We start from the raw sequence: 461,373 nt of genomic DNA, 5'->3' as shown, positions 1-461,373 counted from the left end.
GTAATTGGATACTTTACCAGCGAATTTATCAATATACCTGTTTCCGTTATTGCAGGAACCATTGCTATCTTCTTCATAATTATGGGTAGACAAAGTTCTGCAGTAAATACAAAAAAAGCTATTAAGGGTGCGCCGTGGGATATTGTGTTCTTTTCCATCGGAATGTATGTCGTAGTATATGGATTAGGAAATGCGGGACTCACCACTGCTCTAGCAAGTGTCATTCAAACGGTTGCCGAAGAAGGCTTATTTATTGCTACTGTTGGAATGGGGTTCATTGCTGCTTTTCTATCATCCATTATGAATAATATGCCAACAGTAATGATTGACGCCCTAGCAATTGCGGAAACAAATACTACTGGCGTATTAAGAGAAGCACTTGTTTATGCAAACGTTGTTGGATCAGACTTAGGTCCAAAAATCACACCAATTGGTTCTTTGGCAACATTAGTATGGCTTCATGTTCTTTCACAAAAAGGAATTAAGATTTCTTGGGGAACATATTTCAAGACGGGTATTATTTTAACAATACCAATCCTATTTATCACGTTACTAGGTCTATATTTAACATTAACTATATTTTGATAAAGGAGTATTTATATGGCTAAAAAAACTATTTATTTCTTATGCACAGGAAATTCATGTCGAAGTCAAATGGCAGAAGGCTGGGCAAAAAAGTATCTTGGAGATGAGTGGGAAGTAAGAAGTGCAGGTATTGAAGCACATGGACTAAACCCAAATGCTGTTAAAGCAATGAAGGAAGTTGGAATTGATATTTCTGACCAAAAATCGGAAACCATTGACAAAGAATTTTTAGACAACGCAACAATTGCAGTAACCTTATGTGGTGATGCAAAAGATCGTTGCCCAATGACGCCACCGCATGTAAAAAGAGAACATTGGGGCTTTGATGATCCAGCTAAAGCAGAAGGTACAGAAGAGGAAGTGTGGAAAGTATTTCAGCGTGTTCGTGATGAAATTGGTGAACGAATCAAACGTTTTGCTGAAACGGGAGAATATCAAGAAGTTAAGCCATGAGAATATCCTCAAGGCTTAACTATCTGTTAACATATAAGTATATAGTTATATACAAATAATTGGAGGGTATAACGTATGAAAAAAGTAGAAATCTTTGACCCAGCTATGTGCTGTTCAACAGGTGTTTGCGGACCAAGTGTTGACCCAAATTTAACAAGGGTAGCTTCAGCCGTTTATTCACTGGGACAGAAAGATGTAGACATTAAGCGATTTAATTTAGCTAATGAACCTGCTGCTTTTGCTGAAAATGAAACGGTTAATCAGGTTCTTCAAGAAAAAGGAGCAGATGCACTTCCGGTCACACTTTTAGATGGGGAAGTAGTTAAAGTGGGTGAATATCCAACCAATGAAGAATTTGCGGAATGGTTGGAAGTACGTGCAAAGGAATTGACTCAGAAACCTCGTGTACGTGTTTCCGTAAAACTCGACTAAAGGAGATCTTAAAATGTATACACTTTATAATCCGAAACAGCATGTTGAAACACCTTATCTATTTTTCACTGGCAAAGGTGGAGTTGGAAAAACATCTGTAGCATGTGCAACAGCAGTTGCACTTGCTGATCAAGGAAAAAAGGTTTTGCTTGTCAGCACGGATCCTGCTTCTAATTTGCAGGACGTATTTGAAATCGAGTTATCTCGTGAACCTGTTGAAATTCCAAGTGTGAAAAACTTATTTGCCAGTAATATTGATCCAGAAGAAGCTTCAAGAGCATATCGAGAAAAGACAGTTGGCCCATATAGAGATAAACTTCCTGAATCGGTAGTCAATCAGATGGAAGAACAGCTTTCTGGAGCGTGTACCGTAGAAATTGCTGCATTCGATGAATTCTCTCATTTATTAGCAGATGATGGGATATTTAGCGAATACGACCATGTTTTATTTGATACAGCTCCAACGGGCCATACGCTTCGTTTATTATCTCTGCCGACAGCATGGTCTGGTTATTTGGAGGAAGCAACACATGGGGCTTCTTGTTTGGGACCATTATCAGGCCTTGGTGATAAGAAGGCTATGTATCAAAAAGCAGTTGAATCCCTTTCTGATGGTGACAAAACAACACTAATTTTAGTTGCCAGACCAGAGGAATCCACCCTGATTGAAGCGAACCGTGCATCATTAGAACTTGGAGACATTGGCATCCAAAAACAAATGCTTATCATAAATGGGTTATTGCAGTCTTATGAAAAAAATGATGAGGTATCTACTGCTTTTTACGAAGGGCAGCATGAAGCATTGACGAAAACACCAGAGGAATCGAAAAAGATTCAAACCTTCTCATTACCTTTTGTATCGTATTCGTTAACTGGTATTGATCGCCTTCGTCAGATTGTGAGTGATGCTCCTTTAGTTAAATTCAAGGAGGACGATCAGGGTACTGAATTTGCACCACTTTCTGAACTAAAGGATGTAATTGATGATTTTTCATCTAAAAATACTCGTGTTATTTTTACAATGGGTAAAGGTGGAGTTGGAAAAACATCTGTTGCTGCAGCAATTGCAGTTGGATTGACGGAAAAAGGGCATAAAGTTCATTTAACAACAACTGACCCAGCAGCACATCTGGATTATATGTTCCAAAACGGTACTGTTAATGAGAATCTATCCATCAGCAGTATTAACCCAGAAGTAGAAGTGGAAGCCTACAAAAAAGAAGTAATCACTAATGCTGGTGAATTGAATGATGACGAACTTGCCTACTTACAGGAAGACCTTGAGTCTCCATGTACGGAAGAGATTGCGGTGTTCCGTGCTTTTGCCGATGTAGTAGAAAGGTCTGAACAAGAAATTGTTGTTATCGATACTGCACCAACCGGGCATACGTTGCTTTTACTTGATTCATCGGAGGCTTATCACAGGGAAATGAGCCGTTCTACTGGTGAAATTCCAGAAAGTGTGAAAAAGTTATTGCCAAGACTGCGTAACCCAGAAGAGACAGGGGTAGTCGTTGTTACATTGCCAGAAGCAACTCCTGTTTTTGAGGCAACACGCTTGCAGGATGACTTAAAGCGAGCAGAGATAACTCCAAAATGGTGGGTCATCAATCGAAGTTTATATGCAACAGGAACAACAGATAAAGTATTAAAAGCACGTGCAGCATCGGAAAGGCAATGGATTAAGAAAGTACAAGAAGAATTAGCTGATAATAGTGCGTTAATCCCTTGGATGAAGGAAGTAAAAATAGGCTATGACCAATTGAAGGAATTTGTTCAACTTTAAAAAATAAGGGGGAATTATAATGAATATCACAGAAAAGGCTAAAAATAAATTACAGGTTATTTTTCAAGAAAAGGGTGCAGAAGGTATTCGCTTTTATTCGATGGGAGCAGGATGTTGTGGACCGCAATTAGGAATTTCTTTAGATGCGCCTGAAGAAAACGATATTGTTGAAGAAATTGATGGAATTAAAGTGTCCATTGATAAAGATGTTAAAGATACAGTAGAAGGATTAACATTAGATGACGATGAAACACCAAACGGTTCGCAATTTGTGTTACTAGGAATGGATCAGTGCTGCTAAGAATAGACATCAAGATAAGATCTGGAGGATTATAAACATATGAAGATAATTATTATTGGTTCCGTTGCAGCTGGTACATCTGTTGCTGCAAAGGCACGCAGAAACGACGGAAACGCAGAAATTACGTTATATAATGCAGATTATGATATCTCCTATTCTATTTGTGGAATCCCCTACTTTTTAGGAGGGGAAGTAGACGAGTTAGAGACACTAACACCTAGAAGTGCTGCATGGTTTAAAAAACGTTACAACGTGGATATTCAAACACGTCATGAAGTGATAAAGATAGATCCAGATAAGAAAGTAATTACAGTTAAAAATCTAGATACAAGCGAGACGAAAGAAGACAGTTACGATACCTTGGTATTTGCAACTGGTGCGACTCCAATTACTCCACCAATTAAAGGGGTGGAGATGGAGCATGTCTTTCATGTCCGCAATATCCAAAACACAGCATCTATCAACTCGTTTATGGTTTCAAATAACCCGAAAAAGGTCACCATTATTGGTGCTGGCTTCATCAGTCTTGAAATGGCAGAACAATTGACTCATAAAGGATTAGAAGTAACGATTGTTCAGCGCAGTAATCAGATTATGCCACATTTGGATAAAGATATGGCTTTCCGTGTAGAGGAGCATATCCGAGATAACGGAGTAAACTTGTTATTAAACGAAGAAGCAACTGTGATTACGGAGAATACTGTGGAAACGAAAAGTGGCAATGTCATTGATTCCGATATGGTCATTTTAGCCACTGGTGTTAGACCAAATACGAAACTAGCAAGAGATTTAGGCGTGGAATTAGGCACATCTGGAACGATTAAAGTTAATACCAAGATGCAAACGAATCTACCTGATATTTATGCCGTTGGGGACGTAGCAGAAAGTTTTTCGGTTATAACTGGAAAACCTATATACCGTCCGTTAGGCTCTACAGCTAATAAAATGGGACGTATCGCTGGTGATGTTATTACTGGTGGAGATTTGGAACATCGGGGCATTTTAGGGACAGGAATTTTAAGAGTATTTGACTTAGCGGTAGGCTATACCGGGTTAAGTGAAAAAGAGGCTAAGGCAGAAGGTTTTGATCTTGAAGTATTACACAATATTAAACCAGCAAGAGCAGAATATCTGGGTGGTAAAGAATTAGTAATTAAGGCAATTGCCGATAGGAAAACAAGCCAAATTTTAGGTGTGCAAATCGTAGGTGAAGATGGTGTTGATAAGCGAATCGATGTATTTGTAACAGCCATTTCCTTTAAAGCAAAAGCAAAAGACTTGTTCCATCTAGATTTAGCATATGCACCACCATTTAGTACAACGAAAGATCCGGTAATGTATACAGGTATGGCTTTACAAAATGCGATTGATAAGAAAAATAAACTGATTACCCCACAAGAATTAACGGACCGAATCGAGAACGGTGAGCAAATACAAATTATCGATACAAGAGCAACGAAGCAGTATGAGGTATCGAAAGTGGATGGAGCAGTAAATATGCCACTAGCAAAGTTGCGTAAGGAAGCGAAGAATTTGGATCCTAATATCCCTACCGTAACGTACTGTAACAAAGGTGTAACTGGAAATGCTGCGCAAAATGTGTTAATAAATATGGGATTTAAGGATGTATTTAATCTTTCTGGTGGGAATAAGAATTATCAGAGTTTTAATAAAGGGAAACAATAAAATTTATAGAATGTAGATAAATATAATAAAGGGTCTTCAGAATATATAGTGGAATTACTATTTTAATGCCTTTAAAACAATTAATGTTTAAATTGGATTATTTGGTGGAATGTTAAGTTGTGAAAAAATTAAAATGGTCCGAACCAAGAGGGATATTCAAATTATTGTATAGAAGAATTTAAATGTTATCTTGTAACTAATGACTCATATTAATTGAACAAGAAATAGAAAAGTTTGATAATATATTTACTTGACCGTGTACTATGGTACACGGTTTATAATTTTTATGGGGTGAAATAAGGTGATTTATCGAATTAGTGAGTTCGCAAATAAATGTGGAGTTAACAAAGAAACTATTAGATATTACGAACGAAAAAATTTATTACAAGAGCCTTACCGAACGGAAGCTGGTTATCGGATGTATTCAGATGATGAAGTGAAGCGTGTTGGGTTTATTAAGCGAATACAGGAACTTGGTTTTTCTTTAAGTGAGATTTATAAATTACTTGGCGTTGTAGATAAAGATGAAGTTCGTTGTCAAGATATGTTCGAATTTGTTTCTAAAAAACAAGAGGAAGTTCAAAAGCAAATAGAGGATTTAAAACGTATTGAAACTATGTTAGATGACTTAAAACAACGATGTCCAGATGAAAAGCAATTACATTCGTGTCCAATAATAGAAACATTAACATGAGAGATTAACGAAGGGAGCTTTATTATGATTAAATTTAAGGTAAACATTCAAGGAATGACTTGTACGGGTTGTGAAAAACACGTGGCATCAGCACTTGGAAATATAGGTGCTAAAAATATTGAGTCTAGTTTTCGTCGTGGTGAAGTCGTATTTGAATTGCCCGATGATATTGAGGTTGAAAGTGCAAAAAAGGCGATTGATGAAGCAAATTATCAAACTGGAGAAATTGAGGAAGTATCATCTCAAGAAAACGTGGCTTTAAGTAATGAGGACAACTATGACCTTCTTATTATTGGTTCTGGCGCTGCTGCTTTTTCTTCGGCAATTAAAGCTATTGAATATGGTGCAAAAGTTGGAATGATTGAGTGTGGAACGGTTGGGGGAACCTGTGTGAATATTGGCTGTGTTCCATCAAAGACTCTTCTTAGGGCAGGGGAAATCAATCATTTATCAAAAGAAAATCCGTTTATAGGTTTACAAACATCTGCTGGAGAAGTGGATTTAGCTAGTTTAATCACGCAAAAGAATAAATTGGTGAGTGAACTTCGGAATCAAAAATATGTGGATTTAATTGATGAATATGGCTTTGATTTAATTGAAGGTGAAGCAAAATTCGTTGATGCTAGTACGATTGAGGTCAATGGGGCAAAGTTATCTGCAAAACGCTTTTTAATTGCAACAGGTGCATCTCCCTCGTTACCACGAATTTCAGGACTTAAAGAAGTGGACTATTTAACTAGTACAACTCTACTTGAATTAAAGAAAGTACCAAAACGGTTAACGGTGATTGGTTCAGGATACATTGGAATGGAGCTTGGACAACTATTTTATCATCTAGGTTCAGAAATAACACTAATCCAAAGAAGTGAGCGACTTTTAAAAGAATATGATCCTGAGATTTCAGAGACAGTTGAAAAAGCCTTGATTGAACAGGGAATAAAACTTGTCAAAGGGGCAACTTTTGAGCGTGTTGAACAAAGTGGAGAGATAAAAAAGGTTTACGTAACAGTGGATGGCAGTAAAAAAGTCATTGAATCAGATCAGTTACTTGTTGCTACTGGAAGAAAACCAAATACGGATTCTTTAAATTTAAGTGCTGCAGATGTTGAAATTGGAAAAAATAATGAAATCCTGATCAATGATTTTGGTCAAACAAGTAATCAAAAGATTTATGCAGCAGGAGATGTGACGTTAGGACCGCAATTTGTATATGTAGCAGGCTATGAAGGTGGAATTGCTACTGATAATGCTATCGGTGGGTTAAACAAAAATATAGATTTATCAATTGTTCCTGCTGTTACGTTTACGAATCCATCGGTTGCAACGGTTGGTTTAACAGAAGAACAAGCAAAAGGGAAAGGGTATGATGTGAAGACATCTGTATTACCCTTAGATGCTGTTCCAAGAGCAATTGTAAACCGTGAAACCACCGGTGTATTTAAACTAGTAGCAGATGCAAAAACATTGAAAGTATTAGGGGTCCATATTGTATCTGAGAATGCAGGAGATGTCATCTATGCAGCGACATTAGCTGTTAAATTTGGCTTAACGATAGAAGATTTAACAGAAACCCTATCACCATATTTAACAATGGCTGAAGGGCTAAAATTAGCTGCACTTACGTTCGATAAAGATGTATCGAAATTATCTTGTTGTGCAGGCTAAGGCAACCTTTTTACAACTTCTTATTCAAGTAAACCGGCTAATAATTACTAAAGGGTGCAGTAGTTAAGCAAAGTCTACAAAAGGATTCCATAAACTATTTTCCAATCACCTATTATATTAATGCTTTAAGGAATTTCTAAGAGCATTTGTGGTCACAAAAATAATTTAGTACTGTACGTCTTTAAGGCCATGTGGCATTCAAAGAACAAGAATATCAAATCGAGACTCCTAAATGGCTTGGAATAGATGAAATACACATTATCCTTAAACCTCGTCTTCTTGTACTGACTAATATCGAACGGAATCTTATAAAGATGCAGCAAATCTTATTATTTTAAGTGGGCAAACTATCAACGAGAGAGGACAAAAAATAAGGAAGTAAATACTTCCTTATTTTTATGTCTGAAATACAAGTTGCACTAACATATTTTATTATTTCCAAAGATATATAATTTATTCAAAGAAGGCAATCTAAAATTCAATTTAGCTGTTTCCAATCATCATCGTATTGATCCATGTGCATCGGCATAATTAAACCATCTGACGCACTTTTCTTTCTAAGTTCCTCTACGTGTACACCCATAGTCAATAATATAATTCCTTCACGTACATAAGAAAGTAGTTTCATTGCAGCATCATTAAATTCATCAACCGTAATGGAATAGGCCAACGGATCATCCTTATTTTCTCGTAATTCCTCTGTAATTGGATACAAAAGAGTGTCATGAACCTTTAAATAACGATGCTCTAAATGATGTCGTATTTTCGAAATATGTACGATAGCTGGTTCTATATAGTGATGTTCTACCTTTTGCTTTCCAATATCTTTGCATAACCAGTACAGACCGATTAATGGGAGATTAAATGTATCTTTTTCTGTCATCCTATTCTTTAAATCGACTTTTAAGTTGTAGGAGTTTTTCCCTTTTCTAACTTTGTCCTGCCAGATTGTTCGATAAGATACATCTCTTTCCTTGATTCCAATTTCAAAATAATCATTTATAAAAAAGGAAATACGGTCAAATAATGAATATAAACTTCTATAGGCATATTTCAATTTCTCAATTGAAATGCCATATACCGGATAATCTAATGTATTGACAAGGTGAACATCTCTATCCGAAAAATGAGACCCTTGAAATGAAATGGCATCAAAAATCATGAATCTAGCAGATACATATTCTTGTTTTATTTGATTAAACAAACCATGAAATCTTGGTCCCTCATCGATTTTTGTAATAATATTAGGCAGATGAAGGATATCATGTGCAGAGATGGAATAAGGAAAGGCATCGTTTAAAGTATTCAGAAACAATGTATTTTTAATACACCATTTTCGGTAATTGATTTCATCATCGGAATCCCCTAATGAGTATTCTTCAAATTCGTAAGGTTTCTCTAGATATTCTATTGGATACCATTGTTTTAAACTAGCTTTTAAACTTTTATAATGCTCAGTTGCATACTCTTCTATATCATTGAATTCCAATACTTCTTTTAATAATTGATAGGATTCATTAGCAAGAACTGAACGATGACCATTATCATAGTCGAGCGAAGCATAATCCATTAAAAATCCAGCAAAGTTTCCTATAGCCATTGGAAAACCACTACCAACTCCAATTTTTAAATATGATAGTGCCTTAATAATCCTACCGCATGTATTCAATACGTTTGCATAGTTAGTATATGCCATTAATAAATAATTTCCAAGGTGATAAGATTCCTCTGAATCTTCTTTTATTTCGTCTCTTTCCTGGTATGAAGTTAAATTTTCTATAGATAATCGAAACAATAATAAACACATTTCAAAGTCTTCTTCGTTATTACTCTTCTCAGAATAAATTAATAAACCTTTATACTTTAGGTGGATATAGTTACTGTAGGAAGTAGCCCCATGGTAAGCTAAAATTCCTTTCTCAAGGCGATTATACTTTCCTGTTTCAACTCGGTTTAAACAATCCTCCGCTATTTTGTGTAAAGTGTCTATATCTCCCTCATCGAAAGCTTTATCGGCAAACATTCCTAAAGTATGCACATCATCGTTAATCATAACTTTCTCCCCCGTTTAGTTAGATAAAATATTTTATTACATTTGCTCATTCTATAATTATAACCTCTTATTAAATTTTGAATAGAAGTTCATGGCTATATATCAACCAATTATGACTACAAAATAACTATTTATGGGATAAATGAATAAACTAATATCTTATTTGGCATAAATTGATAAAAAGGAAATGATTTTTAAAACGAATATTATAGAAGATAACTTACCATGAATCCTCTGTGTGTCAGATGATAAACTGTTGTTCAAGGCTTAGTTATGCTTTGAAAGTTATCATACTCAACATAAAGCAAGCGTCTCAATTTATGAAGCAATAGTTTTATCACATGGATATACTTATACATTTCTATTTTTTAAATTATTAACCACAATAAGGCGGTGTGACATATGGACAATATGGATATTGAACATATCATAAAAAATGCCTCTTTTGAGGAATTACAGGAAGCTACCTCATTCAGAGAAAACCAATTATATTGGATAGATTATATTGTAAGTTCCATTGAAAAAAGAAGGGTGGCGGAAATCTTATTTTCAAAAGGATACACAATTAAAAAGGTTGAGAATGTTTTAGTTTTGGGGGACGGAGAAGCTGCGCTCATAAAGAAGCATTTAGATCAATATGGGATAATCGATAGTCAATCCATTCTAAAAATATTAACAAAGACTTATCGGAGAGCGACTTTAGTAATGGTCATTGAACAAATGATAGATAAGAAGTGTGACAAGGATGTAATAGAAGATGTTATAAGTTTATTAAAAGAATAGTTTTTGAAGTTGTTTTATAACTAAGAATTTAATCAAAAAAGTAATATGTATTGTAATAATATTTAATGATAAAAAACATAATAAGATACATTAGTATCTTTAAATTACTATTACAAACCCTTACGTGTTAAGGAATTGAATAGTTTTTATGATAATTAATTTTATTGATACTATAAATTAAATGTCTATAATATAAAATTAATAAATCTAACAAAAAATTTTATCTTAAAATATAAATATTAAACAGATACTATAAAAATTTGCTGGTGTAATTGGACTTTATTCTTTAAAAAAAAGCTTTATTGAGAAAGAATACAATACAGAAACAAGAGAATCGTCCTATACATTTTTATAAAAAGGTATTGTTTGAAAAATGGTCATGCCAAATAACCCTTCTCCACTAGGATAGAAAGGCAGAATTTATATTTTATATTTTTAAAAAAATTATTATTAGGTAGTTCCCGCATTTTGGATCTTAAAAAAACAGTAATAATAATTTTTTAAAAAGATCCGATATTACTCGGTAATTGCTACGTAAGGATTGTAAAGTAATTTTTCTCTTCTTTCTCTTTTATAGTTACTGTCCCGTTTGATTTTAGAGATAGTACGTTCTTTTTGATTTAATTGCCTTTGGATAGCAAGATAAAATACTTTATTCCTATCATTACCATGAGCTTCGGCCTCATCTTTATAGATTTTTTCTACTTTTTCTTTAAATTCATACCAAGACTTATCTACCTGTGTAAATTGGCTATATATGAAGCTATATGCTGCTTCTAATTCACGGTCTAATATGATAAGGTTGTCGTTATATGATTCTTCCATAATGTAAGATATAAATGGTTTACTATCTTTAATAGCATGTTTTAAATTTAAGGATTGATATGGCAATGTTTTTACTTTAGTAAAATAATCATTTTTCACCTCTTCGAATAAGGTTTTAAGTCTTTGTTCAATTCTAGGAATAACATAAAAGTTTTTAATTGTATTACCAAAATTACCATTTTCCATCAGATTTTGAAAAGAATGGCTTCTATTTTTGAAAAAATCTTTTAAGCCTTCACGATATAATTGTATTCCTACATCACCGAATTCCTTATATATTTTTGCCTTTACCATATGGACCTTCTCTAAAGCTTTTACATCAAAGCTGTCTAAACTACATCCAAAATCTTTTGCGATAGATTTTAAATCCTGCAACGTTGCCAATCTTGTCATATCATAAATGTCACAAATTTGATCTTTTGTAACTAAATCTTTTGCTATACGAATATGAATGATATGATGTTTTTCTTCTTTATGACTCATTCGTTTCTTTCTTTTACCAGTTTTTTCAGCAAATGTATTTAATCTTTCTCTAAGATTTTTAGTATTTTTATTTAGTACTTCTCTGTTCGCTCCAAGTCGCACTTCAAAAAAACCTTTGTTAATTAAATCTAAAAGGTTGGATATCATATCTTCAAAACTAATAAAAAAGTCTAACTTTACATGCTTTGCATTTGTCCGGTTTTGATAAAGGTGTTCAATAGCTAAAGAATGTTCGTGGCCCGGTAGTTTTGCTGTTAGAATATAAAATAGGAATTGTAATTGGCGCTTGTATGATTTTTTAAATTCATCAGATTGAAAGAATTTATACAAGTTTATATAGTAGAAATTATGGTTCTCAGCTGTTGAAATAGTATTGAATTTACTATATAAGTAACCATCTTTACCCCGATAGATCCACTCAACTTTCTCCAGTCTTCCTAATGCTTCCTTTATTAGTCGCGGAGTCATAATATTAGCTGCTTCAATTTGTTCTAATGTTACATTAATTCGTTTGTCTAAATCTGTATTTGCCGCTAAAAATGGGATTAGACGAAGAGAAACAGATGAAAGACTCTTTAATATTTTTTGTTGTTTTAGCATTTCTCTACTTAACATTGTCATTACTTAACCCTCCAAAACTTGTGCAAAAAGAAAAGAACCCCAAATCTAAGTACGCCTTTGAACTAACAAAGACCTAACATAGATTTGGGGTTCTCCCTTTTTTATTATGAAATTTTGATTTAATCTTATAAAGTTTAGTATAGTTATTATATAGTAAACAATATAGAAATAGCAAGATGGATACTAAAAATAAAATTAATACTTTACATTATAACTACATTTACCATCTAAAGCAAATATATAAAAACAGTATCAACACTAATATAATGAGAAATCCCATCCTTATTTTAATTGATCTGCTAAAATCAAAATAAGGACGGGATTCTATAAAGAAATACAACCTAAACATCTTTATCACGCTAGTATAGAATGTTGGGTTATTCTAATCTTAGTATAACCAACTTTTTGTTATTTAAGTCATATTTGAGAAACTTAGCTTTATTGAGCAAAGAATAATATTCGCTCTTTCTTGAACTATTATTTGGACTATCGAAATTTTTATGGGTATACGCTCTTATTGAGGCTAATAAATGAAAGTTCAAGAAGATGTTATCAGAATTGGGAAATCTCAGTTCTTTTTTAAAATCATTCAAGTAATTGCTTGAATATGTAATGGAAAAAAGTTATGATATATTCAAATGAATATTTGAATGAGGTGATGATTTGAATAAAAAGGATACTTGTGAAGTTTTTTGTTATGACGAGGAAAAGGTTAATAGAATACAGGGTGATTTACAAACAGTAGATATTTCTGGTATTTCTCAAATGTTAAAAGCAATTGCCGATGAAAATAGAGCAAAAATCACCTATGCTCTGTGTCAAGATGATGAGCTATGTGTTTGTGATATAGCAAATATCTTAGGAGTTACGGTTGCTAATGCTTCTCATCATTTACGAACACTTTATAAGCAAAGGATTGTCAAATATCGGAAGGAAGGAAAGCTCTCCTTTTATTCGTTAAACGATAAACATATCAAACAAATTATGATGATTGCATTAACACACAAGAAAGAGGTGGAGGTAAATGTCTGAACAAGCAGAACAATCAGAATCAGAAATGACTTCCTACCGAGTACAAGGCTTTTCATGTGCAAATTGTGCAGGAAAATTTGAAAGAAATGTTAAGAAACTACCCAATGTTCAAGACGCAAGAGTTAATTTCGGCGCATCTAAAATATCCGTGTATGGTGATGCAACTGTTGAAGAATTAGAGAAAGCAGGAGCTTTTGAAAATCTTAAAGTAATGCCTGAAAAACCAAAACGGCAAGCACCAATTGTTGTTCATCAGGATAAAAATGTGTACCGGGTTGAAGGATTTTCGTGTGCTAATTGTGCGGGTAAATTCGAAAAGAATGTAAAAAAATTATCAGGGGTTCAGGATGCAAAAGTAAATTTTGGTGCGTCTAAAATCGAGGTATATGGCGATACAAACATTGAAGAATTAGAAAAAGCCGGTGCTTTTGAAAATCTTAAAGTGACTCAAGATAAACCATTAAGGGAAGAGAAACAAGAGGTTAAAGAAGAAAAAGAGCCATTTTATAAAAAACACAGCACGTTACTATATGCTACTTTATTAATCGTTTTTGGTTATATTTCTCAGTTTGTTAATGGAGAGGAAAATATTATTACTTCCCTATTGTTTGCAGCAGCGATAGTAATTGGCGGATATTCACTCTTTAAAGTCGGGTTTCAAAACTTGCTACATTTTGAATTTGACATGAAAACCCTTATGACAGTGGCAATTATTGGAGCAGCTATTATTGGGGAATGGGCAGAAGGTGCAATTGTTGTTATTCTTTTTGCAATTAGTGAAGCTCTAGAAAGATTCTCTATGGATCGAGCAAGACAATCGATTCGATCTCTAATGGATATTGCTCCTAAAAAGGCGCTTGTTAGAAGAAATGGGCAAGAAATGATGATTCATGTTGATGATATTGCTGTTGGCGATATTATGATTGTGAAACCCGGTCAAAAGCTTGCTATGGATGGTGTAGTAGTAAATGGTTACTCTGCTGTTAATCAAGCGGCTATTACAGGCGAGTCAGTCCCTGTCGAGAAAACGATGGATGATGAAGTTTTTGCAGGAACATTAAATGAAGAGGGAATACTTGAGGTTAAAGTAACAAAGCTGGTTGAAGATACAACAATCTCCAAAATCATTCACCTTGTTGAAGAGGCTCAAGGGGAACGTGCGCCATCTCAAGCGTTTGTAGATAAATTCGCAAAATATTATACACCTATTATTATGATTATCGCAGGACTGGTTGCTGTTGTGCCACCATTATTATTTGGTGGGAGCTGGGGAACATGGGTTTACCAAGGGCTAGCTGTTCTTGTCGTTGGTTGCCCTTGTGCATTAGTTATTTCAACCCCAATTTCTATTGTCTCAGCAATTGGAAATGCAGCTAAAAAAGGTGTGCTTATCAAAGGCGGAATTTATCTAGAAGAAATGGGCGCCTTAAAAGCGATTGCCTTTGATAAAACGGGTACATTAACAAAAGGGATTCCAGTTGTAACAGATTTTAACGTATTGAATAATCAGGTAAATGCAGAAGAAATGTTATCTATCATTACTGCATTAGAATATCGTTCCGGGCATCCATTAGCTTCAGCCGTTATGAAAAAAGCAGAAGAGGAGAACATTACCTACACTCATATAATCGTGGATGATTTCTCTTCTATCACAGGAAAAGGAATTAAGGGGACTATCAGCGGCACGACTTATTACATTGGAAATCCGAAATTATTTGAGAATCTATCAGTCGATTTTAATAACGAGCAAGATCAACTTATTAAGACCCTTCAAAATCAAGGGAAAACTGCAATGGTTGTTGGAACTGAAAAAGAAATCCTTGCTGTCATTGCAGTAGCTGATGAAGTACGTGAATCCAGCAAGGAAATTATTCATAAGTTACATCAACTTGGAATCAAAAAAACCATCATGCTTACAGGTGACAACAAAGGTACAGCCAATGCAATTGGAGGTCATGTTGGGGTAACGGATATCCAAGCAGAACTATTGCCACAAGACAAATTAGAATTTATTAAACAATTGAGATCTAAATATGGCAACGTAGCGATGGTTGGAGATGGTGTCAATGATGCCCCTGCGTTAGCTGCCTCTACTGTTGGAATCGCAATGGGTGGAGCTGGTACAGATACTGCCCTTGAAACAGCAGATGTAGCTTTAATGGGAGACGATTTAAGAAAACTTCCATTTTCTGTGAAACTAAGCCGAAAAGCACTGACTATAATTAAGCAAAATATCACATTCGCATTAGCTATTAAATTCATTGCCTTATTATTGGTTATCCCCGGTTGGCTAACACTTTGGATTGCCATCCTTTCAGATATGGGAGCAACTCTTTTAGTCGCTTTAAATGGTTTAAGGTTAATGCGGGTAAAAGAAAATTAATATATAAATATGTGTGTGTAAAATTAAGGGCTTTTCTTGCCATTGAAAAGCCCTATCCAGAAGTATTGGAGATGAAATAATGATTGCAACGGCACTTACAGCAGCTGCAGTTTATGTAGCAACAGGGATTGACTATCTTATTATTTTAATCCTTTTGTTTTCGCAAATAAAAAAAGGGCAAGCAAAACATATATGGATTGGACAATACATAGGTACAGCAATTATTATAGCTGCAAGTCTATTGGTTGCCCTCGGTATTACATGGTTAATTCCTGAGCAATGGGTTTTAGGTCTCCTTGGGCTTATTCCCCTTTATTTGGGTATTAAGATTTGGATCAAGGGTGAGGAAGATGAAGATGATAGCAATATATTATCTTTATTTTCCTCCAATCGGTTTAATCAATTATATTTAACAGTTATATTTATTGTGCTGTCTTCCAGTGCAGATGACTTTTCTATTTATATACCTTATTTCACAGCATTAAACGCGGTTGAAATTCTTATTGCTAGTATTGTCTTTTTCATTATGGTTGGGGTTTTATGTTATGTCAGCTATCGCTTAGCTTCCTTGGATTTTGTATCAGAAAAAGTTGAGAAATATGAACGTTGGATTGTTCCAATTGTTTTTATAGGGCTAGGGATTTATATTATGTTTGAAAATGGCACATTAAATGCATTATTCTCATTCCAATTTTAACAAACCGGGTGCGTTGATCCAAGAAGGATTCACGCACCCTTGTTGTTGAAGTTATTATGCTACAGGGTAGTGCAATAGTGGCGTAATACGATTGAATCAAGATTTCACTTTAGCACTTATTATTTTTATTGCTACATTAATTTTCGTTATTTGGCAGCCTAAAGGATTAAATATCGGTTGGTCTGCCTGTGCTGGAGCAATCATTGCTCTTTTAGTAGGAGTTGTTGGATTTAGTGATGTCTTAGAAGTAATAGACATTACTTGGAACGCAACATTATCGTTTGTTGCAATCATCCTTATTTCATTAATATTAGATCAAATTGGTTTGTTTGAGTGGGCCGCTCTACATATGGCGAGGATTGCAAAAGGAAATGGAATTAAAATGTTTGTCTATGTGAGTATTTTAGGTGCGATTGTTGCTGCATTATTCGCCAATGATGGTGCTGCATTAATATTAACACCAATTGTACTTGCAATGGTTCGTCATTTGAAATTCAAGGAAAAAATGGTCTTTCCGTTTATTATTGCTAGTGGTTTTATTGCTGATACAACATCATTACCCTTTATCTAAGTAACTTGGTAAATATTGTTTCTGCTGATTTTTTTGGAATTGGATTCCTCGAATATGCTGTGAGGATGGTTATTCCAAACATTTTTTCACTAATTGCAACGATTACCGTCTTACTCATTTATTTCAGAAAAAGTATCCCTAAAACATACGATTTGTCTAAACTAAGAAAACCAGTAGAAGCGATCAAGGACCAAAAATTGTTCCGTTTGTCTTGGTTTGTTTTAACGGTATTATTAATTGGTTACTTTACTAGTGAATTCATTCATATTCCTGTTTCCATTGTGGCAGGTATTGTTGCGATACTTTTTATTCTGATGGCTAGAAGAAGCGAAGTAGTTGATACAAAATCAGCAATTAAAGGAGCGCCTTGGAATATTGTTTTTTTCTCAATAGGAATGTATGTCGTTGTTTATGGATTAGGGAATGCAGGACTTACTTCTGTCTTGGCAGGTGTTATTCAAGAAGTGGCTGAAGAAGGATTGTTAATTGCTACCGTTTCTATGGGCTTTATAGCAGCTATTCTATCTGCAATTATGAATAATATGCCAACTGTTATGATTGATGCTTTGGCAATTGCAGAAACAAATACATCAGGTGTAATACGAGAGGCACTTGTTTATGCGAATATTATAGGATCTGATTTAGGACCAAAAATCACTCCAATTGGGTCACTCGCCACATTGGTATGGCTTCACGTTTTATCCCAAAAAGGGGTGAAAATATCCTGGGGAACATATTTTAAAACTGGGGTTGTTTTAACGATACCCATCCTATTGATAACATTAATTGGACTTTATATTTCATTACTATTTTTCTAAAGGAGAATGAGCTATGACAAAAAAATAATCTACTTTCTATGTACTGGGAATTCGTGCCGAAGCCAAATGGCAGAGGGTTGGGCAAAAAAATACTTAAACCATGAGGAATGGGAAGTTAAAAGTGGTGGAATTGAAGCACACGGACTGAACCCGAATGCAGTTAAAGCAATGAAAGAAGCAGGAATTGACATATCAAATCAAACATCGGATATTATCGATTCTGAAATACTAAACAACGCAGCTTTAACTGTTACCCTTTGTGGTGATGCAAAAGATAAATGTCCTGTTACACCACCTAAAGTCAAAAGGGAACACTGGGGATTTGATGATCCTGCAAGAGCAGAAGGAACGGAAGAAGAAAAATGGGCAGTTTTCCAGCGTGTTCGTGATGAAATTGGCAATCGAATCAAACACTTTGCTGAGACAGGGGAATAAAAAAACACCAAGAAATCCTCTTGGTGTTTTCTCTTGTAATATATAAGTCTTTACTAATAAATATTGTGAATAATTCATTTAAACTAACGGAAGTTTGATGAAATAAGTGTTAGGATTACCTTCAATAGACAATCAATTAGACATTGGTCGTATATTGAAGGTTCTTTGATTTGCAAAATACAATCATTTCATGCATGAGTTAAAGTTTTATGTTAAACGGGTTAAACAGTAACATCGATTATCATGATTAAAAAGGAATGATCACAATTACAGTCGCTCCTTTATAAAGAGATTACGATTAAATTAATCCTTATGATAATTTTTTAATGCTAATTTGGTGGCATAATACACAACGATACCGATAGATGCAAGGTTAAGTATCCATCCAAGTAACCCATAACCCATCATATTCATCATCCCCATTATACGGGATCACCTCTTTAATCTATAAATTATACATCATATCACGGAATTCAGTATCGTTTTGCATCATACCATTGTCGCCATGACAGTTATTAAACATTTCTTCCTGCTGTTCTGATGATAAATTAGGATGCATTTCTTCAATATGCGGTTGCATTTCCTCAAAGTTGAAGATGCCATTTCCATTTGATTCGGCCGCAACAAAAGTTGCACTTCCTAATAGAACCGCTCCAGTTAATAACCCTACTACTAATTTTTTCATATAAAACATCTCCTTTCTTAACTACATCATACCTTTCATATATGGAGAATTTGTGGTGAACTTATGTGGAAGTTGTGAAGATTATCATTTTCATTTTAATTGATGATACTATATGAAAGAGGTGGTTTAACATGACTAAAATTCTTATTGTTGACGATGAAGATATGATTCTTGAAGTGTTAGAAGCTTATTTTGAAAAAGAGGGATGGGAAACCATTCTTGCCTCTAATGGAATAGAAGCATTAAAAAAAATAAAAGAAAATAATCCGGATATTATTATTTTAGATCTTATGCTACCAGATATATCAGGTGAAGAGATATGTAGATTAACGAGAAATGAAAGTGATGTTCCTATCATTATGTTAACAGCAAAATCGACAGAAGACGATTTAATTAACGGAATCGTTATTGGGGCGGATGACTATGTTACAAAGCCTTTTAGTCCAAGAGAAGTCGTAATAAGGGCTAAGGCTATTTTACGTAGGTTAAAAAGAATAAATAGTGGAAACCATTTATCGTTCAATGAAGGAAAGCTAACAATAGATCTTTTAAAGAAGGAAATTACATTGAATAATCAGATCATCCCACTAACTCCTATTGAGTATAAGCTTTTAATAGCTATGGCAAGCTACCCCGGGCGAGTTTACAGTCGTTTGGATTTACTGGAAAAGATTCAGGATGATGGAACTTATTTTGAAGGATATGAACGAAGTGTTGATACGCATATAAAAAACCTTCGGAAAAAGATTGAAACAGATTCTCGTCACCCAGAATATATTTTAACTGTTTTTGGGATGGGATATAGGTTTGGAGGAACATCTGATGCGTCGATTGACACTTCGTTCTAAAATCCTGTTTTACCTATTAGTTGTGTCACTTTGTGGTATTTTTCTTACTAGTTTCTCTATATTATGGGGGTTTGAAGATCAATTCAACGAATATTTACAAAATAATAGAGAGCAAAGCAGTAAACTTATAGAAAATGAAGCAATTAATTCTTATAAAGAAACAGGGGAACTTATTGATAACCAACTAACAAATTTAATGCATCAACAAGCTATGACGGATAATTTATTTTATAGAATTTCTGATGAAGACGGACAAATAATAGCTGATACAACGATGATGCTTGGAATGATGGATAGCATGGGGATGCATTCGGAAACCGATATGAAAACGGAATACCAGACACATTCTTATGATTTAACATTTGATGAAAGACATATAGGCAATATGGAAGTTTATTACCCAGAGGAAATGATAGGGGAAGACATTGCTTTTTTAAATACAATTAAATCGAATATTTATCTTGCTATTATTGTTACAGTTGTTTTAGCGTTCGTGTTTAGCCTATTGTTTTCTAAGCGCCTAACAACTGGGTTTCGAAAATTATCAAAAGCTATTCAAGAATTACAAGACCATAAATGGCGAACGCGTGTACCAGTTAAGGAATTGTCAAATGAAATGAAGCCACTTGGTGAATCGTTTAACCGACTTGCTGAATCATTATCAAAAGAAGAGGTGCTTCGTAAACAGTTTACTGCTGATTTTGCTCACGAAATACGAACCCCACTTGCGACACTAAGAAGTCAAATGGAAGCTTTTCAGGATGGGATATTTGAGCCAACTCCAAAAAGGTTGCAGCAAAGTCATGATGAATTGATGCGTTTAGTGCGCCTTGTCGGTGAATTAGAAGAGTTACTTGCCGCTGAAAATCCACAAATAAAGTTGAACAAAACTAATATAGAAGCAGGTGAAATATTACGTTTAATGGAAGGACAATTTTTGTCAGTATTTCAGGATAAAGGTGTTATATTAAACATTCAAAAACCTAAAAGAGAATATTGGTTTAAAGCGGATCGTGATCGTGTTGCACAGATTTTGACGAATATAATAAATAACGCTCTTCAATATACCCCAAAAGGAAAAAAGGTATCGATAAAGCTAGAGGGTTCTACTGATTATATAGGTTTCCTTGTGAAAGATGAAGGGATTGGAATTGCTGAGGAAGACATTCCTTATCTTTATGAAAGGTTTTATCGTGGGGATAAATCCAGGGATAGGAAATCAGGTGGAATAGGTATTGGATTGTCCATTGTGAAGGCATTAGTAGATGCACATCAAGGGAAAATTCAGATAGATAGTAGATTAAATATTGGAACGAAGGTTTCTATTCTTTTTCCAAAGCATTGAAGGAATGTATGTTTAATGTGATTTATTTGAAGTATTTACCAAACTATAAGACCCTAGTAACGCTCTAAGTTGAAAACTTGGAGCGTTTTTCGCTAAGTAAATATTATTATCTTAACTAAGCATAAGGAATATCTAAACTCATTAATAATGAAATTACAGTTTTATGCAGTTAACTCTTTTATGTTTATTTTTAAATACATAAACCTCCTATGGGTATATCATAATGCATGTTAACAGTGAATACAATAAAAGTGTGGACAAACTAAGATTGGGGTTGAAATAATGTCAATTTCATTATTTTTTATACTTTTGTTGTGTGCCACCCAAGTTATAACAACCATTATATATGTAGCGTATTACCGAAATTGGGTAACTAAAATGAATGGAATGTTGATTTCCATGTCATTAGGGATGTCGGCAGGAATTCTAATGGGAACTATTTTAGGAGTCATCTATCATGGTGATTTATTTAAATCAACCATTTACGCTATATTGATTGGATTGGTTGTTGGTTTTTTAGCAGGATTACCTATAGGTCTTCCTGCTGTCATTGATGGCATACTTTCTGGACTAATGGGGGGGATGATGGGAGCCATGCTTGGAGATATGGTAGCAATGACTAGGCCGAATGCAATCATTAATATTATAGCTGTGATGATAACAATGATTTTGTTACTTGTTTTATATACAGCAGAAGAATCCATACGTAAACAAGCCAACCAACAAATTCTTTCCTTTTTTAAATATCCATTCTTAATGATTTTTACCATTGCAATATTGTTTTTGGTATTGAATTACATTGGTCCACTCGATTTTCCCTTTTTAGATAAAAGTGGGCATTAATAACAGATTTTCATTAAACAGCATATATTAAAGGGAATTTATTTAATGAAAGGTGAGTTATATGTCAACTTTACCATCCGTAGACCTTGGCTTAATGGTAGAACATTTGTCTACACACGAGGGAATGATTAATAAATTAAAAGTCTATCATATTAACACTACAAATTCAGATTTGAAAAGTATTATTGCTCTCCAGATAAATGTAATGATGTCGCATGTTAGGGTAATGTTATCTTTAATTAATCCTGATAATAATGAGTATGTTGAAGTTCCGGATTTAGATATGTATGATGTAAGCAACCGAAGAGTAGAAGGTACAGGGGTTAATAAATACAACGATAAATGGATTGCATTAGAAGCACGTGCTGGAGCCAAATTGATGTCAAATGAAAATTATACTTCTGCTTTATTAATGAAAGATAGAAATGTTAGAAATGCGCATGTGGAAATGGCTTTGCAACAGTTAGAAATTCAAAAAAGATATTCTGATTTTATCAACCGTATGGGTTGGTCATTTGTCCCCAAAGCAGACACTGAGGAACAAATAAAAACCTATCAACATTTTCAACACTTGTTAAATAATTAAATATAGAAAAAGTCTTAATCATAACTTTAAACTAATAAAAACGGTGACGCAAGTTCACCGTTTTTATATTTAAGATGCCATTGTTCGGCAAATGTCTGCACATTTAAAACAGGACTCTGCACACTTTTGGCAGTGATGAGCATGGTTATGTTGTTCACACGTTTTTCCACATGCTTCACAAACTTCAGCACAAAGCTTACAAATCTGCTTAGCAAAAGGGCTATCCGATTGCATTGCTTTTGCTGCTAATGCGCAAATGTCTGCACATTCTCTATTATAGCGGATACAGTCAGCCATCATTTTTACATTCTCTTCTTTTAAACAAGCATCATAACACCCATTACAAGCTTCCATACATTCTAAACAAGCTTTAATACACTCTTCATAAGACACGGCCATCTGAAAATTCCCCTTTGCTTCAAGATTAAATACAAATTTTACTATTCCCTTGACATTGTATTTTATCCAACAAGGCTGCTTCAATATTAGTGTGAATTTTTATTTTCCATATTATTATCAGGTATTAATCTAATTCAGTTCGTTTACAGTCAGTGGTAACGAGGATAAAAGGGAGCCAAAAAATTTCTAAATAGTAAAATTAAGCAAAAAAGAATCGAGTGCTTTATCTTTGATAACACTCGATTCTAATGGGAATATTATAAAACTATATAATTTTTTTCTATTACCCTTTATTTTGTATTTTTTAATTTAAAAGATATCACGGGGAAATACGACTAGATTAATTGCATTGTTGTTATACAAGTATTATCACCTTCAAAAGTGGAAATCTCAGATTGAGTTGTCTTTCCATCGTATTGAATCGTCACGTTGTATGTTTTGTCACGTGGTAACCAAAAATCAATAAATCCATTCTTTAATGATGTCATGGTTTCATCCACAACTACATTACCTTCTTCATCTTCAATATAAACATCAAATTCTTTTTCCACTAATTCCCCTTGGCAGCCAGTTAAACTATGATTGGTACAAGGGTGTGTTGTCTCAACAAATGGTGCGATGGAAACAAAAAATTCATCTTCGGGAAGATCGTAGGTGGTTTCTTTATCACCGCTATCAGTGACAATAAGCTCTTCTGAAGTAATAGAAGCAGACACATCATCGGAATCCCCGACACTGTAATCTTGGACCATTTTCTTGATGTCTTGTGGTTCTTTTTCATTTGATGTACTTTCGCTTTCACTACAAGCAGCAACTATTAAAATAAGTAATAATCCAAAAACTGCCAATAATCCTTTTTTCATATATTGTTCGACTCCTCTTTCATCCAATTTGTTAAATGTTAATATATACTACCATGTAAAACGAGTGATATTCTACTTGTAACAAAATCTACAAGACAAATTATAATGCTTAAATATGCATTATTCGTGCAGATGTAATAGATAAATTATGGAAAATATATTTTAAAATCCATAAAAACCAAACCATCCAGCTAAGAAGGAAGTTAATTTCGTCAACCAATCAAAGAATAGTGCTACTCCCATGAAAATCATAATGTATCCACCAATTTTAATTAACTTTAGGCTATGTTTTTTAATCCATTTAATTTTACCAATAAACAATGCTAATAATAGAAAGGGAATCGAAAAACCTAAAACATAACTAATCATCATAATCATACCAACATCAGGATTTGTTGCAGCTAATGATAACACAATAGCTAGTATTGGACCGGTACAAGGAGTCCATCCCAAGGAGAATGCCATTCCAATGATGAAAGAACCAACATAACCACCGGGACGATTTTTGAATGTGATTTTTTTGTTTTTCATTAGAAATTTAAAATTAAAAATTCCGACAATCACTAGTCCAAAGAAAATGATTAAAATAGCACCAATTTGTCTAATCGCATCTTGGTAGGTTAATAAGAATTCCGATATATAAGAGGTGGTAAAACCAATCATAATAAAAATGCTTGAGAACCCTAGTAAAAATAGAACGGTATGTAAAAGAGCCTTTTTATTCATTTTTTTATTTTCTTCATTTATCTCACTTACGCTCATTCCGGTAATATAAGATAAAAATGCCGGATATAATGGTAATACACACGGTGAGATAAAAGAAAGGAAACCAGCACCAAAAGCTAGAAATATATTTATTTCATTCAAAGATTTTATCCCCCTTTTTAAAAAAATTGCGGTCTATTGTTTTGGTAATATTTCTTTAAAGTAACTCTCCAAACTTTCTAATGATAAGGCCCCATTTACAATTCTCTGAATTTTTCCATCCGGATTAATGAATATGGAACTTGGAATTGGTCCTATTTTGTATAAATCCCTGACTTCTCCTGTTTTATCATGGGGAATTGGAAAAGTTAGATCATATTTATCAATAAATCGATCTACAACCAATTCCGTATTATCTAAACTAACTGCAATTATTTCAATTCCTTTTTCTTTATATACGGGATAAAGTTCTTGCATGTAAGGCATTTCTTCCTCACATGGTTTACACCAAGTACCCCAAAAGTTTAGCATAATTCCTTTTCCTTTAAAATCACTTAGTCGTATAGATTCTAATTCATTATTTTTATTAATTTGTTTTAATTCAAAGTCAGGTGCTTCATCTCCGACTTGATAAATGGTTTTATCCGCTTGTATATTGGACACTAATGCAAATATAATAGCTCCAACCATTACAATTAATATAGAAGTTCTAAAAATTAATCGATTTTTCCTTTTATTTTTCTTCTTCTTTTTCGTTTCCTCCAAACTCATAAGTATGTATCACTCCTTATAGAAATATAGTATAACGGTGGTATTATAAAGACACTCTCTGTTAGATTACGTTACAAGTTTGCAGAAATTAAGCAGATTCTTTGTACTATTTATGAACAGAAATTTACCTACAGAAAAATAAAAGGCTAAGCAATACCATACATGCTTAGCCAATTTATTTCTATTAATCGATTTTTAATAATTGAGCGTTTATTGCACAAATAATGGTACTAAGTGACATAACTGCAGCTCCAACGGCAGGGGTTATGACAAACCCAACATTGTACAATACACCTGCAGCTAAAGGAATAGCAATGATGTTATACCCAGCAGCCCATCCTAAATTTTGAACCATTTTCCTGCGACTTGCCTTAGACAATTTAATGATATTTAAAATGTCTACTGGATTACTGTTAACTAGTATAACATCAGCTGTTTCAATCGCAACGTCTGTACCCGCACCAATAGCAATTCCCAAATCAGCTTCTGCTAAAGCGGGGGCATCATTAATTCCATCTCCAATCATCGCCACTTTTTTTCCGTTTTGTTTTAAATATTTCACATTATTTGATTTCTCATGGGGAAGTACTTCAGCGATGACTTTGGAAATACCCAGTTTTTCTCCTACATAATTTGCTACACGTGTGTTGTCACCAGTCATCATAACCGTCTCTATACCACGGTCATTTAATTCTTTAATAACTTTATAAGAAGATTCACGGATGATATCAGCTAGGGCTATCATTCCTTGTAAGACATTATCTTTAAGGACAAATATGACTGTTTTCCCCTGTAAAGCCAGTTGGTCATAAGTTTTTTCATCAAAAGAAATTTTATTTGCTTTCATAGCACCGGGACTAATAACAGCAATTTCTGCATCACCGATTTTAGCTACTAACCCTTTCCCAGTTAAATTCTGATAATCCTTAACATCAAAGGGTTTCAAATTACGATTATTTCCTTCTTTCACAATTCCTTTAGCAATTGGATGGTCTGATTGTGTTTCAACAGAATATGCTAATTTCAATAATTCTTCTTCACTAATACCCTCGCTTGGATGGATATCTGTAACACCAAAATTACCTTCCGTAAGTGTCCCTGTTTTGTCAAACACCACTCGGTCCACTTTAAATGCACTTTCAAATGCTACTCTATTCCGAATTAACAAGCCATTTTTAGCTGCAATGGAAGTAGATCTAGATGTTACTAGTGGTGTTGCCAAACCAAGGGCATGTGGACAAGCAATAATTAAAACGGTAACCATTCGTTCCAAAGCAAAGTCTAAATCCCCGTTAGTCCACCAAACTGCAAAGGTTATAATCCCTACTACAAGAGCAACATAGAATAACCATTTAGCAGCAATATCCGCAAAGCCTTGGGCCTTTGATTTCGATTTTTCTGCATCGCTTACCAATTTAATAACTTGGGATAGGTAGGTGTCATTTCCTGTTTTACTTACCTTAATTTTTAATACACCATCACCATTGACGGAACCACCTATCGCTTCCATTCCGGGCGCTTTTTCAACAGGGACAGATTCTCCAGTAAGCATCGACTCATCGACGGTAGATTCTCCTTCGTAAATTTCACCATCAATTGGAATCTTTTCACCCGATTTAACTAAAATTTGGTCACCCGGTTGTAAATCTTCGACTGTTACCTCAACAATATTTCCGGATTTGTCCAGTTTATGGGCCTCTTTTGGCATTAACTTGATTAGCTCTTCCAATGCCTTTGAAGCACCCATAAGGGATTTCATTTCTATCCAATGTCCTAACAACATAATTACAATAAGAGTAGCTAGTTCAAAGAAGAAATCACTGCCTTTTATAAAGAATGCTGTCAGTGTGCTATATACATAAGCGGCGATGATAGCTAAAGAAATTAACATCATCATTGCAGGAGATTTCTCCTTTAACTCATCCCATGCACCAAGTAAAAATGGTTTTCCACCATAGAAAAAGACAATTGTGGAAAGCAAGAAAAGTAAGAGGGTATCACCTGTGAAATTTACCTCATATCCAAACAGCATTTGAATCATTGGGGATAAGTATAAAATAGGAATTGATAAAACCAGGGATATCCAAAAACGTTTCTTAAAATCTTCTACCATATGTTCGTGATGTCCGCCGTGTCCACCATGATGCCCACTATGTCCATGACTGTGATCGTGATTTTTTTGTTCTCCATGTCCATGTTTGTGATAACCATGCATATCTTCATGTTCATGATTATGATGTTGATGGCTAAGATGTTTTTGTTCCTCATGTTGTTTATGATTATGATGGTCATGTTCTCTATGCTTATTGTGATTGTGTGGATTCCCTTCATTTCCTTTGTTCTTCATTATTACTCCTCCTTTGGTACGGATATTTAGATGAATTTCCTATTATTTTCTGTATTTTTCATCTCTCTATCCATACTATACCATACTATACCCCTGTATAGTATTAATAAGGCTTTGATTTTTGTAAAAGTTTTGTGTCAAAACAAAAGGTCTTTTTTTACATTTGTATTAAAGACCTTTTTTTATACCTATAATGAAGGCTTGTTTATCCATTTGTATCCAATACCCCAAACAGTTATTAAATAATCATCGATTGGAAATCCAGATTGCCGAATTTTATCTCGCATGTTCCGTACATGGGAATCAACTGTTCTTCCTTCTGTGTGAATCGTATCCCCAAATTAATTCAATTAATTGTTCTCTAGTAAACACTTGGTTTGGTTTTCTTATAAAATAACCTAGCATGGTAAATTCCTTTGGTGTTAACTTTAATGTATTATTTTTATATGATAACTCAAACTCATCTTCATTCCATAAGAGACCATTTACTTCAATCTTCTTCGCAGGTTTCATTCTACGTAATACCGCTTCTATTCTTGCTAATAGCTCATCTTCGTCAAAGGGTTTCGTTACATAATCATCTGCACCTAATTTTAACCCTTTTACAATATCCTCTTTCTGTTCACGAGCAGTTACCATGATGATAGGGATGTCCGAATCCTTTCTAATTTCTTGGCATAACTCCCAGCCGTTCATTTCAGGCATCATAATATCTATAAGTACTATGTCAAAAGTTTCTTTTTTTAAAAACGATAATGCTTCTTTAGCACTAATAGCTTTTTTACATATATAACTATGTGGTCTCAAATATAACGCTAATAAATCTAGCATTCGTTTTTCATCATCTACTAATAGAGCTTTAACCATTATATTCACCTCTTGTTAAATGAACAATAACTCTTGTACCCTTTCCAAGTTCACTTTCGATTTCAATCGTACCTCCGTGAGATTCTATAATTTCTTTTGCAATAGCTAATCCTAATCCCGTTCCACCGCTTTCTCTGGAACGCGACTTTTCTACACGGTATAACCGTTCAAATAGATAAGGTAACTCCTCTTTTGGAATTCCTTCTCCTTCATCTGAAATAGTTATAGTAATTTCTCTATCATACTGGGTTACCTCTAATGATATAGACTTTCCTTCGGGTGTATGTTTTCTGGCATTATCCAGTATATTTAATAAAACCTGTTGGATCCTATCGGGATCAATATTACCTATGATATCTACTGGGCATGAAGCAAAAAGTGTAATATTTTTTTCTTCCAGTACTGGAGAAATTCGTTCTTCAATCGTTTGGATTAGTTGTCTAAAATTAACATTTTTTCGATTAATTACAAACCTATTTTCATCCATTCTTGCAAGGTCAAATAGATTTTTAACTAGAACCGTCAAATGCTCTGTTTCTTCCCGTATAATATCCAGATATTCTTTTCTTTCTTCATCTGTTATGTCTTGCTTATTTATAATATCCGCATATCCTTTTATATAGGTTAATGGCGTTCTAAGTTCGTGAGAGATACTTGCCAAAAATTCATTTCTGTCATTTTTTAATCGTTCTAGATCACTAGATAGCCTCATGATAGAACCAGCTAATTCTCCTAGTTCATCTTTTCGTTCCTTATGTAATTCCACTTTATTTTTTCCCTTGCTTAGTTGTTCTGTGGCTTCTTTCATTTTCATTAATGGTAACGTAATAAAACGAGAAAGAATAAAGACGGTAAAAATTGTTAGAACAATGGTGATTAATCCAACTATGACAAATTGATCACTCAAATGATTAACCATATTTTTTACAATATTGGTATTAGCAAACATAAAGACATGCCCTTGATGTTCTTCATCAATAGTGATGGGGCTATCAACCGCTATATATTGTTTTTCTGACCAACGCTGTTCTACTACTTTTCCTACACTGGGTATATCCTTATAATCCGTATGAACAATTACTTCAAACATTTCCTTTTCAACAGGATCGGAATTAATGATGATGTTACCATTGGCATCGGTAATAATAACAGCAAATTCCGATTCTGACTCCATGATAGCAACATGCTCCAACGTTGATGAATCAAAGTTATTTTCCAAGACAGCACTATGTGTATTGGCACGAGCTAATAAACTATCCATCACTTCATCAATACGTTCATTTGCTATATTTGTATATAGAATAAAATAAACAAAAACCTCGATAATTAACATGAACACAAAGAATAATAGTCCAATTTTTAAGGATAATTTATTAAACATAATTGACCTCTTTTACCAGTAAGTTAAAGTATCCAAAATACCTATAATAAGAATGATAACTCCTGCAAGTTTCTGCACTAGTGACCCTATTTTTCTGCTTCTCTTTAATATAATGCCACTTGCCCCAAAATACCAAATAAGAAAAATAATTAATAAAAGTGGAAGTGAGGTTCCAATTCCAAATACAGAAGGTAATACAAATCCATATGATGTTTCTAATACAACTGGCATTAAGGTTAGTATAAATAATACAAACATAGTAGGGCAAAATGCTAACGTAAAACTCGCACCCATTAAAAAGCTTCCTAGATAACTATCTTTAAATTTAGTGGGTATTTTAAACGTTTTTCCTGTTTTTCTCCAGCTAAATAACCCTATCATAAATAAACCAACCAGTATAAGTAAAGGCCCAATTGCTTTTCTTAGAATCGGAAACATTTGTGTTAGAGTACTGTGTATTTCCTTCCCAAGTAACCAGACTACTAAACCGATTATTGAAAAAACAACTACCTTACCTAAAACAAATAGAAATACGTGTAACCAAGGGACTTTTTCGACTAATGATCTGTTACCGTAAATAGTCATTGCACTGATATTGCCTGTTAGCTGACAAGGAGCAACGGCGCCAATTAATCCAAGAAAAAATGCAAATAACAGTGGAATGTGTTCATATCCATATGCAATTTGCTGAAGTGGTCCATTTAGCATAATGCCTATTTCATTAAAAAGTTCGAACATATCAACTCACTCACTTTGAATTTAATAGTTTTATCCATTAACTAACATATAAAAAATATGTCCATTTTTTGTGCAGATTTCAGCAAAAATTAATCTAGGGTAATAACAACAATGAGGATAAAGGATCTCTTAATATTGTTTAGGATAAAATTTTGTCCACTTTTTATTACTTTACATACATTAGGGGGGTATAGTATTATATAGTGAAAGGATGATGTTTGCATCAAAATTCTGTTTAATTTGTATATAGATATATTTTATCCATTGTTACCAGAAACATTGAAAATAGGGGAGATAAGAATATGGAGAATAAAATAAAAATCGCTGTGAATGGGGGAATAGGGTTCGGTTCCAAACTCAATTCCAAACAACTTATGACAATTTCAAAATACATGAGTGAGGAAGATGAACTGGAGTTAACTACCTTTCAACAACTCTATATAGAGATTCCAGAGGATAATAAAGACGAAGTAATTAAAGAATTCGAAAGTGTCGGTTTAAAATGTTATCCAGTTGGAAATTACGTAAAGAGCTTGAGAACCTGTAATTTTTGCAAAGGGGAAGAAAGGGAAGGGATGCCAGTGGCAAAAGAAATAAATCGCCGTATAGCAGGAAAACCTGTACCATTTACCCTAAAAGTTGCTTATACAGGTTGTATCATTGGTTGTGGTGAACCAATGTTAAGTGACATAGGTGTAATGAAGTATAAAGATCATTATAATTTATATGTTGGTGGTAAAGCGAAAGGAAAAGATGCTGAGGTAGGTTCTTTACTGAAAGAAAATTTAACACCAGAAGAATTATACGATACAGTGGAAAAAATAATTGCTGTATATGCTGAAATGGGGAAAAAACGGGAGACATTCCATAAATTTTTAAAACGGATAGGTAAAGAACAATTAAAAAGCTAATAATAGACCTTGGATAACAATTTACCATTAGTGGCTATGTAAGAAAATAACTAACATCAAAAAGTGTAAAATATTAAAAGATGTTTTCAAAAGTTAAGTTTCCCCATTGACAAATATACTGTACGGGGGTATAGTAATTGTATAAAAGAAAAGGAAGTGATTCATTTGGAAGAGAGATTCTTACATGATCACCCAAGTAAACCAAGAACGAAAGATGAAATACAGAAAACGATTAATCGTTTGAAACGAATTGAGGGTCAAGTTCGTGGGATACAGAAAATGGTTGAAGATGATCGATATTGTGTAGATATTTTAGTACAAATTAGTGCCATTCAATCAGCACTAAAAAATGTAGGATTTTCTATCACAGAAAGACACATTAACCATTGTGTTAGTGATGCTATTAAACAAGGTGAAGGAAAGGAAACTATTGAGGAATTAATGACTGTCATGAAGCAATTTTCCAAGTAAGGAGGGAATTATTATGAGTGAAACAAATCATACAACACTTGGTGTAACAGGGATGACCTGTGCAGCTTGTTCTAATCGTGTTGAAAAGGTTTTGAATAAAATGGATGGGGTTAAGGCTCAGGTTAATTTAACAACTGAAAAGGCAACGATAGATTATGACCCGGAGAAAACATCTGTTGATGATATAACGAAAAAAATAGAGAATGTTGGGTATGGTGTTCTAACGGAGAAAGCGGACCTAGATGTCTTTGGGATGACTTGTGCGGCTTGCTCTACCCGTATTGAAAAAGTATTGAACAAACAAGATGGAGTAAAACTTGCAACTGTTAACCTAACGACAGAAAGTGCATCGATTGAATATAATCCGGGGTTAATTGATGTAAAATCATTGATTGATAAAATCAAAAATACTGGCTATGATGCTAAACCCAAGGCAGAGGCTAAAGAGAAGCAATCTTATAAAGAAAAACAACTAAAAGATATGAAGACCAAATTAATCGTTTCAGCTATCCTTACTTCACCTTTATTAGTTACGATGCTTGTACATTTATTAGGCATGGGTATACCAGATATCTTCATGAATCCTTGGTTCCAGTTTGCTTTAGCAACACCAGTTCAATTTATTATCGGCTGGCAGTTTTATGTTGGGGCTTATAAGAACTTAAAAAATGGTGGAGCAAACATGGATGTACTTGTTGCTTTAGGTACAAGTGCTGCTTATTTTTATAGTTTATATGAAGCATTCATGACAATTGGAAATCCAGAATATATGCCGCATTTATATTTTGAAACAAGTGCTGTAATAATCACATTAATTTTATTCGGTAAATATTTAGAAGCTAGAGCCAAAAGTCAAACAACAAATGCTTTATCTAAACTACTCAATTTGCAAGCAAAAGAAGCTCGTATAATTCGAGATGGTAAAGAAATAATGATTCCTGCCAGCGATGTAGTTGTTGGTGATCATTTAATTGTAAAACCGGGGGAGAAAATACCTGTAGATGGTATTGTTATCAAGGGAAGAACTTCTGTTGATGAATCTATGCTTACAGGTGAATCAATTCCGATTGAAAAAGATTTAGGAGAACAATTAATTGGTTCTACTATTAATAAAAATGGTTCCATTGAAATGGAAGCAACAAAAGTAGGAAAAGATACAGCATTAGCATCTATTGTTAAGGTTGTTGAAGAAGCTCAAGGATCAAAGGCTCCAATACAACGATTAGCTGACGTTATTTCAGGTTATTTCGTTCCGATAGTCGTCGGTATTGCTATCTTAACCTTTATTATATGGATTACTTTAGTACAACCCGGACAAATGGAATCTGCTTTAGTTGCGTCGATTGCTGTACTTGTTATCGCTTGTCCATGTGCTTTAGGACTCGCAACCCCAACGTCCATTATGGTTGGAACAGGAAAGGCTGCAGAAAGTGGGATTTTATTCAAAGGTGGAGAACACCTAGAGGGTACACATAAATTAGAAGCAATTGTACTTGATAAGACAGGTACAATTACAAAAGGGAAACCGGAAGTAACTGACTTTTCAGGTGATGAGGAAGCATTACAATTATTAGCTAGTGCGGAAAAAGGGTCCGAACATCCACTTGCAGAAGCAATTGTTGCATACGCTACAGAGAATAATATCGACTTTTTGGATGTAGAACATTTCGAGGCAGTACCGGGTCATGGTATTGAAGCAACAATTTCTGGAAAAAACATTCTTGTTGGTAATAGAAAGCTAATGAAAGATCATCAAGTGGATATAGCAGGTTATGAAGAAAAATTGGTGCAATATGAAATAGATGGTAAAACAGCAATGTTAATTGCCATTGATGGTGAGTACCGGGGAACAGTTGCTGTTGCAGATACTATAAAAGAAACGGCTCCAGAAGCTATTAAGCAATTGCAAGATTTAGGAATAGAAGTGTTTATGCTAACAGGTGATAATGAACGAACAGCCAAAGCAATAGCAAAACAAGTTGGAATTGATCAGGTAATCGCTGAAGTATTACCTGAAGAAAAAGCAGCTAAAGTAAAAGAAATCCAAGAACAAGGTAAGAAAGTTGCAATGGTTGGAGATGGTGTGAATGATGCACCTGCACTTGTTATAGCGGATATTGGTATTGCCATTGGAACTGGTACAGAAGTGGCTATTGAAGCTGCTGACGTAACGATTCTTGGCGGTGAGCTATTGCTTATACCGAAGGCAATTAAAATCAGTCATGCAACCATTCGAAATATCCGTCAAAATCTTTTCTGGGCTTTCGGCTACAATACGGCTGGAATACCAGTTGCGGCTATTGGATTACTTGCGCCTTGGATTGCTGGTGCAGCAATGGCATTAAGTTCTGTAAGTGTAGTTACTAACTCACTCCGTCTAAAACGAGTGAAGTTATAAAAACATCCTTTAGAGGAGGTGAAAACAGTATGGAAAAGAAATCAATAGATGTACAAGGTATGACTTGTGGTCATTGCAAAATGTCAGTTGAAGGTGCATTGAAAAAATTAGATGGTGTATCCTCTGCTGAAGTTAATTTAGAAGCTGGCAAAGTAGATGTTACTTTTGATGAATCGAAAGTAAATGTTGATGCCATGAAAGAAGCTATTGAAGAACAAGGCTACGATGTGGGAGCTTAATAAACATAGTAAAAAGCTGATTTTCTATTTGGAAATCAGCTTTTTTTATGCAACATAAATAAAATGATATAGTACTTAACACACGATAATTGCTTTTCAGTGTAAAATTAAGTTATATAGATAACTAAATTTTCAAAGTGTAGGTTGTATTCTAAATGAAAATATCGATATTAAGGTAAAATGTAGTATTTAAAGAGCATTTTGATAATGATTGTTACCAACATTAAGGTAAAATGTGAATGGTTCATCTTAGATTCAAAATGATTCTTAGTATCTAAAAATCTGCATATATTCTGCAAGTCTCTTGGTTAAAATAAAGCAATAGCAATTCAATTAGGAGGGAATGTTTAAATGATAAGTAAAAAATTTGTAATTGGGATATTAACTTTATTTACAGTGCTTTTCTTAGCTGCATGTACAGGTGCGAATGAAGAAGAAAACACAGAAACTGAATCAAGCACTGAAGAAAATATGGACACGGAATCCAATAATGATGAAATGGATATGGAGGAATCTGATACCAACGAAGATATGGAAGGCATGGAGCATTCTGGTATGAACCATTCTAGCTCTGGCGAAGTTCCCGAAGGCCTACAAGAAGAGGAAAACCCAACTTATGAGGTGGGCAGCCAAGCAATAATTGAATCCGACCATATGCTGGGGATGAATGGTGCTGAGGCAACGGTTATTGGCGCATATGATACAACGGTATATACTGTTTCCTACACGCCAACGACTGGTGGAGAACCAGTAGAAAATCATAAATGGGTTATTCATGAAGAAGTTAAAGAAGCAGGAGATGAACCTTTTGAACCGGGAACTGAAGTTACTCTTAATGCAGATCACATGAAGGGCATGGACGGTGCAACTGCAGTAATCGATTCAGCGGAAGAAACAACCGTATATATGGTTGATTTTGTTGCTACCGATTCTGGAGAAGAGGTGAAAAACCACAAATGGGTAACGGAAAGTGAATTGTCACCAGTAGAGTAATTATTAAATTAGGGACCTATCCACAAACTGGGTAGGTTCTTTTTGTAGTAGTTGAACTATAAGAGGGATTTATTATTATTGACATATTTTAGAAATGATTCAGTTGTATTAGGTTTCGTGATCTATACTTTTATGCTAAATTATTGTTTTATCGTTCGTTACATTCTTTTGTGTACCCCCATTAATACGGCAACGTCATCTTTCGAAATTCACCAACCGATTACCTATATTAGAACAGCAATAAATACTTGCTAGTGGATCAGTTTAAGTTCTTCAAATATATACGAAATCATTCATATTCTACTAATTCATCATAAAATTTTTCAGGTGGATTACTAGGAAAAATTCTTTTGGCATACTCCAGTCCACCGTCAATCGCCACCGTTTTGCATGAACATTGTTGAAAATCATATATCTGTTTTGATTCAATAATATCTCCGCAACATTTACAACGAATTCTATTTCTTTTTAACCTTTTATTCATGCTACTGTCTCCTTCTATATAAACCCACAGAATTCTATATGATTATAATCTATGTAGTTATAAAATGACAATGATTTCATTGCGCTATGCTTTAGAACAGCAAAGAAGTCATTAAGAGTATGTAATTAATTATTTTTATCAAAAAAAGGCTGTCCTAAGAGTCATTACGTTCTGTCTGGACAGCCAAAAAAATTTAATATAATTTAGAGAGGTAAATTATCATCGAATTCTTCCTCAAGTGGAAGATGTAGTTCGATATCATCTTTATTTTCTTTATGAATTTCATTCCCATTGATTTTAAACATCCAACTAAATTCATTTATATTTCTTTCCTCATTTCTTAAATCATCTAATAGTAGTACCAATATATTTTTGACCTTTCTTACGTTTCGGTCATTACTATTCTTGTTTAATAGTTTAAATATACCATTGAAATACTTGATTACCTTATTAATTATTTCTCTAAATTCCTCTATGCTATTTGCAAAATATATTAGGAATGGTAAGTCAAATATAAGGTCATTCTCAATTAATTCATTTTCTTTGTTACTTCTTATATTTGCCAATCTTAACCAATGTTTTTTAAATAGAATGATTCTATTAAAAATATGCTCATAATTTTGCACTGATTTAATAAAGTTAATTTCTACTATATCTCTTTTATAATTAACTAATCCATCGTGAATTATATTTAAACAATCCTTATATTTAATATTAAAATGTGGAATCGAGAATAGGACTTCATCTTCAGTCTGATTATGGTCTTGGTATATTATCAACTCAAATTGTTGGAGTACATAACCTTGATAAAAATATTTGAAAATCCATCGGTGAAAATTAATAAGGTCCTCTGTCCATGCAATATAACTATTTGATTCATTTTCGAAGTATTCGTAGTTAAACGGTTCGTCAATTGGACAATCGTACCAAGTTACATCTACACAATTAAAATTATTTTTTTCCTCTTCCATAGTAAAAACAGCTCTAAATGATAGCATTTATTAAACCTCCTAAGATAATTTTAAGTATTATACTCTATTAAAAAAGCTATTCGAATAGCTAACTATAATTTTTTTATTTTAATTTAAAAATAAGGTCTAAATGTACTCTAAATCGTATATTTAAACCTTATTTTCATGTGTGAATAAATACAAAAATACCTTACTTTAATCCAAATAAGGCCCAAAACAGACCGTTTATGCCCGTAAAACGACCTGATATGGAAAAGGTGAATAGTTAAATGTTCTATATGGCAATAATAACTATTAATCTATTAAATTTATGGGGTGTAATAGAATGATAGAAATAAATTTAGATTCTAGAAGTGATTTATACAGTATTGAACCAATTGGTTTGCAAACTGAGTTAGTTGAAAGCCTGAGCAGTTATTTAATTAGGGTAGCATATGAACACAACCTCTCTGTTGGTCATTTATTCAATAAGATGATTTTTCCTGAAATGAATAAGAGTTATTTAGAACGGGCTTCAGCTTATGGAGGGAACCGCTTTTATGAAAAGGCAAAAACTGTAAATGGATACATGGAAATTGCTGTTGAACTTGCATGGACAGTTGAGAAGTTAACATCCAGAGATGACCTAATTAATTTAACCTTGTACAACCTAAAAGAATTCATTCCATTGAGAAATTTACTGAAGGATACACTCACTTGGTGTCCTGACTGTATTAGAACTTGGGAGAAGGATGGAGAGGTTATATATTATCCGCTGATATGGCATTTAAAACCTGTAGAGATTTGCAAAAAACATAGTCGTTTTTTAGTTGATAGATGTCCTATATGTAAAAAGAAAGTTGATATCATACGCAGGCAAATGGTTCCCGGCTATTGTCCAAATTGTTCCTCTATATTAGCCCAAGAAAGTGAAAGCAAAAGGATCAATCTAGAAAAATTCAGGTGGGAACTTTATGTTTATGAAAATGTGAAGGATATTTTATCAATAAATCATAACAAGATAGATGTTCAAAGTTTTAAGCATACATTTATAAACAAATTGAAAGTAATAAATGAAGAACGTTTTTCAAATAATGTTGCGGGTTTTTCAAGTCACCTAAGTATCCCAAAAAGCACTCTCCGATATTGGCTATATGGTCAAAACTTTCCTTCTTTAGATAACATACTAAAAATATGTTTTAAATTAAATAAAGAAATTTTAGATTTCCTCTTAGAATCTCAAAAACTAGATGTTAATATATTTCAAATTAATGACAAGCGGGTCATTAATAATAAAACAAAACAAACTCGAAAACCACTTAATTATGATGTAATTGAGAAAAAACTGATTGAACATTTAAGTACAGATACTCCAATATCGATGAATTCAGTTGCAAAAGTAATTGGTCGGGATAAGAGGGTATTGTACAGAAATTTTCCGGATCTTTGTAAACAAATATCGAGGAGATATTACGACTATATAAAAGAAAAGTCAGAGCTAAGAATTAAAAGGTTAAAAGAACAAATTAATCTAGCCTTTAATGAGTTGGAAAATGAAGGATTATATCCTAGTCGTAGAAAAATTGAAGACAAGATTAATAAAAATGGGGTTTTAAAAGAAAAGGTTTTACAAGATTATTGGAAATTTTTATTAGTACAAAGTGGTTATGAGTATAAGAATAGGAGGACATATTTAAATGATGAGTTCAAGTGAGTTTGATGAATGGGCAGCAAGAATGGACTTAACGGAAGAGGCAAAGAAGGAAATTCAACGGATAAGACAGTCCCCTCCAGCAAGACGGGTTGGGGGAGGTAGAAATAACGTTAGTGGAAGGTATAGTAGTAAAAAGATGGGGGTTACCATTCAATTTGAGAGCCATAAGGTTGAATTACCAACTATCTATATGATGGAATTTAATGATGATGTTTTGGAGTATTATGATCAACCACCCAAAATAAAATTGAATTATTTTCAAAGTAAGAAAGATAAAAATAGAAAAATGGCTTATTGGTATACAGCAGATTTTTTTGTAATCGAAAAGGAAAGAGCCTATTGGGTAGAGTGCAAGACAGAAGAACATCTTATTAAAAAGTCTCAGGAAAAACCAGATAGATATTTTAGAAATAATGGAAGATGGGAATTCGCACTCGGAAAAAATTATGCAATACAGTTTGGTTTGGATTTTCTTGTACGTTCGTCATCTGAGATTAATTGGATACTTCAACGTAACCTTGAATTTCTGGAAGATTATATTACCAATGGGCATAAACCCGAAGATCAAATTATTGCAAAGATTAAGGAGGCAATAATATCTGCGCCCGGTATAACCATACTAGAGCTTATTCAAAATGCAGAGGAACGGTTTACCTCTGATGATATATATGACTTAATAGCAAATAACATCATCTATATTGATTTGTACAACGATTTAATAACCGAACCAGAGAGTGTAAAGGTATATCTAAATAAACAACAGCATAAGGGTTTTTCGATAATTGAAAAATCAAGTAGAAAAAGAATTTCACCTAAGATGATTGAAATAAAAAACGGGAATAGTATTTTATGGGGAGATAGTGCTTGGACTATCTTAAATTACGACAGTGGCAATAAAAAAGTGTTTCTATATTCAAAAAGTACAAATGAACATGCTGAATTACCAATCCACTTGTTTGAATCATATATATCAGAAGGTTATATAAAGGCTGTGGAAAGTAATAACAATAAAGAAAGTATTAAATTAAACAAGATGATTGCCGAAGCTAGTGAAAAGGACTTAGAAGAGGCAAATAAGAAATATGAAATTGTTACAAAGTATCTAAACGGAGAAAATGTTCATTTAAATGTTACTAGAAGAAGTCTCAGAAATTGGGTAAAAAAATACAATGATGCAGAAGAATTATATGGAAATGGTTTTGTCGGACTTCTTCCCAGAACAAAAAAAAAAGGAAATAAAAATTCGAAATTGCCACCGGAAACAGAAAAAATAATGAGTGGTGTAATTGATCAAAGTTATAAAAACATTAAGTCTAAAACAGCGAAACAAGTTTATCGTGAATTGTTAGTTAAATGTGAAGAACTTAATATTGATCCACCATCATACCAAACATTGTGTACTGCGATTAATAATCTTTCTAAATATGAAGTAGCAGAATCTAGAAAGGGAAGAAGAGCAGCATATAAGTTTGAGGAATTTTATACTGAATTAGAATTTACTACTCCGAAGCATGGGGAGCGTATTTTCGAACTGGCGCATATTGATCATACTGAGCTAGATATTGAACTAAAACTTACTAGTCATAAGACCATGAGACCGTGGCTTACCGTGATGATTGATGCCTTTTCTAGAAGGGTCCTTGCCTTTTATCTAACATTTGAACCACCTTCATACCGGAGTTGCATGATGATTATTAGAGAATGTGTAAAGAATTATAACCGACTACCTAACTTCCTTGTTCTGGATGGGGGAAAAGAATTTCATAGTGTATATTTTGAGTCTTTACTGGCCTTTTACGGTGTTCACAAGAAACAGAGACCTGCTGCAAAATCAAGATATGGAAATGATGTGGAAAGATTATTCGGCATAGCTAATAAATTGTTTATTCATAACCTTGCTGGAAACACACAATTAACAAAAAATGTAAGACAAGTTACTAAATCAGTAAATCCGAAAAACCATGCAATTTGGACACTAGAAACTTTAAATGAAGCCCTTGAGAACTGGTTTAATATAGTTTATGACAATAAAATAAATCCATCGCTTCATCAAAGTCCAAAAGAATCATATGAAGAATCAATTAATGTTTCTGGAAGTCGTCCGAATACCTATATTTCTTATGATGATACTTTTATTTTAATGACATTACCATCTCCAAAAGGAAAAACTAGAAAAGTACATCCGGGTAAAGGTATTAAATTATCATATTCATATTATTGGTGTGACCAATTCAGAAATCCAAAAATTGAAAATTCCCAAGTTGAAGTAAAATATGATCCTTTCAATATTGGAATTGCATATGCATATGTAGGAGATCAATGGGTAGAATGCCAATCTGAAGGTTACAAATATTTATATGGTAAAAGTGAAAAACAAATGAAAATTATTACAGAAGAAATCAGGCAAAAGAATAAATTATATTCACAAAACAATACAGTGACAGCAAAAATGATTGCACAATATATTATAGACTCTGAATTAAAAGAAGAAGAATTAATAAATGAAAATTTAGCTTCAACTAAACCTGAATTAAAGGTCTTTGAAAGCAACGATAGATCAAATGATGAAAATGTGGAAGATAGTAATTCTAATGAAACAGATGATATTTATGATGACGACGATCTTGAGATATTTGGGGAGTTGATATAGGTGACAAAGGAAAAAAGATTATTTGAAAAATACCCTTCATCAGAATCTAAGAATGAACGAGAAGATATTTTAAATGAAATTACAAATGAGCAAAAGTATGGACTTGGAAAGGAAGGAAGAAGAACCTTATATAAATATGAGGGATTTTATAAAGAACTAGAATTTACTACTTCGAAATATGCTGAAGGTATTTTCGAAACAGTATATATTGACCATGCCAAATTAGATATAGAAGTAGAAATTGATGGTAAGCATTCTAAGCGACTTTGGTTAACACTAATGATTGATGATTATTCAAGAAGGGTTCTTGCCTTTTATCTAACCTTTGAAGAACCCTCTTACAATAGTTGTATGATGGTTATAAGGAAGTGCGTAAAAAAATATAACCGGCTTCCAAAAAATTTGGTAGTAGATAGTGGAATGGAATTTAATAGTGTTGATTTTGAAACTTTGCTTGCAACTTATGGAATCCATACGAAACAAAGACCACTTCTAAAAGCAGGATTTAATAATGTGGTAGAAAGATTATTTGGTTTAACAAATAAATTATTTATCCAAATCCTTATGGGAAACACGAGAAATGTACAGCAGGTTAATAATTCTGTGGACTCCAAAAACTACGTTGTATGGACACTTGAGACCTTAAATAAACGACTTGAAAACTGGATTTATAATGTATATGACAATTATATAAACCTATCACTTCAACAAAGTCCCAAAGAAATATTCCTTAATTCTTTTGAAGTATCCGGACGTCCGAATATCTATATTCCTTATGACGAAAATTTTATTTTGATGACACTACCTTCCCCAAAAGGTAAAACCAGAAAAGTTCAACCAAGACGGGGAATTAAATTAAACTATTTATATTATTGGTGCGAACAATTTAACGATCCAATGATTGAGTATACTAAGGTTGAGGTTAAATTTGATCCATTAAATACTGGAATATTATATGCGTATGTTAATAATCAATGGATTCGATGCCAACTTAGTGTTATAAGTATTTAAATGGTAAGACAGAGAATGGATAAAATTATAAGCTGTAAGGCCTGACTTAAAGATAATTAATAATGAAGAAACCTGATTAAATAAAGTGAAACTATGGGCGATTCAATTGTTCAGAGAGCGTATATGATGATTGTGGGGTTGCGAGGAGTTGGTTTAGGTGACAAAAAAACAAAGATTATTTGAAGAAGAGCTTTTAACAAAATCTAAGAAAGAGCGCGAAAAATTTTTTAATGATTTTACTGTTAGCCATACAAAAATGAAACAAGTTTCAGATGAATTAAAAAATGAAATTTATAAAGGCTCTCAAAACATCATTATGGTCGTTGGCCCATCAGGAGTTGGGAAATCCAGACTCTTTTCTGCAACAATGTTATCTGTTCTTAAAGATATGGAAGAAGAAACTGAGAAAGATAGAAGCATTATCCCTATCTCTGGTATAGAGCTTCCAAATCCAGATTTAGGGAAGTTCAATTGGAAAGATTTCTATTATAGAGTACTTTCATCATTAAGGGATCCATTAATTGATTATAAGATTGATGTTACTGATATTGAAAAGAAAAATAGGAAAAATAAGAAAAGTAACAGTAACAACCCCCTTAATGCAAATACTGCGCCAGAGCTACGTAGATCAATAGAGAGTGCATTTTTTAACAGGAAAACAAAAGCACTTCTAATTGATGAAGCTCAGCACTTTTTTAAAATTAATTCAGAAAAAAGGGGTAACAGTGAACAGAACCAAAGGCAATTTAATTCTATTAAATCATTAGCAAACATGAGTACCACAAAAATTGTTTTATTTGGAACTTATGATTTAAATGCTGTTTTCAATTTAGATGGTCAGTTATCTAGAAGGGTTAAGGAAATTCACTTTCCGAGGTATGATTATACCAATGCGGAAGATAGAAGGTACTTCCAAGCTTTATTATTGACCTTTCAGAAATTGCTACCTGTGGAGAAGGAACCCGATTTAAAGAAGTACTCGGAATATATATATGAGAATTCCATTGGGTGTGCTGGTATTCTGAAGAATTGGTTACAAAGATGCCTTTCAGATGCTATAGAAAAAGAAGAGAAAACTATTACCTATCAAAATTTGAAAAGAAATGCTTTACAAACAAAAAAGCTTTTAACACTAGCAAAAGAGGCAATTACTGGAGAGTACTATTTCAGTGATAATAAAAAAGACAAAAATGAGCTTCAAACCTTGCTGGGAATTAAAAATGAGAAAGATAATGAAAAACCAAAAAGAAAAAATAATCCTAAGCCGGGAATTAGAAAACCAGAAAGGGATACTGTAGGATTGGCCTAAGCTTAGGGGATATAAAATATTAAAGAAAAATTGAGTAGGTATTTCCTGCTCAATTTTTTATTTCTTAGATTTACTTGTTAACGCATTATCATACATCAGGAGGAATCAGTAATGAATTTATATTTAAGCAGTTTAACAGATGAACAAAGAATAGTAGATTATTTTTTATCCACCAGAACAGAGTTATATAATATTGAACCGATTGGAATTGGCACACCTTATGTAGAAAGTCTATCAAGTTATATTTCTAGAATCGCGGAAAATCATAATTTAGCTGTATCACCATTGCTGAGTAAAGTAATTGCACCTATGCTAAATATAGATTATTTAAAAGATCAACTTAGACAAGGAATAATTAAGGATACCTCACATTTTATTAATGAGAATAGTCCCGTTACTTTGGAATATTGTAATGCATTGGAATTATTAACAAGTAGAGATGATCTACGTAATCTGACAATGTTAAATTGGCAAGGGATTTTTTCAACAAAACTCTTTTGTAGATATAGAAAGTGGTGTCCAATATGCTTAAATAAAATGAAATCCGATTCAAAGATTATATATGAACCGCTAATTTGGTATATTTCTGATATAAAAAAATGCGAAGTACATGAAGTAGTACTACACGACCAGTGTCCAAATTGTAAAAGAAATTTACCGTATTTGCATAAGGAACTAATGGTTGGATATTGTCAATATTGTGGATCGTGGTTGGGAGGTGAATTGGTATTTAATAAAGAAATTTTAACCGAGGAAGATATATTTATTTTCCAAAATTATAAGGAATTGCTTGCAAATTCATCAAAGCAATCAATTTACCCAACAAGAGTTTTTATTTCAAACTTTTTAAATAGATTAATGAAGAAATTAGATATTAAAAGTGTAGCAAAGTTGGCAAATATTTTAGAGTTAAATTCAGCAACGGTCAATTCATGGGTAAAAGGAAGAAGACATCCTTCAAGTGAAAGTCTTTTAAAAATTGGTCGAAAAATAGGTTTAACTATTTATGAGATGCTTTATGACAATAATAAAAAGGTAGTGCTTGAAATAAAAAAAGATAGCTTTACACCACAGAAACCTATCCCAATAAGTGAGATTGAAAATTGTCTAAGGAAAGAGGTCAATTCAAATGAGCCAAAAAGTCTAAATAAAATATCCAAAGAGTATGGTTTTTATGTACCCACCGCAAAAGGGAATTTTCCTAAATTATGTGAAGAGATAACAGAAAGCTATAATTATTATAGAGAACAACAGGTAAGAAAAAGAAGAATCGAAATTGAAAAAATGTTAACAGATTGTTTAAGTCTGGATACCCCCATAAGTTTAAATCAGTTTTCAAGAGATTATGGTATAACTTTAATAACTGCAAAAAGAGTTGCCCCAAATTTATGCAAAAAGGTCGTTAAACGATATGAAGAGTATATTAGTGAATTAAAAAGGAAGAGGGTTCAAATTATAAAAAGAGATATTAAAGAAATTGTAAATATTTTACATCAAAAAGGAATTTATCCTAGTTCAAATAAGGTACTAGAAAATCTCGAAAATAAGCATTTATTTAGAAAAGAATGGGTAAAACAGGCTTGGAAGGAGGCTTTGGAAAGTTTAGGATATAATTGAATATTTAATTCTACAATTGTTAATCTAAAATTGAGTGTAAAAGGGTACTGAAATTAAGTAAACCATATAGTTTCCTAAAATAGAAATGTAAAGCATATAATTTCCTAAAATAAAATTGTAAAGCATAAAGCTTCCTAAAAGTAGAAAAAAGAGGTTATTACTCGATTGTATTTGAATGGTAGTAGTCTTTTGGGTTAATAAGTCTTTTAAAAAGAGCTGAGATACCTTGTGGCTCTAGGGTTGGAAGTTATATGCTTTATTTCTAGGAAATTATATGCTTTACGTCACATGTTTAAATTCTTTAAGTAAACGCCTCTTATCTTAAAATACGTGTTATAGTATTAATTAGAATAGTGGGAAGGGAGCATTCATTTTGACTACATATCCAAATATTACAGAAACAAAAAATTTAATAAAACAGTTGGTATCGATTCCAAGCCCGTCAGGTTATACCGCAAATGTCATTCAATTTGTGGAAGATTACTTAAAAGAATTAGATGTGGAAACAAAGCGAAATCGTAAAGGTGGGCTAATTGCTACAATTCCAGGTAAAAATGATCAGGAACACCGTATGCTTACTGCCCATGTAGATACACTGGGAGCAATGGTAAAAGAAATAAAGTCAAATGGGCGCTTGCGTCTCTCTTTAATTGGTGGCTTTAAATTTAATGCTATTGAAGGTGAATATTGCGAAATACATACTCTGGAAGGTAATACATTTACAGGCACTATTTTAATGCATCAAACTTCTGTGCATGTTTATAAAGACGCTGGTGAAGCAAAGCGTAACCAGGAAAATATGGAAGTGCGCATTGATGCAAAAGTGGAGAATGAGAAAGATGTCAGAAGGCTCGGAATTGAAGTTGGGGATTTTGTATCATTTGATCCTCGTGTTGAGTTAACAGCCAATGGTTTCATTAAATCACGCCATTTAGATGATAAAGCAAGTGTTGGGATTTTACTTCAACTCATGAAGAGAATTAAAGAAGAACAGCTCACACTTCCTTATACTACTCATTTTCTTATTTCCAATAATGAAGAGATTGGCTATGGCGGGAATTCGAATATTCCACCAGAAACAGTAGAGTACCTTGCAGTTGATATGGGGGCAATGGGTGATGGTCAGACAACTGATGAATATACAGTATCGATCTGTGTAAAGGATTCCAGCGGACCATATCATCTAGGCTTACGCAAGAACTTAACGGAACTTGCTAAGCATAACAATATTGGTTATAAATTAGATATTTATCCGTACTATGGATCAGATGCATCTGCCGCAATCGGGTCAGGGCATGATATCGTGCATGGTCTTATTGGACCTGGAATTGATTCTTCCCATGCGTATGAAAGAACACATGAGGATTCATTAAAAAATACGGAAGAATTACTGTATCACTATGTAAAGTCAGCAATGGTACAATATAATTAGTTAGTAAGAAGCAACATAAAACCGGACTCCTCAATGGAAGTCCGGTTTTTTTATAGTACATACAAATAGACACATAGGAAATGAAACAGACTGCCTGCCAAAATAAATAAATGGAAAATTTCATGGAAACCAAAATGCTTAAATGATAGAAACTCTGGTTTTAGCCAATAAATTAAGCCACCGACAGTATAAATTATTCCTCCAATTATTAATAACATCATTCCATTTGTACCAATAATTGGCGCAAGCGAAGAACTAAAGAAGACGACAATCCACCCCATAGCAATATAAAGTGCTGTGGATAACCATCTAGGTGCATGAAACCAGATTAATTTAAAAGTTACACCCAAGAGTGCAATGGCACTTATTATTGAAAATAGTACCCAACCAGTAATCCCATTTAGACTAATTAAACATAATGGAGTGTATGTTCCGGCAATCAGTACAAAAATCATGGAATGATCCACTCGTCTTAAAAAGGCAATTACATGATCTTTTGCAATAACCATATGGTAGGTTGCTGAAGCTGCGTATAACAGTGTCATACTTATACCAAAAATAGTAACAGCAACAATAGAAATAATCGTACCTGTCTCTGTTGAAGCTTTCCATATCATTGCGACCAAGCCAATAATGGAGAGAATTGCTCCAAACAAATGTGTTAGTGAATTAATTGGTTCCCGGATAATATTGTTCATGTTATTAACACCTTCAATTCATCATGTAGTTTTAAAAACTATATTACAATACTATACATATATTATCAAGTAGTCAAGGGTTTACACGTTCCCAACCTTCTTCTATAATAGAACTAAAAATAATTGGAGTTATTTATAATGAAAAATTTACAAGAACTAATTAGTGAGATGCATCTAAATACGAATATGAATATTGAAGAAATCCCTGATTTGGATTTATATATGGACCAGGTTATACAGTTATTTGAGAATAAATATGCACCTTCGAAACGGTACCCTGAGGATAAGATTTTAACTAAGACGATGATTAATAATTATGCGAAAGGCCAGCTATTTTATCCAATTAAAAACAAAAAATATTCTAAGAATCATTTTTTGTTAATTAGTCTGATTTACCAGATGAAAGGAACTTTGACCATTAATGATGTAAAGCAAACATTACATTTGTTGAATTCTAAAATAACTGAGGAAGATTTTGACCTCCAACAGCTATATTCATCTTATTTAGAGTTAACGGAGGCAAATACAGAAACTTTTAAAAAGGATGTAGTTAACCATGAAGAAGAGGTTAATCAGTTGGTATCCAAGTTGCAGGATGAGGACGAAGATTATTTGAAGCAACTTCTATTAGTTGCTGTATTTACAAATATGAGTAATTTTTATCGGCGAGCGGCGGAAAGAATTGTCGATGAAATCGGAAGAAAAGAAACAGAATAAAGAAGGAGAGACTTAAATTGAAGTTAAGTATTCTTGATCAGGTACCCATATCAGAAGGAAGTTCTCCTCAGGAAGCTTTGCAGGAAACCATAAAGCTTGCAAAACTTGGGGATGAGCTTGGGTATAAGCGGTACTGGATTGCTGAGCACCATGACATGAAAGGTCTTGGATGTCCTGCTCCCGATATGGTACTAAGCTTAATTGGGAGTCAGACAAATAATATCAGAATTGGAGCTGGAGCAGTATTGCTACCACATTATATGCCTTTTCATGTTGTAGAAAAGTATAATCTGCTAGCCACTTTGTATCCGAATCGTGTTGATTTAGGAATTGGTCGTGCACCAGGCGGATCTGCAGAAGTAACAATGGCATTGTCTGCTAATTTTTTGGAAAATGTACGTCAGATGCCAGGTTCAATCGATAACTTATTACATTTTTTAAATCAAAGCTTTCCGAAAGATCACATGTTTTCAAAGATTAACCCAACCCCACTGCCACCAGTTTCACCAGTTCCTTGGTTGCTTGGAACAAGTGAGAAAAGCGCTATTCAAGCAGCGGAAAAGGGATTACCATATGCTTTTGGGCATTTCATGTCAGATGAAGATGGCCCTTCCATAATAAAGAATTACAAACAAGGGGAGGCAAGTAAAGAGGCACTTATCGCTGTGTCTGTTATTTGCGCTGGAACGAATGAAGAAGCCAGCATATTGGCAATGGATAGTAAACGATGGAAAATAGAACAGGCAAGAGGGGAAGGAAATGGTGTGCCTGACGGTAGGAATACAGTCCATTTAACAACCGAAGAAAAACGACAACTTGCTTCTTCGGACAATAAATTGATTATCGGTAACCCTAAACAAGTAAGAAAGCAACTGGAAGAGTTACAAAGAGTTTACAAAGTGGATGAATTTATGATTCTTACAATTACACATAATTATGAAGCAAGAAGAAGGTCTTATAAGTTACTGGCCGAAGAATTCGACCTATAACGACAAATTTCTACTTGATAATTTATTTTTAGCATGGTAAGCTGAATAAAGAAAAATACCTTTAAATTAGTCCAGAGAGACTGAAAAGGGCCGGAAATGTACATAGTTATATAACTATGCCCTTTTGTCCTCTGTAGACAAAGGGCATTTTTTAATGTCCAAATCTACGCAACCTTAAGGTGATTATTTCTCTTTTAAACTTGTCCTGTGAGACTTGAAAAGAGAATGGATAACTCATCCATTCTTCAGAGCCTTACAAGAAACACATGAAAACTGGAGGGTGGTACAACATGAAATATCGTAATAAGGCAGTAGTTGCATCAACAGCAGGTTTAACTTTAGAAGGAATGGATATTATGTTTATCTCTTTCGCTATGTCAATGATCATTACAAATTTTAATATTGACATGGCAACAGGTGGACTTATATCTTCCATTACAAATATAGGTATGCTTGCCGGAGGAGCAATTTTTGGTATACTTGCCGATAAATATGGTAGAGTCAGAGTTTTTACGTACACTATTATTTTATTTGCTATAGGAACATTTTTAACTGGATTGGCCACAAGCATCGAACAAATTTACGTTTTTCGCTTTATAGCTGGACTGGGAGCTGGTGGAGAGTATGGAATTGGGATGGCACTTGTAGCGGAAGCTTGGCCTAAAAATAAACAGGGTAGGGCATCTTCCTATGTAAGTATTGGCGCACAATATGGGGTTATACTTGCAGCTCTATTAAGTGCAATCATTCTCCCTACCCTCGGTTGGAGAGCGTTATTCTTTATTGGTATTTTACCTGTAATTTTTGCTTTTATAGTAAGACGTAACCTTGATGAATCTCCTGAATGGGTTGCTGCACAAAAAGAAAAACAAAAGGATAAAACAAAAGTAGAAAAAGGAAAACTTATACAATTAGTAAATAATCCAAGAACAGCTTTTACTACGATAGCACTAGCATTAATGGCAACAGTTCAGATTGCTGGATATAATGGGTTAATGATTTGGCTGCCATCCATGCTTCAACAATCTCAAGGCTTATCGGTTTCCAGTTCAGCAATATGGACAATCAGCACTGCTGTAGGGATGATTCTGGGCATGCTTACGTTTGGTCAATTCATGGATAGGTTTGGTACCAAAACAGCTTATGGCATCTTCCTTTTGGCATCAGCTGCAGCTGTATTTATCTATTCTTATGTACATGGGGCAGCAGCCGTACTCATTGGTGGGGCTATTGTCGGTTTCTTCTCCAATGGAATGTTTGCTGGTTATGGAGCACTAATTAGTAATTATTATCCCATTCATATAAGAAGTACAGCGACAAATACGATCTTTAACTTTGGTCGGGCGGTCGGTGGTCTGTCACCTATATTAGTAGGTTTTATCTTACAGCATTTTGACATGATTGTGGCAATGACATACCTTGCACTTCTTTACTGTATCTCATTCATAGCCATGCTAAGCTTACAACATAAAAATAAAAACAAAGAGCTTGAAATAAAGACTGCTTAATAAAAAAGAAAGACATAGTAGAGTAACCCCTCTGCTATGTCTTTTTATATAGAGAGCTCTTCCAATAATCGCAGTATGGATAAACTCCGACTTAACTTTTCGTCTTTAGAGTATGAAAAATAACTGTGTTGCTGGAAAGTTCACTGAAATATTGAATCAGAATACACCACCGCTACGGAAAACACTGCGCTTTTCGGGGGCGGCTGGTGAGCCTCGGGCCAACATGATGTTGGTCATGAAGGCGTTGCGGCAGGACGTCGCGCAGCGGAGGAAGCGGCTGAGGCCATGCCGGGCGGCAAAGAAGACACTGCGAGATAACGAGCAGATGTCGCACTTGTACCCGGAGGTGTGAAAGCGTCCGCCCGAAACGGAAATCAATGGGGCACTACTCCTCAAATATTTTACTAAGCTTTTCATCAATAAAGTTACGTCGCAGTTTCCTCCTACTGTAGAGTAACTTAAATAAAATGATGTAACTGTTAAGCTTCATTATTTAAAGGGAGTCAGTTCTTTTTTTACCCCTATAACCCGAGCAAGTTTACATGTTAATACGCCCCAAGACCTAGTCAGAAATATTGCTTAGGTTCATTACCAAAAAATCCTCTTACCAATAAAATTAAATTATGATATTGAAAGGAGGCGTAAAGGTGAAAAAATTTCTATTGTTTGTAGCTGGTTTAATTGCATTGTTTGTTTTAATTGCAAATATTGGACCAATGATTTTGTTAGGATTGAGCATTTGGTTGTTGTATGTGGTATTTAAAAAATTTGTTAAAAGTGATTCTATTACCGGGAAAATTGGTTGGATCGTTTTAGGACTCGTCATTCTGAGTATCACTTTTTCGAACATATTTGCGGTTATTGGTGTGGCAGCAGCCTATATCCTCTATCTAATCGTAAGTAATTGGAAAAAAGATGCAGACGACTCAGTTGTTAAGGTAATGGAAGATGACGACCCGTTTACTAATTTTGAACGTCAATGGGCAGATTTAAACAATTAAAAGGAGAGATTATAATGACTTCCATATTTACACGAATAAAAAATTCTATTACTACAGACCTTCATCACTTGATGGATCAAAAAGAACAAAGGAACCCAATTGCGGCATTAAACCATTACTTAAGACAAAGTGAACAAGAAAAAGAAAAAGTAAGGAAATTGGTTGATCGTCAATATAAATTAAAGGAGGAATTCACCAAAGAATACATTCAAGCAAAAGATATGGCAGAAAAGCGATTAAGACAAGCTAGCATTGCTGAAAAAGCAGAAGAACAACAAATGTATGAGTTTGCCATTAAAGAGCATGAAGAATACCAATTGCGAGCAGATAGAATGAAAGCATCGTATGAAGAAGCAGCGAAGCAATTGGAAACATTGGAACAAAAATATGAAGAAATGAAACATAAATTAAAAGATATGCACTTACGACGCATGGAGCTAATGGGCCGAGAAAATATTGCAAAAGCAAATTATCAAATGAATAAAGTTGTCGATTCTTCTGCAGAAAAGCCATACTCTAAATTTGCTGAGATGGAAGGGTATATTGAAGGCCTGGAGTATAAAGTAAATAGCGCGTATTATCGTACTACCTTTGACAGCAAGATAGCTAAATTAGAAAAAGAAATGGAAGGCAAGATGGAAAAGGAAAAAGAATCTGTGGAGTAGATAGAAAAGATGATATACTTAAACAGGCGCAGGTATCTGTGCCTGTTTTACTTAAATAAAGGAGGACGCTTGATGTTTAAGCATTTGAATACAAATACACTTAATTGGATATTAATCATTGGCGTTATCCTATTTATTATTGAGCTAACCTTTTTTCATGGTGGGATGATTGCATCCGCTTTGTTTTGTGCACTTTTTATCTATATTGGATGGAAAAACTTCCTCCAACTATGGGGGAAAATATTTTTTTGGTTTGGTATAGCAGGAGCTGCATTTTCTATTTTAAATATGCTTGCTGTACGCTTTCTGATTATTGCTGCCATCATTTTATTTATAATGAATTATTCTAAATCCAAAAAAAATACAGAAGTAACCTATCCAACTATACCACCAAATCAAAAAGAGGATATTGCAGATTCTGCTGTACTAAAGGTAGAGCCGCTATTTGATAACTCGTTTTTTAAAGGAGACAAAACGGATGACTCAGCTTACCATTGGCGAGATGTAAATATCCATGGAATAATTGGGGATAGAGTGATTGACCTTAGTAATACGGTTCTTCCTAATGACACAGCTGTTATATCTATTCGTCACATGGTTGGTAATATAGAAATCTATGTACCATATGACATAGAAGTTAGCATTCTTCATAGCTCTTTCTTTGGCCGCGCCCAAATTTTAGATCAGTACCATACAAAACTAATGAATCAGTCATTAATATACAAGACAGAAAAGTATGATGAATCACAAACACGCGTAAAGATAATCACTTCCGTTTTCTCTGGAGACATCGAGGTGAAGCGAATATGAATACAGTTATTCGTCATATCATCACTGCTGTTCTACTTGGTTTTATCTTGACATTTATTGTAACTGTTGTTACATTATTCGTTTTTGTTAACGACTGGTCGTTGATAGCCGGGACAAAAGTAGGTGAAGTCAATTATCTTGTTATTTTGTTTGGTATACCAATTGTCGGAGGATTGATAATTGGTATAGTTACAGGTACATATTGGCAACAGCGGCTTCGCCATATAGAAAAACAAATGGATGAGTTATTGAAAGGCAGAAAGGTAAAAGCTGCGTCAGAATTTAAAGAGATAAAGAAAATAGAAACTTTTCTAATAGAGATTCAGGAAAAAATCCGAGATCAAACAGAAGTGGCTCAGCGTCTGGCCACTGACAGGGCAACAGAGAGAGAGAAGAGTTTGCAGGAAGTGGTAGTGCAAGAAAGAAACAGGCTTGCAAGGGAATTGCATGACTCCGTTAGTCAACAGTTGTTTGCCGCATCTATGATGATGTCTGCGATTAATGAAGAGAATACTTCTACACCAGTTAGAAAACAGCTTCACCTTGTTGAAAATATGATTCAACAGTCCCAAATGGAGATGCGAGCTTTGTTACTTCATTTACGACCAGTCGCATTAAAAGGTAAGTCTTTACACGAGGGAATTAAGGAACTATTACTAGAACTTACTGAAAAAGTACCGATGAAGATTACCTGGAAAATTGAAGCATTTCATTTAGATAAGGGTGTTGAAGACCAACTGTTTCGTGTTACCCAAGAATCGGTTTCGAATACCTTAAGACATTCAAAAGCTACTAATCTTGAAGTAATACTTATGGAAAGAGATGAGACGGTTATCCTTCGGGTGGTTGACAATGGAATTGGTTTTAATATAGATACTGTTAAAACAAACTCATATGGTTTGCAAAATATGCGGGAAAGAGCTTTTGAAATCGGCGGCTCATTTAAAATAATAAGTATACCAGGAGAGGGAACTAGAATGGAAATAAAAGTTCCTAATTTAGGCAAGGAGGGAGAGCACCATGATTAATGTCTTATTTGCCGATGACCATGAAATGGTGCGGATCGGTGTTTCAGCATATTTATCTGCACAGAAAGATATAAATGTAATTGCCGAAGCGGATGATGGAGGGGATGCTGTCAGATTAGCCTTGAAGCTAAAACCTGATATTATCTTGATGGATCTTGTGATGAAAGAGATGGATGGAATAGAAGCAACCAGACAGATTATTCAACAATGGCCGGAAGCAAAAATCATCATTGTAACAAGCTTTCTTGATGATGATAAGGTGTATCCTGCATTGGAGGCTGGGGCAGCAAGTTATATGTTGAAAACGTCTAAAGCAAGTGAAATAGCAGAAGCGATTCGGGCAACTTATCAAGGTCAGTCTATATTGGAGCCGGAAGTGACTGGAAAGATTATGAACCGAATGCGGTCAAAGAATGATGAATACCTTCATAATCAGTTGACAGATAGGGAAACAGAAATTTTATTACTAATCGCACAGGGGAAGTCCAACCAGGAAATAGCAGATGAATTAATTATTGCAGTAAAAACTGTAAAGGTACATGTAAGTAATATATTGGGAAAACTACAAGTACAGGACCGAACCCAGGCTGTTATTTATGCATTTAACAATAATTTGGTTTGAAGTTAAACGTTCAACTAAAAAGAGACTAATAAAAAACTAAAATCCGAACCGATTTAATTAATAAATCTTGGTTCGGATTTTTATTTTTTACTACTTAGCGATGCGTTATTCTGATCAGGTCATACCTACATTTGAATTTTTACTTAAAAATATTACTTAGTTATGCCAGCCTATTTAATGTTATAAAATCGATCTACAAGATTGTAAACCGCAACTAATTCATAAAGAATAATAAGTTCAGGCGGAAATTTTGTTGGATGCTTGTCACTATCTTTTGTAATCTCTTCATTATCCTCCCAAAAAATTTCAGTAATTTGTTGTAATTCCAATTGATGTTTTTTAGGTTGATAGTAAGTGGGATCACTTAATGCTTTCGACAATTCTGTTACAGCATGAAGAATAATCTTTCTTTCCTCTGCAGACCAGGAAATATCTCTTAAAGGACTATTAATGAGATTATCCATATGGTAGTGAATTAAGCGCAGCCTCACTATTTGGTCTTGAACTTTTTGGAATTGCTGCTTTTCACTAGCTGCTAGTGGATGGTACTTGGATTCATCTTTCTGAAACCTTATCAATAGCTCCGTCTGTAGGATTTTTTTATCCAACTCGGCTACCATTTCCTTTTCTATTTCATCTTGATCATCATGCCTATCTTCTAAAATGTCTTTAAATACTTTTTCAATAATTTTCCCAGTACGATTCGCCATGGATTGGATATTATTCTGTATGTCATTCTTGTAATCTGGTGGCAGCACAAACATATTTACAGCAGTTGATACTAATAAACCAACAGTAGTTGTACCAAGACGAATGAAAAAAGAGAATAAAAAGTTACTATGAATTACTTCAATCATTGCTACTGCTGTTAATGTTGCTACTAATAAACCTGCATGTAACCTTAAACGAAAACAAGTCACGATGGTGAAGACAGCAGCCAAGGTATAAGTTAGTGGAGAGTTACCGAATATAGAAATAAAAAATACAGCATAGGCTGAGCCAATTGCTGATGCAGGAAACCGAATAACACCCTTTTTGATTGAATCAGAAACAGTTGGCTCTATAGAAACGATTGCTGTAATTACTGCAAATACCGGTGGCCAATCCAGTAGCTCACATATCCAAGCTGTTAAAAATATGGCAACCCCAGTCTTAATTACTCGTCCCCCTACAATTTTTTTCAATGAAACTACACCTCAATTAAACGTTGTCTTTATCGTATTTCTTAGCTTATTGCATTATCTATTTTCCAACATGAAAGTAAAATAATCAAATATTTTCCTAAAAAAGGGTTGCAATTTTTAAAATAATCGAATAGACTGTATTATAACAAAATAAAGATTAATAAAACTGTTATATATAAGGGGGGAGTAGAAATGACGAAAAGAACTTGTCCTGAGTGTGGAAAGCCGATGGAAGAAAAGAGTTATTTTATGGAATGCGATTATTGTCTCTCTAAAAAGGAAGACTAATTTTTTTGGTATTACTGTTATACAACAATATAATTAATGGTTTATTGTATCATAACAAGGAGGTTAGATGATGTTAATGAAAAGTGAGGAATTAACGATTATACCTGAGAAAAAGTATGAAGCAATTTTAGATCCGAAGGCTATGGAATTTATTGAAAAACTGCATCTGCATTTTAATGAGAGAAGAATTAATTTACTAAAAATAAGGACTCAATTACAGGAAAAGATGAATGAAGGAAAGAAGCCTGATTTTCTATCAGAAACGGAAGCAATACGTAATAACAATTGGACCATTGACCCCATCCCAAAAGATTTAAAAGATAGAAGAGTAGAAATAACTGGACCTGTTGATCGAAAAATGATTATTAATGCATTGAATTCGGGAGCAACTGGATTTATGGCTGATTTTGAGGATGCTACTTCTCCGACATGGGAGAATGTTATGGATGGGCAACAGAATTTAAGGGATGCCATTCGCAGACAGATTGACTTTCAATCAGAAAAAGGAAAGCAATATAAATTGAATGATGAAACAGCTGTGCTTATTGTCAGACCTCGGGGCTGGCATATGGAAGAAGAAAACATTACCTTTCATGGGAAACCTGTTTCAGCAAGCCTAGTTGATTTTGGCCTTTATTTTTATCATAATGCGAAAGAATTATTAAGTAGGGGAACAGGGCCATACTTTTATCTTCCTAAGATTGAAAATCATCTTGAAGCACGTTTATGGAATGATATTTTTGTCTTCTCTCAAAATGAGCTTGGTATTCCACAGGGAACGATTAAAGCAACTGTGTTAATTGAAACTATAACCGCAGCTTTTGAAATGGATGAAATATTGTATGAATTAAAAGAGCACTCAGCTGGATTGAATTGTGGCCGTTGGGATTATATTTTTAGTTTCTTAAAAAAATTCCATCAGGATCCTGAAATACTTTTACCTGATCGTTCGGTAGTGACAATGGAGGTTCCCTTTATGAGAGCTTACTCTTTATTGGCCATCCAAACTTGCCATAAACGTAATGCTCCTGCAATGGGTGGGATGGCTGCACATATACCAGTGAAAAATGACGAAAAGGCGAATGAACTCGCTTATGATAAAGTTCGTGCTGATAAACAACGTGAAGTAAATGACGGCCATGATGGCACATGGGTTGCTCATCCTGGAATGGTACAGTTGGTCAAAGAAGTATTTAATGAACGAATGCCGACACCAAACCAGTTTTTTAGAAAAAGAGAGGACGTCCAAGTAACACAAACAGATTTATTGGAACCACCAAAAGGGGAGATTACGGAAGCAGGACTGCGAACCAATATTAACGTGGGAATTCAATATATAGCAGCATGGTTTATGGGAAGAGGAGCAGTTCCTATCAATAACTTAATGGAGGATGCTGCAACGGCAGAAATTTCACGGGCTCAGGTTTGGCAATGGATTCGCCATCCGAAAGGGAAGTTGAATAATGGGGAAAATATTTCTAAAGAACTAGTAGATAAAATGATGAAGGAAGAATTAGTTAAAATTAAAAATCAAGTTGGTGAGGATGTTTATAAGAATAACAAGTTTGATCAGGCTGCAGAGCTATTTAATCAGTTAATTAACCAGGATGAATTTGCTGAATTTCTTACATTGCCTGCATATAAGCAATTATTAAAAGGGGGAAATAAATAATGGTTAATAATCGTGCAGAAGTATTAAAGAAAGAGTGGGATAATGAGTTGCGGTGGGTAGGTGTAGAAAGACCCTATGAGGCGGAAGATGTTATTCGTCTACGTGGATCACTTGATATGCAGTATACACTTGCAGACAGGGGAGCTAAAAAGCTTTGGGAACTAATTAATAATGAACCTTATATTAATGCATTAGGGGCCCTGACGGGGAATCAAGCAGTTCAGCAAGTAAAAGCAGGATTAAAGGCAATTTATCTGAGTGGTTGGCAAGTAGCAGCGGATGCAAATATGGCTGGCCAAATGTACCCGGACCAAAGCTTGTATCCTGTAAATAGTGTACCTAACGTAGTAAAACGAATTAATCAGGCATTACAGCGTGCAGATCAAATACATTATGCGGAAGGAGATCATTCCATTGAATGGTTTGCTCCAATTGTGGCAGATGCGGAAGCAGGTTTTGGAGGCCAATTAAATGTATTTGAATTAATGAAAGCAATGATAGAGGCTGGTGCTTCAGGAGTCCATTTCGAAGATCAACTGTCCTCTGAAAAAAAGTGTGGACATTTAGGCGGGAAAGTTCTTTTACCTACTCAAACGTCTGTAAGAAATTTAATATCAGCACGATTTGCAGCTGATGTAATGGGAACTTCAACTGTTATTATAGCCAGAACAGATGCGAATGCTGCTGACTTAATTACAAGTGACATTGATCCATATGACGCAGAATTTATTACAGGTGAACGTACACCAGAAGGATTTTTCAAAACAAAAGCTGGTTTGAATCAAGCGATTGCAAGAGGATTAGCTTATGCACCATATGCGGATCTCATCTGGTGTGAAACATCAGAGCCTAATTTGGAAGAAGCGCAAAGATTTGCAGAAGCCATTCATGAAAAATTTCCAAATAAATTACTAGCTTACAACTGTTCTCCCTCATTTAACTGGAAGAAAAAATTGTCAAATACTAAAATAGCTGAATTTCAAAAAGAATTAGGAAAAATGGGCTATAAATTCCAATTTGTTACATTAGCAGGCTTCCATGCCCTCAACTATAGTATGTTTGACCTAGCAAGAAAATACAAAGATAGAGGCATGGCAGCATATTCTGAATTACAGCAAGCAGAATTTGCAAGTGAAAAACATGGATATAGCGCTACCAGACATCAGAGAGAAGTTGGTACAGGTTATTTTGACGAAGTAGCTCAAGTAATATCAGAAGGGACTTCCTCAACTGCGGCCTTAAAGGGATCTACAGAAGAAGAGCAATTTACTAACTAAATTACAATAAAGTACTCCTTTCTACGAAGAAAGGAGTATTTTTTTATATAAAAAGAGGTTTAATGTCATTATTGAAATATAATTGTAACATTGTCATAACATGAGTGAAAAATATGGATGTTATACTACAAATGTCCTAAAGATAGTGAGGACTACATACTACTTATATATTATACACATTCTCGCAATGTTTTAAGTGATAGATAGAGAGAGAGACATACACATACATACATACATAACGTGGTTGCGGATGTGAATTAGGAAGCGGGGAAGAGAAGTTGAAAAAAACAATAATGACAATGACTACTGTAGCAGTAGTTGGTTTGAGTAGTGCATTTTTCAGTTCAAATGTCCATGCTGAAACAGTGAATAATTTGAAAGATAAACAAGAACAAATACAAAATGATCGCTCTGAGGTGAAAGCAAATCTATCAGAAGCGGAAGAAAAAATATCAAAAGTTTTAGTAGAATTAGAGACACTTAATAAAGATATTGAAAGAGTAAACGATGCTTTAAAGGAAAATAAAGCAAAAATGGATGAGACAGAGCAGTCCATTTCAAAAACAAAAGAAGAAGTAGAAAAATTAGAAGCGGAAATTGCCGATTTAGAAGCTGCAATTGAAAAACGATTTGAGATTCTTAAGGAAAGAATGGTTTCCTATCAGAAAAGTGGCGGAGATATTAGCTATCTTGAAGTAGTATTTGGAGCTCAAAGCTTTGGAGATTTTATCAGCAGAGTATCTGCTGTAAATAAAATTGCTGATTCCGACGCTAAACTTATGGAAGAACAGGAAGCAGATAAAAAAGAAATTGAGGAAAAACAAGATAAAGTAGTGGATAAGCTCGATAACTTGAAAGATATGAAAGCAGAATTGGAAGATATGCAATCTACTATTAATGAACAAAAGAAACAAAATGTAGAAAAAAAGAAATCCCTTAAAGAAAAGAAAAGTGAACTTGTTACGATGAAAGAAGAATTGCAAATTAAAGATAGTAACCTTGCTTCTCTTGAAAGAGAAGTAAAGCAAAATATTGCATCAGCTACTGCACCACCAGCACAAGCTGTTTCATCAAATCGTTCTGAAAGTTCAAGTTCTCAATTGTCTACATTAAGTAGCGAGAAGAGTAAAGGGAGCAGTAATACTTCCGCGCCAACAGCTTCTAAAGGCAGTGGTGGAATGAGTGCAATCTTAAATGCTGGAAACAGATATATTGGTAATTCTGTCTATGTATTCGGTGGCGGAAGAAGTGCTTCTGATATCGCAAGAGGAAGATTTGATTGCTCAGGTTTCGTATCATGGGCATTCTCTCAAGGTGGAGTTTCAGTCCCGGCAAGCACTAGCGGTCTATCTGGAGTAGGTTCTAAAGTTTCATATAGTAATGCACAACCTGGTGATTTAGTATTCTTTAACACATATAAAACAAATGGTCATGTTGGAATCTATTTAGGTGGCGGAAGATTTATTGGGTCACAAAGCTCAACTGGTGTAGCAGTTGCCAATATGAACAGTGGTTACTGGAACCAAAAATTTAGCGGACATGTAAGAAGAGTTAGATAATAAACAAAAAATCCATCCTTAAAGGGTGGATTTTTTTGTGTTCAAATATATATGTTGAAATTATCCGGTGTTTCGCAAAATAGATAAACTTGGACGTGACTGTAAGTATTGTAAATTACTGTTTCTAAAAGGTACACCACTAAAATATATTTTAATACGTTTTGATGATCATCTATCGCCATTGATTTCCATTACAGATGAACGCTTTCCGCCGGCATGGCTTCAGCCGCTTCCTCCGCTACGCTCCGTGCAGGGTCTTCAGCTCATGCTATTCCGGCAGGAGTCGTCATCTTCCATTCCAATCAATTGGTATGTGCTATTGATTAATTTGAGGTATTTAAGAATTGAATAAGTAGCTCTTATCTTTAATTTTTGAGATATACACCTTAGCGAAGGGGAAATATGAAGACTCCTCGAAAATGGAAAGGCACATTTTCTTCGTGCGATGCCTTGCTGACGTAGCTTTCCTTGTCCTGCGGGAAAAGCGAGACTAGCGAGACCCCGCAGAACGGAACTAATTAGGAACAAAGGCTAAGTTCGTCACGTCCTGTGACAACGCCTTTGTAACCAGCATCCTGCAGGCCCGAGTTCGAGGAGGCTTGCAGGCCGCCCGCGGAAAGCGTAATAATTTTCCGCAGCGAGATTTGGTGCTCCACCACTACATCGCATTTCCCTCCAACTGCGAATTTAATATTTCGCTTTAGTTACCTTACTAGCTTATGTTAATGTAAATAATAGTCCGTTGCTGTATATAATAAGTTCGATTTAATGTCTGTAAGAAGAAATAAAGCGTTTCATTTTTTCTTGCCGGGGTACTTATAATACATATATGTAAACGGATCTATATTTACAGTTTACATTACATAAAAAAATCAATGGAAAGGATCTGTTATGAACACAAAAAAAACATTTAAAAATCCCGTACTTTATGTATCCGCAATCATCGTTTTATTGCTTGTTATTATTGGAGCAGTTATGCCAAATAAATTTGGAGCTGTTGCAAATAAGCTCTTTACATTTACGACCAGTTCATTTGGATGGTTCTACTTATTAGCTGTTTTTATTTTTATTATATTTCTTGTAGGTCTGGCGTTTAGTAAATACGGTAAAATCCGTTTAGGACCAGTTAATTCTCGGCCAGAGTATACCTTTTTCACATGGATCGGTATGCTTTTCTCTGCAGGTTTTGGAGCGGGACTAGTATTCTGGGGTGTCGCTGAACCAATGAGTCATTTTTTTGAAACACCATTTCCTGGTATAGAAGCGCAAACAGAAGAAGCTGCTCGGGTTGCAATGGGGTATGCTTTCTTCCATTGGGGGATCAGCCAGTGGTCTGTTTTTGCTGTGGTTGGCTTAGTAATTGCCTATCTTCAATTTAAAAAAGAGAAAAAAGGCTTAATTTCTACAGCGATTCAGCCGGTGGTCGGTAAAAATAAAGCATTAGGTGGAACAATAGACTCTTTAGCAGTTATTGCTACAGTAATGGGTGTTGCTACATCTCTTGGATTAGGAATACTACAAATGAATGGAGGATTAAAGTCTGTTTTTAACCTTCCAAATTCAATCGTGGTACAAGTAGCAATAGCTGGTGTTATGCTAGTAACTTACCTTTTATCCTCCAGTACAGGTCTTAATAAAGGTATTAAATGGTTAAGTAACTTAAATCTTGGCCTATGCCTTTTGTTGCTGATTTTCGTATTTTTTGCTGGACCAACTGTATTTATTTTAGATACGTTTGTACTTGGTCTCGGAGATTATTTTACAAACTTTATACAATACAGTCTTCGGCTAACCCCATATTCAGAAGATACTTGGGTACGTGATTGGACTATATTTTATTGGGCATGGTCTACAGCGTGGTCACCTTTTGTGGGTGCTTTTGTTGCAAGAGTATCTAAAGGTAGAACTATACGAGAGTTCGTTTTTGGTGTATTGGTTGTACCTCCGGCAATTGCTTGTTTATGGATTGCTGCATTTGGAGGAACAGCGATTCATAGCGATTTATTTAATGGTACTCAGATAGCTGAAGCTGTTAATGGGGATATTGCTGTTGCTTTATTTGAAACGTTTGGGAATCTCCCAATGACAACAATACTCTCTCTCTTGTCTATCTTTTTAATCTTTACCTTTTTAGTTACCTCAGCAGATTCAGCTACCTATATCCTGGGAAGTATGACCTCCAGAGGAAGCTTGAATCCAGCTTTAATAGTAAAAATTATCTGGGGTGTGCTAATAACAGCTATTGCTGTAGTATTACTGCTTGCAGGTGGGTTAAATGCTTTGCAGACAGCCTCATTAATTTCAGCGTTGCCATTTACTATTATTTTGTTAATTATAGTTGTTTCATTTTTAAAAATGATTAAGAAAGATATAAAGTAGCAAATGACAAAAAGAAATAGATTTAGTTCCTGGTGAATTGGTAAATCACGCAATTTTAAAAGCTAAAATTTCATTTTTAACTACATTATTCTTTTGTTCGTATGTTTAAGGAAAGTTAATAAAGGTTAAATATTATTAACTATAGAAAACAAAGGAGTGCCTGAGCATATGGATTTAACAAAAGAAATTAAAGAATTGGAAAATATAAGAAGAAGTGATTCAAATAAGGTTTTTACGATGTACTTAAATACAGATCCCTCTGATCCTGAACAGCAAGGTGGAGAGTGGAAAATCCATTACAAAAATGGCATGCGTAATTTCGAAAGCTATTTAAAAGAGGATGAAGATAAAGAAGAACTTAAAAACTTTCAATTAGTTAAACAGAAAGTGGATAAATTTATAAAAGGAAATGAACAGAAATTCCTCCGCGGAGTAGTTATTATAGCTACTGCTGATGAGGAAGTATGGTTTGCAGACCGTGTTCAAATGCGTTTGAAGACAGAGTTTTTCTGGCAGGAAACGCCTGAGCTAGGGCAAATTAAAAAATTGGAAGAAAGTTATCCTAAAACAGGAATTGTACTGGTTCAACAAAATGAAGTAAAGGTTATAGAATCATATCTCAATGAAATTGAAGAAATTTATTCATACGAACTAAACGTGGATACGGATGATTGGAGACAAAAAGTAGGTCCACGAAAAGCAAATGCTTCTTCCATGGCACCAGGAGCTACAAACGCACAAAAAGATAATTTCGCAGCTAGATATGAAGCAAATAAGCAGCGTTGGTACAAAAAAATTGCTCCAAAATTAGACAAAGCTGCTAAGGATAAAGAGTGGGAGAAGATAGTGATTGTAGGAGAGTCGGATCCTTCTCAAGAATTAAAGCAACAAATGAATAAACAAGTAGACGAAGTAATTCAAAAGAATATGCTTGATCATGAAGAATCAAAAGTTCTTGCAGAAGTATTCGGATAAGTAAAAAACAGCTTGGATATCCAAGCTGTTTTTTACTGCGGTATAAACTTAAAATATGTAATAAACTGCTAGTAAAGGTATAGTTAATGAAAAAAAGATATAGATCGTTGCTTTGCCAAACTCTTTTTGTAAAATATAATTAAGCGTCTCATTCCCGAACGTAGAGAAAGTAGTATAGGCCCCACAGAACCCGATGCCTAAAAATAGCCATACCAATTCACCAATTACCTCATTATAATGCCACTTATACAGGAAGGCAAGCAGGATTGCCCCAGATAGGTTTGCGATCCATGTGCCAATTGTATGTTTATTAAATAAGATAGAAATAGAAAACCGACAAATAGAGCCTAAGAAGCCTCCAGCAGCAACACAAAGTATACTCATGTAGCAACCTTCCTTCGATTAGCTAATTTAAAACCGGCATAACAGCAGAGTAAGCCGCCTACCAAACTGCTCACAATATACAAGAAGGTTGTAGTTGACGAGTTTAGATTAGCCGCTTCCACCACGAAAGTCGAATATGTGGTAAAGGAACCAAGAACCCCTGTTGTTAAGCCTGTCATTAGATTCGGAGAGAGTAATTTTCTACTTCTTTCAACGTTTAATAAGAAACTTAATAAAAAACACCCTAACAGATTGACAGTAAGGGTAGATAAAGGAAAACCAGGTGAAATAAGTATTAGAGAAATGAAGTACCTTAATGTGGATCCAATCATTCCTCCAATTCCAATTATCAAAAGTAGATTAATGCTTATGCGGGTTTGCATAGTGGACACAATCCATAGATTTCAAATTTATGGTCTTCAATTTCGTAATTTGCTAATGCTTGCTTTACTTCACCCATAGGACATACATCTATTTCTTTAGTTTTTCCACAATCTTTACATATAAAGTGGTGATGATGATGATGTGTACACGTGAAACGGAATTGCTTTTCACCGTTAAGCTCTGTTGCTTCCAAAATACCTATCTTTGTATACAAATGTAAGTTTCTGTAAATGGTATCAAAACTAATGCCCTTATAACGTTTTTCAAGCTTTTGTATTAAGTCCTTTGCTGTCCGATACCCATCTGCTTGCTGAAAAAACTCTAAAATTTCCCTTCGTTTACCAGTAGCTTTATATCCATGCTCCTTTAATCGTTTCATTGCATCATTAATATCCATTTATGTTCACCTGCTTTCTTATCCTGTTAATTTTAAATTTCTTAATTCCGATGGATAGCAGTAGTATAACAATTGATATTACAACAATAGTTCCTCCAGGTGGGATGCTGAAGTAATAGCCTGATATTAACCCCATAATAACAGCTAATTCACCAAAAGCAATAGACAAAAACATCATTTGTTTAAACCCTTTAGCTAATTGCATGCTGGCGGCGACTGGTAAAGTCATTAGTGCAGAAACTAGCAACACACCGACAATACGAATAGATGCGGCTATAACAAGTGCGGTTAATATAATAAAAAGAAAATGAATTGGCTTTGAATGAATACCTGAGATTTTCGCATGTTCTTCATCAAATGAAAGAGTAAATAACTCCTTGTAAAATAGGCCAACCAATAAAAGGACAATGACACTAATTGTCAGGATAGAGTACAAGTCTTTTACGCTCACTGCAGATACAGAACCAAAGAGATAATTAAATAGATCTGTATTAAAACCGTTTGCAAGTGAAATGAAAATGACACTTAGTCCAACCCCGCCAGACAGTATAATCGGGATCGCAAGCTCCTGATAAGCCTTATAAACCCCGCGCAGCTTTTCAATGAAAATAGAACCAATCACGGAGAACGCCATTCCACTATAAATAGGTGTAATAAAGGTTATGGCGAATTTTTTTTCAATAAATAAACCAAATGCTATCCCAGCTAGAGTAACGTGAGAGAGCGCGTCGGCTATTAAAGACAGCCGCCTTACAACAACAAAAGTTCCAAGTAAGGGGGCGATGATTCCAATTAGTAAACCGGTCAAAAATGTATTTCTCAAAAAGTCATATTCTAAAAAATCTGCTAACATTTAGCTTCCTCCAACTTTAATGATCATGTATAACTATATTTACAGGATGTCCATAAATAGTTGATAAATCTTTTTCCGACAAGGACGTATACGTTTGTGGGTCTCCATGAAAATGCAGGGTTCTATTTAAACATACAATATCAGTAGCATGTTCCGTCATTGTCCCGGTATCATGTGTGACCAATAATAAAGTTATATTTTGTTCTCTGTTTAAACGATGAAGTAATTCATAAAAACGCTTTACGTTTTCTGCATCAACCCCAACTGTAGGCTCATCCAAGATCAATAATTCTGGTTCATTAACAAGGGATCTTGCAATAAAAATCCGCTGCTGCTGACCTCCTGAAAGGTTACCGATATTTTGGTAAGCAAATTCCAGCATACCTACCTGTTCAATGGCTTCAAGTATCTTTTGTTTATGCTTTGCTTTAAAAAATTTTAAGTAACCAATTTTTGCTGTTAATCCCATTGAAACAACTTCAAATACTGTTGCTGGGAAGCCTTTGTTAAATGCATTTGCTTTTTGTGAAACAAAGCCAATTTTGTTCCAGTCTCGGAATGTATCTATATTTTTACCTAATAGCTGAATATTTCCACTATCCGGTTTTATTAATCCTAATATAATTTTAATTAAAGTTGTTTTACCTCCACCATTTGGTCCCACTAAACCCATGAAAGAGCCCTTGGGTATTTCAAGGTTTACATTTTCCAATACATTTTTCCGCTCATATGCATAACTAATATTATTCATACTAACAACCGTTTCTGTCATATCTAACCCTCTATTCTTACTTTGTAATCTGATTAAGTACTTTCAAATTTTGCTTCATAATTGTTAAATAGTTTTCGTCATTTTTAATATCAGTATCTGTTAATACAGCTAAATTATGAATGGTAACAGCTTCAGCTCCAAGCTGCTTTTGAATAATTTCAGTTACCCTGTTGGATGAATTTTGTTCAAAAACAATATAGTTAATATCAAATTTTTTTGCTTGGTCAATAATCTGTGTTAATTCTTTTTGGGATGGTTCATCATTTGAAGATAAACCATTTATTGCAATCTGTTTAATCCCATAGCGATCTTCCCAGTAAGAATAAGCAGCATGAGATACCATGATTTGTTTATCCTGCTTGTTTTCCAGCTTTTCTGTATAGAGTATATCCAATTCCATTAATTCCTGTTTTAACGTGTTGAAATTTTCGGTGAAGTATTTTTCCGAGCTCGGTTGTAATTTGATTAATTCATCTTTAATTAGTTCAGTCATCTTGATCATTCTCTGTGGGTCAAGCCATATGTGAGGGTTGTGGTCACCATGGTGATGCCCATCGTCATGTGTGTGCTCTTGTCTTTGCTCTGTGTGGAATAACTCTTCATGATTACCAAGCTCTACTAATTCAACCTCTTGTTTTGCAAGAGCATCTGCAGCTTTTTCAGCAAATGCCTCCATGCCTGCACCTAAAAAAATAAATGCATTACTTTCAGCTAGGCTTGTCATTGTCTTGGAGGTAGGTTCATAGGTATGTGCGTCTACCCCTGGAGGGTAAATTGTATTTGTATTCACACGATCTCCGCCAATTTGTTCAATTGCAAATTGGATAGGATAAATGGAAGCATAAATAGTTAACTGATCATCTGCATTCTCTTTTTGCTGGGAACATGCCACTGTCCCTATGCTTAATAAGATAATAATTATTGCTAAGAAAAATTGTTTCATTGTTTGATTCCTTCCATTTTCTGTTTTGTACTTGAATAGCTCGTTCAATTATTACTTGCAAAGTCAAGAAAGCTACATTATTAAAGACCTCAGTTTAAGTTTCTTTCATTATAATACCGTAATGGTTACGCTTTGTAAACAGTAATGATTACGTATGAGAACAGAAAACAACCTAGTGATCCATACAAAATAAAATTAGTAAAGCTAAAATATTGACAGTAAATACTATAGGGGGGTATTGTATAGTTAAGATATGAAAGGATGTGTAACATTGGATAATAATTTATATGAACATCCCATTCGACCAAGGTCTGAAGATGAAAAATCTGCAGTCATTAATCGCCTGAAAAGAATAGAGGGGCAGGTGCGGGGAATTCAAAAGATGGTCGAAGAAGACCGGTATTGTATTGATGTACTCGTCCAAATCAATGCTATTCAAGCAGCGCTTAAAAAAGTAGGTTTTTCAATAACAGAACGGCATACAAAACACTGTGTGAGTCATGCTATTAAAGAGGGAGAAGGAAATGAAGCAATTGAAGAATTAATGGAGGTCCTGAAGCATTTCTCCAAATAGGGAGGTTAACAAAATGGATAATAAAACGCAAACAAGTGTCGGTGTGACGGGAATGACATGTGCTGCGTGTTCATCGCGAATAGAAAAGGTACTTAATAAAATGGATGGCGTGGAAGCTAATGTCAACCTATCTACGGAAAAGGCTAATGTACAATATGATCCTGCTAAGGTGAAAATGGGTGATATTACTGCAAGAATTGAAAAACTTGGTTACGGAGTAGAAATGAAGAAATCCGATTTCCATGTAACGGGAATGACATGTGCTGCATGCTCCTCGAGAATAGAAAAAGTATTAAATAAACAGGAAGGTATTAAACAGGCAAATGTAAATCTTACTACCGAAAATGCTTCTGTAGAGTATAATCCCGCCATTTATAAAGAAGAGGATATCATTAAGCAGATTCAAAAGTTGGGGTATGATGCTAAGGTAAAAGTAAATAACCAAGAGAAAAAAACAGAAAAAGGAAAGCAAATAAAAAGAATGAAAGTTAAGCTGGTTATTTCTGCATTATTATCTCTTCCATTATTACTAACCATGTTTGACCATTTGTTGGGTTTATCTCTTCCGGCTATATTGATGAATCCTTGGTTCCAGCTCGTTTTGGCAGCGCCAATTCAATTTATTATCGGGTGGCAATTCTATGTTGGAGCATATAAAAATTTACGTAACCGTAGTGCTAATATGGATGTATTAGTTGCATTAGGTACAAGTGCTGCTTTCTTCTATAGTTTATATGAAGCATTTAAATCGGCATACATTTCAGGATATGAACCACATTTGTATTTTGAAACGAGTGCCATTTTAATCACCCTTATTCTATTCGGTAAATATTTGGAAACGAACGCAAAGTCCAAAACAACTACTGCTATATCAAAGCTCTTGAATCTCCAAGCAAAGCAGGCAAGACTTATAGAAGAAGGTACGGAGAAGATGATACCTATAGAAGAAGTACGTGTGGGGGATGTTATTCGTGTGAAGCCTGGTGAAAAAATACCTGTAGACGGTATTGTATTGAGAGGGAGAACTTCTGTAGATGAATCTATGATCACTGGAGAATCTATTCCAATTGAAAAAGATGCTCAATCTGCAGTTATCGGGGCTACAATGAATAAGAACGGATCAATTGACATGGAAGCAACAAAGGTAGGGCAAGATACTGCATTAGCTTCTATTGTTAAGGCGGTGGAAGATGCTCAAGGTTCAAAAGCACCAATCCAAAGGTTAGCAGATGTTATTTCTGGTTACTTTGTTCCAATAGTGGTTGGGATTGCCATTTTAACATTTTTAGCTTGGTTTATTTTTGTAGATGCTGGTAATTTTGAATCATCATTAGTTGCTGCAATTGCCGTGCTTGTAATTGCTTGTCCTTGCGCGCTGGGTCTGGCTACCCCAACTTCAATTATGGTAGGTACCGGTAAGGCTGCGGAGAATGGCATTTTATTTAAGGGGGGCGAGCATCTTGAGCGTACACATCAACTAAATGCGATTATTTTCGATAAAACCGGAACCATAACAAAAGGAAGGCCAGAAGTAACTGATTTTACTGGCACACATGAGACACTGCAACTGTTAGCAAGTGCAGAAAATAATTCAGAGCACCCGTTGGCAGATGCTATTGTAGCATATGCTTTGGAAGAGGAAATACATTTAGAGGATCCTGATGAATTTCGTGCTGTACCTGGTCATGGTATTGAAGCGCAAATTGGAGAGAACAATATTATTGTAGGTACTAGAAAGTTAATGATAAATCATCAAATTGATATTTCTAATGTAGAAGATCAAGTAAGGGCATATGAAGCTGCAGGTAAAACAGCGATGTTTATAGCTGTAAATAATCACTATTCCGGCCTGATAGCTGTTGCTGATACTGTAAAAGAAACTGCAAAAGAGGCAATTAATCAATTAGTTAATCAAAATATAGAAGTATATATGCTTACAGGAGATAATACACGTACAGCGGAAGCAATTGCACTTCAAGTCGGCATAAAAAAAGAAAATGTAATTGCAGAGGTTTTACCACAAGAAAAATCGGATAAAGTAAAAGACATCCAACTTCAAGGCAAAAAAGTAGCTATGGTCGGTGACGGTATTAATGACGCACCAGCTTTAGCCATTGCTGATATTGGTATTGCTATTGGAACAGGGACTGAAGTTGCAATTGAAGCAGCAGATGTTACCATTCTAAGGGGAGAGCTTTTGCTTATTCCTAAAGCAATAAAACTAAGCCATAAAACAATTAAAAATATACGTCAAAACTTATTCTGGGCGTTAGCTTATAATAGCGCCGGAATCCCTATTGCTGCTGCAGGTTTCCTAGCACCATGGGTTGCCGGAGCTGCTATGGCTTTTAGTTCTGTAAGTGTTGTGTCCAACTCACTTCGGTTGAAGCGAGTTAAGATATAAAACATTATTCGAAAGGGGTTCAAATCATGCAAACAACATTAGATGTAAGAGGTATGACATGTGGACATTGTGAGCAAGCTGTCAAAAATGCTTTGGAAGAATTATCTGGAGTAACTGGTGTGGAAGTACACCTTAATACTGGAAAAGTAGATGTTACGTATGATAATGCGCAAGTAACGATTGCTAAAATGCGTGAAGCTATAGAAGAGCAAGGGTATGACGTAGTAGTATAAAAATAACTGGTTTCCGAGTGCGGAAACCAGTTTTCCATTTATTTTTAATAAAAAGATATTTATTTTCAGAAAAAAATGCTAGAATAATAGTTAATAAATGTACTATATTTTTTATTTGGGGGTAAGATAGCATGGAACAACTTATGCGTAACTTCTTTTTATTTTTATCAAAAAATAAAACGCTTACAAATGCAGCGAAAAATTATGGGCTTCGTTTTGGGGCCGCAAGATTTGTTGCCGGAATTGACATTGAACATGCAGCGAGAAAAATAAATAATCTAAATGAAGAAGGCTTTGCTGTGACAGTAGACCATCTTGGAGAGTTTATCGACAATGAACAGGAAGCGAGAGAATCTGCTGCTGAATGTATACATGCCATTACGGTAATAGGTAATAAAAAATTAGATTCAGAGGTTTCTTTAAAAATGACCTCTATGGGTCTTGATATATCTAGAGAACTTGTGATGGAGAACATGAGAAAAATTTTGGATACTGCCAGAGAATATAATGTAACTGTTACGATAGATATGGAAGACCATACGCGCTGTGGTAAAACGCTTGAAATTTTCAAAGAACTAAGAAAAGAATATGACAATGTGGGGACCGTATTGCAAGCTTATTTGTATCGTACAGAAGAAGATCTTCAAGATTTAAGCACATATGAACCATATCTGCGAATAGTTAAAGGCGCTTACAAAGAGCCGCAAGAAGTGGCTTTTCCAAAGAAAAAGGATGTAGACGAGAACTATAAAAAATTAATTAAACAAAATTTAAAGAATGGCCACTACACGGCTATTGGAACACATGATGAAGATATTATATATTATGTAAAACGGCTGGAGCAGCTTGAAGATATTTCACGTGATCAATTTGAGTTTCAAATGCTTTATGGCATTCGGTTAGATCTTCAACAACGTTTGCGTATGGAGGGATATAAAGTACGTGTTTATCTACCTTATGGAAATGATTGGTATGGTTATAACATGAGACGGCTTGCAGAGCGACCAGCAAATGTGCTATTCGTATTAAAAGGGGTAGTAAAATAAAAGTTTAAGATAAATGATATGTGGTCAATATGATGTTGATCACATATCTAAATATAATTAATATTTTTTAACTTATTTATTGCGAAATGTCAGAAAGTATTTTATAGTAGTAATAGATGGATAGGGAGCTATCTTTTTATTTTCGCAATAAAATGAATGAGTATTCATTCAAAATGAGAATGGGGGACAAAAGATGAAGCAATCAATCAGGCGTGCCGCGGTATTAGGGTCAGGCGTAATGGGTTCGGGAATTGCTGCTCACTTGGCTAACTTAGGTATTCCGACAATTATGCTTGATATCGTTCCACGTGAGTTAACAAAAAAAGAGCTGGAGAAAGGATTTAGTTTAGAGGATCCTGCTGTACGAAACAGGATGGCAGCCGAAAGCAAACAAGCTCTTTTAAAGCAAAAACCATCACCAATTACTTCTAAGAAAACGTTAGATCTAATAGAAGTTGGTAATATGGACGATGATATGGAGAAATTGGCGGAAGCAGATTGGATTATTGAAGTAGTTGTTGAAAATCTGGAAGTGAAGAAAAAAGTATTTTCTAAAGTAGATAAATATCGAAAAGAAGGTTCTATTGTAAGCTCAAATACATCTGGGATTTCTGTCGAAGCGATGGCAGAAGAACGATCAGAAGATTTTCGTAAACATTTCATGGGAACACACTTTTTTAACCCTCCAAGATATTTAAAGTTATTGGAAATCATTCCAACAAAAGATACAGATAAAGAAGTACTTCAGTTTATGAAGAAATTTGCAGAAAATGTACTTGGTAAAGGCGTAGTGGAAGCAAAGGACACACCTAACTTTATTGCAAACAGGATAGGGACCTATGGTTTGCTTGTGACAGTAAGAGAAATGTTAAAAGGCGGCTATCGTGTTGGAGAAGTAGATTCGGTTACCGGTCCAATGATTGGCAGACCGAAAAGCGCTACCTTCAGAACCTTGGATGTAGTTGGGGTGGATACTTTTATTCATGTTGCAAAAAATGTATATGATCAAGTTGAAGGACCAGAAAAAGAAGTATTTGATGTACCGGAATTCATGACAAAAATGCATGAAAAGGGCTGGCTCGGTGCTAAAAGCGGGCAGGGATTTTTCCTTAAGAAAAAAGAAAAGAGTGGCAGCACTATATATGAACTAAATCCGGAAACATTGGAGTATGAAGAGAGACAGAAATTAAAAACCGCAGCTACTGAAATGGCTAAACAAGAAAAAGGAACGAAGAATAAATTGAAAGCGCTTGTATCATCAAAGGGCGATAGAGCAGGCGATCTTGTATGGTCTATATTAAAGCCAGTACTGCTTTATTCAGCGGAATTACTAGGTGAAATCGCGGATGATATCGTTTCTATTGATGAGGCAATGAAGTGGGGATTTGGATGGGAGATTGGTCCTTTCGAGACATGGGATGCTATTGGTGTGGAAAAATCCATTCAGCGTATGCAAGAGGAAGACGAAAGGATACCGGCTTGGGTAATGAAATTCCTTGAAGATGGCAATACATCTTTTTATAGGAAAGAAGATGGAAAGGTCTTTTATTATGACCAAGGAGAGTACAAAAAGCAGAAGTTTAATAAAAAAGAAATTAATCTTCAATTAATTAAAGAAACAAAAGGGGTCATTAAAAAGAATACGGGCGCAAGTTTAATAGATTTAGGAGATGGAGTCTTAGGGTTGGAATTCCACTCACTGAGCAATGCTATCGGTCTTGACATAATCCAAATGATGAATTATGCCATTGAAGAAACAGACAGAAATTATGAGGGCCTTGTTATCGGTAATCAAGGTAAAAATTTCTGTGTAGGTGCCAACCTGGGTATGATGCTGATGGAGGCACAGGATGATAACTTCTTTGAACTGGAAATGGTCGTACGTCAATTCCAAAATATGGCGATGTCTATAAAATATGCAAACAAACCAGTTATCGCTGCTCCATTTAATATGACATTAGGGGGAGGAGCAGAAGTTTCCTTACCAGCGGCAGCTATTCAAGCAGCTCCGGAAACGTATATGGGGCTCGTTGAATTCGGTGTTGGTTTAATTCCTGGTGGTGGTGGTACAAAAGAGCTTTATCTTAAAGAGTTGCGTAATATACCTGACGGGGTAGATTTTGACCTTTCAAAAGTTGCTAATGATGTATTTGAAAAAGTAGCGACAGCTAAAGTATCTACTTCTGCAGAAGAAGCAAGAGAGAATGGCTTCTTAAATTATAATGATGCGATAAGTAAAAACGCTGATCATCTATTGCATGATGCAAAAGAGAAGGTGTTATCTTTAGCGAAAGCAGGCTACCAAGCACCAAAACGAGAGAAGGTACCAGTAGTCGGTGATTCTGGTTATGCTGCTATGTTATTAGGAGCGAAAAACTTGCAATTAAGCGGATATGCTTCTGATCATGATGTGAAAATAGCTGAGAAACTGGCATTTGTACTATCAGGGGGAAGAATTAAAGAAGGTACTTTACTAGACGAGCAGGTCATGTTGGATTTGGAAAGAGAAGCATTTCTTAGTTTAATAGGAGAACCATTAACACAAGCAAGAATGCAGCACATGTTATTAAAAGGAAAACCATTACGAAATTAAAAGGGGGAAGGAATGTGAAGGAAGCAGTTATTGTTGCAGGAGCTAGAACCCCTGTAGGAAAAGCAAAAAAAGGATCACTACAAAATAGTCGCCCAGATGATTTAGCAGCCTTAACGATAAAAGAAACATTAAAGCGTGCTGGTAATTATGAAGGAACAATTGATGATGTAATTATTGGATGCGCTATGCCTGAAGCTGAACAAGGAATGAATATGGCCCGTAATATAGCTGGTCTTGCGGGCTTGAAGCAAGATGTCCCCGGCATCACGATCAACCGTTATTGTTCATCAGGATTACAAAGCATCGCATTTGCTGCTGAACGTATTATGGTAGGGTCAAGTGACACCATTATAGCTGGTGGAGCAGAATCTATGAGTCTGATTCCAATGGGTGGTCATGTTATCAAGCCTAATTCGAAGCTTGTTCAGGATGCGCCTGGTTACTATATGGGGATGGGACATACGGCTGAAGAAGTAGCGAACCGTTTTGGAATATCACGTACTGACCAAGATATGTTTGCTGCTCAAAGTCATGAACGTGCAGCCAAAGCAATCCAAGAAGGTAAATTTACTGAAGAGATTGTTCCTGTAGAAATTACAGAGCGAGTGATTGGAAAAAATAATAAAGTAGAAGAAAAGAAATTCACATTTGAAATGGATGAGGGTGTGCGTGTAGGAACCACTACAGAGGTATTGGCAAAACTTCGCCCTGCTTTCCATGTGAAAGGATCAGTGACAGCTGGGAATTCGTCGCAAATGAGTGATGGCGCTGCATCTGTGTTGGTTATGGATAAGGAAAAAGCGTTGGCAGAAGGATTAGTACCACTTGTGAAATTCCGGTCCTTTGCTGTAGCTGGTGTTGAACCTGAGATTATGGGAGTCGGCCCTGTTGAGGCTATTCCTAAAGCATTAAAAATTGCTGGGTTACAACTAGCAGATATCGGTCTGTTTGAACTGAACGAAGCATTTGCTTCCCAATCTTTACGTGTTATCGAAGCATTGGATTTAGATATTGCAAAGGTAAATGTAAATGGTGGAGCCATCGCCCTTGGTCATCCACTTGGTATGACAGGAACAAAGCTAACGTTAAGCTTGATTAATGAGATGAAGAGACAGCAGGTTCAATTTGGTGTAGTAACAATGTGCATTGGTGGCGGTATGGGCGCTGCAGGGGTATTTGAACTCGTATAGGATAAAAAATATTCTAAAATGGAGAGGGTCGATTTAATATGGGTGAAACAAAAGAAAGACTTTTCAAAGGTGGCGCATTTTTAGTTGAGGATTTAAGAGGGGAAGATGTAATAACACCAGAAGATTTTACAGAAGAGCATAAAATGATCGCAAAAACAACGGAGGATTTTGTGATTGGAGAGGTTTTGCCTAAGATAGATAACCTAGAGAATCATGAATTTGAACATTCTGTTGATTTGTTGAAAAAAGCGGGGGATTTAGGCTTATTAGGTGCAGATGTACCTGAAGAATATGGTGGATTAGCTTTAGATAAAATAAGCTCCTCATTAATTACTGAAAAATTTTCAAGAGCCGGAGGTTTTTCTGTAACACATGGAGCGCATGTAGGTATCGGTTCTTTACCAATAGTCTTTTTTGGGAATGATCAACAGAAAGAAAAATATTTGCCTAAACTAGCAACTGGTGAATTGTTGGCAGCATATGCTTTAACTGAACCAAGTTCAGGTTCAGATGCTTTAGGCGCAAAGACTACCGCAAAGCTTAATGAGGCAGGTACGCACTATGTTTTAAATGGTGAAAAACAGTGGATTACGAACTCTGCTTTTGCTGATGTATTTATTGTGTATGCAAAAATAGATGGTGAGCACTTTAGCGCGTTTATTGTAGAAAGAGAATTCCCTGGAGTATCAACCGGCCCAGAGGAAAAGAAAATGGGGATTAAGAGTTCTTCTACACGCACATTAATTTTAGAGGATGCAGAAGTCCCTGTTGATAATTTATTAGGTGAAAAAGGTCGCGGACATATCATTGCATTTAATATTCTAAACGTTGGACGTTATAAGCTTGCAATTGGAGGAGTTGGCGGTTCAAAACGTGCAATAGAAGTGGCTACAAAGTATGTTAAAGAAAGAAAGCAATTTGGTACGCCAATCGCCAGTTTTTCTTTAACAAAGGAAAAATTAGCTACTATGGCTGCTAAAACTTATGCGAATGAAAGTGCTGTGTATCGTACTGTAGGTTTATTTGAACAGCGGATGGGGGCACTAAGTGATGAACAACTAAAGGATGGGCGTGAGGTTGCGCGAGCCATTGCTGAATATCAAATTGAGTGTTCTATGAATAAATATACAGCAACGGAGTGTCTGGATTACGTTGTGGATGAAGCTGTTCAGTTGCACGGTGGTTATGGATTTATGGAAGAATATGAAGTAGCGCGGATGTATCGCGATTCAAGAATCAATCGCATTTTCGAAGGAACTAATGAAATAAATAGATTTATCGTACCTGGTACTCTATTGAAAAAAGCGATGAAAGGTGAACTGCCATTACTTCAAAAAGCACAAAGCTTACAAGAGGAACTTATGATGATGATGCCAGAGGAAGTTGGTATTGAACCATTGGAGCAAGAGAAGCATCTATTAAAAAATGCTAAAAAAATGGTATTGCTTGGTGCAGGATTAGCAGCTCAAAAGTATATGAAAAAGCTTGACCAGGAACAGGAGATCCTAGTTAATCTGGCTGATATGACTTCAGAAGTTTATAATATGGAAGCTGCTATTCTTCGAACTGAAAAAGCAATAGAAAAATCAGGGGCAGAAAAGAATAAACAAAAACTTCTTTATACACAGGTTTATGTTCAAGAAGCATTTAACAAAATTGAGGCAGATGCTAAAGAAACATTAATTGCTGTAGAATCAGGAGACACATTACGTATGATGCTTTCTTCATTAAGAAAGTTAACTCGTCACACCCCGACAAATGTCATTGAAAAGAAACGTGAAATTGCAGCTAAAATAATTGAAGAAGAAAAATATACAGTCTAGTATTTTACTGGAAATCCTACCGATTACTTGCGGTGGGATTTTTTTATTCCTTTGTAGGAGGCGTGAAAAGCAGTTAATTAGTTAACATACACCACATAATCCATATTCTTAAAACCAGAACTAAGCATTACTTTTCTTACTATATAATCAAATTTGATATACTCTTAATAGTATACATAAGAAAGGAAGATGTGTGATGGCGGTAACGTTTTATTGGTACCCAAACTGTGGTACGTGTAAAAAAGCAAAAAAATGGTTGGATGATCATAGCATTTCTTACGAGCCTATACATATTGTGGAGAACCCACCCACTAAGGGAGAAATAGAAGAATTAATTGATAAGAGCGGTTTACCTGCAAAGAAATTTTTTAACACTAGTGGAATGAAATATCGGGAATTAAATATGAAAGAAAAGATTAAAGATGCAACCGTTTCTCAGATGGCAGAATGGCTGGCATCTGATGGTATGTTAATCAAGCGGCCGATTGTAACGGATGGTCAAAAGGTAACAGTAGGGTATAAAGAAGAATCATTTAACGAAAATTGGTTATAAAATAAGATAAAACACTAGAAAAAAATGATTATAACTTGTATAGTTAAATTGGAATTATCTAATGGAGGGATAGCAATGAACTTACCAAAAGATCTATTATATTCAGAAGAACATGAATGGGTAAAAAAAGAAGATAATAAAGTCCGTATTGGGATTACTGACTTCGCTCAAGATGAACTGGGAGATATTGTTTTTGTAGAATTACCAGAAGTTGGCGAAGAAATTGAGTTAGACGAGCCATTTGGTAGTGTGGAATCAGTTAAAACTGTTTCTGAGCTTTATGCACCAATCAGTGGTAAAGTTGTAGAAGTAAATGAAGAACTTGAAGATAGCCCTGAATTTGTAAACGAATCTCCATACGAAAAAGCATGGATGATCGTTGTTGAACCATCCAACAATGATGAAATGGATGACCTTTTATCAAGCGATAAATATGAGGAATTCATTAAAGAAGACTAATTATAAATAAATTCAATTTAACTGGGCTGGCATATAACTTTTAAAAAGGTTGTATAGCCAGCCTTGTTTTCATCATATAATGAATTATGTAGACCATATTGCTTGAATTCCTGAGAGGTGTTGTGTAATCATGGCTCATGAATCTGAAAAGGTAATTATTGTGGAAGGATTAACAGACAAAAAGCAAATAAACAAAGTAATCACAGATGATGTTACAATTATTTGTACAAACGGAACCCTTGGGGTCGAGAGGTTCGATGAACTTCTGGAAACATATCATTTGGATTATAAAGACGTGTTTATTTTTGTTGATGAGGATCGTTCCGGCTGGAAGCTCAGAAAACAACTAGCGCGAGAACTACCTCACGCCGAGCACATTTATGTAAGTAGTGAATATCGTGAAGTTGCTACAACCCCGGAACATATTTTGGCAGCAGCTTTGTTAAATAAACGGATAGCTGTAAACCCAATGTTCCTTCTTTAGAAGGTGATTTTTTGCAGGAAATTAAGACAGATCAATTAGAGCAGTCTGAGTATTTACTTTATATTTATACCCCCTTTTGCGGTACCTGCTCAGTAGCCAAAGGGATGCTTGAAAAGATTGAAACTGTTCATAAGGAAAACCTTTTTCTTACTATGAATGCTTCTTTACACCCTGAATTCATGCTTGAAAATGAGGTGGAGAGTGTACCTTGCTTATTAATTAAGCAAAAAAATGAAATTAAAGAAAAAGTGTATGCATTTAAGTCAATCGGTAATCTTTACACGTATCTATTGGAATATAAACCAGAATTGTTCTTATCGAGTTGATTATATAAACGATTGACAATATGTCAGGCGCATGATACTATTTGTCTATTAAATTTAAACTTAATAACGTGACTCTTATCTAGAGCGGTGGAGGGACTGGCCCTGTGAAACCGCGGCAACCTTCAAACATTTCTGTTTGAAAGGTGCTAACTCCAGCAAAGTGAAAGCTTTGGAAGATGAGAGAACGAAATGACAATAACTAACGTCTTTCTGTTCTCTTGCAGAAAGACGTTTTTAATTTTGTAGGTGTATAAATTATAAAGCTTTTACAATTATTCTGAGCCCCCTTATTTTGATGTAGAAACAATCTTTTAGGGTAAAATAGGCTTGTTGTAGTTTATGAGGAGGATTAAGCGTGATTTCGATAAAGGGTTTAAGCAAAATTTTTAACACAGATGCACATAATCAAGTGACAGCAGTTGATAATATAACCCTGACCATTAATGAAGGTGATATTTTTGGATTTATTGGTTATAGTGGAGCGGGAAAAAGTACATTTGTACGCTTGTTGAATCGCTTGGAAGAACCAACGGGAGGCCAAATAACAATTAATAACCAGGAAATTAGTTCCTTGAAAACAAAAGGACTTCGATTAGCTCGTCAGGAAATTGGGATGATATTTCAACATTTTAATCTATTATGGTCTCGAACGGTAAAAGAGAATATTACGTTTCCTTTAGAAATTTCAGGTGTGCCTAAAACTGAGCGAGATGACAGAGTACAGGAATTAATTAATTTGGTTGGTTTAGCAGGTAAAGAAAATGCATATCCTTCTCAACTAAGCGGAGGACAGAAACAGCGTGTAGGTATAGCCCGGGCATTGGCAAACAAACCAAAAGTTTTGCTTTGTGATGAAGCTACATCTGCTCTGGACCCTGAAACTACAAATTCAATTCTGGATTTATTAGTGGACATTAATAATAAACTTGGCTTGACCATTATCTTGATAACTCACGAGATGCATGTTATACGCAAAATTTGTAATCGAGTTGCTGTAATGGAGAGTGGCAAGATTGTGGAGCAAGGAAACGTCCTAGATGTCTTTTTAAAACCAAAACAAGAAGTTACACGTAAATTTGTAGAACAGGTAATGGGTAGTAATGAAGAGGAAGAAGACTTACAGCAACTTATCCAGTCATACAAACACGGAACAATTATACGATTGCATTTTGTTGGAGAAACTACTAACCAAGCCCTGATCAGTCAAGTTGCTAAAAAATTTAATGTAGACATTAATATATTACAGGGTAAAATCACACAGACACAGGCAGGGGCTTATGGTTCACTATTTGTACAAATGGATGGTGACCAGACTGAAATAAAACAAGCTATTCAGTATATCGAAAAAGAAACCTCTGTAGAATTGGAGGTTGTACAGCATGTTAACTGATTTATTCCCAAATATTAATTTGGAAGATTTTTGGGTCGCCACTTATGAAACTTTTTATATGACAATCATTGCTTTAATTGGGACGTTTATTCTTGGTATATTACTTGGGTTACTTTTATATCTAACAACAAAAAATGGAATATGGCAAAATAAGTTTGTGCACTTTGTTGTAGCTGCGTTTGTAAATATATTTAGAGCTATCCCTTTCATTATTCTTATACTATTGTTATTTCCATTCACTAATTTTCTCATGGGTACGATCCGTGGACCAAATGGCGCATTGCCTGCCTTAATTATTGGAGCAGCTCCTTTTTACGGAAGATTAGTAGAAATTGCATTGAGAGAAGTAGATAAAGGTGTTGTGGAAGCAGCCAAAGCAATGGGAGCTAAAACTAGCACAATTATTTTCAAGGTATTATTGCCTGAGTCAATGCCTGCTCTTATTTCAGGGTTAACAGTAACGGCAATTGCCTTAATTGGTTATACAGCAATGGCCGGAGCAATTGGGGCTGGTGGTTTGGGAAGCTATGCATATTATTCCGGGTTCCAGCGTCGTGACTTCGATATTGTATTGATTTGTTCCATTATCATTGTAATTATTGTATTTATTTTCCAATTTATTGGAGACTATATCGCTAACAAGCTGGATAAGAGATAAATTAAAATTAATCAGGAGGAACTTAACATGAATAAATTTATTGCTTTTGTATCATTATTATTGGCACTTGTTTTAGCAGCATGTGGTGGGGAGGACAAAGCTTCAGATGAAAATACAATTAAAGTAGGAGCATCGAGTGTGCCCCATGCTGAAATATTAGAAGAGGCAAAACCTTTACTTAAAGAAGAAGGCATTACATTGGAAATAGAACAATATGAGGACTATGTATTACCTAATGATGATTTGGCAAACGGAGATTTAGATGCGAATTACTTTCAGCATATACCTTATTTAGAACAGACTATAGAAGATACAGGCTATGAACTGGATTATATTGATGGTATACACATTGAACCAATGGGAGCTTACTCAAAAGGAATTAAGAGTATGAAGGAAATACCTGATGGTACTGAGGTTATTATGAGCAATTCTGTTTCTGATCGTGGCCGTGTACTCGCATTGTTTGAAAAAGAGGGTTTAATTAAATTGGATAAGAATGTGAAAAAAGCTGAGGCTACAGTAGATGACATTGTAGAAAACCCTAAAAATTTGAAGTTCACACCAGATTATGATCCAGCTTTATTGCCGGAACTATATGAAACAGAAGAGAATGCCCTTGTGGTTATTAATACAAACTACGCAATTGGGGCAGAACTGAATCCTACGGAAGATGCCTTATTTATTGAGGACGAAAAGTCACCATATGTGAATGTGATTGCAGTCCAAGCTGAAGATAAAGATAATAAAGCACTAAATAAATTGGTTGAAGTTCTTCATTCCAAAGAGATCCAGGACTATATATTGGAAAAATATGATGGTGCAGTTGTCCCAGTGGGAAGCAATGAGTAAATACTGAGCATTTAACAGTATATGCTTGAAATAAGCGAAATGTTTATGTAGGGGATGCACATTCTGAATATTACCACCTCATATGGAGTTAAATCCTTACTTATACGTTTATAAGCTCATTGAAGCGGGAATTGTCCTTGTGTTACGATAAGTAACGTAAACAAACCGAAAGGATGATTCACTATTAATAGTGGAATAAGTATGAATTACACTCCTGAAATGGAGAAAGCTATGCAACAATCCCATAAAATTGGGTATGCAGAGTATGAACGTAAGTTGGAAAATCGTCTCGCAGTAGAAAAAAGAAGAGAACGTGAATATGAACAATGCAAACAGCTGAAAGCGGACTTAGAAAGCCAAATACAGAGATAAATAGAGAATTCATTGTACCGGTGTCCTTGTGGGCATCGGTATTGCTATGCTTTAAGAAAGGGCACTATATTATGTAGAAGTATTAGATTAGTTCGGGAAATAGATAAAATGTAAACTAACTTTTGGTATTTAAGTTACGTATGAAAAATATCTTTGTTGTTGGAAAGCTCACTGAAATATTGAAGAGGTAAGCCCCATTGAATTCCGTTGCATGCGGACGCTTTCACACCTCCGGGTACAAGTGCGAAATCTGCTCGTAATCTCGCAGTGTCTTCTTTGCCGCCAAATATATTATCAATTATCACTACGATGTGACGATATTACTAACACATCCAAGCGGAGGAAAAGTATGAAGACTCCTCGAAAATGGAAATACACATTTTCTTCGTGCGATGCCTTGCTGACGTAGCGCGGGAAAAGCGAGACTAGCGAGACCCCGCAGAACGGAACTAATTAGGAACAAAGGCTAAGTTCGTCACGTCCTGTGACAACGCCTTTGTAACCAGCATCCTGCAGGCCCGAGTTCGAGGAGGCTTGCAGGCCGCCCGCGGAAAGCGTAATATTTTTCCGCAGCGATTTGGTGCTCCATCCACTAGATCGCATTTCTCTCCAACTCTACAAATAATTGGAACGTTTGTTGGGTGACATTGTAATTACATAATGTAAGGTTAAAAAATATGCTCATCCATTATACTTAGAAACGGTAAAGAAAAATGAATTTAACTGAAACCAAAATGACAATCCTTAAGCTTAGAAGAATAAAGTTTTAATCCTTATAAACCATACAACCTAAAAGAGTTGATAATACATTCGAAATGATTTAAGATTGTAATGAGAATAAATTGAGAATGGATATCTTATCTATTCAAATATAATTAAATTACTAGTAACTGGAGGTATAGATATGGCAGGGTCAACGTTAGAAATCAAGAATCTACATGTGTCAATCGAAGGTAAAGAGATATTAAAAGGTGTAAACCTTACAATAAAAGGTGGAGAATTCCATGCTGTTATGGGACCAAACGGTACTGGTAAATCCACACTTGCTTCTGCAATTATGGGTCATCCTAAATATGAAATTACAGATGGGTCTGTCCACCTTGATGGAGAAGACGTTCTTGAAATGGAAGTAGATGAGCGTGCGCGTGCAGGTTTGTTCCTTGGAATGCAGTATCCAAGTGAAATTAGCGGAGTCACCACATCTGATTTCCTACGTTCTTCTATTAATGCTCGTCGCGAAGAAGGAGACGAAATCTCATTAATGAAATTCATTAAAGAAATGGATAGCGTGCTTGATTTTCTAGAAATAGATAAAAATATGGCACAACGTTATTTGAACGAAGGATTCTCAGGTGGGGAGAAAAAGCGTAACGAGATTCTTCAATTAATGTTGTTGAAACCAGAAATCGCTATTTTGGATGAGATTGATTCTGGGTTGGATATCGATGCATTAAAAGTGGTTTCCAAAGGAATTAATAAGTTACGTGATGATAATTTCGGTTGTTTAATAATTACCCATTACCAACGTTTGCTAAACTATATTACACCTGACCATGTTCATGTAATGATGCAAGGTCGTGTCGTTAAATCAGGAGGACCGGAGCTTGCTCAACGTCTTGAAGCAGAAGGTTATGATTGGATTAAGGAAGAACTAGGAATTGAAGACGAAACTGTAGGGCAAAACGCGTAGAAGTAAGGAGGGGTAACATGACTGTGGAAACAAAGCTGCCATACGATAAGTCGTATGTAGAAAATTATTCAGTAAATCAAAACGAACCTGCTTGGATGAAGGAATTGCGTCTGCAGGCCTTGGAGCAAGCAGAACACTTAGAAATGCCAAAGCCTGATAAAACAAAGATTAACAGATGGAACTTCACTCGTTTTAAGCATGGTGCAGAGGGAGAAACATTTTCTTCTTTGAAGGAATTGCCTGCCGAGCTGGAAGAATTCCTTGATAAGGATAATGCTCCTGAAAACTTACTTATTCAACGGAATAACTCTGTTGCTTATAGCACGCTAAGTAAGGAATTAAGAGACAAAGGTGTAATTTTTACAGATATATTCACAGCACTTAAAGAGCACGGAGAATTAGTGCAGCGTTATTACATGAAAGACGCTGTATCCGTTGACGAGCATCGCTTAACAGCACTACATGCTGCTTTAATGAATGGCGGTATATTTGTACATGTACCGAAAAATGTTCAGATTGATGTTCCAATCCAAACTATTTTTTGGCAAGAAGATCCCGAAGCAGCACTTTTTAACCATGTCCTTGTGGTAGCAGAAGAAAATAGCTCTCTAACTTATGTAGAGAACTATATTTCCCAGAACCAAAACGAGGAAACTGTAGCCAATATTGTTACTGAAGTAATTGCACAGGATAATGCCAAGATTTCATTTGGTGCAGTTGACAATTTCGCTTCCGGTACTACCGTCTACAATAACCGTCGTGGGGTCGCTTACCGTGATGCTACAATTGACTGGGCATTAGGTCAAATGAACGACGGAAACACCGTATCTGAAAATATTACGCACCTGATTGGTGATAATGCTGTTTCCAACGCAAAAACAGTATCTGTCGGACGTGGTAAACAAATTCAAAACTTTACCGCCAAGATTGTCCATTTCGGTAAAAATTCTGAAGGGCATATTCTACAACATGGGGTAATGAAAGAAAGTGCAACTTCTATATTTAATGGAATAGGAAAAATTGAACATGGTGCTTCCAAGTCAAATGCAGAGCAAGAATCACGAGTGCTGATGCTTAGTGAAAAAGCACGTGGTGATGCTAATCCAATTCTATTAATTGATGAAGATGACGTAACAGCTGGACACGCAGCTTCAGTTGGACGCGTGGATCCACTCCAATTGTATTATTTGATGAGCCGCGGTATTTCACAGGCAGAAGCTGAGCGTCTCATTATTCATGGGTTCCTTGCTCCAGTTGTAAATCAATTGCCAATTGAATCTGTTAAAAATCAATTAACACAAGTTATTGAAAGGAAGGTATACTAATGGATGTGAAAGCCATCAGGCAACAATTTCCTATTTTACAACAGGAAGTAAATGGACACCCATTAGTGTATTTGGATTCATCAGCGACGTCGCAGAAGCCGGCCTCAGTTATAGATGCTGTGAACAATTATTATCGTGAAGACAACTCAAATGTCCATCGAGGTGTTCACACGTTAGGAACAAGAGCCACTGAAAAATACGAAGGTGCACGTGAGAAGGTTCGACGCTTTATTAATGCAAAAAGTACAGCTGAAATTATCTTTACTCGCGGCACTACTACAGCAATAAATACGGTTGCATCAAGTTATGGTCAGGCCAATTTAGAGCCGGGTGATGAGGTTGTTATTACTCAAATGGAACATCATAGCAATATAATCCCATGGCAACAGGTTGTCAAGAAGACTGGTGCAACGTTGAAATATATTCCTTTACAGGATGATGGAACCGTGTCAATGGAAGATGTCAAAAAGACGGTTACTTCCAATACAAAAATTGTCGCCATTACACATGTTTCTAATGTGTTGGGGACAATTAACCCTATTACCGACATAGCCAAAGTGGCTCATGACCAAGGTGCTGTTTTACTAGTTGATGGTGCACAAGGAGCACCACATATGCAGGTTGATGTGCAAAAAATGGACTGTGATTTCTATGCATTTTCCGGTCACAAAATGTGTGGACCAACTGGAATAGGGGTATTGTATGGTAAGAAGGAATTGTTAGAAAAAATGGAACCAGTAGAATTTGGTGGAGAAATGATTGATTTTGTAAACCTTTATGATTCTACCTGGAAGGAATTGCCTTGGAAATTTGAAGGTGGAACACCTATTATTGCAGGGGCCATCGGGTTAGGTGCAGCAATCGATTTTTTAAATGAAGTGGGAATGGATAACATATTGGAGCATGAGCATAAGTTAGCTGACTATGCTATGAAACAAATGAGAACAATTGATGGTATTTCCATATTTGGTCCGGAAGAACGAGCTGCGTTGGTAACTTTCAATCTGGATGATGTTCATCCACATGATACTGCAACTGCCCTTGATGCAGAGGGAATTGCTGTACGTGCAGGTCATCATTGCGCACAACCTTTAATGAGATGGTTGGATGTAACAGCAACTGCAAGAGCAAGCTTTTATTTATATAATACAGAAGAAGATGTAGACCGTTTAGTAGATGGACTTTTAAAAACGAAGGAGTTCTTTGGTAATGTCTTTTAATAACCTTGATACCCTTTACAGACAAGTCATTATGGATCATTACAAAAACCCCCGCAATAAAGGTGTTATCGAAGGAGATGTACTAACCGTAGATATGAATAACCCGACTTGTGGGGATCGCATCCAGCTTCAATTACAAGTAGAAGATGGAATTGTTCAGGAAGCAAAATTTGATGGAGAAGGTTGCTCCATAAGTATGGCGTCTGCTTCTATGATGACGCAGGCTGTAAAAGGCAAAAAAATAGATGATGCATTGGAAATGTCCGAGTTATTTTCCAAAATGATGTTAGGTGAAGATGTCGACATGGATAAACTAAGCCTTGAGGATATAGAAGCATTACAGGGAGTTGCTAAATTCCCTGCACGTATTAAATGTGCAACACTTGCTTGGAAGGCAATGGAAAAAGGTGTTAATGAAGAGTAAGTTGTTGTTAAAGAAACACATACACCTTAAAGGAGGTTTTTAACATGGCAAAAAATATGCCGGAAATGGAAGAATATAAATATGGCTTTCACGACCGAGATGTTTCTGTTTTTCGCTCTGGTAAAGGACTTACACGCGAAGTAGTAGAAGAAATTTCCAGAATGAAAGAAGAACCACAGTGGATGCTTGATTACCGTTTGAAAGCTTTAGAACATTTTTATGAACGTCCAATGCCACAGTGGGGCGGAGATCTATCAGAATTGAATTTTGATGAGATCGTTTATTACGTAAAACCTTCAGAAAAACAAGGGCGCACATGGGATGAAGTTCCAGAGGAAATCAAGCAGACATTTGATAAGCTTGGTATCCCGGAAGCAGAACAAAAATATCTTGCTGGTGTCTCTGCTCAGTATGAATCTGAAGTAGTTTATCATAGCTTAAAAGAAGATCTGGAAGAGTTGGGTATTGTCTTTAAAGATACGGATACCGCACTGAAAGAAAATGAAGAGCTATTTAAAGAATACTTCGGTAAAGTAATTCCTGCTACAGACAATAAGTTTTCAGCATTAAACTCTGCTGTATGGTCTGGTGGTTCTTTCATCTACGTACCGAAGGGTGTACAAACAAGTACACCGCTACAAGCATATTTCCGTATTAATTCAGAAAATATGGGACAGTTTGAAAGAACATTAATCATTGTGGATGAGGGTGCTTCAGTACACTATGTGGAAGGTTGTACTGCGCCGGTTTATACAACAAATTCTCTTCACAGTGCGGTAGTAGAAATCTTTGTTAAAAAGGATGCGTATTGTCGTTACACTACTATTCAAAACTGGGCAAATAATGTATATAACCTAGTAACAAAACGTGCGACTTGTGATGAAAATGCTACGATGGAATGGATTGATGGTAACATCGGCTCCAAGTTGACTATGAAATATCCTGCAGTGCTCTTAAAAGGAGAAGGTGCACGTGGAATGACCCTCTCTATTGCTATTGCCGGAAAAGGACAATTGCAGGATGCTGGTGCTAAAATGCATCACTTGGCACCAAATACGTCATCTTCTATTGTATCTAAGTCAATTTCTAAGCATGGTGGGAAAGTATCCTACCGAGGTATCGTACACTTTGGACGGAAAGCTTCTGGTGCTCGTTCCAACATTGAGTGTGATACGTTGATTATGGATAATGAATCAACATCAGATACTATTCCATATAACGAAATTAATAATGATAATATCTCATTGGAACATGAAGCAAAAGTATCCAAAGTTTCAGAGGAACAGCTTTTCTATCTAATGAGCCGCGGCTTAAGTGAAGAAGAAGCAACTGAAATGATTGTAATGGGCTTTATTGAGCCATTTACAAAAGAACTTCCAATGGAATATGCTGTTGAAATGAACCGTCTCATCAAATTTGAGATGGAAGGGTCTATTGGCTAACCATTGATAACAGTGGGTTGAACGATTGGTGGGTGGTCTCTCACCCACAATTCACCCACAAAAAAGTTAATTTAAATACTGCTGGTACATTTCAATTGCATCATTCTCGATTTTTTCGGTAATGTGCAGATATGTGTCAGCAGTTGTTTTTATTCCGGCATGTCCTAAACGATTTGATACATATTTAATTGAAGCACCTGATTCTAACAAATGCACTGCATGAGAATGTCTTAAAGCATGAGGGGATAATATAGTCAATCCTGCTCGTTTACATACTTCTTTGAAATAATCTCTTACTACATTAGTTCTCAACCATCTTCCGTCTTGTTGGTGGAATAAAAGATCTTCAGCAGGCCTTTTGTAAGTTGGGTACCGTAGATACATTTCTTTTTGATTTGTTTTATGGCGCTTTAACATAAATAAAACGTGATCATCTAATTTAATAACTCTTGTGCTGTTCTTAGTTTTAGGTGTAGATATATAAGGAGTAGAGTTTAAAGGGTAAACGAGATTTTTATTTATTGTTAATTTATCACCTTCTATATCAGACCAGTGGAGTGCCAATGCTTCCCCGATCCTCAAACCAGTTCTTGACATTAGAGTGAATAATACCGAGTATTGGATAGAATGTTTGTATTTAGATTTTTTAACTGGATGGCAATGAGATAAAAATATTTCTAATTCTTTTTTCGTAAAGTATTTAAGTTGTTCTTCTTTATCCTTTTTAGGGATTTTTGATTTAGCGATAGGATTTGAATAAAGAATATTAAAATCGTGTACCGCACTACTTAAAGCAGAATTCATTATCGAATGTATTCTTCTAATGGTACCCTCTGAATATTTATCTGTAAGCTTGTTAAGCCACTTTTGGTACTCTGTCCTATTAATTTGTTTTAGTCTATACTTTCCCCATCGAGGAATTATATTTAATCTCACATTTCTTTCTTGTACGGAATACGTAATTGGTTTAAGGTTGGGTTTTTTATATACTTCTAACCAATCCAAGATGAATTTATCTAGATACTCTTCTCCATTCTCAGAGAAGCCAAATTGTTCAATATCTGTCTCTACTTTTGCTGCAGCTAATTGAGCTTCTTTTTTCGTCTTAAATCCACGCTTAGACTTTTCTTTATACTTATCTCCTTGTTTGTAACGCACTCTATATTCCCATTTACCATCAATTTTGCGAAAACTAGCCACAATGTTTCCTCCTATCTTATTTCTTCATGTATTGCTAACGGATCAAAAAAAATAATGTGTCGATCGTCTACCCTTACTTGTAAACCGTGCTTTTCTTTATAGTATTGCAGGCTATTCTCCAAAAAATCTTCTGTAATATTAAGTGTTTCCGCAATGTCGTACCTTGATTTACAACCCTGTTTAAAAGAGTAAATTAAACCTTCTAATGGTACTAACTTAGCAAAAGCCCATCTTCTTGCTATGTTTTCTTGTTTAACATTGTTTATTTTACTTTGATCTAATATGTCTCCGACCGTAAATAAATGGTGACCTATTTCTTCAGCTAATACGCATGCCTTTTCTCTGGAGGTCATTATGTTCTTGTTAATCCATATGACATTATCGCCATACAGCCCTTTAATCCTCTCCAACATTACCCGTTCCTGGACATCTAAATCGAGCCCGTGTGCTTCGGACTGTAAGCTTTCGTACATGTATTACCCTCCTATTTATTACGCTTTGATAAAAGGTACTTTTTAAAGTTTTCTATTTCTGTCAATTCTTCTTCCGTCCATTCTTCTCCGTCATGATGAGCAGCAATTGTATCTACTTCATCTAGACCGCCATCCTCTATTATTTGGCTTTTTCTCAAATTGAAATGAGTAGCTATCTTTTGGATTGCGCCCATACGAGGTTCTTTCGATCCACTCTCCCAAGTTGAAACAGCTTTATTGGAAACTCCTGCTATATCTGCTAAGTCCTGTTGAGTTAGGTCATATCTTTCTCGTATTATTTTTAGATTTTCGCTGATTCCCATAATGATCTCCCTCTATCGATTTTCTATTATAAGTAGATTGTATACTATAAGTCGAAAAATTTCAACATAAAAAGTCTACTTTTTCTACCTTTTTGCAGTTGACATTCTACTTTTGGTAGATTATGATTAACTTACATTCTTTTTCCGGGAGGTGAATAATTTGGAAGCAACTTTAAAACAAGCAAGATTATTTAAAGATTTGAGTCAGGCAGAAGTAGCTGAAAAGCTAGGGGTACACCGTCATACGTACATGAAATGGGAGAAGCACCCTGACGAAATGCCTTTAGGGAAAGCTAAAGAATTTTGTCGGATAACAAATCTACCAGTAGATATTATTTTTTTTACACCTAATTCTACTTTTAGTAGATTTAAGGAGGGGTTGGACAATGTTACAAGTTCAAGTTGACGAAAGTGCAGTAAAGCAAATGTACCAAGAAGCCATTAAAAGACAGCTGCAAGAATTAGATCAGGAACTTGTTTATTGGGATTCTAAGGAACTTAGACGCAGAACATGCATGAGTTGGAACACTATCCAAGATAATTTTTTTCACGAAGAAGATTTTCCGAAAGTGAAAATTGGAGGTAAGTGGTACTTCCCGGCTAAGGAAGCAACTGAGTTCCTTAATAAATGGTTAAAAGAAAAGGAGGCAAAATCATGACAGCTGAAGAACTGGAAAGCTTCGAGGAAAGATTTAAAGAAATTAAAATGTCACCTGTCCGTAACACACGCTTAACGGCACTAAAGAAAGACTTAGAAGATGCTTACAACATTCCAGAGCATTACTCAGTTGCTTTTATCAATAACAATCTGGAAGTCATGCGGTTGTATCGAGATGTATGTTATGCAGTCGACTTAGAGAGGGTGAGATAGATGAAAGTTGAAGATCTAATAGCACAAGGTGCAAAGGTGGAAGTTTCTTTCTACTGTGAAAACTTGAAAGAGGCTGAGGAAAAGCTAAAGCAATATAAAAATTTTGGGCGCATCGAAATGGAAAGTTACGGTATAACTCAATGGTTAAAGATCTCTTATGGAAATATTGAATTTATTGCTTATTACGAGGTAGGTGAATCAAATGACTAGCAAGATACAAGATAACTATCCATCCGAAGATTTTTTTCAGGCTTCAGATGAATTAGTAAATATACAGAAGAATTGCCTTAAATTATTGGATAGCGCTATAGAGGCACAGTTTTCCGGTACTGATAGGATTTTAGCTGATTTGGAGCAGGGGATAAAAGTGCTAAAGGCTTTTAACCATAAAAAGCTAAAGCGAGACGAACATAAAGGCCATGAATATGCCAGGAGGCATTGGTTTTGAAATACGATAGCTTAGATTGGTCACTGCTAGGGTTGTTTGTCGCTATGCTGCTATGGAATTTGTATCTACTTATTAATTACTAAAAGGAGGTGAGGTTGTGGGTGAATTAGCAGAAATGACTGTAAATGGTTTGTTATGTGAAGTATGTGGCGCATATGTAGAAGATTTTGAGGAACCAGGTTATCCAAGAAAATGTGAAGACTGTGAAAAGGAATAGGAGGGGTTAATCAATGTTTACACCAGATAGCGTAAGAATCGTAAATCAAATTGGAGATTTAGAGCGATATGCAGAACGATTACGAGAGCAAAGAAGCAAGTTAAGCAAGAAAGATAATCTGCTCAGTGATTCCTATACTATGGCAATCTGCAGCACATTAGATGCTATAGCAAGATTATCTAATAAGTTGGCTGTTCAGCAGGAGAGGAGGGACACAGAGTGCTCAGAGGAAGCTTAACAGGCGCTTTAGTAATTACATTAATCATCTTAATAATTATTTAGGAAGGAGAACTATAAACAATGCTAATCAAATTTAAATCTCTTAATCTAACAAACTTTAAAAGTCACCAGGATCTAACAGTTAACTTTGGCGAGGAAACAAAGATCACTGGTGACAATGCAAAAGGTAAAAGCTCCATATTAGAAGCTATTACATGGTTATTATATGGCACAGATGCCTTGGGAAGCAAATTGGATCCGTCCCCAGTAACTTACGAAGCAGAAGAAACAATGGTTTCACTTTTATTAAATGTGGATGGCAAAGACTTACTTATAGGTCGTGAACTAAAGAAGGGGAAGGCAAAATATTACATCAATGAGGTGCCTTCTAAGGCTACAGATTTCAACGAGGTACTTGAAAAAATGTTTGATAAGAACTTGTTTCTCTCTCTGTTTAATCCAAATTATTTCTTTACTTTGAAATGGACAGATCAAAGAGAAATGATTCTGCAGTATGTTCCGGCTCCGGCTAACAAAGAAGTAATTAAAGCATTGCCGAAAGCACAAGGAGAAGCACTAGCGGAGTTAGTTAAAAAACATTCGTTGGCTGATCTTGAAAAGATACACCGATCTAATAAAACCAAGCTAGATAAGCAGTATATAGCAGCACAGTCACGTACTAAAACACTGAAAGAGCAATTGGAGGATAATGCCCCAACAGTACCATTGGAATCTTTACAAGCAGAAGAAAAGCAGTTGCTAAACCAGATTAAAGAACTGGAAAAGGTGACTGATTCTGCAGGAGATACTAACCGTGAATTTAATAGTCTGCAATCCCAAGTACTCTCTCTTAATGACCAGATTGAAATGTCTAAAGAAAGATGGCCAAGGCTAAGGGATGAAGTGATTGAGGATGTTTGTAGAACATGTAAACGTCCATTGGATGACGAAGCGGTTGAAGCTGTAGAAGAAGATAAAGAAAAACGAATGAATGAATATAAGCAACAGCACCAAGCGTTAGTAAATAAAAGAAATGATCTGAAAGCTAAACTTGCGACTCTTGAATATGTTGATGTTTCTAAGCAATTTGAACAAATCCAAGATTTAGAACAAAAGCGCCAGCCAATTCAACAAGAGATCCAGAAGCATAAACAGTTTGAAGGAATGAAAGAACAAGTGAAAGAAGCTGCAGAAACTGAAAAAGAAACTCTAGAATCCTTAAATGAGTCCATCTTCATAATTGACAGCATTAAGGCTTTTTACGCAAAAGAAGCTGAATTACAAGCTGAAAAGGTACAAGCATTGTTTAGCACCTTATCTATTAATCTATTTGATGAATTAAAGAATGGTGAGGTTAAACCTACATTTGAAATAGAAATGGATGGTAAGGGATATAAGAAGCTGTCACTATCTGAGAGCATACGTGCAGGGCTTGAATTACGTGATGTGCTTAGTGAACAAAGTGAAGTAGTTACACCAGTGTTTGTTGATAATGCTGAATCCATTACCAAATTTAAAGAGCCGAATGGACAACTGATTATTAGTAGAGTTGTTGCTGGTCAAGAACTAAATATTGAGGGGGATAAATAATGAATAAATCACGTAAAGAGCGCCGTAAAGAAGCAAGAGAAAATAAGGTTCAATTTGCACCACAGTACCAAGGTAAACAGCCTTTAAGCTATGAGGAAATGTATGGCAAAGGATACGAACGTTTCAATTCAAAATATGTAACTATCAAGGAGGAAACCAATAATGGCAAAATTTAATATCGAAGTTGAGTTGGATTGGATAGACGAATTCGAAGACGGCAATCTGGACGATACGTTAAAAGAAGAAGTAATTAGTGGTATTCAATCACGATTGGTCAAAAAGGTTGAGAGCGAAGCTATTCAGAAAGTATCGGAAAAGGTAAGTGAAAAAGTTGATCAAGCTGTAGATGAGTTTTTAGAAAAGATAACTGCAGATAAAATTAGTGAAATTAATATTCCGCACAAATCAAATTCATGGGGTTCTGAGGTCACTATGGTTCCTATCTCTGAATTTATAGGTCAGCGATTCGAACGTATGGCAACAGAAAAGAATTTAGACGGCCGTGGTAAAGAGTACAGACGTTATGACAGCAAGAGCGGTCCATACTCTCTAATTGAGTATTTAACTAATAACTACATCTCTGAAGAATTAAATGACAAAGTAATTAAAATGATTCAGCAAGCGAAGAAACAAGCGGAAGAAACACTGATAAATAGCCTTGAAGATAATTTGCAACAACAGCTAAATGCTGACATGATTCAACGGTTAAACATTCCGGCATTGTTAGAACAGTTACAGAATCAAGTAGAACAAATTGAAGGAGGAAACAAGTAATGGCAAATAACAACAATCAATTACCAACATTAACTCCAGAAATCAGTGAGCATTTTAAACCAGAGGTACTCAAGGTGATTCGTAATTCAATCGCTCCAACAGCAAATGACCAGGAGTTTCTACTGTTTGCGCATAAGGCAGCATCTTATGGACTGGATCCATTCAAAAATGAAATCTTTTTTATCAAATATGGACAGACAGCAAGAATTCAATTCGCTGCTGAAGCTTATCTGTCGAAAGCAAGAGAAAAAGACGGTTTCCAGCCACCAGATACACAAATGGTTCATGAGAATGATGAATTCCAAATTGCAATGAACAAAGAAACGAAAGAAATGGAAGTAGTGAAGCATGAGATCGGATTCCCACGAGGGAAAATAATTGGTGCTTATTCAATTGCTTACCGTGATGGACATAGACCAGTAACCGTAATTATGGATATTGACGAAATAGCTCATATGTTTACTGGCCAGAACAAAGACAACTGGAAGAAATGGACACAGGATATGTTTGGTAAGCATGTGCAACAAAGAGCATTGAAAAAGCAATATGGACTTGAATTTGATGATGAAACAATCACTTATGGCCAAGAAGAAGGTGTGCCGGAATATCAGCCGAGAGAACGCAAGGACATTACACCTAATCAAGAACCAATTAACCAACCAGAACCAGAAGAAAAGCCAGAAGATAATGTTGTTGCTCTTCGAAAGCAAATGAAGCAGAAATTTAATCAAATTGGAGTAAAAGATAATGACGGTGTTAATGAGTATTTAAAAAAGAATAACGTTAAATTAAGCCAACCTGCTACGGAATCAGAGCTGATCGGTTTAATCGAACTATTGGACATGCACATTGATATGCAGGAAGCACAAGCGCAAGCTTCGGATGATGAGCTTCCGGAATAATGTTTAATCCACTTATAAAGCAGTTGCCGAAAGTAGTTGTATACGAGCGACATGCAGATTGTAAGTTATGCGGAAATGAAATTAATCCTGGCAAAGAAGAATATTACCGTGGGTATCGGATATGCCCGCGGTGCCAGGAAGAATTGGAGGTTATGAAATGACACAGATATCAAAAAAACATCTTGAGTTTGTAGGGGAAGCTAAGAAAGCATTTGAAGATAATCCAATACAAGAAACTCATCGTAATGGTGAAGAAACGCTTATTGCATTAAGAATGGGAGCAGACCGCGATTGTATTATGGTTTATAGATTGGATGGGTATGTTGGTAATTTTGTTCAGCAACTTCAACCAGTGAGAATAAATTCATATCCTGAGGTGAGTATATATGAAAGTAAACATACTAGCCTCAGGTTCTAACGGCAATTGTATCGCTCTTACTTCAGGTGATTCTACCATTCTAGTAGATGCAGGAATAGCTAAAACAAAGATAGAGAAAAGGCTTCTGGAAGTAGGTATTACACCTAACAACATTGAAGCGATATTTATTACACACGCTCATACTGATCACTGTAAGGGGCTTCCGTTGGCAAATAAATATAACATTCCTGTTTATGCAGGCGAAGAAGAATGGAAGGATATTGATTTAGTGAGTGAGGACTTATGTCATATAGCTGATCAAGAGTCGGTGTTAGTGCCATTCTCGGATGAGGATTGGGTTTTTGAAGTTTCACCTTTTGATGTTCATCATGATGCATACGAACCCAAAGGCTATGTAATTGAAAATGCTGAAGGGAATTTTAAAACTTCCATCTGTTTAGACACGGGGAAGGTAGACGAGATTATGCTTTTTCAAATGAGACACAGTGACATCTACATCATAGAAAGCAACCACGAGCCAAGAATGGTTGAAGCATCTGATTACCCAAATAGCGTAAAAGCAAGGGTTCTATCTCATATAGGACACCTATCCAATGCACAGACTGCTGAAGCGTTGTCCAAGTTAATCCAGGGCAACGGAGAGCAAATCTATTTAACGCATTTGAGCAGTAATAATAATCTTCCTGCCCTGGCTGAAATGACTACAAAAAGAGCCTTGTATCAAAAAGGGTTCATTGAAAATAAACATTATAAATTGGAGGTTGTTTGAGTGAGAGTTCTAGTTCCTAAAAAGGTAGCAGAAGCGCTTGATTATCATAAAGAGATTTGTAAAGGTATGTCACCAGACACAATTGACATGATCTTAATGTCCATTCCGTTCTCAACTGTACATGGACATGCTCTTGTATTGAAACAATTCGCTAAACAAAAACCTACCCTATACCTACAGGCAATAGCTAACGATTATGAACCAATCGTAGATATTGAAGAAGAAGTAGAGCAAATGCTTACTGATTGGTTAAACAAAAAGTATGTTGATGATGAAAAAACAGATGTTAAAAATTTTGCAAGAGTAGTTACTAATCATATCAAACAAAAATTATGAACGGATGATAAACCATGGCAAGTCCACAAACTAAAAATGGATATACACGGATTGCCAATGAGTTATTGGACCAGATTATAAAAGTTAATCTTAACGGTACGCAATTTCGCTTGGTTATGGCCGTGTGGAGATATACATACGGCTTCCAGGCTAAAGAAAAAGAGTTGTCTATACGCTTCCTTGCTGAAAAAACGGAGGCAAATAAGCGGCAAGTGGAAAGAGAACTTAAATCTTTAATTGATAAAAATATTGTTATTACAGGAGATAAAGGTGAGAGAGGGGCGAGAATGTTGAGTGTGAACAAGGACTATGAGAAATGGGGAGAAGTTGAAAAAACTAAATCTGCTGCAGAGTCTCCTAAGCCAAAGAAGAAAACGAACATCAAACCTAAATACAGCGAAGATAACACGTATTACAAGATGGCCACATACTTTTACACAGAAGTTAGTAGGGTCGCAGAAGAAGCAGGAGTGCCACACTTAACCAAAAAGGCAAATATGCAGTCTTGGTCAGATGATATGCGGAAGCTTATTGAGATAGACCAAGTAAATAAACAGTTAGCTAAAGATGTTATGGATTGGGTTGTGCAAGACTCTTTTTGGAAAACTAACGTGTTATCTGCTAAGAAGCTACGTGAAAAGTTTGCCGAACTAGCTATAAAAATGAACGCTCAAAAGAAACCTGTTAAACCAAAACAAGAACCAGATAGCAGAGATAAAGATATAGCGTTCCAACAGTTTGTAGCAGATGGCGGTGATCCAAGTGAGTTTAACTGGAACAGCTGATATATCTGCAGAACAATCCGTTTTAGGTGCAGTATTTTTAGATCCCAATGTCCTTGATGAAATTAGTTTTCTTGAGGACAGGGATTTCTTAGATGTAAAGCACCAGCAAATATACAGGGTAATGAAATGGTTAGATGATAAACAACAACCAGTGGATGTTGTTACTGTCACTGAAATGTACGTTAAGCATAATAGAGCAGATGAGGTTAGTGTTTCTTACTTTGCTCAATTAGCAGAGTCTTGTCCAACTACTTCAAATGTAAAATATCATGCCAACATTGTTCGCTCTAAAGCTATTAGAAGGCGTGGATCTGAAATAGGTAATCAGATAGCGGAACTAGCAAGAGAAGATTTTGAAACAGATGAAGATTATTTTGCAGCAGTTGAAGCATTGGCAACAGAAATAAGACCGGACGAACGAGGCAGAATGCAAAGTTTAAGCGAAACCAGGGATAAATACTTCAAGCATTTGCTCTCGAAAGAAGTTGAGTATATTGAAACAGGTTTTCCTCAGTTTGATGGTTGGGCGAATGGCGTATATCGCGGTGATTTATTTATATCAGCAGGAAGGCCTTCAGTCGGTAAGACGGCTAAATTACTACAACGCACTTTGGGAGTTGCTGCAAGCGGACCAGTATTATTATTCTCACAAGAAATGGACGAGGACCAATTAAAAGATAGAATGATCTCCAATATTACTGGTATCCCTTATAACCGCATCCGAAACAAAGAATTAAATCCAAGGCAATATGGAGAAGTTGAAGAAGCTTACAACCGGTTAGAAAAACTGCCAATTTATATACAGGACAGCAGTGGAGTGACAATCGAAGAAGTAAGAGCCACTGCCAGAAGATTTAAACGGAAATATGGTGATGTGGCTATGGTAGCCGTGGATTATTTGCAGATCATGAAGATACCACAGAAAAAAGGCGAGAACAGATCCACTGCTATTGGAAATGTAACACAAGCAGCTAAACAAATTGCCAGGGAATTAAAATGCGTGTTTATGATGTTGTCTCAAATGAGCAGAGAATCTGAGAAAAATAAAGGTAAGCCTATGTTAGCGGACTTAAAAGAATCAGGCTCCATTGAACAAGATGCAGATGTAGTTGAGTTTCTTTGGATAGATCACCATGACACGGAACCACAAGGTAAGGTTGTGCAACAGTTTATCGCTAAAGGTCGTAACACTGGATTGAATGAATTTAGGCTCTTGTTTAGAGGTTGGAAGCAGCAGTTCATTGAATTGGAAAAGAGAAAATAGGAGGTTAACTTGAATGATTGAAAAATATATTCAGATCAGCTTCATGGAGGCTATGTCATTAATTAATCAAGGTCAAATAAAGGTCGTCTTTTTCAAAATAGGAAAGTCACTTGTTCCTGCAAGAGATTATAAAGCAGACATTGACACTCTAAAACAGAAAAAATGGTTTAGATGCGAGGAGGTTAGCAATGAACAAATCAATTAATCAATTATGTACAGAAGCTTACCATATAGCTAAATCAAAAGGAGCTGGGTTGTATGAAATGCCCTATCTGCGATGGAAAGACGAAAGTTAGGGATTGCAGGGAATCCAGAGGTAGCTTTAAACGATATAGAGAGTGTTTGATCTGTTTAACTAGATTTGTAACGTATGAAAGAGTTGACATGGAGACGTTGTGGGAGGCTGAAAAATGACTAATAAATCAAAACTGCGAGGTCACGAAATAGAATTCACTAACGGCATATGGATATATAGCGACACCAAAGAACCAACCGTAAACAACGAAAGGGATTGCGGTCATTGTGGACTGTCTAATACAACAGAAGGACATGATGGATGTTTAGGTGCGTTGCGAGGAGTTATGAATGCTTGTTGTGGTCATGGGAATATAAACGAAGCTTATGTGCAGTTTGATGATGGGGTTATTGTTAGGAAAATGAACGCTATGAGAGCGATAGATAAATTATTGGATGGTGAATGATGAAAAATATAACAGTCGCTGCATTTACAAAAGGTGGCGGGCAAGAATCTATTGTATTACCTGGTGAATTATTGATTGATCTAGCTGACAATATTAAGAAAAACGGTTCAGAAACGGTGCATCTGTCGAGTGGAAAGTCATTTGAAGTAACTGGGTTGTTGATCACTGGAAAGGAATTTCATAAAGAAGGACGGATAATTGTATCAGAAGGATTGGAGGTTAAACAATGAATCTAAATGACTTAACAGAACATATCGAACAATGGGCAATAGATAGAAACCTAAATAACGCAGATCCACACAAACAAGCGTTGAAGCTAGGAGAAGAATACGGAGAGTTGTGCCAAGGAATGTCCAAAGGTAATAGAGAACAGGTAATTGACTCAATTGGAGATATGTATGTGGTATTAACCATACTCTCTATGCAGATGGGAACGGACATACAAACATGTGTAGATTACGCCTATAACGAAATCAAAGACAGAAAAGGAAAAATGGTCAATGGCGTATTCGTGAAAGAAGATGATTTATTATGAGATTCATAGGAATAGATCCAGCAAGCAAAACAGGATTTGTCGCATTAGATGAAGATGGAAATGTATTAAGAGCGAAGGAACTTACAGGAATTGGTGATAAGGATCCAAAGAGAATGATCACCTTAATAAATGACATTGTTGCTCACTTACAACCACAGGACGTTATCAGCATTGAAGGATTCCCATTTAGTACTCAGAAGGCAATGTTTGCAGGTGGCTTGCATCATGGCATCCGCAACGAACTATATAAGCGTAAATTGAAGTATTACGAGGTTGCCCCAAATGCAGTAAAGAAATTCGTGAACGTTACTGGATGGGAAGGAGAACCAGGTAGCAAGAAACGATTAAAAGGAGCCGCTAAGAAAAGGGCTGTTATGAATGCAGTAGAAAAGCACTTTGGCTTTACTCATCCTAGCGATAACGTGGTAGATGCTTATATCCTTGCTGAGATAGCCAGGTCACTTTATATAAAAAAGGTGAAACACGATTATCAGGCGGATGTACTAACCAAGATTAAATAGCATTAGTTTTAAAGTCGAAATAAGCGATTATGAGAGATGTTTAATAGATTGATAGTAATTGGTCATGAAACAGATTAAAACACTCACAGTGGATGGAAAACCATTAAAAATTAGGAGGTAAGTAGATATGAAGTTAAATGTACTGTTTAAGAAGATACAGAAAGATGATAAGAAAGAGGTATTGGAGTTTCATGTGCAGGGTGATGAATTAGAACACTCAGACGAGTTAGTGCAACTTGCAGGAAATATTGCAGTTCTGGAAGTAGAAAATAGTGAAGCTGGACAACTAACTGCAGAGTTTAAGTCCATACAGCGTGATAGCAAGAAAACGGTGCTTAAATTTAATGTAAAAGGTGATAGTGAAGATAAGGTGCTCAAACTATACACATTTGCTGGAAGAAGCGTTGTCCTATTCTTAGAACCATCTCAAATGAGCATAGAGGAATTTGAAGAAGCTACAGATCATGAAGGAATATCCTATGAAGTTAATAAAGATGGCACCGTTGAAGTTGAAGGACAATTAAGTGCAGATGATCTTCCTACAGGCGAACCGGATGACGTAAACTTTGATGATCCTGATATCTTAAATTAATAGATTTGGTCCTGGTTCTTCCAGGGCCAACCTCTAAAAAGGGGGAAAACAATGGTATTTGAACTGCCAGAACTAGACAGAAAAGCTACACAAAAAGAAGTTGAAGCAGCATTAGAGAAATATCGCATCTTTAAATACTTACTCTTTGAAGAGAAAGAAGCTTCTATAACTGCATCCTATGATGATGTGGGTGGAGGTAAGGCAAATACAATATCTGATCAAACAGGAATGATTGCTACACAGAATGTTGATGAACGAGAAAAGAGAAGGAAGTATTGCGAGAGGATTGAAAGAGCAGTTAGACGGCTTCCGAAAATGGAACAATTCCTCATTGAAGAAAGATACATGAGTGAAGAGTCGGAGTATTTAACGGACTACAATGTATATTGCTTTAAGTTCCAGCCACCAATTAGTGAACCGACATACTCTAAAATAAGGTGGAAAGCATTCTATAAAATAGCTTTAAACTTAAATATTGCTGTAACAGTTAGTGAAGATTAAGGCGCATCTAATCGGTGCGTCTTTTATTTGTGTTTGGATATCGTTGGAAAATCTATTAATTTCTTTTTAAAACGCATTTAATTCATTAGGACAAATAGGTGATAAATTTATATTATCAGAATTTGAATAAGTGATAACTAACCTAATGGAAATAATTAGGTGTCCGCTAATTAGACGGTACCATTTGCTGTCTACTAATTAGCCGGGTGTGGTGTCTACTAATTAGACGGTAGTGCTGTCCGCTAATTAGCCGGGTGTAAAAATAGTTTCTTCATTATATGCAAAAATGCTAAAGAAAACATTAAAGAAAACATTAAAGAAAACTATGTAGTAAATCATCTTTTTAATATAAAGGAGGATGTATATGAGAGTAATGGATCATCTAAGCAGTGAGCAAAAGAAAGCATTAGGATTCAACAGACATAAAAAGAAACCACCATCTAAGAAGATAGTACATCAAGAGAGATTATCAGCTGCAGAACTGGAAGAGCTGATGGGTATTAATAGAGATACTTATAAAAGAGTGAGAGGGAAATGGAGGCAAAGATAATGTTTAGTAAAACAGTGGAGCTTAATCATCCGTACAAAGTAACTAAATATAAGTTCTTAGGAATTCTCATTTATAAAAAATATGAACACAGAGGAGCTAGATAATCATGAAAGTATTTATACGTAAGACTGCACAAGGATCCGAGTACTGGGACAATAAAGAAAAGAGAACGTTGTTTGTACCTGCAGGTAAGAAGCCAGGGTTTGAAGTTACTGAGGACCCAGAGAGTATGATCGGTAATGAGCTTAATTTAAATGAAACATTACACAATGAAATATATCTAGATGATATGAATAAAGAGCAGCTGCTAGAGTTTGCTGAACAGAATGAGATAGATGTACCAGGTAATATGAGTAAAGAGGATACTATCCGTAAACATATTGCTGATACCTTAGCTGCTGCTGAGTAATGAAGTACTGTGACTTTAATGGGTGTAGTAATAAGATAAAGAGTGGCTATTACTGCAGTGAACATAAAAGGTCTAAGAAGTCTGCAAGAAGTAAGCGCAAGAAGAAAGAGATATATCAACACGATAACAAACAGTTCTATAATTCAAAGGCTTGGAAAGATGCTAGAGCATATGTCTATGAAAGAGATCGTGGACTATGTCAAAGATGTGGGATGTTTGTATTTGGTAGACGAGCACACGTTCATCATGTCATACCAATTAAAACAGACTCCACACTTAGGTTGGATCCTAACAATTTAAAATTACTTTGCAGAGATTGTCACTTCATTGAGGAAAATGAAGAGAAGCAAGAAAAAGTTTTTCCGAGTTATTTTGGATAGCCCCCCCTACCAAATAAAAAATTTTTCAATTTGGGAAAGATAGGTAGCAATGGGGTCATCTCTTTCGCTAGACAAGATTTTTAAAAACAAAGGGGGGTGTGAATATTGAGCACCAAAAAAGAACGCAGAAAAATTGTGTTGGAGAAAACCGAAACTGAAAGACAACGCATATTAAAAATTATGAGGGATGCTGATATTTACACCCTTACACTGGATCCGTTAATTGAAAGCTATCTCGATATCTATGAGGTTTACATGACTATGTTCATAGATTGGAGAGATAAAGGTTTCCCAGCAACACAGCGCCACACGAATAAAGCCGGGGCTGTTAACAACTCAAAACACCCGCTTGCTCAACAAGTGGAAGTATGGTCCGACAAGAAAACAAAAGCGTTGGATTATTTAGGCCTTACTAACAAGGGGAAAAACGGTAATGGTGTTACTGGTGGATCGTCTGTAAGGAAAGATGAAAAAATGGAGAAACCAGAAAAGAAAGTAAGTGAATTGGATGCGCATAGAAATAAGTGGCGCAATAAGGCAGGTGGCTGATTTATGTGAGTAACATAGAAAGAGGCGTAAATTATGCCGATAAGTTTGCTAGAAAAGTAAGAAGAAGTCCAAAGAAATATCCAGATACAATCAAGCTTGCTGTAGATCGTTACTACAGATGGAAAAAGAGGAAAGATATTTGGTTTGATGTTGACCGAGCCAATGAAATGATGGATTGGGTTCAAACGTTTATCCGACATGTAAAGGGTAATATGGCTGGACAATCTTTAATCTTGGAAGACTGGCAACGATTTATCTTTAGTAACATCTACGGTTGGATGCGAGAAAATGAACAAGGGAAAGCAGTTCGCGTTATACGAGAAACCTATATCCAAGTACCAAAGAAAAACGGAAAGACCTTGCTTGCTGTTGGTGCGTTAGGATATGCCATGTATGGCGAAGGGGTGCTTGGTGCAGATTGTTATTGTTGTGCATCTGATTTTAACCAGGCTCAATATGCTGCTAAGCCATTTGCATCCACCATATTAAACCATGAAGCTTTAACAGATTGTAGTACTATCTATAAAGGACCAAAGGGAACTATATCCTCTGTAACATTTGATTATCTTTATAACGATTTAGCTTATCAAAACCAGTTTATCGTTATGAGTAAGAATATTGGTGGTATTGAAGGGTCCAACCCTCACTTTGTACTTAATGATGAATTACATGCTCAGGAGAAAATGGAGCAATACGACAACTTCAAATCTGCTCAAATTTCTCGTGACGAACCATTGATGTTTAATATCAGTACTGCAGGTAAAGGTTCTTCCAGTGTTGGTATGCGTGTTTATAGAGAAGCAAAAGAAGTACTTAAAAATGATGATAATGATGCTTCATTCGTTATGATCTATGAACCAAACAAGGGTTATGATTGGAAAGACCGTAAAGTGTGGGCAATGGTCAATCCTAACATTGGTATTTCCGTTACAATGAGCGCTTTAGAAACAGAATTCATTACAGCTGCAAGATCTGCTCACAAGAAAGCTGAGTTTTTATCTAAGCACCTTGATGTCTTTGTAAATGGTGCGGAGAACTTCTTTGAACAAGATCAGGTGGAACATATACTTGTTGATGATCTTGGAGATCTACGAGGCGAAACATGTTACCTTGGCTTAGATTTATCAAAGACAACCGACTTAACTTGTGTCAATCTAAACTTTCCTACTTGGGATGAGGAAGGTCGATCTATCTTAAAAGTAAAACAAATGTACTTTATCCCAAATGAAAATATTGAGACAAGAGAGAAAGAGGATAATGTTCCATATACAGATCTAGCTGAAAAAGGTTTTGTGGAATTTTGTGACGGTAAAATGATTGATCAAGACCAAGTACTGGATTATATAACCGAATGTATGGATCTATATGATGTACAGCAGTTGAATTATGACCCTGCTATGTCTCAAAAGCTGATTGAGAAGGTCGAGAACCTTGGTTTAGAGTGTATTGTTGTTAACCAATATCCGAAGGTTATGAACGCACCCCTTGATGATGCTGAATTGTTGATATACGAAGAAAGAATAATTACAGATAACCCACTATTTATATATTGTGCTCTTAATGTAGTGGTAGTTACAAACATAAACGGAATGAAAGCCCCAAGTAAGCGACAGTCCAAAAAGAAAATTGATGGATTTGTGGCTTTTTTAGTTGCTCATAAAGAAACAATGATGGTAATGGATGATATCGATGAGAACGGGATGGATGAATTACTTGCAGATATTTATAGGTAGGAGGTGGGAATTATGAGCAAAGCACAAAAAGAAAGCTATTACTGTATGAATTGTAACTGGGAAATTAAAGATACACATCGACATATGGACGGTATCAAATGCCCTGAATGTGAAGGACCAGTAATGACAGGACCTAGATCTCCAAAAATAATATTAGAAATATCTGATCCCAATGAACCACCTAAAGTTTTTGTTGATGGCAAAGAGGTTAAAGTCAAAGACATTAATTATGAGTATGTAACTGGATCAGATGTTTATTATGAAACACACGAATTATTAATGTCCGTTGCAGATAATGATAATAAGCATTTTAATAAGATCGGATTTGAAAAATAAACAGGAGGTGATTCAATATCTAATCCATTACGAAAGGCGGTGATAAATATTGGGATTAAGAGATAAGTTTTCAAACTATGTATATAGTAAGCTCGAAAAAAGAATGAGTGAATATCCAACAGGATCCGTTCGATTTCCATCATTGTTTGCAAATGACGAAAATATCTTGGAGTCTTCTGATGTATATGAATTGATACAGGATATCAGTAACCAGATGATGTTAGCAGATATTGTCGTAGAGGATGGTAAGGGTAACGAAACAAAAAATAGCCAGGCACTAAAAGTTTTGGGAAATCCAAATGAATACCTAACTCAATCAGAATTTATTAAACTGATGACAAACATATATTTATTAAAAGGTGAGGTCTTTCCATTATTGAATAATAAGCAGCTCCATTTGCCTTCTGATGTGTACACTGAACTGGATGCGAGTTTAAAAGCACACTTTAAAATTAATGGGATAGAGATTTCTCCCTCGATTATACGACATATTAAAAATATCGGAACCAATCATTTAAAAGGTGTTGGTATCTTAGAACTTGGAAAGAGCACGTTAGAGGGTGTTATGAACGCTGAGAAGGTTTTGACTGATAAATATATAAAAGGCGGTCTACTGGCTTTTATGTTGAAATTAGATGCACATATTAATCCGCAGAATGGTGCGCAGTCCAAACTGATTAATGCAATATTGGATCAGTTGGAAGCCATTGATGATTCCAGGAGTGTTAAAATGATTCCTCTTGGTAAAGGTTATTCTATCGATACCATGGAAAGCCCGATTGATGATCAAAAAACACTTGATTATCTAAATATATATAAAAAGGATTTAGGAAAGTTTTTAAACATCAATGTGGAAACATACCAGTCGCTAATAAAGAGTGATTTTGAAAAAGCAATGATGTATTTGCATAATAAAGCAGTTAAACCAATAATGAAAAACTTTGAAGACCATTTGAGTCTTCTTTTTTTCGGCCCAAATTCAAAACGTCGTATTAAATTTAAGATTAATGTCTTAGATTTTGTTACCTATTCTACAAAAACAAACATTGGCTACAACATTGTGCGTACTGGTATCACAACTCCTGACAATGTTGCAGATATGCTTGGTTTTCCTAAACAGAATACTCCTGAAACACAATCAATCTATATTAGTAACGACTTGTCTAAAATCGGTGAGAAAAACGCAACTGATAATAGCTTGAAGGGAGGTGAATCAAATGAGCAAAACGGAAATGGAAGTTCGGGAAATACTGACGAATAAAATTGAAATTCGTGAGGACGAAGATGGAAACCGGACATTAACTGGTTATGCAGTTAAGTGGGAAAAGAAATCACATGTATTGGGCATGTTTTTTAAATTCCGCGAGAAATTTAAGAAAGGCGCTTTTGCTGACTCATTAAATAATGATGATCAAAGGTATTTGTGGTCTCATGATGTGTCAAAGGTTCTCGGCAGAACGAAGAACAACACATTACGTTTAGAAGAAGATGATGTGGGATTGCGTTTTGAATTGGATTTGCCTAAAACAACACTTGGAAACGATACCTATGAGTCTATTAAACGTGGCGATGTTGATGGAGTAAGTTTTGGTTTTCGCAAAGAGGATGATGAAATCGAAGAGCCAGATGATGATTTGCCAATCAGAACTGTAAAGAAAGCAAAGTTATTAGAAGTATCTGCAGTAGCATTTCCTGCTTATCCTGATTCGGAGGTGAGTGCTCGCGGATATGACAGGATGAAGCAATATGAAGATGAGTTGCAGGAATATCGTGAAGAAAAAGCAGCAAAAATTAGAACTTTAATTAACTTATAGAGGAGAATGATAGATATGGCGAGTAAAGTTAAATCATTGAAAGTACATTTGCAGTTTTTTGGTAAAAAAGATAATAGGTTAAAAGAAATAGAGGACCGCCTGGAAGAAATCCGAGGCATGATGGATGATGATGAAAAACGTGGGGATGCAAAGTTTTCTGATTTAGAAAAAGAGGTTCGTGATTTGAAAGAGGAAAAGTCTGAGTTGGAAGCGCGTCAACGTATGCTTGATGATCAAGAGGAAGAGCGTGATGATGATGAGGAGCAACGTGATGAGGAAGATGACAAAGACATTGAAGAACGCAAGGAAGAATTAACAGATGAGCAACGTGAAGCGCTTGGTGGCAATCTATCTGGAAAAGGAAACAGCGCAGAAAAACGTGAAAAAGAAGTACGAAAAGCATTCGGACGTTTTGTTGCTGGACAAATAACCGAAACAGAAGCACGTGAATTAGGTATTGTTACTGGTAACGGTGCGATAACGGTACCTAAACAAATTGCGAAAGAAGTTATTTCTTATGCTCAGGAAAATAATCCATTACGTAAATATGGTACACCTCACCGTACTAAAACAACTCAAGGCTTTCCTATTCTGGTTAAGAAAGCTAATGCACAAGGACATAAAGACGAACGCACTACATCAAATCCTATGCCAGAGACAAGTATTGAGTTTGATGAAATCGAATTAGAACCAACAGAATTTGATGCTTTAGCAACAGTAACTAAGAAGTTGCTGAAACGGTCTGACATTGCTGTTGAAGAAATCGTTATTGAAGAATTGAAGAAAGCTTATGTACGAAAAGAGTCACAATACTTTTTCCGTGGCGATGAAGTTAATAATCTTAACCCTGGTTCGCTTGCTAAAAAAGCAGTTGCATTTACCATTCCGGATGGAGAACGTCCAGACTTAAAGGTTGGTCAACAAGTATATGATGCACTAGTTGACTTCAAAAATAGTGTAATAGCTTCTGTCCGTAAACGTAGTATGTTTATGATTAATGATGCTGCATTAACTTTAATTGAAAAAATGAAAACAACTGATGGATTCCCTATTTTCAAACCTTTTGAACAAGCTAGAGATGGTTTTGATGGGAAAATTCTAGGGTTTAACACTGTTGTTACAGAGTTCGCTGATAAATCGGACGTTGATACAGACACTCCTATGATTTATTTTGGCGACTTTAAAACTTTCCATTACCAAGACGTTATGGGGTCCATGGAAGTGAACCGACTTGTCGAGTTGTATGCTAAATCTAATCTTGTAGGACTGCAAATTTACAACATTGTTGATGGGCAGTTAATTTACAGCCCGTTAGAACCAACAATGTACAAGTATGAAGTTGTACCTAATACGCCTGCTCCATAAAAAGAGGTGATTAAATGACCGAACAAGAATATCTCACTAAATTAAAATCACATATACATTGGGAAGAGGGCATGGATGATTCCATGCTCCCTTTTTATGTTTCAAGAGCCAAAAAATATGTGAAAAGTGCTACTGGTAAGGAAGACGAATGGCTAGTCATTATGGTTGCAGGTATTATGAATGATTATCGTGTGTCTGAGAAAGAACTTGGCCAGGCTCTTGATTCATTGACTCCTTTTATTGTGCAGGAGGTGTATGATGATGCCGAAACGACAGACCAACAACCTTAAATGGAATGCTGACTTGATGAAGCTAGATGAATATGTGGATCCGGAAACTGATCGTGTAGTTATTGGATATGTGAAAGTGCGAAATCTTAAATACGACAATATCGGTGTCACTGCAGCTGATAAGTTTACATTTAAGGATGCGCAAGAAATCATGAAGAAAATTGAAACTCGTTTGGATAGAGAAGTAGAAAACAACCAGGATGATTATCGTGTGAAGATTGGCGCACGAGTCTACGACATTGAAAGATTATATGTGCGTGAGGATGATCGCATAATGGAGTTGAGTTTATCCTATGCAGATTAATTTCCAACAATTGAGAACGATACTAAAAAGCTCTGGTATGCCTGTATATCGTGACAGTGAACCTACCAGTGCAGTTTATCCTTATATTGTTTATGAATTTGTAAATGAAATCCATAAACGCACGTCCTCAAAAGTGATTAAATCCATGCCTTTATACCAAATTGCTGTTATTACAAATGGTACTGAAGCAGATTACGAACCACTAAAAAAAGCACTTAATGAATTTAATGTCTCGTATAGCCAATTTGAAGGTTATCCGTATGACGAGAACGATTCCACCATAACTCAATTTATAACGAATGTACGGTGTGTAAATGGCTAAATATGGGGTGGTTTAATGATTCAATACGTAACTTGTGAAGATTGTTTACGTAAAGGTGAAGAGCGACAACCTATTGAATGGAGAATGGAAGAGGAACCAGTAACATCAATTCAATGTCCATACTGCGGAAAACATTTGAACGAAGGCGCTTCTAATTGAGGTGTCTTTTTATTATGTAGGTGATTAAATGGCTTCTAACAATAATGGTTTTGCAGATGCTCTCCAAGATGTTAATACTCTATTAAAAGTGAATGAGGAAGTAGAGAAAGATATTTTGGAAGAAGCTGCGCAGTATTTTGCAGATAAGTTAAGACCAAGGATTCCTAAATCAGATATGAATGGGAAGCATCTACAAGATGCATTGAAGGTCGTTGTTAAAGGGGACAAAGTCTCCGTTGAATTTGAGGATTGGGCCTTTTATTGGTACATGGTTGATAAAGGACATAAAAAGCGTGGAGGTCGTGGCCGAGTTAAAGGACAGCACTTTGTTCAAAACACATGGGATTCAGACGGTGACAAAGTAGCTGACATTATGGCCAACAAGATTATCAAGAAAATGGGAGGTTAATATAGATGACAAAAGCACAAGAATTATTGTATGTAGTAACGATTGAATCTTTGTATATGGCGTTTATGACTGGTGGGAAAGATAGTCGAGATGCTATTCCTACTTATGATCCAGAGATATTTCAGTTAGACAATATTGTTGAACTTGGAATTGCTGGGAACCAAACAACTGTAACAAAGTGGGCTTCTGGTAAGATGTTTGTTAATGCAAGTAAGAACTCTAATTTCACCTTAAGCTTAACTCATGTTGCTCTTCCTCAGGTAGTTAAAGATAAAATTGACGGTGTTACTCCAAATAAAGGGGTCTCATTTGATACTTCAGATGTCAAAGAATACCCAATGTTTGGTATGGGTTTTACAGCTAAGTTAAGTGATGGATCACGTATTGCTCGTTGGTATCCTAGGGTACAGAAAACACCTGCAGAAGAAACATTTGCAACCTCAACTGATGAACAAGAGGTGCCAGATGTATCAGCAACTTTTAATGCTACTCCACTTTTATTTAATAACGTTACGAAAGCTGACTTTTCAGAAGTTCGCGATAGTGCAACTGGTGTGACTGCTGACGACTTCATGAAACAAGTAGTGGCTGATGAATCTCAATTAGATACTCTATTTCCTACACCCTAGTAACCCCGTAACGGTAACTGTAGATCCAACAACAGCTACAGTTGCAGCAGGGGGCACTCAGCAATTAACCGCAACAGTGACGAATGCAACAGATGCAAGCGTTACTTGGTCATCCAGTGACGATCTTATAGCAACAGTCGATACAAACGGATTAGTTACAGTAGTGAGCGGAGCAACAAGTGCTGAAACTGTAACCATAACAGCAACAAGCGTGGAAGATGGAACAAAGACAGCTACAGCAACAATAACAGTAGCATAGGGAGGAAACAATTTTGGCTAGGCTTAGCGATTTAGTAAATGTTAATATCAATCGAAATACGATTATAATTCAAGGTCAAGAAATACCAGTTATATTTACTTTCAAAAGCTTTCCTTATGTAGAAGAAGCTTATGGAAAACCATATGAAGTATTTGAAAAAGATATCAATCGATTGGTGAAAAAGGGTCAATTTACATTAGGGAAAAAGGAAATCAAGTTAATGAATTCTCTAATTTACGCAATGGTTAAGAGTGGTGGAACGGAGTGTACACCTTATGAGTTAGAGAACGCTATTCCTATTAATGACTTACCAGCAATATTTGAAAAAGCATTTGACTTGTTCCAAGGACAAAACTTCCAAATTGAAGATCAAAATAAGTTAAAATCAGAAAAAAAAAGTTAAATAAGCAAACTGATGAGTCTCAATCCCCTACGTTGGATTGGGACTTTTATTTTTATGTTGGAAACACCTTATTAGGTCTTAGCATGGAAGACTTTTTCAACATTACCCCAGCACATCTTCTCAAACAATACATTATGCACGTTAAATATCATAATCCAGAAGCATTGGTAGAGAACCAACAAGACAAGCAAGTATATACGTTAGATCAGACACCGTTTTTGTAGAAAAGAGGTGAGGTTATGGCCGATAAGGAAAGAAATGTTGTCCTCAATTTTAAAATGGATGGACAAGTACAGTATGCTGAAACGATTAAAGACATAAACAGGGTTATGAATGTAGCTGCTAAAGAATATAAAAATCATGTTGCAGCAATGGGAAAAGATGCTAAAGCAACGGATAAGCTTGCAGCAGAAAAGAAAAAGCTAGAAATACAAATGCAGGGTGCTCAGAAACGTACTCAGATGCTACGTGATGAATATGAAGCAATGGCCAAGGATACTAACACTTCCAGTGCCGAACTTGAAAAAATGTATGGAAAACTATTAGACTCTGAGCGAGCAGAAATGGCATTGCAAAAGTCACTAGATCGAGTGAATGATGGATTATCTGATCAAGCTCAAGAAGCAAGAGAAGCCATGTCACAGTTAGATGATTTAAAAGGCGAAAGTAAGTTGTTAGAACAGGAACAAAAGAATCTAACAGGCGCTTTTAAATTGCAAACAGCAGAGCTTGGAGATAATGCAAGCGAAGCAGAAAAGACAGAACTTGCTCAAAAGCAATTAACTCAACAAATGGAGTTAACGGAGCGGACCGTAGATAATTTGGAAAAGCAATTAGAAGCTACCAAGAAGATCTACGGTGAGAACTCTGTCGAAGTCCTGCAAATGGAAGGTAAATTAAATGATGCCAGGTTAACAGTTCAAAAGTTTAGTAATTCGCTGGATGACATAGAAAATAGCGGTAAGGATGCCGGAGAAGGTTTAGAAGAGCTTGGCAAGAAAATGGACTTAAACAACTTATTGGAAGCTACTGAGTTGCTTCAAGGTGTTACTGATAAGTTATTAGAAGTTGGTCAAGCTGCATTTGATAGCGGAATGGCTTTTGCTGATTCTCAAACGAATTTACAGGCTAATTTAGGCTTAACTGCAGATGAAGCCGAAAAGCTTAATGATGTTGTAAATGATGTGTTTAAGAACGGTGTAGTTGATTCTATGGAAGAAGCTAATGAAGCGGTTATTCTCACCAAAAGAACCTTTAAAGATCTTAATGATGTTGAATTAGAAACAATAACAAATAAAATAACAACTATTGCTAAGCGTACCGGAACAGATGTACAAGAAAATATTCGTGGTGCTGAACAATTAATGATAGCTTTTGGGTTAAAAGGTGATGAAGCTTTAGACTTAATTGCTTCTGGTTATCAAAATGGATTAAACCGTAGTGATGATTTTATGGATACACTTATTGAATACTCGCCTTTATTTGAGCAAGCAGGTTTTGATGCAGAACAAATGATGAATATAATTAATAATGGCCTTGAAAGTGGGGCTTTTAATGCAGATAAAGCAGCAGATGCAGTTAAAGAATTTGGTGTTTTCATAAATGACGGAAAAATAGCAGATAACATTGAATTATATAGTAAAGGTACCCAAGAACTATTTGACAAGTATAAGGACGGAAAAGCGACTGCTGCAGATGTTTTTGCATCCATAAGTCAAGATATAGTAGACACAGATGATAAGCAAAAGAAATATGAAATGGGTGTGTCTGCTTTTGGAACAATGTATGAAGATCTTGGCGATAAAGCAGTTGAATCTTTTTCTAAAACGGGCGGTGCAATTGACAAAGTAAACGGCAAAGCTGATGAAATGGCTGAAAAGGCACCAGGAGAGAAATGGCAATCATCTTTAAGAGAATTGCAAGATGCTCTAATACCAATTGGGCAAACAATAGTTGATACATTAACTCCTGTAGTTGAAAAGATATCAGAGTTAGGAAAGTGGTTTAAAGAATTACCTGAACCTGCTCAAACATTTATTACTGTGTTTGGGGGTGTAATTGGAGTAGCGGCAGCACTAGCCCCTGTTATTATTGGTTTAGCAGTAGCCTTTACTGCTTTAAATGTATCGCTTTTACCAATAATCGCTATCATTGGAGGAGTTGCACTTGCGATAGCAGGTATAGTATTAGTTATCCAGAACTGGGGAGCGATCACTGATTGGATAGGTGAAAAATGGGATCTATTTACTGCTTGGCTTTCTGAATCCGTCTCAACTCTAGCAACTAACTTCGTCAATTGGTTTAACGATATGAAAACGGGCGCTGTTGACAAATTTAATGAACTGAAGGATAAGAGTATTGCTAAAGTGGATGAACTTAAAACGAAAGGTATAAATACCATAAAAGGTTTTAAAGATGGTGCTATAAATAAAGCAAACGAATTAAAGAATGGTTTTGTGAATAAAGCGCAAGATTTAAAGCAAGGGGCGATTAATAAATATAATGAACTGAAAAACGGAGCAATAAATACAATTTCTGGACTAAAAAACGGAGCCATTAACAAGGCAAATGAGATGAAGACTAGTTTTGTAAATAAAGTAAAATCCTTAAAAGATGGTGCCATAAATCGGTTTAATGATCTACGGAGCAAAGCTTCTAGTGTTATGGAACAAACAAAAGACAAAATAGTTTCTCCGATTGAAAAAGCTCGTGATTTAATTAAAACGGCCATTGAGAAAATTAAGGGATTCTTTTCTGGTCTTGGTGATAAATTAAAAATTAAAATACCTAAGCCGAAATTGCCAAGGTTTACTATAACTGGTGGGTTTGATCTAACGCCTCCTGATATATCTGTTCCTAAGATAGGGATTAAGTGGAATGCAAAAGGCGGTATCTTTACGCAGCCTACTATATTTGGTGCAAGTGGAGGGCAATTGCAAGGAGCAGGTGAAGCGGGTCCAGAAGCTGTACTTCCTCTTAATGAAAAAACATTAGGTGATATTGGTAAGGGTATTGCCAGTTCTATGGGTGGAGATACCAAAGTTGAAGTTGTCGTATATCTTGATACAGACGAGGTAAATACAAAACTTGCGCCTGGGATGAGTAAAAAAATAAACGATAATAACAAAATAATAGCCCGTAGTAATGGGGTGATCAGAACATGATAACAATGGATGATAAATATCGTTTTGAAGACTTTGGGTTTGATTGCGAACCAGGTAACGAGGATCCAATCAACCCTGATTTTGAACATAAAACACTGAAGATACCAGGTAGACCGGGTCTTTGGAATTTTGGAAGTGAAATAAAAGAAAAAGTGTTTGGTTACAATTTAAAAATTATGGATCGATTTTATGAAGATAGGCAGCGGAGGTTTAACGAACTCGTTGCTTTTTTGTTTGATGATTATGGACAACCGAGGGAAATAAAAGTAGTTAGAGATTATGAGACTGATAAGCATTATATAGCTAAGTTAAACCAGTCATTAAATCCTACTTGGGATGTGGAAGAAGGGTCACTTACAATAGTGTTTGTTGCTGAGGATTCATATAAGAAAATGAATGTTGAAAACCATGAGATACATTGGAATAGCGAAACGGCTTTTTATACAGATAGCTTTAATATGAACTCAACGTTTGTAGATGATGAATTAATCACTGCTCCAACAACATTAGAAACTACAGTACACGGGTTAGCGATAAGACCAGATATATTAATTCATGGTTCTGGAACAAACGTGGAGATTAGTGTAAATGGGAAATCATTTAAGCTTAAAGACTTTACGAATGCTAGTTTCCTATTACGTGGATTGGATTATACATGCTTTAAAAATGGTGTGGAGAATTTAACAGAAATGATAGGTGATCACCCAACGCTATTACCTGGTAACAATCAAATACAAATAACAGGAACGAATATGAACTTCAAATTATCAATAAGGTTAAGAGATCAATTTAATTAAGGACGGTGGTGGTTTTGGTACTAAAAACAATACCTACTAATATACGCTTTCCTATGTATAAAGGTGTGGAGTATATTAATGAAGCTATTAAGGCGGCAGAACGATCAGATACTAATGCTGCTGAAGCAAAACAAAATTCAATAAATGCAGAAAATATTGCAAACCAAGCAAACGATAAATCGGATTATACGCAAACACAATTGGATGCAGTAACAGGAGCAAGTACGATTGACCCTGCTGTAGAGCAGATGAAAGTCGGCAGTGATGGAAGTACCGTTTACGCCAGTCCTGATGAGAGAGTGCGGACAGAGCATAATCAGGTTAGTTCGCAGTTGGAAGATATCGCGATAAACGTAAAATCGTTTGGTGCAAAAGGTGATGGTATTTCAGATGACACAATTGCTATTCAATCAGCAATAGATAGTCTGCAAGAAGGTCAAGAATTGTTTTTTCCAAAAGGAAATTATTTAGTTAGCAAAAACACTACTTTGCCTATGTATCCGAATAATGACCAACCATGCTTGGTTGTTTTGCAGAAAAATAACGTTAATATAGTTGGATATGGAGCGAAACTTAAGGTGAATATACACGCTCAAGGCGTGTTAGAAATCAGACAGTCAACTGATGTAAATATTAATGGATTAATTGTTGAGGGGTGTGGTGTATTCCCCCCGCTAGATGGAAATACTGGTCGTGGCGAAAAAGGGGGCTCTGATGGAGGATATAATACAGAATCATATTGGGGAACAAAAAGGAATAATTCATATGACACAGCACTAGGAACTTTCAAAGGAGGGATTATCGGTAACGTAGGAATCGGTATTCTAGTTTATGATGGATCAAAAAGAATAACTTTAAAAAATATAGAAACATTAGGATTTAACTATTGCGGAATCTCTATTGGTACGTTTGATGAAGATAAAGAATACTCACAAGATGTATCGATTGAAAGGTGTTATAGTCACGACAATTATAGTGGGAATTTCAACTTTCACAACTCTAAAAGAGGGAGTCTTATCGCTAGTAAATCAGAGAACTCGGGGCATCCTGATTCTGATCCGGTTAATGATTCACAAGTTAACCCTGGTTATGGCGTAGTTTTAAGGCAATCAGCCAATTATGCTATTGATACTACCATTAGGGATAGTGTGTTTATAAACGATAGAAGAAAACCAATAGATTCTCATGCAGGGGAAGGCGTTTTTGTTTTAAACAATAGGATTTATGGTGGTGGTTGGGGAGGCGCAATTGTTCTCTTCGCTAGTTATTCGTCCGCTAAAGTTGACAATGTTATAGTTACTGGGAATCAGATAGAAAACATCAATGTTCACAGTGGGTTCGGGGCAGGTATAAATGTTGAAGGACTCCCAAACGAAAAAACAGCTTCATGTATAATATCGGACAATATTATTTTTAAATCAAGATTCAACACTTACCATATTTTTGCTTCAAATCTAAAAAACGCAAAAATAACAGGTAATATAATTAAAGATGATTTATTCGTAGGGAGAGAAAGATGTTACCCTATTACAACCAATAACGTAAAATATTTCGACATTAGTTCTAACTTTGTAGATATCTCTGATTTACTAAATTTCATTTCTATTGCACCTGCGTGTGTTAATGTAACAAACGGAGAATTTGGGACAATAACAAATAATACACTTATTAATTATATACGATGTATCACTATAGAGGGCGCAGAACCTTATATAAATATAATAAACAACCAACTTCTTATGAAAAATCCCAATTTAAGTCCAACTACACAACACATAAACTCTACTAGCAATAAAGGTATTGTTTCAAACAATACTTACAGCGGTAATATTGCCATAGCTAATGAGATAAAGAACAAACTCAAAATCAAGATGCGAGTTACATTTAACGGTACAGTTAACCCTATGATTGAGGTTCTAGAAGGACAAGAATATCTGGATGGCAATGTAGACATGAATACTCGTGAAATGATTATTAGGTTTAAAAATAATAATTTAAGTAGGGTACCTAGTACGAATGTTATCTTTCAAGAGGCATTAGGACTACCTTACACAGACGGATCAACTAGCGGACGTTGTTATCAGTATTACGCTATTCCAAACTCTGGCATAACGACTATTGGTTTTAGACCATCTGGAAGCACTTATACAGACGTTAAAAACATTACCTCGGGGACTATTTTCATTGACATAAGGTATTGATCGGGGAGGTAATTAACAAAAATTACTAATTATATTGTTATTCCCGCATAAATTCGATAGAATTAAATGGGGGGGCGGAAAATTGAAACAACAAATAAAAAAAGCATTAAAACCAGCTAAATCTTATATAACAAGAAAATACATGGAGAAAGTTCTGAAATCAGAGAAAGAGTTTAAAATTAATGCTGAAGCGAGTAGGATTAAATATCTCTTCCAATCAAATGAAAAGAGCGATAAATTACTAGTGATATTTTCAGGATTTCCTCTTAAAGGAAAACCACCTGTCTATAACTATGTGTTAACTTTCAGAAACCTTAACTGCAATAAGTTATTTATTTTAGATGATTTTGGAAATGATCCAAGGGGTACGTACTATTTGGGAACTAACGAAAACTGGTTTTTGGTCGACGAGTTAACCAACTTGATTTCTGATATTCAAAATAAAACTGGGATTAAAAACGATAATGTAACTCTTACTGGAAGTAGTAAAGGTGGTTTTGCTGCCCTTTATTATGCTTTTAAAAATAATTATGGAAATGTTATTGCTGGAGAACCACAAATAATGGTTGGCGACTATTTATCTGCAACTCAACATCTTGGAGTGTTTAATAATATTATGGGAGAACATTCTCAAGAAAAAAGGGATAAGTTAAACAATGCACTTTTGGAAGTTATTGAACAAAAGAAGAATTTTCCTAATAAAATTCAAATTCTTTGTGGTAAAAACAATGATTATTATTTAAACGCCCATATTAAATATCTTACAACATTTCTTGATAAAAAAAGCATTCCATACAATTTAAAACTAGGCGACTTTAATGAGCATTCACAAATAGGGAAACATTATCCAAAATTAGTTTATAATCATTATAATAATTAATCTTGAATACGAATTGTTAAGACCTCCTAACCAGGTGGTCTTTTTTCTTATGCCAGAAAGAAGGTGATCACAATAATAAAAACCCTAAACATAAACCGAGAAACAACAGCAATCCTAGAAAATGCATACAGTATTGGATATGATAAGGTGTCGAATCAAATATGGTCGGCATCTTTTTCTTTGCCAATAAACGATCCTAAAGTAAAGAAAGTAGAGTTATTAAAGTACGTAGAAATTACGGATAAAGACGAGTATATAGGTTTATTCCGTATCATCCCAAAACAAACTAGTAGCACAAACCATAGCGTTACTTTCCAGTGTGAACATGTCCTAGCGACACTCTTGGGGAGTACGCTTTTTAAATACCATCAATTAACGAATTACTCAACAAGAGAAGTGCTTCAGTATTTACTTGATCAACAGAAGGTTAAACATATCGTATTAGGAACCGTAGCATTTACAAGGTACTTTCATTACAGCTGGGAAAACGAAAATCTATTATCAGCTATATTTAGTGTACCGAAGCCATTTAATGAACAGAGTAGATGGTATCTTGACACAACTACTTATCCTTGGGTACTTAGTCTATTAGAAGTCGAAACAGAGCCTACATGCAGGCTTAAAGAAGGTTACAATCTAATAGGGTTTGAGATTGAAGAAGATCCGAGAAGTGTATTTAATCGCATTTATCCATTGGGTGCAGGCGAAGGAGTAAACCAGCTAACAATTGAGTCTGTGAATAATGGTGTGCCTTATATTGAAGACATTGCTCCTGGTGAAGAAATACACGAAACTGTATGGGTAGACAAGCGGTTTGAAGATGCTGCAAGTTTAAAAGCAAGCTCAGAAGCATTATTGCAAAAGTGGAAAAATCCAATTATCACATGGAAAGCTTCTGCTGCTGATGTATCATCTATTACTGGATTAGAAATTGATAAGCTAAAAGAGGGAAGAGTATTACGGATTGAATTAGATGACTACCCCACAACTGAACTAAGGATTATGAAAGAAAGTAAATCCGATATTACTGGTGATCCGGGCAATGTTCAATTGGAGATTGGTAATCTTCAGGAAGATCTGGGAACAACGCAAGCTGATTTGGAGCGAAGACAACAGATCAATGAATTGTACTCGCAAGGCGCTACTAATATTATGGTTGTTCCTGCTCAAGATAATGCAGATACTCAACATCCTTTAGTATTACCTTTTGTTATAGATGAAGATGTTGTAAATGTTAATACATTGGAATTGTGGTTACGAACTAAACCATTTAGAACATATTCTGAGACAACTAAAAACGCAGGGCAAATAGTTAAGTCAGTTGTAACTGGTGGTGGAGGTTCTGTCGTGAAAAGTAGCACAACTGGCGGAGGTGGAGCTGTTGTCCAAAGTAACACCACATCAAATGGAGGTTCTGTTGTTCAAAGTGTAACCACCCAAGGTGGAGGAAGTTCCTCTCAAACTTCTAATGCTGGTGGAGATCACAGGCATGTTGTTTTCCAAAGAACATCCGCAGGGGGACCATTTGACTTAAACACATATGCAGCTGCAGGAGGTAGTTTACTCCAACTAGAAGCATCTACTTCTACAATATCAACTGCAGGTAGCAGTGGGAATCACTCTCATGCGTATAACACTCCATCACACACTCATGGTTTAAGTATTAATATACCAGGGCATACGCATCCTTTTTCAATACAGTTACCAAACCATACACATCCGTTTGAATTTACATTACCAAACCATACACATCCATTAGAAATTAGCATTCCAGGGCATATCCATGGAGTAGAACACAAAATAATAGAGTTAGATGAAACACCTTCCAATGTGCAAATCAAAGTTGATGGCAATTTAGTTGAATTTAGCGGAACGAGCGGTGATCGCATTAACTTAATTGATTACGTGAATATGTCAGGGGGCAAAGTTACCAGAGGTAGGCATGAGGTTGAGATACTACCAGATTCATTGGCAAGAATTGAAGCTGAAGTAATCTTTAGAGTGTTTATTAAGAGCCAATTAGGAGGGACTTTTTAAATGATAAAAGTATTGGTAATTGTTACGAAAAACGGAACAAAGTATCAAATTGGAATTGATAAACCAGTTCCTGGAGTACTTAAAGAAATTAGTAAGACTAAAGGGAGATTTTATTTACCAATTGATTCATGCGCTATTGATAAAAACGAAATTGTCTCTGTTGAACAATATGAATTTGATCCGAAAGAAGGTGAGAATAATGGTTAAATTAGAAGTTACTACGCACAGTGGGGAAACTAATATCGTTGAAGTGGAAACTTATAATGCTGTTGAAATAACAGAAATGAGAAACGATCAGAGCATAGAATCAATAGCAATTGGAAACTGCAGTTTTTCACGCATTGACTTAAAAAATATAAAACCAATTGAATCTTAATTGTTATTTTTACGTATTTATGTATATACTAGGTAAAAGAGGATAGGTTGTATACGCCGATAAGAGAGATACCCGTCTCTCTTCCTCATCTAATTTAACGGGTAGACTGTGGGAGGTCTTTATAATGAGAAACGTGAAAAAAGGCATTTTAACTGTATTGTTGGCTTTATATATTGCAGCACCAATGATAGCTGGTCAATTAGATACACCGCAACCAGGTGATTATGACTTTATTGGTCCGTTACCAACTGCTGAACATCAAGAAAACTAAGAGAATCCCAATAGGGGTTCTTTTTTATATGCAGGAAATTGCTTCCTCCTGTCGAAATAAGTAGATAGGAGGGGATTAATTATGAGAAAACACGAACAAAAAGATTATTTCATCACTAACAAAGATAACGAATTTGAACAAGTAAAATCTGTAGTGAAAAAATCTTTAGACAATGCAAGAGTAGAAGACGGCGTTCCAATGTGGGAAAGCTTTTTAGAGAGATTGTATTATTCTTTAGATGAAGGGCAAGAAAAGGGAATGGAGCCTTGGCAAATCAACAGAATAATACAGTTACTTTTAAATTATGTGCCGGAAGAAGATAAAAATAATTATTAACACTAAAGCATCTCATAAGAGGTGCTTTTTATATGTACACGGGGATGCCACAACATCCCCTAGCACTCCACATGAGGTCAAACGTGGGGTGCTTTTATATTTATACGAGATATGTCGGACAGGGTAAGGGGGTCAACATGACACAGGAGGCGAAAGAAATGGAGAATGGAGAGAGGTTAGCTAAGTTAGAACAGCAGACAGACAACATTGAGCGTATTGTCACCGAACTTAACGATAATATCAAATCGTTTACTGCCATTTATGTGCCTCGTACAGAGATACAACTTATGTTGGATGCTAGAGACAAGCAAATAAGTGATCTTGATAAAAAACTTGAAAGTAAAGCAGACAGCGACGAGGTTAAGAGAATAGTTAAAGAAGATGATAATCGAAAAAACAATGCTCCTGCTTGGGCGGCAGTCATGATATCGGCTGTCGTTTTTTTGTACACAGTTTTAACAGCTTTAATTTAAAAAGGAGGAATTATCTATGGAAAACGAAGTTATGCAGCAAGTGTTGATTTTTGCCACGCTCATAGTGCCGGCAGTGATTGGTTTAGTTGAATTAGTTAAAAGGACAGTAAGTGTTAAAAAGAATATTGTGCCTGCGATTAGTTTCATTATCGGGTTGATTATCGGTACGGCAGCTTATCCGTTTACGGACATGGAATTGGTATTGCGATTGTGGGCAGGAGGATTTGCAGGGTTATCTGGTACAGGATTATTTGAATTAATTAAGAAAAGAAATGGAGTGACTAAATAATGACAGTATCACTACAAACATTATTAGACAGATCAAACCGGAACATGGACAAGGGTACGCATCCAGTAGTAAGGGATAAAGCTTTAGAATTGATTAAAAGAGCTTATAAAGAAAGGATCTACGTCCAAATTAGTGAGGGTTATCGCTCTCATGCTAGGCAACAAGCATTATATGATCAGGGTAGAACGACACCAGGTAACATTGTAACCAATGCTAAGCCTGGTCAATCTATCCATAACTATGGTACTGCAGTAGACTTCTTTCTTGTATCAGATGATGGCCAAGATGCAATCTGGAAAGTAGATAAAAAATGGAGACGAGCTGCAGCTATTGGTAAGTCACTTGGATTTGAATGGGGAGGAGACTGGAAAAGCTTTAAAGACTACCCTCATTTACAGATGCCCAATATATCCAGTGGTAAGCCATCTACACCAAGTTATGGTAATAGTAAAGTTATCATAAAAAAGATACAAACCTATGCCAACAAGTACTATAATGCAGGGTTAAGAGTAGATGGCTATGATGGCCCTAAAACGAGAAAAGCACTTCTTAAGGCTTATCAAACCGAATTAAATAAACAATTTGACAGAGGTTTGGTTAAAGATGGTGTTTGGGGTCCTAAGACAGAAAATGCAAGTATCATTGTTTATCCTGGAGCAAAAGGAAGACTTACTTGGATTATCCAAGCATTGCTATACTGTAAAGGTTATGACCCAAAAGGGTTAGACGGTATTTTCGGTAGTGGATGTGAAGCTACAGTAAGAGAGTTTCAGGAATCTGAAGGATTAGTTGTTGATGGCCGTGTAGGTCCAGTAACATTTAAGCATTTGTTTAAGTAAGAAAAAGAGCGCTCCATAATGGGGCGCTTTTACATATCCTCAAAGAAATATAACAGGTTGGCATCGGGAATGATATTATTACCCTCATCATCTTTCCAATTACTTAAATCCTCATTATTTTGTAATAAAGCTTGGATTTCCTCATATTCTTCTTTAGATTTAGGCCTTATCGTCTTAATGATATCATAACCTATACGTACCTCAAATCGTTCCTTATCTTGTCTAATCATATACAGACCTCTACCGTAAAAGGCTATCATAGTATATCTCCTTTATAGTTGTTAGAGATGTATTCGACAGATTTATGGTTTATCCTTCTTTATAAATCAGGACTCTCTGTATAAGGTATAATATTCTTAATCTCAAAATCCGTAGCCTTGTCTCCAGACATGTATCTATGTGCAACCTCAGCAGTCATTTCTCTAAGTTGTTCACTTGTAAAAGTGTACTTTCGTCCATCTATAATGTAGGAGTCATTTAGCTTTCGCACTCTGTTATAGTATTTACCTCTAAGCTGATTAAAGTCATCCTGCATCTGCTCAACTACATGATCTATCTTACTTAAATATAGGTTAGCCATTGACCAATTTTTAAATAGTGGTCGATCATGTTTAAATACATTAATGGCTAACGGCAGAGCGATATACTCTTTTATTTGTTGGTCCATGCGATCACCTTCTATAAGAATATTTGTTCTTATAATATCATAAAAAAAGACCGCATTGCGCGGTCAACCACCTGGATCTGGATCTCTTCTCATTATATTCACTTCCTCTCGTACAAATCATCAACCTTGCAGCCTAACAATTCAGCTAACCTAAAGGCATTTTCCAATGAAGGGTTACTATGCCCGTTAATCCATCTGGATAACACTACTTGGCTAACCCCTAGTTGATCAGCAACCCACTTCTTTTTAAATCCTCTAATCTCTAAATACTCATTTATTTTGTTTTCCATCCAATCACCTATATACCTATTCCACAAGGCTTCTTTAATATCCTTTATACAATTAGTTTAAATTTATTTAAAGTAATGTGTAATCAATCTACCTTAACCTGCATATAGTTTATTAAGTTCACTTCACTATTCACATTAATGTTCTCTGCATGACTATACATTTCTCTATTCTAATATTGTTTTCAATACCTTTTAACTCTGTCCAATCCATCATTAAGAAAGGGGGATAATATGTATATTATCTATGGAATCACTCTTGTATCTTTTTACTGGCTGGGGATGCAGGTTTTTGCGAGTGATTGGAGTAAGGATGAACAGTTGCCGATCTTACCCAGGTCAAACACATCCGTTGTAATTGGTAAGTTTGAAAATGGATATGTATATCACAACTTTAAAAAGTTCGCTCACATGATTGTTGCAGGAACAACGGGGTATGGAAAGACAAATTTTATTAAATGTCTCATATCACAATTAAACGGAGAAATAGTTCTAATTGACTTAAAAGGAGGGTTTGATTATGGGAAGGTCACTGCTACTGATATTACACAAGCTCGTATAGAGTTAGAAAAAGTAGTAGGGGAAATGAAACAACGGAGACAGTCTCATATTTATGTCATTATTGATGAAGCCGGAGAGTTATTAGCACCTGCACACTTAACCAAAAAAGAAAGTAGCGATTATTTAGCTTGTCAAGCAGCTATAAGTGAAATAGCAAGATTAGGTAGAGGATTCCACGTACATCTAATATATGCCACTCAATACCCAACAAAAGACATCCTAAATGGTCAAGTAAAGCAGAATGCGGAAACACGTATTTGTTTCAGGTTGCCGACGGAAATAGCTTCGAGGGTTGCTCTAGATGAATCGGGAGCTGAAGCACTTCCCTCTGGCCAATATGGGTTAGGTATTTACAAGAAGGATTACAAGCTAAGTATGAAAAGCTTTCAATTCGAGGAAAGGGATGGTTGGGATGTTAAAGTCAGAGATCCGCAAAGAGAGGGAAGCCAGGATACTTTCAAGATTAAATAAGTTAGGTGTTGCGAGTGCATGGGAATTAATGCGGTTAAACGCAGGAGGATTAGGGGAAGGGGGCAGAAGGAATGCTCTACGCATATTAAATGAGATGACTGAAAAAGGCTTATTAGAATGTAGCAGAAAAGAAATAAAGATATTTTGTGTAGCTGGCAGAGGATTTGGTCATTGGGAACACCGTATGATGATGAATAAGTTCCTTATTATAAGGGGCCTATTTGATAAGGCAAAAATAGAACCTACTGTAACAATAAATGGGAAAGAGTTTAGACCTGATTTTATGGTTCCAAGAGTAAGTGATCCGAAAACAGCAAATGATTATGTGTATTATGAAGTAGATCGAAAGCAGAAAAAGAAAGCTAATTTAGAGAAGATACAAAGGTATAAAGAGTTGGGGTTACGCTTCGAAATTATATGCTCGCCAGAGAGGGTAAGAATGTGGAAAGGGTGTGTGGTTCATGAGATATAATTACCCACTTTTCACCCACAAACCACCCACAAACCACCCACAAATATTTGAAATTATATGATGAAATTTGAAAAGCTAAACTAATAAAAATCCCATAGTATCAGTACTTAGAGTTACTTTGATTTAATATGAAAAACAAAAATAATCAAATTTGAGATGGAAGGTTCAATCGGTTAAGGCCAAATTTTAAAAGACTAAGACGTAGCTATTGCGTCTTAGTCTTTTTTTGGATATTGTAGTATAGAACCTGGAATTTAATTATTTCCGACTTCTTGATATGTAAATTAGAGGAATTGCTTTACATAATTTAAAGCTTTTTATATACATAGTTATCTTGAAAATTATTTTGGATGGAAGGGATTCATTTGGTATATATTATTTGCATTATTATAGGTATAGTTACGGCCTTTGTGGGTGGTTTAATGGGGCTCGGCGGGGGAATAGTAATGATTCCCAGCATGCTATTTCTTTATCAATTTTCAGAGGCTTTTTCCTGGGCAACTCCGCAAACTATTGTAGGAATTTCTCTTGTTGCTATGGTGTTTACCGGGCTATCTTCCTCAATTGCTTATTTTAAAACTGGCAGAATAGATTATAAAACTGGTTTGTATTTTCTTTCTGGCAGCATACCAGGAAGTATATTAGGTTCTTGGCTGAATCAATTTGTAAATGTTGATGATTTTCAATTATATTTTGGATTTATAATGATCATAATCTCTATGCTTTTTTTTATTAAAAGGAAACAGAAATCTGTAGATATAACACATACAAAGAACGTAAGAAGCTTTACATTAAATGGGGAAACATACAATTATACAGTTAATATCTATTTGGCTTTTTTACTGGCGTTTATGGTTGGAACGATGTCCGGGCTTTTTGGAATTGGTGGAGGATCTATTATGGTACCTGCGATGATTCTGTTGTTTGGTATTCCAGCCCATATTGCCACAGCAACATCCATGTTTATGATTTTCTTTGTTAGTATAATTGGAGCTAGCACACATATTGTCTTAGGGCATGTAATTTGGCAATACGCTATATTTTTTATTCCGGGAGCATGGATTGGTGGAAAACTTGGTGCTATCGTGAACCAACGTCTGACTGGAAAAACATTGGAATGGATTTTACGGGCTATCTTAATTATCATAGGTATACGGATGATAGCTGAAGGTCTGATGTAAGGAGCAATGATTTTTAATGGAAGAAAATATATTCATATTTTATACGAACGATTTTCATAGCAATTTTAATAACTGGTCGAGAGTTGCAGGTTATCTAAAGGACAGTATTGCTGGGAAGCGTTATCGTAACGAATCCTGTTTCCTTTTAGATGTTGGTGATCATGTAGATCGCGTGCATCCTATTAGCGAAGCTTCCTTAGGGAAAGCAAATGTGCAATTGATGAATGAGCTAGGGTTTGATGCGGTAACGATAGGTAATAATGAAGGTATAACGTTATCACATAAAGATTTGTTTCATTTGTATGATGAGGCTGAATTTGAGGTCGTTTGTGCAAACTTACACAGTACAGATAGTAATAATCCTAACTGGTTAGAGCGAGTCACAGTTTTTGAAACGGAGACAGGGGTACGAATCGGTATTATTGGTCTAACAGCACCATTTAATGATTTTTATGAGTTGCTTGGATGGCATGTATCTTCCCAGTTTGAAGCTTTGGATAAGTATATCTTTGAACTAAAAGAATCTGTTGATATTGTTGTTCTTTTATCCCATTTGGGGATTAATGAGGATCAGGAAATTGCCAGAAGATTCCCTGCTATAGACATAATTATTGGCGGGCATACCCATCACTTGTTGCGTACAGGTGAAGAAGTTAATAATAGTCTAATTACAGCTGCAGGAAAGCATTGTGCCTTTGTAGGCGAAGTCTCATTAACATGGGATCATACTGCTAATAAGCTTGTTAGGAAAGAGGCGTTTACTACAGATATTACTTCAATGGGAAGAGATATGCATACAGAACAAATGCTTTTTGAATTACAAAAACAAGCCGAAGAAATACTTGGTAAAAAAGTAATCCATTTAAATGAGGGGCTGACAGTCAACTGGTTTAAAGAAACACCTTTAATGTGCGAGCTGACAAATACATTAAAGACATGGACTCAAGCAGACTGTGCTATGTTAAATTCCGGCTTGCTTCTTGATCAATTAACAGCAGGAGATATTACCTACAGTGACGTACATCGTATATGTCCACATCCAATCAATCCCTGTGTTGTTGAATTAAAGGGAGACGAGTTGTTGGAAGTAATCAGGGCTTCGCTCACAAAAGATTTTATGGAGTTAAAATTAAAAGGATTTGGGTTCCGTGGTGAGCTATTGGGCAGAATGGTATTCGCTGGTTTAGAAGTAGAAACAGGAAAACATGAAAATGGAGAAGAATATGTAAAAGAGGTACTCTTAGAAGGTTCCTCTCTGGATTCAAATAAAGTATATAAGGTAGCAACAGCAGATACGTTCACATTCGGACGGCTCCTGCCAGAAGTAGCCAAGTCGGAAAGGAAGGACTTCTTCTTGCCGGAATTTTTAAGGGATTTATTGGTTAAGACATTACAAACAAAATTTAAGTAATTTATGGATCTGGGTTCGTGACCATACTTCCTTTGTTTGCATACATATATTGTGTAGCAATCAAAGGAGGCTGGCCATGTATGATAACAGTAAACCCCTTAGAGGTAGATGGAATGATGTTTACGGCGATTCAAGTTGAACTACCAAAAACAAATCTTATTATGATTACGAATGAAACTGGTTATATTATGTGTGCTGCACTGGATGTGGATGTGCTTAATGAAAAATTAGCTCATCGAAAAGTAGTTGCAGGAAGAGCTGTAGGTGTGCGATCCATTGATGATTTATTGAACGCTCCACTTGAAAAAATTACCGACGCTTCGAGAACCTATGGCTGGGAAGTTGGAATGACAGGGAAAGAAGCATTGTTAAAAATCGCATGAAGAAATGCCTTCCATAATGAGGAGGGCATTTTTTATTTTTGGTGTTTATACGACGGGTTACCCTGCGCTACTATTGATTAACTAAATGAGCGATTTTTCCTTACATCTTTTTATATAATGGCTATTTGTCATTAAATTTGCTATTATTTTAATATAACATATGTCGATAAGTGTCATATTATGGCTGAAAATATTATTTATTAACAGTTAGGAGAACCTTATGAAGCTTGTAAATACCAACTTGATTACCCCCGGAGAGATTCTTGCTCAGACCGTACATAATGATAATGGTGTAGTGCTGATTAGGGAAGGGGTAACCTTAACTGAAAAGATACTTGCACGGTTGATTAAACAAGGGATAACTTATTTGTACATAAAAGATAAGTTTACTAATGATATTAAAGCAGAACCGGTTATTTCTAACAAACTACGTTCGGATGCAACGAAAATGATGAAAGATATTTTCTATGAAATACAAGAGAACGGACTGGTAGGGCGAGCATTTATTCTTGATAATAGCAAAAAGAAGCTTTCTATTGTCGTTAATCAAATTCTTGAAGAAATACAATCGAATAAGAAATCATTCTCATTATTAACAGATATATTTATTACAGATAATTACGTATTTCAACATTCACTAAATGTAGCAATTTATTCATTGGCAATTGGAGTAGAATTAAATTATTCATCTAAGATGCTAACTGAAATCGGAATCGGTGCTATGCTGCATGACATTGGTAAGATGTTCATCTCACCGGAAATATTAAATAAACCAGGTAGACTATCAGAAGAAGAATATGAAACAATGAAAAGCCACACAGTACTCGGTTTTGAGTTTTTAAGAAAGCAAGCAGATTTGCCAACAGTAGTTTCCCACTGTGCCTATCAGCACCATGAAAGGCTAGATGGTTCTGGTTATCCGAGAGGTATTAAGGATGATGACATTCATCCATACGGTAAATTAATTGGTATAGCTGATGTTTTTGATGCAGTTACGAGTAACCGAGTGTATCGTGAAGCAATGCTTCCACATGAGGGGCTTGAGATCCTCTATGCAGGGGCGGCGAGGTTATTTGATAAAAACATGGTAGAGGCTTTTAAAAATAGTATCATTATTTATCCTAATGGCATTACAGTCCTTCTAAGTAACAAAAGTGAAGGAATAGTTGTAAGACAGAATGAAAATCTTTGTGATAGACCTGTCATACGTATAATGAAAGAAAATACTTATACATTAAGCATTCCCTATGATTTGGACCTGGGAAAAGTGATGAATGTCACGATAGTGGATGTAAATCTTGATGGAAATTAAAATTCTATCCTCCCGTATACAAGCATAAGCTTTGTACAGGAGGTGTTTTTTTGTGTTGAAACGCAGAAGACAGCTTGGTAAAACTAGAACAGCTTCTCCAGCAAAACTTGCTTTTGCTGTGACTAGTATATTATTTTTGGCGGCTATTATTGTAAGTATTATAATTATTGATAAGGGAATTAAACCCCCTTTAATGGCAATAGCAGAAGAAAAGACAACCGAGTTTGCCACTCGTACGATTAATGCAGCAGTAAAGTCTACAGAAAGTATGACATTTGAAGATCTTGTAAGTATGAGCATGGATAACAGTGGCAATGTTGCTCAGCTTGGTTGGAATTCTTCTATTGTAAATAGAGTGCTTAGGCAAAGCACTGAAAAAGCTGAATACTTTCTATACGGGATGAATAAAGGAGAAACTTTGGATACAGACGATCCTGAATTAGATCCAATTCAATATGGAGACACCCCTGCTGAATTAGCAGATCAAGATCCCACTGTTGTGGAGATACCTATTGGCCAAGCAACAGGTAGCACGATTCTTGCTAATTTAGGCCCAAAGATACCTGTTCATTTTGAAATTGTGGGGAGTATCCAGTCAGATATTATGTATGAAATGAGAGAGTTTGGTATAAATGCTTCTCTGTTTGAAATTTATGTTCCGGTAACAGTGAATACACAGATCGTAGTACCCTTCACTACTTCAACAAAAGTAATAAGTACAAAAGTGTTTATTGATTCCCGTGTTATTATGGGAGATGTACCAGAATTTTATAATCGAGGCGGTGGTGGGGAAGGGCCGACCATTTCAGTACCAAAAGATAGAAAGTAAGACTTGTACAAATGTAACATACTTGTTATAATCAAATGTATAATTGCATATTAAACCTTATCAGATCGGTGAGGTAGAGGCGCAAACAATATGAGTAGCCAGCAAGAGAATGACAACTGTGATTGTTGGTAGAAGGATTGTTTGCCGAAGCATAATAAGTGTCAACCTTATTATAGCTGGTACATTTTTGAATAAGAAATGTACTGTCATGCAGCAAGATGGAGTGTGCATGGAGAACTACTGATCGAAATGGAGGATAACGTATATTGTAAAAACAATGATAGGTTATTTTCTATCATTGTTTTTTTGTGCTTATTTTTGCATTAAGAAACAAGAATACGCGTCCATTCATAGCTAGTTCACTATCTTTATGCATATTCACAACAAAAAATCGGAGGTAGTATCTATGGAAGGGACCATTTTTTCCATCATCCCAGCTCTATTAATGTTAGTACTTGTTTTACTGACACGAAAAGTGCTAATTTCACTTGGGGCCGGGATTATTGTTGGAGCATTGTTTATTCATGATTTTAATCTATTTGGAATGGTGAAAGAAATTTGGTTTATTTTTTACGAAATCTTTGTATCAGAAGGATCCTTGAATATTGGAAATATACTCTTACTTAGTTTTCTATTATTATTAGGCATAATGACGGCATTTTTGCAGGCATCCGGAGGGAGTAGAGCCTTTGGAGACTGGATGATTCAGAGAGTGAAAACACGCAAGGGCGCACAATTAATGAGCGCTGTATTGGGTCTGATTATATTTATAGATGATTATTTTAATAGCCTTGCTGTAGGACAAATTGCAAGACCACTTACGGACCGTCATCGAGTTTCACGGGCTAAGCTTGCTTACTTTATTGATTCTACCTCAGCTCCAGTTACTGTTATATCTCCTATTTCAAGCTGGGGAGCCTATATAATTGGTATTCTCGGTGGGTTATTCGCAGCCAATGGAATAACTGATATTGCTCCTTTAGAAGCATTTATAAAAATGATTCCATTTAACTTATATGCCCTTGGAGCCGTATTGCTGGTGTTTGTAGTGGCATATTTTAAAATGGATATTGGACCAATGCGGACACATGAACAACGTGCCATAAAAACTGGCCAGCTTTATGATCCGAATCAAGATAATATCCCTGGGGACTTAGGAGATACATTCAAACCACATGAAAACGGTAGGGTGTTTCATCTTTTAACACCTATTGGAGTATTGATTATAGCGACTGTACTAATGATGGTGATCACAGGAATAAATAATACGGAAGGCACTGTTAATATCTTAACAATATTTGCGAACACAGATGTAAACCTCTCATTGTTTACAGGAGGGCTAATTGCTGTATTGACAAATCTTCTATTTCATCTTCAACAGAGTAAGCCTAAAGCTAATACCATGAAGATAATTATAGAAGGTATAAAAACAATGCTTCCGGCAATTTACATTTTGCTTTTAGCATGGATGATCGGTTCGATAATAGGTACTCTTGAAACTGGTGAATACCTTGCTGGTGTAGTTGAAAGTGCTTCTATCAGTCCAAGTTTACTGCCATTTTTGTTCTTTATTATTGCTGGGATTATGGCACTTGCCACAGGAACTTCCTGGGGAACATTTGGAATTATGCTCCCAATAGCTGCGGAGGTAACATCCATTTCGAATATGGATTTACTACTGCCAACCTTGGCTGCTGTTTTGGCTGGTTCCGTATTTGGAGACCATTGTACACCAATTTCAGATACAACAATCCTTTCTTCAACCGGAGCAGGAGCTAACCATATAGATCATGTATTAACACAGCTGCCATATGCAATTATTGTTGCCGTTGCTGCTAGTGTTGGTTATTTGCTGATTGGTACACTAAACCAAGTAGTTCTGCCTTTGATTATAACCTTTGCAGTAATTATTGGTATTTGCTTACTGCTGCAATTCTTAGTTAAAACAAAATTATTTGATGAGTAATTAAAAAACATTCTCCTTTTGGGAGAATGTTTTTTTGTGTGAATAGTTGTTTAGGAATATTAAATGGTTTGTGCCCTAAAGTAATTCACATATAGATAAAATGCGACGTAACTTGGTTGTTTGCAAATGAACGTTTGGAAAATAACGTATAGTGAACAAACTATAGCTAGTTTGCGAATGTCTCCGGCGGATTATCTCGTTCTCCTGCCGATTAATTTGCTCTCCGGCGGATTATCTCGTTCTCCTGCCGATTATTTTGCACTCCGGCGGATTATCTCATTCTGCTGCCGATTAATTTGCTCTCCAGCGGATTATCTCGCTCTGCTGCCGATTAATTTGCTCTCCAGCGGATTATCTCGTTCTGCTGCCGATTAGTTTGCTCTCCGGCAGATTATCTTGATCTCCTGCCGATTAATTTGCACTCCGGCGGATTATCTTGCTCTGCTGCCGATTAATTTGTTCTCCGGCATTACCTCCGCTATGCTATTAATTTTTCTTACACTAGTTCGCATTTTCCTCCAACTCTGCAATACATGAAGTGTAAGAGTTAATTATATCAATTAAATATTCAGAAAAAAGCATTTCCTCCCCAAAAACATTATATAAAAAGTTCCATTTATTAGAAAAGTTAAACAATCCTTTGACATAGTCTAAAAGTACCGTTATAATACAAGCATAAATATCAGAAAAAAGTAAACATTTTAAACATTCCTTTGAACAACTACACATATAATTGGTTGTAATAAGGAAAACTTACAGAGGAGGTCATTACATGGAAACACGTTCACAATGGGGGACAAGAGCTGGTTTCATCCTTGCAGCAGTTGGTTCAGCTGTAGGACTGGGAAATATTTGGAGGTTTCCTGCTGTTGCTTATGAGAACGGGGGAGGAGCATTTTTTATCCCTTACTTATTTGCGCTGTTAACTGCAGGTATACCAATACTCATCATGGAATTTACGATGGGACATAAGTATAAGGGTTCCGCACCGCTAACATTTAAACGAATGAATAAAAAGTCTGAATTTGTTGGTTGGTGGGCAGTAGCAGTATCTTTTGTTATTTCTACCTATTATGCTGTTATTATTGCTTGGGCAATGTCGTATTCAGTATTTTCCTTTAACCTTAATTGGGGATCAGACACAGAAGGGTTTTTGTTTAATGAGTATCTAAACTTATCTGTAGACCCTGGTCAAACAGGTAGTTTTGTACCTGGAGTACTCATTCCATTAATTCTCGTTTGGGTAGTAGTATTAGGTATATTGTTTAAAGGTGTTAAAAAGGGAATTGAGATAGCTAATAGAATTTTCATTCCTGCGTTAGTAATTATTTTTCTTATTATCGTAATTCGTGCTATTACTTTACCTGGAGCTATTGATGGATTACAGGCATTCTTCGCTCCTGATTTTTCAAAGATTTTGCAACCGGATGTATGGGTAGCTGCTTATGGGCAAATATTCTTTAGTTTATCCATTGCTTTTGCGATTATGATCACTTATTCCAGTTATTTACCTAAGAAGTCAGATATAACCGGTAACGCATTTATTACTGGATTTGGAAATTCCAGCTTTGAGTTACTTGCTGGTATTGGGGTTTTCTCTGTACTTGGTTTTATGGCATCTCAATCAGGAGTTGCAGTAGATGAAGTAGTAGCTGGAGGAGTTGGATTAGCTTTCGTGGTATTCCCGGCTATTATTAATGAATTCCCTGGACTAAATGGGCTGTTCGGTTTCTTGTTCTTCGCATCCTTAGTTTTAGCGGGGTTAACCTCGTTAATGTCTATTACCGAAACCTATGTAGCTGGTCTTGTGGATAAATTTAAAATTTCCAGAACAAAAGCAGTATTATTTGGAGGAGGAACAGCTGCCGTAATTTCTCTTCTCTTCGCTACACAGGGTGGTTTATTCTTCCTTGACGCAGCTGACTATTTTATCAACCAATTTGGTGTCGCAATGCTTGGTTTGGTTGAAGTAGTCTTAATTGCTTGGATTTTACGCGAAGTGAAAAGTCTTCAGTTACACGCTAATGAAATTTCCGATATACGTTTGGGATCATGGTGGTCATTTAGCTTAAAGTTTATAACTCCTATTGTATTAGGCTATATGATGTTTGGATTATTTAAGCAAAATATATTAAAAGAATTTGCGACAGATAACGGGAACTATGAAGGTTATCCAGACATGTTTATAACGTTTGGAGGATGGGCTGTTGCAGCAGGTGCTTTAGTTGCGGGTATCATTATGGCAACCATCAAGTGGAAATCTTCATCTCAGGTTAATGAAGAATCTGAAACTAGGGAGGCAAAATAATATGACTGGCGGAGCTATTTTCGTTATGATTCTAGGGATTGTTGTTATATGGGGAGGCTTAGCTGCTAGTATCATGCATGCTGTAAAGAAAGCTAAGGAAGCAAAGTAATCAGAAGAGCCTTTACCTTCATTGGTAAAGGCTCATTCTTTATAAAGAGTAATGCTACTTTGTTATCTTGCCATTCGTTCCCATTTTTTTAAATAAGGGTAAGGGTCAAAAGACCATTCACTATGACCATTATCTTTGTACATTCCGTAGTGAAGGTGGGGTGGAAACTTACCTGAAGTGCCTGGAGGCCCGTAGCCAGTTGAACCAACACTCCCTAAAACATCGCCAGGTTTCACAACTTGGCCAACCTTTAAATCCTCACTATAACCATTCATATGTGCATAATAGTGATATATATTATAAATGTCACGAATGCCGATACGCCATCCACCATAAAGATTCCATCCCATTAATTCAACTACACCATATGTAGTTGATTTCACAGGAGTACCGTAACTCGCAAATATATCTGTCCCCTCATGGATACGCAATCCTCCAAAACCTCTGCGATCTCCCCATGTGTTATTATAACTATAGTTATATTTCATTGATACAGGGAAATCTCGATCTGTTAAATTAATGTCCTTAAACTTTTTAAATACTTTTGCAGTATTCATGATAGTCTGTACAGATAAGTCCCTTTGGTAAAAATTCCATAGAGCGATTCGAATATCATCTCTTGAAGGTCCATATTCAAGAATCATATTAGCCATCGTGTGTAAGATATCTTCAGGATTACCCGGATCGGCTTTATTATCACCATTTCCATCTTTTCCTTTGCCCTGAAAAAAAGTGATTATCTTTTCATCCTGAATCATTAGACTGTTTCCAGGACCAAACCAAATTTCAGGATCAAAAGAAATAGAAATTAACTGATCGTTATCTTCCTTTTGAATGTTCCTCTCATAATTATCCATTGCTGCAAAGTAATACCACGGTATTTGAGAGATTGCCTCTGTTTTTTTAAACAAGGCCATTCTTTTCTCATAAATATCTGACTCGGCGGCAAAAGCGTCTTTTGGTGAATAAGGATATAGAATCAACATACATATGAAGATTGAAATAATTTTTAATTGCAAAGTAATCCACCCTTTAATAAGTAATTAACTTATAATTATATTTGCCTAAAGGAAATATCCTATACTATATATATTTATGTAATATTGCAGGACCAATGAGACCATTAGTCCTGACAAATTGATCTTACTTTTCTTCCATATTATTTTGCTTCAGACCCTGCGGTGATTTTTTCATTTCTTTTATAATAGTATCTATCGTGTTGTCAAAATCGTTTCGTTCAGATGAATTGGAATTATGGAGACTATGGATATCTTGTATAAGTGTTTCATTATCAGAAACATAAATTTCGAAATAACGTGGCATTACTGACATTGCTGTTTTTTTGGCTATATCTGCGGCATATTCCTTTTGTGCTTCCGGTTTTAACTCGTAAGCAATAAGAACTTCTTTGTCTGTTACTAGCGTCGCTACTTCGTTAAAGTTATCGCTACGAAGTATCATTTTGGTAATCATATTGGCCATTTCTGTACGATCCATTTTAGCTGTATGGTTAATTTCGTCACTATTTTCTAACTGGTCTTTTGTATAACGTACATAACCTAAACGATCATTTAATTCCTGGTCTCGTGGAGCTTGTAGCTCAGTCGACGGATCCATTTCATTAACAATGTCTTCTCTGTCATTCATTGCATTATCATTATTGGCACAACCAGTGATTACAAAAGTAGCCAGTATAAAACTCCAGTACAGTTTTCTTTTCATCATGTTCTTCCTCCTTTGTTTATGTTCTTTATTAGTGTGTAATGAAGCCAGAAATTCATACACTAATTTAGAGTGGTTTCACGAAGAGGTAGTATGGTAAACTGTACATAGGTTAAGTGGGGTGACATAATGATTGAAATACAGGGCAAGAACTATGAATTAATTGAGAATGTGAAAAATGGTTATCAAGAGGAAGCTTTAGTAGAGAGATACTCGGATATCTTATCTAAATATGATTATATTGTAGGGGATTGGGGTTATGAACAGCTAAGATTAAAGGGCTTCTATGCAGACCAAAATAAAAAAGCTTCTATGGATTCTAAAATCAGTACTTTGGATGATTATTTGTATGAATACTGCAATTTTGGCTGTGCTTACTTTGTTCTGAAAAAACAAAAATAGAAAAGGGGGAGGAGTAACTGTTCTTAAAAACAATTACTCCTCCTCTCGTGGCTTTCCAGATTCATCATGGAGAGGATGGGATTGTGGCATTTGTCTTGGTAAGTCATCATGTTGCTCTTTATCAGGATATACAAATGCACTTCCACGGTATTGTCCCTCTTCCCAAGGAGTGGATTTACTAAAAACAGGTTCTTCCTTCCCGATGGAAGAGCCATATGTTCCTTCAGGAAATTCTTCGGGGATCAATTCATTTCTCAGTCGCTTCACATTAGAAAAATCCGAGTATTTTTTATCATTTTTCTTCAACTTAATCAGCTCCCTGATATTATCTTTTGTTATATTTATTAGAACTATACAACGTATTACATAAGAACAGAACGTTTTAAAAGGCTTTATGCACTCATATTAAAAAGATGCTACAAACTTTAAAGTGGTTTGCAGCATCTTTTTAATATTTGAAGAAGGGTATATAATTTTTGGGGCTTTTCTCATGCTGTTATGCATGAACGGCAACGATTATTCATATCTAGTGCATCTGATATAGCCTCTAAATTTCTTTTCAATAATTTTCCCGAGCCGGAATATGGCATCCTCATTTCCATTTATACTCATAATTTGAATAGCAACTGGCATATTATTTTCATCCTTGCCAACAGGGATAGTTAAAGATGGGAGACCCCATATATTGGCATATGCAACGTATGGCATATATTGAAGAAATGATTTTCTTATAGAGAATATTTCTTGGTAAACCTTCCCATGAGGTAAGGCACCTTTATGATAGACTGGGAAAACCAATAGTCGATGTTGCAGGTACTCCTCCAGCATCTGATCTCCCTTTTTGATTATTTCATGTATTTCGCGAATCCGCCCAGCAGAAGGTTTAAAAAGTTTAGAACCTATAATAGCCCATGATAAGTATGGGTGGATGTTGGTCCGCTGTGTAAGCTTCTCTCTCAGGAAGGCTGAGTAAACATTGGAACGTACATTGTTAAAAGCAGCTTTCTCTATCGGTTTACTGCCTTCTATTGACATGACTTCCTGCCATAATAAGGCACTTTCTTCTAAATATGGTGGTACACAACGTCGAGTTGAATAAGTTTTTGAAAGCGTCTCCTCGATTTGGTCAAGCAGAACATGTTGCTCTCCAGATAAAGGATAACTGTTGTTGCCAGGTAAGATTTCGATTTTAAAATCTTGAAGGTACCTTGTGCCAAAGGTTTCATCACCCAGAATACTATAAATAAATTCCATATCCCTTACCGATTTTCCCATTGGTCCAATTGAGAGCATTCTTTCCTGCAATGGATGTAGCACGGAAGGAAAATGTCCTTTTGTGGGTACTTGATTCATACCCGGTTTAAAGCCGATTATTCCATTAAAGTGTGCAGGAAATCGAATTGACCCTCCGATGTCAGAGCCGATACCAGCTGCAGCTCCTCCAGTAGCCAAAATTGCTCCTTCTCCACCGCTTGAGCCTCCCGCAGTGCGATTTACATCCCATGGATTATTTGTTCGCCCATAAAGTTTGTTCTCTGTTTCCTGGCAAAAACAAAGTGCAGGTGTATTGGTTTTGCCCAAAATGATCGCGCCTGACTCTTTTAACTTTCTAATAACTTTTGCGTCTTCTCTGGCAATTAGGTCCTGTCGCTGTTCAAGCCCCCCAGTCGTTTTCATTTCTTTGACATGGATGGCCTCTTTCACAGTTATTGGTATACCACGTAACAATCCGCTCGTTTTTCTATCATCTGCTTTTTTCGCTTCTTCTAATGCTTTTTCATAGCGCTCTTCTACAATCGCATTTATTTCCGGATTGACTTTTCTGTTATGTTCAATATATGTAGATACAATTTCAACACTGGTCAATTCTTTATTATTAAATTTATTTACCAGCTCTACGGTATCTGCAGAAAGAATTTGTTCCTTTTCTTTCACCGACAATGTGGACATAATTCATCCTCCTAAAGGATCTCATTCAAAAACTTACGAATTTCGTCTGCTTCCATTTGGGTCTCATGAAAAATATGTTCAAGGTGTCCCTTGTTTCTTAACTCTTCTTTTCCAATAATACCAAACCGATTTTTTTGTAGATAAATAACTACTACCTTACTAGGATCGTCTTCATTTTCCATAAAAGCAAAATCGTAACGTTGTAAATTTCCCATAAAACTAATATATCTAACTTTTTTATTTTTTACTTCGTCCTTTAGCAGTTCAAATTCTTCACTCATAAGGTGACACGCTCCTTACCTGAATATTTACATTTCCTTAACTATATCACGTTTTTTCCTTATAATCATGCGTTATATGATATGATATAATTATGATTAAGAGAACGGAGGATTCAAATGTATTTTGTAGATAGAAGCAGAATAGAAGAGATACTTAATTATATGGACAGCATATTAAACGAAGTAAAAAATAGTAAACCAAATTCATATTTGGAAAATCTGGGATTTGAGCGAGCAGTACAAGTATTGATTGAATCTATTTTAGACGTTGGAAACATGATGATTGATGGTTTTATTATGCGTGACCCAGGAAGTTATGATGACATTATTGATATACTAATTGACGAAAAAGTACTACCAGCAGAGGAAGAAAATAATTATAAAACGTTTATCAGATTAAGGAAAAAACTTGTTAATGAATATACAAACTCTAATCAAGAAGCACTTAATAGCGTTTTCCATGACAACAGAGCAGTGCTGGACCAATTCAGTAAACACATTCGAGAGTATCTGGATAATGAATTAAATGTAGCTAATGCTTTTTCTAATGAAAAAAGGTGATGTTATGAATAAGCGGCATACTACGAAACAAAAGTTACTCCATATCTTAAAGAAAGATAAAGAATGTTCAATGACACGTGTGATGTCGTTTTTCGATATATCCGAAATAGCAGTTAGGAAACATTTGCATGAATTGGAGCAGCAAGGATTTGTAAGGAAGAATACAATAAAGCAAAAGATGGGTAGGCCATATTACACGTATGAACTTACAAGAAAAGGCCATGCAACCTTTCCAAACCAATATGAAAAACTACCTCTTGAATTGTTACAAGACTTAGAGGAAGTACATGGTCAAGAAGCAGTAAATGCAGTTTTAAAGAAACGTATGGAAAGGGAAAAGGCGTATTTTGATTCAAAACTGGAATTGATAGAATCCTTTGATCAAAAGGTTTCTGAAGTTGCTAAAATACAGGACGAAAAAGGGTATATGGTTGAAGTCCATAAGACAGAAGAAGGGTATGAAATTATTAATTTTAATTGCCCCATTGCAAATATTGCTTCGGCCTATGGTCAAGTATGCAATAACGAGAAGGAAGTCTTTAATGAACTTTTTCCGACAAGCGAAGTTAAAGCAGAGTCCTATATCACAAATGGACATAATTATTGTAAGTGGACATTAAAAAAACCGAAGGGAAGGTGATAAGCACCTTCCTTTTGCAATCTTGTATAAGCTAATTTTGAAGTATTTAAGAAATATAAATCAGGAATGAGGATATCAGATGAAACAATATAAAGGATATTTAATTGATTTAGATGGAACGATGTTTCGTGGAGAAGAACCAATTGTTGCAGCAGTGGAATTTATTGACATGTTAAATACGAAGCAATTGCCATATTTATTCATTACAAATAATTCTTCTAAAACCCAGAAAGAAGTGTCAGACAAACTTAATCACCTAGGGATATACTCTACTCCCGAGCATGTGGTTACAACAAGCATAGCTACAGCCAAATATATTAAAAATAAAAAACAAAACGCGAACTGCTATGTAATTGGAGAAACTGGGATTAACAAGGCGCTGCAAGAAGAGGGGCTGGAGACGTATTCAGATAGAGAATATGACTTCGTGGTAGTCGGTATAGATCGGCAAATTAATTATGAAAAATACGCAAATGCTTGTTTGGCCATACAAAATGGAGCTACATTTATCTCCACAAATAGTGATGTTGTCATACCAGACGAAAGAGGATTGTTACCGGGTAATGGTGCTCTAACATCAGTAATAACAGTTAGTACAGGGCAGATGCCCACTTTTATAGGGAAGCCGGAAACAGTTATTATGGACGAAGCATTATCTATAATAAACTTATCGCCTGAAGAAACCCTAATGGTTGGGGACAATTACGATACAGATATATTAGCTGGAATGAATGCTGGTATGGATACGCTAATGGCCTTTACTGGAGTAACCACAAGAGAACAATTATCAAAAAAAGATCGTTTGCCGACCCACCAAGTAGACAATTTGTCAGAATGGATTGAAAGAATTTAACAGGAGTCGAGACAATAGACTTTTATACATTGAAAATCCGAACCGATTTGTACAACTAACAAATCATGGTTCGGATTTTTTTGTTATAATAGAGAAACGTTTCTCCTGAGCGAATTGTTCCACACTATAGAAACTTTCATCTTTAAAATAGCATTATTAAGCTATGTCCCAGCCTATTTTTCATTTTTTTAATTATCCATATCTATTAACATATCTTCTGTTGTTCCATGTGCCAGCCTACTAGAAGCTGCTGCAGCAATAGCACCAACAATATCGTCTAGGAATGTATGGCACTCTCCTGTAGACTTATCGTTTAACCTCTTTAAAATCCCTGGTTTTTGTTTATCTATATAACCGTAATTAGTGAATCCGATTGAACCGTAAACATTAACAATAGACAATGCAATAATTTCGTCAACTCCATACAAACTTTCATCTATTTCAATTGTTTTTTGGAGAGGCTGTTGCAGTTTCTTTTGCTCTGCTAACACGTCTAATTGAATACCGGTTAAGATAGCATTCTGAACCTCTCTTTTCGTTAATACTCGATCCACGTTATGGCGACAGACATCGAGTGTTAGATTATCATGGTATTTAGACTGTAAATAATATACAAGTTCAGCAATGTCATCAATGCCAACTCCACGCTCCGTTAACCATTGCCTCGCCTTAACTTCTAATTCACTTTGTTTCGTGTTTTTATCCAAATTAATCACCTTTCCTGTTCAATCATTAGTTAATAATATTTATTTAACCCATATACTAGTAATAAAACGTATAAAGGGGGAGATCCGTTTGTCATTTGAACAATTACTTTTTGAACAATATGGAATTCGCAGTGAAGAGCCTATAATGGTTGATAATATTAAAGGATATAAAAAGGGTGAATATGTTTATTTTATCATTTTTGCTGAAAACAAGGAAATTATTCATATGGAACAAGCTACGCTCGCTTATTTTCTTGCTGAACAATTTTCTGACTACATAGCAATTCCAATTCCTAATGTACAGGGTGAATGGTTTACCTCTCTTAATGAGTCAGCTTACATTGTACTTCAAATAAAAATAAATGATTGGAGTCGCAGGTTAGCAGGAGGAGAGGACTTGGCCCAATTTCATCAACTTGGTACAACGTATAATTATGAACCACAAACCATCTCTAGTTATGGTCAATGGAGAACATTATGGATAAATAAGTTAACATATTTTGAAAAAAAAGCAGAGACAACGACTTCATCATCTTATTCTAAATGGAATGAAATTGTTAATGATGCCTTACCATATATTATCGGAGTATCTGAGAATGCGATTCAATACATGCAAGAGTCGGAACAAGAAAGAAGGTTCCACGAAAACGACCAGGGCAGCATTACATTTAATAGATATTATGATCAGTTGGAACGGCCTTTTTTGTGGCCGACTGACCTGGTTTACGATCACCCTGTGAGGGACTTAGCTGAAAAAATACGCTATATGATACTAAATCGACAAGGACACCAAGATGTTTCTAAATTTCTTCATGAATACCAAGCAATGAGACCATTGTCCGTCTTCAGTTGGAGATTATTGTATGCAAGGCTTTTATACCCTGTTCACATTTTTGATTGTATGGATACTGGTTTTACAAGTGAAAATCCTGATGACTACGCAAATGATTTAGAGAATCTTCTATATGGGCAGGATCATTATGAATCATTTTTAAAAAATTTGTATGAGATGGCAGGTACAGATATTAATACTCTTCGTCTTCCTGTGTTACACTGGTTATAATTAGACCTCAAAGGGAGGCGAACTTATTGAGAAAGCCAACAATATTCATTACTAGAAAGGTTCCTGGAAAATTACTGGAATCTTACAAAGATGTATTCGATATTAGAATGTGGGAAAAAGAAGAAGAACCCGTCCCAAGAGAAGTTCTGGAAAAGGAAGTGAAGCAGGTCGATGGGTTGCTTTGCGTGCTCAGTGACCAAGTTGATCAATCTGTTTTAAATCAATCAAAACAATTAAAAGTTGTAGCAAATATGGCCGTAGGTTTTGATAACATTAATATTAATTATGCAAAGGAAATGGGTGTGATCGTAACCAACACTCCAGATGTACTAAGTGAATCAACTGCTGATTTAGGCTTTACATTGATGATGGCAACTGCTCGTCGATTAAATGAGGCTGCCGAGTATATAAAAGATGGTCAGTGGAAAAATTGGGCGCCATTTCTTCTGGCTGGTACGGATGTTCATAATAAAACACTTGGAATTGTAGGAATGGGGAGAATTGGTGAGGCTATAGCTCGCAGGGCAAAAGGATTTGGAATGACTGTTTTGTATCATAATAGAAAACGTAAACGGGAAGCTGAAAGAGAATTACAGGCGAGTTATGTACAAATGGATGAACTTCTTTCTCAATCTGATTTTGTAATTTCAGTAGTTCCTTTTACAAAGGAAACCAATAACCTGTTTAACAAGGAAGCTTTTGAGAAAATGAAAGAATCAGCAGTTTTTGTTAATATTTCCCGGGGAGCAGTGGTAGATGAAAATGCTTTATACTGTGCATTAAAGGCAGGGGAAATTAAAGCTGCCGGCTTAGATGTGTTCGAGCAAGAACCAATAAGTAGTAATCACCCTTTACTGGAGTTGGAGAACGTAATTTGCCTTCCACATATAGGTTCGGCTACTGTTCAAACTAGAACAGCAATGATCGAGCTTTGCTTGAAAAATATTGCCAATGTTTTGGAGGAAAAAGCACCTCTCACACCTGTAAACTAAAACAGAACAGGCAGATAGTTATCTGCCTGTTCTTATATTAAAATACTTGTTCGATTTCAGTTACTCCAGGAACTTCTGCCATTAAAGCACGTTCGATACCAGCTTTCAATGTAATTGTCGAACTTGGACAGTTGCCACAAGCTCCCATTAGACGAAGAAGCACAATGCCATTCTCATCTACATCGATTAATTCAACATCTCCACCGTCTCGTAGTAAGTATGGACGCAATTTATTTAACACTTCTTGTACTTGCTCTTGCATTATCCATCTTCTCCTTTCCATATATATATTATAAAACGGATTAGCTAAAAAATCTATTTCAAAATATAAATTCCCTAAAATAGTCACTTTTATTTTATCTTTATTTAGAGATTTTGTAAAATAAAAGTAACTATGGTGGGGGAGGTTGTTTTAGCATGAATAAAATTAAAATAACAATATATGGAGCTGAACAAATTTGTGCTAGCTGTGTTGGGGCACCTGGATCAAAAGATACCTATGAATGGCTTCAAGCAGCTATTGGGAGAAAATACGAAGATGGACGAGTGGAATATAAATATGTAGATATAAATAAACCAACAAATAACGAAAAGGATTTCTTATTCATTCAGCGAATAGAGGAAGAAGATCTATTCTACCCAATTGTATTTGTAAATGAAGAATTGGTAGCAGAAGGAATACCTCGCTTGAAAACAATTTACCAACATTTAGATAACCACGGTTTAACAGTAAGATCATAAGTGAAAAGCAAGCTCACTATAAAAGTCATGTTTAATCACGCGAAGCACATTATGTTACCATACTATTTAAAACTTGTAGGACCATAATCAATTTAAATTGAAAATAATTTTAAATGAGAGAGGCAAACATATGAAAATACCTTTTACAAAAATGCATGGCTTAGGGAATAATTATATATATATCGATTTATTTTCGTATGAACTGGACGAAACTATTTTGCCTGAGCTTGCCAAAGCTGTATCTAATGTTTATACAGGAATTGGTTCAGATGGTCTAATATTAATTCATCCAAGCAAAAAGGCGGATGTAGGAATGAGAATATTTAATAAAGACGGCTCTGAGGGGCAGAGCTGTGGAAATGGTCTGCGTTGTACTGCGAAATACGCCTACGAATCTGGTATTATAGATAAACAAAAATTCACAATGGAAACAAAGGCAAACATCGTAGAAGCAGAAGTAATGGTAAAGGATCAAGTTGTTAAGGAAATTACAATTAACATGGGAGATCCAGAATTACAGAGAGCATCTATACCTATGTTAGGAAAAGCAGCTGATCAAGTTGTGGCAGAACCATTCCTTATATCGGAGGAGGAATTGAAGCTTACCGCTCTTTCCATGGGAAATCCACATGCTGTGTTTTTCGTGGAAGATATAGAACATGCCCCTTTATATGATTTAGGTCCGCTGATAGAAAAAGATTCCCGGTTTCCTAATGGAGTAAATGTGGAATTTGTAGAAATAATCTCTGAAAACGAAGTTAATTTCCGTGTCTGGGAGCGAGGATCTGGCGTGACACAGGCATGTGGTACTGGCGCATGTGCTGCTGTTGTTGCGGGAGTATTAAACCACCATCTGAGAAAAGGTGAACCGGTAACTGTCCATCTGCAGGGAGGGGATTTAAAAATCAGATGGGATCATCATGGGAAGGTGTGGATGACAGGAGACGCAGAAGTAATTGCTTCGGGTGTCTATCATTATAGAATGCCTTAGTTGATATTATAGCTTCTAGTTTGTATACTTGGAGGTAACCAATCCTAGAGAAGGAGGAAATCTGAGATGGTTATTACGATAACTGATAATGCGAGAAAGCAGATTCAGGAAATGATGAAAGAAGAAACAGAAGGTGCTCACTTACGTTTTGGAATAAAAGGCGGTGGTTGCAGTGGACTATCCTATTCATTAGGCTTTGAATATAATATTAATGAAGATTTAGATAGTGTTGAAGAAATTAATGGGATTCCAGTAGTATTCTTCAACCAAGATATTCCTATTTTGGAAGGAACTACTATTGATTTCAAGCAAAACATGATGGGTGGGGGTTTTAGTATTGATAACCCCAATGCTATTGTTTCATGTGGTTGTGGTTCTTCGTTTAGGGCTAAAGATAGAGAAGGAGTACCAGAGAATTGTTAATAAAAAGCTGTCGATCAATTTTGATCGACAGCTTTTTCTATTGTGAATGAATCTGTGTCTCTATGAATGGTAAGCTCTGAGTTAAAACATACTTGTTGAGTGTTTTGGCTGAATCCGTGCTTTAGGATCAATATACTGTTTAGCATTATTAATGGCTGTTGGACCTTCACCAAATCCTGTTGCAATTAATTTTACCTTTCCTTCATAGGTGCATATATCTCCTGCAGCGTAAATTCCAGGAATATTAGTTTCCATTTTTGAATTAACGACAATGCTGTTTTTTTCTATTTCCAAACCCCAATTCTTAATAGGTCCTAGTGTGGAAACAAAACCGTAATTACAAAGGACTGAATCTACTTCCAGCTCAACTTTGTTTTCTCCTTTTACTTCTTCCAATACAATCCGATCAATTTTGTCACTAGTTTGAACATCTGTTGGTACATAGGGTGTTAATACATCTACATTCGATGACATCAGCTTCTCAACACTGTGTTCATGTGCTCTAAACTTATCCCGTCGGTGGATTAATGTGACCTTATTGGCAATTGGTTCAAGCATAAGCGCCCAGTCTACAGCAGAGTCGCCACCGCCTAATAAAGCTACATTTTGTCCTTTATATTGATTCATATCCTTTACATGGTAATGTAGGTTTACTCCTTCAAATTGATCACATTCTCCTACGTTTAATCTGCGAGGCTGAAATGCCCCGTTACCAGCCGTAATGATTATTGTTTTTGAATAGTGGATTTCCTTCGTGTTGGAAATTAGCTTAAAGGAGCCGTCCGACATTCTTTCAATTTCTTCTATGGATTGTTCAAGGATGATAGTAGGATTAAATATGTTAGCTTGCTCTTCTAAATTATCAACTAACTCCTGAGCGCGAACCTTTGGAAAACCTGCAATATCATATATATCCTTTTCAGGGTAAAGAGCAGTTAATTGCCCTCCGGTATGTGGTAAACTTTCAATGATTTTCACACTTGCTTGGCGCATACCACCATAGAAGGCAGTAAATAAACCTACAGGCCCTGCACCAATGATGGTGACATCAAATACTTCTTCAGACAAGGTTGTTACCCCCCAATTCTATTAATTAAACTATAAACCATCTTACTCATAGTATCATAAAACGGGTTATTTTGAATAATAATGCACAATATATTTTCATTCAGTTTAAGACGAGAGAAGTAAAATGTGGAAACTAAAAATTTTGCTTGAAAAATACTACTAAAGAGGCTACTATTATCCTTGGTATTATATTACCATTTCATATCAAACAGATTACAATTTATTGTCATTAGAGCCAACAAATGGATCTTAATCTATTTAATAGTATATCTAATCATAGAAAACGAAAGTGAGGATATTATGAAAAAACCACATATAGTAATATTAGGTGCTGGTTATGGGGGAATAATGACAACAATTAAGCTTCAAAAATCATTAAATATGAATGAAGCAGAGATTACGTTAGTTAATAAAAATGACTACCATTACCAAACAACCTGGCTCCATGAAAATGCCGCAGGTACATTGCATCATGATCGAACCAGGATCCCTATAAGAAATATTATTAATCAGGAAAAAGTTAACTTTATTCAAGATAAAGTTATATTGATTAAACCGGAAGAAAAGAAAGTCAAACTTAGTGAAGTTGAGTTAAGTTACGATATATTAGTTATAGGTCTTGGATTCGAAGCAGCTACTTTTGGGATTACTGGGCTTGCAGAAAACGCTTTTTCCATAGGTAATATTAAAAATGCCAGACTGTTAAGGGAACATATTGAGTACAATTTTGCAAAATATAGCGAGCAGCAAGAAAAGGATCCTGCATTATTACATATTGTTATTGGCGGCGGAGGATTTACAGGAATTGAATTCCTTGGAGAGATTGCCAACAGAATACCAGAACTTTGTAAAGAATATGATATAGATAAAAACTTGGTTAGAATCATTAATATTGAAGGGTCATCAACTGTTCTTCCAGGGTTTGATCCACAACTATCTGAATATGCTATGAACTCTTTAGAAGCCAGAGGGGTAGAGTTCTTAACAGGAGCATTGGTCAAAGAATGCCATCCAGATAAGGTAATTATTGAAAAAAACAATAAAACAATCCATGTATCAACTGCCACAACTATTTGGGCTGCTGGTGTCCGGGCGAATTCAATTGTTGGAAAATCAGGATTTACTACTAACAAGGGTAAAATAGAAGTGCTTAGTGATATGCGTACTCCCGATTACAAGGATGTATTTGTAATTGGGGATTGCGCACTGATTATAAACCCAGAAAACGGCGAACCGTATCCACCTACAGCACAAATTGCTATTCAGCAATCAGATATTGTGGCACACAATATTAAGGCATTACTAAGACGTGAGGACTTAGAGTCTTTTGAGCCAAGTATACTTGGAACAGTTGCTTCATTAGGACAAAATGATGCGGTAGGAATTTTAAATAATAAATATAAGTTTTATGGTTGGAAAGCTACTGTACTTAAAAAGATTATAGATAACCGCTATTTATTAAAGTTGGGCGGTTTTAGTTTGTTGATAAAGAAAGGGAAGTTTAACTTCTTTTATTAAGAAGTAAGCAAAGACAGACAACAGTCTTTGCTTTTTTATGTATTTCATATAAAATGTAGTTGGATAAAGAACTTGGAAGTGAAGGGAGATACCGTTTTGATTCAGTTGGTAGTGTCGGTATTATTATACTTTGTAATATTTTTTGGAATTGCCTTTATTTTAAATATGTTGCTCCGAAAAACATGGTTAATGGCTTTTATCTATCCAATTATTGTAGTTATGATCGTGGATGATATAAGTACAGCAGAATATATTAAACATCCTGGAGAAGCTTTTTCAGAAGCGGCAACAAGATTAATGAACGTTACACCTGTGGATATCGTTATATTATCAGCAGGTTTTGCAGGTACAATTGTTTCAGGAATTGTCATTAAAGTTTTAAGAAAAAGCGGATACCAAATGTTTTAAATTTAGCATATGGTTTTCAGCCTGTAATTTATACTTTTTTCAAAAAGATCCCATTGGAGATTGGTTCCCAGTGGGATCTTTTTAGGTTTATAAAGTAAAAAAATCTAGTGATATACAAAGAATTTTGAATAATGTTGTATATTTTTTAATTAATTGGTAATGCTTAGTTGGTAGAAAAGATTACTTGTCATTATGTGCAGCTGTCAGCTTCCTTATCTGCAGACTATTAAGATATAAAGCTATATGCACGGATGATAAATTAGGTTTACTACCAGAGAGGTGTTATTAATGAAAGTAAAAAAAATGATGAGAAGAGCGAGCATGATAACGTTGGTACTTATTGCATTTTTTGTTACAGTTACTACAATCTCAAATGTAAGTTTATCAGATATAGAGAAATGGGTTGAAAAAACTTCCTTGTTTACCGCAGCTAAAGCTGGTTCACCTGCAAGCTACAAACAAATTTCTCTTCAAGAGAAAAAATTAAATTATATTCAACAAGACAAACGATATATCTCAAGTGAACAAATCAGTGGGCCATCTTCAATTGAGGAAGCAGTAGACTTTTCAAAATACCCGATGGCAACTGTAGTAGCAACAGGCTATACAGCAGGAGTGGAATCAACTGGAAAAACACCAGACCACCCGGAATACGGCATAACCTTTTCAGGCGTTCAAGTAAAAAGGGACTTATACTCTACGATCGCAGCGGATTTAAATGTATATCCAATTGGGACAGTTATGTATATACCTGGATATGGCTATGGGGTAGTAGCTGATAAAGGAAGCGCTATTAATGGGAATAAAATAGATTTATTTTATGATTCTGTTGAAGACGTATATTCTCAGTGGGGAAAGAAAAAGCTGGATGTATACATTTTGGAAGAAGGCGATGGTTCACTAACTGAAGAAACATTAAACAAATTAAATGAAAATGAAGCATTACAAGTGTTTAGACAACAGTTTATTCAAGAGTAAATGATTTTAAAAGCCTAAAACCATATTATATTAATAATTAAAAAATCCGAACTGATTCATTTTCTAATGAATTTCCGTTCGGATTTTTTATGGAAATGGTGCGATCTATACCGAAAAATTCGGTTTAAAATAATCTTCTTTAGTTTGATATCGAGATTATGCTAATAAAGTTGATATAGTAAAAAGGCTATTGCCACGCCAGAGAGGCCACCCAAAAAAACCTCAATCGGTTGATGTCCTAATAATTCTTTTAATTCCTGCCTTTTTTCATATTCCTTCTTACGATTCCAATCCTTGGCTCCATCTACAAATAATTGAAAGTCCTTAATCAATTGGTTTAATACGATAGCCTGTTCTCCAGCTTGTCTACGCACACCTGAAGCATCAAACATAATAATAATACTAAAAACGCATGAAACAGCAAACATGGTTGAAGAAACGCCCTCCATAATTCCCACGCTTGTTGTTAAAGCAGCAACCGCAGCTGAATGGCTGCTCGGCATACCTCCAGTACTAAAGGCAAGACCAGGGCGAAATTCTTTTGTAACAACAAGTTTAATTGGAATTTTTACAACCTGTGCAAAGATAATAGCAGTTAATGCTGATAAGAGAGGGAAATTCATCAATACATCCATATTTGAGCATCCTTCCTTCCTAAAGGATTGTAGTTAGTTAATATTAACATAAGAAAAGGTATATCGTATAACAATTATGCAACTTTTGAGGAACCAATAGCCATTTGGCATAATGAGTTATAATATATATGATGTGTTTAAGTAATGATTCGCAAAATAGATGAACTGCGAACTAACTTGTGTGTTTGCAAATAACCGTTTAGAAAATAACGTATAGTGAACAAACTATAGCTAGTTTGCGAATGTTTCCGGCGGATTATCTTGATCTCCTGCCGATTAATTTGCACTCCGGCGGATTATTTCGCTCTGCAGCTGATTAAATTATTCTCCGGCGGATTATTTCGCCCTGCAGCCGATTAATTTATTCTCCGGCGGATTATTTCGCTCTGCAGCCGATTAATTCACTTTTCTGCGGATTATCTCGTTCTGTGCCGATTATCTCATTCTTCGGAGTATTGCTTCTCTCTGCAGCTGATAGTCCACACTAGTTCGCAATTCCCTCCTACTATGAATGTACGAAATAACGTTTGTACCTCAACATTTTCAATAGAAGCAAAGAGGAACAGCCTATTTCTGGCTGTTCCTCTGGAATAACTACTATTTTATTGCAGCTTCTAATGCGATTTCCATCATTTCATTAAAAGTTGTTTGACGTTCTTCGGCTGTTGTTTCTTCACCTGTTAAGATATGGTCAGAAACAGTAAGCACGGAAAGAGCTTGGCGATCATACTTCGCTGCGAGTGTATATAAGGCTGTTGTTTCCATTTCAACAGCAAGTACTTTATAACTAGCCAATAATTCATTTATTTCCTTACCATTATCACGGTAAAACGTATCGCTTGTAAATACGTTACCTACACGTAAATTCATCCCTTTTTCCTGACCAACATCATATGCTTTTTTCAGAAGGTCAAAATCTGCAAGGGGAGCATAATCAATGTGATCGAAAACCATCTTGTTCACTTGAGAATCGGAAGTAGACCCTTGCGCCAAGATAACATCTCTAACTTTTACGTCCTTCTGAATAGCACCACAAGTTCCTACACGAATTAACTTTTTAACGTCATAACTTTGAATTAACTCATTTACGTAAATGGATATGGACGGAACTCCCATCCCTGTTCCTTGAACGGATACCCGTTCTCCTTTGTATGTCCCTGTAAATCCATACATTCCTCGTACGTCATTATATTTTGATACATCTTCAAGAAAAGTATCAGCTATATACTTAGCCCTTAATGGATCACCAGGCAATAATATTTTGTCAGCTATTTCGCCCTTTTTTGCTCCAATATGTACACTCATATTATATTCCTCCTTATAAACTATCGCTACATTAAAATTATCACAATGCCTGGCGAAAGACAATTATTGTGAGTTTAGTCAAACGTCCATGTGTTTTCATTTCAAAATCACTATCATATAGTATATAATATAATTGGTTAAACTAATCAAATACACTAAATTGTACTAAGATAATTGGTACATAGTTAATAAACTGGAAGGATGATAAAGTATGAAAGAGCAAACTTTTACAATTACAGCGGAAACAGGTGTCCATGCCCGTCCGGCTACTTTACTAGTTAATAAAGCTGGTCAATTTGAGTCTGAAGTGGAAGCAACCTACAATGATAAAACAGTAAACCTTAAATCCATTATGGGCGTAATGTCCTTAGGAATTCCAAAAGGGGCAGAAGTTAAAATTACAGTAAATGGCAGTGACGAAGAAGAAGCATTAAATGGTGTTGCTGAAGTAATAAAAGAACATTTAGGCGAATAGTAGTAACTAAAAGCTAGAGGGGGCCTCTAGCTTTTTAATTTTTTTATAGCGATAATTCAAAGAGCTGAGCTACTTTAAATTTATTTTTGAACAAAAACTAATAAGCATTTAATTAATAATATTTATCCTTATAATATTTGTTTTCTAATTCAGTTAAAGTATGGTAAGCTTTGTTATTGAAATCATTATCCTTACTGCATAATTTTTCTTTATATACATTCACAGCATCGCGTAAAGATTCATTGTATTCAGGAATAATATCATTGTAAGGATGAACAGCTGGTTTTTTTACATTCATTTTTTCATGAGGGGCTAACGCTTTTCGTTCATGGAAAAATACTCCTTCAACTTCGCCGGGATGGTGAATATCTCCTTGCAAGGGATGCTTGAGCACTGCGTGTACCTCGATAAGGTAGCGATTGCCCCTGTCTTCTTTGACCGTTCCTATGTATGTTCCAGAATTATAATGTGCTTTTACATTGGCTCCTATTTCAACTTCCGCCATCGTAAAACCTCCTTTTATTCTATTTTGCCAAAAATGTCACAGATTAGCGAATATTTAGCTATGTCTGTATCGAATAAAATTATGATTTGTTATACTGTGATTAAAGGACGTGAAATTAATGATGCCATTTCTTTATTTTCCAGAAGATAAATCAGAATATATTCCAGCAATTATTTCTTTAACCATCTTCATGATTGCTGCTGGAGTTGTTATGTACTTGATTTATAAAAAGTCAAAAAAAGATGAAAAATCATTTAATGAAAGATACAATGATCAACTAAATAATAATTCTGATCAAGAAAAAAACCCCCTTTAAAATGGGGTTTTTTTATTTAAGTCTAATATGTAGCTGGATTTTTAATGATTCAGGAAGATTGACTAAAGAAATTTTTCAATACAGTTATTTTTTCTTGTCGAACAATACGAGGTGAATGGTTAGTAACATATATCTTGGTTTTTGTACGTTTATCCTTTTGCAAGTTGTAAATACTAACAGAAAGTAGTTAAAAGGGGTTCATTTTATGAGACTTTTTATCATAGTATTTATTTTACTCTTGGTTTCCTGCCAAAGTAATCCAGACAAAACTAGAGAAGTAGAAATGTATAATGCTGATGGCGATTTAGTCGGTAATGCAAAGATAAGCGAAAAACCGGATGGAGTAAGTATTAAATTAAAGTTAGAAGGTTTATCTCCAGGATTGCATGGTATCCATGTACACGAATATCCTTCTTGCAAGGGGCCTGATTTCAAGAGTGCAGGTAGTCACTTTAATCCTGAAGGAAAAGAGCATGGTTTAATGCATCCAAAAGGAGCTCATTTAGGTGATTTACCAAACATTGAGGCGGATGCAGGAGGGCTAGTTGATGCTGAATTGATGCTGGCTGGCGCTACTTTATCTGAAGGAAAGAAATCGATATTGACTGGTGAGGGTACTTCACTTGTGGTAGACGAAGGTAAAGATGACGGGGTAAGTCAACCTGCTGGTAATACAGGTGCGAGAATTATCTGTGGGGAAATTAAAACGGATCCGGGTTCCGAAGATAATTCTGGGTCACCAACTGACCCCACTCAGTTTAATGAGAAACAAGAAGAATAATTTATAGCCACCAAGGACATATCCATGGTGGCTAAGATTAGTTTGCTTCTATTGCCTTAACTAAACGGTTAACTCCTTCTTCTAATGTAGCTTTAGGGCAGGCGATGTTCATTCGCATAAATTGATTTCCTTCTACTCCATAAGAAGCCCCTGGATTTAGTCCCACTTTTGCTTTCTTGATCATAAATTCCTTTAATTCTTCTGGGTTCATGTTTAGATTACTGCAATCAATCCACAGTAGATAAGTACCTTCTGTTTGAACTACTTTTAGTCCAGTACTATGTTTCTCGAACATTTCAACGACGTAGTTTCTATTCCTTTCTAAAATCTCCAGTAATTCATCCAGCCATTGCTCTCCATGAAGATATGCTGTTTCCAATGCTACATTTCCCATTGTGTTTAACATGCCTAGTCCTTGGCTGCTAAAACAGGCATCTATTTTCTCGCGCATTTCTTTATTTGCAGTAACAATATATGAAGCTTGTAAACCTGCTAAGTTGAATGTTTTACTTGGTGCCATACAAGTAATGGTCATGTCTGCTATCTCTTCTGATATGGATGCAAATGGGATATGCTTATTATCGGATAAAGTTAAATCTCCGTGTATCTCGTCAGCAATACAGATAACCTCATGTTTAATACAAAGATCAGCAATACGTTCAAGTTCCTCACGCGCCCAAACTCTACCCACTGGATTATGTGGAGAACAAAGAATGAGTGCTTTTGCTCCTTGCTTCATTTTTTCTTCCAGGTCTTCAAAGTCAATAGTGTAATAATTATTTTTATAAGTAAGTGGGTTCTTGACTAGCTGTCTGTCATGACTGTTAATAACATTGAAAAAAGGCGTGTATACAGGTGTTTGAATAATCACCTTGTCTCCTGGGTTTGTAAGAGCCTGTATTGCCATATGTAAGCTTGTTACCACCCCTGGACTAAAGGATAGCCACTCATCATTGATTTTCCAATTATGGCGTTTATCTAACCAATTTACAATAGAGTCCTTCACATCTTGATCAACTGCTGTGTAACCGAAAACTCCGTGCTCCGTTCTGCTCACTAGCGCATCCAATACTTGCTGTGGAGCTTTAAAATCCATATCTGCTACCCACATTGGTAGAACTTCATCTGTGCTAAATACTGCCTTTCGCATATCCCATTTTACTGACCGTGTATGCAGTCTGTCCTGAATTGTATCAAATAAACTCATAATTTCACCTCATAGTACTTTATTTTATTCTATTATAACAAAGATTATCTTTATCGAGTGATTGTAGAACTTGTCTCGTAATTTTATTTCGGTTCTATAGCAAATGTGGGGTACAAACGTATTTCGTTCATTCTTAGTAGGAGTAAAATGCGACGTAAATTTATTGATGAAAAACTCAGTGAAATATTTGAGGAGAAGTGCCCCATTGATTTTCGTTGCATGCGGACGCTTTCACACCTCCGGGTACAAGCGCGACATCTGTTCGTAACCTCACAGTGTCTTCTTTGCCGCCCGGCATGGCCTCAGCCGCTTCCTCCGCTAAGCTCCGTCCAGGGTCTTCAGCTCATGCTATTCCGGTAGGAGTCGCCGCCCTCCACTACAATCAATTTGTACACAGCACATTCTGGGTGTATGCGAACGCAATTTTTTTCGTAGATATAATAGGAAATAGTAGCGAAGCGGAATATTTCCCCGTAGCGGCAATTTACGCAGCCTCTATATTCTTAGTTACGTCGTAGTTTATCTATTTTGCGAAACATTGAATGACCTTAACTTATATTAGAATCTTTATTTCAAACATAAAAAAAAGCAAAGCGCTTAGCGCTTTGCCTACAGGGGGAATACGAGAAAGTCTTACATTTATAGTAATACCCATCAAAAAGAATATATAAACGTGAAAGAATAAAATTTATTTATTAAATATCGTTTTTAACTACTTATTATTTAAACGCTTTTCCAGCTCTTCTTTTTCTTGCTCATATCCTGCTTTTCCTAATAAAGCGAACATATTTACTTTGTATGCTTCTACCCCGGGTTGATCAAATGGATTAACACCAAGAAGATAACCACTGATTGCACAAGATTTTTCAAAGAAATACACTAGATAACCAAACGTAAAGGCATCAAGCGCAGGGATTTCCAAAACTAAATTCGGTACATTCCCATCTGTATGTGCCAAAAGTGTACCTTGAAATGCTTTGTTATTAATGTCATGAATTGATTTCCCGGCAAGGTAGTTTAAACCATCAAGATTATCTTCATCTTCCTCAATGAATATTTCCTTGTTCGATTTATTTACATGTAATACTGTTTCAAAAATATCCCTTCTGCCATCCTGAACGTATTGACCTAGGGAATGTAAATCAGTTGAAAAATTTGCAGAAGAAGGATAGATCCCTTTTTGATCTTTTCCTTCACTTTCTCCGAATAGCTGTTTCCACCACTCTGCAAAATATTGAAGTTGTGGCTCATAGTTAATAAGCATTTCTATTGTTTTACCTTTATTATAAAGAATATTTCGAATGGCTGCGTATTGATAAGCAGGGTTATCGGCAAGAACAGGGGTAGATAAATCCTTCATTGCGGTTTGAGCTCCGTTCATAATCTGCTCAATTGATATGCCACCAACAGCTATTGGAAGCAACCCTACTGCAGTTAGAACAGAATAACGACCACCTACATCGTCAGGAATAACAAATGTCTCGAAGCCTGATTGGTCTGCCAATGTCTTTAATGCACCTTTTTTCTTGTCGGTAGTAGCGTAGATCCGCTTACTAGCTTCTTCTTTTCCGTATTTTTCTTCCAAATGTTTTTTAAAGATCCGAAATGCAATCGCTGGCTCTGTCGTCGTTCCACTCTTGGATATGACATTAATAGAAACATCTTTTCCCTCTATAATATCAAATAACTCTGCAATATAAGATGAACTCATATGGTTACCAACAAAAATAATTTGGGGAGCCTTTCTTTGCTCCTTTGATAACAGGTTTTGAAAAGAGTGTGTTAGCATATCCAGAGCTGCTCTTGCCCCTAAGTAGGATCCGCCGATTCCAATTACAAGTAATATGTCGGAATCATTTCTGATTTTATCGGCACAGTTTTTAATACGGGCAAATTCCTCTTGATCATAAGTTTCAGGTAAATCAACCCATCCTAGGAAATCGTTACCTGCACCTGTTTTTTCATGTAAATTAAAATGTGCTTTTTCAACAAAGTCAGTTAAATTATTTATTTCCTCCTTATTGAAAAAGGATAAAGCACTCTCATATTTAAAAGAGATATGTGTCATTTCTTAGCCTCCTATTACTACACAATAATTTGTATATAATGTAACTTTACCCAAGTAAATCTGCGAAAGCAAGAAAGAAATAGTATATAATAAGATATTTTGCAAAAGCTACGATAGAGGAAAATTATAAAGGAGGTATATGTATGAATGGAATTCAACGCACTGCTTTAGCGCTTACTATTATTGGTGCAGTTAACTGGGGACTGATTGGCTTATTTCAATTTGATTTAGTTGCAGCACTGTTTGGAGGAGACCAGACCGCTGGTTTTGCCCGAATTATTTATACATTGGTAGGAATTAGTGGTTTAGTCTTAATTCCTCTTCTCTTCAAAACAGATGAAGCTTTTGCTGATCAGCATGCTCCCAAAGGTGTAGACGGTTAAAAAAACAGAGGCAAACTTACCTAAGGTGGGGTTTGCCTCTGTTTATATCATTTAGCGGTATTATTTCTTAAATGAATCGTTTTTAGATTGCTCGATCCATTCTTCCAGTTTATCTTTAAGTGTATTAAAGCCAGCTGTATCATTTTCTTGTTCTGTTTTAACTGGTTGATGTTTTTTAGGACTGGCGGATTTTGCCGGTGCTTCCTCAGTAGCACGAATAGAGAGGGATACTTTATTTTTTTCCTCGTCGACATTAAGAACTTTTACTTTAACCTCATCACCAATGGATAAATGTTCATTAATATCTTTTACAAATCCATGAGTTACTTCCGAGATATGAACTAATCCTTGCGTATCTTCATCTAAAGCAACAAATGCACCGTATGGTTGAATTCCTGTTACTTTTCCTTCTAAAATTTGACCTGTCTCAAATTTACTTGTCATGCTGAACAACTCCTAATATATTCGATTCTTTTTACACAATACAACATTTTAGCATAATTTCCATAGAGAAGCAAAGAATACTAAGAAAAGTAATGGAAAGGAAGAGATGGATGATTCCTATGGATTCACGAGTGGAGAATAGAATTTATTCCTTGTATGTATTGGAGGAGCTCCTCAAACCAGAGGGGTATGTAATAGCCTCAAATTGGGATTATGATAACGGCCATTTTGATTTAAAGATTGATGATGAAGGGAAGTATTATTATTTAAGAATTCCATTTTATGCTGTGGCTGGATCATTGGATTACCCTGGCGTGACTGTTCGTTTGGAAAAGCCCTTTTTACTTGCACATCAATATGAAAAGGGAATTGATGAAGATAGCAGGGGAGGAGCATTCCAAGGTACATTCAACCAATTCCAGCCACCGATAGATCCTGATGCACATATTCCAAACGACTATATTGATATAGGGAAGCAACTTGTAGAGAAATTAGAGCAGTTAGTTATCCCAGAAGGATAGTGAAATAAGTAAATCATCTTTTTTCAACAATAATTCGGGTGACGGATTCATTATATATTCCTTGTTTCGAATGAGACCTATTAATATGTGTCTCTCATTAATATAATCTAAAATAACACTTTTAAACGTTTTACCAATTTCAGATTCGGACAATGGAATGTGGCAGAATTGCTGGCTTGCTAGTAAGCGGATAATATCTTCAAATGGAGTTGCATTGTTGGCGTGATAAAGCTCATGATAAAACAACGCACTCATAAAATCATTTGATCTGATAATAGTATTGGAACCAGCTCGCAATGCGTTTTCAATTTGGATTTTAGATAGGATTTCCGAAATAATAGGTATTTTTGGGTTATTCCCCCTTACAGCAACAATTGTCAAGATAGTAGAATTATCGGCTTTTCTTTCCTCCTCAGAAAAATCGGAGGAAACTAATACACACTTTGCTGCAGTTATGTTAGCCTTTCTGAGTGTATTATCCTCTGTAGGATTTCCGTGGAGAAAATGCACAGGATAATCCTTATAATTTAAAAAGTTTAACGTTTGGTCAATTAAAACTATTTCCTGATGGGTGTTCCTTTTTGAAATGTGTTCGATAATTTGCCTTGTTCGTTCATTCCAGCCTATTATAATTATGTGGTTATTTCCTTTGAAAGCAATTTTACCCGTGGTTAAATCCTGCTCATGTTTAAGTGTAGAGGCAGTGAGAGCAGTAATATAAAATGCGATTAAACCTCCGCCCGAAAGGATTAAAAGCATTGCTAGCAATTTACCCGGAACACTTAAAGGGACTAAATCGCCATAACCTACAGTAGCCCCTGTAACAATAGCCCACCATATTCCATCAAATAAGGTAGGAAACTGAGTTGGCTCAATAATATGAATAACTAAGCCAAATAAAAATAAGAGGAAAAGAACGCTTATAAGAACCCTGATAAGTAAAGGAATTTGTAAATATAAATATCTAACTAATCGTATGCTCATATACAAAGTCACCTTTTTGTAAAAATATTGTAATCACACTTATTTTAGTATGGACAAGATTTTGCAATACTTATACAAAAAGACTGTCACATTATTGGTGACAGCCTTTTTCAATATGTGCTTATGTATGAACAGCAACGTTCAGCCTTTCAGCCCCTTGTTCTTATTTGTTTAATTCATTTTTTAAACTTAGATAAACGTCTTCCCAAAAATCTGTATTATCTCTAAGCGATTTTGTTATAAAAAAAAGCATTTCATTAAATTTTTCTTTAAAATCCTCTGCATCTTCTTGCGGGAGAGCTTCCTTGGAATGGTCCACAAATTGCTGAACTTTTTCTGCTCTTGGCCCCCATTTGGCTACTTCATTACCTTCTGCATCAAGAAAAATGAAAATAGGAATAGAGCGAGATTTGCCGTTGGTCAAGTATTGATCCATTAGTTCGAGATTTTGGTCTCTTAACAGCATACGAACGTTAATGTTAGCTGCTTCCGATAAACGAAGTAGAATTGGGATGTTTAACATAGCGTCACCACACCAGTCTTCTGTGAGCACTATCACACGCAAATTCTGCTTTTTTAAGGCATCGAAAAAAGCTTGGTCCTCAGGTAATTGAAAATTATCATATATATGCAAAAGATTTTCTCTATGTGTTTGCATGGATTCAATATAGTCATCTGGTAAAATTCCCTTGTTGAACCAATCATTTAATTCCATAGTAATTAGCTCCCTTTTATTTAGTCTTGTAGTAAAGTGTATCGATTATAAAACTTTTCGTAAACAAAAGTGCTCTTGCAGATTATTTTTGCTATGATAAAAAAGAATTCATTTTGAGGAGGAATAGTTATGCCTAAAGCTAATCAAGATTTTTTATTAGAATTATTACATACAGCTTCACCTTCAAGTAATGAAGTTGCAATTCAAAAGAAGTGGATAAATTATGTGAAGACTTTTGCTGATGAAATTAGGACAGATCATGCAGGTAATGCAATAGGAGTTCTTAATCCAGATGCCCGGTTTAAAATTCTCTTAGCAGGACATTGTGATGAAATTGCCCTTGTCATTAATCGTATTGATGAAGACGGATTCTTACATTTTGATAAAATGGGTGGTATTAATCCACAGGCAGCAGTCGGTATGAAAGTAACTGTAATGGGTGAAAATACTTCAGTTACTGGTGTCATTGGTGTTAATGCTCAACATCATGGAGGAATTAAAAAGGATTTTGACTTAGAGGATTTATTTATTGATTGTGGTTATAAAACAAAGGGAGAAGCAGAGGACTATATTCAGATTGGTGACTTGGCTGTATACAAAACAGAGCCGGAAATTTTATCTGACCGGTATATTTCCGGTCGGGGATTAGATAATCGCACAGGTTCATTTATCGTTGCAGAAGTGTTAAAAAATCTTGCGGAACGAGGTTGTTCTGTAGGTGTTTATGCGGCAAGTACAGTAAATGAAGAAACGAATATGGGGGGTGCCTATTTTGCTGCTGCAGGGATTGAACCTACAATGGCAATTGCTTGTGATGTAACCTTTGCCACAGACTTTCCAGGAGTTAACAAAAATAAACATGGGGATATTCGGTTAGAAAAAGGTCCAGTATTTGCTAAAGGAGCACCGATTAACAAAAAAATTAATAGATTATTGGAGCAGACGGCTAAGAAGTTACAAATGGCTGTACAATATGAATTAACACCAAGGATGACTGGAACGGATGCAGATAAAATGCGATTAACTGGCAAAGGTGTGCCTGTATCTCTTGTTTCGCTACCATTAAGGTATATGCATTCACCAGTAGAAACAGCTAGTCTAAAGGATATTGATGAAGAGATTGAGCTATTGGTTGAAATGATTGCAAACTTGACCGGTGAAGAAAATTTAAATCCATTGGAAGATTAATGTTAATAAAATCAAATCAGAACCAGCAGACAAATTGTTTGCTGGTTTTTATAATTGGATAAAAATTTGGTATTAACTATGCGTAAGCCAATATATACAGTTCAAGGTATTTACTACCACAATATGTTGCTTCTTGATAAAGATAAGTCCTAATGCTTGTTTATTGTTACAAAATACATACGAATAGTACCATTATTTACATATTAGGTAAAATTTGTAATGGATTTAACATAATTTACTAGGAGTTATTTCTTATTTTTTCATTTCAAGCTACATATTTTTGAAAAAATACATTTAAAAGATCGATATAAGGCCATTTAATTGGATTTTATAGATAAAGTAGGTATTTCTTACCTGAGGTAAAAATGGAAAATGAGTTACTTTTTATTCAATTTTGAATATTATATATTTTAACGACATCGTTCGACAAATTCTCTCTTCATATATGCTTATACTGGTTTTAACAACATAGATTTTGCAAACAACACCTCAGCAATTGTGAACCTATTAATATTTAGGAAAGGAGGAGGTGTTTTTTTTAATGGGTTCCGGAACTCACCTAAAGAGCAAATGGTGTTTTTTAATCAAAAGGAGGGAATAAATTGATAACGAAAAAGAAACGTCGAACGAAGTTGTTTAGTTTAACTGCAACCTTTATTATGGCGGTTTCCCTTATTACACCTGGAATGAGTTATGCAGAATCGAAAGGTGAACTGTTTCAATCCGTGTACGGACAAAAGAATGCTGCACAAGTAAAAATGAGTGATCGGCTTAAAACTGCCTTTACAAAGGACGATAAGGTTACTTTTTTGGTGAAATTTAAAGATAAAGCAGATACACAGAAGGTAGCAAAAGCTGCGAAGAAGGAAGCAGATTCGAAAAATCTTACTTCTACCAAGACAGAGCTGATGCAAAGGTCAGTTGTTGTGTCTGAATTAAAAGCTACTTCTATAGAATCTCAACAAAAAGTAAAAGCTTATTTACAACAGGAAAAGAAAAACGGCAAGGTTGTTAGCTTTAATTCCTACTACATTGTTAATGGGATGGCCGTAACGGCAACAGAAGAAGTTGCTGAAAAGCTTTCTTCATTTGCGGAGGTTGAAAAAATACTGCCAAATGAGAAAAGAGAACTTTTTACTACAGTGACTAAGGATGCAAAAGCACCTCAATCTGAAGTTGCAAATGTGGAATGGAATGTGGAAAGAGTTGGAGCGCCACAGGTTTGGGATATGGGGATTGACGGAACGGGTACAGTGGTCGCAAGTATTGATACCGGAGTCCAATGGGATCACCCTGCTTTAAAGGAAAAATACCGTGGTTACGATTCAGCTACCGGAGAAGTAACACATGACTATAATTGGTTTGATGCTACAGCCGGTCAGGGAGAAGCTTATGATGACCAGGGTCACGGGACACATGTAACAGGTACAATGGTTGGGAGTGAACCGGACGGCTCAAACCAAGTGGGTGTTGCACCAGGAGCTAAATGGATAGCAGTAAAAGCCTTTACAGCTGACGGTGGGACAGATGTTGATTTGCTTGAAGCTGCAGAATGGATCCTTGCCCCAAAGGATAGTGAAGGTAATGCACGCGTAGATTTGGCCCCAGATGTAGTTAATAATTCTTGGGGAGGCGGCCCAGGTTTGGATGAATGGTATAGAGATGTAGTAATAAATTGGAGAGCAGCTCAAATATTCCCGGAGTTCTCTGCTGGTAATACAACCTTATTCAATCCGGGAGGCCCAGGGTCGGTTGCTGTTCCTGCAAATTACCCAGAGTCTTTTGCAACTGGAGCAACAGATATCAATGATACAGTTGCAGGCTTTTCCTTACGAGGTCCATCACCTTATGATGAAGTCAAACCAGATATTTCCGCACCAGGAGCAAATATTCGTTCTTCTGTACCTGGAAGTGGGTATGAAGGCGGTTGGAATGGAACTTCAATGGCGGGACCAGCAGTTTCAGCAGTAGTAGCTTTAATGAAACAGGCTGATTCCAGCTTATCTGTTGATGAATTGGAAGACGTATTAATGAATACTGCTAATCCATTAACAGATGAAGAATATCCCGATTCTCCCAATAATGGATATGGATATGGCTTAGTTAATGCATTTGATGCAGTGTCTTCTTTAGTGTCGGGGCTAGGGACAGTTGAAGGTCAGGTTACAAAAGAGGGGGAAGATAATGAAGCGCCTACTTTTGTACACGAAAGCCCGATAGAAACTTATGAAGGAATGGACTTGGAGTTAGAGGTTGAAGTTGCTGACAATATTAGTGTTTCATCTGTAGAGGTAATTTATCAAGATAGTAATGGAGAAGATCATGTCATAGAAGCTGCTCGTATCTCTGGTGACTATAAGCAAGGTAACTATGCTGTTATTATACCAGGTGAGCATATCGAGGGAGAAGCAATCACTTATTCATGGAAGATCAATGATTTTGGCAACAATGAAGTGAATAGTGAATCCTTCGAAGTAACAGTCTTGCCTGGAATAACCGTTGGTTACACGCATGATTTTGAAAGCACCCCGGTTGGCTGGACGTCATTTGGTGAAAATAACAGCTGGGAATGGGGCACACCAGAATCCGGTCCAGAAAGCGCGGCTTCAGGAGAAAAGCTGTATGCTACTAATTTAGCAGGGGGGTATGATAGTGATGCAAATGCTACACTCGTTATGCCACCAATTGACTTACCTGAAGAAGGAAATACGTATTTACAATTTAAGCAATGGCATGAGTTGGAAATGTACGCTTCCGGAAGAGCATACGATTTTGGCCATGTATTTATATCAACAGACAAAAACGAATGGACTCAATTGATGAGAGTACAAGGGGAGTCCAATGAATGGATAAATGGAGAAGTAGATTTGTCTGAATACCGTGGACAACGAATCTATATTGGCTTCAATATAACTTCAGACGGCAGCGTTACAAAAGATGGCTGGTATATTGATGATGTAGCATTGACTGACGAATCAATGAGTCCAAGTGCCTCACTTGCATTAAATAAGAAAAAGGAAAGCAGTAAAACCAAAGACAATTCTAAGATAAAATCCAAAGGTAATATAGGGCTTGGTGTAATTAAGAGTAAGGAAAAAGCTTCTAAAAAAGAGAAAGTTGATCCTGCAAAAATAAAACCGATTTTACCACAAAAAGAAAAATCACCAATTGAAAGTGAAATGATTAATCCATTGCTTTTGCCAATTGGGGCCAAAGTAAGTGTGATTGAAAGTGGACGTTCCGTAAATACGGATCCCAAAAATGGGCAGTACAACTTGCTGCATGCAGCAGGCGACTATACCCTTAAAGCAGAATCCTATGGATTTGAATCAAAAGAGAAAAATGTAAAGATTGAAAATGACCAAACAAAACAAATTGACTTTACACTAGAAAAAATTGAACAATTCGATATAAATGGAAAAGTGACTGATGAGACTACAAATGAACCTGTAAATGATGCGACTGTGATGGTTATAGAGGATGCAAATATTGCCCCAGTGCAAACAAATGAAGATGGAAGTTATTCACTTACTGCCTATAAAGGTCAGTATACATTAAAAATACTTGCTAGCGGATACCATCCGAAAGAGGTCCAAGTCGACTTACAGGACGATATAACGAAAGATATCCAATTAGAGCCATTTTACACAGTTCCTGGTGGAGAAATTGGGTACGATGATGGTACAGCAGAAAACGCTAGAGCGTTTTATGATGCTAACAATGGCTGGGCAGTTAAGATGACTTTACCTGAAGGGAAAGACACAGCAGTAGTAACGGAGGGAGTATTTAAATTTTGGGATGAGGAGTTCCCTTCTCCTGGAGGTACTGAATTTGCAGTAGAAGTTTGGGATGCCTCCGGTGCAGACGGAAAGCCTGGTAAGAAAATTGCAGGACCAATTTCTGCAGAAGCTATTAGAGATAATAGTGAATGGACTATCATTGACCTAAAAGAGCATAGTATAACGGTAAATGATGATTTCTACATGGTTTATATTCAAACACAGCCTAATACCGGTGCCCCGGGATTAGCTACTGATGAGAGTAGTCCAAATGCCGAAAGAAGTTATCAACTTGTTGGAGGAGCGTGGTCCAAATCACCAGCCAATGAAGGTAACTATATGATCAGAGCAAGAGTAGCTTATGAAGCTGTTGATCCGGTAATCACTACTCCGGAAAAGGATGTTATAACCAATGAAAAAGATTTAACGATTAAAGGTACTGCTTCACCCACTACTACCGTGCAAATCTGGAACAATGGAGAAGAAGCAGGCAATGCCACAGTGGGCGAAGATGGGGAATTTGCCATTCCTACAGAATTAACAGAAGGAGTAAATGAATTTCAAGCTATTTCCCTATTGGAAGGAACTCCTGTTGGTGAGTCTTCCAAAGTGAAGGTAACCTTAGATACAAAAGCTCCTGAACTGACTATTGTCTCACCGGTAGATGGAGAAAAGACAAACAAGGAAACAGTTACCGTAGAAGGTACTGTAGATGATCCGAATCTTGCCACAGTTAAAGTTAATGGTCATAAAGCTACTGTATCTGACGGCAAGTATTCCAAACGGATTATTTTAGAAAACGGCGCGAACACGATTAAAGTAGTGGCAAAGGATCTAGCCGGAAATAAAGCCAAAAATAACGTAACTATTGATGTAAACTACACGAAGCCTGTGATTGAAAACCTCACACCAACAGAAGATAAATATATAAAAGCAGGAGAGAGTGTGAAAATCGAATTTGACAGTGAGCCAGGTCGAAAGGCGACATTCTTTATTCATATGCCACTCACAAACACAAAAAGTCAAATTTCAAATGCAACAGAGCTTCCAATGATGGAAATGGAAGATGGACATTATGTAGGGTATTGGACAGCCCCTAGTAATTTAAAAGCAGATGGTGGTGTGATTGAAGTCAAGGTTACTGATACCTATGGCAATGAATCTCGCAAACAGGCAAAAGGAAAGCTGTTCATAAATATGGATGAATAAAAATGAGTGATTGAAAAGGAGACTGTTGCACAATCAGTAACGAATCTTAAAATAAGCAATCTCTTATGGAAAAAGGAGCTGTCAGCCAATGCATATTATGCATTTTGCGACAGCTTCCTTATTTATGTTCAAACTAATAAAATAGTATTCTATTAAGCAAAGATATTGCAAAATCTTCATAAGGATGTATAATGTAAGTGACAATAAAATAATCGATTCCATCTTCGGGGCAGGGTGAAATTCCCGACCGACGGTAAGGAGCCATGCTCTAAGTCCGTGACCTGCAAAGCTCTTCTTGCTTTGTGGCTGATCTGGTGTAATTCCAGAACCGACAGTTACAGTCTGGATGGGAGAAGATGTCGAACCTGAATCAGGTGCTCATAGCGCCTTGTTTTTCCTATGTATTCAAAATTCAAAACCCTAAAGCCCCGATTAGGCAGGCTTTAGGGTTTATTTGTATGTAGGATAATGGGTGATCCTTCATCACGAGATAGGAATCGATTAAGGTGGAGGAGGAGAAGATGATGGAAAATAAAAATTACTCATCATCACGTTTATTCAAATTAATAATATTATCATTGCTTGGGACTATTTCACTTGTACTGTTTTTCTTGAATTTCCCACTGCCTTTTTTGCCAAGCTACTTAAAGATTGACTTTAGTGATGTACCAGCTTTAATGGCCTCACTTATTTTTTCACCAATGGCAGGAGTCATCGTAGTAGCAATCAAAAATGTTTTATATTTAGCTATTTCAGGAGCAGGCGATCCCATTGGTGTTATCGCAAATTTCCTTGCTGGAGCCATGTTTGTTATCCCTGTATCGATGCTTTATCATCGCTTTAAGGGTGTGAAAAGCGTAGTCTCAGGTTTAGTGACAGGAACATTAATCATGGCTGTTGGAATGAGTGTATTAAATTATTTTATTATCCTTCCGGCGTATGGGAAGTTTATGGGATGGGACATGACAGAACAATTTAAGTGGTTTTCCGTATATGCAGGAGTTCTGCCATTTAATATAATTAAAGGTATTATTGTTGGTTTACTATTTGTTCCATTATTTATTAAAATGAAAAGCTGGATTGAGCAAAAACAAATGAAAGCTGCAGCATAAAAAACAAAGCAGGCTGTCTATTTAGACAGCCTGCTTTGTTTTTTGGTTCTATACGATATTGGAAAAACTTCTACGTTTCGAGGGCTATGTTTAATCTAACGCTTTCAAATACCTGAAAAAATAATTGAGCTCTACCTTAATTCACAGTATAGATATACTGCGACGTAACTTTTGGTATTTAAGTTACGTGTGAAAATATCTTTGTTGTTGGAAAGCTCACTGAAATATTGAAGAGGTGAGCCTCATTGCTTTCCATTGCAGATGGACGCTTTCCGCCGGCATGGCTTCAGCCGCTTCCTCCGCTACGCTCCGTCCAGGGTCTTCAGCTCATGCTATTCCGGCTGGAGTCGCCATCTTCCATTCCAATCAATTGGTATAGACTTTTATCTAAGTTTAGAGTTTGCTCAACTTTTTTGTGACAAATTTATTATAACTTTGATAATCCTGACTTATCCTAGCGGAGGGGAAATATGTAGACTCCAGCGGGAAAAGCGAGACTAGCGAGACCCCGGAGAACGTAACGTTAGTGGAGTTCGAGGAGGCTCGCAGGCCGCCCGCGGAAAGCGTAATATTTTCCCGTAGCGAGATTAGAAAATCATATCCTCTACGTCGCAGTTTCCTCCAACTACGCAGTAAATTCAATTATACATCTTGTTTATCCATTATTTGAATTAGAATTCCGTTTCAAGCAATCATTGATTTTCTTCTTCAACCAAATTACGGGCAGTTGGCATTATTTCAAGTCGCTCCACAGGAATGGGTTTCCCAGATTTCTCACTGTATCCATATGTGCCTTTCTCTATCCTCTCTAGTGCATCATTGATTTCCGTAAGTCTATCTTCACGTACCATATTTAAACCGGCATCTCTTTCTTGTTCGAATTGTTCAGTAGCCATATCTGCTGGGTGATTATCGTAGTCTGCCAGCTCACTAATTGTGTCGTTCGGACTATTACCTTCATTATCGCTTATTTTTGATTCGTTTTCTTTTTTCATTTCTAGTAATTTTTCTTTAAAATAATCTAGCTTTTCTGAATCTAAATGTTCACTCATAAATAAGTAACTCCTTTCCATTTTAGTATTTACTTAGAAATGATACCGATGGTGCAGCGTGAAATACATAGTAAATTTTGCTCTTCGTCCATTATCTTTATTTCCCATACCATGGTTGATTTACCGATATGGAGAGGTCTGGCTTCCGCTGTTACCAGACCTGATTTTTTACTTTTAATATGATTTGCATTAATTTCTATACCAAACACTTGTGACTTTTCTGTATCAATATGAGCAAATGCTCCAATACTAGCAGCAGTCTCAGCAAGTGCAGCATTTGCACCACCGTGTAAATAACCTGCCGGCTGGTGTGTTCTCTCATCTACGGGCATTGTCATTTTCACTAGGTTTTTATCCAGAGAAATTAGCTCCATACCCAACGCATCCATTAAAGTGCTTTTAAAGTGCATGTTTTTTTCTCCTCTTTTACAAGAATTTACTAATGAATAAAGATATCCCCAACAATAATCCATAAATGGTATTTGTCTTGCCAGTAGCAGCCATGGCAGGCATCATTTCTATCGGTTTTGTTTTGCCTTTATACTGTTGAATTACACTCCATGCTTTGAAAATAGCAAGAAAGCTAATGATGGACCAGACAGGCAGAATACCCTTGATAATTAGGATTCCAGTTAAAATAAAAGCTATTGCAAATAAACAGGCAAGAAATAGAATTGCTTTCTTCCTGCCTAATAGAATAGCAATTGTTTTTCTGCCATTTTCCTTGTCTCCATCAAGATCACGAATGTTATTTGCTAGTAAGATAGTACCTATAAAAATGGCGATAGGTACGGATACCCAAATAACGGAGGAGTTCATTGTCAGTGTTTGAATGTAATAACTTATTCCGATAATAACTGTCCCCATAAAAAAACCTGCAAAGAGTTCCCCAAATGGGGTGTAAGCTATCGGCAAAGGTCCACCTGTATATAAATAGCCGAAAAGCATGCAGATTAAACCAATAACGGCGATCCACCAACTTGAATGAATACATATGTAAATACCTAAGAGAATAGCAACCCCGAAAAAAAGAAAAGCTATGTTTAGCACTGTTTTTGGCTTAATGCCATCGCGCACAATGGTTCCACCGATACCGACTGAGTGTTCCGTATCAAGTCCTCTCGCATGGTCATAATACTCATTGAACATATTCGTTGCCGATTGAATTAAGATAGAGGCCAGAAGCATTGCCATAAAGATGGTAAAATGGAAAGCTCCGTCTGTGAAAGTCAGCATAGATCCAACAAATACCGGGATAAATGAAGCTGTTAATGTATGTGGCCTTAATAGTCGCCACCATATTTGAAAGCCACCTTTCTCATTCATTGCGCTTTTAATATCTGATTTTTGCATGTAGTTTCCTCCTGATTGGCTCAATATCATATCAATGATAGGCAAATTGACAAAGAGTGTCAATAATCGGGTTTGATTTCCTTGAGAATCCTTGCAAAAGGGAATAAAATAAGATGTGGAAGTCTGCCAGGAGGATAATGGAGGTTTATATACATGATAGAAATATTGGAAGAACAACTAGAAAAGATTATAGATGAAGCCATCCCTAATATAAATTCGGCGGATGATACTCAGTTAATTAGTATAACTAAACCAGTAAAGAACATAAATCCTCTTCATTTTTTTCATGCGGCAAGTTCTACGGGAAAAGATCGAGTCTTCTGGTCAAGCACGCAGGAAGATTTCTTCATAGCTGGAATTGGTAACACTGCGCAATTAAGAGTAGAAGGGCTACCTTCCCAAGAAGTTGAAAAAAAATGGAGAGCTATACTGGATAAGGCGATTATATATAACGACAATAAGGTTCCGGGGGCAGGAATTGTCGCATTAGGGGGGATATCTTTTGATCCTAAAAAAGAAAGAACTCCACTATGGGAGAATTTCAATGATAGTGAATTTACTGTTCCGGAATTTTTGTTGACTCAAAACAATGGAGCGAACTATTATACTGTAAACATTTTAGTGAGAAAGGGAGACATTGCTGAACAAGTTGCAAACGAAATTAGGGGCATGGAGGAAATCCTTTTTTCCGACACAACCCTTCCTTCGACGGATGTAGCTATCTTGAATAGATATGAAGTAGCACCTGAAAAATGGAAGGAATCAGTTGAACTTGCAACTAGGGAAATAGATAAAGGAAAAGCAAGTAAGATTGTGTTAGCAAGAGAGATTCGATTGAAATTGAACAAGTCGGTAAACATTGCTTCTGTATTGGAAAAACTGTTGCATACCCAGCCAAACAGTTATATTTTTGCTTTCGAGAAAGGGAAGGACTGTTTTGTAGGAGCGACCCCAGAACGGCTAGTAAGGCTTGATAAACGCAAGTTACTTTCTACCTGTTTGGCAGGTACAGCGCCAAGAGGTAAGAATAAAGAAGAAGACAGAGAGATTAGTAAAAGCTTGCTGCATGATGAGAAGAACCGACAAGAGCATGAATTTGTAGTTCAAATGATAAAGCAAGCAATCTCACATTATTGTAAAGATATAAATATTCCGGAAAAACCAGTCATTTATCCTTTAAAAAATTTGCAGCACCTCTATACCCCAGTTACTGCTACGTTATTAGGTGATTATAGTATTTTTGATATAATAGAACAACTGCATCCTACTCCTGCTTTAGGAGGTACACCGAGGGAAGAATCACTAGCGTTTATTAGGGAAAATGAACTACTTGACAGAGGCTGGTATGGAGCTCCTGTCGGTTGGCTGGACAGCAATGGAAGTGGAGAATTCGCTGTGGCTATACGTTCAGGATTAATTCAAGATGATGAAGCATCCTTGTTTGCCGGTTGTGGAGTAGTTAAAAATTCGGACCCAGAAAAAGAATATGAGGAAACAAATATTAAATTTTTACCGATGCTGTCTGTTTTAGGAGGATGAATATGGATCACACAGAAATACTGACACGGTACACGGCGAGCTTTATTGATGAACTAAGTAAGAATGGGGTTACCGATGCGGTTATTTCACCGGGTTCGCGATCAACCCCTCTTGCTTATTTGTTTGCAGAAAACGAGATGATTAAAGAATGGGTAATCCTTGATGAACGTTCAGCTGCTTTCTTCGCATTAGGTTTGGCTAAGAAAACAAAGCGACCAGTTGTTATTGTATGTACTTCAGGAACAGCCGCAGCTAATTACTTTCCAGCTATCGTGGAGGCATACTACAGTAGGGTCCCACTTGTTGTGCTTACTGCAGACAGGCCCCATGAGTTAAGGGATGTAGGCGCCCCGCAGGCTATTGAACAAATTAAGTTGTATGGTGATTATGTCAAGTGGTTTCATGAAATGGCATTACCAGAAGCGACTCCAAAAATGCTTCATTACGTGAGAAGTAAAGCAGCTAGAGCCAGCCATATTGCTAGCCAAGGAAATGCTGGGCCTGTTCATCTGAATTTTCCATTCCGTGAGCCGCTTTTGCCCGACCTATCCATCGATAATTTATGGGGAGATCAAAATACACAATCAACTGCCCCTTTGATGGAAGGAAGCAAGCTGATTGATGAAAATCAGGTAAGCCAGCTGTTAAAAAAGGTAAAGAGTAAAGCAAAAGGGTTGATTGTCTGTGGGCCGCAAACAGAAGATCGCTTGGCTGAAGCTATAACTGAACTAGCTGCCGCATGGAGGATCCCTGTTCTTGCAGATCCTTTATCACAGATACGGGCAGGAAATCATAACAAAGATATGGTTATTGAAGGTTATGATGCTTTTCTTAGAAATGAGAAAATCCGAGAACAATTGAGGCCTGATTATATCATTCGTTTTGGAGCCATGCCTGTTTCAAAGGCATATCTTTTTTATGTCCAACAACATACTGAAACATTCCAAATTGTAGTTGATAATAATATTGGATTTCGGGAACCAGCAGGAAATCAGACCGAATTCGTTTTTAGTGACCCAGTACAGTTTTGCCGGATTCTTAGTGAACAAGCAGATTACAGCTCGAACCCCGATGATCACTGGCTGAAGTTATGGTTAAATATGAACTGCATTGCAAAAAAACAATTAACAACAGGCTCTAACGGTAATATTACTGAAGGAGAAGCGGTAAGAGGCCTGTTAAACGTTATTCCAAATGAAAGTGCTTTGTATATTGGAAATAGTATGGCGGTAAGAGATTTAGATACTTTTTTTATGACGACTTCTAAGAAAGTTTCTGTGCTCGCTAATCGAGGTGCAAATGGGATTGATGGGATGGTTTCCAGCGCAGTCGGAGCAGCAGCTACAAACGGGCCAGTTACGTTAGTATTAGGTGATTTATCCTTTTACCACGATATGAATGGCTTGTTGGCAGCAAAACATTATAATCTAAATCTTACTATTTTATTAATAAATAACAATGGAGGAGGAATTTTTTCTTTTCTTCCGCAAGCAAGCGACAAAAAGCATTTTGAGGCTTTATTTGGGACACCTGTCGATATTGAATTTAAACAGGCAATCACCATGTATGGTGGCCAATATGAGCAACCAAAAACGGAAGAAGAGCTTAAAAAAGCGCTTGATAAGAGTTATCAGCATCAGGGTCTTTCGGTTGTCGAGATTCATACAGTACGTGAGGATAACGTGAAATGGCACCAGGAAAAGTGGGAAACCATTCAACAAGAAATTCTTAAGTCAGAGGATTGATTCTATTTGTACTATACAATTAAGAAGGATAAATATTGGTATGAAAAACATGGTGAATCAGGTCCCCATGTGGTTTTATTACACGGATTTACGGGTAGTTCAAAAACATGGGAACCTTTTATTACAGCATGGCAAGATCAGTTTCAGTTTATTACCATTGATTTACCTGGACATGGAAACACTAAGGTATCGAATGTTAAGACGATGAAAGAATGCTGTGATGATATAAAGACTCTTATAAAACATTTGAGAATTAATCAATTTCATTTGATAGGTTATTCCATGGGAGGTCGAACAGCTTTATCTTTTGTTATGTACTATCGGGAACTAGTTCAATCACTAGTCCTTGAATCTGCATCACCAGGACTGTCTACCACCGTGGAAAGAAAAGAACGAATGAAAAAAGATGAACTATTAGCAGCAAAGCTAATTAATGAAGGTATCGAATCATTTGTTGATTTCTGGGAAAATATCCCTCTATTTAATTCTCAAAAAGAACTGCCAATTAATATTAAGTCAGCTATTAGGGAGGAGCGCCTAGCGCAATCACCAAATGGATTAGCAAATTCACTTAGAGGTATGGGAACGGGTAAACAGCCCTCTTGGTGGGGAGAATTAACTAAGCTAGATTTACCTACTCTTTTGTTAGTTGGCGAATTGGATACAAAGTTCGTGCAATTGAATAAAAAAATGGCTGAACCCTTGCCCCACGCGCATTTTCAAATGATAAGAAAAACTGGTCATGCACTTCACGTGGAACAACCAGAGATTTTTGGTAAAATAGTAACTGAGTTCATTTTAGACAAGCATGATCAAAAATAATTCTTACATACTAAGGAGGATTACTTATGACCGTTACATGGGAAAAAGTAAAAAACTATAATGAAATTATTTATGAAAAACATGATGGAGTAGCAAAGGTAACGATTAACCGTCCTGAAAAGCGCAATGCTTTTACTCCGCTTACCGTTAACGAAATGATTGACGCATTTGCCGATGCAAGAGATGATTCTTCTATTGGTGTGATCATTCTCGCCGGGGAAGGCGAAAAGGCATTTTGTTCAGGTGGAGACCAATCTGTACGCGGACATGGCGGATATGTAGGGGACGACCAGGTTCCAAGATTAAATGTTCTTGACTTACAACGTCTAATTCGTACGATTCCAAAGCCTGTAATTGCTATGGTTTCCGGATATGCCATTGGCGGCGGACATGTTTTGCATGTTGTTTGTGATTTAACAATTGCAGCAGATAATGCGATTTTTGGGCAAACAGGTCCTAAGGTAGGTAGCTTTGATGCAGGATATGGTGCTGGATATTTGGCACGTATGGTTGGGCACAAACGTGCAAGAGAGATCTGGTATCTATGTCGTCAATATAATGCAGAAGAAGCATATGAAATGGGCATGGTAAATAAAGTTGTTCCACTCGATAAACTAGAAGAAGAAACACTTCAATGGTGTGAGGAAATTTTAGAAAAATCTCCAACTGCTTTACGTTTTCTCAAAGCTTCATTTAACGCAGACACAGATGGTTTAGCAGGTCTGCAGCAAATGGGTGGAGATGCAACACTCTTATACTATACAACAGACGAAGCAAAAGAAGGCAGAGATGCATTTAAGGAGAAAAGAAAACCGGATTTCAAGCAGTTCCCTCGTTTTCCGTGATTTAATGAAAGTAGAAAAAACCTTTGCTTAAAGCAAAGGTTTTTTCCATGGTAAGAAGTGTGAAATTTGAGCTTTACTAATTTTTTATGGACACCTACTTACTTGAGGGAGCTTGCGCTTTTCTAATTACTAAAATGATTAAGGAGTTTTTTATATGGAAGAGATCATCCCACATTGGTTAAACAAGCAGGCAAGTCTTGCACCTTCTCAAGTTGCTATCGAAGAACTCGATGGTTCTACTCTAACTTTTCTCCAACTGCAGAAGGAAAGTAGTACATATGCCAGAAAGCTCGCAAGCTGGGGGATAACAGAAGGAAGTCATGTTGGTATACTATCCACAAATTGCAAAGAGATGGTAATTGCTATTCACGCGTTAAGTTATTTAGGAGCAGTGGCCGTATTACTAAACACACGACTTACAATTGCAGAACTAAACTTTCAGCTGACAGACGCAGAGATATCATTCCTTTTAACAGAACAGGATAAATTTGATCAGGCAAAAGAATTGCAAGTAGAAAATTACAAAGCTTTTTCAGCTTTAACAGCATTTCCAGAAAGAAACATAGAATTAGTAAAAGAAATTAAGTTAAATAAAGTATTCACGATTATTTATACTTCTGGTACTACTGGTCATCCTAAGGGTGTTGTCCATACTTATGGTAATCACTGGTGGAGCGCTATTGGTTCTGCATTAAACTTAGGGATTAACCCAGCTGATAAATGGTTGGCTGCACTGCCCATTTTCCATGTAAGTGGTTTGTCTATTCTTATTCGTAGTGTCGTTTATGGAATGCCCGTTTTTCTGTTAAATAAATTTGACGCTGCCGCCGTTCATGATGCAATTATGAACAGAAATGTAACAATGGTCTCTGTTGTGACCATTATGCTTCAACAATTGCTAAACTTCCTCCAGGACGATACATATCCTAAATCATTTCGCTGTATGCTTTTAGGAGGCGGTCCAGCTCCTAAACCATTATTGCAACAAGCAAGGGACAGAAATATCCCGGTTTTTCAGTCTTTTGGAATGACGGAGACCGCCTCGCAAATTGTAACATTGAGTGCTAAAGATGCATTACAAAAAGTTGGTTCAGCAGGTAAACCCTTATTGCCTGCACAATTAAAAATCAATAATCCGAACGAGGAGAGTATAGGTGAAATTTATGTGAAAGGTCCTATGATTACAAAGGGCTACTATAAAAATAATTATGCTACTGAAAATGCTTTTATAGATGGTTGGCTTGCTACAGGGGACTTGGGATATCTAGATAGTGAAGACTTCTTGTATGTTGTGGACAGAAGAGCGGATTTGATTATTTCTGGAGGAGAAAATATTTATCCTTCTGAACTTGAAAGTGTACTCTCAGGTATGAAGCAAATTAAAGAAATTGCTGTCATAGGTATGAAAGATAGTACATGGGGAGAGGTTCCGGTTGCCTTTATCGTAACAGAAGATGAATTGCTAAATGCCGAGGAAGTATTAGCTTATGCAGAGAGTCACTTGGCTAAATATAAGTTGCCAAGGGAAATAATTTTTGTAAAGGAATTGCCAAGAAATGCATCAAATAAAATTGTTCGGAAAGATCTTTATTCTTATTTACCAGGAAAAGAAGAATAAATGAAAATGATTCTCAAAGTCATTGACTAAGTTGATAAAAGCAAATAGACTAGGAGTAGAGAATTTTTTCGAGTTTAGTTGATACATCAAGGGAGTGATTCCGTGCAAACATTATCAGCAACTGATCTAACACTTGGTTATGGTGACGATATCATTATAGATGACTTAGATATAACAATTCCTAAAGGGGAAATTACCGTGTTTATTGGCGGGAATGGTTGCGGGAAATCTACGCTATTACGTTCCCTTGCCCGACTCTTAAAACCGAAAGTTGGAGAGGTAGTATTGGATGGCGCTGATATTGCAAAAATGGGTACGAAGGAAGTTGCTAAAAAGTTAGCTATTCTTCCACAAAGTCCAATAACTCCAGAAGGACTGACGGTATATGAGCTTGTCAAACAAGGTAGACATCCTCACCGAGGTTTCCTTAAACAATGGTCGTCTGATGATGAGACTGCTGTTAATAATGCTTTAACCTCTACAAACATGATGCACTTGAAGGAAAGATCCGTTGATTCCTTGTCTGGTGGGCAACGTCAAAGGGCATGGATTGCCATGACATTAGCTCAGGAAACAGATATTATTTTGCTTGATGAACCTACAACGTATCTGGATATGACTCATCAGATTGAAGTACTTGATTTACTGTTTGATTTAAATGAAAAAGAAGGTCGTACAGTAGTTATGGTTCTTCATGATTTAAACCTTGCTTGTCGCTATGCACATCATATTGTTGCAATAAAAGATAAACAGATCTTCTCACAAGGGAAACCTGAAGAGATTATTACTTGTCATCTTGTGCATGAAGTATTTCAGATGATGTGTGACGTGACCTTTGATCCGCGATTCGGCACCCCGATGTGCATCCCTCATGGTAAAGGGCGTTGTTTAATTAAAAAACAAACAGCAACTGAATTAGCTTAGCACATAAATAAATTTTTCACCTTAGTAATAGCCGTTCATAATCCGAAATTCAAGCTATATTTCGAATTATAAGCGGCTTTTTTAGTTTCAGTGCCTATAATAGCATGGGACTTTTTACTTAAACTTGTCCGGTGGTTTGCTTGATGCAGATGTTTTTGATATTGAAACATCGGCCGCAATAAAAATGAAATTAGTCAGTCTTCCATACTTCAAGACGGTTGCGCTTTTCTTATCCTATACATGCTTTTCTATTTTTAAGCCAAATTAAGAGTAGGAGGTGTAGTATGGAGAAGAAAAAATACTATGTGAATGTAGGCTCAGGTGAAATTTCTCAAGTGAAGTATGATAATAATGAAGAATTTGTAATACATGCCACAGATGATGAAATTATTTTTTTACGTGAAAAATTTAACAACATGAATGATGCAGGGGTAAGGACTTTCTTTCGTGCGCATGTGCCAATTATGTCTTACCACAATGATCAATCGAATGATTCTTATGATGCGGGGTTACAAGAAGCTTATCAAATGTTATATCAACTGGGTGACGAACAAGCTAAGGCTCATATTAAAGAAATGGGAATTTTAGGAGATACGCATATGTAGGGTATATAAAGAATAAGATACGAGAAGTATCTTATTCTTTTTTTTCTAATTAAAATACGGTTTTTTGTAAATGGCACTCCCAGTGAATGATACGTTTAAGACAAATTTTACTAAGAGAGTGAACGTCACCATAGGTTGAGGAGTGCAGGTCGTAAAAAGGGGGTTAGAGTATTCACAAATGGTCTTTGGCACCCTAACCTCATTTCAGAAAAACTTTTATCGGGACAAGGTAATCTAAATCTCTTTTCTCTATAATTTTTAGGAGATTGCACTAGTATACAATGTTTATCAAGAAAGGAAATAAGGAATAAGGATTGTAGAGATACATACTCAATTTTAGGAGGTTTCTTCATGCTTAATAAGTTTAAAAGGCATTCCTTTTTGTATATTATAGCTGTGTTCATTCTTTTTTCATTCGTAAATAGCAATTATACTAATCCAGTAAATGCTAAGGAAGGCACTGATGTAAAGACAGAAAAAACACAAGTGGCGACAGAGGTAAGTTCCAAAGAAATAAGCCATCGTGAAATAACTGATATAACGTCCCGGTTTATGGAAATATTGATTCAAAAAGCGGATGACAATTATAAAGTTAAAAAATACCAGACGAAAACAGATTTACTCCATGCATTTGAGGAAGTGACGACAAACGACGTGGCTCAGCCGTATGTAGATTTTTATTATGAGGAGAAGAATGATGGCCTTTATATTCTCCCTACAGAGACACCGGCATGGTTTGTGCAAGAAAATGCTTATGATATAATACAAATGGAAGGTAATAAAGTTAAAGTAATTCAAGAAAATAATAGCCCGTTGCACGGTACGTATCATATTGAAATTGAATTTACTTTTCAAAAGGAGTGGAAAATAACCGATATCAAATACTCATAAGTGAGTGTTTGAATTGAAGGCAGTTGAATGAGTATGAATATTTTTAAAGATTATTATAACAACAAAGTAAAACTATCTTTTGAAGACCACCCGTTTACTTCACAGCCTAAGCATGTTTGGGTAATCTGTAAATATAAAGATCAATGGCTTTTAACCAAACATAAGGAAAGGGGATTGGAATTCCCTGGTGGGAAGGTAGAAATAGGGGAAACAGCTGAACAAGCTGCCAAAAGAGAAGTGATGGAGGAAACAGGTGGGATAATAGCCGAAATGGATTACATCGGTCAGTACTTTGTTTCTGGAAGAAGAGAAAATGTAATTAAAAATGTTTATTTTGCAGTCATTGATGAATTGTTTCCACAACCTACTTACTTTGAAACGGAAGGACCAGTGTTACTGGATTCCTTGCCAAATGACGTAAAACATAATCGATTGTACAGTTTTATCATGAAGGACGATGTATTAGTTCATTGTCTGAAAATCATTAAAAATCGCCTTTAGCAATAAGGCGATTTTTAATGATTATTCATTTTTATCCTGAGTGCTTAATTAGCCAACGTTCTAGCTTCTCTACTGCTTTATACATTATGGCGGCGAAAATGGCTATTAACACAAGAGCTGAAAGTACCAGCGAAAAGTCAAATACTTGGAAACCATATATAATTAAATAGCCTAATCCTTTTTTTGCTACTAGAAATTCACCTACAATGACCCCTACCCATGAAAGGCCCACATTAACTTTAAGTGTAGAAATCATCGCCGGAAGTGTTGCCGGAAAAATTGCCTCTTTAAAACATTGCCATCTCGTTGCACCAAAACTCTTTAATACTTTCTCATAATTGGGATCTACTTCATTAAATGCTGAGTAAACAACAAGGGTTGTGATAATAACAGAGATAATGGCTCCCATTGCAATAATTGATATATAACCTGTTCCTAAAGCAACGATTAGGATAGGCCCTAGAGCCACTTTTGGCATAGCATTCATAATAACCAGATAAGGATCCATTACCCTTGAAAATCGCTGGGATGACCAGAGTAAGGTAGCAAAAAGTACCCCAGCGAGAGTCCCGATTAGAAAGCCTACAATGGTCTCGAAAAGGGTAATCTGGACGTGGGACAGGATAGACCCATCGCCAAGCTTAGTGTAAAGAAGTTCAATAATAGAGGAGGGGGAACTAAATAGTAAGGGATCAATCCAGTAGAAGCTACTGGATACTTCCCATAAGGAGATGAATACAATTAGAATACTAAGCTGCCATATCCACACTATTCGTTTTTCTTTTTTTAATCTTTGCTGATATTGTTTAAATAAGTGGGCATCATTTTTAGGATTCATCTACTTTATGCACCCCCTTTGTTTGTACAGATTCCTTTTCATTTTTATTTAATTCTTCCCAGACTTTATCAAAGAGAAGCTGATATTTGGGATGTCTTCTTACTAAAAACGGGTCCTCATTTCTGAGTTCAAGAGGTACTTCGAATACTTTTTCAATTGTACCGGGATTAGCATTCATGACAAATATTCGGTCACTCATTGCTATTGCTTCCCCAATATCATGAGTGACAAGAACAGCTGTTTTTTGATACATTTTTAATAGCTTTGATACTAAATCTTCGAGTTTTAGTTTCGTCTGGTAATCTAATGCGGAGAAAGGTTCATCAAGCAAAAATATTTTCGGATCATTTATTAATGTACGAACTAAAGCTGCACGTTGACGCATACCTCCTGATAATGAAGCAGGGTATGCGTCAGCAACGTTGGGTAAACCAACTTCCTCCAGCATTTCCATTGCCTTATTTTTAACATCCTCTGTATTGTTGTTATAGATTTTTGGGCCTAGTAACACATTCTCCATAATCGTTTTCCAAGGAAATAGATAATCCTGTTGTAGCATATAGCCTATGGCCAGGGAAGACTCGTTTATTGGTTTTCCCTGCAATCGTATGGTACCGGTGGATTGCTTTATGATTCCAGCAATTATAGATAATATTGTTGATTTTCCACAACCACTTGGACCAAGCAAGGAAACAAACTCACCTTCTTTGATAGACAAACTGATATCATTTAAAGCCCTTGTATACCCCTTTTTTGTAAAATAAAGATGAGAAACATGTTCAAGATTAAGATAGGACATAAAATAATCTCTCCTTATTCCTTAATCACTTCTTCAGCAAACTTAGTATTTACAAGTTCATCATATGCGGCATCTACTGGTAATTCACCTGCTTCATCCATTATGTTTTTTAAGTTGTTCCACTCTTTTTCATCAAGTATAGGGTCAGTTGCGAACGAACCTTGACTTTTATAGCGATCAATGGAGGAGGTGAGCATTTCTAAATCTGTATCTTCAAAATATGGTTGAATCACACTGGCAATAGCTTCTGCGCTATTATTTTCTACCCACTGCTGAGCCTTGTAGACAGCTCTTGTAAAAGACTCAACTGCCTTCTCATTATTCTTCATAAAGCTTTGTTTTGTCATATATACCGTGTATGGCACATGACCAGATTCTTCTCCAAAGGAGGCAATAATATGGCCCTTACCTTCTTTTTCAAAGGTACTTGCAGTTGGCTCAAAAAGTTGAACATACTCTGCGTCCCCGGAAACAAACGCGCCTGGAATATTGGCAAAATCAATATTTTGTTTAAGATTTAAATCATGATGTGGATCAATGCCGTGTTTCTTAAGAACAAATTCCCCAACCATTTGTGGCATTCCACCTTTTCGTTGTCCCAGAAATGTGCTGTCCTTTAAATCCTCCCATTGAAAATCAGGTTTCGGCTCCTTCGCTACGAGGAAAGTGCCGTCTGTTTGTGTTAATTGAGCAAAATTAATCGCATAATCTTTAGAGTTTTGTCCATAAACATATATCGATGTTTCAGAACCAACCAATGCAACATCAGCACCATCAGATAAGAGGGCGGTCATTGTTTTGTCACCACCCCACGTAGTTTGTAGCTCTACGTCTAAACCTTCTTCTTTAAAAAATCCCTTTTCTATGGCTACATACTGAGGAGCGTAGAAGAGTGAGCGTGTAACTTCAGCTATTTTTATAGATGTAGTCTTTTGAGAACTGCAGGCAGATAGTATAAGTACAGATACAGCTGAACATATTAAAAGAAGTTTTATATTTTTCATATTTTCAGTTCCTTTCCAATTGGTATGTCACAATAGATTATGCTTTTTATAAATAATGTGTGAACGCCCAATTAAATAAAACCTTAAACAGAAAGGGTAAACTTCTATGGTAGTTCTTATTACGTAGTTGGAGGAAAATGCGCAGTAGTGTAAGAACAATTAATAGCATAGCCGAGGTAATGCCGGAGAACAAATTAATCGGTAGGAGATCAAGATAATCCGCCGGAGAGCAAATTAATCAGCAGCAGAGCAAGACTATCCGCCGGAGAATAAATTAATCGGCAGCAGAGCAAGACTATCCGCCGGAGAACAAATTAATCGGCAGCAGAGCGAGATAATCCGCCGGAAAACAAATTAATCGGCAGGAGATCAAGATAATCCGCCGGAGAGCAAATTAATCAGCGGTAGAGCGAAAATTTAGGCACTAGCTATATTGGAACTGTTCCGAAACGAGCGTTTACAAACACACAAGTTACGTCGCATTTTATCTATATTGTGAACTTCTTCGATGCCATATCTAAAAAAGCATAAATAAAAAACCGACCTCCTTTTCGAGATCGGCTGTTAGTAGCATACTAACGAATTTTTACTCATATTGTTAAGTCCTTATAAGATGAGATAATAAATTTTATCGTTAACCTTTGTATATAGGACCTGCTTGCTTGATATCATCACTAGCTTTGGTAAACTTTTTGAAGTTCTCATGAAACTTTACTGCAAGTGATTTTGCAGTTGCTTCATATGCTTTTTGGTCTTCCCATGTATTAATTGGTACTAAGACATCGTCTGGCACACCAGGCACGTGTATAGGAATTTCTAAACCGAAAATTTCATCCTTCGTTGTTTCAGCAGTATTCAGTTCACCTTCCAGAGCAGAATGAATCATTGCTCGCGTGTAGGATAGTTTCATACGATTACCGACACCGTAAGAACCACCAGTCCACCCAGTGTTCACAAGAAATACATTGGCGTTATACAAATCAATTTTCTCACCAAGCATTTCTGCATATGTCGCAGGGGCAAGTGGGAGAAATGGAGAGCCAAAGCAAGCTGAGAATGTTGCTTGCGGTTCCGTAACTCCTCTTTCCGTGCCAGCAAGCTTACTGGTATATCCGCTTAAGAAATGGTACATTGCCTGTTCTTTAGTTAATTTACTAATTGGCGGTAAAGTACCTGAAGCATCCGCTGTTAAAAATATAATTGTATTTGGATGTCCTGCAACACTTGGTGTTACAATGTTATCGATATTTTCCAATGGGTATGCAGCTCGTGTGTTTTCAGTTAAAGAAGTATCATCATAATCAGCAATTCTTGAATCCTCATGAAGGACTACATTTTCCAATACAGATCCAAACCGGATGGCATTAAATATTTGAGGCTCTTTTTCAGCTGATAAGTTAATACACTTTGCATAGCAACCGCCTTCAATATTAAATACTCCATTTGGACTCCAGGCGTGTTCATCATCCCCAATTAATTTCCTATAGGGGTCTGCAGACAAGGTTGTTTTCCCGGTGCCTGAAAGACCGAAGAACAATGCCACGTCCCCTTCTTGACCTACATTAGCAGAGCAATGCATGGATAAAACATCTCGTTGAGGTAATAAATAATTCATTACAGAGAAGATGGACTTTTTAATTTCACCTGCATACTCTGTTCCACCAATAAGAATGATACGTTTTTTAAACGATACAATTACAAATGCTTCCGAGTTAGTATTATCCACCTTCGGATCTGCTTTAAAAGTAGGGGCAGACACCACCGTAAACTCTGCCTGATGTGTTTTAAGTTCTTCATTAGTTGGTGTTATAAATAGCTGACGGGCAAATAAATTATGCCATGCATACTCATTTATTACTTGAATTGGTAATCGGTATTTTTTATCGGCACCCGCGAAGCCTTTAAATTGAAATAACTCTTCTTTTTCGGTTAAATAAGATATAACCTTCTTATAAAGTTTCTCAAAGGATTCTTCATCAATGGATTGATTGACAGCTCCCCAATCAATATATTTTTCGCAAACTTCATCTTTGACTATAAACTTATCTTTAGGTGAACGGCCAGTATACTTTCCTGTTGTCGCACAAACGGAGCCAGTTGAAGTAAGCACACCTTCATTCCGAGAGAGAATTTTCTCAACTAATACCGGAACGGATAAATTTTCATTTAGGTTTCCATGTGTGTAAAGCTCTTTTAATGATGATCTCTCAACTGTTTTCATATAAGATACCTGCCTTTATGGGAAAGTTTTTATATCACTACTTTATAGTGAATTTCATAATCTGATTATTAGTATAACACATTTAACATAATAGTCCATACTATTATCGATATTAATAATTGTGACTCGTATGACAATTAAGCGCGAAGAATTATTTAGTTGACAGCAGGGTCCTGTTTAGATAAGCTAAAATTCGAACGGATACTCTCTTATTCAGAGTTGGCGGAGGGACAGACCCTATGAAACCCAGCAACCATCACTCTTGGTGAAAAGGTGCTAATCTGGTGCAAGGATATTTCCTTGAACAATAAGAGCGAAAGGCCACTATTCCTTTCCTCGCCATTGTAGGAAGGGCTTTTTTTGTTTAACAAAATCATCCTTTAAAAATAATGATACTTGATAAATAGAGGTCCGTAAAATAATTATAAAAGGAGGATTTCGCCATATGGCTGCAAATCGTCGTTTGTTTACATCTGAATCAGTAACAGAAGGGCATCCTGATAAAATATCTGACCAAATATCTGATGCAATTCTTGATGAAATTTTAAAAACAGATCCTTATGCCCGTGTTGCATGTGAGACAACAGTAACAACTGGGCTTGTATTAGTTTCCGGAGAAATATCAACAACTACTTATGTTGATATTCCTGCAATTGTAAGACAAACTATAAAGGACATTGGTTACACACGAGCTAAATTTGGTTTCGATGCAGAAACCTGTGCTGTACTAACAGCAATTGATGAACAATCCCCAGATATAGCTGGTGGAGTAGATAAGGCCCTCGAGGCTCGGCAGGGGAAAATGAGTGATGATGAGATTGCTGCGATTGGGGCTGGAGACCAAGGCTTGATGTTTGGTTTTGCCTGTGATGAGACAGACGAGCTTATGCCACTGCCTATTTCTCTTGCACATAAATTAGCGAAGCGGTTGGCTGATGTAAGAAAAGATAAGATACTTGAATATTTACGACCTGATGGAAAAACACAGGTAACCGTAGAATATGATGAAAATGACCAACCTATACGCATAGATACTATTGTAATCTCTACGCAGCACCATCAAGATATTACTTTAGAGCAAATTGAAAACGACATTATTGAAGAAGTAATTCGGCCTGTAGTACCAAATGATTTGTTAGATGAAAATACAAAGTACTTTATAAATCCAACTGGTCGCTTTGTTATTGGAGGTCCACAAGGTGATGCTGGGTTAACTGGTCGTAAAATAATTGTAGACACGTATGGAGGATACGCTCGTCATGGCGGAGGAGCGTTTAGTGGGAAAGATTCAACGAAAGTAGACCGTTCTGCTGCATATGCTGCTCGTTATGTTGCGAAAAATATTGTGGCAGCCGAATTGGCTAAATCTTGTGAGGTTCAACTAGCATACGCAATCGGTGTAGCTGAACCGGTTTCTATTGCCATTAATACTTTTGGAACAGGAAAAGTCAGTGAAGAAGTATTAGTTGAAGCCGTTCGCAAGTTATTTGATCTTCGACCGGCTGGAATTATCCGTATGCTGGATCTACAGAAACCGATTTTCAAAAGTACTGCTGCTTACGGACATTTTGGAAGAACTGACCTATTATTTCCTTGGGAAAAAACAGATAAAGTAGAAGAGCTTAAAGCTTTAACATTGAATTAAAATCAAAGGCAATTGCAGCTGGATTAGCTGCAATAGCCTTTGTTAATTCTGAATAATGTTGTTCATCGTTTTACTGACTGGCCGTGGACGTTTTTGTAAAGCCTAAGTTGCCTTTGTACTATAGATCTGTATTGTCTTTATAATATTTTCCTTTTTCTACGTAGGAATTTCTTATTCTATCCATTTCTGCATAATCTTTTTCATTCAATTCCCTCACTACTTTAGCAGGTCTTCCTAATGCCAATACATTTGGTGGAATTTTTTTGCCCGGAGGAATAAGGCTACCTGCACCAATAAATGCATTCTCTCCAACTTCTGCACCGTCCAATATAATAGAGCCCATACCGATAAGAGCGTTTTTCTTAATTACTGCGGAATGTAAGGTTACCTGATGGCCGATGGTAACATCATCTTCTATAATAAGAGGCAGATTCGGACTTTGATGAAGCATAGTTAAGTCCTGGATACTAACTCTTTTACCTATTTTTGTTGGAGCTACATCTCCTCTTATAACAGTTTTGAACCAGACACTTGTTTGTTCGTCTATGGATACATCACCAATGATAGTGGCATCCTTAGCAATAAAAGCTGTTTCATGTACAGTGGGTACTTTTCCTTTATAGGCGTGGTATTCCATAGTAATCCTCCTTTAAAATACGATATTTCTTATTATTTTTTCTCAATAGCGATAATAAATGGTGGATTGTTTTTTTGATTGATAAAGCCATATTGAACTACATTGTAATCGTTTTGATCCAAATTCATTACGTGTTTCAGGACAATGTTCTTTTCTTCTTCTCCTCCTGGATGACCATGATATACGACTAAAACGATAAGTCGGCCCTGCTTTAAGAAATCCAGAATACTTTCTATTGCAGAAATAGTAGATTCTCCATTTGTAATAATCAACTTATCACTTTTAGGTAAATATCCAAGATTAAATATAGCTCCGCCTATTTGGGTATCCTTATTTATATATTTTTTTAGTCGTGCATGGCTATCTTGAATGAATGAAACGTTAAAACGATTATGTTCAACTAATCTTTGTCTTGTAGCATCTATTGCTTGTTGTTGAATGTCACAAGCAATAACATGTCCATTCGTTCCGACAATTCTACTCAAAAATAAGGTATCATTCCCATTACCACAAGTAGCATCGATTGTTGTGTCTCCCGGATTTACTGATTCTTCCAATAAATAATGAGCAAAATTTAATATTCCCTTTAACATATTTAACTCCTTCATTTTTGAGGATATAATTATTCTAACAGAACTAGCAAGGAATTTCCTTGACAAAGCAATCTCCTTTCATTACAATTCGAGATACATAATATATCGACGATGCGAAGGATTAGTAATATACATTCTCAGGCAAAGAGAGGCAGTGATTGGTGAAAACTGTCGTTGAAGTGTATATGAACTCACCTTTAAAGTTGCAGAAGTGAAAACAAGTAATTTCTGCCGTATATCTGCGTTATAGATACAAGTGAACACATTTGTGTTAATTTGGGTGGTACCGCGGGAAGTTAAAGTCTCTCGTCCCTATTTGTAGGGATGAGTGGCTTTTTTTATGTATAAGGAGGAAAAAATAATGAGTTTTAATCATCGAGAAATTGAAAAGAAGTGGCAAGAATATTGGTTAGAAAAAAAGACATTTAAAACCAATACATTTTCAGAGAAAGAAAAAGTTTATGCGCTTGATATGTTTCCGTACCCATCGGGGGCTGGTCTTCATGTTGGGCATCCGGAAGGGTATACAGCTACAGATATATTTTCAAGAATGAAAAGAATGCAGGGGTATGAAGTACTACATCCAATGGGGTGGGACGCTTTTGGCCTTCCGGCAGAACAATACGCTCTTGATACAGGTAACAGCCCAAAAGAATTTACTGCTAAAAATATTGCCACCTTCAAGAGGCAGATTCAAGAGTTAGGCTTTTCATATGATTGGGATAGAGAAATAAATACAACAGATCCGAATTATTATAAGTGGACCCAATGGATATTCACGAAATTGTATGAAAAAGGTCTCGCATATATGGATGAGGTTGCGGTAAACTGGTGTCCGGCATTGGGGACGGTACTAGCCAATGAGGAAGTAATAGATGGAAAAAGTGAACGCGGTGGTCATCCGGTTGTACGTAAACCGATGAAACAATGGATGCTAAAAATTACTGCCTATGCTGATCGCTTGTTGGAAGATCTTGAAGATGTGGATTGGCCTGAAAGTATTAAGGATATGCAGCGAAACTGGATTGGCCGCTCTGAAGGTGCAGAGGTTACATTTAAAATCGACGGTTTTGAAGAAAGCTTTACTGTGTTTACCACGAGACCTGATACGTTGTTTGGAGCAACCTACGCAGTGCTTGCGCCCGAGCATCCGTTTGTTGAAAAAATTGTAACAAATGATCATAAAGAAGAGGTCGAAGGTTACTTAAATAAAATTCAAACAAAATCTGATCTGGAACGGACGGATCTTGCAAAAGAGAAGACCGGAGTATTTACCGGAGCTTATGCAATTAACCCAGTAAATGGGGAAAAGATGCCTATATGGATTGCGGATTACGTGCTTATGTCTTATGGCACAGGTGCTATTATGGCAGTTCCTGCACATGATGAACGCGATTTTGAATTTGCCAGGAAGTTTGAATTACCTATTACGGAAGTGGTTACTGGAGGAGATGTTTCCAAAGAAGCATACACCGGAGATGGGGTGCTGGTTAACTCTGGTTTTCTAAACGGGCTGAATAAAAATGCGGCAATCAGTAAAATGATTGAATGGCTCGAGGAAAATAATAAAGGCTCTCGAAAAATTACGTATCGTTTACGTGATTGGTTATTCTCAAGACAACGTTATTGGGGAGAGCCAATTCCGATCATTCATTGGGAAGATGGAACAATGACCGCTGTACCTGAAACAGATCTTCCATTAGAACTTCCAACTATGACAGAAATCAAACCATCTGGTACAGGTGAATCACCTTTAGCGAATAGTGATTGGGTAAATGTGGTTGATCCGGAAACAGGCATGAAGGGGCGTCGTGAAACAAACACAATGCCTCAATGGGCAGGTAGCTGTTGGTACTTCTTACGTTATATCGACCCAGATAACCCAAATCAATTAGCAGATCCGAAAGCACTGCAAGAGTGGTTGCCAATTGATATATATATTGGGGGGGCTGAACATGCTGTACTCCATCTATTGTATGCTCGCTTCTGGCATAAATTCTTATTTGATATCGGTGTTGTCCCAACTAAAGAGCCATTTATGAAATTATTTAACCAAGGAATGATCCTTGGGGAAGGTAATGAAAAAATGAGTAAATCTAAAGGGAATGTAGTAAACCCAGATGATATTGTAGTGTCTCATGGAGCAGATACACTACGTTTATATGAAATGTTTATGGGACCATTAGATGCAGCGGTAGCGTGGTCAACAAATGGACTAGATGGTGCAAGGCGTTTTCTTGATCGCATTTGGAGATTAATGATCACTGAAGATGGTAAACCATCAGAAAAGATTAGCGATAAAATAAATCCGACCCTTGAAAAGGTGTATCATGAAACAGTTAAAAAAGTTACCGAGGACTTTGAAAATTTACATTTCAACACAGGAATCTCTCAAATGATGGTATTTATTAATGAGGGGTATAAAGCGGAATACCTTACAAAAGAGTATGTAGAAGGATTCATTAAAATGATTTCTCCTGTAGCACCACATATTGCTGAAGAATTATGGAGCCGTCTTGGACATTCCGAGACAATTAGCTACGAACCGTGGCCAATATACGATGAAACAAAGCTGGTTGATAAAGAGGTAGAAATAGTTATCCAAATTATGGGGAAAGTACGTAATAAACTCAAGGTTTCTAAGGATATTTCCAAGGAAGAATTAGAAAAAATAGCCTTGGAGGATGACAAAATTAGTGATTTACTTGAAGGAAAAACTGTTCGTAAGGTAATTGTAGTTCAAGGGAAACTTGTTAATATTGTAGCTAATTAAACAGAAAAACCTCTTTCGTAAATGGAAGAGGTTTTTCTGTTTATAAATGACTTACATCAAATTAGTTTTTAAAATTGTCCATTTTCCATCCTTAAAATACCAAAGTGTCTCTATCACTCCTAAATGAGTAGAAGATGAAGAAAGGCTTAGCTTCATTTTACTTTTTAAACCATATCCCTTTCCACCACTTAATTCAATTGGGTCAAAGGAGGTGATATGACGATTAATCACTGGCTTCTCTTTTAATACTTTTCCATTACTGCTGTACATTCCCAGTCGAGTAAGCTCTTTTGAACGATTGCTTATATCTATAGATAGTGGACTGAGTTGGGGGGTTAATTTTACAGTCAAATAAAAGTTATCTTTAAATGTTAGCTCCATGTACTCTCTTTTAGGTAAACGGATCTCTTCTATATTATCCTTTTTAATACTAATTAGTTTGTAGTTAAATACTTCACTTTCGTTTTCTGTGGTAGAACTCTGGTATAGTATATCCTCTTTTTGATTATGATTATAGTCAATAAATTTTAACGAAGGTTTATACCCCCCGCCTAATTCTATCTTTCGTACTTTGGAAGAATCTTCTTTTATTTCTGCCCATATCCTTGGATAATAGGCAGATTGTTTAGAAAAAGGGTTTCCTTTCAAATGTATATTTTCTTTTGTTCCATTTTGTTGTAAGTCTACATGATAGGAATTTATTGTTACTTCCTTCATTCTTTCATCTGCTAACGTAACTTGTGTAAATAGCAAAAAATATATCATAAAACAGGAAATTAATATATATCTCATCAATAATCTCTCCAGTCTTGAATATAATTTATGTTGTGTTATTTATTTGCAGGATATACCTGAATATCGTAAACTGGACTAGAATTATTAATAAAGGAGAAATTAATTATGGAAGAGATTAAAGAAGTAACACCTAAAGAAGTAGAAAAGTTGGTCCGTGAAGATGAAAACATTGTCGTTTTGGACGTTCGCGAAGATGAAGAGGTAGCACAAGGAATGATAGAGAATGCAAAGCATATTCCATTAGGGGAGCTGCCATATTCCATGGACGAATTAGACCAAAAGAAACACCATGTGCTTATTTGCAGATCTGGTAACCGTAGTATGAAAGCAGCTACCTATTTAAAAGAGAAAGGCTATGATGTATCTAATATGAGTGGAGGCATGCTTGCTTGGGAAGGAGAAGTTGTTTTTTAAGAATTCATGTTGACAGACTAATTAATGAGTAGTAGTATATATTTTGCTGTTTTAAAAACACTATCATATTTTATCAGAAAGTCTTTCGGAAAAAGTAGAATGTTGGTTGACATTGTAAATGTATAGTGATATAATCGATTTCCAACATAGAAGTTTGTCATGAATTTGGCTTTTATGTTAAAAAATACTCGCTCGCGAAAATGTTGACTTTTAAATGTTAACGTGATAGAGTATTCAAGTCGCTGTTTTTGGAAGTGACAATAAATTCGTTCTTTGAAAACTGAACAAAACAACCAGTATGTCAAGAAAAACATGACGTTTTTCGTTAATTTTTAAAAAGCCAGAAGTTAACGCTTCTGCAGCTAAGACATGAGATAAGATTGATTGGTGTCGATCTTATTCAAACTTTTATGGAGAGTTTGATCTTGGCTCAGGACGAACGCTGGCGGCGTGCCTAATACATGCAAGTCGAGCGCGGGAAGCAAGCTGATCCTCTTCGGAGGTGACGCTTGTGGAACGAGCGGCGGACGGGTGAGTAACACGTGGGCAACCTGCCTGTAAGACTGGGATAACCCCGGGAAACCGGGGCTAATACCGGATAATACTTTTCATCCCCTGATGAGAAGTTGAAAGGTGGCTTTTAGCTACCACTTACAGATGGGCCCGCGGCGCATTAGCTAGTTGGTGAGGTAACGGCTCACCAAGGCAACGATGCGTAGCCGACCTGAGAGGGTGATCGGCCACACTGGGACTGAGACACGGCCCAGACTCCTACGGGAGGCAGCAGTAGGGAATCTTCCGCAATGGACGAAAGTCTGACGGAGCAACGCCGCGTGAGTGATGAAGGTTTTCGGATCGTAAATCTCTGTTGTTAGGGAAGAACAAGTGCCGTTCGAATAGGGCGGCACCTTGACGGTACCTAACCAGAAAGCCCCGGCTAACTACGTGCCAGCAGCCGCGGTAATACGTAGGGGGCAAGCGTTGTCCGGAATTATTGGGCGTAAAGCGCGCGCAGGCGGTCCTTTAAGTCTGATGTGAAAGCCCACGGCTCAACCGTGGAGGGTCATTGGAAACTGGAGGACTTGAGTACAGAAGAGGAGAGTGGAATTCCACGTGTAGCGGTGAAATGCGTAGAGATGTGGAGGAACACCAGTGGCGAAGGCGACTCTCTGGTCTGTAACTGACGCTGAGGCGCGAAAGCGTGGGGAGCGAACAGGATTAGATACCCTGGTAGTCCACGCCGTAAACGATGAGTGCTAGGTGTTAGGGGGTTTCCGCCCCTTAGTGCTGAAGTTAACGCATTAAGCACTCCGCCTGGGGAGTACGGCCGCAAGGCTGAAACTCAAAAGAATTGACGGGGGCCCGCACAAGCGGTGGAGCATGTGGTTTAATTCGACGCAACGCGAAGAACCTTACCAGGTCTTGACATCCTCTGCAATCGGTAGAGATACCGAGTTCCCTTCGGGGACAGAGTGACAGGTGGTGCATGGTTGTCGTCAGCTCGTGTCGTGAGATGTTGGGTTAAGTCCCGCAACGAGCGCAACCCTTGATCTTAGTTGCCAGCATTTAGTTGGGCACTCTAAGGTGACTGCCGGTGACAAACCGGAGGAAGGTGGGGATGACGTCAAATCATCATGCCCCTTATGACCTGGGCTACACACGTGCTACAATGGATGGAACAAAGGGAAGCAAAACCGCGAGGTCAAGCAAATCCCATAAAACCATTCTCAGTTCGGATTGCAGGCTGCAACTCGCCTGCATGAAGCCGGAATCGCTAGTAATCGCGGATCAGCATGCCGCGGTGAATACGTTCCCGGGCCTTGTACACACCGCCCGTCACACCACGAGAGTTGGTAACACCCGAAGTCGGTGAGGTAACCTTTTGGAGCCAGCCGCCGAAGGTGGGACCAATGATTGGGGTGAAGTCGTAACAAGGTAGCCGTATCGGAAGGTGCGGCTGGATCACCTCCTTTCTAAGGATTTAGAACGGAATACTGGAAGGTTTATACCTTTCAGGAAGGACATACATGGTTGTTTGGTTCAGTTTTGAGAGAGCGAATCTCTCTTTTTGTACCTTGAAAACTAAATAAGAGTAACAACGACATCAATTTTAGATATAAAAGCATGGCTAAGAAATTAGCACGCTTATTCATTGTAAAAATAGTTAAGTGAATAAGGGCGCACGGTGGATGCCTTGGTACTAGGAGCCGAAGAAGGACGGGACTAACACCGATATGTCTCGGGGAGTCGTAAGTAGACATCGATCCGAGAATTTCCGAATGGGGGAACCCACTGTTCGTAATGGAACAGTACGCATAGCTGAATACATAGGCTATGTGAGGCAGACCCGGGGAACTGAAACATCTCAGTACCCGGAGGAAAAGAAAGCAAATGCGATTTCCCAAGTAGCGGCGAGCGAAACGGAATTAGCCCAAACCAGAAAGCTTGCTTTCTGGGGTTGTAGGACACTCCTTTGGAGTTACAAAGGAATTCTTTAGATGAATCGATCTGGAACGATCAGCCACAGCAGGTAAGAGCCCTGTAATCGAAAAGGAATTCTCTCCGGAGTGTATCCTGAGTACGGCGGAACACGAGAAATTCCGTCGGAATCCGGGAGGACCATCTCCCAAGGCTAAATACTCCCTAGTGACCGATAGTGAACCAGTACCGTGAGGGAAAGGTGAAAAGCACCCCGGGAGGGGAGTGAAAGAGAACCTGAAACCGTGTGCCTACAAGTAGTCGAAGCCCGTTTATGGGTGACGGCGTACCTTTTGTAGAATGGACCGGCGAGTTACGATCCCATGCAAGGTTAAGTGGAAGACACGGAGCCGCAGCGAAAGCGAGTCTGAATAGGGCGATTTGAGTATGTGGTCGTAGACCCGAAACCGTGTGATCTACCCATGTCCAGGGTGAAGGTCAGGTAACACTGACTGGAGGCCCGAACCCACGTATGTTGAAAAATGCGGGGATGAGGTGTGGGTAGGGGTGAAATGCCAATCGAACACGGAGATAGCTGGTTCTCTCCGAAATAGCTTTAGGGCTAGCCTCAAGGAATGAGTACTGGAGGTAGAGCACTGATTGGACTAGGGGCCCTCATCGGGTTACCGAATTCAGTCAAACTCCGAATGCCAGCTACTTAGACTTGGGAGTCAGACTATGGGTGATAAGGTTCATAGTCGAAAGGGAAACAGCCCAGACCGCCAGCTAAGGTCCCAAAGTATACGTTAAGTGGAAAAGGATGTGGAGTTGCCCAGACAACCAGGATGTTGGCTTAGAAGCAGCCACCATTTAAAGAGTGCGTAATAGCTCACTGGTCGAGTGACTCTGCGCCGAAAATGTACCGGGGCTAAACGTATCACCGAAGCTGCGGATTGTTCTTACGAACAATGGTAGGAGAGCGTTCCAAGTGCTGTGAAGTCAGACCGTGAGGACTGGTGGAGCGCTTGGAAGTGAGAATGCCGGTATGAGTAGCGAAAAAAGAGTGAGAATCTCTTTCACCGAAAGCCTAAGGTTTCCTGAGGAAGGCTCGTCCTCTCAGGGTTAGTCGGGACCTAAGCCGAGGCCGAAAGGCGTAGGCGATGGACAACAGGTAGATATTCCTGTACCACCTCATGAGCGTTTGAACGATGGGGGGACGCAGTAGGATAAGGAATGCGCACCGATGGATGTGTGCGCCCAAGCAGTGAGAAAGTTGGATAGGCAAATCCGTCCAACAATTTCAAGCTGTGATGGGGAGGGAAATTGAGTACCGAAGTTCCTGATTTCACACTGCCAAGAAAATCCTCTAGTGAGTTCATAGGTGCCCGTACCGCAAACCGACACAGGTAGGCGAGGAGAGAATCCTAAGGTGAGCGGGAGAACTCTCGTTAAGGAACTCGGCAAAATGACCCCGTAACTTCGGGAGAAGGGGTGCTCCTTTAAGGAGGAGCCGCAGTGAATAGGCCCAAGCGACTGTTTAGCAAAAACACAGGTCTCTGCGAAGCCGAAAGGCGAAGTATAGGGGCTGACACCTGCCCGGTGCTGGAAGGTTAAGGGGAAGCGTTAGCTTACGCGAAGCGCAGAACCGAAGCCCCAGTAAACGGCGGCCGTAACTATAACGGTCCTAAGGTAGCGAAATTCCTTGTCGGGTAAGTTCCGACCCGCACGAAAGGTGCAACGACTTGGGCACTGTCTCAACGAGAGACCCGGTGAAATTATACTATGCGTGAAGATGCGCATTACCCGCGACAGGACGGAAAGACCCCGTGGAGCTTTACTGTAGCCTGATATTGAATGTTTGTACAGCTTGTACAGGATAGGTGGGAGCCTTGGAAACCGGAGCGCCAGCTTCGGTGGAGGCATCCGTGGGATACCACCCTGGCTGTACGACCATTCTAACCCAGGGCCGTGATCCGGTCCGGAGACAGTGTCAGGCGGGCAGTTTGACTGGGGCGGTCGCCTCCCAAAAGGTAACGGAGGCGCCCAAAGGTTCCCTCAGAATGGTTGGAAATCATTCGTAGAGTGTAAAGGCAGAAGGGAGCTTGACTGCGAGACCTACAAGTCGAGCAGGGACGAAAGTCGGGCTTAGTGATCCGGTGGTTCCGCATGGAAGGGCCATCGCTCAACGGATAAAAGCTACCCCGGGGATAACAGGCTTATCTCCCCCAAGAGTTCACATCGACGGGGAGGTTTGGCACCTCGATGTCGGCTCATCGCATCCTGGGGCTGTAGTCGGTCCCAAGGGTTGGGCTGTTCGCCCATTAAAGCGGTACGCGAGCTGGGTTCAGAACGTCGTGAGACAGTTCGGTCCCTATCCGTCGTGGGCGTTGGAAGTTTGAGAGGAGCTGTCCTTAGTACGAGAGGACCGGGATGGACACACCGCTGGTGTACCAGTTGTTCCGCCAGGAGCATAGCTGGGTAGCTACGTGTGGCAAGGATAAGTGCTGAAAGCATCTAAGCATGAAGCCCCCCTCAAGATGAGACTTCCCATCACTTCGAGTGAGTAAGATCCCTCAGAGACGATGAGGTTGATAGGTCCGAGGTGGAAGCGTGGTGACACGTGGAGCTGACGGATACTAATAGATCGAGGACTTAACTAATTTTCTTCTTTGATCGTCGTTGTTTTTCTCTTATTTAGTTTTTAGGGTATAAATTCATTTTATGATAGATATCGCTAAAAAGTGGTCTAGTAGCAATAGCGGAGAGGTCACACCTGTTCCCATGCCGAACACAGAAGTTAAGCTCTCCAGCGCCGATGGTAGTTGGGACTTTGTCCCTGCAAGAGTAGGACGCCGCTAGGCAATTTAAAAAGCATTGTGATACGTAGCGTATCGCAATGCTTTTTTATATGGATGATTTCTAGGAGGAATTGTCATACCGCGCCAGTTTATTTTTGAAGGTTTCGGGTCCGTAAATATTGATTAGAGATAAAACTTGAGACAGTCATTATGAATTGTGCTATATAGCTCATCTCTAATGAACAAACCCTCCATCCAAACGCAAAGAACTGTCCAATAGCTCTTCTCTAATGGACAAATAGGCAATTCAGCATTGTGATACATAGCGTATCGCAATGCTTTTTTATCTGTTATTCCAGAATGGATGGAGTTTAAGCTGTATTTCTCACTTCAAGACTTCTTCTCCTCTCCTTTTTACGAGATAGAAAGAAAAGTTCGATCTGCATTATTTTTTGGAATGTTTATGGTTAACACACCATTTCTATAGGAGGCAGTCGTGTCTTTTTTTGATATTGGAAATGGTAAAGTGATAATACGTTCATTCTTTCTATAAGCTTCCTGCTTATGAAAGTATTTTTGTTCGTCATCTTTCTTTTCTACGTAATTAGAGCTATTTACACCTATTCTAATTTGTCTTCCCATAATTTCCAACTCTATTTGTTCTCGGGTATATCCAGGTAACATTGCATGAATTATTATTGAAGATTGCGTTTCTTTAGTCTCAATGGGGATTGCTTTATTGTTCCATAGAGTATTAAAATCTCTAAAGGCCTCACTGAAAAATCCATCCATGCGACTCATCAAATCAGTAAATGGCTGTGATCTTTGTGTTCGCTTATTTTGGTTATTGTCCATTCAGACATCATCCTTTCCTCATATTAATAGTAAGGTATGCATTAACTAGAGAATATTAGTGGGCTCAAAAAATAAATGCACATTCATATTCGAATTTTTTACTTAAATGTATGAATAGTAATTGTTAGTTGTTCATCCTTTTTTATTTTTTGAAAATATAGAATACATTAAAGTATTATGTTACACTAAAATAAATAATTGTTGTGGAGGTATTCTTATTGGTTCGAAAAAGTTTTAAAAGTATCGTAACAACTTCCAATCGTTCCAATTATCTATCTGAGAAATGGTTTGATAAGATTAAAGCCTTTCAAGTGCTAGTAGTTTATGATGATGATAGCTTTACGAATAACTTATATGAAAACTTCCATAAAGACGTGTACATGGATATGGAAGTTACGGAAATTTTTGAAAGTAACGCTGATTCTGATACCTTTGTTATTTGTCAGCAAACCTATCAACAAAATAAAAAGTTGTTTCTGAAATTAAGGATTAACGCTAGAAATGAACTTATTTTGAGGATGGCAAAAGTAATTATTATTTATTTATTGAAAAGGTATAAGGCGAAGTCTTCTATCACATTAACTAATCAACCTCAATTTAAAGATACACAGTTTATTCATTCATTAGTAAAGCAAATAGAAGTAATGTTAAAAGAACAAACTTTCTTAGCAGATAATAAAGTTTGGGATGAGTTTTGTGAATGGCTAAACGTTTATCTGTCAGATTGGGTTTTGCAGGATATGGAAAACTCCCTTGGAATAATTGCTTTGGAGAAAATGTCAGAAGAAGAGATAAAAAGTTTATTCAATAAATATATTGCTAAAAATATATCCGGAGATTCTAGATTTATGGCTAATTTTAGAAAAATAGTAAATGGCTATGTTCAACAATGGATAACTAAAATAATCTCTGAATTGCACCTGGATAAAATGCCTTTGCATCGAATAGAGGAACTTCTTCAATTAGAAAAACCAGTTGTTCACGAAAAACCTAAAGATATTACAATGACAGTGCTGCAAGATGGTAATTTACAAGTTATGAGCAATCCAGTATATCAATCTATCCGTGAGTCCTTATCTAATTGTACCTTCAAGCGAACAGACAAAGTAGACTGGCCAACTTCATTATTAAATAAAGGTACAATGAAAGGAACAATCCAAATTAAACCAGCACAACTACAAAATAATAGAGCTAAAGAAGAAGAGATAATCAAGTCTTCTTGGAACCAGGTTAAAAGACTATCTGAAGTAGATGTAGATGTGTATGATGCATTGTGCAGCATATTTCTTGCAAAATCTAAGCATCATAAAGATATAGTAGAATTTTATATGAAGGATTTACTCATAATGCGTGGAGTTAAAGCAAAATTGGGAGGAAAGGGTAGAAGAGGTGGTTTTGAAGTAAAACAACGAAACCAGATTTTGCAAGCGCTTTCTATAATGCAGAATTTATGGGCTGAAATTGAAAACGTAACCTTATACGAGAAAGGTAAGTCGGTGCAAGCGTCATTACAAGGAAGAGTTTACCTATTTCAGGATGAAAACCAGAAAGAGATAGATATTAGTAAGCATTCGTTTAATAAACCCTGTTATTTTTCTCTTGGTGAGGTGTTAAGTAAATTTCTTATCGGATCAGGAAGACAGACAGCAATACTACCTTTACATACTTTACAATATCACCCATATCAGGAAAAATGGGAGAAAAAGCTTATTCGATATTTGAGCTGGAGATGGAGAACACAAGCTAGAAGTGGTGCGTATATGCAGCCACATAAAATAAATACCTTACTTGAGGTTCTTGGTATCCATATTAATAAACGTGCTCCATCTCGTACTAGGGAGAGACTTGAGAAAGCTTTTGACCGATTATTAGAAGATGGTGTAATCACTTCGTGGCAATATGAGAAATGGGATGAGGATATTGCCAGTATGAAGGGATGGGCACGAATATGGGAATATTCTACAGTAGTAATTAAACCCCCTTTGTCTATTAGAGATCAATATAGTTCAATAGAGAGAAAAGGGAAAAATAAATTTAAGGCTTCAGCAAATGCAAATAAAGTTAATAATTCCTTAGGAGCAAGAATAAAGTATTACAGAAATAGATTGGGACTTACTCTTATTCAAGCAGCTGAAGAAATTGAAATATCCACATCTTATTTAAGCAATATTGAAAGAGGAATCAAGATACCTTCCGCTAGAGTAGGGACCCGTATTGAGAAATGGGTTCAATTGCACGAAAATAGTATATAATTATTAACACTCTCCATGCGCCCTTGCATGGTTTTTTTATTTCGTTAATTTTAGTTTTATTTACAAACATACCTGAATTTATGTTTAGTTGCATGTTAGTCGTAGTTAACTTGCACCAAAGTTGGGGTTACATTGAACGCAAAAAAATATTTATTTTTCCAAAGGTCAGTATAGCAAGGGAATAATGAATACATTTACAAACTTTACTTTCTAACAATTAAATAATTTTAAAATAGAAAAAATATTAAAATTAAAGAATCTAATCTCCTATAATACTCATAAGCTACAAGTTAATCTAACGTAGTTAAATGAGTGGGGTGAATCAAATTGAGAGGTAAGGAAAATTATCTATCGCTTGAACCTTTATTTAACCCGAGAACAGTAGCTGTACTCGGTGCATCGGAAAACAAAAATAAACTTGGCTACTTACAGGTAAAGGCATTGCTCAATAATGGATTTAATGGAGAAATTTATCCTATTAATCCAAATTCAGAAATGATCGAGGGCTTACCATGTTATCCAAATTTAGCCGATACTCCTAAACAGGTTGATTTAGTGCTCTTTTGTGTAAGCGCTGACAAAGTGAAGAAATGCTTGGAAGAATGCGGTATAAACAATGTGAAAGCCGCTGTGATTTTTGCTTCTGGATTCTCCGAGATTGGGGAAGATGGTCAAAAAGAACAGGAGCAATTGAATAAAATTGCAAAAAAACATGGTGTGCGAATTATTGGCCCAAATTGTGTAGGAATTGTAAATACGATGAATGGTTTGATGGGCACTTTTTCTCCTGGACTTACCCATGTACCTGTTAACGAACAAAGAGAGGTGGGTTTTATAACTCAGAGTGGTGCTTTCGGTGTATTGACTTATATAGCTGCTGCTCAAAATGGTTTAACATTTAATTATTTTGTCAGTGTAGGAAATGAGGTCAATACGCAATTTTCCGATGTAATTGAATATATGCTCCATGATGACCAAACAAGTATTATTTCCGGATACTTAGAAGGTGAAAAGAATCCTCAAAAACTAAGACTTCTTGCAGAACAAGCGCTCGAAAGAAATAAACCAATTATTATTATGAAGTCAGGGAGAAGCTTAGCTGGTAGTAGGGCAGCCGCATCTCATACTGGTTCATTAGCTGGCTCAGATCAAATATATGATGATTTTTTTAAGCAAACAGGAATTGTTAGAGCGGAAGACTATGATGACATTATCTCTTTTTCAAAACTATTTTTATCTGGAAGATTACCAAAAGGTAAAAATACCGCAATTATAACAAGCTCTGGGGGTAGGGGAATTAACGAAGCAGATCGTTGTGAACGTTATGGACTCAATGTCCACAGTTTAAGTCAAGATACTAAACAGAAAATACAAAAGGTTATTCCTCCTTTCGCCAGTGCGACAAACCCAATTGATTTAACTGCAGCCGCTGCAATTACACACCCAGAGCTTTTTCTCGCACCTTTACAGGCGTTAGTAGAAGATGCGGATACTGATATCATCTTCTTTTCAGAATTTCCCATGGAATGGGATGAGAATCACCCATCTCTTCAGAAATTTATCGAGATATGCAAAAGTACAGACAAGTTAATATTTGTAACAACTTTTCCTTTGGAAGGAATGTCTGTACCTAAGGGGGCTAACGCGCTAACTAAAAATGGAATCCCTTTCATTCCAGGGAATTTAAATCCCATCAGAGCACTTTCAAAGCTTGCGGATTACAGTGAGAAATATCTTCAGCATATGCAGAAAAAAGAACTGCCAAAAGAAGACAGAGTTATTAACAAAGCAAATGTGAAGGATGTCTTGAATCCCGGTGCCACATTAAGTGAATCTGAGGCAAGTAATATTCTTGATGCGTATGGAATTCCAACTGTAAAGAGAAGTTTAGCAATAACTGCAGATGAGGCTGTGCAGCATGCAAAACAAATTGGTTTTCCAGTTGTTTTGAAAATAGATTCTCCTGATATTCCACATAAATCAGATGCCAATGCAATTCGGTTAAATGTGAGAAATGAACAAGAGGTTAGGGATGCTTTTAGTGAGATTAATAAGAATGCAAAATGGTATAAACCGAATGCCAAAATTAATGGTGTTGCTGTTCAAGAAATGCTACGTGATGGCGTTGAGATTATTGTCGGTGTAACAAATGACACTTATTTTGGTCCTGTGATTATGCTTGGTCTTGGTGGTGTTTTCGTAGAAGTATTCAAAGATGTTTCTTTCCGTGTTTCCCCTTTAACGAGGCAAGACGCTATGGACATGATTGAAGAGCTTAAGAGCTCAGTTATTTTGAAAGGAATACGAGGAAGAGCACCAGTTGATATAGAGGGGATAGTTGAAATTCTGTTGAAGGTTTCAGCGCTTGTTTCAGATTATGGAGAAGAAATAAAGGAATTGGATATAAATCCTTTAATTGTATACGAAAAAGGGGTTGTGGCAGCAGATGCCATGCTTGTTGTTCATGAACGACAAAGTAAAACTACCATTGCAGGAGGGTGAATTGTATGGAGCTAGATAATAGCATAATTGGTATGACTGGTGAGTCGTTTACTTTTGAAGTAGAAAAAGGACATATAAAAAGATTTGCAGAAGCGATAGGAGATAATAATCCTCTATATATTAATCAAGAATACGCAGAGAAAACAACATATCAAAGCGTAATTGCTCCACCGACTTTCTTGATTGCTGCTGGTGCTAACGGGGGGGATTTGCCACTAGAGCTTGACACTAAAAGAATGCTGCATGGAGAACAGGAGTTTATATATTATAAATCGGTCCGTCCAGGTGATTCTCTTCAGTGCCAAATGAAGGTTAGTGACTTGTATGAGAGAGAAGGCAAGAGTGGTAGTATGCAGTTTCTTATCTTAGATACAGAAATGAAAGATCCACAGGGTGAACTAGTAGCAATTAGTAGAATGAATATTATTTATAGGAAAATATAGCTTTCTAATGGAGGGTACGTTATGGCAACAACTACATCGCTTGATTTTACGTCTTTAAAAGAGGGACAACAACTTAAATCTTTAACTAAGCCGCCGGTCACAAAAGTCCAGCTTGTTAAATATGCAGGAGCCTCTGGTGATTTCAATCCGCTGCATACTGACGATGAATTTGCAAAAAAAGTTGGTATGGATGGCGCTATAGCACACGGCATGCTAATAATGGGTTTTTTGGGGGAATATGTCATGTCGATTGCTGGTACCAGTGCAGAGATTTTTCGATTTCGAATGCGCTTTGGGAGTGTTACCAGACCAGGTGATCAAATAACCTGTTTTTCTACGGTTACCAAGATTTATAAAGAAGAGGATACTCATTGTGTTGAATTGGCATTAAAAGCAGAAAAGGCAAATGGTGAGACAGTAGGTACCGGGATCGCTCATTTAAGACAACTATAATTATGTAAGCAAGACATAAAGGAGGTAATACAAGGTGGGAAAAATAAAAGATCGGTATGCGATTGTGGGAGTTGGGGAAAGTGAACGTTCCAGAAATTCAGGTACGACCCCCTTACACATGGCATTGGACGCAGCACGTGCAGCATTGAATGATGCAGGTTTAGAAGCCAAGGATATAGGTGGGTTTATGAATTATAACGAAAATGATTCATGTACGTCGCATCAATTAGCAACTTATCTAGGTGTGCGCCCTAAATATGTAAAGGATATCCAAGGCGGCGGAAGTAGCACGGAAATGTTAATTGGAGATGCGATTGGTTTAATCGAAGCAGGAATGCTCAACACGGTTTTAATTTTTCGGTCCATGAATGGAAGTTCAGGTCAGCGTGTAGGGCGTGGATATGATCCTGATATGCTACAATCTGCACTCCCAGGAGGAAGTTATATTATCCCATATGGTTCAGCAAGCCCTTCACAATGGTTTGGTATGTTTGCTACGCGCCATATGTATGAGACCGGTATTACAAAAAAACATTTGGGCCATGTATGTCTAAGCTTTTATGAACATGCTCAACGTAATCCAAAAGCTTTTTTGTACGGTAAACCTCTTACGATGGAGAAGTATTTGGAAACTCCTGATATCAGTTATCCATTTAACATCCATGATTCCTGTGTGGAGCTTGATGAAGCGAATGCCATCATTGTTACTTCAGCAGAAAGAGCAAACGATTGCAAATCTAAACCTGTATATATTATGGGAATGGAAGCAAGACAGTGTCACCCCAATGCACATTATTGGGCGGATTTAAACCAAGTTGCTTCTGACTACGTTGGTGAAAACTTATTTCATTCCGCTGGAGTAAAACCAGAGGATATGCAAGTTGCTTCTATCTATGATTGCTTTAGCTGGGTAGTATTGCGTCAGCTTGAAGCATATGGACTTGCTCCAAAAGGTGAAGTAGGTGAATTTGTAGCAGACGGTAATTTAAGGATGAATGGTAAATTGCCAACAAATACAGCTGGCGGTATGTTATCTGAAGGGTATACACATGGAATGAACAATGTTTTGGAAATCGTAAGACAACTACGCCATGAATACAAAGGGGCAGAACGCCAAGTAAAGGACTGTGAGATCGGTATTTGTACTGGTTGGAGTGGTCCTGATATAGCTGGAGCAATGATTTTGAGAAATTAGGAGGAGATATTCATGAATGGTCAAAAACCAATTCCGCTTAAAACGCAAGACAATCAGCATTATTGGGATATGGCAGATCAACACGAATTAGCTTTGCAAAAATGTAATGACTGCGGGGAATATGCACATCCTCCAGGACCGAGCTGTGTACATTGCGGGAGTACAAATCTTACTTGGGAATCATTGGGGAATAATATAGAAGCAACAATCTACTCTTATATTATATCTTACCGGCCTTTTTTACCGGGATTTCAAGATGATTTGCCACTCATTATTGCACAGGCTGAATTAAAACAGATACCAGAAATAAAATTGATGTGTAATTTGTTAAGATGTAATCCAGAAAATGTACAAATTGGTATGCCGGTTAAAATGATTTGGGATGATATCACAGAAGATAGAGCCCTACCACAATGGGTTCCACAAGAAGTGTGATTGCTAGACTAGTAATATTAGATGATGGGATGTGAGCGTATGGATTTCACTATTACAAAAAATGAAGAAGCTTTTCGTCTTGAATTACGTTCCTGGCTTGAAGAAAATCTTCCGCCAGGCTGGCTGGATGGAAACAAGGATTTACCGAAAGAAAAAGAGGCGTATTCCCAATTCCTCAGAGATTGGCAAAGAAAGTTATATGAAGGAGGTTGGGCAGCTATTGCCTGGCCGAAGGAATATGGTGGAAGAGATGCAACGCTTATGGAGGAAATCATTTACCATCAGGAAATGGTTCGTATCGATGCCCCACCCCTAATAAATTACATTGGAATTCATATGGTTGGACCAACACTAATTCAGTCAGGTACAGAGGAGCAAAAGGAGAAACACATTCAAAAAATACTTACAGGAGAAGAAGTTTGGTGTCAGGGGTATTCAGAGCCAAATGCTGGTTCAGACTTAGCTGCAATCCAAACTAATGCTGTTAAAGAAGGCGATAAATGGATTATTAATGGACAAAAAGTGTGGACCAGTTTTGGACAGTTTGCAGATAAATGTTTTCTCCTCGCGCGTACGAGTTACGACCGGGATAAAAAGCATCGGGGAATTACAGCTTTTCTCCTCGATATGCATCAGCCTGGAGTGGAAACCAAACCCATTATTCAAATGGATGGGAAGCAGGAATTTAATGAAGTTTATTTAACAGATGCTATAGCATCTGATGCAGATATTGTAGGTGAGGTTGATAAAGGTTGGCGGGTAATGATTGCATTAATGCTTCATGAACGCACCGGCATTGGAGCAGAATTATTTACTTTAGAGAAGCGCTTTAACGATTTGGTAGAAATGGCAAAGGAACATGAAGTCAATGGGCAACCTCTTCTAAAGGATTCTTTTATAAGACAAAAAATGGCCGGGTTATATGCACGCGTACGTGGTTCGCTATTGAATTATTATCGAAATCTAACTATTACACTTAAACAAGGGCATCCTGGAGCAGAAAGTTCTATCGATAAACTTGTAGTAAGTGAACTGACAAAAGAAATGGCAGCTTTTGCAATGAGTATTCAAGGACACCAAGGGGTTTTATGGAAGGAAGATGCTCTAATTGATACTCGTTGGCAGGAAAATTTCCTTGCATCATTTGGTCAAACAATTGGTGGCGGAACAAGTGAAGTTCAACGAAACACTATTGGAGAAAGATTGCTAGGCTTACCAAAAGATCTTGGACGTTAAAAGAATAGAGGTGGTATTCAATGGATTTTGCATTAAGTGAAGAACAAGAGATGTTTCGTGGTTATTTACGGAAGTATTTGGACGATGCTGGACAGACAAAACTTGCTAGAGAATATAGCAAAGGTAAAACGAATGAGTTAATGGAGACATTGCAAGGGTTGTCAGAGCTTGGGGCTACTGGCATTAATATACCTGAGGAGTATGGTGGTTTGGAGCTTGGTACGTTGGACCTTGTGCCCGTATTTGAGGAAATGGGAAGATCTTTATTACCTGGTTGTTACCTTGAGACTATGGGGTTTGCTGTGCCACTTATTAAAAAATACGGTACAAAAGCTCAAAAAGAAAAGTACCTGCCAGAAATTGCAACTGGAAAGAGGAGTATAACACTCGGAGTAATTGAGCCGAAAAGAGATTTTTCTCCTAATGGAATACAGTGTTTTGCAGAGAAAGAAGAAGATTACCTGGTGCTTAACGGCACAAAAACACTTATCCCTGATGGAGATCTGGCTGACACGTATCTACTCTTAGTGAGAACAGATGAGGGAGATGGTCAAACAGGACTATCCTTTGTATTTGTTGATCATGAGGATGGTGCGCAGATTCAGCTACAGAAGTGTATTGATGAGTCAAAACATCTTGTTGAACTATCGTTTAATGAGATCAAAATACCAAACGAACGCCTGCTGGGGGAGAAGGGGCAAGGATGGACTATTCTTGAGGATGGCCTGTTATATCTAAATGCTGCCCTTAGCTCCATGATGGTTGGTGGAATGGAAAAAGTTGTTGATATGGCTACCGAATATGCTAAAATTCGAGAACAGTTTGGACAACCAATTGGTCGCTTTCAAGCAATTAAGCATCGAATTGTAGATATGAAATTAGAATTAGAGACTGCACGTTCATTAAGCTATTATGCAAATTGGGCATTGGAAAGTGAGGAACAGGAGCGAGAGGCAACAATTTACAGCGCACGTTCATTCGCTACCAATGCATTTATCGATGTAGCTTCACATAACATTCAAATTCATGGAGGCATTGGCTTCTCTGAAGAAATAGATTGTCATCTCTTTCTTAAAAGAGCACGTTACTATGAGAGCTATCTGGGCTCAGTGAATTATTATAATGAACAAATTGCTTCCGGGTTAGGATGGTAATACAATACATTTATTGAAAGGTGGCAAACCATGCATACATCCAGTGAATTAAAGGAATACCACAATATTATTAATGGGAAACCTTCTCCTGTTTCCAGCGAAAAAATGATGGATAGCATTGATCCGGCAACTGGAAAGCCATGGTCGAAGATTCCTCTGAGTAAGGTAGAGGATGTAGAAAGGGTAACAGCTTCGGCCCGTGGTGCTTTTGCAGCTTGGTCATCTCTTCCTGCCAGAGATAGGGGGGATTATCTAAGGCAGATAGGGGATATGCTTGATGAGCATGGAGAGGAACTTCTGAATCTGGAAACACGGAATAATGGTTGGGTACGTGATGATTACAACTACTTGAATATTGTAATGAAGCAGCTTTGGTATGAAGCAGCTGGAACAGCTTCCAATATGGGAAGCCATGGAAAAACGGTACAAATGGGTAGAGATAACTTTGGATATACATTACGCAAGCCATATGGTGTTGTACTTGGAATTTTACCATGGAATGCTCCACTTTTTACATTTACAATTAAGGCTGCTTATGCTTTAGCAGCTGGTAATACAGTAATCATTAAACCATCTGAGCATGCGGCTGTTGCGTCGTTAAGATATGGTGAATTACTGAGTGAAATTCTCCCACCTGGTGTGATAAACGTTATATCCGGACTTGGTAGTGATATTGGTGATGCTTTAGTAAGTCATAAAGAAGTAAACAAAGTGAGTTTGACCGGTTCAAAAGCGACTGCTGAAGCAATTACGAAAGCTTCAGCAGGTTCACCTAAATCTTTGATTTTCGAATTGGGAGGCAAATCTCCAAATATTGTCTTTCGGGATGCGGATATAGAAAAGGCTGTTAATGGTTTAATAAACGGTATTTTCACAAGAAATTCTGGCCAGATATGTGTGGGTGGATCACGAATCCTTATTGAAAGATCGATATTTGATGAAGTTCTTTTACGGATGAAGGAAAAGATACAGGATTCGTACATTAAATTTGGTAATACATTAAATACGGAGAACACGATGGGTCCAATTGCGAATCTCCCCCAGTATAATAAAGTTATTTCCTACATTAAAATTGGGCAAGAAGAAGGAGCAGAGCTTGTTTTCGGCGGTAGAAGTGGTGGTAGCACTCTATTGCCAGGAAATACAGAATACGCTGGTGGATACTGGGTAGAACCAACACTATTTAAGGCGAATTCCAATGCTTTACGTATATGTCAAGAAGAAATCTTTGGACCTGTAGCAGTAGCAGTTCCCTTTGATTCGGAGGAAGAAGCAATTGAAATTGCGAATGATACAAGCTACGGTCTTGCTGCAGGAGTATGGACTACTGATTTGGCAAGAGCCCATCGTATGGTCGATAAAATTGAAGCAGGTAATGTATGGGTTAATACGTACGGTATTGTTGGAGCCGATCTGCCTTTTGGAGGCTTTAAAGAAAGTGGCTACGGAACGGATTCGATCTTGGATTATACGCAGGAGAAGACGTGTGTAATAGATTTTAATTAGGAAATAAAGAGGGAAGTAATAATAGCTTCCCTCTTTCACATCGAAATTTGGATTTTTATGCCTTTAATTAACTGAATAATTAGATTTTAACAAGGTGCGAGTGTTATGGAGTAATATCCTATATGGAGGAGAGATTGAATGGAAGTAAAACTGTCTGGAAGCGATGATAAGTCAATCAATAGAGGATTTTACTACATTTGTTTGGGCGCCTTTTTTATAATGCTAAGTTTGGCTACGCATCTTCCTGCTTACCCTCATATGTTAGCAGAATTTCAGTTAGGTGCAGGTCATGCTGTTTGGATGCAATTAGGTCTTGCATTAGGATTAACAGGTTTTCAACCACTTTTAGGCTGGTTGGGTGATTCTCTTGGTTTGAAGATAGTAATACTTATCGGTGCGACATTCATGATTGTAGGTTCTTTATTGGTTTCTTTTTCCCCTGAATTTTGGATATTGGTTATCGGTTTATTTTGCAAAGGAATTGCCGGAGCAGCAGTCGCTCCTGCCGGTGTAGCTTATGCAGGAAAGTTTATGATAGGCGATCAGAGAGGAAAAGCTTTAGGGACATTTATGGCTTTTTCCACCATTGGAGCGTTGTTCGGTCCGATAATAAGCGGTTTCTTTGTTGATGCTATGGGATGGAAATCAAGCTTTGTACTGACTGCCTGTTTAGGTGCTATCGCTTTTCTTTTGTTTCTCCGAGTTCCAGCATTAGCAGTGAGTCAACGAAAGAAACTTGATATAGGAGGAGTTATTCTTGTTTTAATTGTGCTTACTGGCCTTTTGACCGTACCAACTTTTATTAATGCATATGGTTTTATGTCAAGCGCATGGCTTCCTTCCTTTATTATTTTTATTTTAGGTTTGTGTTTACTTATAATTGTGGAAAAAAAACAACATGCTCCTTTATTGGATATCAACTATGTAGGAAAACAAAGTTTTTGGGTACCAACATTAATAGCGGTGTTACTATTTATAGGGTTTTCTGGTGTCATGTATCTTTTAACATTTTTCGTGCAAAATGTTCAGGGCAAACCCGCTACGACCGTAGGATTATTACAAATGGCTATTTTCCTAGGTTCTTCTCTTGCAGCCTTCATTAGTGGGAGAGTTATTAAGAAGTATCCAGCACGTCTCATGCTTGGAAGTGGAATAACCCTTTTTGCTATAGGAATAATTATGCTAACTATGGTAAATATTGAAACATCTTTTTCTTATCTGTTTATCTCAATGAGTCTGATTGGAATTGGGTCGGGTTTCAACACTCCTGTTGTAAAGGCGATTATTGTTTCCCAAGCTGATTCAACTAGAATGAATGTAGTGACCTTCACCAATAATGTAATCGAAAATATTGCTCAGCGTTTGGGTGCTTCTTTTGCTCTAGTAACCTTTGCTATATTTGCAGCTAACGGGAATAAGGTAAGTGCATTAGCGAATATGTCATGGATCTTTATATGCCTAACAATTATTGCTGCGATTTTCATTCCTTTAATACCAAACAAAATACAAGGGATCCATCATCAGGAAAAAATGCTTATAAACGGCCAGGAGGAAACTGAAAGTGCGGGGTAATCTTTAATCAATCTTTTTTATTGCTTCATGTCTACACTAAGCTTGTTTAAATTTTGTTGACTTTTCACAAAGTAATCTGTAGTATTAGAGATAATTAAATATGGTACCTTTAATTCAGTCCTGTGAGGCTGACAAGGATAGCGGATATTGTGTAGGGATATGTCTATTTTGGCATAATGTAATGATTGCAGATAATTAATTTCTTTTCTCAACCATTGCTCCCACAATCAGGCTTCTTGTCATAAATGACAGGGGGCCTGTTTTTTTGCACACTCTACCTTCTTGTTTTGGTACCGAAAAACAGGAGGAATAAAAAATGAAGCAAATAGATTCAGAGTTTTCATTAGAGGCAGTACCACAATCACATCGGAACGGTTTTTGGAAGACACTTGTTGTTATGCTTGGTTTAACCTTTTTTTCTGCTAGTATGTGGTCAGGCGGAGAACTAGGACAAGGGTTAACTTTTATCCAATTCATGGGGATAGTTCTTGTCGGAAATCTTGTGCTTGGACTATATACGGGAGCTCTTGCATATATGGCGGCTAAGACAGGCTTATCTACTCATCTATTAGCACGATATGCCTTTGGGGAGAAGGGTTCTTATTTATCATCCTTTCTGCTGGCTTTTACACAAATAGGTTGGTTCGGAGTAGGTACTGCAATGTTTGCTGTTCCGGTACAAAAAGTTACGGGAATAGATATTTATGTATTGATAGCTGTAGCTGGTATGTTAATGACATTTACAGCATTCTTTGGTATGAAAGCACTTGCGGTTATTAGTTTCATTGCGGTACCATTAATTTCTATACTTGGCAGCACTTCTGCATGGAAAGCAACAGAGAGTCTTGGTGGAATTCAGGGTTTATTAGACTATCAGCCAGCAGAAGCGATCAGTCTTGCTGCTGCTCTTACTATTTGTATCGGATCGTTTATTAGTGCAGGTACACTTACTCCTGATTTTACCCGGTTTGCCAGAAGAAAACGATCTGCAGTTATATCTACTGTTATTGCTTTTTTCATTGGTAACACGTTGATGTTTCTATTTGGAGCAATTGGTTCTATAGCTACAGGATTGGCAGATATTTCCGAAGTAATGTTTATGCAAAATTTGATTATACCAGCAATCATTGTGCTAGGTTTAAATATCTGGACTACCAATGATAATGCTTTATACGCTTCCGGCCTTGGACTATCAAATATTACAAAACTACCAAAGCATAAAATTGTAGTTATTAATGGTGTGATCGGTACAGTTGCTGCTATGTGGCTTTATAATAACTTTGTTGGTTTTCTAACATTGCTTGGTTCTGCTTTGCCGCCAATTGGCGCTATAATTCTTGCTGATTTCTTTATCTTGAATCGAGGGAATTACCAGGCCTTCAAAACAATGAAATTTAAGTCCTTTAATTGGGTAGCAATCCTTGCCTGGGCATCAGGTATTGCAGCAGCAACTTTCCTACCTGGTATTCCGCCGATAAATGCACTAATAGGTTCAGCAGTAATACATGTAGCTGTAACCAAACTTGTTGCACAGTTCAGTGAAAAAGAAGTTATGATAACTAATAAAGAAAAGGTGAGTAATACATGATTATTAAAAATGCAGCTTTACGTGGTAAGCAAGGTCAGTGGGATATTACTATCCATGAGGGGAAAATAGAATCCATTTCTTCGGCAAAACAAGAAAATGTAAGTGATCAAGAGATATTGGATGTGAACGGTTCCCTCGTGCTCGCTCCTTTTATTGAGCCACATATTCATTTAGATACAACACTGACAGCAGGAGAGCCTGAATGGAACAAGAGTGGGACATTGTTTGAAGGTATTCAATGCTGGGCTCAACGAAAAGAAACGTTAACACATGAAGATGTTAAAACAAGGGCAAAAAAAGCATTGCAATGGCAAGTTGCTCAAGGTATTCAACATGTTCGTACACACGTTGATGTAACAGACCCTAATCTGACTGCTTTAACTGCAATGCTTGACGTCAAAGAGGAAATGGCGTCCTATGTTGATCTTCAAATAGTTGCTTTCCCCCAAGAAGGTATTCTATCTTACCCGAATGGAAAAGAACTAGTAGAGGAAGCTTTAAGGATGGGAGCAGATGTTGTCGGAGGTATTCCACATTTTGAATTCACAAGAGAATATGGTGTGGATTCTATGAAAGTAGCATTTGATCTTGCAGAAAAATACGATAGGCTCGTGGATATCCATTGTGACGAGATAGATGATGAACAATCTCGTTTTGTGGAAGTGGTGGCCACAGAAGCTTATGAACGTGGTTTAGGTTCACGGGTGACAGCGAGCCATACAACAGCAATGGGTTCGTATAATGACGCATATGCATATAAACTGTTTCGCTTGTTAGGGATGTCAAAGATTAATTTTGTATCAAATCCTCTTGTTAATATTCATTTACAAGGCCGCTTTGATACATATCCAAAACGTCGTGGTTTAACTCGAGTTAAGGAACTATTGGAGGCTGACATGAATGTTTGTTTTGGCCATGATGATATTTTTGACCCGTGGTATCCACTGGGGACAGGGAATATGTTGCAGGTGTTGCATATGGGAATTCATGCTTCCCAACTAATGGGGTATGAACAAATTGTTAATTCCATCGACCTCATTACATCAAATAGCGCAAAAACGCTGCATATGGAAGAAACATATGGAGTGGAGGTCGGAAAACCGGCGAACCTTATTGTAATGGACGGTATGGATGAATATGAAGTAATTCGTAAACAAGCTTGCACGTTGTACTCTATACGAAATGGGGAAATTATTGCTGAGACAAAACCTAGTGAAACAAACGTAATGTTAGATAAAGTAGAAAAGATAGATTTTGCAAAATAATACTGAATATAGAAAGACCTGAAGGAAAGTTTGAAGTCCTTCAGGTCTTTTGTTATAAAAAGTGATGTTCGAACATCTACTAATTTGTTATTGATGATAAAATAATTCTTTTCCTAAGGATTTATAAGCTTTATTTCACCGTTAGTGAAATTGTTTGTGGTAACACATGTCTCTTTAGGAAAAATGAATGTCCATGGCATGCTAGTATGGTGCTTTATTATATGAAATGGTAAAGTAAAGGTATGAGAGGCTATTATCTTCTCTTCCCATTTATATTGCAAGGTTTTCTTATCAAACAAATAATCTTCTTGAGAAAAATTATGGATAAGCACACTTATTAATAAATCACCTCTATGATTCACCGCTTGTCGGATTGGTACAAAATGTATTCCGTCGTTAAATAGCTCCTTTGTCTTGTTAAAAAGAGCTTCAATTTGTTCTCTATCCCGTGGTGCAATCGTTTTATCCCATGCCGTTTCAAATATTAATGTCTGCATACATATACTCCTTTGAAGGTAGATGATACCTTATTGTAACATGAACAACCGTTTAACTATTTATTTTATCATCTAATAGTTCATACATTGCCTCTCCGATAATCTTTCCCGCCGTTTTCGGTGCGGTTTTTCCTGGTAACCCAAGTGCATGAATAGCTTTTATGTTTTGTTTTTTTGCAAAGGCAAAGTCGGTACCTCCTGGTGCTGAGGCAAGGTCAATAATCACACAATCTTTTTTTAGATTTGCAATTACTTGTTTATTCAATACAGGAGCAGGAACAGTGTTTAGGCATATATCAATATCTTTAATCTTTTTTTGAAGATCACTGATCCATACATGTTGTAAACCCATTTCATATGCCTTTACAGCTGCTGTCTTGTTTCTTACTGTTACATGTACAGTTGCTCCTACAGCAGAGAATAGTCTTGCAAGAGTCTTGCCCACTCTTCCAAAACCAAGAATCATCACGTTCGAATTGTGAATAGTCGTATCCGTCTCTTCTATTGCTACATGTAAGGCACCTTCAGCAGTAGGAATAGAATTACGAATTGCCGTCTCTTCGTTTTGAAAGATCTTTGTAAGTTTTCGGTTAGTTTGATTCGTTAAGTTTTCCAAGTATTTATTGGCAGCTCCTGTATAGACGCTGCAATGCTCTGGAGTTTGAATTAATAATTCCTTTGTAAGATGAATGGTCTTATCTGAGTAGGTAGTTTCTACTTTACCTTCTAAGTCTGTGCCTCCAACTGGGAGTAGTACACCATCTAAATGGCCATAAGAAAAATATTCGGGATTAACTATTTTTACATTCTTTTGTTGAAATTGAAGTTGATCATAACCCATAAGAGTAATATCAACACCTTTATTAGCCAGTAAACGAATTGCTTCTAAATATCTGGCATCCCCACCCAAGATCAATAACTTCTTCTGTAGACTCATTGAACATCCGCCTTTCTTCGATTATTAAAACTAACTGAGGAAATTCTTACCGTTTTCTAATTTTACTCACACTGTTTTTTCATTTTATGAGGTTATTATGTAATTAATCACATAGAAAAGGAGAGATAAAATTTATGAAAACATTAATTGTAACATCAATGGGAGCACTTATGCTTGCCTCCACCGGAATTAGTGGAGGAGATGTAGTACATGCCGACTCAGCAAACGCAACAAATTTACAGAAGGGGACCGATTTTGCTACAATGCATTATCAACTATCTGCTTCTGAGGATATCAGTAAATTCGCTGAATTTGAAAGTATTCAGGCTCACATCGATACAGAAAAGTGGACAGCTAATGTGATGGAGGACAATCCATATAAGCGAGTGATCCTCTTCAGTGATGAAAAAGGAATACCTCAGTACAAGAGTATTTATGTTAAAGAGACAACACGTCATAAATTAATTGACTTTCATAAAGGCTTGCTTGTAAATAAGGTGCTTGATGAATCTGCGGCTAATGGAGAGCAGAACAAAGACAATGATTCGAATGAGCATACAGATACCGATGAAGATAAAGATGATACAGCTAATGAAGACCAAGATAAAGAAAATAATGCAACTGAAGATCAAGATGTAGATGACTTTGTTGAATTTGATATGGTGGAAGAACAAACAGATATAGATGATGATCAATGGCAGGTTGTCGAAGATAATGACCATAAACGTGTGATGATTGGTAGTAACGAGAAAGGTCAAAATCAATTTAAAAGTATATTTATAAAAGAGACCAACAGATTAAAAGTAATTGATTTTAATGGTGGCCTTGTGTATAACGGAATCTTAGAGGATGCTGAAGATTCTGATTCACAAGAAGACCAAACTGTAGAAGAAGAGTCAGTAGAAATAGATGACTTTGTTGAATTTGATATAGTTGAGGAACAAACAGGTGTAGATGAGGACAACATGAAGGTTGTGGAGAACAATCCATATAAACGTGTGCTGTTAATTACCAATGAAAATGGTCAGCAACAGTTTAAGAGTATTTTTGTTAAAGAGACAAATAGATTAAAGATAATTGATTTTCAAAATGGCTTGCTTTTTAATGAAGTAATTGACGGATAAAAAGATGTGAGCATAAATAAAAACACACTTGCTGATAGGTATTACAACTATCGGTAAGTGTGTTTTTTTACCTTCAGCTATCGTTGCTTGGCTTTTTTGGAGGCACGTATTTTAGTATATCTTCACTTTCAAAGAATTCAACAAGTCTTCGGATCCAATCATAGTAGCTAATCCATTGTTCCAATTCTTCTTTTAAATCAGCTATTTTTTTCTCCGCTTCAGGCGAAAAATTATCTTGGTGTTTTTCTTCTAAACGTAGAATTTTATCCTGTAGTCGTCTTGCAAGTTGTGAATTTTTACTAACTACCTCTTTCCAATTCGTAGTGAACAAGGAAATAAACGTTTGAATATAATCATTTTCAACCTTGTAATACTCTTTGCGACTTCCTTTTACGAATTCCTTTTCAGCTATGTTTAAGGACATCATTTGCCGCATCACTTGACTCATCCGAGTCTTGCTCATACCGGTTTCCTCTGCTAGTTGATCCAAAGTCATGGGCGTGCGGTTAAGGTAAATGATGCCGAGAAGTCGACCAACTGTAGAAGAAACGCCAAACGTTTTCATATTATCAGCAATTCGATCGGAAATCTGACTTTCGGCTTGTTTCAGTTCTTCCAGTACTTCTTTTTCTATGTAGGTATCCATGAACTCCCTCCCATTATTATCATAGCATGACTTGAAAGAAAATGTTAATAATATAATTCTCCGAAATACTAAGAAAATAGAAGCAAATCAAAGATATACAAGATATAAAGTTTATAAAATAATAATTACACAGATTTTTTAAAGTTTACGATGAGTTTTTTATTCTATATACTGAAATAGTTCTATTGATCGACAAAAATCTACATGGAGGTGGAAGACTTTGTTAGAATTTAAGAATGTGACAAAAGTCTATGATGGTGGAAAGACCGCTGTTAAAAAATTAAACTTAAAGATTAATAAAGGTGAGTTTGTATGTTTTATCGGTCCGAGTGGTTGTGGAAAGACAACTACGATGAAAATGGTCAACCGATTAATTGACATCTCGGATGGAACTATATTAGTTGATGGAAAGGATATTAAGCAGCAAGATCCTGTACAGCTCCGTCGCTCCATTGGCTATGTTATTCAGCAAATTGGCTTAATGCCACATATGACAATTAAAGAGAATATTGTACTTGTTGGTACTCTATTAAAATGGCCGGAAGAGAAGAAGAATGAACGTGCAAAGGAATTGATTAAATTAGTTGGCTTGCCAACTGAGTATCTGGATAAGTATCCGCATGAACTTAGTGGTGGGCAACAACAACGGATTGGGGTACTCCGCGCACTAGCTGTAAATCCCCCGTTAATATTAATGGATGAACCATTTGGTGCACTTGATCCTATCACAAGGGATGCTTTGCAGGATGAGTTCAAAAAACTTCAAAAAGAATTACATAAAACCATTATTTTTGTTACCCATGATATGGATGAAGCACTAAAGCTTGCAGATCGTGTTGTAATAATGCGCGATGGCGAAGTAGTTCAAGCAGATACTCCTGAGGAAATATTGCGTAATCCTGCAAATGAATTTGTGGAAGAATTCCTGGGTAAAGAGCGGTTAATTCAAGGAAGACCTGATGTTACTACGGTTGGTCAAATAATGGAAGGTACACCGATTACTGTACAGGAAAATGAATCTTTGAAGAATGCGATTTCCATTATGCGTGACAAACATGTTGATTCATTACTTGTTTTGGATCAACAGGAAAAATTAGTAGGCTTTATTGATATAGAGATTATTAATTTAAACTACAAGAAAGCAACTTTGGTTAATGAAGTTATGGAAAAAGAATTTCTTTATGTAGAAAAAGACAGTCTGTTAAGAGATACCGTTCACAAAATATTACGTAGGGGTGTCAAGTATGTGCCTGTAGTGGACGAAGAGAAAAAACTGGTCGGGATTGTAACAAGGGCTACATTAGCAAATCTGGTCTACGATACAATTTGGGGCGATGGTTTTGATGTAGAAGAGCACGTAGATTTGGAGATTGCAAAATAGGAGGGTGAAAGAATGAATGAATTTTTATCGAATCATGGTATAGAGCTTCTCATAAAAACAGGTGAACATTTATACATTTCTTTCGTTGCTATATTACTTGGTGTAGTTGTAGCAGTACCACTGGGAATTTTATTTTCCCGAATCCCCAAAATGGCAGACCGTTTAATCTCCTTTGTAGGCATATTACAGACCATCCCAAGTTTAGCTATTCTAGCTTTCTTTATCCCTTTGCTTGGAGTAGGTAAGCTACCAGCCATACTTGCTCTGTTTTTTTACTCCTTACTGCCAATTTTGCGAAATACGTATATTGGGATTCAAGGTGTAAATGCAAGTGTACGTGAAGCAGGAAAAGGAATGGGGATGAGTAATTGGCAATCAATTATGAAGCTGGAGCTGCCTTTAGCGCTTCCTGTAATTATGGCAGGAATTCGTTTGTCAACTGTTTATTTAATTGGTTGGGCTACCTTAGCGGCATTTATCGGCGGTGGTGGTTTAGGAGATTTTATATTTGATGGGTTAAATCTCTATCAACCAGTATTAATTATTGCTGGTACGGTTCCGGCTACAATTCTAGCTCTACTTGCGGATCGTTTGCTTGCAATAGTTGAACAAAAATTAACACCAACTGGAATGAAAGAATCATATGAAGCAGCATAACATGGGAGTTGATACGATGCGGAAAAAAATAGGAAAACTGGTAATTCCGGTACTGGTTTTGATCATGGTGTCCGGTTGTTCTCTTCCAGGGCTTGCCAGTACTACAACAGATACAGTTAAGATTGGAATGTTAGGGACATCAGAATCAGAAATTATTGGGGAGATTCTTTCCATCATGATTGAAAGAGAAACAGATTTAGATACGGATCCAGTAACTAATCTTGGGTCTTCTATTGTACAGCACCAAGGGATGACAAGAGGGGATTTGGATATTACCTCTACTCGTTATACAGGTACTGACTTATCCGGTGCGCTAGGAATGGATCCGATTACAGACCCTGAAAAAGCTATGGAGATTGTACAACGTGAATTTCAAAAACGTTTTAATGAAACATGGGCAGACTCATACGGGTTTGAAAACAGCTATTCCGTTGCGGTTAGAAGAGAATTTGCTGAAAAAAATAATATTAATACCGTTTCTGATTTGAAGCCATTTGCCGACGATTTACGGTTTGGTGTTGATAATGCCTGGATTAATCGTAAGGGAGATGGGTACGAAGGCTTTAAACAAACATACTTCGATTTTGGAGAAGTTTTCCCTATGAACGTAGGACTTGTATATCAAGCAGCATCTAGTGGTCATATGGACGTAGTGCTTGCATACTCATCTGATGGAAGAATAAAAGAGTTTGACTTGAAGGTATTAGAAGATGATAAGAAATTCTTCCCTCCATACGATGCTTCTCCAGTCATCAGCAATGAACTACTGGAAGAATACCCAGAAATCAAGACGATTACGGAGAAGCTCTCAGGTAAAATCTCTACTGAAAAAATGCAGGAATTGAACTATAAAGCAGATGTAGAATTAATGAATCCACATCAAGTAGCAAAAGATTTTTTAGAAGCGAATAATTACTTTGAATCTGCTGGGAAGGGAGGAAACTAACATGGAAACATGGAATCAATTTATAACCTATGTTGGCCAAAACGGTGATTATATCTGGTTTCAATTCTATCGACACTTTTTGATGGCGGCCTATGGTGTATTATTTGCTGCAGTTATTTCAATCCCTTTAGGTATTCTTATTGCCAGATATGGGAAATTAAGCAGCTGGGTTTTGGCATTTGGAAGTATAATTCAAACCATTCCTGCATTGGGAGCATTAGCTGTGATTATGATTGCTTTTGGACTGGGTACGAATACGGTAATTATTACGTTAATGCTGTATTCTATTTTACCGATTACGCAGAACACCTATGTCGGTATGAAAGAAGTGGATAAAACAGTTGTAGAAGCAGGTTACGCATCAGGAATGACTCGCTTTCAGTTGCTAAGGATGGTGGAATTACCTCTAGCTATAAGTGTTATCATGGCAGGGCTTCGGACAGCGCTAGTTGTAGGTATTGGAATTGCTGCAGTCGGTGCTTTCGTTGGAGCTGGTGGCCTAGGTGCTATTATCTTACGAGGAATGAACGCTACGGACGGTACAGCGATTATTCTTGCAGGTGCTATCCCAACAGCTCTCATGGCGATAATTGCGGACCTTGCAATGGGATGGATTGAACGCAAATTACATCCTGTTAAAACGTCGAAGCCAAAAACAGCATAAACAAATTGAATTTAGCACTAGGTGAAAGCTTAGTGCTAAATTTTAATATTTAATTAGTTTTCTTCTTAAAGGGTACATTGATATAAATTCAAAGGGGGAAGGGAAAATGAAAATAGAAAAAATTATTGTAGAGAAAAACATACCATTTGAGCTTTCCGACGGTACTGTGCTTAGGTCAGATGTATTCCGGCCGAAGGATAATAATAAATATCCTACTCTTATGTTGCGATTACCATACAATAAAGAAGAAAAGCGGTATTATGATGAATACCTTGAAGTACCACGTATGGTAGAGGCAGGATATGTTGTGATTCTGCAGGATGTAAGAGGGAGATTTGCTTCGGACGGAGAATTTTATCCGTTTATTCATGAAGGTAAAGATGGATACGAAGCCGTAGAGTGGGCTGCAAATTTACCATATGCTAATGGAAAAGTAGGTTTGTTTGGTATGTCCTATCATGGCTATACACAATTAGCAGCTGCTGTAGAAAATCCACCATCTCTTAAAGCGATTGCTCCTGTAATGACAATGGCGGAACCGTGGGCAGATATTTTAAATGGCGATAGTGCAGCAAAAGGTGTAGCTAAATTTCAGACATGGACGTTAGGCTCTATTATCGAAGATCAGTTAAAAAAGCGTGAACAGCTTGATTCAACGAAAGTACAAAAATACCAAGCTACTATGCAGGAATGGTTACATTACCGTCCTGCTGATGAATGGCCACCGATGAAAGATTTGGATCCGAATTCTTTTTTCTTTGATGTAATGCATAATAAAGTAAGTTCAGAATTAATTGAACGAACCCAGCTTTTGGATAAATTGCATTCCATACAAATTCCAGCTCTATTCATTGGAGGCTGGTTTGATGCATTATTAGAGCCTACCATAGCAGCTTATCAGGCATATAAAGGCCCTGCTCAATTTTGGGTTGGACCATGGACCCATGAGGACATGAGTGGTCATGCCGGTGAGCGATACTTTGAAGGTGGAGCTGAACAAATAGGCTGTGACGAGGTAACAGATCCTACAGAGCTTCATATAAAATGGTTTGATCACTGGTTAAAAGATAAACCTATGGCAGTAGATAAGCCTGTACACCTGTATTTAATGGGACAAGAAAAATGGGCAGCCTTTGGTCAATGGCCGCCAGTTACTGCTACCAATGAGCTTTTTCTTTCAAGTAATGGGTCTTCACAAACGAGAAGAGGGGATGGAGAGCTTGTAGAGCAACCTATGCTGAAGGATACTAAATCTGAACTTCTGCTGGACCCCGATAATCCTGTACCCACCAGAGGCGGTGGTGTGTTAATTGCCGGCAATGGTTCCGGTGTTTTTGAAATCGGAGATATCCAAGATAGAGAAGACGTACTTGTTTACACGAGCTCAGTCTTACGGGAGGATATTCATATTCTTGGAACAGTGAAAGCATCTCTCTGGGTATCTAGTCCTTCAACGTTATGCGATATTTCTATAAGACTTTCAGACGTAGAACCAAATGGAAAAGTATTTAACATTATTGATACTTTTTATCGAGAAAAAGTAAAAGCAGTTGATCAGCCGTTATGCTTAGAATTAGAAATTGGCCATACAGCCTATTTATTAAAGAAGGGACATAGCCTTCGAGTTGACATTGCTGCAAGCAATGCACCATTATATGATATTAATTTAAATAATGGGCGCACATCAAAGACTTCCAAAGTCGGTAAGCCTGCGATAGAGAATGTATACCACGGAGTTAATTTTCCTTCGCGTATCATTCTTCCTATCGAAAAATAAAAAATGGAGAGCGTATCTATAACCAGATTGTCAGAACTTCTGGGAAGGGTAGGCTCTCTTGTTTTTTTAAGGATAAGAATGGAAGTATGTAGCTTTTATAAGTTTGATGCACGAGTCTTGACCAATGCTGACAGACAAGTGTTGTCCAAGGTTTGGGCGACTTTATCCCTTCCTTCAAGGCATTTGCGTTTTTTAAAGTTTTTGTCGAATTACATAAAATTCCGGCTATTTCTTATTATTTGGTAGCTAATTAAAGGCATTGTTAACCATTATTGTCTTATCGTACCAAATCAATCTTAATGGCGATATATCGTATTTAATCCGTTTTGACGAATAGGATGCTTACACGTACGCTTATATAGTACATTATTTTCACAAAATATAGGAGGTGGGAGCATTAATAGTGGAATAACTGAAATGACAATATCAACTGATATAAAAACAGACTTTCATTTTCGCAAGCCAACAAAAGATGATGGCGCAGCCGTCTGGGAGTTAATCAAAGATACTGGTGTTCTTGACCTTAATTCATCTTATAGCTATTTGATGTGGTGTGAAATTTTTTCAGAGACATCAATTGTAGCTGATAGGGAAGAGGGAACGGTGGGATTCATTTCCGGGTTTATTCATCCGGATCATCCAAAAACGTTATTTATTTGGCAGGTAGCTGTAAATGAATCGGAGCGTGGAAAAGGACTGGGGACAAAAATGTTGTTTCAATTGCTTCAAAGAGAAGCATGTGAACATGTTGCTTATATAGAAGCTACAGTATCACCATCTAACACACCATCCCAGCAATTATTTAAGGGTCTTGCGAAAAAGCTTGACACAAATTGTGAAATTGACGATTATTTTTCAGCAGATGACTTTCCCCAAGAAGGTCATGAAGATGAACTATTATTTAAGATTGGGCCTTTTCAAAAAAAATAAATGGATAAGGATGATTGAATGACAACCGCAGTTTTAAATGAATCGAAAATGAAAACATTTGAAGAGATAGAATCAGCTGTACGTAGCTATAGCAGAGGGTGGCCAACAGTTTTTGACAAAGCAAAGGGCTACAAACTTTGGGATACAGATGGTAGAGAATATATTGATTTCTTTGCTGGAGCTGGCACACTTAATTATGGCCACAATGACGATGCTATGCAGGAAAAAATAATTAACTATATTAAAAATGATGGAATTATCCACAGCCTTGATATGGGCACTACTCCTAGAAAAGAATTTCTTGAACAATTTAAAGAGATAATTCTTAAACCTCGAAACCTTGATTACAAAATAATGTTCCCTGGACCTACCGGCACTAATACAGTAGAAAGCGCGTTGAAGATCGCTCGTAAAGTTACTGGACGCGATACCGTAATCAGCTTTACTAACGCTTTTCATGGGATGACAATTGGATCTTTGTCTGTTACAGGTAACTCATTTAAGCGTCATGGGGCAGGGGTTCCTTTACACCATACTGTTTCAATGCCTTTTGATGATTACGTAGAAGACCAAGATTCCATTGCTTATTTGGAAAGATTCCTAGAAGATAGCGGAAGCGGAGTCGCCTTACCAGCAGCCATTATTCTTGAAACCGTTCAAGGAGAAGGTGGCATTAATGCAGCAAGAATGGAATGGCTTAAAAAAGTTGATGCAATTTGTAAACGCTGGGATATTCTCCTAATAATTGATGATGTTCAAGCAGGGAATGGGCGTACAGGTACATTTTTTAGTTTTGAACCTGCAGGAATTAATCCAGATGTGGTTTGTTTATCTAAGTCCATTGGCGGTTTTGGTTTGCCTATGGCCATTACGTTAATCAAACCAGAATATGACCAATGGGGACCAGGCGAACATAATGGTACCTTCCGTGGAAATAATCTGGCATTTATTGCAGCCACTGAGGCATTATCTAACTGGAAAACAGATGACTTCAGTAAAGATATCCAGGCGAAAGGAGATTTACTGAAAACAGCTGTAAATAAACTAATTGAAAAATACCCGGTACTAAAAGGGGAAGCTCGTGGCAGAGGTCTTATGCAAGGGATTGCTGTTCATGTAGATGGACTTGCAGAAGCAATCTGTGCAGAAGCTTTTAAACGTGGGCTGATTGTAGAGACTTCTGGACCGGCCGATGAAGTTGTAAAATTCCTTCCACCCCTTGTGATTGATCAAGAAGGTCTGGAAAAAGGATTAGAAATATTAGAAGATAGTATAAAATATGTTACAAACAAATAAACTAAACTACTGCAATAGGGGAAAGGGGAAAGAAATATGATAGTAAAATCACTTGAAGATATTATTGGTACAAAGGATGAGACATCTGGGGAGAACTGGACAAGTCGCAGATTTTTATTGAAAAAAGATAATTGTGGATTTAGTATGAATGACACACTTATTAAAGCAGGTACAGACAATTACTTCTGGTATAAAAACCACATCGAAGCTGTTTATTGTATTGAAGGTGAAGGTGAAATTGAAAAGGTTGAGACAGGTGAGGTTTTTCAGATTAAACCTGGTACGATGTACATCCTTGATCAAAATGATAAACATAGATTGCGTGCAAGAACTCAAATGCGCATGGTATGTGTATTTAATCCACCGCTTGTGGGAACGGAAACACATAATGAAGAAGGATATTATCCTTTACTGACAGAATAAAGTATAAAGAAGGCACCCAAACTCGTTTATTGGGTGCCTTCTTAAGGTTTCAGAGCATGGATTAATATTGTACTGGTCTCTTAAACAGAGAACATTGTTTATGTGTAAGGCTATAAAATGTCTAATAATTTGTATTACTTGTAAAATATGGTAAGCTTAAGTTGATTACAACCATGATTTTTATTTATTCGTATGGGAATTAAAGCAGTACATACAATTTGGAGGAGTGGATAAGATGGGGAGGTTAACTGGGAAAGTAGCTTTGGTTACTGGAGCGGGTACAGGTCTTGGACGTGCGATCGCAATTTCATTTGCTAAGGCAGGTGCTACAGTCATTCTTAACGGTAGAAGGGAAGAAAAACTGCGTGAAGTTGCGAAGGAGATTGGGGGAAGGCTGCTTCATTATACCAGCAGATTTGACGAAAGAATCTGAAGTGAACACTTTAGTTGATGAATTACAAAAAAACACCGCTGGTGAATTAGATATTCTAGTGAATAATGCCGGTGGCGTAAATGCCATGGAGCCTATTGAAAAAATGTCCCTGCAACAATGGCAGCAAATGTTTGATTTAAACTTAACTACTCAATTTCTTACGACACGCGCATTCTTACCACTATTACGGAAAAGTGAGCATGGAAAAATAATTTCTGTCACTTCTGGAATGGTTAATTTCTTTATGAAGGGCATGGGTGCCTATTCTGCAAGTAAAGCAGCTGTTGAAGCGCTAATGAAAACAGTCGCTGAAGAAGAAAAAGATAATGGAATTCAAGTTAACCTATTTGACCCATTAAATGTTGTTTCCGAGGGGAATCCTAATGGGGAATATGAACCTGCAGAGATTGTAGATGTACTTGTTGATCTGGCAGGTGCAGATTCAGTACAACAACACGGTGAAATAGTAAAACCTGAAGTATAAGTTAATACTAAAATTTTCTGCCAAAACGCTAATGAGATTTTCCATGCGTTTTGGCAGTTTTCTTTTTGAAGCGTTATTAGTTCTTTTTGGGTTGAGGATAATTATATCCTTTCGTATCTACCTCTACCTTTTTCATTTTTTGCTCGTTTAATGGTTTGTCCGCTTCATTTCTTTCCGTATTAACAATTTTGTCGACCGTCTCCATGCCTTCATTAACTTTTCCGAACGCAGCATAGTCGCCATCCAAATGAGGTGACTCATTAACCATAATGAAAAACTGTGAGCCTGCGGAATCCGGATCTTGTGATCTCGCCATGGAGAGAGTTCCACGCTCATGCTTTAGGTTGTTATCGAATCCATTGGAATTAAACTCCCCATCGATGGAATAGCCTGGCCCTCCTGTTCCAATTCCTTCCGGGTCACCACCTTGAATCATAAATTCAGGTATTACTCTATGAAAAATGAGACCATCGTAGAAACCGTCCTGAATCAAAGAGATAAAATTAGCCACGGTTGTGGGGGCTTTTTCAGGATATAGCTCCGCTTTTATAGTTTCATCATTTTCCATTGTAATGGTAACAATAGGGTTTTCTTTCACATCATGAGGGTAGTCCGTTTTCTGGTCTGCTTTTTGTTCGTTTTCTTTGCTGGAATCTTCCTGTGTTCCACATCCACTCAAAATAATAGTGAATAAAATAACTACTATAAATAGCTTTGTAAATAATCTCAACTTTTCATCCTCCTGTTCATTTTTCTATTATAGCATGTAGCAACGACACTGGAGAATAGAAAGGAGAAGTATATAGTTATTATGCTCGATGTCCACCGATTTTCTTGCTGCGCTCCAAAGTAATTCCAGCTTCAGTATAGCTGCTGGCACGAAGAATAGCTGTCGCGCCATAATCTCGGCGAATGGCATCCATAACATAACCGATATCATTTTTCTGTGCACGATTTTCAAATAGATTAAGCTGTATCTCCCCTTTATTAAAAAGGTTACTCAATGTAACATACACATGTCTAATATTGCTATTTCCATCATAAAATTCTTGGAAGAGCTGAAGACAGATTTGATACACATCCATAGTTACATCCGTAGGGGTGTAGATGGACTTGGAGCGAGAGAAGCCACCACCTGTTTCCTTACCATAAGATATGCCCAATTGAACAGTTCTTCCTGTTTTCCCAGCTTCGCGGGCACGGCGGCAAACCTCTTCGCAAAGGTCGAGGATACAGACCGTTACTTCTTCTTTAGAATAATCTCTTAAAAGAGAGATACCATGCCCAAATCCTTTTTGTTCCGTTTTTATAAAATCCCCAAATACGGGGCTTAAATCAATGCCCCATGCATGCCAATATAGCTGCTCACCCATCACCCCAAAGCGCTTTTTTAAATGTTCCAAGTCAAAACGGGCAAGCTGTCCCAATGTAACAATTCCCATTCGATTGAGATTTCGCTTCATTCTGCTACCGATTCCCCATATGTCCTCTATGGGGGAGGGCCAAAGTTTTTCCTTTACTTGTTCATAGGTGCATTCAGCGATACCTACTTTCTTGGCATGCAGATCCATCACTGTTTTTGCAAGAAACTTATTATCCCCGATACCAATCGAAGCAGTAATTCCAAAGCAATCCAAGATGTCTTTTTTTATTTGTCTTGCTACCTCCCAACGATCTCCAAATAATCTATCAAGCCCGTTTACTGTTACCCAAACTTCATCTACGGAATATTGGTGGATTGCTTGTTTTGGTACGTATTGGTTGATCAGTTTGGTGATTTCCATGGATACGTTTAAATAATCTGCCATATGTGCTGGTACAATATGAATTTCAGGGTCATCGGGTAACTCAAAAAATCGACTCACATTACTAATACCATGTATTCTTTTTAACTCTGGTGAAGCAGCCAGAACAATACTGCCTGATCTGTTCGGATCACCAACTACCGCAAGCAACGTCTTCATGGGATCTAATCCAAGCTTCACCGCCTCAACACTTGCATAAAAGGAACGCATATCTATACATAGTACATCATTGCGAGGGTAAGAAGAATAATCCATTACGATAGTCACCACCAAATAGGAACGTTTGTTCTTATTATAGATAATCCATCCTATTTTATCAATGGGAATTTAAACCAGAATAGTAAAGTGAAAAATAGAAACACATAAATAATTAATTTTTTGAAATAAAACAATTTTAAAACTAAATCGTTTATACTTAAGATAACTATTATTTTTTACAAAGTTGAATGGAGGGATTAGCAAGATGTTAGATAAGCGATTAACACTTTGTCTTTTTGTTGCTATTATTTTAGTTATTCTATCCGGCTGTAGCAATGAAAGTGAAAATGGGAATAAACAGGCTGACAGCTACATGACTGAGGAAGCAGACAGGAAGATAACGGAAGAATCGAAGGAAGGAGAAGCGACAACGGAATCTACGGAAGATGCTAGCATAGAAAATAGTGAAAATAAAACAGAGCAACAAACTCCAAATGAACAAAACCCATCCACACGTAAAATTATTTATACTGCAAATTTAGAAATTGAAGTAAACAGTTACGAAAAAGCCCTTAAAAACATACAAAAAAAAGTAGAGGTCTACCAAGGATATATAGTTGAATCAACTATGTTTGAAGAAGAAGAAAATAAAGGGACAAGTGGTTTTATTACAGTCAGAGTTCCACAAGAAAAGTTTCGGGAATTTATTCAGCTCGTTGAAGATGGAAGTAAAAACGTGTTGTCAAGCTCTATATCCGGTCAGGATGTTACAGAGGAATACGTTGATTTGGAATCGAGACTGCGCTCCAAACAAGTGGTTGAAGAGCGATTGCTGTCATATATGAAAAAAGCTGAAAAAACAGAAGACTTATTGGCAATTTCCAAGGATTTAGCAAGTGTCCAGGAAGAAATTGACCAAATTAAAGGGCGCATGAAATACTTAGAAAATAAATCAGAATTAGCGACAATTACAATTCATATGACTGAAAATAATTTAACAATTTCAGGAGAAGACCTCAACACATGGGATAAAACAAAACAGCAATTATTAAAAAGCTTAAATTGGCTTCTCACAGCTGTTTCGGGCTTCATCATCTTTTTTGTCGGTAACTTGCCGATCATACTAGTTACAGTTAGCATAGCGGTAATTGTATTAATTGTCATTCGAAAGTTTAGCAAATCTAATAAAGATAATAGTTAATCATCTGTATGCTTAATATAATAAGAGAATAGAGGAATACAATGAAAGCAAAACTTGAAAAATTTATAGAAAATGAACCAGCTTTATTGGGAACACTTATTGGAATTAGTGTTCGTAACAGACAGAGCGGCGAGGTGATCTACGAACGACAAGGTGAAACGAGAATGCATCCCGCATCCAATATGAAATTATTAACTGCCGCTGTGTCCCTATCCGAATTAGGTGAGACGTATACATTTACTACGGAAGTAAAGACAAATGGGGAAATAATTGATTCTAAATTAGCGGGAAATCTTTATTTGGTAGGAAAAGGAGACCCAACGTTAGTCCCAGAAGACTTGGATCTGCTTGCCGAAGAACTCCGTTTGCAAGGCGTTAAAGAAATAACAGGTGATTTGGTTGCAGATGATAGATGGTATGATTCAATTCGGTTATCACCAGACATGATGTGGGAGGATGAATATGCTTATTATGGAGGCCAGATCTCGGCGTTGACTTTATCGCCAGATGAAGATTATGATGCGGGAACAATTATTATAGAAGTAGCTGCAGGTAATTCAATTGGAGATAAACCAAGGGTAACATTATCACCTCCTACAGATTACGTAAGAATGGAAAACAATGCAAGGACAGAAGAAGTACACAGCGAAGAAGAAATAGAAATCAGACGAGTGCATGGCACGAACACCATAACTATTAATGGAAATATTCCACTTGATTCACCAAATAAGAAAGAGTGGATTGCTGTATGGGGACCAACGGAATATGCCCTTGCTGTTTGGCAACATGCTTTGTTAAAAAAAGGGGTAAAGTGGAACGGAACCGTAAAGGTAGCAGAAAGTCCCGTTAACACCCAAACATTGGGTACACACACTTCCATACCTTTATCCGAATTGTTAGTCCCTTTTATGAAATTAAGCAATAATGGAATTGGGGAAGTTTTGATAAAGGAAATGGGAAAAAAAGTTTACGGAGAAGGAAGCTGGACAGCAGGTCTTAAGGTGTTGGAAGAGAGACTTACTGATTATAATATGAATGTTGACAACCTATTGCTCCGCGATGGATCAGGAATTTCTCATGTAAGTTTAATACCTCCCAATGAAATCACCAAACTTTTATATCACATTCAAAAGGAGAACTGGTTCCCAACCTACCTAGATTCTCTTCCGGTTGCCGGAAAGGAGGATCGCATGGTTGGCGGAACATTAAGAGATCGGCTGAAAGGTCGAAAGGTTCAAGCTAAGACAGGAACTATTTATGGTGTAAGTACGTTATCCGGTTATGCAGAAGCTAATAGTGGAAGGCAATACATATTCTCTGTAATGCTTAACAATATGCTTGATGAAGAAATCGGTAAAGAAATAGAGGATAGATTGCTTGAGATTATTTTGAAAGATTAACGTGGTGCACTTGCGTGGTGATTAAGGAGAGCTCATGAATATAAAATTTGGATGAAAAGCTGTAATTGTTAAGTGACGAGATTACATAGTGGAGCAAACGAGTATATATTAATAAAAATCGCACGGTATATAACAACAAAATACCATGAGATTTTTATTGGAGAATTTAGAGTGCTTACTAAAACATTGGAAATTTATGCTAAAATAATATTAGGAACATAAAAAATTAATAATTAATGTCTGAAATTAATGAGCAGGATTAAAGAGAAGTCAAGAGTAGGATTTGTTCAGCAATCGGGCCATTTAACGGAATAAGTGATGAAAACTGAATTTAAAACTTAGTCTGTATGTGGTAAAATGTTTCAATCAAGATTAGGAGGCATTAATTATGAAGTGCAATGAATGTAACAGGGTTCAATTAAAAGAGGGAAACGTATCATTAGCCCTATAAACTGCGTCTACCCTCATTATTGGAGGGCGAAATGTGAATACGTCTTATTCACAATCAAATTTACGACACAACCAAATTTTAATTTGGCTTTGCGTTCTATCTTTTTTTAGCGTATTAAATGAAATGGTTTTGAACGTCTCATTACCTGATATTGCAAATGATTTTAATAAACCACCTGCGAGTACAAACTGGGTGAACACAGCCTTTATGTTAACCTTTTCCATTGGAACAGCTGTATATGGAAAGCTATCTGATCAATTAGGCATCAAAAGGTTACTCCTATTTGGAATTATAATAAATTGTTTCGGGTCGGTAATTGGGTTTGTTGGCCATTCTTTCTTTTCCTTACTTATTATGGCTCGTTTTATTCAAGGGGCTGGTGCAGCTGCATTTCCAGCACTCGTAATGGTTGTAGTTGCGCGCTATATTCCAAAGGAAAATAGGGGTAAAGCATTTGGTCTTATTGGATCGATAGTAGCCATGGGAGAAGGAGTCGGTCCAGCGATTGGTGGAATGATAGCCCATTATATTCATTGGTCCTATCTTCTACTCATTCCTATGATAACAATTATCACTGTTCCGTTTCTTATGAAATTATTAAAGAAAGAAGTAAGGATAAAAGGTCATTTTGATATCAAAGGAATTATACTAATGTCTGTAGGCATTGTATTTTTTATGTTGTTTACAACATCTTATAACATTTCTTTTCTGATCATCAGTATTCTGTCATTCCTGATATTTGTAAAACATATTAGGAAAGTAACAGAACCTTTTGTTGAACCTGCACTGGGGAAAAATATTTCTTTTATAATTGGTGTCCTTTGTGGAGGACTTATATTTGGTACAGTAGCAGGGTTTATCTCTATGGTTCCTTACATGATGAAAGATGTACATCAACTAAGCACTGCTGCAATTGGCAGTGTGATTATTTTCCCTGGAACAATGAGCGTTATTATCTTCGGTTACATTGGTGGATTACTTGTTGATAGAAAAGGTCCATTGTACGTGTTAACCATTGGAGTTACATTTCTTTCCGTTAGCTTTTTAATTGCTGCCTTTTTTTTAGAAGTAACACCATGGTTACTGACAATTATATTAGTTTTTGTTTTTGGTGGGCTGTCATTCACCAAAACAGTTATATCTACAATTGTTTCAAGTAGTTTGAAACAAAAGGAAGCTGGTGCCGGAATGAGTTTGCTTAATTTTACCAGCTTTTTATCAGAGGGAACAGGTATTGCAATTGTTGGTGGTTTATTATCTGTACGCTTGCTGAATCAGAAGTTGCTACCTATGGACCTTGATCAATCCACTTACTTGTATAGTAATATGCTATTCCTTTTTACAGGAGTCGTTGTCACTAGTTGGCTGATCACCTTGAATGTATATAAACGAAGACAAATTCAATTTAAAAGTTGAATACCAGAGATAAATTAAATGACTTCTCGCTTTCTTAAGCAATCGGGCGCAGTTGTGGAAGAAGCACTGTGCCAGATTGTGTAATAACTAATAATAAGCCTATCCCTCAATCAAATAGAGGATTAAGGGGTAAGCTTTATTAAACAAATAATTATTTTTTTACAGCATGGATGTAATGAATCGTTTCAAAGGCTTTTAAATAATCCGATCGATCGCTAAAGAATTTATTATTTATAACATAGGGTGATAAATGTTCGTAAATAAGTAATCCTGCATCTTCTAACAATTTTTCTATTTCGTCATAAGTAAAACATGACTTCATTGGTTCGCCACTAGCGGATGCCATTTGCACCATATTCTGAACTCGGTTAGATAATCCTTTTTCTTCAAATAGTTTATCATCTGCATAATCAAAAACGATGGAACTTCCCAATGGAATCTCTGCAAATAATTCTTTAATTAAATTTGAAATTTCTTCTTTTGTTAAGTAATAGGAAACACCTAAGAGACTATAAAAGGTTTTTTTGTTTGGTTGAAAACCCTCATCAATAAGGTTTTGTAGGATAATATCTTTGGTGAAGTCCATTGAAACAAAGTGAAAATTATCCGGAATTTGATAATTAGATTTGGCTAGCCTATTCCTTTTAAAATCTTGTGTAGACGGATAATCAACTTCAAATATTTCCAACTTAGGGTCTAATTCTGGGTTCCGAAAACAAAATGTATCCAATCCAGCTCCTAGAATGACATATTGTTTAGCTCCTAGTACTATCTCATGGAATAATACTTTTTCACAATAGGCAGCACGTGCTAATGGAGTTGGAGAGAGTTGAACTTGTGTAATCCATTTTAATATTTCATCAGGTTGATCTTGAAATTTTATAGCAATTTCATGATTAAAAAATTGAATTCCTTGAATCATGTTTTTACGAATATCTTCAAATTCCTTTTGGGTAATTAAATCTTTTGCAATATAATCATCAAAAATCTTTGGTGTGTCATACTTACTATGGTATGCTCGACCAAAAGCTGATATTAAGGAAGTTAAACTGGATTCATTTTTCTCCATACATTGATTCCCCCATATAACAAAAATAAGATTCCCCTGGCCAGGAGAATCTTATTATATACGAAAGTATAATAAATGTAAATTATAGCATAATTAAATTATTTTGTCAATAATATTGACTCGTATTTAAATGGTATCGCATGAAAAAATCAAAAAATACAATACAACAATAGGGCGCAGTTATTGAGGAAGCACTGTGCCTGAGTTGGGCCAGATTGCAGAGTAAGTTTTCTTTATAGTACTAGTTATTATAAATGCTGCTTTTATGATGTTAATGTTTACCGTTAACATTCCATAAATAATTTCTATTTATAATAAAGATTACGATAAATAACATTAATGAGTATATAAAGTTAATTCCCTTCAGAATTACTCTGAGGGGTTATTTTTTTATAAATTCCAATCCTAAAATTTCTATTAAAATCGATAATTACTTTGACAGATAGAGTAATTTTGGTTATTATTACTCTGTTAGGTAGAGTAGTTTACGTACAAGGAAGTGTTTATTTGATAAGAAGTGATATAATTCGTGGTCATTTGGATTCGATTATTCTTTGCTTGGTCTTGGAAAAGGATAGATACGGGTATGAAATATCAAAAGAGATTAGTTTGCGTACTGATAATAAATTTCAAATAAAGGAAGCAACACTGTATGCCGTGTTTCAGAGACTTGAGAAGAAGGATCTAATTGAATCTTACTATGGTAGTGTTTCAAAAGGGGGAAAAAGAAAGTATTACAGAATAACAACGCTTGGAAAAGCATATTTAAAAGAAACTGCAGAAGAATGGAAGGTCACGAAGGAAATTATTGATTTATTTATGGAGGGATTAAATTGAATCATTTAAGAAAACATGTTGATGAGTTATTTAAAGAAATTCCAGACAGTGGGAAAAAGGCTACAATCATGCAAGAAGTCATGCAAAATCTTGAAGAAAAAGTTTTGGATTTAATGGAGCAAGGCAAAGCAGAGGATGACGCCATAAATAAAGCTATCGTTGAGTTTGGTGATATTGAAGATTTAAAAAAAGAGCTTGATGTAAAACTACCAGCTAAAAACAACTTAAGAAAACTAAATTTAGGTTATTCTATTTGGGGGAGTTTTCTAATCATTTCATTGTTTATATTTATTAATCTCTATTATACACCTAATGTTATATGGTTCGTGTATCCCACATTTGCTGTTTTATGGTGGCCTTTAACTATGTATTTCAGCTGGAAGAAAGCGAAAAAGGGGTGAGTTACTTGAGAAAATTAGAGCTTGGTTTTGTAGTAACAGGTAGTATACTGACTATTATATTTTTAATAGTAGTAAACTTTATAACAGGTTCTCACCATATTTGGTTTATTTATCCTGCATTAGCATTATTACTTGGCCCAATTGGCATATACTGTCGGCAAAAAAAGAATTACACTTTATTTTCCATATTAACCAGCCTATTGCTTATATTGTTTCTTATCGTGGAGAACTATAGGAGTACACCTGAATATCCGTGGTTTTTATTTTCAGTGGCTCCATTAATAGCGTGGCCAACTTTGGTGTATCTAGGTAATCAATCAAAAAAAATGACAGTCGCAGTTATAGGTAGTGCGATTATTATCTTATATTATTTGATTTTAAATGTGTTTTTATCACCTGGATATCCATGGGTGATGTTTCCGGCGTTTGCTGTGTTATGGTGGCCGCTTACATTATATCATGTAAAGAGAAAGTCATATTTTAGATTCTCAATATACGCAAGTTTATTAATTAGTATATTTTTTATTAGTGTAAATGTTATTTCTTCACCGCATGTAATTTGGGCAGTTTATCCAATTTTTGTTGTGCTTTGGTGGCCATTGAGTATGTATTATTTCGTTTATAAAAGAAAACTTGAATTATGAATTAAGGGATTCAAAAGACAAATTAAACATATTTAGGTAGGGAGGGATTTTGGTGCAGAAAAAAATAAGAGACATTGATTTAGGGTTAAAAAATATTTGTGAAAAATACAATATTCCGGGAATATCAGTATGTTTGACAGATGCAAACCGTGCTGAGTGGAAAAATGTGTACGGAGTCCGAAGTGTGGAAACAGGTGAACCGTTACAGGTTGATGACCAGTTTCGAGCTGGAAGCATCACGAAAACCTTGATTGCAGTTATTATCATGCAATTAAAAGAAGAGGGAAAACTATCAATAAATCAAACGATTAATGCCATTCTGGATGGTGTGCTGCAACAAGAATCTACACTAACTATAAAACATTTACTTAATCATACGAGCGGATTGGAGGATTACCTTTGGGTTGAAAATGAGGGTCAACCAATGATATCCAAATTTGATACGGCACCGGAAATACAATTTTCACCCGATTTTTTAGTTAAAGAAGCATTGCTGGCTGCTGGTCGCTTTGCACCTGGTGAAGGTTTTTATTACAGCAACACAAATTACATATTATTAGGGCTAATTATTGAAAAAATAACAGGTGCAACAATATCAGAAATTATAAATAAAAGAATTTTAGAACCTTTATTGATGAAACAGACATATTTTCCTAAGACATTTTATATTAATACTTCTTATGCCAACGGACATTCCAAATTTACACAAGATTTCCAGCCATCGGATCAAATTGTCTATGAATATAAAGATTTAAATATTTCCCTTGCATGGACAGCAGGTGCCCTTGTTTCTACACCTGCTGATTTAAATAGATTTATGATTGGACTCTTTAACAATAAAATCATCTCTGAAGAATCATTAGAAGAGATGATGACATTTAAAGAGACAGGCGATAATGGGCAAAGTTATGGGTTGGGCCTTTATCAATTTAAAGATCAACAAAAAACAGCAATCGGACATCCTGGTGGTATTTCGGGCTATGAAACAGTCATGCTTCACTACCCAGATGACGATATTTATATGACTGTCATGATTAATCAAATGCCAGCTGGAGCAACTTCAATTGCTGCCGAATTGTATGATAGTTTTAAAGTACTAGAATAATGATGATTTTAGAAGAGAAATAAACTAATTGTAGTTCTTACTTTATGAATAGATTGATGCTTTTTTAAGGCACTGTGTTTTTATAAATGAATTGAGCAAATATTAATTTGTATAGTTTTCTCCAGTATTTATAATATCTATTATTGAAGTAATTGGTGCATCACCCCAACAACGGTAATGCTTCTTTTATAGGTATTTGGCAGTTTAATGGAATAATTCTAAATTAAATAAGTGGGGTTCCGGTCGGAACGACACTATTCGCTGTATTTATAATGGGAATTTTAATAGGGATTTATTTCCTGGTGTAGCGGGGATTTTTGAAATCCTTGGTGTTCAGTATCAATCAATCTGGTCATTAATTATTTTTGTAATAAGTATCTTTATCCTGGGATTACCAGTTGATTTAGTTTTAGGGTGCTATGGCTGATTTATCTGTTGAAAAAATACGAGGTAAGTTAACAGCATTTGTTATCCGATTTCTTTTTGGTTTTGTGACAAACTGGGGTGTTATTTTTATAGTGGTGCATTTATGAGTGGCATTAATCTTTCACTTTGAGCAATGGTTATTTCAATGATATTAACTTTTCTTGAGTCGATATTTGGAAATGAAAAAACAAACACAAAGAGGCAACAGTTTAATATTTTGTTTGACAAGTTTGTTCCGTTAAAGGGCGCAAGTCAGGAAAAAGACTTGGCGCCTAATCCTGTGGAAAAGGGCCAGATTGCCGAAGAAAGGTTACGTTAACACCATGGATAATCCCCAAACTGGATGCATAAGTGTTACAATTAATTTATACTTTTCAGTAATAACAGTAAATTGGGGGAATGGACAATGGAAAAAGTGATTAGTGAGAATTGGGATCTTGATGTACTTTATGCTGGCGGTAAAGACTCAGCAAAATTGAATAATTTAATTACCCAACTAAAATATGATTTACGCAGCCTGAACGAGAAAATTAAACCAATTGAAGTATCAATTAAAACTGGAAAAACACAGGATTTAATTGAGCTTTTTCAAGAGGTTCAGAAGGTTTTAAACGGCTCATTTGAATTGGATGAATATGTTATTTGTCTCTATGCCGTCAATGTGGACGATCCGGATATTGCCAAGTTAGAGGCTGAAAGTGCAAACATAAAATCTGACTTCGATTCCCTAATGATTGATATAGATGAATTATTGGCCAATATTCCAGAACAAACTTGGAGAGAGTTAGTTCAACATGAGGAAGTAAAATCCTATCAATTTTATTTAGAAGAACACAAACAGCGTGTCAAGGACAAATTACCCCTAGAGATGGAAAAGTTAATCAACCAACTATCAAAAAGTGGCTTTGTCGCTTGGGAAAATTATTATGAACAATTGATGGGGACTTTACGCTTCCCAGTTGAAATGGATGGTAAAGTTGAGTCATTTTCTATTGGGCAAATATTTGGTCCACTAATGTCTAATAATCGGGCTATACGGCAAAAAGCAGCATATTCCATTGTAAATGTGCTAAACGAAAATGCAGATTCATTCGCAACAGTCTTAAATAACATCCAAGGGTTCCGGTTAGATGTTTATAAAAGACGCGGCTGGGACAACATTTTGAAGGAATCACTTGATCAGAATAGAATTAGCGAGCAAACCGTAGCAACAATGTTATCTACTATTCAGGAAGACAAAGATATCATACAGACCTATTTAAAGCGAAAAGCCCGAGTAATGAACTTAGAGAAATTAGGTTGGTATGATGCAGATGTTCCAAGCTATACATCCGACAAAAAGATTTCATACAACGAGGCAGCCGAAATTATCACTTCCCAATTTTACCACTTTAGCGAAAAGCTTGGTAATTTTGCGGAAAGGGCATTCAACGAAGGCTGGATTGAGGCTGAAAATCGGCCGGGAAAAATGCATGGTGGATTCTGTGCTTCAATGCCTTTAGCCAAAGAAAGTCGTATATTCCTTACGTATACAGGAAGCTACCAAGATGTTGTGACCATCGCCCATGAACTAGGCCATGCATATCACAATTCTATTTTGCATGACGAACTAGCCTTTTCACAGCAAACAAGCACCAGTGTTGCGGAAACAGCATCGACATTTGCTGAAAACTTAGTACTAGATGCCGCAATCGAACATGCAACAAATGTTAAAGATAAACTAACCTTACTTGAAATGAAAATTACAAATGGATTAAAATATCAGGCGTCGGTTCCAACTATGTTTGAATTTGAAAAAAGATTGTATGAGAAAAGAAAACATGGTCCTTTAACATCATCTGAAATATCCGATATTTTGGATGAAATGCTAAGGAATCTTTATGGAGATATTGTGGATGACACCAACAAATTTTTATGGATCAATATTCATCAATTCTTTAGTACTGACCTAGCATTTTATAATATCCCGTACACAATTGGATATTTATTCAGTAATGGAATATATGCTTTGGCAAAGGAAAAAGGCAGTGGGTTTCCAAAGCAGTATGACGAGCTATTACGCAATTCAGGAAAAATGACCGTAGAGCAATTGGCTGATAATTTCCTTGATCAGAATATTACGAAGAAAGACTTTTGGCAAGCTTCTTTACAACCAGTGAAAGATGCAATTGAAACGTATCTGCAGCTTACAGAGAAAATGGATTGATGTTGGGACAATGGGGACAGGGCATCAATGTGTCCCGCTACTTAATTTCGACTAACGTTCATTGAGTCTGGGACACATGCCCTGTCCCCCTGTCCCAGCCACACCATGGTCCCCTTGGCATACCCTGTAATGAAAAAAGTGTAAACTGGGAAATCTCCTGGATGATGTCCATGTGGCTAATTTTCTGGGTTCCAATGCCCCCCAGCCTGCTTAAAAGGGTCTGTTTAAAACAACTGGTGTATTACTTTCTTCCGTTAACGGGCGCAGTTGTGGAAGAAGCACTGTGCCTGAATCGGGCCATTTTGTTTAATAAAGTAATGTATCTTAAATGTTAACAAAGCGCTATTAATAATAGCTTATTACGAATTACGCATGGTTGAATATTTCGAAACCTTTTCTTTTTATAATCGTATTTATACAAAAGGGGGAGTTTTAATTGAAAAGAATTTTATTATTCCTAAGTCTATGTTTGTTTGTACTTTTAGTTGGCTGTACTAATGGTCAAGATGAAGAAGCTGACAAGGAGAAAAGTGACGAAAAAAGTGTATCCCTTCAAGAACAAATAGAGAATTTAATGAACGCAAACAAGTTCAAATACGATAAGATAGTTGACCTTGATATAATTGATGATTTTATTTATAGTGTTTCCTTGAATCATAACGGGGGATTGGATTTAGCTATAATGAATTATAATAATGGCACTTTGAAATGGATTGTGGGTGATAATTCGGCTACGATTTTACAGGATAAGGGCTCGCGGTATATGTATGTTATAGAATCAGAAGACCCAGATGTAGAGCAGGTAAACGTGCTTGGAGAACCAGCCAAGGCAGTGACGTATTATGATGAGAAAACGGAAGATTATACGAGGAAAATAAAATATTGGGTAGCCTATACCGAAGAAGAACCAGCACCTTCAGATTTAGAATACATCAAAAAGTAATAAGTATGGTAGACAATTTTTATACCAGAAAAGGGCGCAATTCATTAACAAGAGCGTGTATATGCACCCTTTAGATCAAGGCTTTAGTTATAGGAATCTAAAAGTTATAGTAAAGGAGTTTTTTATGAAAACAATTGCTATGCTCGGTGGTCTATTAGGTATAATTATTTCTTTAACAGCACAATTATTTGCTATTATTGACGACTCTTATACCTTTGGGAACATTGGCTTTTTAGGTGTATTAAGCGGTATCATTGGCATTATAGGTGCATTTCAAGTGAACAGAAATAACAAGTTAGCTGCAATCATTTTAATAAGTTCCGCCATATTAGGGTTCATTTCAATTTCATATCTGTATATTTTACCTGCAACTCTTGTGCTAATCTCCAGTGTTTTTGCCGCAAAAAATATTAAGGAATAGAAATCGCTAAATAAATAATGGTTATTCATTAAACGGGCGCAATTGCATGATAAGGATACTCATTCATCGGGCCATATAAAGGGAGAGAGAAAGATAATGGATAATAAAAACAAGCGATTAATAAATCTAGCGAACATCTTTACAATTTTTGCTTTTATATATTTAATTTATGCGATTGGTGATATTGCATATAGGTATATCGCTTCTATGAATGCTAATCCTCATCTAAACATAAATCAAGTGTTCAAATGGAATAGTTTTTTTAGTGATGTAGCTATTCCCGGTTTTAGGGTATTAGTTTTGTTTGGGATTGGTGCAATACTACGTAAACTTAAAGTTTGAGCTATTTTCTTCCGTTAACGGGCGCACATCTGGAATAAAGGATAGTGCCCCGTTTGCCATTGTAGGAACGAATTGTTTTAAAAAGAAAATGTTTTTTTGAATTGGGTGCTTTCCTTTTGTTTGAAATAAAAGCTTTGTTTACGGAGAGGGGCCATTGTGCAAAGTAAAAAAGGAACTCAGAAGCTCCTTAACTTTACAGCAAATATGATTTACTATTCATCTTCAAATGAATTGGCTATTTTAACTAAAACTTCAGGAGTAACAGTATCAGCAACTCTTTCATCAATACTTAGAATATATTGCCAGTCATTTTTTGTAAATACTAAGGCATAAAAACCTATTTGATGTTGAGAAAGTGATATATAACTGGCGATTGTTCCATTTTTTAACTTGTAAGTATCAATTACTTGTCTTTCATTAAACTCCATGCCGTCTTCAGCAGCTTTTACATCTATTTTGTAATGTTTTTCTGGATGTTTATCATTTACAAATTGTGCACTAAAGGAATTGGTATTACCTTCCGAATCAGTAAATTTACCAAAGTGATGAGTAAAAGCTATTGGAGGAACCCTTAGCGGCAACTTTAGGTCTTTATTATAAGAGTTTTCAAATTGCGTTATTGCATCATCTATGGTTGTATACCCCCATTCTGTGTATAATTCTTCATAGGGCGGTGGCTTGTTGTCTTTAAATTTGGCGTAGACTACACTGTGACTTACCAAAATAACAAAAATGCATAAAATTATTATTCTTTTCAAAGTATAAACCTCCCATAAGGATTTTTGGGTTATTTTTTACCAATTAACGCCTTACTATTCTCTAGAGTGAAAATGTATGGAGAAGGGCTATTATATAAAAGGGCGCCTTTCTTAAATAAAGTTACCTAAGATGGAGGTGTAATAAGATGACAGATTTTACTGATTTTATGCCGATAATAATTTTAGTATTAAATGCATTTTTGTTAGTAGTCATTGTTATAGCAATCATAGTTGGTGTGAAATTAGGGAAGAAATGGTTAGACAACAGAACGCAATCAAAAGATTCAACTAAAGACCTTGAACGACGAATAGAAATATTGGAGCAAGAAATAAAGAATATAAAAAAGTAACATAAATTACTGCCACAATCGTGCTCTATTCTTAAATAGGGATTATGCCGCTAAAGACCGTTTTAATAGAATAAAGAGGGCTTAGAGAATCTGTTTCTCTAAGCCCTTTTAATATTTTTAAACTTATATTACAGTTATGCAAATCGTGTGAATTATCGTTTTGTACCTCACAAGTAATCCCGTTTTTTTTAATAACGTTTTTTCATTTTATGGGTGATAATCTATTCTCCAGTGAAGTAGCCGTACATGACCGAATTAGTTTAGGGAGATACATTACCGGGAACGAAATTACAAGTAATTCTATTCACGAAGGAGTTGGGGAAATGACACCAGACCAAATAGGTTTTACCTTTTTGTATTTGGCAGCCTTTCTACTAATTGGAAAATGGATCCGAATAAAAGTTAAATGGTTACAAAACTTATTCTTGCCATCCTCCATTATAGGTGGATTTATAGCTTTAATTCTAGGTCCACAAGTACTTGGGAAGCTTGCTGGATTTGTGGTAAGTGATAATTCCTTTTTAACAAATGGGATTATGACAAAGGAAGTGATGGAAGTATGGAGCGCCTTACCAGGAATAATGATTAATGTAGTCTTTGCTACTTTATTTTTAGGTGCCACCATCCCTACACTGGCAAAAATTTGGGAATATGGTGGTCCCCAACTTGCCTTTGGATGGGCAATGGGATGGGGGCAATATGTAATAGGTATATTATTAACTATATTGGTATTAACACCATTTTTTGGATTGCCCCCAATGGCCGGTGCTCTTATTGAAGTAGCATTTGAAGGTGGTCACGGTACAGCAGCAGGAATGGCTGGCACATTTAAAGAAATGGGTTTTTCTGAAGCCTATGACCTTTCCATTGGCCTTGCGACTGTTGGAATCCTCTCAGGAATAATTATGGGAATCATTTTGATTAATTGGGCAGTCAGAAAGGAGAAAACCCAGGTTATTAAAGATGTGAAAGGTTTTTCGACGCTAAGAAAACAAGGGATCATGGAATTCCAGAATAGAGAACCCGCAGCAAAAATGACCGTAAGACCTGAATCCATTGAGCCACTTTCACTCCATTTCGCGGTTGTGGGAATGGCAGTTTTTCTTGGTTGGCTAATCTTAAAGCTGTTAATATGGATAGAAAGTGTCACATGGGGGATGTGGACAGACTCTGCATTCATGACATATATTCCTCTATTTCCTCTGGCAATGATTGGCGGAATTCTCATTCAAGTTGTCTTTAATAAAGTAGATAATTCCGAGATTCTCGATCGTAGAATGATTAACCGCATCCAAGGATTCTCGCTTGATATATTAATACTAACTGCAATTGGAACCGTTTCATTGGACGTAATCGGAGAGTATATCATTCCGTTTCTATTATTAGCTGGGGCAGGTATTCTTTGGAATGTATTTGGTTTTCTTGTACTGGCTCCTAGAATAATCCCAACGTATTGGTTTGAAAGAGGGATTGGTGATTTTGGTCAGTCGATGGGAGTCACAGCTACTGGTCTTCTATTGATGCGTGTAGTGGATCCGAATAATGAGTCTCCAGCATTCCAAGGGTTTGGTTATAAACAACTGGTGTACGAGCCTTTTTTAGGTGGAGGGTTAGTCACCGCATTATCTGTCCCCATCATTTATCAACTTGGAGCTATACCATTTTTAATATTTGCAGCAGTCATGTGTATAGCAGGAGCTCTAACCGGATTATTATATTTTGGGAAAAAATAAGTAAAAACGTAAGGAGTGAAGGCGGATGATTACACATCAAATTTTATTATTGTTACTTGCTGGATATATCGTTTTTTCGATCGATAAAAAACAGAATTACTTCCCGGTCCCAGTAGTTCTCGTAGTATTGGGGATCATCCTTTCCTTCGTTCCAATTTTTCAAGGGATTATGATTACAAAAGAAATAATATTTAATGTATTTTTACCAGCATTGTTATTCATATCGTCCTATTCCTTTTCTGTTCAGGCATTAAAAAAGAATAAATGGCTGATTGGGGGGATGGGAACTGTTGGTTTAATGTTTACAGTAGCAATACTTGGACTATCTATTTATATGGTAGGAAATCTGTTTATAAATCTATCTTTAATAGGTTCCTTGTTAATAGCGGGAATTTTATCACCAACAGATCCTGTCTCTGTTGTTTCGATTTTAAAAAATTCTACTAGTGATGAAAAAGTTGCTGACGTAGTAGAAGGAGAATCTTTATTAAATGATGGAACAAGTATTGTAGTATTTACAGTGTTATTGGAAATGTATCTGCATGACCAGAGCTTTTCGGTCACATCATTTATTACGGAGTTTCTTTTTGTGTCACTAGGTGGGGTATTTATTGGAATAATTTTTGGCTGGTTGCTTAGTAAGGCAATACACTATACCAATCACCGGCAATACCAGGTAATGCTCAGTATAATCATTGCATATGGCAGTTTTTATCTTGGAGAGCTACTGGGAGTTTCAGGAGTATTAGCAACAGTTACATCCGGATTACTATTATCCTATGAATTTGGAAAACATCGGCAGGAAGAACAATTTCGTGATTCATTAGATGGATTTTGGACCATTGTAGAACCAACGATCTTATCGATAATTTTCCTGTTAATCGGTATTCAATCAGCTAATTATTTATTCGATGTGTCATGGGCATTGGTCGTGATTATCTTTATATTATCTCTGGTCAGCCGATTTATTGTATTGGCAACGTCTACAATGGTGATACCTCGATGGCGTCAACGTTTTACTTTGGGTGACTCTGGAATGATTACATGGGCTGGTATCAAAGGGACGATGTCTGTTGCTTTACTTCTTGGGTTAGAAGCAGAAGCTTCCAATGATCATTTACTTGTTTCATTGACTTTTTCAGTAATTGTTCTTTCTTTAATTATTCAAAGTATAGGTGTTTACCCATTAACCAGAAGATTATCTAAAGAGCATTGATAAGTAACATCTGCATCCGTAATATAGTACGAGATGCAGATGTTATTTTTGATAGGAAAGTTAAATCCCCAACTGAATATATGTTCGTGTATAATAGAAGGTAGCTTCTCTATTTTTTTCCTCTGTATGTCTTCAACTTTTAAATCCAATATGTAGAAAGAGGTGATTATATGAAATTAATCCTCGCTGAAAAACCCTCGGTAGCTAAAAATATTGCCGACGCATTGAAAATTAGAACAAAGAAAGAAGGCTATTTCGAAGGAAATGGTTATATTATTACGTGGGCTTTTGGCCATTTAGTTCAGCTCTATGATGCAAAGGACTATGATAGTAAAATGGCAAAGTGGAAATTAGATAACTTTCCATTTATCCCCTCTAAATTCAAATATAAAGTTAAATCAGGTTATGGGAATAAACAACGTCAGGATCAAGGAGCTGCCAAACAGTTACGAGTTATTCATCAGCTTATGAAACGTTCGGATGTGGATACTATTATCTCAGCTTGTGACTATGATCGGGAAGGGCAACTAATTGGAGATAGTATTATTTACAGAGATAACAGACCTACTAAGCAGGTTTATCGATTACTTCTAAATGAATGGACAGAGAAGGAAGTGCTCTCTGGTTTGGAAAGAATAAAACCAAATGAAAATATGAAATCATTAAGAGATGCGGGGGTAAGCAGGCAATGGGCGGACTGGGTGATTGGAATTAATTTAACCTCTGTAGCGACTTTAAAGTATCAAAAGGGTGGAGGTAAGGCTCTTAATATTGGTAGAGTTTTATTACCAACTTTGAAAATCATTTATGATCGTGATAAAGAAATAAAAACTTTTCAGCCAGAGGATTATTTTAAGTTGGCAGCAATCTTTCGAACAGATCGTAATGAGAAATATGAAGGGATTTATACAGCTCAGAAAGAAGATAAATTTAAAAACAGAGAAGCATTGGATGATATTCAGCGGAATCTAAATGAGAAGCCAGGTGAAATTAGTAAAAAAGAGGTAGAAAAGAAAAAAGAGTTTCCACCATTTCTTTTCAATTTGTCTAATTTACAAGGTTACATTACGAATAAATATAAGGGATGGACATCCGATAAGGTCTTAAAGGTAGCCCAATCACTTTATGAAAAGAAATACATTACTTACCCAAGAACATCGAGTATTGCTCTTGATGAAAGTTTAGTAGGCAAAACTGCAAAGGTTTTACAGACACATTCGGAAGACTTGCCTTATAAAGATGAAATTAAATTTAAAAAACTGAAAAGAGTTTTTAATAACTCTAAAGTGGAAAGCCATAGTGCTATTATACCAACATACATAAAGCCTAAACGTTTATCGAATGAGGAACAAATTGTTTATAACTCAATTAAAAATCGTTTTATAATGCAATTTATGCCACTTGCAGAAGTGGAGGAAACGAGGCTATATACAAAGGTTGAAGGGGTCACAGGGATTTTCGTATCGAAAGGAAAAGTACAATTGGCAGAAGGCTGGAAAAAGGTAGAACAGATGCCTTCCAAAGACTCTTTCTTACCTCATGTGCAGAAAGGAGACCTCGTTTTAACTGATTCATCGGAAGTAACTTCTCATGTCACAAAGCCGCCGAAGCATCATACAGAAAAAACGTTACTGCGAGTGATGGAAACATGTGGAAAAAGGTATAAAGAAGATGAAGATGCATCAACAGAAGCTGTATTAAGTGGGTTTAGTATTGGGACCCCGGCAACTAGAGCTGAAACAATTAAGAAATTAAAGGATGTTGGCTATATTGCCTTTCAGAATAAAAATCTGGTGTGTACTAATTTGGGTAGAAGTCTTGTCGAGACCTTACCAGTTACACAGTTATTTGATTTGGAATTCACTGGTAAATTAGAAAAGAGCCTTTCTGATATTCAAAAGGGAAAAGTTACAAAAGACCAGTTTCTTCATATGATTTATGCATTCACAAAAGACGCAGTTGCTGAAATAAAAAATAAAGAAGAAAAGATTATTCATGAGGTTACATCTTCCTCCAAACAAGAAGTGATTGGAAAGTGTCCGGCATGTGAGGGAAAGATAATAGAAAGCAAGAAGGGCTTCGGTTGTACAAATTGGAAGAAGGGCTGTAAATTCGTAGTTTGGAAAAACGATAAGTACCTTGCTGCAATGAAAAAACGTCCAACCAAAACAATGGTAAAGGCGCTACTTAAAGATAAAAAAGCTTTCGTTAAAGGGTTAACAAGTAAGCAAGGGAAAAAATTCAACGCTTATTTGAGCTATGAAAAAAATGCGGATAATGAGTATTACAGTTGGAAAATGGAGTTTAATAAATAAAAAGTGGTAGGCGAATTCAATTACGCCTACCATTTTTTATCTTTTTAGCTATCTTCATTTGAGAGCTTTAATATGTCAAGTAATTTAAAGAACAGACCGAGTACGATTGCTACAATTGTTGCCAAGCCCATACCAGATAGAGCAACTGTGCCAATTTGAACGGTGGCTCCGCTAATTCCTATCACTAAAACAACACAGGTAAGAATTAGATTCTGAGATCGGTTATAATCTACTTTTGCTTCGACAAGCATACGAAGTCCGCTTACCGCAATAATACCGAAAAGCAATAGGGAGATTCCTCCCATAACTGCAGTAGGTATAGATGATATTAGAGCTGCTAATTTACCAACAAAGGATAAAACCATAGCAAGTATTGCTGCAATACCAATTATCCAAGTGGAATATACTCTTGTAATCGCTAATACTCCAATATTCTCACCATAGGTAGTATTTGGAGTGGAACCAAGAAAACTGGAAATAATGGTAGAGATCCCGTTTCCCGCCAATGAGCGATCTAATCCAGGCTCTTTCATTAAATCCTTTTGAACAATATTACCAGTTACAAATAAATGACCAATGTGTTCGGGAATTAATACTAACGCTGCAGGAAGAATAATTAAAATAGCTGACCAATCAAACTTTATTTTATAAAATTCAGGTTGGGATATCCAAGAAGCTTCCTTTACAGTTGAAAAATCAACTAAGCCAAAGAAGTAAGCAATAATATAACCACCGATAATCCCTAAAAGTATTGGAATTATTTTCAGAAAACCTCTTAAGGTAACCCAACAGACTATCGTAATAGTTAAAGTAAGAAAGGAAACTAAAGCAACTTTAGGATCCATCGTCCAAGTAGGGTCTGCACCAGCTGGGGCAATCCATCCAGCCATTTCTGCTGCGGTGGGAACAAGTTCCAAGCCAATAACGGCAACAATGGCTCCCATTGCAGCTGGAGGGAAAATAACATCAATCCAGGTCGTGCCAACGAATTTTACAAGAATAGAAACAAGAGTCAAAACAATCCCGACAGCCAAAAATCCTCCAAGAGCATAACTGTACCCCTGGTCTCCGGCATAATTATCAAGTACGGCAAAAACCGGTGATAAAAAGGCGAAACTCGAGCCTAAAAATGCAGGTATTTTTCCCTTTGTAATAAAGATGTATAATAATGTACCGAAGCCGTTCATTAGTAAAATAGTTGCTGGATTTACCCCAAACAAAATTGGAACTAATACAGTGGAACCGAACATTGCAAATAAATGCTGAATACTTAACGGCAAACTTTTTAACAATGGTAATCGCTCATCAACTTGAATCTCTTTATAATGTGCCACAATTCATCCTCCTTTATAGTGCCCATCGGTTACCCAGAGGATATTCATAATTAAAGCAAAAGAACTTTCTTTAGAGAAGACAGCTTGGAAACTCTCATGGAAACAGAATAAGGATATATAATATTTCGCTGTTTTCTCTAGCAGGAAGAATTCCAGTTTTCTAGTCTATAAAAAAGCACCTTACCAAATATGGCAAGGTGCTAACTTCAAAGAGAATTACTTCTCTTTCAGTGACAGAATTTTATCTGTTCCACCTTGCCAGCCTCACTGGACTGGTTTAAAGGTAACCGTATGAACTTATCGTAGTTATTATGGCAGTATCTCTAAGTTATGTCAATTTCTTTTTTTATTTAATTTTCCCCTTGTAGCTGTACTTTTAGAATTTTACCGCTCGCTGTCTTGGGAAGCTCATCCATAAAAGTAACTGCATTTGGACATTCGGAAAATTCGAGTGTACGCCGACAATATTCGATAAGTTCTTCCTCTGTAGCGTCTTGGTTCTCATATAATACAACAAAAGCATGGGCAACTTCTCCCAGTTTCTCATGGGGAACGGGAACAACAGATGCTTCCTGAACAGCAGGGTGCTTAAGCAATAATCTCTCCAAACCAACAGAGGATATCTTAGTTTCTGCTGTATCAATATCTTTTTTTCGATCAATAACATGGATGTTGCCATTGCTATCAATCGTACCCAGGTCCCCCGTATATACCCAGCCTTCATCGTTTCTATTTTTAAATTGTTCTGTTCCATTACCTTTCACAATGACTTCACCTACTTCTATTCCGTCATGCTTTACGTCCTCTCCGTGCTTATTAATAACACGTACTTGAGTTTGAATCATCTGTTACCCCACCTTTTTATCAAGATTAAAATAGAAATCTTCTAAACAAATGTAATAGATTAAAAACGTTTTATTAAGAAAATTATATCATATGTTTGAAAGCGTTTTATAGTATTTGTTTTGTTTATCGCTCTATTAATCTTCCAAACAACAAAAAATAATCTATGTATTATTATTGAAAACTATCTTGCAATACGCTTACAATAAGGAAGACTAAGATATATTTAATAAAATATAAACAGAGAAGGGGGGAGCAGATGAAAAGCAGGAAGTTAATTGCTATAAACGTACTATTTTTGATCGTTTTTTTAGTAATAGTAGTTGCAGGAGTGCAGAAGTCGCAGATAAATAAGGTTGAATCAGCGAAAATAGAGGAGGAAGATAGTACTTTAGACGAAATTCCAGCTCCTTCTACTACTACTCTTACATTGGCAGAACCTGTAATAAAAACGCTCGATTTACACTATCGAGCAAAAAATGGGGAAGAGTGGATAAAAAAGAAGCAATTTACCGTAGATGCAGATGTGGAAATGGAAGAGGAAGTGGAGGAAGTCGTTCCTGAGGAAATAGAATCGGTTAGTAGCGAAACTGAAACAGTGGAGACTCCAACTTCGTTTTCAAATAATCATTACCAATCTGAACGAACTTACCAACAGAGTAGTACAAACTCCAGTAAAGAAAACTCGGGTAATACGCCTGAAAAAAATGCAGCCGAGGAAAATAGTCAAATAAAGACTGATGAATCAACTTCAGAGGCAGATGAAAAAAACGAATCGGACTCTAAAGAGGAAGCAAATGAGGAATCTCAGGATCAAGCTCCGGACAAAGATACAGGTACAGAGGATAAGGAAGAAACAGAGCAACCAGCAACCCCCCCGATAGAAGAAGATAAAAAGCCGGAGAAGGACCCCGAAGATGGAAAGCCAGTTGACCCACCAAAGCCAACTGAGCCAAAAGAAAATAAATAATCTTAAAAGGAGGAGAAACGATGGACTTAATAGGTAAAACAGCAATTATAACAGGTGCAAGTAGTGGGATAGGCAAGGGAATTGCAAAGCATTTGTCTGATGTTGGAGTGAATGTAGTGCTGGCTGCCAGAAATAAAGAAAAATTAGCAGGTGTTGCTGAAGAAATTAATCAATCGATGCAAGGTAAAGCACTAGCAGTGGAAACAGATGTCTCTAATAAAGAAGATATGGATGTATTAATCAAACAGGCGAGGAACACGTTCGGAAAGGTAGACATTTTTGTAAATAATGCCGGCCAAATGTTACATTCCCGAGTTCAAGATGGTCATGTTGATGAATGGGAAAAAATGATCGATGTCAATATTAAAGGTGTTTTATACGGAATTCATGGAGTGCTGCCGGAAATGATAGAAAGAAAATCAGGGCATATTATTAACATTGCGTCGGTATCCGGACATGAGGTTACCAAAGTAAGCACTGTATACAGTGCCACAAAATTTGCAGTACGGGCTATTTCTATGGGACTTGAAAAGGAACTCGCGAGAACAGGAGTAAGAGTAACAAATATTTCACCAGGAAAAGTGGATACAGATCTAGCGTCTGCGAGTCAATCTTCAGATCGTAAGCCGTTGCATACTGATGACATTGCAAAATCAGTAATTTATGCAGTCTCCCAGCCAGATTATGTCAATGTAAATGAAATAACTGTGCGGCCGGTATAATTAATCAATTTTTATTTTAGTGATTGATTATTAGCCTATTTAATAAAACTTTGCTATTATAAAAGTATTGTAAGAATAGTTTTTAGCGCAGTGCTATCAATTTTTAATATAGGTATAAATGACGCTTTAACTATAATCATACTTAGAACCAATCAGGAAGGTGGAAATTCTTATGAGTAACAAACCAAAAATAGTAGTTTTAGGTGCGGGTTATGCTGGTTTAACAACAACTAGACGCCTAGTAAAGACATTGTCTCCTGAACAGGCTGAAATTGTTTTAGTAAATAAACATAACTACCACTATGAGTCTACATGGCTTCATGAAGTAGCTGCCGGAACAATTAATCCAAACCAGGCACGCGTTATGATTAGTGATGTAGTAAATCCAAACAGAGTCCGTTTAGTATATGATTCTGTTGTAGAAATTAAGAAAGATGAACAACGTGTTGTACTTGAAAATAGTGAACTATCATATGATTACTTAGTGGTAGGTCTAGGTTTTGAGTCAAATGACTTTGGAATCAAGGGAATGGCAGAAAATGCTTTTGCCATTGAAGATATTGATTCAAGCCGTGAAATCAGTGAGCATATTGAGTATCAATTTGCTAAATATAACAATGATCAAAACGCAGAAGATCACAGCTTAAACATTTTAGTTGGTGGTGCAGGATTCACAGGGATTGAGTTAGTTGGTGAATTAGCTAATAAGGTGCCTGAGCTTTGTAAGAAGTATGATATCGATCGAAGTAAAGTCCGCATCATCAATGTAGAAGCAGCTCCATCTATACTTCCAATGTTTGATAAAGAATTAGTAGCTTATGCTAAGAAATCTTTAGAAGATCGCGGAGTAGAAATTAAAATTGGAGCAGCTATTTCTGAATGTACACCAGAAGGTTTCGTAGTAGGTGATGACAAAGAGCTTATTAAAGCAGGTACGATTATCTGGACTGGTGGTGTAAAGGGTAGCTCAGTGCTAGGTAAATCTGGTTTTGAACTAACTAAAGGTAAAGTAAATGTAGATGGCGACTTACGTATGAAAGGCGAAGAGAATGTGTTCGTCATTGGTGACTGTTCATGGGTTTGGAACAAAGAAGCGGATCGTCCTTATCCACCAACTGCACAACTTGCCATGCAGGAAGCAGATGTAGTTGCAGCTAACCTAAAAGCATTAATTTCTAACCAACCATTAACTGATTTTGTATTTAATGATAAAGGTACTGTTGCTTCTTTAGGTCATTCTGATGGTATTGGTAACATTTTCTCTGGTTATAAAATCCAAGGAAAAAGTGCTGCCACTATGAAGAAGGTAGTTGATAACCGTTCCCTTCTATTATTAGGAGGACCGAAATTAGTGCTTAAGAAAGGTAAATTCCGTCCTTTTTAAGACCTAATTTATCTAAAAAAATAAACATTCGATATAAGGAGGTTAACAAATAATGAAAAATAAAACATTATGTAACTTTTTGCTACTCCTCACTGCTTTAGTGGGATATAGAATGCTAACCGATTATATGGAAGACACAAAAGATTTTCGTTAAAAATAAAACCGCCTAACTGTTTAATTGCAGTTTTAGGCGGTTTTTTATTAGCTCGCAAGTTATACATGTCAACTTTCAACACAGTAAAAGTGTTTTTCATCACTGACATAGTGTAAACAATTCGAGTATACTTACAATAGGAGGGATTAGGATGAATACAGGTCTTTTATTATTTTTATTCGTTTTATTTGGGGTAGCTCTTTGGGGTACATTTTATGCATTCAAACAAGAAGAAGAAAAGATGAAAAAGTATGAGGAAGAAGGGGATACGGTTGAAGATCAATTAAAAAGATCATTGGAATATGAAAAATCTTCTTTAAAATCAAACGTACCAATACAAATATGGATTTATACTATTACAATTCTTCTTTCTCTTATTGCTTTTGCGATTTACCTTATTTGATTATTATATTTTTGGGTTTAATTTTAGCCTATCTTCTCATACTATCCACAGGAGGTATGAAAGATGAAAAAAATTTACTTCTTTATTTTATTTTTTATCTTTGTTTTAGTGGTAGTGTATCCCGTATCCGCAGAAAATAAGTTAGTTAACATAGAAAAAGCTGAGGTTGACCAATATGGACTTGCCTTATTTGATCCATTATTCATTAATCAGCAGAAGCTAGAACAGTTAATGGATAATTTGGATAAGCAGTTATATAAAGAACCGCAAAATGCAACTATCAGTGATAATGATAAAATTATTGACGGGAAACCGGGCTTAGCAATCGATAGAGAAAAGTTTCAAATAAATTTTCGTGAACGGTTTTATAATTCGGAAGATGAAAAGCTTAAGGTACCAATGCGAAAGGTATATCCACGAGTGGATCGTTCTTTGCTGGAAGAAATACGGGGAAAAGAACTGGGCAACTACGTGACTTACTATAAAGAAAACAATAAGGAGCGATCGCATAATATATCTTTGGCAGCAACTGCAATAAATAATTATGTCTTATTTCCCGGGGAGACGTTTTCTTTTAATCAAGTAGTCGGAAAGAGAACAAAAGAAAAAGGGTATAAGCGTGCTCCAGTGATTGTAAGGGGAGAGCTTGCAGAAGATATCGGTGGTGGTATTTGTCAAGTCTCGTCTACCCTTTTTAATGCAGTTAATCTAAAAGGTATTCAAATTGTAGAGCGTTATACTCATAGCCGCGAAGTGCCTTACGTTCCTCCTGGCAAAGACGCTACCGTAAGCTGGTGGGGGCCTGATTTTGTGTTTAAAAACATGTATAATCAACCAATATTAATACGCGCTTTCTCTAAAAACGGTAAAATGAATATTCGTATCTATTCTTCTGAATCTGCAACTTACTTCAAAGGTAATACTACTTGAAAGCATGCTAACTAATAGATTAACTAAGGTTTTCACAGGTGTTTATAATAATTAGCCACATATTGGCTTGTTTTGGGAATAAGTTGTTTTACAAGTTATAATTCTAATGAATGCTAGACGAATATTGGATTATTTTTATAGACAGGGGTTGAGTTAATAATAATGGGAAAAATGGACATTTTTAATATAGAAGAAAAAATAAAAGAAATAGATGATGATAATAGCAAAGAGGCTATTCAAGAAATTTTGATAGAATTTAATCGCAATCATTTTCCAAATGTTATTTCAAAAGCGAAGGAATATCGGAATAAGTTCCAAAACGAGCAACTAACACACTTACTGTTAATTATGGAAGCAACAAGTCACGCCAAAATTGGAGAGGGGAGCGCATCTATTGAAATTATCACCAGGCTCTATGAAGAGCAAAAAAGCCCTTCTGTTGATGACTTAATTTTATATAGCGAGTTGGCCTTTATGAATGATTATAAGCTTGCTCGAAGAATAATGAGTGAAGCAGTAAAGTTAATGGAAAGCAATGAAATAAATATCGAAAAAATTAGGCTTGCAAGAGCATATCTTGTTTTAGGAGAGACAGAAGAAAATCTTGAGAAGTACATAAGAGCAATTAAATATTATAAAAAGGCGTTAGCCCATTTTGTAGAAAGCAAACAAAAAGATTTGCAAATGATACAATTTCTGCATTTTAAACTAGGTGTGCTTCATTCTACAGTAAACAAACCAGAAGAAGGTGAGAATTATTTAAAGAAAGCAATGGAAATAGCAGAAAGTCAGCAGGATGTTAATGTTATTATCAACTGTATGGTGAGTTTAGCCAAGAATCTTGGGAGTAGGGGAGAAAACCAAGAAGCTTTTGCTTATTTAAAAAAAGCGCTTCCTATGTTTGAAGATTCGACTTTGAAAAACACAATGGTTCATGCGGAAGCTTATACAGAGTTAGCTTTTTATTATTTTGACCAGTCGCAACTTGAAGAAGCAGTTCCTAATTACGAAAATGCGATTCGTATTTATTTTAAACTATCACATTACTCTGCTCGAAAGTTAGGAATGATCCATATGCAGTATGCGTATTGTTTGGAACATAAAAAGAATCCGGAAGTTTCTAAAGCGGGCAATAAGTATGAGAAGGCTATTGAATTATTGGAGAGTTCAAATGATCGTGAACTTCTGGAGAATGCGCTTGCAGATGTTATATCCTTTTTTGCTCAAAAGAATAACTCGAAAAAGAAAAGGTTGTTTGAAAATAAATTTGTGCGGTTAACAAATAAAATGTAATAGTTTGTTTATTATTGACATAAGTACTAATCTAACATATGATAATGATAATCGTTATCACTTACATAGAGGATTAAAGGAGAGAAAGAAATGAAAAAATTAGGTTATCTATTTTTATTGCTTTTATTTATTTGCTTTTTGACAGCCTGTGGATCTGATGAAAAAGATGCCACCCAATCAAAAGAGGAATCAAACACTGGTAAAGAAGAAGCAAATGTTACAATAGAAGATGCATTTGGTGAACAAACGCTTAAAGAAACACCAAAAAACATTGTCGTGCTGGAGTGGTCTTATGCAGAAGACCTGCTTGCACTTGGAATCCAACCTGCAGGAGTTGCTGATTTAGATGGCTTTAACAAATGGGTAAATATTGATAAGAAATTTGATGAAAGCGTTGAAGATGTAGGTACACGTCAAGAACCTAACCTTGAAGCAATTTCTCGATTGAATCCAGATCTTATCATTGGAGTGAAATTCAGACATGAGCAATATTTAGACAGCTTAAAGGATATTGCTCCAGTAGTTACGTTTGCACCTTATGGTGATGAAGCTGTAAAAAATCATTATGAGAACATGATAAAAGAGTTTAAAACAGTGGCGAAAATCGTTGACCAAGACGCCAAAGCAGAAGAAGCCTTGCGAAATCTTGACGAAGTCATTGAAAGTGAAAAGAAACGTGTGGAAGAGGCAGATTTAGCAGGAGAGAAATACATTGCTACTCAAGCGTTTACAGCTCAAAACACGCCAACATTACGATTATTTACTGATAATTCCATGGTAGCACAAATCATGAATAACTTGGGCTTTAAAAATGCATATGAATCTGATAAAGTTGAACCGTACGGCTATAGTGAGGTAACAGTGGAAGCACTACAAAATTTCCAAGAAGAAAATATGCAGTTTTTATATATCGTGCAAGAAGATGATAATATATTTAAAAATCAATTGAAAGGTAATCCGGTGTGGGAGAATTTATCTTTTGTACAGGCAGGCAACACCCACTCATTACCTGGTGATACTTGGACATTTGGAGGAGTTTTATCTGCTGAAGTACTCACGAAACAGCTAGTCGATGCTATGGTAAATGAGTGATTAGATGAATCAATCGATAAAAAAGACAATGCTTGCGGTTCTTACCTTCGGAGGTGGAACCGCTCTTTTATGTTTTCTAGTATTTGTACATATTAATCAAGGAAGCGTTTCTATCCCTTACCAGGTAGTGTTAGATGCTATACTATCGCCTGAAGATAAGCTCGCACATCATACTGTTAGGATGTTGAGACTTCCTCGTGCACTAATGGGAGTAATTGCTGGTGGCGCTTTGGCGGTATCAGGTGTGATTTTACAATCAGTTACAAAGAATCCCTTAGCTTCAGCAAGTACATTAGGTATCCATTCAGGTACTTATTTCGCAGTGGTTCTATCAACTGTATTTGTGCCAGCTTCATTGATTGGAAACGGCATTATTCCTGCTTTTCTAGGTGGAATTATTACTTTCTTGCTTGTTTTTGCTTTATCAGGGGGAAACCGTGCAACTCCTGTCAGAATGGTGTTAGCAGGTATGATTGTTACGTTTTTGTTTTCTTCTCTAACAAGTGTACTGCAAATTTTTTATGAAAATGAGACTGCAGGTATTTTTCTCTGGGGATCTGGCACACTTGTGCAAAATGATTGGAGTGGTGTGCAATTTTCTTTACCTATTGTGTTTATTAGCTTTCTTCTCGTATTACTATTATCTTTTAAATTAGATACGTTAACTCTAGGAGACGATGTTGCAACAGCTTTAGGACAAAATGTTGCCATTCTGAAATTTGTTGCAATAATTGCAGCAGTTTTGCTAACTTCAGTTACAGTTAGCGTTGTTGGTCCCATTGGCTTTGTAGGTTTAGTTGCGCCACATATTGTTAAACTTATCGGTTATAGAAAACATTTTCCATTAATCATTGCTTCATTTCTATGGGGAGGGAATGTCTTACTTTTAGCTGATATATTGGCTCGTATTGTGGATCCCTCATTTTCTGAGCTGCCTGTTGGAGCAATTACGGCATTTATTGGAGCTCCTTGGCTAATTTATCTTGTATTAAGAATGAGGAAAAGAAAATATGGAGAAGAAAATACAGCTATTATTGCAGGGAAAATTACTAGAGGGGTGTCTTTGAAAATCATTATTCCTGCGCTAATCATAGCAATTGTTGTAGGGCTGGGAATAAGTCTATCCTCAGGAAATTACGGATTTGAACCTATTACTACTTGGCAGGCGTTGATAGGAGATAGTAATAAATTCATGAAGGATCTAATATTAGAACTTCGGCTTCCGCGTGCACTTGTAGCTTTAATGAGCGGAATGTTATTAGCTGCCAGTGGCTTGATTTTTCAAGGAGTACTTAGAAACCCGCTTGCAGACCCTTCTGTTATTGGAATTACTTCAGGTGCAGGTTTGGGCGCGCTATTAATGATGTATGTATTTGGTGTATCCGCTGTCTGGATTCCTATTGGCGGGATGATAGGAGCATTTCTGTTTTTTATTTTGGTTATGGTTTTAGCTATTCGTGCACAGTTCCAACCGACAATCCTAGCTCTATTAGGGATCGGTATTTCTGCGTTTGGTACGGCGGCTATTCAAATTCTTGTAGTTCAAGCAGATTTAGGTGTGGCCTCAGCTCTAACATGGCTATCAGGTACCACTTATGCAAAGGGATGGACTGAAATAATTTATTATTTGGTGTGGCCGGTTTTTCTAATCTTGCCTTTACTATTTCTGCGGATAGATATATTAGATACGCTTTCTTTAGGGGATGATACAGCGAAAGGATTGGGATTGAAAGTAATGTCTGTTCGATTTCAACTGGCTCTTTTAGCTACATTGTTGGCTGCCTTTAGTGTGGCAGCGGTAGGAGCGATCGGATTTATTGGTTTAATAGCTCCTCATTTTGCAAGATTACTTGTAGGACCGGCCAATAAACGATTATTACCTGTTTCCATATTAATTGGTGGATTTTTATTATTGCTTGCAGATGTACTAAGTCGGACTATATTCGCTCCAAACGAAGTTCCGGCAGGTATTATTGTAGCAATTATCGGAGCTCCTTATTTCTTATGGCTAATGAAGAGAAAAGCTTCATAGATTTAAAAGGCAATATTTTCTTGTAAATAAAAAAAGCGCAACATGCGCTTTTTTTATTTACGTTCTTTTATCCAATTAATTAACCCTCCAGATAAGATAATTTCCTTCTGACGGTTGGTAAGCTTATGTTGGACAGTTATTTCTTTATTGCTTTTTTGCAAAGTGGCAGATAATGTACTATCTTCTTGGATTTTTCTTCTTACATCTTTGAAGGTCAGCACCTCACCCTCAGTCAATTTATCATAATCTTCTTCGTTCGTAAATTGAAGTGGTAAGACACCAAAGTTAACTAAGTTTTGCCAATGAATTCTCGCATAATCCTTAACTAGTACGGCACGTAAGCCTAAATACCTTGGTGCCAGAGCAGCATGTTCTCTACTCGAACCTTGCCCATAGTTATTTCCGCCGACAATCATATGTCCACCCAATTCTTTACTTTTAATTCCTCTCTCGACATAAGTGGAGTCTACGTTTTCAAAGGTGAATTTACTAATTTCAGGTAAATTACTGCGATATGGCAAGACTCTTGCACCACCAGCTAATATTTCATCAGTAGATATATTGTCCCCTACTTTAAGAAGAATTGGTAGCTCCAACGTATCTGGTAGTTCGTCCATTTCAGGTATTGATACAATATTAGGTCCTTTTATTAATTCAACCTGTTTGGTCTCTTCTGGAGGTAAGGGATGCTCCAGAAGATCATCATTACGATTTTGATTTTTTAATTCCTTAACTTCTGGGTAAGGGAATTCCAAGGTTCTGGGGTCTGTTATCTCTCCGGTTAAGGCAGATGCTGCTGCTACCTCAGGACTACAAAGAAATACGCTGTCTTCCTTCGTTCCAGACCTGCCAGGGAAGTTTCGTGGTGTTGTCCTTAGACTGTTTTTACCTGAAGCAGGAGCTTGTCCCATCCCGATACAACCATTGCAACCGGCCTGATGCATCCGTGCTCCAGAACCAAGTAGACTTGCAATATGCATTTCCTTTACCAAATTTGTTAGCATTTGCCTGGAAGTAGGGTTAATGTCAAATGAAATTCCCGGTGCAATTGTACGGTCCTTTACTATTTCCGCAGCTACTGCAAAATCTCTAAACCCTGGATTTGCAGAAGAACCAATGTAAGATTGGTAAATAGGAGTTCCAGCCACTTCTTGTACAGGTACGACATTTCCAGGACTGGAAGGCTTAGCAATTAAAGGAACTAAGTCAGATAGATTGATTTCATCTTCCAAATCATATGTCGCATCATTGTCTGCTTTTAATTCTCTCCAATCCTCTTCACGCTGTTGTTTTTTTAAGAAGCCTCTCACTTCTTCATCTGAAGGGAAAACGCTAGTTGTAGCTCCAAGTTCTGCACCCATATTAGCAATAACATGGCGATCCATTGCGGAAAGGTTTTTAACACCTGGTCCATAGTATTCAATTATTTTCCCGACACCGCCTTTAACATCATAGCGGCGTAATAACTCAAGAATAATATCCTTAGCGCTAACCCAATCCGGTAGTTCACCTGATAATTTGACTCCAAAAATTTCTGGCATCGTAATGTATATTGGTTCTCCAGCTATCGCCATTGCAACATCTATTCCTCCAGCACCCATAGCAAGCATTCCCATGCAGCCATTGGCGCAGGTATGACTGTCAGACCCTAATAAAGTTTTACCAGGTTTAGCCAAACGTTGCATGTGAACGGGATGGCTTACACCGTTCCCAGGGCGACTATAGTATAATCCAAATCGCTTTGCTGCGCTTTCCAAAAATAGATGATCATCCGGATTTTTGCTATCTTCCTGGATCAAATTATGATCTACGTATTGGGCAGAAGCTTCAGTCTTTGCGTAGTCTAATCCCATTGCTTCAAGTTCAAGCATTACCATTGTACCCGTAGCATCTTGCGTCAATGTCTGGTCAATTTTTAACCCGATTTCTTCACCTGGTTCCATTGTTCCTGAAATAAGATGTTCCTTTATTAATTTTTGAGCAACATTTAGTCCCAAGTTATATCCTCCTCTAGCATGAGTTCTATTTACCTATTCCTTTGTTAGAAGATTTTCAAACCCAAGTTAAAAGCTATGCAACAATAGCATAGCTTTAATTTTAGAGTTTGAATTGTTTCTAATTTGATCATTAAGTTTGCTATGAGCTTCAATTTCAAAATTTATCTTAACATCCTCACCAACTAGTACTCCACCAGTTTCTAAAACTATTTACATACTTCTCTATTACCACAGTTACTAAATTTTAATCATGTTTCTTAATTAGATTAGTTGTACTAGTTTAAGAATTAAGATATAATTAAATTGATAACAGAATTAAGAACAAAGCCTTCAGGGGGAGCCGTTTGGCTGAGAGTGAACAAATAATTGTTCTTACCCTTTGAACCTGTTAGTTAATACTAGTGTAGGGATGGTGGCTTTTTTGATGGAAAAGTAATGTTTATGACTGGTTTCCCCATCAGGAAGTCTTCCCCTTTGGCATTGCTTTTTTTGTTGTCTAAATATGTAAAGAGGGGAGATCAAGATGTATGCGTTCAAATCGTACTTTATTTTTAATTGAGGTAGCTGTTTTCACAGCGCTAGCATTACTATTGGATATACTGCCGTTATCTTTTAAAATTTGGGCACAAGGAGGTTCCATATCGTTTGCAATGATTCCTGTCTTTATTGTGGCTTTCCGATGGGGAGTAAAAGGAGGGTTGCTTTCAGGTTTCTTATGGGGCGCCTTACAAGTTGCTACAGGTACGGCTTATATTTTACATCCTTTGCAAGGTTTTATTGACTATGCAATTGCTTTTACAGTTCTTGGCTTTGCAGGAATTTTTGCTCCTAAAATTCAGCAAGCAGTAAAACATAATAACACAAGCTCTTACCTTAGTTATATTACACTTGGTGTACTGTTAGGATCTGTTTTACGATTTCTTGCCCACTATACTGCCGGTGTTGTATTTTTTGAATCAGCAATTGAAGGGCAACCAGTATGGCTTTATTCATTAGTTTATAACGGATCTTACATGTTCCCATCCTTCATTATTTGTACAATACTTGTATTTTTCTTGTTTCACACTCAACCAAGGACCTTATTAAAAGCAGCTTAAATACTAGATACGTATTATCCAAAAAAGGTAATCTTTTATGATTACCTTTTTATTGTTCGTCTCAACTTGGCAAGCATAGTAATATATCTATACCATAACTAAATGGGAGGTGTGTACTTGAAAGAATTAATAGGAAAGTGTTTTCAATGTGAAAAAGAAGTATATTGCGAAAATGGTTTTTTTAATGGTGAACAAGTGCAGGGTAAATTATTTTGCCCGGAGTGTGCAGCTGAACTAAATAATTCTAATTAAAGTAAATAAGGCAACCGGGATTCGGTTGCCTTACTTATTAGTCAAGATAGCTTGCTACATTTTCATTGTTTGTCACAATTAGTAATACTTTTCCTTCATCCATATCTTCTTCGTAGTTCTCAGCTTCCGCTTCAGAGAACCCAATTTCTTGTAGCTTCGTTCGTAACTCGTCACCTTTTTTGTTGAATAGGTTCCCAACTGCATCTCCCAGGTCCATTTCTTTTATACCAATTGTGTTAGCGTCTGTGCTACTAGCTAAACGTTTTGTTCGATCATCGTCGTGAGATAGGAGATATACATCCTTTTTATCAATTCCCTTGTCTTGTAGAATAGATACCGCTGTTTTTAACTTCTCATCATTAGTAAATTCCTTTACATATGGTTTCATTATTTAAATTGCCTCCTTCTGATGTTAGAAAATGTATTCCCGCTTCTCGCAAATATAAACCCTTTATGTTATTGTCGCGATCTACTTTCCTTTTGCATAGGCTATATAACCATTACACGAAGGAGAGAGGTTTATGGAACTGACAATGTCCCATTGGTTATATGGTTTATTTACTCTTCTAATAATCGTTACCATGATTTTTAGAAAGGGAGTGGTTTTACCGACACTTTTAGGAACATTTATTGTTGCGTGGGTAGCTAAAGGGAGTATCATATCTGGATTTATTGCAATATTTCAAGCCAATCTTGTAGCTGCTCAAGAACTGTTTAGTATATTCTTGATAATCACCTTTATGCTTGCTTTGTTAAATTCATTAAGAGATTTAGGGGCAGACCAACGAATGATTCAACCAATACAGAAGATGATGATTAATGGCCATGTATCCTACTTTGTTTTAGTGGGTGTAACCTATGTCATATCATTATTTTTCTGGCCTACCCCTGCTGTTCCACTCATCTGCGCATTGCTCGTACCCGCTGCAGTAAGAGCGGGGTTACCGGTAATGGCCGCCGCGATGGCAATAGCTATTGCAGGGCAAGGCATGGCTCTGTCTTCGGACTATATTGTTCAAGTAGCACCAAGTTTATCGGCAAAAGCAGCTGGAATTAATATCGATATGGTAGCTGATAAAGCTTTGTTACTTTCTCTTATTACCGGTTTTGTGGCCATTGGTCTCGCATATTTATTTATTCGAAAGGAAATTAGAAGAAAAGGAGACCCGCTAAATGAAGCTGATTTAGAACATATGCAGGCACCAAAGGAAACAAACAAAACGGCTCATGTGAAGAGTTTGACGAAGTGGAGTAAGCTATTTGCGGTTATTGTACCTTTAGCCCTGTTGGGTGTGGTAATTTACATGGTTTATGAAAAATTATCATCGGGAAGAATGAGTGGATTTGAAGGTGGAGATGGGGCCGCATTTGTTGGCGGAGTAGCAGTAATTCTTTTGTTACTTGCAACTGTGGCATTTGGTAAGCAACATGCATTGGATTATATTAGCACACATATTACAGATGGTTTTGTATTTGCTTTTAAAGCAATGGGACCAGTAATTCCTATTGCAGGTTTTTTCTTTTTGGGTAGTTCCGACTTCTCTGGAAAGATCCTTGGACTAGAAAAGAATGCCCCGGCTTATTTGTTTGATTTAGTGCAATCCACCCAAGAATTCCTACCACAGAATGCCTTTTTAGCAGGTATAAGTATACTAATTATTGGTATTGTTACCGGATTGGATGGCTCTGGTTTTTCTGGTTTGCCTTTAACAGGAGCATTAGCCGCATCTTTGCAGAATACGTCTATTGATGCTGGAACTCTTGCAGCTATTGGACAAATGGGCTCTGTTTGGACTGGTGGGGGCACAATTGTAGCCTGGTCGTCGTTGATTGCCATTGCAGGTTTTTGTGGAATTTCTGTCATGGAATTAGTTAGAAAAAACTTTTTACCCGTTATTATTGGATTGTTGACGTCAACAGTAATAGCTATATTTTTGCTTTAAATTGCTTTCCGACTTCCTCTTTTGTTAGACTAAAAGGCAACATATTCAGATAGGAGGAAGAAGTGATGGAAAGTGCTACGAGTGCAATTGTGAAGGAATCTCTTGATGCTTTATTTGATGATACCAGCTTTTTGCCAGAATTGACTGATAAGACGAGAGAAAAGGCCTTTAGGTCATTGGTATCAATTCTATCAACCCCAAACCATGTTCATAAGTCTTTTCTCCGCATTCCTTTAGAGAACGGAGAAATTGTTCGGATCCCATCCTTTAGAGTGCAACATAATAATACGTTGGGGCCCTATAAGGGTGGGATTCGTTTTCATGAATCTGTAAATGAAAACGAAGTCATTAACCTTAGTACATTAATGACATTAAAAAATGCTCTCCATGAAGTTCCCTTTGGTGGGGGTAAAGGGGGAGTTATCATTAATCCGCGAGATTATGATGTTAAGGAATTGAATCTGATTTGCAAAAAATATGTGCAGTACTTTAGTCATATTTTAGGCCCGGAGAAAGACATACCTGCACCAGATGTGGGAACAGGAGAGCGAGAGATGGACTGGATGATGGGAGAGTATAAGAGTATACATCCCGGCCAAAAGTATAGAGGGAGCTTCACTGGTAAAAGTGTATTAAATGGAGGTTCACTTGGCAGAAAAGAAGCAACAGGCAGGGGTGTTTATTTTACCTTTCGCTATATGATGAGCGACTTTATTGGGGAGAAGTATAAATGGTTGGAAGAACGGGATAATATTTTTGCGAAAACAGCTCTTGCTAATTATGACAAATCTTTAAGAATAGCAATACAGGGTTTTGGAAATGTTGGTTCAATTATTGCTTTAGAGGCTTATAAATGTAATCATTTAAATAATAAAGTAATAGCAGTTAGTGATCAGAATGTTACTCTCTATAATTCAGAGGGGCTCGATATTTCCGCCTTAATAAAATATGCCAATAACAACAACAAGGATTTACCAACTTCTGAAGCCCAATTGGAAGATGCAGAGATTAAAGCCGAGGTGCGTAACCGGGAGGAGTTATTAACTTTAGATGTTGATGTTCTCTTTCTTGCAGCCTTGGAAGATCAAGTGCACAAAGATAATATGAAGGAAATAAAAGCACCAATAATTGTAGAAGGTGCCAATGGACCAATCACAAGCGAAGCAGATACTTACTTAAGTGATAAGGGTAATGTAATTATCCCGGATATTCTTGCAAATGCTGGTGGAGTGATTGTTTCTTACTTTGAATGGTTGCAGGGTAGAGAAACAAAGTTTTATTCAGAGGAAGAAGTGTATAAGCGTCTTTATGATAAAATGAAGCATACGTTTGATACGGTCTTTCCACAATATTTTGGTGATGCTTTTCCACTAAGACAGAACTGCTATATCCATTCGGTTATGCGACTCTCAACTATATTATTTAGGCAAGGAAAATTATATTAAGTAATAAATTCAGAAAGAGCATTCTTAGCGGAGTGTTCTTTTTTATTTAAAAGAATAAGGATTAATTAGTCGAAATATTTTTGTTATTATTTGAAAATATGTTTTAAAAAGTCATTAACAGGGCAATGGACTAATATACTTATCTATTATTTTTTACTTGGGGGAGGAATAGAATTGCAAGAACATATTGTTGTGACTATTAATGGGGAGGAGTACCTGGCAGAACCGGGCCAGAATCTATTGGATTTAATTAATACTACAAATGAATTTGTACCACAAATTTGCTATAACGAATCGTTAGGACCTATCAAAACATGTGACACATGCATGGTTAAAGTTGATGGGGAGATTGTTCGTGCTTGCGGAACAACCATTAATGATGTGATGGAAGTAAATACGGTCATTGAAACTGCAAAATCAGCCCAAAAGGAAGCATTGGACCGGATCCTGGAGAAACATGAACTGTACTGTACTGTTTGTGATTATAATAATGGATCTTGTGAGATTCATAATACAGTAGCTGAATTTGGCTTGGAGGAACAGTCACGTCCTTTTGAACCAAAACCGTATGAAATAGATAACTCCAGTCCATTCTATAGGTATGATCCAGACCAATGTATTTTATGTGGACGTTGTGTTGAAGTGTGTCAGGATGTTCAAGTAAATGAGACGTTATTAATAGACTGGAAACGTGAACAACCTCGTGTAGTATGGGATAATGATGTACCTATTGACCAGTCCTCCTGCGTTAGTTGTGGACAGTGTGTAACCGTTTGTCCTTGTAATGCTCTGATGGAAAAAAACATGGTAGGTGAAGCTGGTTTTATGACAGACCAAGAGCCAGGTTTATTACGTTCCATGATAGATTTAACAAAGAAGACAGAGCCAGGATATGGCCCTTTATTCGCGGTATCCGACACTGAAGCATCTATGAGAGAAGAGAGAATTGAAAAAACCAAGACAGTTTGTACATATTGTGGTGTCGGCTGTACTTTTGATGTATGGACAAAGGACCGAAAGATACTGAAAGTGGAACCACAGCAGGACTCTCCTGCAAATGGCATTTCTTCTTGTATTAAAGGTAAATTTGGCTGGGATTTTGTTAATTCCGAAGAACGACTTACTCGTCCATTAATTCGAAAAGATGATCACTTTGTAGAAGTGGAGTGGGAGGAAGCTTTATCCTATGTTTCTAAACGATTTAATGAGATTAAAAAAGAAAAAGGAGCAGATTCTTTAGGATTTATTGCTTCTTCTAAAGCAACAAATGAAGAATCTTACTTAATGCAAAAATTTGCTAGACAGGTAATAGGTACAAATAACGTGGATAATTGTTCCAGATATTGTCAGTCGCCAGCTACTAAGGGACTTTTTCGGACAGTTGGTCACGGAGGAGATTCCGGTTCTATAGATGATATTGCAGAAGCTGAAATGGTAATTACTATAGGTTCCAACACTGCTGAGTCTCATCCAGTCCTGGCATCCAGAATAAAACGATCCCACAAATTATTCGGTCAAAAATTATACGTTTTTGACCTCCGTAAACATGAGATGGCTCAACGAGCTGATCGCTTTTTTCAGCCAAAGAGTGGTACAGATTTAGTATGGTTATCTGCAGTCACTAAATACATTATTGATCAAGGATGGGAAAACAAGGATTTTATAGGCAAGTGGGTTAATGGGTTCGAGGAGTATAAAGAAAGCTTAAGCAAATTTACGCTGGAGTATGCTGAAAAGATGACCAATATTCCAAGAGAAGATCTGATTGATATTGCAAAACAGATTGTAAATGTTGATAAACTAGCCATTTGCTGGGCTATGGGCGTTACTCAGCATCAACTTGGAAGTGATACTAGTACGGCAATATCTAACTTATTATTAATTACAGGAAATTATATGAGAAATGGAACTGGAGCGTTTCCGTTACGAGGACATAATAATGTTCAAGGGTGTAGTGATTTTGGAAGTATGCCTAATTTCTTCCCTGGGTACGAAAAGGTTTCAGATGATAATGCGAGAACACGCTATGAAAAAGCATGGAACACAGAAATTCCTAATGAACCTGGGATGGATAATCATGAAATGATGGTAGCAATCCATGAAGGCAAGCTTAATGCGCTTTATATCAAGGGTGAAGATACAGGGATTGTTGATGCAAATATCAATTATGTTACAGAAGCATTGGAAAAATTGGATTTCTTTGTGGTACAAGACCTATTTCTGACTCACACAGCTCAGTATGCAGACGTAGTTTTACCTGCTGCCCCGAGTCTTGAAAAAGATGGAACTTTCACGAACACTGAAAGACGAATCCAACGATTGTATAAAGCCCTAGATCCAATGGGTGAGTCCAAACCGGATTGGGTGATTCTAAAAGACTTAGCAAATAAAATGGGCTTTGATTGGAACTATCGTCATCCGTCTGAAATAATGAGTGAAGCAGCCTCTCTTGCACCATTGTTTGCAGGTGTGGACTATAAGCTGCTTGAAAACTACAATAGTTTGCAATGGCCTGTACAGGAAGATGGTACGGATACACCGTTATTATTTACCAATGGCTTCCCTTTTGAAGATAATAAGGCTAAATTATATCCTTTAAGCTTTGAATTAAAACATGATACAAATGAAGAGTTTGATTTACATGTTAATAATGGAAGAGTACTTGAACATTTTCACGAAGGAAACATGACATTTAAATCTTCAGGGATTGTAAAAGAATTACCTTCTTCCTTCATTGAAATCTCACCAGAATTAGCAAAGGAACGAGAGATTAAGGAAGGAGCAAAAGTAAAATTAGTATCAAAAGCTGGAGAAACTACTGGGAAAGTGCATATTACAGATAGAGTTAGTGGGAATGAATTATATTTACCATTAAATGCCAGTGGGAAATCAGCGGTTAACTATCTGACAGATAATAGTGTAGATAAGGATTCTAATACACCTGCTTATAAAGAAATTGCAGTAAGAATGGAAGTATTGGAGAAAAAAGGAAAAAGTCCATTACCAGATAATAATTACCGAAGGGGAAATCGCCAACCACAGATTGGTGTACAACCTGAGCGAAAATGGGAGCGGAAAGACTATATTTTCCCAGGGAAGGTGAACAAAAATGGCTAATCCTATATCAGATATTAAGCGTATGGAAATTCCTGCTGAAGACATAGAGAGAAAGAACTTGGACGAGCTTATAAAAACAGTAAGTGAAAACAAAGAGTCATGTATAAAAGGAATAGATCTTCTATCAGCGATGAATGAAAGCGGGATGCTTGATGCAGTTAATGCTTTAATAAAACATCGAAAGGAAGCAACAAAAAATGTGGTTCAAGAATTAAATAAGCCACAATACTCTGCAACTTTAGAAAATCTAGTTGAACTATTCCTTTTACTTGGGGAAATCAATGTGAATGAAGTTAGTAATATGACAGATAAAATTAATCATGGATTAAAAGAAGCCATGGAAGTACCGCCAAGTAATCAAGAAAAAATGAATTATATTGGTATGGTTAAGGCGTTAAAAGATCCGGAGATTAATAAAAGTATTACAATGATCCTCTCATTTCTAAAAGGTATGGGTAAAGAATTGTAGATAATCCTAAAAACCTGGAGTATGACATTATTACTCTAGGTTTTTTATGTGTTAAATTTTGTTGCAATTTAAATAATTATGAATTAATATAATGGTTATAATAGATAGCGCTTTCACATAGCGTAAAATAGGATAAGTCTTTCTAGCTATCCTAAAAAATTTTAAGGGGGGATTTTCATGTCAGGAATTTTGGTTGCATTACTAGGTATTGTTGTATTGTCATTAGGTTATCGCTATTATTCAAAATTTGTAGCTGAAAAGATTTTTCGTTTAGACCCTAACTATGTTACACCAGCACATCGGTATAAAGATGGGGTGGACTTTGTCCCTACTAATAAATTTGTATTATGGGGGCATCACTTTACTTCAGTTGCTGGGGCAGCCCCAATCCTAGGTCCAGCGATAGCTGTGTATTGGGGATGGCTACCTGCCTTCTTATGGGTGATACTGGGGACAGTTTTTGCTGCTGGAGTGCATGACTTTGGTACATTGGTTCTTTCAGTCCGTAATAAAGGTCAATCTGTTGGTACATTAGCACATCGACTTGTTGGTCAAAGGGCGAAAATTTTGTTTTTATTTATTATTTTAATACTAGTATTAATGGTTAATGCAGTTTTTGCTTGGGTAATATCTAATTTGTTTATTTCTTATCCAGCTAGTGTTCTACCAGTATTTATCCAAATTCCTCTTGCAATCTGGATTGGTCATGCGGTTTACAAACGAAATAAAAAGATGCTGGTACCTTCACTCTTTGCTTTGGCTGCAATGTACTTAGCTGCCATCTTAGCTAGCAAAGTAGGCTTTTTGCAGATCGACTTAGTACAATACATGGGTGGAGAAGATGGGTCTGGATTATTTGGACTAGGTGCAGTTTCCACTGCATTTCTAATTTGGATTGTAATTCTTATGATATATGTTTATATTGCTTCCACTTTGCCGGTTTGGAAGTTACTACAACCAAGAGATTTTATTAACTCTCACCAACTAGTTGTAGGTTTAGGTATATTATATTTGGGTCTGTTGTTTACAAATCCCGAGATGACTGCTCCAGTTACAAATGCTAATCCGGATACACCATGGTTGCCATTATTATTTATAACTATAGCGTGTGGTGCTATATCTGGGTTTCATGGGCTTGTATCTTCTGGGACTTCTTCAAAACAATTGGATAAAGAAACAGATGCTCGCATGGTAGGTTATTTAGGTGCGGTTGGGGAAGGCGTACTAGCGTTAGTTTCTATTATTGCGGTAGCAACTTTCTTTGCAAATACGGATGAATTTTTGGCAACATATAGTAGCTTTTCTGCTGCTAATGGAGCTGGATTAGGAGTATTTGTAGAAGGGGCGGCAGGTCTGGCAGGTGGATTAGCAATTCCTCCAGATATAGCAACTACGATTGTTTCTATAATTGTAGTGAGTTTCGCTGCTACAACATTAGACACATCTGTACGACTTATGCGATATATTATTGCTGAACTTGGTGTGGAATACAAGGTCCCTGCTTTGACAAAAACTCATGTTGCCACAACTGTGGCCGTTGTTTCCAGTGCAGCCTTGGTGTTGTTGCCAGAAGGTCCGAAAGGTTTTGGTTCTGGAGGATACCAATTATGGCCGCTCTTTGGAACAGCAAATCAATTGTTAGCAGGGATTAGTTTAATGCTAATTGCTGTATGGCTAAAACGGTTAGGAAGAAACTATGCTGTTGTATTAATTCCGATGATTTTCCTGATGTTCATGACTTTGTATGCTATGTTCCAGCAGGTATTATTTGAATGGTCGTGGTTTGGAAGTAACTCAAATACTCTACTATTTGTTCTTGGAGCAATTATATTTGTGTTTGCCATTTGGATTATCTTAACTGCTTTTTCTGTCTTATCAGGTAAACAGGAAACACCATTGGATGATGATACTGAAAATTACGGATAGGGATTAAAAAGGGATCATGAAAATGGTCCCTCTTCATACATAAGTTTCACTATAGAGAAGTTACATTAAAATACGGTTCTACTGCAAATGTTGGGGTACAAACACATCTCGTACATTCCTTGTTGGAATAAACTCCGAAGTAACTATTCGTGTTTAGGTTATGTGCTGGAAAGCTCACTGAAGTAGTTGAAGAGGTAAGCCCCATTGATTTCCGTTGCATGCGGACGCTTTCCGCCGGCATGGCTTCAGCCGCTTCCTCCGCTACGCTCCGTGCAGGGTCTTCAGCTCATGCTATTCCGGCAGGAGTCGCCGCATTCCACTCCAATCAATTCTTACACAACACATACTGGGTGTATGCGAACGCAATTTTTCTTCGTAGATATAATAGTAAATAGTAGCGAAGGGGAAATATGGAGACTCCAGCGGGAGGAGAGGCCTCGATGAGACCCCGGAACGCGTAGCGTGAGGAGGCTCATCAGCCGCCCGCGGAAAGCGGAATATTTCCCCGTAGCGGTGATTTACGCAGCCTCTATATTCTTAGTTAGTTCGAGTTTATCTATTTTCCGAAAAATTGAACAACCCCAACATATATATTAGAACCTAAAATACAAATCGCTTTCAAATTCTATCATTTGGTAAAGGAGCAGTATTATGTTTGAACAACTAAAAAAATTAGTGCAGTTTTACGATGAAGTATTAAGTATGCCACATCGTCAGGAAATTGCTCGTGAACTAAGAGATGAAGACGACTTGTTCATGCTCCTGCTATATTCAGAGATGATTGGGATACCAAACCCAGTCTATTATTACACACTTGAATTATACCCATACATGATGGAAAAGTTTCATGACTGGCATTTGAGAATGGGTATGGAAAAGTCTCCATTAACAGGCATCCGTTGCTGCTGACAAGTTATTAACATGGAAAAGGTGATATACGATGATCGATTTTAGTAAGAAAATTATTTTTGTAGGGGGTAAGGGGGGAGTTGGAAAATCGACTTCCGCCGCTGCTATTGCCTGGAAATCAGCAGAAAAAGGATATAATACATTACTAGTATCAACAGACCCAGCCCACAATTTAGGAGATATTTTCAGTCAAAAAATTGGCGGAGATATTACACAGGTAGATAACATGCTGTATGCCCTGGAAATTGATCCAGAAAGAGAAACTACAAATTACATTAATACCGTAAAAGATAATATTAAAGGAACAGTTCAATCAAGTATGATGGAAGAAGTACATCGACAGCTAGATACTGCTAAAGCCTCGCCTGGAGCAGATGAAGCAGCGTTATTTGATAAGCTGATCTCAATAATATTAGAGGAAAGCGAAAACTTTGATAAACTAATATTTGACACTGCACCTACTGGGCATACGATCCGTCTATTATCTCTACCTGAGTTAATGGGTGTTTGGATTGAAGGGCTCCTGCAAAAAAGACAAAAAGCAAATGAAAACTATACCCAATTGTTAAATGACGGAGTTCCAGTTGAAGATCCAATATATGAAGTGCTCAAAACACGACAAGAGCGTTTTTCAAAAGTAAGGGAAATTATGTTAAATGATACATTGACAGGTTTTGTTTTTGTGTTAAATCCCGAAAGACTTCCTATTATGGAAACAGAAAAAGCAATCAAATTACTTGACCAATATGAGCTTCCCGTGAAAACATTGATAATAAATAAAGTACTTCCTAATCACGCAGATGGGGGGTTCTTTCTTCAACGTAGAAAGCACCAGCAGCAATATTTAGATTTAATTAAAAAAACATTTAATCATCAGGAAAAAATATTTATACCATTATTTAGCCACGATATTACAAAAAAAGATGAACTGGCTGAATTTAGCAGTTTTTATTAGAAAGGAAGATTATTTTGAAGGCTTTCGTACATGAATTTGGTGAATTAAAAATAAAGGAGATGCCTGATCCTGTTGCTCTAGATAACGAAGTAGTAGTCTCACTTCGCACAGCAGGTTTGAATCGAAGAGATTTATATATACCAAATAGACGAGGTGAAGAGCAGGATGCATTGATTCTCGGTTCGGATGGAGCGGGTATTATAGATTCTGTTGGTAAGGAAGTAACTGAATTCCAAGTAGGTGATGAAGTGATTATAAATCCTGCGCTTCGCTGGGACAGAAATAGTGATGCGCCTCCCAAAGGTTTTGACATTTTGGGAATGCCTGATCACGGAACATTTGCTGAAAAAATAGCTATTTCTGCCGAGCAAGTTGAAAGAAAGCCAAGTCATCTCACATGGGATGAAGCAGGTGTACTTGCTTTGTCTGCACTGACCGGTTATCGAGCTTTATTCACCAAAGGGGAAATAAAAAAAGGGGATACTGTATTTATACCGGGAGCAGGAAGTGGGGTTGCAACATATCTAATATCATTTGCTAAAAATGTGGGTGCAAAAATAATTGTAAGCTCCCGTAGTCAAGACAAGCTGCAAAAGGCAAAAGAGCTTGGTGCTGATATTACTCTCACTAATGATAGTGATTGGACAAGTAAGTTAAAAAAAGAAACTGTGGATTTAGTTATAGACAGTGTAGGGAAAGCAACATTTAACCGTTCTTTGGAAGTACTTAAAAAAGGTGGCAGAATGGTTGTATTTGGAGCGACAACAGAGGATACCATAGATCTTGATCTGCGTGCTTTTTTCTACGGGCAATACCAATTGTTTGGCTCGACAATGGGAAGCCGTCAAGAATTAACAGCATTATTAAATCATATAGAAAACTTCTCTATGCGACCAGTAGTTGACAGTATATATAATTTGGATGAAATGCAGGATGCTTTTGACCTATTAAAACAGAACGAGCAATTTGGAAAGATAGCTATCAAAATAAATTAAAAAGACGGGATCTCCCCGTCTTTTTAATTTATAGAGTGTTATTCAATTATTAACTTACTTCTACGTTATCCATCCAATCTTTTCCTTCAAGATGCCTGGTTACAAGCATGCTTGATACGGTGTCTCCAGTCACATTAATCATCGTGGCAGGTGGATCAACTACAACCCCAATAGCAGAAATGATTGGCAGAGCCTCCATAGGAAGACCATATAATGTTATAATCATCATTTCGCCCATAAACCCTCCACCAGGAATGCCGCTCATCACAATGCCTGATAATAGACAAATTCCGATTGCAGTTAAAAAGGTATCTATTCCAGTGAAATCCATATTGAATACACCAAAGACAAATGCAATTTTAAGCATAGCAGACAAGCAAGATCCGTCCATATGTATAGTCGCACCAAGAGGAAGTACTGTTTCACGTACATCTTTAGGGACGCCTATTCGCTTTGCCGCCTGTAAATTAACAGGAAGAGAAGCTATACTACTACCTGTGCCTAGAGAAGTAGCTGCTGGAGACAAAATATTTTTCCAAAAACGTGTTACTCCAAGCTTTCCACCCGCAAGGAAGGCATATAGCGTAAAGCCTATGGCGAAATACAATATAGATACAGGATAATAAACAATTACTGCTTTTGCATAATCACCGATTAAATCAGCGCCAAATTCTCCCACAAGTGAAGCAAAATATGCACCAAGCCCTATTGGAGCATAATACATAATTAGTTGAACCAGCTTCATAAATACTTCAGATGCACTTGTTAAAAAACGAGTGAAAGATCTGCCATTTTCACCTGTAATGCCAGTAGCAACACCTACCAAAACAGAGAATACTATTAAAGCCAGCATGTTTTGTCGTGAAAACAAGTCTACAAAATCAGAGACAGTAAATGTATTTACCAATTGTTCTGATAAAGTCATTTCTTCTAGTTCTCCTGGATTTTCAAGCGGAATATCTACTCCAGATCCTGGTTGGAAAATCACAGTTGCAATCAGCATAAATATCGACGCAAAGATCCCTGTTACAACAAAAACAGTAATCATAGACCCCATAATTTTACCAAGCCGTTTCATACTGTCCATGCTTGCAATGGCAGAAGATATTGTGAAGAATACTAATGGAATAACGACCATAAATAAAAGGTTTATAAATAAGTCCCCAAGAGGCTTTATTACCATTGCTTTCTCTCCAAAAATAAGTCCGATGACGGACCCGATTATAATGGAAAGAAGCAAAATAATTGGAAAGCGATAAGCTTTCATTTTTTCTTTCATAGGAGTCATCCTTTTCTTGTTTAGATATAATAATATCTTATTGTACATCAAGATAGGGATGGAAGAAAGAATTTATTTTAAATAAGGTTGTACTAACTCGGTTGCATGCTGCAATTTTCTACTATTTCTTTCATATAATTCTTTGGATTGTATATTATTGGTTTCTAAAGCGAACAATTCCAAATCAGCCTGGCATTTTTTTAAAGTTGCCAGAAGCAATTTTGCCTCTGTTGGTTGTGGTACGGCAAGTTTATCATCATAGAGATCGATAGTAAGTTGCCCGTTATTATCTGCTTGGGCAAGAAACACATTTTCAATACTGACATTTAATTTATCTAACTCTGTTTCCAACCAATTGGTATTTAAGGAAAGGTTAGCTAAAGGCTCTAATAATACCTTCCCATCCATCACCACAGTCTGCGGCTCCTTTTCTGGTGCCAGTTTTAGTCCTAAATCTTTTGCTGTTAAGGGTTGATTTTCCTTCTTAGGGAGAACACTAAGTGAACCAGATGGCTCTAATACGGCAAACTCTACATCCGAAGCTAAAAAAATATCATTATCTCTCAACTTCTCCAGTAGATCATCAGTAGAGTAGCCCTCCTTTTTTAGATTTTCCTCCATAATTTTTCCGTCTTGAATAAGAACAGTACTTTTACCTTGGGTGAAATTTCTAAAGCTTTTACTTTTTAGGGCAATAAATTCTACAGCAAATGGGACAATAAACCAAATAAACATGGCAATTATTCCATAGAATATATTGCGTTCTGGTTCAATCGTATGAATAGCCACGATGCCTCCCAGAACGATGCCAGAAATATATTCAAAGATATTTAATTGGGAGATTTGCTTCTTTCCAAGCCATTTTGTCATAAAAAATAACACTATTAATAAAATGACTGATTTTAACACAATTACAAACCATTCCGGCATAAACATATATCCTTTCTTATTTATATTGAGGTTCTTGTTTCGCAAGTTGAGTAACTTGCTGTTTTAATTCTTCCTTTACGGTGGTAACAATTTTTTGTGCTTCATTGAATTTATTTTGTGTTTCTACGTCCTGTGTTTTGCTTGCCAAAAGACTTAAGCCTGCTTCCACACTTTTTATAGAAGAATAACAACTTTTAACTTGAGACCCAACAGTCAATTAAAACACCTTCTATCCTTTTGGTTTAAAAATAATTGCCCCGATAACTCCGAATATAATTGCTGCTGAGATACCGGCACTTGTGACTTCAAACATACCAGTGACAACACCGATCAAACCATGTTTTTCAGCTTCTGCCATCGCACCATGTACTAATGAATTACCAAAGCTGGTAATGGGCACAGTTACTCCAGCACCTGCAAAATCAATTAATGGCTCATACCATCCAAAACCATCTAATATAGCTCCTAAAATAACTAAAATAGTTAATGTCTGCCCAGGGTTCAACTTAAATACATCGAATAATATTTGCCCAATAACACATATAAAACCACCTATGACAAATGCCCAAAAGAATATCATGAAATATCACGTCCTGATTCGATTGATACTGCATGGGCGATACATGGAATGGAATCATTTTGCTGGATGCTTAGTGGAGAGTGTAAAGCGCCTGTGGCGACAACTAACATCTTATTGATTTCTCCTTCTTTCATTCTGTTTAGAAAGTGACCATAGGTGACAACCGCTGAACAAGCTGTACCACTTCCTCCAGATAATACGGGTTGATCTTCTCGATAAATGGTTAACCCACAATCCACATATTGTTCTTCAGGTATTACTAATCCTCTTTCATTTATTAAATCTAGAGAAACCTCTCTACCAATGTGGCCTAAATCCCCAGTGATAATTAGGTCATAATAGGATGGATCGATATTTCTATCTCTAAAATGTGCTTCTATCGTATTTACTGCTGCTGGGGCCATTGCTCCTCCCATATTAAACGGGTCGGTAATCCCCATGTCTACGACCTTGCCAATCGTAGCTGAGGTTACTACAGGACCAGTTCCTTTGTTTGCTAGTAACGCACAACCTGCACCTGTCACTGTCCATTGGGCTGTCGGGGGTTTTTGACCTCCATACTCTGTTGGATAGCGGAATTGTCTCTCTGCTGCAGCGTTGTGACTGGATGTCCCACTTAGTATATAGTTTGCCCCTCCAGAGTTGACTATAGAAGATGCTAGGGCTAAGCTTTCCATTGAAGTTGCACAGGCACTGAATAAACCAAAGTAAGGTATGTCTAGTGTCTTACCAGTAAATGTAGAAGGGGTTATTTGGTTAATTAAGTCGCCACTTATGAAAAACTGTACTTGTTCCTTCTCCACATCTGTTTTTTTTAATGCAATTTGACATGCTTCTTCCATCATGGTCCGTTGTGCTTTTTCAAAAGAATCCTGTTTTATCCACATATCGTCGTGCAAAATATCAATATCATTTGCAATTCGCCCATTCGCTTCAAAGGGTCCGCCGACCGTGCCAGTGGAAATAATAGTTGGTTTATTTTTAAACATCCATGTTTGATGGCCGACAAGCATTATAACCCACCCCATTTTATTAATATTGTTTTAATAAGCGCTACGACGAATGCCGAAAAAACACCGTAAACAATTACAGGACCTGCGAGTTTTAACATATTGCTGCCAACCCCCAGCACAAATCCCTCTGTACGATGCTCGATAGCTGAAGCAACAACAGCATTTCCAAAACCTGTAACTGGAACAGCAGAGCCGGCACCTGCAAATTGGCCAATACGGTCATATACTCCAAAGCCAGTAAGAAACATAGTTATGAAAATAAGAGTGGCGACAGTTGGATTGCCGGCTGTTTGCTCTGTGAAATCAAAATAATAAATGTAAAATGTAGAAATGGCTTGGCCAATAAGACAGATTGTGCCACCTACAAAAAAGGCTTTAATACAATTTTTAAAGATTGGCCGTTTTACTTCTCTTTTTTTTTGATAGGATTGATATTGCTGTGCTTCAGGAGTTAGGTTTTTTTTCTTTTTATCAGCCACGCCAAATCCCTCTTTCTATGTTTGTTCTCTAGATAGTTCAATTAATTCTTTGACTTTCTTTTTTAATTCTTTAGAAGTATAACTGTTCTCTTCGATTTGTTTTTCTGCTTTTTCTACTTCAAGGACTAACTTTTTGTCAGTTGATAGCTCAACCTTGTAGTCAGGAAAGTTTTTCACAAGTTTATTTTTAAGTTTTTTACGTATCTCACTTAATTGAAGTCTAGCTTGGTGTCTAACCTCTACTGTAGCGATTAACTCTTTCTCTGTATTAACAGCGTTGACTTTTATAATTTCTTTATATTTACTTAACAATTCTTTTGCTTCATTTGAAGCATGCTGATCTATCGCTTGATTAGTGGAAATTTTAGTGAGCTCGACATGATTATTTTTATTTGTTGGCTCTAATGCATTGTTACTGTTGCAGGCGAATAAAGTTATAGTTAATAATACAATTGTTAATAGTTTAACCTTTTTCATCTTGTTCACTCATCCATTCATGTAATAAAAAGGGAGATGGGCTTTCCCCATACATCCCTGATTCTGTTTTCTCTTATTAAAAACCTTTATATTGAGGTTCTTCTTTTTCAAGCTGTTGAATTCTAGGCTCAACACTTTGCAAAATTGTCATCGTCTGCTGAGCGGCATTTTCATACAATTGCTTCGCTTGTTTATTCTCTGTTTGCAAGGCAAATTGTTCAAAACTTGCTTGTGCACTTTTTAACCCGGCAATTGTTTGTTTTACTTGGCTTCCAACAGTCATTTGTCTTCCTCCTTTATCATGCATATCAACACTATTTAGGTTGGTTTTTAAAGCAGGAAATATACTTCTATATTCTTCCAATATCGGCTGTTCATAAAACTATGTAGAGTGTTTGGATGAAGAATTTAATGATCACAGTTTATGCAATTAACTAACCTTTACTCAATAGAGTGATTTAATAAATGTAAGAACTTCATGCAACTGTTGTAAAGTAATTAATGTAGCTTCATTTACAACGCAGTAGGAGTGAACTGTTCCGAAAGACGGGAACATTGTAGCCAAATAAAAAACACCACGTTATAGTGGTGTGAAATGGGTCATTTAATTAATTTTTTGTTCGCTAAGTTAGATGTAAGTAACAATTAAACAACGATTGACTGGTTATTATAGACTTTATGTTCTGCTCGTAACTGAGCTTCGATATGGTTATCAAGAATTTGTTTAATTTCTTTATAACAATTTTTGGCGTCTTCTCCATCAATAATAAGTTTAATGCTTTTTTTCTTGCTACTTAGAAAAAAGAATGAAATAAGCTTGGGTAAATTTCTTGCGTCTGCTATAGCGCTGTCTCGATATAAGTAAATATTATAACTACTCTCTACCGCAAGTTGATGGATCCTAATAATGTCTTTTGTCGGAATTTTGTTATTTAGATAAATTTGATAAGAAGATATCTCATTCATATCTACACCCCTCTGTAGTTAGTTATCATTAATAAATATGTACCCAATAATTTTTGAAACCAAACCTTATATAAATAGAGCTGTAAGATATAATTGATATCAATTGACCATTAGATTTGTTACACTTTAAGTATAGAAGTAGAACTGGAAATGAGGTTTTAATTATGGTTGAAATTCGCAAACCAATTCCTGTAGAAAAAGCAATTAAGGAAGTAATGAGCTATGCAAGTATAGGGATAGTGGAAGAAGTACCTATTGAAAAGAGCCATCAAAGAAGACTGGCTCAACAAGTTGTTGCAACAAATAATGTGCCTTCCTTTCATAAATCTCCCTATGACGGGTTTGCTTTACGTTCTATAGACACAAATGAAGCTTCTTTAGAATCACCAATTGAATTTGAAGTAGTTGAACATATAGGAGCAGGTCAGGTGCCAACTAAAAAATTACATAAAGATCAGGCAACCAGAATTATGACTGGGGCACAAATTCCTGAGGGTGCAGATTGTGTAGCTATGTTTGAGATATGTAAAACGTATAAAAAAGATGATAAAACGTACGTTTCTTTAAAACGAAAAATGGAGATGGACCAAAATATAATTAAAGAGGGTTCTGAAGTTGTAATGGGGGAGGTACTTATTGAAAAAGGAACTATGATCACCCCTGGTGTAATTGCTTCCCTGGCAACTTTTGGTTATAGCAGCGTCAAAGTTGCTAGAGAACCAGTAATCGGAATTATTGCCACAGGTACAGAATTATTGGATGTAGATGAGGAATTAAGACCTGGAAAGATCAGAAATTCAAATGCTTATATGATTTCCTCCCAAATTGAAAGAGCAGGAGGTACTCCAAAATATTTAGGAAAGTTGGCAGACGAACTCGAATCGAGTTATGAAACGATCAAAGAAGCGCTTGAAGAGGTAGATCATTTGGTAACAACCGGCGGCGTATCCGTTGGTGATTTTGATCTTATGCCAGCGATATATGAAAAGTTAGGTGCAGAGGTACTATTTAATAAAATTGCAATGCGACCAGGAAGTGTAACTACAGTTGCAGTGCTGGGAAATCAGTTGTTGTTTGGTTTATCCGGGAATCCATCAGCGTGTTATGTTGGTGGCGAACTGTTCTTAAGACCAATTATTCAAGTCAGTCAGTTTAGTACAACACCATATTTAAAGCGAATAAAAGCAACACTTGCTGATGAATTTCCAAAACCTAACCCCTTTACCAGATTTGTAAGATGTTACGTTGTTCATAAAGAGGGGAAAGTTTATACAAAGGTAGCTGGTATTGATAAATCAAATGTTGTCACTTCATTGGCATATTCTGATTGTCTCATGGTGTTGCCAGGTGGGACAAGAGGGTTTAAAATAGGAGATGAAGTTGAAATTTTATTATTAAATAATTATGAAGGACAACAGGATTTCAATTGATTGTAGAAGGAGGATTCCTGTGAATAATAGAGTACCAATCGAAGATCATCTGGGACGCCCTTTAAAAGATCTTAGAATTTCTGTAATAGATAAATGCAATTTGCGATGTACCTATTGTATGCCTAAGGAAGTTTTTGGAAATGATTATGCATTTCTCCCAGAAGGAGAATTATTAAGTTTTAACGAAATAGTACAATTGGCGGAGGCATTTGCCCAGCTTGGTGTAGAGAAAATTAGAATAACTGGTGGAGAGCCGTTGTTAAGGAAAGATTTGGACAAGCTTATTTCTCGATTATATGAAATCCCTGGAATTGCTGATATCGCTTTAACAACTAATGCAATATTATTACCCAAGCGAGCTCACAAATTAAAAGAAGCAGGACTTCAACGCGTTAACATAAGTCTGGATGCAATAGAAGACGAGGTTTTTAAACAGATTAATGGAAGAGCTGTTGGTACACTTCCTGTTTTAAAAGGTATTGAAGCAGCAAAAGCAGCAGGTTTACAAGTGAAAATAAATATGGTTGCTAAAAAAGGAATGAATGAAAGTCAAATTATTCCAATGGCAAAGTACTTTAAAGACAAAGATATTATCTTACGCTATATTGAATTTATGGATGTTGGTAACCATAATGGCTGGGATCTTGATAATGTAGTTTCCAAGAAACAAATTGTTTCTAAGATTAATGAAGAACTCCCCCTTGAATCAGCCACTGAAAACTACTATGGAGAAGTAGCTTCTCGTTTTCGATATAAAGATGGTGGTGGAGAAGTCGGTGTAATTTCTTCTGTTACAGATTCTTTTTGTAGTACTTGTACCCGGATCCGTTTGTCAGCAGATGGAAAGCTCTATACTTGCTTGTTTGCTTCTCAAGGCTTTGATATAAAAGAGAAGATTAGAAATGGACTTGAAGGAGAGCAACTTACAGATGAGTTGGCTTCACTTTGGGGTAGAAGAAAAGATCGCTATTCAGATGAACGAATGGAACAAAAAAATACAAATCGTAAAAAAATTGAGATGTCGTATATCGGTGGATAGGTGAGGGGGAAGGCATTGAAAACCTTTAAACTAAAATCATTGGAAATCCTTGAACAGGAAGGCGAAGAAATTAAAAAGCATAGCATAGAATTAAAAGATGGTCTGATTATTAATCGTGAGGACGAACGCAATCAATGGACAATAGAAGCATATGTGGACCATTCTTATTTATCATTATTTAATCGTATGAAAGAAATAAGAGATGAAATTATGATTCAAGTTAAAATTACAAAAGAAAGTAATGATTATGCAACTTTTATCACTTCTATTGTAAGTATTAATGAGATTGGTTCAGACATGAATGTACTGTTTCTTGGTACAATTATAGACAGGCAAAAAAGTAAAATTGAAGAGATGCTTGTCAAATTGGTTGAACAAGGATACGAAGGAAAAAACTTAATTAAAAAGTTTAAAGAGCTAACCTAGCATATATTATTGAAATGACCCTTTAATAGGGTCATTTATTCGTTTTAATATAGAGCAGTAATACAGTAAAAAGAAAAATTCAAGCAATTTTAAAAAGCTACTGGTATAATGATATGAGAATTTATAGGAACTATGAATGCATGAAATAAGGAGAATAGCTATGAAACTTCGTTATCCATCTTTATATTGGATGAATAAATTGACACCTGTACAGGTGTTATTAATATTTTACTTTTTGGCAGTTTTACTTTCAACAGCCATCATGTCACTACCTATTGCTTATCAAGAAGGGGTGGAAATTCCTTTTATTGATGTTGTTTTCACAGCAGTAAGTGCTCTTAGTGTGACCGGTTTAAGCTCTATTACGATTGCGGATACTCTAAGTACAACCGGAATAATTCTGCTTGCTTTGATTCTTCAATTAGGCGCAGTTGGTGTTATGGCAATTGGTACTTTTATTTGGCTTTTTTTAGGCAAAAAAATTGGTTTGAAGGAAAGACGTCTAATAATGACAGACCAAAATCAACATACTTTTGAAGGAATGGTACGTTTAATAAAACAAATAGTGTATGTCTTGTTGACTATAGAACTAATTGGATTTATCGTGTTAGGTACCTATTACCTTCAATATTTTCCGACAGCAAAAGAGGCTTATTTAAACGGTTTTTTTGGCACAATTAGTGCAATTTCGAACGGTGGATTTGACATAACTGGCGAGTCGCTAATTCCATTTAAAGATGATTACTTTGTCCAGTTTATTAATATCCTACTTATTATCTTTGGTGCTATTGGATTTCCAGTTTTAATTGAAGTAAAAGAATACATATTTTCCAAGTCGGATAATCAAAGATTTATGCGTTTTAGTCTGTATACAAAAGTTACTACAAGCACATTTGCTATTCTTATTGTTATTGGAACAATATTTATTTACCTGTTTGATATAAACAATTTTTTCGTTGGAAAAACCTGGCATGAATCTTTTTTCTACGCCCTTTTTCAGGCTGTAACTACGAGGAGTGGTGGATTATCAACCATGGATGTAAGTCAATTAACAGAGCAGAACCATCTTTTTATGTCGTTGCTAATGTTTATTGGAGCTTCTCCAAGTAGTGCGGGTGGAGGAATTCGAACGACAACTTTTGCTTTGGCCGTTATATTTATTATCACCTATGCAAGAGGTGGAGGCAGCATTCGAATTTTTAAGAGGGAAGTATATGAAGAAGACCTTCTTAAAGCGGTGACTGTGGTAATGATGGCAGTTATATTGGTTTTTTTCTCTGTACTTATTATGACGATCGTTGAACCATTTTCGTTAACACAGATTTTATTTGAAGTTACATCTGCATTTGGAACTGTTGGACTTTCCTTAGGAATAACAAGTGAAATAACTACCTTTAGCAAAATAGTTTTAATGATTCTGATGTTTATTGGAAGGGTAGGAATCATCTCGTTACTATTTATTTTTAAGAGCAACAAAAAAAGTGGTAAATATCATTTCCCTAAGGAAAAGATTATTATTGGATAATTTAATAAAGGCTGCCGTTGATAGTATTCTGAAAAGATTTACTTATTGAGGGCAGCCTTTAAATTCTTTTCCTAAAATGTATATTGGAATTATAATGTTTCGCATTATAAATAAACTGTGACGTAATTTGTGGAGAATGAAGTAATTCATTTTACAGAGGAAGCACCCATTGATTTGCGTTTCAGGCGGACGCTTTCACACCTCCGGGTACAAGCGCGACATCTGTTCGTAACCTCACAGTGTCTTCTTTGCCGCCCGGCATGGCCTCAGCCGCTTCCTCCGCTACGCTCCGTCCAGGGTGTTCACCTCATGCTATTCCGGCAGGAGTCGCCGCCCTCCACTCCAATCAATTCGTACACAGCATATTCTGGGGTATGCAGACGCAATTTTTCTAAATAGTAGCGAAGGAAAAATACTGAGACTACTGGGGGAGATGAGGCATCGGTGAGACCCCGGAATGCAATACTTTTGAGACTATATGAGCAATATTATGCCACATAACTTATTTATCTTCTTAAAAATCATAAAGCCTTTTCATCTGTCAATTCACTAGTACTTGTTTTTTCTTTCTTATCAGGAAACAGCAGACTAAATACAATACCAAAAAATAAAGCTATGAAAAAGGTTGTGAATCGGGAGGTAATCATTTCTTCCAAAGGTGTAGATATCCATAACACTGTTGATAGTAAACCGGAAACGACAGTTGCTATAACACCGGCTCCTGAATAGCGTTTCCAGAAAAAGGTCATTAGAATTGCAGGTGATAAGGTGCACCCGACTCCGGCCCATGCCCATCCAACTACCAGATAAAGCAAGGATTCGGAAACAAGAGCTATAATCATGCCAATTAATCCAAAGAGGACAACCATAATTCTGGATAACCATACTAATTGTTTATCAGTAAGTTTAATTCCAATAGCTTTATGGATAATATCTTCACTAATTGACCCAGTAACTACAAGTAATTGGGAATTGGCTGTTGTAATAATCGCGGCTAAAACACCTGCGAGTAATAGTCCTGCTATCCATGGTGGCATAAGTTGCAGTATCATTGTTGGCAATAATACTTCCACATCTCCAAAAGAACCTTGATCGTACATTGCTATAGCGCACAAACCGATCAAAAATGCACCTCCATATGCCAGAAAAGTCCATACCACTGCTACAATACTTCCATGTTTTGCTTCCCGATCATTTTTTAATGCCATAAACCGTGCACTCAATTGAGGTTGGCCCCCAAGAAAGCCAAAAAACCAAGCGAAATTATTGAAGAAAAGCACTCCTAAGGCAAAGCCAGTTAACCCTCCAAACCACGAATTAAATGATGACCCGGCAGAGACTAAGGATTGACTGATAGAAATATCATTGGATTGAAGATGGAAGAATGCAACAATTGGAAGAGCTACAAGAGTAATAACCATCATCACACTTTGAATCATATCTGTCCATACGACAGATATGAATCCACCAGCAAAAGCTATTATTATAATGACAATGGTTGCTAAGATAATACCTGTTGTGGGTGTCCATTCAAAAGTGATAAATAGCATTTTTCCTGCCCCAGCCATTTGTGCCCCAACATAAAACATTAAAAATCCAGCAATTAATAAACTAGTTAACCATCTTATTATGTTAGCTTTTTTACCGAAGCGAACAGCTAAGTAATCTGGAAGAGTCAAGATACTATATTTATCTGTTTCCTTCATAAATCGTTTGGCTAAAAACAACCATGAGAAAATGATACCCGATGCAATACCTGCAGCTACCCATATACCTGACAAGCCTGTCATAAATACAAAACCCGTGTAACCTAATAACAACCATGCTGACTCACCGGTCGCTCTTTCTGAAAATGCTAATGCCCAACCAGGGAGTTTCTTTCCGCCTAGTAAGAAATCCGATTGTGTCTTACTTCTCTTGCTAAAGTAGTATCCGATGCCAATAATTGCAATACAGTAAATGATAAACTCTATAATAATAATCTTCATAATACCCCTCCATTTTTGTAATCGCTTACATTTTTGATTTAATTTAGTTTTTGACCAACTCCTTTTTGTAAGGCTTTTTCATAAATGGAAACAGCTGCAACATTATCAAATAATGCCATACCAGTTGATTTGAAAATAATACTCCTATTGTCTGAATAATTTGGACTGTGATTATTAGTAAGGTGGGAGGACATTGTTTGAATCTGGTTTTCAGAGATCCATTTGTTGGATAAAGGAATTTGAAGATCACCCGTTTCTTTTATGGCATCATCACTATCAATGATAATTTGATTAGATAAATGAAATGCAGCTTCCGGTAATTCTCTCATTCTTGGCTGAAAGGAACCAATCCCAATAATTAGCTTGTTTTCAAGCAGAGATTTGTTGTCAGGAAGTACAGGAGTGATAGATGAGGTTGCTGTAATAATAATATCGGCATTTAAAATTGCTTCTTCGACAGACTCCATCAAATGTATGTTTATGTCAGAGTTTATTTGATTCCTTAAGCTTGTTACAAAGGGCTTTAGTTTTGAATTTGTACGGTTATATAAGTAGATATCGGTAATTTTAATAACTGTAACTGCAGCGATAGCCTGATATAACCCTTGGAGACCAGTACCTATAATCGCAACAGCATGAGCACTTTTTTTAGCTAAATGCCGAATAGCTGAGCCACCGATCGCTCCTGTTCTTATGGCAGTAAGACACGAACCATCTAAAATCGCTTTCGTTCTACCGGTTTCAATGCAATTTAATATTACTAGTCCTTGTATGCTTGGGTAATCTAAGTTCTTAGGGAAAGATGTAACCAATTTTGTAGAGATTGCTTGTGTAGTTATTGCGGGCATAACGAGTAAAGTGTTCACTCCATCTAAAACCTGTGATCTTGTAGGCATTTGAAATCGTTCTGTGCTATAAATTGAATAGCAATAATCTATTGCATCGATCATTTCTTCCATAGTTATTGCTTTATGAATTTCTTTTTCATTTAGATAAAGCATCCATAACCCTCCTCTAAAAATTATACGATAGCTTCTTCAATGATTAAGTCATTTTCTTTAAAACGGCTAAATCGTAGTGGGGTTAAATCCAATGTCTGATAGGAACCTGTTATAATTAACTCTGCTATACCTTTTCCAACAGCAGGCGCTTGCTGCATACCATGACCACTGAAGCCATTGGCAAGATAATATCCGGCCATATCAGGATGTACTCCAATAATAGCGTTTTGGTCAATGGTATTATGACTGTAGATTCCAGCCCATCCACCCTTCACCTTTGCTTGGGAAAAGTTTGGTACTCGATTAGCAAGAATCGGCCACAATTGTTCAATAAAAAAGGAACGTTTCCACTTAAAGTTAATCCCAGGTTCTACTTTTTCAGAGAAACCAGCGAGAACGTGTTTTCCCTCATGACGAAAGTATACCCCTGTCGGATCAACAGTAAGTGGAAGATCTTTCTCCAAAGGATCTGCTATATCGAACTGAATAATTTGACGCTTCAATGGTACAACAGGCAAGGGAAGTCCTATTTTTCCACTTAAAGCTGGCCCCCATGGACCTGCGCAATTAATAACAACTGTAGCATGGTGTATTTCATTGTCAGTCGTTTGAACGCCTTTAACACCATTTCTGCCAGTTAAAATGGTTTTTACTTCTTTGTAATGATATCGAGCACCTAATTGTTTAGCTTTGCGAATGTAACCTTGCATTACAGAGTATGGATCTAAGTAACCGTCTTCAGCACAATAAAGGCCACCTTGTAGGTCAGTAATATTTAGTTCAGGAATAATAGATAATAAATTCTTTTTTTCCACTATTTGGGATGGGACTTGATATTGCCTTTGTAATAAATGCTGTTTTTTTAATTCTTGAAAAGATCCATCTTTAGAAAGAAAAAGATATCCTCTATCTTGAAAATCAATAGTTGCCTTGTCTCCATCTACCTTCATATCTTCTTCAAACGTTTTGTACTTTGAAAGGCTATAGCGGCTTATCTGAATGTTAATTGCTGTAGTAAATAATTGCCTTATACCTCCAGCGCTGCGAGGAGTAGAAGCAAATTCATAACCTTTATCCTTCTCAAATACAGTTACTTCCCCTGTATATCCGTCGTTTAATAAATTGTATGCAATACTTGACCCGATTACTCCACCGCCAATTATGATTACGTCTGTTTGTTTCGCCAAAGAATCACTCCTGTTAGTTAAAAATTGAGAATATTAATTTTATTTATAACGTAAATATAGATAGATTTCTATGGTTAATATGAACAAAAATATAAAGAAGAAAATTGAATTTCGAAAATTATGTTAACTATGTTAAGATAAATTTATACTAAAGGAGGTAGAGAGAAGGGTGGGGAGGGTAATAGAACTTTTCGGTCAGGTTGCACAAAACATAGTGAAGGCGGTTACAGAAGTTTCACCATTTCCTATTAGTTTAACTGATGAGAAAGGTTATATAATTGGGGATAGCAATTCCAGAAGAATTGGAACATTTCATCCTGCTTCAAAATTAGTAATAGAAAAAAACAAAACTTGTTTATTTACAAATGAAATAACAGCTGAACTTGAGAACGTTTTACCAGGTATAGCTACACCTTTAAAGTTTGATTCTAAAACAGTAGGTGTACTAGGTATCGTAGGGGATCCGGATAATGTAAAGCCGTATGCCGAGTTAATAAAGAAGTATGTAGAAATGAGATGGCATGAAAATTATATGGAGCAGATGGAGGAACTTGAAACAAAAAAGGTAGAATCTTTTCTGCAATATCTTATTTTAAACCCAAATATAAATAAAGAAATGTTTTTAAAATACTGTAAAATCATTGGTTTGCAACCTAATATTGCAAGGTTTTGTATAATTATTGATATAGGAAGAGACTTAATGGAAATTGTAATGCGCCCAAGTCATTCTTTATCCATTCATAACGAAAAAATAAGTTTAGTTGAGAACGCTCAAAAAATATTTGAAAGAGATAAAAATACGATTTGCGGATTTTTAAATACTACTAGAATATTGTTATTGCAACCATCTTATTCTGAAGGTGATTTTATATATAAAATGGAAAAGTTTCCGGATCAATGCATGGAGCTTAAAAAAATATTTAAGAAAAAGGGTATTTCTAATATTACAATCTCAAGCGGGACTGCGGTGGGTACATTGGAACAATCGCATATTTCCTACAAAGAAGCAGAAGATTTACTCGAAATGGGAAAAAATTTATGTATAAATCCAGCAATATATAGTTATTTTGATTTGGAAATATTGCTTAAATTAATTCCCTTTCAACTGGACAAAGATCTCCATGATAAATTAATGTTTCGACTTAAAAAACTTTTTAGTAACACACATTTTAATGATCTTTATAATAACTTTATTACCTATTGTGATAACAACTTAAATGTTACTAAAACAGCTGCTAAGTTATATATTCACCGTAATACACTGATATATCGGCTGAATAAACTTGAAAAATTAACTTCTTTAGATCTGGGACGGTTTGATCATTGTATGTTGCTTTATCTAGTTTTAAAGGGGGATTTTAGGAAAGAACAGAATGAGTAGCTTGTGCTATAAGCCTATAGCACAAGCTATTCATACTTAACAGTAAAAAGCTGCACCTACAATAATTAGAAGGATAAAAAGCACAACTATTAGCGCAAAGTTATTGCCATATCCGCCTCCACAACCGTAACCCATATTGTTCACCTCCTGTTCTTTCACTTATAGCCTATGTAATAAATACGGAAACGGTATAGACGTTTTGCTTAGTTACAAGTAATCCTCTCTTTATTTAATAAAGAGAGGATTATAGTGATCTATAATTCGGTTTTCTTGAGATCTACAATTTTAAGTTGATCATTTTCATAACCAACCAAGAAATTCAATTTTAATGACTTCAACTCTTTTTGGGTATCCTTTTTCTGGTTTTTAAGTTCTATTTTTAATGTAGTGCTTGTGCTGATTTGGTCATTTTCAGTCGGTTTACTTTCAAGCTCAGAGTAGGATAGGTTTACTATGTTAATATACGCTTCTCTAAATTCAGCGTACGTGTTTTCTGTTTGTAGATTGCTCCCAAGGAGAGAGTACGCATTTATATAATCTCTTATATTAACACTGTCCAAAAAATATTCAATTAAATATTCAGCGTCCTGTACGAATTGCTCATCATTTTGAGAACGGATTATATCCGCGGTAGTCGTAAAATCCAGCTGAGTGTTTTGCATTTCATTGGACCATTTTTTAATATCCGAAAGAACTTCATTCATTGGAATACTAAAGCCAATTAATCCATCTTCAGTACCTACGGAATTAATGCCAATAACTTTTCCCGTCTCTCTGTCAATAAGAGGCCCGCCACTATTTCCATGTGTAATTTGTGCGGATATTTGATAAACATTTTCATAATCGAAACCATCTACAGAAAAATTACGGTCCGTACCTGATATAATTCCTAAAGTCACTGTATTTTGAAATCCATGAGGGCTTCCTAGGGCGATTACTTCATCGCCTATTTCTACGGTGCTGTTTTCCTCTACGTTTAAATTTTGATCTGCTAATTGTGGAACTCGAATAACCGCAACATCTTTTTCTTCTCCTATCCCCACAACCGCCGCGGGATAAATTTGGGCATTGGCTGTTCTGACATACAATACATCTGCATCACGAATGACGTGAGCATTTGTAATGATGTCACCCTTGTCATTGAAAAGGAAACCAGAGCCTGTTATAGTGTTAAATTCATTCTGCCCCTCAATCTGTATAACACTTTTTTCAGCCTCGTGGATAATCGTTTTTAAATCTAGCTGCTTTGATTCTGTTGTTACTTTAGTGATTGCGGGGTTATTAATAGTCAATTCTGTTCCGCTCCATTTTTGATATAAACTGAATGCAATTATAAAAGCGGTAAAAAGGAGTAGAGCAGATAGAATAACTGGTTTTAAATCAATTTTTTTCATAACTTCTCCTCTCTGGCTGCTATTTAATCTGTATACCAAGTAATATTGTTAACCTGTATGGTGAAACCTTCTGCAGGTTTATTAATATCAAAATGAGTGAATTCAAACTTTCCTTCTTCACTTGGAAGAAGCTTGTCGGGGTATACATATACTTCATTATTCAAAATCTCTTCATTTTTTTCAGAGAGAAGAGAATATTTTATTAAGATGGAGTTAATAGGTATGGTGGCAACACTTTTCACCTTCCCTTTAACTACTAAATTACCTTGATGATCACTTTCTGTTTTTACAGAGAGGAGCTTGATCGCGTCATCTTTATTTATCTGCTTCTCCTCATTAGCCATATTTATAGCTTGTTCCATTCTTTTTTGTTGTGCAGTCTCAAAAGCAGTTTGCTCTTTATCGATAGTAGTTTGCAGACTTTTTAGTTTTTCGGAATCAGGGGCATATTTCATTCCATCCTGAACAATCGCTGCTGCATCATTAAAATGACTAATCATCATTTGCTCACTAGCTTTTGTAAAAGTGTAGTCTATAATTTGGTCACGTATCTCTGAAGTAATTTGTTCTGCCTCTTCGTTTTTTATATCTTCTGCTTCCCACAGTAACATTTTTAATTCATCTATAGAAGGGTCTTTATTTAAGTTGCTGTTAAGCTGTTCTATTTTCACTTGATTTCTTTTCTCGGAGATCATCGTGATGACATTTTTCACAACAGGTCCTTTAAAGTTTTGTAATTTTTTTTCAGACTCATTGATTAGCGTCACAGCCTCCTGGTAGTTATTTTCTTTCGACAAATCTGATGCTTCTTCAAGGGTTGACTCAACCTGGATAGCAATATCCATGAAATTAAAGGATATTTCAGCTTGATTAAAATTTTTCTTATGGTGAAGCGCTTCTTCAAAGAAGGATTTCGCCTGTTCATAATTCGTATTCATCGCTTCTCGCTCGCCTTTTTCATACAGTTCTTTTGCTTTTCCTTCTTGGGTCTCTAATATAAGATAATAAAACCCAATGGCTAATATCGAAAAAATGGCCACAGCAATAGGGAGCAACCACAATTGATTGAATTTCTTTTTAATAGAGAAACGTTCCTCCTTATCAGTTGGGAGTTGTTTCCCGCAATTTATACAGAAGTTTTCACCTTCTTTTACTTTTGTACCACAATATGGGCAATGAAACATAAACTTACCTGCCTTTTTTAAGAACTTTGCTTGAAAATAGAGTAATTTAATATTTAAAATAACTCTGATGCAATTATTTATTAATGCTATTTTATCATATTTCTACTTTATTTAGGGTAAAGATATTGGTATGATAGAGAGGGAGTTAAAGCACTAATTTATTTAAATAGTAAGAGATTTTTGAACATCACCATTTGAAAGAGAGGTGCTTAAAAAATGTGGGAAACAGCTTTTGGAATTATCTGCTTTGGTATTCTTGCATTAAATATAGGCTATTGTCTTTTTGATAATGAAAAATAACAAAAGGTCAGACTAATGTCTGACCTCACCTTGTCATAGACCATTCATCAAATGGAAATATAATAAACTCCGAACGTCCTATTATATTTCCTTCTTCAATAAACCCCAGTCCATTCCTGCTATCTTTACTTATTGCCCGATTATCACCCATAACAAAATAACTGTCAGGTGGTACTTCAATTGGTCCGTAATTTCCAGTTTGTCTTAATGCTTCCTCTGTCAGATAAGATTGTTTAACTTCCTTGCCATTAATTAATAAATTACTACCATTGATTTCAATGGTTTCTCCAGGCAGTCCTATTACTCGTTTTACATAGTTTTTTAATGGTCTTTCTATTATAACGATATCCCCACGCTCAGGTTCATCGAGTAAGTAGACAATTTTATTGAATATTACTCTTTCTCCATTCTCAAGTGTTGGATACATGCTTTCACCATCCACTATAGAAGTAGCAAAAATAAAAGTTCTTAAAAACAACGCAATTAAGACTGCAATTATGATTGCTTTAATCCATTCAAGCCATTCATTTTTCTTTTTACCTTCTGTCACTGGAGACATCCTTTCCGAATTTAAAACATTACTATATTATATTAGCATAGAGATACCAAGTATTCGAGTAGCAGATACTAATTCCCAATTATATATAAAGTCATTAGTGTTGACAGGAACATATATTCGAGTGTAAACTGTCACTAATAGTTAAATTGTATGTTATTTTTGCCTATGTTTTTAAGGAGTTGAGCATTAAAAATAGCCACTTCAGAGAACAAAGTAGCTATTTTATAGGAAAGCTGGAAGCATAAAAACATCTTCTTTAAATATTCCATGTAACAATGCTCTTTTAATTAAACTAAAGGAGGCGGCAAGCTAATCCAATGAATACCAATACTTTACTAAAACGTATAGAGTTCCTGCGTCATAAAATGACTGAAGTAGCATTGGAAAAAGGTTTTACCCATACGGATTCAGTTGCTATTAGTCAGGAATTGGATCATCTACTTAACATTTATAATGAGCTAGAACATAAAAGTAAGATTGCTGAATAAAAAACATTCAACGTAAATAACCTTTTTGCAAATAATCATCCAGTCGATTAAGGCCTCTTTCTATGGTATTAAGTTCATATGCATAGGATAATCGCATATAACCCTCACCTAGTGGCGAAAAGCTGCTCCCCGGTACTAAAGCAATTTTCCCTTTCCTTACCAAATCTATTCCAAGATCAAATGAATTCATCTCCGTAATAGGAAACTTCGGAAAAATATAGAATGCCCCTTTTGGACAATCTACTTCTAAGCCAAAGGATAATAACCTGCTATAAACATAGTCTCTTCTTTTTCTATATACTTCACGCATCTGAATTGCATCATTTTTTCCATTGGTTAAAGCTTCTAATGCTGCATATTGACTAATGGAGGAAGCGCAGGAAACGTTATATTGGTGTACCTTCAGCATGTGATTTGAGATCCATTTTGGCGCAAGCACATATCCAATACGAAAGCCCGTCATAGAATGGGATTTGGAAACACCATTTACTACAATGGTCTTTTCTTTCATTTCAGGGAAACTAGCAATTGATGTGTGAGGTTCCTCGTATATTAATTCACTGTATATTTCATCAGCTAAAACGAATATATTTTTATCTTTCAAAATAGAAACAAGTTCTTTTAATTCGGTGGTCGTGTAAGAAGCACCCGTGGGATTAGAAGGGTAAGGGAGCACCACACATTTTGTACGTTCATTGATATGTTTCATCAAAATCTCTTTTGACAGTTTAAAACCATTACTAGTAGTATCCGCATATACTGGTGTAGCTCCAGCTAATTTGATTAAAGGTTCATAGCCTGGATAAATAGGCCCCGGTAGTATCACTTCATCATTTGGATTAAGGATAGTTCTGAATGTAATATCTATAGCCTGCGAAGCGCCAGTAGTAACTATAATTTCATTCTCCGGATTATATAGAAGATGATATTTTTCCTCGTTAAATTTAGAGACAGCCTTCCGAAGATCTATAATTCCTGCATTATGTGTATACGTCGTTTTATTATCAGCTAATGCTTGACTGGCAGCCATTCTTACATGCTTAGGAGTATGGAAATCCGGTTGGCCGATGGTTAAAGATACAACATTCTCCTCTCCGGATACCAAATTAAAAAACTGACGAATTCCTGATATCTCAATCTGTTGAATTTTTTTATTCAATAAATACTCCATTTTTCATCCTCCAAAAAAATAAAATTTAAAATGTTATAAAATGTTCAAACAATTATGAGTAATTACACAAAAATAAGGGTATAATATGATTGAATGTATAAAAGGAGTGTATCACATGAGACCAAAAACATTAAACTTTGAGCAATTAGTGAAGGAAAATAAACAAGAGTTATTAAGAAATGAAAAGGAGGTTATGCAGCTTGAAATGCGGTTAGAAGCTAAACAAGCTGCAATGGTGGAGAAAAAACGAAACAAAGTATAGTTTTATATTTTTAAACAAAGCAAAAAGGAGTGGGATGCCCCCAATCCTTTTTTTATTTCGCAGTTGACTATTAATTTACTTAAATATTCTAATAAATCCAGTATTCAAAGTCTTTTAAACAGGACGTTATTTTCTAAATGAACATGCTGGAATGTATCTTGTTCGATATCAGCTAAACGGGCATACGTAATTCGGTAAGAATTACATGCATCTGTTGGTGGGGTAAAGTCTAAAGTAATTTCTCTGATACTTTTTAATAGATTACCTGCAGCTTCATGTTCTTCTTCTAAATCACCGTTTGCTTCATGAATACGTGCTTTCAAATTTTCAGATGGATTATTTTCGTATTCCTTAATTAGAGGAAATACTTCATTCTCTTCTTTGATCATGTGCTCTTCCATTTCTATTCTAAATTCATTGTAGGTTCGATAAAGCTGTTTAAGGTGAGGTTGGTTTGAACCGTGAACTCTATACACTTTTGTCACAAATTCACCTAATGGTGCAAGCTCCTTTTTTAGATATGTGTGATGACTAGATACAATGTGATCCACTAAGTCTGATAAAGGAAGAGAATCCCAGTCTACAAGTTCATGGTTTTCTTTATTCCATTGTTGGTATGCTATATTTAATTCAGATAGAACCTGGTCCTTGTCTATGTTATCTTTTTGAAAAACTTCACTTAATGGTTTGTCACCACCACAGCAGAAATCAATCCGTCGTTCTTTAAAAAGGTCACTTGCTTTAGGGAAAATTTTTACTATCTCAGCTGGTGTATGCTCCACTGTAAATGTTTGCATCTTATTTGCCTCCCACTCAGTAATGTAAGTAAAGAATAACCCAAAGCTAGCGAATATTCTGTGATGCAGGTCACTTAGGGCAAATAAAGTTGATTGCCATTAGGGAGAAAGTTGTTGATGCGGTTTAGCTGTAAAGATCTGTATGAGAATTACTGCACCAATAATGCAAGTCATCCCAAGTAACTGGATAATAGAGAAATGCTCCTGAAAAACAAATATGCCTAATAGTGTAGCAACAACAGGTTCAACTGTTGTTAATATAGAAGCTTTGGATGCCTCGGTCTGTTGTAATCCATATGTATAAATTATATATGCAAATGCAGTAGGGAGGAGCCCGAGTCCAAACGCATAGAGAAGAACATTAGGGTTTAGTAATATATGAAGCTTTTCTTTATATGGAAAAAAAGGCAGTAAGCTTATACCGGCAACAATAAAAGTAAATGTTGTAATTTGAAGGCTTGAGTATTTTCTTAATGCAAACTTGCTGAAAATACTGTACATAGCATATCCTAGTCCAGCCCCCAAACCGAATAATATACTACCAATATGTATTGAACCTACATTTACAGGCAAGATTCCAACTACCAGACACGTTCCAACTAATGTAATAAGCAAAGAAAGGAGCTTTACTTTTGTTAAAGCTTCTTTAAAAATAAAAAATGACATAATAGTGACAAAAGCTGGCCCAGTATACAATAAAGCAGTTGCTACAGGTATAGTTGATAATTCAATTGCAGTAAATAAGCAATAGTTAAAAAAGACAATACTTAAAACTCCAGTACCGACAAAATATTTGAGGTCACTTGTTTTGTGTAGCTTTAATTTATCTCGTGAAACGAGAAACAAGAAAATTACAAGCATAAGGGCCGAAGTCCATGCTCTTAATGAAACGACTTCCATTGGGGTAAACCCGAATGAATATAAGTTTTTGACATACCATCCAATTGTTCCCCAGAGGGCTGCGCCTGTAATGATTAATAAAAATGGTTTATTCATTTTTCTATCCCCCATTTCCATAGATCGATTATATCAGATTATTTTGAGTTTATTGTATAAATTTATAGTTAGAGGAAACAATGAAGGTATCCTTTAATTAAATGAAAAGAGGAGGAGGCATATGGGTTCGACATATGTTTTATTAAGTTTTCTTAAGTGGCCGTTTGTAGGGAGAGAAAATGATTTTATATATTATTTATTTTTATTTATCGGTGCAATCATTTGCTATAGTATAATAAAACCATTTATTCATATGGCTTTAAAATTACAAGCTAGAAAATTACTTAATTACATACTTAGCAGTTTAATAATTGTAATTCTCATTATGTTTTCAACTTCATATCTGAATTTACCGGCAGTGTCTGCAACGGACTTGTTAAAAATAGGTCTGCAATGCTTAGCGGGATTTGGTGCGTTATTACTTTGTCTCCATAGTATTCGGTTTTGGAAGGAAAAGCTTTAAAGCAAATTTAAAAAGACTAGAGGCACAGTATTGATTACTGCGCTTCTAGTCTTTATCTGTTATATTCATTTCTTTATCTACACGTTCAAGCCAAGTATAAATAGCATGGAATAGTTCGTTCGGTGACTTAATCATTTCTGGAGCCGCATCAATAATTCTTTGTTTTTCAGCAGGGGGGAGTTTTTCATATTTATCCTTCAAATTATGTGTTTCGTTTGCAAATCGATGAAAATCGTATAAAAAATCATCTAATTCAACCATAACTCTACCTCCTTATATAGTTTATATATTACCTGTTTAGGTCTAGCTCAAACATGTATAAGAAGGTATTAACATTTTAAATTAAAAATTCCGGTGTGGTTTTGTTGGTGGCCATTCCATTTTGCCTAAAGAGGAAGGTGTATAATAAGAAGAATAATGCTGTTGTTTCCTTCTATCTTTCTTTTGAGGGGGCCGTTTCCAACCTATATATTGATAGATCTCTTTTTTAGCTTGGGATAAGGGCATTTTGGCTTGCGGATTTCTAAAATCACTATCAAGAGAGCCCAAATGTTCAAGCTGTTCAAAATCCTGCTTGCTAGGAGGAATGTGAAAATAGTAATCTGCTACTTTTACAAGTAATGTGGAGTGTTGATTACTAAATTTCGGATGCTCAGAGAAATGAAGACCTATTTTTATTGCTGATTTTTCTTTCAGCAGCTGATTTATTGCTTGTTTTTTAATCTCATACAAATGTTTTGGCTGAGGAGCAGTTTTGGCGTGTCGATTAATTGTATATAAAGCTTTTGCCAGTGTATATAAATGCTCTTTATCCACCTTATGCTTCCCCCTTTCATCTATTTCTTTAAAGCTTGTCTTTATCCTATCGCAAAGTAATGATCAGCGCAAGAATAAAAATAAAAGTGGCGGACAAAAAGCAATTATTTATTTTAATGTATATTTAGATTGCCATGAAAATTCTAGATAAACAAAACCCTAGTTCATCTTTCATTATTTAAAGTGTAAATGCTAACTTCAGGTCTGCATAAGAAACGATAAGGTAAGCGGGTAGTACCGATTCCTCTGTTAACATATAATAAGAGTCTGCCATTATTAATTTTGTATTCACCTTGTACATATTTTTCTGCATATGCAGGTGTATAAAGGTGTCCAATGAATGGAAAGCGTACTTGACCACCATGACTGTGACCGGACAACTGTACATCGACAGGATGATTTACTGTAACATCTGCATAGTCAGGTTCATGTGCCAACAGTATTGTGAAGAGACTACTATTTGTATTGGCCAAAGTTTTATTTAAATCAGGTTTTCCTAGCATAATATCATCAACACCAGCAAGTACAATTTCTTCCTTGTTATTTTTTATGATAGTATGACTATTTTTTAGGAGTTTAAAATCTGCTTGATTCATAATTTCTTTTAGCATATCTGTTCCATAACCACCGTGATCATGATTACCATACACCCAATACTTACCGAATTTTGCCTCCAAACTGCCCAATAGGCGAATAAGGTGGCTATTAGGGATGTATTTATCAGGTTCGTCAATTAAATCACCGGTGAATACAATAAGATCAGGATTTTCTTGGTTTATTTTGTTAACTAATTCTTCCAATTGTTTAAGTGTATAGTGAAAACCAAGATGTGTATCAGAAAACTGGATAATTTTAAATTTATTGAAAGCGGCTGTAATTTTGTTGGAATAGATTTCATGCTCGCTGATTGTTAACATTTGTGGTTCTAATTCTTTTGCGTAATAATAAGTCCCGCCTGTTAAGCCTAGGAGTGTAATAACACTTCCAAATGCTTTTTTTAAAAAAGAACGCCTGTTCATGCCCCTTCCAACCCTTCATAAATACTAAGATTCTAGTATATCATTTTTTTTAATCAATTATCTTAAAGTGTAATTATCTTAATTGTCAGTTTGTTCTTTGACTTTACTGCTTATTAATTATACTATTGATAATAATATCAGAGAAGGGGGATCATATGGAAAATAAAACCGTTGTAATCACCGGAAGTTCTAGTGGTATGGGTAAAGCAATGGCAGAACGTTTTGGGCTCGAGGGAGCAAATGTAGTTCTAACTGGAAGAAATGAAGAAAAGTTAATAACAACAAAAAAAGAATTAGAGTTAAAGGCATCCAAAGGAAGTTTTATACACATTCCAATTGATGTCAGATGCCCAGAGGATATCAAAAAAATGGTTGAGGTAACTGTTGAAAACTTTGGTACTATTGATCATTTGGTAAATAATGCTGCAGGGAACTTTATCTGTCCTGCAGAAGAATTGTCCGTAAATGGTTGGAACTCTGTTATTGATATAGTTTTAAATGGAACTTTCTATTGTAGCAAAGAAGTCGGTAAGTATTGGATTGATCAAAAAAAGCAAGGTTCTATTTTGAATATGGTAGCTACATATGCCTGGAATGCGGGGGCGGGAGTAATTCATTCATCAGCTGCTAAGGCAGGGGTATTAAATATGACCAGAACTTTGGCAGTAGAATGGGGAACAAAGTACGGGATTAGAGTAAATGCTATTGCACCGGGAGCCATTGAACGAACTGGGGGAGCTGAAAAGCTTTTCGAATCAAAAAAAGCAGTAGAGCGCACACTTCAATCTATACCTTTAGGCCGCACCGGTACCCCAGAAGAAATAGCAGAGCTGGCAGCTTTTATGTTATCTGAAAAGGCAGCTTACATTAATGGAGAAGTTGTTACTATGGATGGAGGACAATGGTTAAATAAATTTCCATTTTAAATAATTAGCAAATAAGCGTAAATCATCCAAATCTTACTTGGATGATTTACATTTAAAACAAAACAACTGACTGTATAACTGTTCTATACTTCTTGCATCTTTTAAGCATATAGAACATATATATGGTATAGAGGCTTTCAGAGAGTTACTTTACCGCTAGCTTAATTTGATGCGGAGAATAATTACAAACAGCTGTCACATTCCATACGATTAAAATTTTCTCCTTCAATTTGTATTGTACAATGAGATATATCATAATTTTCCATGATTAACTCTGTGGCTTTTTTCAGTAATTCATCTCTTTCTACAGAATCTTTAACAACAAGGTGGCAACTCATTGCCGGGAATTCAGAAGTTATGGACCATACGTGGAGGTCGTGCACTTCTTGTACGCCACTAATTTCTTCTAGTTTTTTATATAGCATGTCAATATCGACATTAGAAGGTTTGCCTTCCATCAACACATGAGCGGCATCTTTAGTTATTCTAACACCAGAGATAATTATTAGAGTAGCAACAACCGCGCTAGCGATAGGATCTGCAATATTCCAGTTGAATATTAATATGAGAATACCTGCAATTATAGCCCCGATTGATCCCAACAAATCGCCAAATACATGTAAGAGGGCGCTTCTTATATTTAAATTTCCCTTAGAATCACCGCGCATTAACATCCAAGCTACAATGATATTTACTATAAGGCCAATTAAGGCAATAATCATCATGCTTGCACTGACATTTGGAGGTTCAAGAAAACGTTGATATGCTTCATAATATATATACAAGGAAATGGCTATAAGTGTAATACCATTTACAAAAGCAGCGATTATCTCGAAACGTTTATAACCATAAGTTTTTGAATAAGATGCTGATTTCTCACCGATTTTAAACGCTAAAAGACTAAAGCCTAAAGCTGCTGCATCACTAAGCATATGTCCTGCATCTGATAATAATGCCAGGCTGTTGGTTAGGAAACCTCCTATAACTTCTACAATCATAAACCCAAAAATAATAATAAAACTCCAAAGAAGTGCAGTTTTGTTATTTGTGTGGTGTCCATGATCATGACTATGGTTATGTCCCAATGTAAAAACCTCCTGATTTATATATGTTTAGTGTGTTCAATTGCTTGTTCTACTAAGTTCATAACATGATAATCATCTAGTGAATAGTAATATCTGGTCTTTAATCGTCGATGTTTAACAAGAGATAACTGTTTTAAGTATTTTAATTGATGCGATATGGTTGATTGGTTCATCTGCAGTTTCTCGGCAATTTCAGTTACAGACTGTTCGCCGGAAAATAATAAATGCAGTATTTTTATACGTGTAGGATCAGAGAGAGCTTTAAATGTCTGTGTCACTTCATGAATTAATTGTTCCTCAAGCGGATGGTATATAGGCATTGTTTCACTCCTTTAATATATGGTCATATGCACATATATTAAAACACATCTCATGATTTTTCAATTTTTTTCTCTTCTATGGTAAACTAAGGGAGAGTTACACAGACAAAATATGGATATACCGAAATAGGTATCACGTGTGTAAAGGGGCGTTTGAATTGAGTATGATACAAGATCAAGGAAATATGCAATTAACTGAAGTTTTAGTAGGAGATCTAATGATTTCTTCAGAAAAAGTTGCGCATGTCCAAATAAATAACCCACTAGAACATGCCTTATTAGTTTTAGTTAAATCAGGATATTCGGCTGTTCCAGTGTTGGACTCCACTTATAAATTAGTAGGTACAATAGGTAAAACAATTATCTTAAATCAGATTTTAGGATTAGAAAGGTTTGAATTCGAAAAGTTATCTACAATGCGGGTACAAGAAGTTTTAAATGAAGATATTCCTTGTTTAACTAAGGAAGCGACGTTGATGGAAGGATTAAATGCTGTAATTAATCATCCTTTTGTTTGTGTGGCTGATAAGGAAGGGTATTTCGATGGTATTCTTACCCGAAGAGCAATCCTAAAGCAACTTAAAAAGAATATATATACTTCTAAATATGAATAAGTAACTTTTGAAATCCTTGCTGCTGCTTGCAAGGATTTCTCTTAATTAATATTTTAATCAATATGATTGGTTATTAATTGCGACTATACTTTTAGTTTGCTAAAGTAGTACATATTATATTACGAGGAGGAAACAACCTTGAAAATGATGGATGCAAATGAAATAATCAGTTTTATTTCTAATAGTAAAAAAAGCACGCCAGTAAAGGTACATATAAAAGGAGAAAACGTTGGTGCCATAGACTTTGGTCAGAACGTTCAAGCTTTTGTGGAGAGTAAAAGCGGTGTGTTATTTGGTGAGTGGAAAGAAATAGCTGCAATTCTTGATGAAAATAAAGAAACTATTAGTGATTTTGTGGTAGAGAATGATCGTAGAAACTCTGCTATTCCTTTATTAGATCTTAAAGGGATTAATGCACGTATTGAACCTGGAGCTGTTATCCGTGACCAAGTTGAGATCGGAGATGGCTGTGTTATCATGATGGGTGCCATGATTAATATCGGTTCAGTTGTTGGAGAAGGTACGATGATTGACATGAATGCGGTTCTTGGCGGACGAGCTACTGTTGGAAAGAACTGTCATATAGGAGCTGGTACGGTATTAGCAGGAGTTATTGAGCCACCATCTGCAAAACCTGTAGTTATTGAAGATGATGTAGTAATTGGAGCAAATGTAGTTGTACTCGAAGGAGTTACAATTGGAAAAGGAGCAATTGTAGCTGCAGGAGCTATTGTTACGAAAGATGTTGCCCCGAACACGTTAGTTGCAGGAACACCGGCAAAAGTGTTAAAAGAGATAGATGAAAACACAAAAACAAAAACAGAAATTAAACAAGAACTTCGTAAACTGGATGATTAAGTAGGATAAAAGACATGAAATTTTCCGAACTGCAAAATATTAGAAGAGATCTTCACCAGATTCCAGAGTTAGGGTTTCAGGAACAGAAAACACAAAAATATTTATTAGATAAAATAGATGCAATGAAGACAGAACGGGTAACAGTTCAGAAATGGAAAACAGGTATTCTAGTAAAAGTAAATGGGTTCTCACCTGATAAAATGATTGGCTTTAGATGTGATATAGATGGATTGCCAATTACGGAGAAAACAGACTTTACATTCAGATCTACACATCATGGGCAGATGCATGCATGTGGACATGATTTTCATATGACTATTGCCTTAGGAGCATTGCAGTCTATTATTGATCAGCCCATAAAAGATGACATGTTGTTTATTTTTCAACCAGCTGAGGAAGGTCCTGGTGGAGCATTACCGTTAATGAATTCCAAAGAATTTCTACAATGGAAGCCCGATGTAATTTTTGCGTTACATATAGCTCCAGAACTTCCAGTTGGCACGGTATCCAGTAAACAAGGCTTGCTTTTTGCTAATACGAGTGAATTATTTATTGATTTTAAGGGAAAGGGTGGTCATGCAGCCTATCCTCATTTAACAAATGATATGACAGTCGCTGCAAGTAATTTTGTTGTACAATTACAGCAAGTAGTTTCAAGAACAATTGACCCATTGGAAAGTGCTGTTGTAACCATTGGAAAAATGGAAAGTGGATTTGTACAGAATGCCATTGCTGAAACAGCTAGGCTGGAAGGAACCATCCGGACACTTAACCCCGATACAATACAAATTGTCAAAGATAAAATAGAAAAAATGGCTAAAGGTTTCGAAGTAAGCTCTGATTGTGTTATTGAAATTGATTATGGTGCTAACTATTATCAAGTTTATAATCAGAAAACATATGTAGATACATTTATTAAAACAATGGCAGCATCAGGTATTCATTTTGAAGAGTCAAATGCAGCAATGACTGGCGAGGATTTTGGTTATATGTTGAAAGAAATTCCCGGGTTTATGTTTTGGCTCGGGGTAGACTCTCCATATGGATTGCATCACGCAATGCTTAATCCAGATGAAAAAGCATTAGAAGTTGGCGTAAAATCTGTAAGTGCGATGATTCAATCTCTGTCTTCGTAGTCATTGAATATCTTTAAGATTATTGAAGAAACTATATATGAATATTCATATATAGGAGGAGATTGTATGGCGCGTATAGGTGTAGAAGAAACTCTTACAGACGTCAAAGAAGCTTTGATGGAAATGGGGCATGAAGTTGTTACGCTAAGAAACAGCGATGATGCAGCATACTGTGATTGTTGTGTGATTTCTGGTCAAGATAAAGATGTGATGGGCATGTCAACAACCAGCATAGCAGGATCAGTAATCAACGCTCAAGGACAAACAGCTGATGCGATAACACAAATGGTAAATGACAGGCTACAATGAAAGAAGAAAGGCTTTCTTAAGGAAAGCCTTTCTTTCGTCTACAGATAAATTGTCACATTTAAGTAAACTAGTATGCTCTACTTTTAAGTAATTTATTTTAGGAAGAACAAATAGTTAGATATAATTGAGAATAGGTAATATAAATTATGATCTGATTGTCAAGTTGTTGTGACAAATGTATGACTTTGTCAGATTATGAAGCCTATTAGTTGAACTTATAAAGAAGTTTACTTATAATTAACACTTGATAATAGTTATTATTAATGGAGGGATTTTTCATGGCAGAAAGAATGGTAGGAAAACAAGCACCACGTTTTGAAATGGATGCAGTTATGCCTAATAAGGAATTTGGTAAAGTTAGTTTAGAGGAAAATATGAAAAATGATAAATGGACAGTTCTTTTCTTCTATCCAATGGATTTCACATTCGTATGTCCAACAGAAATTACTGCAATGTCTGACAGATACGATGAATTTGAAGACTTGGATGCTGAAGTAATCGGTGTTTCTACTGATACAATTCATACACACAAAGCATGGATTAACACTTCCCGTGATGATAACGGATTAGGTGAGCTTCAATATCCATTAGCAGCAGACACAAACCACGCAGTTTCTCAAGATTATGGTGTTCTTATTGAAGATGAAGGGGTTGCACTTCGAGGATTATTCATCGTTAACCCTGAAGGAGAACTTCAATATCAAACTGTATTCCATAACAATATCGGCCGTGATGTTGATGAAACATTACGTGTGCTTCAAGCACTTCAAACAGGTGGACTTTGCCCTGCAAACTGGAAGCCTGGACAAGAAACACTTTAAGTTACTGTAACACTTTATATGTTACAGCATATAAATTTTAAATGATAAAGGAGCTGGTTTGTGAAGAAGATTTCTTATAGATGAAAGAAACTCTCTTTATCTCAACCAGCTTCTTTTAATTTGAACAGCAGGAGGTTTTTAAATGAAGTTAAGAGATCAAATGCCTGAATTAGAAGGCGCAACAGAATGGTTTAATAGTAATCCGATTAAAAAAGATGAGTTAATCGGTAACAAACCAACACTTATTCATTTTTGGTCAGTTAGCTGTGGTTTATGTAAAGAGGCAATGCCAAATGTGAATGAATTCCGTGATGAATATAAAGATAAATTGAATGTAATTGCTGTTCACATGCCACGTTCTGAAAAAGATTTAGATTTGGATGATGTTAAGGCAGTAGCAAAAGAGCACGATATAACCCAGCCGATCTTTGTGGATAACCAACACAAGCTTACAGATGCATTCGAAAATCAATACGTACCTGCATATTATGTTTTCGATGAAGAAGGAAAGCTTAGACACTTCCAGGCTGGCGGTGGTGGCATGAAAATGCTCCGTAAGAGAGTTAACCGTGTGTTAGGAATTAAATAAACTCATAAGAGAAAAACTCTTGCCTATGCAGGCAAGAGTTTTTTTATTCCTTTAATAAAAATAAAAAATTTAAAAAATTAAATAAAAACAGTGGTAATTTATTTCGGAAACCGTTATATTAGTTATTATGGAAATAATCGCAGAGGAGGAAGAAACTGAATTGGATACTTTTAAAAAACTTAAACAATTTTATTGGCCCTTTAAGAAGTACTTTTTTATATCACTAATCTTCTTAATCCTGGTTACTGCTATTACAGTAGTATACCCAATCATAATGCAGCAAACGATTGATAACGTAGTGTTAAAAGCCCAATATGAATTAATTCCAATTATAGCTGGTTTATTTATTATACTTATGGTCGTGAAAGGGATTGCTACATACTTTCATCAATATCTTGGCGATTTATTTGGAATTATATCTGTATACAAACTTCGGAATAGTCTTTACAAAAAATTGCAAGTTTTGTCTTTTAGATATTACGATAATGCAAAAACTGGAGACCTTATGTCAAGGTTGACAGCGGACGTGGATGGGTTTCGTTTTTTTCTGTCCATGGGGTTTTCTGAATTAATTCGTATTACGTTACTTATTCTTTTTAGTCTTAGTGTTATGTTTTATTATTCCATACCATTGGCTCTTGTGACAATGGCAGCTATGCCGTTCTTAACAATTGTGGTTTTTAAATTTGATAAGCGAGTACATCCTGCTTTTCGAAAAATTAGAAAGTCATTTGGTAAGCTAAATACGCGAGTGCAAGAAAATATTAGTGGCATGAATACAGTAAAGTCCTTGTCTAGAGAAGATTTTGAAATAGATCGTTTTTCAACTAATAATGATCGCTACAGGAACAACTATTTGGATACAGCGAAAATATGGGCGAAGTACTTTCCATTAATGGAATTAATTGGGGATATTTGTGCAGTTGCTCTATTAGCATTTGGAGGATACCTGGTTATAGTCGGAGATCTTGCTTTAGGAGAATTGGTAGCTTTCTTTAGTTTAGTCTGGTATATCCTTGGTCCATTGATGAATCTCGGTTTTGTAATTAACCAATTTTCTCAAGCGAAAGCTTCTGGAGAAAGGTTGCTCGAGATATTGGAAGCAGAAGAAGATATCGTGGAGAAAGAAAATGCTATTAATACCTCGATTACCGGGCATGTGACATTTAATAACGTATCTTTAACATATGTGGAAAACGATGATACTGCATTAAAAAATATTTCATTTGATGCTCCATCTGGAAAGATTATTGGATTAATTGGGGCAACTGGTTCAGGAAAAACGAGTATAACACAGTTGATCACTAGATTTTATGAGCCTGAAAAAGGCGAAGTTCTTGTGGATGGGAAGCCTGTCGCGGATTATACATTAAAATCTTTACGCAAGGCAATCGGATTTGTATTACAAGAACCATTTCTATTTTCTACTACTATCCGAGAGAATATAGCATACGGAACTCCAGGTATTTCGGAGAGTCAAATTATTGATGCTGCAAAGCGAGCACAAGCACATGACTTTATTATGGAAATGCCAGAGGGATATGACACCTTATTAGGTGAAAGAGGAATGGGGTTGTCTGGAGGCCAAAAGCAGCGAATTGCCATTGCGAGGGCGATTTGTATTAATCCAAGTATACTCATTTTGGATGATGCTACTTCTGCAGTAGATATGGAAACAGAATTTAAAATACAGAAGGCATTAAAAGAGGTAATGAAAGGAAGAACATCTTTCATAATCGCTCACCGTATTTCCTCTTTAAAGCATGCAGATGAAATTATAGTTTTAGAGGATGGTAAAATCGTTGAACGAGGGACACATGATATACTTTTGAATAACGAAGGGCCATATCAACGAATATATGATATACAATATCAGGATCGTGAGGAAATCATGTCAGCAACTAATAATGTATAAAGGGGGTTATAAACTATGAGCAAGAAAGTTAAGGAAGTCAGTCCACATCTTAAAAGATTTCAGTATACTGTTGATTTAGCAATAGAAAAGCCTTTTAATTGGAAGCAACTATGGCGCTTACTTATTTACTTAAAACCTTATTCGAAAACGTATCTACCAGGAGCTATAATAGCGATGTTGATTTCAACCGCAGTCAGGTTAATTGTTCCTATTCTTATAAGTAAGGTTGCTATTGACATAGCTATAAAAAATAAAGATACGACGATGCTCACATACTTAGTTTTGGGGATAGCAATCTTATATTTGTTTAGTTATATAGGTAATACTTTTCGAATAAAGTGGGTAAATATACTAGGTCAAAATGTCATCTATGACTTGCGACATCATTTATTTTCTCATGTCCAGCGTTTATCACATCGCTTTTTTGATACACGCTCAGCAGGCTCTATTTTAGTTAGAATAATGAATGATATTAACTCATTACAAGAACTATTTACGAATGGAATAATTAATTTGTTAATGGATGTGGTTATGTTAACAAGTATTATTGTTATTTTATTTGTTATAAGTCCTAAGTTAGCTTTAGCTGTTATGGTAGTCATACCACTAATGTTCTATATTTCCACTAAATTAAGAAGAAATATCCGAAAATCCTGGCAGCAAGTTCGTATACAACAATCCCGAATGAACTCTCATTTAAATGAAGGATTACAAGGAATGAGAATTACTCAATCCTTTTCCCAGGAGGAAGAAAATGCAGAATTCTTTAAAGGTTTAAATTGGGATAACTTTGATAGCTGGCGCGAAGCAACGAGAAAGAGTGCAATGTTCCGCCCATTTGTAGAAATGAGTAATGCGCTAGGTACAGTGATTCTTATTTCATATGGCGCACATCTAATATTACTTGGACCAGCAAATGGCGGTATTGAAATTGGCACATTTGTATTATTTGCTTTCTATCTAGGAATGTTTTGGGAACCAATCTCTCGTTTGGGACAAATGTATAATCAATTGTTAATGGCAATGGCTGCATCTGAACGAATATTTGAATTTCTGGACGAACAACCGAACGTGGAAGAAAAAGAAAATGCACATCGTTTTGAAACAATGGAAGGTACTATTGTGTTTGATAAAGTAAAGTTTGCTTATAATGAAAAACGAATTGCTCTCCATGATATTTCATTAGAAATTAAGCAAGGGGAAACCGTTGCACTTGTTGGCCATACGGGTAGCGGTAAGTCGACGATTGCAAATCTAATTAGTCGTTTTTATGACCCTACCCAAGGACAAGTAAAAATTGATGGACATAATCTTAAAGATGTCAAGGTAAACAGTTTACGACATAAAATTAGCGTAGTTTTACAGGATACATTTATTTTTTCAGGAACGATAATGGAAAATATTCGCTTTGGTCAACCAAATGCTTCAGATGAAGAAGTTATCAAGGCATCCAAGATAGTAGGTGCTGATGGATTTATACAACGATTGGCCAATGGATATCACACAGAGGTAGAAGAGAGAGGAAATATTTTATCTGCTGGAGAACGACAATTATTATCTTTTGCACGGGCATTACTTGCTGATCCCAGTATTCTAATTTTGGATGAAGCTACTGCCAGTATTGATACTGAAACAGAAGTAAAAATACAACAGGCACTTGCAAAACTACTCAAGGGGAGAACAGCAATAATAATTGCCCACAGATTATCAACGATCCGTGAAGCAGATACAATTTTTGTATTGGAAAATGGAAGGATCCTTGAAAGAGGAAGTCATGCAGATTTAATGAAGAAACAAGGCGAATATTTCGGGCTAGTGAAATCTCAGTTCCAGATGTTGGATGCAATATAGTTTAAATTTCTTTTTAAGGAGCAGCGGACAGTTGCTCCTTTTTGTATTTCTCATGTATGATAGATCTATCATACATGTTAATGGAGGAAGCAGAATGAAACGAGATTTTGCGGTAATTGGTTTAGGTCGATTTGGTGGGAGTATTTGTCGTGAATTAAGTATGGAAGGCATGGAAGTTCTGGCAATCGATAACGATGAGGATAAAGTAAATGAATATAAAAATATTGCTTCACACGCCGTAATTGCAGATTCAACGGACGAAGTGTCGCTTAAGGAATTGGGTATTAAGAACATTGATCATGTTATTGTAGCAATTGGGGATAATATTCAGGCTAGTATTTTAACAACTGTTATTCTGACTGATCTTGGAATTAAAAAAATAACAGTTAAGGCGCAAAATGATTATCATGAAAAAATATTGAATAAAATTGGCGCTGACCATGTTGTGCATCCCGAAAGAGATATGGGAAAACGAATTGCTCACAATATTATTTCAAATAATATACTGGATTATCTGGAGCTTTCCGATGATCACAGTATTGTGGAGGTAAAAGCGGGGAATAAAATGGTTGGAAAAACACTTATTGACCTGGATATCCGTGCGAATTACGGATGTAACGTTGTTGCTATCAAACAAGGAAAGGAAATCAATGTATCTCCAAGCGCTGAAGATGTTCTAAAAGAAGAAGATGTGCTTATTGTTATTGGAGCAGATAAAGATATATCGCGTTTTGAAAAACACTTGGTAATCGATGATTAATCACATATAAGTCTAAAAAACCCTTTTTCTCATCGAAGAGAGGGTTTTTTTATGTGTAATTAAGGTAATAGAACATAGTAGCCGTTATATCAGATTTTTGGAAAGGATGCATTTTAATGGAGAAGAGGACAGGTGAAATAGTAACAGATCTACTAAAAGAATGGAATATTGATCATATTTACGGGATGCCCGGTGATTCCATTAATGAGCTGATCGATGATTTAAGAAAAGAAGAAAAAAATATTGAATTCATTCAAATTCGTCATGAAGAAGTTGGAGCACTAGCAGCCAGTTCTTATGCAAAGCTTACGGGCAATATTGGTGTTTGTCTTTCCATAGCTGGACCTGGTGCAGTGCACTTGTTAAATGGGTTATATGACGCTAAATTAGATGGAGTACCTGTATTAGCTCTAGTTGGACAAGTTACAAATGAACAAGTAGGTACAAACGCATTTCAAGAAATAAACCTTGCTAGGATGTTCGATGACGTGGCTGTATTCAATGAACAAGTAACATCTTCTGTACAGTTACCCGATTTGTTGAATATGGCAATTCGTACAGCTTACGCTAGGAAGGGGCCTGCAGTGTTAGTTGTGCCTGACAATCTATTTGCAGAGCAACATAAACTTGAGAAACCATTAACTGCCCCGACATATAAAGAACCATTAATACAGCCTGATCAACAGTCAATTTCAAAAGCAGCAGAACTAATAAATCAATCAGAAAAACCGATTATACTTGCAGGAAGGGGTGTAAAGGGAGCAAGTAAAGAATTGCTCCAATTTGCTGAGAAAATTAAATCTCCTATAGTTCTAAGTCTTCTTGGGAAAGGAGTAATTCCTGATTACCACGAGTTGAATCTTGGGCAACATGGTCAAATTGGTACAAAGCCAGCATATGAAGCTATGATGGAAAGTGATTTACTAATCTTAGTTGGCACAACCTTTCCATATAGAGACTTTTTACCAGATAATGCGAAGGCAGTTCAAATTGAAATGGATCCGGGGAAAATTGGTGACTTTTATCCAATTAATGAGGGGTTAGTAGGGGACTGCAAAAGAATTCTTCCCCAGCTTCAATTATTGGTCGAGGGTCATAATGAGCGCTCTTATTTGCAAAAATATCAGGGAAAAATGAAAGCTTGGCATACACACATTCTAAAGACAAAAAAAGAACAACCCGAACCACTTCAGGCTCCGCAAGTAATGTATGCATTAGAAAATGTAGTTAAAAAGGATGCGATTGTGTCGGTTGACGTAGGTAATGTAACAGTATGGACAGTACGCTATTTTCCATTCGTTAATCAGCAGTTCCTTATTTCTGGCAGGTTAGCAACAATGGGAGCAGGATTACCAGGGGCGATCGCTTCTCAGGTAGCTTATCCTGATAAGCAGGTTGTAGCTATTTGTGGAGACGGTGGCTTCACCATGGTAATGCATGATTTTGTCACTGCAGTAAAATATAATTTACCTATTAAAGTAATTATATTAAATAATAGTAAAATAGGAATGATTAAATATGAACAACAAGAGATGGGGCATATAAATTATAATACGGATCTCGGGGAAATGGACTTTGCTGCTTTTGCAGAAGCGTGTGGCGGAGAAGGTTATCGAATTACGGCCGGTGATGATATAAATACAAAAATGCAACAGGCATTTCTATCAGACAGACCTGCAATTATTGATGTTGAAATCGATAATATAGCTCCTTTACCAGGAAAAATCACCTATAATCAGGCAGTAAACTATAGCCAGTTTATGATAAAAAACTTTTTTCAAAATAAAAAAGTAGATTTTCCTGACATAAATCAAGTGATTCAGCGGTTATAATAGCTCAAGTTTCAAGAGATAGCCAAACGTTAGGTTCACCTGTAAATGTTGAGGGACAAACGTACTTTTATTCATAGTTGGAAGAAACTGCGACGTAGTGGATATGATTTTCTAATCTCGCTACGGGAAAATATTACGCTTTCCGCGGGCGGCCTGCGAGCCTCCTCGAACTCCACTAACGTTACGTTCTCCGGGGTCTCGCTAGTCTCGCTTTTCCCGCTGGAGTCTACATATTTCCCCTCCGCTAGGATGAGTCAGGATTATCAAAGTTATAATATATTTGTCACAAAAAAGTTGAGCAAACTCTAAACTTAGATAAAAGTCAATACCAATTGATTGGAATGGAAGATGGCGACTCTAGCCGGAATAGCATGAGCTGAAGACCCTGGACGGAGCGTAGCGGAGGAAGCGGCTGAAGCCATGCCGGTGGAAAGCGTCCATCTGCAATGGAAAGCTCACCTCTTCAATATTTCAGTGAACTTTCCAGCAACACAGTTATTTTTCATACGCTAAAGACGAAAAGTTACTTCGTAGTTTATCTATTTTCCGAAGCATTGCATAACCCTAGTATATTTAACTAAATAAAAAGACACGAACATAAATTTGTTCGTGTCTTTTTCTATATTTATACTTCCATAATAATTGGTAATACCATTGGTCGACGTTTTGTTCTTTCATATAAGAATGGAGCGATTGTATCAGTAATCTCATTTTTGATCTCTGACCATTGGGTCGTTTTTCTTTCCATCACTTTATTCAAATGTTTAGCAACAAGTTTCTGTGCTTCATTAATTAAATCCTCAGATTCTCGCATATATACGAAGCCGCGAGAGATAATATCAGGACCTGATGCAATTTTAAATTCTTTCATATTAATACTTACAACTACAATTACCAGACCTTCTTCAGAAAGAATTCTTCGATCTCGTAATACGATATTTCCTATATCGCCAATTCCGCTTCCATCTACATACACGGAACCAGAAGGGATCTTACCTGCAATAGCTGCACTATCCTTACCAAGTGCTAGAACATCCCCATTGTCCATAACAAAGGACTGTGAAGGGTCTACATCACAAGCAGCGGCAAGTTTAATATGTTCCTTGAGCATTCTGTATTCCCCGTGAATTGGTAAGAAATATTTCGGTTTAATTAGTCTGAGCATTAGCTTTTGTTCTTCTTGGCTTCCATGACCAGATGTATGAATGTTGCTTAGCTTGCCATGAATAACATCTGCTCCTGCACGATACAATTTATTAATTGTTCTGCCAACACTTACTGTATTTCCAGGGATTGGTGATGAGGAAAATACAACAGTGTCTCCAGGTATAATCTGAATTTGTCGATGCGTCCCATTCGCAATTCGAGAAAGGGCAGCCATTGGTTCACCTTGAGAACCAGTACATAAAATTGTTACTTCCTGGGCTGGAAAACGATTAATTTGATTTGCTTCAATGAACGTATCTTTAGGAGCCTGAATATAACCTAATTCTTGTCCAAGATTGATTGCTGATTCCATGCTACGGCCAAAGACAGCTACTTTTCGATTATGTTTGACAGCAGCTTCTACTACTTGTTGTAACCGATATATATTAGAGGCAAAGGTAGCAAATATCAATCTTCCATCTACTCTACTGAATATATCATTTATACTATCGCCAACAACTCGTTCGGACATGGTAAAGCCCGGTACTTCACTGTTGGTACTATCTGAAAGTAAGCAAAGTACGCCTTCTTTGCCTATTTCTGCCATTTTGGTAAGATTTGCTGGCTCTCCTACAGGGGTGAAGTCGAATTTGAAGTCACCAGTGTGTACGATGTTACCAGGAGGGGTTTTAACTACAATACCAAATGAATCAGGAATACTATGTGTTGTCCTGAAGAAACTAACGGATGTTTTTCGGAATTTAATAATATCGTCTTCTTTTAATGGGTTTAATTTTGCATTTCGTAATAAACCATGTTCCTCAAGTTTATTACGTATTAAGCCGAGCGCGAGTTTACCGGCATATATAGGCACATTAATTTCACGGAGAAGATATGGAATCCCCCCAATATGGTCTTCGTGTCCGTGCGTTACGAACAATCCTTTTATTTTATCTTGGTTTTGCACCAAATAGGTATAATCAGGGATGACGTAATCAATTCCCAATAGTTCATCTTCGGGAAATTTGATGCCGGCATCAATAAGAATAATCTCATCCTGGAATTGGACACCATACGTATTTTTACCAATTTCCCCGAGACCACCTAGTGCAAAAACTGCTGCTTGGTCATTTTTTACAAACTTCATTGTTTATACATTCTCCAATTTAAAATGTTCAGATTGCTTTTCATATTCCAGATGTGCCTTATCCAGTTCATGAACATACTCAATATTATAATTACGATCACTTAATTTAGACCGAACTTCCCGCACAGACTCGGCTTCTACATAGGTACTTAATGTTCTTTCACGAACAGGTATTTCACCAGGTAATTCCTGATATAAAACTTTAAAAATCATCTCATCTCTCCTATCAATTTTTCATTTCTATTTTAATATGAAAACACATATATTTTCTAATCCGTCTTATCCGTCATTAATATTGTTTGTTAAATCCGTACTCCCATTTTAACAACTTTCCCCTTAGCGATTGGTACTCTTATTGGCAGTCTTTCTCACAAGTTGTAGGTACTCGTCCTTGGCCTAAAAAATCTTTCCAACGTTTCTTAAGCTTTTCTTTTAGGCGTTTTAACATGGGGACATACAGCTCCTTTCATATATTAAGAAAAGCAGCAAAACATTCTACCGTCCAATCCCTCTTATTTATAGTATAGTATGATTTAAGGAATTTTGAAATAAAAATACATTATTTATAGAAATATTTTTTTTTGCGTCCTTTACTGAACTTTAGTTAAATCATTGTTATACTTATTTTTTACAGAGAATAGATTCTTATACATTAATTGAAGAGGTGTTGTATATTATGAAAAAAATTGTCTTTTTTGATATAGATGGAACGCTTTTAAATCATGAAAAAGAAATTCCCTCGTCAACAAAGCTAGCTATTGAAGAATTGAAAAACAATGATGTCTATGTTGCTATTGCAACAGGAAGGGCTCCCTTTATGTTTACTTCGCTAAGAGAAGAGCTTGGGGTTGACTCTTTCGTTAGTTTTAATGGTCAATATGTCATGTTCGAAGGAAAGGTTATCTATGAGAACCCTCTGGGTCAAAAAGAATTAACTATGCTTTATGAGCAAGCATCCACCAAAAACTTCCCAATGGTCTTTATGAATGAGAAGGAAATGAAAGCTTCTGAAAATGAACATCCTTTTATCAGTAAAAGTCTTGGTAGCTTAAAACATGATTACCCGGAGGTTGACCTTACATTTAAGGATAAAAATAAAATATACCAGGCATTATTATTTTGTGAAGAAAACGAAGAAGTTCCATTTATACCCAAAGATGATGCCTATCACTTTATTCGCTGGCATGATTACTCATGTGATGTTTTGCCTGGGGGAGGCTCCAAAGCAGTCGGAGTAAAAAAAATTGTGGAAGCAAGCGGGTTGAAACTTGAGAACTCTTTTGCTTTTGGGGACGGGCTTAACGATATTGAGATGATAAAGGAAGTAGGCACCGGCGTTTCTATGGGAAATGGCGTACTACCTCTTAAAGAAATTGCAGATTATGTAACTGATAATGTAGATGAAAATGGAATTTATAATGGATTAAAACATTTAGGTCTCATTTAAAGTAAGTTTTGTTTAATCTTCATTTCAAAAGATACAGCATAACAAAAGCAAAGCTACTCAATATTGAGTAGCTTTGCTAGATATTTGTAATTGTATATAAAATTTCAACCCCATTAATACTACTGATTTAGTTACTATTATTCCACTGGGTTCGCATTTTCAGGAGTTATAAAAGGGTTCTCTTTATTAATATGATCATAAAACATGATCCCATTAAGGTGGTCGATTTCATGCTGTACCACGATGGCAGCATAACCTTTTAGCCTTAATTTAATTGGATTATTTTCTTTGTCGATTGCCTTCACAGTGATTCTGGCATTCCGAGGGACATAACCCTCCACATTTCTGTCTACAGACAAGCAACCTTCTCCGGATGAGAGATAAGATTTTTCTACAGAATGACTAATTATTTTCGGGTTTGCAAGAGCGTAGCTGTAGTGTTTGCCATCAGGGTCTTCAAAATGAACAGCAATCAGACGTTTGTTAATCCCCAATTGTGGAGCTGCAAGTCCTACTCCCGCACGTAAGTCATATTTAGCAGCAATTTCTTCATCCTGACTATTTTTTAAAAAGGTAAGCATATCATTTAATAATACTTTATTTTCTTGATTTAACGGTGTTTCTACACTTTCAGCCACCGTTCTCAACGATTTATGCCCTTCTCGAACAATGTCTTTCATCGTTATCATTTCATGCCACTCCCATTTCTTATCATTTGAACTTGCTTCCTATTTTATCATAACATGACCTTATTAATCATAGATTAAAAATAGAACCATCTATATTTGAATTAGACAGGCTGTTATCTATTCTATGTTATACTAAAAAAACAACCAGGAATTATAGGAGGTACTATGGGATGAGACGTGTACAAACAATAGGCTTTATACTTGTTATATGCTTGATTTTATTAGCTTCTTGTAGTGGGAAGAGTACAGAAGAGAAAATCCACAGTCAATTGGAAGAAGCCGTGAATAAGGAAGAAGTTTTTGAAGAACAACAAGAACCTATTACGGACTTAGAGAAGAAAGAACAGGAATTATATAATCAGATTATTGATTTGAGTATGGATGATTTTGATAAAATTAAAAATTTGTCAGAGAAAGCTATTAGTGTAATTAATGAACGCTCAGATAAAATCGCTACTGAAAAAGAAAGTATGGAATCTTCAAAAGAAGAATTTAAAAAAGCTGAAGAGCTAATTGGTAAATTGGAGGATTCTAAATTAAAGAAAAAAGGTCAGGAATTAGTTGAAGTAATGAATAACCGATATGATGCTTATTCTAAACTTAATAAAGCTTACAATACGTCATTAAAGCTGGAAAAAGAAATGTATAAAATGCTACAAAAAGAAGATGTTGAACAACAAGAGTTAACTAAAAAGATAGAAAAAATTAATCAAAGTTACGAAAAAGTACTAAACTATAACAAAAAGTTCAACGAATATACTGTTGAGTATAATGCAATCAAAAAAGACTTTTATGAACTAGCTGAGATGAATGTAAACTATGAAGATAATCCTGCTGGAGATGATTCAGCTGAGAAAAAATAATACTGAAATATCGGAACTGTATCTTAACAAAGGTGCAGTTTTTTTGTTGTATTAATACAGTGTGCACAAACCAATGTAACAGTGCTTTGTGCTTTCTGTAAATATTATACTGATTAGATTAGTAAGAAGCCGAACTGTTTGACCAAAAATAATATGTAAGATAGGATAGGAATAGATATTTGTTGTACTAATTATTTTCTCTTGATTTATATAACAGTTTGGATTATCTTAGAAGATGATTAAGTTAAATCAAGAAAGGGTACATGAATAAGTAGGAGTTATGCAGTTTTTTTGTCGTTTTGGGAAGGCTAGAAAAGATTACAATTATTAAGCTATAAGGAAAGGAAGAGGTGAACTATTTTGAAACACGTATTGGAAAGTGTTGAAAGTCAGTTCGAAATGTTCCAGATTCTTAATGAAAATGGAGAAATTATTAATAAAGATGATATGCCCGATCTATCAGATGAGGATTTAAAAGAGCTCATGCGCAGAATGGTATACACTCGTATATTGGATCAACGGTCCATTGCTTTAAATCGACAAGGCCGTTTAGGATTTTATGCTCCTACTGCAGGTCAGGAAGCTTCTCAGCTTGGAAGTCAGTTCGCACTGGAAAAAGAAGACTTTATTCTTCCTGGATATCGTGATGTTCCACAATTAATTTGGCATGGTTTGCCACTATATCAAGCATTCTTATTTTCAAGAGGACATTTCCATGGAAATCAAATGCCTGAAGGCGTAAATGCATTGAGTCCACAAATTATTATTGGAGCTCAATATGTACAAACAGCAGGTGTGGCTCTTGGAATGAAGAAACGTGGTAAAAAATCAGTAGCTGTAACTTACACTGGAGATGGGGGAACATCTCAGGGTGATTTTTATGAAGGAATTAACTTTGCTGGAGCTTACAAAGCACCTGCTCTATTCTTTGTTCAAAATAACTACTTTGCAATATCTGTGCCTGTTGAAAAGCAAACAAACGCAAAAACACTTGCACAAAAAGCGGTGGCAGCGGGTATTGAAGGTGTACAAGTAGATGGCATGGATGTCCTTGCCGTATATGCAGCAACAAAGCATGCTCGTGAACGTGCAATAAACGGCGAAGGTCCAATGCTTATTGAAACACTTACTTATCGTTATGGTCCTCATACAATGGCAGGTGACGACCCAACCCGTTATCGTACTGAAGACTTGGATAATGAATGGGAAAAGAAAGATCCACTTGTTCGTTTCCGTACTTTCTTAGAAAGTAAGGATTTATGGTCTGAAGAGGAAGAAAATAAAGTAATCGAACAAGCGAAAGACGATATTAAGAAGGCAATCAAGAAAGCCGATGAGTATCCGAAACAAAAGGTTACCGACTTTATCGGAAATATGTTTGAAGAACTTCCAGTGAATTTGCAGGAGCAAATGGAAGAATACAAAGAAAAGGAGTCGAAGTAAATCATGGCACAAATGACAATGATTCAAGCAATTACTGACGCAATGCGCACAGAATTAAAAAACGACGAAAATGTGTTGGTTTTTGGAGAAGACGTTGGCCAAAATGGCGGCGTGTTCCGTGCGACAGAAGGACTACAAGATGAATTCGGAGAAGAACGTGTATTTGACACGCCTCTAGCCGAATCAGGCATTGGTGGTCTTTCAATTGGGCTGGCGTTGCAAGGTTATCGACCAGTGCCGGAAATCCAATTCTTCGGCTTCGTATATGAAGTAATGGACTCAATTAATGGTCAAATGGCTAGAATGAGATATCGTTCAGGTGGTACACACACTTCACCAATTACAATTCGTTCACCATTTGGGGGTGGAGTTCATACTCCGGAATTACACGCAGATTCCTTAGAAGGTTTAATTGCTCAGCAACCTGGTATAAAGGTCGTAATTCCATCCACGCCTTATGATGCGAAAGGGCTTTTAATTTCATCTATTCGAGATAACGATCCTGTTCTATTTTTAGAACACATGAAATTATACCGTTCTTTCCGTGGTGAAGTACCTGAAGAAGAATATACTATTGACTTAAGTAAAGCGGATGTAAAAAGAGAAGGTAAAGATGTAACATTAATAGCATATGGCGCAATGGTTCACGCTTCTTTAAAAGCAGCAGAGGAAATGGAAAAAGACGGTATTAACGCAGAAGTTATTGATCTGCGAACTGTATCGCCAATTGATATTGATACGATTGTTGAATCTGTTAAGAAGACAAATCGTGTAGTAGTAGTGCAAGAAGCTCAACGTCAGGCCGGAGTAGCTGCTAATGTAGTAGCTGAAATTCAAGAACGAGCTATATTACATTTAGAAGCACCAGTGCTTCGTGTAACTGCACCTGACACTGTATATTCTTTTTCTGCTGCCGAGGAAGTATGGTTGCCAAATCACAAGGATATTATAGAAAAAGTAAATCAAGTATTGAATTTTTAATAAAACGAACAGGAGGTCGTCATAATGGCATATGTATTTAAATTGCCTGATATTGGTGAAGGAATCCATGAGGGTGAAATTGTTAAATGGTTTATCAAAGAAGGCGATGAAATTAAAGAAGATGATGTTTTATGTGAAGTGCAAAATGATAAAGCTGTCGTAGAAATTCCATCTCCTGTGGACGGCACAGTTAAAAAACTGCATGTAGATGAAGGTACTGTTGCAGTTGTTGGGGACTCGTTGATTACATTTGATGCTGAAGGTTATGAATCTGACGAGCCAGAAGAAGAGGAACAAAAAGAATCAGAAGAGCAAACTTCCGAAGATAGTAAAAAAGAAGAAAAGAAAGAGGAGAAAGAAGAGAAAGAAGAAAAGAGCACTTCTCCTAAAAAAGAAAAGTCAGAGACTTCAAATTCAGATGAGCGTGTTATTGCTATGCCATCTGTACGGAAATATGCACGCGATCATGAAATAGATATTCATGAAGTAACTGGTTCCGGGAAAAATGGCAGGGTTCTGAAAGAAGATGTAGATAAATATCTTAGTGGTGATCAAGCTACAACTAATGAGCAAGAAGAGCCTAGTGAAGCAGAAGCCACTGAAAGCACATCTCAACCAGCTTCTGCACCTAAAGGGGAATATCCTGAATCACGAGAAAAAATGAGTGGTATCCGTAAAGCAATCGCAAGCGCAATGGTTAATTCAAAAACAAAAGCTCCTCATGTTACTTTAATGGATGAGGTTGATGTAACTGAGCTTGTGGCGCATCGTAAGAAATTTAAAGCTGTAGCTGCTGAACAGGAAATTAAATTAACTTATCTTCCTTATGTAGCTAAGGCATTAGTTTCTGCATCTAAGAAATTTCCTATTTTAAATGCAGCAGTGGATGATGAAACAAACGAAATTATTCACAAGCATTATTATAATATTGGTATCGCAGCAGATACTGAAAAAGGATTGCTTGTTCCAGTAGTTAAAGACGCCGATCGTAAATCTATTTTTGCTATTTCACAGGAAATTAATGAATTGGCAGAAAAGGCTCGAAGTGGTAAACTAACATCTGAAGAGATGAAGGGTGCATCAAATACAATTACAAATATTGGTTCTGCCGGTGGACAATGGTTTACACCAGTTCTTAATTATCCAGAAGCAATTATTTTGGGTATTGGTCGAATTGCCGAGAAGCCAATTGTACGTGATGGAGAAATTGTGATTGCACCTGTCCTTGCATTATCACTAAGCTTTGATCATCGCATTGTTGATGGAGCAACAGCACAGCTGGCTCTAAATCAAATAAAGCGACTATTGAACGATCCACAATTAATTATGATGGAGGCGTAAATTATGGTAGTAGGAGATTTTCCAATTGAAGTAGATACAATGGTTGTAGGAGCAGGCCCAGGCGGTTACGTTGCCGCTATTCGCGCTGCACAGCTTGGCCAAAAAGTCACCATTGTAGAAAAAGGTACCCTTGGTGGTGTATGTCTTAACGTTGGGTGTATCCCGTCAAAAGCACTTATACAAGCTGGACATCTAACAGAGTACGCTCATGGAAACGAAGAGTTAGGAATTAAATCAGAGAACGTAACAGTTGACTTTTCTAAAGTTCAAGAGTGGAAAGGAAAAGTAGTAAATAAATTAACATCAGGTGTTGAAGGACTTTTAAAAGGTAATAAGGTTGATATTGTTAAAGGTGAGGTTTATTTTGTTGATAAAAATACAGCAAAAGTAATGGATGAAAAAAATTCTCAGACCTATACATTTAACAACTGTATTATTGCTACAGGTTCAACACCTATAGAAATTCCAGGATTCAAGTTCTCTGAGCGTGTGCTTGATTCAACAGGAGCACTAAATCTAAATGAAATCCCTGAGAAAATGGTTGTTATCGGTGGAGGTTATATTGGTACTGAACTTGGAACAGCTTACGCTAATTTCGGTACTGAGGTAACAATACTGGAAGGTACAAAAGATATTCTCGGTGGATTTGAAAAGCAAATGACTCAAACCGTTAAAAAACGCTTGAAGAAAAAAGGCGTAAAAATAATTACAGAAGCAATGGCCAATGGTGCTGAAGAAACTTCTGACGGTGTTAAAGTGTCATATGAAGCTAAAGGTAAAGAAGAAACAATTGAAGCAGATTATGTACTTGTTACTGTAGGTCGACGTCCTAATACAGAGGAAATAGGGCTTGAACAGGTTGGTATAGATAAAGACGATAAAGGTCGTATTAAAATTGACAAGCAATGTCGTACCTCTGTAGACAATATCTATGCTATTGGTGATATTGTTGAAGGAATGCCTCTTGCGCATAAAGCTTCCTATGAAGGTAAAGTTGCTGCGGAAGCAATCAGTGGAGAAAAATCAGAAGTTGATTATATCGGAATGCCTGCAGTTGTATTCTCTGATCCCGAACTGGCTACAGTGGGTTATTCAGAAAAAGATGCAAAAGATGCAGGATACAAAGTAAAGGCTTCTAAATTCCCGTTTGCTGCAAATGGTCGGGCTCTATCCTTGAATAATAGTGATGGTTTTATGAAGCTAATAACTCGTGAAGAAGACGGGTTAGTAATTGGAGCTCAAATAGCTGGACCTAATGCAAGTGATATGATTGCCGAATTAGGATTAGCAATTGAAGCAGGAATGACAGCTGAGGATATTGCGCTTACTGTTCATGCACATCCTACACTTGGAGAAATTACTATGGAAGCAGCTGAAGTTGCTTTAGGTACACCAGTTCATATGATGAAATAAAAAAAAGGAGCGAAATGCTCCTTTTTTTAGTGGTCTTATTTTTCTACAAACTTCTCCAATGTATTCACAATCTTTGATTTATCTTGATCACCTGACAGGCGAGAAACAGTTTGACCGTTTTTACTAATAATCAATGTTGTTTCCTCGATTTCTGATAGCCGTGCAGCTTCCTCTTTAGTCATTTCTCCTGTCTGTACATTTTTAAAAGCAGTTGGATACTTAGCTTTTAATTCAATTATCGCATCAATATACAGATTTCTATTATGATCACTTTTTGCATCAGAAAATAGTGATACATCATAATCTAGTGGCTGAAAAGTAACTACATCTATAACTTTATTATTCGATTTTGCACAGCCGGAAAATGGTATTAGAATTAGAATGAATATTAATATAACTATGAGCTTAATTTTCAAGCTAATCACGCCCTTTTGGGAAAAATAAAAGTAGTTATTATCATATATTCTTAGTTTAACAAAAAAATATGTCTAATTTAGTCGTGTTATCAGATGGTAAAATAATAGAAATTGGACTGTCTTATTAGTAATATATCTGTTGTATAAAAAGGTTATATTTCAAATTAGTTTCTTTTTGGCTTATACTAATTTGTAGAAGGACATCTTAGGGGGAGGCAGAAGGATGAAAAAAGTAGGAGTATTAGTTTTCATCGTAATCGCTATTGTATTATTGTCAGCATGTAGCAGTACGCCTGAAGAAAGTACACAAGAAAAAAGCACTGATCAAGACAAAGCTGAGCAACAGGAAGACCAACATTCTGATAGTGAAGAAAAGGAAGAAGAAGGTAAAGAAGCAGAAGAAGTATCAGAGGAAGTGAAAGAACCAAAGTATGAAGTAACAGAAAAAGCATCCATTGTTCCTATTGACAGTGCGGAAGAAAAAGTAGTGTTAATTACAATCGATGATGCACCTGATAAGTATTCATTGGAAATGGCCAATAAACTAAAGGAACTTAATGTAAATGCTATATTTTTTGTGAATGGTCATTTTATTGAATCAGAGGAAGGCGCTCAGAAGCTAAAGAAATTACACGATATGGGTTTTATTATTGGCAATCACACGAAAACCCATGCAAATCTTAAAAAAATAACAAAAGAAGAACAGCGAGAGGAAATATTATCTGTAAGTGATCGTGTTGAGGAAATTATTGGAGAACGTCCATTATTCTTCCGTGCACCTCATGGAGCGAATACTGATTATTCGAGGAAATTAGCTGCTGAAGAAGGTATGACATTAATGAATTGGACCTATGGTTACGATTATTTTGAACCATATATGGATGCTAATAAATTAGAACAAGCAATGATCAGTGGAGAAGGTCCAGAAGTGGGGGTAGATTATTCCTTACTTAAACCAGGAGCGAATCTACTAATGCATGACAGAGAATGGACGAACACTGCATTACCTGGAATCATTAAAGGACTCCGAGATAAAGGATATAAAATGGTAGATCCTGCATTGATTAAAACAAAAAATATGTGAAGTACCCCTGCAATTGGACAGATTTTTTAGCGGAAAATCGTCCTATTGCAGGTTTTTTTGTTTGCAAAAAAGTTTTTGTACAGCAAAGATTATTCCATACTGCTGAAAATATATAAACTGCGACGTAACTGTAAGTATTGTAAATTACTGTTTCTAAAAGATACACTACTAAAATATATTTTAATAAGTTTTGATGATCATCTACCGCCATTGATTTCCATTACAGATGAACGCTTTCCGCCGGCATGGCTTCAGCCGCTTCCTTCGCTACGCTCCGTGCAGGGTCTTCAGCTCATGCTATTCCGGCAGGAGTCGTCATCTTCCATTCCAATCAATTGGTATGTGCTATTGATTAATTTGAGGTATTTAAGAATTGAATAAGTAGCTCTTATCTTTAATCTTTGAGAAATACACTCTAGCGAAGGGGAAATATGAAGACTCCTGCGGGAAAAGCGAGACTAGCGAGACCCCACAGAACGGAACGTTAGTGGAGTTCGAGGAGGCTCGCAGGCCGCCCGCGGAAAGCGTAATATTTTCCCGTAGCGAGATTAGAAAATCATATCCACTACGTCGCAGTTTCCTCCAACTACGAAGGAACAAAATAAGTTTGTCTCCTCAATTGTTGCAGTAGTGACGAAAAAATTTCCGTTGTTGTTTTTAATATTTGAAATAAGTTATATTTTGAAAGTGGTGTCATCGTATTTTATCAAATTAAATTATTTTTAAATGTGTATAAAGTATGTGATGTTACTGAGGTAGGTATTTTAGTTATTGGATACATGGAGATAACATATTTTTTAATGTGATATACTAATTTGGGGTTGAAAAATGAAATGTGACATATTATAATATGTATACGCTAACATAATTTACGGAAAAGGAGTGGACCAGATGGGCACAATTGTTTGTCAAGATTGCCAGACAGTAATCGATCATTATAATGAAGAGAAAGTAACTACCCTTTATGGAACATGTCCGACTTGTAACGAAAATAAATAATTTTAGATAAAGTATATTAATAAAAAGGCTGCAATTTATAAATTGCAGCCTTTTTATTAATAGAATTATGTTATTTAAAACATATCGCTTTTTCAATCAAATAGCTATCAAGTGGCTCTTATAACTAAGTAAAGGGTTTATGCTCTTTAATAACGTGTATAGTCTCCAGTGTCTCATCCTGTAACCCCTGCACAGGCAGTCCAGCACGTATATTTTTGTGGATATAATTTATATTTTCTTCTGTAATAATTTCTCCCGGGATGAAAATCGGTATCCCCGGAGGATAGACCATAATGGATTCCGCACTGATTCTACCCGCTGCAGAACAAAATGGGATAATTTCTGTCTCTGCATAAAAGGCATCTCTTGGTGTTAAAGCTAATAAAGGTATATCAGGGATGGATACTTGTACATCTTTACCGCAAATTGTCTCTGTATTGCTTTCATCCAACCTTTTTAGTGCATGAACTAATTTTCCTGCAGATTCCTTTGTGTCTGCTGGAGTAATAATGCATAAAATATTATAAAGATCGGATAACTCTACCTCTATAGAGAAATTCTCCCTTAGCCATACCTCTGCATCATAACCTGTAATCCCTAAATCTTTTACAGATATAATAAGTTTTGTAGGATCGAAACTGTAGGCAGCTTCCGTTCCAATGATTTCATGTGCTGCACAGTAAACGTAATTTAAGCTGTTTATCTGTTTTCTTGTATCATTTGCTAACCTTAGTGCTTCATCTACTAATGTAAATCCATTAGTAGCAAGTTGCTTTCTGGCAGTATCTAAGGATGCTAATAATAAGTAAGATGTGGAGGTAGTTGTCAGCATCGACATGATTGTTTGTACTTTCTTGTGAGATACGCGTGTTCCCTGAAGGTTCAAAATGGAACTTTGCGTTAGAGATCCGCCAAGTTTGTGAACACTCGTAGCTGAAAGGTCAGCACCAGCTTGCATAGCTGAGAGAGGAAGCTCCTCATGAAAGTGTATATGCACACCATGTGCTTCATCAACTAACACTGGTATATCATATTTATGACTAATGCGTACGATTTCCTCTAAATCAGCAGCGACACCGAAATAAGTAGGGTTGATTACTAGTACTGCTTTTGTATCTGGATGAGCTTTAATTGCTTTTTTAACTGAATTTGGGGTAATACCATGAGAAATACCGAGTTTCTCATCGAGTTCTGGCTGTATAAAGATTGGAATGGCACCAGAAAAAATTATTGCTGATGTAACAGATTTATGCACATTTCTTGGAACAATAATTTTGTCACCCGGATTACATACGCTTAATACCATAGTCATTATTGCTCCACTCGTTCCTTGAACAGAAAAATAAGTATAGTCAGCACCAAAGGCGTAAGCTGCAAGCTCTTGTGCATCTTTAATTATTGCATGAGGATGATGCAAGTCATCCAAAGGCTCTATATTAATTAAATCAATTGAGAATACAGCGTCTCCGAGAAAATTGCGGAATGTAGGCTCTGCAGCTTTCCCTTGTTTATGACCTGGGATGTGAAACGCAATTGGGTTCTTCTCTATATGATTCAGTAGTCCAGTGAATAATGGTGTTTTATGTTGGTTAATCATCTTTCTTACCTCAATTTCTTCAGTATAAATAACTAGAGTATTATAGCAAATAATATCCTATAATTCTACTTCGATTTTTCGATAGCCTTATTATGGGTAGGGATGGTAACATAGTAATAATTAAAGTTATGGTTAGATTTTTAAGTTATTAATTAATGAGCTGGTACATAATATAAACTTTTAGGAGGTAAACCTTATGAAATGGGAAACTAGAATTTCGAAACTTCTGGGTATTAAATATCCGATTATTCAGGGGGGACTAGCATATCTTGCATATGCTGATTTGGCAGCAGCCGTCTCTAATGCGGGCGGATTAGGACAGATTACAGCTATGAGTTTATCAAGCGCCGACGAATTAAGAAATGAAATTCGCAAATTAAGAAAAATGACTACAAATCCTTTTGGTGTAAACTTTGCCATTGGAGAGCACGGTAGACCTTTTGAGCATATGGTCGAGGTTGCAATTGAAGAAAAAGTGCCTGTTATATCTGTGACAGGTGGGAATCCTAAAAAGGTACTTGATATGGTGAAAGAACAACCTATTAAAAAGCTAGTTCTCGTAGCTGCTCGAAGACAGGCAGAAAAGGCAGAAGAATTGGGAGCAGATGCTGTCATGGTTGTAGGTCAAGATGGTGGTGGCCATCTTGGGCGAAGTGATGTGGGAACCTTTACACTAACTCCCCAAGTAGTTGACAATGTATCCATTCCTGTTATTGCTTCTGGAGGAATAGTGGATGGTAGAGGAATGTTGGCAGCTCTTGCTTTAGGAGCGGAAGGAATAGAGATGGGGACTCGCTTTATTGCTACGAAGGAATGCGTTCATGCCCATCCAATTTATAAGCAAGCAATCATAGACGCCGATGAAAACTCCACTGTGGTTATTAAGCGTACCTTAGGAACGCCGGCTAGAGCTTTAAAGAACCCATGGACAGACAAGATTCTAAATGTCGAAAAGGAAGACGGGGGATATGAAGCCTTAAAGAATTTTATTAGTGGCGATGCCAATAAACGTTATATTTATGATGGTAAGGCAGAGGAAGGTTTTGGCTGGAGTGGACAAGGAGCAGCCAGAATACATGATTTACCGTCAGTTAAAGAGTTAATCGGAACAATGGTACTGGAAGCAGAAAAAATAAAAGAAAAATTATAAGACTAACCAGGAGGTTCAATATGAGTTATCACTATCCAATCGATGATAGTTGGACAACCCAAGAAATAATTGACGTTGTACAATTTTTTTCATTAATAGAACAAGCATATGAAAAAGGAGCCGCCAGACAGGATATAGCATTGTTATATCGTAAGTTCAAACAAATAGTCCCTTCAAAAAGTGAGGAGAAAAAACTGTTTGCAAATTTCCAGCAACAATCAGGCTATTCCAGTTTTCAAGTAGTAAAAAAATTAAAAGAGACGGAGCAAGGTATCATAAAAATGAAAGAGGGACATGCTTAAGTATGCCCCTCTTTCATTTTTATTTACTTCTCAATGCCATTTGATAAAAAGGAATTAAACTGTTAAAGGTATCTTTTACAGTATTGATAAATTTGTCCCCATTTTTCACACGTAAATCCGTACTAGGAAGATGTTGACCTATTAAAAATTCAGCTTTTTTTACATCACGGAAACGTTCCACGTCTTTCTTTTCAAGCTGTTTGAGGCTAATTGAAGTCTTCTTTGTATGGTCAAGTGATATTCTGTAATAATTTGGAAGTTTCTTTAATGTTTGGTAATTATCCAGAAATGTTTGTGCAATTTCTTTCTTGTGATCCAATTCATAAATAAGAGCAAGCCAAATAAATACGTGGTCATCAAACAGACCAATTTGAAAATGGGGATGTTTCTTATAACCGCGTTTATTATCGGCTATGGCAAGCCAGGTATCTTTTGGCGGATTTACTGTCCTTCTAGCATGTTTGGCAATGTGCAGATATACTTCGTTTCCTAATTGCGCTGATAAATAATCAACCATATAGCTACCTAATTCTTGAAACTTTGGTTGGATTCTTGATTGTATTGCTTCCATTCGGTCATCTAAGCCATTTATTGAAAATGTATTGAAATCATGCTGGTTAAAACCATCAAAATTCATTTATATCTTCCCTTCTCTTTTTCCTGAACTATTTATAATAATTATTATTAAATTTTTATAGCAATACGTCAAGTAAGTGAACTTATATCCTTTGTGTGAGTTGGTTTATGTTTAAAAACATCGAAATTTGGGAATTGATAAGTCAACTAACTGATTTTCAGAAAATTTATTGAACAAAATTGTAAGACAGTCATAAACATATTAAAAGGATGCTGAAAGGTTGTGAATCAAGTGAAATATGTAATGGAGGCCCTGAGACGAAAAGAAGCTGAGGAAAAATTACCTGTCATCCGTATGGAAATTGATTATGAATTGGTAACTCTCCATGATGCCCTGAAAGCAGAAGATAAAGTGCAAATTATTAAATCAAAAGAAAAATTGAAGCAGCTTAGAGAACAGCTGCTAAAAATTGAGAATGAGTAAAGAACTCCAATAAACCTTCAACAGTTTAATACAATGTTGAAGGTATTTTATTTCTCTTAAGAAAAAACGTAGACAATGAATAATTCCTTTTAATTTGATAGTATAGAATAAACAGTAGATAGGGGATGCGATATGAACACAGTAGAATTAGACAAAATATTTGACCAAGCTAAGTCTTGGGTTCTTGAAGCAGGAGAGACGATTAGAACGAAAATTAACGATCCATTAACAATCAATACGAAGTCCAATCCAAACGATTTAGTAACTGAAATGGATAAGGAAACAGAATTATTTTTTGCGAAAAAAATAAAAGACACTTATCCTGATCATCTAATTTTAAGTGAGGAAGGATTTGGCGATGACATCGATTCACTGAATGGCACAGTTTGGATTATTGATCCTATTGACGGAACAATGAATTTTGTTCATCAAAAAAGAAATTTTGCTATTTCTATTGGTATTTATCAAGATGGGGTTGGGGAAATAGGGCTTATCTATAATGTAATGGAAGATGTTCTGTATAGTGCAATCCGAAATAAAGGTGCTTATAAAAATGAAGAGAAGCTTCCTTTATTATCTGAATCAGTTAAGATTGAAGAAGCAATCTTAGGGCTAAATCATTTCTGGTTATGCGAAAATAGATTAGTAAAAGAACAAACGATGCAGCAATTGGTTAGGAAAGTACGGGGAACACGAACATACGGTTCAGCAGCATTAGAGTTTGCATACGTTGCAGAAGGTATCATGGATGGATATCTGACGATGAGACTATCTCCATGGGATATAGCAGCTGGAGTTATTATAGTGAATGAGGTTGGAGGAATAACTACGGATATTAATGGTGATAAGTTAAATATGATTAAAAGTAATTCGGTTTTTACTTGTAACCCACGTGTCCAGCATATTATCCTTGATGATTATTTAAGAAAAGGAAGAAAGTGATTCATAAATGAATCACTTTCTTTTCCTTCTGGATAATCCATAACCCATAATAGCAAAACCTAGGAAGATAAATAATAAAACAAGCCAAATGTTGCGGTAAGCAATGGCAACACCAACAGCAACAAACATAGAGATCACTAAAATTGCTAACAATAGCTTTGAAAAATTAATTCCTTTCATAAGGCCACCTCAATTTCTTTCAAAACACAGTATATCTCAAAATGCTAAGATATTCAAAAAGAACAATTAGTGAAATATATGTGAAATAACTAGCATGAACCAAAAAGATTTAGTATGATGGTAAAAGGTTTTTAAGAATTAAAATGGATAATGATTAATGGGGGAGAATGATGGAGACGAATTACAGTCTTATTTTGGATTTACTTATACATTTTTTCGGTACAGATCATATATTTTGGATTTTTTACATATTAAATTTAGTATTTGGTTCCATATCATTTAAGTTAGGATTTGCTCGAGAGTTACCTATTTTAAAAACCATTATTGTTTATATTATGCTTGCAATTGGAACGTTCATCTTGACGATATTTAGCATCATGAATCTTCCTATTACGGAGAGCTTAATCCTCATCGCTTTGGTGTTGGGCATTTATAGATATAGACTACATAAGCAACGAACAGCTACCAAATAAAAAAACGTCTTTCAAGACGTTTTTTTATATGAAATCATTTTTCTTTTTTTTCTCTTTATACAATTGAAAATCCCCAGTGGCATGTCGTTCATATGTTTTCTTTTCAATACGCTCATAGCAATCTTGGCATAAATACATATGAATTCTTCTATTTCTCAGACGTTTAGCTTGTAAAGAATCATCCTCAATTGACTCAACTGTATCACAAATGGAGCATTTAACTTGCATAATGTCACCTCTAATTTCAAGCCTCTAAATAGTTCTTTTATTTTATTTTAACATAAGAACATTAAATGAAGAAATACAGATTCACGTTTTATTCTTTCATATCGGGGAATAAATAAGTAAGACCACATTGAAAAAGAAAGGACGATTTCATGAAAAAAAGATTTATTGCTTCCGCTGTAGGTGCAACTGGTGCTATTGCTGCAACTGGTATGTATCTGAAAGACAAAAATAACCGTGATAAAGTAATGTACAAGGCAAAAGGAATGAAAAATAAGTTGCTGAATAATAACTTAAAAGAGCCATTTGAGGATGCTGGTGTGCCTGATCAGTCTGAATCAAAAGATTTAGCTCAATTAGAAAACTCAAAAATGGTATCTGAGGGTTCACAATTTGGTGTTCAATATTATAATGAATATAAGAAAGAGAATACAAGTGAAAATGAACAAAATTAGAAAGAAGATTGCCTGCTTTATCAGGCAATCTTCTTTCTATTATTTATTCTTCTGATGGTTTGATTGTTCTTCTTGAATTTGGTCTAATTGTTTTTGCTCTTCTTCAGGTAGTACTTCTTTATTTTGGTCTGGGTCTACAGGTTGATCATCCTGAATTGGAAAATCAGGCATATATCTACCAACGATGGCTGCGAGTTCATCTACAACACCTTGAACAGGGTGACCTTGTTTAATTTTATTTCCCAAATTACGAATTCTTTCTGTTGCATCTGCATCAGCAACTACGACTGCGGTTTTACCATAAGGATCATGGTAAAGAGCTTCTGAAACTGAATATTTTAAAGTTCCAACACGAGATCTGTCTAAATCTTTATCAACGTCAATACCCACTACAGCATACGGACCTGCCACAACCGCAGATGCCCCTCGGACATTCGGAACATCGCTGGCGATATTTGCGAGGCGGTCGGCTATTTCTTTATTGGAGAGGTTTTGCAAATCAGTTGGTTCTGAGTTTTTAACCTGTAAGAACTGCTGGTTGTTCTCTTTACTCTCCAAGGCTTCTTCTTCATTTTGTTGGCATCCGGCTAAAACAAACATAATTATCAGCACTTGAACAAGATATAGCTTTTTCTGCATTATTTATCACTCCTTCTTATCACTTGCTATATTAGTTATTTTTAGATAGAAGGGTTTAATTTATACAGGGGTTTAGCTTAAGAGATATTTATATTAGATAAAATCATTGGTTTGAATCCACAATGTTTAGAATTTGAGTTTTAATTTTTGGATGTATCTTTTTTTACGAGCTAACAGGGAGAGAGAATACGGAACTAATCCAATAATTAAAACTACAGGTTCAAAATCCCTAATTTCCTAAATAAAAAAAAGCTGCCACATGTATGTGAACAGCTTTCTTTCTTGTTAGTTAATAACAATCTTTTTAATGCCTACGATTGGATCGTTGATATTAGCTCCATCTTGATAAAGAAAGTGCACTGGGCCATTTTCTTTTAATGGTTTTCCATCTAAGGCAAAAAGAAAGTATCCTTCCTTTAGATCGTCAATAGTAATATTGTAATCTCCATTTTCTGTAACAAGCGTTACATCTTCTACATCGGTTTTTATTTCGGCATTGTTAATAAAATCCTTTAATGGCATTACATACGAGCTAGTGAGTATCTTTTCTCTCTCAAATTGTTTTATGCTACGATTTACCGGTGGCTTATGAAATTGTGGGTCCAATTCCTTTTCCCAACGTTTAGAAGCCTTCTCGATTTCATCTGTTTCCTCTGCTGTTGAGAGTTTATTTTCGGTTAATTCCTCTAGCAATATTTTCCTGTCATCAAAAATCCATACAGTAGGATCAAGAGTGATAGAATATGTCACATTTCCAATAATTGGTACAATCATTTTTTCACCTCATTAATAAAGTCTCTACTAAGAATAGCAGAATAACATTAATATTTCATTTCATTGGATTTAAAAAATAATATTTTGTTTGCAATTTTTTCAAGCAAACGATAATATAATATAGAAGGAAGTCTTTTTAAATGGAGGGATTTATTTGATGCCTGAGATGACAGTAAATCATCGTGAAAAAGCCCACGCCCTTCTTAAGGCTGATGCTGACAAAATTTTACGATTAATAGAAGTTCAAATAGAAAATTTAACAATGCCTCAGTGCCCGTTGTATGAAGAAGTGTTGGACACGCAGATGTTCGGTTTATCCAGGGAAATTGATTTTGCTGTTCGTTTAGACTTGATCAGCGAAGATGAAGGCAAAGCACTTCTCGAAAACCTTGAGAGGCAGCTTAATATACTACATGAAGCAGCGCAAAACTCATTGTGACATACTAATGTACACAAAAAGGCGTTAATGTTAAATTAGCAAAAACTTTGCCTACATAATATTTGGCAAGGTTTTTTTGTTTATATAAACTCAAAAATTAGATGATAGTAGAAAAATGATACAACAATGTGTTATACTATTGTTAAATGTGTTATCATATTTTTCTATTTCATCTTAATCATTACATAGTAGGGAGAAGTAAGATGATACAGAAATTAAAAGATTATGATTTTACATTAATAATTACACCCATTCTTCTAGCTGCCTTTGGTATGGTGATGATCTATAGTGCCAGTATGGTAACTTCTATTGTAGAGGGATATGAAAGTACACATTATCTGATGAAACAATTGCAATGGTTTGTAATTGGCTTAGCAGGATTTATCTTTTGTAGTATATTTCCTTATAAGTATTATCAGAAATTAATGAAGATAATAATTTTATTTGTGATTCTTTTATTGGTAGGTGTTTTGCTTTTTGGTACTACAATTAACAATGCGAAATCTTGGTTTTCATTTGGACCAATAAGTCTGCAACCTGCAGAACTTGCTAAACTTGCCCTTATCATGTATTTAGCTTCTGTGTATTCAAAAAAACAGTCGTATATTAATGAATTTACAAAAGGAGTTCTCCCGCCGCTGGTTTTAACTGGGATTATTTTGTCCTTAATAGTGCTGCAACCGGATATTGGTACAGCGTCTATTATATTTCTAATAGCTTGTTCAGTAATTTTCAGTGCAGGTATTCGTTTCAAGCATCTATTTATATTGATAGGGATTGGCTTGGTAATTTTGGCAATTGCCATTCCAAATATGGTAACGGATGTCAGAATATCCAGATTTACTGGGGCCTATCAACCATTTCAGGCACCAGAAGATGGGGGATATCATCTTATTCAGTCATACTTAGCAATTGGTGGCGGTGGAATTACTGGAGAAGGTTTGGGGCAGAGTGTACAGAAGCTTGGTTATCTCATGGAAGCACATACTGATTTTATTATGGCCATAATTGCTGAAGAACTTGGTTTTGTAGGTGTAATGATTGTAATTGGTATGATAGCAACCATTGTCTTACGTGGAATATTTATATCAAGCAAATGTCAAGATAGTTTTGGCTCCCTACTAGCTATAGGTATTTCATCCATGATTGGACTTCAAGCATTCATTAATTTAGGTGCAATTAGCGGGGTTTTACCAATTACCGGAGTACCACTTCCGTTTGTGAGTTATGGAGGTTCTTCTCTTCTTGTATTAATGATTTCAATGGGAATAATGAATAATATTGCCATGTCAGTGAAGAAAGCAGAACGAACACCAGTTACTGAACATAAAAAGACGGAACCACATATATATCAAAATAGAGGAGGAAGAACATGGCAGAAGTAAATAAAATTAATAAAGTACTTGTAGCAAATCGTGGAGAGATAGCAATAAGAGTTTTTCGTGCTTGTACGGAACTGAATCTTAGGACAGTAGCTATATACTCAAAAGAAGACTCAGGTTCTTATCATCGCTATAAAGCCGATGAATCTTATTTAATCGGTGAAGGCAAAAAACCGATTGATGCATACTTGGATATTGAAGGAATTATTGAACTAGCCAAAAGTGTTGGTGTTGATGCAATACACCCGGGTTATGGATTTTTATCCGAAAACATAAACTTTGCCAAACGTTGTGAAGAAGAGGGAATAATCTTCATTGGTCCTACAAGTGAGCATCTACATATGTTCGGCGATAAAGTGAGAGCAAGGTCACAAGCGGTTAAAGCAGGTATTCCTGTCATCCCGGGTACTGATGGCCCTGTAAGTTCAATGGAGGAAGTGAAAGATTTCGGCCAAAAGTTCGGCTACCCTATAATTATTAAAGCTTCACTGGGTGGTGGAGGACGTGGGATGCGCATTGTTAGAAGCGAAAAAGGTCTTGAAGATGCGTATGATCGTGCAAAATCAGAGGCTAAAGCCGCATTTGGTAATGACGAAATATATGTAGAAAAGCTAATTGAAAACCCAAAACATATTGAAGTACAAATTATTGGTGACAAAGATGGAAATATTGTTCATCTGTATGAGAGAGACTGTTCTGTACAGCGGCGTCATCAAAAAGTAGTGGAAGTAGCACCGAGTCTATCGTTGAACGAAGAGTTGCGGATGGATATTTGTGATGCTGCTGTTAATTTAATGAAAAATGTTAGTTATATCAATGCGGGAACTGTAGAGTTCTTAGTAACAAATAACGAATTCTTTTTTATTGAAGTTAATCCGAGAGTACAAGTAGAGCATACTATTACAGAAATGATAACTGGTGTGGATATCGTTCAAACACAAGTTAAGATTGCAGAAGGAAGAAACATTCACGATAACTCAATAGGAATCCCTTCCCAGGAAGCAATTGTAACAAATGGATTTGCTATTCAATCAAGGGTAACTACAGAAGACCCGTTAAATAACTTTATGCCTGATACTGGAAAGATTATGGCTTATCGAACAGGCGGAGGATTTGGTGTACGGTTGGATGCTGGTAACGGTTTCCAAGGTGCGGTCATTTCCCCTCATTATGATTCATTATTGGTAAAAGTTTCAACTTGGGCATTGACTTTTGACCAAGCTGCACAAAAAATGGTCAGAAATCTGAAAGAATTTAGAATACGGGGTATTAAAACGAATATTCCTTTCTTGGAAAATGTAATATTGCACAAAAATTTCTTAACGGGTGAATACGATACCACTTTTATTGATCAAACTCCTGAGTTATTTGTTTTTCCTAAGCGGAAAGATCGAGGGACAAAGATGCTCACGTATATTGCTAATACAACTGTAAATGGAATGGATGGTGCGGAAAAGAAACGGAAGCCAGTTTTTCCAAAGTTGGAAGTACCTTCTGTGAATCATTTGGAACCTGTACCGCGAGGAACGAAACAAATACTTGATGAACAGGGACCAGAGGGGTTAGCCAAGTGGTTAAAAGAACAAAAAGAAGTTATGCTTACTGATACAACTTTTCGTGATGCACACCAATCTTTATTAGCTACAAGAGTTAGAACAAAGGATTTAACAAGGATTGCTGAACCAACAGCAAGATTATTGCCAAACTTGTTTTCCGTGGAAATGTGGGGAGGAGCTACCTTTGATGTTGCTTATCGCTTCTTAAAAGAAGATCCTTGGGAGAGACTGCTGAATTTACGGAAGGAAATGCCAAATGTATTATTTCAGATGTTATTGCGGGCAAGCAATGCAGTTGGCTACAAGAACTATCCTGATAACTTAATTAAAGAATTTGTCGGCAAAAGTGCGGAAGCCGGTATAGATGTATTTCGAATCTTTGATAGCTTAAATTGGGTAGAAGGTATGAAGCTTGCAATAGAGTCGGTTAGAGAGAATGGTAAAATCGCAGAGGCTTCCATGTGTTATACAGGAGATATTCTTGATAAAGGCCGCTCGAAATATGATCTCACTTACTACGTAAATCTGGCTAAGGAGCTTGAGCTAGCTGGTGCGCATATTTTAGGGATTAAAGACATGGCTGGTCTGCTTAAACCAGAAGCAGCCTATCAATTAATTACCGCTCTAAAGGAATCTATTGATCTACCAATTCATCTTCATACACATGATACAAGTGGGAACGGTATTTTGACTTATTCTCGTGCCATTGATGCAGGAATAGATGCTGTAGATGTAGCAGCAAGTTCTATGGCAGGCTTAACATCGCAACCTAGTGCACAATCACTATACCACGCATTGCAAGGGTCTGAACGACAACCGAATATAAATGTGAACGCATATGAAAAACTTTCTCATTACTGGGAAGGTATTAGAGAGTATTACCAGGACTTTGAAAGTGGAATGAAAGCACCTCATTCGGAAGTATATTTTCATGAAATGCCTGGCGGGCAATATAGTAACTTACAACAACAAGCAAAGGCAGTTGGTTTAGGTGATCGCTGGAATGAAGTGAAAGCGATGTTCCGACAGGTAAATGACATGTTTGGGGATATCGTAAAAGTAACTCCTTCTTCAAAAGTGATTGGCGACATGGCATTATTTATGGTGCAAAATGATTTGACAGAAGATGATATTTATGAAAAAGGAGAATCTATTGATTTTCCTGATTCTGTTATTGAATTTGCCCAAGGCTATATCGGCCAACCATACCAAGGCTTTCCACAAGAATTGCAGCGGATAATTCTAAAAGGGAGAGAATCTATAAAAGTTCGTCCTGGCGAATTACTTGATCCTGTTAATTTTACAGCATTAAAAGAAAATCTGTTTAAAACATTGGATCGACAAGTAACTAGTTTTGATATGATTGCATATGCTCTTTATCCTAAAGTATTTATGGATTACCATCGTTTTTACGAAACATATGGTGATATGTCGGTACTGGATACACCTAGTTTTTTCTATGGCATGAGATTGGGTGAGGAAATTGAAGTGGAAATTGAGCAAGGAAAGACGTTAATTGTAAAATTGGTATCTATCTCAGAGCCACAAATAGATGGAACAAGAGTAGTGTATTTTGAATTAAATGGCCAGGCTCGTGAAGTTGTTGTCAAAGATGAAAGTATAAAGGGAGCTATCACAGCTCGACCACAGGTTGACAAGACAAATAATAAGCAAATTGGCGCGACGATGCCGGGTACAGTTATAGAAGCTCTTTGTAAAAAAGGTGATCAGGTTAACAAAGGAGACTACCTCCTGATTACAGAAGCTATGAAGATGGAAACAACAGTACAGGCGCCATTTTCGGGGGTAATTAAAGAGATTTATGTTGCGAATGGAGAGGCTATCGCTGTTAATGATTTATTAATTGAGTTTGAGTAATAAAACAAATATAGTTACGGATGCTTTGCAAAGATCTGGGCATTCCCTCTTCTGGGAACGATAAACTAGAAACTCATGTATTTTGTATACTACTTAAGTAAGAAAAAAGATGGCAATATGTTTAAAACACATTGCCATCTTTTTTATAATTTAATTACTGTTGACATCATGGAGTGATTTTTCATATTTGGCACTTCGTGAAGATAAAAGTACAAAATAACTTAACATCCCAAAATAACAGGAAATTACTAACGCATGCATTAGAGCTATTCCCAGATTTAACAGGGTGAAAATGATCATTGCGCCAAAAAACACTTGTAGGGTGATTAATGCTAATGATGTTAACCATCCCCAATACATTATTCTGCTTGTTCGATAATATTTTACCATTCTTATAACTAGAGTTATAGTCCAAATGAATAGTAGGCCGGCGGCTAAACGGTGACCCATTTGAATCCACTGTTCTAAACTATAGCTTTGAAATGATAAAGGTGAAGTATTGGTACAAAAAGGCCAGTCAGCACAAACTAAATTAGCCTCTGCGTGGCGAACAAGGGCACCTGTATATACGACAATATAGGTGTAGATGGTAATAGCATAAATCTCCACTCGGTGTTTCTTTTGAATAACCAATGATGCGGCATCAAACTTCCTGTCGATCTCAAAAATGAGCAGCATGACAAGAAACACTGCCGCAAAGGAAATCAACGATATACCGAAATGTGCAGCCAGTACGAAATCTGATTGGCCCCAAAGTACGGCGGCAGCTCCGATTAATGCTTGAATTATCAAAAAGATAACGGATAATGATGTGAGAAACTTAACCTCACGAATATGCCCTATATATTTCCATGCCATAATTGTTAGCGCTACTACAGCGAAACCAACAACGCCTGTTACTAGGCGATGACTTAATTCAATCACCAATTCTGGTGTTATGTTGGAAGGGAGAAACTCTCCTTCGCATAGTGGCCAACTGTCTCCACAGCCGTCGGCAGACCCTGTTTTAGTTACTAGAGCTCCGCCTAATAGTAGAAAGAGCATACCAACAGTCGACACAATAGATAACCACTTTAATGTTTTTATCATAGTAAAGCCTCACTTCAATGTTGATTAGTAAATTAGCTACATCTCATAATAATATTAAGTCAATACACAATGCAATGAAATATGATTGGAAAATGATAAATGACACACAATTGTTATACTCTTTCTCTTTTTCTACTGTTTTCACTATGTAAAACTAAAAAAACCTTGCATTGTTGTCATTTGTTTGCTAGAAATAGTGTAGGGGATATTTGTTATGCTTTGTATTACCATGTCCAAATCTGAATATTAACTATACTTACGTCGCGTTCGCAATCAAGGTGAGTTAATTAGATTGTAATACAATTCCATGATACAATTATAATTAATTTATATCCAAGGTACTTTTGGGGAATAGTATTATGGTAACTCCATCAGTATGCTTGGTCTTATCATGCCTAAAGAAGGGGTTTGTAGGGGGGGAGAATTTTGAACAAAGCAGAAACACCTTCTTCGCAAATGGTTAGTACAACTGTACTCTCCAAAAAGAAAAGCACTCATTTTATAGAAGATTTTAAAGCACTAATTAAAATAGGAATTGTTAACTCGAATTTAATTACTGTAATTGCAGGTTTTTGGTTAGCACTTCACTACACAAATGGCACGTTTTTGGCTAATCTTGACGTATTTATTTTAACCATTTCAGGAAGTGCATTAGTAATTGCCGGTGGAGGTATTCTGAATAACTGGTATGATGTGGATATAGACCCTTTAATGACCAGGACAAAGAATAGGCCAACAGTAACTGGCAACATATCATTAAACACGACATTGTTACTTGGATTATTGTCTACACTATTTGGTTTAATTCTTCTATCATTGACAACAATACAAGCAGCACTATTTGCTTTTGTGGGATGGTTTGTTTATGTGGTATTATATACTATGTGGTCGAAAAGAAGGTATACCTTGAATACTGCAATTGGCAGCTTTTCTGGTGCGGCACCTCCATTAATAGGTTGGGCAGCAATTGAACCTCATTTTCATATCGTACCATTAATGTTATTTTTAATAATGTTTATTTGGCAGACGCCTCATTTCCTTGCTTTAGCGATGAAGAAGACAAAGGAATACAAAGCAGCAGGTGTTCCAATGCTCCCCGTAGTTCATGGATTTGAAATTACAAAGCGACAAATTGTGATCTATATTGCCTGTTTGCTACCTCTACCATTTTACTTGGCTTCACTAGGTACAACCTTTATGGTAATTGCTACATTACTGAACGTTGGTTGGCTGTTTATCGGAATAAGTGGTTTTTTTATGAAGAATGATCTGAAATGGGCAAACCTAATTTTTATCTATTCTTTAAACTATCTTACTGTATTATTTTTAATGATGGTCGTTGTTACAATTAAAACACCATTTAGCTAAATTGTCCTTAATTAATTAACATAAATAAGGAATCAACAAGGAGAAAGAGAGGTATGAATTCATGAAAGGGATGGGAAAAACTAAAGCATTATTCCTATTAAGTTTTTTAGCAATAGTCTTGGCTGGTTGCGGTAAAGAAAACTTAACCGCTCTCGTACCCAAAGGGACTGGAGCAGAAACATCAATGAATTTGATTTTGCTATCAACACTTGTCATGGTGTTTGTGTTTGTGGTTGTAATTGTGGTATATGTTATTGCCCTAGTTCGCTTTCGTAAAAAGAAAGGACAGGAAAATTACATACCAAAACAAGTGGAAGGTAATAAGACACTTGAGACAATTTGGACAGTAATACCAATTATTTTGGTATTGATCCTTGCAGTTCCAACTGTTGCGGCAACATTTGAATTGGCAGACATGTCAAAGTCCGGTGACGGAGTAAATATTGAAGTTACTGGAAACCAGTATTGGTGGCATTTCAATTACAAAGGGGAAGAGATTCAAACAAGTCAAGACTTGTACATTCCAACAGGAGAAAAAGTTTATCTGAATATGATTTCTTCTGATGTAATCCATTCATTATGGATACCAAGTATATCAGGAAAAATGGATGTTAACCCTGAGAACGTAAACAAAATGTATATTGAGGCAAAAGAAGAAGGTGTTTATTGGGGTAAATGTGCTGAACTTTGTGGGCCTTCACATTCACTAATGGACTTTAAAGTAGTTGCAGTGAGCCCAGAAGAGTTTGACAAATGGGTATCTGATATGCAAGATGTCGACCCGAAAGCACAGCCACAAGACGCAGTAGCGCAAGAAGGTAAGGATTTATTTGAAGAAAAGAGTTGTATGGGTTGTCATGCTATAGGATCTTCACCTGCAGCTGTTGGACCTAATCTTACTGACTTTGGAAACCGATCTAAAATTGCTGGTTTCCTTGAGCCAAACGAGGAAAATCTTGTTAAATGGATAATGGACCCTGAATCCATTAAGCCTGGAAATAAAATGACAGGTAATTATCCTGCTGTTTCTGAAGAAGAAGCAAAGAAAATTTCAGCCTATCTGATGCAATTAAAACCATCTGATATTACTCCTGAAAGCGCAGGCAAATAGTAATATTTAAATTCTTAAGAGAGAAATTAAGGGAGGTTTGAACCTTGAGTATAGCAGCTACTCAAAAAAGAGGCTTCGGAGCCTTCTTGTGGGATTATTTAACAACAGTCGACCATAAAAAAATTGCGCATTTATATTTATTTGGTGGCGGATTCTTCTTCCTGCTTGGTGGTATTGAAGCATTATTTATTCGTATTCAACTAATTAAACCAGAAAATGACTTTCTAAGTGCTGGTTTATATAATGAAATGATTACAATGCATGGAACAACCATGATCTTCTTGGCAGCTATGCCGCTGTTTTTAGGGTTAATGAATGCCATCATGCCTTTGCAAATAGGTGCTAGAGATGTTGCATTCCCGTTTTTAAATTCATTAGGTTTTTGGTTATTTATGTTTGGTGGAATTTTATTGAACTGTAGTTGGTTCTTAGGTGGAGCTCCTGATGCAGGATGGACTTCTTATGCGCCACTATCCATTCAATCACCTGGGCATGGAGTAGATTTCTACACACTTGGCCTGCAAATATCCGGTGCGGGAACATTAATGGGTGGAATTAACTTCTTAGTAACGATTGTTACCATGCGTGCGCCTGGAATGACTTATATGCGTATGCCATTATTTACTTGGACTACATTTGTAACTAGTGTTCTTATTCTTTTTGCTTTCCCGGCTCTAACAGTAGGATTATTCCTGCTTATGTTTGACCGTATGTTTGATTCAGCTTTCTTTGATGTTGCTTTAGGTGGTAATACCGTAATCTGGCAGCATTTATTCTGGATCTTCGGCCACCCGGAAGTATATATATTGATCTTACCTGCTTTCGGTTTGTTTAGTGATATATTCTCTACATTTTCAAAGAAAAGATTATTTGGTTACACTGCGATGGTTTTTGCCACAATCTTAATCGCTTTCTTAGGATTTATGGTTTGGGCTCACCATATGTTTACGGTTGGTTTAGGTCCGGTCGCAAACTCTATCTTTGCAATTGCAACGATGGCTATTGCAGTACCAACAGGTATTAAGATATTTAACTGGCTTGCAACTATGTGGGGAGGAAGCATTACTATTAACTCAGCAATGCTTTGGGCACTAGGATTTATTCCTTCATTTACAATTGGTGGTATGACTGGTGTTATGCTAGCTTCTGCGGTAGCTGACTATCAGTATCATGATACCTACTTTGTTGTTGCCCACTTCCATTATGTTATTGTTGGTGGTTCTGTATTTGGAATCCTGGCAGGTATACATTACTGGTATCCAAAAATGTTTGGCCGCATTCTACATGAAGGTATGGGTAAAGCTGCATTTTGGATTTTCTTAATAGGTTTTAATTTGACATTCTTTATCCAACATTTCCTTGGATTAATGGGTATGCCACGTCGTTACTGGGTATTCCTTGAAGATCAAGGGCTAGATACTGGTAACCTTATAAGTACAATTGGCGCATTTTTAATGGGGGTTGCAGTAATAATTCTTCTAATCAACATTATTTACACTGCAGTTAAAGGGGAAAAAGCTCCTGCTGACCCATGGGATGGTCGTACGTTGGAATGGGCAATTCCTTCACCACCTCCATTCTATAACTTTAAGCAAACGCCACTTACTCGTGGTTTGGATCCTTTATGGATTGAGAAAACAGAGGGTAAAGGCAAAATGACACCTGCAGAACCGCTTGGAGATATTCATATGCCTGATGGATCTATTCTTCCTTTCATCATGTCATTAGGATTCTTTGTAGCTGGTTTTGGGTTTATTTACCAGGTTGATCACAGTGCATGGTTATTGGCAGTTTTTGCTGGTATTGGTACAGCATTGATTTGTATGTTAATCAGATCTTTGAAGGACTACCATGGCTATCACATTAAGAAAGAAGATCTTGAAAGGGAGGCTGACTAATATGAGTCACGATCATTCCTTAAGTCCAGAAGTAATGCCGCAAGAACCAGAAAAAGCCACCCTTGAAGGAAAGAATAAATTCTTTGGTTTATGGTTTTTCCTTGGCGGAGAGACAGTTTTGTTTGCCAGTTTTTTTGGGACCTACCTTGCATTAAGAAATTCCACTGCGGGTGGCCCTACGTCAACTGATTTATTTGGATTAGAGCTTGTATTTATTATGACAATGCTGTTATTAACAAGTTCATTAACAAGTGTATATGCGATGTATCATATGAAAAATAATGACTTTAAGAAAATGCAATTATGGCTTGCTATTACTGCTTTTCTAGGAATGGGTTTCCTTGGTTGTGAAATTTATGAGTTTGCTCATTATATTCACGAATTCGGTTTTACATTCCGCTCTTCAGCGTTTGGGTCAGCCTTCTATACATTAGTTGGCTTCCACGGTGGTCACGTTGTATTTGGACTTAGTTGGTTAATTGCTTTAATGGTTAGAAATGCAAAAAGAGGCTTGAATTTATATAATGCTCCAAAATATTATACATTCAGTCTTTATTGGCACTTTATTGATGTTGTATGGGTATTTATCTTTACAGTAGTTTATCTAATGGGAAAGGTAGGTTAAATTATGTCAGAGAACACCAATACCAACAGTGTTAATTCGTTTCAAAAGAAAAGAAATAAAGATGAAATGAAAAAGCAATTGATTTCCTTTGCTTTAATGATTGGATTTACCATAATTGCCTTTACCTTGGTTGCTACAAAAGCAATGGATAAAATGTTTATTATCCCAGTAATTCTACTATTGGCAATTATTCAAGTTGCATTTCAGTTTTATTATTTCATGCACATGAAAGATAAAGATCACGAATTCCCATCTATGATGATTTATGGTGGAGTATGGGCGGCAGTATTAACTGTTGCTACACTATTAACAATTGCATGGTGGTAAACAGAAGAGACCGGTAAACATACCGGTCTTTTTCTTTTGGTCTTTTAAATATTTTAGAAGTAAGTTGGAGTGTTAAAAATAAAAATATTGCAATTTAGATAAAATGCGAACTAACTATTCGTGTTCAGATTATGTGAAATAACTGTGTTGTTGAAAAGCTCACTGAAATAGTTGCAGAGGTAAGCCCCATTGATTTCCATTGCATGCGGACGCTTTCAAACCTCCGGGTAAAAGCGTGACATCTGTTCGTAACCTCACAGTGTCTTCTTTACCGCTCGGCATGGCCACAGCCGCTTCCTCCGCTACGCTCCGCCCAGGGTCTTCGCCTCATGCTATTTCGGCAGGAGTCGCGGGCCAACAGGACAAGGAAAGCTTCTAAGAGAAACATCGCACGCAGAAAAAGCGGATTTCTTTTTCAAGGACGTTGATCATGCAATCGTCGCCACAAAGGGTTTTCGTTGGGACGAATTAGCGCAAACGGTTTTTGATGGGGCGAGTTAGCGCAGCCCCTGTCCCAGGACGTGGCGTTCTTAGATTGCCGCATTCCACTCCAATCAATTTTTATTGCGCTTTATTTTAATAATATATGGTTGCCTATTACAGTCAGTTATTATAGTCCTTTATATTTAAGGAAAGTTTTAAAATCGTCACATTCTATACGTGTATTCAATGATCATGTAAGTTATAATAATAGAGATAAACCCTAAATGGAGTGATTATCTATGTGGTTAGAATTACAAATATTTGGTTTCCGTGCTTTATGGAGTCCTTATTTCTTCCTATTTGTTATCGGTCTTGGAGTGGCATATTTTTTAATTACCGGCCCCTTTAGATCTAAGTGGGGAATAGTGGAAAAGCCATCTAATAAACAACAGGTTTATTTTTATATTGCTCTATTATTGCTTTATATTGTAAAAGGATCTCCAGTTGATCTCTTAACACATATTATGCTTACTGCACATATGGCACAAATGGCAATATATTATTTGATCTTTCCTATTTTAATTATTAAAGGAATACCTGTTTGGATATGGAAAAAAGTGGTATCTGCTCCGTTTATAAACCCAGTATTAAAAGTATTAACGAAACCGATTATTTCTTTATTATTATTTAACAGCTTATTTTCGTTATATCATGTACCAGCAGTTTTTGACTTTGCCAAATCGTCACAAATTGCACATACTTCGATCTCATTAGTGATCCTCATTGCAGCCTTTATTGTTTGGTGGCCCATTTTATCTCCTATTAAAGAATGGGATACAATGTCACCATTATTAAAAATTGGCTATATTTTTGCCAATGGAGTATTGATCACTCCTGCGTGTGTATTAATCATATTCGCTGATCATGCTTTATTTGCTGCTTACAGCCAAGATGGAGCTTGGATACAGGCAATGTCGTTATGTGTGCCTGGAAATGTATTGCAGGGGATATCTTATGCTATTTCTGGACCGGAAATGTTTTCACCAATGAGTACTCTTGAAGATCAGCAACTTGGTGGAATTATTATGAAGATTATGCAAGAAATAACATATGGCTATATACTTGCTCGTATTTTCTTTACGTGGTTTAATCAAGAAAGTCTTAAGGTTGATCCTATTCCGGCAGAGACGAATAGTTAGCCCAATCGATTAAACACCTTGCTTCCTTTGTGAGGTAAGGTGTTTTCTACATAACCGAAGAATGAAAGGAAGGAAAGACATGCCGTTGTTACCCACAATAAGTACCTTTTTTATCGCATTAAGTGCAATTTTAGTTGTAATAGGATGGATATTAATTAGTAAAGGAAATGCTAAAACACATAAAAAAGTCATGGTGTCTGCTGCTATCAGTGCGTTACTGTTCTTTATTATATACGTTTCAAGAACAATATTTGTCGGCAATACAAGTTTTGGTGGTCCTGATGAGTATAAAATTTACTACACTGTTTTTCTTATATTTCACATAACTTTAGCAACAATTGGTGCAGTTTTTGGCGTCGTTACACTAATGTTAGCTTTTAAACGTAAGATTACTAAGCACAGAAAAATTGGTCCTGTAACAAGTATCATATGGCTTTTTAGTGCAATAACTGGAGTAATGGTCTACTTATTACTTTATATTATTTTTGAAGGCGGAGAAACAACAAGTATGATAAAAGCGATATTGGGAACATAGGAATAGCAAACCCTGCTGATAAACAAAGAATAAGAGTGAGTATAGTTCTATTACCGAGTGCTTGAAAGGTATTACAAAAATTTCTCCAAACATCTTTATAAAGTTAGGGAATCTACCATCCTACATTTTGTATTAACCGTCTTTATATGAAAAGGAGGAAGAGAGATATTGCTCTTCCTCCTATATTTTTGTATTCCATTTTATAATACCTGCTTCTTTTGCGGAGTTAAATGCTATAAATAATAATGGACCTAATATAAAACCTAGTAAACCTAATAATTTTAGTCCAATAAACATGGCGATCAATGTGGCCAATGGAGATAGCCCAATATGTTGCCCCATCACTTTAGGTTCAACAATACGTCGAACAGCAAGTAAAATGATTGCAAGAACAGCAAGTTGAATACCTAGTGATGTATCACCTGCCAGTAATAGAAATAAAGCCCATGGCCCCAGTATAATGATAGAGCCGATAATGGGTATTAAATCAACGATCCAAATAATAAGCGACATCATTATCGCAACTTCTGGAGTGATTAAAAATAATCCGACTAATGATACTGCTAGAATCAGAAGGCTTACTAGAAATTGAGCTTTAAGAAATCCAAGTAATACATCAGCTAAACGTCTGTTCATAAATGAAACTTTTTCAGCAGTTTCTTTTGTTAGCAAATTATACATTTTTGCTTTAAGTAAAGGCAATTCCAACATGAAAAGAAAGAGAGCAATAAGATAAACAATAAAACTAATTAAATATTGGGGTACTTTACTGAAAATCTCTGCAATGTTATCTAATGTTATTTTTTCTTTCGCTGTATTGCTAAGTGCTGTTAAGTTTTCCTCAATACTATCAGAAATCTGTTTTACGAATTCTGGAGGAAGGTTATTCGTATATTGTTGAAGATCTTTCTCCCACTCTTCATACATATCATTCAATTGATTAAAATGACTAGGTACATCCTCTACAAAATTTACAACTTGAGTCACAGCTTTTGTAACAATAAAGGTTCCAGCGATTCCAACCAGCAGTAAAAAAAGTAAAAATATTATAGAAACCGCTGCTTTTCGGCTAATCTTCGTTTTTCTTTGCAGCAAACGAATTGTAGGGTTAAGCAATAGTGCTGTAAAAAAAGCAACAATAAGAGGAATGGAGACGGGTAGAATAAAGATTATGAAAAGTACTAGCAGTACGGCTATAAATATTAGTGTCCAATGGCGTTTTGTAAGTGTGCGGATCAACGTTAATTAATGTCTCCTTTCATATGTAGCCAATATAATGGCAGCTATTTCTATAAAGAATATAGCATTAAATTTCCAATTTGAACAGAAAATTTCTTTGTATTATATTAAATTGAATAAAAAACCAACTACTAACATTTGATCTGAGTAGTTGGTCAGTTTGAATTTATTTTTTATATTGTTGAATTTCATCTTTTACTTTAGTAATAATGTTGTTTGCTCGTTCCACAAGGTTAGCAGGGAATCCTTCTTCCTCGCCATATTCAACCCCATGCGGGTAATAGTGTTTTCCTAAAAGTGGAGGCATTAGTTTAATTACAGCATTGCCTCTATCTACATCTCCTTCAATAGAGTAGCCTTGAATTCGGATGTAATATGTAATGTTTTTTTCTTTTGATTCTATTTTATAATCATACGTTACGCGATCATAATCCCATTGCCCAGCTCGAATAAAAGCATGTTTTCCAGTTAAATGATCGAGTGGTTTTAAATCGATAACAACGTCTTCAATACCAGTATTCTCTAATCTCATCTTATCCACCTCACATAATTGTCCTTCCTACACTATAATAGTACGAAATAAGTGAACATGCAATTGAAAACGCATAAGATTTTTGATTATATCTTCTTTAGAGATAATAGAGTTAAGAGAATGTTTATAGTATATTGTGCATATATATAACAAAAAAGAAGAGAAGGGGACCATTCTATGCGGTTTATTCAAATTACAGTTATATTAACCATTCTCGCAGTTATTGTATTTTATGTAATGGAAGGAAAAGATGCTCCAGGTGAAAAATTAATTACTGAATCAGTAAGGATTGCAAAAGAGAAATCTACCCTTCTAAAAGCTAAAGAGGGAACTCCAAAGATGCAAAAAGAAATACCGTTGGAAGGGGACCTTTTTCAATGGGTGGGAAAAGGAACTGATCAGTTACAAGAACAGTTTGGGGAGCCAAAGAGAAAAGATCCAAGTGCATATGATTATACTTGGTGGGTCTATACGGATGATTCAAGTCAATATATTCAATTTGGAGTCTTGGGAGAAGAAGTTAAAACAATATATGCAACTGGTTCTGAATTGGGGTCAAAGCCTTTTGTCATTAATCAGACCTATGATGAGATAAATAAGAAATACCCTTTTGAAGAGCATGTTAATTATAGTGAAAATTTCGCATCCTACACTTTTAAATTAAATGAAGATGATCTTAAAATGCGTCCATTAATAAAAGTAGACGATGATATATTTGTGCAAGCTTATTTTGACACATTTACGGAAAAGTTATCCTCTATTAGAGTTTTAACTGCAGATATACTCTTATTGCACCGTCCCTATGAACTGGAATATCGTGGCCAAATTCCTGAGCGCCCTATATTAAATAATAGACAATGGTTAAAAATAGAGGAAGGTATGGAAAGGCAAATTTTCGAAATTACAAATGTTCTACGCCATCAATACAACAAGTCTGTCCTGAAGTGGGATGAATCAGTTAGTCAAGTAGCGTTAAAGCATAGTAAAGACATGGAAGTAAATAAATACTTTTCACATTATAGTCAAAATGGCAATGGATTAAAAGAGCGCTTAGCTGAAAAAGAGGTCTTCTATACTGCAGCTGGTGAAAATATTGCTGCTCAATATCCGGATGCACCAGCGGCTATAGAAGGATGGCTAAATAGTGAAGGGCATCGTCAAGCATTGCTAAAAGAAGAATACACCCATTTGGGAGTAGGGGTATATCGATTGTATTTTACACAAAATTTCCTTGCTAAACCTTTATAGGTATTTTGTTAGTCTGGGATTCTGAGTGGGAAGTCAGGCACATCTCTTAGAATTTAACATAAATTAAATAGTATAAATGTCTATTTAATATGAGGTGAGCAAGATGAATGAATCAGATTTGCACCCATCAGTTGTTAATTTTAAACGGTTTATAAATAAGCATCCTAAGTTATTAAAGGAAATTAGACGAAGTGGAAAGTCGCTACAAGTGTATTATGAAAAATGGGCATTGCTAGGAGAAGAAGATTCCTATTGGGATCAATTTATTGAAGAAAAGCCTGAGGCTGAAGAAGAAGATGGGGATAAAAAAAACAAGGAGTTATTCAACCAATTTCTTAAAATGGCTGAAAATATGGATATAGAAAAAATACAGAAACAAGCCAATCAATTAAGCAATGCAATAACGACTGTTCAGGAAATAATCAGTCAGTTCCAATCTACGAAGAGCACTGGTACTTCTAACCAAAATCCTATTAATTGGTATCGAGACTAGGAGGAAATTCAATGCATCCACAATGCTATGAGTATCTAAAAAGTAATCCACAGTTAGCAAGATTCGTACGTCTTAATCCTATGTGGTACCGCTATTTGTCCAGAGAACCTTCCATGTTGACTCATATAGATAAAGAAGCGAAACGATTTTATGGAAAGACTTTTCCTCAGCGGGTTGAAAAATTAAATAATCAAGTGCAAATGCTTGAGATGCTTATTCAATTTGCTGGAGCAATGAAGGATTAAACATTTTCAGAACTTGTCTTAAATGATACTATAGTAGTGGAGGTGTAATAAATGATAGCTACTATGGAATATGTAGATATATTAGATAAATCCGAGCAATTGGGGAGTATGGTAATGGATTCAGACATAATGGAAGCCTATACTAATTCCCAGAAAGCTCTTCATAAAGATAAAGAAGCTCAGAAATTAATTAGAGATTTTCAACATATAAAAGAACAGTATGACGATGTCCAGCGATTTGGCAGATACCACCCTGATTATAATGAAATCATGAAAAAGGTACGAGCAGCCAAACGAGAAATGGATATGAACGATAAGGTGGCTGAATTTAAAATTGCCGAAAGAAACCTGCAAAAATTATTAGATGAGATTAGTAGATATGTAGCTCAGAGTGTAAGTGAACAAGTGAAAGCTCCTCAGGAAGGGGCAGCTTTAACAGATAGTGGCTGTGGTTGTGGAAGCGGTGGAGGATGTGGCTGTGCCTCCTGATCTTTGAATTTATATGGTTACTCTGATAAACTAAGTTGCAAATAACTTGTAAGTGAGGGCATGATATGAATGTGGATCGCCAAAGTTTAATAGTCTGGTTTCAACATTTGAAAAATATTAAACAAATAAAAAGGTATGGACATTTAATTTATGTATCAAAGAGAATGAAATATGCTGTAATTTACGTAAATCAGGATGAAATTGAAAAAACCGAACAAAAATTACTTAAGTTAGCCTTTGTATCAAAAGTAGACCGTTCTTATAAACCCTTTATAGAAACAAACTACGAAAATGCAAAACCAGATAAAGCAAAACAATATGATTATAAAATGGGTATATAATGTTTTTTAAAATATGGACAATATGTTGTCCATATTTTTTTGCTCTAATGGGTGAAGAGGTCTAATAATTAATAAAGGAGGCTAATTCGCTTTCCTCCCAAACTATGTATAACTAGATATAGTTACTTTTATACCTCGATTTTTTCAAAAGGCTTTTAACAAAAAGAAAAACCTGCAGAAATATTTTCTGCAGGTCCCTTTGTTTTCCTTTTAGAAAACAAAAAGGCAAAGGGAGAGGAGAAACCGAAGAAGATCTTATGGGGAAGTGTAAGTCTTCTTCGAGTTATGAAACAACCAAGCTAACCTTTAGCTGTCTCAATAATTTATTATGTACAAGAAAGATAAATTTATACATCAAAGTTCATGTTTTGTTATCGAATTTAAATTATTTTCATCTCTTCCCTTTTATGATAGGATTAATGTCGAATAGTGCCAAAGGGAGTGTGACTATGAGAGTTATAGCTGGGCAATATAAAGGACGTCAATTAAAAGCAGTTCCAGGTAAAAATACAAGACCGACAACTGATAAAGTTAAGGAAGCGACTTTTCAAATAATGGGTCCATATTTTGAAGGGGGTAAATTTCTTGATTTGTTCGCCGGTAGTGGAGCACTCGGCATTGAAGCATTGAGCAGGGGAATGGAATGGGGGATTTTGGTTGATAAGTCACCGAAGGCTATACATATCATTCATGATAATCTTAAAGCGCTTAACTTGGAAAAAGAAACAGAAGTATTTCGGGCAGATGCATTTCGTGCGTTACACGCTGCATCCAAGCGAGGACTTCAGTTTGATTTAATACTATTGGATCCGCCTTACGCAAAAGGAGATTATGAAGGATTAATAAATGAAATAGTCAGCTTAGAGATACTAAATAAGGGAGCCATGATCTATTGTGAACACGATCATTCTACCGTATTGAATCCATTACATAAATCACTATCTTTAATTAAGCAACAAAAATATGGTGGTACAATTACAATAACTATATTTAGAAATGACACATAGGAGGTATTTTATATTGACTAGGTTAGCAATTTGCCCTGGTAGTTTTGATCCGCTTACTTATGGGCATCTGGATATTATACAGCGTGGAGCAAGGATTTTTGACCAAATTATTGTAGCAGTTTTCAATAACCAATCGAAAGCCCCATTATTTTCTGTTGAGGAACGGATAAAATTAATTGAGGAATGCACTATCGATCTACCGAATGTGATAGCTGATTCTTCTGATGGATTATTGATGGATTATGCAAAAGAAAAAAACGCTCAGGCTATAATTAGAGGGCTTAGAGCAGTCAGTGATTTTGAATATGAAATGCAAATTACTTCCATGAATAGAAAGTTAGATGAAGAAATTGAAACTTTTTTTATGATGACAAATAATCAATATTCATTCTTAAGTTCAAGTATAGTAAAAGAAGTGGCAAAGTATAAAGCAAATGTTTCAGATCTGGTTCCAAAACCGGTAGAGCAGGCGTTAATTACAAAATATAAATAATAGGAAAAGATGTTGTGATAAATAGCAACATCTTTTTTTGTTGGCTCTAAAATATTTGTGGGGGTTATGCAATCGTTCGTTAAATAGATAAACTCCGACGTAACTTGATAGTACTTTAAGCGGCCGCTTCGGAATATACATTTCGCTTTCCGTGGGCAACGCTTCAGCTTACTCGGAAGAAATCCATTTCCTTGAAAAATAAACCCACTTTTTCTGCGTGCGATGTTTCTCATAGAAGCTTTTCTGGTCCTGCGGGATCTTCAGCAGTTGCTTTTCCCACAGGACAAGGAAGGCTTCAGCGAATTGTGCATCGCACGAAGGAAAGATGTTTTTTCTTTCCGAGGAGTCTTCGTGTTTTTACTACACTAGAAAAGTGATTAGATATTAACCCGCTATTTATGGATTTAAGCAGATACAAATTGATTGGAGCGGAAGGGGGCGACTCCTGCCGGAATAGCATGAGGCCACTGAAAAAGTCATTTTCTACTAAAATAGAAGTTTTTCAAAAGACACTATCCCAAAATTTTGTTTTGTTAATATGCATAAATGGAGAGCCAGAACCAGTTTATTCCACTCATAGACTAAAAAGTGGTGATGTAATTTTTTGGAACTAGCCTTCTCAAGAATTTACCGGACTTTTTCAGTGGCTTCGAATAGCATGAGCTGAAGACCCTGCACGGAGCGTAGCGGAGGAAGCGGCTGAAGCCATGCCGGCGGAAAGCGTCCCCCTGCAGTGGAAATTATTGGGTCTATTCACCTCCTTAAAATGAAATAAACTACTACAAAATTACTTCGCAGTATACTCCAACTATGAATGAAGAAATACGTTTGTACCCCAACAATTGCAGTAGAACCTTGTTGTTTAAAGGACATTGCTAACTCTGTTTACCACGGCGATAGAGAACTAAAAAAGCAATGGTCAAAGAGAGGATAGTGAAAATTGGCCCGAATTGTTTTAGGAGTTCCAGTAAATCCAACCAGAATAATTGAGCCTGACCTTGTTGAGTAACAGGGATATCATCTGTTCCGAATGCTTGTTTATTTAAATAAAGAGGCTTATAAAGAATAATCACAATAATACTTGCAAAAATTCCATGAAGAAATCTAGCGAAAAAGTAAGGAGTAAAACGGATATCTGTTTTTGCGAGAATACTTGCAACCTGGGCTTGGACGGAAAAGCCATTAAACCCTAAAATAAAGCTTATTAAAATCGCTTTTGCTAGTATAGAGTCTGTTGAAACACCTGAAATACTCTGAGCACCAATCGTTATTTCAAATAAGCCGGAGAATAATGGTAAAGCCATATCTATAGGAAGTCCTATTATTTGCAGAAACACCTTAAAAAATATGGCTAAAAATGGGGTAATGCCAACTAAAAACAGTAATTTAGTAAGTACGGAGAACAAGATGATGAATCCTCCAACCATGACAAGTGTTTTTATGGAATTAACAACTGCGTCTCCCAACACCTCTCCAATCGGGCGGGGGTCTTTTAGGCGAGTGTGATGCATTTCTTGAAACGCTTTAATAAGTGAAAAATTTCCATTTGTTTTTGGCTTTGTTTCTCTGGAAGATTTTAAACCATGGAATCGCATACAGAATCCAACTAGTGCATTGCCAATATAATGTGCAGCAGCTAGCAATACGCCCAGCTTTGCATCATGAAAAAAACCTACCGAAACGGCTCCAATGATGAACAAGGGGCTTGAGGCATTTGTAAACGATACGAGTCTTTCAGCCTCAATCCGAGTTAATTGTTTTTCCTCACGTAATCTACTGGCTATTTTTGCTCCAGTTGGATATCCACTTGCCATACCCATCACCCATCCAAAACTCCCGACACCTGGCACGTTAAACAATGGTCTCATGATTGGTTCAAAAAGAATACCTACAAACTTAACTACCCCAAATGCAAGTAATAATTCGGAGGTAATGAAAAATGGTAGTAAAGAAGGGAAAACTACTTCCCACCACATATTTAATCCTCTAATACTAGCCTTAAAAGCTTCATCTGGGAACCTTATCAGTGAAAAAGCTATAAAAGTGGACAGGCTCGCTAATAATAGTGTTTTCGTTATTTGTTTCAATCCTCTGCCTCCTATATCATGACCCATTGCTCTGTACATCCCTCTATGATAGTAGTAGAATAATTCTAGCTTGTTCTATAATAATTTTATTTGAGTAGTACAAGTCTTTATCAATATACGCACATACATAGCGAAAATATGCCATACACTTTTATTGGTTAAGAGTTGGAAGGAGCATGTAAATGAGATTTACAAAGAAACATTTATTTTTTCTGTTCATTATTATTATCCTTATTTATTTTTTGGCAGCATTTAAAATTCCTTACTACATTTACAAACCAGGTAGTGCAGATGCACTAAATCCTATTGTAGAGGTTGAGGAAGGTTATAAAAGTAAAGGAGATATGCATCTTGTGACTATAAGCGGGGGACAGGCTACTCCATTACAATTTATTTGGGCTAAGATTCTTCCAAATCAGGAGGTCATGCCATTAGAGGATGTTCGTCCTGAAGGAGTTACCGAAGACGAGTATATGCATGCACAACTTCAAATGATGGAAAACTCACAAGAAGCTTCAACAGTAGTTGCATATAAAGCTGCAGAAAAAGGCATAGAAATTGAATTTAATGGCGTTTATGTTGTAACGGTGATAGATGGAATGCCAGCTGACGGTATCCTCGAAATGGGTGATAGAATTGTTGGTATTAATGACAAGCAAGTTAAAGAAGCCGAAGACTTAATCACATTTGTAGAAGGTAAGAAAGCCGGAGATATTGTCACTATCAAATTTGTTAGAGACGAGAAGGAAATGACACAAGATATAAAATTGGATGCATACGAAGAACTTGATGGTAAAGTAGGAATTGGTATTCGATTGGTTACAGACCGTAGTGTTACGGTTGACCCGGAAGTCCACTTTTCAAGTGGTAGGATCGGTGGACCGAGTGCTGGATTAATGTTCTCACTTGAAATATTTGATCAATTAACCGAGGAAGATTTCACGCGAGGTTATGAAATTGCCGGAACAGGTGAAATAGATTATAATGGCAACGTTGGAAGAATTGGTGGTATTGATAAAAAAGTGGTAGCAGCTGACAGAGAAGGTGCAGATATCTTCTTTGCTCCTAATGAAAATGGTAATAAAGATTCGAACTACCAAGTTGCAAAGGAAAAGGCAGCTGAAATAGACACATCGATGAAAATTGTCCCTGTTAATACATTTCAGGATGCGGTCGATTATTTGAAAGGCTTGAAACCTGCTTCTAAATAATTAGTAATAGATTATGTAATTAAATTACTTAGTAAATGAAAAGTCGAACGTTTTTCGAGATATTATACAATCCGAAACGTTCGACTGTTTTATTTGATTCTCATATACATGTTGGAATTAACCAATGAGACGTAATATAAATAAACGCAGTACATCCTGGTGGCAAAGTAGACACTGGGAAGTAACAAACAGATATCGCGCTTGTGCACGGAGTTTTGAGAGCGTCCGCTGTAGCGGAGATCAAAGAGGTTATCCACTTCCTTAAAATGAAATAATCACGAGCTCGCATTTATCTTGCACTCCGAAGGTAAATGAGATTTGCTAAAAAATATTATATTTTTTAGGATAGAACACATGCCTTCATTGGAAAAATAGCTGTTTTATATAATAATTGGTGGCTGCAGCTCTTGTTTACGTAGTTTCTCTGCAATGCTCGGAGGAAGGATACTATAATAAGCGTTACTGGCTTTTTCCTCCAAGCTTAAGGAAATATCCATGTTTTTAGTTAACTTTGTAACAAGTGGTACTTGTATCTTCTTTTTGTTCAAATTTATGTATTTTCGACCTGTCTCATTGAATCCCAGTAGCCTGACATAAGATACAGATTGATCGTCAAGGATAGGGAGTAGATCTTCTTTTTTTGTATTTGTAAGAATATGGACGAACATGCGTTGTAGTCTTGTACGAGTGTAGCGTTTTGTTTTTAGTTCATCCATCCATCCAGAGAAAGAAGTTGCTGTTTTTGCCGTTTTTTTAATTCTGTATTCAATTCCTTCGGTCACGCCATGAATCTTTCTAATCTCATCTAATGACATTGTTAATACACGATACTGAAGGAGAGGAAAGTAATTTTCCCATGTATGCCAGTAGCCAGTTATTTTTTTATATTTTATCAACTGTTCACAAGTTGAAATTGGCAATGTTCCTTGGATTTTCTCTGTGAGACTTTCCTGTTGAAATAATGCCTTCCGTATACTAGTGGCACTTGCGACAGAGTTATTAATCATTTGATCGTGATAATTGCTGCCTGTACGTTTGATGGTAATTGGACTGATGGAGAGATTCCCTTCAAATATAGCTCTAATATAACCAAATCCAAGTATATTATTTGGCTTTGTCAAATCGAGTTCATTGGTAGATAAGCCTATCTGTTTATAGGCAGCCTTGCTTGCTTCAGGGAAGGAAATTCCTTTTTTTATATAAAGTTGTACAACCTCATGAAAGATAGCCTCTTTTTCTTTAAACATTTTGTAACTTGTTATAAAATTGGAGGTATCACCAGACTCACTACCAAAACAAATACTGGAAACCTTCAGTTTATCCAATGTATGTACGGCTCCTTTTGCAAAGAAGTCACTATTTTGGACAGCATATGAATAAGGCAATTCTACTACTAAATCCACACCCGATGCCAACGCAGCTTGAGTGCGGTGAAACTTATCTATTATTGCCGGTTCACCTCGTTGTAGAAATGAACCACTCATAACTGCTATAATACAATCTGCTTTAGAGGATTTTTTCGCTTGCTGGACATGATATAAATGACCATTATGAAAAGGGTTATATTCAACAATTAATCCACAGGCATCCATAAACAAACACTCCTACTATATAATGGTAATATTGTAACAAAAATAAAGGAGGTGTGCATGCATTATAGAATGAAGAACCCTGCTAATACGATAGATGAGTTAACGATTATATTATTGGAAGACGTATTAAATGGCTGTCTGTATTCTGTAAAGAAAATATGTTGACAAAAGTCCAATTTTCTTTTAAAATTACTCTTGTTGCCTTGAGGTGATAATAATGAAGTTTGCAATAGCACAGATTAGAAAAAATGCTTATAATGATCCTTTTCAATTTGATGAAAAGGTTGATGTTTCTGAATTAGAAACGATGAACAATGATATACGTCATATAGATCCTGTAAGGGTCCATGGTAAATGCTATCTTCATGGAGAGCAGATATTTTTCACTCTTCATATAGAGGGTGAAATGACATTACCATGTGCACGTACATTGGTGGATGTACCGTATCCTTTTGATATTAAGGCAGATGAAGTTTTTACTACATCTTCTTACTATACGGAAGAAGAAGAGGAAGATGAAATTCATCCTGTTAAGGGAGAAGTGCTTGACTTAACTCCTTTAATAAAGGAAAATATTCTATTAGAGGTACCTTTTCGCGTGTTTTCCGATGGGGAAAATAACCAGCAAGGCGCTCCAAAAAAAGGCCAGGATTGGGAATTTGTTTCAGAGGAAAAAAAGGAAAAAACGATAGATCCACGATTTAAAAAGTTAGAAACATTATTAGAAAAAAATAAGAAAGACAAATAAGAATCATTGTTCTCGTTTTGTTTTTTTATGTGAAGGAGGTGTAAGTCATGGCAGTACCTAAAAGAAGAACTTCTAAAAAGGTTAAAAATCAACGTCGTACTCATAAAAAATTACACGTACCTGGCATGGTTGAGTGCTCTAATTGTGGAGAACTAACTAAACCGCACCATGTTTGTAAATCATGTGGTCAATATGATGGCAAAGAAGTTGTAAACAACTAATATTTTTTAAAAAACAGATCATTTCGATGGTCTGTTTTTTTATTTCCTGAAGTGCTAGGGGGTTACAATTAGAGGAAATACGACATAAATTACAGTACTATCAAGTTGCTTTATAGTTTATTTAAGGTTCTAATATATATGGTAAGGTTATTCAATGATTCGGGAAATAGATAAACTCTGAAGTAACCTTGGTTGCTTTTTAATGGCCGTTTCGGAAAATACACTTCGCTTTCCGTGGGCAACGCTTCAGCTTCCTCGGAAGAAAACCACTTCCTTGAAAAAGAAACCCGCTTTTTCTGCGTGCGATGTTTCTCTTAGAAGCTTTCCTTGTCCTGTTGGCCCGCGACTCGTATCGGAATAGCATGAGCTGAAGACACTAAACGGAGCGTAGCGGAGGAAGCGGCTGAAGCCATGCCGGTGGTAAGCGTCCCCCTGTAGCGGAAATCAATGGGTCCATCCACTTCTTTAAAATGAGATTACTCTAGTCCGCAGTTCCCTCCAACTGTGAATGAGTAACATACGTTTGTATCCCAACATTGCAGTAAATCATTATTTAAAATGCATTGTTAATCTCGGTTTGATAAGGTAAACAGTTTATATGATATTATAAATGAAAACGCAATTAAGGAGAGAAATTCGTGGAAAAACATATTACATATACCTCTCATCAGAAGAACTATGGAGAGATTTATTTGAATCGACCTGAAAAACATAACGCAATATCAAAGCAGATGACAGAAGAGTTTATGAGCTGCATATTAGAGGCAAAGAAAGACACAATTAAGTTTCTCGTCATTACTGGTGCAGGGGAAAAGATGTTTTGTTCTGGTGGGGATCTGACTAGTTTACATGGTAATCTATCTTCAGATGAGGCCTTCAATCATCTTTATCCTATGAAGGAAGTACTGGCTGAAATTATGACATTTCCCGTTCCGGTTATTTGCTTATTGAACGGTGGAGCATTAGGAGGTGGCTGTGAAATCGCTACAGCGTGTGATCTCCGAATCGCGAAAGAAGGCAGCAAATTTGGCTTTGTTCAATCCAAACTGGGAATCGTTCCAGGTTGGGGGGGAGGAACCTTATTGTATGAAAAAGTAGAACCCAGCTTTGCGTTTCAGTGGTTATTAGAGGGAACTGTTCTTGAAGCTCCCTATTTAAAAGAACGTGGATGGATTCAACATATTGTTGCGGATGAGGAATGGAAAAACACCGAGAAACTACTAGAACCTTATATTTCAAAATCGTATGAGCAAATGAAAGTACTTAAGAAACAATTTAAAAAGAAATTATCAAGTATTGGATTATCATCTGTAATGGCGGAAGAAGTGAGAAATTGTGCAATTTTATGGGAGTCTGAAGAACATATTCAAGCAGTTAATAAATTTTTAACCCGCTAATAGAGTATAATTGTGTAAAAACATAAACATTTATTCTATCAGAACTATTCTTTGCATACATTTATAGCAAACGAATAAGGAGGGATAGAATGAATGCTTCACGTCAGGATGCTTGGACCGAAGATGAAGATATCGTTTTAGCTGAAACTGTTATAAGGTATATTAGAGAGGGAAAGACACAGCTAGAAGCATTTAAGGATGTAGCCAGGCAATTGTCTCGCACATCTGCAGCATGTGGTTTCAGGTGGAATGCGACTATACGAAAACATTATCAACATGCCATTCAGTTGGCAAAAGATGAAAGAAAGCAACAAAATAGGAAAGATATTTATCAAGATAAAATTCTTGAAGGTAATTCGAAAGAAACAATTCAAACTGCGATATCTTTGTTGGAACAGATGAAATTAAGTCTGTCTGAAGAAGGGAAAGATAGAATTCTCCGTGAGGATCAAGACAAACAAGTAGCCGACTTAAAGATAGAGAATGAGAAGTTGAAGAAAAAACTTTTGCGTTACGAACATGCATGGGAGGAAATGGGGAAGCTCTGGACTTGGGTGAATGCGGAATCGTAGTAATTATATAATATTCATTAAAATAGCAAAAGACATGAATGCACTACATAAGAGTCGTTCATGTCTTCTGCAAGGATTTTTCTGGATTATTTATTTTCCTGTTCCTCTACACCTTCTGGTAGCCATATCAGTGGGTTTTCTCCAAGGTCTCTTTCCATGTCGTAATGTGCTTTTTGGAAGTCCATCTTCTCCCAGAAACCATGAGAATTTATTCTAGGGTTTGTTTTAATTGGTAAGTTATAACTCTTCGCAAAATCCACTAATGCTTTACCGTAACCTTTCCCTTGGTAATCGGGTAGTACTTCCAGCTTCCATAGTGTTAAATAATCCTGTGGCGGCTCAAAATATTGATCGTATTTTGCTTTTACTGTATAAAGGCTCATTCTCGCCACCAAATTATCTCCAAAGTAGATTCCGTAAAATGGTGAATCACTATCATTTTCTACCATATTACTTTCAAGGTCTTCCAACATCGATAATTCCTGGTTGCCATATTCTTTGAAATATTTGAACTTTTCTAAGGTTTTAAAGTTAATAAGCAATTTTTCTACTTTTATACGATTCATGATATTTCTCCCCCTCTTTCCCATTTAAACAATAATTAGTGTTCCTCACTATATACCTCTTTCATTATAATATAAAAAAGAACAGATTCAAATAAAAGAATGATATTACAAATTATTACCGATTTAATGAATATTCGGATATAATTATTATTGCTATACTGTTCATACATAAATTAAGGGGTTGTGGATATGAATATCGGCGTAATTGGTGGCGGAGCTATAGGGTTATTATTAAGTGGCTATTTAGCTGAAGAACATAATGTCACAGTATATGTTAGACGGACAAAACAAAAATTACTGATAGATTTACACGGGGTAAGGATTTCAGATAAGTTTGATCGACGGCAAGTACAATGTGAACTTATACATAATATAAAGGATCAAGATTGTATTATGGTATGTGTCAAGCAGTTTCAGTTCTTAGAAATTTTGCCACACCTTTCTAGCCTGGGTAATGAAGTTTTGTTGGTTTTTCTACAAAATGGGATGTCACATATAGAAAAAATTAGTAATTTAAGTCAACCAATTAGTATAGGTGCGGTAGAGCATGGAGCTGAAAAGGTTAATGATTATACCGTTAAGCATACTGGGGAAGGTGTTATTAAGTTGGCATCATACAGTAGAGTAGCTAACAATGAATTACAACAGCTTTTATCTGAGCTTGAACAACATGATTTTCCGATGGTTTATCGGGACAACTGGTCTATATTGCTAAAAGAAAAGTTGATTCTTAATGCAGTAATTAATCCATTAACAGCTCTTTTTCAAGTTAAAAATTCACAAGTAATTCAAAATGAATATATTAGATTTTTGGCTAAGCAATTATGTGTAGAAGCAAGTTTTATTTTAAACTTGAATGAAGATAAACAATGGTCTCAGGTTCAGCGGGTTGCAAAAAACACTGGGGAAAACACGTCTTCCATGTACAAAGACATTAAGGAGAGAAGAAAAACTGAAATAGAAGCGATCTCTGGTTATCTGTTAAAGCAATGTTCAAATACCAAAATACCATACACTTCATTTGTATATCATAGTTTAAAAGCTTTAGAAAAGAAGAAAGGAATTCTGAATAAATGAAGGAATTCATTATATATCTTATTTCTATTTTTGTTGCTTTACCGATCCTTGCAACATGGTTTACATATTTAATTGCTCGTAAAGTTGGTAAAACAAAGATAAAGGCCGTCCATATAACCGTCTATGTAACGACCATATTATATATTATCGCGGTAGCAATGTTATTTAAAATTATTGTTGGCCATACTCATTTGGGGTATTTAGCGGTCCTCGTATTATCTGTTTTATGTATAATTATTTTCTATCAATGGAGATATAACACGGAAATCGTTATTTTTAAAGCCATTATCCTAACCTGGAGAATAACATTCCTGCTATTCTTGTTTGCATATTTGCTGTTATCGATGGTAGGGATTATCCTACGCATATTTTACTAATTCATGTTAGTATAGGCAGATCATATGAAATTTAGGAATGAATTATGTAAAATACGTATTGGATAATGAATAAAAGGAGCATGGGATCAATGCATATAGACCCTATAACATTACATAAACAAAATAAGCTTGTTGAAAAATACAGAAAAAATGATGAAGATATATTACGTTTTTTTGATTATCACCCCTTCAAAGGTACAGAGCAGAGAGTTAAAGACTTGAAGGGTCGCCATTTTGATCGTGTCCAGCTTAGTGAAGTATTGCATACAATGAATAAGCAATGGGAGGCACCTGAAGAAACTTTAGCTAATATTCGCCGCCTTGAAAAAGAAAATAGTATGGCGGTAATAGGAGGTCAGCAAGCAGGCTTGCTATCAGGGCCTATGTATACTATCAATAAAATTATTTCAGTTATTCAGTATGCGAAGGAACAGGAAAGGAAATTAAACGTACCTGTGATTCCTGTATTTTGGGTAGCGGGTGAGGATCATGATTTTGCAGAGATTAATCATGTTTATTTACCTGAAAATTCCAAGCTGAGTAAACATACGCTTTCCGAACATACTTATACTAAAAGTTCAGTATCCCATAAGCAAATTAACCATGAGAGGGCTGAAAATTGGCTCGACCAGCTTTTTGAGCAGCTGCCGGAGACGCTTCATACGAAGGGACTTTATGAATGGGTAAGGCGATTTTTAGATGACTCAGAAACGTATGTGGACTTCTTTGCCAGGTTTGTCTATCATTTGTTTAGATCGGAAGGCCTTGTACTTGTTGACTCAGGAAACTCACTTCTTCGTAGAATTGAATCTATTCATTTTAAAGAAATGATTCAATATCAACCTGTAATTTCTGAAGCGGTGTACCAAGCTGCAGAAAAATTGCAACAAATGGGTTATTCTTCATCTATTGGTTCAGAATTAAATGATGCTCATCTTTTCTATCATCTTCATGGAGATAGAATTTTACTTAGCCGGTCAGACAACGGGGAGTGGGTAGGAAAACAGAATGAAGTACGTTTTACTACAGAAGAACTTCTATCAATTGCCAAAGAACACCCTGAACAGCTTAGTAACAATGTTGTCACACGTCCACTTATGCAGGAGCTATTATTTCCAACACTAGCATTTGTTGGTGGGCCGGGAGAGATAAGTTATTGGGCTGAATTAAAAGAAGCGTTTAAAACCTTAGATATAAAAATGCCACCGGTTATCCCAAGGCTTTCTTTTACATTTATAGAAAGAAATATAGATAAATTAATAAAGAAATATAATTTAACGGCTGAACAAATAATAAATATAGATCTTCAAAATTTTAAAGATAATTGGTTAGCAGAAAAAAGCGATCCTAAAATTGAAGATATTTCCACAGAAGTTAAGGATGTTATTGAGCATGCTCATCATCGTCTCCGGGAATTAGCTTGGGGGATTCGTGATGATATTGGCCAACTTTCAGAAAAGAACCTTGTTTATTTGGATGAGAATATTAATTTTCTGCAAAAAAGAATGATCAAAGCCCTGGAAGAAAAATATGAGAAAGAATTATGGGAGTTGGATTTAATTACACTTTTTATTCAACCCTCCGGGAGTCTGCAGGAAAGAATGTGGACACCTCTTCCGTTTCTTAATAAACATGGGCAACAATTTATAAAAGATTTAACTGCCATGTCTTGTTCTTTTGATAATGAACATTACTTTGTTTATTTATAAGAAGAGTAAATCCCCCACAAGTCTCCACCAAAATAAATTGAAGATAAAAAATGCTGTCATATCATTGATATGACAGCATTTTTTTCTGTTTCAAAACAACAGGAACAATCTATTTTGAGATTTAATATGAGAAATTTTTATAAATAAGTGGTGGATAGTGGGGCAATGTGGTAATATAGGGGAAAGAAGGTGGGGCGGACTCTATGTTTATGGGTGAATACCAACACAACATCGATACAAAGGGAAGAATAATAGTTCCTGCTAAGTTTCGTGATGATCTTGGCGATCGTTTTGTTGTCACCCGTGGGCTGGATAAATGTCTGTTTGCCTACCCGATGAATGAGTGGAAAATATTAGAAGAAAAGTTAAAAAAGCTTCCATTAACAAAAAAGGACGCTAGAGCGTTCACCCGATTTTTCTTTTCTGGTGCTATTGAATGTGAAGTGGATAAGCAGGGAAGAATAAATATTCCTCAACCATTGAGAAATTATGCAGTATTGGAAAAAGAATGTGTTGTGATTGGCGTCTCTAATCGAATTGAATTTTGGGCAAGCGAAAATTGGGAGGATTATTTCTCTGATTCTGAGGAATCTTTCGCAGAGATTGCTGAGAATCTTTTGGATTTTGATATTTAATATAAAAAAATTAGAACTGGACTGTTAAAAAGTGGGTGAATGTGTGTTTGAACATTATAGTGTGTTAAAAAAAGAGACAATTGATGGTCTGAACATAAAGCCGGATGGTACATATGTTGATTGCACAGTTGGCGGCGGAGGTCATTCTGAACAGATCGCTTCAAAGTTAAATGAAAATGGATTGTTAATAGCTTTCGATCAGGATTTAGATGCGTTGCAGGCGGCAAAAGAGAGATTAAAGGTATACCAGGATAGAATACTATTTATTCATTCAAACTTCCGAGGATTAGAAGAAGAATTATTGAACAATCAAATTGAACATGTTGATGGGATATTATTTGATCTTGGTGTATCTTCACCCCAGCTTGACCGGGGAGATAGAGGATTTAGCTATCAGCACGATGCGCCACTCGATATGCGCATGGATCAAACGAAAGAATTAAATGCCTATGAAATAGTTAATTCATGGTCTTACAATGATTTAGTTTCAATTTTTTTTAAATACGGGGAAGAAAAATTTTCTAAGCAAATTGCAAGAAAAATTGAGGCATACAGAAAGACAAAGGAAATTCGAACGACCCACCAGCTGGTTGAACTTATAAAAGAAGGAATCCCTGCAGCTGCAAGGAGAAAAGGAGGTCATCCTGCAAAACGTATTTTTCAAGCTTTACGAATTGCAGTTAATGATGAGCTTACAGCTTTTAATGATGCGCTTCATCAAGCGGCACGTGTAGTGGGAGTAGGCGGGAGAATTGTGGTAATTACATTTCATTCGCTTGAGGATAGATTATGCAAACAAGCTTTTAAAAAATGGAGTACTGCTAAGGAAACACCAAAAAACTTGCCTATAATACCAGAATCACATGAAGCTCCATTCACTTTGTTAAATAGAAAGCCGATTAGCGCAGACGAGATAGAACTGGAAGAAAACCGAAGATCTCGTTCCGCAAAGCTACGAATAATAAAGAAAATAAAACCATGGAAAGAAGAATTTACGTATGAGGAAGGGTGGAAAAAATAATGAGTGCTAATTATGCCCGTAGTTGGCAACATACTAATCAGGAACAGACACCGAAAAAAGACCAAAAGGTTGCTGTAAAAGTAAAGAAACAAGGATGGATAACCAAAGGAGAAAAAGCAATTTTTTCAATTGTGGGAGCTGGGCTTATAGCTGCAGGAGTGTTTATTGTTTCCTTTTCATCAAATACCGATGCACTAAACAGAGACATTCAGAAGTTAGAAAAAACTGTTCAAACTCAAAAAGTGGAGAACGAAGGATTACTTTATGAAATGAAGGAACTAAGCAGGCCGGAGAGAATTACCAAAATTGCAGAAAAAAACGGTTTAAAAATCCAAAATGCGGAAGTGAAACAAGCACACGCATTTAACAACTAATCAAGGAGTAAGTTAGTATGAAGAAACACAAAACAACTCACTTTATGGCGGGTATTCTCATGCTTGTTTTTGTTGGTATCTTTCTCGTACTAACGGGGAGATTTCTATATATTCAAGTAACAGGCGAAATTGATGGTGTCTCTTTGGAAAAATGGGCGGAAGAAAAGAGAACAGCTTCCTATACCATTGATTCAGAGAGAGGGAAAATTTATGATAAGAATGGAATGACGCTTGCCTATGATCGTCCTACATTTCGAATGTATGCCATTGTGGACAAAGCATATACATCCAACCCAGAGGAGCCTAAGCATGTAGATAATCCGGAGAAAACTGCGGAGTTGCTGGCTCCTTTATTGGATTTAGAAGAAGAAGAAATTCGTTCTACTATTGAAGATGGGATAAAAGATGAAAGGTTTCAGGTTGAATTTGGTAAAGAGGGTAAAGAGCTATCACAACAAAAAAGAGATGAAATTGCTGCTCTGAACCTCCCTGGGATTAAGTTTGAAAAGGAACCGATTCGTTACTATCCTAATGGAGTATTCGCTTCCCACATACTAGGTTTTGCTAGAGAGACTGAAAAAGAGACTGAAAACGGTGTTAAAAGGGAAATTACCGGAATTGCTGGCATGGAAAAAGAAATGAATAATTTGTTGAGTGGTAAAGACGGCCATATCTCTTATCAGCGTGATAAGTATAATAAAAAATTACTAGATCCCAGCGAAGTTATTACCAAGCCGGAAGACGGTGACGATGTTTATCTTACGATAGACCAAAAGATCCAGACTTTATTAGAAGATTCTTTAAGTCAGGTAGAAGAGGAATATAATCCTGAGCGAATCACTGCTGTAGTAATGGATCCTAAAACTGGAGAAATTGTTGCTATGGGAAATCGTCCTAGTTATAATCCCAACAGCCCTTCAGATGTTGAAAATTGGTATAATGATGTAGTTTCTACTCCTGTAGAGGCAGGTTCTACGGTTAAAATGTTTACATGGGCATCAGCAATTGAAGAAGGTGTCTATAACGGAAACGAGACATACAAATCCGGAAGCTATCGACCTAACGAACAGATCCAATCCATTAACGATCATAATGGGGGAAGAGGTTGGGGAATCATAACTTACGATGAAGGTTTTCAAAGATCCTCTAATGTTGCCGCAGCAAAGCTGGCTTGGGAAAAAATTGGAACAGATAAATTCTTAGAGTATCTTAAGGCGTTTGATTTAGATAAAGAAACTGGTATCGACTTACCTAATGAGGTTGCTGGAAGAATTCTATACAATTACTCCATTGAGAAGATTACAACCTCTTTTGGGCAAGGGAGTACCTTGACGCCAATTCAGCAATTAAAAGCTGCTTCAGCTATAGCGAATGATGGTAAAATGATGCAGCCTTACGTTATGAAAAAAATAGTAAATTCAACAACCGGCAAAAATATTAAAGAAAAATCTCCTAACGTTGTCGGTAATCCGATTTCAAAAGAAACTTCCAATAAGGTTTTGAAGCTATTGGAATCAGTGGTTAATGGCGAACATGGAACGGGTAAAATGTACCAAATTGATGATTATACGGTGGGAGGAAAAACAGGAACCGCACAGATACCTAATCCTGAATCAAGCACAGGCGCATACTTACGAGGAAAAGAAAATCATATATTCTCTTTTTTGGGTATGGCACCTATAGAAGACCCTCAACTGATGATCTATGTATCTGTGAAAAAACCAGAACTTGAACCAACAGAAACGGGATCCATGCCTGTATCATTTATATTTACTAATGTGATGGAGAATAGTTTACATTATTTAAATATAGATCCGGATAAGGATCCAGAAAAACAAATTAATGAAATCACCATTCCAGAACTTATTGGCAAGCCGGCTGATAAAATGAAGGAGGCCCTCACAGATAAAGGTTTACAAGTGACGGTTGCAGGAAAGGGTACAATTACGGATGCAAGCGTTAAACAAGGGGATAAAGTTCTAGTGAATGATCATATTATCTTAGTAACTGATAAGCCGATAATGCCTTCTATTATTGGTTGGTCATTACGGGATGTAATTCAATTTGCTGAACTTCTAGAGCTGAAAATAGAAACGTTTGGTAATGGCTATACCGTAACTCAAAATATTAAAGCTGGTACTCCACTTAAAAAAGGAGACTATTTAGGAGTAGAATTTAAGCCACCGACTAAAGAAAATACAGAAGGTGAGAGCCAAGAAGAAACTTCGGGCGCAGATTAAGTTAATCTTATAATTTCTTCATTCTCACCCTTTTGTAAATTAATTAATAAAGTTCACACAACTTCATTGTCAATATGTGACTGTGAAGCTCTCCTGTATGCTTTTAGCTGGTGATGCGAACTCTACTTTGATCAAAAACAGTGTTCTATTCGATTTTATTACTTCATATAGTTGATACAAGCCTACCTATGGAAAAGGGGATGGAAAATGAAACGTGTATCAACTGTTACAGTGAAAAAGCGAATAGTTACTGTTTTTCTTTTTGGTTTAATTTTTTTTGTGATTATTAATGTACGTTTAGGGTATGTGCAATTTGTTATTGGTGATGAACTGATGGCTAAAGCGAGTGATCTTTGGACAAGGGATATTGTTTTTGAATCAGAAAGGGGTCTTATTTTAGATTCGGAAGGCGAAGTTCTTGCAGAAAATGTTTCTGCACCGTCGATTGTGGTGATACCCAGACAAATAAAAGACCCACAGGAAACATCAGAAAAACTTTCAAAGATATTACAAGTAGAAACAAAGAAAGTATATGAAAATATAACACAAAACAAATCAAGTGTTACTATCCGTCCAGCAGGGATAAAAATTTCGGAAGAACAGGAAATTGCTATACGAGGGTTAGATATGGCTGGGGTATATTTAGCGAAGGATTCTAAAAGGCATTATCCAAATGGAGATGATCTTTCCCATGTCCTTGGTTTTGCAGGTATTGATAATCAAGGATTAATGGGACTTGAACTTTTTTATGATGAAAAATTAAGCGGAGAAAAGGGGAGACTATCATTTTATTCCGATGCAAAGGGCAGAAGGTTAGATAGTTTAGCTGATGTTTATTATCCACCAAAGGATGGTTTGAATTTAAAAACTACCATTAACAACAAGGTTCAGACTATCATGGAAAGAGAGCTGGATTTGGCAGTAGCAAAATATAACCCGGATGGAGCCCTGGCAATCGCTGTTAACCCTAAAACTGGTGGAGTTCTTGGTATGTCTACTAGACCAAATTTCAATCCTGAAAATTATCAGCAAGTTGATGCGAAAATCTTTGATCGGAACCTCCCAATATGGAGCACATATGAACCTGGATCCACTTTTAAAATTATAACGCTTGCAGCAGCATTGGAAGAAGGAATTGTAGACTTGGAAGAAGATGAATACAATGATAGTGGAAGCATAAAAGTTGGAGGAGCAAAGTTACGTTGTTGGAAGAGTGGGGGGCATGGTCACCAAACGTATTTAGAAGTCGTCCAGAATTCCTGTAACCCCGGTTTTGTCACCTTGGGACAAAAATTGGGAGAGGAAAAGCTGTTTAGCTATATAAGAAATTTTGGTTTTGGAATGAAAACTGGGATTGACTTACAAGGAGAGGGTAACGGTATATTATTTAAACCTGAAAATGTAGGGCCTGTAGAACTAGCTACAACTTCGTTTGGACAGGGGGTATCTGTTACACCGATACAGCAAGTAATGGCAGTTGCAGCTGCTATTAATGGGGGTAATTTGTACCAACCGCATATTGCCCAAGAATGGATTGATCCTAGGACGGAAAAAACTGTCGAGACTTATGAGCCCGTATTAAAAGAAAAAGTCATCTCTCCTGCTACTTCAAAAGAAATACGGCATGCTCTGGAAAGTGTAGTTGCTAAAGGTACTGGGCGACCAGCGTATGTTGAGGGATACCGTGTTGGTGGGAAAACTGGAACAGCGCAAAAAGTGGGGGCAAATGGAAGATATTTAGAAAATAATCACATTGTATCTTTTATTGGGTTTGCGCCGGCAGATGACCCTGAAATTGTTGTGTATGTAGCAGTTGATAATCCAAAAGGAACCGTTCAATTTGGTGGAGTAGTTGCAGCTCCTATTGTAGGCACAATTATAGATGATAGCTTAAGAGCAATGGAAGTAAAACCGAGGAGTAGTGGTTTAGAAAAAGAATATCAGTGGCCGCAGGAACCCAAAATTGAAGTACCGGACTTAATTGGTTTGACTAAAGATGAATTAACGGAATATATGACGAATCTTTCTATTGAATCAAGTGGAAAAGGCGACTATATTATTGATCAGGCTCCAAAACCAGGGACAAAAGTAGAACAAGGTTCAAAGATGAGAATATATTTATCGGAAAATGATCGTGAAAATGAATAATTTTTGCTATAATGGATAAGCGAGTTTCCAAAATACAACGCATTTTTTTAATGGGAGGGGATTTCACCCTCTTAAAAAATGCGCATAGTTAGAATATATATATAGCACATTAAAAGAGATAGGATGTTAGAAATGAAACTGAAAGAATTGCTGGATGTTATACCTTTTTACCAAAAAACGCAATCAGTAGAAGAAATTGAGATTACTAACATTGAAATGGACTCCAGAAAAGTGGAAGAAGGTAATCTTTTTGTTTGTATTTCTGGTTTCACCGTAGACGGACATGATTATGTGAAGGAAGCGGTGAAAAATGGCGCAATTACCATTATCGCTGAAAAGGAAGTTAAGACGACTGTACCTGTAATTGTGGTTCCTGATACTTCACGTGTTTTATCCATGCTTGCGGTTAAATTCTATGGAAACCCAACAGGGAAATTACCTTTAATTGGGGTTACTGGTACAAACGGAAAAACAACTGTGTCATATGTCTTAGAGAAAATATTCAACGAGTTTCAGAAAAAAACAGGCATAATAGGCACCATTCAAACTAAAATTGGTGATAGTAGTTATCCGGTTAATAATACAACGCCAGACGCGTTACATTTACAAAAAACTTTCCATGAAATGCAAAAACAGAACGTAGAGCAGGTAATTATGGAGGTATCTTCGCATGCCCTTGATCAGGGAAGAGTATATGGTTGCGATTTTGATATAGCCATTTTTACTAACTTATCACAAGATCATTTGGACTATCATAAGAATATAGATGATTACCTTCGTGCAAAAAGTCTTTTGTTTTCGCAACTAGGAAATTCATATCTTAAACAACCACAGAAATATGCTGTAATCAACGAAGACGATGCTTCTAGCACACTTCTTAAAAAGAGTACAGCCCAACATGTAATTACTTATGGCTGTAAAAATGAATCCCAAGTTATGGCAAAGAATATTAAACTGAACACGTTTGGTACGTCATTTGAGTTACAGACACCAGTTGGGTCTATTTCAATTCAAAGTAACCTGATTGGTATGTTTAATGTATATAATATGCTTGCTGCAAGTGCTGCTGCAATAACTTCACTTATTCCATTAGATACGATTAAAATTGCCTTGGAATCTATTTCCGGTGTAAATGGCAGATTTGAACCTGTAAACGAAGGGCAAAACTATTCAGTGGTTGTTGATTATGCACATACGCCGGATTCATTGGAAAATGTATTACAAACTGCAAAGGAATTTGCAAACCAAAAAGTGTTTGTGGTTGTAGGTTGTGGAGGAGACAGAGATAGGACAAAGCGACCTTTAATGGCGAAAATAGCTGTGAAATATGCTGATCTTGCAATCTTCACCTCTGATAACCCGCGTACGGAAGATCCGAAAGCAATTTTGCAGGATATGACAACAGGCCTAGAGGAAGAAAATTATAAGGTTATTGAGCAAAGAAAAGAAGCAATTCAATTCGCTGTTAAGTGTGCGGAAGAGGATGATATTATTTTGATAGCAGGTAAAGGTCATGAAACATATCAGCAAATTGGCAAGGTTAAGTATGACTTTGATGACAGGGAAGTTGCTCGTAAAGCAATCCAGGATAAGGAGAATGTTTGATGTTATTTACTATAGATTGGTTGGCAGGATTTTTGCCCAGCTTCAAAGGACAGCTTGATGAGGAAATTATAATAAATGAAGTTGTGACAGACAGTCGAATTAAAGTAAATAAATCATTGTTTATTCCATTGATTGGCGAGAACTTCGATGGGCATGAATACGTTCATCAAGCAGTTGAAAATGGGGCTGTTGCTATTCTGTGGACAAAGGAAAAGAAACTCCCACAATCGTTACCTAGCGATTTGCTGATATTTTTTGTGGATGATACGTTATTAGCTCTTCAACAAATTTCTTCAGAATACAGAAAAGAAGTAAACCCAGTGGTTATAGGAATTACAGGGTCTAATGGAAAGACAACTACAAAAGACTTGGTAGCTTCCGTTATGGAAACTACCTATAAAACACATGCGACAAAAGGGAATTTAAATAATCACATTGGTGTTCCATTGACTATTCTTTCCATGAAGAGAGATACTGAAGTGCTTATCCTTGAAATGGGGATGAGTGATTTTGGGGAAATAGACAGATTGTCTAAAATTGCAGTTCCCGATTATGTTGTGATTACAAATATTGGAGAATCACATATTGAGTATTTAGGTTCACGTAAAGGTATTTCTGAAGCAAAAATGGAAATTTTAAATGGGTTAAAAAAAGAAGGTTTAGCTATAATCGATGGAGACGAAGCTCTTTTAAAACAACTACATAGTAAGAAAAATGTACGCACCTGCGGCTATGATTCCCATAACACCAATGTAATTGAAAAATGTGTAGTTGGTCATAGCCAAACCAATTTCCAATTATCTGATGGCAATTCTTACTCGATACCTTTATTAGGAAAACATCATGCCAAGAATGCTTCTTTTGCTATACTGTTGGCAAAGGAAATGAAGATTCCTACTGCAAATATAAAGGACGGATTAAATTCATTAGAGCAAACTTCCATGCGCTTCCAATTAGTACAGGGGATAAACGGTGTTTCTGTGATAAATGATACCTATAATGCCTCTCCTACATCTATGATAGCTTCAATTGAAGTTATGAAACAAATGGAAGGCTATCAAGAAAGAATATTAGTATTGGGAGATGTTTTAGAATTAGGTGCTTATTCAGAGGAACTACACCGTTCTATAGCGCATGAGATCATACATCCTATTACTGTGGTATATACTTTTGGGGAAGAAGCAAAATTCATCTCTGATGAAATAAGTCGTATGTCTTCCGCAATTAAGGTAGAGCATTTTACTTCTAAGGAAGAATTGGTAGGGGATTTAAGCTCTTACTTAAATCCTGGAACGATAATTTTGGTTAAGGCGTCTAGAGGTTTGAAGTTTGAAACAATTGTAAACCAATTAACAAAAAAATAAAATGTGGACGGTTATTGTACAAGGAGGAGAAACAGTGAATTTTTCAATATTACTACTGACGATTGCAATTGCATTTTTAATTACCGTCCTTTTATCTCCAATATTTATTCCATTTTTAAGAAGGTTAAAGTTTGGGCAAAGCATTAGAGAAGAAGGACCACAATCACACATGAAAAAAACAGGTACACCAACAATGGGAGGAATAATGATCATCTTCAGTGTTATTATTACCTCCTTAGTCATGGTATGGAAAGCCTCCGCTAGCGGGATTGACTATCAGTTGGGCTTATTACTTTTTGTGCTTTTCGGGTATGGCCTTTTGGGTTTCCTTGATGATTTTATTAAAGTAGCATTAAAACGTAATTTAGGTCTTACTTCCAAGCAGAAGATGATAGGGCAAATAATTATTGCGCTTATATTCTATTTTATTTTAGAGAGTAAAGGCTTTGAAACCAGTATACAAATCCCTGGAACCGATCTTCAATGGGAATTGGGTTGGGCATATGCGTTATTAATTATATTTATGCTTGTAGGCTCTTCCAATGCAGTAAATCTTACTGACGGTCTAGATGGTCTGCTTGCGGGTACTGCTGCCATAGCTTTTGGTGCCTTTGGGATTCTTGCCTGGTACCAAATGCCGGGAAGTGGAGTAACCATTTTCTCATTAGCTGTAGTTGGCGCATTGCTTGGATTTTTAGTGTTTAATGCTCATCCAGCCAAGGTATTTATGGGGGACACTGGCTCTCTGGCTTTAGGTGGAGCAATTGCCGCAATTGCCATTATGACGAAGCTGGAAATCCTACTGGTAATCATTGGTGGGGTATTTGTTATTGAGACCCTTTCAGTAATTATTCAAGTCATCTCATTTAAAACTACAGGCAAAAGGGTGTTTAAGATGAGTCCCCTCCATCATCACTATGAATTGTTGGGATGGTCAGAATGGCGAGTAGTTACTACCTTTTGGCTTATCGGACTAATATTCGCAGGCTTAGGCATTTATATTGAGGTGGGGATATAATGAAAACTTTAGAAGCATTTCCTTACTCAAATATTCTTGTACTGGGATTGGCCAAAAGTGGAACGGCTGCTGCCAAAGTATTATTGAAAAATAATAAGTATGTCCGAATTAATGATGGAAAGGCAATACAAAGTAATGATCAAATAGAAGAATTAAAAGAGATGGGTGCCGAAGTAATTATTGGTTCCCATCCGTTCTCTGTATTGGATGACATACAAATTGTTGTGAAGAATCCTGGGATACCATATGATAATCCAATCGTGGCTGAAGCTGAAAAAAGAAATATTCCTGTTATTACTGAAATAGAAATAGCAGGATTGCTAACAAAAGGGCCTATAATTGGAATAACTGGTTCGAATGGAAAAACTACTACAACCACTTTAATAACGGAAATGCTCAAGTGTAGTCAAAAACCGGTAAAGGTTGCTGGTAATATTGGCAAAGTAGCAACTGATATAGCGCAAACAACCGACGAAGATGAAACTATGGTGATTGAGCTTTCTTCCTTTCAATTACAAGGTATAAAGAACTTCAAACCGAATATTGCAGTATTATTAAATATTTATGAAGCTCACCTTGATTACCATAAAACATTTGAGAACTATAAAGCAGCAAAGTTTAACATATTTAAATCACAAACTAAGAATGATTATCTGGTTTATAATGCGGATGATCCCACTATTATTGAAGCAATTCATAATGCCGATTCTATAAAAATTCCCTTCTCCAGGAAGAAGCAACTAAATGAAGGTGTCTGGATAGATGAACAGTATGTGTACTTTAAGAATGAGCGAGTAATGAGTAGAAAGGATATTGTTTTGGTTGGTGAGCATAACTTGGAAAATATCCTGGCTGCAATTGCTGCAGCTAAATTAAATGGGGCGACAAATAGTGGAATATATCAAGTACTTACTACTTTTCAAGGAGTAAAACATCGTTTACAATTTGTAGATACGATAAATAATAGAACATTCTATAATGATTCAAAAGCTACCAATATTTTAGCCACTCAAAAAGCGCTCGGTGCTTTTAAAAACTCTATTATTTTACTAGCAGGTGGGTTAGATCGAGGCAATGAGTTTCATGATCTTTTACCATTCCTAAAAAAAGTGAAGGGTATGGTTGTGTTTGGGCAAACGGCTGACAAATTGGCTGGAATTGCTAAAGAGGCTCAAATACCAATTGTAGTAAAAACGGAAAACGTACAAATGGCTGTAAAAGAAGCTTATGAAATTTCCGCGCCTGCAGATACTATTTTATTATCTCCTGCGTGTGCAAGTTGGGATCAGTACAAAACCTTTGAAGAAAGAGGAGACATGTTTATACAAGCCGTGCATACATTAAGATAGGGGGCTTGTTTTAAACAGACGAAAATAAACTATCATATAAATAAAACAACACCCCTGCAATTTCAAATTTGAGGGGTGTTTTTCTTTGCAAAAAACAGTTAAAACTTACCATAAACCTGATTATATTCTGTTGGGTGTGATTATAAGCTTGCTTATTATTGGTATTGTTATGGTTTATAGCTCTTCTTATATTTGGTCTGAGTATAAGTTTGGAGATTCATTTTATTATTTAAAAAGACAGCTCTTATTTGCTACTGCGGGAATATTCTCTATGTTTTTTGTAATGTTTATTCCATATTCAACATGGATGAGATATGCGAAAGTAATACTTCTTTCTTGCTTCATCTTGTTATTCCTTGTGTTAATACCTGGTGTCGGCATGGTAAGAGGTGGTGCCCAAAGTTGGATTGGAGTAGGCGCATTTAGTGTACAACCATCAGAATTTATGAAATTGGGTTTAATTATTTTTCTAGCAACTTTTTTATCCAAAAACCAAAAAAAGATTACTTCCTTCAAAGAAGGATTTTTTCCTTCCATTATCCTCATATTTACCGCCTTTGGCTTAATCATGCTGCAACCTGATTTGGGTACAGGTATGGTACTTGTATTAACGTCTATGATTATGGTTTTTGTTACTGGGGCACGCCTATCTCACTTCTTTGGACTGGCAACATTGGGTTTGATAGGTTTCGTTGGCTTAATAATATCAGCACCATATCGGATTAGTAGAATTACTGCTTTTTTAAATCCATGGGAAGATCCCCTTGGAGACGGATTTCAAATCATTCAATCTTTATACGCAATAGGTCCTGGGGGGTTGTTAGGATTAGGATTAGGTGAGAGCTTGCAAAAATATTTTTATTTACCTGAACCACAAACGGATTTTATCTTTGCCATTCTTGGCGAAGAACTTGGTTTTATTGGGGGAAGCGTTGTTATTTGTCTATTTACCTTAATGTTATGGAGGGGAATTAAAATTTCGTTGGAAGCTCCTGATTTGTTCGCCAGATTGTTAGGATTAGGTGTTGTGTCTATGTTATCCATTCAAGCGATGATTAATATAAGTGTGGTAATTGGTCTCATACCGGTAACAGGGATCACCTTACCTTTTTTAAGTTATGGTGGATCCTCTTTAACATTAACATTATGTTCAGTAGGAATCCTTCTAAATATAAGCAGATATACCAGGATTTAGGAAGTGAATTATTTATGGTGAGGTAGCTCTCTTATGTTTACGTATCCTAATGCCTAAAAATAAAGAGACTGGAAAATATTTTTAGTTACTAATTAAAGAAAAACTGGTAATGTATCAACGTACACTACGTATTTCATTGAAATATGTGATATAATTCATGTAACTGATCAGAAATAGGTGTAGAACTTGCTCTGATTGTTAATTTTATACAAAGGAAGAAATGGAGATGAGCAAAAAAAACATTGTTTCAATTGAAGATCGAATACCAAAATTGAAACAAGCCCGTAAGAAAAAAGCAAATCGACGATTAATATTTTACCTTTCTGTTTTTTTCTTTTTAATATCTATAATTGTTTATTTACAGTCTCCTCTAAGCAATGTTAAAACTATTGAGGTAAAAGGAAATACTTTTTTAACGAATGAAGAGATTATTGCAGAAAGTGGCTTAAACAGAACTACGAATATTTGGTCTGTCGATAAGGAGGAAATAAAGCAAAAACTCCTTTCAAATCCAATTATTAATTCTGTTGCCATCAGTAGGGATCTGCCTAGCTCCATTGAAATTGTAGTAAAAGAACATGAACTTGTTGGTTATCTGAGACAGGAAAACAACTATTTACCCATTCTTGGTAATGGATCTATTTTAAAATCTATGAAAAGAAACACATTTGCAGGAAATGCGCCGTTGCTTGTCGATTTTGAAGAAAAAACTTATTTACAAAAAATGACGAGTGAACTACAAGAACTACCAAACAGCTTATTAAAATTGATATCTGAAATTCACTGGGTACCTGTAAAAGAAAATAAAGATAAGATCCTGCTTTATATGAATGATGGTTTTTTAGTTGACGGAACAATTAGAGGTTTTGCGTCTAAAATGGAAGTGTACCCTAGCATTGTTTCACAGCTTGATAAGGACAGTAAGGGTATTATTCATATAGGGGTAGGTGCTTATTTCGAGGCTTTTAATAAAGAAAAAAATGAAGAAGATGAAGCAGAATAATAAAATTTAGAAGGAATACATAGATAAGAGTCAGAGAATCAAGAAATGCAACGAAGAATATAGTATGTAATTTCTAGATTTATACGATTTTAGTGTTGAAATATCGTTATAAATTAAAGGAATCTGCTATTCTATCTAGAATAACCTATATATATTTTATTTTTCTGCGAGTTTCCTATAAAATATAAAAATATGAGTAGAAATTTATATTAAAATAACATCTGAAAAACCCAGATGCTTATGAACCAGGGGGGTGCCTTTTTTTGAATAATAGTGAAGTACTAGTGAGTTTAGATATCGGAACTACAAAGATAAAAGTAATTATTGGTGAAGTATTAAATGACTCATTAAATATTATCGGTGTGGGGACAGCAAAATCCAATGGAATGAAAAAAGGTGCAATTGTGGATATTGACCAAACCGTGCAATCGATTAAAAACGCAGTAGAACAGGCTGAACGCATGGTAGGTATGCACATTGAACGCGTAGTAGTAGGGATAAATGGTAACCATATCCAACTTCAGAATTGCCATGGAGTAGTTGCTGTACAAAGTGAAAATCGTGAAATAACTAATGAAGATATCGCCAGAGTTATTGATGGAGCTCAGGTTATTTCAATACCGCCTGAGCGGGAGATTATTGATGTAATACCTAAACAATTCATTGTAGATGGGCTAGATGAAATTACTGATCCAAGAGGAATGATCGGTGTACGGTTAGAGATGGAAGGTACAATTATTACCTGCTCTAAAACCGTACTTCATAACATTTTGAAATGTGTTGAGCGAGCAGGACTAGATGTAGCAGACATTTGCTTACAGCCCTTAGCTTCCGGTTCAGTAGCTCTTTCAAAGGATGAAAAGGAATTGGGAGTTGCCTTGATCGATGTAGGGGGAGGGTGTACTACCGTTTCTGTGTTCGAAAACGATCACCTACAATCAACTAGTGTAACCAGTCTTGGTGGCGACAACATTACCAAGGACTTATCAATTGGACTTAGGACATCAACAGAAGAGGCAGAAGATGTTAAAATGAATCATGGACATGCTTTCTATGATGAAGCTCAAGAAGATGAGACATTTGAAGTTTCTATTATCGGTAGTAACACGAAGCAGACGTATAATCAACTTCAAATGGCTGATATGATAGAAGCCAGACTTGAAGAAATTTATGCGTATGCAGAAAAAGAGATAAGAAAAATGGGCTATTATGAATTGCCTGGCGGATATGTACTCACAGGTGGAACAATGGCCATGTCAGGTGTATTAGAACTAGCCCAAGATTTATACCGTTCAAATGTGCGCATTGCAATACCCGATTACATTGGAGTGCGAGAACCACAATTCACTGCAGGAGTTGGAATCTTGCAATTTGCTTATCGTAATGCGAAAATACAAGGGAAAGAGTTATTCCCGGCTGTTGCTGTAGCACCGCAAGAGCAACATACAAAACGAGTGAAAAAACCTCAAAAAACAAATGATTCAACGGAAACGAAAAAGAAAGACTCGAAAGTAGCTAATTTGTTTAAGTATTTCTTTGACTAAATAAATGTTTATACTTATAGAGTTAGATGAGGGAGAAATCCTCTTATAAATTAGTTTCTGAAACGCTTGTAATTTGCATATTTAGGAGGAACGTGACATGTTAGAGTTTGATACAAATATGGAGGAATTAGCAACGATTAAAGTTATCGGCGTAGGTGGCGGCGGTAATAATGCAGTTAACCGCATGATTGAACATGGTGTGGAAGGCGTAGAATTTATTGCAGTAAATACAGATGCCCAAGCATTAAATCTTTCCAGAGCAGAGTTGAAAATACAAATCGGTGGAAAACTGACCCGCGGACTCGGCGCTGGGGCCAACCCTGAAGTTGGAAAAAAAGCCGCAGAAGAAAGCAAGGAGCAATTGGAGGAAGTTCTTCAAGGAGCTGACATGATTTTTGTTACTGCAGGAATGGGTGGCGGCACTGGGACAGGGGCTGCTCCTGTTATCGCACAAATTGCAAAGGAGCTTGGTGCTCTAACTGTAGGTGTTGTGACAAGACCATTCTCATTTGAGGGAAGACGACGTTCAACACAGGCTATTTCTGGAATAGAAGCTCTTAAAAATAGTGTTGATACGTTAATTGTTATTCCGAATGATAGATTGCTTGAAATTGTAGATAAGAATACACCAATGCTGGAGGCATTCCGTGAAGCTGATAATGTTCTCCGTCAAGGTGTTCAAGGGATTTCCGACTTAATTGCAAAACCAGGTCTGATTAATGTGGACTTTGCGGATGTGAAAACAATTATGTTCGATAAAGGGTCTGCATTAATGGGAATTGGTGTCGCAACCGGTGAAACCAGAGCGACTGAAGCTGCTAAAAAGGCAATTTCATCTCCGTTGTTGGAGACGTCTATAGATGGTGCGCATGGTATTTTGATGAATATTACCGGAGGAACCAATCTTAGCTTATACGAAGTTCAAGAAGCAGCTGATCTTGTTACTTCTGCAGCGGATAATGAAGTAAATGTTATATTTGGATCAGTTATTAATGAAAATTTAAAAGACGAAATAGTAGTTACGGTCATTGCCACTGGTTTTGATGAGAATGCTAAGAAAGTAGAACAACAGCCTAAGCAGCATCGACCAGTAATTAACCATAACCAACATGCGGCTACAAGAGCTAATGACGAGGTTCAACGAGAGTCAGTACAACCTCGACCGAAGCAAGAAGAAGATACGCTGGACATTCCAACGTTCTTACGCAATCGTAACCGTCGTCGTTAAATTATAACAAATAATAACTATTTCCTATTCTTAGACTGTCGAGACTATCTCGCCAGTCTTTTTTGTTTCTGCTTCCAATGTATATTAGGATTATTCAATAATTCGGAAAATATATATACTGCGACGTAACTTGATTGTTTGTAAATGACCACGGCCGATTAATTTTCTCTCCGGTGGATTGCTTCGCTCTACTGCTGATTAATTTTCTCTCCGGTGGATTGCTTCGCTCTACTGCTGATTAATTTTCTCTCCGGTGGATTGCTTCGCTCTACTGCTGATTAATTTTCTCTCCGGCGGATTGCTTCGCTCTACTGCCGATTAGTTTTCTCTCCGGCGGATTGCTTCGTTCTGCAGCTGATTAACTCATTCTCCGGTGGATTATCTCGCTTTACTGCTGATAGTCCCCGCTCTACTTCGCATTTCCCTCCTACTATGAAAGACACTAAAAGTTTTTACCGGCCATCTGCAATAGGACCTTGCATCTGTAAAGTATCTTAAGGTGTTTTTAAACATTCTATGATAGTTTCTCACAACTATTTTTCAGTTTCTTCCAGTCATCATAATATATTTATTCTAAACCTGGAACCTAAAAATAGATCGAAGTTCAAAGACCGACAAACTTAACAATAACCTGTGGAAATTAGCCCCAATGTCCATTCAAAAAGCGACAGACTTTGCTCGCTATCTCCGATATACTTTCATTATAAACAACCTCCCACCAATTTTTTATGTGTTTTTATAGGAAAGGAAGAACTGTGTGACTATTTATCTTGATGCTGTCTGGACATTAAACTTCTTTCTGGACATGATGTTATTAATGTTAACTCAATTATTAGCCCGGCACAGCACAAGAAAAATCAGAATCTTTTTCGGAGCTTTTGTTGCTTCACTACTTGTTCCTATCTCTCTCTATTTTCCAGATTCTTTTATCATTAGTGTGCCAGGTAAATTAATTTATTCTTTCTTAATAATTATTTGTACTTTTGGAATAGGGAGTCTTAATAGGTTGGCAAAGTTAGTTTCATTATTCTACTTCATAACATTTACAATTGGAGGTGGTCTATTAGGTATTCATTTTTTATTTAAAAATCCAATAGGAGTTTCTGCAAATGGAATTCTTACATTTAATAGTGGATATGGAGATCCTATTAGCTGGTTGTTTGTGGTAATTGGGTTCCCAGTTATATGGTTATTTACAAAAAGGCGTATGGACAAGCATGTAATTGAAAAAATCAGATATGATCAATTATGCCCTGTAACGATACAAATTAGAGAAAAAGCATTTTCTACAAGTGGATATATTGATAGCGGAAACCAACTGGTTGATCCTTTAACGAAAAAACCTGTCATTATTTGTGATGAACCATTTTTGAAACAATGGTTTACTGAACAAGAATGGAATTTATTAAAAGAAGTACACGAAAATTTTAATCTAGATAAGTTGCCTGCAGCTTGGACGAATGTGATCCAGTTTGTTCCATATCAAGGAGTTGAAGGTAAGAGTAATTTTCTACTCGCATTAAAACCGGATAAGCTTACAGTACATTATGAAGATCAGCATATTATTACTTCAAATATCTTAGTTGGTATCCAATTTGCTGAACTGGTAAAAGACCAAAGTTATCATTGCCTGCTGCAGCCACAAATTATTAAACTGGCAACAATTAGTACTGCTTAAGGAGAGATGTATATTGAAAACTATAAAACTACGTTTACGGTTGTGGTGGTACAAATTATTAATTAAGCTAGGAATTAAATCTGAAGAAATTTATTATATAGGTGGTAGTGAAGCTTTACCTCCACCTCTTTCCAAGCAAGAAGAACAGGAATTACTAATATTGTTACCAAAAGGGGATAAATCAGCAAGAGCAATTTTAATTGAGAGAAATCTTCGGTTAGTCGTATATATTGCTCGGAAATTTGAAAACACAGGAATTAATATTGAAGACTTAATTAGTATTGGGACAATAGGGTTAATTAAGGCAGTTAATACATTCAACCCTGAGAAGAAAATTAAACTAGCAACATATGCATCAAGATGTATCGAGAACGAAATACTAATGTATCTGCGCCGCAATAATAAACTTAAATCAGAAATATCTTTTGACGAACCATTGAATATCGATTGGGATGGAAACGAACTATTGTTATCAGATGTTTTAGGGACAGAAGAAGATATTATTACTAAAAATCTAGAAAACAATGTCGACAAAAGTTTATTAAAAGACGCCTTATCCCAACTAAAAGCTCGCGAAAAGCAAATAATGGAGTTGCGTTTTGGTTTGGTTGGTGAAGAAGCAAAAACGCAAAAAGATGTTGCGGATATGCTTGGAATTTCTCAATCCTATATTTCACGTTTAGAGAAGAAAATAATAAGACGACTGAAAAAAGAATTTAATAAAATGGTCTAGCCTTTATCCTGTGTAGTTTAAGGCAGCTTAGTCACCTGTATTCATAATTTGTCATTGCATAAAAACCCTCCCATGAGGAGATACTGTCCATGAACAGCATCAGCATCTGGGAGGGTTGACTATATGACAAGACATAAGGTTGAAATATGTGGTGTTGATACATCAAAGTTACCTGTACTTAAAAATGAAGAAATGAAAATATTATTCAAAAAACTGCAAGAAGGGGATGGAGATTTATCAGCCCGCGAAGAACTGGTGAATGGAAATTTACGATTGGTTTTAAGTGTAATTCAGCGGTTTAACAATCGAGGCGAATATGTTGACGATTTATTTCAAGTTGGCTGTATCGGTCTGATGAAGTCAATTGATAACTTTGACTTATCACATAATGTAAGGTTTTCCACATATGCTGTTCCAATGATTATTGGTGAGATAAGAAGATATTTAAGGGATAACAATCCTATACGTGTATCACGTTCATTGCGAGATATCGCTTATAAGGCACTTCAAGTAAGAGAAAAACTAATAAATAAAACATCAAAGGAACCAACACCAATGGAAATAGCAGAAGAAATGGGGATTCCTCATGCAGATATTGTCTTTGCATTGGATGCTATACAGGATCCCGTATCTTTATTTGAACCAATTTACAATGACGGTGGTGATCCGATATTTGTAATGGATCAAATCAGCGATGATAAAGATAAAGATTCTAAATGGTTAGATAACCTTTCTTTGAAGGAAGGAATGCAGCGGTTGAATGATCGGGAAAAACTAATTGTAAATAAACGTTTCTTTCAAGGGAAAACACAAATGGAGGTTGCGGAAGAAATAGGAATATCACAGGCTCAGGTTTCCAGGTTAGAAAAAGGTGCTATTAAACAAATGAATAAGCAAATGTTTGAATAATAAAGAAGAAACAGGTGTGAAAACCTGTTTCTTTTTTTATGAAAATATGCATATATTCTAGTAAGGTGGTGAATGTAATGATTAAATTATCGGATTTACAGATTAAAGAAATTATTTCAGTAGATGATGGAAGAAGAATGGGCCACTTAATGGATTTAGAAATTGATGTTAATACAGGAAAGATCGTAGCAATTGTTTTGGAGCTTAAAGATAAAAAAGGAGGTTTCTTCGGTAAGCCAGATGAATTAATTATTCACTGGCAACAAATTGTTCGTATCGGTTCTGATGTTATCTTAGTTAAAGATACCCTTCAACCACAATTATACGGTGATACCTATGTAAGTAATTAATATGCTGTTATGTGGTACAATTAAAAATGGGGAGGTGTATGTATGAATGAACCATTTGTCTTAGATAATGAGCTCTTTCTCAAGTTAGAAAAATGGGAACAACATACTTCGAGACTGTGCGCTGGCTTTACTACTAAAAATGGAGGGGTAAGTTCACCTCCTTATTCTACACTTAATTGTGGGCTGCATGTAAAAGATGAGCCCAGCTCCGTTTTAGAAAACAGAAAATTGTTGGCAGATGAATTATCGGTTCCTATCCAAACTTGGGTGGCTGGGGAACAAGTTCACGGAGCTAAAGTAGCAATGGTTAGTAAAAAAGATAGAGGCAAAGGTGCTGAAACAATGGAAACATCATTAAATGATGTGGATGGCTTAATTACAAATGATAGAGAGGTACTTTGTACTGCTTTTTTTGCGGATTGTGTACCATTATTTTTTTTCGACCCGAAAAAAGAATTAGTAGGAATAGCGCATGCTGGATGGAAGGGTACAGTAAAAGGGATAGCTGGAAGCATGGTAGAGGGATTTCGAGAGCTTGGAAGTAATCCAGCAGATCTTCTTATTGCAATTGGCCCCTCCATTTCTCAAACAAATTTTGAAGTTGATATAAAAGTTGTTGAAAATATTGACCATAAGTATCAATCAAAAGTAACTAAACACTTAAATAATGGTAAATTTTTAGTTGATCTAAAAAAGTTAAATTTAGAAATCCTTTTACAATATGGTGTACCTCGTAATAATATAGAGGTAACGAAGTATTGTACATTCGAAGATAAGAATTTGTTTTTTTCTCATCGCCGAGATGGTGGGAAAACAGGAAGAATGTTAGGTTTTATTGGTTTGTTTTAATGTAGGTATTATAGTGGGGAGGAGAAATGGTAATAATGGATGTAACCGAAAATTTGAACAACATACAACAAGAGATTAGACAAGCTTGTGAAAACAGTAATCGCCTTTCCGAAGAAATAACACTAATTGCCGTTACGAAATATGTTACAATAGAACGAACGGAAGAAGCTATTCAAGCAGGAATATCGAATCTTGGAGAAAATCGTCTCGAGGGATTTATTGAAAAATACAGCCACTTAAAGAATAAAGCAAAGTGGCATTTTATTGGAACGCTTCAATCTAGAAAAGTAAAAGATATTATAACCCAAGTAGATATGATTCACTCTTTAGATCGTTTATCTTTAGCAAAGGAGATAAATAAACGGGCTTTAAATAAAGTGGATTGTTTTGTCCAAGTAAATGTTAGTGGCGAAGAATCGAAACATGGAATTATGCCTGACGAGGTACACTCATTTATTAATGAACTATCCAAGTACCCTAATGTACATGTTGTGGGTCTTATGACTATGGCGCCACATATTGAGAATGAACAGGAGCTTAGAAAAGTTTTCAGGAAGCTAGCAAGCTTACGTGATGAAATTAGTACAAAGCAATACAGTCACGCACCTTGCAATTACTTGTCCATGGGAATGAGTAATGATTTTCAAATAGCTATTGAAGAAGGTGCCACTCACATTCGTATTGGTACCAAACTTGTTGGCGGGGTGGAAAAATGAGTATTAAGAATAAACTAAAAAATTATTTTACAATGGATGATGAGTATGAATATGATTATATTGAAGAAGCTGATGATCCAACACAGGAACAGTCTGACAAACAAAGTAAAAAAAACGTGGTTAGTCTCACAAGCATGCAGCAGGCAACGTCAAAAGTCGTCCTCTGCGAACCACGCAACTACAATGAGGCTCAGGAAATTGCCGATAATATTGTTAATCGGCGGGCAGTCGTGATAAATCTGCAACGGGTCGACCGTAATCAGGCTAAGCGAATTGTTGATTTCCTAAGTGGGACAGTGTACGCTGTAAAAGGAGATATTCAAAAACTTGGTGCTGAGACGTTTTTATGTACACCTGATAATGTCGACGTAACCGGGTCAATTTCTGAAGCTTTTCCGGAAGAAGAATTTGAAAAGGGATGGTAAGTAGTTTATGTTTGAATTATATCGAATATTAAATATCGGATTAACCATTTATAGTTACGCTATAATTGTGTATATTTTTATGTCATGGTTTCCAGGAGCAAGAGAATCCTCATTTGGTAGTCTCCTAACAAGAATTTGTGAGCCTTACTTGGAGCAGTTTAGAAAATTCATCCCTCCTTTAGGAATGATTGATCTGTCACCTATTGTAGCCATATTTGTTCTGTACTTAGCAAGAATTGGATTATTTGAATTTTTTCGTATGTTTTTATTTTAAGGTGACCAACCATGGAATTGTATCAACACTTTAGAAAAGAAGAACAGCCGTTTATTGATCAAGTCATGTCTTGGAAAGAAGATGTGGAACAAAAATTCGAACATAAGATAACTGATTTTCTTGACCCTAGAGAACAGCAAATTTTGTTGTCCCTGATTGGTGAAACAAATGATGATATAAATGTCTACCTGGATGGTGGGAGTCTAAATGCGGAAAGGCGCCGGGCTGTTATTGCTCCTTTCTATGAAAGAAAGGAAAGAGAGGTATTTCAACTGTCTCTGCTTCAGGCGTCCTATGCTAATAAATTCGTTACCTTAACTCATCGTGATGTAATGGGAGCTTTTTTATCACTAGGTATTAAAAGGAAAAAGTTAGGAGACATTTTTATTGGTGATGGGCTTGTGCAAATAATAGCTGCGAATGAAATAACTTCATATGTCACTGCTAACTTAACTGCTATAAAGAAGGCAAAAATAACCCTTGAGGAAAAACCTTTTTCGATGGTTATGGAAAAGGAAGTAAATTGGTTAGAACAAGATAAAACAGTTTCATCTTTACGATTAGATACAGTTATAAAGGAAATATATAACTTGTCCCGAAAAGATGCTGCTCTATTTATTAGTAAGCAACAAGTTAAGGTCAACTTTAAAATTGAAGAAGACGCCAAGTACCGGCTGCAGAGTGGGGATATGCTTTCAATCCGTGGAAAGGGAAGAAGTAAAGTAGTATCTATTAATGGTTCTACCAAAAAAGATAAATTAAAGATCACGGTTGCACTCTTAAAATAATTTATGAGGAAAGCAGGAATTAATCGATTTATGTCGAATAAATAAAAAACAGTTTTTTCAAATAAAGGAGGTGGCCACTGTGCCATTAACACCATTAGATATTCATAATAAGGAATTTACAAGAAGCTTCCGTGGCTATGATGAAGATGAGGTAAACGAATTTTTAGATCAGGTCATTAAAGATTATGAGATGGTTATAAGGGAGAAAAAAGACTTACAAGAAAAAGTTAGCCAGTTAGATGAAAAGCTGGGTCATTTTACCAATATTGAAGAAACATTAAATAAATCTATACTGGTTGCCCAAGAAACTGCTGAAGACTTAAGAGGAAATGCTACGAAAGAATCTAAGTTAATTGTAAAAGAAGCTGAAAAGAATGCAGACAGGATCATTAATGAGGCATTGAACAAGTCACGGCGTATTTCCATGGACGTTGAGGAACTAAAGAAGCAGGCGAAGGTTTTCCGAACACGTTTAAAAATGCTTGTAGAGGCTCAATTAGAAATGATTGGAACTGACGATTGGGACCAATTGTTTGATACCGAATTGGGCGAGGAACTTGATTTAGTTGAAAATGACTCGTAGAACTTGACGATTTTAATATTTATACATAAAATAAATAGACAAAGAAATTTATCAATTAAATGAAAACGAAGACGATGAAAGAGAGAGTATAAAAGTGGATACTGGTCAGCGAGTCAGGGGTGGTGGAAGCCTGATACAGAAATACTTTTGGAAGATCACTCTGGAGTTTCCATCATGAAGGAATAGTAATGGTGGACGTGTTATTCACGTTACGAATATCGAGTGAATTTAAAATTAGCCTGATTTTGAATTTATAAGGGTGGTACCGCGAGTCTTCTCGTCCCTTCTGGGATGAAGAGGGCTTTTTTTATGGTTATGTAAATAAAGAAAATACTAAGGAGGAAATAAGATGGATTATAAAGAGACTCTATTGATGCCAAAAACAGATTTTCCAATGCGTGGAAATCTTCCTAATAAAGAACCAAAGAGACAAGAACAATGGGAAGAAATGAATATTTATAAAAAAGTACAGAATAAAACAGAAGGACGTCCTTTATTTGTGCTACACGATGGACCTCCTTACGCTAATGGTGATCTCCACATTGGGCACGCATTAAATAAAATTTTAAAGGATTTTATCATTCGGTATAAATCAATGACTGGATATCATGCGCCATATGTTCCTGGTTGGGATACACACGGACTGCCAATTGAAACAGCATTGACTAAAAACAAAAAGATAAAGAGAAAAGAACTAAGTGTAGCGGAATTCAGGAAGTTATGTGCTGAATACGCTATGGGTCAATTAAATAACCAACGTACACAGTTTAAGCAGTTAGGTGTACGTGGTGATTGGGATAATCCATACATTACGTTAACAAAGGATTATGAAGCAGCTCAAATTAAAGTATTTGGTGAAATGGCTAAGAAAGGCTATATCTACAAAGGATTAAAGCCTGTATATTGGTCTCCATCTTCTGAATCTGCTTTGGCTGAAGCTGAAATTGAATATCATGATAAGAAGTCCCCATCCATTTATGTTTCTTTTGAAGTACGTGATGGAAAAGGTCTGCTTTCAGGTGGAGAAAAATTCATTATTTGGACTACAACACCTTGGACCATTCCTGCTAATTTAGGCATTAGTTTACATCCCGATTTGGAGTATGTAGTTGTTAAAGTCAATGAAGATAAATTTATTATTGCTCATGCGCTACTAGAAGCTGTTACTGACGAGCTTGATTGGGAAAATCCTGAAGTGGTTCAAACATTTAAAGGTCAGGAGGCAGAGGAAATTGTTGCCAGACATCCTTTTTATGATCGTCATTCGCTAATTATGCTTGGTGAGCATGTCACCACAGAAGCAGGTACAGGTTGTGTTCATACTGCTCCTGGACATGGTGAAGATGATTTTTATGTTTCTAAACGTTACGGTATCGATGCATTATGCCCTGTTGATGAAAAAGGTGTAATGACAGAAGAAGCACCAGGTTTCGAAGGATTATTTTATGATACAGCCAACAAGCCAATTACGGAAAAGCTGGAAGAAGTGGGAGCGCTCTTAAAGCTTTCATTCATAAAACATTCCTATCCACATGATTGGAGAACAAAGAAACCAACTATCTTTCGTGCTACTGCACAATGGTTTGCCTCAATAAAAGATTTTCGCCAAAATATTTTGGAAGAAATAAAGGAAGTAAATTGGTACCCAAATTGGGGAGAAACGCGTCTTTACAATATGGTGCGAGATAGAGAAGATTGGTGTATCTCAAGACAACGCACATGGGGAGTCCCTATTCCTGCGTTTTATGGTGAGGACGGCACGCCAATCATAACAGATGAAACGATCAATCATGTTTCTGAGCTATTTGCTGAACACGGTTCTAATATCTGGTTTGAATGGGAAGCAAAAGACCTTCTACCTGCTGATTATACTTCCGAGCATAGTCCAAACGGTAATTTTACAAAAGAAACAGATATTATGGATGTGTGGTTTGATTCTGGTTCCTCTCATCAGGGCGTATTGGAAGGTCGCGAGGAATTACAGCGCCCAGCAGATATTTATTTAGAGGGTAGTGACCAATACCGCGGTTGGTTTAATTCATCCTTATCGACTTCTGTTGCGGTGACAGGCAAGTCGCCATATAAAACCATCATCAGTCATGGCTTTGTATTGGATGGGAATGGAAGAAAGATGAGTAAGTCACTTGGCAATGTAATGGTTCCATCCAAAGTTCAAAAACAATTGGGCTCTGACATCTTAAGATTATGGGTTTCTTCTGTTGACTATCAGGCAGACGTACGGATTTCCAACGACATTCTGAAGCAAATTTCAGAGGCCTATCGTAAAATTCGTAATACATTTCGATTCTTATTGGCCAATTTAGCAGATTTTAATCCAAATACAGATCGTATTGCCGAAGAGAATCTTGAGGAAGTAGATAAATATATGCTTTATCGTTTGCAGAACCTGGTTGAAAATGTTCGAGGAAATTATGATACGTACGAATTCTCACCAATATTCCATCAGATTCATAATTTCTGCGCTGTCGATCTCAGCTCGTTCTATTTGGACTTTGCAAAAGATGTATTATACATTGAGGCAAAAGACAATAAACGTCGTCGCAGTATTCAAACAGGATATTATGAAGTGTTAACAACTTTGGTTAAGTTACTTACACCTATCATTCCGCATACTGCAGATGAGCTTTGGGAATATATCCCTGGCGTTGACGAAGAGAGTGTTCAGTTAACGGATATTCCTGAACCAAGAAAAATCTCTGATATGGAAACTATTGTACCGAAATGGGATCATTTTATGGAAATCCGTGATGATGTTCTTAAAGCCTTAGAAGAAGCAAGAAATGAAAAAGTTATTGGTAAATCACTAGAAGCAAAAATAACTCTGGTACCTAAAGAGAAAAAGTCAAAAGAAGTGCTACAATCAATGGAGCATCTGCATCAGTATCTCATCGTCTCAGATGCTGATATTGTAGATAATGCGAATGAAACAAAAGAGTACAAGTATATTGATATTGCTGTAGAGAAGCATCCAGGAGAGAAGTGCGAGCGTTGTTGGGTAGCATCAGAAACAGTTGGAAATGATGCGGAACATCCGACTCTATGCAGCCGTTGTGCAACTGTAGTAAAAGAACATTATACTGTCTAAAATTCTAACTACTCCCTAGCCAAGAGCTGAGGAGTAGTTTTCGCTTTCAATATAAGCTCTATACTAATTCGCAGAGTAGATATACTGCGACGTAATTTGTGGAGAATGAAGTAATTCATTTTACAGAGGAAGCACCCATTGATTTGCGTTTCAGGCAGACGCTTTCCGCCGGCATAGCCTCAGCCGCTTCCTCCGCTACGCTCCGTCCAGGGTCTTCGCCTCATGCTATTCGAAGCCACTGAAAAAGTCCGGTAAATTCTTGAGAAGGCTAGTTCCAAAAAATTACATCACCACTTTTTAGTCTATGAGTGGAATAAACTGGTTCTGGCTCTCCATTTATGCATATTAACAAAACAAAATTTTGGGATAGTGTCTTTTGAAAAACTTCTATTTTAGTAGAAAATGACTTTTTCAGTGGCCTCATGCTATTCCGGCAGGAGTCGCCGCCCTCCACTCCAATCAATTCGTACACAGCATATTCTGGGGTATGCAGACGCAATTTTTCTTCCTAGGTATAATAGTAAATAGTAGCGAAGGAAAAATACGGAGACTCCTGGGGAAGGTGAGGCATCGGTGAGACCCCGGAATGCGTAGTATTTTTCCGTAGCGGTGTTATTTAGCTATTTTATATTAATTGGGAAATAAGTTTTCACTACGTCGCAGTTTCCTCCAACTATGAAATAAAGGGTAATATAAAAGAACAATTAGTTGGTAACTATTGTTTTATTCGTTAGGTTAAATGGAGTCTTGTTTAGTCTTTTGTTATAATCTGTTGATAATTTATGAGTTTGCGTTTAAGATAAAAAAGACTTAGCTATTGGAATCGGGGGAAATAGAATGTATTTATATTATCTTTTTGCATTGATTATCATCGGATTGGATCAATTAACAAAGTGGCTTATAGAACAATCAATGCAGATTGGCGAAAGAATAACAATAATTAATGATTTCTTTTATCTCACATCACATCGTAATAAAGGTGCTGCCTGGGGAATTCTCCAGGGCCAGATGATATTTTTTTATATCATTACCATTGTGGTGGTTATAGGTGTAGTTGTTTATATGCAAAAATATGCGAAAACAAATAGGTTGCTTGGAGTATCGTTAGCCTTTATTTTAGGTGGTGCAATCGGGAACTTTATAGATAGGTTATTTCGACACGAAGTGGTAGACTTTTTTGATTTTATCATTTTCAATTACGACTTTCCTATTTTTAATGTTGCAGACTCTGCTTTAGTAGTGGGTGTTTTCCTTATCATCATTACTACAGTTTTAGATGAGAGAAAGGAAAGGAAGGAAAATAATAAATGACGAAGATATTTAATTATAGTGTTACATCAGAGCAGGCTAAAACGAGACTCGACAAGTTATTGTCAGACGTCAATCCAGATACTTCCCGCTCACAAATACAGTTGTGGATTAACTTGAATTTAGTAAAAGTTAACAGTGAAGATGTTAAAGCAAATTATAAATGCCAACCTGGTGATGTGATAGAGTGGACGGTTCCACAGACTGAACCATTAAATATACAAGCAGAAAATATTCCGTTAGATATTGTATATGAGGATACTGACTTATTGGTAGTCAACAAACCAAAAGGAATGGTAGTTCACCCATCAGCAGGCCATCAATCAGGTACTTTAGTTAATGCTTTATTATATCACTGCAATGATTTATCCGGAATAAATGGTGTAGAACGTCCAGGTATTGTTCATCGTATTGATAAGGATACAAGCGGTCTGTTAGTTGTTGCTAAGAACGATATTGCCCATACCCATCTTTCAGATCAAATGGCCGCAAAAACGATAGAGCGTAAGTACGTAGCAATAGTTCATGGGGAGATTGCTCATGAGACTGGTTTAATTGATGCACCGATTGGTCGTGATCCCAAGGACCGGCAAAAAATGTCGGTAGTCGATAATGGAAAACCAGCAGTAACGCATTTTCGTGTTTTGCAGCATTTTCCAGATTATACGTATATTGAGTGTCAGTTGGAAACTGGAAGGACTCACCAGATCCGGGTACATATGAAATATATTGGTTATCCATTAGTAGGGGATCCTAAGTACGGGCCAAGAAAAACAATGGATATAGGTGGTCAAGCTTTACATGCCAAAAAGCTTGGATTTACTCACCCTATAACGAAAGATTGGCTGGATTTTGAAGTTGAAGCTCCTGAGCAGTTTAAAGAAGTTTTATCTTATATTGAAAAAATGTATTGACAGAGAGAGAGCAATTTGAAATAATATAGCAAATGGATGAACCTTTAATCTAGTCCTGTGAGGCTTAAAGGAAGCGTTATGTTTGGAATATGTATGATATGCATAAACCAATCCCTTTTCTCCTCATAGAGAAAGGGATTTTTCTATGAGAAGGGTGATGAACATGAAGAAGAAGACAGACATTCTTGATAAACCTGCAATTAGTCGAGCTTTAACAAGAGTTGCCCATGAAATTGTTGAGAGGAACAAAGGGGTAGAAGATGTTGTGCTAGTGGGTATTAAGACAAGAGGAGTCCCGCTGACCAAACGATTACATGATAAAATCCGGCAAATAGAAAATATTGAAGTTCCTATTGGGGAATTGGATATTACATTGTATCGAGATGACTTAGAAAAAAGCACAACGCACCAGGACCCTGAATTAAAAGAAACCAATATTGAGGTTGACCTTTCAGGAAAAACAGTTATCCTTGTAGATGATGTGTTGTACACGGGACGTACTGTAAGAGCAGCTTTGGATGCTATTATGGACATTGCTCGTCCATCACAAATTCAGCTTGGTGTATTAGTAGACCGAGGACACAGAGAATTACCAATCCGTGCAGATTATGTAGGAAAGAACATACCTACCTCGGATAAGGAGATCATTGTTGTTCAGCTAGATGAAATAGATAATGCAGATCAAGTATCTATTTATGAAAAGTAAAACTAAATTATGAAACCTTTAACTAGATCCAGAGAGGTCTATAAGGTTGCCCTGAAAATACGTATGCTCAATACGTATACCTCTTTGCAGCCTTTTGCAAGGAGGTTTTTTTATGGAAAAAAAGAAGGCACTTGAAATTTGTAAGAAAAATCTATTCGTTGATGATAAAGGAGAGGAATTATGAGACATTTTATTTCAGTAAACCAATTGAGTGTGAAAGAAATTCATTCCCTTTTAGATACTGCCGAATCACTGCGAAACGAAAATAAAAAAGTCAACGACCAAATCTTTGCTGCAAATTTATTTTTCGAACCAAGTACAAGAACAAAAATGAGCTTTATTGTTGCACAGAGAAAGCTTGGATTGGAAGTGTTAGATCTGCACGAGGATATTTCCAGCACGAGAAAAGGTGAAACACTATATGATACTGCGAAGACGTTCGAATCGATAGGAGCTAATTTACTTATTGTTCGACACCATGCTGATACATGGTTTGAGGACCTGCAAGATCAAATTTCGATACCAATTATTAATGGAGGCGCTGGAAAGGCGGAACACCCTACCCAATGTTTATTAGACCTTTTAACTTTATATCAAGAGTTTGGTAGATTAAGAGGATTAAATGTAGTTATTGTAGGCGATATTAAGCACAGTAGGGTTGCTCGTTCCAACGCTAATGCTCTTAAAAGGCTTGGGGCAAAGGTTAGCCTTTGTGCAGCTCCTGGTTTTGAAGATCATAGCTTAGACTTTCCTTATATAACGATAGATGAAGCTACTAAGAAATGCGATGCTTTGATGCTTTTGCGTATTCAACATGAGCGGCACACAACCAACTCATTTATTGATGATTACCTGAAAAATTATGGGCTGACAAAGGAAAGAGAAAAAAGAATGCAGAAGCATGCAATTATTTTACATCCTGCCCCAATAAATCGTGGAGTGGAAATAGACTCTGACTTGGTAGAATGTGAGCGATCCAGAATTTTTAAGCAAATGAATAATGGAGTGTATATAAGGATGGCAATAATGATTGAATTATTACAAGAATGGGGGTTATTAAATGAAAATATTATTGAAAAACGCGAGAAGACTGTCGTCAGTGTATAAATTAGAACCATGTGAAATTTTAATTGAAGGAAATCGTATTAAACAAATAAAATCAGCTATCCGTGAAAACGCAGATCGCAACATAGATTGTAATGGAAATGTTGTCTTACCAGGGTTTATTGATGTGCATATACATTTGCGCGAGCCCGGCGGGGAACACAAGGAAACAATTAAAACGGGAACGCTGGCGGCTGCGAAAGGTGGTTTCACAACTGTATGTGCCATGCCGAATACGAATCCGGTCCCTGATCGAAAAGAAACTTTGGAAAAATTGGTTGAAAAAATTAAAAAAGAGGCAAAGGTTCGTGTGTTGCCATATGCAGCAATCACAAAAGATTTAAAAGGTGAAGAATTAACAAATATTGATGAATTAGTCATGGCAGGGGCTTTTGCCTTTACAGATGATGGCGTGGGCATACAAACTGCTGATTTTATGTTAAAAGCTATGAAGCAGGCAGCCGCTTCTGGAAAAGCTATTGTTGCTCATTGCGAAGATAACTCTATTGTCTATGGTGGTGTTGTGCATGATGGGGATGTAAGTAATAGACTAAATCTTCCAGGATTACCTGCACTAAGTGAGTCAGTACAAATTGCCAGGGATGTGTTATTGGCTGAAGCTGCCGGATGTCATTATCATGTCTGTCATGTAAGCTCCAAAGAATCCGTTAGAGTAATTAGAGATGCAAAAAGGGCTGGCATCCACGTAACAGCTGAGGTTACCCCTCATCATTTATTATTAAATGAAAACAATATAAAAGATCAAGATTCAAATTATAAAATGAATCCTCCATTACGCGCCAAGGAAGATCAGGAAGCATTATTAGAGGGACTGTTAGATGGTACGATTGATTTTATCGCAACAGATCATGCTCCACATGCAGAGGAAGAAAAATCACAAGGGTTTTTGAATGCTCCTTTTGGCATTGTAGGTCTGGAAACAGCATTTTCTCTACTTTATACATATTTGGTTAAAACAGAAAAAATTAAGCTGCACCAGCTAGTTGATTGGTTAACCAAAAAACCTGCAGAAGTTTTCCAATTGCCATATGGAAAATTAGATGAGAACACGATTGCAGATATTACGATTGTTAACTTGGAAAAAGAGTTAAAAATAAATAAGGAAACATTTCAATCCAAGGGGAGAAATACACCTTTTCAAGATTGGATAGTATCAGGTATACCTGTAATGACAATAGTTGATGGGGAAATAGTTTTCGAGGGGGATATGAATGGATAATAGACAGCTTATATTAGAGGACGGTACTGTATTTACAGGAGAAAGTATTGGCAGTGACACTTCTGCATTTGGAGAAATTGTATTTAACACAGGCATGACCGGCTATCAGGAAGTTATTTCTGACCCCTCCTATTGTGGACAAATTGTTATGATGACATATCCCCAAATAGGAAATTATGGCATTAACCGTGAAGATTTTGAGACGGTGACCCCTTTTATAAGAGGTTTTGTTGCGAAGGAAGTCTGTGAGCACCCGTCAAACTTCCGAAGTGAAGAAACATTAGACAGTTATTTAAAAGCAAATAATATTCCCGGAATAACAGGGATTGACACAAGGAAACTGACTAGAATCATTCGGCAGCATGGGACAATGAAAGCAACAATTGTTCCAATAGATCAACCGGTTGAAGAAGTAAAAGAAACTATGCACGTAACAAATTTACCTGCAGATCAGGTGAAGCAGACTTCTACAGTAACACCATTCGTGGTGCCAGGCAGAGGAAAGCGGATTGTAGTTGTAGATTTTGGAATGAAGCATGGTATTTTACGAGAGCTGACAGAACGGCAATGCCATGTAACGGTTGTGCCATATAATTACAGTTCTGAACAAATTTTACGCTTAAAGCCAGATGGCATTGTCCTAACAAATGGGCCTGGAAATCCAAAAGACGTTCCAGAAGCTATACATATGATAAAGAATATTATTGATAAACTTCCTATTTTTGGTATTTGCTTAGGGCACCAGCTATTAGCCTTAGCATGTGGAGCTGACACAGAAAAGATGAAATTTGGACATCGAGGTGGTAACCATCCAGTGAAGGATCTGGAAACAGAAAAAACGTATATCACCTCTCAAAACCATAGCTATGCTGTAAAGAAAGCTTCTCTTAATAATACTGAATTGTTATTAACTCATGTTGCACTTAATGATAATACAGTAGAAGGTATAAAACATCGGGTTTATCCTGCGTTTTCCGTTCAGTTCCATCCGGAAAGCTCCCCTGGTCCCGAAGATACCAGTCATTTCTTTGATTCATTTATTAGCAAGTTAATTGTAGACCAACCGAAGGAGGAGAAGATATATGCCTAAAAATACAAAAATAAAAAAAATCCTCGTTATTGGGTCAGGGCCCATCGTCATCGGGCAGGCCGCAGAATTTGATTACTCTGGTACGCAAGCATGTCAAGCGCTAAAAGAAGAAGGTTATACAGTTATCTTGGCCAATTCAAATCCAGCTACAATTATGACGGACCATACGGTAGCTGATAAAGTATATATGGAACCATTAACTGTTGAATTTCTTACGAAGATTATCAGGGTAGAAAAGCCGGATGCTCTTCTTCCTACACTTGGGGGACAAACTGGTTTAAATTTGGCAGTGGCATTAGATGAATCTGGAATATTAGAAGAATATCATGTGAATTTATTAGGTAGTTCTTTAGAAGCAATCCAACAGGCGGAAGATCGTGATAAATTTAGAAAACTAATGAAGGAGCTAAATGAGCCTGTCCCTGATAGTCAAATTGTTCATACAGTAGAAGAAGCTTGTGAATTTGCTGCACAAATAGGTTTTCCATTAATTGTCCGACCTGCTTATACTCTTGGGGGAACAGGGGGAGGTATGTGTGCAGACCTTTCAGAATTAAAGGCAATTACAAGAAATGGATTGTCACTATCTCCAGTAAACCAATGTTTAATTGAGAAGAATATCGCTGGCTTTAAAGAAATTGAATATGAAGTAATGAGAGATCAAAAAGATCAAGCAATTGTTGTTTGCAATATGGAAAATGTAGACCCTGTTGGTATACATACAGGAGATTCGATCGTGGTTGCTCCTTCGCAAACGTTAAGTGACCGAGAAAACCAATTATTAAGAAACGCATCTTTGAGAATAATTAGGGCATTGAAAATTGAAGGTGGCTGTAATGTACAATTAGCTATTGATCCTCATAGTTTTCAATATTATATTATTGAAGTTAATCCAAGGGTAAGCCGATCATCTGCGCTCGCTTCTAAAGCAACCGGTTATCCAATTGCGAAAATGGCCGCCAAGATAGCTGTTGGTCTGAGCTTGGATGAAATCATTAACCCAATAACAGGGAAAACTTACGCCTGTTATGAACCTGCTCTTGACTATGTAGTTTCAAAACTTCCGCGCTTTCCATTTGATAAATTCATTACAGGTGATCGTTATCTCGGTACCCAAATGAAAGCAACAGGAGAAGTTATGTCGATTGGGCGTAATTTTGAAGAATCATTGTTAAAAGGGGTACGTTCATTGGATATTGGCACGGAATCACTTTATATGGAACATATTGCAAAACTATCCAAACAGAAAATCATTGAACGTCTAATTAAAGCAGATGATGAAAGAATCTTTGTAATCGCTGAGGCCTTTAGAAGAGAGATGACTATTGATGAGCTCTTCCACTATACAAAAATAGATCGATACTTCCTTAATAAGATACAAAAATTAGTACAGATGGAAATGGAATTACGTGAAAATCTGTATGAGTACAATATTTTAAAGTCAGCCAAAGAACGAGGATTTTCAGATGAACATATTGCAAGGTTATGGAATAGGGATATTGATGAAATTTACCAATTCAGAAAAGAAAACAATTTAATACCAATTTATAAAATGGTTGATACATGTGCTGCTGAGTTCGAATCTGTTACTCCATATTTTTACAGTACCTATGAGGATGAAAATGAATCAATAATCACTGAAAGAAAGAAAGTGTTAGTATTAGGTTCTGGCCCGATTCGCATCGGACAAGGAATTGAGTTTGATTATGCTACAGTTCATTCTGTATTAGCCATTAAAGAAATGGGTTATGAAGCAATTATTATGAATAACAACCCGGAAACAGTATCTACTGATTTTAGCATATCAGATAAACTATATTTTGAACCATTAACATTAGAAGATGTTATGCATGTGATTGATTTGGAGAAACCTGAAGGAGTCATTGTACAGTTTGGTGGTCAGACCGCCATCAACCTTGCAGCTGGGCTTGAACGGAGAGGGGTAAAAATCTTAGGTACAAGTTTAGAAGCAATTGATCAGGCTGAAGATCGTGATAAATTTGAAATATTATTGGAAGAGCTTAATCTGTTAAGACCCAAAGGGAAGTCTGTACTCGCTCTTACAGAAGCAACATCAGTCGCAAACCATATTGGTTATCCAGTACTAGTAAGGCCATCATATGTAATAGGTGGCAGCAGAATGGAAATTGTCTATAATGATGAAGAATTGCAAGCATACCTACTAAAAACAAACAGCATTACAAACGAGCATCCTATTCTGATTGATAAATATATTACTGGTATTGAAGTAGAGGTTGATGCAATAAGTGACGGAGAAACAATTATCGTGCCAGGAATAATGGAGCATATTGAACGTGCAGGTGTGCATTCCGGTGACTCCATTGCAGTATATCCTCCTCAACGTTTAAGTGAGCAAATAAAACAAAAATGTCTGGATGCTACCATAAAGCTAGCTAAAGCATTAAAAGTAAAAGGACTAATCAATATACAGTTTATCATACGTGATGAAGAGGTTTATGTATTGGAAGTAAATCCACGTGCAAGCCGTACCATTCCTTTCCTTAGTAAGATAACAGGAGTAACTATGGCGAAGATAGCTTCCAAGTGTATTTTGGGTGAAAAGCTGACAGACTTAGGGTTTCGTACAGGAATCCTACCAGAAGATGATCAAGTATCAGTCAAGATTCCAGTCTTTTCTTTTGAAAAATTACGTAGTGTAGATACTACGCTTGGACCAGAGATGAAATCTACCGGGGAAGCGATTGGTTACGACAAAACACTAGAAAAAGCGTTATATAAAGGCTTGATTGCTGCTGGACTGCGTGTACCACATGAAGGAGCAGTGTTGCTTACAGTAGCGGATAAGGATAAAGAGGAAGTTCGTTTTATAGCGGAGCGATTTCATCAACTCGGCTTTCATTTGTATGCAACAGAGGGGACTGGTGCATTTTTACAGAGATTTGGAATTCCAGTAACCAAGGTAGGCAAGATTGGGGCTGACGAACCAAACGTCTTATCAATTATTGAAAATGGACTTGTGCAGTTTGTTGTTAACACATTAACATCTGGCACGCGACCACGCTCAGATGGATTTCGAATCAGAAGGGAAGCAGTTGAGCATGGCATTGCTTGCTTGACCAACCTGGATACTGCAAATGCCATTGTTAATGTTATAGATTCTACTTCATTTAGTGCCAAGCCTATTGTGAATAAAGAGGTTGAAATTGTATGATTAAAAAAGTTGAAATGCTCATCTCGCAAAGGAGAATTATTGCTTTAGACACGGTAGAATTAACACTTAAAAATAAATATATTAGCCAAACAGCAAGGCCTGGTCAGTTTTTGCATATTCTCGTTGAAGGCCACTCGTTAAGACGCCCACTGTCAATTGCATCCATAAATAAGGTTGCTGAAACAATTACTGTTTTATTTAAAATAAATGGTCCGGGGACAAAAAAGCTTTCAGAATACAAAAATGGAATGTACCTTGACGTCCTAGGGCCTAATGGCAATGGCTTCCAAATTGAAGAACATGATAACACCATCTTATTAATTGGAGGGGGCATTGGAGTTCCCCCTATGTACTTTCTTGGAAAACATCTTGTGGAGCAAGGAAAGAAAGTTATCTCCATACTGGGTTTTCAATCAGCAGGGCATGTTTTTTATGAAGATGAATTTGAAGCTTTAGGTAGAACCATCATTGTAACAAATGATGGTTCTTATGGAGAAAAAGGATTTGTAACCGATGCATTACGTTTAGTAGAGGATTTTGATTGTTATTATACATGTGGGCCTTTACCAATGCTAAAAGCAGTTACGGCAAAATTAAATGATTGCAGTGGTTATATCTCGCTGGAAGAGCGAATGGGTTGTGGAGTTGGAGCTTGCTTTGCATGCGTTATTCCTACAAATGATCATTTTGGCTATAAAAAAATATGTAAAGATGGACCTGTTTTTCATTCAAAGGAGGTATCTTTGTGACAGATTTACGTATTGAATTACCTGGTCTACAATTAAAAAATCCTATCATGCCCGCATCTGGCTGTTTTGGTTTTGGACGTGAATACAGTAACTTTTATGACCTTAGTAAATTAGGTGCAATCATTATGAAGGCTGCGACAGGAACCAAAAGGTATGGGAATAACACCCCAAGGGTTGCAGAAACCTCATCAGGTATGCTTAACGCAATAGGATTGCAGAATCCCGGAGTAGAAAAAATTATTGCATCTGAAGTCCCGTTCTTATCAAACTTTGATACATCAATTATTGCGAATATTGCTGGCAGTTCTATAGAAGAATATGTAGCAGTTGCAGCTGCATTTAATGAAGCGCCACAAGTGGCTGCACTGGAATTAAATATTTCCTGTCCTAACGTAAAAGAAGGGGGAATCCAATTTGGTACTGACCCATTGATGGCTGCAGAAGTTACAGCAATGGTCAAAAGGGTTAGCGATCTACCAGTTTATGTAAAATTATCACCTAATGTAAGCAATATCGTGGAAATGGCAAAAGCGGTAGAGAAAGCAGGTGCTGATGGGTTATCGATGATTAATACCCTTACTGGAATGCAAATAAATCTTAAATCTAGGAAACCTTTATTAGCAAATAAAACAGGTGGCCTATCCGGACAGGCAATTAAACCAGTCGCTATTCGAATGATACATGATGTTAGCCAGCATGTATCCATACCTATAATTGGTATGGGAGGAGTAACGAGCGCTGAAGATGTCCTAGAGTTCTTATTGGCGGGGGCAAGTGCAGTAGCCGTCGGAACAGCTAATTTTCAAAATCCATTTGTATGCTCTGAATTAATTGATGAATTACCTTCTATATTAGATAAATATGGATTTAGTTCGGTAAGTGACGTAATTGGAAAAGGAGTAATCGTATGAACAACAAAATCTATTTAGCATTGGATTTCCCCACATGGAAAGAAGCGGAAAAATTTTTACAAGTACATCAATTGGAACATATTCCCGTGAAAGTGGGGATGGAGTTGTTTTATAGGGAAGGACCTGCCTTAATTGAAAAATTAAAAGAAAAAGGGCACCCCATTTTTTTAGATTTAAAGCTTCATGATATTCCTACAACGGTTATGCGGGCAATGGTCAACCTGGCAAGTATGGAAGTGGATATTGTAAACGTACATGCTACGGGTGGTAGTGAAATGATTAAGCGTGCAAAGGAGGGCTTAATCAAAGGTTCATCTTCATCACCTAATACGAAGCTAATAGCAGTCACCGTATTAACCTCCATGGATAAAGCGGTGATGAACAAAGAGCTTCGCTTATCTGGAGAAGTAGAAGAGCAAGTCGTGCGTCTTGCTACTTTGAGTAAAGAAAGTGGAGCAGATGGAGTCGTGTGCTCCGTACATGAAGCAAACGCAATAAAAACAGCTTGTGGGTCATCATTCTTAACTGTTACCCCAGGGATTCGATTGGAAGATTCAAAGCAGAATGATCAAAAACGGATTGCTACACCCCATTTTGCTAAAATAAATGGAGCAGATATTTTGGTGGTTGGTAGAAGCATCACCAAGGCTATTAATCCGAGGCAAGCATATGACCAAATAATAAAGGAGTTTGAACATGGAAGTAAATAAAGAATTGGCAAGAGAGTTAGTTAAAATTAAAGCAGTTCAAATAAATCCAAATAAGTTTTTTACATGGACTTCCGGAATCAAGTCACCGATATACTGTGACAACAGAATGACAATGTCTTATCCAAAGGTACGAAAAAAAATAGTAAACGCTTTTAAACAATTTATCGAAAATATGGAAGAACAGCCAGAGGTTATAGCGGGATGTGCCACTGCAGGTATCCCACATGCTGCGTGGCTTGCTGAAGCCCTAGACTTGCCTATGGTCTATGTCCGAGGTAAAGCTAAAGGGCATGGGAAGGGAAACCAGATAGAAGGGGATCTAAGAGAAGGTCAGCGCGTAATAGTGATTGAAGACTTAATCTCTACAGGAGGATCTTCAATTGAAGCCGCAAAATCATTGGAAAAATCGGGTGCAGAAGTACTTGGAGTATTAGCTATTTTTACTTACGGTTTAGCTATAGCCTCAGAAAACTTTAAAAAAGAAAAAATATACTTACATACTATTACCAACTTTGATTCTCTAGTGGATCTACTTGTAGAAGACGGGGAACTCCCACCCGAAAAAAAGGCGGGGTTGCTGGAGTGGCGTAATCAATTATAAAGCTACTAAACACTTTGCTTTTCTTAATTATTCTAAATCTGATTGTAGAGAAGAATTATTCTCAGACCAAGTTAACTATCGTGCAACCTATATCGCCTTCCTTTATAATGGGGATAATAACTATACTTGATCAGAGGTTATAGAAATGAGAATAGAAGATTATATGCTACTACTGAAATTAAATGAGATTGGGACGATCAGAGGAACAGCTAAGGCAATCCTTATATCCCAACCTGCAGTTACTCAAAGGCTCAAATATATGGAAGAATACTTTGGGCAAACCATTTTCATTCGTACTTCTAAACGTTTAGTCCCTACCCCTAGTGGTGAGATGATATTGGAGCATGCAGCAACTGTAATCGAAAAGGAACAAACAATTAAAAACAAAATTGCCCAATCCAGCAAAGAGGTTCAAGGAACGTTATCCATTGCTTGTTCGTCATTAATTAGTCAACGTTTTTTACCATCAATACTTGGAGACTTCACAACACAGTATCCTAAAGTTGCGATTGATCTGGTAACTGGAATCAGCGAAAATATTAAACGTCATCATAAAAGTTATCATATTTGTATCATCAGAGGAGAGAAACTAAAAGAAAGTACCTGTATACATTTATTTGATGATCCTCTTTATATCTTTGATACAGAACCCTTCCCAGTCAATACTTTAAAAGAAAGACCGTTGATCTCTTTTAAAAGTGATGACAGTATGAATGAATTGGTAGATCATTGGCTGTACCATCATCAGGGAGATATTAAACCAGTAAAAACAATTACCGTCGATCAGATTGAAACATGTAAGCAATTAATGAAGCAGGGGCTTGGGATGGCGGTTTTACCGGAAAGTGTTTCTGATTCTATGAAAGAGGAATATCATTTTGTTCCTCTTCACCTGGAAGGTATTCCTGTGACCAGAGACACATGGATTTGTTATCAGGAAGGGGTAAAGCAACTCCCACAGGTGAACCACTTTATTAATTCAATAACAAGTCAATCATTTCTTTAGATGTTTATTTTCTTCTTTAAAAAGGAATACCTATTTATGTAGTTAAAAGGAGGAATAAAAATGAGTGATGTATTATTTACTTCAACAGCAACTGCAAAAAATGGTAGAGAAGGCCATGTAAAATCAAAAGATGAGCTTATTGACCTTGAATTGGTTAACCCAATAACGAACAAAGAAGATAAAGGATCGAACCCAGAGCAGCTTTTTGCTGCTGCATATGCAGCCTGTTATGATGGAGCATTAAATTTAGTTGCTTCCAAACAAAAGAAAAAAATAAGTTCTGAAACAACAGCTGATGTAAGTCTTTTAAAAGATCCTGAAGATGATGGTTTTAAAATTGGGGTTACACTAACAGTTAATATAGAAGGTGTTAATCCTGAAGAAGCAGATGAACTTACAGAAGCGGCGCATCAAGTATGTCCTTATTCTAAAGCAACAAGAGGAAATGTCGATGTAAAAATTAATGCGAAGGCAGTATAAAAAAGGAGTGAGCTTCTAAGCTCACTCTTTTTCTTTTAATTTTTCCACTAGCTGTTTACTAGGTGTAACAAATACTGTTTTCTGATTTTCATAAATAACATAACCTGGTTTGGCTCCATTTGGTTTTTTAACGTAGCGAATTTTTGTATAATCAACAGGAACAGAGGAAGATTGCTGTGACTTACTAAAATAAGCTGCGAGCTGGGCTGCTTCCATAATCGTTTCCTCAGTAGGCTCTTTAGCTCGTATGAGCACGTGGGAGCCCGGTATATCCTTTGTATGTAACCATATATCATCTCGATGAGCTAACTTCATAGTTACATACTCATTCTGTTTATTATTTTTACCGACAATAATTGAAGTCCCATCTGAAGAGACAAAGCTCTCGGGTTCCGGCTTTTTTGATTTGTTTTTCTTCAATTTGCTTTTTGACTGTTTCTTAAGATAGCCTTCTTCTCTTAGTTCTTCTCGTATTTCTTCAATATCTTCCAATCCAGCGACATCAATTTGCTGAAGTAACTGTTCGAGATAATTTATTTCACTTTCTGTTTTCAGCATTTCCTTTTCAATTACTTCCTTGGATTTCTTCAGCTTTTGATATGTTTTAAAGTAGCTCTGTGCGTTTTCACTTGGCGTCTTATGAGGGTCTAATTCGATGATCAAATCATTTTGTTCTGGATCATAGTAATCCTGAACGGTTACGGATGTATCCCCGTTTGACACAAGATGTAAGTGAGCAGTAAGCAGTTCTCCTGACTTTTGATATAAATCGGCTTTCTCTGCTTTTTTAATTGTTTGCTGATGCTTTTTTATTTTACGTTGATTCTTATCTCGTTCATTTTTAATAAAACGATACAGATCTTTTGCCTGTTGTTTTACGCGATCCCGTTCCGCCTTACCTGAGAAGAAATGATCAAGCATTTCACTAACTGAGTGAAATGAATGCTTTTCAGTATTAGTGATGGATAAAGGCAAAACATGAAAGTCTTCCTTCGTGCCAAGATAAATGGCTGGTTCATACTGATGATTAATAACATTAGCTTGAAACTCTTTGTAAATCTCCATATACCTCTGCTCGGAACCAAGATTTGCTCTTCTTTCTATTTCTTTCGCAATAAAAGGGGAAAATCCAGTTAGTGCATGAACTATTTGCATCTCCATTTTTCCACTATTAAAATCCAGTTTTTTTATGAAATCATTCTCATCAGCGGTTAAAATGTCTAATTTATCCTGCATCGGAGGAAGTTTATAAGGATGCCCAGGCATGATCGTACGATGTCGATTTTGAGACATGGTGATATGTTTGAGACTATCTATAATGGTTCCCTTTTCCTGATCAATTAATAGAATATTACTGTGCTTTCCCATTAATTCGATGGTAAGTGTCTTCGTACTTATATCTCCTATTTCATTTCTTGACTTAACGGTAAAGGAGACGATTCGCTCCATACTAAACTGTTCGATGCTTTCAAGTTGTGCCCCTGATAAATACTTTCTTAACACCATACAAAACATTGGAGCTTCCTGTGGATTGACATAATGGTCATTTGTCAAATGGAAACGTGTATAAGTGGGGTGTATGGACAGTACTAATGTGTGATTAGTTCCTTGACTTCTAATTGTGAATACAATTTCTGTAGAAGTTGGTTGATATATTTTTGTGATTTTTCCTGGTAGTAACTCTTTTTTTAGTTCCTCTGTTACTGCATGCGTAACAATTCCGTCAAATGGCATACAATCACCTCTCGCCAATTATAGCATTATTTAGGACAAGTCTGCATAGATATTAACTATAATAGCGAAAACCAGCTTTTTTAACTAAGTTTGTATTCATAGTTAATAATAGGGCTGATTTGGAGGAATGGTGGATGAAATGGTATCAATTAGACGTAGAAAAAGTAGAACAGAAGTTGCACGTAGTTACAAACAGAGGGCTCAGTCCAAAGCAAGTAGAGCAACGCCGTAAGCAGTATGGGTTTAACGTTTTGGAATCCCAAAAAAACATATCTAAATGGTTACTGTTTTTAAAACAGTTCCAGGACTTTATGGTACTTGTATTACTTGCTGCCACACTAATAGCAGGAATTCTTGGTGAATATGTAGATGCTATTGCCATTATGGTAATTGTTTTGGTAAATGGATTTATTGGTTACTTTCAAGAACAAAAGGCTGAAAATTCACTTGAGAAGTTAAAAGAACTTTCTGCCCCCATGGCAAATGTTTTCCGTGATGGGAAATGGGAAAAAGTTTCTTCCAGAGAAGTAGTTGTAGGAGACATTGTTAGAATAACAAGTGGTGATAGAGTTCCTGCGGATGTACGGATAACTAAATCGAATAGTCTGGAAACCGAGGAATCTGCACTTACAGGAGAATCTTTACCCGTAGCGAAACATGCAACACCAATCAACAGAGATCATGTAGATGCGCAAGACCAAGTGAACATGGGGTTCATGGGTACTTTGGTAACAAGAGGTTCAGCAATAGGGATCGTTGTTGGAACTGGAATGAATACGATGATGGGGCAAATTGCATCATTAATGGTGAATACAAAGAAAGTGATGACACCACTTGAAAGAAAATTAGCCGAATTGGGTAAAATTCTCATCGTCGTTGCATTATTCTTGACTGCATTAGTGGTAGTACTAGGAGTAATTCAGGGACACCCCGTCTACAACATGTTTCTTGCAGGAATATCACTGGCTGTTGCTGCTATCCCTGAAGGTCTTCCAGCCATAGTTACCGTAGCTTTATCTCTTGGAGTTCAGCGTATGATCAGGAAAAAGGCAATTGTCAGGAAGCTTTCTGCTGTAGAGACATTGGGATGTGCTTCTGTCATTTGTTCTGATAAAACGGGAACGATGACTGAAAATAAAATGACTGTTAAAGAATTGTTTCTAAATGGAAAACAATTATACGTAAGTGGGGATGGTTATGACATTCGAGGGGACTTCTACCTCTCTGATACAAAATTAGATGAGAAATATCCTAACCTGCAAGAAATGCTTATGTATGGAATGCTTTGTAACAACGCTAATTTACAAGTGAAAAAAGGTAAGTATTTGGTAGATGGGGATCCAACAGATGGCGCATTGCTTGTAGTAGCTAGAAAACTAGGTTTAACTGCTGTGATTGAAGAGAATTATCGAATAGTGAAAGAGATACCTTTCGATTCTGATAGAAAGCGGATGAGTGTAGTTATAGAAGATGAAAATGGGATGCGTTTTTTGATAACAAAGGGAGCACCTGATGTACTACTCCCAAGGAGCACCTTTCATTTCAATGCCAGTGGAAGAGCCCGACTTGATGCTGTAGATAGCCAATCTATACAGGAAGCTGTTGGACGTATGGCAGATAAGGCTTTAAGAACTCTTGCTATTGCTGTTAAACCACTTGCTAAAAATGACTCTCTGGAAACCTCCTTTCTTGAAAAGGATCTTACTTTTATTGGGTTGTATGGAATGATGGACCCTCCACGTAAAGAAGTGAAGTCTGCAATTGAAGAGTGTCGGCAGGCGGGCATACGTACCGTAATGATAACTGGCGACCATGTTAAGACTGCAAAGGCAATAGCTTCAAAACTAAACATATTACCAGAACATGGGCTTGTATTAGAGGGGCATCAATTAAATAAATTAACTGTAAATGAGTTAAAAGATGTTATTGAAGACACTTATGTTTTTGCCAGAGTAACACCAGAACATAAATTAAAGATTGTAGAGGCTTTTCAGGAAAAAGGACATATTGTGGCAATGACAGGGGATGGGGTAAACGATGCTCCTGCAATAAAGGCTAGTGATATTGGAATAAGTATGGGAATCAGTGGGACGGATGTTACGAAAGAAGCTTCTTCGTTAATCTTAATGGATGATAATTTTGCAACAATAAAATCTGCTATTCAAGAAGGCAGAAATATTTATGAAAACATCCGCAAATTTATTCGATATCTTTTAGCATCAAACGTAGGTGAAATTCTTGTTATGTTATTTGCTATGTTGTTAGCTTTACCACTCCCACTGGTCCCAGTCCAAATTTTATGGGTTAATCTTGTTACAGATGGTTTACCTGCAATGGCGTTAGGTTTAGATAAGGCGGAAAGTGACGTAATGAAGAAAGTTCCAAGAAATCCGCGTGAAGGCGTTTTCGCAAGAGGATTAGGTTATAAAATTATTACAAGAGGAATAGTAATCGGGATTGTAACCCTGCTTGCGTTTATTATTACCTATCAGAACAACCCCGACAATCTTGTATATGGACAAACCATGGCTTTTACCACGCTAGTTATGGCCCAATTAATTCATGTTTTTGATTGTCGAAGTGAACACTCCGTATTTTCAAGAAATCCATTTGAAAATATGTATCTAGTATTTGCCGTAATTTCTTCCCTACTATTAGTTCTTATTGTGATTTATTGGGAGCCGTTGCAGCCAATATTCCATACAACATCTCTAAATTTGCGAGATTGGATGCTGATCCTTGGTCTAAGCGCGTTACCAACTGTATTATTTGGGTTCACTAAAAAATAATGACCAAAAATAAGGGGCTGGGACATAACTAAACAACGTTATTCTAAAGACGAACTATTTAAAATGTGGGAACCCCGCTCCGGAAAAACACTTCGCTTTCCGTGGGCGCTGCTAAGCCTCCTCGTGCTATGCACTCCGGGGTCTTAGCTAGGCTTTTTCTCCCACAATGGTTTTCGGTGGGACGAGTAATCGCAGTCCCAGGAGTCTGCGTGTTTTTCCTCCGCTAATTCGTTCCAAAAAATAAATCCGAACCATAATTCATTATTAGTATGAATCGGTTCGGATTTTAACTTTATAAAATTTCATTTGGCCCAGCCTCTTTTTCTCTAAATAACTATAAAATTATAATATATTAATAATCTTTTACTGATTAGATACATTTTAACCACTCAATTATGTTTACTTCTTAAATACTAGTTCGACTTGGTCACACTCATAATTAAGATTTCTTGCTTAAGTTTCCAAGAGGTAACACTAGTCACTTATTACTTTCTTATCTAAGTATTTCACTAACCACACAAAAAAGTTTTCAACTCAGTCTTTCACAGGTATAATTAAATAAATAGACATGACAGCATGACGTCAACCTGTTTTCCAATATTAACATACACTATCATTTGCACTATGTGTAATTTGGTAATAAAGATAAGTATGATATACTTTTTTAATGTATACTTTTTGTAGTATAATGAGATACATTGTAGTTAGGGGGAGCAAATTTGAGTTTACGTCTTATAAATATTGGTTTTGGTAACGTAGTGTCAGCTAATAGGGTGATATCAATTGTGTCACCTGAATCCGCACCGGTTAAGCGTATTATTGCTGTGGCTAGAGAGAATAATAAATTAGTTGATGCAACCTATGGAAGAAGAACGAGGGCTGTTATAATAACAGATAGTGATCATGTAGTATTATCTGCTGTGCAACCGGAAACTGTTGGTCAGCGCGTACTAAGTCACGAAGAAGTTACGGATGATAATTAAAGCGTATAATAGTAGGAGGAACTATTTTGATTGAAGAGAAAGGTATTTTATTTGTTCTTTCTGGCCCATCAGGAGTAGGAAAGGGTACAGTAAGAAAGGAACTTTTTAATCAGGCTACAGATTTGAAATATTCAATTTCCATGACAACAAGAGACATCCGACCAGGCGAGGAGGATGGAGTGGATTATTTCTATAAAAGTAGAGAAGAGTTTGAAAATCTGATTAAAAACAACCAGCTTTTGGAATATGCTAAATATGTCAATAATTATTATGGTACACCCAGAGCATATGTAGAGGAAATGCTAGAAGCAGGTTATGATGTTTTTCTGGAAATTGAGGTGCAAGGCGCCTTGCAGGTAAAGGAAAATTTTCCTGAGGGTGTATTCATCTTTCTTTTTCCTCCAAGTTTGGAAGAACTGAAAAACAGAATCATAAATAGAGGAACAGAAACATCAGAGTTAGTTTTGAACAGGCTGAAGGAAGCAAGAAACGAAATTGAGATGATGGATGCGTATGATTATGTAGTTGTGAATGATCAAGTTGAATTAGCAGTAGAAAAAGTACAATCCATTATTCAAAGTGAACACCTGAAGCGGGAACGAATTGCAAAGCAATATAAACAGTTATTGGAGGATGAATTGTAATGTTAGAACCATCGATTGATGCTCTTCAAGAGAAAATTAATTCTAAGTACACGTTAGTAACTTTATCTGCTATGAGGGCAAGACAAATGAGTGAGACAAAGAACCCTTTAGTAGACCACCCATTCTCACATAAATATGTTGGGATGGCTTTGGAAGAAATACTTGCCGAGAAGCTTACGATTGCAGATGGACAAAAAAAAGACAGTGAGTAGAGGCTGAAATAGTGAGAGGCTTTACTAACTAAATGTACATGCCTCTTTTCAAACTAAATGAATATGTTCTCTATAAACCCCATCGTTGGATAGACGAGGGGTTTCTTAATTTAGAAAACGATTGATTACATTTTTAATCTCTATTAAGCTTATTGCTAAGAAGGGAATTTTTGGTTCGTCAAAAACGGCTGTAACTAAATGCTGCAAATGAATTTGTATATGTATAAACGTAAGTATTTATCCTTTATACTATTTTGTATGGTATAAATAGAGTAGATTATTTACAGGTGAGAGGGGTCTAAATATGTTGATTGAAAAGAATATTTTACTTGGAGTCTCAGGAGGTATTGCTGCATATAAAGCTTGTGCTTTAACAAGTCAATTAACCCAGCGAGGTGCAAATGTTAAAGTAATGATGACAGAGCATGCCGCCAAATTCGTCTCGCCACTCACGTTCCAAGCGTTATCGAGAAACCCGGTATATGTAGATACATTTGATGAAAAAGACCCTGAAAAAATTGCGCATATAGATATTGCTGATTGGGCAGACATAGCATTGCTGGCTCCAGCAACCGCTAATATCATTGGAAAAATCGCCACAGGTATTGCTGATGATATGCTTTCAACTACCCTTTTGGCAACACAAGCTGAAATCTATATTGCCCCAGCAATGAACGTGAACATGTATGCACATCCTGCAGTTCAACGAAACATGCAACAGCTGGAGGAATGGGGGCATCATTTTATTGAGCCTGGCGCTGGATATTTAGCTTGTGGTTACGTTGGAAAAGGAAGGTTGGAAGAGCCTGAGAGCATTATTAAAGCAGTAGAAAATCATCAAAACAGGCTTAAGCCTCTTGTCGGAAAAAATATATTAATTTCAGCTGGTCCAACAAGAGAAGTTATTGATCCAGTCCGTTTTTTCAGTAATCGCTCGTCCGGAAAGATGGGTTTTGCTTTGGCTGAAGCTGCAGCCGAGGCTGGGGGAGATGTTACCCTTGTAGCAGGCCCTTGCAGTCTTTCTATAAAAAACCCAGCAATTAAGCGAATAGATATTGTTTCTGCGCAAGATATGTATGAAGCTATGCACCATCACTTTGATACGAGTGATATTGTGATTAAAGCAGCTGCTGTGGCGGATTATCGCCCCAAAGTAACTTATGATAATAAAATGAAAAAACAACCGGGAGAATGGCATGTGGAAATGGAACGGACAAAAGATATTCTTCTTTCTCTTGGAGAAAAAAAGACAACACAGTACCTTGTTGGTTTTGCTGCGGAAACATCTATGCCAATTGAATATGGAATCGATAAACTCGTACGGAAAAATCTTGATTCCATTATTGTAAATAATGTAGCAGAAGAGGGAGCAGGCTTTGAAGGTGATACAAATGTTGTCACATATATTAATAAACACCAACAGATAGAGGAACTGGAAATGAACACAAAGGCAGAAGTAGCAAAACATATCCTGAATTTAATTTATCGTGATATGAAGGATGAAGTAAATTGAATATAGCTAAAGTGATTGTCGATGTACCATCAAAAGCAATAAACCAAACCTTTGATTATCTTATACCAGAAAAATATATGGAGATACTTCAAATAGGCATGCGTGTTACGGTGCCTTTTGGACCAAGAAAAGTGATGGGTTTTGTAGTCGGTAAAACGAATGATTCTGAGCTTGACAAACTAAAAGAAATAAATGGAGTTTTGGATATCACCCCTGTTTTAACAGAAGAGCTATTAAAGCTTGGAAAATGGGTTGCTAAGGACAGTGTCAGTTTTTATATTACTGCTTTACAAGCGATGCTGCCTCAAGTATTAAAAGCCCAGTACAAAAAAGAATTAATCCGAACAACAGGAGAGAGGTTGCCAGAACCATTAGAGTTTCTATTTGCAGGCAGAGATGCAATTCCGTATGAAGAATTTGAATACTCTACAATTAGTTATTATCAATTACAAAAGACGATTCAAGAAGGCGGGGTATCCGTAAATTATCTTGTTAAGTCAAAAATCACAAAGAAACAAGTAAGCATGATAAAACCTGCAAAAGATATTACTCATCTGGAAGAAATTCTTGTTGATATGTCTAAAAATGCAAAAAAACAACGTCAGCTATTAATGCATTTTATTGAAAATCCAGAACCGATCGAGAGACAGGGGCTTTTAAAAAAGATTGGAACTACAGCTTCAACCTTAAAACCTTTGTTGGATAAATCGCTACTGGAAGCATACACCGTAGAAGTGTATAGAAACCCGTATAATGAAAATGATTTTAAGCCCACAACTGCTTTGACATTAACAAAAGAACAACAAAAAGCAATCACCCCTATTAATAAAAGTATTGAAGAAGAATTACACGAAGTATTTTTATTACATGGAGTAACAGGAAGTGGGAAAACAGAAATTTACCTTCAGGCAATCGAAAAGGTAATTAACAAAGGTGAGGAAGCAATCGTCTTAGTTCCAGAAATAGCGCTTACCCCTCAAATGGTGAGGCGTTTTAAAGGAAGATTTGGTACAAATGTTGCTGTTATGCATAGTGCATTATCCAAGGGTGAGAAATACGATGAATGGAGAAAGATTCAGAGAAAAGAAGTTCAAGTAGTAGTTGGCGCCAGGTCCGCAATATTTGCTCCTTTTGAAAACATCGGCATTATTATCATTGATGAGGAACATGAAACAACATATAAACAAGAGGACCAGCCCAAATACCATGCAAGAGATGTAGCGATCCGACGTGCCGAAACACATAAGTGTCCTGTGGTACTGGGCAGCGCTACCCCTACTCTTGAATCGTTTGCAAGGGCTAAAAAAGAAGTGTATAAACTTCTTACACTTAGCAAGCGGACAAATGAACAAGGCATGCCACAAGTTGAAATTGTAGACATGAGAAAAGAACTTCATGCAGGCAATCGGACGATGTTCTCAAGACAATTAAAAGAGAAGATGGAAGATCGGCTTCAAAAGGGAGAACAGATTGTATTGTTATTAAACCGAAGAGGTTATTCTACTTTTGTAATGTGTCGTGATTGTGGCCATGTGAAGGAATGTCCACATTGTGACATTGCGTTAACCTATCACAAAAATACTAACCATTTAAAGTGCCACTATTGCTCTTATGAAGAGCCTATGCCTATTGTCTGTCCTGAATGTGAAAGTGATTTAATCCGTTATTTTGGTACAGGGACACAGCGTGTAGAAGAAGCCTTAACTCAGCTTTTACCTGAAGCAAGCATCATACGGATGGATGTGGATACAACGAGACGAAAGGGAGCCCATGAAAAACTGCTCGGCCAGTTTGCAAGGCAAGAGGCGAACATATTATTAGGAACCCAAATGATAGCAAAGGGGTTGGATTTTGAAAATGTTACCCTCGTTGGGGTTCTAACCGCAGATTCCATGTTACATTTACCTGATTTTCGTTCATCCGAAAAAACCTTTCAACTGCTTACACAAGTAAGTGGTAGAGCTGGAAGGCATTCCTTAGAAGGTGAAGTAATTGTACAGACATATACTCCGGACCATTATAGTATTGAGTTGGCAAGCCAATATGATTTCCAGACATTTTATGAAAATGAAATGAGGATGCGAAAAACCTTTCAGTATCCACCTTATTATTATTTGGCATTAGTAACAGTATCTCACCAAAATAAGGTTAAAACAGCACAAACAACTCAAAATATTGTTCAGTTATTACAGAAAGTTGTTAACGATAATACAGTGATTTTAGGACCAACGCCATCCCCTATTCCTCGTATGAAAGATAGATATCGTTATCAGTGCATGATAAAATATAAAAATGAACCGAAACTACGTTTTTACTTAAATAAAATTCTGGAACAATTCTATGATGAAATGCGAAAAGAGGATCTTTTTATTTCTATTGACATGCAACCATATCATTTAATGTAAAATACTCCGCAAAAACTAGATATGCAGAAAGTAGGTTAAATATGAAACGTATAGTTTTTATGGGTACTCCTGATTTTTCAGTACCTGTTTTAAAGTCAGTTATAAATTCAGAGTATGAGGTAGTTCTGGTTGTATCCCAACCGGACAGACCCAAAGGCAGAAAAAGGGTCATCACTCCCCCACCAGTAAAGACAGAAGCAGAGAAATATGGTATTCCTGTATTTCAGCCGGAAAAGCTAAGGAACGATTATGAAACTATACTGGATTATCAACCAGATTTGATTGTAACAGCAGCCTATGGTCAAATATTACCGAAAGCTTTGTTGGATGCACCGAAGTTTGGGTGTATCAATGTTCATGCGTCTTTGCTTCCTGAATTACGAGGGGGTGCACCAATCCATTATGCAATTATGCAGGGAAAAGAAGAAACTGGTATTACTATTATGTACATGGCAGAAAAATTGGATGCTGGTGATATATTAATGCAACGCTCTGTAGTTATAGAAGAGAAAGATCATGTTGGATCTATGCATGATAAATTATCACAAACGGGTGCAAAGTTATTAGTAGAATGCTTACCACGTTTATTCTCAAATGAATTAACACCAATTAAACAGAAAGAAGCTAATGCTACTTTTGCAAGGAATATAACAAGAGAGCAAGAAAAAATTGACTGGACGAAAGGAAGCAGGGAAATATACAACCATATTCGTGGCTTGCATCCATGGCCAGTAGCTTTTACTACCTATGAAGGGAAAATAATGAAGATTTGGTGGGCTCAGATGGATGAGACAATATATCAAGGGCAACCAGGTGAAATTATATCGAAAATAGATGACGAAGCTTTTATTGTAGTTTGTGGGGATAATAAAGGCATAAAAGTTACTGAGGTTCAGCCGGCAGGCAAGAAAAGAATGTCAGTAAAAGAATATTTGCAAGGTTCGGTGGATCGAATTAAACAAGGTAAGGTGTTGGGTCATTAAATGAGTAATTATCAATTAAGAAATGCAGTATTAGAAATACTTCTGAGAATAGAAAAGGATCAAAGTTTTAGCCATCTTCTCATAAATCAAGAGCTTAAATCCAAAAAGCTCAACCCAAAGGATGAGGGATTGCTTACAGAAATTGTATATGGTACACTTCAACGCCAGATCACTCTAGATTATTTTCTTTCAAAATTTGTAGATTCGAAAAAGAAACTCGATTTTTGGGTAAAAGCACTTTTGAGAATGTCCTTATATCAAATGGTTTTTTTGGATAGAATACCAGATCACGCTATTATCCATGAAGCTGTTGAAATTGCAAAGCGACGAGGACATCGAGGAATTTCTTCCTTTGTCAATGGGGTATTACGAAATATACAACGACAAGGAGTACCTGATACAGAGGAGATACAGGACCCAGCCTTAAGGATTTCAGTAGAAACCAGTCATCCTGAGTGGCTTGTCAAGCGTTGGATAGGGACCTATGGCTATGAAACAACAAAGGCGATGTGTGAAACCAATGTTACTCGCAAACTAACAGCCGTACGTATACAACCTCTGAGAATAAATCGTGATGAAGCAATACGCATTCTTACTGACCAGGGATTTGAGGTTCAAGCTTCAACGCTTTCCAAACAAGGAATTGTTATAATAAAAGGGAACATCTTACAAACAGATCTATTCAAGCAAGGTTACGTTACCATACAGGATCAAAGTTCCATGTTGGCTGCAGAAATGCTGAATGTTATTCCAGGCATGACTGTTTTAGATGCTTGCAGTGCACCCGGAGGGAAAGTAACGCATATTGCCGAAAAAATGGAAAATAAAGGAACTATCTATGCACATGACCTGCATAAAAAGAAGACAAAACTAATTGACCAAAAAGCTGAACAATTACAATTAGATATAGTTAATACGTCTCAGGCTGATGCTAGACAGCTGCAAGAACAATATGAACTGGAAACCTTTGATCGAATTTTAGTTGACGCACCTTGCTCTGGTCTAGGAGTTATACGTGGAAAGCCTGAAATAAAGTATCATAAAGCAGAAGAGGATGTTGAAAGGTTAGCGGAAATTCAATTATCTATACTAAATAGTGTAGCTCCGTTGCTAAAGCGAAACGGATTGTTAATTTATAGTACCTGCACAGTGGATGCCGAAGAAAATGAAAATGTAGTTAAAAAATTTTTAAGTGAGCATGTAGATTTTCATGTGGATACGGAGTTCTTTTCTGATTTACCAAACTCGGTACGCGAATCTGAAGGGATTTCGCAATATGGATTTCAATTATTTCCACAGAACTACAATACCGATGGTTTCTTTTTAACCCGTTTAATAAGAACAACATAATAGAACAATTACATTTTAATTAAAAAGTATGTCATAATTGTAGTAAATAAACCTGAAGTTTAAAGAGGTGAAAGGATGGAAGGACAATTTCTAACAGATAAAGGTCAGGTTAGGAATCATAATGAAGACTCCGGTGGTGTTTTTTATAGCTCCTCAAAACAGCTTCTCGCAATTATAGCAGATGGCATGGGCGGACATCAGGCGGGCGACGTGGCAAGCCAGATGGCCACTGGTTTATTAAAAGAAAAGTGGGAACAATGTGATAAACTTACCTCTCCTCAGGAAGCGGAAGATTGGGTATCACGCGCTATCTCAGACATTAACAAATCTATTTATAAGAAAGCAATCGAAAAGGAAGAATGTAGAGGGATGGGCACAACAGTAGTAATCACTATCTGCACAAAGGAATTTATGACTATAGCCCATATCGGCGATAGCCGGTGCTATTTATTACATGATAATATTTTAAGACAAATGACAGAGGACCATTCATTAGTAAATGAGTTAGTACGCTCAGGCCAAATTACAAAGGAAGAGGCGGAATATCATCCACGCAAAAATGTGTTGCTTAAGGCACTTGGTACGGAGGAGGATATAGCCCCATCTGTACGTTCCCTGGAGTGGCAAAATGATAATATACTTATATTGTGTTCCGATGGTTTAATAAACAAGGTAACAGATCTTGAACTTGGTGAATTTCTGAGTTCTTCTAAGGATATTTGTCAAATTGGAGAAGAAATGATAGAACTTGCCAATGAACGTGGTGGCGAAGATAATATTTCACTGGTAATTGTTAAAGATACCAATTCAGTGGAAGTTGGTGAAACATTATGTTAAATGGCCACCTTTTAAACGAACGCTACCAGATTAAAGAGACAATCGGTGGGGGTGGCATGGCAAATGTTTATCTGGCCAGAGACTTTATTCTAGAGCGAGATGTAGCAATTAAAGTATTACGTCTTGAATATGCAAATGATGAAGAGTTTATTGCGCGTTTCGACAGGGAGGCTCAATCAGCGACAAGCCTATCACATCCTAATATTGTCAATATATATGATGTTGGCGAGGAAGACAATATTTTGTATATGGTTATGGAATATGTAGATGGGATGACGTTAAAGGAATACATCCAACGTTACGGTCCCTTGGATGTTCATGAAACCTTGGATATTATGAAACAGATTACTGCGGCAATATCTCACGCCCATGCAAATGACATTGTTCATCGAGATATTAAGCCTCAAAATATATTAATAAATACATATGGTCAAGTGAAGGTTACTGATTTTGGGATTGCCATTGCTTTGAGTGCTACTTCTCTCACCCAAACAAATTCCATATTAGGTTCTGTACATTATCTTTCTCCTGAACAAGCAAGAGGAGGCATGGCTACCAAGAAATCAGATATATACTCGATTGGGATTGTGTTGTTTGAGCTATTAACAGGTAGACTGCCGTTTTCGGGCCAATCCCCTGTATCTATTGCTTTAAAGCATTTACAGAGCGATACGCCCTCTGTGAAAAGATTCAATCCAGATGTCCCACAAAGTGTTGAAAACATTGTCTTAAAAGCTACTGCTAAAGATCCATTTCATCGATATGAAACAGTTTATGACATGGAAATAGCTTTGGAATCAGCTCTCGACCCAGATAAATTAAATGAAGAAATGTTTGCCCCGCCTCTAGAAGCTGGTGAAGAGACTAAAGCTATCCCGATTATTACGGATGATCAGCTTCAACAGTCTTCCAATCAAGATACGTTAGTAAGAGATGATACGGTACCAACGAAACAAATGATTGGTATTGAAAAAGGAAAAGTTGGTAAGAAAAATACAAAACCAAAGAAACAAAAAAGTAAAGACAAAAAGAAGAAAAAAAACAAGAAGAAAAAGTGGTTAGGCATCAGTATAATTTTGTTTATTCTCCTGGCTTCAGGGATTCTGGCATTGTTCTTTTTACCAGATCTTCTTCAGCCCAAGGACGTAACAGTACCTGATGTGATTAATATGTCAGAGGAAGAAGCGGAAGAAGAGTTGGCCAAAATTAATCTCCAAGTGAAGAAAGAAGAAATGTTTTCCGAGGAGATAGAGGAAGGTCATATAGTCAGGACAGATCCAAAACCGGGCAAAACTGTAAAAGAGGAGACCGAAATAACCCTTTATATAAGTCAAGGTAAGGAAAAGATAAGTTTTCCTGATTATATTGGGAGAGATTTTGACCAAATTAAACGGCTGTTGGAGAGTGAATATGAACAAGTAATTGACTATGAAAAACCTTCTGATAAGCCAGTTGGTGAAATAATCAACCAAATCCAACCAACACCTGGACAAGAAGTGGTGCCAAGTGAAACAAAGGTAATATTTGAGATAAGCAGTGGGCCTGAAAGGGTAGCACTAAAAGATTTATCTGGAGATACAGAAGAGGAAGCAAAGAAGTACCTTGAGAGTATGAAAATGGTTTTTAATCGTGAAGAAAAGCATGATGAAAGTATCCCTGAAGGGCAAGTGATCAATCAAGAACCTGCTGCAGGTTCTGAAATCGAAGAGGGGTCTTCTGTAACTGTATATATATCCACAGGCCCCGAAGAAAAACCTCCTGTTTCAAGATCTGTAACTTTTACAGTCCCGTTCAAACCTGAAAAAAATGAGGAAGGCGAGGAACAGCAAGAACAGACAGTGAAAATTTATGTGGACGATGCAGAGAATGATATTTCTAATGTTTATAAAGAAGAAACAATAACAGAAGACTATGAAGATACAATTACTTTAGTTATAGCACCAGGAGAAGAAGCGGAGTATTTAATTATGAGAGATGACGATATTATTATAAATAAAACAGTTCCGTACAAAGAAGGTGAATAAATGGCAGAGGGAAGAATAATTAAAGCACTAAGTGGCTTTTACTATGTACAGGCTGGAGAGAGTGTTTTTCAATGCAGAGGAAGAGGAGTTTTTCGTAATAAAAAGATAACTCCGCTGGTAGGAGATTTTGTCACTTTCGAACCGAATGAACATAATGAGGGATATATAACAGATATTAAACAAAGAGAAAATGAACTAGTCAGGCCCCCAATAGCTAATATTAATCAAGCAATTATTTTGAGCTCCGCTAAAGAACCTGATTTTAGTACAACATTATTAGACCGATTTCTTGTCTTAATAGAAGCAAAGGGTATAAGGCCAGTTATTTTTATAACTAAAATTGACACAGTTAAGGGAGAAAGTTCAGCAAAAATAGAAGAATTTAAAAAGGATTATAATAATATTGGATATGAAGTTGAAATGGTTTCTTCTAAATACCCAGAGGAGATCCCGGAGTTAGGCCACTATTTCCGTGACAAGGTAACTGTATTTGCAGGGCAGTCCGGGGTAGGGAAGTCATCTTTACTTAACGCTTTAAATCCTTCTCTTACCTTAAAAACAGGTGAAATTTCTTCGAGTTTGGGAAGAGGTAAGCACACGACTCGACATGTAGAGCTAATAGAAGTCCATGGCGGGCTGGTAGCTGACACTCCAGGGTTTAGTTCATTGGATTTTGGTGAAATTGAGTTGGAGAGGTTATCAGCTTGCTTTCCAGAAATGAGAGAATTACAGGACCAGTGTAAATTTCGGGGGTGTTTACATCACAAAGAGCCTAAATGTGCAGTGAAAAATGCAGTGGAAATCGGCAAGGTCCCCCTCTACCGCTATGAACATTATCTCCGGTTCTTTGAAGAGATTAAAACAAGAAAGCCGAGGTATTAACTATGACTAAGATTGCACCATCTATTTTATCAGCAAATTTTGCGAATTTAGGATCAGAAATTCAGGAAGTAGAGCAAGCCGGTGCGGATTATATTCATGTAGATGTAATGGACGGGCATTTTGTGCCAAATATTACAATAGGCCCTTTAGTAACAGAAGCAATTAGACCAGTTACTGAACTGCCATTAGATGTTCATCTAATGATCAACGACCCTGATCGTTATATTCCTGCATTTGCGCAAGCAGGGGCTAATATTATAACTGTCCATCAAGAAGTTTCTAAACATTTACACCGTACGATTCAACTTATCAAAGACAATGGAGTGAAAGCTGGTGTAGTTATTAATCCGGCAACACCTGCTGAATTCTTACTCCCTATTTTATCTGATGTGGATATGGTTCTTGTAATGACTGTTAATCCAGGGTTTGGCGGTCAATCTTTTATCCATGGAATGCTAGAAAAAATCAAACTACTGGCACAGTGGAGAAATGAAAAGAATCTGTCATTCGAGATTGAAGTAGACGGAGGAGTTAATTCAAGCACTGCAAAACTTTGTACAGATGCAGGTGCTGATGTATTAGTAGCAGGGAGTGCAATTTTTAATAAGCAAGACAGAAAACTAGCAATTAAGGAGATAAGGGATGCAATAAAGGGGTAGATAAATTATGCGGACAATAGCAATTATAGGGAACAGTCCCCATACCTATCCAGATCTTCAAATCTATAAAAATGATGTTGATATTTGGATTGGAGCAGACAGAGGTTCAATAGAATTGATCCGACAAAAAGTACCAGTAGATTACGCTATTGGTGACTTTGATTCTACAACTGAAGAAGAGAGGGGAATAATCAAAGATTACTGTAACGAATTTGAGGAATACCCTTCCGAAAAGGATGAAACAGATCTCGAGCTTGCCCTTCTAAAGGCTTTTTCGTTACAGCCTCAATGTATATTGCTATTTGGAGTTACCGGGGGAAGACTAGATCATGAATTAGTAAATATTCAACTATTGTATAAAATTGTATGCAACAATATAAAAGGGAGCATTATTGATAAAAATAATGTACTTGAGCTTACTATGCCTGGAACTCATAAAATATCTGCAGATGCATATTACCCAACGGTTTCTTTTATTCCATATACGAAGGTAGTAAAAGGACTATCGCTGACAGGTTTTTACTATCCACTTACAAAACAAGATATTACATGGGGTTCTACACTCTGTATCTCTAACAAGCTTATTGGAAAAAATGGTACTTTTTCTTATGAAGAAGGCATACTATTACTAGTAAAGAGTCGTGACACGATTCAGAAGTAAGCTTTGTTTGTAAAAGAGGAGGGCGAACTCATGAAATTTTATACTATTAAGCTCCCAAGGTTTATCGGTGGATTTGTGAGGGTAATAATTGGCACCTTCAAAAAAGATTAAAAACAATTGCGTCGTCATGCTTACCCCCGACAAACTATAGAAAAGCTTAAGGTCTGGAGAGGGAGACGCACGAGCTGGAAAAAGCTCTTGCTGGCAAAAATATTTTAAAGTCTCTAATTTTATAACCTTCTTATGTCCTGGAAAAAAGCTTTTGTCATATATGGCAAAAGCTTTTTTCGTTTAGAGTCTTAATTAAGGCTCTAAAAATATATCTTGATGTAACATAGTCATATTATTCTCTAACTATTTCAAGTATAATATGAACTGGATTATCTATCAGTTGTACAGCGTTTACGATAAATATTTACACAATCAAAAAAGGTCTACTACAAATGGTGGTGTACAACCTATCTGTCGAAGTCGGAGAAAGCGATGAGGCCATGTCGGGCGGCGAAGAAGACACTGCGAGATTACGTCGCACTTGTACCCGGAGGTGTGAAAGCGTCCGCCTGAAACGTAAATCAATGGGTACTTTTTCTTTATAATGAATTACTCCATCCACCACAAGTTACTTCGTAATATATCTATTTTGCGAATTATTGGATAATCCAATATATATTAGAACATCAAAAAAAGCACCCGTGTATCATGTATATGATGGGTGCTTTCTTGACTATAACTAATGTTAAGTTGTATGCTCTGGTATATTATACGCGTTCTACTTTACCTGATTTAAGTGCACGTGCAGAAACATAAACACGTTTCGGCTTACCATCTACCATTATACGTACTTTTTGTACATTAGCTTTCCAACTACGCTTATTGGAATTCATCGCGTGAGAACGTTGATTCCCAGTACGAGTTTTACGTCCAGTAACAACACATTTTCTAGCCATGTTATCCCTCCTACTCTCTAGCATGTGTCAATTAATACTTATACAATTTACCATAACTAGACAGATATTGCAATTACTAAATGCGTTAATATAAAGAAAAATCACTTGACAGAATAAAGTGTATCGTTCATTGTTAAAAGGGGTAAAATGGATAGCATTTACTCACTTTTAATATTATCATGCATGTAGTAAAATATTCTTATATCAAGAAAATGAAACACCAAAATATGAGGAACAAGTTATAATTTGATGGTGACTTATGTTTGATAATCAGCATGTTTTAAACCTTTGCTTAACAGATGTAAGTTAATTCTGGAGCTCAAGTTAAGAATTAACTCAATTGAAGTTAAGAGGTTCTTGACTAATTTTGTTAAAGGAGGATTATTATGTCCATTGAATTAAATACAAATGATGGTCATGTAACGATAACAAACGATGTTATTTCCACCATTGCTGGCGGAGCAGCAGTTGAATGTTATGGCATTGTTGGCATGGCGTCTAAAAGTCAAATTAGAGATGGTATTGCAGAAATCCTTAGAAAAGAAAACTTCTCAAAAGGAGTAGTAGTTCGGCAAGAGAATGACAAGTTGCATATAGATATGTATATTATTGTTAGTTATGGAACGAAAATTTCAGAGGTTGCTCATAATGTTCAATCACAAGTGAAATATATTTTAAGTCAATCCCTAGGATTATCTATTGACTCAGTAAATATTTACATTCAGGGAGTAAGAGTAGCTAAGGATTAAAATTTTTAGTTTAACGAATTTAGATTCGGAAGAGAATTATAAACAGTGCAGTAATTACCCAATAGGAAGAAGCCTGGGGCCGTGGTAATCCCGCAAAGATGTTGCGGGAACAATGGTCCTATATGAGGCTTAGATATTAAAAAAAATACATATTTATCAAATAAGCGTTAGCTTTGTTGCTTTAGAGGAGGAAATATGGTGACTATACAAAAGTTAGATGGCATTACCTTTGCACAGATGGTGCTTTCGGGAGCTCATCATTTGTCAAACAATGCTCAAAAAATTGATGCTTTGAATGTTTTCCCGGTTCCTGATGGGGATACCGGCACAAACATGAATTTATCTATTACATCTGGTGCGTCTGAAGTAAAGAAACAAGACAGTAATAGTATTTCTATTGTAGCTGATGCCTTTGCCAAGGGTTTGTTAATGGGCGCAAGAGGGAATTCTGGAGTGATTTTATCACAAATATTTCGCGGTTTTTCTAAAGGTCTGGAGAAAAAAGAAACCGTAACTGTAGAGGACTTAGCAGTTGCTTTCGAAAGTGGTGTTACAGCAGCATATAAAGCTGTAATGAAACCTGTTGAAGGAACTATTTTGACTGTGGCAAAGGATGCAGCTTCTGCAGCAAGAGAGCATTCAGGTTCATTAAATAATATTGTTGAATTAATGGAAATAGTAGTTGAAGAAGCGAAAGCCTCACTAAAGCGTACACCAGAATTATTACCAGTCTTAAAAGAAGTAGGAGTAGTTGACTCAGGTGGGCAAGGACTTGTTACGATCTATGAAGGATTTTTGGCTTCTTTAAAAGGTGAGAAATTACCAGAGAATAATGCAGATATTGATATGGAAGACATGGTAAACGCAGAGCACCATAAAATTACTCAGGATTTTATGGACACCTCTGAAATTGAATTTGGTTATTGCACGGAATTTATGGTGAAGTTTGAGGAAGAAAAAACTTCGGAAAATCCATTTAGTGAAGAAGCATTCCGAAATGAATTAAGTGAGCATGGAGATTCATTATTAGTTGTTTCCGACGATGAAATAGTTAAAGTTCATATTCATGCAGAATACCCTGGAGCATGTTTGACCCTGGGTCAGCAATATGGCAGCTTGATTAATATGAAAATAGAAAATATGCGAGAGCAACATACGGCAATTGTAGGAAAGAATAAAAAAGAAACACCTAAAGAAAAATCCGAGTATGCAATTGTAACTGTTGCTATGGGTAAGGGCTTAAAAGAGTTGCTTGAAAGTTTAGGAGCGACCGTAGTTATCGAAGGCGGTCAAACAATGAACCCAAGTACTAAGGATATAACGGATGCAATTAAACAGGCAAATGCTAAACAAGTACTGATCTTACCTAATAATAAGAATATAATAATGGCAGCAGATCAGGCAGCTGAATTAGCTGACGAAGAGGTACGAGTTGTTCCAACGAAGACAATTCCTCAAGGTATAAGTGCCATGCTTGCTTTCCATCCGGAAGCCGACATTGACATGAATAAGGAAACAATGAACGAAGCCAGACAGCATGTTAAAACTGGACAAGTTACGTATGCTGTACGTGATACACAAATTGATGGAATTACAATAGAAAATGGTCACTTCATGGGGATTTTAGACGGTAAAATAACCTCAACGAATCAGGATCATTTTGAGACTGTGAAACTTCTTCTGAAGGAAATGATTGGCGAGGAAGATGAAATCCTGACAATTCTGCAAGGTGAAGATGTAAAAGACGAAGAGCTTAATACACTAGTAAAATATGTAGAAGAAGCTTATGAAGATATTGAAATAGAAGTGCACAAAGGTAACCAACCAATTTACTCCTATATTTTGTCAGTAGAATAAAATAGTCGCCTCTTTTGAGGCGACTATTTTTATATACCAATAACTTTCATTGCAAAATCTAATATAAATAAAGCTGAGATTATGACTAAAGACATGGTTAGTTCTTTTTGTTTTCCTATAGCTATTTTTACAATAGGATATGCAATAAAGCCAAATGCCATACCATCAGCTATGCTATACGTGAAAGGGATCATGGCTATGATCAGAAACGCAGGTAATGCTTCAGATAAATCGTTTAAAGGAATTTCTTTAATATTTTGCACCATGATTACCCCAACAATGATTAGAATTGGACTTATAGCAGTAGCTGGAATCACTGTTATATATGGAATAACAAAGATAGTTAGTAAAAATAAAATACTAGCTGTTACCGCTGTTAGACCAGTTTTTCCCTTTGATGCAATAACAGCAGCATTCTCTGCAGCTGAAACTGTAGGAGAAGTGCCAATAAATGCACATGTAAGTGTTGAAAAAGCCGTTAGTTGATAAGCCTTACTGTAGCTCTCATCACGTTTTAGCATATGAAGTTGACCATGTAATAACCCCATATTTTCAAAAACAAGAATCATTACTAAAGGAAATACCGCAAGCCAAAATGATAAACTATCAACAGCTGAAAAAGCTGGTAAATGTATGAGCTCCCCTATATTTAAACTCATTGAGGTACCGTTCTTTGGTGAAATGATCCCTAAAAAATATGCTATCACCGTTCCTAATATCATGGTTAGCAGAAAATTAGCAGGCACATTCTTAATAAATAAAAATATTGCCAGGAAAAGCGTCAAAAGACTCGCAATCACTGTCGGTGAGGAAAAATCACCAATGGCTATTATTGTATTACTTCCGCTTACAACCAGACCACTTTTTTCAAGTCCGATGAGTATAAGGAAAAAGCCAAGGCCCACTGATATCGCATGTTTTAATGAGTCAGGTATAGCTTCTTTTAATATAATACCAATTTTAGTGAATGCCGTAATTAAAAACAGCACGGAAGCTACAAGTACAACAGCCAAGCCTTCTTCAAACGATAATCCTGATCCTTCTACAATGGAGTATGCAAAAAGCGCATTAATCCCCATGCCAGGTATTAAAATTAGAGGCAATCGTCCTATTACCCCCATACATAAGGTGCCAACAAAACTGGCAAGAATAGTGGCCATCATCCCACTCTCTAAAGGTAATCCGGCTTCATTTAAGATGGACCCGTTAACTACAATAATATACATTGTGGTTAGGTAGCCAATTAGCCCAGCTAATACCTCTTTACGAACATCAAAATTCTTAAAAGGCATGAAAACTCCTCATATTTCGTTTTTGTCCCTCTCCCACCCGATTATGTTTCTTGTAATATACAAATAAAACATATAATCCACGAATGATAATTATAAACTTTTTTGATATACTTTACAATGAATGAAAAATTAATAGTTTAAATAGGCGGTGGCTATTTATGAAATATAATTCAGTTTTTGATATTATTGGACCGGTAATGATAGGTCCCTCCAGTTCACATACAGCAGGTGCAGCTAGAATTGGGAAAGCTGCTAGAAACCTTTTGGGAAAACAGCCTTCCTGGGCTAAAATCTATCTATATGAGTCATTTGCCAAAACTTATAAAGGGCATGGAACAGATTTCGCTCTGGCTGGAGGTCTGCTTGGATTTGAAACGGACGATCCACGAATGAGTAAAGCACTAGATATTGCAAAGGAAAACCAATTGGAAATCGAATTTATTGAAGATAGCTCTGCAGTTGATCATCCAAATACTGCACGACTAATCATTGGGGACAAAGAAGAATCTATCGAACTTATAGGTATTTCAATTGGCGGAGGTAAGGTAGAGATTACGGAATTAAATGGTTTTGAGTTACGATTATCAGGAAACCATCCTGCTATATTAATAATGCATAACGACAGGTTCGGAGCAATAGCTTCTGTGACCAAAATTCTTGCCAAGCATGAAATTAACATTGGACATATGGAGGTTAATCGTAAAGATGTGGGTAAGGAAGCACTTATGGTAATTGAGGTTGACCAAAATGTAGAAGATGGGGTACTAGAGGAACTCCAAAGCGCTGATCACATAATTCAGATTTCCAAACTTGTTAGCTAGGCAGGAAAAAGAGAGGGGTTTTAATAAATGTTTCGAACAGTAAAAGAACTTGTGGAAATGGCAGAAAAAGAGAAGATACAAATTTCTGAAGTGATGATCCGTCAGGAAATGGATGTAAAAGAAAAAACACGCAGTGAAGTGTTTTCCGAAATGGAAAGAAACCTTGAGGTAATGGAAAAAGCAATTGAAGATGCGTTGCAGGGAGTCCAATCCGTAACAGGTTTAACGGGTGGAGATGCAGTGTTAATTCAAAAATATATGCAAGAAAAAACTCCCTTATCAGGAAACCTGCTGCTGGATGCAGTTAGCAAAGCAATGGGGACAAATGAAGTGAATGCTGCTATGGGGACCATCTGTGCCACTCCTACAGCAGGAAGTGCCGGCTGTGTACCAGGTACATTATTTGCTGTTAAAAATCAATTGAATCCTACACGTGAGCAAATGATTCGTTATTTGTTTACTTCAGGAGCCTTTGGCTTTGTAGTGGCAAATAATGCATTTATCTCTGGTGCAGCAGGCGGATGCCAAGCCGAAGTTGGCTCAGCTGGAGCTATGGCGTCTGCTGCAATAGTCGAAATGGCAGGAGGGACACCTCAACAATCTGCAGAAGCATTTGCAATGACATTAAAAAACATGCTTGGGTTAGTTTGTGATCCTGTGGCGGGTTTAGTAGAAGTTCCATGTGTAAAACGAAACGCAGCTGGTTCTTCTTTAGCTATTGTATCCGCAGATATGGCATTAGCAGGTGTAACAAGCCGGATTCCATGTGACGAGGTCATTGGTGCTATGTATCGAATTGGCAAACAGATGCCGTCAAGTCTAAGGGAGACTGGTGAGGGTGGATTGGCTGATACACCAACAGGACGGTTGCTAAAAGAAAAAATATTTGGAATGTCAATGTAGGAAGAGTGATTCGCTTGTTAAACAAAGAAGTAACGAATATAAAAGGTGTAGGTGAGAAATTCGCCGAAGACCTGGAGATCATGGGCATTTCTACTGTCGAGAATTTATTTAATTATTTTCCATATAAATATGATTTTTTTGAAGTTAAGCCACTTAGTGAATTGATTCATGAGGATAAAGTGACGATTGAGGGAAGGGTTGTGCACGAGCCTTCCCTTACTTTTTATGGAAAAAAGAAATCAAGATTAACTTTCACGATAGAAGTTGAAAATATTGCTATAAAAGCAGTAATGTTTAATCGAGCTTTTGCTAAGAAGCATATCCATGCAGGAGAAATTGTCACATTGACAGGGAAATGGGATACTCATAGACTGCAGATTACAGTGAGTAATTATAAGACGGGACCAGCCGATGTCCACGCCAAAATTCAACCGGTGTATTCTGTGAAAGGAAAAGTTACCAATGCTAAATTAAGAAAAACCATTCAATCTGCAATAAATGGGTATGGTAAGGAAATACCTGAGTTATTGCCAGAACAATTTCTAAACCAGTATAAGTTGCCAACTCGTAGAAACGCTTATGAAGTAATGCATTTTCCTCCCAATCGAAAAGCTTTAAAGCATGCCAGGCGACGTTTTGTTTATGAGGAATTTCTAATATTTCAATTAAAAATGCAGTTGCTGCGAAAATATAAAAGAGAAGCTACCCAGGGAAATCAACAACAGTATGACCCTCAAAAAATACAAGAATTCATACAACTGTTTCCTTTTTCATTAACTGAGGCACAAAATAAAGCATTGAAACAGATTTTAGCTGATATGAAGTCTCCATTTCGAATGAATCGCCTTCTCCAGGGGGATGTCGGGTCCGGTAAAACAGCTGTGGCTGCCATTTGCCTTTACGCATCTGTGACAGCAGGTAAGCAAGGGGCCCTTATGGTACCAACAGAAATTTTAGCTGAACAACACTTTCAATCATTGCAAGAACTATTTGGTGACAAAGCGAAAATTGGATTGCTAACAGGGTCTGTTAAAGGAAAGAAGAGAAAGGAACTAGTTGCAGCTATTGAGCGTGATGAAATACATATTGTCGTGGGAACTCATGCTCTGATTCAGGATGATGTTCGATTCCATGACTTGGGCTTTGCAATAGTAGATGAACAGCACCGTTTTGGAGTGGAGCAAAGAAGAGCATTAAGAGATAAAGGACTGCTGCCGGATGTTTTGTTTATGACGGCCACACCTATTCCTCGAACACTAGCAATAACTGCATTTGGGGACATGGACGTATCTGTTATTGATGAGATGCCTGTTGGTAGAAAGGCAGTAGAAACGTACTGGACAAAGGAAAATACGATAGAACGTGTACTGGAATTTATGCAAAAACATGTAATGCAGGGGGAACAAGCCTATGTTATTTGCCCGCTTATTGAAGAGTCGGATAAGCTGGATATCCAGAATGCAGTAGACCTTTATCATCAGCTTAATGAATATTACCTTCCATCCATTGAGGTAGGGTTAATGCATGGAAGGCTAAGTAACGAAGAAAAAGATACTGTCATGAAGAAGTTTGCAGCGAATGAAATTCAGATCCTTGTATCAACTACTGTAGTCGAAGTAGGTGTAAATGTTCCAAATGCAACTATTATGGTTATTTATGATGCTGAACGCTTTGGTCTCTCACAACTGCACCAGCTACGAGGGCGAGTCGGTAGAGGAAAAAGCCAAAGTTATTGTATTTTAATATCCGATCCAAAGGGCGAAGTAGGAAAAGAGAGGATGCGGATCATGACAGAAACAACAAATGGCTTTGAGTTATCCGAACAAGACTTGAAATTGAGAGGACCGGGGGACTTTTTTGGAAAAAAACAAAGCGGAATACCTGAATTTAAAGTTGCTGACATGGTACATGATTACCGTGCCCTGGAAACCGCAAGGAAGGATGCAGCGGAAATTATTGATTTGAACTTGTTAGAAACAAAAGAGGACTACTATCAACTTAAATGTTATCTTGAAGAAAATTCCTTTATTGAAGATAAATTAGATTAAATGGGATACTTGCATAAATAAATATGGTATTATATATTACTATTAGGACCAAGTCATAAATTTTTGTTTTTCTATTTTTTTATTATAGATAATCGACAATATTAGTAATATGGACGGTGCCATTAATGAAACGAACAAAAGCCGAACGCCAAAATTTATTAAAAAAAACAATAGACGAAACACCTTTTATTACTGACGAAGATCTAGCTAAAAAGTTCTCGGTTAGCATCCAGACAATTCGTTTGGACAGACTGGAGCTTTCTATTCCGGAACTGCGACAACGAATCAAATCAGTAGCAACTGATCAATGGAATGAAACAGTAAAGGCTCTACCATTAGAAGAGGTTATTGGTGAAATCATTGATTTGGAGTTGGATAAACGAGCTATTTCCATATTGGACATCCGTGAAGAGCATGTGTTTTCCCGAAACAAAATAGCGAGGGGACATCATCTGTTTGCACAAGCTAATTCATTGGCCGTTGCTGTTATTAACGATGAACTGGCTCTAACTTCTAAAACCCAACTGAAATTTACAAGACAGGTTCGGGAAGGCGAAAGGGTAATTGCAAAGGCAATAGTTGAGGGAAATAACAGTAAAGGATTAACCGTTGTTCATGTAAACAGTTTTGTAGGTGAGGAAAAGGTCTTCATGGGTACTTTCCAAATGTACCATTCAAGCGGAAAAGGAGTAGAAATTAATGAGACTGGCAATTGATGCAATGGGAGGGGATCATGCACCCAAAGAAATAGTTCTTGGTGCTATGGATGCTTTGGCCCAAATTGAAAATCTACAAATCACTTTATTTGGTGATGAAAAGAAAATCAAACAATATGTGAGTAATCATACGAATTTAGAGATAGTTCATACAACGGAAAGAATTACGGGTGAAGATGAGCCCGTCCGAGCGGTAAAGCGGAAAAAAAATGCTTCTCTTGTTCTAATGGCACAAGCAGTTAAGGATAACAAAGCCGATGCCTGTATTTCTGCAGGTAATACAGGTGCTCTAATGAGTGCTGGATTATTCGTTGTTGGAAGAATTCCTGGTATTGATCGTCCTGCATTGAGTCCAACACTACCTACTATTGACGGAAAAGGATTTTTAATGTTAGATGTGGGTGCAAATGTAGATGCGAAGCCACATCATCTAATGCAATATGCAATTATGGGTTCCATTTATACCCAGAAGGTTCGCTCTATTTCTAATCCTACTGTAGGCTTATTAAACGTAGGGACAGAAGACGGAAAAGGTAATGATCTTGCTAAAAAAGCATTTGTTTTACTTCAGGAAGCGCCTATTAATTTTATTGGAAATGTAGAGGCACGCGATATTTTAAATGGTGCAGCAGATGTAGTAATAACTGATGGGTTTAGTGGGAATATTGCTTTGAAAACAATTGAGGGTACGGCAGAGACAATGTTTTCTATGTTAAAAGGAACCTTTATGACTTCTTTAAAAACAAAACTCGCTGCAGGAATGGTAAAGAATGACTTAAAGGGGCTAAAAAGTAAGCTCGATTATTCCGAATATGGTGGTGCTGGTCTATTTGGATTAAGCTCTCCTGTGATCAAAGCTCATGGGTCTTCCAATCGCAGAGCAGTATATAATGCTATAAAACAAGCTTGTCATATGGTGGAACATCATGTGACTGATACCATTAAGGAAACTGTAGAATCAATGGAAAACAGCAAGGAGGAAGAAAATTGAAAAAGGTAGCTTTCATGTTTCCCGGTCAAGGGTCACAAGCTGTAGGAATGGGCCAATCATTTTATAATGAATACCAGAAAATTAGAGAATTGTATGATGAAGCTAATAGTTTACTGAAAAAAGATATTACAAAAATAATGTTTGAAGGGCCGAAAGAGATACTTACCGAAACAGAAAATACTCAACCAGCGTTATTACTATCCAGTATCGCTGTGCATACATTATTGATCGAAGAAGAAATTCAGCCTGTTATGACAGTAGGACACAGTCTGGGAGAATATAGCGCATTAGTAGCCGCTGGTGCAATTTCATTAGAAGAAGCACTTCCGCTTGTAGCAACTCGAGGAAAATTAATGGAAGAGGCTTTTCCTAAAGGTCAGGGAACCATGGCTGCTGTACTTGGGATGAATGAAGAGAAAATTCAAGATTGCTTAAATGAAGTAGAGGATGAAATAGTTGATATAGCAAATTTAAATTGCCCTGGTCAAATAGTTATTTCAGGCTCAAAAGAAGGCATTGAAGAGGCGACAGAAGTATTAAAAGCAAATGGAGCAAAACGAGTAATGCCACTAAATGTTAGTGGACCTTTCCATTCCAGATTAATGAAATCTGCAAACGAGAAGTTTTCTAATCATTTAAATGAAGTACACTTCTCGGACACGAGCATACCTGTATATGCAAATGTTTCTGCTTCGCCAGTTACAGAACATCAGAGAATGAAGGAATTGCTTATTAAGCAACTATATTCACCCGTTCGCTTTGAAGAATCAATACGCAAAATGATAGAAGCAGGTGTTGATGCCTTTGTTGAGGTCGGAAATGGCAAAGTCTTAAGTGGCTTAGTTAGAAAGATAGATAAACAAGCAAAAACGTTCGCAGTACAGGATAAAGAATCATTGCAGGAATTTGTTACTTGGTATAAGGGGGAAGCATAATGTTGAAAGGTAAAAGTGCTCTTGTAACAGGCTCATCTCGAGGTATTGGCAGAGCAATTGCTTTAGAGCTGGCGAAACAAGGTGCTAACGTTGCCGTGAACTTTTCTGGTAATGAGGAAAAAGCTCAGTCCGTTGTTGAAGAAATTGAAGAATTAGGTGTGAAATCATTTAAAGTAAAAGCAGATGTGTCTAATGAAGCAGAAGTTAAACAAATGATAAAGCAAGTTGTCGATCAGTTTAACAGCTTGGATATTTTAGTGAATAATGCAGGGATAACAAGGGATAATCTACTTATGCGGATGAAGGAAGAGGAATTTGATCAGGTTATTAATACAAATCTAAAAGGTGTGTTTGTCTGCACCAAAGCTGTAACAAGACAAATGATGAAGCAAAAGGCTGGTAGAATTATTAATGTTTCTTCTATTGTTGGCGTAAGTGGAAACCCGGGACAAGCTAATTATGTTGCAGCTAAAGCGGGTGTGATTGGCTTGACAAAAACTACTGCAAAGGAATTGGCTTCACGTAACATACTTGTCAATGCTATTGCACCTGGTTTTATTTCGACCGATATGACAAATGCACTTACGGAAGAACAACGTAAAGACATGCTTGATATGATTCCACTTGCAAAATTGGGAGAACCTGAGGATGTTGCAAAGGTAGTGCGCTTCCTTGCATCGGAGGACGCTAACTATATTACTGGACAAACTATTCATATAGATGGTGGTATGGTAATGTAGTTTAAAAATGAAAAGGACCACCTTTACTTGAAAGGAGGTGAAGCATGATGGCAGACGTATTTGATCGTGTTAAAACAATTATCATAGATCGTCTTGACGTAGAAGAAGAAAAAGTAACTATGGAGGCATCTTTTAAAGATGATCTTGATGCAGATTCATTAGACGTTGTTGAACTTGTTATGGAGCTTGAAGATGAGTTTGACATGGAAATCGCTGATGAAGAAGCTGAAAAAATTAATACAGTAGGTGATGCTGTAAACTACATAAATAGTTTACAATAGGTGTTGATTCTTCAGTTTCACAAAAGGCCTATATAGCATCTTACTTTTTGAGAGTCTCGCATTTGCGGGACTTTCCGTATATTTATAATGATTGAGGGTGGCATAAATGGATGTTAAACATTTAGAAGATCAGCTTGAAATTAAGTTCGATGACCTAAAGCTGTTAAGACAAGCCTTTACACATTCATCTTATGTGAATGAGCATCGAAAAGAAGCATTCTCAGATAATGAACGGTTGGAATTTTTAGGGGATGCTGTGTTGGAATTAGGTGTTTCTCAGTATTTATACAAAAAAAATACCATGATGCCTGAAGGAGAAATGACCAAATTGCGTGCTTCTATTGTTTGTGAAGCCTCTCTTATGAACTTTGCGAGGGACTTAAACTTTGGCCAATATATATTATTGGGTAAAGGAGAAGAACAAACAGGTGGAAGAGATAGGCCTGCATTACTAGCAGACGTTTTTGAAGCATTTTTAGGTGCTTTGTATTTGGATAAAGGCTTTTTAGTGGCAATGGAATTTCTAGAGAAATATGTTTTTCCAAAAATTAAAACAGGTGCTTTTTCGCATGCGATGGATTATAAGAGTCAATTGCAGGAATTGGTACAGCAATACAAAGATCAAACGGTTGAGTATAAAATTATTGAAGAAAGAGGTCCGTCTCATAACAAAGAATTTGTTGCTCAAGTGCTGATTAAAGAAAAAGATTCAGGAATGGGTGTTGGTAGAACCAAGAAAGAAGCGGAACAAAGAGCTGCTAAAACAGCTTTGGATAAATTTAATTCTTAATCATCTCTAGTTCCCAGCATTTCTGCTATAAAAAGTGAAGTTTTACGAAATAATTCGTCTCTCAGCATTTTTTAATAGAACATAGAAAACAGGCTGTTATTACAGCCTGTTTTCTATCGTTAACTCTTGCGAACTGATCGCAGCTCTTCGATAAAAGCTTGTGTTTCTGAAGCGCTTAAGTGCCCTTTTTGTACGATCATATCATGCATCATTTTCAGTTCATCGTACTTTGCCAAATCATAGTCTTTAGGGTCCATTATCGAGCGATTTACAACCCCTAAACGATCGGCCAATTCATCCAAGAGTATTTTTAAGTTTTCCTCTGTTGCTTGATCCAATGTCATATTAACACCTCTTAATATCTTATTACTAGAATAACAACGTTTACGCTACTTCTTTTGTTACTATGTTTATGATAAAATAAATGCGTTAAAAAGCCAAATTGTTTCTAAAGAAATTTAATATGAGACTTATTTCGTCTTATAATTTGTAGGAGAAATGTATATGTTTTTAAAACGGTTGGAAAGTGTGGGTTTTAAATCTTTTGCAGAGAGAATCCATGTTGATTTTGTGCCCGGTGTTACTGCAGTAGTTGGCCCAAATGGAAGCGGGAAAAGTAATATTACTGATGCGGTACGATGGGTCCTTGGGGAACAATCAGCAAAATCGCTACGTGGTTCTAAAATGGAAGATATCATTTTTCAAGGCAGTGACACAAGAAGGGCATTAAATGTCGCGGAAGTTACCTTAGTTCTTGATAATAATGACCATGCTCTTCCTTTGGATTATGAGGAGGTTAGCGTAACAAGACGTGTATACCGCTCAGGAGAAAGTGAATATTATATTAATAAACAAGCTTGCAGACTGAAAGATATTGTCGATTTATTTATGGATTCTGGTCTTGGCAGGGAGGCTTTCTCCATAATAAGCCAAGGAAAAGTGGAAGAGATTCTCAGTTCAAAAGCTGTAGAGAGAAGAACCATATTTGAAGAAGCTGCAGGAGTATTAAAATATAAGCAAAGAAAGAAAAAAGCAGAATATAAATTAGCAGAAACTCAGGAAAACTTAAACCGTGTAGAGGATATTGTCAATGAGGTTGAACAGCAGATGAGTTCTCTTGAGAATCAGGCCAAGACGGCTGAGAAGTATTTACAGTTTAAAGATGAACTTACACAGAGTGAAGTTTCCTTACTTATAACTGTCATAGATACACTTCACACCCAATGGAGAAATTTATTAAAAGACATTGAAGTGGAGAAAGAGAAAGAAATTTCTTTGAAAACCGCGATACAGGGTAAGGAGGCTACTGTTGAACGGGAAAGAAATGCGCTGCAGCTATTGGATCAAGAAATAGAAAAGTTTCAGGAAGATTTGCTAAAGACTACCCAGGAATTGGAAAAGTATGAAGGAAGAAAGAAGTTGCTTCATGAACGAACAAAGCATGCTACCGAGAATAGAGAGAAATTAGAGAAGCAAATAGATCAAACTTCAGTGAAAATTGGTAAACTTCATGAAGAATTTATCAAGGAAAAAAAGAAATTATCTGCACTTAATGATAGAAAGAAATCTACACAGCAAAGTATAAAGGAACTAAAAGGTTATTTAGAGCTTGATCAGGAAGCACTTGCTGAACAAATTGAGGATTTGAAATCTGATTATATTGAGTTATTAAATCAGCAAGCAGCTAAAAGAAATGAATTACAATCTATTGCAAAGCAATTGCAACAAATTAATGGTAAAAAGGATCAACAGGATGTGAAGTTTAAGGAATTACTAAAGAACAGAGAAGATACACAACTATCTGTGAAGAAACTCTCCTCCTCTTTATCAATCTCTAAAGCAGAAGTTGAAGATAAAGAAAAATTGATCCAGCATATAAAGGATTCCATAAGTGCTGAAAGGACTGTTTTCGAGCAAGCTCAAAGTAAACTTTATCAAGGATACCAGTATATTGAGAAGCTGAAATCTAAACAAGAAATGCTCCAAGAAATGAAACAGGATTTTCAAGGTTTCTTCCAAGGGGTAAAAGCAATACTTAAAGCACGTGAGAATGAAAAATTGCATGACATATATGGTGCAGTTATTGAACTTATTGATGTGCCAAATAGATACATAACTGCTATTGAGACAGTCCTTGGTGGACAATCCCAACATGTCGTTGTAAAAAATGAAAAAGCAGCTAGGGATGCTATTTACTGGCTGAAAAAAACAAACAACGGTAGAGCAACCTTTCTTCCGTTAGACAGCATTCAAGAAAGGTATATTTCTCCAGATTTACTCTATAAATTAAAAGAACATCCGGGCTTTGTTGGCATTGCCGCCGATCTGATAAAAATAGACGCATCATTTTCCCGAGCAGTTAAACATTTAATGGGACATGTGGTTATTGCCCAGTCGCTGAAAGATGCAAACGAAATAGCAGGAATTGTAAAGAGAAAGTTTCGTATTGTTACCGTGGACGGGGATGTAGTTAATCCAGGTGGTGCAATGTCTGGCGGAGCAAATAAGAAAACAAATCAATCTTTATTTACAAGAGAAAAAGAACTTCAAGAGTTAACGGATAAGTTAAAAGACTTTCAAGAGAAGACACTCTCGTTTGAACAGCAAGTGAAGGATAAAAGGCAGCGTATTAAAGAACTTGAACAACAATTAAGCGATGAGGAATCGATATTAATTGAATCTAAAGAAAAGCTTCAGCAACATTATTCTAATTCGAAAGAACAAGAAATGAAGCTTGATGCACTTAATAGCCAGCTTGAAATGTATGATTATGATAGAAACCAATATAAAAATGACCATAACTCTCTTATTCAACGTGAAAAACAATTAACCATTGAACTTACCAAGATTAAAGAGGAATTGAATTCTCTGCAAAACAAAATGGATGATTTAACCAAGCAGGAAAAGATGTATAATGAGCAGCAAGATGCCAACAAAAGCAAACTTCATCAGAAACAAGTTTTATTGGCTGAGCAAGAAGAACGAATGAAAAGCCAAAAGGAAAAGACCAATGGAGTACAAAATCAATTAGAAGAATTACAACAACAGTATGATTTATTTCAGAAAGAACTTGTCGAGATAAAATATGTAGACAATTCCACTCACACGGAAGAAGAATTAGATAATATTATTATTTCAAATAAAGAAAGTAAAACCAGTCTGACTGACTCTATTCAAAGAAAACGATTGGAACGAACCAATCGAAGCCAACTTTTGGAAGATAACGAAAGAGAAATTAAGGAAGAAAATAAAAAACATCAAACACAGTTACAATTAATTCAACAAAAGGAAGTAAAAGCGAATCGGCTGGATGTTGAGTTGGAAAACCATCTTTCTCAACTTCAGAGTGACTATATGATTACCTATGAAAAAGCACTGCAAGCTTACGAAAAAACGAAGGATATAGAAAAATCAAAGGCCGTTGTTAATCAATTAAAGCAACAAATAGAAAACTTAGGAACAGTCAATATTGGCGCAATTGATGAATTTAAACGGATTAATGAACGCTATTCATTTTTAACTGAACAGAGAGCAGATCTAATAGAAGCAAAGCAAACTCTCTATGCGATAATAAAAGAGATGGACGAAGAAATGATTAAGCGTTTTGATGAGACATTTTCTCAAATCAAAGAGGAGTTTGCAGTCGTATTTCATCAGTTATTCGGGGGAGGACGTGCAGAGTTAAAGCTGACGGATCCAAAAAAACTGCTTGAAACTGGTGTAGAAATTGTAGCCCAACCCCCAGGGAAAAAATTACAAAACCTTGGCTTGTTATCTGGTGGAGAGAGAGCATTAACTGCAATTGCTTTATTATTTGCTATTTTACGTGTTAGACCTGTGCCTTTTTGTATACTAGATGAAGTAGAGGCAGCCTTGGATGAAGCGAACGTAGTCAGATTTGCGAAATACGTAAAATTATATAGTGAAGATACTCAGTTTATTGTAATCACCCACCGAAAAGGTACAATGGAAGAAGCAGATGTATTGTATGGGGTGACCATGCAGGAATCTGGTGTCTCAAGGCTAGTTTCTGTACGGCTTGAGGATACAAAAGAACTAGTGAATTCATAAGGAGGACCATCGATCATGGGATTTATGGATAAATTTAGAAATAAATTTAAACAGAGCGAAGAAAAAGAAGAAGTATCAGCAAAATACAAGGAAGGTATGAAGAAGACTCGCAGCTCTTTTTCAGGAAAAATCAATAATTTAATTGCCCGGTATCGTAAAGTGGATGAAGATTTCTTTGAAGAGTTGGAAGAGATCTTAATCTCTGCTGATGTAGGTGTAATGACGGTAATGGATCTTATTGATGAATTGAAAATGGAAGTGAAGCGACAGAATATAAGTGATACGAAAGAAGTTAAAGATATAATTTCCGAAAAATTAGTAGAGATATACTACGGAGAAGCAGATGAAAAGATAGAAGAGTTACATTTGGAGGAAGGGCAACTTTCCATTATATTAGTTGTTGGTGTTAATGGAGTTGGTAAAACGACATCTATAGGGAAATTAGCTCATCAATTAAAACAAAAAGGGAAAAATGTTGTGCTTGCTGCAGGCGATACCTTTAGGGCAGGAGCCATAGAGCAATTAGAGATATGGGGTGAGCGTGCAAGTGTAGACGTAATCAAGCAAAATGCCGGAAGCGATCCAGCGGCTGTGATTTTCGACGGCATTAAAGCAGCTAAATCACGTAATGCTGACGTTTTAATTTGTGATACAGCTGGTAGACTGCAAAATAAAGTGAACTTAATGAACGAACTGTCAAAAGTAAAACGAGTAATTGAGAAAGAAGTCCCAGGGGCTCCTCATGAAGTACTTCTCGTACTTGATGCGACCACTGGCCAAAATGCACTTACCCAGGCCAAAACCTTTTCAGAGGCAACAGATGTTTCTGGCATTGTATTAACTAAATTGGATGGGACTGCTAAAGGTGGAATCGTCCTGGCTATTCGTAATGAGCTGCAAATACCGGTTAAGTTCGTTGGCTTGGGTGAACAAATGGACGATTTAAGAGAATTTGATGCGCATGCCTTTGTTTACGGTCTTTTTGCTGATATGCTACAAGAAGAGGAATAAATTAAGCCAGCTTGACAAGTCTTGTTTTATTTCTGTAAGATAAATATAAATTGTAAAGTGAAATCACTTAACAAGGCGGGGTGTATAATGCTCGAAAAAACTACCAGAATCAATTATCTTTTCGATTTCTATCAAGCGTTGCTGACACCCAAACAAAGAAATTATATGGAAATGTATTACTTGGAAGACTATTCATTAGGGGAAATATCCGAGGTTTCCAATGTTTCCAGACAGGCTGTATATGATAATATAAAACGGACGGAAGCGATGCTTGAATCTTATGAAGAAAAATTGCATTTATACAGTAAATTTAAGAATAGAGTTGTTTTAATTAAAGAACTCGAGACAATGGTTCCCAAAGAATTTACGGAGCTATTGCATAAACTCCATCAATTAAAAGATATAGATTAGGGGGAAACCTTCTATGGCATTTGAAGGATTGGCCGACCGTTTACAGAGTACAATTAAGAAGATCACTGGTAAAGGGAAGGTATCTGAACAAGACGTAAAGGAAATGACAAGAGAAGTTCGTCTTGCCTTGTTAGAGGCTGATGTAAACTTTAAAGTGGTTAAAGATTTAATTAAAAGAATTAAAGAACGGGCTATTGGTCAAGAAGTGATGGAAAGCTTAACTCCTGGTCAACAGGTTATTAAGGTTGTTCAGGATGAATTACGTGAGTTAATGGGGGGAGAGCAAAGTAAAATAGCTGTTGCTGACCGCTCGCCTACAGTGATTATGATGGTTGGTTTACAAGGTGCAGGTAAAACAACTACATCTGGCAAACTGGCTAATCTCTTGCGAAAAAAGCATAATAGATCTCCGTTATTGGTGGCATGTGATGTATACCGACCTGCAGCGATAAATCAATTGGAGACATTAGGTGAACAGCTTGATATGCCTGTATTTTCTATGGGAACTGATGCGAATCCAGTAGATATTGCCAAACAATCTATTGAAAAGGCAAAGGAAGAACATCGGGATTATGTAATTATTGATACAGCTGGTCGTTTGCATGTTGATAATGACCTCATGGATGAATTACAGCAAATTAAATCAACTGTAAAACCTGATGAAATATTTTTAGTTGTGGATGCTATGACAGGGCAAGACGCAGTAAACGTCGCTGAGAGCTTTAATGATCAATTGGATATTTCTGGTGTGGTGTTAACGAAGCTTGATGGCGACACTCGTGGAGGGGCTGCTCTTTCCATAAAAGCAGTCACGGACAAACCAATTAAATTTGCTGGTATGGGAGAAAAACTGGACCAACTCGAGGCATTCCATCCAGACCGTATGGCATCAAGGATTTTAGGTATGGGTGACGTCCTTTCTTTGATTGAAAAAGCTCAGACAAATGTGGATGAGAAACAGGCAAAGGAATTAGAAGAAAAAATGCGGACGATGTCCTTCACTTTCGATGATTTTCTCGAGCAAATGGGTCAAGTAAAAAACATGGGCCCGTTAGATGAGTTAATGTCTATGATTCCAGGTGCTAATAAAATGAAAGGTCTTAAAAACGCCCAAATTGATGAAAAGCAACTTTCACATGTGGAAGCAATCATTCAATCAATGACAAAAAAAGAGCGTAAAGACCCAAGTATTATGAACGCTAGTCGCAAGAAAAGGATTGCTAAAGGATCGGGGACTTCGGTTTCCCAAGTAAACCGTTTGTTAAAGCAATTTGAAGAAATGAAGAAAATGATGAAACAAATGACAAATATGCAAAAGGGGAAAAAAGGCAAAGGATTAAATTTCCCGTTTATGTAAGATAGCAAAATGAAATGTTGGTATTAGAATAAAATTATAATGTAATGTAAAAACACTTTACAGACAAATTACTTTCTGTTAGAATTTAATCTTGTGTGAGACATTTAAATTTGGAGGTGCAAATCATGGCTGTTAAAATTCGTTTGAAACGTATGGGTTCAAAAAGAAATCCATTTTACCGTATCGTTGTAGCTGATTCACGTTCTCCTCGTGATGGACGTCAGATTGAGCAAATCGGGACATACAACCCAGTAGTTAATCCAATTGAAGTTAAAATAGATGAAGAAAAAGCATTGGATTGGATGACAAAAGGTGCTAAGCCAAGTGATACAGTTCGCAATCTTTTCTCAAAAGAAGGCATCATGAAGAAATTCCACGAACAGAAAAATCAATAGTAAAGTAGTGTGATATATCATGAAAGCCCTAATTGAAACTATTGTTACTTCTCTCGTTGATCATCCCGAAGATATCGTGGTGACAGAGACCGAAGAGAATGAAAAAGTAGTTTATCACCTTTCTGTAAATCAAGAGGATGTAGGCAAGGTGATTGGCAAAAATGGACGTATTGCAAAGGCAATCCGTACTGTAGTTTATGCTGCAAAGACGGATAGTGGAAAACGTATTTATCTTGATATTATGTGAAGGGGAAGGGGGATACCTTTCCCTTTTTCTACATCTCTGGTAGTTGTATTACTTGTGAGAGTGAGGAAATTACGTGAAAATTATCCAAAAAGTCCTGATTAAACAAATTGTAACAGAGAGAAGTAAAGAAAAGTTAAAGAACAACTTTACAAGCCATAAAATGCGGCTTGAACAAGAGTGTCAACAACTGCTTTTTGAACAAAGAAAGCTACAAAATAAACCAGGGGTATCCAAACAAGATATTAGTCAACGTTTTCAACAAGAGATAAAAAATCGAAAAGAAAAAATAAAGTTAGCAGACTTTAAAATTGAGCAATTGGATATGCTTGAAATGGGTAGTGAGATTATAGAAGACCAAGTTGAAGCTCTTGTTGAGGTTTCTGTAGGTATGGATTGGAATGAACCAATAAAAGAAAAAGCAATTATAATTAAGGACGAAACTGTCGTTCGAATAGATGAATAGTTAGTAGGTGAAAGCATGAATAAGATAATGTACAAAATAGGTAAAATAGTAAATACCCACGGAATACGCGGGGAAATCAAAGTGGTTCGGATAAGTGACTTTGAAGAACGTTTTAATAAGGGAAATACAGTTTATGTGATCAAAGAAAATAAAGAACCACTTCCAGTAGTAATTAAATCGCACCGTATACACAAGGGATTTGATTTACTTGTTTTTGAGGGTTATGACTCTATAAACGACGTTGAAGGCTTTAAAGGAGCATCTTTAGAAATAACAGAAGATCAGCTTACTGAACTGGAAGAGAATGAATTCTATTATCACGAAATTATTGGCTGCACCGTATTTTCCGAAGAAAATGAAGAAATAGGAAAGATTAAAGAGATACTTTCTCCTGGAGCCAATGATGTTTGGGTTGTCCAACGTGCTGGTCAAAAAGATTTGCTTATTCCATATATAGAAGAAGTGGTTAAGGAAGTAGATACTCAGGAAAAAAAAGTTGTGATTAAGCCGATGGAAGGGTTGCTTGATTAAGATGCATATAGATGTCTTGACACTGTTCCCGGAAATGTTGACAGGGATGTTCCAGTCATCCATATTAAATAAAGCACATGAGAAAAATAAATACAGTTATGATTTAATTAATTTTCGTGATTTTACGGAGAATAAGCATCAAAAAGTAGATGATTATCCATATGGCGGTGGCGCCGGAATGGTGTTAACACCCCAGCCTATTTTTGATGCGGTTGATTGTGCAAAGAAACAGACGAATTCCACAAAAGAACCGCGCATTATTTTAATGTGTCCACAAGGGGAAGCTTACACTCAAAAAAAGGCGGAGGAGCTTTCAGAAGAGGAACATCTAATATTTATTTGTGGGCATTATGAAGGGTATGATGAAAGGATCAGAGAACATTTGGTGACAGATGAGATTTCTATTGGTGATTATATCCTAACCGGGGGAGAGCTTGGAGCTATGGTAGTTATTGATAGTGTTGTTCGGCTGCTTCCAGATGTATTGGGGAATAAGCAATCTGCTCCCGAAGATTCTTTTTCCACAGGATTATTAGAATATCCTCATTACACAAGACCTGCAAACTTTCGTGGGTTATCGGTGCCCCCAATACTACTTTCAGGAGATCATGCCAAGATAGAGACATGGCGAAGAAAAGAATCATTAAAAAGAACCTATCAACGCAGAAGAGATTTAATTGATGAAACGTGCTTAACGGAAGAAGACAACGTTTTATTAGAAGAGGTAATGAGTGAGGAAAAATAATTCTTAATTATTATTGATCTATTTTTCTTGTTATGGTATATTATATGATGTGCTTAAAGAGTTATTTAAGCCGCATAAACGATGTTCCGCTGTCACTTATTGAGATATGAGCATTGGTTTGGAAGGAGTGAACAGGATGCAAAAATTAATCGAAGATATTACGAAGGAACAGCTTCGTACAGATCATCCTGATTTCCGCCCGGGTGACACTGTAAAAGTTCACGTTAAAGTTGTAGAAGGAACTCGTGAGCGTATTCAGGTATTCGAAGGTGTTGTTATTAAGCGCCAAAACGGTGGAATCAGCGAAACATTTACAGTAAGAAAACTTTCTTATGGCGTAGGTGTTGAACGTACATTCCCAGTACATTCACCTCGTATCGATAAGATTGAAGTTTCTCGTCGTGGTATTGTACGTCGTGCTAAACTTTACTATCTACGTAATCTACGTGGTAAAGCAGCACGTATTAAAGAACGCAGATAATAAAAACTTGGAAAGGAGCTTGTCTTATGTACAAGCTCCTTTTTGCTTTTATAGAAAAGTAAATAAGGATACAATAGAGGAAGAAGAAATTCGGAGGAAGCGCCATGGCTAAAAAGAAAAATGAGTGGTTTGATTGGTTAAAAGCTTTATTAATAGCATTTGGGTTAGCATTTATCGTGCGTATGTTTTTTTTCGCTCCTATTGTGGTAGACGGACCCTCGATGTTGCCGACCTTACACGACCGTGATCAAATGATTGTAAATAAGTTTGTATATCGTTTACACGAGCCAGAACGATTTGATGTAGTTGTATTTCATGCTTCGGAGGAAAAAGATTTTATTAAAAGGGTCATCGGTTTACCTGGAGAACATGTCGAAGTTAGTGATAACAATCTTTATATTGACGGGGACTTAGTGGAAGAGCCTTTTTTAAGCGAACAAAAAAAAGACATGAAATCATATCAAATTCTCACCAGTGACTTTACATTGGAGGAGCTTCCTGGCAATCATGAAGTGATCCCTGAAGGCCATGTGCTTGTATTAGGGGATAACCGAGGTAATTCTACAGATAGCCGAATGCTCGGTGTTATTCCAGTTGATGAGCTTGTTGGAAGAACAAGTATTATATATTGGCCTTTTCAGAGGATACAGACATTAGGAGAGTAGGTAATAAATATGACAATACAATGGTTTCCAGGCCATATGGCAAAAGCAAAACGTGAAGTTGAAGAGAAATTAAAGTTAGTTGACTTTGTAATGGAATTAGTTGATGCTCGTGCTCCACTATCATCACAAAATCCTATGTTGCAACAGGTTTTGCAAAATAAACCGAAAATGGTTGTCTTAATGAAGAGGGATTTAGCTGATCAGAAGGAAACGGAAAACTGGATAAATTATTTTCAAAGTCAATCCATACCCTCTTTAGCAGTAAATGTAAATGAAAAAGCTGATATAAACAAAGTAATTCAATTAGCTAAAGAGCTAGGAAAAGAAAAAATGGAAAAACTTAAGAAAAAAGGAATACAACCAAGACCTGCGCGGGCGATGATTATCGGGATTCCCAACGTAGGTAAGTCCACTCTGATAAATCGGCTTGCGAACAAAAAAATTGCCAAGACTGGCGACCGTCCCGGTGTAACCAAACAACAGCTTTGGATAAAAGTAAAAAAAGACTTTGAACTGCTAGATACTCCAGGTATACTATGGCCTAAATTTGAAGATGAAACTGTCGGATACCGACTAGCCGCTATTGGAACAATTAAAGATCAATTACTCTCTTTACAGGATATTGTTGTGTTTGTTATAAAATATATGCAAATACATTACCCTGGTTTACTAGAGCAAAGGTATGATCTTGCCGGTGAAACAACAGATATGCTGCATATTTTTGAATCGATAGGCAAGAATAGAGGAGCCCTAGAGAGCGGAGGAAATGTTAATCTTCAAAAAGTGTCCGACCTTGTACTTCGTGATCTAAGAACAGGCAGGCTTGGAAGAATTACTTTGGAATCTCCGGAGGATTCAAGGGAATTGGTGGAATAATGTTTTAGCCGAACGATTATTCGAACTTTCTAATTGAAATTCGAATCAGTTCGGCTTTTCTATTTTACTACAATAATGTATACAAGTAATTTTATTAAACTGTTATTATGGCCGGTCATAAACAAATAGAATAAATTGCCGATATAAATAGATAGAGGAAGGTATGGGGAGCCAGTGGAAAAACAATCAATTAAGGAAATAAGAAATTTATTTGATACAGGAGAGATCAGTGAAGAATTATTTTTAGCTCTGAAAAATGATGAGCGAAAAGGCGTGCAGCAACTTTTAAATCGGTTTGAAAATAAAAAACGAAAAGAGAGAGAGTTGGAAGAAGCCTTTTTGAAAATGAGTACATATGAAAATAAATGTTATAAAGAAGGATATCAATTAATTGCTGGCGTGGACGAGGCAGGAAGAGGGCCTTTAGCTGGCCCTGTAGTTGCTGCCGCAGTAATTCTCCCACAAGAGTTTAAATTACCTGGATTGAACGATTCGAAGCAATTAAACGAAAGCCAAAGAAATAGTTTTTATTCAATTATAACAGAGAAAGCAATCAGTTACGGTATTTCCATTATTAATAGTAAACAAATTGATGCAATAAATATATTTGAGGCAACAAAAACAGCTATGAACGAAGCAATTAATAAGCTTCAGCCAAATGCTGATTACGTTTTAATAGATGCAGTTGAACTGAAAGGTTTATCATGTCCATCAGAATCTCTCATAAAAGGGGATACAAAAAGCATATCAATTGCAGCAGCGAGTGTGCTGGCCAAAGTAACTCGAGATCGTATTATGAAGGATTTACATAAAGAATACCCTGTGTACAAGTTTGCTACAAATATGGGTTATGGAACAAAGGAGCACCTTGCTTCTATAGATGAATTTGGTATAACGCCGTACCATAGAAAATCATTTGCTCCAATAAAAGATTTAATATAATTTACAAGGAGGTTCTCTGATTGGATGCATTTAAAATAAATGGATATCATTCTGCCAAAATAATATCCAATCAACCTAAGCTACAGTCTGGTCAGATTCTAAAAGGTCATATTTTGAAAATATTTCCTGATAATAAAGCTTTAATCCAGCTTGGTAATAAAAGGATGAATGCTCAATTAGAAGCTTCCTTAACAATTGGAGGAAGGTATCATTTTTTAGTAACCTCTACAGACCAAATGGTACGATTAAAGGTGTTGGGAAAGATAAGCAAAAGTAAGGGAAAAGAAAATATAGATGAGCTGATAAATCATTTAGGTCTAAAGGTAACTAAATATTCCACTACTCTTGTAGATGAATTAATTAACAAAAAAATCCCTTTTGATAAACACCAATTAGTAAAAGCACTCCAGCTATTAGGGGCTACAAAAAATAAAACCGATGCCATTCGCATACTAGTGCAGATGATCGAAGGGAAAATCCCTTTAACTACTTCAACCTACGCAGCTTTTGAAACGAGGTTTGGTTCCATTTCACTAAACGAAGAGTTAAAAGCCTTATATAACCAGTTACAAAACAATGGCGACCACCGAGTATTACATGATCAATTACATGATCTGTTACAACGTCCGCGAGGTATAGAAAATATTGTTAGCAGGCAACTATACAATGAAATGAAAGTAGCAGGTTATGACATGGACAGGTTTTTTCGTTTTACTGGTATGAGTGGGGGAGGAATACGTAGTACTGAGCAAGAAAACTTGATGGCACAAGTAAATAAAACTAATCCTAATTCAGCCTTATCAAGTGAAATGGGGGCAGCCCTAAGCAATTTACGACCAGAGTTGATGGGTAATTTACCTTCTCAGCTAACAAAAATGGTTGAGAATAAAATGATATTAATGGAGGAAGCCAAAAAAATGATATCTTTTTGGAAAACACTTTCTCCATCTATAGAACAGCTACCGACACAACTATTTGCACAGCTAAGGCAACAGATTAATGATAAAATCTCCCCACTATTGACGGTTGAACAAAAGCAATATATTACAACATATTTGAAAAATAATACAGTCTCATTAGACCGCGTCTTCGCATTTATAGAAAGTTTGTCCGACGAAAACTTGTATTCCATAGCTACAAGATTATTAGGAAGGATAAATAAGGACCGTAATTTTTCTCTATCCTCACCTAAAGAGCAATTCTTATTGCATCTCAATCACCAATTGAATCATATTGGTTTGAACGACGAGCACAATATATCAAAAGGGCTAACTAATGAGATAACTGTAAAGCAATTATTAATACAAATACTTTCCAATAATGATGGTTCTATCTCAGAGCAGAGTCAAAAGCTCCTTCATTATATTAATGGAATACAGCTGAATTCAGTAATGGATACTTCTAGTGGGATAGCAGCTAATCTTCTATTACCAGGTGAAAAAATTGGCTTAAAAAATGATCTTGAACTTGATTTTAAAGGCAAAAGAAAAGATAATGGGGAAATTGACCCGGATTATTGTCATATCGTTTTTTATTTGGAGCTTGCGAATATTAAAAATACAATTATCGACATGAATATCCAAAAGAGAAATATTAATCTTACAGTTTTTAATCAATCAGGGCATCTTAAGTATCTACCTGAGAGCTTGAAGGCAGTTTTAAAGAATAAGCTCACAGAGCTAGATTATAACCTTACACATATACAACTAAAGGACGGCAATATAAAAGAGCTTGAAAAAGCTGATCATAGCGTTAATACAAATCCATACAAAGGGGTGGACTATAGGGTATGAACAAGCATGTGCAAAAGGCAGCCGCGCTTAAATATGATCAGAGCAATCAGACAGCACCTGTAGTTTCTGCATCAGGAAAAGGTCTGACAGCTGAGAATATAATTAATAAAGCAAAAGAAAATAACATCCCAGTGCTCGAAGATCCATCTCTTGTTGAGCTTCTAGCAGAACTTAATATAAATGAAAAAATCCCTGAGGAGTTGTATCAGGCAGTAGCAGAAGTCTTTGCTTTTATTTACCATACGGATAAAAATCTTAATCATACCGAAAAACAATAACAATTCTGTGACAACAAATTTCCCTTATTCTTGTGAAATTTGTTGTTTTTTAATACAATAGAAATGCAGTGAATTTTGATGGGAGGATTAAGGATGAACATTCATGAATATCAAGGGAAAGATATCTTGCGAAACTATGGCGTGAACGTTCCTAATGGGCATGTTGCATATACAGTTGATGAAGCTGTAGAAGCTGCAAAAAAACTAGGAAGTGGCGTTACTGTAGTTAAAGCTCAAATCCATGCTGGCGGCCGAGGAAAGGCTGGCGGTGTAAAAATTGCTAAAAACTTGGACGAAGTGCGTACATACGCTGATGAAATACTTGGTAAAACGTTGGTAACACATCAAACGGGGCCAGAAGGTAAAGAGGTAAAGAGACTTCTTATCGAAGAAGGCTGTGATATTAAAAAAGAATATTACGTAGGTGTGGTTCTTGATCGTGCCACTTCCCGCGTTGTTATGATGGCTTCAGAAGAAGGCGGAACAGAAATTGAAGAAGTCGCTGAAGCTACTCCAGAAAAGATTTTTAAAGAAGTTATTGATCCTGTAGTAGGCCTATCAGGCTATCAAGCTCGAAGACTAGCTTTTAATATTAATATTCCTGATGAACTAATCGGTAAAGCTGTTAAATTTATGTCAAGCCTTTACACTGCATTTGTGGAAAAGGATTGCTCAATTGCTGAAATTAATCCATTAGTTACTACTGGTGATGGGGAAGTTCTTGCATTAGATGCAAAGTTAAACTTTGATGACAATGCGTTGTTCCGTCAGAAGGATGTAATGGAATTACGTGATCTTGACGAAGAAGATGAAAAGGAAATCGAAGCATCAAAATATGACCTGAGCTATATTTCTCTAGATGGTAATATTGGCTGTATGGTAAATGGTGCTGGTCTTGCGATGTCCACGATGGATATTATCAAACATTATGGCGGAGATCCGGCAAACTTCCTTGATGTTGGGGGCGGTGCTACTGCTGAAAAGGTAACAGAGGCATTTAAAATTATTCTATCCGATTCCAACGTAAAAGGGATTTTTGTTAATATCTTTGGTGGTATTATGAAGTGTGATGTAATCGCCGAAGGTGTTGTGGAAGCGACTAAACAAGTTGGTCTTGAAATTCCATTAGTAGTCCGTTTAGAAGGAACAAACGTGGAATTAGGGAAGAAAATCCTTGAAGAGTCTGGTTTGAATATCACATCTGCAGGTTCGATGGCTGATGGTGCTGAAAAAATAGTTTCCATGGTTAAGTAGTAATTTTATTCGGAATAAGATCATGTAGAAAGGACGGACGAAAATGAGTGTATATGTAAATAAAGATACAAAAGTAATTGTCCAAGGTATTACAGGTGGAACAGCAAAATTCCATACAAAGCAAATGCTCGAGTATGGAACCAAGATTGTTGGTGGAGTTACTCCTAAAAAAGGCGGTACTGAAGTAGAAGGAGTACCCGTTTTTAATACAGTTAAAGAGGCAGTTGATCAGACTGGTGCTACTGCATCCGTTATATATGTACCTGCACCTTTTGCTGCAGATGCAATCATGGAAGCGGTGGATGCAGAATTAGATCTTGCAATCTGCATTACGGAACATATTCCTGTCATGGATATGGTAAAAGTTAAACGTTATATGGAAGGCAAGAAAACACGTCTTGTTGGTCCTAACTGTCCTGGTGTTATTACACCAGAAGAGTGTAAAATAGGTATTATGCCTGGATATATTCATAAAAAAGGACATATTGGCGTAGTTTCTCGTTCAGGAACACTTACTTATGAAGCTGTGCATCAATTATCTGAAGCAGGTTACGGCCAGTCTACAGCAGTAGGAATTGGTGGAGATCCAGTAAACGGAACTAACTTTATTGATGTTTTACAAGCCTTTAATGAGGACCCTGAAACAGAAGCAGTAATTATGATTGGAGAAATCGGCGGTACTGCAGAAGAAGAGGCGGCTGAATGGGTGAAAGCAAATATGAAGAAGCCTGTAGTCGGCTTTATCGGTGGAGCTACTGCACCTCCAGGAAAACGTATGGGACATGCCGGTGCTATTATTTCTGGAGGAAAAGGAACTGCTGATGAAAAAATTCGTGTCATGAATGAATGTGGCATAAAAGTAGCTCAAACTCCTGCTGTTATGGGTGAAACAATGATAAAAGCACTAGAAGAAAATGGTTTAAAAGAAAAATGTAAAACTCATTAATAAATTCATTATAAACAGGAACCTGGAAGATACTTTGACAGGTTCCTGTTATTATACTATTACTAGGAAGGAAGGGATTTAACTGAATTCCATTCGTAAAAGATTAATTCATATTGCCTTATGTAGAGGTTCAACACGACGCTTTATCCGCAATGTTTTAAGAAAGGATCCTCATTTGAATAACATCTATCATCTCTCTCCTGCTGCTTTAGCTCAACACTACGCGTTGACTCCGAAGGCTAGTAATTATTTTTACAATGATCTTCGAAGTAACTCAATTTTTAACCAACTCACAGTCTATTTAAAAGAATATAATATCCTAACCATATTTGATAAAGTCTATCCTCCATTATTAAAACACATTCCTGATGCCCCACTCGTGCTGTATGCGGTTGGGGATGTTACCCTTTTACACCAAACACCCTCTTTAAGTGTAGTAGGCACAAGACATCCATCTATAGAAGGAAAAAATAAAACAAAATGGATGCTAGAAGAATTAATAGAGCTTGGTTGGATTATTATTAGTGGTATGGCTGCAGGAATAGATAGTCATGCACATTATCTCTCTTTAAATAATAACGGAAAAACAATAGCCGTTTTAGGAGGTGGATTCAAACATATTTACCCACGGCATAACATTCCTTTATTTAACGATATCACAAAACGAGGTCTTGTTTTATCTGAGTATCCCCCACATATGCCTCCGCAAAGATACCATTTTCCGGAAAGAAACCGTATTATCAGTGGACTTAGTTTTGGTACACTTGTAATTGAAGCAAAAGAAAGGAGTGGCACTCTAATCACCGTGGATCAGGCTCTTGAGCAGGGGAGAGAAGTGTTTGCTGTTCCGGGCTCACCTTTTATACCTCAAACGGAAGGATGCCATAAAATGATTCAAGAAGGAGCTATGCTTGTTAAGAGTCCGCAAGATATTATCGAGGAATGGTACGAACATGGACATAATCTATCTAATCTTCAGTCAACAAATCCTCAAAGTAAATTCTCCCACCTATAAAATAAAAATTTACCGTATGTTTGACAAAAGTGAAGTATATATTTACTATTAGTGAAGATTTCCATTTATTATTTGCAAGTGCATTTTGGGAGGAAATACAATGTCAGATTATCTAGTAATCGTAGAATCACCAGCAAAAGCTAAAACAATTGAACGATATTTAGGGGAAAAATATAAAGTAAAAGCATCCATGGGCCATGTCCGTGATCTTCCAAAAAGTCAAATGGGTGTTGATATAGAGGATCAATTTAAACCAAAGTACATTACTATACGGGGAAAAGGTGATGTATTAAAAGATTTACGGGCTGCAGCCAAAAAGGCAAAGAAAATATATCTTGCAGCTGACCCGGATAGAGAAGGAGAGGCCATTGCTTGGCATCTCGCACATATATTAAATGTAGATGAAAAATCAGAATGTCGGGTTGTATTTAATGAAATCACCAAAGATGCAATTAAAGAGTCTTTTAAACATCCACGTACGATAGACACAGATTTAGTAGATGCACAGCAGGCAAGAAGAATTCTTGACCGTTTAGTGGGTTACAACATAAGTCCACTACTATGGAAGAAGGTAAAGAAAGGCCTAAGTGCTGGTCGTGTCCAATCTGTAGCATTAAAAATGATTATCGATCGGGAAAAAGAGATCGAAAACTTTAAACCTGAAGAATATTGGTCCATTGAAGGTTTATTCGAAAAGGATAAAGAAAGCTTCGAAGGTTCTTTTTATGGTATCGAAGGGAAAAAGCAAGCACTTAAAACAGAAGAATATGTCAAGAAAATTATTACTGGATTGGATAGTAAAAGATTTAGTATCGATAAAGTAAATAAAAGAGAAAGAAAACGTAATCCTGCAAAACCATTTACAACATCCTCTTTACAACAGGAAGCTGCTCGTAAACTAAATTTCAAAGCTAAAAAAACAATGATGGTTGCTCAGCAGTTGTATGAAGGAATAGATTTGGGAAAGAAAGCCGGCGGGATAACAGGTCTTATAACATACATGAGAACAGATTCTACCAGAATTTCAGCTACAGCTGTACAAGAAGCAAAAGGGTATATTGAAGATTCTTATGGGAAAGATTACCTGGGGAATTTAAAGCAAGCAAAACAGAAGGAAGGCGCCCAGGATGCGCATGAAGCTATTCGACCAACTTCAGTTTTACGGGACCCTAAAACAATGAAAGCAATTCTCTCAAGGGATCAATTGCGTTTATATAAATTAATATGGGAAAGATTTTTAGCGAGTCAAATGGCACCAGCAATACTAGACACTATGACAGTCCATTTAATAAACAATGGAATCGAGTTTAGAGCTACTGGATCTAAAATCAAATTTAAAGGGTTTATGAAAGTCTATGTTGAAGGCAATGATGACCAGAAAAAAGAGGACGATAAATATTTGCCAGATTTAAAAGAAGGTATGGAAGTAAACGCCAAAGAAATAAATCCAAATCAACATTTTACACAGCCACCTCCAAGATATACAGAAGCAAGATTAGTACGTACCATGGAAGAATTAGGAATTGGCAGACCTTCAACGTATGCACCAACCTTAGATACCATTCAACGAAGAGGTTATGTTACTATTGATAATAAACGGTTTATCCCAACTGAATTAGGGACCATTGTCCTTGAACTAGTTGACGAATTTTTCCCCGAGATTATTGATGCAGCCTTTACAGCCAAAATGGAAGGCGATTTGGACGCTATTGAGGAAGGGAAAACAGAATGGGTAAAAATTATTGATGAATTTTATCAGGATTTTGAAAAAAGACTGGAAATAGCAGAAAAGGAAATGGAAAAAGTAGAGATTCGTGATGAACCAGCCGGCATTGACTGTGAAAATTGCGGACATGAAATGGTTTATAAAATGGGACGATATGGAAAGTTCTTAGCTTGTTCAAATTTCCCGGAATGCCGAAACACGAAGCCTATACTTAAAGAAATAGGAGTAACATGTCCCAAGTGTAAAAAAGGTAACGTGGTCGAAAGGAAAACAAAAAAACGGAGAGTTTTCTATGGTTGTGATCGTTATCCTGAATGCGATTTTATTTCGTGGGATAAGCCAATATCAAGACCTTGTCCAAAGTGTGACGCATTGTTAGTAGAGAAGAAGAGCAAAAAAGAAACACAAATCCAATGTACAAATTGCGAATACAAAGAAAAGCCTCAAACCTAATATTTTATTACAATTGAAACTACTCCTCGTTTTATGGAGTAGTTTTTTCGTTGTGAAATAATAGTGACAATAGATTTTAATATATATGTTCAGGTTATACGATGATGCAGAAAATAGATATACTGCGACGTAACTAAGAATATAGAGGCTGCGTAAATTGCCACTACGGGGAAATATTCCGCTTTCCGCGGGCGGCTGATGAGCTTCCTCACGCTACGCGTTCGGGGATCTCATCGAGGCCTCTCCTCCCGCAGGACAAGGAAAGCTTCGTCAGCAAGGCATCGCACGAAGAAAATGTGTATTTTCATTTTCGAGGAGTCTCCATATTTCCCCTTCGCTACTATTTCCTATTATATCTACGAAAAAAATTGCGTTCGCATACACCCAGAATGTGCTGTGTACAAATTGATTGGAGTGGAGGGCGGCGACTCCTGCCGGCGGAAAGCGTCCGCATGCAACGGAAATCAATGGGGCGCGTCTACTCAAATATTTCACTGAGCTTTTTATAAGCCAAGTTAGGTCGCAGTTCCTTCCAACTACGAATTGAACAAAATATGTTTTTTCTAACAATTGCAATAGAACCAAAGAATAAAATTTTGTTCTTTATCATTTTCAAAGTATTAACTGGGGCATGGAGTTTCAGTAAACTGACTATCTGGTTGGGATAAAGTCTGATAGTTTTTCGTTGTGACAAGTAATCGCGAACTTCCTTTGACACTCTAGGAAGTTTCATTCAATGTAAAACGGGAATTGTTGTTTATAGGAGGGATAATTATGGCTGATAGAAAGCATTATTTTGTAACAGTTGATACGCAAGATATTAGAGAGGTATCACTTCCGGGAAGCGGTATTGAATATGAGATTATTGCAGACCATAATGAAATCGAGCAATTGAACGAATTATTTATGAAGAAGGACAAAAATGAAAAAAAGGCAATGTCATTTTTAGCAAAACCATTTGATGAATGGGGAGCTGATGATGAAAGAAATGCGTATGATGACCATATGATGAGAATTTTTCAAATGTTATATGAGCTGGGAACAGATGATACAAAAACAAAAATTTATGAATTAGGAATAATTAATCGTTAATTTGACCATACAAGTAATACCAGTCTGTTCATAAAATTTTCACCTTCTAAATTTTTCTAAATAAAATAAAAGGCTGATGTTTGACTAATTTTTTTGATGTAGCTATAATTACCAATTGGTAAGGATATTTACTTGACAATAAATTTGTCCTAACAAATCCAGCCATAATATGTAATAGGAAAGAAAAACCAGAGTGGAAATAATTTGTTTCAGAATTTTGTTGCAATTTAGTTAAATTTATTGCAATACATTTTATTGTATGGTATGATTTATTCGCTGTTCAAATGAGGTGGAACCTTGACTAATTTCAGTACTGCTTCTAAAGCATTTACGACATATTTGCAAATTGAAAAGAATGCCTCTCCCTACACTGTAAAATATTATCTTAGTGATCTGGAGGATTTTTTTTGCTTTTTAAAAGAAGAAGAAATTCCAGACTTAGATGATGTTGATCAGGCGGTTATCAGGTTATTTCTCACCAGATTGTATAATAAACAACTCGATAGAAGAAGTGTTTCACGGAAAGTCTCCTCGTTGCGCAGCTTTTATAAATTTATGGAGCGCGAGGGGCTTTTTACCAAAAATCCATTTATGAACATTAAGTTACCGAAAACCAAAAAAGCAATCCCGGGTTTTTTGTATAGCGAGGAACTTGAAAAGCTATTTGATGTCAGTGACCTGACTAACCCCATGGGACAGCGTAATCAAGCTCTTCTAGAAACTTTATATGCTACTGGCATGAGGGTGAGTGAGTGTGAAAAGCTCAAGATGAAGGATATTGATTTTTCAATTGGAACAATGTTGGTACAAGGGAAAGGTAGAAAAGAAAGATATATACCTTTTGGAAGATTTGCAGAAATAGCTCTCGAAACGTACATAAATGAAGGGCGGCAAAAGTTACTGGAAAACAGTAATACATCCAGCCAGATGGTATTTCTAAATTCACGTGGGAACCCTTTAACTTCTAGAGGTATTCGTCTGATTTTAAATAAAATGGTTGAGGAAGCTGCATTAACGGTACATCTTCATCCACATAAATTAAGACATACGTTTGCTACTCATCTACTTAATGAGGGCGCAGATTTGCGAAGTGTTCAGGAGCTGCTGGGGCATGAAAATTTATCATCAACACAGATATATACCCATGTTACAAAAGACCATTTACGCAAAGTTTACATGAATAGCCATCCACGGGCTAATCAAAACGGGTAAGAGGGGTGAGATTATTGGCTAATGAAATGCACGCTACTACTATATTTGCAATAAAGCATAATGGCCAATGTGCCATGAGTGGAGATGGGCAAGTTACATTGGGAAACGCGGTTGTAATGAAACATAAAGCCAAAAAAGTTCGTACCTTATTTAAAGGTCAAGTTCTGGCAGGATTTGCAGGATCTGTTGCTGATGCTTTTACCTTGTTTGAAAAATTTGAGACAAAACTGGAAGCATATAACGGAAATCTGGCTAGAGCTTCTGTAGAACTAGCTAAAGAATGGCGTAGTGATAAAGTTCTAAGAAAATTGGAAGCTATGCTAATTGTTATGGACAAAGAGAATATGTTTCTTGTATCTGGTACAGGAGAAGTAATTGAGCCAGATGATGGAATACTTGCAATCGGTTCTGGAGGTAATTATGCGCTTAGTGCAGGAAGAGCGTTAGCTAGATATTCTAATCACCTAACTGCAAAAGAAATTGCTGAAGCTGCAATGAAAATTGCAGGAGAAATATGTGTCTACACAAATGACCATATTACATTAGAGGTACTTGACTAAAAGGAGGCCTTTCTATAAATGGGTATAAACTACACTCCTAAGCAAATAGTTGACCAATTGGACAAATATATTATTGGTCAAAGAAATGCGAAAAGATCAGTTGCTGTTGCATTACGAAATCGTTACAGACGAATGCATGTGGAGGAAACAATTAAAGATGAGATTGTTCCGAAAAACATTTTAATGATTGGCCCGACTGGGGTAGGTAAGACAGAAATTGCAAGGCGTCTTGCTAAATTAGTAGGTGCTCCATTTGTGAAGGTGGAGGCCACTAAATTTACAGAAGTTGGCTATGTCGGTAGAGATGTGGAGTCCATGGTTCGTGACCTCGTGGAAATGGCTATAAGGATGGTAAAAGAGGAACAAATCAACGAAGTAAAAGGTAAGGCGGAAATAGAGGCAAATAAGAAGCTTGTTAAACTGTTGGTACCTCAAGTGAAAAAAGAAAACAATATTAAAAATCCATTTGAAATGCTTTTTTCAGGTCAAGCAAATAGTGATACTGAAAACAGTAACGAAAAGGATCTTGATGAAGAGATTATTAGTAAAAGAAAACGAGTTGAACATCAATTGCAGTTGGGTGAACTTGAAGATCACTTAGTCACAATTGAAATAGAAGAAACTCCACCTTCTATGTTTGATATGCTGCAAGGTTCGGGTATGGAACACATGGGCATGAATATGCAAGATGCCTTCAGTCAGTTTATGCCTAAGAAGACTAAGAAGAGAAAGCTACCAGTTTCAGAAGCGAGAAAAGTTTTAACACAGCAAGAAGCTGCAAAACTTGTAGATATGGAAGAGGTATCCCAGACGGCTATAGAGCGGGCTGAACAAGCTGGAATAATTTTTATCGACGAAATCGATAAAGTTGCCGCAAAGCAAGATAACACAGCGAATGTTTCTAGGGAGGGAGTCCAACGAGACATTCTTCCTATAGTTGAAGGTTCAACTGTAACTACGAAACACGGAACGGTGAAAACGGACCATATGCTATTTATTGCTGCTGGAGCTTTCCATATGGCGAAACCTTCTGATTTAATTCCTGAACTTCAGGGTAGATTCCCCATCAGGGTGGAATTAGAAAAACTATCTGTTGAGGATTTTACCAGAATACTAAAAGAACCTTCTAACGCCTTGTTAAAACAATATAAAGCCCTGATGAAGACGGAAGGTATAAACCTTGTTTTTACGGACGAAGCTATAGATAGATTAGCGGAAGTCGCCTACCAGGTGAATCAGGATACCGATAATATCGGAGCAAGACGTCTTCACACTATATTGGAAAAACTTTTAGAAGATCTATCATTTGAAGCTCCGAATATTAATATGGAGAAGATAGAGGTTACACCTGCATATGTTGATGAAAAGCTAAGTTCTATTGTGAAAAACAAAGATCTAAGCCAATTTATACTATAACAATATTGAATTGAATGGAGGATTATCATGGAATTATTAACTAGAGCAAGAAAAATCAACGCAATGTTACAGAAAGCTACAGGAAAATCGGTGAATTTTAACGACATGTCTGCATCACTAAGAGAGGTAATCAAAGGGAATGTATACATTCTAAGCAGAAGAGGAAAATTATTAGGATTTGCCATTAATCAGGAAATTGAGAACGAACGTATGAAAAATATGCTCGAAGAAAGACAATTCCCTGAAGAGTATACGCAAGGATTATTTAATATACATGAAACAACTGCAAATCTTGATATTGATAGCCCGCATACTGTGTTTCCAGTGGAAAACAAGGATTTGTTTAAAAATGGTTATACAACAATTGTGCCAATCATTGGAGGCGGAGAGCGTCTAGGAACATTGGTGCTTGGCAGACTATCAGAAACTTTTAATGATGATGACTTACTTTTGGCTGAGTATGGAGCAACAGTTGTAGGTATGGAAATTCTGCATGAAAAAACTGAAGAAATCGAAATGGAAGCAAGAAGCAAAGCTGTTGTTCAAATGGCAATCAGCTCGTTATCTTACAGTGAATTGGAAGCAATTGATCACATTTTTGAAGAACTTAATGGCCATGAAGGGCTTTTAGTTGCAAGTAAGATAGCTGACAGAGTAGGTATCACAAGATCTGTAATTGTTAATGCATTACGTAAACTAGAAAGTGCTGGTGTAATTGAATCACGTTCTTTAGGGATGAAAGGAACGTATATCAAAGTGCTTAATAGCAAATTCCTTGTCGAATTAGAAAAACTGCGTTCAAGATAAATACAAAAAGCTGGGTTTTAGTACCCAGCTTTTTTTATGTGTAAAAAGAGTTAAATAATATATATATAAAATGACTATATCTAAAAAGATCTAAAAGCACTATGTTCCGTGCTTTTTTTTATAGGTATTAAGTTTTTCGCTTGTTTAGTTCCATTTTTAACTAAAAAACAAGGAAAAAATTACTAGTTATTATTAACCATATTATTTTCTTATTAAAGAAAATGTCGAAAAGTAATAGACTTTATAGGCTAATTAACATACAATATTCGTAGGAAAAAAATGTTTATGTCCGTCGAAGGAGGTAAAAAATTTGTCATTGTTTGGAAGCACTATTAATAATTTGGAAAATGCACTTAGATATTCTTCGGCAAAGAATAAGGCTATATCCAATAATATAGCAAATATCGACACACCGAATTATAAAGCGAAAGATGTTGCTTTTAATGATGTGTTAAAACAAACCCTCTCTAC

Annotated in this window: 465 protein-coding genes, 3 rRNA genes, 3 pseudogenes, 5 riboswitches and 2 other annotated features (2 of these 478 running past the window's edge); of the genes and pseudogenes, 362 read left to right on the top strand and 109 right to left on the bottom strand. The window is 36.4% G+C overall.

Translation table 11 applies throughout. The features are described from left to right. From BME96_RS13205 to merA, 8 genes are all read left to right on the top strand, one after another. Positions 1-585 carry the 3' end of an arsenic transporter gene (locus BME96_RS13205; protein WP_060681929.1) on the top strand. Its footprint begins 714 nt before the window's first position, so 585 of the gene's 1,299 nt are visible here — the last part of the coding sequence; its start codon lies beyond the left edge, outside the window; the stop codon is at positions 583-585. 15 nt (positions 586-600) lie between these two features. After that, complete coding sequence (arsC, locus tag BME96_RS13200) at positions 601-1,038, top strand: arsenate reductase (thioredoxin) (RefSeq protein WP_060681930.1); 438 nt, start codon at positions 601-603, stop codon at positions 1,036-1,038. A gap of 75 nt (positions 1,039-1,113) precedes the next feature. Next, positions 1,114-1,470 (top strand): arsenite efflux transporter metallochaperone ArsD, encoded by a 357-nt coding sequence (gene arsD, locus BME96_RS13195; RefSeq protein ID WP_060681931.1) that lies wholly within the window; start codon positions 1,114-1,116, stop codon positions 1,468-1,470. Positions 1,471-1,483: 13 nt separating this feature from the next. After that, entirely contained in the window at positions 1,484-3,256 is a 1,773-nt protein-coding gene (gene arsA, locus BME96_RS13190) for an arsenical pump-driving ATPase (protein WP_060681932.1), read from the top strand. 19 nt (positions 3,257-3,275) lie between these two features. Then, a complete protein-coding gene (locus tag BME96_RS13185; protein WP_060681933.1) occupies positions 3,276-3,557 on the top strand; it encodes a HesB/IscA family protein in 282 nt (93 codons plus the stop codon). 39 nt (positions 3,558-3,596) lie between these two features. After that, on the top strand, positions 3,597-5,243 hold the full coding sequence (locus BME96_RS13180; RefSeq protein ID WP_071649283.1) for an FAD-dependent oxidoreductase: 1,647 nt from the start codon (positions 3,597-3,599) through the stop codon (positions 5,241-5,243). Positions 5,244-5,544: 301 nt separating this feature from the next. Next, entirely contained in the window at positions 5,545-5,937 is a 393-nt protein-coding gene (gene merR, locus BME96_RS13175) for a mercury resistance transcriptional regulator MerR (RefSeq protein ID WP_060681934.1), read from the top strand. Between the two features lie 24 nt (positions 5,938-5,961). Further along, a complete protein-coding gene (gene merA / locus BME96_RS13170) occupies positions 5,962-7,602 on the top strand; it encodes a mercury(II) reductase (protein WP_071649282.1) in 1,641 nt (546 codons plus the stop codon). A 478-nt stretch (positions 7,603-8,080) separates the two neighbouring features. Here the strand turns inward: merA and BME96_RS13165 are convergent, their stop codons facing one another. Next, a complete protein-coding gene (locus BME96_RS13165) occupies positions 8,081-9,655 on the bottom strand; it encodes an LA2681 family HEPN domain-containing protein (RefSeq protein ID WP_071649281.1) in 1,575 nt (524 codons plus the stop codon). Between the two features lie 402 nt (positions 9,656-10,057). On the opposite strand from BME96_RS13165, the gene BME96_RS13160 reads away from it, so the two are divergent. Continuing rightward, positions 10,058-10,438, top strand: coding sequence for a hypothetical protein (locus BME96_RS13160; protein ID WP_071649280.1), 381 nt, complete (start codon positions 10,058-10,060; stop codon positions 10,436-10,438). A gap of 516 nt (positions 10,439-10,954) precedes the next feature. Here the strand turns inward: BME96_RS13160 and BME96_RS13155 are convergent. Further along, entirely contained in the window at positions 10,955-12,367 is a 1,413-nt protein-coding gene (locus tag BME96_RS13155) for a hypothetical protein (RefSeq protein WP_060681770.1), read from the bottom strand. Positions 12,368-13,030: 663 nt separating this feature from the next. Here BME96_RS13155 and BME96_RS13150 point away from each other — a divergent pair. The 5 genes and pseudogenes from BME96_RS13150 (at position 13,031) to arsC (BME96_RS13130) (ending at position 18,303) form a co-directional block, all read left to right on the top strand. Continuing rightward, entirely contained in the window at positions 13,031-13,399 is a 369-nt protein-coding gene (locus tag BME96_RS13150) for an ArsR/SmtB family transcription factor (RefSeq protein ID WP_060681771.1), read from the top strand. Next, complete coding sequence (locus BME96_RS13145) at positions 13,392-15,782, top strand: heavy metal translocating P-type ATPase (protein ID WP_060681772.1); 2,391 nt, start codon at positions 13,392-13,394, stop codon at positions 15,780-15,782. Before BME96_RS13150 ends, BME96_RS13145 begins: the two co-directional genes overlap by 8 nt. 79 nt (positions 15,783-15,861) lie before the next feature. Continuing rightward, entirely contained in the window at positions 15,862-16,479 is a 618-nt protein-coding gene (locus BME96_RS13140; RefSeq protein ID WP_071649279.1) for a CadD family cadmium resistance transporter, read from the top strand. Between the two features lie 91 nt (positions 16,480-16,570). Continuing rightward, positions 16,571-17,868, top strand: a pseudogene (locus BME96_RS13135) (arsenic transporter). A gap of 6 nt (positions 17,869-17,874) precedes the next feature. Further along, positions 17,875-18,303 carry an arsenate reductase (thioredoxin) gene (arsC, locus tag BME96_RS13130; RefSeq protein WP_060681773.1) on the top strand — a complete coding sequence of 143 codons (429 nt, stop codon included), beginning with the start codon at positions 17,875-17,877 and terminating at the stop codon, positions 18,301-18,303. A 445-nt stretch (positions 18,304-18,748) separates the two neighbouring features. Here arsC (BME96_RS13130) and BME96_RS13125 read toward each other — a convergent pair whose 3' ends face one another. Further along, positions 18,749-18,988, bottom strand: coding sequence for a hypothetical protein (locus BME96_RS13125; RefSeq protein ID WP_060681774.1), 240 nt, complete (start codon positions 18,986-18,988; stop codon positions 18,749-18,751). A gap of 131 nt (positions 18,989-19,119) precedes the next feature. Here BME96_RS13125 and BME96_RS13120 point away from each other — a divergent pair, with 131 nt between their 5' ends. The 4 genes from BME96_RS13120 (at position 19,120) to BME96_RS13105 (ending at position 22,610) form a co-directional block, all read left to right on the top strand. Continuing rightward, complete coding sequence (locus tag BME96_RS13120) at positions 19,120-19,836, top strand: response regulator transcription factor (RefSeq protein WP_060681775.1); 717 nt, start codon at positions 19,120-19,122, stop codon at positions 19,834-19,836. Continuing rightward, complete coding sequence (locus BME96_RS13115) at positions 19,811-21,181, top strand: sensor histidine kinase (RefSeq protein WP_060681776.1); 1,371 nt, start codon at positions 19,811-19,813, stop codon at positions 21,179-21,181. Before BME96_RS13120 ends, BME96_RS13115 begins: the two co-directional genes overlap by 26 nt. Before the next feature lie 282 nt (positions 21,182-21,463). Further along, positions 21,464-22,024: a hypothetical protein gene (locus tag BME96_RS13110; protein ID WP_071649278.1), complete on the top strand. Its 561-nt coding sequence runs from the start codon at positions 21,464-21,466 to the stop codon at positions 22,022-22,024. 61 nt (positions 22,025-22,085) lie between these two features. Beyond that, positions 22,086-22,610, top strand: a complete 525-nt coding sequence (locus tag BME96_RS13105) for a spore coat protein (RefSeq protein ID WP_071649277.1) — start codon at positions 22,086-22,088, stop codon at positions 22,608-22,610. Positions 22,611-22,679: 69 nt separating this feature from the next. Here the strand turns inward: BME96_RS13105 and BME96_RS13100 are convergent, their stop codons facing one another. From BME96_RS13100 to BME96_RS13065, 8 genes and pseudogenes are all read right to left on the bottom strand, one after another. After that, positions 22,680-23,009, bottom strand: a complete 330-nt coding sequence (locus BME96_RS13100; RefSeq protein ID WP_060681780.1) for a four-helix bundle copper-binding protein — start codon at positions 23,007-23,009, stop codon at positions 22,680-22,682. Positions 23,010-23,344: 335 nt separating this feature from the next. After that, the gene (locus BME96_RS13095; protein ID WP_060681781.1) at positions 23,345-23,872 is read right to left on the bottom strand and encodes a CueP family metal-binding protein; all 528 of its coding nucleotides are present in this window, start codon (positions 23,870-23,872) and stop codon (positions 23,345-23,347) included. Positions 23,873-24,034: 162 nt separating this feature from the next. Continuing rightward, positions 24,035-24,739, bottom strand: a complete 705-nt coding sequence (locus tag BME96_RS13090; RefSeq protein WP_060681782.1) for a cytochrome c biogenesis CcdA family protein — start codon at positions 24,737-24,739, stop codon at positions 24,035-24,037. A 33-nt stretch (positions 24,740-24,772) separates the two neighbouring features. Next, positions 24,773-25,348 carry a thiol-disulfide oxidoreductase ResA gene (gene resA / locus BME96_RS13085; protein WP_060681783.1) on the bottom strand — a complete coding sequence of 192 codons (576 nt, stop codon included), beginning with the start codon at positions 25,346-25,348 and terminating at the stop codon, positions 24,773-24,775. A 184-nt stretch (positions 25,349-25,532) separates the two neighbouring features. Beyond that, positions 25,533-27,695 carry a copper-translocating P-type ATPase gene (locus tag BME96_RS13080; RefSeq protein WP_060681784.1) on the bottom strand — a complete coding sequence of 721 codons (2,163 nt, stop codon included), beginning with the start codon at positions 27,693-27,695 and terminating at the stop codon, positions 25,533-25,535. 188 nt (positions 27,696-27,883) lie between these two features. After that, positions 27,884-28,562 (bottom strand): annotated as a pseudogene (locus BME96_RS13075) (response regulator transcription factor). Next, a complete protein-coding gene (locus BME96_RS13070; RefSeq protein ID WP_060681786.1) occupies positions 28,555-29,943 on the bottom strand; it encodes a sensor histidine kinase in 1,389 nt (462 codons plus the stop codon). Before BME96_RS13070 ends, BME96_RS13075 begins: the two are co-directional and overlap by 8 nt. 12 nt (positions 29,944-29,955) lie before the next feature. Continuing rightward, positions 29,956-30,681: a cytochrome c biogenesis CcdA family protein gene (locus BME96_RS13065; RefSeq protein ID WP_060681787.1), complete on the bottom strand. Its 726-nt coding sequence runs from the start codon at positions 30,679-30,681 to the stop codon at positions 29,956-29,958. A 302-nt stretch (positions 30,682-30,983) separates the two neighbouring features. Here BME96_RS13065 and BME96_RS13060 point away from each other — a divergent pair, with 302 nt between their 5' ends. The 5 genes from BME96_RS13060 (at position 30,984) to BME96_RS13040 (ending at position 35,693) form a co-directional block, all read left to right on the top strand. Further along, on the top strand, positions 30,984-31,592 hold the full coding sequence (locus BME96_RS13060; RefSeq protein ID WP_060681788.1) for an NAD(P)/FAD-dependent oxidoreductase: 609 nt from the start codon (positions 30,984-30,986) through the stop codon (positions 31,590-31,592). Between the two features lie 165 nt (positions 31,593-31,757). Continuing rightward, positions 31,758-32,063, top strand: coding sequence for a metal-sensing transcriptional repressor (locus tag BME96_RS13055; protein WP_060681789.1), 306 nt, complete (start codon positions 31,758-31,760; stop codon positions 32,061-32,063). 13 nt (positions 32,064-32,076) lie between these two features. Then, positions 32,077-34,461, top strand: a complete 2,385-nt coding sequence (locus tag BME96_RS13050; protein ID WP_060681790.1) for a heavy metal translocating P-type ATPase — start codon at positions 32,077-32,079, stop codon at positions 34,459-34,461. 29 nt (positions 34,462-34,490) lie between these two features. Next, the gene (copZ, locus tag BME96_RS13045) at positions 34,491-34,700 is read left to right on the top strand and encodes a copper chaperone CopZ (RefSeq protein WP_060681791.1); all 210 of its coding nucleotides are present in this window, start codon (positions 34,491-34,493) and stop codon (positions 34,698-34,700) included. A 351-nt stretch (positions 34,701-35,051) separates the two neighbouring features. Continuing rightward, positions 35,052-35,693, top strand: coding sequence for a YdhK family protein (locus BME96_RS13040; RefSeq protein WP_060681792.1), 642 nt, complete (start codon positions 35,052-35,054; stop codon positions 35,691-35,693). 289 nt (positions 35,694-35,982) lie between these two features. On the opposite strand, the gene BME96_RS13035 is transcribed toward BME96_RS13040, so the two are convergent. Beyond that, positions 35,983-36,177: a DUF7695 domain-containing protein gene (locus tag BME96_RS13035; RefSeq protein ID WP_060681793.1), complete on the bottom strand. Its 195-nt coding sequence runs from the start codon at positions 36,175-36,177 to the stop codon at positions 35,983-35,985. Between the two features lie 203 nt (positions 36,178-36,380). After that, complete coding sequence (locus BME96_RS13030; RefSeq protein ID WP_071649276.1) at positions 36,381-37,175, bottom strand: hypothetical protein; 795 nt, start codon at positions 37,173-37,175, stop codon at positions 36,381-36,383. Between the two features lie 298 nt (positions 37,176-37,473). Here BME96_RS13030 and BME96_RS13025 point away from each other — a divergent pair, with 298 nt between their 5' ends. The 6 genes from BME96_RS13025 (at position 37,474) to BME96_RS13000 (ending at position 46,860) form a co-directional block, all read left to right on the top strand. Further along, positions 37,474-38,841 (top strand): TniQ family protein, encoded by a 1,368-nt coding sequence (locus BME96_RS13025; protein WP_071649275.1) that lies wholly within the window; start codon positions 37,474-37,476, stop codon positions 38,839-38,841. Next, positions 38,825-41,491, top strand: coding sequence for a TnsA endonuclease N-terminal domain-containing protein (locus BME96_RS13020; protein WP_060679778.1), 2,667 nt, complete (start codon positions 38,825-38,827; stop codon positions 41,489-41,491). Before BME96_RS13025 ends, BME96_RS13020 begins: the two co-directional genes overlap by 17 nt. Beyond that, positions 41,492-42,502 (top strand): DDE-type integrase/transposase/recombinase, encoded by a 1,011-nt coding sequence (locus tag BME96_RS13015; protein ID WP_060679780.1) that lies wholly within the window; start codon positions 41,492-41,494, stop codon positions 42,500-42,502. A gap of 157 nt (positions 42,503-42,659) precedes the next feature. Continuing rightward, a complete protein-coding gene (locus BME96_RS13010; protein ID WP_060679781.1) occupies positions 42,660-43,811 on the top strand; it encodes a TniB family NTP-binding protein in 1,152 nt (383 codons plus the stop codon). Positions 43,812-43,922: 111 nt separating this feature from the next. Next, complete coding sequence (locus tag BME96_RS13005; protein ID WP_060679783.1) at positions 43,923-45,428, top strand: helix-turn-helix domain-containing protein; 1,506 nt, start codon at positions 43,923-43,925, stop codon at positions 45,426-45,428. Between the two features lie 373 nt (positions 45,429-45,801). Beyond that, positions 45,802-46,860 (top strand): M42 family metallopeptidase, encoded by a 1,059-nt coding sequence (locus BME96_RS13000; protein WP_197035827.1) that lies wholly within the window; start codon positions 45,802-45,804, stop codon positions 46,858-46,860. Between the two features lie 50 nt (positions 46,861-46,910). Here the strand turns inward: BME96_RS13000 and trhA are convergent, their stop codons facing one another. Then, complete coding sequence (gene trhA / locus BME96_RS12995) at positions 46,911-47,558, bottom strand: PAQR family membrane homeostasis protein TrhA (RefSeq protein ID WP_019377615.1); 648 nt, start codon at positions 47,556-47,558, stop codon at positions 46,911-46,913. Between the two features lie 138 nt (positions 47,559-47,696). Between trhA and BME96_RS12990 the strand changes: the two genes are divergently transcribed. From BME96_RS12990 to BME96_RS12955, 8 genes are all read left to right on the top strand, one after another. Next, positions 47,697-48,275, top strand: a complete 579-nt coding sequence (locus BME96_RS12990; protein WP_019377614.1) for a DUF1836 domain-containing protein — start codon at positions 47,697-47,699, stop codon at positions 48,273-48,275. A gap of 17 nt (positions 48,276-48,292) precedes the next feature. Beyond that, positions 48,293-49,264, top strand: coding sequence for an LLM class flavin-dependent oxidoreductase (locus BME96_RS12985; RefSeq protein WP_071649274.1), 972 nt, complete (start codon positions 48,293-48,295; stop codon positions 49,262-49,264). 290 nt (positions 49,265-49,554) lie between these two features. Then, positions 49,555-50,772, top strand: coding sequence for an MFS transporter (locus tag BME96_RS12980; protein WP_071649273.1), 1,218 nt, complete (start codon positions 49,555-49,557; stop codon positions 50,770-50,772). 647 nt (positions 50,773-51,419) lie between these two features. After that, the gene (locus BME96_RS12975) at positions 51,420-51,773 is read left to right on the top strand and encodes a lmo0954 family membrane protein (RefSeq protein ID WP_019377611.1); all 354 of its coding nucleotides are present in this window, start codon (positions 51,420-51,422) and stop codon (positions 51,771-51,773) included. Positions 51,774-51,787: 14 nt separating this feature from the next. Then, positions 51,788-52,438 (top strand): PspA/IM30 family protein, encoded by a 651-nt coding sequence (locus BME96_RS12970; protein ID WP_019377610.1) that lies wholly within the window; start codon positions 51,788-51,790, stop codon positions 52,436-52,438. A 72-nt stretch (positions 52,439-52,510) separates the two neighbouring features. Further along, positions 52,511-53,248 (top strand): cell wall-active antibiotics response protein LiaF, encoded by a 738-nt coding sequence (liaF, locus tag BME96_RS12965; RefSeq protein WP_071649272.1) that lies wholly within the window; start codon positions 52,511-52,513, stop codon positions 53,246-53,248. Continuing rightward, on the top strand, positions 53,245-54,276 hold the full coding sequence (locus BME96_RS12960) for a sensor histidine kinase (RefSeq protein WP_071649271.1): 1,032 nt from the start codon (positions 53,245-53,247) through the stop codon (positions 54,274-54,276). Before liaF ends, BME96_RS12960 begins: the two co-directional genes overlap by 4 nt. Then, positions 54,269-54,898, top strand: a complete 630-nt coding sequence (locus tag BME96_RS12955; RefSeq protein WP_071649270.1) for a response regulator transcription factor — start codon at positions 54,269-54,271, stop codon at positions 54,896-54,898. The genes BME96_RS12960 and BME96_RS12955 overlap by 8 nt, the downstream gene beginning before the upstream one ends. 170 nt (positions 54,899-55,068) lie before the next feature. On the opposite strand, the gene BME96_RS12950 is transcribed toward BME96_RS12955, so the two are convergent. Then, complete coding sequence (locus BME96_RS12950; protein ID WP_071649269.1) at positions 55,069-56,082, bottom strand: aromatic acid exporter family protein; 1,014 nt, start codon at positions 56,080-56,082, stop codon at positions 55,069-55,071. A 192-nt stretch (positions 56,083-56,274) separates the two neighbouring features. Between BME96_RS12950 and BME96_RS19880 the strand changes: the two genes are divergently transcribed. From BME96_RS19880 to BME96_RS12925, 6 genes are all read left to right on the top strand, one after another. After that, entirely contained in the window at positions 56,275-56,370 is a 96-nt protein-coding gene (locus tag BME96_RS19880; RefSeq protein ID WP_197035826.1) for a YhfH family protein, read from the top strand. Positions 56,371-56,446: 76 nt separating this feature from the next. Beyond that, positions 56,447-58,042 (top strand): malate synthase A, encoded by a 1,596-nt coding sequence (gene aceB, locus BME96_RS12945; protein WP_071650006.1) that lies wholly within the window; start codon positions 56,447-56,449, stop codon positions 58,040-58,042. After that, positions 58,042-59,319, top strand: a complete 1,278-nt coding sequence (gene aceA / locus BME96_RS12940; protein ID WP_071649268.1) for an isocitrate lyase — start codon at positions 58,042-58,044, stop codon at positions 59,317-59,319. The genes aceB and aceA overlap by 1 nt, the downstream gene beginning before the upstream one ends. Positions 59,320-59,597: 278 nt before the next feature. Continuing rightward, on the top strand, positions 59,598-60,878 hold the full coding sequence (locus BME96_RS12935; protein ID WP_019377602.1) for a coiled-coil domain-containing protein: 1,281 nt from the start codon (positions 59,598-59,600) through the stop codon (positions 60,876-60,878). A gap of 891 nt (positions 60,879-61,769) precedes the next feature. Continuing rightward, positions 61,770-63,257, top strand: a complete 1,488-nt coding sequence (locus BME96_RS12930; RefSeq protein WP_071649267.1) for a BCCT family transporter — start codon at positions 61,770-61,772, stop codon at positions 63,255-63,257. A gap of 168 nt (positions 63,258-63,425) precedes the next feature. After that, entirely contained in the window at positions 63,426-64,232 is an 807-nt protein-coding gene (locus BME96_RS12925; protein ID WP_071649266.1) for a VLRF1 family aeRF1-type release factor, read from the top strand. Between the two features lie 48 nt (positions 64,233-64,280). Here the strand turns inward: BME96_RS12925 and BME96_RS12920 are convergent, their stop codons facing one another. Genes BME96_RS12920 through BME96_RS12895 form a run of 6 tightly spaced genes read right to left on the bottom strand, consistent with a single transcriptional unit; the run spans position 64,281 to position 67,965 of the window. Further along, the gene (locus tag BME96_RS12920) at positions 64,281-64,616 is read right to left on the bottom strand and encodes a fluoride efflux transporter FluC (RefSeq protein WP_060679800.1); all 336 of its coding nucleotides are present in this window, start codon (positions 64,614-64,616) and stop codon (positions 64,281-64,283) included. After that, positions 64,613-64,948: a fluoride efflux transporter FluC gene (locus BME96_RS20185; protein ID WP_197035825.1), complete on the bottom strand. Its 336-nt coding sequence runs from the start codon at positions 64,946-64,948 to the stop codon at positions 64,613-64,615. The genes BME96_RS12920 and BME96_RS20185 overlap by 4 nt, the downstream gene beginning before the upstream one ends. Positions 64,949-64,983: 35 nt before the next feature. Continuing rightward, positions 64,984-65,397, bottom strand: a complete 414-nt coding sequence (locus BME96_RS12910) for a Fur family transcriptional regulator (RefSeq protein ID WP_019378677.1) — start codon at positions 65,395-65,397, stop codon at positions 64,984-64,986. Beyond that, the gene (locus BME96_RS12905) at positions 65,387-66,250 is read right to left on the bottom strand and encodes a metal ABC transporter permease (protein ID WP_071649264.1); all 864 of its coding nucleotides are present in this window, start codon (positions 66,248-66,250) and stop codon (positions 65,387-65,389) included. Before BME96_RS12905 ends, BME96_RS12910 begins: the two co-directional genes overlap by 11 nt. Before the next feature lie 16 nt (positions 66,251-66,266). Continuing rightward, positions 66,267-67,022, bottom strand: coding sequence for a metal ABC transporter ATP-binding protein (locus BME96_RS12900; RefSeq protein ID WP_019378675.1), 756 nt, complete (start codon positions 67,020-67,022; stop codon positions 66,267-66,269). A gap of 16 nt (positions 67,023-67,038) precedes the next feature. Then, positions 67,039-67,965: a metal ABC transporter solute-binding protein, Zn/Mn family gene (locus BME96_RS12895; RefSeq protein ID WP_071649263.1), complete on the bottom strand. Its 927-nt coding sequence runs from the start codon at positions 67,963-67,965 to the stop codon at positions 67,039-67,041. A 253-nt stretch (positions 67,966-68,218) separates the two neighbouring features. On the opposite strand from BME96_RS12895, the gene BME96_RS12890 reads away from it, so the two are divergent. The 20 genes from BME96_RS12890 (at position 68,219) to sufB (ending at position 89,020) form a co-directional block, all read left to right on the top strand. Continuing rightward, complete coding sequence (locus BME96_RS12890; protein WP_071649262.1) at positions 68,219-68,539, top strand: metal-sensing transcriptional repressor; 321 nt, start codon at positions 68,219-68,221, stop codon at positions 68,537-68,539. 13 nt (positions 68,540-68,552) lie between these two features. Then, a complete protein-coding gene (locus tag BME96_RS12885) occupies positions 68,553-70,943 on the top strand; it encodes a heavy metal translocating P-type ATPase (protein ID WP_071649261.1) in 2,391 nt (796 codons plus the stop codon). A gap of 26 nt (positions 70,944-70,969) precedes the next feature. Next, positions 70,970-71,176 (top strand): copper chaperone CopZ, encoded by a 207-nt coding sequence (copZ, locus tag BME96_RS12880; protein WP_019378671.1) that lies wholly within the window; start codon positions 70,970-70,972, stop codon positions 71,174-71,176. A 131-nt stretch (positions 71,177-71,307) separates the two neighbouring features. Beyond that, positions 71,308-72,222, top strand: a complete 915-nt coding sequence (locus tag BME96_RS12875) for a proline dehydrogenase family protein (protein ID WP_071649260.1) — start codon at positions 71,308-71,310, stop codon at positions 72,220-72,222. A gap of 193 nt (positions 72,223-72,415) precedes the next feature. Continuing rightward, the gene (locus BME96_RS12870; protein WP_071649259.1) at positions 72,416-74,815 is read left to right on the top strand and encodes a 3-hydroxyacyl-CoA dehydrogenase/enoyl-CoA hydratase family protein; all 2,400 of its coding nucleotides are present in this window, start codon (positions 72,416-72,418) and stop codon (positions 74,813-74,815) included. A gap of 14 nt (positions 74,816-74,829) precedes the next feature. Then, positions 74,830-76,005 (top strand): acetyl-CoA C-acetyltransferase, encoded by a 1,176-nt coding sequence (locus BME96_RS12865; RefSeq protein WP_019378668.1) that lies wholly within the window; start codon positions 74,830-74,832, stop codon positions 76,003-76,005. A 38-nt stretch (positions 76,006-76,043) separates the two neighbouring features. Then, positions 76,044-77,828 carry an acyl-CoA dehydrogenase family protein gene (locus BME96_RS12860; protein ID WP_071649258.1) on the top strand — a complete coding sequence of 595 codons (1,785 nt, stop codon included), beginning with the start codon at positions 76,044-76,046 and terminating at the stop codon, positions 77,826-77,828. Between the two features lie 196 nt (positions 77,829-78,024). After that, positions 78,025-78,381, top strand: a complete 357-nt coding sequence (locus BME96_RS12855) for an arsenate reductase family protein (RefSeq protein ID WP_071649257.1) — start codon at positions 78,025-78,027, stop codon at positions 78,379-78,381. 75 nt (positions 78,382-78,456) lie between these two features. Next, positions 78,457-78,840 carry a glycine cleavage system protein GcvH gene (gene gcvH, locus BME96_RS12850; protein WP_019378665.1) on the top strand — a complete coding sequence of 128 codons (384 nt, stop codon included), beginning with the start codon at positions 78,457-78,459 and terminating at the stop codon, positions 78,838-78,840. A gap of 130 nt (positions 78,841-78,970) precedes the next feature. Continuing rightward, complete coding sequence (locus tag BME96_RS12845; protein WP_019378664.1) at positions 78,971-79,324, top strand: toprim domain-containing protein; 354 nt, start codon at positions 78,971-78,973, stop codon at positions 79,322-79,324. 11 nt (positions 79,325-79,335) lie between these two features. Next, a complete protein-coding gene (locus tag BME96_RS12840; RefSeq protein ID WP_071649256.1) occupies positions 79,336-79,650 on the top strand; it encodes a thioredoxin family protein in 315 nt (104 codons plus the stop codon). A gap of 72 nt (positions 79,651-79,722) precedes the next feature. Beyond that, a riboswitch (SAM riboswitch) is annotated at positions 79,723-79,833 on the top strand. 172 nt (positions 79,834-80,005) lie between these two features. Next, positions 80,006-81,040 carry a methionine ABC transporter ATP-binding protein gene (locus BME96_RS12835; RefSeq protein ID WP_071649255.1) on the top strand — a complete coding sequence of 345 codons (1,035 nt, stop codon included), beginning with the start codon at positions 80,006-80,008 and terminating at the stop codon, positions 81,038-81,040. Then, positions 81,030-81,698: a methionine ABC transporter permease gene (locus BME96_RS12830; RefSeq protein ID WP_019378661.1), complete on the top strand. Its 669-nt coding sequence runs from the start codon at positions 81,030-81,032 to the stop codon at positions 81,696-81,698. The genes BME96_RS12835 and BME96_RS12830 overlap by 11 nt, the downstream gene beginning before the upstream one ends. Before the next feature lie 27 nt (positions 81,699-81,725). After that, entirely contained in the window at positions 81,726-82,547 is an 822-nt protein-coding gene (locus BME96_RS12825; RefSeq protein ID WP_071649254.1) for a MetQ/NlpA family ABC transporter substrate-binding protein, read from the top strand. 201 nt (positions 82,548-82,748) lie between these two features. Beyond that, positions 82,749-82,919, top strand: coding sequence for a YuzK family famiily protein (locus BME96_RS19875; protein ID WP_019378659.1), 171 nt, complete (start codon positions 82,749-82,751; stop codon positions 82,917-82,919). Between the two features lie 904 nt (positions 82,920-83,823). Beyond that, positions 83,824-84,609, top strand: coding sequence for a Fe-S cluster assembly ATPase SufC (gene sufC, locus BME96_RS12820; protein WP_019378657.1), 786 nt, complete (start codon positions 83,824-83,826; stop codon positions 84,607-84,609). Positions 84,610-84,626: 17 nt separating this feature from the next. Beyond that, a complete protein-coding gene (sufD, locus tag BME96_RS12815) occupies positions 84,627-85,934 on the top strand; it encodes a Fe-S cluster assembly protein SufD (RefSeq protein WP_019378656.1) in 1,308 nt (435 codons plus the stop codon). After that, positions 85,934-87,154 carry a cysteine desulfurase gene (locus BME96_RS12810; RefSeq protein WP_019378655.1) on the top strand — a complete coding sequence of 407 codons (1,221 nt, stop codon included), beginning with the start codon at positions 85,934-85,936 and terminating at the stop codon, positions 87,152-87,154. Before sufD ends, BME96_RS12810 begins: the two co-directional genes overlap by 1 nt. Then, positions 87,144-87,578 carry a Fe-S cluster assembly sulfur transfer protein SufU gene (gene sufU / locus BME96_RS12805; RefSeq protein ID WP_019378654.1) on the top strand — a complete coding sequence of 145 codons (435 nt, stop codon included), beginning with the start codon at positions 87,144-87,146 and terminating at the stop codon, positions 87,576-87,578. The genes BME96_RS12810 and sufU overlap by 11 nt, the downstream gene beginning before the upstream one ends. A gap of 44 nt (positions 87,579-87,622) precedes the next feature. Then, positions 87,623-89,020 (top strand): Fe-S cluster assembly protein SufB, encoded by a 1,398-nt coding sequence (sufB, locus tag BME96_RS12800; protein ID WP_019378653.1) that lies wholly within the window; start codon positions 87,623-87,625, stop codon positions 89,018-89,020. 66 nt (positions 89,021-89,086) lie between these two features. On the opposite strand, the gene BME96_RS12795 is transcribed toward sufB, so the two are convergent. From BME96_RS12795 to BME96_RS12785, 3 genes are read right to left on the bottom strand one after another with little or no spacing between them, the layout of a single operon-like run. Next, positions 89,087-90,220: a site-specific integrase gene (locus tag BME96_RS12795; protein WP_071649253.1), complete on the bottom strand. Its 1,134-nt coding sequence runs from the start codon at positions 90,218-90,220 to the stop codon at positions 89,087-89,089. Between the two features lie 11 nt (positions 90,221-90,231). After that, entirely contained in the window at positions 90,232-90,693 is a 462-nt protein-coding gene (locus tag BME96_RS12790; RefSeq protein WP_071649252.1) for an ImmA/IrrE family metallo-endopeptidase, read from the bottom strand. Between the two features lie 11 nt (positions 90,694-90,704). Beyond that, the gene (locus BME96_RS12785; RefSeq protein WP_071649251.1) at positions 90,705-91,016 is read right to left on the bottom strand and encodes a helix-turn-helix transcriptional regulator; all 312 of its coding nucleotides are present in this window, start codon (positions 91,014-91,016) and stop codon (positions 90,705-90,707) included. Positions 91,017-91,176: 160 nt separating this feature from the next. On the opposite strand from BME96_RS12785, the gene BME96_RS12780 reads away from it, so the two are divergent. From BME96_RS12780 to BME96_RS12545, 52 genes are all read left to right on the top strand, one after another. Beyond that, complete coding sequence (locus BME96_RS12780; protein ID WP_071649250.1) at positions 91,177-91,422, top strand: helix-turn-helix transcriptional regulator; 246 nt, start codon at positions 91,177-91,179, stop codon at positions 91,420-91,422. Beyond that, a complete protein-coding gene (locus BME96_RS12775; RefSeq protein WP_071649249.1) occupies positions 91,403-91,675 on the top strand; it encodes a group-specific protein in 273 nt (90 codons plus the stop codon). The genes BME96_RS12780 and BME96_RS12775 overlap by 20 nt, the downstream gene beginning before the upstream one ends. After that, a complete protein-coding gene (locus BME96_RS12770; RefSeq protein ID WP_071649248.1) occupies positions 91,672-91,887 on the top strand; it encodes a hypothetical protein in 216 nt (71 codons plus the stop codon). Before BME96_RS12775 ends, BME96_RS12770 begins: the two co-directional genes overlap by 4 nt. After that, positions 91,888-92,097, top strand: a complete 210-nt coding sequence (locus tag BME96_RS12765; protein ID WP_071649247.1) for a hypothetical protein — start codon at positions 91,888-91,890, stop codon at positions 92,095-92,097. Then, the gene (locus tag BME96_RS12760) at positions 92,090-92,335 is read left to right on the top strand and encodes a hypothetical protein (protein WP_071649246.1); all 246 of its coding nucleotides are present in this window, start codon (positions 92,090-92,092) and stop codon (positions 92,333-92,335) included. Before BME96_RS12765 ends, BME96_RS12760 begins: the two co-directional genes overlap by 8 nt. 230 nt (positions 92,336-92,565) lie before the next feature. Next, positions 92,566-92,790 carry a hypothetical protein gene (locus BME96_RS12755; RefSeq protein ID WP_071649245.1) on the top strand — a complete coding sequence of 75 codons (225 nt, stop codon included), beginning with the start codon at positions 92,566-92,568 and terminating at the stop codon, positions 92,788-92,790. Positions 92,791-92,852: 62 nt separating this feature from the next. Further along, positions 92,853-94,361: an AAA family ATPase gene (locus tag BME96_RS12750; protein ID WP_071649244.1), complete on the top strand. Its 1,509-nt coding sequence runs from the start codon at positions 92,853-92,855 to the stop codon at positions 94,359-94,361. Beyond that, positions 94,361-94,537 carry a hypothetical protein gene (locus tag BME96_RS19615; RefSeq protein WP_156036010.1) on the top strand — a complete coding sequence of 59 codons (177 nt, stop codon included), beginning with the start codon at positions 94,361-94,363 and terminating at the stop codon, positions 94,535-94,537. Before BME96_RS12750 ends, BME96_RS19615 begins: the two co-directional genes overlap by 1 nt. Next, complete coding sequence (locus BME96_RS12745; protein ID WP_071649243.1) at positions 94,524-95,135, top strand: hypothetical protein; 612 nt, start codon at positions 94,524-94,526, stop codon at positions 95,133-95,135. Before BME96_RS19615 ends, BME96_RS12745 begins: the two co-directional genes overlap by 14 nt. Next, the gene (locus BME96_RS12740) at positions 95,135-96,037 is read left to right on the top strand and encodes a RecT family recombinase (RefSeq protein WP_071649242.1); all 903 of its coding nucleotides are present in this window, start codon (positions 95,135-95,137) and stop codon (positions 96,035-96,037) included. Before BME96_RS12745 ends, BME96_RS12740 begins: the two co-directional genes overlap by 1 nt. 157 nt (positions 96,038-96,194) lie before the next feature. Next, positions 96,195-96,455, top strand: coding sequence for a hypothetical protein (locus BME96_RS12735; RefSeq protein WP_071649241.1), 261 nt, complete (start codon positions 96,195-96,197; stop codon positions 96,453-96,455). Beyond that, positions 96,424-97,185: an MBL fold metallo-hydrolase gene (locus BME96_RS12730; protein ID WP_071649240.1), complete on the top strand. Its 762-nt coding sequence runs from the start codon at positions 96,424-96,426 to the stop codon at positions 97,183-97,185. Before BME96_RS12735 ends, BME96_RS12730 begins: the two co-directional genes overlap by 32 nt. Then, positions 97,186-97,521 carry a hypothetical protein gene (locus BME96_RS12725; protein ID WP_071649239.1) on the top strand — a complete coding sequence of 112 codons (336 nt, stop codon included), beginning with the start codon at positions 97,186-97,188 and terminating at the stop codon, positions 97,519-97,521. It begins immediately after the preceding gene. A gap of 14 nt (positions 97,522-97,535) precedes the next feature. Further along, complete coding sequence (locus tag BME96_RS12720; RefSeq protein ID WP_071649238.1) at positions 97,536-98,306, top strand: replication protein; 771 nt, start codon at positions 97,536-97,538, stop codon at positions 98,304-98,306. Beyond that, entirely contained in the window at positions 98,284-99,570 is a 1,287-nt protein-coding gene (locus tag BME96_RS12715; protein WP_083547466.1) for a replicative DNA helicase, read from the top strand. Before BME96_RS12720 ends, BME96_RS12715 begins: the two co-directional genes overlap by 23 nt. Before the next feature lie 13 nt (positions 99,571-99,583). Continuing rightward, a complete protein-coding gene (locus tag BME96_RS12710; RefSeq protein WP_071649236.1) occupies positions 99,584-99,775 on the top strand; it encodes a hypothetical protein in 192 nt (63 codons plus the stop codon). Positions 99,776-99,828: 53 nt separating this feature from the next. Then, positions 99,829-99,984 (top strand): NrdR family transcriptional regulator, encoded by a 156-nt coding sequence (locus tag BME96_RS20205; RefSeq protein ID WP_456243265.1) that lies wholly within the window; start codon positions 99,829-99,831, stop codon positions 99,982-99,984. Next, positions 99,981-100,271 carry a hypothetical protein gene (locus BME96_RS12705; protein WP_071649235.1) on the top strand — a complete coding sequence of 97 codons (291 nt, stop codon included), beginning with the start codon at positions 99,981-99,983 and terminating at the stop codon, positions 100,269-100,271. The genes BME96_RS20205 and BME96_RS12705 overlap by 4 nt, the downstream gene beginning before the upstream one ends. Beyond that, positions 100,268-100,501, top strand: a complete 234-nt coding sequence (locus BME96_RS12700) for a hypothetical protein (protein ID WP_156036007.1) — start codon at positions 100,268-100,270, stop codon at positions 100,499-100,501. Before BME96_RS12705 ends, BME96_RS12700 begins: the two co-directional genes overlap by 4 nt. Beyond that, positions 100,498-100,806 (top strand): MazG-like family protein, encoded by a 309-nt coding sequence (locus tag BME96_RS12695; RefSeq protein WP_071649233.1) that lies wholly within the window; start codon positions 100,498-100,500, stop codon positions 100,804-100,806. Before BME96_RS12700 ends, BME96_RS12695 begins: the two co-directional genes overlap by 4 nt. Next, positions 100,803-101,327, top strand: coding sequence for a RuvC family protein (locus BME96_RS12690; RefSeq protein ID WP_071649232.1), 525 nt, complete (start codon positions 100,803-100,805; stop codon positions 101,325-101,327). The genes BME96_RS12695 and BME96_RS12690 overlap by 4 nt, the downstream gene beginning before the upstream one ends. A gap of 127 nt (positions 101,328-101,454) precedes the next feature. After that, positions 101,455-101,919, top strand: a complete 465-nt coding sequence (locus BME96_RS12685; RefSeq protein ID WP_071649231.1) for a hypothetical protein — start codon at positions 101,455-101,457, stop codon at positions 101,917-101,919. A 51-nt stretch (positions 101,920-101,970) separates the two neighbouring features. Continuing rightward, positions 101,971-102,420, top strand: coding sequence for an ArpU family phage packaging/lysis transcriptional regulator (locus BME96_RS12680; protein ID WP_071649230.1), 450 nt, complete (start codon positions 101,971-101,973; stop codon positions 102,418-102,420). A gap of 364 nt (positions 102,421-102,784) precedes the next feature. Continuing rightward, entirely contained in the window at positions 102,785-102,970 is a 186-nt protein-coding gene (locus BME96_RS12675; protein ID WP_071649229.1) for a hypothetical protein, read from the top strand. 106 nt (positions 102,971-103,076) lie between these two features. Next, entirely contained in the window at positions 103,077-103,379 is a 303-nt protein-coding gene (locus BME96_RS12670) for a hypothetical protein (protein WP_071649228.1), read from the top strand. Further along, complete coding sequence (locus BME96_RS12665; RefSeq protein WP_071649227.1) at positions 103,379-103,759, top strand: HNH endonuclease; 381 nt, start codon at positions 103,379-103,381, stop codon at positions 103,757-103,759. The genes BME96_RS12670 and BME96_RS12665 overlap by 1 nt, the downstream gene beginning before the upstream one ends. Positions 103,760-103,864: 105 nt before the next feature. Beyond that, on the top strand, positions 103,865-104,308 hold the full coding sequence (locus BME96_RS12660) for a P27 family phage terminase small subunit (RefSeq protein WP_071649226.1): 444 nt from the start codon (positions 103,865-103,867) through the stop codon (positions 104,306-104,308). A 5-nt stretch (positions 104,309-104,313) separates the two neighbouring features. Beyond that, positions 104,314-106,041, top strand: a complete 1,728-nt coding sequence (locus BME96_RS12655; protein ID WP_231478619.1) for a terminase large subunit — start codon at positions 104,314-104,316, stop codon at positions 106,039-106,041. 12 nt (positions 106,042-106,053) lie between these two features. Continuing rightward, on the top strand, positions 106,054-106,377 hold the full coding sequence (locus BME96_RS12650) for a hypothetical protein (RefSeq protein ID WP_071649225.1): 324 nt from the start codon (positions 106,054-106,056) through the stop codon (positions 106,375-106,377). Positions 106,378-106,426: 49 nt separating this feature from the next. Next, the gene (locus tag BME96_RS12645; RefSeq protein WP_071649224.1) at positions 106,427-107,638 is read left to right on the top strand and encodes a phage portal protein; all 1,212 of its coding nucleotides are present in this window, start codon (positions 106,427-106,429) and stop codon (positions 107,636-107,638) included. Then, the gene (locus BME96_RS12640; RefSeq protein WP_071649223.1) at positions 107,595-108,191 is read left to right on the top strand and encodes an HK97 family phage prohead protease; all 597 of its coding nucleotides are present in this window, start codon (positions 107,595-107,597) and stop codon (positions 108,189-108,191) included. The genes BME96_RS12645 and BME96_RS12640 overlap by 44 nt, the downstream gene beginning before the upstream one ends. Before the next feature lie 15 nt (positions 108,192-108,206). After that, positions 108,207-109,556, top strand: a complete 1,350-nt coding sequence (locus BME96_RS12635) for a phage major capsid protein (protein WP_083547465.1) — start codon at positions 108,207-108,209, stop codon at positions 109,554-109,556. Between the two features lie 14 nt (positions 109,557-109,570). Next, the gene (locus tag BME96_RS12630) at positions 109,571-109,846 is read left to right on the top strand and encodes a hypothetical protein (RefSeq protein WP_071649222.1); all 276 of its coding nucleotides are present in this window, start codon (positions 109,571-109,573) and stop codon (positions 109,844-109,846) included. Further along, complete coding sequence (locus BME96_RS12625) at positions 109,818-110,150, top strand: hypothetical protein (RefSeq protein WP_071649221.1); 333 nt, start codon at positions 109,818-109,820, stop codon at positions 110,148-110,150. The genes BME96_RS12630 and BME96_RS12625 overlap by 29 nt, the downstream gene beginning before the upstream one ends. Continuing rightward, positions 110,140-110,472 (top strand): hypothetical protein, encoded by a 333-nt coding sequence (locus BME96_RS12620; RefSeq protein ID WP_071649220.1) that lies wholly within the window; start codon positions 110,140-110,142, stop codon positions 110,470-110,472. The genes BME96_RS12625 and BME96_RS12620 overlap by 11 nt, the downstream gene beginning before the upstream one ends. Positions 110,473-110,487: 15 nt before the next feature. Further along, positions 110,488-110,631, top strand: a complete 144-nt coding sequence (locus tag BME96_RS19610) for a hypothetical protein (RefSeq protein WP_156036004.1) — start codon at positions 110,488-110,490, stop codon at positions 110,629-110,631. A 28-nt stretch (positions 110,632-110,659) separates the two neighbouring features. Beyond that, entirely contained in the window at positions 110,660-111,040 is a 381-nt protein-coding gene (locus BME96_RS12615; RefSeq protein WP_071649219.1) for an HK97-gp10 family putative phage morphogenesis protein, read from the top strand. A 5-nt stretch (positions 111,041-111,045) separates the two neighbouring features. Further along, positions 111,046-111,669 (top strand): major tail protein, encoded by a 624-nt coding sequence (locus tag BME96_RS12610; protein WP_071649218.1) that lies wholly within the window; start codon positions 111,046-111,048, stop codon positions 111,667-111,669. Further along, entirely contained in the window at positions 111,647-111,928 is a 282-nt protein-coding gene (locus tag BME96_RS19400) for an Ig-like domain-containing protein (protein ID WP_083547464.1), read from the top strand. Before BME96_RS12610 ends, BME96_RS19400 begins: the two co-directional genes overlap by 23 nt. A 13-nt stretch (positions 111,929-111,941) precedes the next feature. Continuing rightward, positions 111,942-112,331, top strand: a complete 390-nt coding sequence (locus tag BME96_RS12600; RefSeq protein WP_071649216.1) for a hypothetical protein — start codon at positions 111,942-111,944, stop codon at positions 112,329-112,331. A gap of 239 nt (positions 112,332-112,570) precedes the next feature. After that, entirely contained in the window at positions 112,571-115,495 is a 2,925-nt protein-coding gene (locus tag BME96_RS12590) for a phage tail tape measure protein (protein WP_071649214.1), read from the top strand. Then, entirely contained in the window at positions 115,492-116,292 is an 801-nt protein-coding gene (locus BME96_RS12585; RefSeq protein ID WP_071649213.1) for a phage tail domain-containing protein, read from the top strand. Before BME96_RS12590 ends, BME96_RS12585 begins: the two co-directional genes overlap by 4 nt. 14 nt (positions 116,293-116,306) lie before the next feature. Next, positions 116,307-118,493 (top strand): right-handed parallel beta-helix repeat-containing protein, encoded by a 2,187-nt coding sequence (locus BME96_RS12580; protein WP_071649212.1) that lies wholly within the window; start codon positions 116,307-116,309, stop codon positions 118,491-118,493. 82 nt (positions 118,494-118,575) lie between these two features. Next, positions 118,576-119,373: an accessory Sec system protein Asp2 gene (locus BME96_RS12575; RefSeq protein WP_071649211.1), complete on the top strand. Its 798-nt coding sequence runs from the start codon at positions 118,576-118,578 to the stop codon at positions 119,371-119,373. A 147-nt stretch (positions 119,374-119,520) separates the two neighbouring features. Next, positions 119,521-121,410: a phage tail spike protein gene (locus tag BME96_RS12570; RefSeq protein ID WP_197035824.1), complete on the top strand. Its 1,890-nt coding sequence runs from the start codon at positions 119,521-119,523 to the stop codon at positions 121,408-121,410. Then, positions 121,411-121,617 (top strand): hypothetical protein, encoded by a 207-nt coding sequence (locus BME96_RS12565; RefSeq protein WP_071649210.1) that lies wholly within the window; start codon positions 121,411-121,413, stop codon positions 121,615-121,617. It abuts the gene before it with no gap. Further along, positions 121,610-121,786 (top strand): hypothetical protein, encoded by a 177-nt coding sequence (locus tag BME96_RS19605; protein WP_156035999.1) that lies wholly within the window; start codon positions 121,610-121,612, stop codon positions 121,784-121,786. Before BME96_RS12565 ends, BME96_RS19605 begins: the two co-directional genes overlap by 8 nt. 124 nt (positions 121,787-121,910) lie before the next feature. Then, positions 121,911-122,057, top strand: coding sequence for a hypothetical protein (locus BME96_RS19600; RefSeq protein WP_156035996.1), 147 nt, complete (start codon positions 121,911-121,913; stop codon positions 122,055-122,057). Between the two features lie 81 nt (positions 122,058-122,138). After that, positions 122,139-122,393: a hypothetical protein gene (locus tag BME96_RS12560; protein WP_071649209.1), complete on the top strand. Its 255-nt coding sequence runs from the start codon at positions 122,139-122,141 to the stop codon at positions 122,391-122,393. 137 nt (positions 122,394-122,530) lie between these two features. Then, positions 122,531-122,866, top strand: a complete 336-nt coding sequence (locus tag BME96_RS12555) for a hypothetical protein (RefSeq protein ID WP_071649208.1) — start codon at positions 122,531-122,533, stop codon at positions 122,864-122,866. Positions 122,867-122,897: 31 nt separating this feature from the next. After that, on the top strand, positions 122,898-123,155 hold the full coding sequence (locus tag BME96_RS12550) for a holin (RefSeq protein WP_071650002.1): 258 nt from the start codon (positions 122,898-122,900) through the stop codon (positions 123,153-123,155). Continuing rightward, the gene (locus tag BME96_RS12545; protein ID WP_071649207.1) at positions 123,155-123,994 is read left to right on the top strand and encodes a peptidoglycan-binding protein; all 840 of its coding nucleotides are present in this window, start codon (positions 123,155-123,157) and stop codon (positions 123,992-123,994) included. The genes BME96_RS12550 and BME96_RS12545 overlap by 1 nt, the downstream gene beginning before the upstream one ends. A 29-nt stretch (positions 123,995-124,023) precedes the next feature. Here BME96_RS12545 and BME96_RS12540 read toward each other — a convergent pair whose 3' ends face one another. From BME96_RS12540 to BME96_RS12530, 3 genes are all read right to left on the bottom strand, one after another. Beyond that, complete coding sequence (locus BME96_RS12540) at positions 124,024-124,254, bottom strand: hypothetical protein (protein ID WP_071649206.1); 231 nt, start codon at positions 124,252-124,254, stop codon at positions 124,024-124,026. 59 nt (positions 124,255-124,313) lie between these two features. Beyond that, positions 124,314-124,661, bottom strand: a complete 348-nt coding sequence (locus tag BME96_RS12535; RefSeq protein ID WP_071649205.1) for a YhjD family protein — start codon at positions 124,659-124,661, stop codon at positions 124,314-124,316. 98 nt (positions 124,662-124,759) lie between these two features. Then, entirely contained in the window at positions 124,760-124,951 is a 192-nt protein-coding gene (locus BME96_RS12530; protein ID WP_071649204.1) for a helix-turn-helix transcriptional regulator, read from the bottom strand. 231 nt (positions 124,952-125,182) lie between these two features. Here BME96_RS12530 and BME96_RS12525 point away from each other — a divergent pair, with 231 nt between their 5' ends. The 10 genes from BME96_RS12525 to BME96_RS12480 all read left to right on the top strand — a co-directional run bounded on the left by BME96_RS12525 (position 125,183) and on the right by BME96_RS12480 (position 135,951). Beyond that, positions 125,183-125,980 (top strand): FtsK/SpoIIIE domain-containing protein, encoded by a 798-nt coding sequence (locus BME96_RS12525; protein ID WP_071649203.1) that lies wholly within the window; start codon positions 125,183-125,185, stop codon positions 125,978-125,980. Next, on the top strand, positions 125,922-126,452 hold the full coding sequence (locus tag BME96_RS12520) for a hypothetical protein (protein WP_071649202.1): 531 nt from the start codon (positions 125,922-125,924) through the stop codon (positions 126,450-126,452). The genes BME96_RS12525 and BME96_RS12520 overlap by 59 nt, the downstream gene beginning before the upstream one ends. A 365-nt stretch (positions 126,453-126,817) precedes the next feature. Further along, positions 126,818-127,633: a sulfite exporter TauE/SafE family protein gene (locus BME96_RS12515; RefSeq protein WP_083547462.1), complete on the top strand. Its 816-nt coding sequence runs from the start codon at positions 126,818-126,820 to the stop codon at positions 127,631-127,633. Between the two features lie 16 nt (positions 127,634-127,649). Next, a complete protein-coding gene (locus BME96_RS12510) occupies positions 127,650-129,044 on the top strand; it encodes a bifunctional metallophosphatase/5'-nucleotidase (protein WP_071649200.1) in 1,395 nt (464 codons plus the stop codon). 80 nt (positions 129,045-129,124) lie between these two features. Then, positions 129,125-129,427: a YunC family protein gene (locus BME96_RS12505; RefSeq protein ID WP_019378650.1), complete on the top strand. Its 303-nt coding sequence runs from the start codon at positions 129,125-129,127 to the stop codon at positions 129,425-129,427. A 220-nt stretch (positions 129,428-129,647) separates the two neighbouring features. Further along, the gene (locus tag BME96_RS12500) at positions 129,648-130,739 is read left to right on the top strand and encodes an HD-GYP domain-containing protein (protein ID WP_071649199.1); all 1,092 of its coding nucleotides are present in this window, start codon (positions 129,648-129,650) and stop codon (positions 130,737-130,739) included. A 52-nt stretch (positions 130,740-130,791) separates the two neighbouring features. After that, positions 130,792-131,568, top strand: a complete 777-nt coding sequence (yunB, locus tag BME96_RS12495; protein WP_019378648.1) for a sporulation protein YunB — start codon at positions 130,792-130,794, stop codon at positions 131,566-131,568. A gap of 66 nt (positions 131,569-131,634) precedes the next feature. Further along, positions 131,635-131,816: riboswitch (Lysine riboswitch) on the top strand. Positions 131,817-131,974: 158 nt separating this feature from the next. Further along, on the top strand, positions 131,975-133,534 hold the full coding sequence (locus BME96_RS12490) for a Na+/H+ antiporter NhaC family protein (protein WP_071649198.1): 1,560 nt from the start codon (positions 131,975-131,977) through the stop codon (positions 133,532-133,534). A 772-nt stretch (positions 133,535-134,306) separates the two neighbouring features. After that, a complete protein-coding gene (locus BME96_RS12485; protein WP_071649197.1) occupies positions 134,307-135,842 on the top strand; it encodes a sodium-dependent transporter in 1,536 nt (511 codons plus the stop codon). Position 135,843: 1 nt separating this feature from the next. After that, positions 135,844-135,951: a methionine/alanine import family NSS transporter small subunit gene (locus BME96_RS12480; RefSeq protein WP_019378644.1), complete on the top strand. Its 108-nt coding sequence runs from the start codon at positions 135,844-135,846 to the stop codon at positions 135,949-135,951. A 62-nt stretch (positions 135,952-136,013) separates the two neighbouring features. On the opposite strand, the gene BME96_RS12475 is transcribed toward BME96_RS12480, so the two are convergent. Further along, positions 136,014-136,937 (bottom strand): M23 family metallopeptidase, encoded by a 924-nt coding sequence (locus tag BME96_RS12475; protein ID WP_051002323.1) that lies wholly within the window; start codon positions 136,935-136,937, stop codon positions 136,014-136,016. Positions 136,938-137,094: 157 nt separating this feature from the next. Then, entirely contained in the window at positions 137,095-137,676 is a 582-nt protein-coding gene (locus tag BME96_RS12470) for a YhcN/YlaJ family sporulation lipoprotein (protein WP_071649196.1), read from the bottom strand. A 126-nt stretch (positions 137,677-137,802) separates the two neighbouring features. Here BME96_RS12470 and BME96_RS12465 point away from each other — a divergent pair, with 126 nt between their 5' ends. Next, positions 137,803-138,075, top strand: coding sequence for a YutD family protein (locus BME96_RS12465; protein WP_019378641.1), 273 nt, complete (start codon positions 137,803-137,805; stop codon positions 138,073-138,075). Between the two features lie 33 nt (positions 138,076-138,108). Here the strand turns inward: BME96_RS12465 and BME96_RS12460 are convergent, their stop codons facing one another. The 3 genes from BME96_RS12460 to BME96_RS12450 all read right to left on the bottom strand — a co-directional run bounded on the left by BME96_RS12460 (position 138,109) and on the right by BME96_RS12450 (position 140,306). Beyond that, positions 138,109-138,381 (bottom strand): hypothetical protein, encoded by a 273-nt coding sequence (locus BME96_RS12460; protein WP_019378640.1) that lies wholly within the window; start codon positions 138,379-138,381, stop codon positions 138,109-138,111. A gap of 210 nt (positions 138,382-138,591) precedes the next feature. After that, positions 138,592-140,025: an amidase gene (locus BME96_RS12455; protein WP_060679828.1), complete on the bottom strand. Its 1,434-nt coding sequence runs from the start codon at positions 140,023-140,025 to the stop codon at positions 138,592-138,594. Positions 140,026-140,036: 11 nt separating this feature from the next. After that, positions 140,037-140,306 carry an SAV0927 family protein gene (locus BME96_RS12450; protein ID WP_060679829.1) on the bottom strand — a complete coding sequence of 90 codons (270 nt, stop codon included), beginning with the start codon at positions 140,304-140,306 and terminating at the stop codon, positions 140,037-140,039. 117 nt (positions 140,307-140,423) lie between these two features. On the opposite strand from BME96_RS12450, the gene BME96_RS12445 reads away from it, so the two are divergent. The 3 genes from BME96_RS12445 to BME96_RS12435 all read left to right on the top strand — a co-directional run bounded on the left by BME96_RS12445 (position 140,424) and on the right by BME96_RS12435 (position 142,360). Then, positions 140,424-140,867, top strand: coding sequence for a DUF86 domain-containing protein (locus tag BME96_RS12445; protein WP_019378637.1), 444 nt, complete (start codon positions 140,424-140,426; stop codon positions 140,865-140,867). Positions 140,868-140,871: 4 nt separating this feature from the next. Next, positions 140,872-141,507, top strand: coding sequence for a helix-turn-helix transcriptional regulator (locus BME96_RS12440; protein ID WP_019378636.1), 636 nt, complete (start codon positions 140,872-140,874; stop codon positions 141,505-141,507). A gap of 79 nt (positions 141,508-141,586) precedes the next feature. Beyond that, positions 141,587-142,360: a TIGR01457 family HAD-type hydrolase gene (locus BME96_RS12435; protein ID WP_071649195.1), complete on the top strand. Its 774-nt coding sequence runs from the start codon at positions 141,587-141,589 to the stop codon at positions 142,358-142,360. A gap of 188 nt (positions 142,361-142,548) precedes the next feature. On the opposite strand, the gene BME96_RS12430 is transcribed toward BME96_RS12435, so the two are convergent. Then, the gene (locus tag BME96_RS12430) at positions 142,549-143,067 is read right to left on the bottom strand and encodes a phosphatidylglycerophosphatase A family protein (protein WP_019378634.1); all 519 of its coding nucleotides are present in this window, start codon (positions 143,065-143,067) and stop codon (positions 142,549-142,551) included. 88 nt (positions 143,068-143,155) lie between these two features. Between BME96_RS12430 and BME96_RS12425 the strand changes: the two genes are divergently transcribed. Beyond that, the gene (locus BME96_RS12425) at positions 143,156-144,130 is read left to right on the top strand and encodes a protein kinase family protein (protein WP_077358369.1); all 975 of its coding nucleotides are present in this window, start codon (positions 143,156-143,158) and stop codon (positions 144,128-144,130) included. Positions 144,131-144,156: 26 nt separating this feature from the next. After that, positions 144,157-145,122, top strand: coding sequence for a 2-hydroxyacid dehydrogenase (locus BME96_RS12420; RefSeq protein ID WP_071649194.1), 966 nt, complete (start codon positions 144,157-144,159; stop codon positions 145,120-145,122). Between the two features lie 37 nt (positions 145,123-145,159). Here the strand turns inward: BME96_RS12420 and BME96_RS12415 are convergent, their stop codons facing one another. Then, the gene (locus BME96_RS12415; RefSeq protein ID WP_019378631.1) at positions 145,160-145,384 is read right to left on the bottom strand and encodes a NifU family protein; all 225 of its coding nucleotides are present in this window, start codon (positions 145,382-145,384) and stop codon (positions 145,160-145,162) included. A 155-nt stretch (positions 145,385-145,539) separates the two neighbouring features. On the opposite strand from BME96_RS12415, the gene BME96_RS12410 reads away from it, so the two are divergent. The 3 genes from BME96_RS12410 (at position 145,540) to BME96_RS12400 (ending at position 147,277) form a co-directional block, all read left to right on the top strand. Then, positions 145,540-145,863: a YuzD family protein gene (locus BME96_RS12410; protein ID WP_071649193.1), complete on the top strand. Its 324-nt coding sequence runs from the start codon at positions 145,540-145,542 to the stop codon at positions 145,861-145,863. Positions 145,864-145,993: 130 nt separating this feature from the next. Continuing rightward, a complete protein-coding gene (gene dapF / locus BME96_RS12405) occupies positions 145,994-146,854 on the top strand; it encodes a diaminopimelate epimerase (protein ID WP_071649192.1) in 861 nt (286 codons plus the stop codon). A gap of 66 nt (positions 146,855-146,920) precedes the next feature. Then, on the top strand, positions 146,921-147,277 hold the full coding sequence (locus BME96_RS12400; RefSeq protein ID WP_019378628.1) for a HesB/IscA family protein: 357 nt from the start codon (positions 146,921-146,923) through the stop codon (positions 147,275-147,277). Positions 147,278-147,358: 81 nt separating this feature from the next. Here the strand turns inward: BME96_RS12400 and BME96_RS12395 are convergent, their stop codons facing one another. After that, positions 147,359-148,345: an NAD(P)/FAD-dependent oxidoreductase gene (locus BME96_RS12395; RefSeq protein ID WP_071649191.1), complete on the bottom strand. Its 987-nt coding sequence runs from the start codon at positions 148,343-148,345 to the stop codon at positions 147,359-147,361. 300 nt (positions 148,346-148,645) lie between these two features. Here BME96_RS12395 and BME96_RS12390 point away from each other — a divergent pair, with 300 nt between their 5' ends. The 3 genes from BME96_RS12390 to BME96_RS12380 all read left to right on the top strand — a co-directional run bounded on the left by BME96_RS12390 (position 148,646) and on the right by BME96_RS12380 (position 151,249). Beyond that, a complete protein-coding gene (locus tag BME96_RS12390) occupies positions 148,646-149,863 on the top strand; it encodes an NAD(P)/FAD-dependent oxidoreductase (RefSeq protein WP_071649190.1) in 1,218 nt (405 codons plus the stop codon). A 96-nt stretch (positions 149,864-149,959) separates the two neighbouring features. Next, positions 149,960-150,271, top strand: a complete 312-nt coding sequence (locus BME96_RS12385) for a YuiB family protein (RefSeq protein WP_060679843.1) — start codon at positions 149,960-149,962, stop codon at positions 150,269-150,271. A gap of 288 nt (positions 150,272-150,559) precedes the next feature. Next, entirely contained in the window at positions 150,560-151,249 is a 690-nt protein-coding gene (locus BME96_RS12380; RefSeq protein WP_071649189.1) for a 3D domain-containing protein, read from the top strand. 161 nt (positions 151,250-151,410) lie between these two features. On the opposite strand, the gene BME96_RS12375 is transcribed toward BME96_RS12380, so the two are convergent. Together BME96_RS12375 and deoD are read right to left on the bottom strand one after the other, a co-directional pair. Beyond that, positions 151,411-151,884: a divergent PAP2 family protein gene (locus BME96_RS12375; RefSeq protein ID WP_071649188.1), complete on the bottom strand. Its 474-nt coding sequence runs from the start codon at positions 151,882-151,884 to the stop codon at positions 151,411-151,413. A 597-nt stretch (positions 151,885-152,481) separates the two neighbouring features. Next, positions 152,482-153,189: a purine-nucleoside phosphorylase gene (deoD, locus tag BME96_RS12370; protein ID WP_071649187.1), complete on the bottom strand. Its 708-nt coding sequence runs from the start codon at positions 153,187-153,189 to the stop codon at positions 152,482-152,484. A gap of 211 nt (positions 153,190-153,400) precedes the next feature. On the opposite strand from deoD, the gene BME96_RS12365 reads away from it, so the two are divergent. Next, entirely contained in the window at positions 153,401-153,664 is a 264-nt protein-coding gene (locus tag BME96_RS12365; protein WP_019378621.1) for a phosphocarrier protein HPr, read from the top strand. Positions 153,665-153,776: 112 nt separating this feature from the next. On the opposite strand, the gene kapB is transcribed toward BME96_RS12365, so the two are convergent. Further along, positions 153,777-154,169 (bottom strand): kinase-associated lipoprotein KapB, encoded by a 393-nt coding sequence (kapB, locus tag BME96_RS12360; protein WP_019378620.1) that lies wholly within the window; start codon positions 154,167-154,169, stop codon positions 153,777-153,779. A gap of 118 nt (positions 154,170-154,287) precedes the next feature. Here kapB and BME96_RS12355 point away from each other — a divergent pair, with 118 nt between their 5' ends. Next, complete coding sequence (locus tag BME96_RS12355; protein ID WP_060679851.1) at positions 154,288-154,485, top strand: hypothetical protein; 198 nt, start codon at positions 154,288-154,290, stop codon at positions 154,483-154,485. A gap of 205 nt (positions 154,486-154,690) precedes the next feature. Beyond that, entirely contained in the window at positions 154,691-155,266 is a 576-nt protein-coding gene (locus BME96_RS12350; RefSeq protein WP_060679852.1) for a superoxide dismutase family protein, read from the top strand. A 37-nt stretch (positions 155,267-155,303) separates the two neighbouring features. Here BME96_RS12350 and BME96_RS12345 read toward each other — a convergent pair whose 3' ends face one another. Both BME96_RS12345 and BME96_RS12340 read right to left on the bottom strand, forming a co-directional pair. Next, positions 155,304-156,473 carry a MalY/PatB family protein gene (locus tag BME96_RS12345; RefSeq protein WP_071649186.1) on the bottom strand — a complete coding sequence of 390 codons (1,170 nt, stop codon included), beginning with the start codon at positions 156,471-156,473 and terminating at the stop codon, positions 155,304-155,306. A gap of 712 nt (positions 156,474-157,185) precedes the next feature. Then, entirely contained in the window at positions 157,186-158,541 is a 1,356-nt protein-coding gene (locus BME96_RS12340) for a glucose-6-phosphate isomerase (protein ID WP_071649185.1), read from the bottom strand. Positions 158,542-158,684: 143 nt separating this feature from the next. Here BME96_RS12340 and BME96_RS12335 point away from each other — a divergent pair, with 143 nt between their 5' ends. Beyond that, complete coding sequence (locus BME96_RS12335; protein WP_019376443.1) at positions 158,685-158,924, top strand: DUF378 domain-containing protein; 240 nt, start codon at positions 158,685-158,687, stop codon at positions 158,922-158,924. A 60-nt stretch (positions 158,925-158,984) separates the two neighbouring features. Here the strand turns inward: BME96_RS12335 and yugI are convergent, their stop codons facing one another. Then, positions 158,985-159,368: a S1 domain-containing post-transcriptional regulator GSP13 gene (gene yugI / locus BME96_RS12330; protein ID WP_019376442.1), complete on the bottom strand. Its 384-nt coding sequence runs from the start codon at positions 159,366-159,368 to the stop codon at positions 158,985-158,987. Between the two features lie 119 nt (positions 159,369-159,487). On the opposite strand from yugI, the gene BME96_RS12325 reads away from it, so the two are divergent. Next, entirely contained in the window at positions 159,488-159,889 is a 402-nt protein-coding gene (locus BME96_RS12325) for a YugN family protein (protein ID WP_223280578.1), read from the top strand. Here the strand turns inward: BME96_RS12325 and BME96_RS12320 are convergent. Both BME96_RS12320 and BME96_RS12315 read right to left on the bottom strand, forming a co-directional pair. Beyond that, positions 159,869-160,873: a potassium channel family protein gene (locus BME96_RS12320; RefSeq protein ID WP_019376440.1), complete on the bottom strand. Its 1,005-nt coding sequence runs from the start codon at positions 160,871-160,873 to the stop codon at positions 159,869-159,871. The two genes, BME96_RS12325 and BME96_RS12320, sit on opposite strands and share 21 nt — an antisense overlap. Before the next feature lie 163 nt (positions 160,874-161,036). Then, positions 161,037-161,588 (bottom strand): thioredoxin family protein, encoded by a 552-nt coding sequence (locus BME96_RS12315; protein ID WP_071649184.1) that lies wholly within the window; start codon positions 161,586-161,588, stop codon positions 161,037-161,039. 129 nt (positions 161,589-161,717) lie between these two features. On the opposite strand from BME96_RS12315, the gene BME96_RS12310 reads away from it, so the two are divergent. The 3 genes from BME96_RS12310 (at position 161,718) to BME96_RS12300 (ending at position 168,876) form a co-directional block, all read left to right on the top strand. Continuing rightward, positions 161,718-162,776: a M20/M25/M40 family metallo-hydrolase gene (locus BME96_RS12310; RefSeq protein WP_071649183.1), complete on the top strand. Its 1,059-nt coding sequence runs from the start codon at positions 161,718-161,720 to the stop codon at positions 162,774-162,776. Between the two features lie 602 nt (positions 162,777-163,378). Continuing rightward, entirely contained in the window at positions 163,379-167,764 is a 4,386-nt protein-coding gene (locus BME96_RS12305) for a S8 family peptidase (protein ID WP_269321165.1), read from the top strand. Between the two features lie 216 nt (positions 167,765-167,980). Continuing rightward, positions 167,981-168,126, top strand: a riboswitch (FMN riboswitch). A gap of 162 nt (positions 168,127-168,288) precedes the next feature. Further along, positions 168,289-168,876, top strand: coding sequence for an ECF transporter S component (locus BME96_RS12300; RefSeq protein ID WP_019376435.1), 588 nt, complete (start codon positions 168,289-168,291; stop codon positions 168,874-168,876). A 692-nt stretch (positions 168,877-169,568) separates the two neighbouring features. Here BME96_RS12300 and BME96_RS12295 read toward each other — a convergent pair. Genes BME96_RS12295 through BME96_RS12285 form a run of 3 tightly spaced genes read right to left on the bottom strand, consistent with a single transcriptional unit; the run spans position 169,569 to position 171,281 of the window. Then, a complete protein-coding gene (locus BME96_RS12295; protein WP_019379013.1) occupies positions 169,569-169,928 on the bottom strand; it encodes a TraR/DksA C4-type zinc finger protein in 360 nt (119 codons plus the stop codon). A gap of 29 nt (positions 169,929-169,957) precedes the next feature. Then, complete coding sequence (locus BME96_RS12290) at positions 169,958-170,338, bottom strand: hotdog fold thioesterase (RefSeq protein ID WP_071649182.1); 381 nt, start codon at positions 170,336-170,338, stop codon at positions 169,958-169,960. 16 nt (positions 170,339-170,354) lie between these two features. Continuing rightward, complete coding sequence (locus BME96_RS12285; RefSeq protein WP_071649181.1) at positions 170,355-171,281, bottom strand: 1,4-dihydroxy-2-naphthoate polyprenyltransferase; 927 nt, start codon at positions 171,279-171,281, stop codon at positions 170,355-170,357. 153 nt (positions 171,282-171,434) lie between these two features. Between BME96_RS12285 and BME96_RS12280 the strand changes: the two genes are divergently transcribed. The 9 genes from BME96_RS12280 to ytkD all read left to right on the top strand — a co-directional run bounded on the left by BME96_RS12280 (position 171,435) and on the right by ytkD (position 180,771). Continuing rightward, positions 171,435-172,820 carry an isochorismate synthase gene (locus tag BME96_RS12280; RefSeq protein WP_071649180.1) on the top strand — a complete coding sequence of 462 codons (1,386 nt, stop codon included), beginning with the start codon at positions 171,435-171,437 and terminating at the stop codon, positions 172,818-172,820. A gap of 2 nt (positions 172,821-172,822) precedes the next feature. After that, positions 172,823-174,565, top strand: coding sequence for a 2-succinyl-5-enolpyruvyl-6-hydroxy-3-cyclohexene-1-carboxylic-acid synthase (gene menD / locus BME96_RS12275; RefSeq protein WP_071649179.1), 1,743 nt, complete (start codon positions 172,823-172,825; stop codon positions 174,563-174,565). Between the two features lie 6 nt (positions 174,566-174,571). Next, positions 174,572-175,387: a 2-succinyl-6-hydroxy-2,4-cyclohexadiene-1-carboxylate synthase gene (gene menH, locus BME96_RS12270; protein ID WP_077358364.1), complete on the top strand. Its 816-nt coding sequence runs from the start codon at positions 174,572-174,574 to the stop codon at positions 175,385-175,387. A gap of 26 nt (positions 175,388-175,413) precedes the next feature. Then, positions 175,414-176,232 carry a 1,4-dihydroxy-2-naphthoyl-CoA synthase gene (gene menB, locus BME96_RS12265; protein ID WP_019379019.1) on the top strand — a complete coding sequence of 273 codons (819 nt, stop codon included), beginning with the start codon at positions 175,414-175,416 and terminating at the stop codon, positions 176,230-176,232. A 154-nt stretch (positions 176,233-176,386) separates the two neighbouring features. Then, positions 176,387-177,850: an o-succinylbenzoate--CoA ligase gene (locus BME96_RS12260; RefSeq protein ID WP_060681797.1), complete on the top strand. Its 1,464-nt coding sequence runs from the start codon at positions 176,387-176,389 to the stop codon at positions 177,848-177,850. 102 nt (positions 177,851-177,952) lie between these two features. Beyond that, entirely contained in the window at positions 177,953-178,774 is an 822-nt protein-coding gene (locus tag BME96_RS12255) for an ABC transporter ATP-binding protein (RefSeq protein WP_060681798.1), read from the top strand. A gap of 284 nt (positions 178,775-179,058) precedes the next feature. Beyond that, positions 179,059-179,379, top strand: a complete 321-nt coding sequence (locus BME96_RS12250) for a hydrolase (protein ID WP_071649178.1) — start codon at positions 179,059-179,061, stop codon at positions 179,377-179,379. Positions 179,380-179,730: 351 nt separating this feature from the next. Next, positions 179,731-180,270: a hypothetical protein gene (locus tag BME96_RS12245; protein ID WP_071649177.1), complete on the top strand. Its 540-nt coding sequence runs from the start codon at positions 179,731-179,733 to the stop codon at positions 180,268-180,270. Between the two features lie 33 nt (positions 180,271-180,303). Next, positions 180,304-180,771, top strand: a complete 468-nt coding sequence (gene ytkD, locus BME96_RS12240; RefSeq protein WP_060681804.1) for an RNA deprotection pyrophosphohydrolase — start codon at positions 180,304-180,306, stop codon at positions 180,769-180,771. A gap of 31 nt (positions 180,772-180,802) precedes the next feature. Here ytkD and BME96_RS12235 read toward each other — a convergent pair whose 3' ends face one another. From BME96_RS12235 to pckA, 4 genes are all read right to left on the bottom strand, one after another. Further along, positions 180,803-181,609 (bottom strand): ABC transporter permease, encoded by an 807-nt coding sequence (locus tag BME96_RS12235; protein ID WP_071649176.1) that lies wholly within the window; start codon positions 181,607-181,609, stop codon positions 180,803-180,805. After that, positions 181,599-182,408, bottom strand: coding sequence for an ABC transporter ATP-binding protein (locus BME96_RS12230; protein ID WP_071649175.1), 810 nt, complete (start codon positions 182,406-182,408; stop codon positions 181,599-181,601). Before BME96_RS12230 ends, BME96_RS12235 begins: the two co-directional genes overlap by 11 nt. A 14-nt stretch (positions 182,409-182,422) precedes the next feature. After that, on the bottom strand, positions 182,423-183,412 hold the full coding sequence (locus tag BME96_RS12225) for an ABC transporter substrate-binding protein (RefSeq protein ID WP_019379027.1): 990 nt from the start codon (positions 183,410-183,412) through the stop codon (positions 182,423-182,425). A gap of 634 nt (positions 183,413-184,046) precedes the next feature. After that, complete coding sequence (gene pckA, locus BME96_RS12220; RefSeq protein ID WP_071649174.1) at positions 184,047-185,633, bottom strand: phosphoenolpyruvate carboxykinase (ATP); 1,587 nt, start codon at positions 185,631-185,633, stop codon at positions 184,047-184,049. A gap of 206 nt (positions 185,634-185,839) precedes the next feature. Further along, a riboswitch (SAM riboswitch) is annotated at positions 185,840-185,947 on the top strand. Positions 185,948-186,078: 131 nt separating this feature from the next. Between pckA and metK the strand changes: the two genes are divergently transcribed. Further along, positions 186,079-187,278, top strand: coding sequence for a methionine adenosyltransferase (gene metK, locus BME96_RS12215; RefSeq protein ID WP_019375767.1), 1,200 nt, complete (start codon positions 186,079-186,081; stop codon positions 187,276-187,278). Between the two features lie 118 nt (positions 187,279-187,396). Here the strand turns inward: metK and BME96_RS12210 are convergent, their stop codons facing one another. Together BME96_RS12210 and BME96_RS12205 are read right to left on the bottom strand one after the other, a co-directional pair. Further along, entirely contained in the window at positions 187,397-187,915 is a 519-nt protein-coding gene (locus BME96_RS12210; protein WP_019375766.1) for a gamma carbonic anhydrase, read from the bottom strand. A gap of 32 nt (positions 187,916-187,947) precedes the next feature. Continuing rightward, entirely contained in the window at positions 187,948-188,508 is a 561-nt protein-coding gene (locus BME96_RS12205) for a tRNA 5-(aminomethyl)-2-thiouridylate-methyltransferase MnmM (RefSeq protein ID WP_071649173.1), read from the bottom strand. Between the two features lie 102 nt (positions 188,509-188,610). After that, positions 188,611-188,825: a binding site (T-box leader), on the top strand. 44 nt (positions 188,826-188,869) lie between these two features. Between BME96_RS12205 and leuS the strand changes: the two genes are divergently transcribed. Continuing rightward, entirely contained in the window at positions 188,870-191,281 is a 2,412-nt protein-coding gene (leuS, locus tag BME96_RS12200) for a leucine--tRNA ligase (RefSeq protein WP_071649172.1), read from the top strand. 51 nt (positions 191,282-191,332) lie between these two features. Here leuS and BME96_RS12195 read toward each other — a convergent pair whose 3' ends face one another. Further along, positions 191,333-192,073: a hypothetical protein gene (locus tag BME96_RS12195; RefSeq protein WP_060681802.1), complete on the bottom strand. Its 741-nt coding sequence runs from the start codon at positions 192,071-192,073 to the stop codon at positions 191,333-191,335. 108 nt (positions 192,074-192,181) lie between these two features. Between BME96_RS12195 and BME96_RS12190 the strand changes: the two genes are divergently transcribed. The 4 genes from BME96_RS12190 (at position 192,182) to rrf (ending at position 197,769) form a co-directional block, all read left to right on the top strand. Further along, on the top strand, positions 192,182-192,490 hold the full coding sequence (locus BME96_RS12190; protein WP_019375762.1) for a rhodanese-like domain-containing protein: 309 nt from the start codon (positions 192,182-192,184) through the stop codon (positions 192,488-192,490). 407 nt (positions 192,491-192,897) lie between these two features. Continuing rightward, positions 192,898-194,463 (top strand): 16S ribosomal RNA (locus tag BME96_RS12185). 189 nt (positions 194,464-194,652) lie between these two features. Then, a 23S ribosomal RNA gene (locus tag BME96_RS12180) occupies positions 194,653-197,568 on the top strand. An 85-nt stretch (positions 197,569-197,653) separates the two neighbouring features. Then, positions 197,654-197,769, top strand: a 5S ribosomal RNA gene (gene rrf / locus BME96_RS12175). Together the 16S, 23S and 5S rRNA genes form the textbook arrangement of a ribosomal RNA operon. A 351-nt stretch (positions 197,770-198,120) precedes the next feature. On the opposite strand, the gene BME96_RS12170 is transcribed toward rrf, so the two are convergent. Next, positions 198,121-198,561, bottom strand: a complete 441-nt coding sequence (locus BME96_RS12170) for an Hsp20/alpha crystallin family protein (protein ID WP_060681489.1) — start codon at positions 198,559-198,561, stop codon at positions 198,121-198,123. A gap of 218 nt (positions 198,562-198,779) precedes the next feature. On the opposite strand from BME96_RS12170, the gene BME96_RS12165 reads away from it, so the two are divergent. The 12 genes from BME96_RS12165 (at position 198,780) to BME96_RS12110 (ending at position 214,162) form a co-directional block, all read left to right on the top strand. After that, on the top strand, positions 198,780-200,813 hold the full coding sequence (locus tag BME96_RS12165) for a helix-turn-helix domain-containing protein (RefSeq protein ID WP_060681491.1): 2,034 nt from the start codon (positions 198,780-198,782) through the stop codon (positions 200,811-200,813). A 327-nt stretch (positions 200,814-201,140) separates the two neighbouring features. Then, positions 201,141-203,315, top strand: coding sequence for an acetate--CoA ligase family protein (locus BME96_RS12160; protein WP_060681493.1), 2,175 nt, complete (start codon positions 201,141-201,143; stop codon positions 203,313-203,315). A gap of 5 nt (positions 203,316-203,320) precedes the next feature. Continuing rightward, the gene (locus tag BME96_RS12155) at positions 203,321-203,758 is read left to right on the top strand and encodes a MaoC family dehydratase N-terminal domain-containing protein (protein WP_071649171.1); all 438 of its coding nucleotides are present in this window, start codon (positions 203,321-203,323) and stop codon (positions 203,756-203,758) included. A gap of 21 nt (positions 203,759-203,779) precedes the next feature. Next, positions 203,780-204,211 carry a MaoC/PaaZ C-terminal domain-containing protein gene (locus BME96_RS12150; protein WP_071649170.1) on the top strand — a complete coding sequence of 144 codons (432 nt, stop codon included), beginning with the start codon at positions 203,780-203,782 and terminating at the stop codon, positions 204,209-204,211. A 34-nt stretch (positions 204,212-204,245) separates the two neighbouring features. After that, positions 204,246-205,406: a thiolase C-terminal domain-containing protein gene (locus BME96_RS12145; RefSeq protein ID WP_071649169.1), complete on the top strand. Its 1,161-nt coding sequence runs from the start codon at positions 204,246-204,248 to the stop codon at positions 205,404-205,406. Positions 205,407-205,418: 12 nt separating this feature from the next. After that, positions 205,419-205,841 carry a Zn-ribbon domain-containing OB-fold protein gene (locus tag BME96_RS12140; protein WP_071649168.1) on the top strand — a complete coding sequence of 141 codons (423 nt, stop codon included), beginning with the start codon at positions 205,419-205,421 and terminating at the stop codon, positions 205,839-205,841. Positions 205,842-205,880: 39 nt separating this feature from the next. Further along, a complete protein-coding gene (locus BME96_RS12135; RefSeq protein ID WP_071649167.1) occupies positions 205,881-207,077 on the top strand; it encodes an acyl-CoA dehydrogenase family protein in 1,197 nt (398 codons plus the stop codon). A gap of 20 nt (positions 207,078-207,097) precedes the next feature. Continuing rightward, positions 207,098-208,231: an acyl-CoA dehydrogenase family protein gene (locus BME96_RS12130; RefSeq protein ID WP_071649166.1), complete on the top strand. Its 1,134-nt coding sequence runs from the start codon at positions 207,098-207,100 to the stop codon at positions 208,229-208,231. A 30-nt stretch (positions 208,232-208,261) separates the two neighbouring features. Continuing rightward, positions 208,262-209,737 carry an aldehyde dehydrogenase family protein gene (locus BME96_RS12125; protein ID WP_071649165.1) on the top strand — a complete coding sequence of 492 codons (1,476 nt, stop codon included), beginning with the start codon at positions 208,262-208,264 and terminating at the stop codon, positions 209,735-209,737. A gap of 138 nt (positions 209,738-209,875) precedes the next feature. Next, positions 209,876-211,309 (top strand): MFS transporter, encoded by a 1,434-nt coding sequence (locus BME96_RS12120; RefSeq protein ID WP_071649164.1) that lies wholly within the window; start codon positions 209,876-209,878, stop codon positions 211,307-211,309. 316 nt (positions 211,310-211,625) lie between these two features. Then, positions 211,626-212,897, top strand: coding sequence for a cytosine permease (codB, locus tag BME96_RS12115; RefSeq protein ID WP_019379265.1), 1,272 nt, complete (start codon positions 211,626-211,628; stop codon positions 212,895-212,897). Next, positions 212,894-214,162 carry a cytosine deaminase gene (locus BME96_RS12110; protein ID WP_071649163.1) on the top strand — a complete coding sequence of 423 codons (1,269 nt, stop codon included), beginning with the start codon at positions 212,894-212,896 and terminating at the stop codon, positions 214,160-214,162. Before codB ends, BME96_RS12110 begins: the two co-directional genes overlap by 4 nt. Positions 214,163-214,275: 113 nt before the next feature. Here BME96_RS12110 and BME96_RS12105 read toward each other — a convergent pair whose 3' ends face one another. Together BME96_RS12105 and dpsA are read right to left on the bottom strand one after the other, a co-directional pair. Beyond that, entirely contained in the window at positions 214,276-214,659 is a 384-nt protein-coding gene (locus BME96_RS12105; protein WP_019379263.1) for an SLAP domain-containing protein, read from the bottom strand. 52 nt (positions 214,660-214,711) lie between these two features. Further along, a complete protein-coding gene (gene dpsA, locus BME96_RS12100) occupies positions 214,712-215,596 on the bottom strand; it encodes a dipicolinate synthase subunit DpsA (RefSeq protein ID WP_071649162.1) in 885 nt (294 codons plus the stop codon). A gap of 134 nt (positions 215,597-215,730) precedes the next feature. Here dpsA and BME96_RS12095 point away from each other — a divergent pair, with 134 nt between their 5' ends. After that, positions 215,731-216,720, top strand: coding sequence for a hypothetical protein (locus BME96_RS12095; protein ID WP_071649161.1), 990 nt, complete (start codon positions 215,731-215,733; stop codon positions 216,718-216,720). 73 nt (positions 216,721-216,793) lie between these two features. Here BME96_RS12095 and BME96_RS12090 read toward each other — a convergent pair whose 3' ends face one another. Further along, a complete protein-coding gene (locus tag BME96_RS12090) occupies positions 216,794-217,354 on the bottom strand; it encodes a GbsR/MarR family transcriptional regulator (RefSeq protein WP_071649997.1) in 561 nt (186 codons plus the stop codon). A 232-nt stretch (positions 217,355-217,586) separates the two neighbouring features. On the opposite strand from BME96_RS12090, the gene BME96_RS12085 reads away from it, so the two are divergent. From BME96_RS12085 to BME96_RS12045, 9 genes and pseudogenes are all read left to right on the top strand, one after another. Next, positions 217,587-218,747 (top strand): betaine/proline/choline family ABC transporter ATP-binding protein, encoded by a 1,161-nt coding sequence (locus BME96_RS12085; RefSeq protein WP_019379259.1) that lies wholly within the window; start codon positions 217,587-217,589, stop codon positions 218,745-218,747. 12 nt (positions 218,748-218,759) lie between these two features. Beyond that, positions 218,760-219,404: an ABC transporter permease gene (locus BME96_RS12080; protein WP_071649160.1), complete on the top strand. Its 645-nt coding sequence runs from the start codon at positions 218,760-218,762 to the stop codon at positions 219,402-219,404. A 16-nt stretch (positions 219,405-219,420) separates the two neighbouring features. Beyond that, positions 219,421-220,350, top strand: a complete 930-nt coding sequence (locus BME96_RS12075; RefSeq protein WP_019379257.1) for an osmoprotectant ABC transporter substrate-binding protein — start codon at positions 219,421-219,423, stop codon at positions 220,348-220,350. Position 220,351: 1 nt separating this feature from the next. After that, a complete protein-coding gene (locus BME96_RS12070; RefSeq protein WP_019379256.1) occupies positions 220,352-221,014 on the top strand; it encodes an ABC transporter permease in 663 nt (220 codons plus the stop codon). Between the two features lie 106 nt (positions 221,015-221,120). After that, positions 221,121-222,791 carry a CocE/NonD family hydrolase gene (locus BME96_RS12065; protein WP_071649159.1) on the top strand — a complete coding sequence of 557 codons (1,671 nt, stop codon included), beginning with the start codon at positions 221,121-221,123 and terminating at the stop codon, positions 222,789-222,791. 417 nt (positions 222,792-223,208) lie between these two features. Then, positions 223,209-223,721 (top strand): diaminobutyrate acetyltransferase, encoded by a 513-nt coding sequence (gene ectA, locus BME96_RS12060; protein WP_019379254.1) that lies wholly within the window; start codon positions 223,209-223,211, stop codon positions 223,719-223,721. Between the two features lie 18 nt (positions 223,722-223,739). Then, positions 223,740-225,017 (top strand): diaminobutyrate--2-oxoglutarate transaminase, encoded by a 1,278-nt coding sequence (gene ectB / locus BME96_RS12055; RefSeq protein WP_019379253.1) that lies wholly within the window; start codon positions 223,740-223,742, stop codon positions 225,015-225,017. A gap of 36 nt (positions 225,018-225,053) precedes the next feature. Next, on the top strand, positions 225,054-225,440 hold the full coding sequence (locus tag BME96_RS12050) for an ectoine synthase (protein ID WP_019379252.1): 387 nt from the start codon (positions 225,054-225,056) through the stop codon (positions 225,438-225,440). A 235-nt stretch (positions 225,441-225,675) separates the two neighbouring features. Beyond that, a pseudogene (locus tag BME96_RS12045) lies at positions 225,676-226,357 on the top strand (SDR family NAD(P)-dependent oxidoreductase). Between the two features lie 76 nt (positions 226,358-226,433). Here the strand turns inward: BME96_RS12045 and BME96_RS12040 are convergent. Both BME96_RS12040 and BME96_RS12035 read right to left on the bottom strand, forming a co-directional pair. Continuing rightward, positions 226,434-227,087: a peptidylprolyl isomerase gene (locus BME96_RS12040; protein ID WP_060681520.1), complete on the bottom strand. Its 654-nt coding sequence runs from the start codon at positions 227,085-227,087 to the stop codon at positions 226,434-226,436. 79 nt (positions 227,088-227,166) lie between these two features. Further along, a complete protein-coding gene (locus tag BME96_RS12035; RefSeq protein WP_060681522.1) occupies positions 227,167-228,417 on the bottom strand; it encodes a DNA polymerase IV in 1,251 nt (416 codons plus the stop codon). 208 nt (positions 228,418-228,625) lie between these two features. On the opposite strand from BME96_RS12035, the gene BME96_RS12030 reads away from it, so the two are divergent. From BME96_RS12030 to tet(L), 4 genes are all read left to right on the top strand, one after another. Next, a complete protein-coding gene (locus BME96_RS12030) occupies positions 228,626-229,561 on the top strand; it encodes a DUF4349 domain-containing protein (RefSeq protein ID WP_071649158.1) in 936 nt (311 codons plus the stop codon). A 41-nt stretch (positions 229,562-229,602) separates the two neighbouring features. Further along, the gene (gene dacB, locus BME96_RS12025) at positions 229,603-230,961 is read left to right on the top strand and encodes a D-alanyl-D-alanine carboxypeptidase/D-alanyl-D-alanine endopeptidase (protein WP_071649157.1); all 1,359 of its coding nucleotides are present in this window, start codon (positions 229,603-229,605) and stop codon (positions 230,959-230,961) included. Positions 230,962-231,349: 388 nt separating this feature from the next. Continuing rightward, complete coding sequence (locus tag BME96_RS20180) at positions 231,350-231,412, top strand: tetracycline resistance efflux system leader peptide (RefSeq protein WP_013762478.1); 63 nt, start codon at positions 231,350-231,352, stop codon at positions 231,410-231,412. A 33-nt stretch (positions 231,413-231,445) separates the two neighbouring features. Continuing rightward, positions 231,446-232,828, top strand: coding sequence for a tetracycline efflux MFS transporter Tet(L) (gene tet(L) / locus BME96_RS12020; protein WP_031944040.1), 1,383 nt, complete (start codon positions 231,446-231,448; stop codon positions 232,826-232,828). Between the two features lie 151 nt (positions 232,829-232,979). On the opposite strand, the gene BME96_RS12015 is transcribed toward tet(L), so the two are convergent. Then, positions 232,980-233,897 (bottom strand): class I SAM-dependent methyltransferase, encoded by a 918-nt coding sequence (locus BME96_RS12015; RefSeq protein WP_060680701.1) that lies wholly within the window; start codon positions 233,895-233,897, stop codon positions 232,980-232,982. Between the two features lie 507 nt (positions 233,898-234,404). Between BME96_RS12015 and BME96_RS12010 the strand changes: the two genes are divergently transcribed. From BME96_RS12010 to BME96_RS11965, 9 genes are all read left to right on the top strand, one after another. After that, complete coding sequence (locus tag BME96_RS12010) at positions 234,405-234,734, top strand: PadR family transcriptional regulator (protein WP_019376667.1); 330 nt, start codon at positions 234,405-234,407, stop codon at positions 234,732-234,734. Further along, positions 234,731-235,135, top strand: coding sequence for a permease prefix domain 1-containing protein (locus BME96_RS12005; RefSeq protein WP_071649156.1), 405 nt, complete (start codon positions 234,731-234,733; stop codon positions 235,133-235,135). Before BME96_RS12010 ends, BME96_RS12005 begins: the two co-directional genes overlap by 4 nt. 5 nt (positions 235,136-235,140) lie before the next feature. Further along, the gene (locus BME96_RS12000) at positions 235,141-235,779 is read left to right on the top strand and encodes a hypothetical protein (protein ID WP_071649155.1); all 639 of its coding nucleotides are present in this window, start codon (positions 235,141-235,143) and stop codon (positions 235,777-235,779) included. Between the two features lie 52 nt (positions 235,780-235,831). Beyond that, the gene (locus BME96_RS11995; protein WP_071649154.1) at positions 235,832-236,884 is read left to right on the top strand and encodes a serine hydrolase domain-containing protein; all 1,053 of its coding nucleotides are present in this window, start codon (positions 235,832-235,834) and stop codon (positions 236,882-236,884) included. A 256-nt stretch (positions 236,885-237,140) separates the two neighbouring features. After that, entirely contained in the window at positions 237,141-237,311 is a 171-nt protein-coding gene (locus BME96_RS20175; RefSeq protein WP_083547551.1) for a YrvL family regulatory protein, read from the top strand. 405 nt (positions 237,312-237,716) lie between these two features. Beyond that, entirely contained in the window at positions 237,717-239,516 is a 1,800-nt protein-coding gene (locus BME96_RS11980) for a M3 family oligoendopeptidase (RefSeq protein WP_071649152.1), read from the top strand. A gap of 436 nt (positions 239,517-239,952) precedes the next feature. Continuing rightward, positions 239,953-240,459, top strand: coding sequence for a hypothetical protein (locus BME96_RS11975; RefSeq protein WP_071649151.1), 507 nt, complete (start codon positions 239,953-239,955; stop codon positions 240,457-240,459). Positions 240,460-240,583: 124 nt separating this feature from the next. Beyond that, positions 240,584-240,880, top strand: a complete 297-nt coding sequence (locus tag BME96_RS11970) for a hypothetical protein (RefSeq protein WP_071649150.1) — start codon at positions 240,584-240,586, stop codon at positions 240,878-240,880. A 96-nt stretch (positions 240,881-240,976) separates the two neighbouring features. Beyond that, entirely contained in the window at positions 240,977-241,222 is a 246-nt protein-coding gene (locus BME96_RS11965) for a hypothetical protein (RefSeq protein ID WP_071649149.1), read from the top strand. Positions 241,223-241,434: 212 nt separating this feature from the next. Here BME96_RS11965 and BME96_RS11960 read toward each other — a convergent pair whose 3' ends face one another. Further along, a complete protein-coding gene (locus BME96_RS11960) occupies positions 241,435-241,980 on the bottom strand; it encodes a hypothetical protein (RefSeq protein WP_071649148.1) in 546 nt (181 codons plus the stop codon). A gap of 146 nt (positions 241,981-242,126) precedes the next feature. Between BME96_RS11960 and BME96_RS11955 the strand changes: the two genes are divergently transcribed. The 4 genes from BME96_RS11955 (at position 242,127) to BME96_RS11940 (ending at position 247,594) form a co-directional block, all read left to right on the top strand. Beyond that, entirely contained in the window at positions 242,127-242,330 is a 204-nt protein-coding gene (locus BME96_RS11955; RefSeq protein ID WP_071649147.1) for a hypothetical protein, read from the top strand. Positions 242,331-242,653: 323 nt separating this feature from the next. Further along, a complete protein-coding gene (locus BME96_RS11950) occupies positions 242,654-244,063 on the top strand; it encodes a sodium/glutamate symporter (RefSeq protein ID WP_071649146.1) in 1,410 nt (469 codons plus the stop codon). 25 nt (positions 244,064-244,088) lie between these two features. Continuing rightward, the gene (locus BME96_RS11945) at positions 244,089-245,279 is read left to right on the top strand and encodes a cation:proton antiporter (protein WP_071649145.1); all 1,191 of its coding nucleotides are present in this window, start codon (positions 244,089-244,091) and stop codon (positions 245,277-245,279) included. Positions 245,280-245,449: 170 nt separating this feature from the next. Beyond that, on the top strand, positions 245,450-247,594 hold the full coding sequence (locus tag BME96_RS11940; RefSeq protein WP_071649144.1) for a type IA DNA topoisomerase: 2,145 nt from the start codon (positions 245,450-245,452) through the stop codon (positions 247,592-247,594). A gap of 44 nt (positions 247,595-247,638) precedes the next feature. Here BME96_RS11940 and uraA read toward each other — a convergent pair whose 3' ends face one another. Continuing rightward, positions 247,639-248,928 carry a uracil permease gene (gene uraA / locus BME96_RS11935; protein ID WP_060680709.1) on the bottom strand — a complete coding sequence of 430 codons (1,290 nt, stop codon included), beginning with the start codon at positions 248,926-248,928 and terminating at the stop codon, positions 247,639-247,641. Between the two features lie 350 nt (positions 248,929-249,278). After that, on the bottom strand, positions 249,279-249,773 hold the full coding sequence (locus BME96_RS11930) for a class I adenylate-forming enzyme family protein (RefSeq protein ID WP_060680711.1): 495 nt from the start codon (positions 249,771-249,773) through the stop codon (positions 249,279-249,281). A 257-nt stretch (positions 249,774-250,030) separates the two neighbouring features. Between BME96_RS11930 and BME96_RS11925 the strand changes: the two genes are divergently transcribed. The 8 genes from BME96_RS11925 to BME96_RS11890 all read left to right on the top strand — a co-directional run bounded on the left by BME96_RS11925 (position 250,031) and on the right by BME96_RS11890 (position 258,751). Then, positions 250,031-250,741 carry a hypothetical protein gene (locus BME96_RS11925; RefSeq protein WP_071649143.1) on the top strand — a complete coding sequence of 237 codons (711 nt, stop codon included), beginning with the start codon at positions 250,031-250,033 and terminating at the stop codon, positions 250,739-250,741. 20 nt (positions 250,742-250,761) lie between these two features. After that, positions 250,762-251,463 (top strand): SDR family oxidoreductase, encoded by a 702-nt coding sequence (locus BME96_RS11920; RefSeq protein ID WP_071649142.1) that lies wholly within the window; start codon positions 250,762-250,764, stop codon positions 251,461-251,463. Positions 251,464-251,635: 172 nt separating this feature from the next. Then, the gene (locus BME96_RS11915; protein ID WP_019376127.1) at positions 251,636-252,847 is read left to right on the top strand and encodes an NAD(P)/FAD-dependent oxidoreductase; all 1,212 of its coding nucleotides are present in this window, start codon (positions 251,636-251,638) and stop codon (positions 252,845-252,847) included. A 305-nt stretch (positions 252,848-253,152) separates the two neighbouring features. Beyond that, complete coding sequence (locus tag BME96_RS11910) at positions 253,153-253,404, top strand: hypothetical protein (RefSeq protein ID WP_019376125.1); 252 nt, start codon at positions 253,153-253,155, stop codon at positions 253,402-253,404. A gap of 63 nt (positions 253,405-253,467) precedes the next feature. Next, on the top strand, positions 253,468-254,334 hold the full coding sequence (locus BME96_RS11905; protein ID WP_019376124.1) for a VanW family protein: 867 nt from the start codon (positions 253,468-253,470) through the stop codon (positions 254,332-254,334). A gap of 162 nt (positions 254,335-254,496) precedes the next feature. Next, a complete protein-coding gene (locus tag BME96_RS11900) occupies positions 254,497-255,627 on the top strand; it encodes a tetratricopeptide repeat protein (protein WP_071649141.1) in 1,131 nt (376 codons plus the stop codon). 90 nt (positions 255,628-255,717) lie between these two features. After that, complete coding sequence (locus BME96_RS11895; protein ID WP_060680719.1) at positions 255,718-256,719, top strand: ABC transporter substrate-binding protein; 1,002 nt, start codon at positions 255,718-255,720, stop codon at positions 256,717-256,719. A gap of 4 nt (positions 256,720-256,723) precedes the next feature. Next, positions 256,724-258,751 carry an iron ABC transporter permease gene (locus tag BME96_RS11890; protein WP_071649140.1) on the top strand — a complete coding sequence of 676 codons (2,028 nt, stop codon included), beginning with the start codon at positions 256,724-256,726 and terminating at the stop codon, positions 258,749-258,751. A 53-nt stretch (positions 258,752-258,804) separates the two neighbouring features. Here the strand turns inward: BME96_RS11890 and BME96_RS11885 are convergent, their stop codons facing one another. Beyond that, a complete protein-coding gene (locus BME96_RS11885) occupies positions 258,805-260,748 on the bottom strand; it encodes an aconitate hydratase (RefSeq protein ID WP_071649139.1) in 1,944 nt (647 codons plus the stop codon). 323 nt (positions 260,749-261,071) lie between these two features. Next, positions 261,072-261,175, top strand: a riboswitch (TPP riboswitch). A 100-nt stretch (positions 261,176-261,275) separates the two neighbouring features. Between BME96_RS11885 and thiT the strand changes: the two genes are divergently transcribed. Further along, positions 261,276-261,845 carry an energy-coupled thiamine transporter ThiT gene (thiT, locus tag BME96_RS11880; protein WP_071649138.1) on the top strand — a complete coding sequence of 190 codons (570 nt, stop codon included), beginning with the start codon at positions 261,276-261,278 and terminating at the stop codon, positions 261,843-261,845. A gap of 117 nt (positions 261,846-261,962) precedes the next feature. Next, positions 261,963-262,097, top strand: coding sequence for a hypothetical protein (locus tag BME96_RS20055; protein ID WP_256200829.1), 135 nt, complete (start codon positions 261,963-261,965; stop codon positions 262,095-262,097). A gap of 37 nt (positions 262,098-262,134) precedes the next feature. Here the strand turns inward: BME96_RS20055 and BME96_RS11875 are convergent, their stop codons facing one another. After that, the gene (locus BME96_RS11875) at positions 262,135-262,485 is read right to left on the bottom strand and encodes a YflT domain-containing protein (RefSeq protein ID WP_019376117.1); all 351 of its coding nucleotides are present in this window, start codon (positions 262,483-262,485) and stop codon (positions 262,135-262,137) included. A 133-nt stretch (positions 262,486-262,618) separates the two neighbouring features. Between BME96_RS11875 and BME96_RS11870 the strand changes: the two genes are divergently transcribed. The 8 genes from BME96_RS11870 (at position 262,619) to BME96_RS11835 (ending at position 273,856) form a co-directional block, all read left to right on the top strand. Continuing rightward, positions 262,619-264,040 (top strand): hypothetical protein, encoded by a 1,422-nt coding sequence (locus tag BME96_RS11870; protein WP_071649137.1) that lies wholly within the window; start codon positions 262,619-262,621, stop codon positions 264,038-264,040. Positions 264,041-264,105: 65 nt separating this feature from the next. Beyond that, positions 264,106-265,485, top strand: a complete 1,380-nt coding sequence (locus BME96_RS11865) for a Glu/Leu/Phe/Val family dehydrogenase (RefSeq protein ID WP_071649136.1) — start codon at positions 264,106-264,108, stop codon at positions 265,483-265,485. Positions 265,486-265,659: 174 nt separating this feature from the next. Then, the gene (fdhF, locus tag BME96_RS11860) at positions 265,660-268,602 is read left to right on the top strand and encodes a formate dehydrogenase subunit alpha (RefSeq protein ID WP_071649135.1); all 2,943 of its coding nucleotides are present in this window, start codon (positions 265,660-265,662) and stop codon (positions 268,600-268,602) included. Then, on the top strand, positions 268,595-269,071 hold the full coding sequence (locus BME96_RS11855; RefSeq protein WP_019376113.1) for a helical membrane plugin domain-containing protein: 477 nt from the start codon (positions 268,595-268,597) through the stop codon (positions 269,069-269,071). The genes fdhF and BME96_RS11855 overlap by 8 nt, the downstream gene beginning before the upstream one ends. Before the next feature lie 177 nt (positions 269,072-269,248). Then, positions 269,249-270,997, top strand: coding sequence for a carbon starvation CstA family protein (locus BME96_RS11850; RefSeq protein WP_019376112.1), 1,749 nt, complete (start codon positions 269,249-269,251; stop codon positions 270,995-270,997). A 651-nt stretch (positions 270,998-271,648) separates the two neighbouring features. Then, positions 271,649-271,906 carry a cory-CC-star protein gene (locus tag BME96_RS11845; protein ID WP_019376111.1) on the top strand — a complete coding sequence of 86 codons (258 nt, stop codon included), beginning with the start codon at positions 271,649-271,651 and terminating at the stop codon, positions 271,904-271,906. 31 nt (positions 271,907-271,937) lie between these two features. Beyond that, positions 271,938-272,861 carry an ArsA family ATPase gene (locus tag BME96_RS11840; RefSeq protein WP_019376110.1) on the top strand — a complete coding sequence of 308 codons (924 nt, stop codon included), beginning with the start codon at positions 271,938-271,940 and terminating at the stop codon, positions 272,859-272,861. Between the two features lie 14 nt (positions 272,862-272,875). Then, positions 272,876-273,856: a zinc-binding dehydrogenase gene (locus tag BME96_RS11835; RefSeq protein ID WP_071649134.1), complete on the top strand. Its 981-nt coding sequence runs from the start codon at positions 272,876-272,878 to the stop codon at positions 273,854-273,856. Positions 273,857-273,905: 49 nt separating this feature from the next. On the opposite strand, the gene BME96_RS11830 is transcribed toward BME96_RS11835, so the two are convergent. The 9 genes from BME96_RS11830 to BME96_RS11790 form a co-directional block, all read right to left on the bottom strand. Next, positions 273,906-275,135: a dicarboxylate/amino acid:cation symporter gene (locus BME96_RS11830; protein WP_071649133.1), complete on the bottom strand. Its 1,230-nt coding sequence runs from the start codon at positions 275,133-275,135 to the stop codon at positions 273,906-273,908. Positions 275,136-275,207: 72 nt separating this feature from the next. Continuing rightward, entirely contained in the window at positions 275,208-276,065 is an 858-nt protein-coding gene (locus tag BME96_RS11825) for a DUF421 domain-containing protein (protein ID WP_019376107.1), read from the bottom strand. Between the two features lie 16 nt (positions 276,066-276,081). Further along, positions 276,082-276,282 carry a DUF1657 domain-containing protein gene (locus BME96_RS11820; RefSeq protein WP_019376106.1) on the bottom strand — a complete coding sequence of 67 codons (201 nt, stop codon included), beginning with the start codon at positions 276,280-276,282 and terminating at the stop codon, positions 276,082-276,084. Positions 276,283-276,294: 12 nt separating this feature from the next. Next, complete coding sequence (spoVAE, locus tag BME96_RS11815) at positions 276,295-276,645, bottom strand: stage V sporulation protein AE (RefSeq protein ID WP_060680744.1); 351 nt, start codon at positions 276,643-276,645, stop codon at positions 276,295-276,297. Next, complete coding sequence (gene spoVAD / locus BME96_RS11810; RefSeq protein WP_071649132.1) at positions 276,642-277,658, bottom strand: stage V sporulation protein AD; 1,017 nt, start codon at positions 277,656-277,658, stop codon at positions 276,642-276,644. The genes spoVAE and spoVAD overlap by 4 nt, the downstream gene beginning before the upstream one ends. Beyond that, the gene (gene spoVAC, locus BME96_RS11805; protein ID WP_071649131.1) at positions 277,658-278,137 is read right to left on the bottom strand and encodes a stage V sporulation protein AC; all 480 of its coding nucleotides are present in this window, start codon (positions 278,135-278,137) and stop codon (positions 277,658-277,660) included. Before spoVAC ends, spoVAD begins: the two co-directional genes overlap by 1 nt. Positions 278,138-278,152: 15 nt before the next feature. Further along, a complete protein-coding gene (locus BME96_RS11800) occupies positions 278,153-278,614 on the bottom strand; it encodes a hypothetical protein (RefSeq protein WP_019376102.1) in 462 nt (153 codons plus the stop codon). A 76-nt stretch (positions 278,615-278,690) separates the two neighbouring features. Further along, positions 278,691-278,897 carry a DUF1657 domain-containing protein gene (locus tag BME96_RS11795; protein ID WP_019376101.1) on the bottom strand — a complete coding sequence of 69 codons (207 nt, stop codon included), beginning with the start codon at positions 278,895-278,897 and terminating at the stop codon, positions 278,691-278,693. A 362-nt stretch (positions 278,898-279,259) separates the two neighbouring features. After that, entirely contained in the window at positions 279,260-279,580 is a 321-nt protein-coding gene (locus BME96_RS11790; protein ID WP_019376100.1) for a hypothetical protein, read from the bottom strand. Between the two features lie 164 nt (positions 279,581-279,744). Here BME96_RS11790 and BME96_RS11785 point away from each other — a divergent pair, with 164 nt between their 5' ends. From BME96_RS11785 to BME96_RS11770, 4 genes are all read left to right on the top strand, one after another. Continuing rightward, the gene (locus BME96_RS11785) at positions 279,745-281,010 is read left to right on the top strand and encodes a molybdopterin molybdotransferase MoeA (RefSeq protein ID WP_071649130.1); all 1,266 of its coding nucleotides are present in this window, start codon (positions 279,745-279,747) and stop codon (positions 281,008-281,010) included. Positions 281,011-281,029: 19 nt separating this feature from the next. Next, positions 281,030-282,049, top strand: a complete 1,020-nt coding sequence (gene moaA, locus BME96_RS11780; protein WP_071649129.1) for a GTP 3',8-cyclase MoaA — start codon at positions 281,030-281,032, stop codon at positions 282,047-282,049. Positions 282,050-282,064: 15 nt separating this feature from the next. Further along, complete coding sequence (locus BME96_RS11775) at positions 282,065-282,475, top strand: YwpF family protein (RefSeq protein WP_019376097.1); 411 nt, start codon at positions 282,065-282,067, stop codon at positions 282,473-282,475. A gap of 160 nt (positions 282,476-282,635) precedes the next feature. Continuing rightward, complete coding sequence (locus tag BME96_RS11770) at positions 282,636-284,000, top strand: TrkH family potassium uptake protein (RefSeq protein WP_071649128.1); 1,365 nt, start codon at positions 282,636-282,638, stop codon at positions 283,998-284,000. Positions 284,001-284,521: 521 nt separating this feature from the next. On the opposite strand, the gene BME96_RS11765 is transcribed toward BME96_RS11770, so the two are convergent. The 3 genes from BME96_RS11765 to BME96_RS11755 are packed head-to-tail and all read right to left on the bottom strand — an operon-like array spanning position 284,522 to position 288,176. Beyond that, positions 284,522-285,988: a sodium/proline symporter gene (locus tag BME96_RS11765; protein WP_071649127.1), complete on the bottom strand. Its 1,467-nt coding sequence runs from the start codon at positions 285,986-285,988 to the stop codon at positions 284,522-284,524. Positions 285,989-286,026: 38 nt separating this feature from the next. Beyond that, positions 286,027-286,989 carry an ornithine cyclodeaminase family protein gene (locus BME96_RS11760; RefSeq protein ID WP_071649126.1) on the bottom strand — a complete coding sequence of 321 codons (963 nt, stop codon included), beginning with the start codon at positions 286,987-286,989 and terminating at the stop codon, positions 286,027-286,029. Positions 286,990-287,009: 20 nt separating this feature from the next. Next, positions 287,010-288,176, bottom strand: coding sequence for an NAD(P)/FAD-dependent oxidoreductase (locus tag BME96_RS11755; RefSeq protein ID WP_071649125.1), 1,167 nt, complete (start codon positions 288,174-288,176; stop codon positions 287,010-287,012). Between the two features lie 169 nt (positions 288,177-288,345). Between BME96_RS11755 and BME96_RS11750 the strand changes: the two genes are divergently transcribed. After that, positions 288,346-289,557: a CdaR family transcriptional regulator gene (locus BME96_RS11750; protein WP_071649124.1), complete on the top strand. Its 1,212-nt coding sequence runs from the start codon at positions 288,346-288,348 to the stop codon at positions 289,555-289,557. Between the two features lie 36 nt (positions 289,558-289,593). On the opposite strand, the gene BME96_RS11745 is transcribed toward BME96_RS11750, so the two are convergent. The 4 genes from BME96_RS11745 to lepB (BME96_RS11730) all read right to left on the bottom strand — a co-directional run bounded on the left by BME96_RS11745 (position 289,594) and on the right by lepB (BME96_RS11730) (position 292,985). Further along, positions 289,594-289,692, bottom strand: coding sequence for a YjcZ family sporulation protein (locus BME96_RS11745; protein ID WP_019376091.1), 99 nt, complete (start codon positions 289,690-289,692; stop codon positions 289,594-289,596). 119 nt (positions 289,693-289,811) lie between these two features. Then, on the bottom strand, positions 289,812-290,951 hold the full coding sequence (locus BME96_RS11740) for a S1C family serine protease (RefSeq protein ID WP_071649122.1): 1,140 nt from the start codon (positions 290,949-290,951) through the stop codon (positions 289,812-289,814). A 23-nt stretch (positions 290,952-290,974) separates the two neighbouring features. After that, positions 290,975-292,135, bottom strand: a complete 1,161-nt coding sequence (locus tag BME96_RS11735) for a zinc ribbon domain-containing protein (RefSeq protein ID WP_071649121.1) — start codon at positions 292,133-292,135, stop codon at positions 290,975-290,977. Positions 292,136-292,460: 325 nt separating this feature from the next. After that, positions 292,461-292,985 carry a signal peptidase I gene (gene lepB / locus BME96_RS11730; RefSeq protein ID WP_019376088.1) on the bottom strand — a complete coding sequence of 175 codons (525 nt, stop codon included), beginning with the start codon at positions 292,983-292,985 and terminating at the stop codon, positions 292,461-292,463. A 326-nt stretch (positions 292,986-293,311) separates the two neighbouring features. Between lepB (BME96_RS11730) and BME96_RS11725 the strand changes: the two genes are divergently transcribed. Next, a complete protein-coding gene (locus BME96_RS11725; RefSeq protein WP_019376087.1) occupies positions 293,312-293,482 on the top strand; it encodes an aspartyl-phosphate phosphatase Spo0E family protein in 171 nt (56 codons plus the stop codon). Between the two features lie 7 nt (positions 293,483-293,489). On the opposite strand, the gene BME96_RS11720 is transcribed toward BME96_RS11725, so the two are convergent. Next, the gene (locus tag BME96_RS11720; protein ID WP_071649120.1) at positions 293,490-294,653 is read right to left on the bottom strand and encodes an aminotransferase A; all 1,164 of its coding nucleotides are present in this window, start codon (positions 294,651-294,653) and stop codon (positions 293,490-293,492) included. Positions 294,654-294,768: 115 nt separating this feature from the next. Between BME96_RS11720 and BME96_RS11715 the strand changes: the two genes are divergently transcribed. Next, positions 294,769-294,915 carry an FbpB family small basic protein gene (locus BME96_RS11715; RefSeq protein WP_019376085.1) on the top strand — a complete coding sequence of 49 codons (147 nt, stop codon included), beginning with the start codon at positions 294,769-294,771 and terminating at the stop codon, positions 294,913-294,915. A gap of 104 nt (positions 294,916-295,019) precedes the next feature. Here BME96_RS11715 and ric read toward each other — a convergent pair whose 3' ends face one another. Together ric and BME96_RS11705 are read right to left on the bottom strand one after the other, a co-directional pair. Next, on the bottom strand, positions 295,020-295,712 hold the full coding sequence (ric, locus tag BME96_RS11710; RefSeq protein WP_071649119.1) for an iron-sulfur cluster repair di-iron protein: 693 nt from the start codon (positions 295,710-295,712) through the stop codon (positions 295,020-295,022). 99 nt (positions 295,713-295,811) lie between these two features. Next, positions 295,812-296,708 (bottom strand): EamA family transporter, encoded by an 897-nt coding sequence (locus tag BME96_RS11705; RefSeq protein WP_071649118.1) that lies wholly within the window; start codon positions 296,706-296,708, stop codon positions 295,812-295,814. Positions 296,709-296,829: 121 nt separating this feature from the next. On the opposite strand from BME96_RS11705, the gene BME96_RS11700 reads away from it, so the two are divergent. After that, positions 296,830-297,171: a hypothetical protein gene (locus BME96_RS11700; RefSeq protein WP_019376082.1), complete on the top strand. Its 342-nt coding sequence runs from the start codon at positions 296,830-296,832 to the stop codon at positions 297,169-297,171. Positions 297,172-297,216: 45 nt separating this feature from the next. On the opposite strand, the gene BME96_RS11695 is transcribed toward BME96_RS11700, so the two are convergent. The 3 genes from BME96_RS11695 to BME96_RS11685 form a co-directional block, all read right to left on the bottom strand. Then, positions 297,217-297,432: a hypothetical protein gene (locus tag BME96_RS11695; RefSeq protein ID WP_019376081.1), complete on the bottom strand. Its 216-nt coding sequence runs from the start codon at positions 297,430-297,432 to the stop codon at positions 297,217-297,219. Between the two features lie 81 nt (positions 297,433-297,513). After that, positions 297,514-297,987, bottom strand: coding sequence for a YkyB family protein (locus tag BME96_RS11690; protein WP_060680763.1), 474 nt, complete (start codon positions 297,985-297,987; stop codon positions 297,514-297,516). Between the two features lie 164 nt (positions 297,988-298,151). After that, positions 298,152-299,006, bottom strand: coding sequence for a metallophosphoesterase (locus BME96_RS11685; protein WP_060680765.1), 855 nt, complete (start codon positions 299,004-299,006; stop codon positions 298,152-298,154). A 155-nt stretch (positions 299,007-299,161) separates the two neighbouring features. On the opposite strand from BME96_RS11685, the gene fadH reads away from it, so the two are divergent. Further along, positions 299,162-299,932 carry a 2,4-dienoyl-CoA reductase gene (gene fadH / locus BME96_RS11680; RefSeq protein WP_071649117.1) on the top strand — a complete coding sequence of 257 codons (771 nt, stop codon included), beginning with the start codon at positions 299,162-299,164 and terminating at the stop codon, positions 299,930-299,932. Between the two features lie 182 nt (positions 299,933-300,114). On the opposite strand, the gene BME96_RS11675 is transcribed toward fadH, so the two are convergent. Next, positions 300,115-301,017 (bottom strand): cation diffusion facilitator family transporter, encoded by a 903-nt coding sequence (locus tag BME96_RS11675; RefSeq protein WP_019376077.1) that lies wholly within the window; start codon positions 301,015-301,017, stop codon positions 300,115-300,117. 17 nt (positions 301,018-301,034) lie between these two features. After that, complete coding sequence (locus BME96_RS11670; RefSeq protein ID WP_019376076.1) at positions 301,035-301,337, bottom strand: ArsR/SmtB family transcription factor; 303 nt, start codon at positions 301,335-301,337, stop codon at positions 301,035-301,037. Positions 301,338-301,495: 158 nt separating this feature from the next. Here BME96_RS11670 and cbpB point away from each other — a divergent pair, with 158 nt between their 5' ends. The 10 genes from cbpB (at position 301,496) to BME96_RS11620 (ending at position 312,022) form a co-directional block, all read left to right on the top strand. Next, complete coding sequence (gene cbpB, locus BME96_RS11665; protein WP_019376075.1) at positions 301,496-301,951, top strand: cyclic-di-AMP-binding protein CbpB; 456 nt, start codon at positions 301,496-301,498, stop codon at positions 301,949-301,951. Positions 301,952-302,089: 138 nt separating this feature from the next. Next, positions 302,090-302,809, top strand: a complete 720-nt coding sequence (gene dapD / locus BME96_RS11660) for a 2,3,4,5-tetrahydropyridine-2,6-dicarboxylate N-acetyltransferase (RefSeq protein ID WP_071649116.1) — start codon at positions 302,090-302,092, stop codon at positions 302,807-302,809. 14 nt (positions 302,810-302,823) lie between these two features. After that, positions 302,824-303,945 carry an N-acetyldiaminopimelate deacetylase gene (locus BME96_RS11655; RefSeq protein WP_071649115.1) on the top strand — a complete coding sequence of 374 codons (1,122 nt, stop codon included), beginning with the start codon at positions 302,824-302,826 and terminating at the stop codon, positions 303,943-303,945. Positions 303,946-304,011: 66 nt separating this feature from the next. After that, on the top strand, positions 304,012-304,254 hold the full coding sequence (locus tag BME96_RS11650) for a YkuS family protein (protein WP_019376072.1): 243 nt from the start codon (positions 304,012-304,014) through the stop codon (positions 304,252-304,254). Between the two features lie 278 nt (positions 304,255-304,532). After that, on the top strand, positions 304,533-305,075 hold the full coding sequence (locus BME96_RS11645; protein ID WP_019376071.1) for a peroxiredoxin: 543 nt from the start codon (positions 304,533-304,535) through the stop codon (positions 305,073-305,075). Positions 305,076-305,217: 142 nt separating this feature from the next. Continuing rightward, positions 305,218-305,664, top strand: a complete 447-nt coding sequence (locus BME96_RS11640; RefSeq protein ID WP_019376070.1) for a redoxin domain-containing protein — start codon at positions 305,218-305,220, stop codon at positions 305,662-305,664. Positions 305,665-305,824: 160 nt separating this feature from the next. Further along, a complete protein-coding gene (locus BME96_RS11635) occupies positions 305,825-307,579 on the top strand; it encodes an ABC transporter ATP-binding protein (protein WP_071649114.1) in 1,755 nt (584 codons plus the stop codon). Positions 307,580-307,594: 15 nt separating this feature from the next. Continuing rightward, positions 307,595-309,430, top strand: a complete 1,836-nt coding sequence (locus tag BME96_RS11630) for an ABC transporter ATP-binding protein (protein ID WP_071649113.1) — start codon at positions 307,595-307,597, stop codon at positions 309,428-309,430. Positions 309,431-309,524: 94 nt separating this feature from the next. Next, positions 309,525-310,190, top strand: coding sequence for a potassium channel family protein (locus BME96_RS11625; RefSeq protein WP_019376067.1), 666 nt, complete (start codon positions 309,525-309,527; stop codon positions 310,188-310,190). Between the two features lie 116 nt (positions 310,191-310,306). After that, positions 310,307-312,022, top strand: a complete 1,716-nt coding sequence (locus tag BME96_RS11620; protein ID WP_071649112.1) for a pyruvate oxidase — start codon at positions 310,307-310,309, stop codon at positions 312,020-312,022. 625 nt (positions 312,023-312,647) lie between these two features. Here the strand turns inward: BME96_RS11620 and rnjA are convergent. After that, the gene (gene rnjA, locus BME96_RS11615; protein ID WP_019378964.1) at positions 312,648-314,315 is read right to left on the bottom strand and encodes a ribonuclease J1; all 1,668 of its coding nucleotides are present in this window, start codon (positions 314,313-314,315) and stop codon (positions 312,648-312,650) included. Positions 314,316-314,318: 3 nt separating this feature from the next. Then, entirely contained in the window at positions 314,319-314,528 is a 210-nt protein-coding gene (locus BME96_RS11610) for a DNA-dependent RNA polymerase subunit epsilon (protein ID WP_019378963.1), read from the bottom strand. Between the two features lie 463 nt (positions 314,529-314,991). On the opposite strand from BME96_RS11610, the gene BME96_RS11605 reads away from it, so the two are divergent. Then, positions 314,992-315,762 carry a Cof-type HAD-IIB family hydrolase gene (locus tag BME96_RS11605; protein WP_019378962.1) on the top strand — a complete coding sequence of 257 codons (771 nt, stop codon included), beginning with the start codon at positions 314,992-314,994 and terminating at the stop codon, positions 315,760-315,762. A gap of 137 nt (positions 315,763-315,899) precedes the next feature. On the opposite strand, the gene def is transcribed toward BME96_RS11605, so the two are convergent. Next, positions 315,900-316,451 carry a peptide deformylase gene (def, locus tag BME96_RS11600; RefSeq protein WP_019378961.1) on the bottom strand — a complete coding sequence of 184 codons (552 nt, stop codon included), beginning with the start codon at positions 316,449-316,451 and terminating at the stop codon, positions 315,900-315,902. A gap of 170 nt (positions 316,452-316,621) precedes the next feature. Here def and BME96_RS11595 point away from each other — a divergent pair, with 170 nt between their 5' ends. The 5 genes from BME96_RS11595 to lpdA all read left to right on the top strand — a co-directional run bounded on the left by BME96_RS11595 (position 316,622) and on the right by lpdA (position 322,492). Continuing rightward, positions 316,622-317,314, top strand: coding sequence for a YkyA family protein (locus tag BME96_RS11595; RefSeq protein WP_071649111.1), 693 nt, complete (start codon positions 316,622-316,624; stop codon positions 317,312-317,314). Positions 317,315-317,713: 399 nt separating this feature from the next. Then, positions 317,714-318,757: a pyruvate dehydrogenase (acetyl-transferring) E1 component subunit alpha gene (pdhA, locus tag BME96_RS11590; RefSeq protein ID WP_223280640.1), complete on the top strand. Its 1,044-nt coding sequence runs from the start codon at positions 317,714-317,716 to the stop codon at positions 318,755-318,757. A gap of 3 nt (positions 318,758-318,760) precedes the next feature. Beyond that, the gene (locus tag BME96_RS11585) at positions 318,761-319,738 is read left to right on the top strand and encodes an alpha-ketoacid dehydrogenase subunit beta (protein WP_019378958.1); all 978 of its coding nucleotides are present in this window, start codon (positions 318,761-318,763) and stop codon (positions 319,736-319,738) included. A gap of 24 nt (positions 319,739-319,762) precedes the next feature. After that, positions 319,763-321,079, top strand: coding sequence for a dihydrolipoamide acetyltransferase family protein (locus BME96_RS11580; RefSeq protein WP_071649109.1), 1,317 nt, complete (start codon positions 319,763-319,765; stop codon positions 321,077-321,079). A gap of 3 nt (positions 321,080-321,082) precedes the next feature. Further along, a complete protein-coding gene (gene lpdA / locus BME96_RS11575; protein WP_060680359.1) occupies positions 321,083-322,492 on the top strand; it encodes a dihydrolipoyl dehydrogenase in 1,410 nt (469 codons plus the stop codon). Positions 322,493-322,527: 35 nt separating this feature from the next. Here the strand turns inward: lpdA and BME96_RS11570 are convergent, their stop codons facing one another. Next, entirely contained in the window at positions 322,528-322,908 is a 381-nt protein-coding gene (locus BME96_RS11570) for a thioredoxin domain-containing protein (RefSeq protein ID WP_019378955.1), read from the bottom strand. 223 nt (positions 322,909-323,131) lie between these two features. On the opposite strand from BME96_RS11570, the gene BME96_RS11565 reads away from it, so the two are divergent. Both BME96_RS11565 and BME96_RS11560 read left to right on the top strand, forming a co-directional pair. Beyond that, on the top strand, positions 323,132-323,992 hold the full coding sequence (locus tag BME96_RS11565; RefSeq protein ID WP_019378954.1) for a polysaccharide deacetylase family protein: 861 nt from the start codon (positions 323,132-323,134) through the stop codon (positions 323,990-323,992). Between the two features lie 891 nt (positions 323,993-324,883). After that, on the top strand, positions 324,884-324,991 hold the full coding sequence (locus BME96_RS11560) for a GapA-binding peptide SR1P (protein WP_071649108.1): 108 nt from the start codon (positions 324,884-324,886) through the stop codon (positions 324,989-324,991). A gap of 124 nt (positions 324,992-325,115) precedes the next feature. Here BME96_RS11560 and BME96_RS11555 read toward each other — a convergent pair whose 3' ends face one another. Further along, entirely contained in the window at positions 325,116-326,585 is a 1,470-nt protein-coding gene (locus tag BME96_RS11555) for an aminotransferase class I/II-fold pyridoxal phosphate-dependent enzyme (protein WP_060680421.1), read from the bottom strand. Between the two features lie 199 nt (positions 326,586-326,784). Between BME96_RS11555 and BME96_RS11550 the strand changes: the two genes are divergently transcribed. Together BME96_RS11550 and BME96_RS11545 are read left to right on the top strand one after the other, a co-directional pair. Further along, the gene (locus BME96_RS11550; protein ID WP_071649107.1) at positions 326,785-327,738 is read left to right on the top strand and encodes an NAD(P)H-dependent flavin oxidoreductase; all 954 of its coding nucleotides are present in this window, start codon (positions 326,785-326,787) and stop codon (positions 327,736-327,738) included. A gap of 20 nt (positions 327,739-327,758) precedes the next feature. Then, positions 327,759-328,040 carry a UPF0223 family protein gene (locus tag BME96_RS11545; protein WP_019378711.1) on the top strand — a complete coding sequence of 94 codons (282 nt, stop codon included), beginning with the start codon at positions 327,759-327,761 and terminating at the stop codon, positions 328,038-328,040. Between the two features lie 19 nt (positions 328,041-328,059). Here the strand turns inward: BME96_RS11545 and BME96_RS11540 are convergent, their stop codons facing one another. Further along, the gene (locus tag BME96_RS11540) at positions 328,060-328,677 is read right to left on the bottom strand and encodes a YktB family protein (protein WP_071649106.1); all 618 of its coding nucleotides are present in this window, start codon (positions 328,675-328,677) and stop codon (positions 328,060-328,062) included. Positions 328,678-328,908: 231 nt separating this feature from the next. On the opposite strand from BME96_RS11540, the gene BME96_RS11535 reads away from it, so the two are divergent. Continuing rightward, positions 328,909-329,100: a hypothetical protein gene (locus tag BME96_RS11535; protein WP_026041477.1), complete on the top strand. Its 192-nt coding sequence runs from the start codon at positions 328,909-328,911 to the stop codon at positions 329,098-329,100. Between the two features lie 132 nt (positions 329,101-329,232). After that, positions 329,233-330,042, top strand: coding sequence for an inositol monophosphatase family protein (locus BME96_RS11530; protein ID WP_071649105.1), 810 nt, complete (start codon positions 329,233-329,235; stop codon positions 330,040-330,042). Between the two features lie 12 nt (positions 330,043-330,054). Here BME96_RS11530 and BME96_RS19865 read toward each other — a convergent pair whose 3' ends face one another. Beyond that, positions 330,055-330,222, bottom strand: a complete 168-nt coding sequence (locus tag BME96_RS19865) for a DUF5325 family protein (RefSeq protein WP_197035822.1) — start codon at positions 330,220-330,222, stop codon at positions 330,055-330,057. 167 nt (positions 330,223-330,389) lie between these two features. On the opposite strand from BME96_RS19865, the gene BME96_RS11525 reads away from it, so the two are divergent. Continuing rightward, complete coding sequence (locus tag BME96_RS11525) at positions 330,390-330,695, top strand: YlaH-like family protein (protein ID WP_231478616.1); 306 nt, start codon at positions 330,390-330,392, stop codon at positions 330,693-330,695. Positions 330,696-330,719: 24 nt separating this feature from the next. Here the strand turns inward: BME96_RS11525 and BME96_RS11520 are convergent, their stop codons facing one another. Beyond that, positions 330,720-330,923, bottom strand: a complete 204-nt coding sequence (locus BME96_RS11520; protein WP_060680368.1) for a YlaI family protein — start codon at positions 330,921-330,923, stop codon at positions 330,720-330,722. 149 nt (positions 330,924-331,072) lie between these two features. On the opposite strand from BME96_RS11520, the gene BME96_RS11515 reads away from it, so the two are divergent. Further along, positions 331,073-331,375: a hypothetical protein gene (locus BME96_RS11515; RefSeq protein WP_060680370.1), complete on the top strand. Its 303-nt coding sequence runs from the start codon at positions 331,073-331,075 to the stop codon at positions 331,373-331,375. Positions 331,376-331,414: 39 nt separating this feature from the next. Here the strand turns inward: BME96_RS11515 and BME96_RS11510 are convergent, their stop codons facing one another. Both BME96_RS11510 and BME96_RS11505 read right to left on the bottom strand, forming a co-directional pair. Next, on the bottom strand, positions 331,415-332,014 hold the full coding sequence (locus BME96_RS11510) for a YhcN/YlaJ family sporulation lipoprotein (RefSeq protein ID WP_071649104.1): 600 nt from the start codon (positions 332,012-332,014) through the stop codon (positions 331,415-331,417). A 285-nt stretch (positions 332,015-332,299) separates the two neighbouring features. Then, positions 332,300-332,788: a hypothetical protein gene (locus BME96_RS11505; protein WP_019378702.1), complete on the bottom strand. Its 489-nt coding sequence runs from the start codon at positions 332,786-332,788 to the stop codon at positions 332,300-332,302. A 157-nt stretch (positions 332,789-332,945) separates the two neighbouring features. Here BME96_RS11505 and BME96_RS11500 point away from each other — a divergent pair, with 157 nt between their 5' ends. From BME96_RS11500 to pyc, 3 genes are all read left to right on the top strand, one after another. Next, complete coding sequence (locus BME96_RS11500) at positions 332,946-333,227, top strand: Fpa/YlaN family protein (RefSeq protein WP_019378701.1); 282 nt, start codon at positions 332,946-332,948, stop codon at positions 333,225-333,227. Positions 333,228-333,430: 203 nt separating this feature from the next. Beyond that, positions 333,431-334,612 (top strand): putative lipid II flippase FtsW, encoded by a 1,182-nt coding sequence (gene ftsW, locus BME96_RS11495; RefSeq protein ID WP_019378700.1) that lies wholly within the window; start codon positions 333,431-333,433, stop codon positions 334,610-334,612. Continuing rightward, positions 334,600-338,043: a pyruvate carboxylase gene (gene pyc / locus BME96_RS11490; protein ID WP_019378699.1), complete on the top strand. Its 3,444-nt coding sequence runs from the start codon at positions 334,600-334,602 to the stop codon at positions 338,041-338,043. Before ftsW ends, pyc begins: the two co-directional genes overlap by 13 nt. Before the next feature lie 150 nt (positions 338,044-338,193). Here the strand turns inward: pyc and BME96_RS11485 are convergent, their stop codons facing one another. Continuing rightward, a complete protein-coding gene (locus BME96_RS11485; protein WP_019378698.1) occupies positions 338,194-339,132 on the bottom strand; it encodes a COX15/CtaA family protein in 939 nt (312 codons plus the stop codon). 456 nt (positions 339,133-339,588) lie between these two features. On the opposite strand from BME96_RS11485, the gene cyoE reads away from it, so the two are divergent. The 7 genes from cyoE to BME96_RS11450 all read left to right on the top strand — a co-directional run bounded on the left by cyoE (position 339,589) and on the right by BME96_RS11450 (position 346,618). Next, positions 339,589-340,500, top strand: a complete 912-nt coding sequence (gene cyoE, locus BME96_RS11480) for a heme o synthase (protein ID WP_033354136.1) — start codon at positions 339,589-339,591, stop codon at positions 340,498-340,500. 61 nt (positions 340,501-340,561) lie between these two features. Further along, complete coding sequence (gene coxB, locus BME96_RS11475; RefSeq protein ID WP_019378696.1) at positions 340,562-341,611, top strand: cytochrome c oxidase subunit II; 1,050 nt, start codon at positions 340,562-340,564, stop codon at positions 341,609-341,611. Positions 341,612-341,655: 44 nt separating this feature from the next. After that, positions 341,656-343,509, top strand: a complete 1,854-nt coding sequence (gene ctaD / locus BME96_RS11470; protein WP_019378695.1) for a cytochrome c oxidase subunit I — start codon at positions 341,656-341,658, stop codon at positions 343,507-343,509. 1 nt (position 343,510) lies between these two features. Further along, on the top strand, positions 343,511-344,134 hold the full coding sequence (locus BME96_RS11465; RefSeq protein WP_019378694.1) for a cytochrome (ubi)quinol oxidase subunit III: 624 nt from the start codon (positions 343,511-343,513) through the stop codon (positions 344,132-344,134). Positions 344,135-344,137: 3 nt separating this feature from the next. Then, complete coding sequence (gene ctaF / locus BME96_RS11460) at positions 344,138-344,461, top strand: cytochrome c oxidase subunit IVB (protein WP_019378693.1); 324 nt, start codon at positions 344,138-344,140, stop codon at positions 344,459-344,461. Between the two features lie 722 nt (positions 344,462-345,183). Then, entirely contained in the window at positions 345,184-346,083 is a 900-nt protein-coding gene (ctaG, locus tag BME96_RS11455; protein WP_071649103.1) for a cytochrome c oxidase assembly factor CtaG, read from the top strand. A gap of 79 nt (positions 346,084-346,162) precedes the next feature. Continuing rightward, on the top strand, positions 346,163-346,618 hold the full coding sequence (locus BME96_RS11450; RefSeq protein ID WP_071649102.1) for a DUF420 domain-containing protein: 456 nt from the start codon (positions 346,163-346,165) through the stop codon (positions 346,616-346,618). A gap of 180 nt (positions 346,619-346,798) precedes the next feature. Here BME96_RS11450 and ytvI read toward each other — a convergent pair whose 3' ends face one another. Together ytvI and BME96_RS11440 are read right to left on the bottom strand one after the other, a co-directional pair. Next, positions 346,799-347,857 (bottom strand): sporulation integral membrane protein YtvI, encoded by a 1,059-nt coding sequence (gene ytvI, locus BME96_RS11445; protein ID WP_019378689.1) that lies wholly within the window; start codon positions 347,855-347,857, stop codon positions 346,799-346,801. A gap of 166 nt (positions 347,858-348,023) precedes the next feature. Continuing rightward, positions 348,024-348,389: a YugN family protein gene (locus tag BME96_RS11440; protein ID WP_019378688.1), complete on the bottom strand. Its 366-nt coding sequence runs from the start codon at positions 348,387-348,389 to the stop codon at positions 348,024-348,026. A 177-nt stretch (positions 348,390-348,566) separates the two neighbouring features. Here BME96_RS11440 and BME96_RS11435 point away from each other — a divergent pair, with 177 nt between their 5' ends. From BME96_RS11435 to coaD, 7 genes are all read left to right on the top strand, one after another. Continuing rightward, complete coding sequence (locus tag BME96_RS11435; protein WP_071649101.1) at positions 348,567-349,637, top strand: CAP domain-containing protein; 1,071 nt, start codon at positions 348,567-348,569, stop codon at positions 349,635-349,637. A 103-nt stretch (positions 349,638-349,740) separates the two neighbouring features. Next, positions 349,741-350,130 carry a YlbD family protein gene (ylbD, locus tag BME96_RS11430; RefSeq protein WP_060680382.1) on the top strand — a complete coding sequence of 130 codons (390 nt, stop codon included), beginning with the start codon at positions 349,741-349,743 and terminating at the stop codon, positions 350,128-350,130. Between the two features lie 11 nt (positions 350,131-350,141). Beyond that, positions 350,142-350,375: a YlbE-like family protein gene (locus BME96_RS11425; protein ID WP_019378685.1), complete on the top strand. Its 234-nt coding sequence runs from the start codon at positions 350,142-350,144 to the stop codon at positions 350,373-350,375. 51 nt (positions 350,376-350,426) lie between these two features. Further along, positions 350,427-350,864: a YlbF/YmcA family competence regulator gene (locus tag BME96_RS11420; RefSeq protein WP_060680385.1), complete on the top strand. Its 438-nt coding sequence runs from the start codon at positions 350,427-350,429 to the stop codon at positions 350,862-350,864. A 65-nt stretch (positions 350,865-350,929) separates the two neighbouring features. Continuing rightward, positions 350,930-351,205, top strand: a complete 276-nt coding sequence (locus BME96_RS11415) for a YlbG family protein (RefSeq protein WP_019378683.1) — start codon at positions 350,930-350,932, stop codon at positions 351,203-351,205. A gap of 449 nt (positions 351,206-351,654) precedes the next feature. After that, on the top strand, positions 351,655-352,212 hold the full coding sequence (rsmD, locus tag BME96_RS11410) for a 16S rRNA (guanine(966)-N(2))-methyltransferase RsmD (protein WP_231478615.1): 558 nt from the start codon (positions 351,655-351,657) through the stop codon (positions 352,210-352,212). 13 nt (positions 352,213-352,225) lie between these two features. After that, a complete protein-coding gene (coaD, locus tag BME96_RS11405; RefSeq protein WP_019378681.1) occupies positions 352,226-352,705 on the top strand; it encodes a pantetheine-phosphate adenylyltransferase in 480 nt (159 codons plus the stop codon). A gap of 875 nt (positions 352,706-353,580) precedes the next feature. On the opposite strand, the gene ylbJ is transcribed toward coaD, so the two are convergent. Continuing rightward, complete coding sequence (gene ylbJ, locus BME96_RS11400) at positions 353,581-354,792, bottom strand: sporulation integral membrane protein YlbJ (protein WP_071649100.1); 1,212 nt, start codon at positions 354,790-354,792, stop codon at positions 353,581-353,583. Between the two features lie 182 nt (positions 354,793-354,974). Between ylbJ and BME96_RS11395 the strand changes: the two genes are divergently transcribed. Next, on the top strand, positions 354,975-356,003 hold the full coding sequence (locus BME96_RS11395) for a SepM family pheromone-processing serine protease (protein ID WP_019378539.1): 1,029 nt from the start codon (positions 354,975-354,977) through the stop codon (positions 356,001-356,003). 380 nt (positions 356,004-356,383) lie between these two features. Here the strand turns inward: BME96_RS11395 and BME96_RS11390 are convergent, their stop codons facing one another. After that, entirely contained in the window at positions 356,384-357,595 is a 1,212-nt protein-coding gene (locus BME96_RS11390; protein WP_071649099.1) for a nucleotidyltransferase, read from the bottom strand. A 217-nt stretch (positions 357,596-357,812) separates the two neighbouring features. Between BME96_RS11390 and BME96_RS11385 the strand changes: the two genes are divergently transcribed. The 4 genes from BME96_RS11385 (at position 357,813) to BME96_RS11370 (ending at position 360,533) form a co-directional block, all read left to right on the top strand. Continuing rightward, on the top strand, positions 357,813-358,343 hold the full coding sequence (locus BME96_RS11385) for a YceD family protein (protein ID WP_019378536.1): 531 nt from the start codon (positions 357,813-357,815) through the stop codon (positions 358,341-358,343). 47 nt (positions 358,344-358,390) lie between these two features. Beyond that, entirely contained in the window at positions 358,391-358,564 is a 174-nt protein-coding gene (gene rpmF / locus BME96_RS11380; protein WP_019378535.1) for a 50S ribosomal protein L32, read from the top strand. Between the two features lie 638 nt (positions 358,565-359,202). Beyond that, positions 359,203-359,961, top strand: a complete 759-nt coding sequence (locus BME96_RS11375; protein WP_060680391.1) for an enoyl-CoA hydratase/isomerase family protein — start codon at positions 359,203-359,205, stop codon at positions 359,959-359,961. An 89-nt stretch (positions 359,962-360,050) separates the two neighbouring features. Then, positions 360,051-360,533, top strand: a complete 483-nt coding sequence (locus BME96_RS11370) for an RsfA family transcriptional regulator (protein WP_071649098.1) — start codon at positions 360,051-360,053, stop codon at positions 360,531-360,533. Between the two features lie 86 nt (positions 360,534-360,619). Here the strand turns inward: BME96_RS11370 and BME96_RS11365 are convergent, their stop codons facing one another. After that, positions 360,620-361,099 carry an N-acetyltransferase gene (locus BME96_RS11365; protein WP_019378532.1) on the bottom strand — a complete coding sequence of 160 codons (480 nt, stop codon included), beginning with the start codon at positions 361,097-361,099 and terminating at the stop codon, positions 360,620-360,622. Between the two features lie 189 nt (positions 361,100-361,288). On the opposite strand from BME96_RS11365, the gene BME96_RS11360 reads away from it, so the two are divergent. The 40 genes from BME96_RS11360 (at position 361,289) to BME96_RS11160 (ending at position 405,409) form a co-directional block, all read left to right on the top strand. Next, complete coding sequence (locus BME96_RS11360; RefSeq protein ID WP_071649097.1) at positions 361,289-362,176, top strand: 2-dehydropantoate 2-reductase; 888 nt, start codon at positions 361,289-361,291, stop codon at positions 362,174-362,176. Beyond that, positions 362,173-362,553 (top strand): DUF3397 family protein, encoded by a 381-nt coding sequence (locus BME96_RS11355; RefSeq protein ID WP_071649096.1) that lies wholly within the window; start codon positions 362,173-362,175, stop codon positions 362,551-362,553. Before BME96_RS11360 ends, BME96_RS11355 begins: the two co-directional genes overlap by 4 nt. Before the next feature lie 89 nt (positions 362,554-362,642). Further along, positions 362,643-364,262, top strand: a complete 1,620-nt coding sequence (gene bshC, locus BME96_RS11350; protein ID WP_071649095.1) for a bacillithiol biosynthesis cysteine-adding enzyme BshC — start codon at positions 362,643-362,645, stop codon at positions 364,260-364,262. A gap of 203 nt (positions 364,263-364,465) precedes the next feature. Beyond that, positions 364,466-364,897 (top strand): division/cell wall cluster transcriptional repressor MraZ, encoded by a 432-nt coding sequence (gene mraZ, locus BME96_RS11345; RefSeq protein ID WP_019378528.1) that lies wholly within the window; start codon positions 364,466-364,468, stop codon positions 364,895-364,897. Positions 364,898-364,940: 43 nt separating this feature from the next. Beyond that, a complete protein-coding gene (gene rsmH, locus BME96_RS11340) occupies positions 364,941-365,918 on the top strand; it encodes a 16S rRNA (cytosine(1402)-N(4))-methyltransferase RsmH (RefSeq protein ID WP_172675284.1) in 978 nt (325 codons plus the stop codon). After that, positions 365,918-366,292: a cell division protein FtsL gene (ftsL, locus tag BME96_RS11335; RefSeq protein WP_071649094.1), complete on the top strand. Its 375-nt coding sequence runs from the start codon at positions 365,918-365,920 to the stop codon at positions 366,290-366,292. The genes rsmH and ftsL overlap by 1 nt, the downstream gene beginning before the upstream one ends. Before the next feature lie 17 nt (positions 366,293-366,309). Continuing rightward, on the top strand, positions 366,310-368,532 hold the full coding sequence (locus BME96_RS11330) for a penicillin-binding protein (RefSeq protein ID WP_071649093.1): 2,223 nt from the start codon (positions 366,310-366,312) through the stop codon (positions 368,530-368,532). 207 nt (positions 368,533-368,739) lie between these two features. After that, positions 368,740-370,680, top strand: a complete 1,941-nt coding sequence (locus BME96_RS11325) for a stage V sporulation protein D (protein WP_071649092.1) — start codon at positions 368,740-368,742, stop codon at positions 370,678-370,680. 132 nt (positions 370,681-370,812) lie between these two features. Then, positions 370,813-372,285 (top strand): UDP-N-acetylmuramoyl-L-alanyl-D-glutamate--2,6-diaminopimelate ligase, encoded by a 1,473-nt coding sequence (locus BME96_RS11320; protein WP_019378523.1) that lies wholly within the window; start codon positions 370,813-370,815, stop codon positions 372,283-372,285. Continuing rightward, positions 372,285-373,649 carry a UDP-N-acetylmuramoyl-tripeptide--D-alanyl-D-alanine ligase gene (locus BME96_RS11315; RefSeq protein WP_071649091.1) on the top strand — a complete coding sequence of 455 codons (1,365 nt, stop codon included), beginning with the start codon at positions 372,285-372,287 and terminating at the stop codon, positions 373,647-373,649. Before BME96_RS11320 ends, BME96_RS11315 begins: the two co-directional genes overlap by 1 nt. Before the next feature lie 34 nt (positions 373,650-373,683). Next, positions 373,684-374,667: a phospho-N-acetylmuramoyl-pentapeptide-transferase gene (gene mraY, locus BME96_RS11310; RefSeq protein ID WP_121614923.1), complete on the top strand. Its 984-nt coding sequence runs from the start codon at positions 373,684-373,686 to the stop codon at positions 374,665-374,667. Next, positions 374,667-376,016, top strand: coding sequence for a UDP-N-acetylmuramoyl-L-alanine--D-glutamate ligase (gene murD, locus BME96_RS11305; RefSeq protein ID WP_060680406.1), 1,350 nt, complete (start codon positions 374,667-374,669; stop codon positions 376,014-376,016). Before mraY ends, murD begins: the two co-directional genes overlap by 1 nt. 85 nt (positions 376,017-376,101) lie before the next feature. After that, positions 376,102-377,211, top strand: a complete 1,110-nt coding sequence (gene spoVE, locus BME96_RS11300; protein ID WP_060680408.1) for a stage V sporulation protein E — start codon at positions 376,102-376,104, stop codon at positions 377,209-377,211. A 226-nt stretch (positions 377,212-377,437) separates the two neighbouring features. Continuing rightward, complete coding sequence (locus BME96_RS11295) at positions 377,438-378,214, top strand: cell division protein FtsQ/DivIB (protein ID WP_071649090.1); 777 nt, start codon at positions 377,438-377,440, stop codon at positions 378,212-378,214. A gap of 263 nt (positions 378,215-378,477) precedes the next feature. Continuing rightward, on the top strand, positions 378,478-379,758 hold the full coding sequence (ftsA, locus tag BME96_RS11290) for a cell division protein FtsA (protein ID WP_060680412.1): 1,281 nt from the start codon (positions 378,478-378,480) through the stop codon (positions 379,756-379,758). 97 nt (positions 379,759-379,855) lie between these two features. Next, positions 379,856-380,986, top strand: a complete 1,131-nt coding sequence (gene ftsZ / locus BME96_RS11285) for a cell division protein FtsZ (protein ID WP_019378516.1) — start codon at positions 379,856-379,858, stop codon at positions 380,984-380,986. Positions 380,987-381,743: 757 nt separating this feature from the next. After that, positions 381,744-382,664 carry a sigma-E processing peptidase SpoIIGA gene (gene spoIIGA / locus BME96_RS11280; protein ID WP_019378515.1) on the top strand — a complete coding sequence of 307 codons (921 nt, stop codon included), beginning with the start codon at positions 381,744-381,746 and terminating at the stop codon, positions 382,662-382,664. A 13-nt stretch (positions 382,665-382,677) separates the two neighbouring features. Continuing rightward, the gene (gene sigE / locus BME96_RS11275; protein ID WP_019378514.1) at positions 382,678-383,397 is read left to right on the top strand and encodes an RNA polymerase sporulation sigma factor SigE; all 720 of its coding nucleotides are present in this window, start codon (positions 382,678-382,680) and stop codon (positions 383,395-383,397) included. 123 nt (positions 383,398-383,520) lie between these two features. Next, positions 383,521-384,306 (top strand): RNA polymerase sporulation sigma factor SigG, encoded by a 786-nt coding sequence (gene sigG, locus BME96_RS11270; RefSeq protein ID WP_019378513.1) that lies wholly within the window; start codon positions 383,521-383,523, stop codon positions 384,304-384,306. A gap of 77 nt (positions 384,307-384,383) precedes the next feature. Continuing rightward, positions 384,384-384,656, top strand: coding sequence for a YlmC/YmxH family sporulation protein (locus BME96_RS11265; protein WP_019378512.1), 273 nt, complete (start codon positions 384,384-384,386; stop codon positions 384,654-384,656). Positions 384,657-384,698: 42 nt separating this feature from the next. Beyond that, complete coding sequence (gene pgeF, locus BME96_RS11260; RefSeq protein WP_071649089.1) at positions 384,699-385,505, top strand: peptidoglycan editing factor PgeF; 807 nt, start codon at positions 384,699-384,701, stop codon at positions 385,503-385,505. Positions 385,506-385,540: 35 nt separating this feature from the next. Next, the gene (locus BME96_RS11255) at positions 385,541-386,221 is read left to right on the top strand and encodes a YggS family pyridoxal phosphate-dependent enzyme (protein ID WP_172675285.1); all 681 of its coding nucleotides are present in this window, start codon (positions 385,541-385,543) and stop codon (positions 386,219-386,221) included. Beyond that, complete coding sequence (locus tag BME96_RS11250) at positions 386,218-386,646, top strand: cell division protein SepF (RefSeq protein WP_060680415.1); 429 nt, start codon at positions 386,218-386,220, stop codon at positions 386,644-386,646. Before BME96_RS11255 ends, BME96_RS11250 begins: the two co-directional genes overlap by 4 nt. Before the next feature lie 7 nt (positions 386,647-386,653). Beyond that, entirely contained in the window at positions 386,654-386,920 is a 267-nt protein-coding gene (locus BME96_RS11245; protein ID WP_019378508.1) for a YggT family protein, read from the top strand. An 11-nt stretch (positions 386,921-386,931) separates the two neighbouring features. Continuing rightward, positions 386,932-387,708 (top strand): YlmH family RNA-binding protein, encoded by a 777-nt coding sequence (locus BME96_RS11240; RefSeq protein ID WP_060680417.1) that lies wholly within the window; start codon positions 386,932-386,934, stop codon positions 387,706-387,708. A 79-nt stretch (positions 387,709-387,787) separates the two neighbouring features. Next, on the top strand, positions 387,788-388,291 hold the full coding sequence (locus tag BME96_RS11235) for a DivIVA domain-containing protein (RefSeq protein ID WP_019378506.1): 504 nt from the start codon (positions 387,788-387,790) through the stop codon (positions 388,289-388,291). Positions 388,292-388,356: 65 nt separating this feature from the next. Then, positions 388,357-388,579: a binding site (T-box leader), on the top strand. 61 nt (positions 388,580-388,640) lie between these two features. Continuing rightward, a complete protein-coding gene (gene ileS, locus BME96_RS11230; protein WP_071649088.1) occupies positions 388,641-391,397 on the top strand; it encodes an isoleucine--tRNA ligase in 2,757 nt (918 codons plus the stop codon). A gap of 837 nt (positions 391,398-392,234) precedes the next feature. Then, a complete protein-coding gene (lspA, locus tag BME96_RS11220; protein ID WP_019376542.1) occupies positions 392,235-392,708 on the top strand; it encodes a signal peptidase II in 474 nt (157 codons plus the stop codon). Then, entirely contained in the window at positions 392,705-393,619 is a 915-nt protein-coding gene (locus tag BME96_RS11215; RefSeq protein WP_019376541.1) for an RluA family pseudouridine synthase, read from the top strand. The genes lspA and BME96_RS11215 overlap by 4 nt, the downstream gene beginning before the upstream one ends. A gap of 163 nt (positions 393,620-393,782) precedes the next feature. Continuing rightward, positions 393,783-394,325: a bifunctional pyr operon transcriptional regulator/uracil phosphoribosyltransferase PyrR gene (gene pyrR, locus BME96_RS11210; RefSeq protein ID WP_019376540.1), complete on the top strand. Its 543-nt coding sequence runs from the start codon at positions 393,783-393,785 to the stop codon at positions 394,323-394,325. A 180-nt stretch (positions 394,326-394,505) separates the two neighbouring features. Next, complete coding sequence (locus tag BME96_RS11205) at positions 394,506-395,432, top strand: aspartate carbamoyltransferase catalytic subunit (protein ID WP_019376539.1); 927 nt, start codon at positions 394,506-394,508, stop codon at positions 395,430-395,432. Further along, positions 395,386-396,669, top strand: a complete 1,284-nt coding sequence (locus BME96_RS11200) for a dihydroorotase (protein WP_019376538.1) — start codon at positions 395,386-395,388, stop codon at positions 396,667-396,669. Before BME96_RS11205 ends, BME96_RS11200 begins: the two co-directional genes overlap by 47 nt. Then, positions 396,662-397,759 carry a carbamoyl phosphate synthase small subunit gene (locus BME96_RS11195; protein ID WP_071649086.1) on the top strand — a complete coding sequence of 366 codons (1,098 nt, stop codon included), beginning with the start codon at positions 396,662-396,664 and terminating at the stop codon, positions 397,757-397,759. The genes BME96_RS11200 and BME96_RS11195 overlap by 8 nt, the downstream gene beginning before the upstream one ends. After that, complete coding sequence (gene carB, locus BME96_RS11190) at positions 397,752-400,952, top strand: carbamoyl-phosphate synthase large subunit (protein WP_071649085.1); 3,201 nt, start codon at positions 397,752-397,754, stop codon at positions 400,950-400,952. Before BME96_RS11195 ends, carB begins: the two co-directional genes overlap by 8 nt. Continuing rightward, entirely contained in the window at positions 400,949-401,701 is a 753-nt protein-coding gene (locus tag BME96_RS11185) for a dihydroorotate dehydrogenase electron transfer subunit (RefSeq protein ID WP_019376535.1), read from the top strand. Before carB ends, BME96_RS11185 begins: the two co-directional genes overlap by 4 nt. 47 nt (positions 401,702-401,748) lie before the next feature. Next, positions 401,749-402,612, top strand: coding sequence for a dihydroorotate dehydrogenase (locus tag BME96_RS11180; RefSeq protein WP_051002292.1), 864 nt, complete (start codon positions 401,749-401,751; stop codon positions 402,610-402,612). Continuing rightward, a complete protein-coding gene (gene pyrF / locus BME96_RS11175; RefSeq protein WP_071649084.1) occupies positions 402,609-403,322 on the top strand; it encodes an orotidine-5'-phosphate decarboxylase in 714 nt (237 codons plus the stop codon). Before BME96_RS11180 ends, pyrF begins: the two co-directional genes overlap by 4 nt. After that, positions 403,309-403,923 carry an orotate phosphoribosyltransferase gene (gene pyrE, locus BME96_RS11170; RefSeq protein WP_071649083.1) on the top strand — a complete coding sequence of 205 codons (615 nt, stop codon included), beginning with the start codon at positions 403,309-403,311 and terminating at the stop codon, positions 403,921-403,923. The genes pyrF and pyrE overlap by 14 nt, the downstream gene beginning before the upstream one ends. Before the next feature lie 145 nt (positions 403,924-404,068). Then, positions 404,069-404,929 carry a LysR family transcriptional regulator gene (locus BME96_RS11165; protein ID WP_019376531.1) on the top strand — a complete coding sequence of 287 codons (861 nt, stop codon included), beginning with the start codon at positions 404,069-404,071 and terminating at the stop codon, positions 404,927-404,929. Between the two features lie 60 nt (positions 404,930-404,989). Further along, positions 404,990-405,409: an organic hydroperoxide resistance protein gene (locus BME96_RS11160; RefSeq protein ID WP_019376530.1), complete on the top strand. Its 420-nt coding sequence runs from the start codon at positions 404,990-404,992 to the stop codon at positions 405,407-405,409. Positions 405,410-405,430: 21 nt separating this feature from the next. On the opposite strand, the gene BME96_RS11155 is transcribed toward BME96_RS11160, so the two are convergent. Next, positions 405,431-407,143 carry an Rqc2 family fibronectin-binding protein gene (locus tag BME96_RS11155; RefSeq protein WP_071649082.1) on the bottom strand — a complete coding sequence of 571 codons (1,713 nt, stop codon included), beginning with the start codon at positions 407,141-407,143 and terminating at the stop codon, positions 405,431-405,433. 134 nt (positions 407,144-407,277) lie between these two features. Between BME96_RS11155 and BME96_RS11150 the strand changes: the two genes are divergently transcribed. The 14 genes from BME96_RS11150 to spoVM all read left to right on the top strand — a co-directional run bounded on the left by BME96_RS11150 (position 407,278) and on the right by spoVM (position 423,196). Further along, positions 407,278-409,932, top strand: a complete 2,655-nt coding sequence (locus tag BME96_RS11150; RefSeq protein ID WP_019376528.1) for a calcium-translocating P-type ATPase, SERCA-type — start codon at positions 407,278-407,280, stop codon at positions 409,930-409,932. 719 nt (positions 409,933-410,651) lie between these two features. Next, positions 410,652-410,915: an extracellular matrix/biofilm regulator RemA gene (gene remA, locus BME96_RS11145; protein ID WP_019376527.1), complete on the top strand. Its 264-nt coding sequence runs from the start codon at positions 410,652-410,654 to the stop codon at positions 410,913-410,915. 26 nt (positions 410,916-410,941) lie between these two features. Continuing rightward, entirely contained in the window at positions 410,942-411,559 is a 618-nt protein-coding gene (gmk, locus tag BME96_RS11140) for a guanylate kinase (protein WP_019376526.1), read from the top strand. Continuing rightward, positions 411,559-411,771 (top strand): DNA-directed RNA polymerase subunit omega, encoded by a 213-nt coding sequence (gene rpoZ / locus BME96_RS11135; RefSeq protein WP_019376525.1) that lies wholly within the window; start codon positions 411,559-411,561, stop codon positions 411,769-411,771. The genes gmk and rpoZ overlap by 1 nt, the downstream gene beginning before the upstream one ends. A 304-nt stretch (positions 411,772-412,075) precedes the next feature. Further along, on the top strand, positions 412,076-413,284 hold the full coding sequence (gene coaBC, locus BME96_RS11130; RefSeq protein WP_060680794.1) for a bifunctional phosphopantothenoylcysteine decarboxylase/phosphopantothenate--cysteine ligase CoaBC: 1,209 nt from the start codon (positions 412,076-412,078) through the stop codon (positions 413,282-413,284). Beyond that, a complete protein-coding gene (gene priA / locus BME96_RS11125) occupies positions 413,281-415,689 on the top strand; it encodes a primosomal protein N' (protein WP_019376523.1) in 2,409 nt (802 codons plus the stop codon). The genes coaBC and priA overlap by 4 nt, the downstream gene beginning before the upstream one ends. A 41-nt stretch (positions 415,690-415,730) precedes the next feature. Continuing rightward, positions 415,731-416,672: a methionyl-tRNA formyltransferase gene (gene fmt, locus BME96_RS11120; RefSeq protein WP_060680798.1), complete on the top strand. Its 942-nt coding sequence runs from the start codon at positions 415,731-415,733 to the stop codon at positions 416,670-416,672. Further along, positions 416,673-418,022 carry a 16S rRNA (cytosine(967)-C(5))-methyltransferase RsmB gene (gene rsmB / locus BME96_RS11115; protein WP_019376521.1) on the top strand — a complete coding sequence of 450 codons (1,350 nt, stop codon included), beginning with the start codon at positions 416,673-416,675 and terminating at the stop codon, positions 418,020-418,022. Between the two features lie 75 nt (positions 418,023-418,097). After that, entirely contained in the window at positions 418,098-418,859 is a 762-nt protein-coding gene (locus BME96_RS11110) for a Stp1/IreP family PP2C-type Ser/Thr phosphatase (protein WP_060680800.1), read from the top strand. Next, complete coding sequence (pknB, locus tag BME96_RS11105) at positions 418,853-420,883, top strand: Stk1 family PASTA domain-containing Ser/Thr kinase (protein WP_019376519.1); 2,031 nt, start codon at positions 418,853-418,855, stop codon at positions 420,881-420,883. Before BME96_RS11110 ends, pknB begins: the two co-directional genes overlap by 7 nt. Further along, a complete protein-coding gene (rsgA, locus tag BME96_RS11100) occupies positions 420,884-421,765 on the top strand; it encodes a ribosome small subunit-dependent GTPase A (RefSeq protein WP_019376518.1) in 882 nt (293 codons plus the stop codon). Between the two features lie 2 nt (positions 421,766-421,767). Beyond that, the gene (gene rpe / locus BME96_RS11095) at positions 421,768-422,424 is read left to right on the top strand and encodes a ribulose-phosphate 3-epimerase (protein ID WP_060680802.1); all 657 of its coding nucleotides are present in this window, start codon (positions 421,768-421,770) and stop codon (positions 422,422-422,424) included. A gap of 7 nt (positions 422,425-422,431) precedes the next feature. Then, positions 422,432-423,085, top strand: coding sequence for a thiamine diphosphokinase (locus tag BME96_RS11090; RefSeq protein ID WP_060680804.1), 654 nt, complete (start codon positions 422,432-422,434; stop codon positions 423,083-423,085). A 30-nt stretch (positions 423,086-423,115) separates the two neighbouring features. Then, positions 423,116-423,196, top strand: a complete 81-nt coding sequence (spoVM, locus tag BME96_RS11085) for a stage V sporulation protein SpoVM (protein WP_019376515.1) — start codon at positions 423,116-423,118, stop codon at positions 423,194-423,196. Positions 423,197-423,843: 647 nt separating this feature from the next. Here the strand turns inward: spoVM and rpmB are convergent. Next, on the bottom strand, positions 423,844-424,032 hold the full coding sequence (gene rpmB / locus BME96_RS11080) for a 50S ribosomal protein L28 (RefSeq protein WP_019376514.1): 189 nt from the start codon (positions 424,030-424,032) through the stop codon (positions 423,844-423,846). A 386-nt stretch (positions 424,033-424,418) separates the two neighbouring features. On the opposite strand from rpmB, the gene BME96_RS11075 reads away from it, so the two are divergent. Continuing rightward, entirely contained in the window at positions 424,419-424,781 is a 363-nt protein-coding gene (locus BME96_RS11075) for an Asp23/Gls24 family envelope stress response protein (RefSeq protein WP_019376513.1), read from the top strand. A 198-nt stretch (positions 424,782-424,979) separates the two neighbouring features. Then, positions 424,980-426,638, top strand: coding sequence for a DAK2 domain-containing protein (locus tag BME96_RS11070; RefSeq protein WP_060680806.1), 1,659 nt, complete (start codon positions 424,980-424,982; stop codon positions 426,636-426,638). 29 nt (positions 426,639-426,667) lie between these two features. On the opposite strand, the gene BME96_RS11065 is transcribed toward BME96_RS11070, so the two are convergent. Beyond that, positions 426,668-427,930 carry an NCS2 family permease gene (locus tag BME96_RS11065; RefSeq protein ID WP_071649081.1) on the bottom strand — a complete coding sequence of 421 codons (1,263 nt, stop codon included), beginning with the start codon at positions 427,928-427,930 and terminating at the stop codon, positions 426,668-426,670. Between the two features lie 158 nt (positions 427,931-428,088). Between BME96_RS11065 and sdaAB the strand changes: the two genes are divergently transcribed. From sdaAB to rnc, 9 genes are all read left to right on the top strand, one after another. Further along, the gene (gene sdaAB / locus BME96_RS11060) at positions 428,089-428,751 is read left to right on the top strand and encodes an L-serine ammonia-lyase, iron-sulfur-dependent subunit beta (protein WP_019376510.1); all 663 of its coding nucleotides are present in this window, start codon (positions 428,089-428,091) and stop codon (positions 428,749-428,751) included. 27 nt (positions 428,752-428,778) lie between these two features. Continuing rightward, positions 428,779-429,654, top strand: a complete 876-nt coding sequence (gene sdaAA / locus BME96_RS11055; protein WP_060680809.1) for an L-serine ammonia-lyase, iron-sulfur-dependent, subunit alpha — start codon at positions 428,779-428,781, stop codon at positions 429,652-429,654. Between the two features lie 14 nt (positions 429,655-429,668). Beyond that, a complete protein-coding gene (recG, locus tag BME96_RS11050) occupies positions 429,669-431,702 on the top strand; it encodes an ATP-dependent DNA helicase RecG (protein ID WP_071649080.1) in 2,034 nt (677 codons plus the stop codon). A gap of 125 nt (positions 431,703-431,827) precedes the next feature. Further along, positions 431,828-432,418, top strand: a complete 591-nt coding sequence (gene fapR, locus BME96_RS11045) for a transcription factor FapR (protein ID WP_060680811.1) — start codon at positions 431,828-431,830, stop codon at positions 432,416-432,418. Next, positions 432,402-433,409 (top strand): phosphate acyltransferase PlsX, encoded by a 1,008-nt coding sequence (gene plsX, locus BME96_RS11040; protein WP_019376506.1) that lies wholly within the window; start codon positions 432,402-432,404, stop codon positions 433,407-433,409. Before fapR ends, plsX begins: the two co-directional genes overlap by 17 nt. Then, positions 433,406-434,344, top strand: a complete 939-nt coding sequence (fabD, locus tag BME96_RS11035) for an ACP S-malonyltransferase (protein ID WP_060680813.1) — start codon at positions 433,406-433,408, stop codon at positions 434,342-434,344. The genes plsX and fabD overlap by 4 nt, the downstream gene beginning before the upstream one ends. Next, positions 434,344-435,084, top strand: a complete 741-nt coding sequence (gene fabG, locus BME96_RS11030; protein ID WP_019376504.1) for a 3-oxoacyl-[acyl-carrier-protein] reductase — start codon at positions 434,344-434,346, stop codon at positions 435,082-435,084. The genes fabD and fabG overlap by 1 nt, the downstream gene beginning before the upstream one ends. Before the next feature lie 47 nt (positions 435,085-435,131). Continuing rightward, the gene (locus BME96_RS11025; RefSeq protein ID WP_026041346.1) at positions 435,132-435,365 is read left to right on the top strand and encodes an acyl carrier protein; all 234 of its coding nucleotides are present in this window, start codon (positions 435,132-435,134) and stop codon (positions 435,363-435,365) included. A gap of 106 nt (positions 435,366-435,471) precedes the next feature. Then, entirely contained in the window at positions 435,472-436,155 is a 684-nt protein-coding gene (gene rnc / locus BME96_RS11020; protein WP_019376502.1) for a ribonuclease III, read from the top strand. A 119-nt stretch (positions 436,156-436,274) separates the two neighbouring features. Here rnc and BME96_RS11015 read toward each other — a convergent pair whose 3' ends face one another. Continuing rightward, entirely contained in the window at positions 436,275-436,499 is a 225-nt protein-coding gene (locus BME96_RS11015) for a DUF1128 domain-containing protein (protein ID WP_019376501.1), read from the bottom strand. A 160-nt stretch (positions 436,500-436,659) separates the two neighbouring features. On the opposite strand from BME96_RS11015, the gene smc reads away from it, so the two are divergent. From smc to flgB, 25 genes are all read left to right on the top strand, one after another. Next, positions 436,660-440,226, top strand: coding sequence for a chromosome segregation protein SMC (gene smc, locus BME96_RS11010; RefSeq protein ID WP_071649079.1), 3,567 nt, complete (start codon positions 436,660-436,662; stop codon positions 440,224-440,226). A gap of 15 nt (positions 440,227-440,241) precedes the next feature. Beyond that, on the top strand, positions 440,242-441,237 hold the full coding sequence (gene ftsY / locus BME96_RS11005; RefSeq protein WP_019376499.1) for a signal recognition particle-docking protein FtsY: 996 nt from the start codon (positions 440,242-440,244) through the stop codon (positions 441,235-441,237). 87 nt (positions 441,238-441,324) lie between these two features. Next, positions 441,325-441,648 carry a putative DNA-binding protein gene (locus tag BME96_RS11000; protein WP_019376498.1) on the top strand — a complete coding sequence of 108 codons (324 nt, stop codon included), beginning with the start codon at positions 441,325-441,327 and terminating at the stop codon, positions 441,646-441,648. A 13-nt stretch (positions 441,649-441,661) separates the two neighbouring features. Continuing rightward, the gene (ffh, locus tag BME96_RS10995) at positions 441,662-443,005 is read left to right on the top strand and encodes a signal recognition particle protein (RefSeq protein WP_019376497.1); all 1,344 of its coding nucleotides are present in this window, start codon (positions 441,662-441,664) and stop codon (positions 443,003-443,005) included. Positions 443,006-443,130: 125 nt separating this feature from the next. After that, positions 443,131-443,400: a 30S ribosomal protein S16 gene (gene rpsP, locus BME96_RS10990; protein WP_019376496.1), complete on the top strand. Its 270-nt coding sequence runs from the start codon at positions 443,131-443,133 to the stop codon at positions 443,398-443,400. Positions 443,401-443,419: 19 nt separating this feature from the next. Continuing rightward, entirely contained in the window at positions 443,420-443,647 is a 228-nt protein-coding gene (locus BME96_RS10985) for a KH domain-containing protein (RefSeq protein ID WP_019376495.1), read from the top strand. A gap of 73 nt (positions 443,648-443,720) precedes the next feature. Further along, positions 443,721-444,110 carry a YlqD family protein gene (locus BME96_RS10980; RefSeq protein ID WP_019376494.1) on the top strand — a complete coding sequence of 130 codons (390 nt, stop codon included), beginning with the start codon at positions 443,721-443,723 and terminating at the stop codon, positions 444,108-444,110. 15 nt (positions 444,111-444,125) lie between these two features. Next, positions 444,126-444,641, top strand: a complete 516-nt coding sequence (gene rimM, locus BME96_RS10975; RefSeq protein ID WP_019376493.1) for a ribosome maturation factor RimM — start codon at positions 444,126-444,128, stop codon at positions 444,639-444,641. 1 nt (position 444,642) lies between these two features. Next, positions 444,643-445,386 (top strand): tRNA (guanosine(37)-N1)-methyltransferase TrmD, encoded by a 744-nt coding sequence (gene trmD / locus BME96_RS10970; RefSeq protein WP_060680825.1) that lies wholly within the window; start codon positions 444,643-444,645, stop codon positions 445,384-445,386. Positions 445,387-445,522: 136 nt separating this feature from the next. Further along, the gene (gene rplS, locus BME96_RS10965) at positions 445,523-445,867 is read left to right on the top strand and encodes a 50S ribosomal protein L19 (RefSeq protein WP_019376491.1); all 345 of its coding nucleotides are present in this window, start codon (positions 445,523-445,525) and stop codon (positions 445,865-445,867) included. 104 nt (positions 445,868-445,971) lie between these two features. Continuing rightward, positions 445,972-446,532 carry a signal peptidase I gene (gene lepB, locus BME96_RS10960; protein WP_019376490.1) on the top strand — a complete coding sequence of 187 codons (561 nt, stop codon included), beginning with the start codon at positions 445,972-445,974 and terminating at the stop codon, positions 446,530-446,532. A gap of 9 nt (positions 446,533-446,541) precedes the next feature. Next, positions 446,542-447,408 (top strand): ribosome biogenesis GTPase YlqF, encoded by an 867-nt coding sequence (gene ylqF, locus BME96_RS10955; protein ID WP_019376489.1) that lies wholly within the window; start codon positions 446,542-446,544, stop codon positions 447,406-447,408. Between the two features lie 174 nt (positions 447,409-447,582). Continuing rightward, entirely contained in the window at positions 447,583-448,350 is a 768-nt protein-coding gene (locus BME96_RS10950) for a ribonuclease HII (protein ID WP_060680815.1), read from the top strand. Between the two features lie 20 nt (positions 448,351-448,370). Then, positions 448,371-450,143: a hypothetical protein gene (locus BME96_RS10945; RefSeq protein ID WP_060680817.1), complete on the top strand. Its 1,773-nt coding sequence runs from the start codon at positions 448,371-448,373 to the stop codon at positions 450,141-450,143. Next, entirely contained in the window at positions 450,140-450,421 is a 282-nt protein-coding gene (locus BME96_RS10940; protein WP_019376486.1) for an EscU/YscU/HrcU family type III secretion system export apparatus switch protein, read from the top strand. The genes BME96_RS10945 and BME96_RS10940 overlap by 4 nt, the downstream gene beginning before the upstream one ends. Before the next feature lie 93 nt (positions 450,422-450,514). After that, complete coding sequence (gene sucC, locus BME96_RS10935) at positions 450,515-451,675, top strand: ADP-forming succinate--CoA ligase subunit beta (protein ID WP_060680819.1); 1,161 nt, start codon at positions 450,515-450,517, stop codon at positions 451,673-451,675. A gap of 43 nt (positions 451,676-451,718) precedes the next feature. Further along, complete coding sequence (gene sucD, locus BME96_RS10930) at positions 451,719-452,621, top strand: succinate--CoA ligase subunit alpha (RefSeq protein ID WP_040955681.1); 903 nt, start codon at positions 451,719-451,721, stop codon at positions 452,619-452,621. 175 nt (positions 452,622-452,796) lie between these two features. Continuing rightward, positions 452,797-453,636, top strand: a complete 840-nt coding sequence (dprA, locus tag BME96_RS10925; protein ID WP_231478610.1) for a DNA-processing protein DprA — start codon at positions 452,797-452,799, stop codon at positions 453,634-453,636. A 100-nt stretch (positions 453,637-453,736) separates the two neighbouring features. Next, on the top strand, positions 453,737-455,815 hold the full coding sequence (gene topA, locus BME96_RS10920) for a type I DNA topoisomerase (protein ID WP_060680821.1): 2,079 nt from the start codon (positions 453,737-453,739) through the stop codon (positions 455,813-455,815). 774 nt (positions 455,816-456,589) lie between these two features. After that, a complete protein-coding gene (locus BME96_RS10910) occupies positions 456,590-456,907 on the top strand; it encodes a hypothetical protein (RefSeq protein WP_019375688.1) in 318 nt (105 codons plus the stop codon). 297 nt (positions 456,908-457,204) lie between these two features. Next, positions 457,205-458,119, top strand: coding sequence for a tyrosine recombinase XerC (gene xerC / locus BME96_RS10905; RefSeq protein ID WP_071649076.1), 915 nt, complete (start codon positions 457,205-457,207; stop codon positions 458,117-458,119). A 14-nt stretch (positions 458,120-458,133) separates the two neighbouring features. Further along, positions 458,134-458,679 carry an ATP-dependent protease subunit HslV gene (hslV, locus tag BME96_RS10900; protein ID WP_121614939.1) on the top strand — a complete coding sequence of 182 codons (546 nt, stop codon included), beginning with the start codon at positions 458,134-458,136 and terminating at the stop codon, positions 458,677-458,679. Positions 458,680-458,697: 18 nt separating this feature from the next. After that, entirely contained in the window at positions 458,698-460,095 is a 1,398-nt protein-coding gene (gene hslU / locus BME96_RS10895) for an ATP-dependent protease ATPase subunit HslU (RefSeq protein WP_060680112.1), read from the top strand. A 27-nt stretch (positions 460,096-460,122) separates the two neighbouring features. After that, the gene (gene codY, locus BME96_RS10890; RefSeq protein WP_019375692.1) at positions 460,123-460,902 is read left to right on the top strand and encodes a GTP-sensing pleiotropic transcriptional regulator CodY; all 780 of its coding nucleotides are present in this window, start codon (positions 460,123-460,125) and stop codon (positions 460,900-460,902) included. A gap of 310 nt (positions 460,903-461,212) precedes the next feature. Then, on the top strand, positions 461,213-461,373 hold the beginning of the coding sequence (gene flgB, locus BME96_RS10885) for a flagellar basal body rod protein FlgB (RefSeq protein ID WP_071649075.1). The gene runs 229 nt beyond the window's last position; 161 of the gene's 390 nt are visible here — the first part of the coding sequence; it begins with the start codon at positions 461,213-461,215; its stop codon lies off the right edge, out of view.

Origin of the sequence: Virgibacillus halodenitrificans, assembly GCF_001878675.1 — a bacterium.
Lineage (GTDB): Bacteria > Bacillota > Bacilli > Bacillales > Amphibacillaceae > Virgibacillus_Q > Virgibacillus_Q halodenitrificans.
This window is presented reverse-complemented; position numbering and strand designations above follow the sequence as displayed.

What these genes read in the sequence shown, in the direction of transcription:
- arsC (WP_060681930.1), top strand. Translation starts at nt 601, where the DNA reads ATGGCTAAAAAAACTATTTATTTCTTATGCACAGGAAATTCATGTCGA.
- arsD (WP_060681931.1), top strand. Translation starts at nt 1,114, where the DNA reads ATGAAAAAAGTAGAAATCTTTGACCCAGCTATGTGCTGTTCAACAGGT.
- arsA (WP_060681932.1), top strand. Translation starts at nt 1,484, where the DNA reads ATGTATACACTTTATAATCCGAAACAGCATGTTGAAACACCTTATCTA.
- BME96_RS13185 (WP_060681933.1), top strand. Translation starts at nt 3,276, where the DNA reads ATGAATATCACAGAAAAGGCTAAAAATAAATTACAGGTTATTTTTCAA.
- BME96_RS13180 (WP_071649283.1), top strand. Translation starts at nt 3,597, where the DNA reads ATGAAGATAATTATTATTGGTTCCGTTGCAGCTGGTACATCTGTTGCT.
- merA (WP_071649282.1), top strand. Translation starts at nt 5,962, where the DNA reads ATGATTAAATTTAAGGTAAACATTCAAGGAATGACTTGTACGGGTTGT.
- BME96_RS13165 (WP_071649281.1), bottom strand. Translation starts at nt 9,655, where the DNA reads ATGATTAACGATGATGTGCATACTTTAGGAATGTTTGCCGATAAAGCT.
- BME96_RS13160 (WP_071649280.1), top strand. Translation starts at nt 10,058, where the DNA reads ATGGACAATATGGATATTGAACATATCATAAAAAATGCCTCTTTTGAG.
- BME96_RS13155 (WP_060681770.1), bottom strand. Translation starts at nt 12,367, where the DNA reads ATGACAATGTTAAGTAGAGAAATGCTAAAACAACAAAAAATATTAAAG.
- BME96_RS13145 (WP_060681772.1), top strand. Translation starts at nt 13,392, where the DNA reads ATGTCTGAACAAGCAGAACAATCAGAATCAGAAATGACTTCCTACCGA.
- BME96_RS13140 (WP_071649279.1), top strand. Translation starts at nt 15,862, where the DNA reads ATGATTGCAACGGCACTTACAGCAGCTGCAGTTTATGTAGCAACAGGG.
- arsC (WP_060681773.1), top strand. Translation starts at nt 17,875, where the DNA reads ATGAGCTATGACAAAAAAATAATCTACTTTCTATGTACTGGGAATTCG.
- BME96_RS13125 (WP_060681774.1), bottom strand. Translation starts at nt 18,988, where the DNA reads ATGAAAAAATTAGTAGTAGGGTTATTAACTGGAGCGGTTCTATTAGGA.
- BME96_RS13120 (WP_060681775.1), top strand. Translation starts at nt 19,120, where the DNA reads ATGACTAAAATTCTTATTGTTGACGATGAAGATATGATTCTTGAAGTG.
- BME96_RS13115 (WP_060681776.1), top strand. Translation starts at nt 19,811, where the DNA reads ATGCGTCGATTGACACTTCGTTCTAAAATCCTGTTTTACCTATTAGTT.
- BME96_RS13110 (WP_071649278.1), top strand. Translation starts at nt 21,464, where the DNA reads ATGTCAATTTCATTATTTTTTATACTTTTGTTGTGTGCCACCCAAGTT.
- BME96_RS13105 (WP_071649277.1), top strand. Translation starts at nt 22,086, where the DNA reads ATGTCAACTTTACCATCCGTAGACCTTGGCTTAATGGTAGAACATTTG.
- BME96_RS13100 (WP_060681780.1), bottom strand. Translation starts at nt 23,009, where the DNA reads ATGGCCGTGTCTTATGAAGAGTGTATTAAAGCTTGTTTAGAATGTATG.
- BME96_RS13095 (WP_060681781.1), bottom strand. Translation starts at nt 23,872, where the DNA reads ATGAAAAAAGGATTATTGGCAGTTTTTGGATTATTACTTATTTTAATA.
- resA (WP_060681783.1), bottom strand. Translation starts at nt 25,348, where the DNA reads ATGAGTTTGGAGGAAACGAAAAAGAAGAAGAAAAATAAAAGGAAAAAT.
- BME96_RS13080 (WP_060681784.1), bottom strand. Translation starts at nt 27,695, where the DNA reads ATGAAGAACAAAGGAAATGAAGGGAATCCACACAATCACAATAAGCAT.
- BME96_RS13070 (WP_060681786.1), bottom strand. Translation starts at nt 29,943, where the DNA reads ATGTTTAATAAATTATCCTTAAAAATTGGACTATTATTCTTTGTGTTC.
- BME96_RS13065 (WP_060681787.1), bottom strand. Translation starts at nt 30,681, where the DNA reads ATGTTCGAACTTTTTAATGAAATAGGCATTATGCTAAATGGACCACTT.
- BME96_RS13060 (WP_060681788.1), top strand. Translation starts at nt 30,984, where the DNA reads ATGGAGAATAAAATAAAAATCGCTGTGAATGGGGGAATAGGGTTCGGT.
- BME96_RS13050 (WP_060681790.1), top strand. Translation starts at nt 32,077, where the DNA reads ATGAGTGAAACAAATCATACAACACTTGGTGTAACAGGGATGACCTGT.
- copZ (WP_060681791.1), top strand. Translation starts at nt 34,491, where the DNA reads ATGGAAAAGAAATCAATAGATGTACAAGGTATGACTTGTGGTCATTGC.
- BME96_RS13040 (WP_060681792.1), top strand. Translation starts at nt 35,052, where the DNA reads ATGATAAGTAAAAAATTTGTAATTGGGATATTAACTTTATTTACAGTG.
- BME96_RS13035 (WP_060681793.1), bottom strand. Translation starts at nt 36,177, where the DNA reads ATGAATAAAAGGTTAAAAAGAAATAGAATTCGTTGTAAATGTTGCGGA.
- BME96_RS13030 (WP_071649276.1), bottom strand. Translation starts at nt 37,175, where the DNA reads ATGCTATCATTTAGAGCTGTTTTTACTATGGAAGAGGAAAAAAATAAT.
- BME96_RS13025 (WP_071649275.1), top strand. Translation starts at nt 37,474, where the DNA reads ATGATAGAAATAAATTTAGATTCTAGAAGTGATTTATACAGTATTGAA.
- BME96_RS13020 (WP_060679778.1), top strand. Translation starts at nt 38,825, where the DNA reads ATGATGAGTTCAAGTGAGTTTGATGAATGGGCAGCAAGAATGGACTTA.
- BME96_RS13005 (WP_060679783.1), top strand. Translation starts at nt 43,923, where the DNA reads ATGAATTTATATTTAAGCAGTTTAACAGATGAACAAAGAATAGTAGAT.
- trhA (WP_019377615.1), bottom strand. Translation starts at nt 47,558, where the DNA reads ATGAACAATATTATCCGGGAACCAATTAATTCACTAACACATTTGTTT.
- BME96_RS12990 (WP_019377614.1), top strand. Translation starts at nt 47,697, where the DNA reads ATGAAAAATTTACAAGAACTAATTAGTGAGATGCATCTAAATACGAAT.
- BME96_RS12980 (WP_071649273.1), top strand. Translation starts at nt 49,555, where the DNA reads ATGAAATATCGTAATAAGGCAGTAGTTGCATCAACAGCAGGTTTAACT.
- BME96_RS12970 (WP_019377610.1), top strand. Translation starts at nt 51,788, where the DNA reads ATGACTTCCATATTTACACGAATAAAAAATTCTATTACTACAGACCTT.
- liaF (WP_071649272.1), top strand. Translation starts at nt 52,511, where the DNA reads ATGTTTAAGCATTTGAATACAAATACACTTAATTGGATATTAATCATT.
- BME96_RS12960 (WP_071649271.1), top strand. Translation starts at nt 53,245, where the DNA reads ATGAATACAGTTATTCGTCATATCATCACTGCTGTTCTACTTGGTTTT.
- BME96_RS12955 (WP_071649270.1), top strand. Translation starts at nt 54,269, where the DNA reads ATGATTAATGTCTTATTTGCCGATGACCATGAAATGGTGCGGATCGGT.
- BME96_RS19880 (WP_197035826.1), top strand. Translation starts at nt 56,275, where the DNA reads ATGACGAAAAGAACTTGTCCTGAGTGTGGAAAGCCGATGGAAGAAAAG.
- aceB (WP_071650006.1), top strand. Translation starts at nt 56,447, where the DNA reads ATGAAAAGTGAGGAATTAACGATTATACCTGAGAAAAAGTATGAAGCA.
- aceA (WP_071649268.1), top strand. Translation starts at nt 58,042, where the DNA reads ATGGTTAATAATCGTGCAGAAGTATTAAAGAAAGAGTGGGATAATGAG.
- BME96_RS12930 (WP_071649267.1), top strand. Translation starts at nt 61,770, where the DNA reads ATGAACACAAAAAAAACATTTAAAAATCCCGTACTTTATGTATCCGCA.
- BME96_RS12925 (WP_071649266.1), top strand. Translation starts at nt 63,426, where the DNA reads ATGGATTTAACAAAAGAAATTAAAGAATTGGAAAATATAAGAAGAAGT.
- BME96_RS12920 (WP_060679800.1), bottom strand. Translation starts at nt 64,616, where the DNA reads ATGAGTATACTTTGTGTTGCTGCTGGAGGCTTCTTAGGCTCTATTTGT.
- BME96_RS20185 (WP_197035825.1), bottom strand. Translation starts at nt 64,948, where the DNA reads ATGATTGGATCCACATTAAGGTACTTCATTTCTCTAATACTTATTTCA.
- BME96_RS12910 (WP_019378677.1), bottom strand. Translation starts at nt 65,397, where the DNA reads ATGGATATTAATGATGCAATGAAACGATTAAAGGAGCATGGATATAAA.
- BME96_RS12905 (WP_071649264.1), bottom strand. Translation starts at nt 66,250, where the DNA reads ATGTTAGCAGATTTTTTAGAATATGACTTTTTGAGAAATACATTTTTG.
- BME96_RS12900 (WP_019378675.1), bottom strand. Translation starts at nt 67,022, where the DNA reads ATGACAGAAACGGTTGTTAGTATGAATAATATTAGTTATGCATATGAG.
- BME96_RS12895 (WP_071649263.1), bottom strand. Translation starts at nt 67,965, where the DNA reads ATGAAACAATTTTTCTTAGCAATAATTATTATCTTATTAAGCATAGGG.
- BME96_RS12890 (WP_071649262.1), top strand. Translation starts at nt 68,219, where the DNA reads ATGAAAGGATGTGTAACATTGGATAATAATTTATATGAACATCCCATT.
- BME96_RS12885 (WP_071649261.1), top strand. Translation starts at nt 68,553, where the DNA reads ATGGATAATAAAACGCAAACAAGTGTCGGTGTGACGGGAATGACATGT.
- copZ (WP_019378671.1), top strand. Translation starts at nt 70,970, where the DNA reads ATGCAAACAACATTAGATGTAAGAGGTATGACATGTGGACATTGTGAG.
- BME96_RS12875 (WP_071649260.1), top strand. Translation starts at nt 71,308, where the DNA reads ATGGAACAACTTATGCGTAACTTCTTTTTATTTTTATCAAAAAATAAA.
- BME96_RS12870 (WP_071649259.1), top strand. Translation starts at nt 72,416, where the DNA reads ATGAAGCAATCAATCAGGCGTGCCGCGGTATTAGGGTCAGGCGTAATG.
- BME96_RS12860 (WP_071649258.1), top strand. Translation starts at nt 76,044, where the DNA reads ATGGGTGAAACAAAAGAAAGACTTTTCAAAGGTGGCGCATTTTTAGTT.
- BME96_RS12855 (WP_071649257.1), top strand. Translation starts at nt 78,025, where the DNA reads ATGGCGGTAACGTTTTATTGGTACCCAAACTGTGGTACGTGTAAAAAA.
- gcvH (WP_019378665.1), top strand. Translation starts at nt 78,457, where the DNA reads ATGAACTTACCAAAAGATCTATTATATTCAGAAGAACATGAATGGGTA.
- BME96_RS12845 (WP_019378664.1), top strand. Translation starts at nt 78,971, where the DNA reads ATGGCTCATGAATCTGAAAAGGTAATTATTGTGGAAGGATTAACAGAC.
- BME96_RS12830 (WP_019378661.1), top strand. Translation starts at nt 81,030, where the DNA reads ATGTTAACTGATTTATTCCCAAATATTAATTTGGAAGATTTTTGGGTC.
- BME96_RS12825 (WP_071649254.1), top strand. Translation starts at nt 81,726, where the DNA reads ATGAATAAATTTATTGCTTTTGTATCATTATTATTGGCACTTGTTTTA.
- BME96_RS19875 (WP_019378659.1), top strand. Translation starts at nt 82,749, where the DNA reads ATGAATTACACTCCTGAAATGGAGAAAGCTATGCAACAATCCCATAAA.
- sufC (WP_019378657.1), top strand. Translation starts at nt 83,824, where the DNA reads ATGGCAGGGTCAACGTTAGAAATCAAGAATCTACATGTGTCAATCGAA.
- sufD (WP_019378656.1), top strand. Translation starts at nt 84,627, where the DNA reads ATGACTGTGGAAACAAAGCTGCCATACGATAAGTCGTATGTAGAAAAT.
- BME96_RS12810 (WP_019378655.1), top strand. Translation starts at nt 85,934, where the DNA reads ATGGATGTGAAAGCCATCAGGCAACAATTTCCTATTTTACAACAGGAA.
- sufU (WP_019378654.1), top strand. Translation starts at nt 87,144, where the DNA reads ATGTCTTTTAATAACCTTGATACCCTTTACAGACAAGTCATTATGGAT.
- sufB (WP_019378653.1), top strand. Translation starts at nt 87,623, where the DNA reads ATGGCAAAAAATATGCCGGAAATGGAAGAATATAAATATGGCTTTCAC.
- BME96_RS12790 (WP_071649252.1), bottom strand. Translation starts at nt 90,693, where the DNA reads ATGTACGAAAGCTTACAGTCCGAAGCACACGGGCTCGATTTAGATGTC.
- BME96_RS12785 (WP_071649251.1), bottom strand. Translation starts at nt 91,016, where the DNA reads ATGGGAATCAGCGAAAATCTAAAAATAATACGAGAAAGATATGACCTA.
- BME96_RS12775 (WP_071649249.1), top strand. Translation starts at nt 91,403, where the DNA reads ATGTTACAAGTTCAAGTTGACGAAAGTGCAGTAAAGCAAATGTACCAA.
- BME96_RS12770 (WP_071649248.1), top strand. Translation starts at nt 91,672, where the DNA reads ATGACAGCTGAAGAACTGGAAAGCTTCGAGGAAAGATTTAAAGAAATT.
- BME96_RS12765 (WP_071649247.1), top strand. Translation starts at nt 91,888, where the DNA reads ATGAAAGTTGAAGATCTAATAGCACAAGGTGCAAAGGTGGAAGTTTCT.
- BME96_RS12760 (WP_071649246.1), top strand. Translation starts at nt 92,090, where the DNA reads ATGACTAGCAAGATACAAGATAACTATCCATCCGAAGATTTTTTTCAG.
- BME96_RS12755 (WP_071649245.1), top strand. Translation starts at nt 92,566, where the DNA reads ATGTTTACACCAGATAGCGTAAGAATCGTAAATCAAATTGGAGATTTA.
- BME96_RS12750 (WP_071649244.1), top strand. Translation starts at nt 92,853, where the DNA reads ATGCTAATCAAATTTAAATCTCTTAATCTAACAAACTTTAAAAGTCAC.
- BME96_RS19615 (WP_156036010.1), top strand. Translation starts at nt 94,361, where the DNA reads ATGAATAAATCACGTAAAGAGCGCCGTAAAGAAGCAAGAGAAAATAAG.
- BME96_RS12745 (WP_071649243.1), top strand. Translation starts at nt 94,524, where the DNA reads ATGGCAAAATTTAATATCGAAGTTGAGTTGGATTGGATAGACGAATTC.
- BME96_RS12740 (WP_071649242.1), top strand. Translation starts at nt 95,135, where the DNA reads ATGGCAAATAACAACAATCAATTACCAACATTAACTCCAGAAATCAGT.
- BME96_RS12735 (WP_071649241.1), top strand. Translation starts at nt 96,195, where the DNA reads ATGACACAGATATCAAAAAAACATCTTGAGTTTGTAGGGGAAGCTAAG.
- BME96_RS12730 (WP_071649240.1), top strand. Translation starts at nt 96,424, where the DNA reads ATGAAAGTAAACATACTAGCCTCAGGTTCTAACGGCAATTGTATCGCT.
- BME96_RS12720 (WP_071649238.1), top strand. Translation starts at nt 97,536, where the DNA reads ATGGCAAGTCCACAAACTAAAAATGGATATACACGGATTGCCAATGAG.
- BME96_RS12710 (WP_071649236.1), top strand. Translation starts at nt 99,584, where the DNA reads ATGATTGAAAAATATATTCAGATCAGCTTCATGGAGGCTATGTCATTA.
- BME96_RS20205 (WP_456243265.1), top strand. Translation starts at nt 99,829, where the DNA reads ATGAAATGCCCTATCTGCGATGGAAAGACGAAAGTTAGGGATTGCAGG.
- BME96_RS12705 (WP_071649235.1), top strand. Translation starts at nt 99,981, where the DNA reads ATGACTAATAAATCAAAACTGCGAGGTCACGAAATAGAATTCACTAAC.
- BME96_RS12700 (WP_156036007.1), top strand. Translation starts at nt 100,268, where the DNA reads ATGATGAAAAATATAACAGTCGCTGCATTTACAAAAGGTGGCGGGCAA.
- BME96_RS12695 (WP_071649233.1), top strand. Translation starts at nt 100,498, where the DNA reads ATGAATCTAAATGACTTAACAGAACATATCGAACAATGGGCAATAGAT.
- BME96_RS12690 (WP_071649232.1), top strand. Translation starts at nt 100,803, where the DNA reads ATGAGATTCATAGGAATAGATCCAGCAAGCAAAACAGGATTTGTCGCA.
- BME96_RS12685 (WP_071649231.1), top strand. Translation starts at nt 101,455, where the DNA reads ATGAAGTTAAATGTACTGTTTAAGAAGATACAGAAAGATGATAAGAAA.
- BME96_RS12680 (WP_071649230.1), top strand. Translation starts at nt 101,971, where the DNA reads ATGGTATTTGAACTGCCAGAACTAGACAGAAAAGCTACACAAAAAGAA.
- BME96_RS12675 (WP_071649229.1), top strand. Translation starts at nt 102,785, where the DNA reads ATGAGAGTAATGGATCATCTAAGCAGTGAGCAAAAGAAAGCATTAGGA.
- BME96_RS12670 (WP_071649228.1), top strand. Translation starts at nt 103,077, where the DNA reads ATGAAAGTATTTATACGTAAGACTGCACAAGGATCCGAGTACTGGGAC.
- BME96_RS12665 (WP_071649227.1), top strand. Translation starts at nt 103,379, where the DNA reads ATGAAGTACTGTGACTTTAATGGGTGTAGTAATAAGATAAAGAGTGGC.
- BME96_RS12650 (WP_071649225.1), top strand. Translation starts at nt 106,054, where the DNA reads ATGAGCAAAGCACAAAAAGAAAGCTATTACTGTATGAATTGTAACTGG.
- BME96_RS12640 (WP_071649223.1), top strand. Translation starts at nt 107,595, where the DNA reads ATGAGCAAAACGGAAATGGAAGTTCGGGAAATACTGACGAATAAAATT.
- BME96_RS12635 (WP_083547465.1), top strand. Translation starts at nt 108,207, where the DNA reads ATGGCGAGTAAAGTTAAATCATTGAAAGTACATTTGCAGTTTTTTGGT.
- BME96_RS12630 (WP_071649222.1), top strand. Translation starts at nt 109,571, where the DNA reads ATGACCGAACAAGAATATCTCACTAAATTAAAATCACATATACATTGG.
- BME96_RS12625 (WP_071649221.1), top strand. Translation starts at nt 109,818, where the DNA reads ATGCCGAAACGACAGACCAACAACCTTAAATGGAATGCTGACTTGATG.
- BME96_RS12620 (WP_071649220.1), top strand. Translation starts at nt 110,140, where the DNA reads ATGCAGATTAATTTCCAACAATTGAGAACGATACTAAAAAGCTCTGGT.
- BME96_RS19610 (WP_156036004.1), top strand. Translation starts at nt 110,488, where the DNA reads ATGATTCAATACGTAACTTGTGAAGATTGTTTACGTAAAGGTGAAGAG.
- BME96_RS12615 (WP_071649219.1), top strand. Translation starts at nt 110,660, where the DNA reads ATGGCTTCTAACAATAATGGTTTTGCAGATGCTCTCCAAGATGTTAAT.
- BME96_RS12610 (WP_071649218.1), top strand. Translation starts at nt 111,046, where the DNA reads ATGACAAAAGCACAAGAATTATTGTATGTAGTAACGATTGAATCTTTG.
- BME96_RS12590 (WP_071649214.1), top strand. Translation starts at nt 112,571, where the DNA reads ATGGCCGATAAGGAAAGAAATGTTGTCCTCAATTTTAAAATGGATGGA.
- BME96_RS12585 (WP_071649213.1), top strand. Translation starts at nt 115,492, where the DNA reads ATGATAACAATGGATGATAAATATCGTTTTGAAGACTTTGGGTTTGAT.
- BME96_RS12565 (WP_071649210.1), top strand. Translation starts at nt 121,411, where the DNA reads ATGATAAAAGTATTGGTAATTGTTACGAAAAACGGAACAAAGTATCAA.
- BME96_RS19605 (WP_156035999.1), top strand. Translation starts at nt 121,610, where the DNA reads ATGGTTAAATTAGAAGTTACTACGCACAGTGGGGAAACTAATATCGTT.
- BME96_RS19600 (WP_156035996.1), top strand. Translation starts at nt 121,911, where the DNA reads ATGAGAAACGTGAAAAAAGGCATTTTAACTGTATTGTTGGCTTTATAT.
- BME96_RS12560 (WP_071649209.1), top strand. Translation starts at nt 122,139, where the DNA reads ATGAGAAAACACGAACAAAAAGATTATTTCATCACTAACAAAGATAAC.
- BME96_RS12555 (WP_071649208.1), top strand. Translation starts at nt 122,531, where the DNA reads ATGACACAGGAGGCGAAAGAAATGGAGAATGGAGAGAGGTTAGCTAAG.
- BME96_RS12550 (WP_071650002.1), top strand. Translation starts at nt 122,898, where the DNA reads ATGCAGCAAGTGTTGATTTTTGCCACGCTCATAGTGCCGGCAGTGATT.
- BME96_RS12545 (WP_071649207.1), top strand. Translation starts at nt 123,155, where the DNA reads ATGACAGTATCACTACAAACATTATTAGACAGATCAAACCGGAACATG.
- BME96_RS12540 (WP_071649206.1), bottom strand. Translation starts at nt 124,254, where the DNA reads ATGATAGCCTTTTACGGTAGAGGTCTGTATATGATTAGACAAGATAAG.
- BME96_RS12535 (WP_071649205.1), bottom strand. Translation starts at nt 124,661, where the DNA reads ATGGACCAACAAATAAAAGAGTATATCGCTCTGCCGTTAGCCATTAAT.
- BME96_RS12530 (WP_071649204.1), bottom strand. Translation starts at nt 124,951, where the DNA reads ATGGAAAACAAAATAAATGAGTATTTAGAGATTAGAGGATTTAAAAAG.
- BME96_RS12525 (WP_071649203.1), top strand. Translation starts at nt 125,183, where the DNA reads ATGTATATTATCTATGGAATCACTCTTGTATCTTTTTACTGGCTGGGG.
- BME96_RS12520 (WP_071649202.1), top strand. Translation starts at nt 125,922, where the DNA reads ATGTTAAAGTCAGAGATCCGCAAAGAGAGGGAAGCCAGGATACTTTCA.
- BME96_RS12510 (WP_071649200.1), top strand. Translation starts at nt 127,650, where the DNA reads ATGGAAGAAAATATATTCATATTTTATACGAACGATTTTCATAGCAAT.
- BME96_RS12505 (WP_019378650.1), top strand. Translation starts at nt 129,125, where the DNA reads ATGATAACAGTAAACCCCTTAGAGGTAGATGGAATGATGTTTACGGCG.
- BME96_RS12500 (WP_071649199.1), top strand. Translation starts at nt 129,648, where the DNA reads ATGAAGCTTGTAAATACCAACTTGATTACCCCCGGAGAGATTCTTGCT.
- BME96_RS12490 (WP_071649198.1), top strand. Translation starts at nt 131,975, where the DNA reads ATGGAAGGGACCATTTTTTCCATCATCCCAGCTCTATTAATGTTAGTA.
- BME96_RS12485 (WP_071649197.1), top strand. Translation starts at nt 134,307, where the DNA reads ATGGAAACACGTTCACAATGGGGGACAAGAGCTGGTTTCATCCTTGCA.
- BME96_RS12480 (WP_019378644.1), top strand. Translation starts at nt 135,844, where the DNA reads ATGACTGGCGGAGCTATTTTCGTTATGATTCTAGGGATTGTTGTTATA.
- BME96_RS12475 (WP_051002323.1), bottom strand. Translation starts at nt 136,937, where the DNA reads ATGTTGATTCTATATCCTTATTCACCAAAAGACGCTTTTGCCGCCGAG.
- BME96_RS12470 (WP_071649196.1), bottom strand. Translation starts at nt 137,676, where the DNA reads ATGATGAAAAGAAAACTGTACTGGAGTTTTATACTGGCTACTTTTGTA.
- BME96_RS12465 (WP_019378641.1), top strand. Translation starts at nt 137,803, where the DNA reads ATGATTGAAATACAGGGCAAGAACTATGAATTAATTGAGAATGTGAAA.
- BME96_RS12455 (WP_060679828.1), bottom strand. Translation starts at nt 140,025, where the DNA reads ATGTCCACATTGTCGGTGAAAGAAAAGGAACAAATTCTTTCTGCAGAT.
- BME96_RS12450 (WP_060679829.1), bottom strand. Translation starts at nt 140,306, where the DNA reads ATGAGTGAAGAATTTGAACTGCTAAAGGACGAAGTAAAAAATAAAAAA.
- BME96_RS12445 (WP_019378637.1), top strand. Translation starts at nt 140,424, where the DNA reads ATGTATTTTGTAGATAGAAGCAGAATAGAAGAGATACTTAATTATATG.
- BME96_RS12440 (WP_019378636.1), top strand. Translation starts at nt 140,872, where the DNA reads ATGAATAAGCGGCATACTACGAAACAAAAGTTACTCCATATCTTAAAG.
- BME96_RS12435 (WP_071649195.1), top strand. Translation starts at nt 141,587, where the DNA reads ATGAAACAATATAAAGGATATTTAATTGATTTAGATGGAACGATGTTT.
- BME96_RS12415 (WP_019378631.1), bottom strand. Translation starts at nt 145,384, where the DNA reads ATGCAAGAGCAAGTACAAGAAGTGTTAAATAAATTGCGTCCATACTTA.
- BME96_RS12410 (WP_071649193.1), top strand. Translation starts at nt 145,540, where the DNA reads ATGAATAAAATTAAAATAACAATATATGGAGCTGAACAAATTTGTGCT.
- dapF (WP_071649192.1), top strand. Translation starts at nt 145,994, where the DNA reads ATGAAAATACCTTTTACAAAAATGCATGGCTTAGGGAATAATTATATA.
- BME96_RS12400 (WP_019378628.1), top strand. Translation starts at nt 146,921, where the DNA reads ATGGTTATTACGATAACTGATAATGCGAGAAAGCAGATTCAGGAAATG.
- BME96_RS12390 (WP_071649190.1), top strand. Translation starts at nt 148,646, where the DNA reads ATGAAAAAACCACATATAGTAATATTAGGTGCTGGTTATGGGGGAATA.
- BME96_RS12380 (WP_071649189.1), top strand. Translation starts at nt 150,560, where the DNA reads ATGAAAGTAAAAAAAATGATGAGAAGAGCGAGCATGATAACGTTGGTA.
- BME96_RS12375 (WP_071649188.1), bottom strand. Translation starts at nt 151,884, where the DNA reads ATGGATGTATTGATGAATTTCCCTCTCTTATCAGCATTAACTGCTATT.
- deoD (WP_071649187.1), bottom strand. Translation starts at nt 153,189, where the DNA reads ATGAGTGTACATATTGGAGCAAAAAAGGGCGAAATAGCTGACAAAATA.
- BME96_RS12365 (WP_019378621.1), top strand. Translation starts at nt 153,401, where the DNA reads ATGAAAGAGCAAACTTTTACAATTACAGCGGAAACAGGTGTCCATGCC.
- kapB (WP_019378620.1), bottom strand. Translation starts at nt 154,169, where the DNA reads ATGGCGGAAGTTGAAATAGGAGCCAATGTAAAAGCACATTATAATTCT.
- BME96_RS12355 (WP_060679851.1), top strand. Translation starts at nt 154,288, where the DNA reads ATGATGCCATTTCTTTATTTTCCAGAAGATAAATCAGAATATATTCCA.
- BME96_RS12350 (WP_060679852.1), top strand. Translation starts at nt 154,691, where the DNA reads ATGAGACTTTTTATCATAGTATTTATTTTACTCTTGGTTTCCTGCCAA.
- BME96_RS12345 (WP_071649186.1), bottom strand. Translation starts at nt 156,473, where the DNA reads ATGAGTTTATTTGATACAATTCAGGACAGACTGCATACACGGTCAGTA.
- BME96_RS12340 (WP_071649185.1), bottom strand. Translation starts at nt 158,541, where the DNA reads ATGACACATATCTCTTTTAAATATGAGAGTGCTTTATCCTTTTTCAAT.
- BME96_RS12335 (WP_019376443.1), top strand. Translation starts at nt 158,685, where the DNA reads ATGAATGGAATTCAACGCACTGCTTTAGCGCTTACTATTATTGGTGCA.
- yugI (WP_019376442.1), bottom strand. Translation starts at nt 159,368, where the DNA reads ATGACAAGTAAATTTGAGACAGGTCAAATTTTAGAAGGAAAAGTAACA.
- BME96_RS12325 (WP_223280578.1), top strand. Translation starts at nt 159,488, where the DNA reads ATGGATTCACGAGTGGAGAATAGAATTTATTCCTTGTATGTATTGGAG.
- BME96_RS12320 (WP_019376440.1), bottom strand. Translation starts at nt 160,873, where the DNA reads ATGAGCATACGATTAGTTAGATATTTATATTTACAAATTCCTTTACTT.
- BME96_RS12315 (WP_071649184.1), bottom strand. Translation starts at nt 161,588, where the DNA reads ATGGAATTAAATGATTGGTTCAACAAGGGAATTTTACCAGATGACTAT.
- BME96_RS12310 (WP_071649183.1), top strand. Translation starts at nt 161,718, where the DNA reads ATGCCTAAAGCTAATCAAGATTTTTTATTAGAATTATTACATACAGCT.
- BME96_RS12300 (WP_019376435.1), top strand. Translation starts at nt 168,289, where the DNA reads ATGGAAAATAAAAATTACTCATCATCACGTTTATTCAAATTAATAATA.
- BME96_RS12295 (WP_019379013.1), bottom strand. Translation starts at nt 169,928, where the DNA reads ATGAGTGAACATTTAGATTCAGAAAAGCTAGATTATTTTAAAGAAAAA.
- BME96_RS12290 (WP_071649182.1), bottom strand. Translation starts at nt 170,338, where the DNA reads ATGCACTTTAAAAGCACTTTAATGGATGCGTTGGGTATGGAGCTAATT.
- BME96_RS12285 (WP_071649181.1), bottom strand. Translation starts at nt 171,281, where the DNA reads ATGCAAAAATCAGATATTAAAAGCGCAATGAATGAGAAAGGTGGCTTT.
- BME96_RS12280 (WP_071649180.1), top strand. Translation starts at nt 171,435, where the DNA reads ATGATAGAAATATTGGAAGAACAACTAGAAAAGATTATAGATGAAGCC.
- menD (WP_071649179.1), top strand. Translation starts at nt 172,823, where the DNA reads ATGGATCACACAGAAATACTGACACGGTACACGGCGAGCTTTATTGAT.
- menB (WP_019379019.1), top strand. Translation starts at nt 175,414, where the DNA reads ATGACCGTTACATGGGAAAAAGTAAAAAACTATAATGAAATTATTTAT.
- BME96_RS12260 (WP_060681797.1), top strand. Translation starts at nt 176,387, where the DNA reads ATGGAAGAGATCATCCCACATTGGTTAAACAAGCAGGCAAGTCTTGCA.
- BME96_RS12250 (WP_071649178.1), top strand. Translation starts at nt 179,059, where the DNA reads ATGGAGAAGAAAAAATACTATGTGAATGTAGGCTCAGGTGAAATTTCT.
- BME96_RS12245 (WP_071649177.1), top strand. Translation starts at nt 179,731, where the DNA reads ATGCTTAATAAGTTTAAAAGGCATTCCTTTTTGTATATTATAGCTGTG.
- ytkD (WP_060681804.1), top strand. Translation starts at nt 180,304, where the DNA reads ATGAATATTTTTAAAGATTATTATAACAACAAAGTAAAACTATCTTTT.
- BME96_RS12235 (WP_071649176.1), bottom strand. Translation starts at nt 181,609, where the DNA reads ATGAATCCTAAAAATGATGCCCACTTATTTAAACAATATCAGCAAAGA.
- BME96_RS12230 (WP_071649175.1), bottom strand. Translation starts at nt 182,408, where the DNA reads ATGTCCTATCTTAATCTTGAACATGTTTCTCATCTTTATTTTACAAAA.
- BME96_RS12225 (WP_019379027.1), bottom strand. Translation starts at nt 183,412, where the DNA reads ATGAAAAATATAAAACTTCTTTTAATATGTTCAGCTGTATCTGTACTT.
- pckA (WP_071649174.1), bottom strand. Translation starts at nt 185,633, where the DNA reads ATGAAAACAGTTGAGAGATCATCATTAAAAGAGCTTTACACACATGGA.
- metK (WP_019375767.1), top strand. Translation starts at nt 186,079, where the DNA reads ATGGCTGCAAATCGTCGTTTGTTTACATCTGAATCAGTAACAGAAGGG.
- BME96_RS12210 (WP_019375766.1), bottom strand. Translation starts at nt 187,915, where the DNA reads ATGGAATACCACGCCTATAAAGGAAAAGTACCCACTGTACATGAAACA.
- BME96_RS12205 (WP_071649173.1), bottom strand. Translation starts at nt 188,508, where the DNA reads ATGTTAAAGGGAATATTAAATTTTGCTCATTATTTATTGGAAGAATCA.
- leuS (WP_071649172.1), top strand. Translation starts at nt 188,870, where the DNA reads ATGAGTTTTAATCATCGAGAAATTGAAAAGAAGTGGCAAGAATATTGG.
- BME96_RS12195 (WP_060681802.1), bottom strand. Translation starts at nt 192,073, where the DNA reads ATGAGATATATATTAATTTCCTGTTTTATGATATATTTTTTGCTATTT.
- BME96_RS12190 (WP_019375762.1), top strand. Translation starts at nt 192,182, where the DNA reads ATGGAAGAGATTAAAGAAGTAACACCTAAAGAAGTAGAAAAGTTGGTC.
- BME96_RS12170 (WP_060681489.1), bottom strand. Translation starts at nt 198,561, where the DNA reads ATGGACAATAACCAAAATAAGCGAACACAAAGATCACAGCCATTTACT.
- BME96_RS12155 (WP_071649171.1), top strand. Translation starts at nt 203,321, where the DNA reads ATGGAGCTAGATAATAGCATAATTGGTATGACTGGTGAGTCGTTTACT.
- BME96_RS12150 (WP_071649170.1), top strand. Translation starts at nt 203,780, where the DNA reads ATGGCAACAACTACATCGCTTGATTTTACGTCTTTAAAAGAGGGACAA.
- BME96_RS12140 (WP_071649168.1), top strand. Translation starts at nt 205,419, where the DNA reads ATGAATGGTCAAAAACCAATTCCGCTTAAAACGCAAGACAATCAGCAT.
- BME96_RS12135 (WP_071649167.1), top strand. Translation starts at nt 205,881, where the DNA reads ATGGATTTCACTATTACAAAAAATGAAGAAGCTTTTCGTCTTGAATTA.
- BME96_RS12130 (WP_071649166.1), top strand. Translation starts at nt 207,098, where the DNA reads ATGGATTTTGCATTAAGTGAAGAACAAGAGATGTTTCGTGGTTATTTA.
- BME96_RS12125 (WP_071649165.1), top strand. Translation starts at nt 208,262, where the DNA reads ATGCATACATCCAGTGAATTAAAGGAATACCACAATATTATTAATGGG.
- BME96_RS12120 (WP_071649164.1), top strand. Translation starts at nt 209,876, where the DNA reads ATGGAAGTAAAACTGTCTGGAAGCGATGATAAGTCAATCAATAGAGGA.
- codB (WP_019379265.1), top strand. Translation starts at nt 211,626, where the DNA reads ATGAAGCAAATAGATTCAGAGTTTTCATTAGAGGCAGTACCACAATCA.
- BME96_RS12110 (WP_071649163.1), top strand. Translation starts at nt 212,894, where the DNA reads ATGATTATTAAAAATGCAGCTTTACGTGGTAAGCAAGGTCAGTGGGAT.
- BME96_RS12105 (WP_019379263.1), bottom strand. Translation starts at nt 214,659, where the DNA reads ATGCAGACATTAATATTTGAAACGGCATGGGATAAAACGATTGCACCA.
- dpsA (WP_071649162.1), bottom strand. Translation starts at nt 215,596, where the DNA reads ATGAGTCTACAGAAGAAGTTATTGATCTTGGGTGGGGATGCCAGATAT.
- BME96_RS12095 (WP_071649161.1), top strand. Translation starts at nt 215,731, where the DNA reads ATGAAAACATTAATTGTAACATCAATGGGAGCACTTATGCTTGCCTCC.
- BME96_RS12080 (WP_071649160.1), top strand. Translation starts at nt 218,760, where the DNA reads ATGAATGAATTTTTATCGAATCATGGTATAGAGCTTCTCATAAAAACA.
- BME96_RS12075 (WP_019379257.1), top strand. Translation starts at nt 219,421, where the DNA reads ATGCGGAAAAAAATAGGAAAACTGGTAATTCCGGTACTGGTTTTGATC.
- BME96_RS12070 (WP_019379256.1), top strand. Translation starts at nt 220,352, where the DNA reads ATGGAAACATGGAATCAATTTATAACCTATGTTGGCCAAAACGGTGAT.
- BME96_RS12065 (WP_071649159.1), top strand. Translation starts at nt 221,121, where the DNA reads ATGAAAATAGAAAAAATTATTGTAGAGAAAAACATACCATTTGAGCTT.
- ectA (WP_019379254.1), top strand. Translation starts at nt 223,209, where the DNA reads ATGACAATATCAACTGATATAAAAACAGACTTTCATTTTCGCAAGCCA.
- ectB (WP_019379253.1), top strand. Translation starts at nt 223,740, where the DNA reads ATGACAACCGCAGTTTTAAATGAATCGAAAATGAAAACATTTGAAGAG.
- BME96_RS12050 (WP_019379252.1), top strand. Translation starts at nt 225,054, where the DNA reads ATGATAGTAAAATCACTTGAAGATATTATTGGTACAAAGGATGAGACA.
- BME96_RS12035 (WP_060681522.1), bottom strand. Translation starts at nt 228,417, where the DNA reads ATGGATTATTCTTCTTACCCTCGCAATGATGTACTATGTATAGATATG.
- BME96_RS12030 (WP_071649158.1), top strand. Translation starts at nt 228,626, where the DNA reads ATGTTAGATAAGCGATTAACACTTTGTCTTTTTGTTGCTATTATTTTA.
- dacB (WP_071649157.1), top strand. Translation starts at nt 229,603, where the DNA reads ATGAAAGCAAAACTTGAAAAATTTATAGAAAATGAACCAGCTTTATTG.
- BME96_RS12015 (WP_060680701.1), bottom strand. Translation starts at nt 233,897, where the DNA reads ATGGAGAAAAATGAATCCAGTTTAACTTCCTTAATATCAGCTTTTGGT.
- BME96_RS11980 (WP_071649152.1), top strand. Translation starts at nt 237,717, where the DNA reads ATGGAAAAAGTGATTAGTGAGAATTGGGATCTTGATGTACTTTATGCT.
- BME96_RS11970 (WP_071649150.1), top strand. Translation starts at nt 240,584, where the DNA reads ATGAAAACAATTGCTATGCTCGGTGGTCTATTAGGTATAATTATTTCT.
- BME96_RS11965 (WP_071649149.1), top strand. Translation starts at nt 240,977, where the DNA reads ATGGATAATAAAAACAAGCGATTAATAAATCTAGCGAACATCTTTACA.
- BME96_RS11955 (WP_071649147.1), top strand. Translation starts at nt 242,127, where the DNA reads ATGACAGATTTTACTGATTTTATGCCGATAATAATTTTAGTATTAAAT.
- BME96_RS11950 (WP_071649146.1), top strand. Translation starts at nt 242,654, where the DNA reads ATGACACCAGACCAAATAGGTTTTACCTTTTTGTATTTGGCAGCCTTT.
- BME96_RS11945 (WP_071649145.1), top strand. Translation starts at nt 244,089, where the DNA reads ATGATTACACATCAAATTTTATTATTGTTACTTGCTGGATATATCGTT.
- BME96_RS11940 (WP_071649144.1), top strand. Translation starts at nt 245,450, where the DNA reads ATGAAATTAATCCTCGCTGAAAAACCCTCGGTAGCTAAAAATATTGCC.
- BME96_RS11930 (WP_060680711.1), bottom strand. Translation starts at nt 249,773, where the DNA reads ATGATTCAAACTCAAGTACGTGTTATTAATAAGCACGGAGAGGACGTA.
- BME96_RS11925 (WP_071649143.1), top strand. Translation starts at nt 250,031, where the DNA reads ATGAAAAGCAGGAAGTTAATTGCTATAAACGTACTATTTTTGATCGTT.
- BME96_RS11920 (WP_071649142.1), top strand. Translation starts at nt 250,762, where the DNA reads ATGGACTTAATAGGTAAAACAGCAATTATAACAGGTGCAAGTAGTGGG.
- BME96_RS11915 (WP_019376127.1), top strand. Translation starts at nt 251,636, where the DNA reads ATGAGTAACAAACCAAAAATAGTAGTTTTAGGTGCGGGTTATGCTGGT.
- BME96_RS11910 (WP_019376125.1), top strand. Translation starts at nt 253,153, where the DNA reads ATGAATACAGGTCTTTTATTATTTTTATTCGTTTTATTTGGGGTAGCT.
- BME96_RS11905 (WP_019376124.1), top strand. Translation starts at nt 253,468, where the DNA reads ATGAAAAAAATTTACTTCTTTATTTTATTTTTTATCTTTGTTTTAGTG.
- BME96_RS11900 (WP_071649141.1), top strand. Translation starts at nt 254,497, where the DNA reads ATGGGAAAAATGGACATTTTTAATATAGAAGAAAAAATAAAAGAAATA.
- BME96_RS11895 (WP_060680719.1), top strand. Translation starts at nt 255,718, where the DNA reads ATGAAAAAATTAGGTTATCTATTTTTATTGCTTTTATTTATTTGCTTT.
- BME96_RS11890 (WP_071649140.1), top strand. Translation starts at nt 256,724, where the DNA reads ATGAATCAATCGATAAAAAAGACAATGCTTGCGGTTCTTACCTTCGGA.
- thiT (WP_071649138.1), top strand. Translation starts at nt 261,276, where the DNA reads ATGCGTTCAAATCGTACTTTATTTTTAATTGAGGTAGCTGTTTTCACA.
- BME96_RS11875 (WP_019376117.1), bottom strand. Translation starts at nt 262,485, where the DNA reads ATGAAACCATATGTAAAGGAATTTACTAATGATGAGAAGTTAAAAACA.
- BME96_RS11870 (WP_071649137.1), top strand. Translation starts at nt 262,619, where the DNA reads ATGGAACTGACAATGTCCCATTGGTTATATGGTTTATTTACTCTTCTA.
- BME96_RS11865 (WP_071649136.1), top strand. Translation starts at nt 264,106, where the DNA reads ATGGAAAGTGCTACGAGTGCAATTGTGAAGGAATCTCTTGATGCTTTA.
- BME96_RS11855 (WP_019376113.1), top strand. Translation starts at nt 268,595, where the DNA reads ATGGCTAATCCTATATCAGATATTAAGCGTATGGAAATTCCTGCTGAA.
- BME96_RS11850 (WP_019376112.1), top strand. Translation starts at nt 269,249, where the DNA reads ATGTCAGGAATTTTGGTTGCATTACTAGGTATTGTTGTATTGTCATTA.
- BME96_RS11845 (WP_019376111.1), top strand. Translation starts at nt 271,649, where the DNA reads ATGTTTGAACAACTAAAAAAATTAGTGCAGTTTTACGATGAAGTATTA.
- BME96_RS11840 (WP_019376110.1), top strand. Translation starts at nt 271,938, where the DNA reads ATGATCGATTTTAGTAAGAAAATTATTTTTGTAGGGGGTAAGGGGGGA.
- BME96_RS11830 (WP_071649133.1), bottom strand. Translation starts at nt 275,135, where the DNA reads ATGAAAGAAAAAATGAAAGCTTATCGCTTTCCAATTATTTTGCTTCTT.
- BME96_RS11825 (WP_019376107.1), bottom strand. Translation starts at nt 276,065, where the DNA reads ATGCCGGAATGGTTTGTAATTGTGTTAAAATCAGTCATTTTATTAATA.
- spoVAE (WP_060680744.1), bottom strand. Translation starts at nt 276,645, where the DNA reads ATGATATTCTTTTGGGCATTTGTCATAGGTGGTTTTATATGTGTTATT.
- spoVAD (WP_071649132.1), bottom strand. Translation starts at nt 277,658, where the DNA reads ATGCTTGTCGGCCATCAAACATGGATGTTTAAAAATAAACCAACTATT.
- BME96_RS11800 (WP_019376102.1), bottom strand. Translation starts at nt 278,614, where the DNA reads ATGAAAAAGGTTAAACTATTAACAATTGTATTATTAACTATAACTTTA.
- BME96_RS11795 (WP_019376101.1), bottom strand. Translation starts at nt 278,897, where the DNA reads ATGACTGTTGGAAGCCAAGTAAAACAAACAATTGCCGGGTTAAAAAGT.
- BME96_RS11790 (WP_019376100.1), bottom strand. Translation starts at nt 279,580, where the DNA reads ATGAATGAGATATCTTCTTATCAAATTTATCTAAATAACAAAATTCCG.
- BME96_RS11785 (WP_071649130.1), top strand. Translation starts at nt 279,745, where the DNA reads ATGGTTGAAATTCGCAAACCAATTCCTGTAGAAAAAGCAATTAAGGAA.
- BME96_RS11770 (WP_071649128.1), top strand. Translation starts at nt 282,636, where the DNA reads ATGAAACTTCGTTATCCATCTTTATATTGGATGAATAAATTGACACCT.
- BME96_RS11765 (WP_071649127.1), bottom strand. Translation starts at nt 285,988, where the DNA reads ATGAAGATTATTATTATAGAGTTTATCATTTACTGTATTGCAATTATT.
- BME96_RS11760 (WP_071649126.1), bottom strand. Translation starts at nt 286,989, where the DNA reads ATGCTTTATCTAAATGAAAAAGAAATTCATAAAGCAATAACTATGGAA.
- BME96_RS11745 (WP_019376091.1), bottom strand. Translation starts at nt 289,692, where the DNA reads ATGGGTTACGGTTGTGGAGGCGGATATGGCAATAACTTTGCGCTAATA.
- BME96_RS11740 (WP_071649122.1), bottom strand. Translation starts at nt 290,951, where the DNA reads ATGAAAAAAATTGATTTAAAACCAGTTATTCTATCTGCTCTACTCCTT.
- BME96_RS11735 (WP_071649121.1), bottom strand. Translation starts at nt 292,135, where the DNA reads ATGTTTCATTGCCCATATTGTGGTACAAAAGTAAAAGAAGGTGAAAAC.
- BME96_RS11725 (WP_019376087.1), top strand. Translation starts at nt 293,312, where the DNA reads ATGAATACCAATACTTTACTAAAACGTATAGAGTTCCTGCGTCATAAA.
- BME96_RS11720 (WP_071649120.1), bottom strand. Translation starts at nt 294,653, where the DNA reads ATGGAGTATTTATTGAATAAAAAAATTCAACAGATTGAGATATCAGGA.
- BME96_RS11715 (WP_019376085.1), top strand. Translation starts at nt 294,769, where the DNA reads ATGAGACCAAAAACATTAAACTTTGAGCAATTAGTGAAGGAAAATAAA.
- ric (WP_071649119.1), bottom strand. Translation starts at nt 295,712, where the DNA reads ATGCAAACATTTACAGTGGAGCATACACCAGCTGAGATAGTAAAAATT.
- BME96_RS11705 (WP_071649118.1), bottom strand. Translation starts at nt 296,708, where the DNA reads ATGAATAAACCATTTTTATTAATCATTACAGGCGCAGCCCTCTGGGGA.
- BME96_RS11700 (WP_019376082.1), top strand. Translation starts at nt 296,830, where the DNA reads ATGGGTTCGACATATGTTTTATTAAGTTTTCTTAAGTGGCCGTTTGTA.
- BME96_RS11695 (WP_019376081.1), bottom strand. Translation starts at nt 297,432, where the DNA reads ATGGTTGAATTAGATGATTTTTTATACGATTTTCATCGATTTGCAAAC.
- BME96_RS11685 (WP_060680765.1), bottom strand. Translation starts at nt 299,006, where the DNA reads ATGAACAGGCGTTCTTTTTTAAAAAAAGCATTTGGAAGTGTTATTACA.
- fadH (WP_071649117.1), top strand. Translation starts at nt 299,162, where the DNA reads ATGGAAAATAAAACCGTTGTAATCACCGGAAGTTCTAGTGGTATGGGT.
- BME96_RS11670 (WP_019376076.1), bottom strand. Translation starts at nt 301,337, where the DNA reads ATGCCTATATACCATCCGCTTGAGGAACAATTAATTCATGAAGTGACA.
- BME96_RS11655 (WP_071649115.1), top strand. Translation starts at nt 302,824, where the DNA reads ATGAAATTTTCCGAACTGCAAAATATTAGAAGAGATCTTCACCAGATT.
- BME96_RS11650 (WP_019376072.1), top strand. Translation starts at nt 304,012, where the DNA reads ATGGCGCGTATAGGTGTAGAAGAAACTCTTACAGACGTCAAAGAAGCT.
- BME96_RS11645 (WP_019376071.1), top strand. Translation starts at nt 304,533, where the DNA reads ATGGCAGAAAGAATGGTAGGAAAACAAGCACCACGTTTTGAAATGGAT.
- BME96_RS11640 (WP_019376070.1), top strand. Translation starts at nt 305,218, where the DNA reads ATGAAGTTAAGAGATCAAATGCCTGAATTAGAAGGCGCAACAGAATGG.
- BME96_RS11630 (WP_071649113.1), top strand. Translation starts at nt 307,595, where the DNA reads ATGAGCAAGAAAGTTAAGGAAGTCAGTCCACATCTTAAAAGATTTCAG.
- BME96_RS11625 (WP_019376067.1), top strand. Translation starts at nt 309,525, where the DNA reads ATGAAACGAGATTTTGCGGTAATTGGTTTAGGTCGATTTGGTGGGAGT.
- BME96_RS11620 (WP_071649112.1), top strand. Translation starts at nt 310,307, where the DNA reads ATGGAGAAGAGGACAGGTGAAATAGTAACAGATCTACTAAAAGAATGG.
- rnjA (WP_019378964.1), bottom strand. Translation starts at nt 314,315, where the DNA reads ATGAAGTTTGTAAAAAATGACCAAGCAGCAGTTTTTGCACTAGGTGGT.
- BME96_RS11610 (WP_019378963.1), bottom strand. Translation starts at nt 314,528, where the DNA reads ATGATTTTTAAAGTTTTATATCAGGAATTACCTGGTGAAATACCTGTT.
- BME96_RS11605 (WP_019378962.1), top strand. Translation starts at nt 314,992, where the DNA reads ATGAAAAAAATTGTCTTTTTTGATATAGATGGAACGCTTTTAAATCAT.
- def (WP_019378961.1), bottom strand. Translation starts at nt 316,451, where the DNA reads ATGATAACGATGAAAGACATTGTTCGAGAAGGGCATAAATCGTTGAGA.
- BME96_RS11595 (WP_071649111.1), top strand. Translation starts at nt 316,622, where the DNA reads ATGAGACGTGTACAAACAATAGGCTTTATACTTGTTATATGCTTGATT.
- pdhA (WP_223280640.1), top strand. Translation starts at nt 317,714, where the DNA reads ATGTTCCAGATTCTTAATGAAAATGGAGAAATTATTAATAAAGATGAT.
- BME96_RS11585 (WP_019378958.1), top strand. Translation starts at nt 318,761, where the DNA reads ATGGCACAAATGACAATGATTCAAGCAATTACTGACGCAATGCGCACA.
- BME96_RS11580 (WP_071649109.1), top strand. Translation starts at nt 319,763, where the DNA reads ATGGCATATGTATTTAAATTGCCTGATATTGGTGAAGGAATCCATGAG.
- lpdA (WP_060680359.1), top strand. Translation starts at nt 321,083, where the DNA reads ATGGTAGTAGGAGATTTTCCAATTGAAGTAGATACAATGGTTGTAGGA.
- BME96_RS11565 (WP_019378954.1), top strand. Translation starts at nt 323,132, where the DNA reads ATGAAAAAAGTAGGAGTATTAGTTTTCATCGTAATCGCTATTGTATTA.
- BME96_RS11560 (WP_071649108.1), top strand. Translation starts at nt 324,884, where the DNA reads ATGGGCACAATTGTTTGTCAAGATTGCCAGACAGTAATCGATCATTAT.
- BME96_RS11550 (WP_071649107.1), top strand. Translation starts at nt 326,785, where the DNA reads ATGAAATGGGAAACTAGAATTTCGAAACTTCTGGGTATTAAATATCCG.
- BME96_RS11545 (WP_019378711.1), top strand. Translation starts at nt 327,759, where the DNA reads ATGAGTTATCACTATCCAATCGATGATAGTTGGACAACCCAAGAAATA.
- BME96_RS11540 (WP_071649106.1), bottom strand. Translation starts at nt 328,677, where the DNA reads ATGAATTTTGATGGTTTTAACCAGCATGATTTCAATACATTTTCAATA.
- BME96_RS11530 (WP_071649105.1), top strand. Translation starts at nt 329,233, where the DNA reads ATGAACACAGTAGAATTAGACAAAATATTTGACCAAGCTAAGTCTTGG.
- BME96_RS19865 (WP_197035822.1), bottom strand. Translation starts at nt 330,222, where the DNA reads ATGAAAGGAATTAATTTTTCAAAGCTATTGTTAGCAATTTTAGTGATC.
- BME96_RS11525 (WP_231478616.1), top strand. Translation starts at nt 330,390, where the DNA reads ATGATGGAGACGAATTACAGTCTTATTTTGGATTTACTTATACATTTT.
- BME96_RS11520 (WP_060680368.1), bottom strand. Translation starts at nt 330,923, where the DNA reads ATGCAAGTTAAATGCTCCATTTGTGATACAGTTGAGTCAATTGAGGAT.
- BME96_RS11515 (WP_060680370.1), top strand. Translation starts at nt 331,073, where the DNA reads ATGAAAAAAAGATTTATTGCTTCCGCTGTAGGTGCAACTGGTGCTATT.
- BME96_RS11510 (WP_071649104.1), bottom strand. Translation starts at nt 332,014, where the DNA reads ATGCAGAAAAAGCTATATCTTGTTCAAGTGCTGATAATTATGTTTGTT.
- BME96_RS11505 (WP_019378702.1), bottom strand. Translation starts at nt 332,788, where the DNA reads ATGATTGTACCAATTATTGGAAATGTGACATATTCTATCACTCTTGAT.
- BME96_RS11500 (WP_019378701.1), top strand. Translation starts at nt 332,946, where the DNA reads ATGCCTGAGATGACAGTAAATCATCGTGAAAAAGCCCACGCCCTTCTT.
- ftsW (WP_019378700.1), top strand. Translation starts at nt 333,431, where the DNA reads ATGATACAGAAATTAAAAGATTATGATTTTACATTAATAATTACACCC.
- pyc (WP_019378699.1), top strand. Translation starts at nt 334,600, where the DNA reads ATGGCAGAAGTAAATAAAATTAATAAAGTACTTGTAGCAAATCGTGGA.
- BME96_RS11485 (WP_019378698.1), bottom strand. Translation starts at nt 339,132, where the DNA reads ATGATAAAAACATTAAAGTGGTTATCTATTGTGTCGACTGTTGGTATG.
- cyoE (WP_033354136.1), top strand. Translation starts at nt 339,589, where the DNA reads ATGGTTAGTACAACTGTACTCTCCAAAAAGAAAAGCACTCATTTTATA.
- coxB (WP_019378696.1), top strand. Translation starts at nt 340,562, where the DNA reads ATGAAAGGGATGGGAAAAACTAAAGCATTATTCCTATTAAGTTTTTTA.
- BME96_RS11465 (WP_019378694.1), top strand. Translation starts at nt 343,511, where the DNA reads ATGAGTCACGATCATTCCTTAAGTCCAGAAGTAATGCCGCAAGAACCA.
- ctaF (WP_019378693.1), top strand. Translation starts at nt 344,138, where the DNA reads ATGTCAGAGAACACCAATACCAACAGTGTTAATTCGTTTCAAAAGAAA.
- ctaG (WP_071649103.1), top strand. Translation starts at nt 345,184, where the DNA reads ATGTGGTTAGAATTACAAATATTTGGTTTCCGTGCTTTATGGAGTCCT.
- BME96_RS11450 (WP_071649102.1), top strand. Translation starts at nt 346,163, where the DNA reads ATGCCGTTGTTACCCACAATAAGTACCTTTTTTATCGCATTAAGTGCA.
- BME96_RS11440 (WP_019378688.1), bottom strand. Translation starts at nt 348,389, where the DNA reads ATGAGATTAGAGAATACTGGTATTGAAGACGTTGTTATCGATTTAAAA.
- BME96_RS11435 (WP_071649101.1), top strand. Translation starts at nt 348,567, where the DNA reads ATGCGGTTTATTCAAATTACAGTTATATTAACCATTCTCGCAGTTATT.
- ylbD (WP_060680382.1), top strand. Translation starts at nt 349,741, where the DNA reads ATGAATGAATCAGATTTGCACCCATCAGTTGTTAATTTTAAACGGTTT.
- BME96_RS11425 (WP_019378685.1), top strand. Translation starts at nt 350,142, where the DNA reads ATGCATCCACAATGCTATGAGTATCTAAAAAGTAATCCACAGTTAGCA.
- BME96_RS11420 (WP_060680385.1), top strand. Translation starts at nt 350,427, where the DNA reads ATGATAGCTACTATGGAATATGTAGATATATTAGATAAATCCGAGCAA.
- BME96_RS11415 (WP_019378683.1), top strand. Translation starts at nt 350,930, where the DNA reads ATGAATGTGGATCGCCAAAGTTTAATAGTCTGGTTTCAACATTTGAAA.
- rsmD (WP_231478615.1), top strand. Translation starts at nt 351,655, where the DNA reads ATGAGAGTTATAGCTGGGCAATATAAAGGACGTCAATTAAAAGCAGTT.
- BME96_RS11395 (WP_019378539.1), top strand. Translation starts at nt 354,975, where the DNA reads ATGAGATTTACAAAGAAACATTTATTTTTTCTGTTCATTATTATTATC.
- BME96_RS11390 (WP_071649099.1), bottom strand. Translation starts at nt 357,595, where the DNA reads ATGGATGCCTGTGGATTAATTGTTGAATATAACCCTTTTCATAATGGT.
- BME96_RS11385 (WP_019378536.1), top strand. Translation starts at nt 357,813, where the DNA reads ATGAAGTTTGCAATAGCACAGATTAGAAAAAATGCTTATAATGATCCT.
- rpmF (WP_019378535.1), top strand. Translation starts at nt 358,391, where the DNA reads ATGGCAGTACCTAAAAGAAGAACTTCTAAAAAGGTTAAAAATCAACGT.
- BME96_RS11370 (WP_071649098.1), top strand. Translation starts at nt 360,051, where the DNA reads ATGAATGCTTCACGTCAGGATGCTTGGACCGAAGATGAAGATATCGTT.
- BME96_RS11365 (WP_019378532.1), bottom strand. Translation starts at nt 361,099, where the DNA reads ATGAATCGTATAAAAGTAGAAAAATTGCTTATTAACTTTAAAACCTTA.
- BME96_RS11360 (WP_071649097.1), top strand. Translation starts at nt 361,289, where the DNA reads ATGAATATCGGCGTAATTGGTGGCGGAGCTATAGGGTTATTATTAAGT.
- BME96_RS11355 (WP_071649096.1), top strand. Translation starts at nt 362,173, where the DNA reads ATGAAGGAATTCATTATATATCTTATTTCTATTTTTGTTGCTTTACCG.
- bshC (WP_071649095.1), top strand. Translation starts at nt 362,643, where the DNA reads ATGCATATAGACCCTATAACATTACATAAACAAAATAAGCTTGTTGAA.
- mraZ (WP_019378528.1), top strand. Translation starts at nt 364,466, where the DNA reads ATGTTTATGGGTGAATACCAACACAACATCGATACAAAGGGAAGAATA.
- ftsL (WP_071649094.1), top strand. Translation starts at nt 365,918, where the DNA reads ATGAGTGCTAATTATGCCCGTAGTTGGCAACATACTAATCAGGAACAG.
- BME96_RS11330 (WP_071649093.1), top strand. Translation starts at nt 366,310, where the DNA reads ATGAAGAAACACAAAACAACTCACTTTATGGCGGGTATTCTCATGCTT.
- BME96_RS11325 (WP_071649092.1), top strand. Translation starts at nt 368,740, where the DNA reads ATGAAACGTGTATCAACTGTTACAGTGAAAAAGCGAATAGTTACTGTT.
- BME96_RS11320 (WP_019378523.1), top strand. Translation starts at nt 370,813, where the DNA reads ATGAAACTGAAAGAATTGCTGGATGTTATACCTTTTTACCAAAAAACG.
- BME96_RS11315 (WP_071649091.1), top strand. Translation starts at nt 372,285, where the DNA reads ATGTTATTTACTATAGATTGGTTGGCAGGATTTTTGCCCAGCTTCAAA.
- murD (WP_060680406.1), top strand. Translation starts at nt 374,667, where the DNA reads ATGAAAACTTTAGAAGCATTTCCTTACTCAAATATTCTTGTACTGGGA.
- BME96_RS11295 (WP_071649090.1), top strand. Translation starts at nt 377,438, where the DNA reads ATGAGCAAAAAAAACATTGTTTCAATTGAAGATCGAATACCAAAATTG.
- ftsZ (WP_019378516.1), top strand. Translation starts at nt 379,856, where the DNA reads ATGTTAGAGTTTGATACAAATATGGAGGAATTAGCAACGATTAAAGTT.
- sigG (WP_019378513.1), top strand. Translation starts at nt 383,521, where the DNA reads ATGACAAGACATAAGGTTGAAATATGTGGTGTTGATACATCAAAGTTA.
- BME96_RS11265 (WP_019378512.1), top strand. Translation starts at nt 384,384, where the DNA reads ATGATTAAATTATCGGATTTACAGATTAAAGAAATTATTTCAGTAGAT.
- pgeF (WP_071649089.1), top strand. Translation starts at nt 384,699, where the DNA reads ATGAATGAACCATTTGTCTTAGATAATGAGCTCTTTCTCAAGTTAGAA.
- BME96_RS11255 (WP_172675285.1), top strand. Translation starts at nt 385,541, where the DNA reads ATGGATGTAACCGAAAATTTGAACAACATACAACAAGAGATTAGACAA.
- BME96_RS11250 (WP_060680415.1), top strand. Translation starts at nt 386,218, where the DNA reads ATGAGTATTAAGAATAAACTAAAAAATTATTTTACAATGGATGATGAG.
- BME96_RS11245 (WP_019378508.1), top strand. Translation starts at nt 386,654, where the DNA reads ATGTTTGAATTATATCGAATATTAAATATCGGATTAACCATTTATAGT.
- BME96_RS11240 (WP_060680417.1), top strand. Translation starts at nt 386,932, where the DNA reads ATGGAATTGTATCAACACTTTAGAAAAGAAGAACAGCCGTTTATTGAT.
- ileS (WP_071649088.1), top strand. Translation starts at nt 388,641, where the DNA reads ATGGATTATAAAGAGACTCTATTGATGCCAAAAACAGATTTTCCAATG.
- lspA (WP_019376542.1), top strand. Translation starts at nt 392,235, where the DNA reads ATGTATTTATATTATCTTTTTGCATTGATTATCATCGGATTGGATCAA.
- BME96_RS11215 (WP_019376541.1), top strand. Translation starts at nt 392,705, where the DNA reads ATGACGAAGATATTTAATTATAGTGTTACATCAGAGCAGGCTAAAACG.
- pyrR (WP_019376540.1), top strand. Translation starts at nt 393,783, where the DNA reads ATGAAGAAGAAGACAGACATTCTTGATAAACCTGCAATTAGTCGAGCT.
- BME96_RS11205 (WP_019376539.1), top strand. Translation starts at nt 394,506, where the DNA reads ATGAGACATTTTATTTCAGTAAACCAATTGAGTGTGAAAGAAATTCAT.
- BME96_RS11200 (WP_019376538.1), top strand. Translation starts at nt 395,386, where the DNA reads ATGAAAATATTATTGAAAAACGCGAGAAGACTGTCGTCAGTGTATAAA.
- BME96_RS11195 (WP_071649086.1), top strand. Translation starts at nt 396,662, where the DNA reads ATGGATAATAGACAGCTTATATTAGAGGACGGTACTGTATTTACAGGA.
- carB (WP_071649085.1), top strand. Translation starts at nt 397,752, where the DNA reads ATGCCTAAAAATACAAAAATAAAAAAAATCCTCGTTATTGGGTCAGGG.
- BME96_RS11185 (WP_019376535.1), top strand. Translation starts at nt 400,949, where the DNA reads ATGATTAAAAAAGTTGAAATGCTCATCTCGCAAAGGAGAATTATTGCT.
- BME96_RS11180 (WP_051002292.1), top strand. Translation starts at nt 401,749, where the DNA reads ATGCCCGCATCTGGCTGTTTTGGTTTTGGACGTGAATACAGTAACTTT.
- pyrF (WP_071649084.1), top strand. Translation starts at nt 402,609, where the DNA reads ATGAACAACAAAATCTATTTAGCATTGGATTTCCCCACATGGAAAGAA.
- pyrE (WP_071649083.1), top strand. Translation starts at nt 403,309, where the DNA reads ATGGAAGTAAATAAAGAATTGGCAAGAGAGTTAGTTAAAATTAAAGCA.
- BME96_RS11165 (WP_019376531.1), top strand. Translation starts at nt 404,069, where the DNA reads ATGAGAATAGAAGATTATATGCTACTACTGAAATTAAATGAGATTGGG.
- BME96_RS11160 (WP_019376530.1), top strand. Translation starts at nt 404,990, where the DNA reads ATGAGTGATGTATTATTTACTTCAACAGCAACTGCAAAAAATGGTAGA.
- BME96_RS11155 (WP_071649082.1), bottom strand. Translation starts at nt 407,143, where the DNA reads ATGCCATTTGACGGAATTGTTACGCATGCAGTAACAGAGGAACTAAAA.
- BME96_RS11150 (WP_019376528.1), top strand. Translation starts at nt 407,278, where the DNA reads ATGAAATGGTATCAATTAGACGTAGAAAAAGTAGAACAGAAGTTGCAC.
- rpoZ (WP_019376525.1), top strand. Translation starts at nt 411,559, where the DNA reads ATGTTAGAACCATCGATTGATGCTCTTCAAGAGAAAATTAATTCTAAG.
- coaBC (WP_060680794.1), top strand. Translation starts at nt 412,076, where the DNA reads ATGTTGATTGAAAAGAATATTTTACTTGGAGTCTCAGGAGGTATTGCT.
- fmt (WP_060680798.1), top strand. Translation starts at nt 415,731, where the DNA reads ATGAAACGTATAGTTTTTATGGGTACTCCTGATTTTTCAGTACCTGTT.
- rsmB (WP_019376521.1), top strand. Translation starts at nt 416,673, where the DNA reads ATGAGTAATTATCAATTAAGAAATGCAGTATTAGAAATACTTCTGAGA.
- BME96_RS11110 (WP_060680800.1), top strand. Translation starts at nt 418,098, where the DNA reads ATGGAAGGACAATTTCTAACAGATAAAGGTCAGGTTAGGAATCATAAT.
- pknB (WP_019376519.1), top strand. Translation starts at nt 418,853, where the DNA reads ATGTTAAATGGCCACCTTTTAAACGAACGCTACCAGATTAAAGAGACA.
- rsgA (WP_019376518.1), top strand. Translation starts at nt 420,884, where the DNA reads ATGGCAGAGGGAAGAATAATTAAAGCACTAAGTGGCTTTTACTATGTA.
- rpe (WP_060680802.1), top strand. Translation starts at nt 421,768, where the DNA reads ATGACTAAGATTGCACCATCTATTTTATCAGCAAATTTTGCGAATTTA.
- BME96_RS11090 (WP_060680804.1), top strand. Translation starts at nt 422,432, where the DNA reads ATGCGGACAATAGCAATTATAGGGAACAGTCCCCATACCTATCCAGAT.
- spoVM (WP_019376515.1), top strand. Translation starts at nt 423,116, where the DNA reads ATGAAATTTTATACTATTAAGCTCCCAAGGTTTATCGGTGGATTTGTG.
- rpmB (WP_019376514.1), bottom strand. Translation starts at nt 424,032, where the DNA reads ATGGCTAGAAAATGTGTTGTTACTGGACGTAAAACTCGTACTGGGAAT.
- BME96_RS11075 (WP_019376513.1), top strand. Translation starts at nt 424,419, where the DNA reads ATGTCCATTGAATTAAATACAAATGATGGTCATGTAACGATAACAAAC.
- BME96_RS11065 (WP_071649081.1), bottom strand. Translation starts at nt 427,930, where the DNA reads ATGCCTTTTAAGAATTTTGATGTTCGTAAAGAGGTATTAGCTGGGCTA.
- sdaAB (WP_019376510.1), top strand. Translation starts at nt 428,089, where the DNA reads ATGAAATATAATTCAGTTTTTGATATTATTGGACCGGTAATGATAGGT.
- sdaAA (WP_060680809.1), top strand. Translation starts at nt 428,779, where the DNA reads ATGTTTCGAACAGTAAAAGAACTTGTGGAAATGGCAGAAAAAGAGAAG.
- fapR (WP_060680811.1), top strand. Translation starts at nt 431,828, where the DNA reads ATGAAACGAACAAAAGCCGAACGCCAAAATTTATTAAAAAAAACAATA.
- plsX (WP_019376506.1), top strand. Translation starts at nt 432,402, where the DNA reads ATGAGACTGGCAATTGATGCAATGGGAGGGGATCATGCACCCAAAGAA.
- fabG (WP_019376504.1), top strand. Translation starts at nt 434,344, where the DNA reads ATGTTGAAAGGTAAAAGTGCTCTTGTAACAGGCTCATCTCGAGGTATT.
- BME96_RS11025 (WP_026041346.1), top strand. Translation starts at nt 435,132, where the DNA reads ATGGCAGACGTATTTGATCGTGTTAAAACAATTATCATAGATCGTCTT.
- rnc (WP_019376502.1), top strand. Translation starts at nt 435,472, where the DNA reads ATGGATGTTAAACATTTAGAAGATCAGCTTGAAATTAAGTTCGATGAC.
- BME96_RS11015 (WP_019376501.1), bottom strand. Translation starts at nt 436,499, where the DNA reads ATGACATTGGATCAAGCAACAGAGGAAAACTTAAAAATACTCTTGGAT.
- smc (WP_071649079.1), top strand. Translation starts at nt 436,660, where the DNA reads ATGTTTTTAAAACGGTTGGAAAGTGTGGGTTTTAAATCTTTTGCAGAG.
- ftsY (WP_019376499.1), top strand. Translation starts at nt 440,242, where the DNA reads ATGGGATTTATGGATAAATTTAGAAATAAATTTAAACAGAGCGAAGAA.
- BME96_RS11000 (WP_019376498.1), top strand. Translation starts at nt 441,325, where the DNA reads ATGCTCGAAAAAACTACCAGAATCAATTATCTTTTCGATTTCTATCAA.
- ffh (WP_019376497.1), top strand. Translation starts at nt 441,662, where the DNA reads ATGGCATTTGAAGGATTGGCCGACCGTTTACAGAGTACAATTAAGAAG.
- rpsP (WP_019376496.1), top strand. Translation starts at nt 443,131, where the DNA reads ATGGCTGTTAAAATTCGTTTGAAACGTATGGGTTCAAAAAGAAATCCA.
- BME96_RS10985 (WP_019376495.1), top strand. Translation starts at nt 443,420, where the DNA reads ATGAAAGCCCTAATTGAAACTATTGTTACTTCTCTCGTTGATCATCCC.
- rimM (WP_019376493.1), top strand. Translation starts at nt 444,126, where the DNA reads ATGAATAAGATAATGTACAAAATAGGTAAAATAGTAAATACCCACGGA.
- trmD (WP_060680825.1), top strand. Translation starts at nt 444,643, where the DNA reads ATGCATATAGATGTCTTGACACTGTTCCCGGAAATGTTGACAGGGATG.
- rplS (WP_019376491.1), top strand. Translation starts at nt 445,523, where the DNA reads ATGCAAAAATTAATCGAAGATATTACGAAGGAACAGCTTCGTACAGAT.
- lepB (WP_019376490.1), top strand. Translation starts at nt 445,972, where the DNA reads ATGGCTAAAAAGAAAAATGAGTGGTTTGATTGGTTAAAAGCTTTATTA.
- ylqF (WP_019376489.1), top strand. Translation starts at nt 446,542, where the DNA reads ATGACAATACAATGGTTTCCAGGCCATATGGCAAAAGCAAAACGTGAA.
- BME96_RS10940 (WP_019376486.1), top strand. Translation starts at nt 450,140, where the DNA reads ATGAACAAGCATGTGCAAAAGGCAGCCGCGCTTAAATATGATCAGAGC.
- sucC (WP_060680819.1), top strand. Translation starts at nt 450,515, where the DNA reads ATGAACATTCATGAATATCAAGGGAAAGATATCTTGCGAAACTATGGC.
- sucD (WP_040955681.1), top strand. Translation starts at nt 451,719, where the DNA reads ATGAGTGTATATGTAAATAAAGATACAAAAGTAATTGTCCAAGGTATT.
- topA (WP_060680821.1), top strand. Translation starts at nt 453,737, where the DNA reads ATGTCAGATTATCTAGTAATCGTAGAATCACCAGCAAAAGCTAAAACA.
- BME96_RS10910 (WP_019375688.1), top strand. Translation starts at nt 456,590, where the DNA reads ATGGCTGATAGAAAGCATTATTTTGTAACAGTTGATACGCAAGATATT.
- hslU (WP_060680112.1), top strand. Translation starts at nt 458,698, where the DNA reads ATGGGTATAAACTACACTCCTAAGCAAATAGTTGACCAATTGGACAAA.
- codY (WP_019375692.1), top strand. Translation starts at nt 460,123, where the DNA reads ATGGAATTATTAACTAGAGCAAGAAAAATCAACGCAATGTTACAGAAA.